Annotated in this window: 309 protein-coding genes, 4 tRNA genes, 1 pseudogene and 2 other annotated features; of the genes and pseudogenes, 253 read left to right on the top strand and 61 right to left on the bottom strand. The window is 45.6% G+C overall.

The window, feature by feature from the left end; translation table 11 throughout:
• Positions 1–155 precede the first annotated feature (155 nt).
• The 9 genes from NLX78_RS08120 (at position 156) to NLX78_RS08080 (ending at position 8,502) form a co-directional block, all read left to right on the top strand.
• The gene (locus tag NLX78_RS08120) at positions 156–500 is read left to right on the top strand and encodes a YlmC/YmxH family sporulation protein (protein WP_172828260.1); all 345 of its coding nucleotides are present in this window, start codon (positions 156–158) and stop codon (positions 498–500) included.
• Between the two features lie 82 nt (positions 501–582).
• Positions 583–1,467, top strand: coding sequence for a peptidoglycan editing factor PgeF (gene pgeF / locus NLX78_RS08115; RefSeq protein WP_254350112.1), 885 nt, complete (start codon positions 583–585; stop codon positions 1,465–1,467).
• Positions 1,468–1,475: 8 nt separating this feature from the next.
• Complete coding sequence (locus tag NLX78_RS08110; RefSeq protein WP_254350111.1) at positions 1,476–2,177, top strand: YggS family pyridoxal phosphate-dependent enzyme; 702 nt, start codon at positions 1,476–1,478, stop codon at positions 2,175–2,177.
• Complete coding sequence (locus NLX78_RS08105) at positions 2,168–2,620, top strand: cell division protein SepF (protein ID WP_013311078.1); 453 nt, start codon at positions 2,168–2,170, stop codon at positions 2,618–2,620. Before NLX78_RS08110 ends, NLX78_RS08105 begins: the two co-directional genes overlap by 10 nt.
• A gap of 7 nt (positions 2,621–2,627) precedes the next feature.
• On the top strand, positions 2,628–2,885 hold the full coding sequence (locus tag NLX78_RS08100) for a YggT family protein (protein WP_023989436.1): 258 nt from the start codon (positions 2,628–2,630) through the stop codon (positions 2,883–2,885).
• An 8-nt stretch (positions 2,886–2,893) separates the two neighbouring features.
• Positions 2,894–3,676 (top strand): YlmH family RNA-binding protein, encoded by a 783-nt coding sequence (locus NLX78_RS08095; RefSeq protein ID WP_069289980.1) that lies wholly within the window; start codon positions 2,894–2,896, stop codon positions 3,674–3,676.
• A 172-nt stretch (positions 3,677–3,848) separates the two neighbouring features.
• On the top strand, positions 3,849–4,358 hold the full coding sequence (locus NLX78_RS08090; RefSeq protein ID WP_023989434.1) for a DivIVA domain-containing protein: 510 nt from the start codon (positions 3,849–3,851) through the stop codon (positions 4,356–4,358).
• Between the two features lie 162 nt (positions 4,359–4,520).
• Positions 4,521–4,800: a binding site (T-box leader), on the top strand.
• Between the two features lie 79 nt (positions 4,801–4,879).
• Positions 4,880–7,969 (top strand): isoleucine--tRNA ligase, encoded by a 3,090-nt coding sequence (ileS, locus tag NLX78_RS08085; protein WP_254350110.1) that lies wholly within the window; start codon positions 4,880–4,882, stop codon positions 7,967–7,969.
• 140 nt (positions 7,970–8,109) lie between these two features.
• A complete protein-coding gene (locus NLX78_RS08080) occupies positions 8,110–8,502 on the top strand; it encodes a DUF5665 domain-containing protein (RefSeq protein WP_250268823.1) in 393 nt (130 codons plus the stop codon).
• A gap of 22 nt (positions 8,503–8,524) precedes the next feature.
• Here NLX78_RS08080 and NLX78_RS08075 read toward each other — a convergent pair whose 3' ends face one another.
• Positions 8,525–9,259 carry a TraR/DksA C4-type zinc finger protein gene (locus tag NLX78_RS08075; protein ID WP_069289977.1) on the bottom strand — a complete coding sequence of 245 codons (735 nt, stop codon included), beginning with the start codon at positions 9,257–9,259 and terminating at the stop codon, positions 8,525–8,527.
• A 235-nt stretch (positions 9,260–9,494) separates the two neighbouring features.
• Here NLX78_RS08075 and lspA point away from each other — a divergent pair, with 235 nt between their 5' ends.
• From lspA to NLX78_RS08020, 11 genes are all read left to right on the top strand, one after another.
• Positions 9,495–9,986, top strand: coding sequence for a signal peptidase II (gene lspA, locus NLX78_RS08070; RefSeq protein ID WP_254350109.1), 492 nt, complete (start codon positions 9,495–9,497; stop codon positions 9,984–9,986).
• 1 nt (position 9,987) lies between these two features.
• Positions 9,988–10,959 (top strand): RluA family pseudouridine synthase, encoded by a 972-nt coding sequence (locus NLX78_RS08065; RefSeq protein ID WP_069289976.1) that lies wholly within the window; start codon positions 9,988–9,990, stop codon positions 10,957–10,959.
• Positions 10,960–11,463: 504 nt separating this feature from the next.
• Positions 11,464–12,030: a bifunctional pyr operon transcriptional regulator/uracil phosphoribosyltransferase PyrR gene (pyrR, locus tag NLX78_RS08060; RefSeq protein WP_023989428.1), complete on the top strand. Its 567-nt coding sequence runs from the start codon at positions 11,464–11,466 to the stop codon at positions 12,028–12,030.
• On the top strand, positions 12,027–12,941 hold the full coding sequence (locus tag NLX78_RS08055) for an aspartate carbamoyltransferase catalytic subunit (RefSeq protein WP_069289975.1): 915 nt from the start codon (positions 12,027–12,029) through the stop codon (positions 12,939–12,941). Before pyrR ends, NLX78_RS08055 begins: the two co-directional genes overlap by 4 nt.
• Before the next feature lie 58 nt (positions 12,942–12,999).
• Positions 13,000–14,322, top strand: a complete 1,323-nt coding sequence (locus tag NLX78_RS08050; protein WP_254350108.1) for a dihydroorotase — start codon at positions 13,000–13,002, stop codon at positions 14,320–14,322.
• Positions 14,323–14,383: 61 nt separating this feature from the next.
• Positions 14,384–15,520, top strand: coding sequence for a glutamine-hydrolyzing carbamoyl-phosphate synthase small subunit (gene carA / locus NLX78_RS08045; RefSeq protein WP_025718621.1), 1,137 nt, complete (start codon positions 14,384–14,386; stop codon positions 15,518–15,520).
• Position 15,521: 1 nt separating this feature from the next.
• Entirely contained in the window at positions 15,522–18,737 is a 3,216-nt protein-coding gene (gene carB / locus NLX78_RS08040) for a carbamoyl-phosphate synthase large subunit (RefSeq protein WP_254350107.1), read from the top strand.
• A gap of 67 nt (positions 18,738–18,804) precedes the next feature.
• Positions 18,805–19,599, top strand: coding sequence for an orotidine-5'-phosphate decarboxylase (pyrF, locus tag NLX78_RS08035; RefSeq protein WP_302057303.1), 795 nt, complete (start codon positions 18,805–18,807; stop codon positions 19,597–19,599).
• Positions 19,596–20,237, top strand: coding sequence for an orotate phosphoribosyltransferase (gene pyrE, locus NLX78_RS08030; protein ID WP_254350106.1), 642 nt, complete (start codon positions 19,596–19,598; stop codon positions 20,235–20,237). Before pyrF ends, pyrE begins: the two co-directional genes overlap by 4 nt.
• Positions 20,238–20,383: 146 nt before the next feature.
• Positions 20,384–20,548: a hypothetical protein gene (locus tag NLX78_RS08025; protein WP_014282411.1), complete on the top strand. Its 165-nt coding sequence runs from the start codon at positions 20,384–20,386 to the stop codon at positions 20,546–20,548.
• 124 nt (positions 20,549–20,672) lie between these two features.
• Positions 20,673–20,746 (top strand) — tRNA-Ile (locus NLX78_RS08020).
• Between the two features lie 122 nt (positions 20,747–20,868).
• Here the strand turns inward: NLX78_RS08020 and NLX78_RS08015 are convergent.
• The 6 genes from NLX78_RS08015 to NLX78_RS07990 all read right to left on the bottom strand — a co-directional run bounded on the left by NLX78_RS08015 (position 20,869) and on the right by NLX78_RS07990 (position 24,899).
• Positions 20,869–21,264: a (deoxy)nucleoside triphosphate pyrophosphohydrolase gene (locus NLX78_RS08015; RefSeq protein ID WP_254350105.1), complete on the bottom strand. Its 396-nt coding sequence runs from the start codon at positions 21,262–21,264 to the stop codon at positions 20,869–20,871.
• A 43-nt stretch (positions 21,265–21,307) separates the two neighbouring features.
• Positions 21,308–22,234: an HNH endonuclease gene (locus NLX78_RS08010; RefSeq protein ID WP_254350104.1), complete on the bottom strand. Its 927-nt coding sequence runs from the start codon at positions 22,232–22,234 to the stop codon at positions 21,308–21,310.
• Between the two features lie 107 nt (positions 22,235–22,341).
• On the bottom strand, positions 22,342–23,490 hold the full coding sequence (locus NLX78_RS08005; RefSeq protein WP_254350103.1) for a site-specific integrase: 1,149 nt from the start codon (positions 23,488–23,490) through the stop codon (positions 22,342–22,344).
• Between the two features lie 47 nt (positions 23,491–23,537).
• Positions 23,538–24,110: an ImmA/IrrE family metallo-endopeptidase gene (locus NLX78_RS08000; RefSeq protein WP_254350102.1), complete on the bottom strand. Its 573-nt coding sequence runs from the start codon at positions 24,108–24,110 to the stop codon at positions 23,538–23,540.
• A gap of 84 nt (positions 24,111–24,194) precedes the next feature.
• A complete protein-coding gene (locus NLX78_RS07995) occupies positions 24,195–24,509 on the bottom strand; it encodes a hypothetical protein (protein WP_254350101.1) in 315 nt (104 codons plus the stop codon).
• A gap of 51 nt (positions 24,510–24,560) precedes the next feature.
• Positions 24,561–24,899: a helix-turn-helix domain-containing protein gene (locus tag NLX78_RS07990; RefSeq protein WP_013372054.1), complete on the bottom strand. Its 339-nt coding sequence runs from the start codon at positions 24,897–24,899 to the stop codon at positions 24,561–24,563.
• A gap of 149 nt (positions 24,900–25,048) precedes the next feature.
• On the opposite strand from NLX78_RS07990, the gene NLX78_RS07985 reads away from it, so the two are divergent.
• From NLX78_RS07985 to NLX78_RS07895, 19 genes are all read left to right on the top strand, one after another.
• Positions 25,049–25,285 carry a helix-turn-helix transcriptional regulator gene (locus NLX78_RS07985; protein WP_013372053.1) on the top strand — a complete coding sequence of 79 codons (237 nt, stop codon included), beginning with the start codon at positions 25,049–25,051 and terminating at the stop codon, positions 25,283–25,285.
• 83 nt (positions 25,286–25,368) lie between these two features.
• A complete protein-coding gene (locus NLX78_RS07980) occupies positions 25,369–25,662 on the top strand; it encodes a hypothetical protein (RefSeq protein ID WP_254350100.1) in 294 nt (97 codons plus the stop codon).
• A 232-nt stretch (positions 25,663–25,894) separates the two neighbouring features.
• Positions 25,895–26,137, top strand: a complete 243-nt coding sequence (locus NLX78_RS07975; protein WP_254350099.1) for a helix-turn-helix domain-containing protein — start codon at positions 25,895–25,897, stop codon at positions 26,135–26,137.
• A complete protein-coding gene (locus NLX78_RS07970; protein ID WP_254350098.1) occupies positions 26,134–26,376 on the top strand; it encodes a hypothetical protein in 243 nt (80 codons plus the stop codon). Before NLX78_RS07975 ends, NLX78_RS07970 begins: the two co-directional genes overlap by 4 nt.
• A gap of 7 nt (positions 26,377–26,383) precedes the next feature.
• Positions 26,384–26,635 (top strand): hypothetical protein, encoded by a 252-nt coding sequence (locus tag NLX78_RS07965; RefSeq protein ID WP_254350097.1) that lies wholly within the window; start codon positions 26,384–26,386, stop codon positions 26,633–26,635.
• 12 nt (positions 26,636–26,647) lie between these two features.
• Positions 26,648–26,836: a hypothetical protein gene (locus NLX78_RS07960; RefSeq protein ID WP_254350096.1), complete on the top strand. Its 189-nt coding sequence runs from the start codon at positions 26,648–26,650 to the stop codon at positions 26,834–26,836.
• A 25-nt stretch (positions 26,837–26,861) separates the two neighbouring features.
• Positions 26,862–27,113 (top strand): hypothetical protein, encoded by a 252-nt coding sequence (locus tag NLX78_RS07955; RefSeq protein WP_254350095.1) that lies wholly within the window; start codon positions 26,862–26,864, stop codon positions 27,111–27,113.
• A 2-nt stretch (positions 27,114–27,115) separates the two neighbouring features.
• A complete protein-coding gene (locus NLX78_RS07950) occupies positions 27,116–27,280 on the top strand; it encodes a hypothetical protein (protein WP_254350094.1) in 165 nt (54 codons plus the stop codon).
• Positions 27,281–27,436: 156 nt separating this feature from the next.
• Complete coding sequence (locus NLX78_RS07945) at positions 27,437–28,384, top strand: YqaJ viral recombinase family nuclease (protein ID WP_254350093.1); 948 nt, start codon at positions 27,437–27,439, stop codon at positions 28,382–28,384.
• A gap of 10 nt (positions 28,385–28,394) precedes the next feature.
• On the top strand, positions 28,395–29,273 hold the full coding sequence (gene recT / locus NLX78_RS07940; RefSeq protein ID WP_254350092.1) for a recombination protein RecT: 879 nt from the start codon (positions 28,395–28,397) through the stop codon (positions 29,271–29,273).
• Positions 29,270–29,473: a hypothetical protein gene (locus NLX78_RS07935; protein ID WP_254350091.1), complete on the top strand. Its 204-nt coding sequence runs from the start codon at positions 29,270–29,272 to the stop codon at positions 29,471–29,473. Before recT ends, NLX78_RS07935 begins: the two co-directional genes overlap by 4 nt.
• Positions 29,474–29,544: 71 nt before the next feature.
• Positions 29,545–30,579, top strand: a complete 1,035-nt coding sequence (locus NLX78_RS07930) for a replication protein (protein WP_254350090.1) — start codon at positions 29,545–29,547, stop codon at positions 30,577–30,579.
• Positions 30,545–31,831 carry a replicative DNA helicase gene (locus tag NLX78_RS07925; protein WP_254350089.1) on the top strand — a complete coding sequence of 429 codons (1,287 nt, stop codon included), beginning with the start codon at positions 30,545–30,547 and terminating at the stop codon, positions 31,829–31,831. The genes NLX78_RS07930 and NLX78_RS07925 overlap by 35 nt, the downstream gene beginning before the upstream one ends.
• A gap of 13 nt (positions 31,832–31,844) precedes the next feature.
• Positions 31,845–32,483, top strand: a complete 639-nt coding sequence (locus tag NLX78_RS07920; RefSeq protein ID WP_254350088.1) for a hypothetical protein — start codon at positions 31,845–31,847, stop codon at positions 32,481–32,483.
• 4 nt (positions 32,484–32,487) lie between these two features.
• The gene (locus tag NLX78_RS07915; RefSeq protein ID WP_254350087.1) at positions 32,488–32,655 is read left to right on the top strand and encodes a DUF6906 family protein; all 168 of its coding nucleotides are present in this window, start codon (positions 32,488–32,490) and stop codon (positions 32,653–32,655) included.
• A 235-nt stretch (positions 32,656–32,890) separates the two neighbouring features.
• Complete coding sequence (locus NLX78_RS07910; protein WP_254350121.1) at positions 32,891–33,415, top strand: crossover junction endodeoxyribonuclease RuvC; 525 nt, start codon at positions 32,891–32,893, stop codon at positions 33,413–33,415.
• A gap of 2 nt (positions 33,416–33,417) precedes the next feature.
• Positions 33,418–34,395 carry a hypothetical protein gene (locus tag NLX78_RS07905; RefSeq protein ID WP_254350086.1) on the top strand — a complete coding sequence of 326 codons (978 nt, stop codon included), beginning with the start codon at positions 33,418–33,420 and terminating at the stop codon, positions 34,393–34,395.
• 114 nt (positions 34,396–34,509) lie between these two features.
• Positions 34,510–34,962 carry a DUF5348 domain-containing protein gene (locus NLX78_RS07900; protein ID WP_254350085.1) on the top strand — a complete coding sequence of 151 codons (453 nt, stop codon included), beginning with the start codon at positions 34,510–34,512 and terminating at the stop codon, positions 34,960–34,962.
• A gap of 274 nt (positions 34,963–35,236) precedes the next feature.
• Complete coding sequence (locus NLX78_RS07895) at positions 35,237–35,731, top strand: ArpU family phage packaging/lysis transcriptional regulator (protein ID WP_254350084.1); 495 nt, start codon at positions 35,237–35,239, stop codon at positions 35,729–35,731.
• Positions 35,732–35,751: 20 nt separating this feature from the next.
• Here the strand turns inward: NLX78_RS07895 and NLX78_RS07890 are convergent, their stop codons facing one another.
• The gene (locus NLX78_RS07890) at positions 35,752–36,327 is read right to left on the bottom strand and encodes a hypothetical protein (protein ID WP_254350083.1); all 576 of its coding nucleotides are present in this window, start codon (positions 36,325–36,327) and stop codon (positions 35,752–35,754) included.
• Between the two features lie 257 nt (positions 36,328–36,584).
• On the opposite strand from NLX78_RS07890, the gene NLX78_RS07885 reads away from it, so the two are divergent.
• The 4 genes from NLX78_RS07885 to NLX78_RS07870 all read left to right on the top strand — a co-directional run bounded on the left by NLX78_RS07885 (position 36,585) and on the right by NLX78_RS07870 (position 38,820).
• A complete protein-coding gene (locus tag NLX78_RS07885) occupies positions 36,585–36,869 on the top strand; it encodes a hypothetical protein (RefSeq protein WP_254350082.1) in 285 nt (94 codons plus the stop codon).
• 187 nt (positions 36,870–37,056) lie between these two features.
• Positions 37,057–37,722, top strand: a complete 666-nt coding sequence (locus tag NLX78_RS07880; protein WP_254350081.1) for an RES family NAD+ phosphorylase — start codon at positions 37,057–37,059, stop codon at positions 37,720–37,722.
• A 466-nt stretch (positions 37,723–38,188) separates the two neighbouring features.
• Positions 38,189–38,380: a DUF4177 domain-containing protein gene (locus NLX78_RS07875; RefSeq protein WP_254350080.1), complete on the top strand. Its 192-nt coding sequence runs from the start codon at positions 38,189–38,191 to the stop codon at positions 38,378–38,380.
• Positions 38,381–38,664: 284 nt separating this feature from the next.
• A complete protein-coding gene (locus NLX78_RS07870) occupies positions 38,665–38,820 on the top strand; it encodes a BC1881 family protein (protein WP_254350079.1) in 156 nt (51 codons plus the stop codon).
• On the opposite strand, the gene NLX78_RS07865 is transcribed toward NLX78_RS07870, so the two are convergent.
• Positions 38,817–38,996: a KTSC domain-containing protein gene (locus NLX78_RS07865; protein ID WP_254350120.1), complete on the bottom strand. Its 180-nt coding sequence runs from the start codon at positions 38,994–38,996 to the stop codon at positions 38,817–38,819. The genes NLX78_RS07870 and NLX78_RS07865 overlap by 4 nt on opposite strands.
• A gap of 124 nt (positions 38,997–39,120) precedes the next feature.
• On the opposite strand from NLX78_RS07865, the gene NLX78_RS07860 reads away from it, so the two are divergent.
• The 3 genes from NLX78_RS07860 (at position 39,121) to NLX78_RS07850 (ending at position 40,987) form a co-directional block, all read left to right on the top strand.
• The gene (locus NLX78_RS07860; RefSeq protein WP_254350078.1) at positions 39,121–39,279 is read left to right on the top strand and encodes a hypothetical protein; all 159 of its coding nucleotides are present in this window, start codon (positions 39,121–39,123) and stop codon (positions 39,277–39,279) included.
• A 47-nt stretch (positions 39,280–39,326) separates the two neighbouring features.
• On the top strand, positions 39,327–40,631 hold the full coding sequence (locus tag NLX78_RS07855) for a site-specific DNA-methyltransferase (RefSeq protein WP_254350077.1): 1,305 nt from the start codon (positions 39,327–39,329) through the stop codon (positions 40,629–40,631).
• Positions 40,632–40,768: 137 nt separating this feature from the next.
• Entirely contained in the window at positions 40,769–40,987 is a 219-nt protein-coding gene (locus NLX78_RS07850; protein ID WP_254350076.1) for a hypothetical protein, read from the top strand.
• Here NLX78_RS07850 and NLX78_RS07845 read toward each other — a convergent pair.
• Entirely contained in the window at positions 40,978–41,559 is a 582-nt protein-coding gene (locus NLX78_RS07845; RefSeq protein ID WP_254350075.1) for a hypothetical protein, read from the bottom strand. The genes NLX78_RS07850 and NLX78_RS07845 overlap by 10 nt on opposite strands.
• A gap of 85 nt (positions 41,560–41,644) precedes the next feature.
• Here NLX78_RS07845 and NLX78_RS07840 point away from each other — a divergent pair, with 85 nt between their 5' ends.
• The 33 genes from NLX78_RS07840 to NLX78_RS07680 all read left to right on the top strand — a co-directional run bounded on the left by NLX78_RS07840 (position 41,645) and on the right by NLX78_RS07680 (position 68,180).
• Positions 41,645–42,511 carry a phage terminase small subunit-related protein gene (locus tag NLX78_RS07840; RefSeq protein ID WP_254350074.1) on the top strand — a complete coding sequence of 289 codons (867 nt, stop codon included), beginning with the start codon at positions 41,645–41,647 and terminating at the stop codon, positions 42,509–42,511.
• Entirely contained in the window at positions 42,505–44,193 is a 1,689-nt protein-coding gene (locus tag NLX78_RS07835; protein WP_254350073.1) for a terminase large subunit, read from the top strand. The genes NLX78_RS07840 and NLX78_RS07835 overlap by 7 nt, the downstream gene beginning before the upstream one ends.
• Positions 44,194–44,196: 3 nt before the next feature.
• Positions 44,197–45,693 (top strand): phage portal protein, encoded by a 1,497-nt coding sequence (locus NLX78_RS07830; protein ID WP_254350072.1) that lies wholly within the window; start codon positions 44,197–44,199, stop codon positions 45,691–45,693.
• Complete coding sequence (locus NLX78_RS07825; protein WP_254350071.1) at positions 45,686–46,516, top strand: phage minor head protein; 831 nt, start codon at positions 45,686–45,688, stop codon at positions 46,514–46,516. The genes NLX78_RS07830 and NLX78_RS07825 overlap by 8 nt, the downstream gene beginning before the upstream one ends.
• A gap of 25 nt (positions 46,517–46,541) precedes the next feature.
• Entirely contained in the window at positions 46,542–47,780 is a 1,239-nt protein-coding gene (locus NLX78_RS07820) for an XkdF-like putative serine protease domain-containing protein (RefSeq protein ID WP_254350070.1), read from the top strand.
• An 18-nt stretch (positions 47,781–47,798) separates the two neighbouring features.
• Positions 47,799–48,731: a phage major capsid protein, P2 family gene (locus tag NLX78_RS07815; RefSeq protein ID WP_254350069.1), complete on the top strand. Its 933-nt coding sequence runs from the start codon at positions 47,799–47,801 to the stop codon at positions 48,729–48,731.
• Entirely contained in the window at positions 48,731–49,093 is a 363-nt protein-coding gene (locus tag NLX78_RS07810) for a Rho termination factor N-terminal domain-containing protein (RefSeq protein ID WP_254350068.1), read from the top strand. Before NLX78_RS07815 ends, NLX78_RS07810 begins: the two co-directional genes overlap by 1 nt.
• On the top strand, positions 49,062–49,448 hold the full coding sequence (locus NLX78_RS07805; RefSeq protein WP_254350067.1) for a DUF3199 family protein: 387 nt from the start codon (positions 49,062–49,064) through the stop codon (positions 49,446–49,448). The genes NLX78_RS07810 and NLX78_RS07805 overlap by 32 nt, the downstream gene beginning before the upstream one ends.
• A complete protein-coding gene (locus NLX78_RS07800) occupies positions 49,445–49,771 on the top strand; it encodes a hypothetical protein (RefSeq protein ID WP_254350066.1) in 327 nt (108 codons plus the stop codon). Before NLX78_RS07805 ends, NLX78_RS07800 begins: the two co-directional genes overlap by 4 nt.
• A complete protein-coding gene (locus tag NLX78_RS07795; protein ID WP_254350065.1) occupies positions 49,758–49,952 on the top strand; it encodes a hypothetical protein in 195 nt (64 codons plus the stop codon). The genes NLX78_RS07800 and NLX78_RS07795 overlap by 14 nt, the downstream gene beginning before the upstream one ends.
• Positions 49,953–49,992: 40 nt before the next feature.
• Positions 49,993–50,253, top strand: a complete 261-nt coding sequence (locus NLX78_RS07790) for a hypothetical protein (protein ID WP_254350064.1) — start codon at positions 49,993–49,995, stop codon at positions 50,251–50,253.
• Positions 50,253–50,762 carry a hypothetical protein gene (locus NLX78_RS07785; RefSeq protein WP_254350063.1) on the top strand — a complete coding sequence of 170 codons (510 nt, stop codon included), beginning with the start codon at positions 50,253–50,255 and terminating at the stop codon, positions 50,760–50,762. The genes NLX78_RS07790 and NLX78_RS07785 overlap by 1 nt, the downstream gene beginning before the upstream one ends.
• Positions 50,763–50,884: 122 nt before the next feature.
• A complete protein-coding gene (locus tag NLX78_RS07780; RefSeq protein ID WP_014599839.1) occupies positions 50,885–51,118 on the top strand; it encodes a hypothetical protein in 234 nt (77 codons plus the stop codon).
• Between the two features lie 72 nt (positions 51,119–51,190).
• Positions 51,191–51,478: a hypothetical protein gene (locus NLX78_RS07775; RefSeq protein WP_254350062.1), complete on the top strand. Its 288-nt coding sequence runs from the start codon at positions 51,191–51,193 to the stop codon at positions 51,476–51,478.
• Positions 51,459–52,811 (top strand): phage tail sheath subtilisin-like domain-containing protein, encoded by a 1,353-nt coding sequence (locus tag NLX78_RS07770; protein ID WP_254350061.1) that lies wholly within the window; start codon positions 51,459–51,461, stop codon positions 52,809–52,811. The genes NLX78_RS07775 and NLX78_RS07770 overlap by 20 nt, the downstream gene beginning before the upstream one ends.
• A gap of 3 nt (positions 52,812–52,814) precedes the next feature.
• Positions 52,815–53,261, top strand: coding sequence for a phage tail tube protein (locus NLX78_RS07765; protein WP_013372007.1), 447 nt, complete (start codon positions 52,815–52,817; stop codon positions 53,259–53,261).
• Between the two features lie 63 nt (positions 53,262–53,324).
• Complete coding sequence (locus tag NLX78_RS07760; protein ID WP_068941160.1) at positions 53,325–53,744, top strand: hypothetical protein; 420 nt, start codon at positions 53,325–53,327, stop codon at positions 53,742–53,744.
• Positions 53,745–53,902: 158 nt separating this feature from the next.
• Positions 53,903–57,430: a tail tape measure protein gene (locus NLX78_RS07755; RefSeq protein ID WP_254350060.1), complete on the top strand. Its 3,528-nt coding sequence runs from the start codon at positions 53,903–53,905 to the stop codon at positions 57,428–57,430.
• A 3-nt stretch (positions 57,431–57,433) separates the two neighbouring features.
• On the top strand, positions 57,434–58,081 hold the full coding sequence (locus NLX78_RS07750; RefSeq protein WP_254350059.1) for a hypothetical protein: 648 nt from the start codon (positions 57,434–57,436) through the stop codon (positions 58,079–58,081).
• A 6-nt stretch (positions 58,082–58,087) separates the two neighbouring features.
• Positions 58,088–59,065 (top strand): hypothetical protein, encoded by a 978-nt coding sequence (locus NLX78_RS07745; protein ID WP_254350058.1) that lies wholly within the window; start codon positions 58,088–58,090, stop codon positions 59,063–59,065.
• 1 nt (position 59,066) lies between these two features.
• Positions 59,067–59,492 (top strand): hypothetical protein, encoded by a 426-nt coding sequence (locus tag NLX78_RS07740; RefSeq protein WP_254350057.1) that lies wholly within the window; start codon positions 59,067–59,069, stop codon positions 59,490–59,492.
• Positions 59,485–59,928, top strand: a complete 444-nt coding sequence (locus tag NLX78_RS07735) for a DUF2634 domain-containing protein (protein ID WP_254350056.1) — start codon at positions 59,485–59,487, stop codon at positions 59,926–59,928. Before NLX78_RS07740 ends, NLX78_RS07735 begins: the two co-directional genes overlap by 8 nt.
• Positions 59,925–60,749 (top strand): baseplate J/gp47 family protein, encoded by an 825-nt coding sequence (locus NLX78_RS07730; RefSeq protein ID WP_254350055.1) that lies wholly within the window; start codon positions 59,925–59,927, stop codon positions 60,747–60,749. Before NLX78_RS07735 ends, NLX78_RS07730 begins: the two co-directional genes overlap by 4 nt.
• Positions 60,746–61,498 (top strand): putative phage tail protein, encoded by a 753-nt coding sequence (locus tag NLX78_RS07725; protein ID WP_254350054.1) that lies wholly within the window; start codon positions 60,746–60,748, stop codon positions 61,496–61,498. The genes NLX78_RS07730 and NLX78_RS07725 overlap by 4 nt, the downstream gene beginning before the upstream one ends.
• Before the next feature lie 9 nt (positions 61,499–61,507).
• The gene (locus tag NLX78_RS07720) at positions 61,508–61,897 is read left to right on the top strand and encodes a phage tail-collar fiber domain-containing protein (RefSeq protein ID WP_254350053.1); all 390 of its coding nucleotides are present in this window, start codon (positions 61,508–61,510) and stop codon (positions 61,895–61,897) included.
• A 14-nt stretch (positions 61,898–61,911) separates the two neighbouring features.
• Positions 61,912–63,066, top strand: coding sequence for a phage tail protein (locus NLX78_RS07715; RefSeq protein ID WP_254350052.1), 1,155 nt, complete (start codon positions 61,912–61,914; stop codon positions 63,064–63,066).
• 18 nt (positions 63,067–63,084) lie between these two features.
• Positions 63,085–63,459, top strand: a complete 375-nt coding sequence (locus NLX78_RS07710) for a hypothetical protein (RefSeq protein ID WP_254350051.1) — start codon at positions 63,085–63,087, stop codon at positions 63,457–63,459.
• Between the two features lie 229 nt (positions 63,460–63,688).
• On the top strand, positions 63,689–64,177 hold the full coding sequence (locus tag NLX78_RS07705) for a phage holin family protein (protein WP_254350050.1): 489 nt from the start codon (positions 63,689–63,691) through the stop codon (positions 64,175–64,177).
• Entirely contained in the window at positions 64,134–64,895 is a 762-nt protein-coding gene (locus NLX78_RS07700) for a M15 family metallopeptidase (RefSeq protein WP_254350049.1), read from the top strand. Before NLX78_RS07705 ends, NLX78_RS07700 begins: the two co-directional genes overlap by 44 nt.
• Positions 64,895–65,110 carry a hypothetical protein gene (locus NLX78_RS07695; protein WP_241113319.1) on the top strand — a complete coding sequence of 72 codons (216 nt, stop codon included), beginning with the start codon at positions 64,895–64,897 and terminating at the stop codon, positions 65,108–65,110. The genes NLX78_RS07700 and NLX78_RS07695 overlap by 1 nt, the downstream gene beginning before the upstream one ends.
• A 280-nt stretch (positions 65,111–65,390) precedes the next feature.
• Entirely contained in the window at positions 65,391–67,274 is a 1,884-nt protein-coding gene (locus tag NLX78_RS07690; RefSeq protein WP_254350048.1) for a hypothetical protein, read from the top strand.
• A 66-nt stretch (positions 67,275–67,340) separates the two neighbouring features.
• Positions 67,341–67,796: a Panacea domain-containing protein gene (locus tag NLX78_RS07685; RefSeq protein WP_254350047.1), complete on the top strand. Its 456-nt coding sequence runs from the start codon at positions 67,341–67,343 to the stop codon at positions 67,794–67,796.
• A 150-nt stretch (positions 67,797–67,946) separates the two neighbouring features.
• Positions 67,947–68,180, top strand: a complete 234-nt coding sequence (locus NLX78_RS07680; RefSeq protein WP_254350119.1) for a hypothetical protein — start codon at positions 67,947–67,949, stop codon at positions 68,178–68,180.
• Between the two features lie 22 nt (positions 68,181–68,202).
• Here NLX78_RS07680 and NLX78_RS07675 read toward each other — a convergent pair whose 3' ends face one another.
• Positions 68,203–69,468 (bottom strand): Kelch repeat-containing protein, encoded by a 1,266-nt coding sequence (locus tag NLX78_RS07675; RefSeq protein WP_254350046.1) that lies wholly within the window; start codon positions 69,466–69,468, stop codon positions 68,203–68,205.
• Positions 69,469–69,702: 234 nt separating this feature from the next.
• On the opposite strand from NLX78_RS07675, the gene NLX78_RS07670 reads away from it, so the two are divergent.
• Both NLX78_RS07670 and NLX78_RS07665 read left to right on the top strand, forming a co-directional pair.
• Positions 69,703–70,131: a NucA/NucB deoxyribonuclease domain-containing protein gene (locus NLX78_RS07670; protein ID WP_302057302.1), complete on the top strand. Its 429-nt coding sequence runs from the start codon at positions 69,703–69,705 to the stop codon at positions 70,129–70,131.
• Positions 70,132–70,304: 173 nt separating this feature from the next.
• Positions 70,305–71,585: a Kelch repeat-containing protein gene (locus tag NLX78_RS07665; RefSeq protein ID WP_254350045.1), complete on the top strand. Its 1,281-nt coding sequence runs from the start codon at positions 70,305–70,307 to the stop codon at positions 71,583–71,585.
• Between the two features lie 81 nt (positions 71,586–71,666).
• Here NLX78_RS07665 and NLX78_RS07660 read toward each other — a convergent pair whose 3' ends face one another.
• Positions 71,667–72,221: a hypothetical protein gene (locus tag NLX78_RS07660; RefSeq protein WP_254350044.1), complete on the bottom strand. Its 555-nt coding sequence runs from the start codon at positions 72,219–72,221 to the stop codon at positions 71,667–71,669.
• 301 nt (positions 72,222–72,522) lie between these two features.
• Here NLX78_RS07660 and NLX78_RS07655 point away from each other — a divergent pair, with 301 nt between their 5' ends.
• The 4 genes from NLX78_RS07655 to NLX78_RS07640 all read left to right on the top strand — a co-directional run bounded on the left by NLX78_RS07655 (position 72,523) and on the right by NLX78_RS07640 (position 76,060).
• A complete protein-coding gene (locus tag NLX78_RS07655; RefSeq protein ID WP_254350043.1) occupies positions 72,523–72,924 on the top strand; it encodes a hypothetical protein in 402 nt (133 codons plus the stop codon).
• Between the two features lie 170 nt (positions 72,925–73,094).
• A complete protein-coding gene (locus tag NLX78_RS07650; protein ID WP_254350042.1) occupies positions 73,095–74,177 on the top strand; it encodes a thermonuclease family protein in 1,083 nt (360 codons plus the stop codon).
• Positions 74,178–74,209: 32 nt separating this feature from the next.
• On the top strand, positions 74,210–75,823 hold the full coding sequence (locus tag NLX78_RS07645) for a hypothetical protein (RefSeq protein ID WP_254350041.1): 1,614 nt from the start codon (positions 74,210–74,212) through the stop codon (positions 75,821–75,823).
• Positions 75,824–75,991: 168 nt separating this feature from the next.
• Positions 75,992–76,060 (top strand) — tRNA-Met (locus tag NLX78_RS07640).
• 263 nt (positions 76,061–76,323) lie between these two features.
• Here the strand turns inward: NLX78_RS07640 and NLX78_RS07635 are convergent.
• Complete coding sequence (locus NLX78_RS07635; RefSeq protein ID WP_254350040.1) at positions 76,324–77,127, bottom strand: DUF4352 domain-containing protein; 804 nt, start codon at positions 77,125–77,127, stop codon at positions 76,324–76,326.
• 80 nt (positions 77,128–77,207) lie between these two features.
• On the opposite strand from NLX78_RS07635, the gene NLX78_RS26700 reads away from it, so the two are divergent.
• Positions 77,208–77,450, top strand: coding sequence for a LysE family transporter (locus tag NLX78_RS26700; RefSeq protein WP_367987882.1), 243 nt, complete (start codon positions 77,208–77,210; stop codon positions 77,448–77,450).
• 88 nt (positions 77,451–77,538) lie between these two features.
• Here NLX78_RS26700 and NLX78_RS26480 read toward each other — a convergent pair whose 3' ends face one another.
• Both NLX78_RS26480 and NLX78_RS07625 read right to left on the bottom strand, forming a co-directional pair.
• Positions 77,539–77,667, bottom strand: a complete 129-nt coding sequence (locus NLX78_RS26480; protein WP_257785365.1) for a hypothetical protein — start codon at positions 77,665–77,667, stop codon at positions 77,539–77,541.
• A gap of 284 nt (positions 77,668–77,951) precedes the next feature.
• Positions 77,952–79,448 carry a GDSL-type esterase/lipase family protein gene (locus NLX78_RS07625; protein ID WP_254350039.1) on the bottom strand — a complete coding sequence of 499 codons (1,497 nt, stop codon included), beginning with the start codon at positions 79,446–79,448 and terminating at the stop codon, positions 77,952–77,954.
• Between the two features lie 168 nt (positions 79,449–79,616).
• Here NLX78_RS07625 and NLX78_RS07620 point away from each other — a divergent pair, with 168 nt between their 5' ends.
• The gene (locus NLX78_RS07620; RefSeq protein WP_254350038.1) at positions 79,617–81,878 is read left to right on the top strand and encodes a helix-turn-helix domain-containing protein; all 2,262 of its coding nucleotides are present in this window, start codon (positions 79,617–79,619) and stop codon (positions 81,876–81,878) included.
• Here the strand turns inward: NLX78_RS07620 and NLX78_RS07615 are convergent.
• Positions 81,875–82,774, bottom strand: a complete 900-nt coding sequence (locus NLX78_RS07615) for a carbohydrate ABC transporter permease (protein WP_013311057.1) — start codon at positions 82,772–82,774, stop codon at positions 81,875–81,877. The two genes, NLX78_RS07620 and NLX78_RS07615, sit on opposite strands and share 4 nt — an antisense overlap.
• A gap of 268 nt (positions 82,775–83,042) precedes the next feature.
• Here NLX78_RS07615 and NLX78_RS07610 point away from each other — a divergent pair, with 268 nt between their 5' ends.
• From NLX78_RS07610 to NLX78_RS07580, 7 genes are all read left to right on the top strand, one after another.
• Positions 83,043–84,002, top strand: a complete 960-nt coding sequence (locus tag NLX78_RS07610; protein WP_023989418.1) for an ABC transporter permease — start codon at positions 83,043–83,045, stop codon at positions 84,000–84,002.
• 21 nt (positions 84,003–84,023) lie between these two features.
• A complete protein-coding gene (locus NLX78_RS07605) occupies positions 84,024–84,647 on the top strand; it encodes a YesL family protein (RefSeq protein WP_013311055.1) in 624 nt (207 codons plus the stop codon).
• Between the two features lie 28 nt (positions 84,648–84,675).
• Positions 84,676–86,196: an extracellular solute-binding protein gene (locus NLX78_RS07600; protein ID WP_028540499.1), complete on the top strand. Its 1,521-nt coding sequence runs from the start codon at positions 84,676–84,678 to the stop codon at positions 86,194–86,196.
• A gap of 131 nt (positions 86,197–86,327) precedes the next feature.
• The gene (locus NLX78_RS07595) at positions 86,328–87,689 is read left to right on the top strand and encodes a glycoside hydrolase family 28 protein (protein WP_254350037.1); all 1,362 of its coding nucleotides are present in this window, start codon (positions 86,328–86,330) and stop codon (positions 87,687–87,689) included.
• Positions 87,690–87,712: 23 nt separating this feature from the next.
• The gene (locus tag NLX78_RS07590) at positions 87,713–88,597 is read left to right on the top strand and encodes a dienelactone hydrolase family protein (protein WP_250268815.1); all 885 of its coding nucleotides are present in this window, start codon (positions 87,713–87,715) and stop codon (positions 88,595–88,597) included.
• Positions 88,598–88,622: 25 nt separating this feature from the next.
• Positions 88,623–89,579: a pectinesterase family protein gene (locus tag NLX78_RS07585; protein ID WP_254350036.1), complete on the top strand. Its 957-nt coding sequence runs from the start codon at positions 88,623–88,625 to the stop codon at positions 89,577–89,579.
• A gap of 16 nt (positions 89,580–89,595) precedes the next feature.
• Entirely contained in the window at positions 89,596–91,173 is a 1,578-nt protein-coding gene (locus NLX78_RS07580) for a glycoside hydrolase family 43 protein (RefSeq protein WP_254350035.1), read from the top strand.
• Between the two features lie 64 nt (positions 91,174–91,237).
• Here NLX78_RS07580 and NLX78_RS07575 read toward each other — a convergent pair whose 3' ends face one another.
• Positions 91,238–92,125 (bottom strand): LysR family transcriptional regulator, encoded by an 888-nt coding sequence (locus tag NLX78_RS07575; protein WP_254350034.1) that lies wholly within the window; start codon positions 92,123–92,125, stop codon positions 91,238–91,240.
• A gap of 118 nt (positions 92,126–92,243) precedes the next feature.
• Here NLX78_RS07575 and NLX78_RS07570 point away from each other — a divergent pair, with 118 nt between their 5' ends.
• Both NLX78_RS07570 and NLX78_RS07565 read left to right on the top strand, forming a co-directional pair.
• Complete coding sequence (locus tag NLX78_RS07570; RefSeq protein ID WP_254350033.1) at positions 92,244–93,269, top strand: YeiH family protein; 1,026 nt, start codon at positions 92,244–92,246, stop codon at positions 93,267–93,269.
• Between the two features lie 240 nt (positions 93,270–93,509).
• A complete protein-coding gene (locus NLX78_RS07565) occupies positions 93,510–95,054 on the top strand; it encodes a GH25 family lysozyme (protein ID WP_254350032.1) in 1,545 nt (514 codons plus the stop codon).
• A gap of 72 nt (positions 95,055–95,126) precedes the next feature.
• Here NLX78_RS07565 and NLX78_RS07560 read toward each other — a convergent pair whose 3' ends face one another.
• Complete coding sequence (locus NLX78_RS07560; protein WP_025719729.1) at positions 95,127–95,393, bottom strand: DUF2642 domain-containing protein; 267 nt, start codon at positions 95,391–95,393, stop codon at positions 95,127–95,129.
• A 168-nt stretch (positions 95,394–95,561) separates the two neighbouring features.
• Here NLX78_RS07560 and NLX78_RS26475 point away from each other — a divergent pair, with 168 nt between their 5' ends.
• Positions 95,562–95,690, top strand: coding sequence for a hypothetical protein (locus NLX78_RS26475; protein ID WP_013371969.1), 129 nt, complete (start codon positions 95,562–95,564; stop codon positions 95,688–95,690).
• Positions 95,691–95,878: 188 nt separating this feature from the next.
• Here the strand turns inward: NLX78_RS26475 and NLX78_RS07555 are convergent, their stop codons facing one another.
• A complete protein-coding gene (locus NLX78_RS07555) occupies positions 95,879–96,109 on the bottom strand; it encodes an LSm family protein (protein WP_025719727.1) in 231 nt (76 codons plus the stop codon).
• A 112-nt stretch (positions 96,110–96,221) separates the two neighbouring features.
• Positions 96,222–96,887: a cupin domain-containing protein gene (locus NLX78_RS07550; RefSeq protein WP_254350031.1), complete on the bottom strand. Its 666-nt coding sequence runs from the start codon at positions 96,885–96,887 to the stop codon at positions 96,222–96,224.
• A gap of 457 nt (positions 96,888–97,344) precedes the next feature.
• Between NLX78_RS07550 and NLX78_RS07545 the strand changes: the two genes are divergently transcribed.
• The 6 genes from NLX78_RS07545 to NLX78_RS07520 all read left to right on the top strand — a co-directional run bounded on the left by NLX78_RS07545 (position 97,345) and on the right by NLX78_RS07520 (position 101,940).
• Positions 97,345–97,998, top strand: coding sequence for a cell wall hydrolase (locus NLX78_RS07545; protein ID WP_165178363.1), 654 nt, complete (start codon positions 97,345–97,347; stop codon positions 97,996–97,998).
• A gap of 183 nt (positions 97,999–98,181) precedes the next feature.
• Positions 98,182–98,532, top strand: a complete 351-nt coding sequence (locus NLX78_RS07540; RefSeq protein WP_029517714.1) for a hypothetical protein — start codon at positions 98,182–98,184, stop codon at positions 98,530–98,532.
• A gap of 31 nt (positions 98,533–98,563) precedes the next feature.
• A complete protein-coding gene (locus NLX78_RS07535; protein ID WP_254350030.1) occupies positions 98,564–99,550 on the top strand; it encodes a ketoacyl-ACP synthase III in 987 nt (328 codons plus the stop codon).
• A 201-nt stretch (positions 99,551–99,751) separates the two neighbouring features.
• Positions 99,752–100,300 carry a GNAT family N-acetyltransferase gene (locus NLX78_RS07530; protein WP_134903680.1) on the top strand — a complete coding sequence of 183 codons (549 nt, stop codon included), beginning with the start codon at positions 99,752–99,754 and terminating at the stop codon, positions 100,298–100,300.
• 133 nt (positions 100,301–100,433) lie between these two features.
• On the top strand, positions 100,434–101,537 hold the full coding sequence (locus NLX78_RS07525) for a glycerol dehydrogenase (RefSeq protein ID WP_061828476.1): 1,104 nt from the start codon (positions 100,434–100,436) through the stop codon (positions 101,535–101,537).
• 187 nt (positions 101,538–101,724) lie between these two features.
• A complete protein-coding gene (locus tag NLX78_RS07520) occupies positions 101,725–101,940 on the top strand; it encodes a hypothetical protein (RefSeq protein WP_013311038.1) in 216 nt (71 codons plus the stop codon).
• Between the two features lie 72 nt (positions 101,941–102,012).
• On the opposite strand, the gene NLX78_RS07515 is transcribed toward NLX78_RS07520, so the two are convergent.
• On the bottom strand, positions 102,013–103,044 hold the full coding sequence (locus tag NLX78_RS07515) for a glycosyl hydrolase (protein WP_254350029.1): 1,032 nt from the start codon (positions 103,042–103,044) through the stop codon (positions 102,013–102,015).
• A 31-nt stretch (positions 103,045–103,075) separates the two neighbouring features.
• Positions 103,076–103,354 carry a hypothetical protein gene (locus NLX78_RS07510; protein WP_254350028.1) on the bottom strand — a complete coding sequence of 93 codons (279 nt, stop codon included), beginning with the start codon at positions 103,352–103,354 and terminating at the stop codon, positions 103,076–103,078.
• A gap of 577 nt (positions 103,355–103,931) precedes the next feature.
• On the opposite strand from NLX78_RS07510, the gene NLX78_RS07505 reads away from it, so the two are divergent.
• Together NLX78_RS07505 and NLX78_RS07500 are read left to right on the top strand one after the other, a co-directional pair.
• On the top strand, positions 103,932–104,258 hold the full coding sequence (locus tag NLX78_RS07505) for a YnfA family protein (protein WP_023989398.1): 327 nt from the start codon (positions 103,932–103,934) through the stop codon (positions 104,256–104,258).
• Positions 104,259–104,353: 95 nt separating this feature from the next.
• Positions 104,354–104,506 carry a hypothetical protein gene (locus tag NLX78_RS07500; protein WP_165149143.1) on the top strand — a complete coding sequence of 51 codons (153 nt, stop codon included), beginning with the start codon at positions 104,354–104,356 and terminating at the stop codon, positions 104,504–104,506.
• A 77-nt stretch (positions 104,507–104,583) separates the two neighbouring features.
• Here NLX78_RS07500 and NLX78_RS07495 read toward each other — a convergent pair whose 3' ends face one another.
• Together NLX78_RS07495 and NLX78_RS07490 are read right to left on the bottom strand one after the other, a co-directional pair.
• A complete protein-coding gene (locus tag NLX78_RS07495; RefSeq protein ID WP_023989396.1) occupies positions 104,584–104,772 on the bottom strand; it encodes a hypothetical protein in 189 nt (62 codons plus the stop codon).
• Positions 104,773–104,902: 130 nt separating this feature from the next.
• Positions 104,903–105,061, bottom strand: a complete 159-nt coding sequence (locus NLX78_RS07490) for a hypothetical protein (protein ID WP_013311032.1) — start codon at positions 105,059–105,061, stop codon at positions 104,903–104,905.
• Positions 105,062–105,310: 249 nt separating this feature from the next.
• Between NLX78_RS07490 and NLX78_RS07485 the strand changes: the two genes are divergently transcribed.
• The 17 genes from NLX78_RS07485 (at position 105,311) to aspS (ending at position 172,163) form a co-directional block, all read left to right on the top strand.
• Positions 105,311–105,396 (top strand) — tRNA-Leu (locus NLX78_RS07485).
• A gap of 353 nt (positions 105,397–105,749) precedes the next feature.
• Positions 105,750–106,409, top strand: a complete 660-nt coding sequence (locus NLX78_RS07480) for an MBL fold metallo-hydrolase (RefSeq protein WP_254350027.1) — start codon at positions 105,750–105,752, stop codon at positions 106,407–106,409.
• 493 nt (positions 106,410–106,902) lie between these two features.
• Positions 106,903–107,424, top strand: coding sequence for an antiterminator LoaP (gene loaP, locus NLX78_RS07475; RefSeq protein WP_254329810.1), 522 nt, complete (start codon positions 106,903–106,905; stop codon positions 107,422–107,424).
• 144 nt (positions 107,425–107,568) lie between these two features.
• Positions 107,569–108,318 (top strand): 4'-phosphopantetheinyl transferase family protein, encoded by a 750-nt coding sequence (locus NLX78_RS07470; RefSeq protein WP_254350026.1) that lies wholly within the window; start codon positions 107,569–107,571, stop codon positions 108,316–108,318.
• Positions 108,319–108,366: 48 nt separating this feature from the next.
• A complete protein-coding gene (locus NLX78_RS07465; protein ID WP_254350025.1) occupies positions 108,367–108,606 on the top strand; it encodes an acyl carrier protein in 240 nt (79 codons plus the stop codon).
• On the top strand, positions 108,603–109,841 hold the full coding sequence (locus NLX78_RS07460; protein WP_254350024.1) for a beta-ketoacyl synthase N-terminal-like domain-containing protein: 1,239 nt from the start codon (positions 108,603–108,605) through the stop codon (positions 109,839–109,841). Before NLX78_RS07465 ends, NLX78_RS07460 begins: the two co-directional genes overlap by 4 nt.
• 15 nt (positions 109,842–109,856) lie before the next feature.
• Positions 109,857–111,119, top strand: coding sequence for a hydroxymethylglutaryl-CoA synthase family protein (locus NLX78_RS07455; protein ID WP_254350023.1), 1,263 nt, complete (start codon positions 109,857–109,859; stop codon positions 111,117–111,119).
• Positions 111,116–111,877, top strand: a complete 762-nt coding sequence (locus NLX78_RS07450; protein WP_254350022.1) for an enoyl-CoA hydratase/isomerase — start codon at positions 111,116–111,118, stop codon at positions 111,875–111,877. Before NLX78_RS07455 ends, NLX78_RS07450 begins: the two co-directional genes overlap by 4 nt.
• 45 nt (positions 111,878–111,922) lie before the next feature.
• The gene (locus tag NLX78_RS07445) at positions 111,923–112,672 is read left to right on the top strand and encodes a polyketide synthase (RefSeq protein WP_254350021.1); all 750 of its coding nucleotides are present in this window, start codon (positions 111,923–111,925) and stop codon (positions 112,670–112,672) included.
• Between the two features lie 221 nt (positions 112,673–112,893).
• Positions 112,894–124,035, top strand: coding sequence for a hybrid non-ribosomal peptide synthetase/type I polyketide synthase (locus NLX78_RS07440; protein WP_254350020.1), 11,142 nt, complete (start codon positions 112,894–112,896; stop codon positions 124,033–124,035).
• On the top strand, positions 124,019–143,716 hold the full coding sequence (locus NLX78_RS07435; protein ID WP_254350116.1) for an SDR family NAD(P)-dependent oxidoreductase: 19,698 nt from the start codon (positions 124,019–124,021) through the stop codon (positions 143,714–143,716). Before NLX78_RS07440 ends, NLX78_RS07435 begins: the two co-directional genes overlap by 17 nt.
• A gap of 50 nt (positions 143,717–143,766) precedes the next feature.
• Entirely contained in the window at positions 143,767–157,161 is a 13,395-nt protein-coding gene (locus NLX78_RS07430; RefSeq protein WP_254350019.1) for an SDR family NAD(P)-dependent oxidoreductase, read from the top strand.
• 31 nt (positions 157,162–157,192) lie between these two features.
• Entirely contained in the window at positions 157,193–166,072 is an 8,880-nt protein-coding gene (locus tag NLX78_RS07425; protein WP_254350018.1) for a hybrid non-ribosomal peptide synthetase/type I polyketide synthase, read from the top strand.
• Between the two features lie 60 nt (positions 166,073–166,132).
• Positions 166,133–167,008, top strand: a complete 876-nt coding sequence (locus NLX78_RS07420) for an SDR family NAD(P)-dependent oxidoreductase (protein ID WP_254350017.1) — start codon at positions 166,133–166,135, stop codon at positions 167,006–167,008.
• A gap of 61 nt (positions 167,009–167,069) precedes the next feature.
• Positions 167,070–168,023, top strand: a complete 954-nt coding sequence (locus NLX78_RS07415) for an acyltransferase domain-containing protein (RefSeq protein ID WP_254350016.1) — start codon at positions 167,070–167,072, stop codon at positions 168,021–168,023.
• A gap of 31 nt (positions 168,024–168,054) precedes the next feature.
• Positions 168,055–170,328: an ACP S-malonyltransferase gene (gene fabD / locus NLX78_RS07410; protein WP_254350015.1), complete on the top strand. Its 2,274-nt coding sequence runs from the start codon at positions 168,055–168,057 to the stop codon at positions 170,326–170,328.
• A 65-nt stretch (positions 170,329–170,393) separates the two neighbouring features.
• Positions 170,394–172,163, top strand: a complete 1,770-nt coding sequence (aspS, locus tag NLX78_RS07405) for an aspartate--tRNA ligase (protein WP_302057299.1) — start codon at positions 170,394–170,396, stop codon at positions 172,161–172,163.
• Positions 172,164–172,348: 185 nt separating this feature from the next.
• Here aspS and NLX78_RS07400 read toward each other — a convergent pair whose 3' ends face one another.
• Positions 172,349–174,292, bottom strand: coding sequence for a serine hydrolase domain-containing protein (locus tag NLX78_RS07400; protein WP_254350013.1), 1,944 nt, complete (start codon positions 174,290–174,292; stop codon positions 172,349–172,351).
• A gap of 256 nt (positions 174,293–174,548) precedes the next feature.
• Between NLX78_RS07400 and NLX78_RS07395 the strand changes: the two genes are divergently transcribed.
• The 5 genes from NLX78_RS07395 (at position 174,549) to NLX78_RS07375 (ending at position 180,766) form a co-directional block, all read left to right on the top strand.
• Complete coding sequence (locus NLX78_RS07395) at positions 174,549–176,609, top strand: glycosyl hydrolase 115 family protein (protein ID WP_254350012.1); 2,061 nt, start codon at positions 174,549–174,551, stop codon at positions 176,607–176,609.
• Positions 176,610–176,729: 120 nt separating this feature from the next.
• Positions 176,730–177,392, top strand: a complete 663-nt coding sequence (locus NLX78_RS07390) for an S-layer homology domain-containing protein (RefSeq protein WP_254350011.1) — start codon at positions 176,730–176,732, stop codon at positions 177,390–177,392.
• A 259-nt stretch (positions 177,393–177,651) separates the two neighbouring features.
• A complete protein-coding gene (locus NLX78_RS07385) occupies positions 177,652–178,320 on the top strand; it encodes a uracil-DNA glycosylase (protein WP_013310967.1) in 669 nt (222 codons plus the stop codon).
• 16 nt (positions 178,321–178,336) lie between these two features.
• Positions 178,337–178,759, top strand: coding sequence for a hypothetical protein (locus NLX78_RS07380; RefSeq protein WP_061828460.1), 423 nt, complete (start codon positions 178,337–178,339; stop codon positions 178,757–178,759).
• 120 nt (positions 178,760–178,879) lie between these two features.
• A complete protein-coding gene (locus tag NLX78_RS07375) occupies positions 178,880–180,766 on the top strand; it encodes an Ig-like domain-containing protein (protein ID WP_254350010.1) in 1,887 nt (628 codons plus the stop codon).
• A 69-nt stretch (positions 180,767–180,835) separates the two neighbouring features.
• Here NLX78_RS07375 and NLX78_RS07370 read toward each other — a convergent pair whose 3' ends face one another.
• Together NLX78_RS07370 and NLX78_RS07365 are read right to left on the bottom strand one after the other, a co-directional pair.
• Entirely contained in the window at positions 180,836–181,138 is a 303-nt protein-coding gene (locus NLX78_RS07370) for a hypothetical protein (RefSeq protein ID WP_061828458.1), read from the bottom strand.
• A gap of 388 nt (positions 181,139–181,526) precedes the next feature.
• Positions 181,527–181,721 carry a hypothetical protein gene (locus tag NLX78_RS07365; protein WP_061828457.1) on the bottom strand — a complete coding sequence of 65 codons (195 nt, stop codon included), beginning with the start codon at positions 181,719–181,721 and terminating at the stop codon, positions 181,527–181,529.
• Positions 181,722–181,861: 140 nt separating this feature from the next.
• Between NLX78_RS07365 and NLX78_RS07360 the strand changes: the two genes are divergently transcribed.
• Positions 181,862–182,299 carry a NucA/NucB deoxyribonuclease domain-containing protein gene (locus tag NLX78_RS07360; protein WP_302057298.1) on the top strand — a complete coding sequence of 146 codons (438 nt, stop codon included), beginning with the start codon at positions 181,862–181,864 and terminating at the stop codon, positions 182,297–182,299.
• Between the two features lie 5 nt (positions 182,300–182,304).
• On the opposite strand, the gene NLX78_RS07355 is transcribed toward NLX78_RS07360, so the two are convergent.
• Entirely contained in the window at positions 182,305–182,457 is a 153-nt protein-coding gene (locus NLX78_RS07355) for a hypothetical protein (protein WP_172828254.1), read from the bottom strand.
• A gap of 114 nt (positions 182,458–182,571) precedes the next feature.
• Between NLX78_RS07355 and NLX78_RS07350 the strand changes: the two genes are divergently transcribed.
• From NLX78_RS07350 to NLX78_RS07320, 7 genes are all read left to right on the top strand, one after another.
• On the top strand, positions 182,572–184,392 hold the full coding sequence (locus NLX78_RS07350; protein WP_254350009.1) for a sensor histidine kinase: 1,821 nt from the start codon (positions 182,572–182,574) through the stop codon (positions 184,390–184,392).
• Positions 184,367–185,992: a response regulator transcription factor gene (locus NLX78_RS07345; protein WP_254350008.1), complete on the top strand. Its 1,626-nt coding sequence runs from the start codon at positions 184,367–184,369 to the stop codon at positions 185,990–185,992. The genes NLX78_RS07350 and NLX78_RS07345 overlap by 26 nt, the downstream gene beginning before the upstream one ends.
• 136 nt (positions 185,993–186,128) lie before the next feature.
• Positions 186,129–187,811, top strand: coding sequence for a type 2 periplasmic-binding domain-containing protein (locus NLX78_RS07340; RefSeq protein ID WP_254350007.1), 1,683 nt, complete (start codon positions 186,129–186,131; stop codon positions 187,809–187,811).
• A gap of 244 nt (positions 187,812–188,055) precedes the next feature.
• Complete coding sequence (locus tag NLX78_RS07335; protein ID WP_254350006.1) at positions 188,056–188,946, top strand: ABC transporter permease; 891 nt, start codon at positions 188,056–188,058, stop codon at positions 188,944–188,946.
• A gap of 27 nt (positions 188,947–188,973) precedes the next feature.
• Positions 188,974–189,852: a carbohydrate ABC transporter permease gene (locus NLX78_RS07330; RefSeq protein WP_069010559.1), complete on the top strand. Its 879-nt coding sequence runs from the start codon at positions 188,974–188,976 to the stop codon at positions 189,850–189,852.
• A gap of 28 nt (positions 189,853–189,880) precedes the next feature.
• Entirely contained in the window at positions 189,881–191,968 is a 2,088-nt protein-coding gene (locus NLX78_RS07325; RefSeq protein ID WP_367987842.1) for a beta-galactosidase, read from the top strand.
• 103 nt (positions 191,969–192,071) lie between these two features.
• Positions 192,072–193,124 carry a glycoside hydrolase family 53 protein gene (locus NLX78_RS07320; protein ID WP_250261011.1) on the top strand — a complete coding sequence of 351 codons (1,053 nt, stop codon included), beginning with the start codon at positions 192,072–192,074 and terminating at the stop codon, positions 193,122–193,124.
• Positions 193,125–193,219: 95 nt separating this feature from the next.
• Here the strand turns inward: NLX78_RS07320 and NLX78_RS07315 are convergent, their stop codons facing one another.
• The 4 genes from NLX78_RS07315 to NLX78_RS07300 all read right to left on the bottom strand — a co-directional run bounded on the left by NLX78_RS07315 (position 193,220) and on the right by NLX78_RS07300 (position 199,706).
• Positions 193,220–194,983 carry a methyl-accepting chemotaxis protein gene (locus NLX78_RS07315; RefSeq protein ID WP_254350005.1) on the bottom strand — a complete coding sequence of 588 codons (1,764 nt, stop codon included), beginning with the start codon at positions 194,981–194,983 and terminating at the stop codon, positions 193,220–193,222.
• Between the two features lie 324 nt (positions 194,984–195,307).
• Positions 195,308–196,267, bottom strand: a complete 960-nt coding sequence (locus tag NLX78_RS07310) for an AEC family transporter (protein WP_254350004.1) — start codon at positions 196,265–196,267, stop codon at positions 195,308–195,310.
• A 99-nt stretch (positions 196,268–196,366) separates the two neighbouring features.
• On the bottom strand, positions 196,367–198,085 hold the full coding sequence (locus NLX78_RS07305; RefSeq protein WP_023989354.1) for an NAD-dependent malic enzyme: 1,719 nt from the start codon (positions 198,083–198,085) through the stop codon (positions 196,367–196,369).
• 379 nt (positions 198,086–198,464) lie between these two features.
• The gene (locus NLX78_RS07300) at positions 198,465–199,706 is read right to left on the bottom strand and encodes a nitrate/nitrite transporter (protein WP_235309484.1); all 1,242 of its coding nucleotides are present in this window, start codon (positions 199,704–199,706) and stop codon (positions 198,465–198,467) included.
• 418 nt (positions 199,707–200,124) lie between these two features.
• Here NLX78_RS07300 and nirB (NLX78_RS07295) point away from each other — a divergent pair, with 418 nt between their 5' ends.
• Entirely contained in the window at positions 200,125–202,299 is a 2,175-nt protein-coding gene (gene nirB / locus NLX78_RS07295; protein ID WP_254350003.1) for a nitrite reductase large subunit NirB, read from the top strand.
• 83 nt (positions 202,300–202,382) lie between these two features.
• A complete protein-coding gene (nasC, locus tag NLX78_RS07290) occupies positions 202,383–204,563 on the top strand; it encodes an assimilatory nitrate reductase catalytic subunit NasC (RefSeq protein ID WP_254350002.1) in 2,181 nt (726 codons plus the stop codon).
• 123 nt (positions 204,564–204,686) lie between these two features.
• Here the strand turns inward: nasC and NLX78_RS07285 are convergent, their stop codons facing one another.
• Positions 204,687–205,760, bottom strand: a complete 1,074-nt coding sequence (locus NLX78_RS07285; RefSeq protein WP_254350001.1) for an anthranilate phosphoribosyltransferase — start codon at positions 205,758–205,760, stop codon at positions 204,687–204,689.
• 19 nt (positions 205,761–205,779) lie between these two features.
• Positions 205,780–206,382, bottom strand: a complete 603-nt coding sequence (locus NLX78_RS07280; protein ID WP_061828979.1) for an ANTAR domain-containing response regulator — start codon at positions 206,380–206,382, stop codon at positions 205,780–205,782.
• 445 nt (positions 206,383–206,827) lie between these two features.
• Between NLX78_RS07280 and nirB (NLX78_RS07275) the strand changes: the two genes are divergently transcribed.
• Together nirB (NLX78_RS07275) and nirD are read left to right on the top strand one after the other, a co-directional pair.
• Positions 206,828–209,260: a nitrite reductase large subunit NirB gene (gene nirB / locus NLX78_RS07275; RefSeq protein WP_254350000.1), complete on the top strand. Its 2,433-nt coding sequence runs from the start codon at positions 206,828–206,830 to the stop codon at positions 209,258–209,260.
• 12 nt (positions 209,261–209,272) lie between these two features.
• Complete coding sequence (nirD, locus tag NLX78_RS07270) at positions 209,273–209,602, top strand: nitrite reductase small subunit NirD (protein ID WP_061828981.1); 330 nt, start codon at positions 209,273–209,275, stop codon at positions 209,600–209,602.
• A 216-nt stretch (positions 209,603–209,818) separates the two neighbouring features.
• On the opposite strand, the gene NLX78_RS07265 is transcribed toward nirD, so the two are convergent.
• Positions 209,819–209,890: transfer RNA gene (locus NLX78_RS07265), tRNA-Val, on the bottom strand.
• A 141-nt stretch (positions 209,891–210,031) separates the two neighbouring features.
• On the opposite strand from NLX78_RS07265, the gene NLX78_RS07260 reads away from it, so the two are divergent.
• Together NLX78_RS07260 and NLX78_RS07255 are read left to right on the top strand one after the other, a co-directional pair.
• Entirely contained in the window at positions 210,032–210,475 is a 444-nt protein-coding gene (locus NLX78_RS07260; RefSeq protein ID WP_069289898.1) for a GNAT family N-acetyltransferase, read from the top strand.
• A gap of 87 nt (positions 210,476–210,562) precedes the next feature.
• Entirely contained in the window at positions 210,563–210,799 is a 237-nt protein-coding gene (locus NLX78_RS07255) for a DUF3892 domain-containing protein (protein WP_016822393.1), read from the top strand.
• Between the two features lie 122 nt (positions 210,800–210,921).
• Here NLX78_RS07255 and NLX78_RS07250 read toward each other — a convergent pair whose 3' ends face one another.
• On the bottom strand, positions 210,922–211,680 hold the full coding sequence (locus NLX78_RS07250) for an MBL fold metallo-hydrolase (RefSeq protein ID WP_254349999.1): 759 nt from the start codon (positions 211,678–211,680) through the stop codon (positions 210,922–210,924).
• 200 nt (positions 211,681–211,880) lie between these two features.
• On the opposite strand from NLX78_RS07250, the gene NLX78_RS07245 reads away from it, so the two are divergent.
• Both NLX78_RS07245 and NLX78_RS07240 read left to right on the top strand, forming a co-directional pair.
• On the top strand, positions 211,881–212,438 hold the full coding sequence (locus NLX78_RS07245; protein WP_013310940.1) for a hypothetical protein: 558 nt from the start codon (positions 211,881–211,883) through the stop codon (positions 212,436–212,438).
• Positions 212,439–212,517: 79 nt separating this feature from the next.
• Positions 212,518–212,823, top strand: a complete 306-nt coding sequence (locus NLX78_RS07240; RefSeq protein ID WP_061828984.1) for a DUF1292 domain-containing protein — start codon at positions 212,518–212,520, stop codon at positions 212,821–212,823.
• A 294-nt stretch (positions 212,824–213,117) separates the two neighbouring features.
• On the opposite strand, the gene NLX78_RS07235 is transcribed toward NLX78_RS07240, so the two are convergent.
• Positions 213,118–214,593 (bottom strand): aminotransferase class I/II-fold pyridoxal phosphate-dependent enzyme, encoded by a 1,476-nt coding sequence (locus NLX78_RS07235; protein ID WP_061828985.1) that lies wholly within the window; start codon positions 214,591–214,593, stop codon positions 213,118–213,120.
• A gap of 187 nt (positions 214,594–214,780) precedes the next feature.
• On the opposite strand from NLX78_RS07235, the gene NLX78_RS07230 reads away from it, so the two are divergent.
• Positions 214,781–216,064, top strand: coding sequence for an MFS transporter (locus NLX78_RS07230; RefSeq protein WP_254349998.1), 1,284 nt, complete (start codon positions 214,781–214,783; stop codon positions 216,062–216,064).
• A gap of 25 nt (positions 216,065–216,089) precedes the next feature.
• On the opposite strand, the gene NLX78_RS07225 is transcribed toward NLX78_RS07230, so the two are convergent.
• Complete coding sequence (locus tag NLX78_RS07225) at positions 216,090–216,722, bottom strand: YktB family protein (RefSeq protein ID WP_254349997.1); 633 nt, start codon at positions 216,720–216,722, stop codon at positions 216,090–216,092.
• A gap of 279 nt (positions 216,723–217,001) precedes the next feature.
• Between NLX78_RS07225 and NLX78_RS07220 the strand changes: the two genes are divergently transcribed.
• Both NLX78_RS07220 and gndA read left to right on the top strand, forming a co-directional pair.
• Positions 217,002–217,601: a hypothetical protein gene (locus NLX78_RS07220; RefSeq protein ID WP_061828989.1), complete on the top strand. Its 600-nt coding sequence runs from the start codon at positions 217,002–217,004 to the stop codon at positions 217,599–217,601.
• A 173-nt stretch (positions 217,602–217,774) separates the two neighbouring features.
• Positions 217,775–219,181: an NADP-dependent phosphogluconate dehydrogenase gene (gene gndA / locus NLX78_RS07215; protein ID WP_013310934.1), complete on the top strand. Its 1,407-nt coding sequence runs from the start codon at positions 217,775–217,777 to the stop codon at positions 219,179–219,181.
• Positions 219,182–219,428: 247 nt separating this feature from the next.
• On the opposite strand, the gene NLX78_RS07210 is transcribed toward gndA, so the two are convergent.
• Positions 219,429–219,734 (bottom strand): rhodanese-like domain-containing protein, encoded by a 306-nt coding sequence (locus tag NLX78_RS07210; RefSeq protein ID WP_010345522.1) that lies wholly within the window; start codon positions 219,732–219,734, stop codon positions 219,429–219,431.
• A 269-nt stretch (positions 219,735–220,003) separates the two neighbouring features.
• On the opposite strand from NLX78_RS07210, the gene aroA reads away from it, so the two are divergent.
• The 4 genes from aroA to ptsP all read left to right on the top strand — a co-directional run bounded on the left by aroA (position 220,004) and on the right by ptsP (position 225,694).
• Positions 220,004–221,296, top strand: a complete 1,293-nt coding sequence (gene aroA / locus NLX78_RS07205) for a 3-phosphoshikimate 1-carboxyvinyltransferase (protein WP_061828990.1) — start codon at positions 220,004–220,006, stop codon at positions 221,294–221,296.
• Between the two features lie 33 nt (positions 221,297–221,329).
• Positions 221,330–221,764: a CoA-binding protein gene (locus NLX78_RS07200; RefSeq protein ID WP_254349996.1), complete on the top strand. Its 435-nt coding sequence runs from the start codon at positions 221,330–221,332 to the stop codon at positions 221,762–221,764.
• Positions 221,765–222,068: 304 nt separating this feature from the next.
• A complete protein-coding gene (locus NLX78_RS07195; RefSeq protein ID WP_023989337.1) occupies positions 222,069–223,952 on the top strand; it encodes a glucose PTS transporter subunit IIA in 1,884 nt (627 codons plus the stop codon).
• Positions 223,949–225,694, top strand: a complete 1,746-nt coding sequence (gene ptsP, locus NLX78_RS07190) for a phosphoenolpyruvate--protein phosphotransferase (protein WP_254329784.1) — start codon at positions 223,949–223,951, stop codon at positions 225,692–225,694. The genes NLX78_RS07195 and ptsP overlap by 4 nt, the downstream gene beginning before the upstream one ends.
• 248 nt (positions 225,695–225,942) lie before the next feature.
• On the opposite strand, the gene NLX78_RS07185 is transcribed toward ptsP, so the two are convergent.
• Entirely contained in the window at positions 225,943–226,479 is a 537-nt protein-coding gene (locus NLX78_RS07185) for a type 1 glutamine amidotransferase domain-containing protein (RefSeq protein ID WP_023989335.1), read from the bottom strand.
• A 338-nt stretch (positions 226,480–226,817) separates the two neighbouring features.
• Between NLX78_RS07185 and NLX78_RS07180 the strand changes: the two genes are divergently transcribed.
• The 4 genes from NLX78_RS07180 (at position 226,818) to NLX78_RS07165 (ending at position 229,634) form a co-directional block, all read left to right on the top strand.
• Positions 226,818–227,264 carry a hypothetical protein gene (locus NLX78_RS07180; protein WP_254349995.1) on the top strand — a complete coding sequence of 149 codons (447 nt, stop codon included), beginning with the start codon at positions 226,818–226,820 and terminating at the stop codon, positions 227,262–227,264.
• Positions 227,265–227,365: 101 nt separating this feature from the next.
• Positions 227,366–227,707, top strand: coding sequence for a bacillithiol system redox-active protein YtxJ (gene ytxJ / locus NLX78_RS07175; RefSeq protein WP_061828995.1), 342 nt, complete (start codon positions 227,366–227,368; stop codon positions 227,705–227,707).
• Positions 227,708–227,813: 106 nt separating this feature from the next.
• Positions 227,814–228,821: a catabolite control protein A gene (ccpA, locus tag NLX78_RS07170; protein ID WP_061828996.1), complete on the top strand. Its 1,008-nt coding sequence runs from the start codon at positions 227,814–227,816 to the stop codon at positions 228,819–228,821.
• 114 nt (positions 228,822–228,935) lie between these two features.
• The gene (locus tag NLX78_RS07165) at positions 228,936–229,634 is read left to right on the top strand and encodes a 5'-methylthioadenosine/adenosylhomocysteine nucleosidase (protein WP_061828997.1); all 699 of its coding nucleotides are present in this window, start codon (positions 228,936–228,938) and stop codon (positions 229,632–229,634) included.
• Positions 229,635–229,646: 12 nt separating this feature from the next.
• Here the strand turns inward: NLX78_RS07165 and NLX78_RS07160 are convergent, their stop codons facing one another.
• A complete protein-coding gene (locus NLX78_RS07160; RefSeq protein ID WP_061828998.1) occupies positions 229,647–230,279 on the bottom strand; it encodes a GNAT family N-acetyltransferase in 633 nt (210 codons plus the stop codon).
• A gap of 239 nt (positions 230,280–230,518) precedes the next feature.
• Between NLX78_RS07160 and acsA the strand changes: the two genes are divergently transcribed.
• Positions 230,519–232,234, top strand: coding sequence for an acetate--CoA ligase (acsA, locus tag NLX78_RS07155; RefSeq protein WP_165177400.1), 1,716 nt, complete (start codon positions 230,519–230,521; stop codon positions 232,232–232,234).
• 123 nt (positions 232,235–232,357) lie between these two features.
• Here the strand turns inward: acsA and NLX78_RS07150 are convergent, their stop codons facing one another.
• Complete coding sequence (locus NLX78_RS07150) at positions 232,358–235,381, bottom strand: transglycosylase domain-containing protein (protein ID WP_254349994.1); 3,024 nt, start codon at positions 235,379–235,381, stop codon at positions 232,358–232,360.
• 135 nt (positions 235,382–235,516) lie between these two features.
• Positions 235,517–235,783 (top strand) — a binding site (T-box leader).
• A 66-nt stretch (positions 235,784–235,849) separates the two neighbouring features.
• Here NLX78_RS07150 and tyrS point away from each other — a divergent pair.
• Positions 235,850–237,103: a tyrosine--tRNA ligase gene (tyrS, locus tag NLX78_RS07145; RefSeq protein ID WP_069289895.1), complete on the top strand. Its 1,254-nt coding sequence runs from the start codon at positions 235,850–235,852 to the stop codon at positions 237,101–237,103.
• Positions 237,104–237,304: 201 nt separating this feature from the next.
• Entirely contained in the window at positions 237,305–238,174 is an 870-nt protein-coding gene (locus NLX78_RS07140; protein ID WP_254349993.1) for an AraC family transcriptional regulator, read from the top strand.
• 78 nt (positions 238,175–238,252) lie between these two features.
• Here the strand turns inward: NLX78_RS07140 and rpsD are convergent, their stop codons facing one another.
• Positions 238,253–238,852 carry a 30S ribosomal protein S4 gene (gene rpsD / locus NLX78_RS07135; RefSeq protein ID WP_061829003.1) on the bottom strand — a complete coding sequence of 200 codons (600 nt, stop codon included), beginning with the start codon at positions 238,850–238,852 and terminating at the stop codon, positions 238,253–238,255.
• Positions 238,853–239,288: 436 nt separating this feature from the next.
• On the opposite strand from rpsD, the gene NLX78_RS07130 reads away from it, so the two are divergent.
• The 5 genes from NLX78_RS07130 (at position 239,289) to NLX78_RS07110 (ending at position 244,272) form a co-directional block, all read left to right on the top strand.
• Positions 239,289–241,274, top strand: coding sequence for a sensor domain-containing diguanylate cyclase (locus tag NLX78_RS07130; protein WP_254349992.1), 1,986 nt, complete (start codon positions 239,289–239,291; stop codon positions 241,272–241,274).
• A 218-nt stretch (positions 241,275–241,492) separates the two neighbouring features.
• Entirely contained in the window at positions 241,493–242,317 is an 825-nt protein-coding gene (locus tag NLX78_RS07125) for a hypothetical protein (RefSeq protein WP_165177530.1), read from the top strand.
• Positions 242,318–242,392: 75 nt separating this feature from the next.
• Positions 242,393–243,508: an aminopeptidase gene (locus NLX78_RS07120; RefSeq protein WP_013310916.1), complete on the top strand. Its 1,116-nt coding sequence runs from the start codon at positions 242,393–242,395 to the stop codon at positions 243,506–243,508.
• An 89-nt stretch (positions 243,509–243,597) separates the two neighbouring features.
• Complete coding sequence (locus tag NLX78_RS07115) at positions 243,598–243,840, top strand: HPr family phosphocarrier protein (protein WP_013310915.1); 243 nt, start codon at positions 243,598–243,600, stop codon at positions 243,838–243,840.
• Positions 243,841–243,981: 141 nt separating this feature from the next.
• Positions 243,982–244,272, top strand: coding sequence for an Fpa/YlaN family protein (locus NLX78_RS07110; RefSeq protein ID WP_007431028.1), 291 nt, complete (start codon positions 243,982–243,984; stop codon positions 244,270–244,272).
• Positions 244,273–244,413: 141 nt separating this feature from the next.
• Here the strand turns inward: NLX78_RS07110 and cax are convergent, their stop codons facing one another.
• The gene (cax, locus tag NLX78_RS07105) at positions 244,414–245,484 is read right to left on the bottom strand and encodes a calcium/proton exchanger (protein ID WP_254349991.1); all 1,071 of its coding nucleotides are present in this window, start codon (positions 245,482–245,484) and stop codon (positions 244,414–244,416) included.
• Between the two features lie 192 nt (positions 245,485–245,676).
• Here cax and NLX78_RS07100 point away from each other — a divergent pair, with 192 nt between their 5' ends.
• Entirely contained in the window at positions 245,677–246,042 is a 366-nt protein-coding gene (locus NLX78_RS07100; protein WP_013310912.1) for an Asp23/Gls24 family envelope stress response protein, read from the top strand.
• Positions 246,043–246,267: 225 nt separating this feature from the next.
• Here NLX78_RS07100 and ftsW read toward each other — a convergent pair whose 3' ends face one another.
• The gene (ftsW, locus tag NLX78_RS07095; RefSeq protein WP_250261026.1) at positions 246,268–247,527 is read right to left on the bottom strand and encodes a putative lipid II flippase FtsW; all 1,260 of its coding nucleotides are present in this window, start codon (positions 247,525–247,527) and stop codon (positions 246,268–246,270) included.
• Between the two features lie 249 nt (positions 247,528–247,776).
• Here ftsW and NLX78_RS07090 point away from each other — a divergent pair, with 249 nt between their 5' ends.
• The 9 genes from NLX78_RS07090 (at position 247,777) to NLX78_RS07050 (ending at position 257,073) form a co-directional block, all read left to right on the top strand.
• Positions 247,777–248,982 (top strand): M20 metallopeptidase family protein, encoded by a 1,206-nt coding sequence (locus NLX78_RS07090; RefSeq protein ID WP_254349990.1) that lies wholly within the window; start codon positions 247,777–247,779, stop codon positions 248,980–248,982.
• A gap of 84 nt (positions 248,983–249,066) precedes the next feature.
• Positions 249,067–249,495: a CBS domain-containing protein gene (locus tag NLX78_RS07085; RefSeq protein ID WP_023989320.1), complete on the top strand. Its 429-nt coding sequence runs from the start codon at positions 249,067–249,069 to the stop codon at positions 249,493–249,495.
• A gap of 177 nt (positions 249,496–249,672) precedes the next feature.
• Positions 249,673–251,493 carry a DNA repair helicase XPB gene (locus NLX78_RS07080; protein ID WP_254349989.1) on the top strand — a complete coding sequence of 607 codons (1,821 nt, stop codon included), beginning with the start codon at positions 249,673–249,675 and terminating at the stop codon, positions 251,491–251,493.
• Positions 251,494–251,499: 6 nt separating this feature from the next.
• Positions 251,500–253,521, top strand: a complete 2,022-nt coding sequence (locus NLX78_RS07075) for a helicase-associated domain-containing protein (protein WP_254349988.1) — start codon at positions 251,500–251,502, stop codon at positions 253,519–253,521.
• A 108-nt stretch (positions 253,522–253,629) separates the two neighbouring features.
• The gene (locus NLX78_RS07070) at positions 253,630–254,070 is read left to right on the top strand and encodes a YlbF/YmcA family competence regulator (protein ID WP_061829012.1); all 441 of its coding nucleotides are present in this window, start codon (positions 253,630–253,632) and stop codon (positions 254,068–254,070) included.
• Between the two features lie 39 nt (positions 254,071–254,109).
• Positions 254,110–254,370, top strand: coding sequence for a YlbG family protein (locus tag NLX78_RS07065; protein ID WP_023989316.1), 261 nt, complete (start codon positions 254,110–254,112; stop codon positions 254,368–254,370).
• Positions 254,371–254,600: 230 nt separating this feature from the next.
• Positions 254,601–255,038 carry a hypothetical protein gene (locus NLX78_RS07060; protein ID WP_023989315.1) on the top strand — a complete coding sequence of 146 codons (438 nt, stop codon included), beginning with the start codon at positions 254,601–254,603 and terminating at the stop codon, positions 255,036–255,038.
• Between the two features lie 209 nt (positions 255,039–255,247).
• The gene (locus NLX78_RS07055) at positions 255,248–256,204 is read left to right on the top strand and encodes a selenium metabolism-associated LysR family transcriptional regulator (RefSeq protein ID WP_254349987.1); all 957 of its coding nucleotides are present in this window, start codon (positions 255,248–255,250) and stop codon (positions 256,202–256,204) included.
• Positions 256,204–257,073 carry a PHP domain-containing protein gene (locus tag NLX78_RS07050; RefSeq protein ID WP_254349986.1) on the top strand — a complete coding sequence of 290 codons (870 nt, stop codon included), beginning with the start codon at positions 256,204–256,206 and terminating at the stop codon, positions 257,071–257,073. Before NLX78_RS07055 ends, NLX78_RS07050 begins: the two co-directional genes overlap by 1 nt.
• A gap of 91 nt (positions 257,074–257,164) precedes the next feature.
• Here NLX78_RS07050 and NLX78_RS07045 read toward each other — a convergent pair whose 3' ends face one another.
• Entirely contained in the window at positions 257,165–258,910 is a 1,746-nt protein-coding gene (locus NLX78_RS07045) for an Rqc2 family fibronectin-binding protein (protein ID WP_254349985.1), read from the bottom strand.
• A gap of 229 nt (positions 258,911–259,139) precedes the next feature.
• Between NLX78_RS07045 and NLX78_RS07040 the strand changes: the two genes are divergently transcribed.
• The 19 genes from NLX78_RS07040 to spoVM all read left to right on the top strand — a co-directional run bounded on the left by NLX78_RS07040 (position 259,140) and on the right by spoVM (position 281,888).
• Entirely contained in the window at positions 259,140–261,938 is a 2,799-nt protein-coding gene (locus NLX78_RS07040) for a calcium-translocating P-type ATPase, SERCA-type (RefSeq protein WP_254349984.1), read from the top strand.
• A gap of 109 nt (positions 261,939–262,047) precedes the next feature.
• Entirely contained in the window at positions 262,048–262,881 is an 834-nt protein-coding gene (gene dapF, locus NLX78_RS07035; RefSeq protein WP_250268765.1) for a diaminopimelate epimerase, read from the top strand.
• A gap of 396 nt (positions 262,882–263,277) precedes the next feature.
• Positions 263,278–264,300 (top strand): hypothetical protein, encoded by a 1,023-nt coding sequence (locus tag NLX78_RS07030; RefSeq protein WP_250268764.1) that lies wholly within the window; start codon positions 263,278–263,280, stop codon positions 264,298–264,300.
• Positions 264,301–264,447: 147 nt separating this feature from the next.
• Positions 264,448–266,334, top strand: coding sequence for a bifunctional homocysteine S-methyltransferase/methylenetetrahydrofolate reductase (locus NLX78_RS07025; RefSeq protein WP_250268763.1), 1,887 nt, complete (start codon positions 264,448–264,450; stop codon positions 266,332–266,334).
• Between the two features lie 35 nt (positions 266,335–266,369).
• Positions 266,370–267,257 (top strand): YicC/YloC family endoribonuclease, encoded by an 888-nt coding sequence (locus NLX78_RS07020; RefSeq protein ID WP_254349983.1) that lies wholly within the window; start codon positions 266,370–266,372, stop codon positions 267,255–267,257.
• Positions 267,258–267,313: 56 nt separating this feature from the next.
• The gene (remA, locus tag NLX78_RS07015; protein ID WP_005548256.1) at positions 267,314–267,574 is read left to right on the top strand and encodes an extracellular matrix/biofilm regulator RemA; all 261 of its coding nucleotides are present in this window, start codon (positions 267,314–267,316) and stop codon (positions 267,572–267,574) included.
• Between the two features lie 14 nt (positions 267,575–267,588).
• Complete coding sequence (gene gmk, locus NLX78_RS07010; RefSeq protein WP_013310894.1) at positions 267,589–268,161, top strand: guanylate kinase; 573 nt, start codon at positions 267,589–267,591, stop codon at positions 268,159–268,161.
• A gap of 122 nt (positions 268,162–268,283) precedes the next feature.
• Complete coding sequence (rpoZ, locus tag NLX78_RS07005; RefSeq protein ID WP_013310893.1) at positions 268,284–268,487, top strand: DNA-directed RNA polymerase subunit omega; 204 nt, start codon at positions 268,284–268,286, stop codon at positions 268,485–268,487.
• Between the two features lie 90 nt (positions 268,488–268,577).
• Positions 268,578–269,882: a bifunctional phosphopantothenoylcysteine decarboxylase/phosphopantothenate--cysteine ligase CoaBC gene (gene coaBC, locus NLX78_RS07000; protein WP_069289878.1), complete on the top strand. Its 1,305-nt coding sequence runs from the start codon at positions 268,578–268,580 to the stop codon at positions 269,880–269,882.
• The gene (gene priA, locus NLX78_RS06995) at positions 269,882–272,458 is read left to right on the top strand and encodes a primosomal protein N' (protein ID WP_028540561.1); all 2,577 of its coding nucleotides are present in this window, start codon (positions 269,882–269,884) and stop codon (positions 272,456–272,458) included. The genes coaBC and priA overlap by 1 nt, the downstream gene beginning before the upstream one ends.
• Before the next feature lie 132 nt (positions 272,459–272,590).
• Positions 272,591–273,088: a peptide deformylase gene (gene def, locus NLX78_RS06990; RefSeq protein WP_061829023.1), complete on the top strand. Its 498-nt coding sequence runs from the start codon at positions 272,591–272,593 to the stop codon at positions 273,086–273,088.
• Between the two features lie 6 nt (positions 273,089–273,094).
• A complete protein-coding gene (gene fmt / locus NLX78_RS06985) occupies positions 273,095–274,054 on the top strand; it encodes a methionyl-tRNA formyltransferase (protein ID WP_061829024.1) in 960 nt (319 codons plus the stop codon).
• Positions 274,051–275,466 carry a 16S rRNA (cytosine(967)-C(5))-methyltransferase RsmB gene (gene rsmB / locus NLX78_RS06980; RefSeq protein ID WP_061829025.1) on the top strand — a complete coding sequence of 472 codons (1,416 nt, stop codon included), beginning with the start codon at positions 274,051–274,053 and terminating at the stop codon, positions 275,464–275,466. Before fmt ends, rsmB begins: the two co-directional genes overlap by 4 nt.
• A gap of 187 nt (positions 275,467–275,653) precedes the next feature.
• Positions 275,654–276,694: a dual-specificity RNA methyltransferase RlmN gene (rlmN, locus tag NLX78_RS06975; protein ID WP_013310887.1), complete on the top strand. Its 1,041-nt coding sequence runs from the start codon at positions 275,654–275,656 to the stop codon at positions 276,692–276,694.
• 6 nt (positions 276,695–276,700) lie between these two features.
• The gene (locus tag NLX78_RS06970; RefSeq protein ID WP_069289875.1) at positions 276,701–277,477 is read left to right on the top strand and encodes a Stp1/IreP family PP2C-type Ser/Thr phosphatase; all 777 of its coding nucleotides are present in this window, start codon (positions 276,701–276,703) and stop codon (positions 277,475–277,477) included.
• Complete coding sequence (gene pknB, locus NLX78_RS06965; RefSeq protein ID WP_254349982.1) at positions 277,474–279,753, top strand: Stk1 family PASTA domain-containing Ser/Thr kinase; 2,280 nt, start codon at positions 277,474–277,476, stop codon at positions 279,751–279,753. Before NLX78_RS06970 ends, pknB begins: the two co-directional genes overlap by 4 nt.
• Positions 279,754–279,826: 73 nt before the next feature.
• A complete protein-coding gene (gene rsgA, locus NLX78_RS06960) occupies positions 279,827–280,744 on the top strand; it encodes a ribosome small subunit-dependent GTPase A (protein ID WP_254349981.1) in 918 nt (305 codons plus the stop codon).
• 4 nt (positions 280,745–280,748) lie between these two features.
• Positions 280,749–281,417, top strand: a complete 669-nt coding sequence (gene rpe, locus NLX78_RS06955; protein ID WP_061829029.1) for a ribulose-phosphate 3-epimerase — start codon at positions 280,749–280,751, stop codon at positions 281,415–281,417.
• A gap of 390 nt (positions 281,418–281,807) precedes the next feature.
• Positions 281,808–281,888 (top strand): stage V sporulation protein SpoVM, encoded by an 81-nt coding sequence (spoVM, locus tag NLX78_RS06950; RefSeq protein WP_010345573.1) that lies wholly within the window; start codon positions 281,808–281,810, stop codon positions 281,886–281,888.
• Positions 281,889–282,112: 224 nt separating this feature from the next.
• Here spoVM and rpmB read toward each other — a convergent pair whose 3' ends face one another.
• On the bottom strand, positions 282,113–282,301 hold the full coding sequence (gene rpmB, locus NLX78_RS06945; protein WP_013310881.1) for a 50S ribosomal protein L28: 189 nt from the start codon (positions 282,299–282,301) through the stop codon (positions 282,113–282,115).
• 508 nt (positions 282,302–282,809) lie between these two features.
• On the opposite strand from rpmB, the gene NLX78_RS06940 reads away from it, so the two are divergent.
• The 4 genes from NLX78_RS06940 to NLX78_RS06925 all read left to right on the top strand — a co-directional run bounded on the left by NLX78_RS06940 (position 282,810) and on the right by NLX78_RS06925 (position 287,963).
• On the top strand, positions 282,810–284,594 hold the full coding sequence (locus NLX78_RS06940; RefSeq protein WP_250261041.1) for a DAK2 domain-containing protein: 1,785 nt from the start codon (positions 282,810–282,812) through the stop codon (positions 284,592–284,594).
• Positions 284,595–284,644: 50 nt separating this feature from the next.
• Positions 284,645–285,514, top strand: a complete 870-nt coding sequence (locus tag NLX78_RS06935; RefSeq protein WP_254349980.1) for a DegV family protein — start codon at positions 284,645–284,647, stop codon at positions 285,512–285,514.
• Position 285,515: 1 nt separating this feature from the next.
• Positions 285,516–287,564 carry an ATP-dependent DNA helicase RecG gene (gene recG / locus NLX78_RS06930; RefSeq protein ID WP_254350114.1) on the top strand — a complete coding sequence of 683 codons (2,049 nt, stop codon included), beginning with the start codon at positions 285,516–285,518 and terminating at the stop codon, positions 287,562–287,564.
• 111 nt (positions 287,565–287,675) lie between these two features.
• On the top strand, positions 287,676–287,963 hold the full coding sequence (locus NLX78_RS06925) for a stage VI sporulation protein F (protein ID WP_061829033.1): 288 nt from the start codon (positions 287,676–287,678) through the stop codon (positions 287,961–287,963).
• A gap of 154 nt (positions 287,964–288,117) precedes the next feature.
• On the opposite strand, the gene NLX78_RS06920 is transcribed toward NLX78_RS06925, so the two are convergent.
• Positions 288,118–289,386 (bottom strand): DNA polymerase IV, encoded by a 1,269-nt coding sequence (locus NLX78_RS06920; protein WP_235309511.1) that lies wholly within the window; start codon positions 289,384–289,386, stop codon positions 288,118–288,120.
• Positions 289,387–289,602: 216 nt separating this feature from the next.
• Here NLX78_RS06920 and NLX78_RS06915 point away from each other — a divergent pair, with 216 nt between their 5' ends.
• Entirely contained in the window at positions 289,603–292,128 is a 2,526-nt protein-coding gene (locus tag NLX78_RS06915) for a transglycosylase domain-containing protein (RefSeq protein ID WP_254349979.1), read from the top strand.
• A 14-nt stretch (positions 292,129–292,142) separates the two neighbouring features.
• Here the strand turns inward: NLX78_RS06915 and NLX78_RS06910 are convergent, their stop codons facing one another.
• The 4 genes from NLX78_RS06910 to NLX78_RS06895 all read right to left on the bottom strand — a co-directional run bounded on the left by NLX78_RS06910 (position 292,143) and on the right by NLX78_RS06895 (position 296,426).
• Entirely contained in the window at positions 292,143–293,264 is a 1,122-nt protein-coding gene (locus NLX78_RS06910) for a Ger(x)C family spore germination protein (RefSeq protein ID WP_250268751.1), read from the bottom strand.
• Positions 293,261–294,352 (bottom strand): GerAB/ArcD/ProY family transporter, encoded by a 1,092-nt coding sequence (locus NLX78_RS06905; protein ID WP_250268750.1) that lies wholly within the window; start codon positions 294,350–294,352, stop codon positions 293,261–293,263. Before NLX78_RS06905 ends, NLX78_RS06910 begins: the two co-directional genes overlap by 4 nt.
• On the bottom strand, positions 294,345–295,808 hold the full coding sequence (locus NLX78_RS06900; RefSeq protein ID WP_061829038.1) for a spore germination protein: 1,464 nt from the start codon (positions 295,806–295,808) through the stop codon (positions 294,345–294,347). Before NLX78_RS06900 ends, NLX78_RS06905 begins: the two co-directional genes overlap by 8 nt.
• 216 nt (positions 295,809–296,024) lie before the next feature.
• Complete coding sequence (locus tag NLX78_RS06895) at positions 296,025–296,426, bottom strand: YhjD family protein (RefSeq protein WP_069289864.1); 402 nt, start codon at positions 296,424–296,426, stop codon at positions 296,025–296,027.
• A gap of 302 nt (positions 296,427–296,728) precedes the next feature.
• On the opposite strand from NLX78_RS06895, the gene NLX78_RS06890 reads away from it, so the two are divergent.
• Positions 296,729–297,619, top strand: coding sequence for a DMT family transporter (locus tag NLX78_RS06890; RefSeq protein ID WP_061829040.1), 891 nt, complete (start codon positions 296,729–296,731; stop codon positions 297,617–297,619).
• Between the two features lie 460 nt (positions 297,620–298,079).
• Entirely contained in the window at positions 298,080–298,784 is a 705-nt protein-coding gene (locus NLX78_RS06885; RefSeq protein ID WP_013310869.1) for a YitT family protein, read from the top strand.
• A gap of 66 nt (positions 298,785–298,850) precedes the next feature.
• On the opposite strand, the gene NLX78_RS06880 is transcribed toward NLX78_RS06885, so the two are convergent.
• Positions 298,851–299,300, bottom strand: coding sequence for a DUF2188 domain-containing protein (locus NLX78_RS06880; RefSeq protein ID WP_069289863.1), 450 nt, complete (start codon positions 299,298–299,300; stop codon positions 298,851–298,853).
• A gap of 151 nt (positions 299,301–299,451) precedes the next feature.
• Between NLX78_RS06880 and NLX78_RS06875 the strand changes: the two genes are divergently transcribed.
• A complete protein-coding gene (locus tag NLX78_RS06875) occupies positions 299,452–300,255 on the top strand; it encodes a lipid II flippase Amj family protein (protein ID WP_302057306.1) in 804 nt (267 codons plus the stop codon).
• A 103-nt stretch (positions 300,256–300,358) separates the two neighbouring features.
• On the opposite strand, the gene msrA is transcribed toward NLX78_RS06875, so the two are convergent.
• Positions 300,359–301,330 carry a peptide-methionine (S)-S-oxide reductase MsrA gene (gene msrA / locus NLX78_RS06870; protein WP_235309519.1) on the bottom strand — a complete coding sequence of 324 codons (972 nt, stop codon included), beginning with the start codon at positions 301,328–301,330 and terminating at the stop codon, positions 300,359–300,361.
• Between the two features lie 179 nt (positions 301,331–301,509).
• Positions 301,510–302,127 (bottom strand): TVP38/TMEM64 family protein, encoded by a 618-nt coding sequence (locus tag NLX78_RS06865; protein ID WP_254349977.1) that lies wholly within the window; start codon positions 302,125–302,127, stop codon positions 301,510–301,512.
• 352 nt (positions 302,128–302,479) lie between these two features.
• Here NLX78_RS06865 and NLX78_RS06860 point away from each other — a divergent pair, with 352 nt between their 5' ends.
• From NLX78_RS06860 to NLX78_RS06840, 5 genes are all read left to right on the top strand, one after another.
• A complete protein-coding gene (locus tag NLX78_RS06860; RefSeq protein WP_025722249.1) occupies positions 302,480–303,169 on the top strand; it encodes a TerC family protein in 690 nt (229 codons plus the stop codon).
• Positions 303,170–303,332: 163 nt separating this feature from the next.
• Positions 303,333–304,277 carry a Gfo/Idh/MocA family protein gene (locus tag NLX78_RS06855; protein ID WP_254349976.1) on the top strand — a complete coding sequence of 315 codons (945 nt, stop codon included), beginning with the start codon at positions 303,333–303,335 and terminating at the stop codon, positions 304,275–304,277.
• Positions 304,278–304,349: 72 nt separating this feature from the next.
• Complete coding sequence (locus NLX78_RS06850; protein ID WP_254349975.1) at positions 304,350–304,670, top strand: hypothetical protein; 321 nt, start codon at positions 304,350–304,352, stop codon at positions 304,668–304,670.
• Between the two features lie 97 nt (positions 304,671–304,767).
• Positions 304,768–305,046, top strand: coding sequence for a DUF6171 family protein (locus tag NLX78_RS06845; RefSeq protein ID WP_254349974.1), 279 nt, complete (start codon positions 304,768–304,770; stop codon positions 305,044–305,046).
• 320 nt (positions 305,047–305,366) lie between these two features.
• Entirely contained in the window at positions 305,367–306,851 is a 1,485-nt protein-coding gene (locus tag NLX78_RS06840) for an alpha-N-arabinofuranosidase (protein ID WP_254349973.1), read from the top strand.
• Positions 306,852–306,934: 83 nt separating this feature from the next.
• Here NLX78_RS06840 and NLX78_RS06835 read toward each other — a convergent pair whose 3' ends face one another.
• A complete protein-coding gene (locus tag NLX78_RS06835; RefSeq protein ID WP_061829048.1) occupies positions 306,935–307,753 on the bottom strand; it encodes an AraC family transcriptional regulator in 819 nt (272 codons plus the stop codon).
• A 166-nt stretch (positions 307,754–307,919) separates the two neighbouring features.
• On the opposite strand from NLX78_RS06835, the pseudogene NLX78_RS06830 reads away from it, so the two are divergent.
• From NLX78_RS06830 to NLX78_RS06795, 8 genes and pseudogenes are all read left to right on the top strand, one after another.
• A pseudogene (locus tag NLX78_RS06830) lies at positions 307,920–308,201 on the top strand (Gfo/Idh/MocA family protein); the annotation flags it as partial.
• A gap of 2 nt (positions 308,202–308,203) precedes the next feature.
• Positions 308,204–308,374 carry a hypothetical protein gene (locus NLX78_RS06825; RefSeq protein ID WP_254349972.1) on the top strand — a complete coding sequence of 57 codons (171 nt, stop codon included), beginning with the start codon at positions 308,204–308,206 and terminating at the stop codon, positions 308,372–308,374.
• Between the two features lie 18 nt (positions 308,375–308,392).
• Entirely contained in the window at positions 308,393–309,160 is a 768-nt protein-coding gene (locus NLX78_RS06820) for a sugar phosphate isomerase/epimerase family protein (protein ID WP_235309528.1), read from the top strand.
• Positions 309,153–310,235, top strand: a complete 1,083-nt coding sequence (locus NLX78_RS06815; RefSeq protein WP_254349971.1) for a Gfo/Idh/MocA family protein — start codon at positions 309,153–309,155, stop codon at positions 310,233–310,235. Before NLX78_RS06820 ends, NLX78_RS06815 begins: the two co-directional genes overlap by 8 nt.
• Positions 310,236–310,311: 76 nt before the next feature.
• Positions 310,312–311,280 (top strand): sugar phosphate isomerase/epimerase family protein, encoded by a 969-nt coding sequence (locus NLX78_RS06810; protein WP_061829051.1) that lies wholly within the window; start codon positions 310,312–310,314, stop codon positions 311,278–311,280.
• A gap of 20 nt (positions 311,281–311,300) precedes the next feature.
• Positions 311,301–312,032 carry a ThuA domain-containing protein gene (locus NLX78_RS06805; RefSeq protein ID WP_254349970.1) on the top strand — a complete coding sequence of 244 codons (732 nt, stop codon included), beginning with the start codon at positions 311,301–311,303 and terminating at the stop codon, positions 312,030–312,032.
• Positions 312,033–312,278: 246 nt separating this feature from the next.
• Positions 312,279–312,623, top strand: a complete 345-nt coding sequence (locus NLX78_RS06800; RefSeq protein WP_071641521.1) for a winged helix-turn-helix transcriptional regulator — start codon at positions 312,279–312,281, stop codon at positions 312,621–312,623.
• A gap of 741 nt (positions 312,624–313,364) precedes the next feature.
• Positions 313,365–314,132, top strand: a complete 768-nt coding sequence (locus tag NLX78_RS06795; RefSeq protein ID WP_254349969.1) for a DODA-type extradiol aromatic ring-opening family dioxygenase — start codon at positions 313,365–313,367, stop codon at positions 314,130–314,132.
• 139 nt (positions 314,133–314,271) lie between these two features.
• Here NLX78_RS06795 and NLX78_RS06790 read toward each other — a convergent pair whose 3' ends face one another.
• Positions 314,272–314,988 carry a Crp/Fnr family transcriptional regulator gene (locus NLX78_RS06790; RefSeq protein WP_013310849.1) on the bottom strand — a complete coding sequence of 239 codons (717 nt, stop codon included), beginning with the start codon at positions 314,986–314,988 and terminating at the stop codon, positions 314,272–314,274.
• Between the two features lie 258 nt (positions 314,989–315,246).
• On the opposite strand from NLX78_RS06790, the gene adhE reads away from it, so the two are divergent.
• From adhE to NLX78_RS06750, 8 genes are all read left to right on the top strand, one after another.
• The gene (gene adhE, locus NLX78_RS06785) at positions 315,247–317,859 is read left to right on the top strand and encodes a bifunctional acetaldehyde-CoA/alcohol dehydrogenase (protein WP_061829054.1); all 2,613 of its coding nucleotides are present in this window, start codon (positions 315,247–315,249) and stop codon (positions 317,857–317,859) included.
• 328 nt (positions 317,860–318,187) lie between these two features.
• Positions 318,188–320,449: a formate C-acetyltransferase gene (pflB, locus tag NLX78_RS06780; RefSeq protein ID WP_061829055.1), complete on the top strand. Its 2,262-nt coding sequence runs from the start codon at positions 318,188–318,190 to the stop codon at positions 320,447–320,449.
• Positions 320,450–320,500: 51 nt separating this feature from the next.
• Positions 320,501–321,259 (top strand): pyruvate formate-lyase-activating protein, encoded by a 759-nt coding sequence (gene pflA, locus NLX78_RS06775; RefSeq protein ID WP_013310845.1) that lies wholly within the window; start codon positions 320,501–320,503, stop codon positions 321,257–321,259.
• A 219-nt stretch (positions 321,260–321,478) separates the two neighbouring features.
• Positions 321,479–323,701: a copper amine oxidase N-terminal domain-containing protein gene (locus tag NLX78_RS06770; protein WP_254349968.1), complete on the top strand. Its 2,223-nt coding sequence runs from the start codon at positions 321,479–321,481 to the stop codon at positions 323,699–323,701.
• Positions 323,702–323,954: 253 nt separating this feature from the next.
• Positions 323,955–324,446, top strand: a complete 492-nt coding sequence (locus tag NLX78_RS06765) for a Fur family transcriptional regulator (protein WP_013310843.1) — start codon at positions 323,955–323,957, stop codon at positions 324,444–324,446.
• A gap of 1 nt (position 324,447) precedes the next feature.
• The gene (gene yidD / locus NLX78_RS06760; RefSeq protein ID WP_061829057.1) at positions 324,448–324,738 is read left to right on the top strand and encodes a membrane protein insertion efficiency factor YidD; all 291 of its coding nucleotides are present in this window, start codon (positions 324,448–324,450) and stop codon (positions 324,736–324,738) included.
• 414 nt (positions 324,739–325,152) lie between these two features.
• Positions 325,153–327,171: a methionine--tRNA ligase gene (gene metG, locus NLX78_RS06755; protein WP_254349967.1), complete on the top strand. Its 2,019-nt coding sequence runs from the start codon at positions 325,153–325,155 to the stop codon at positions 327,169–327,171.
• Between the two features lie 165 nt (positions 327,172–327,336).
• Positions 327,337–328,053, top strand: coding sequence for a cytochrome c biogenesis CcdA family protein (locus NLX78_RS06750; RefSeq protein ID WP_250262059.1), 717 nt, complete (start codon positions 327,337–327,339; stop codon positions 328,051–328,053).
• Here the strand turns inward: NLX78_RS06750 and splB are convergent.
• Positions 328,046–329,110: a spore photoproduct lyase gene (gene splB / locus NLX78_RS06745; protein ID WP_254349966.1), complete on the bottom strand. Its 1,065-nt coding sequence runs from the start codon at positions 329,108–329,110 to the stop codon at positions 328,046–328,048. The genes NLX78_RS06750 and splB overlap by 8 nt on opposite strands.
• Before the next feature lie 252 nt (positions 329,111–329,362).
• Here splB and mntR point away from each other — a divergent pair, with 252 nt between their 5' ends.
• The 3 genes from mntR to NLX78_RS06730 all read left to right on the top strand — a co-directional run bounded on the left by mntR (position 329,363) and on the right by NLX78_RS06730 (position 332,752).
• Positions 329,363–329,788, top strand: coding sequence for a transcriptional regulator MntR (mntR, locus tag NLX78_RS06740; RefSeq protein ID WP_007430946.1), 426 nt, complete (start codon positions 329,363–329,365; stop codon positions 329,786–329,788).
• Positions 329,789–329,924: 136 nt separating this feature from the next.
• Positions 329,925–331,667, top strand: coding sequence for a family 10 glycosylhydrolase (locus NLX78_RS06735; RefSeq protein ID WP_254349965.1), 1,743 nt, complete (start codon positions 329,925–329,927; stop codon positions 331,665–331,667).
• 95 nt (positions 331,668–331,762) lie between these two features.
• Complete coding sequence (locus tag NLX78_RS06730; protein ID WP_039270925.1) at positions 331,763–332,752, top strand: patatin-like phospholipase family protein; 990 nt, start codon at positions 331,763–331,765, stop codon at positions 332,750–332,752.
• Positions 332,753–332,871: 119 nt separating this feature from the next.
• Here the strand turns inward: NLX78_RS06730 and NLX78_RS06725 are convergent, their stop codons facing one another.
• From NLX78_RS06725 to NLX78_RS06715, 3 genes are all read right to left on the bottom strand, one after another.
• A complete protein-coding gene (locus NLX78_RS06725) occupies positions 332,872–333,192 on the bottom strand; it encodes a hypothetical protein (RefSeq protein WP_254349964.1) in 321 nt (106 codons plus the stop codon).
• A 7-nt stretch (positions 333,193–333,199) separates the two neighbouring features.
• A complete protein-coding gene (locus tag NLX78_RS06720) occupies positions 333,200–334,192 on the bottom strand; it encodes a DUF1385 domain-containing protein (RefSeq protein WP_039270928.1) in 993 nt (330 codons plus the stop codon).
• Between the two features lie 175 nt (positions 334,193–334,367).
• Positions 334,368–335,369, bottom strand: coding sequence for an ABC transporter substrate-binding protein (locus NLX78_RS06715; protein WP_254349963.1), 1,002 nt, complete (start codon positions 335,367–335,369; stop codon positions 334,368–334,370).
• A 271-nt stretch (positions 335,370–335,640) separates the two neighbouring features.
• On the opposite strand from NLX78_RS06715, the gene NLX78_RS06710 reads away from it, so the two are divergent.
• The 30 genes from NLX78_RS06710 to NLX78_RS06565 all read left to right on the top strand — a co-directional run bounded on the left by NLX78_RS06710 (position 335,641) and on the right by NLX78_RS06565 (position 362,335).
• Entirely contained in the window at positions 335,641–336,222 is a 582-nt protein-coding gene (locus tag NLX78_RS06710) for a YqhR family membrane protein (protein ID WP_254349962.1), read from the top strand.
• Positions 336,223–336,303: 81 nt separating this feature from the next.
• Positions 336,304–337,377, top strand: coding sequence for a M24 family metallopeptidase (locus NLX78_RS06705; RefSeq protein WP_061829060.1), 1,074 nt, complete (start codon positions 336,304–336,306; stop codon positions 337,375–337,377).
• Positions 337,378–337,410: 33 nt separating this feature from the next.
• A complete protein-coding gene (gene efp, locus NLX78_RS06700) occupies positions 337,411–337,968 on the top strand; it encodes an elongation factor P (RefSeq protein ID WP_029517249.1) in 558 nt (185 codons plus the stop codon).
• 196 nt (positions 337,969–338,164) lie between these two features.
• Positions 338,165–339,418: an aspartate kinase gene (locus NLX78_RS06695; protein ID WP_028540593.1), complete on the top strand. Its 1,254-nt coding sequence runs from the start codon at positions 338,165–338,167 to the stop codon at positions 339,416–339,418.
• A gap of 411 nt (positions 339,419–339,829) precedes the next feature.
• The gene (gene spoIIIAA / locus NLX78_RS06690) at positions 339,830–340,825 is read left to right on the top strand and encodes a stage III sporulation protein AA (protein ID WP_013310828.1); all 996 of its coding nucleotides are present in this window, start codon (positions 339,830–339,832) and stop codon (positions 340,823–340,825) included.
• On the top strand, positions 340,818–341,336 hold the full coding sequence (spoIIIAB, locus tag NLX78_RS06685) for a stage III sporulation protein SpoIIIAB (protein ID WP_029517252.1): 519 nt from the start codon (positions 340,818–340,820) through the stop codon (positions 341,334–341,336). Before spoIIIAA ends, spoIIIAB begins: the two co-directional genes overlap by 8 nt.
• A 12-nt stretch (positions 341,337–341,348) precedes the next feature.
• Positions 341,349–341,552, top strand: a complete 204-nt coding sequence (spoIIIAC, locus tag NLX78_RS06680) for a stage III sporulation protein AC (protein ID WP_010345636.1) — start codon at positions 341,349–341,351, stop codon at positions 341,550–341,552.
• Positions 341,553–341,560: 8 nt separating this feature from the next.
• Complete coding sequence (gene spoIIIAD / locus NLX78_RS06675) at positions 341,561–341,950, top strand: stage III sporulation protein AD (RefSeq protein WP_039270937.1); 390 nt, start codon at positions 341,561–341,563, stop codon at positions 341,948–341,950.
• Between the two features lie 12 nt (positions 341,951–341,962).
• A complete protein-coding gene (gene spoIIIAE, locus NLX78_RS06670) occupies positions 341,963–343,153 on the top strand; it encodes a stage III sporulation protein AE (protein WP_254325372.1) in 1,191 nt (396 codons plus the stop codon).
• 38 nt (positions 343,154–343,191) lie between these two features.
• On the top strand, positions 343,192–343,962 hold the full coding sequence (spoIIIAF, locus tag NLX78_RS06665; protein ID WP_254325373.1) for a stage III sporulation protein AF: 771 nt from the start codon (positions 343,192–343,194) through the stop codon (positions 343,960–343,962).
• Positions 343,963–343,978: 16 nt separating this feature from the next.
• Positions 343,979–344,620, top strand: a complete 642-nt coding sequence (gene spoIIIAG / locus NLX78_RS06660; protein WP_029517255.1) for a stage III sporulation protein AG — start codon at positions 343,979–343,981, stop codon at positions 344,618–344,620.
• 62 nt (positions 344,621–344,682) lie between these two features.
• Positions 344,683–345,507, top strand: a complete 825-nt coding sequence (locus tag NLX78_RS06655) for a SpoIIIAH-like family protein (protein ID WP_254349961.1) — start codon at positions 344,683–344,685, stop codon at positions 345,505–345,507.
• Positions 345,508–345,645: 138 nt separating this feature from the next.
• Positions 345,646–346,137, top strand: coding sequence for an acetyl-CoA carboxylase biotin carboxyl carrier protein (accB, locus tag NLX78_RS06650; protein ID WP_039270944.1), 492 nt, complete (start codon positions 345,646–345,648; stop codon positions 346,135–346,137).
• A 60-nt stretch (positions 346,138–346,197) separates the two neighbouring features.
• Positions 346,198–347,541, top strand: a complete 1,344-nt coding sequence (accC, locus tag NLX78_RS06645; RefSeq protein ID WP_165177316.1) for an acetyl-CoA carboxylase biotin carboxylase subunit — start codon at positions 346,198–346,200, stop codon at positions 347,539–347,541.
• A gap of 125 nt (positions 347,542–347,666) precedes the next feature.
• Positions 347,667–348,080 carry an Asp23/Gls24 family envelope stress response protein gene (locus tag NLX78_RS06640; RefSeq protein ID WP_013310820.1) on the top strand — a complete coding sequence of 138 codons (414 nt, stop codon included), beginning with the start codon at positions 347,667–347,669 and terminating at the stop codon, positions 348,078–348,080.
• 73 nt (positions 348,081–348,153) lie between these two features.
• Positions 348,154–348,693 (top strand): alkaline shock response membrane anchor protein AmaP, encoded by a 540-nt coding sequence (gene amaP / locus NLX78_RS06635; protein WP_013310819.1) that lies wholly within the window; start codon positions 348,154–348,156, stop codon positions 348,691–348,693.
• Positions 348,694–348,708: 15 nt separating this feature from the next.
• Positions 348,709–348,942, top strand: coding sequence for a DUF2273 domain-containing protein (locus tag NLX78_RS06630; RefSeq protein WP_023989248.1), 234 nt, complete (start codon positions 348,709–348,711; stop codon positions 348,940–348,942).
• Positions 348,943–349,077: 135 nt separating this feature from the next.
• A complete protein-coding gene (nusB, locus tag NLX78_RS06625) occupies positions 349,078–349,527 on the top strand; it encodes a transcription antitermination factor NusB (RefSeq protein WP_039270947.1) in 450 nt (149 codons plus the stop codon).
• Between the two features lie 37 nt (positions 349,528–349,564).
• Positions 349,565–350,422 carry a bifunctional methylenetetrahydrofolate dehydrogenase/methenyltetrahydrofolate cyclohydrolase FolD gene (gene folD, locus NLX78_RS06620; protein WP_103048685.1) on the top strand — a complete coding sequence of 286 codons (858 nt, stop codon included), beginning with the start codon at positions 349,565–349,567 and terminating at the stop codon, positions 350,420–350,422.
• 12 nt (positions 350,423–350,434) lie between these two features.
• Positions 350,435–351,799 (top strand): exodeoxyribonuclease VII large subunit, encoded by a 1,365-nt coding sequence (gene xseA / locus NLX78_RS06615; RefSeq protein ID WP_254349960.1) that lies wholly within the window; start codon positions 350,435–350,437, stop codon positions 351,797–351,799.
• On the top strand, positions 351,789–352,049 hold the full coding sequence (gene xseB / locus NLX78_RS06610; RefSeq protein ID WP_254349959.1) for an exodeoxyribonuclease VII small subunit: 261 nt from the start codon (positions 351,789–351,791) through the stop codon (positions 352,047–352,049). The genes xseA and xseB overlap by 11 nt, the downstream gene beginning before the upstream one ends.
• Complete coding sequence (locus NLX78_RS06605) at positions 352,021–352,944, top strand: polyprenyl synthetase family protein (protein WP_254325377.1); 924 nt, start codon at positions 352,021–352,023, stop codon at positions 352,942–352,944. Before xseB ends, NLX78_RS06605 begins: the two co-directional genes overlap by 29 nt.
• A 107-nt stretch (positions 352,945–353,051) precedes the next feature.
• Positions 353,052–354,950: a 1-deoxy-D-xylulose-5-phosphate synthase gene (gene dxs, locus NLX78_RS06600; protein WP_254349958.1), complete on the top strand. Its 1,899-nt coding sequence runs from the start codon at positions 353,052–353,054 to the stop codon at positions 354,948–354,950.
• 76 nt (positions 354,951–355,026) lie between these two features.
• A complete protein-coding gene (locus tag NLX78_RS06595; RefSeq protein ID WP_023989243.1) occupies positions 355,027–355,878 on the top strand; it encodes a TlyA family RNA methyltransferase in 852 nt (283 codons plus the stop codon).
• Positions 355,879–356,033: 155 nt separating this feature from the next.
• On the top strand, positions 356,034–356,510 hold the full coding sequence (locus NLX78_RS06590) for a hypothetical protein (RefSeq protein WP_235309554.1): 477 nt from the start codon (positions 356,034–356,036) through the stop codon (positions 356,508–356,510).
• Between the two features lie 16 nt (positions 356,511–356,526).
• A complete protein-coding gene (gene ahrC / locus NLX78_RS06585) occupies positions 356,527–356,976 on the top strand; it encodes a transcriptional regulator AhrC/ArgR (protein WP_013310809.1) in 450 nt (149 codons plus the stop codon).
• 58 nt (positions 356,977–357,034) lie between these two features.
• Positions 357,035–358,753, top strand: coding sequence for a DNA repair protein RecN (gene recN, locus NLX78_RS06580; RefSeq protein WP_028540598.1), 1,719 nt, complete (start codon positions 357,035–357,037; stop codon positions 358,751–358,753).
• 123 nt (positions 358,754–358,876) lie between these two features.
• Entirely contained in the window at positions 358,877–360,037 is a 1,161-nt protein-coding gene (spoIVB, locus tag NLX78_RS06575; RefSeq protein WP_039270958.1) for a SpoIVB peptidase, read from the top strand.
• Between the two features lie 216 nt (positions 360,038–360,253).
• Positions 360,254–361,057, top strand: coding sequence for a sporulation transcription factor Spo0A (gene spo0A / locus NLX78_RS06570; RefSeq protein WP_254349957.1), 804 nt, complete (start codon positions 360,254–360,256; stop codon positions 361,055–361,057).
• Between the two features lie 528 nt (positions 361,058–361,585).
• Positions 361,586–362,335: a class I SAM-dependent methyltransferase gene (locus NLX78_RS06565; protein ID WP_061829255.1), complete on the top strand. Its 750-nt coding sequence runs from the start codon at positions 361,586–361,588 to the stop codon at positions 362,333–362,335.
• Positions 362,336–362,460 lie beyond the last annotated feature (125 nt).

Genomic DNA, 362,460 nt, shown 5'->3' with positions numbered 1-362,460 from the left:
TTATATAACATTAACGCGGTGTCGTCTTAAATAAAATGAACATAAAAAAAGCTGTCGAGACTTTCTCGACAGCCTGACGATCCTACTCGGATCGTTTTTGCGTTTACAGGACATTTTTTGGGCTCTTCCGCTCATATAGTGAAATAAAGGATGTGATGCGTGTGAGTGCACCGGAAACGTCAGTAAGAGCAATGAAAATTTCCGAGTTTCAAACCAAGGATGTCATTAACATTGTAGATGGACGACGCCTGGGACAAATCAGTGATTTGGAGATCGACGTGCGGCAGGGGAAAATTGAAGCCATTGTGGTTCCAGGCAGCAGCCGTTTTATGGGCTGGTTTGGAGGCGGAAGCGAGTTGGTCATTCCGTGGCGCAACATTGTGAAAATTGGTTCGGATGTTGTGCTTGTACGACTGGAAGGATTGCAAGAGCCGCCGGGTGAAGGGGAAGAAAAGTTGTATATCGAACGTCAAGAGCGGAGTGACCGAAGGGGCTTCTGAACTTGCAGATCTACGTATTTTAGTGTGTTGTGAAGACACGGCGGCGGCTTTTTGGTACACTGGGCAGTAGAGGTGAGAATGAATGGAACCATTTGTAGTGAATACCGAGGCTACGGGGGCTACGTCAATGCAAGATGGCGGACGTCCCGTACCGGAGTTGTTATATATTCAATCTTGGGAGCGACAGGTTCAGGGATTAACAGCGGGTTTTACAGGTCGTCATGGCGGTGTCAGTGAGGTGCCCTACGCTAGTCTGAACTGTGCGTTTCATGTAGGGGATGACCCCGAGAAAGTCATTCGTAATCGGCAGCTCATTGCTGAGCAGCTTGGTTTTGCTGCTGAAGCATGGACGTGCGGTGAGCAGGTTCATGGTAATCATGTTGTTGTCGTCAAGGCTGCTGATCGTGGGCGGGGCTTTAGGGATCGTACATCCGCTTTTCAGGACACAGATGGACTTTTGACGAATGTACCTGGCATTTTGCTGACGTCCTTTTATGCAGACTGTGTACCATTATATTTTTGTGATCCAGTGCGCCGTGTGATTGGGTTGGCGCATGCAGGCTGGAAGGGAACCGTTGCGGAAATTGCATTGAAAATGGTACAGATCATGCAGAACGAATATGGATCTCAGCCGTCCGATCTGCTAGCAGCTATCGGTCCTTCTATTGGTTCTGAATCCTATGAGGTGGATGAGCACGTGATGAGCCAAATTCGGGTTTTGGAGCATGATTGCCCGGGTAATGATAAATGGGAAGGTTCTGTTTACTTCCCCTTAACCGACGGAAAAACACTACTTGACTTGAAACAATGCAATCGACACATTATGATGAAAGCAGGAATATTGCCGAGCTATATCGAATGTACTACCTTATGCACGAGTAGCCGTAGCGATTTGTTTTTTTCATATCGCAAAGAAGGCGGCGTCACAGGAAGAATGGCGAGTTGGATTGGTCTGGAAGAGAGGTGAGTCCTCCCGTGTCTTTGGAGGAACGAATTAAAGAAGTGAATGCCCGTGTAGAAGCGGCATGTGCCCGAAGCGGACGTTCGCGTGATGAAGTTAATGTGATCGCTGTCACGAAATATGTTTCGGCGGCGACAATGACATCTGTATTGGATAGCAACTTGGAGCATGTGGGCGAAAATCGCTGGCAGGATGCTGCGGATAAATGGAGCAAGTTGGGTGACCGGGGAACATGGCATTTTATTGGTCATCTCCAAACGAATAAGGTTAAAGATGTGATTGGAAAATTTAAATTTATACATTCGCTTGACCGCTTATCGCTCGCTCAGGAATTGGACAAGAAGGCAGCCGCTCTGGGACTGCGAGTCAAAGCTTTTGTGCAAGTCAATATTTCTGGGGAAATGTCCAAATATGGCTTGTCCTCTGAGGCGGTTGTTCCCTTTTTGGAACAAATTCGTGAGTTGGAGCATGTGGACGTGATTGGCTTGATGACGATGGCTCCTCATGAAGAAGACCCGGAAAAAACTCGGCCTGTGTTTCGGGGATTGCGTGAATTACGGGATACGTTAAATGGACAAGCCTTGACCAGAGAACCCATCGTTCACTTGTCAATGGGGATGTCCAATGATTTTGAAGTGGCAGTTGAAGAGGGAGCGACCTGGCTGCGGCTTGGTTCCGTACTGGTCGGACGAGAGGAGGATTTCCATTGGGCGTAATGAATAAGTTCATGAACTTTCTGGGGCTTCAGGAAGAAGAGGAAGTTATAGAGCGAGAGGTTATGAATACGCCGGAAGATCAAGAAATTGAAACCCCAAGCTTTGATAAACGTAAGAACCAGAAGGGCACTAATGTTGTCAGCATCCATTCACAGAAAAATGTGAAAGTTGTCCTGTATGAGCCGCGTTCTTATGATGAAGCACAGGAAATTGCCGACCATATCCGTTCCCATCGCACCGTCGTAGTTAATTTGCAACGAATTCGCAAGGATCAGGCGCTGCGCATTATTGATTTTTTGAGTGGTACTGTGTATGCACTGGGTGGTGGTATTTCCAAGGTCGGGAATAATATTTTTCTGTGTACACCAGATACGGTTGAGATTCAAGGCTCTATTACAGAAATACTGGCTGACACTGAACAAGAACTTAACAGAATGAGGTGAACTTTTCTTGATCGAGGTAATTTACTGGCTATTTCAGATTTATTCGTACATGATCATTGCATATGTTCTGCTGTCTTGGCTTCCTAATGCCAGAGAGAGTGTAATTGGTGATTTACTTGCCAAGTTTGTGGAGCCGTATTTGTCTCCTTTTCGCAGGTTTATACCGCCAATCTTCGGGATGATTGATATTTCACCCATCGTTGCGCTGATTGCTCTGCGTTTTGCGTCGTACGGTTTGATTTCTTTAATTGGTAATTTCGTCTAGGAGGAGTTATGCGAACTGAGATTTATGAGCATTTTCACCCGGATGAACGGGACTATGTGGATCGCGCTTCCGAATGGATCAGTCATGCGGGAGCTTATCATGAGCAGAAGCTGACTGATTTTTTGGACCCGCGCCAACAGTACATATTGGAGACACTTGCTTCGAAGGAAGACAAGGTCACGATTAGGGTAGATGGCGGATACATGGCTTCGGAACGAAAGCGGGCGCTTATTGCGCCCGATTATTCGTATTTGGACGGTGAGGAGATGGGGATTCAGGTCCTTTCCATCACATCTGACGATCATAAAATAGGTACCCTTGAGCACGGTGATTATCTAGGTGCCCTACTGGGGCTTGGAATCAAACGTGGGAAAATCGGGGACATTCATGTACTGGATGATGGGTGCCATGTATTGGTAGCTTCAGAGATTGGTGATTTTATGACGATGCATTTACAGCAGGTACATCGTGTTCATGTATGGACAGAACTGTTGCCTGTAGCGAGTCTGCGAACGAAGGAAGTTGCATTAGATGCGCTAGATCTGACGGTCGCTTCTTTGCGCCTGGACGGTATTGCCAGCGACGTGTACAAGTTAAGCCGAAGTAAAATATTAACACCGATCCGGGCGGGGCGGTGCCGGGTAAATTGGAAGGTGGAGGAGAATCCATCCACTCCACTTAAAGCGGGGGACGTTATTTCCATGCAGGGTTTTGGGCGTTTCAAAGTGCTTGAAACAGACGGGATGACAAAAAAGGGAAGATTCCGTGTCAAAATTGGTAAGTTTGTATAGCTGTAGGCAGGAATCACGAGCTTTCTGTCGAAAGAATTAAGCTATAGCGAAGAACTGGAACGATTTTGCTCTGTACAGTATTCACAAAACGGGGTATGATGACCGATAGATGATAGTGAGCGTCGTGACGCGGAAAATGTATTTTTTGTCAATCTTATAGGAGGTGGACGGCATGCCATTAACGCCATTGGATATACATAACAAGGAATTTGCCCGCCGGCTTCGCGGTTATGATGAGGATCAGGTTAATGAATTTTTGGATCAGGTGATCAAAGATTACGAGGGCGTTATTCGTGAAAATAAAGAACTCAGCACCGAGTTGTTGAACGTACAGGAGAAGCTCGATCATTTCGCGACGATTGAGGACACGCTGAGTAAGACGATTATCGTAGCGCAGGAAGCGGCAGATGAAGTTCGTAACAACGCCAAGAAAGAATCCCAACTGATCGTGAAGGAAGCGGAAAAAAATGCGGACCGTATTGTGAACGAAGCATTGTCCAAATCCCGCAAGATCGCGTTGGAGGTTGAAGAACTGAAGAAGCAGGCATCGATTTACCGAGCACGGTTTCGTACACTGGTGGAAGCACAGCTTGACTTGTTAAGCCAAGACGGCTGGGAAGCACTTGAAAACCGGGAACGCGAAGTACTGGAGCGCGAGCGTGAGATGAAAGAAATTTACTAATTTCATTTCTGACAAGCTTTTATTAGGCTTTGTTAGGGTTGACTTTTATCTTTAAACAGGCTATAACTGTAAATACTATACTGAATTCAATGATTATCCGTCTGTAGGCTGATGATTGTTATTCAAGGCAACGATGTTGCTGATTTCGATGAATTTAACATGTTTAATTCGTTGATGGGAACGAGTACGTCATGATTTGTCCCTCAGAGAGTTGGCCTTCCGGTGCAAGCCAACGTTCAGAACATGACCGAAGATCCTCCCGGAGAAGTGAGCTGAAGCGCTTAAGATTTATGGCGTGTGTAAGCAATCACCGTTTGCCATGCGTTATAATGGCGCCCTGCTGTAGTTGAGTGGGGCTCAGAGAGCCGTGATGAGACTGTATTTTTAATGGTCTGTTTTTACGGAATCAGGGTGGTAACGCGAGCACAGTCTCGTCCCTTTACAGGGATGGGGCTTTTTTTGTTGCTTTTTTTAGGAAATGCTAGAGAAATCAATGATGAGCAGAGAGGGAGTATGACAGTATGAACAGAGTGGATGTTAAAGAAAAAGCACGGTCTCGTGACCTACGCATCCTGAGCAAATGGAAGCAGGAGGACACATTCCGTAAATCCATCACAAATCGTGAAGGAAAGCCAAATTTTGTGTTTTATGAAGGCCCACCAACAGCTAACGGTAAACCGCATATCGGTCACGTGCTGGGCCGTGTAATTAAGGATTTCGTCGGTCGCTATCAGACAATGAAGGGATACCGCGTCGTACGTAAGGCAGGCTGGGACACGCATGGCTTGCCGGTAGAATTGGGTGTACAAAAGCAGCTGGGAATCTCCCACAAACCTGAAATTGAAGAATACGGTGTTGAAAAGTTTATTAAAAAATGTAAGGCGAGCGTGTTTGAGTATGAGCAACAATGGCGTGATTTAACCGAAGCAATCGGATATTGGACAGACCTCGATAACCCGTACATTACATTGGATAATAACTATATCGAGAGTGTATGGAACATTTTGGCGACGATTCATGAAAAAGATCTGCTGTATCGTGGTCATCGTGTGAGTCCATATTGCCCGGATTGTCAAACGACGCTAAGTTCTCATGAAGTAGCGCAGGGCTACAAAGATGTGAAGGATCTGAGCGCCACGGCTAAATTCAAGCTGCATAGCAGTGGTGAATATGTACTGGCTTGGACGACAACGCCTTGGACCTTGCCGAGTCACGTGGCGCTCGCCGTCAACCCTGAACTGGAATATGCACGTGTGAAGCAGGAAGACGGTGTATACATCGTTGCTAAAAATCTGGTTGAGGACGTAATTAAAGGCGATCATGAAGTGATTGGCACGCTATCCGGTTCAGAACTGGTTGGCCAAACGTATACCCCGCCATTTACGTATTTTCAGGTTGAGAAGGGTAATCAGATTCTGGGTGCGAAGTTCGTAACAGACTCCAGCGGTACAGGTATCGTTCATATGGCTCCGGCGCATGGTGAGGATGATTACCGGGTATGCCGTGAAAATGGTGTTGAATTTATCAACGTGGTGGATCTTCAAGGTAACTATGTAGAGGAAATCACTGATTTTGCAGGCCGTTTTGTTAAAGACTGTGATGTAGATATTGTTAAAATGCTGTCCGAAAAAGGCTTGCTGTACAGCAAGGAAAAATACGAGCATAGCTATCCGTTCTGCTGGCGCTGCGACACTCCATTATTGTACTATGCTATGGACAGCTGGTTTATCAAAACAACTGCGATCAAGGATCAATTGATTGCCAACAACAGCGAAGTCGAATGGTACCCGGGGCATATACGTGAAGGACGTTTTGGCAAGTTTTTGGAGGAACTGGTGGATTGGAACATCAGTCGCGATCGCTATTGGGGTACACCACTAAACATCTGGGTTTGTGAGGAAACTGGAGAACAGTTCGCTCCACATAGTATTGCTGAATTGAGGGAACGTGCGATTGGCGATGTACCAGCGGACATTGAGCTGCACAAACCATATGTAGATGATATTAAGGTTCGTAGTCAATGCGGTAAGTACGAAATGACTCGTACACCGGAAGTAATCGACGTATGGTTCGATAGTGGCTCCATGCCGTTTGCACAGCATCATTATCCTTTTGAAAATAATGAAACGTTCGAGCAGCAATTTCCGGCAGATATGATCTGTGAAGGAATTGACCAGACTCGTGGCTGGTTCTATAGCTTGCTTGCGGTTTCGACTATGCTGACTGGCAAAGCTCCTTATAAAGCTGTCATGGCGACAGGCCATGTACTGGATGAGCAAGGGCAGAAAATGTCTAAATCCAAGGGCAATGTTATTGATCCGTGGGAAGTGATTGACGAGTACGGTACAGATGCTTTCCGTTGGGCATTGCTGTCCGATAGTGCACCATGGAATAGCAAACGTTTCTCCAAAGGCATTGTAGGCGAGGCTAAATCGAAGCTGGTCGATACGCTTGTCAATACACACGCTTTTCTGACCTTGTATGCGGATATCGACGGATTTGATCCGGCACAGCATCCGTTCAAACCATCGGCTCATAAGTTGGATCGTTGGATTTTGTCCCGTCTGAACAGCCTCATTTTGGTAGTGGACAAAGCGCTGGCTGTAAATGACTTCCTGAACTCATCTAAAGCAATTGAATCGTTTGTGGATGAGCTGAGCAACTGGTATATCCGTCGTTCACGCGACCGATTCTGGGGCAATGGTCTTACAGAAGATAAGCTGGATGCATACCGTACACTGACCGAAGTGCTGTTAACGACTGCCAAACTGCTTGCGCCGTTTACACCACTGCTTGCAGAGGATATTTACCTCAACCTAAGCAACGGGGAAAGTGTTCATCTGGATGATTATCCGACTGCCAATGAATCCTTGATCGATCCGGAACTGGAACGAGATATGGAAACGGCACGCCGTGTCGTCGAATTGGCGCGTAACGTCCGCAACGAAACGGGTTTGAAAACGCGTCAACCGTTGTCCGAGTTGATTCTGTCCATGGATCAGGATTTTGAACTGAGTGGCTATGAGGAAATCATCAAAGATGAGATTAACGTGAAGCATATTCATGTGGAGACGGACGATAGCGGCTTTGTAGATTTTACACTGAAACTGAATTTGAAAGTAGCAGGCAAGAAATACGGCAAAAATGTCGGTTTTCTACAAAACTTTTTCAAGGGAATGTCTGCTGAGGATACCCGTTCTGTTGTAGAAAAAGGAGTGTTAAACGTCACTTCTCCAGAAGGTGAAGAACTGCAAGTTACGGCCGAAGAATTGCTGGTGGAGAAAAAAGCAAAAGAAGGCTTCGCTTCTGCTTCCGGTTATGGCTTAACGGTAGCGTTGAACACAGACATTACACCGGAGCTGGAGCAAGAGGGCTGGGTACGTGAAGTGGTTCGTGCGGTACAGGATTATCGTAAAAAACTGGATCTGCCGATTGAAAAGTATGTGGCGTTGACGTTGGATGTAGATAATGAGCTGCGTCTGGCCATCGAAAGCTTCGACTCTGTGTTGCGTGAGAACGTATTGGTTACTACTGTGACATTTGGTCAAGCCGAACCGGCAGAACATGTGGAAGTGAACGGTAAAACCATCGGCGTTCATATTGGGGAATAATTACAAGCCCCCTGTCCCATAATACAATAACAGGCAGCATATAAAAACGAGCCTAAGCATCGGAAACGGGTTTTCTCCGTTACGTGCTTCGGCTCGTTTGCTGCGTTCAGGGCAGCCATGGGAAAAGGGGGATTGTGCATATGACGGCACGATCAAGGCGTAGACAGGGAAGGAGTCTCCGAGGGGTAAACGGAGAAGGGGCTGCCATAGCCGCAGATAAAAGCAAAACAGGTAATCAGGCAGAGCAATTAAGTCGTGTTGAAAAGCTGATACGTGCTGTGTCAGAGCAGATGGAACGGACACGAATTGCAGATTACGCTTTGCTGCTGAATAAGCCTTGGCGATTACTCTGGCTAAATCTAATATCAGGCGTTTCCCGGGGAATCGGCATCGCGCTAGGTTTTACTTTTTTTGCCGCTACCATTATTTATGTGCTGCAAGTGCTCGGAGCGTTGAATTTGCCGATTATCGGTGATTATATCGCTGATATTGTACGGATCGTACAGCGACAATTGGAGCTTACCACCTATTAGGCAGCGATCTCCACTTTGAAGTTCACGATTCGTCTTCGTGCGTATCCGGCTCCAGTAGACCTTCGCCCTCGCCATCTTCGATATAACGCTGATAAATGGAGCTGCGAATAACAGATACATTTTGTCCATAAATGTCAGTAGCAATAAAGCTTTCGTATGGCTCAACGAAGCCCATATTATCATCGCCTGCTTCAATTTCCATATCATCATAACTGTGGATTTCTCCACTTTCAGCCATGGCTGGTGTGTTAGATGTACCCCAATTTTCGACGATCTGCCAAGCATCTTCACCGTCGAAGCCGTTTTGATCATCACGCTCATCCAGACTCGTTCTGCCGAACGAGGGAGCGAGAAATTCTTCCTCTACTGGGCGGCGGTTAGACACTTCTGTTTCGGGACTGTACTCTTTACAGTAAATGGTATAGGGAACAGCCAGTAGGCGCTCATAGGGAATGGGTTTACCGCTGGCGGCACAAATGCCATACGTCCCCTTTTCCATAGCCATCAGAGCTGATTCGATGCGTTCTAATTGGAATTCGTCGTGTTCCAGTAAGGAAATATCCTTGGCTCGCTCGTAGGTTTCGGTAGCCAGGTCTCCTGGGTGGTTATCAATAGGAGAAAGCTCGCCGGTTTGGTCGCGTTGGGAATCGCCGAGTCCGTAATGGTCGTTGTTTTGCAAACGATGCTCAATTTCTTTTTTGCGTTCCAGCAGTTCGTTACGCAAGCCCTGCAATTGTTGCTCCGTCAATGGGGACATGGAATCCTCTCCTTGTTCTAGGTTTACATGCGCATGCGTTGTGTCGAGTATGCTCCATGTAGTTTGCACCGGGAAGACCTCTTTTACATAGGAAATTCTAATCAAATGCGAAGGAGTTCATTTTATGAATGATCTGTACTTGAAGCTTGCGGGATTCGTGGACGATCTGAGAATGCTTATGCTACAATAAATGGGTTCAACAACGGATATAAGCGGATCGGAGTGACGAAGGACTGTGATTTATTTTGGTATTGCGCTAATTATTTTTTTGATTGATCAGGGAGTCAAATATTTGGTGGCTACGCGGATGGAATTGTACGAACAAATACCAGTCATCGGCAATTTCTTTTTAATCACCTCCCATCGAAATCGTGGAGCCGCTTTTGGGATTTTGGAAGGTCAACGTTGGCTTTTTATCGTGATTACAATTGTAGTGGTGATTGGTATCGTCTGGTACCTGCGAAAAACAGTCAAGGCTGGACAGAAGCTACTTCCTGTTGCGCTAAGTTTGGTGCTGGGGGGAGCAGTCGGTAACTTTTTGGATCGAGCTATTTCAGGGGAAGTAGTTGATTTTGCACAATTTAATTTTGGAAGCTATACGTTCCCCGTTTTTAATGTGGCAGATTCGGCAATTGTCATCGGTGTAGCACTGATTATTTTGGATACATTGCTGGAATCGCGTCGGGAAAAAGGAAATGGCAATGATAGCATTGAAGGGAAGTCATAGCATGAGCGAAGTGAATGAAAACGGCGAAGCCGCAGGTCTGTCTTATGAGGACGAACTGGAGGGTGAATCTCTGGAATGGACGGCCGATTCCGGGGATGCCAAAACGCGTATAGACAAATATATCGCCGAAGAAATGAAGGAAGTGTCTCGTTCTCAGATACAGCTGTGGATCGGAAACGGTCGCGTGCTGGTGAACGGTACGGCGATCAAGGCGAACTACAAGCTGGCTGAAGGAGATCGTATTGTATTATCGGTACCGGAGCCAGAAAGTGTAGATATTGTACCGGAAAATATTCCGTTGGATGTCGTTTACGAGGACTCGGACGTTATTGTTATTAACAAGCAACGTGGTCTGGTCGTGCATCCTGCACCGGGACACTCTTCGGGAACATTGGTTAACGCACTGATGTACCACTGTCACGATCTTTCCGGCATCAACGGGGAATTACGTCCTGGTATTGTTCACCGTATTGATAAGGATACATCAGGACTGCTGATGGCGGCTAAAAATGATCAGGCTCACGCATCACTTGCAGCACAGCTTAAGGACCATAGTGTGACTCGGAAATATATCGCCTTAGTTCACGGTCATTTGAGCCACGATCAGGGAACGGTAGATGCTCCGATTGGCCGCGATTCCGGTGATCGTAAATTGTTCACAGTGACGGAACGTAACAGCAAGCATGCAGTCACCCATTTTCTCGTCATTGAACGGTTGGGGGATTATACCCTGCTTGAACTTCAATTGGAAACAGGACGCACACACCAAATTCGTGTTCACATGAAATTTATTGGACACCCATTGGTTGGCGACCCTATGTATGGGCGCAGCAAAGGGGTTCGTATGGATGGTCAGGCGCTGCATGCGGCGGTACTGGGCTTTAAGCATCCATCCACTGGAGAGTACATGGAATTCAACAGACCGATCCCTCCTGATATGGAGGATGTGTTAGCGTCCCTGCGTAGTCGCTAAAACAATGACAATTTGCATTCCTATTCACAAACCTGAATAAATTATTAAGTTAAACCGCCTAAATGGCGGTTTTTTTATTGTGGGATAAGGTATGGGTAAAAACAACTATGGATAATTATACAATGAAGTTGTATAATTATTAGAGTGCTTCCGGTGGTTCCGGTTGAACTGGTGTTGACACACGATTTTCAATCTGTCATACTTCTTGTAGTTGCGATGAACTTTGTCCAAGAGATGGCTAACCATCTCACACTATGAGAAGCAGGACAAAGGAAATCCTGAATAGCACCTTTAAATCAGTCCCGTGAGGCTGGCAAGGTAACGTGAATGGATCACTGATCAGTGCATCCGCTGCGGCGGTATGTCTTCAGTGTGTCCGAGAGATCGGAGAACAGTAGAAGACTGTTCACACGAGACTCCTTGCCAAACTTGGGCAAGGAGTCTTTTTTGTATCCGAACACGGGACCAGGTCTGAAGGGAACATCACCTGAGGAGGCTGGAAGCATGAGTCATGAAACACATGTACTGATGGATGAAATTGCGATTCGTCGGGCATTGACACGGATTGCACATGAAATTTTGGAGAAAAACAAAGGTATTGACGATTGTGTGCTAGTAGGTATTCGAACACGCGGAGTTCATCTGGCGCAACGCCTGGCTGAAAAAATTGCTGAGATTGAAGGCGCACCAATTCCATGGGGAGAGCTGGATGTCACAGCCTACCGGGATGACCGGAGCAGCGTAGCTGAAGCTAAAGGAAATGGAAAAGAGCTTTTGATGAATCCTGCTGACGTATCGGTTCATGATAAGAAAGTCATTCTCTTTGACGATGTGCTGTACACAGGCCGCACCATCCGCGCGGCGATGGATGCATTGATGCACTGCGGACGACCGCAAATGATTCAGCTGGCAGTGCTAGCAGATCGCGGACACCGTGAGCTTCCGATTCGTCCGGATTACATCGGCAAGAACATCCCGACCTCCAAATCTGAGGAAATCGTAGTAGCCCTTCAAGAGACGGACGGTAAGGACGAAGTGACAATCATTCAGAACCGGGGGGAACAGCTATGATCACAACAGCCAGTCAACTTAAAGAACGTAGCCTGCTCGGGTTAAAGGAACTTAGCCGAAATGAAATCGAGTCCATTCTGGATCGTGCTCATTATTGGGAATATCAACCAGAAAAACTGGTTCCAGTACTGCAATCACGCTTTGCGGCCAACATGTTTTTTGAAAACAGCACTCGCACCCGCTTTTCTTTTGAGATGGCAGAGAAGCGGCTGGGCGCTCAGGTTTTGAACTTTTCCGCTGCGGCTTCCAGTGTGGAAAAAGGGGAGTCCATTTACGATACAGTACGTACGCTCGAATCCATGGGCATTGATGCAGGAGTCATCCGGTTAAAGCCAGCCGGGGTGCTGCAAGAGCTTGCTGAGAAGGTCAGTGTTCCACTGGTTAATGCAGGGGACGGCAACAATGAGCATCCGACACAGGCTCTGCTGGACCTGTACACCATGCGCAAAACTTTCGGTGAGCTTAAAGGCTTGAGAGTATCCATCATAGGAGACATTCTGCACAGCCGTGTCGCTCGCTCGAATCTGTGGGCCTTGCAAAAATTCGGAGCCAAGGTTAGCTTCTGCGCTCCTGATAATATGCAAGCACCTGATCTTGCGGCGTACGCGCCTTATGTTCCGATGCAAGAGGCACTACAGGCGGACGTGGTCATGATGCTTCGGGTACAGCTGGAACGGCATGCCGAAGGGATGTTGCGCTCAGCGGATGAGTACCGAGAGCAGTACGGTTTGACAGAGAAAAGAGCAGCGAACCTGAAGCCCGGAACAATTATCATGCATCCAGCTCCAGTGAATCGGAACGTGGAAATTGATAGTGCGGTTGTGGAAAGCGAACAATCACGAATTTTTCCACAAATGGCAAACGGGGTTCCGATCCGCATGGCGGTTATGGAACGGGCAATGAAGCTGTAGAAACTGTCAGTAGGATCGTAGGAAAAGTTGCAGAAAACTGAGCGGAGGAATATTTCAGATGAAACAATTAATTATGAATGCAAGCGTATTGAACGAGCAGGGCGAGGCTGAATTGAAATCCATCCTAATCGCCGACGGAAAGATTTTGGCTATCGCAAATGCGGATGCTGGAGTTAGCCTACTTGTAGAAGAAGGGGCATCTGGACAGGAGCGCGAAGTCGAAAAAATCGACGCCCAGGGCAAGCTGGTCATCCCCGGTTTAATCGACATGCATGTGCATCTGAGAGAACCTGGCTTTGAATATAAAGAAACAATTGAAACGGGCAGCCGTGCGGCGGTGAAAGGCGGATTTACGACGATTGCCTGCATGCCAAACACACGTCCAGTGACGGACAATGTTGACACAGTCCAGCTGGTATTGAAAAAGGGACAGGAAGCCGGGTTTGCCAAGGTTCTTCCTTACGCAGCCATTACGAAAAACGAACTGGGTCGTGAGCTGACAGATTTTGAAGCGCTCAAAGCAGCAGGTGCAATCGGCTTTACTGACGATGGTGTCGGGGTGCAAAGCGCGCAAATGATGAAGGACGCCATGGCGTGGGCCAAGGCACTAGATATGCCGGTTATTGCACACTGTGAAGATAACACGCTTGTTGAAGGAGCGGCTGTGACGGACGGCGAATTTGCCAAGCGCCACGGACTTAAAGGCATTCCGAACGAATCCGAAGCCATTCACGTCGGACGTGACATTTTGTTATCCGAGGCAACCGGGGCACACTATCATGTATGCCATGTCAGCACAGAGCAGTCAGTGCGGTTAATCCGCCACGCGAAATCTTTTGGTATCAAGGTAACGGCTGAGGTATGCCCACACCACTTGGTATTGTCAGATGAGGACATTCCTGGGCTGGATGCGAACTGGAAAATGAATCCTCCGCTACGCTCCCCACGTGATGTGCAGGCATGCATCGAGGGACTGGAAGACGGTACGATTGACATCGTCGTAACCGACCATGCAGCGCACAGTGAGGAAGAGAAGGCAAGAGGGATGGAGCTGGCGCCATTCGGGATCGTTGGATTTGAGACGGCCTTCCCGCTGTTGTACACGAAATTCGTAGCTACCGGACAGTGGACGCTGGACTTTCTGGTGCGTCGTATGACTGCTGATCCAGCGCGTGTCTTCCGCCTTGATACGGGACGCCTGGAAGAAGGAGCTCCAGCTGACCTGACCATGATTGATCTGGAGCAGGAGCAGGCAGTTGATCCGCAAACGTTTGCCAGCAAAGGACGCAACACTCCTTTTACAGGCTGGAAGCTCAAAGGCTGGCCTGTGAAAACTTGGGTAGACGGCAAACTGGTATGGTCTGCTGACGAAGCAAAATAAATAGAAACCACTAAAAAAATAGAACCTTATAGCAGGAAACAATATAGAGGAGTGAGACGGGATGCAGGCAAGATTGTTACTTCAGGACGGCACGCTGTTTACAGGCACATCATTTGGTGCGGAAGGTGATAAAACAGGCGAGGTCGTTTTCAACACAGGGATTACAGGCTATCAAGAGGTGCTGACTGATCCCTCTTACTGCGGACAAATCGTAACGATGACTTACCCGCTGATTGGCAACTATGGAATTACTCGTGATGACTTTGAATCGGTACGGCCTTATGTCCATGGCTTTGCTGTTAGACATTACGAGCCAGCGCCAAGTAACTGGCGTGCTCAATACAGCGTGGGCGATTTGCTGAAGGAATATGGCATCATTGGCATTAGCGACATCGACACCCGCATGCTTACCCGGATTATTCGCCATCACGGCACGATGAAGGGCATTTTGACGACTGGTTCCCAGCCGCTGGAAGAACTGAAAGAAATGATGTCTGACTTGACCATTGAAGAACTGCGCAATCAGGTTCCTATGACTTCCACACCTCATCCGTACAGCAGTCCTGGCAACGGAGAGCGGATCGTATTGATTGACTACGGTGCCAAAAGCGGCATTTTGCGCGAACTGAATAAACGGGACTGCGATGTAGTTGTCGTTCCACATGATACGACGGCTGAGGAAATTCGTCGCTTGGACCCAGACGGTATCCAGCTGTCTAACGGCCCTGGAGATCCAAAAGACGTACCCCATGCCGTTCGTACGGTAGCTGAACTGTTAGGGGAATATCCGATTTTCGGAATTTGCTTGGGACACCAGTTGTTCGCTTTAGCTTCGGGAGCGGATACGGAAAAGCTGAAATTCGGACATCGCGGTGGTAACCATCCGGTGAAAGAACTGGAGAGCGGACGCTGCTTTATCACATCACAAAATCACGGCTACACGGTGAATGAGGATTCGATCCAAGGTACTGAGCTTGAAGTGACGCATATTAATAACAACGATAAAACGATTGAAGGTCTTAAACATACCAAGTATCCCGCGTTTTCGGTGCAATATCATCCAGAGGCTGCACCAGGACCTTACGATAATGGCTACCTGTTTGACCGCTTTCTGGACATGATCCGTGAGCACAAAAGAAATCATCCAAAGCAACCGCGTCAGGCTGCTATCGCCGCCGCAGTGAGAGGAGAGCGCTAATATGCCGAAAAATACAGAACTTAAAAAAATACTTGTGATCGGTTCCGGTCCTATCGTCATTGGTCAGGCAGCAGAATTTGATTACGCTGGTACACAAGCTTGTCAAGCGCTCAAAGAAGAAGGCGTCGAGGTAGTACTGATCAACAGTAATCCGGCAACCATCATGACAGACACCAACATGGCAGACAAAGTATACATCGAGCCGATTACACTTGATTTTGTAACACAGATTATCCGTCAAGAGCGTCCAGATGGGCTGCTTCCTACGCTGGGAGGACAGACAGGTCTGAATATGGCAGTGGAACTGGCTCGCGCCGGAGTGCTGGAGCGTGAAAACGTCAAGCTACTGGGAACTCAACTGAATTCGATAGAAAAAGCCGAAGATCGTGATCTGTTCCGTGATTTGATGCGCGAGTTGGAACAACCTGTACCGGAGAGTGTAATTGTAACAACCTTGGAAGAATCGTTAGAATTTGCCAACGAAATCGGTTATCCAATTATCGTTCGCCCGGCTTATACGCTAGGGGGAACAGGCGGTGGTATCTGTTCCACAGAAGAAGAACTGCGTGAAACCGTCAGCTCTGGCTTAAGATACAGTCCAATCGGACAATGTTTGGTGGAAAAGAGTATCGCAGGTATGAAGGAAGTCGAATATGAGGTCATGCGTGACGGCAATGATAACTGCATCGTTGTCTGTAATATGGAGAACTTTGATCCAGTCGGCGTGCATACTGGCGACAGTATCGTCGTAGCTCCGAGTCAGACGCTGTCAGATCGCGAATACCAGATGCTGCGCTCCGCTTCTCTGAAAATTATCCGCGCCCTCAATATCGAAGGCGGCTGTAATGTACAGTTTGCGCTTGATCCGCACAGCTATCAATACTATGTAATTGAAGTAAACCCGCGCGTAAGTCGCTCCTCGGCACTGGCTTCCAAGGCAACCGGATATCCGATTGCTAAAATGGCTGCCAAAATCGCACTGGGCTACACGTTGGATGAAATTGTGAATCCGGTAACGGGACAAACGTATGCTTGCTTTGAGCCAACACTGGATTACATCGTGAGCAAAATACCACGCTGGCCATTTGACAAATTCATTTCTGCCAACCGCAAGCTGGGCACGCAAATGAAAGCAACGGGTGAAGTCATGGCCATCGGACGCACATTCGAAGAATCCATCCATAAAGCGGTACGGTCGTTGGAAATCGGTGTACACCGTCTGCATCTTAAGGGAGCCGAACAGCTGTCTGATGACGTGCTCCAGGATCGTCTGATTAAAGCAGATGATGAGCGGTTGTTCTTGGTAGCCGAGGCGTTCCGTCGCGGCTGGCAGCAGCAGGAGATTCAAGATTTGACGAAAATTGACTGGTGGTTCCTCGATAAGGTAGAGGGAATCGTCAAGTTCGAAGCCATCATCGCTGGAGAGTCTGAGCTGACCTACGAAACACTCTATCAGGCCAAACGTAAAGGTTTTACCGACCGCTCGATCGCCGAGATTCGCAGTATGGGCCAAAACGATAGTATGACAACCGAGCGTGAGGTGCGTGAATTCCGTCTAGCTCAAAACCTGCGTCCGGTCTACAAAATGGTAGATACGTGCGCAGCCGAGTTTGAAGCCACAACTCCGTATTACTACTCCTCTTACGAGGTGGAAAATGAAGTGATTCCATCTAGCAAAGAGAAAGTTATCGTACTCGGCTCTGGACCGATTCGGATCGGGCAAGGAATTGAATTTGATTACTCCACCGTACATGCGGTATGGGCTATTCAAAAAGCGGGCTACGAAGCAGTGATTATCAATAACAACCCGGAGACGGTATCTACGGACTTTAACACATCCGACCGCCTCTACTTTGAACCGCTCTTCTTCGAAGATGTCATGAATGTCATCGAGCAGGAAAAACCGATTGGGGTTATCGTCCAGTTCGGTGGTCAAACGGCCATTAATCTCGCAGCTCCGCTGAGTGCGGCAGGCGTGAATATTTTGGGTACGAGTCTGGAAAGTATCGATGAAGCGGAAGACCGGAAAAAGTTCGAGCAACTTTTGTCTCGTCTGGCTATCGCACAGCCTAAAGGCAACACGGTCACATCGGTAGATGAAGCAGTAGGAACCGCACAGGCGCTAGGCTATCCGGTCCTGGTACGGCCATCCTACGTCTTGGGCGGGCGCGCTATGGAAATCGTATACTCAGATACGGAATTGCTGCGGTACATGGAAGAAGCGGTTAAAATCAATCCAGAGCATCCGGTGCTCATCGACCGTTATATGCTGGGTAAAGAAGTTGAGGTCGACGCCATCTGCGACGGCGAGACAGTATTGGTACCAGGCATTATGGAGCATGTAGAACGGGCCGGGGTTCACTCAGGTGACTCTATCGCGGTGTATCCACCACAGCACTTGTCTGCCGAGTTGAAACAAAAAATTGTGGAAATTACAATCAGCATCGCTAAGGAATTGAAAACGATCGGTCTGGTAAATATCCAGTTTGTTATTCATCAAGACGAGGTGTACGTGATCGAGGTTAATCCTCGCTCCTCGCGGACAGTTCCTTTCTTGAGTAAAGTAACAAATATCCCGATGGCGAATCTGGCTACACAGGCTATTTTGGGCGGTAAGCTTAAAGATGCAGGTTATTCAGAAGGTCTATGGCCTGAAAGTAATTATGTCTCGGTTAAGGTTCCGGTATTCTCCTTTGCCAAACTACGCCGTGTAGAGCCGACGCTGGGCCCGGAAATGAAATCCACAGGTGAAGTTATGGGACGCGACATTCAGTATGCCAAAGCCCTGTACAAAGGACTTGTGGGGGCTGGTATGAAAATTCCATCCACTGGGGCGATCATCATTACAGTGGCGGATAAGGACAAGGAAGAAGCTGTCGAGTTGATGCAGGGCTTTTACAGACTGGGCTATAAAATTATTGCAACAGGTGGAACAGCGGCTGCTATGGAGCAAGCCAACATTCCAGTGAACACGATCAATAAGCTGAGCGAAGGGAACCCGAACATCCTGGATATGATCCGTACGGGTGAAGCCAACTTTGTCTTCAATACGCTGACCAAAGGCAAAACGCCAGAGCGTGATGGATTCCGTATCCGCCGCGAAGCAGTTGAGAATGGCATTGTCTGCATGACCTCACTGGATACAGTACGCGCTTTGCTAAGAATGCTGGAAACGATCAATTTCACATCCGAATCCATGCCAGTCCTGAGCAAATAATGCGTTACGAATAGATGTGAGGAAATAAGTAGCACAGGGAAGGACATTCATCAGCTTCGGCTGACGGATGTCCTTTATCACGGGCAAATGTACCCGAATTGACGTGAAAAGGGGATGTAGAACGGTGAATGGAGCATTTCAGCAGATGGCAGGACGGCTGATGGTTGCGTTAGATTATCCCAATGTACAACAGGCTGAGCAGTTAATTCGGCAGCTAGAGGGGATTCCCTGTTATATAAAAGTAGGTATGCAACTGTTTTATAGTGCAGGACCAGCTTTTGTAGAACAGCTAAAGTCCAGAGGATACTCCGTATTTCTGGATTTGAAAATGCATGATATCCCTAACACGGTGCAGGGAGGGGCAGAGAGCATTACCCGCCTAGGTGTGGATATGTTCAACGTACATGCTGCTGGGGGCGTTAATATGATGTCAGCTGCTAAAGCTGGTGCAGAAGCAGCTATTTCGGCAGACAGCTCGCTTTCCATGCCGCTCATTATTGCAGTCACACAGCTGACCAGCACGGATCAGACGACCATGAATAAGGAGTTAGGTATTCCTGGTACGGTACAGGATGCAGTGGTTCGTTACGCTCAACTGACCCGTGAGGCGGGACTGGATGGTGTGGTAGCTTCCCCTTTAGAAGTGCCTGCCATTCGTGCTGTATGTGGATCAGAATTTAAGACGATAACCCCTGGCATACGCCCGGCAGGTAGTGCTGCAGGCGATCAATCGCGTGTGCTTACACCTGGACAAGCCATTGATCAAGGCAGCAGCTACATTGTCGTTGGACGTCCTATCACCGCAGCAGCAGACCCACGCGCCGCAGCGGAACACATTATTGAGGAGATGATACAAGTATGACTACATTGAATAGTATACCCGAGCAAATTGCATCCCATCTGTTACGTATTCAGGCGGTGGCATTGCGCCCGCAGCAGCCTTTTACATGGACATCGGGCATTAAATCGCCAATTTACTGCGACAATCGCCTGACCATGTCCTACCCGGAGGTACGCGAGCTGATCGCAGACTCCTTTGCTGTCCTCATTCGTGAGCAATATCCCGAAACCGAAGTCATTGCAGGGACAGCTACAGCAGGGATTCCTCATGCGGCCTGGGTGGCGCAAAAGCTAAATCTGCCAATGGCCTATGTAAGGGACAAAGCCAAAGGACATGGGAAAGAGAACCAAATTGAAGGCCGCATCAGCCCAGGACAAAAGGTTATGGTCATCGAGGATCTCATTTCTACAGGAGGCAGCTCCATTAAAGCAGCACAGGCTGTAGCACAAGCAGGCGCTCAGCCGTTAGCGGTACTAGCCATTTTCAGCTACCAGCTAGACAAAGCGACTCAAGCTTTTGAAGAAGCAGGTGTGGAGCTGCAAAGCTTGTCCAATTATACAGCTCTGATGAATGTTGCCTTGCGTGAAGGAACCATTCAGGAAGAAGAGATGGAACTGCTGCGTTCTTGGCGTCAGGACCCGGCTTCCTTTGGCAAATAAGATGAGCTATAGGGGACAACAGAGCTAATGATTAGAACGATTCGTACTCGTTGCTAACCATTGTAGATTGTTATGGCTCAGGCCGTGTAAATCGAATTCGATCCGGTTACACTACTCCTACCATCATGTGAAAAGAGGGAGCTCGGATGTATTGGATTTACTATGGCAGACTGTACACGACTAAATTCCAGGCAGGATGTCTGGCAAAAAGGTTGGAGCACGACGGCTGGATGTATGGCTACAATGATCCCCGCGCAGTGGAGGTGTACCGCTCGCGCAAAGGTCGTTATGGTGTCCGATTTATTCCGTAAGTCCACAAAAATAATTTTATAAAAGAAAATTTTCGAAAGACTATTGACGAAACACAAGAAAATGTTGTATATTAATTAACGTTGCTGTTATGAATGTGTAACGTGAATATACAAATTTTTTTGAGGGCCCTTAGCTCAGTTGGTTAGAGCGGTCGGCTCATAACCGATTGGTCGGGGGTTCGAGTCCCTCAGGGCCCATTTCCTCAAAAACCCTTGCGTAGCAAGGGTTTTTTTGTTGTTTATAGAGGGCGAGAAAATGGAGGGAAGTAGCATTTATAAGGGGGCGATTATAATTTGCTAACGTATTTGCTAACATGAACTTATTTTCGAGGTTTATCGCCCTTACTAAGCTGTTTCACAAATGGTAAATCTGCAGGTAAGAAATCATATTGGAGTATTGTTTCTTTGTTGACCCAACGTAATTGATCATGATCTATTAATTGAATTTCACCAGATACCCATGTAGCCCAAAATGCAATTAATTTTATTGAACCATCACCGTATGAATAAACAGATTCTCCAAGCTGTTGACCAACTTTAATATCAATCCTAAGTTCTTCTTTGATCTCGCGTCTAACACATTCTTCAAGTGTTTCATTGGGTTCCAACTTTCCACCAGGGAATTCCCACTTGCCAGCGAGTTTGTTGTCGGGGCCCCGTCTGGTGATTAAAAATTCGCCATCATTGTGAATAATGGCCGCCGTAACTAGTTTCATCGCCAACACCTCTTATAAAATGTATTGTATAATACAGAACTTTTTATCGAACTTTAAAAATATGCTCACGATGGTATTTTACATAATGTTTATGGCCTTCCAGTAAAGGGATTTTCATTTGATCTTTCACATTCATTAATAACTTACTTAGATCGTCGAGATAAGGAGAGATAAGTAACGAACCATCATCATCAAAGCTGATATAACCTCTATCATACAAAGTATCATGAGATGGACAAAAGAGAAAACCATTATACTTGTCGAGCCGTTCCTTATTGTTAGATTCGCGCCAAGGTTTACTGTGACTCGCTCTTAGAAAATTAATGTTATCGAGTCCACATAGTTTGCATTTCTTATCCAGCTTGATTAGTTCCTGTTTAAACTTGTCTTGTCCAACACGAGTTTGTACTAATTGTTCCCTGATTGTTTCTTCAGGTATTCGAGAAATATCATTTTCTACATCACTGATAATTTCATCTTCACTTTTAGCGACTAATTCTAAATCAGCAACAGTAATCCCAACTTTTGTGAAAAGAAAATTAGCAAGTTCCTCAGTTATCTGAAATAAGTAGCCAGTATTACCTCTCCCGGCTAAATTATATGGGGCATACTTCTTACCTTGTAAAACAAGGATATCATTCATATAATTCTTATATTTAATTGGCGTCGAAATATCACTATACTCGGCATCAACAATCCAACCATCCTGTTCCCAATTATCAACCGATCCCAAAGAGTCCGGTTTCTTAGACTCTCGATAATCGTTTTTAGCAATGATGACTGAGTGCATACGTCCCTTATAACTACTGAATATGATGTCTCCTTTTTTGACTGTAGTCATCGAAGTCCAGTGATGAAAGGTTTTACCGTCCTTATTTTTCTTTGGTGCCCATAAAAAGCCGCCATCATGCTCTTCACGATAAGTCTTATTCTGAAAAACAAAAAAGTATCTCATTTCTCTGGTCCCCATTTATTATTTAGATATTGTTCTCTTCTTAATTCTGCAATATCATGTTAATTCCTTGGAATATGACGATATTCGACACTTTTTTGTAACGAGAGCTTTGATCTAAGATTTTAGTCCGGTTTTTTTTCCGCGAAATGATTTAATTCGGCTTCAATGCGATCTACAGCTTCATCTTGCATCGTAGGAAGTAGGTGAGAGTATCGCTCATTGAACATGGCAGGAGTCATCCCTAGCCTTTCAGCTGCTACTTTAGGGTTTATGCCTATACGTAAAAGAAAGGAAGCGTGTGTGTGTCGCAGGTCATGAAAGCGAATTTTCTTGACTCCAGCCTTACGAACTAACACGTCCATACCCTCGGTGATACGCTTCGGCTTTATATATCCTCCCCATGGATAGCAGCAAACAAGGTCGTTATCCTCATATGTTTCTCCATATTGCTTTTTGTGTTCTTTTATTTGCTCTTGTCTATGTCTTAGATCATCAATAATCAATTGGAACAATTTCACGCGGCGTATGGAATCATTTGTTTTGGGGCGCTGTATAACCAATCCATTACGTGTCCAATTGGCGGTTTGAATGACCCGCAATTCCTTTTGTTCAAAGTCAATATCGCTCCATCGCAATCCTAAAATTTCTCCACGTCGCATTCCCGTATAAACTGCAAGAGAAAATACAATAAAGTGAACATGATCACGAGAGAAGTCGAGAAATTGTGTGAATTCTTCAATAGTCCAAAACTGCATTTCCTTCTGTTCGTTTGCATTAACTTTATTACGCATCGACACTTTGCTCATTATGTCTTCGGAAAGCAATCCAGACTCTGAATATGCAAGTCGCAAGGCTCTTTTTAGCACACCATGAATATTTTTAACGTACTCTTTTGAGTAACTTTTACGTAAATCAGCGTAGAATGTTTTTATTATTCTGGGAGTCAAGCTTTGCAACCTGATTTTCCCCAAGACTGGTATAATTCTAGCTTCTATTATTGTTTTTTCTGTATCGAAAGACGTTGGTTTAAAATTGGGCTTAGCATGTGTTTCAAGATATTCTAGTAGATATTCTGTGACAGTTATTTTTGAATCATCAGTATAAGTACCTTTTTCAATCTCAGCTATTTTCAAGTGACAAGCTTTCCAAGCTTCTTTTTCGCTTTTAAAACCCCCTTTTGTTTTCTGTCGTCGTCCTCCTGTGAGTGGATCAGATGGAAGATCAATTATATAAGTCCACGTCTTTCCTCTTTGATAAACATGCCCTTTCATTGTGCGACCTCCGAATTATGTTTTAATTTAGTTACGCTTTGAATTTATTAATTGGGATTACCTCGTTTTGAGTTGAGTCTTTGAAATGCAACAGCAATTTGAATTTTGGATTTCAGAAGTTCTACATTCTCTCGTTGATAGTAGTAGTCATCATGAAGCCGAGAAACGATTTGCTCAACTCGATCTGCAGCGAGCTCTTGCGGTACATGAAATTCGTCTGCCAAAAGCCTTACATATACGTCTTTGGTCATTTCTAAGGGTACGGGCAGGAGATAGTGGGGCATGGAAGCAATTAGGCTAAAATGCCAAGCCTGTGTCTCTTGCAAGTCCACAAAAAGACCAGGGAGATTTCCTTGATCTCCTTCGTGCTGCACGATATGTGAGAGTTCGTGAAAAAAGTCAGATCGTTGTTTTGGAATAGAGTCACTATTGTTTAAGAAAATAACGCTACCTTCTTCGTTCCAAAAAGCATGAGGCTTACCTTCGTAATACACAATGTCTGCTCCCCATAAAGCTGCAATCTGATCAATATCCAATTCATGTGGATAGTTGATATTCAGTGTTTGGTATAAATCACATATCAATAGTTCATTTTCCGTAGGCCTGTAATATGGAATCATTTATCATCACCTATAAAATTGAGCACATATGTTCGATTTTTGTTTTAAAAGAAAAGCCTTTACAGGCTTTTGTTAAAAGATAAATTATTTAATTCTTCTTAGTTCAGCAATGTCTGCTTCTTGAGAAATAGATCGAACGGATAGGCGCTCAAGTATTTTCTGCTGTTCATACTGAATTTGAAGCATGGTTTGTTGATTGTCTTTTAGAGAGGCTACATCATTAGTCAGTGTATCTGCAGCTTCAGTCAGTTCCTCGACCTTGGAATTAGTTGTTCCTACAATTTGAATGATCTGTTGAAGATGCTGACCATGACTCTGTTGAACCGTTTCAAAATTACCTATGCGGTCATCCATTGTTTGTAATTTATCAAGAATTTGATTCAGGATCTGTTCACTCATAAAAGTTCCTCCGTATCATCCGTTTTTATAATGACCAGGGAGTGGCACTGATTATTCTTTTTGTTCTTTTTCACGTTGTTTACGTTTCATTTCCCGCCAAGCTTGGATCGCTGCATCAGCAACTTCTTTTTCTTCCTCAGTCCAATCTTTACCGCCATTCATATAAGCATGGCCTTCTGAAGGACCTTTAGATATCGAACGCCCCAAAAGGTAGTCCCCAGAAACCTCTAGTATATCAGCCAGTTTTGATAATGTCTGTGAATCAACATCTCTTTTTCCTGATTCATAATTACCATAAGCTTGACGAGTAATACCAAGCTTTGTGGCCATATCTTCATGTGTAAGTTTTTTCAAAATTCGCTCTTTTTTTAACCGATCCAAGCTGAGCATTCAATCACCTCTATAACAGGAGTATAAAGCAACTTTTTGTTGCGTAGTACCCAAGGAAACAAAAAGTTGCTTTTTCCTGTTGACAGAAACAAAATGTTGCTTATAATAAACAGTGTAAGGAAACGAAATGTTGCATAGGGGTGGTGAATATGACGAGAGAATGGCTGGTCAAACTTCGGAATGATGCTAATAAGACTCATGATGAAGTTGCAACAAAGGTTAAAATTAGTCGTCAATACTATGGAATGATTGAGTCGGGAATTAGAAATCCAAGTGTTGATCTTGCGAAAAAAATTGCTTCTTTTTTGGAATTTGAATGGACTCTTTTTTTTGCAGATAAAAGCAACGAAATGTTGCTCAATAAAATTACTAAGGAGGTGGGGTGATTCTTAACAGGATAATAGTCCATTTTGAGCTTCCTAAAGAAGGAATTATGCAATCAACTAATTATTTAAGGAGGTTCCTCGGTATGGCAAAAGCTTTGATGACTCCAACTACATTAGCAGAAGCACTCCGCTTGGCGGCTGATCTAGCAGAGAAAAATGAGGAGTTGGAGCGGCAACTTACAGAATTACGATTGAACCGAGAATATCCGGAAGTATTACGCCCAGCTCACATTATGAAACTCATGGGTTACAGCAAAGCAAAAGTAGCGGAGTTAACTAATCACCCGACGTTTCCACATCTGAATCGTGGAAGACGAAAAGGTGAAGCTGTTACTGTTCTTAAATCGGATTTTTACGAATGGCTGAAAGGCCATTGATAAAGCCATTATTTTGTCTGAATTATGCTTACATCTTGGTCAACTTTAACTGTGCTTCAAAGGGATGAAGCATCCGCAATATGGTACCAGTATGGCGGATTGAAGAATTCAACAGGGGGGAGTGAAGCTCTGATTACATATTACTCTGAGATACCAGGCCTGCCTATTCCAATCTGGAATAATTTACGGATTAGGGAAGGGGATGAATCCCAATATGAAATTTGGCGCCATTATGCAAGCATGTCGTGTGCGGGCAGGGCTCAGTCAGGAAGAGATGGCTGAGCTCCTAAACCGAACACAGAGCTGTATCAGCAAAATTGAAAATGACCATAAAATACCCGACATGACTACGCTATTACGCTGGGTGGAAGTGACCGGAACAAGAGAGGTACTTGTGGCTTTTCTTTACGGAATGGATGGCCTACGGATGATACAAAACATTGTAACCATGATTGGAGGAACACGAACGATATGAGTACGATTCAAACACGAATCTATGAATTGAATCATTTTCGCAATTGGATTACAACCAATCCTGATCGTGTGGATGCTGATGTACGACCTGCTGCATTGGACTGGCTAAGTGGAGAAATTTCAAAGTTGGAGAAAAAGCAAAACGCCCGGCGGGTAGGCCGGACGCTTCGTGTAAGAGCCTGGTTAAAGTCTCTTGTGATAATAATTTTATCCTCTTTTTTTCCTGAACGCAAGGGGTGAAAAAGGAATGACACAACAAACCGTACTTGCCATTATTCAAAATTATGTCTCTACAACAAAGGCACTACGAGCTAATACAGCTATGTTTACAGCAATGTTAGCGGAGCGTTCAGTTCAGGATGAAGCTCTCCAGCAGCTGTGGCAGGAACGTGATGAGCTGTATGACCAATGGTATAACGCCGCAGTACGTTTACGGAAGATGCCTGAGGAATATGCTGCACTCGCAATATGTAAAATGGAACAACTGCAAGCTATGTAATTCACGGTTTGTATGGACAGGCCTGTCGGCCTTGTCTTCGACCACCGGACGGGAATTCAGATTTTTCCGCCGTGGGTTGAAGATGCGGCTGACGCATCTCAAAGTAGAGGCACGATGGTACGTGTAAACGCGATGGTGAGAATATCAGGCAGAATACGACGGAGCGTGCCTGACTGCTGGTTCGAATCCAGTCTGCTTTGAAAATACATAGGAAAGGAGGAGCGATGTGCAAATCATTCATAGGTTGACGGTGGTCAGCAATCCGACCCGAGTATTTGAAGTAGGTACGGAGTTAGATGGGCGTGAAGTTATTGAAATCAAGCAGGTGGGCACGGCATTTGAAAACAGCATTCATTCCGAATTCACGATTCATGATGAAAATGGCGACCTGATCGCGAGTATTGAAAATGCACCTGTCATTGTAGAGTACCGCCAAATTGTAGAGCACGATGAAGATGAAACTGTGGAAGGGGAATAGGTATGAATCCAACGCAAAAAAAGGTATTGGATTACTTTACGGAAATGACGGTGGATGAGTCCGTGGATATGGACAAATTTGTTGAGGCTTGCTCATTAAATTTAGGATTGTATACTTCTTTGAAATTTGAAAAGGGACCTCAAAGAGATTCTTCACCATGGGCTTGAAATTGGCAATGATCTCTCAGCTCTGCGAAATATTCAAGTTCTGATTATACGGAAATAGCCCGCGGGAACGGGCTATCTCGGTTCTTTGAAAACTTAAAATTTGCTTGCCCCTATCGTAGCAGATAGGGGCTGATCAAACAAGAGGGAGCGATTTGGATGGCTATGAATGTAGCAGCCGTTACCAAAGGCATCGAACGTGACGAATGGTTGAAACTGCGTAAGTGTGGTATCGGTGGTTCGGATGCGTCTGCGGTGGCCGGGTTAAATCGGTACAAATCACCTGTCGGTGTATTTCTGGAGAAAACCGATCAGATTGTACCGGACGAACCAAGCGAAGCAGCTTACTGGGGCAATCAGCTAGAAGATTTGGTCGCCCGTGAGTTTATGCATCAAACTGGATTGCGCGTGCAACGCAGCAATAAGATGTACCAACATCCAGACCATCCATTCATGCTTGGTAACGTAGACCGTCTCATTATGGATAAGGGAGGTCGCGGTCTTGGCATTCTGGAATGCAAGACGGCCAGTGCCTACAAGCTGGGCGAGTGGGCAGAAGATCAGGTCCCTGATGAGTATGCCATTCAGCTTCAGCATTACATGGCTGTGCTTGGTGTGGATTATGGGTACTTTGCTGTTTTGATCGGTGGCCAGAAATTCCAGTATAAGCTGGTCGAACGAAACGAGGGCATTATTGATTCTCTCCTGCAGATCGAGGAGGAGTTCTGGAATAAGCATGTTATTCCACGGATTCCGCCTATGGTGGACGGTAGCGCCGCTTCAACCGAACTGCTTAACCGTCTATATCCTGCGTCCCGCCCAGCTACGGAGATTACGTTGGAAAAAGAGCAGGCTTTGTTGGTGGACAAGCTCATTGCTGCCAAAGAAGACGCGAAAGCGGCTGAAGAACAGGTCAAGCGGCTGGAAAATGAATTGAAAGCCGTGATGGGTGACCACGAAATGGCGGTTTATGACGGAGAGCCTGTGCTGACATGGAAATCCAGCAGTACGACACGCTTGGACACCAAACGCTTAAAGCAGGAGCAACCGCACATTTATGAAAAATTCGCAAACACCACGTCATCCCGACGGTTCTTGGTGAAGTAAGGAGGCTATTATGGCAGGACAACGCGCTACCGGAACACAACTTGAGAAAAAGCTCCAAAATAAGGCGGCTGGGGCAAAAAACGATGCGCCTACACCTTCTCAGACTATCGCCGCTTATATGGACAAAATGAAGTATCAGATTGCGGAGGCTATGCCAAAGCACATGAGCATTGATCGGCTCAGCCGTATTGCCCTAACGACGATTCGTACGAATCCCAAACTGTTGGAATGCTCGATGCCTTCTCTGATGGGAGCAGTCATGCAAGCCGCGCAGCTTGGTCTAGAGCCGGGCCTGATCGGTCATTGCTACATCATCCCATACGGCACAGAAGCCACATTCATCATCGGCTACAAAGGCATGATTGATCTGGCCCGGCGGTCTGGAAACATCAAATCTATTGCTGCCCATGAAGTTTATCAGAACGATTTTATAGAGCTGACATACGGACTCGAGGAAAACTTGCAGCACGTTCCTTGGTTTTTGCGCAAGGATGAGCAGCCCACAGAGTCGGGAAAAATCATCGGGGCGTATATGGTGGCCAAGTTTAATGACGGCGGCCATTTCATCCATTACATGCCGATCGGCGAGATTGAAGCGCACAAGAAGCGTTCCAAGGCATCCAGTAAAGGCCCTTGGGTGACTGACTATACCGAAATGTGCAAGAAGACGGTTGTACGTTCGGGTTGGAAGTGGCTACCCATCAGTGTTGAAATCGCTTCTGCGGTTACTCAAGACGAGACGGTGCGCAGGGATATCACACCAAACGATGAGCCTTTCGTTTTTGAAATGCCAAAGGAACCGCAGGGTAATGATACGACTCGGCCAGGTGACGCTGATCCGAAGCAGTCTGCTGATGGATCGGGTCAGGACGAGTTAGATTTTGAATGAGCAATATAGATGCGATCACTGGTAAACCGCTGTTGCGCAGTATGATCGGTGAACACATTTGGAGAATCAAAGAATCCGACCCGGAAGCTTTTAAGCGCGAGGTACGAGAATACTTCGCGCGAGGTTATCCAGGTTGGACGACAATCCGAGCTAAGTACCCTTATATATTTCTGCGGGATGATAGGGAGCAGAGTGTGTAAATAATTCTGGGCGGCGTGAAGAAGCGAACGGTATTTATATAAAAATCGCAAGAGACTAGGTGGTGAAGCCGGTGGATTCCAGTGTCAATCCTCAGCCTACGGACGCACACATACGAATATCACACGAAATACATCGAGAGCTGATCCGGCGGAAGTTCACTCAGCGGCAGCGAAACATCATTGATTTTATTCTTACGCTGAGCTGGGGGTGTGGGAAGCCATCGGCAATCATTCCACAGTTAAAGGACTTTGAATTGTGCGGTGTTCGTCAAAATTATATACGAGAAGCATTGGACACGCTGGTCGAATGCAAGGTGATATTCAGAGAACCTTCGCTGAATGCCTATCAATTCAACAAGCATTTTGACCAGTGGGAAATCGAAATAGTTTCGGCTTTTGACTCTCGAAAAATGAATGAAATGGTTCGTTTAAATATTGAAAATACGTCACCGAATTTGTCGAAAAAACTTCCTGAAAAGGGAAGCGACTTCCCAAAAAGGGAAGTGTCTGATGGTTCCTTAATAGGGAAGTCAGTTCCTAAAAAGGGAAGTGACTTCCCGAAAGAGGAAGCGGAGACTTCCCGAAAAAGGAAGTTTAGACTTCCTGAAAAGGGAAGTGTGAAGCGTGATTTCTCCAGTCGTACCAAGGGATTTCGGCTCTCTAAAACAATCTTTAAAGCAATTATTAAAAAAGATACTACTACATCTTTAGAGACTGTACAGGAATTAGATACAGAGCAGAGTGGAGGAGGAGGGCGTCTTCTTGCGGATCATTCCTTTGGCTATATCTACCGTGCTTACGAAAACAATTTTGCAGATACAGGGAAGGTCACCCCGTTTGAAACCGAGGACTTGGGAGTCCTTTTCGACGATTACGGTGGAGAATGGCTGCTGAAAGCTATGCGAGAAGCTGTCCGGCAGAAGAAAAAGAGTTTGGCTTATGTGCGTGGCACGCTGGAAGGATACCGTAAACGTGGTGGACCGGAAACGGAACGCCGAATGGATCGGGCTTCACCGGCAGAAGCAGAAATTCAAGAAGACGACCCCATTACGATTTTGATGCGAAAGGCAGATGAACAGAGGCTTGCTGAATACGGAGTTACTTGAGGTCGAAATTTTAGGTTCTTTTTTTCTGGACCCTACGCTGGTAGGCGAAGTTGCGGTCACGCTTGAACCAAGCTTATTCACACACCCTTGGCACCGAAACCTATTGAAGATGATCCAAGAACTGCACCGGATGGGGCAGGAGCTGTCCATAACCAGATTGGTGACGGTGTTTGAAAAGCATATGGAGAAGGTGGGGGGAGTTTCTTACCTTTCCGAACTAACTCGCTCAGCCTTCTCAATTTCCACATTGGAGCAGAATATCAGGCAGCTCATTGAAACCGATGCTCGTCGTAAAGCGCTAGATTTGGTTGGTGAGTACCGTGAAAAATTCATGGATATGTCAGCGGGTGGATTTGAGGAATTGCTGGATCAATTTGAACAGCGCTCTTTGGATATCCGGCCGAAAGCTTTGCGGGAAGATACCACCGTGGACGATCTCATTCACTGGTATGAGGACTTGGTGCTTAAAACACAGGACCCTGCCCGAGCTCTTGGCATTATGACGGGCTGGTCAGCACTGGATAGGCTGACGCTGGGATTTCAACGGACGAACCTAATCGTCATTGGGGCTCGGACCAGTATGGGTAAATCTGCCGTTGCAAATGAAATCAAGATGCGGGCTACCCAGCGGGGACATAAGGTTGCGGACTTTAGCTTGGAAATGTCCAAGGCACAGATTTATAACCGGATGATCGCTAATCTGTGCAGCATTCCCCTGCAAGCGATACGTTCAGGGCATCTGAAACCGGAACAGATCGAGCGCATTTCTATGCAGATGGAGTTTTTACGAAAAATTCATATCGACGACAGTCGCGGCGTGACTGCGGAGTACATTTGTTCCGAAATGCGTCGATTGAAGCGACAAGAAGGGCTTGATTTGGTCATTGTGGATTACTTGCAGGAAGTGGTTGAACCAGCGGAGCGTAATGACAATAGCGGTTCTGGATTGCATCGGGTATGTCAGAAGCTTCGGAAAGCTGCAAAGGATTGCGATTGTGCATTGATCGGTTTATCACAGGTCAAGCAGGATGTGGAGACTCGGCAAAACAAAAGACCGTTTGTTTCGGACTTATCGGGAAGTGCGGCGATCAGCGCCGTAGCCGATGACATTCTCATGTTATACCGGGATGAATATTACAATCCAGACACGCCAGACCCGGGTATTTTGGAAATCAACTTGGCGAAGCAACGCAACGGCCCTATTGGGCTGGTGAAACTCAAGTTTGAGAAAGAGACACAACAAATTGCATAAGGGAGGAACGGACATGGATTACAACGATTTCTACGAACCAAGCGGATTTGAGCAACAGATGGATGACTTGAAGGAGTCGCTTCGTCAAAGTGTTAAAGCCGAAATACGGGATGAATTACAACGGCTGCGTGAAGAAAACGCCCAGCTTCAAGAGGTGAAGCAAAAAATGTGGCACATTGAAAGTGATCGGGCAGCAGAGAAAAGAGAACTAGAGTCAGTAAAGATTGCAGCAGTGAAGAACGCTAAAAAGGAACGTTTAAACGAGCTTATGACTGACTTTAAAGAGAATGTTTACAAGGCTGATTACGATGTGACAATGGGGCCAAAGTGCCATAGCTGCGACGAAAACAGAAGAATCCAATACACGACACCTTTGGGCAGAACGGCAGATGAAGCATGCAAATGTGCCGACCGGATCGTTAAATATTTCCCGAAAGAGTGTGTGCTTTACTCATTTGGACTCTACGATGATAAATTGGTGGCTAAATATTTTGAAGACCGGGAAGACGGACGGGAAATGCGTTTGAGTTCTTATGAGCAATACGTTGCAGGAACAGACTTTGCCGATTTGCGAGAATACTGGACTGTGTTCGAAAACAAAGAGGATTGCCAAGCTTACTGTGATTGGCTCACTGCTAAGAGGGGAGTGTAAGGACATGGGGAAACAGACACGGCCAGCGCGGCCGACCCGCCGCCAGAAAGAGGAAATGAGGGCTTGGAAGCTCAAGCCTAGCACATGGTTGGTGGTGCTAGATACGGATTTGGAAATGGTTCTTATCAGCAAGTCTGGGATCAAAAAACGTATTATCCGGCGAGGTGCGTAATGCAGCCGTCATGTTGGACCAGATGGTCGGTCTATGAATACATGAAGCGACGCTTTGTCTGCACTGGACAAGTTCCCGACGAGACGGAATTACTCGAGGAGCTGCCCAACATCGATGAGGGCGAGTTGACCGAGGGGATGGCTGAATTTCGTCTGATTCTCGGTGACTGGCCTATTGCCGGAAGTGTGGCGTCATGCAACTATGACGCCTGAAGGGGGAAGAGAATTTGAAGATTATGGGGATTGACCATGGTACAAATTTTGCTGGTTGGGCCACGATGGAGAACGGAGAGCCGATTGATTTTGGTTTGCGTGATTTTTCATCAATTTCGATGCCTGGGGTTCTGGATGCTATCTATCAGGATACATTCCGACTGATCGAGCAGGAAGAACCGGAATTGATTGTATTGGAGCGTCCAGTTCACTTTAAAAATGCTAACAGTGTATTAGCTCTTGTCGGGGCGTATACTTCCGTTTCCTTGGCTGCTCTGCATTTGGACAAGCCGATTGTGGGCATCCGTCCTTCGGAGTTGAAAATCCAGACTGGCAAAGGGAATGCGGATAAAGAGACAGTCGCCATGGAAATGCAGATGTTGTTCGACCTCGACTATGACGAAATTGCGGTTCCTGTCTTATACAAGAGGAATGATCCACGGGGCAAGTACAAAATCGGGGACGTGAAAGAACGGCTTTTTGATCCTTCAGACGCTATCGCACTTTGCTGGGCCTATCATCAAAATTTTATTAAGGGAGTGGCTTAAAAATGAGCTATATAAATTTCAAAGGTACGGTTAAAAAGATCAATCTCAAATCAGCGGAAGAAACGGAAATTACAATTAGTATCCCGGCTTCCGAGCTGGACGGCCAATATAATACGCTTCAAAGCATGTTGGAGATTAAGGTTATCGGAGGTTTGGATTCACAGATCGTTACGTACAAGGTGTTGAAGAATGCCAGAACGGGCAAGCCGATCACGAAATACACCGTTGATGATGGCGGCATGGTGTCCGTAGCGAAGCCAGAAGGGGAGCAGCTTTCTATGGACCTGGGGCTTCCTCCTGAGAAAGTGGAGGTTAAAGCTGATCCAGAGCAAATTGACCTTGATATTATTCAGGATTTTATACTCAGCGGTTTGGCGCCGCGCTTTGACGACATGCAGTATGACTTTTTGGAAATTACAGAGCGTTTAGCCGATGGGGAAACTTACCTGAAAATAGCCGCTGATGTTGGTATGGGTGTGGGTGTGTTTGTGGTTATGGTAGATGAATACCGGAAGCGGGTCGCACCAATGGCGGCCAAGTGGGATGAATGGCGGCAAGGCCAGGTCAATACGGTACCGCCGAAAGATGGGGAGCCAGTAAACAGCAAGGAAGAAGAACAACAAAATGACGATCAACCGGAAGAGCAAGAAGGTGCTAATAATGATTCGTCCGAGCAGACTGAAGTAAATGAATCTGAGGATGACAAAAAGCCAGAGGATGACTCCAATCCTGCTACTGACACAGATTCCGAGACGGCAGTCGATAAGGAGGAACTGGAGGAATACATTCTGAAAGTCCGTCCTACCTTTGACGATATCCCTGTTGATTTCCCTACTTTGCTTCAACAGCGTCGTGAAGAAGGCAAGACGTGGATGCAGATTGCTAAAAGCATCGGCTTGACCAGTGGGCAGATCACTACCAAATGGACGGCTTATAAGAAGATGGTTGCCAAGCAAATGAAAAACGGAGGAGCAGCTTAACAGACCCCTCCCCAATCTAATGGGTGGCCACTGGTTCCGCTGGTCCGCGGTGGTCACTTACACTTATCAAACAGAACGTACGATCTTATTTCAAATTCGAAAGGATGATTATCCATGTCAAAATCGTTTAAAGATCAAATTAGTAACAAGCTCGTTCGTATGATTCCTCAGTTGAATGAAGTCATCGGGAATATTGATTCAGCGGAAGAAAGCTGGACCAGTCATTATAGTCAAAACAATCCACAGGATATGTATTTGCGAGACATGTTCCAGCGGATTAATGAGAAGCTTGGAATGGCGATCTGGCTCATGTTTCAAGCGTTTGGTGAGGTTGCAGAGGAAGGGATTTTGCGCAAGCGTCCTGATGGTCGCTATGGATTTGGCAGTACATACTTCACGACGGGAAGTAAAGTGGAGTATCTAGATCATGGTGACCAAGAAGTACCTGCCAGATGGGTATATTCTCATGTACAGCACAACGGGAAGGAATACTACATTTCAGACAATGCCAGTCTTTCGTTGGATGGCTTGCTTGTGAGAGTGAAACGATTTGCCGCATGGGGTTAAGGGATCAGATTGTTGGCTGCGAATGTCTAATAGAACAGAAGGGATTAGGTATTAAAATGACTAAAGATTATCGTCAATTATTGTTGGAATATGGTTACCCGGAGGATTTAGTCGACGGATGGACTTTAGAAGACTGCCAAGCCGAGTGGCAGGAGTTTTGTGGGACATGCATCTCGGAGTAATAGAAACAACCCTCGCATTCCTTGGCCGGGCTCGCGGGGGTCAGTAGTTTCAAACCTTCACCAAATTATAACACGGTGAGGGGAATGCGATAATGGGGAAGAGAAGAAAAAACAGCTTGCAATTAACGTTCAATATTCTGCCGATCGACGAGAAAGCCACCCGCCTTGCGGTGGAGGAATATTTGGAGACGATTCGGCAGTATCGACAGATTGGTTTTGTAAGGCGCGAGGCGGCGATTACGCAGGCGTATTCATATAGAGAGCATCAATCCACTAATGCGATCAGCAAACAGACTGAGAACATTGCTGTTTACAACGTGGACAAGGAAGCAGAACTTCAGGCAAAGGATGAGCTGCTGGAACTGGCAATGAGTAGATTGTCTATTGTGCAGCGTGAGGTTATTCAGCGGAGTTACCTGGATGATGAAGGTGAGTTTGATTTTATAATTTGTGGTCAGATGGGAATGAGTGATAGGACGTTTCGGCGTTTAAAGACCGAAGCATTATACATTTTAGCTGCTGCAATTAGATTAGAAGTTCTTGTGAATAACGAGGTTGAAAAAATGAAAACTGTAGGGAGCGGTTAAAGGCGCTCCCTACAGTTTTTTTAAATCAATACATCGAATATTTCTACAATGTTACTAGCATTAATGTCGGTACATTCTATTTTGATTGCTGTGTATCTGTAAATATTACCAGAAGGTATTAAAATAGGTTCTATATATATCGGGCTATTTATGTCTTTATAGAGAGGGATATCTCGAGATTCAGTATTGCTTATTGGTTCGAAGTCGTTGTATCCCTCCCTGATTCCATATATCGTATAATTGAAAGTCGTATCAAAATGATTTGAAGCTGTTCTAAACGTAACCTTTTCAATATTAATCGGATAAGCTTGTCCATTATCTTCAAAAAATAAAGAAAGATTAGCGTGCGTTTTTTTAGATGCCCAAAAGGAGTCTTTATTTGAATCTACTGCGTTACTGGGGAGATAATCATCGCTCCAAATGCTGTCGGCGTAGGCTTTAGTAACAGGTAAATTAAATAATCTTTGAGATACATGAATATAAGGTGCGAAAGTAGGAAAATTTAGGTTTGGGCTTGTTATTACTTTATTCGGGTTATCTTTACCTTCACTCTTGAGTTGATTTAACGATTGTTGGTTAGTAAATTCTCGATTCATAAAAATTACCTCCTTATTTTTTTTTACAAACTTATTGTTTGAATTAGTTTTTAAAAAAATACATTTATTTTTTTGGCCTATTATTGTCCTTAAAATGGCCTCGAAGTGGCCCGCCACTGGACTTTTCATGTGGTAAATTTGTATCATGGTAAATCAAATAAGGAACACACCTTAGCTTTCGAGCCTCGGTGATCAGGTCGGCCAATGTGCCGGCCTTTTTTGATTTCTCTATAAAACCATATTAGGAGGACATGAATATGTCTACAGAAGCAAGCGCAGTAAGAAACGGTGGGTACGCATATTTGGATCGGTTTAGAATCTTGCACATTGAAAGTACACAGGAAGCAGCAGAGTCTAAGAGCGAGTACGGTACCGCCATTAAATTTGAAGGCCAACACGCATACGGTCATCCGGTTATCCCAGCAAGTGGCGACGAGTACGAGCAGCTCGCAGTAACCGTGCATGCTGATGGCAGCCTGACGGAAAAGGACGGATACACCATCCCAGCTCACGTTAAGGCAGCAGCTCTGGCGCTCAAGTAATTAAGTATCACCCAAGTCATTCCCCGGACATCATCTGGGGATTTACGACACGCGCAGGCAGCAAGGCGCCAGTTAACCAGCGGAAACATTAACAGCCTGGTCAGAACCCTTGCGCGGTTCAATTCCGCAGCGTGTCTATTAACTTCCTAACTTAGAAGTTCGATAAATAAGGGGAGGGGGCTATGTAATGTATGTAACAGATGATGAAAACACACGTAAAGTTTATAATGAATTCAAAAGGAAATTTCTCTTATCACGGTATTTTATACATGAAAAAAAGGATGATTTTATAGATTTTTTTTTACCAGCACTAAAAAATCAAATCGAACTGATTGACCAAGACAAAGTTTTATTTAGAGCTCGAATAAATAAAACCGGAGAATATTTTAAGGATCAAGATTTGCAAGCACCTCCACAAGGAAAAGCGGGTGGAGGCAGAATGAATCCCAAAGGGATTTCTTACCTGTATGCTTCTGAAACAGAAACTACTGTAATAACTGAAGTGCGTCCGTGGATAGGAGCCACAGTAACTATTGCAGAATGCCAAACAAAAGCTCCATTAAAAATTATAAACATGGTTCCAGATTCAGCTATTGGTGATACAAATAGCTATAAGAGAGTTATTGGCCAAGAGTTTTCTAGGCCAGTAAGACCCGATAGCAGTGAAATTGACTATATGCCTACACAGTTTATTGCAGAATATTTCAGAGACCAAGGAGTAGACGGAGTGAAATATTCCAGTGCAACCCACGCAGGCGGAATTAATTACCTTTTTTTTAATCCAAATGAATTTAATATAAAGATTAAGTGCAGCGTTGAAATTAAGGGGATTAATTATGAATATCAATTATAATCAAGAAAAGAGATAGTTTCTTTATGAAATCGCCGCATAATCAATTTGACGGCGATTTTTTGCGTTTATATAATGCACTTATTCCTTCCTCTCTAGTAACTAAGTACAAATGCTTTTATGCAACAGCGCAGCATTTTGTATCCCGCTTGCGGGAATAGATCCTATCGTTGTTTCTTTTTTCGGGTTTAAATAAGCGCCTCAGTTCATTTGGTGCTGTAAATACATAGGCAGATACAAGTCACTCATTTGGGTGGCTTTTTTTATTGCCTTGAAAGGATTTTTGGTTTGAAGAAGAAGCAGAAGAAAGGAATTTTGCTCCCGTTGAAAGGACCAAAACAGCCGAAGAAATGCAAAGGTTGTGTATGGGGTAGGTGGGATGGAGTTAAACAGTTTTGTTTACGCCCGTGTGTCAAAGAGGAAAAACCTTCCTGATGTCGAATTATGATGTCGAAAGGATGTGGAAATAATGGGACAATTCCCTCAGCAGCAGTATAAGACTATTCGGGTAAACTCACTTCTTGATCCGGGACCCATTGCAGATTTGGAAAAGGAATTAAACCGTCAGTATCTTGAAGGGTGGAAACTTCACAGTATCACGCCTCAAACAGACGAGAATGGCACTTATTGCAATGTGGCAATTTTCGAGAGGGTAAACTAGCAAAGGAGCATCCTTCGGGGTGCTTTTTCTTTTGTCCTCATATGACAATATGTGAGCTATTCTAAGCGTTCTTTCTGTTACATGGACGGAATGCCGGAAGGAGTGCAGATGAGAGCAGAGAGAGGGCATACACACAGTCTGACAGCCTATTAGTTGCTCACCCGAATAGTGAAAACCAACTCAACTCAAATGGAGAGATTCTGCTATTCTCTGTCCAAAGAAATCTGGATGGAGTTTTAGATTAGTTAATAACGGGAACACAAAAACCAAGGAGGGATTTACCAATGAACCAAAGTACGAAAAATTTAAGCGAAGAACTTTCCAAGCGTGAAGGTGTTGAAGTGATTACAGTGGAACCTCATAAGGAATTCAAAATCACAGTAGGCCAGCAAGAGGAAACTTTCACCGGCCCAGCTGTGATTTTAATCAATCAAGATTAAAGTTTTTGATACGGATAACTGCCTTTGATGTGAGCATTCAGATATGTTCCGTGAGACGACGCTGACATCAAACCATTGTATTCACTCTGAGGGACCCCGGAATAGGAGTATGTGGCCCCTGAATTGAATCGAACATAGAGGGTTGATGAGTCCACGTCATAAGCAACTGAGTCCATGTTTGATGAGTTCACTGATTGCCAGTTCATAGAAAAACACCTCCTTTCGTCCTAGTTCTTTCGACACTAAAAGAGGGTATTCCTTCCTATGAGTCGAAGTATTGTGTCGAAGGGAGGTGTTTTCATGAACGAAGAGCAAGCTGCGCAAATGATTGATTTGCTGCATGAAATTAAGAGTAAGTTGGAAAATATTCAGCAAAATACGGAATATATCTTTAACGTGAAAAAAGACATTGAAAACATTAGATATACAGTAGAAAAGATTAAAGAAAACATTAAGTAGCAGAGAGGCACCTTCGGGTGCTTTTTCTTTTGTAAAGGAGCATGCCTATGGAAATCAGAGTCTTACCAATCGAACAAATCAACGCAGCAGCATATAATCCTCGCATCGATCTGCAACCGGGCGATGTTGAATATGAAAAGTTAAAGCAGTCCATTGAGACATTCGGCTACATCGATCCGATCATCTGGAATGAGCGCACTGGGAACATGGTCGGTGGCCATCAACGCTATAAGATCATGATTAACGAGCTGGGTCATACAGAACTGACCGTAAGTGTTGTTGACCTGGACGATCAGCAGGAAAAGCTTCTCAATCTGGCACTTAACAAGGTTAGCGGGAACTGGGATGATGAAGCCCTGTACCGTCTGCTCGATGAGCTTCAGGAAAGCGGAGCTGATCTAGCCCTGTCCGGCTTCGATTTGGAAGAGTTCGAGGATCTGGCGGCAGAGTTTGCTGTTCCACAGGAGGAAGCTTTGAACCTTCCGGTAACCGATGATGACTTTGACGTCCAGCGTGCTCTGGATGAAATCAAGGAGCCGGAGACCAGGCGCGGGGATGTATGGCAGCTTGGCCGGCACCGCTTGGTGTGTGGAGATGCGACCAATCCTGATGATGTTGCACTTTTAATGGACGGAGCCAAAGCAGCGCTGGTCGTTACTGATCCACCTTATAATGTAGCGGTAGAGAGCACTTCTGTACGTTTGGCTGCTGATGGTCGAGGCTCCATAATGAACGACAATATGCCCGCTGAAGACTTCGCGGGCTTTTTGCATGCCGTTTTTTCCAACTATGCAGTGGTGATGCAGCCAACTGCAGCTATATATGTATTTCATCCTTCGACCTATCAGCGGGAGTTCGAGGATGCAATGAACGCAGCCGGCATCGTCGTCCGGACACAATGCGTCTGGGTTAAGAATGCAGCCACCTTCGGTTGGGCACAGTACCGCTTTAAACATGAGCCGGTCTTTTATGCCCACCTGAAGGGCAAAGCTCCTGCATGGTACAGTGATCGGACACAGACAACGGTATGGAAGGCTGGCCTATCTGTTGAGGACCCGCTGCCTGAGACAGTATGGGAGGTTTCGAGGGGTGATGTGAACAAGTACGTCCACCCTACTCAAAAGCCTCTTGATCTGCTGGCCATTCCAATTAAGAATAGCAGCAAGCGCGGTGACGTGATCGTTGATTTCTTTGGTGGCAGCGGCTCCACAATCATGACCTGTGAGCAGATGGACCGGACATGCCGGACTTTGGAATTGGACCCGATTTTCTGCGATGTAATTAAGAAACGTTTCCTGGAGAGCATTGGTATTGAGCCAGTCCTGTTGCATCGAGCTGAACCCGAAGCATAGGAAAAAGGAGGACGCAGCAACGTCCCCCTATCCTCACCAGGGTATCCCCCGGCTGAGACAGCGGCCCGCCACGCGTGGCATTTTGCGAACATCCGCTGTCTCGCATTCCATAATAACGGAAGCCGAGGGATACGACAATGGGAACAGACAACGAACATCAAGATGCATTACTACAACGTGAGATAGAGATCGTCGAGGGAATCCTCGAATCCAAGGCGCAGTATAGGAAGATTATAAAGGCCGCTATTGCCCGCTGGGTCAAAGATTTTCAGGATGGGCAGGTTCAGATTAAAACGGTAGACGACCTGCGTAAGTTGGTTGAACTGGATATTGAATTACAGAAAGATTATTTCTGATTCTCCTTTTCAATTTCTTCAATAACAGTTATATGTGTTTGAACTAATGTTTTCTTTAAACTTGCAAAAAAGAAATGTGCACTTGCCACAACTAATAAAAATACGGCAGACATAAATATTAACAAGAATATATCTAATCCTTTAATAAAATTATCTAGGACGTCAGAAACTCTAACTGCCCACTTCGTATAATCATTTTTTAACATAGCATCATTGTTTAAGTAATTTAAAAATGCAGTTGAAAAAGTAAACATAATTGTTATAGATGCAACTGCAACCGATAAAAATAATTTCACAAACAAGTCTAATAATTGGCTTATGAAATCATTACTAAGATCAATTGATTTAATATGGAGTTTAGAGAGTGTTAGCATGGATCTAGGGAGGCGTTGATAAGATCTGTACAACTTATCAACGCCTTTGTAACACCAGAACAGATCGGGGTCTTTGATAAGAACTCGACGAAATGGTTTGTGTATATTTTTTTTGAACTGGCGATATCCTATGAAATCTAATAGAACAATTACAATTGCTAGTAAGATTAAAGACCACATTATTTTATGATAGTCCATTAAGACACCTCGTTCTTAAATTTAACTATTATATCGGTTTATTAAATTTATTGTTGATTACTAATTAGGAGGTGGTGGTGATGTAATGGCAAGAGAGCGAAGTCCCGAGCGGGACAAGGCAAAACAGATGTGGCTGGAGAGCGGCGGAGCGATGAAGCTAAAAGACATCGCCGCCGCTCTTTCTGTTGGCGAGACTCAGGTCCGGAAATGGAAGTCACAGGACAAATGGGCAGACGATCTCAATAGTAACGTTACCAATGAATCCAAAAGTAACGTTACTAAACGAGGAGCGCCCAAAGGGAACAAAAACGCTGTCGGCAATCGTGGCGGTGCTCCCCCAGGTAACCAAAACGCCAAGGGGAATAGTGGTGGGCCGGGCGGTCCCTATCGCAACAAGAAGGCCCTCAAGACAGGGATGTATGAAACTATCTTTCTGGATGCCTTGCAGGAAGACGAGCAAGAGCTGTTTGATCAGATTGATACTTCTCCTTTGGCACAGCTCAACGAACAGCTTATTATGCTATCCATCCAAGAACGAAGACACATGCGCCGGGTCAAGCAGCTTGAAGCTGGCCTGACCGACGAAGAGAAGAAGATCAAGCAGGAGCTGCACCAGCGTAAGGACAAGGTTCCTTATACTAGCCCGAAAACAGGGAAGCAGATCAATCTGTCTGTTGAAACTGAAGGAATGAAGGTCACGGAAATTACGACCGTCACTACTTCCAAGCTGGATAAGATTTTGAAACAGGAAGAAGCATTGGTCAAAACCCGTGACAAGAAGCTTCGGGTTATTAACCTTATTGCCAGCTTGCAGCAAGAGGAAGAAAAGCTGGAGATTGCTCGTGAACGGCTGGAACTGGAGAAATTCAAGACGCGTGGATATGGTGGTTCAGGAGGCGATGAAGGCGGCGAAAACGATGATGATGACGATGGGGATGACGACGAATGGTAATTACTCTTGCTAAGGAGCATCGAAAACGAGCCAAGCGGCGGTTAAAGCAGCGCCCTGAAAAGCTGGCTGAACTGAAAGAGGTTCTGGCTGACTTCGAGCAATTCTGCTGGCGCATGCTCAAAATTAAAACCAAGGACGGCCGCATTATGCCGCTCACGCTCAATGATGCCCAACGGGAATTTGTCCGTGAAGTTTTCGAGCAGATTAGGGCGGGCAAAGCGGTTCGAATCATCATCCTCAAGGCCCGTCAGATGGGATTCTCCACCGTCACCGAAGCCGTTATTTATTACCTCACGTCTTTGCAAGAGGCTAAGAATGCTTTTATCGTCGCTCAGGACTCGCACGCATCCGGTAACTTGTATGATATGTTCCGTTTGTACTACGAAAAAGTGCCGGAAATTATCAAACCCATGAGCAAGCGGAATAATACCAAGCGTTTCACCTTCGAGAACCCGTCTGTAAAGTCGTATGAGCACCGCCTGAATCCGGGCCTTAAATCCAAGATAACCGTTCAGTCAGCAGAGAGCCGGGTTCTTGCTCGTTCGGAGACGATTCATTATCTGCATGCTTCGGAGTTGGCTTTCTGGCCAGCGAGTAAAAAGAAGAAGCATATGTTATCCGTCTTTGCGGCTTTATCCAAAGAGCCGGGGACATTGGGCGTTGTGGAATCTACCGCCAACGGCATGGACGATTTTAAGCAGATGTGGGATGCAGCATGTGAGGGTGAGAACGACTTTACGCCCATGTTCTTCGCTTGGTTCCAAATGCCAGACTATCGTAAGCCGGTACCGCCGGACTTTGAGCCTACTCCCGAAGAATTGGAGCTAAAAGCTAAGTACAATTTGGACGACGAACAGCTCCAATGGCGGCGGTTTACGATCCGAAACGATTGTAACGGAGATCCGCGCGTGTTCCGGCAGGAATACCCAGGCGAGCCGTTAGAAGCTTTCCTTTTGTCTGGCGAAGGCATATTCGACAATGAGTACATTCAGAGTTTGCTTGAAGTTTTGGGCAAACCGGGAGCGCGATACGAAATTGACCAAGTAAAAGGGAAAGTGATCCGTGCAGACTCAGGCGAGCTGCGCGTTTTTGTCGCGCCCGAAGAAGGCAAGCGGTACATCATTGGTGCTGATACAGCTAAGGGCAAGACGGGCGGTGACTATGACGCTGCGTATATTCTGGAAGAACGTACAGGGGAAATGTGCGCCATGCTACGCGGCAAGTGGGATACCGACCTTTACGGTAAGAAGCTGGACACGTTGGGCCGTTATTACAACATGGCCTTGCTCGGCGTGGAGAACAATAACACAGGTGAATCAGTGTTAAATACGTTGTTTAATACGTGTCATTATCCGCTTCTTTACTTTGCCAAAAAGGGCGATATGGGGTGGAACACGAACAAGGTAACCCGGCCTGTGATGGTCAGCGACTTCAAGGAAGCTATACGGGATCAACTTTACCCGATCTACTGTCGGGAGTTGTACAAGGAGTGTCTTACTTTTATCGATAACAACGGCAAAGCCGAAGCCGATAGCGGCTGTAACGATGACTGTATAATGGCCTATGCCATCGCATTGCAACTACGGCAGATAGCTGGTAGATGGTTCGACTGGTACGCAAAGAAACAACAAAAACGGGCTGAATCCCGTGATGATTACAACGAGGGAGTGGGGTGGATTTAAGCAATGAGTGAGGGAAATGCACAGTGGTTTCAGATCAGCAAGGCGGACGACGAACGGCATATACCGTCCAGTGCTCAATTGCCGGATTTATTTGACGATCTTTACGATCTTCACGGTCTGTTACCCTTCGCACTCGGCAATGACCCTGCTTCCTGCAAGCTGCTGGTCAAAAACTCCAACATCATACCGCAATGCATAGAGGCATACAAACGCAATATCGCTGGTTATGGTATTGCCCTGGAGTATTTGCCGGGGGAAAACGATAAAACCGCTATAGATGATTGGAACAAGGCGGAGAAGTTTCTCGAAACTTGCAATCTGGAAGACACACCAGACGAGATTATAAGTCAGTTGATCGAAGACTTGGAAAGTACGGGAATGGCTCATGTAGAGGTAGCTTGGCCTGTAGGGTCGGAGTTCCCGACTATCTTCCGGATGAACCCGAAATATATCCGCTGTACGAAGGAAAGTACGAAGGCGACTATCAAGCGCAAGCGGCGTATCAGCTCCACAAAGCAAGTAGAGGAGTTTTCGCAGGAGCTTTACACCCGGCGATATGCGATGAAACGTAATACGTCCGTTGTATGGTTTTGCTTATTTGGTACGGAGGCAGAGGAAGGTAGGGAGGAAAATCAGATCATACCGCTTCGTATCGGTCATGATGGGCCGTATGGTGAGCCAAGATGGTTCGGCAATGCGCCTGGTGTTGTCGGCAGCCGTGAAGCCGAGGAACTAAACGTGTCCTACTTCTCCAATGGTCGTATGCTTTCCATGCTCCTAACCGTTACCAACGGTAAGCTGACAAAGCAGTCAATGGAGTTGCTTAAAAATGTGAAAGGTTCCGACTCACAGGGGGGTATTCTCTATTTGGAGGCAAAAGGGGAAGAGACAGGCGGCCCGATGGACGAAAAGGTTGAAAAGGTGCAGATCAAGTTGGACAAGCTCAATGACCTGTTGCAACAAGACGCGCTCTTTCTCGAATATGGCAAGGAAAAGAAATCCAATATTCTGTCTGCCTTCCGGCTGCCTCCAATCTTGGTCGGTCAAAGCTCAGATTACAACAGAGCGACCGCCGATGCAGCTCTACGCTTTGCAGAAGAACAGGTTTTTGAGCCATACCGCAAATGGATTATGGCAGAGATATTTAATAAACGCCTGTTCCCGGCTATGGATATATTCCGAGTACGGGCTGTTTTGCGGGGACCGAAGATCATAGACCCTGCGGATCGCAAGGCTATGTTGGACTTTATCGCTGACCGGGGCATTATGCTGGTGCGGGATCTGATTCCGATTGCTGAGGATGTACTCGGCACAACGATTGATGAGACCAAGTTCAGCGAGGAATATCTGGATACGCCGATTGCGCAGCTTGCAGCTAGTCAGCCCGCATTGCTTCAGCCAGAGCCTGACACGGACACAGACGACATGCAAAATCGTATCGCTACAATTGCCAAACGCTTGTTAAAACAGGCTGACAAGGAGGCCGCTTTGCATGTGTGAGTCCTGTTGGGCGCTGATCGCCAAAGCTGACGACGATGAATTTCTGGATAGCCTTGAGCTGAGCTACGTTGAGCGCAAGGTACTTGAAGAACTGTACAAGCAGGGCGAGGATCGCATAACCGAGATTCTGGAGCTTCAAGGTCAAGCCCTTCATGATGCCATTTCAGAACTAAGTGAAGATGCCTTGGGTGATATCGGGGAACTGGGTAAGGTGCTTATAGCTTTGCACACTACGGATGTGTTTGCGGAGCTGTTCGAGCAGGCGGTGCAGGAAGCATTTGAGCCATTGTTTCACTTGGCCGGTGAAACGGAACTGATGGCACTGGACAAGGAAAAGGTATGGAGCACAGGGAACAAGGCTGCTGGCCGTTTTTCCAAAAAGCTCAAGAAGCTGGTACCGGACATGAACAAAGCTTCTACGGATGTGTTGCTGCGTAGCTTCGGCAAAGCCATTGAGGAGGGAGCTACACCTTCAGAGCGGGCTTTGCTTGTACAGGAAGTCAGCGCGCAGGCTGCCAGCGGGGAAGATGGCCCATTTAGTATGCAGCGTGCGCAGCGGGTATCACGTACCATGAGCACCGCAGCGGCCAACGGCGGCAAGCTGGAGGGCTGGAAGAAATCCGAAATTGCTAAGGGGAAGAAATGGCGCGCTGCTGGCGGTACACGTACCCGTAAGAGCCATCGCAAGGCCAATGGTCAGGTGGTCTCGCTCGATGAGCCTTTTAAAGTCGGTGATAGCAAACTGATGTATCCCGGTGATCCGTCTGGGGAGGCAAAGGAAATTGTAAATTGCCGCTGTACGATGCAGTTGGTACTGAATTAATTATGAGGGGAGGTGAAAAGAGAATATGACCTTTAAATTGAAAGATGCAAAGATTACACATATTTCGCTGGTTGATAAAGGAGCCAACGGTGTTCCATTTGCAATCATTAAATCTGCCGGGAAAAATGCCATCCAGAAGCAAGTACAGATTGCGAAGGTTGACGATGCCAAAAGGGTTGTAATCGGCGTGGTATACCAGCCGGACGTGGCTGACGCTCATGGGGATCAGATGGATGCGGAGGAAATTGAGAAGGCCGCCCATCTCTTCATGGAGAAACAGCATACTTACAACATCGACAAGCAACATGACTTAGACACGGACAAAGGCTATGTAGTCGAATCCTATATTGCTCCTTGTGGCATGGAGATCGGTGAACAAACTATTATTAAAGGCTCCTGGGTGGCCGGGGTAAAGGTAACAGATGACGATACTTGGGATGATATTCAGAAAGGCGAGATTACTGGCTTCTCGATGTGGGGTGTCGGTAAGCGGGAAGAGATCGAGGAAGACGGGGAGGTATCTAAAGGGCTCTTGAGTAAAATCGTTAAGGCGCTCGGTGCAATGGGATTGATTGAGAAAGGCGCAGTCGCTGACAAATACAATAAGAACCGTAAGAATCGCGAATTTTGGGCTGCTCAGGATGCCTTGAATGCGGTTCTTTTTCGTTGGGATAGTTGGGAGAGCGGCATGGAGAGCGACCCTGAAGTAATTCGGGAAGCCCTTCAGCACTTTGTGGACATCGCTCAGGAAGTGCTCGTTCAAGAGGATATTGTAAAGGCAATCGGTAGCCCACCTGAACAGATTGCTAAAGCAGGGAAAAAGATTTCTGCCGGCAACCTGAAGCACATTGATGATGCTATTGCTGCACTGACCGAATTAAAAACAAAAACCGACCCTGAAAAAGATGAGGGGTCCGAGGAGGAAGACGATTTGAACGCTGAAGATATTGCAAAGGCTGTACAGGCTGCCGTGGCTCCAATCGCCAAGCAGGTAGAAACCCTGTCGACGCAAGTTACTGAATTGAAGAAACAAGAAGGGGCAGAGCCTGAACAGCCAGCGGGAACACAACCACCTGCTGAACCTCAAGCAAACGCGCTGACTGATGCGATTACTAAGGCACTGGCGCCGTTGACCGAGCAAGTTCAAGCGTTGGCTACTGATGTACAAGTTGTAAAGAACAGCCGTGGTGGTTCCGCTCAAGGTGGCTCTGGAGAAGACGAAATTCAAAAATCTGGCGGCGTAAGCTTCGGTGGCCTTCTGTAATCGAAAGGGGAGATAAACATGAGAACAAACGGACAAATTATTAAGTCTACCATCACGACTACGTCGGACCAAACAGCCCTGAACTATGAGCAGGTGGACAAGTTTACCGAAATGGCTTATGAATCTACGGAGTTTCTAAAGGGGATTCGAACGGTTAACAAGATCAGCTCTAAAGGTACAATTGACAAAATCGGTGTGACTGGCCGTAACCTGCGCAGTAAAGTGGAAAATAAGGAGGCTACCAATACGGCTGCACCTACTTTTCCTCAAGTGCCATACGCTGTAGCTCCTGTGGTCTTGCCGTTTGAAATCACGGAGGAATTTATCCGTCAGACTGAACGTGTACGTGGTCAGAATGCCGAGGAAATCATCATGGCTGCCATGACCAAAAATTACGGTGAAAACATGCAAGATATTGGCTTTAATGGCGATATTGCGACACCAAGCACCGACCCGGATTATGCCTTTTTGAGTATTAATGACGGATGGCTCAAGCTGGCGAAGACCAAGGGCAACTTCATTGACTGGACCACGCTTCCTGATGTGAAGAAAAAAGGCGTCTTCTTCGAGATCGAGCGTGCAATCCCTACTCGCTTGCGTACAGGTGGCACGTTCAAATATTTCATGCACCCAAACACATTTAGTGAGCGTATTCAGGCACTGGCTGAGAAAGACACCAGTGCATCTATTCAGTTGCAAATTACTGGTGGTGTGAAGAAGATTAATGCTTACGATGTGGTCGAAGTCGCACATATGCCAGAGGGTGCCGTGTTGTTCACTTATCACGATAACTTTGCGTTGGTTAACACCTATGACATGCAGATTCGTAAAACTACCGAGGGCAGAGAGGCCATCTATGCAGACAAGCGTTTCTACGCTATCCATTCGGATTATGACTCTATCTTTGAGGAACCGGGGGCAGTTGCATACGTCGAAGGGGTGGAATTTTAATGGCCTATATCACATATCGAGGAGAAAACACTTCTTTGATGCTTTATGGTATCCGCTTTGTACCAAAGGTGCCGGTACTGGTTGATAATGAATCTGTCATTAAAAATTTTCGTGAACGCTCGGATTTTGATATCAAGGAAGAAAAGGTTATTCCGCTGGAAGACCTTACGTTGATCCAGCTTAAAGATAAGGCTAAGGCTGCCGGGATTAAGGGATTTAGCAACATGAATACACAGGATCTGATCACTGCGCTACGCGGTGGAGGTAAACCTACCGACAATACGCCACCTGCAGGTGATCCGGCGAAACCTGAAGGGGCTGACGGTAAAAATGCTGACGCCAACAATACTCCAACAGCGTAGCCGCGTAACCCCGATCCAAGAGGCATCGGCAGAGCTGCTACAGCAATACATTGACGACGCACAAGTGCGCATTGAGCTGTACTTGCCCGTTCCCTTCCCTGATCCAGTAGACAAGCAGATTATGCTTGCCTGGGTCAAGTTGGCTGAGGGACTAGCCCTACAAGACAGTGAGGAATATCTTGCATCTGTGGCGCGTAATTACGCGTCCGAGAGTGATGGAGCTTGGACGTACACCCGCCAGGCTGTAGAAGGCAAGACAACGGGTAATCCCGATGTGGACGCTATCCTGTTTCTGTGGGCGAAAAAGCAACAGGCGGGACCGGATGATGGAAACATCACGGCTTATTTGTTATGAACCATCGTTTTCACACGCCACTGTCTGTGTATCGGACAGAGAGCAAAAGGGATGATGACGACCTGTTCGATGATCGGAAATCCGGCAAAGTTGCTGATCTGAAATGCTTTGTCGTGAAAACACAGACGGAAGCGAAAGCAGATTCTAAGCCGGTAATGTACATCGTCAAAAAGACAATAGGTACTCCGAAACAGGCTGACGTTAAACTCAGCGACGAAGTGGTGCTGCTAGGCCGCCGATACCTGGTGATCGACTCCATTCCGCGTCGTTACTGGCGCGAGCTGCTTGTAACATGTGAGGTGAAGGGAAATGACCGTGCATGATTTTGATGGGCTGGCCCGACGTTTTAGGCGCATTGCAGATGAGGGGATGGAACGCATTTTACGTAACATCGCAGAGGCAGCCGGGGAAACGCTGCTCAACCTGATCATTGATGAAATCGACCGACAGGATCTGATCGACACCGGGGCCATGTGGCAGTCCTTTTCCCGTTTGCGACGATAACAACGTGTGGGAGTGGGATGTAGACCGCAACGCGATCACGTTGGAGCTTGGCTCCAATCTTCCCTATGCCCAGCTTGTGAATGATGGTTACACCATTGAGAAGAAACATTTTGTGCCGGGTTACTGGAATGGTGGCGGCTCATTTGTCTACGATCCGTCTGCGAAAACTGGGTTCATGGCAAAGCCGCGCAGCTTCATAGGTCGCCACTACTTTGATATTGCCGTGGAGCACCTTGAGGGAGGAATGAACCAACTCATCGTGCGGCGGTTAGAGGTTGAACTGGAAAGGATGTTGCGCTGATGATGGATGTTGGTTTAAAAGCCTGGGCCGAAATCGTGCGACGGGTGTATCCTGAGCTTTCTATCTTGCGAGATCGGTCTAAATGGCTGGCTGGTGATTTTAAGCTGCCTGCCGTGTTTATCGAGACGGATCTTGTTTCGGACAAGGTTCATACGCCGCGAGCTGATCGGATCATTGAAGATGTGGGGCTGGTGTTCCACTATGACAAGGAACGAGCGGACGAGCAGGACGAGGGGGAGCCTATACCGCTTGATCTTGACCCGTTTTTCCTCTACTTACGGCAGCAGCGGTTTAACGTTGCCTCCAAGCGTTTTGGGATTGTGCTGGTTATCGAGCCGCCACGCACCCGTTCGGAAAAGGATCGGATCGAAATCACCTTCCGGTACTCTTACCTACTCAGGGTAGAGAAGCAGCCAGTTGAAAAGATCAACGATTTTTATATAGAGACTTCAACAACTGATCAGAGTGCTAGTCTTGTCCAAACGAAACCAATCAACCAAATAAATTAAGGTGATAGCAATGAGCACAGCATTTAATTCCTCTAATATCTTGAAACCCTTTGATATGTGAATCGTATGTTTTGTGGTACATATATGGGGAATTCAGGAATTGTTGTGAGGAGGATACCGTATTGAAAAAGAGCACAAAATGGGTGTTGTGGCTTTTAGGTTTAATCTTTGGTGGTATTGTTTTAAACTTTTATTTGAATTTTTTCTCAGTCGCCTATGCACTGATAGGTCTACTTCTAGCTTTCTTTTCTGGTTGGGGTGCTGTTGTCAAACTGAAAAATGATGTTAATCAATACGAGGATCACTATAAGAGACAATCCTACGTTGAAGATGACATCGAGAAATATACAAAATAGTTTGAGTCGTTTAAGAAATGCTGCGTATTCTCTAGCAGTGTTTTCTTATTTTGTAAGAGAGGAGTCGCATTGATGACCATAGAAAAACAAGTTTATTCTGACAAAGATGATCTACAAAGGCGAACCAAACAAGAATGGATTGAGGGCGCAGCAGCCTTGAAGCATGAACGCTTCGAGGTAGCAGGCGCTCTTTTTGATTGCGCTGCGGGCGCCTTGCTTTCGCGGGCAGAAGTGGAGCAAAGACTGGATGCGTATTTGCACCCGGTCAAGGAAGCTCCTGTTGCTGTGCCTGTTAAACCACAGGTACCACAAGTGAAAAAAGTAAAGGAGGAAACGCCAAATGACAATTCAGAGGGATAGGGCCAGCGCGTACATCTCACTGCTAGTAAAGGCACGTTCGCGGGTTGTTCCCACAACAGGCCGCGTTTTGATACCATATCAGGCCGAATGGGGCGCACCGAATCAGGCTGTTGATATGGCCGATGATTCGGAGCGTCTGAAGGAGTCCGGCAAGCTTGTCGATGTACTGGAGCTTGCTGCTGAAAGCGGCGCGACTGTTATCGGCTACCGGGTTACAAACGGGGAAGAGAAGGCTGCATCAGTGGCCGTTGCTGATAGCTACACTATTGAGTCACGTTATCCAGGGACACGAGGCAACGACTTTGAATACATGGTGCGTCCCGCACTTATTGATGAAACCAAAAAGGAAATTGTTATACGCGACACCAAAGGAGTGTATGACACAGAAACGTATCTAGTTGCAGACAAAGCGGCTGCTGTGGAAGCTCTTAAAAAGTCCGCCATGGTTCGTTTCAAGGATACTGGCGCGATTGCTCTTGCAGACGTGGCTTACACCAAATTGGATGGCGGTACAACTGGCACGGCCACATTGGCAGCCACCGACTGGAATCGTGTCTTTAACCGGATATACGGCCTGACGTTTGATACTATTTACCTTTCCGCTACTGACCCGGCTGTACAAGCTGCCGCCAAACAATGGCTGCTGGATCGCCGTGATAAGGGCCATAAGCTGGCGACGTTGGTTATCGCTGGCCCTGCGTCTACAGACGGTGATATCGAGGCCCACAACGCTCGTAGTCGCGCGATGAATGCCCGTTATGTAATTAACTGCTCTCTTGCTGGTGATCACACCAACGGCAAGACCTACACATCCGTCGAATGGGCGGCATGGGTGGCTGGATTGGTTGCGGGTACGCCTGCCAATAAGTCTTTTACAGGTGTCAAAGTCCCTATGACCCTAGCAAAAGTGGACTGGAGCCACAGCGAAGTTTTGAAGGGGCTGGCAGAAGGGACACTGATGGCCACGCGAGATGGGTACGACTACGTTATCGAGCAGGCCATCAACACACTGACCACGTTCGGACCGAATGAACGTGAGGACTTTGGGAAGATTCGCGTTTCCGCTACGATTGACCAGGTCATGAACGATATTTACGAAGCGGGCAAGCGTTGGAAGGCCAAGCTGGATAACGACAAAGAAGGTCGCGGCATGTTTGTTGCTGCGGTCTTGGAGTACCTCAAAATCCGTGCCCAGCAAAAGGCCATTGCGGACAAATTTAGCTTTGCTGAAAACCCTAACAAGACAAGCGAGAATGATTACGCCTATTTTGTACTTGCCGCTAAACCATTGGATGCTATCGAGATTTTCTATATTGATTGGGAGGTGGAATAATAGATGGAACGCGAACTTATTGGACGTAATTTGTCCTTACAGGATGACAACGGTGAGGATATTCACACTGTCAAAGAGGTTGAGGTCAAGCTCACCACGGAGACATTGGATATTGTCAGAGCACGCCGTATGACTAAAACAAAGCAATTGACGGGTTATGAAATCCCGGTCAAAATCGTCATGTCCAAACTGGAATCCCGGCTACGCTACCGTTTGCTGGAGGATTTTAAAGCGGGTAAGACTATGTTTTTGGCACGTATTACGGGCGGATTAGAAGACCGTATTACAGGCAATACGGAGAAAGTATTAATTACTGGTGTCCACATCCACGGAGAAATGGACATCCTGATTGCCAAAATCGACGATAACAACGGCATCGATATTACATTGGAGGGCACGGCGACAGACTTCGATTTTGTCGAAAAGTTCCCGGATTATATGTGGGAGTAAGAGGGCGGTTCATTCGCTCTCTCTTTTATTTCTAAAGAAACATACCAATTGGAGGAACTAAACATGAGTAATCAAGACAAATTAAAGAAATACCTAGCTAAAGCCAATGAAGTACGTAAGGACGACGTTATTACAGTGCAAGCCGATGGCGAGGACTGGTCTGTACAACGCCTGAAAACATTAGACGTACGTCGGTCATATGATCTTGCTTTTGATGAGGATGGTAATTATAAGTCGCCTTATTTTAACGAAATCGACGTGATGATCGTCAAGGCGACAGAGCATGAGTTTGACTGGAATAACAAAGACCTTCTGAAAGCTTATGGAGCGACCAGCAAATTTGAATTGCCACCACGCATTTTAGACAACACGGACGATTATGCTGCACTCAGCAAGGCTGTGCGTAATTTCAAAGAGACTCAGGAATCGCTTTTGGCTGACGCAAAAAACTCATCCGGCGAGACGGAGAAGCGAGCTGGATAGCTCATTTTTGGGTTAACCAAAAGAAATTGCCCGCCGAAGTCTTGCCGTATGAAGTAGATGAACAGCGTCAGTATTATTTTTGCCTCGCTGCCAGCATGATTGCAGAGGAAGAAATGGCACGCTTGAATCGGAAGTAGTCACGTCAGAACAGGAAGGGGGTGGGAACAATAGCAACTACATCAGTTACGGTACCGTTTAAGGCAAGGGATATGATAACCGGAGCTGTCCGAAATATGCGGCGTATGCTTCAGGGGGCGCATGACGACTTAATGAATTTTCGTCGGGCATCGGGCAGCATGTTTGATGATTTTGTGTCCGGTAGCCGACGAGCGAGGGAATCTGCCGACGATTTGGGCCGAAGAATTGGCGGTGCTTCAGACGAAGTACGGCGTATGAATCAGATCCAACTCGATGATATTTTTCGTCGTGCGCGTGCTGGAGCTGATGATCTTCGGCGTTCCGCTGACAGGGCAGATTCGGAAATACGCAGTATCCGGGACGCTCATGTGAAATTGCGTGCTGAGGATGCCATAAGTCCAGTTGTCGACAATATCTCTGACAAGATTTCTGCTTTGGCAGCATTAGCGGGGGGAATCATGCTCGGTAGCGGCGTGGGTGACTCTATGTTTGGGGGCGTGTCCGATTACAGCCGTGAGGCGGCGCGAAGTGCGGCTTACATGCCAGAAAACTTTCGTCAGCAGAGCCTTAGTACGGTAGATGACTTGGTTAGAAAGGCCATTATTCCAGATCGAGTAGAAGGCACTCGACAACTTGCTGATGCAGCTCCTTTAGTACAGGACAAATCCAAGATGAGTGACTTCGTAAGTGCGTCTGCTAAGATCCAGTACATCCGCCCAGATGCCGGAGCTGAGGAAGTACAGCGGGCGCTGTCTCAAGCGTCGAACAGTTTTAAAGAATCCTACAGTCAAGTGGCCGATAGCATGATGTATGCCTATAAGGAGGTAGGCGACAAACAACAGGATTTATTTGATACGTTTTGGGAATACAGTCCGTATTTTGCGAGTTCCGGAACCGACTCAGCGCAGATGTCAAACTACTTTACTAAGACGGTTAAAGAAGGTGCATTTAACTTTGATAAGCCTGCGGACTTTTTCAAAGAGACGTTTGGGGTAAAGGCGTTGAATACCGGTGACATGGCGAATTACTTTATCAGTCGCGGAGCAGGCAAGGATGAGGCACAACGTCAAGCCCAATCATTTACTACTGATATTAATTCAGGGAACAAGCAGCAAGCACAGGGAGCCATTATGGCTCTGGTAGCAGATTTAAGAAGCCAGACACGTGACCAGTTAAAGCAGTCGCTTGTTACTTTGGGCTCTGGCGCAGCAGAAGATAATGCTGATTCGATTCTCAAAACATATGGGACGCCTTTTGAGAAGGCACCAGATATGCGAGGGACGACGGATAATCTGGTTCACAAGCAACAAGCGGCAGACCCAATGACTGAGTTAAACCAAACTCGCGCTGAAATTAGTCTGGAGATGCAAAATGTTGGCATGAACATCACAACCGCTGCGCTCCCAGCATTGAAGGAATTTAATGCTTTGCTGATTGAAAATAAGGATAATATTCAAGCTCTTGGTACTGGTATAACAAGTGCAATTACGGGAGCTATCGGTGTCTACAAAGAACATTTCAGGGCTATAAATACCGCTCTGATCGGGCTGGCAGCCGTGCTAGTTTTAAAAGGTGTTGCGTCCTTCGCCAAGGGAGTTAAGCAACTTAATGATGACTTATCAACCGCTGCTAAATGGGTAGGAGAGAAGGGAAAGGCAGGGGCAAATGCGACAGGCAGGGGAGTCAAAGCCGGTTGGAATTGGATTCGACGGAAACCTCCTGAACCTCCAGCTCCACCACCCGAGGAAACACCAGCCCAACGTGCTGCCCGGATACGGGAACGAATGGGTGGGCGCGGTGTCAGACGACAGTTGTCTGGGAACCGTAACCCTGCCGATGATCGTCTTGGCGGTTTGCGATCTGTTACATCTATGACCGTTAATGCTACCAAAGTTTATATAAATGGCTCTGTGTCGGGTGGTGGAGACGGCGGGGCAGATGATGGCGGTGGCGATAGTGGTGATCGTGACAGAGATCGCCGCCGTAGACGAAACCGTCGTGGAGGGCGTAGAGGGGCGGGAGGCGGTAGACGTCGCATACGTATTAATGGACCTCGTCCTACTCCACCAAATCCACCTAACCCGAACCCAAGCCCCAGGGGATCGCGTGATAATCCATATCGTGTCCGTCGTCCTGTTCCTCCAAATCCACCGCCACCACCGAGTCCGCCTTCTGGCGGTGGCCGTCTGAGAGGTTTCCTGAAAGGAGCAGGTAAAGCGGCTAAAGTTGGCGGTATTGTTGGGACAGTCGCAAGCGTGGCCGCGGGTGCTTACGATCTATACCAGGCATCTAAGGAAAAGGGCCTGCGCGAGGCTGTATCTACTCAGGGCGGTGCTATGGTTGGCGGTGTAGCTGGCGGTGCTATTGGCGGTGCTTTTGGGTCTGTTCTTGGTCCGCTTGGCACAATGGCCGGTGCATACATCGGAAACGTCGTCGGTGAAAAGATTGGGAAATTTGCGGATGAGAGTGGCGCTACTCGTTGGGTAGTAGATAAGGCAGTTGGAGTCTTTGATTCAGTAAAAGACACTTGGGGCGGTGTTAAAGACTGGTTCACAGGCAAGAAGGAAGAGAAGCCCGGCCCCCCTCCTGAAGCCAAAATTACGATCAACAATCTGACTGAGCAGAAGCAGAAGCGTCTTCAACAGATTGGCGACGATGTGCGCAAAAGCATAGTCGATAAAGGTCTTAAAGAGGGACTAAAAACTGTTGCTGAACAACCAGAAGTCAAGCAACGCCTTAATGCGCTTAAAAATACATTCGGCGCTGTTTGGAAGATGGGTGACAGTAGCAAGGCTCAGAAAGATGTCAAGGCCGTAGGAACCGCTACAAAGAGCAGCGCTGATGAAGTAGCCAAGGGCGCAGCCAAGACCAAACAAGCTTATCAAGTGGTCGGAAATGCAGCCAAGACGGCTGCTGAAAAAGCGAAGCAATATCTGCTCTCTCTTAAAAGCGTGTCGGGCCAAGGCAATAGCTGGGGTAGCGATCTTATTTCCCGTTTTGTTGCCGGGATGCGTAGCCAGTTCCCGACACTTTCCTCTGTAGTCAGTAGTGTTGCTGTAGTCCTTAAAAAGATGAAGGACGTGAAAGACAGTAACTCTGGCGGAGGCGGTACTACACCGAAACCCAAGCCACGTCCATATGCTCAAGGTGGTTATATTACCCGTCCGCATGTTGGATTAGTTGGTGAAGCTGGGCCGGAGATGATTATTCCGTTATCGGCCAGCCGACGAGGTCGTGGCCGCGAGCTGTGGGAACGTGCTGGAATAATCATGGGTGTACGTCCTTATGCCAACGGAGGACAAGTCGGCCGGCCAAGCTTGATTGGTACGGCTAGCATGATGCCAATGGCTCAGACGCTTGCTCAGCCTGCCCCTGTCGCGCCGAAGTCTGTTTCAATAGGTAACATCAATATTGATTTCGGAGAGATGGCAAAGGGCATTAGTAATTTTGCCGAGTTCGCACAGATGCTCACCAGCCCTCAAGGTCGTGCGTTGATCCGTAAAGTGTTCGGTGAAGAAATGATGAAAGTATTGGAGAATGGAGGATAAGCGATGCTGGCACTATCGCAAGGCAAGATCCGTCTTACCTTTCCGATCACCCCGGCAGAGATTCAAATAACCGGAGGCAATGAAATTGAAACTTTCACTGTCATAACTGGTCAGGAACGCACAGGGAAACCCATTTCCAAGGTGAAACGGGTTTCTTTTTCTGTCATTCTTCCGCGCTATTGGGAGGAAATTTGGGAGACGGATAGCAAGCAAACAGTGACTTATAAGACGCCGGAAGTGACGTGGAAGCTGCTGGAGCAATGGAAGGGAAAACCGGTGGTTTTGAATTTTGAGAACCTGTTTAGCCAAACGATGCTATTTGAAGGCATGGACCAGACTTATAAGGACGGTCAGGCCAATCTACATGTGACGTACTCTTTTGTAGAGTATAAGCCTGTTAAAATCGTCTCTTACTCCAACTCCAAGCAAGTTCTCAAGCCAGGTACGGTTATTACCAAATCGTCCAAAAGCCGCCCAAATACTACGGGCAAAAAGGACAAAAAGAACGATAAGAAAAAAGATGATAAAAAAGAGAAGGCAAAGGAAACAAGCAAAAAGGCCAAGGAGGACCCGAACGCTAGGGGCGCTTTTGACTATACCGGTTCCAAAAAGCGAATATCAGACAAGGTTTCCAAGGCGAAAGGGAAGTGATGCATTATGGACGGCTTTGCGGTTGTATATGGGAAGGAAAACGCCCGGCAGATGCTAACGGATGGCATCGAGGAAGTGTCCTGGTCTTCCGGGCGGGATGAGATTGCCCGCAGTGCTACGGTGCGACTTCGTAACGCGATCAACATCAAGGTAGCCGGTATGCTGATGTGCTTTTCGCAAAAGGTCGGTGGTGCTCTTTATCATCACAAAAACCAATTTTTTCACGGACCTATTATTAAATACGAGCAGGACGAACTTACAAACGCTTGGGAAATTGAGGCGCGGGAGATCGGCTGGTATTTGAGCAAGAACAAGGGTACGAGGCCATACCTTAAAGGCGAGGCTGGAGCGGAGCTGCAACGATACATCAAGAGCACGGGCATTGACTTTCGTTGCCCTGCTCTCGGCTTTAATTTGGACGAGCGTTATGGAACGATGGCTCATTCGGAAATTGTGCTAGACGTATTGCAAAAGGCATATGAGCGTAGCGGCTACCGTTATTATGTAGACCTTGTAAGGACGGAAAAGAGCTTTTATCTGCAAGTGATGCGCGAAGGGATCAATACCAAGGTCCCTATTTTTGTTCCCGAGCAGATGACCTCCAGCACAGCAGGATACAGCATCGAGGAAACCTATACAGTCGTAACCGCGCAAAAATGGAAGGATGATAAGATCGCTTCTGCTGTTACTAAAACGGCAGCGGGTGCGGTGAAGGCGATGGGCCGAATGGAAGAGATCATTGAAGTTGGTGAGGATGAAAAGCCAGAGACGATTGCCACGCAGCGGCTCAAAGTTTTGTCTGCTGCCAAACAGATCAAGAAGATTACAGTTCGGCACACGGACCATACGTTATCCGGCTTGCGCTCTGGCTGGCTCGTACTCACCAAGACGGATCATACCTCTAAATGGATTGTCGTTACTGCGGATAGTAGTTATAAAAACGGAACGTACACAGTTACGTTGGAGCTGGAAAGGAGGGAATAGTATGCTTCAAGATGCAGTCAGGAAGCTGCGGGAAATGACCAAAGACCACATCGACGCGCGAGACACAGAGAGAGCCACTCTGCTGAGTTGGCCCGGAAGCCCGTCAATAGAGGTGGATGGTGACCCGGCTCCCTATCCAGCGGACAAGCTAGTCTTTGCTGACTATCTGTTAGACCGGGAAGTCAAAGCCGATTTCATAGCTGCTGAATATTTGGAGGACGATGAAGCCAAAGGCAGCGTTACAGGCGTATTGGCTAACGGTGTGGTATACGAAACAGGGGAGCCATACAAGCAGGCCCCGCGCAGCTCGTTACGTGGCAAGCTGGTTATTCCAAGCCCTTTGCAGGTCGGAGATCGCCTGATTGTCTCCAGGCTGAGCGGGCAGCGGTACTATGTTCACGGGAAGGATGTGGGGGCTGGTGGTTGATGATGAAACGTTATTCCCCGATCTTGATCTTTCCACACTTGACGAGGTGGAGCTGACAGAGACGGTAGCGTCTGAAACCAAATGGACGTATGTTATTGACTATCGCACGCGGCAGATGGCAACCACCGACGACGGGCGTCCCAAAAAAACGGCTACGTATGGTGAATACCTTGTGCAGACGGCGCTAAAAATCCTGAACACCGAGCGATTTCAATATGTGGTGTATGACGCTGATATCGGTGTCGAACGATCTGAATGGGCCAATTGGGAGGACGTTGAAATAAAACGCGACATTGAGGAAGCTTTGGCAGCTCATACGGAAATCTCTCAAGCTGAGGTATTGTCGATGGAGCGGAACGGCCAGAACATGTATTTGCGAATTAAATTAAATGGCTTGGCCGGAGAAACGGAGCTGGAGGAGGCGATTGAATTGTGAATGTGAAATTAACAGACCTTCCTGCACTGCCACCGATGGCAATTTTGGAGGAAACCCCCGAGGAAGTCTACCGCCGATGGGTTAACCGTGCGATTACATTGGCACAGGAAAAAGGCTTACCCCCTCCTCCTACGGATCCGGGAGAATATTTTTATGATCTGTGGTACCCGATAGCTATGGAATATTCCGAACAGCAGGAACTGTTAACGTATGCTTTCCTTCAGGGCTTCCCCATTTGGGCAGATGGCGAATTTCTGGATGGTCACGGCTGGTCGGACGGAATGCCCCGTAAAGCAGGCGAGGACGATGATACGTACCGTATGAGGGTACTTGATCGTAAGTTTACCGAGGATGGTAACGGGCGTCGTAAAGATTACGAAGTTTGGGCAAAGGAACTGGAGGGCGTCGGTGGTGCTGTAGCCGTGGAGAAGGCGCGCAACGACGTGTCTATAGACCTGTATTTGACTGACCTGCAGGGTAAACCAGTCACAGAAGATTTTGCTGCTAAGATTAAGGCGGATATGTGGGAAACCAAGCGGATCGGTGGCCATGATCTTGAAGTGTATCCTGCCCCAGTGTTTACGCTTCGTGCGGAGGCGAAATTAATTACATCCCTCCCGCTTACTGAACTGGTCGAACCAATCAGACAGCGTATTGCTGATTATGCTCTTGGCCGTACAAAGCTTGTCTTTAATTACGTCGGTGCAGCTTTGTTGGTCAAAGGCGTGGAGGATTATGAAAATCTTACGCTTAATGGAACGACTAAAGACGTTGAGGTTCCAGTAACGTCCGTATTACAAATTGAGGTGAACCTGACATGATACCTCTGCGCTATCGGGAAATGCTGCCGCCGCACATGTATGAGATCGACATGGCCGAGCGGCATTTTGGCGTCATGGAGCTGGTCGTAGATGACCGAGAAAAGTCGATTGACGATCTTGGAAATCAATTTGTTTTGAAGACCGCTACCTGGTCATTACCCATTTGGGAATGGATATATTTCCGACAGGAGCAGATTGGGACACTGGAGCAGCGTCGTGATGCGATACGTCGTAAACGTTGGGCCAAGCGGCCTTTTACGCTGTCCACGCTGCGGCTAATCGGTAACAAGTACGGCAAACTGTTGGACGTACAAGAGGATTTCCGAGCCAAACAAATACGTTTTGTTTACTCAGTCGAATCGGATTTGGATGTAAAAAGCTTAATGGAGGACTTTGAATACATTCGGCCCGTTCACATCAACAAGGCTTTACCATCAATTAAAATCGACTTTCATCATGCGCTTCAGATCCACTCCCGTATTCGATTACGTTCGAAAGTTCGCTTTTTCGGTGGGCAGCCTTGGTACTGGGATGGCGTACATCTATTGGATGGTAGTGTGAACTTCTCAGGTTGGGTGGGAGAGCGGCAAAGGTACCGACAAAGGATAGTGATTCGGATGCCGCACCGCGTTCAAAATAAGCAGGATGGCATCGTTAGAGCGCGGCACAATTTTTGGCAGTGGGATGGCAGCGTCTTGATGGATGGCAGCCGCTTGTTGGATGCATCTGAAAAAATCATTGAGGTATAGGAGGTAGCTATGGCAGATCAATTGTTTACTGTCACAACGATGTATGCACGGGAGCAGATGGCCCGGGCGAGGGCGGAAGGCACCGCATTGACTAAAGTTGTAAAGATGGTGTTCGGCAGCGGAGGAGTGGATTCTTCTGGCAATCCTATTCCGCTGGATGGGACGGAGCAGGAGCTGAAGCATGAATTGCTCGTAAAGGACATTTCCAGCTATGAGTTCATAGGCCCGGCAACGATCCGTTATATTTGCTCACTGGCTGAGAATGAGCTGGCAGGCGCAACGATTAACGAGCTGGCCCTGGTGGATTCAGCCGGGAAATTAACCGCGATCCGCACGATGACGAACAAGGTCAAGGACGCAGACATGGAATTCATTTTTGAAGTTGATGACATTTATTGAAAGTGGTGAAACATATGACCTTGCAACAACCTAAACATATTTCAACCAATGATCCGGGACATGCCGATTTATTAAATACTCGCTTTGATACGCTCTATGAAAATGACCAGGCGTTGGACGAGGCTATAAAAAATATAAAGGTAGATGAAGCAACCACTACAGTTAAGGGTATCGTCCGACTCAGCGCAGATTATAAGTCTGCTTCTTCCGTGACTGTACCGAACAGCAAGGCTCTTTCTGATTTGTATGGCATATCGTTTGTCGATAGAGGGAAGCCTTTCTCAGTCGATTGGAATTTTATCATCTTACCCGGAGCTTACAGGATTGATGTTGCAACTTTAAACCCTACTTCGGATCACAGTCCGCCAGGGGCAAATCCTAAAGGTGTTCTTTTTGTAGGATCGGTCAAAGTGGAAGAGGATATGGTAATCGTCCACCTCTATGTCGATGAAACTGGTGGGGTATACAAACGGATTAGAACAGTCGCTGGAGTTTGGGTGCCTTGGGACGGATTAGCAAGCAAGAATCATACACACCTTGCATCGGATCTACCTTCCGCATCAACACAGGCGAGGGGCATTACACAGCTTAATACGTCTACCAACAGCACTGCTACTGATCAGGCAGCCACGCCGAGTGCGGTAAAGGTGGCTAATGACCGAGCAAATGAAGCATACAGCCGGGCAGACCAAGCTTTTACGCAAGCCGTTGATCTTAAAAATAAAATCGTAGGCGCGATCAACGGCAAGGGCGGCAGCGCCAATTCGGATATGAATGGAGATCAGTTAGTAGCAGCAATAGCTAACCTTCCTGTCAAGCGTTTCGCATCTGGCACATTCAACGGTCAAAATGCACAGGCGTCAAGTTGGGGAATGTCCATATCCATGCCTGTTTCTGTTGGAGGTCTTTCTTTCACTCCTTCGAGTGTATTTATAAGAGTTAAACTAACTGAATCGGACGGTTTTCGACATGTAGATGGTTTCGCACGTTGTAGCACCTCAACCCAAGACACCATTTACGGCTGGAGAGGTAACAGCATATACGTGTCTCGTGTGACTCAACAACCTGGTAGATTCAGTGTCACCGTCGAAGGTAGCAAAATTGACGCTTACGCTGGTGGCTCTCCGACATCTAAGATTTGGGCTTATGAGTGGTATGCATTTGAATAAAAGGGAGGAAGATTAGTAATGAAAATCGGGCCAAAGGTTTACTGGAGAAAAACGAGCGGCGAGGTAATTTTTATGACCCCGCAAATTGAATCAGAATCAGCACGCGAGACAACCAAAGAGGATGATATGAGCTTTTACCCGCAACTCAAGGGCTATGATTCGGAACAGCTAGACGTGCTCAAGTTGGAATTTGATCAGTATACGGAAGACTTCACACGAGCAAAGTCCTATATCGTTAACCCGGACACTGGAAAGATGGAATTTTCCTATGTCGATAGTGGTGGCAAGACAGAGCTGGAATACCAAACCCCACTTACAGATCAAGTCAACGAGCTAAAGACGCGCCAGGACAGCACAGAGGCCGCGCTGCTTGCACTTATGGATAAATCTTAATAGAGGGAGGTGAAATAGATGTATTTATTTCTGCTTAACATGTGGACCATGAAAAAAGTTGATGAGCAACGGCTAATTTTATACACGCCGAAGTTCATAACGGAAGATGAGCAAAAATCTATCTTAGCAACACCACAAAATGTTTAGCCAGCGTATCCAATCGGATGCGCTATTTTTATGCCCCCAGTGAGTGGTCGGGGGCTTTATTTTTTCTAAGGGGGAAAAGGTAGTGAGCCAAATAAAAATGTTTGGCAGCACCGTATGGACCGCAATGATTGGCGCATCAGGAAAGGAAGCAGCGGCAGGGGGAATGACCATGCTGATCGGTCTGATAGTCACATTCTTGGGTGGGTGGGATAAACCGCTGCAGGTGCTGCTTACGATGATGGTGTTAGATTATATATTTGGAGTTGCCGTAGCTATTAAAAACAAAAAAATGGACAGCGATGTGATGTTTTGGGGAGGTATCCGCAAGGCTACGGTTCTAATGGTGGTGGGTTTATCTGCACAAATTGATGACTGGTTACAGCCAGATGCGCCTATTTTTAGGATAGCAGCGATTTATTTTTACGCTGGCCGTGAAGGATTGTCACTGGCCGAAAACTTGGGAGCAATGGGCATCCCGCTTCCGTTCAAGCTAAAAAGCTTCCTGAAGCAGCTTAACGAGAAAGGAGATGACAAAGGTGCTGACGCTGGAACAACTAAAGAAAAAATCTGAAAAACGCTTGACCGGACTTGATCCGGTCTTCAAGCTGGTTTTGGACAAGCTTATTGAGCGTTGTTATGCCCGTGGAGTCTGGGTGTTAATTACGCAAGGATTACGGACGTATGCGGAGCAGGATGCTTTGTATGCTCAAGGCCGCACGAAGCCGGGGCAGGTGATCACGAAAGCACGTGGCGGATACAGCAATCATAACTTTGGGTTCGCGGCCGATTTCGCGCTGCTGTTGCGTGACGGTCGTACGGTGTCCTGGGACACGCTGCGCGACGATGATAAGGATTCGCTGCCTGATTGGAGTGAGGTCGTAGAGGAGGCGAAGGGGCTGGGTCTTGAGTGGGGTGGCGACTGGCGCACCTTTAAAGACATGCCCCACCTTCAGATGGTCTTCGGAATCACGACATCTCAATTTAGGGCAGGTAAGCGCCCGAGCCAGACGCAACTTAATGCTGTTCTAGCAAGGGTAAACGAACTTAAAACGGAGGATGAGGAAATGACAGTAGAAGAAAGGGCAGCGTTTAAGGCGCTACAGAAACGAGTGATCGCGCTGGAAGCTGCAAATAAACTCGCGAAAGTACCGGCTTGGGCCGAACAAGCCTGTATCAACGCCAAGGCCGTAGGGGTACTGGACACAGCGAATGACGGCAGTTATGACTTTTACCGACTGGTAACGATCCTTGATCGGGCCGGAATATTCAAGAGGGGAGGTATTGCATAATGACAGATTGGAAGCGTAAATTGTCGAGCCGTAAGTTTTGGGCGTTGCTGGCTGCTTTGCTGACAAGCTTGCTTACTGCTTTTGGAGCCAGTAACGATACAGTTATTCAAGTAACTGGCGTAATCGGTGCGTTCGGCGCGGTTGTTGCTTATATCCTGGCTGAAGCTTATGTGGATGGTAAGTCGGCTGAAACATCAACCACTGACGATCTGTAAATTTACAAGCGTTTGGAATTACGAAACACCCTACTGGCTTCGGCTGGTGGGGATTTTTTTTGTTTTCTTGGTTGTTAAGTAGGGCATTAATTTAACTATATATGCAGTACAGATGTAGGATGGAAACTGGAGGGGGAGGGATTTTTGTCTTGAATAGGAACATTTGTTCCTGTATAATAATAGTATAACATTAGGAAACAAATTATTTAAAGTTGATAGATTCTGGGTCTTATGGGATAATTATTTGGGTAAATAATCCTATTTGACTGGGGTGATAGTAATGTTAAATATCTATTCATTTCTATGGAATCTACTTTTTTGGGGCAAAACTTATATATTTAGGCCATTAGCATTATTTTTCGTATTTTTTCACGATTCTGTTAATTGGATTATAAAAAAAGTTTTTTCTATTCCTACACTCGCGATATTTCTTTTACCAATAATATATATAATATTGTTGGGTTTCGCTCAGGGAATGCATCTAAACGGGATATTAGATATTTTTCATAGTTTTTATACAGTTTTGAACTTTTCTCCTGGTTTGAGTACAGATATTGCTGTAATAAAAACTCTGACTTCTGTTGTTGCATTTGCTATTCCATTGAGCTTGACATTTTTTTATTTTAGTTACAAAGAACAAAAAGCACTGGCTATTAGTAATGCTTCTTTTTCTTATGCTTCTGCCCTCGCATTTGTCTTTACTTGTATCATGGCTGTAGCTTTCGGAACTCATTTATCAGTGGCTCTTAAAACTAAAGCGTCGATGCCAATCGAAAAGTTAGACGCATACTTTTCAGGCACTATTGGTGTATGGCTCATTTTTTGTTTTATGGCTTTTCGACAAGGCATTATAGTTGTAAAGTTGCATATTTCAAATCTACATGTTAAATCTCAAACAGATTATTCAATTAAACAAATAAAAGAAAATTTACATTGTCTTAAATACTCATTTGCCAAATTTCAAAAAAAGATGTACTTCAACAGACTGTATGATAATGTGGAGACGCTTTATCAATTAATGTTTTTGTCAATTGATAAAAGTACTTCTACATATTATGATTATTGTGTTAAAAATTGGAACAAAATTTTAAGTGACATACATGAGAAGCCTGAAAATCAGAAGTATATAAGTGGACCGAGCTTAACTAAGGGAGATGATCTTTATTTAAATTTGTACAAATGCATTTTAAATAACCAGACTAATCTTTTGATAAAGTTGATAAAATCGCATAGGTTCGAGGATGCTAATATCGCTTTTGAAATGTTAGAGAAGCTCGAGTCAAAAAAATCAGCGTATTATACTGCTTTGCACGAGATTGCTATTTTGAGTTTTAAGCTTGATATATTGGACACTATTTTAATCAGATTGAATAATATAATGGAAACGTATAGACATAAAAATGACAGTGTCAATGATGTCAATATTATTTTTAAACAACTTTTAATTATAGCCATAGAAAATAATGATGTTAAATCCTTGTCAAGAATTGTTTATTCCATGTTAAAAAATTTTAAAACAGAGGATATAAGATTGAAAAATGGGAGAATTCCTATTCCTTTTATGGCAACCCCTGAACAAAACATTCAACAAAATGAGTGTATTATTTACATGTTATTTCAGGCTTTAGTAAAAACAATTGAACTTTCCCATTATAGCTGTACTGGGTTTTTAATAAAGTTTATGATCACGAACTTTAAAGGAGATATTATTAAAAGGGTTTATAGTATTGTAATTGATAATTTAATAACTAACAAAAAACAAGAAAGCCCTTATCTTAAAAATAATGTTATTTCTAATGTGGCTGTATCCTTTAATTTCAATTCCACTACAATAAGATATTGTTTTGAAAAGATGTCTTTATTATTATACTGCCAACAAAAATTTGTTTTAAGAAAAGGTATACTAATTAATTTTAATAATACCGTGGAGCCGGTAATAAAGATCTCAGGTATTAAATTTGAAGTAGATTATCTTGTTGAGAAGATTAAAAAGGCTGGGGACAAGTATGGATTATTATTTTTTAGTTCAAAGTTTGTTGATGAGGCAGGAATTGAAAAGGACTTTTTGGAAATTATAAGTGATGATTTGAAGAAAGAGAAGGAGAGATACAAAGAATTTAAACCTAATTCTAAGGAACGAAAAAGAGTACGTAAAGCTAGATGAAAAGTGAAGAATAATTTACTTTCTCAATAACGTATGTTTTAATACACTATAGAAGGGGTGAAAAAAATGGCTAAAATTTTTGATGTTGCAGATTTTTTTATTCAAAAATCACACAGTATAGATATGCCAATCACTCATTTGAAACTTCAAAAACTTTGCTATTATGCTCAAGCTTGGAGTTTGGTATTGAACAATAATAATAGATTGTTTAATGGTGAATTTCAAGCTTGGGTTCATGGACCAGTTAATCCCGAACTATTTAGGAAATATAAAGATTACGGTTGGGATCCAATTGATTGTACATATAATGAACCAGCTTTGGATAAAAGCGAAAAACGTATCATGACTGAGGTATGGGGTGTATATGGTTCATATGATGCGAAGTTTCTCGAAGCATTAACGCATAATGAAGAACCATGGAAGGAAGCAAGAAAGGGACTTCCTGATGACGCTTATTCAAAACAAACCATTAATGAGGATACGATGAGAAGATATTATAGCGATTTGCTGAAGAAGTCGTGATCTAAAAAGTAAAGTATTTATTACGGCCTGTAACACAAAAATAGTGTCATTGAGTATGAAGACATCCTACTGGCATAAGTTAGTAGGATGTCTCTATGTTTGAAGGGATTACCACACAATTCAGCGAATACCTATCCTGAGGTGATCAGCATGAATCATACATATAAAGTGTTGAAGTCGGATATAGAACTGTTTGCAGCTGCATTAAGCCAGGTAAGAGTATATGTGGTCCAGCTGTTAGGTGAGGATTTGATAGATATCGTGGACTACGGCGGAATAGTGGAGAAGATTACACCGGAGTCGATTAAGATTAACGGATCTTATTTCTTCCGTAATCAGTTTGAATTTAGAGTAGATGTGAAGAAGGACTCCACTGGTATGTAACCAGTATGAAGTCCTTTGTTGTTTATTTAGTTGAATACTCGCTTACCTCAAACGTGAGTATTTTGTTGAATATTACATAGTAATTGCGACTGCTAAAAGGACCTATGTTATTCTTATGTTTATTGATTGCATAAGATGCCGTACCTGAACCCGCTTGTTTAGCCTCATACCAGGCAATAAAATCATTAACTTCTTTCATGCTCAGGTCAAACTCTTTATCAAGGCCAGTATCCATCGTCACAACCAAGATTGCACGTTCGCCTGTAGGAGTTGTTGGCTCAATTGGATTTGGTTCTGTTGGTGTGACAGGCTCTTGTGGTTCTGGGTCTGCGAGAGTGTAACTTTCAACCGTGTCCAAAATCCTCCCATTACTTGTTCCGCCTATAATATAAAGCTTCCCATTTACAAAGGCTCCACTACTTTGACCTCTGTTAGATGTTAATTTGGTTATCAGCCTGCTTTTGTTTGTTATTGGATTATAGACTTCTACACGTGATACCATCGCCCCTTCGCCTAGCCCCCCCATTATATAAACTTCTCCATTATAAACGGCTGTGGCAGAAACATTTGAAGCTGTGAGAAGGTTATTCTTTTTTGTCCAAGTATCCGTATCTACGTTATATTCATAGATCGAATTAGAAATTTCACTAGTGAAATACTTACTTCCACCGAATGCATATATTTTTCCGTTTAAAGCTACGGCACTCATTGCATTCAATGCAACAGGGAAGTTTTTCAACTTTACCCAGGTATCCGTGGATATATTATATTTTTCAACTGTAGGTACAATATCGCTATTATTTGCTCCGTCAATTACATATATATTATTATCCATAAGGACTGAAGCTGCCCAAGAACGAGCTTCTAACATATTGGCTGCTGTAGTCCATGTATTAGTTTTTGTATCGTAAATTTCGACCTTGTTCGTTCTCAGCGAATTAGGACCGTAGTATCCACCGATTACATAAATCTTGTCACCTACAGCAACTGCAGAAGCAGCTGATCTAATAGTAGGCATATCTGCTTTTCTACTCCAAGTGTCCGTTTGTGAGTTGTAACCGAATGTTGTGTTTTTCTTTTCTCCTGTTACCGCCTGATCCCCCTGTGCCGAACCGCCGAAGATGTAGATAACCCCGTTTACTTCAGCGGAAGCTGCTCCAGCACGCGCTTCTGTTAGACTACTTCTAGTCTCCCATTCAGTATTTTCCGCTGCAGAAGCTAAGGAAGTCTGAAAAACAAAGCCGAATACTAAACTAAAAATTACTAATAAATAAGTTTTTCTTTTCATTCAATTGTCCTCCAGAATTTTTTATCTAATGTCCTGACTTTACAAAATATATTTAGTAAAGTCTAAACATTTATGTCTATATATTCAAAATAAAGTTTAATAGTGGATTTTAATTTTTACTCTCTAGTAGATCATAACTAAAAGATCTTTTTTTGTTTTGTGACAACATATGCGATACTTCGACATGTCTCTCAATATAGTATTGAGAAGATTTAAATACTATGGAGGTGTCGTATGATAAAAGGAATCGTAAGAGGATTAATTGTTTTTTTACTAGCTGCTATTTTCTCGGTACAAGGTGTTTATGCTGAACCGACAGCAATCAACCAACATACAGCAGCTGGGTATACGTTGGAGTTCCCAAGTTCACGCTACCCTGAAACCGGGGCGCATATTAGAGATGCAATAGCAGCTGGACATTCTGCTGTATGTACGATTGACCGTGATGGAGCAGAAGAAAACAGAAGGGAGTCGCTCAAAGGCTATCCGACTAAAAAAGGATATGATCGCGACGAGTGGCCGATGGCAATGTGCGCTGAAGGTGGGGTAGGTGCTGATATTCGTTACATAACCCCTAGTGATAACCGGAGAGCAGGATCATGGGTAAGTCATCAGTTAGATAAGTATGCTGATGGTACAAAGGTAAGATTCATAGTGAAATAAAGACAAGGACTCAACTAGTGTAGAAGCTGGTATGAGTCCTTTTTAATGTCCAATAAAAAATAAAAATGCAAATATTTAGATTATATTTATAGATCAGCAAGTTTATGTTTAGACAGACTTTTAAGAATGATTTATCTTCGTAATAGTTCAATATATTGCTAGGAGGAGATCGAGTGATAAGTAAAATTAAAGCATTATGGAGTATTTTAATTGTAGTGATAGTGTTCATGAATATGCCAGCTATTGAGGTAAAAGCAGAAGCTGTAAGCGATGAATGGTCGATTAAAACGACTATAGAAAATCCTAGGGCGGTAAGTGCTGTTTCTGAATTGAATGGTAAGATATATATGTTCGGAGGTTCTTCAGGATCAAACCCTTATAAGGATGTACAAATTTATGATCCAAAAAATAATATATGGGCTTCAGGAAGTAACATGCCTACGGCTCGTGCTGCGGCAACTTCCGTTGTTTATGGAAATGATATTTATGTTATCGGTGGCTATACAGGTAATGCTTTTAGCTGGACAGGAGGCTCCTCAGTAAATAATGTTGAAGTTTACAATACCCAGACAGATACATGGAGCGTTAAAAAAGCTATGCCACAGGCTTTAGGTTCGTTGACAAGTGTCTTATATAAGGGAAAGATTTATGTGTTTGGTGGGATGACAACAAATACACTTTCAGTTGCTACTGTCCAAGTATACGATCCAGCTTCCGACAGCTGGTCAACAAAGAAACCTATGCCGAATACAATTCATGGTTCCTCTGCAGTTTTACATACGGACAAAATCTATCTTGTAGCAGGTAGACATATTGATAATAGTTCAAATGTTTCACTAAATACATTTCTTGAATATGATCCTGACAGCGATAATTGGTCAACCAAACCCAATCTTTTAACAGCACGTGGAGGGGCTCAGGCTGTCATCTATTCCAATAAAATTTTTGCTATTGCTGGGAAAACTGAAGCAGGTGGACGTAGTTATGAACTTAGTACAGTAGAATCCTTTGATTTTGGACAGAATAAATGGTCTCCTGAGGCTAGTTTAAAGCAAGCCAGAAGCGGGGCAGGGGCTATAACATTAGGTGGACAGATTTACGTTATCGGAGGAAGTCAGAGTACATTGTCTAATTCTCCGGTTAATACTATAGAAATATTCGGAAAGATTGACAGTTCCACACCAACTCCCGAACCAACCGATCCATCTCAACCACCTGGGGACCGTGCAATCCTTGTAGTCACTATGACAACCGGATTGGAAAAAGAATTCGACCTAAGCATGAAAGAGGTTAAAGATTTTATCTCATGGTACGAAGGTAAGCAGGCCGGATCAGGATCAGCTTCATACGCTATTAATAAGCACGATAACAATAAAGGTCCATTCAGCAGCCGTAAGGATTACATGCTATATGATCGTATCCTTACGTTTGAAGTAAGTGAATACTCTAAATAAAATAAAATAAAATAAAATACCCTGCTTATAGTGGCAGGGTATTTTTGGTGTTTAATTAAAATGACTGGCCGTTGATATAACTCAAGGTAATTGTCCATTGCCTCTATACTTACCATATTTAGCATCCCATTTGTATGTTGCAAGTGCTAAATCCCATCCACCTACAACTGGGCGGTAATTCTTCCAAAATTCTAATATCTCACCATCTGATTCTATACGAACTTCTAAATCCCCCATAATAGACAGTTTTTGTTTCAATGTTCCATCTTCCAGTTTGTAGATATACAATTTTGTATTTGATGGGGCATAATTATAAGTTACAGCTACGTGTTTTTCGTTTTTAGCAGGTGAAAATATTTGAATATTAGGTTCTTCAAAAGACTCATCCGAATATATTTCATCTTGTATAAATACTATTATACCTTTTGAATTTATTAGATAAAATTTTCCTGATTTCGTTAGAATAAAACTTTCTGTTTTCTTATCAGAATTGATATCTTCTGTTTTAATTAAAGCGATTTTTTCATTAGGGTACCTTTGGTTAAACTGGGCTTTGGGATCGGAAGAAGCAAAAGCCCAGTTTGAAGATAATAGAAATAAGGTAATGAATATTAACTGGAAAATAGCGATTCTCATAGTAATCTCCTCAATTTTAGATTGTTAGCTGATCAGATTCTTTTTTGAAAGAAAATTATGTTTTATAGTAGTCTATCAGACCTAGGAAGATTTCTCTATGAATATTTACAGAATAGACCAGATGAATTATACTTTCGAAAGTATCGATGATATCCTGCTGGTAAAAGTCAGTCAGGTGTTTTTTTATGCGTATGTATCAGTATTAACATATATATTTAAAAGTTTTAACCTTAATTTAAAGTTAAATCTCACTTATATCATAATGATAAATTGTTCGTTACATACCTAAGGGGGATGAGTATTGAGTATACGAAAAGAAGTTGCACAGGGAATTAAAGACTATAAAACTGGAGGTTTAGCAGAAGGGTTTGTTCTAGCTGAAATTTTGGTTTTGTGTGTAGTCGTTGGTAGATGGGCTGATAGAACTTGGTGGCCAGACGGAGAATGGTGGATTGGAGCTTGGGTCTTTGTCGTTTGTCTACTTCTTCTTTTTGTACCTATAACTTGTTTAATTATGATGATAGTGTTTACTTTAGGTTGTGGTGTAGCGGGTTGGGTGATAGGTGACTATTTATTCAATAATTTGGGTGCATCTGTGGTGATTTCAATCATTTCTGCAGTTATTGGACTAAGTATGAATGTGTCAGGCTGTCCCAAATACGCTTCAAAACGTTTAGTTAAAGAGCTTGGTGATAAACTTTAAATTATGAAATTTTCAGTTACAATAAAAGATCTTCAGAAAAATCTAAAACCGTACGTAATAAATATTTCTGTAAGCCCTGGGACAATCTCAGGGTTTTTGTCATATATACGTAGAATTTGGAAAATCGACGTGGTATATTTATCCTACAACTAAATACCCAAGGAGGAACTATGAGTAGGGGAAGCAATAAAAACATTGGTACAGCAAAGATACTAGGTTTTTTATTTATCATCATGATAGTCTTGGCGATCATACAGTATTTTGGGTTACTTATTATTGCAGGTGGTCTAGGGTATTGGGGCTATAAAAGATACCAGATTGGAAAGGCAGCTAATCAAAAGAGTAAATCGGCTACAGTGTTATTTTCATTAGCCGGTATTTTTTTCGTCTTCTTTCTTATCAATATCACTGTACATAAAGACGAAACGAAGGTCGCCGCTCCTACAGTAGCTCCAGTTGAACAGACTGTAAAGACTGAGCAGAAAGCAGAGCCGGTCTCGGCCAATGCTGCTCAAACTTCACCTGTTGTTACTACTGCTGATCCTGCTAAGGGAACTAATCCAAAAAATCGTCTTCCTATTACACTGATTGAGGGTACGGATGGCGACACATTCAAAGCTTTGGTGAAAGGCAAGGAGGAAAAGATTCGTCTTCTGCTGGTTGATACACCAGAGAGCGTGAAGCAGGGAACGCCAGTTCAACCGTTTGCCAAAGAAGCATCTGACTTCACATTAAAACAATTGAAAAAAGGCAATTTGGAGTTGGAACTGGACATCTCTGAGCGTGATAAATATGGTCGCTTACTCGGCTATGTATGGGTTGGTGACAAGATGCTGAATGAGCAGCTTTTGGAGCAAGGTTACGCCAGAGTAGCGTACGTCTATCAACCTAACGTAAAGTACGTCGACCAGTTTGAAGCGATCCAAACGACAGCGAGAAAGGCTGGAGTAGGAATCTGGAGTCTTGAGAACTATGCTCAGGAAGATGGATTCCATGAGCAAGTGGCGAAAAAACCCACAGCTACAGTTAATAGTGAGCATAAGCACAACAGCTCATCGTCACATGATAAACCGTCTGCACCAAAAAAAGAAGTTGTTATGTCTGCCCCTGAGCCAACAGAGTCAACAGAGTATGTCTTCTATAAAAATTGCTCTGAAGCGAAAGTCGATGGAGCTGCTCCGCTTTATGAGGGGGAACCTGGGTACAGATTAAAATTAGATAGGGATCATGATGGAGTAGCTTGTGAGAGGTAGAGTTAATCAAAAACTAAAATTAAGGTGATCTTATGTCAGGAAATTTTTCAGCTATGAGTTCTTATATCAAAACATGTCTTACGTATTCAGAAATATTTCAAAAGAAAGCTTCTGAAATGGAGATAAAATCAGATATCAGGTGTATTAATTTAGACGAAGCTTTATCAATCCTTTCACAATTCAGTGTATTAGACGACGTGTCGAGAAAAGAATTAAAAAGTATATTGAAAAGATTTGTAGGTGAACAAGAGTTTATAGAAAACATGGAACCGTTTGATGTTAACAATCTAATGTATGCAATGAAATGGTTTATTGCTTACGGAACTAGGAATCCACAATATAGCTTCCAAAATGATTTTAATGTATCGTTCAATGTTTTTATGACTGTATTAAAGATATCAGATTATATGGTGGACAAAATTGATGATTATGAAGATGTAGAAGATGCTGTTCTTAAGAGTTCGTTATTTGTAAGAAATACACAAATGGATCGTGCCTTATTGCACCAACATATGATGTTTGAAGAAATAGCAAGATCAGCAGAACGGTTTAAACCACAAGATTACATCAATATTCATGAAGTTTTCGAAAACAAATATGGTTATACTATTTCTGAATATATTTCAGTGATTTTTTCATTGAGTGCCTCATCTATAAAAGGTAGGAAATTCGAAGAAATAATTCAAAAAGTAGATTGGGGGATTGATCCTGAGCTTTTTTTTGAAAATATCAGTATAAAAGAAACGGCTTTGGCCATTTACAATGATTTGTGTATTGACCCATTGAATCTAAAGGAGTGGGCAAGAGCAACGATAGATAATCCTTATGATTTTGAGCCATTATTAATAACTCCTATTTTTAAATCCCAAAGTGTTTCTTTTCCAAGTTCACCTGGCAACATGAATTCTGTTATTTTTGATGGATTATTCTTTAAGATAAGAAACTGTTTTGGAGCAAAAGATGAATCTTTTTTCAGATTTTATGGTCGCATTTTCGAAATTTATATTTCTGATTTGTTAAAAGATGCTGTGAAAGAAGCAAAAATAAAATCTTACAAATTTATTGATGAATTTTCTTATGGAAAAAAGCAAGGTGAATTATCTTCTGATGCTTACATCTTGCTAGGAAAATCATTATTAGTTATTGAGTGTAAAAGTGGTAGAATTAGAACACAAACTAAACTAGAAGCTGATAAAAAAACAACATTAGAGGATTTTCAAAAGTATGTAATGAAACCAATACAACAAGCAAATAAAACATATTCAGAGATATTGAAGCAAGATCCCCAAAAATTTAATGGAGCCAATAAGGTCTTTATTTTCTCTGTTTCTAATCATTCATTTCCAAGGTTACCGAAATATCATCGTCGGCTTGAAGATAAAAAGTGGCTGGAAGATTTGCATCCGAACGTTAAGTATATTGATTACTTAGGGATTAACGATATTGAGGTAATTGCTTATACCTTGAAGAAGCTTGATAAAACAATATTTAGCTTTATTAAGACAAAAAAAAATAATACTGATTATATTCCATATCCTAATTATTTCCATACGAAATATGGAGAGATAAAAAGATTGGAAAGCCATGATGAAAAATTAAAAGAAGTTTTTCAAAAAATTAAAGAGACTTTAAAGTTCAAAAAATAATAATTTTTTTATCTTAAAATAATCAGTTTATTTAAATCAATGTGAGAAATAAGTATAAATGCTAACGTATTTGCTAACGAACTTATTAAAATCTAGTGATATAACAAATGTAAGGAATCTTGTGATTAATGGTTTTACGAGCATACAATATCTAAGTATAACGTTTTAATTAGCTCAGTTGGTTAGAGCGGTCGGCTCATAACCGATTGGTCGGGGGTTCGAGTCCCTCAGGGCCCATTTCCTCAAAAACCCTTGCGTAGCAAGGGTTTTTTTGTTGTTTATAGAGGGTGAGAAAATGGAGGGGAATAGCCCCTTTATTAGGGAGCGATTATAATTTGCAGCGAACCTTCTCTTTCTTCACTTTTTCTAAATGTGATTTAATTTTTTTAATCTTTCATTGCCATGAAGAATGCCCCCTTAGAATATATTAAGCTACCCAGTGGGGATCAATATCTATTCTAGGGGATGCAATCTATACGCTAGGAGAAGCTCCCAAAAGACTATTTTTTTGAGATTTTAAACTTGAACGGATTATATTCAATGGAAAAATCCTCCGCAGACCCCTTTGCAATTAAGGTTAAGCCCGTAGAAGAGTCAACTTTTGAGAATGTCAGAATTCCTTCTGTCTTCATACCAGGTAATATTTCAGACTGTAACGCAGGATAAGTATAACTTACACTATCAGTCGTTGGTTCGTATTGTTTGTTTCCTTGAACCAATTTAGTATAAAAGTCATAATAATTTATCGTGTTTTTAGATTTGTTTTCGATTGCCATATAAATCCGTGTTTCCTCTTCAGCAAACTCGACTTTTTGAAGAGTCATGATATAGCCCTTTTGTTTTATTGACTTATTTACTTCTATAGTGCTCAATGTAGGATCAATAAACATAGATTTTTCTATTTTATTTGCCGAGATGGCAGGAGCTGAGGTGTAGGTGCCGTAGGTCGTTCTATAGCGATATTTATCAATGACAGTACCGGTTACGTGGATAAAATCATTCTCTTTTGCATTAGAGAAGCTGGAAAAACTATTGCCGTAGACAAAAGTGTTTTTTTCATTATTTTTCGGATCAGCATTTACTTGAACATAAATCCCATCTCTATCCTCCTTAGGACCATTAGTGATTTGTCCATAAAAATCAATAGAGCGGTCTTCAAACTGATCAGCATTGACGTACATTTGTTCAAATTCTTCTTTAGATAATAATGAATGATCTTTACTTGATGATACTCCACATGCTGTTAATCCCATTATAAAAATAATAAAAGCACACAAAAGAGAGAAAAAAGCTTTATTTTTCATGAACCCAATATCCTCCAGCATAAAAATATAGTAGCAATAGTCTATCAGAACTAGATCTATTTTTCTATAAATATTTACAAATAACTAATTTTTCTCACGTTTTTACCGAAATTTATTATGCCTGGCTACAATCAAGCCTTCATTTTTTACTTTGTGCAGCTGTTTCCATTGTTTGGTTTGCCACAATCGTATTATTGTTGAGTTATGTAAGGAAATGGTTAATGTCTCCGAGAGTACAAAATGTTATTGATAAAGCTACGGGCCTCGTTTTAATTGGATTCGGTTTAAACATGATCTTTAGAGTTCAAAGAACAGGACATTGAATAGCTATGAGAATGGGGTGACATCAGCCCGTCCATAAAAGTAGCACTGCCCCAATAAACGGACAGTGCTACTTTTACCGTTTTTATCTTAAGATACCTTAACAGTGTATACCATTCTCAATTTACCGTTACCGCCGTAAATCTCAACTCTTGCATTCGTTGCAGTAGTGGTGGTTACCACCCCGGAAGCGGAGACGGTGACATTTCCGCTCGCCACTTTATAAGTATCCCCTGGGTAATTTGACAACGCATAGGAATAATTACGTGGCAACGTAGCCGTTCTGTAGTATACTCCGTTAACTTCTACGACAGGCGTAATTACCGGAGAAGGGCCTACAGATGCGGACGCGCTAGGGACGATAATACTCCCAATAAGTCTTTACTGTACTTTTGAACTATTCTCCTAGCTGTATAGTCTTTGATCCACACGGAATAAAAAACGGACGTCAGAGTGATTAGCTCCAAGTCCGTTTTGTGTTTGTATCTATTTAGTTCTTGATATCAGTTGACAAGTTGATGTGCAAGCTTCTCATCGCTGTCTAGATTCCTTTCTACGATACGCTGTTTTAATGCAGACAGTTCCGCACACTGTCGAATGGCTTCCGCTACAAGCTGGGCCACCTGTTTGGCTCCTTCGTCAGAAAAATGGGTATTATCCGTTACACCAGCGGGGTAATTAGGATGTGCTTTTTCAGGCAAATGCATAAATAGCTGCTGTGACTCTTTTTCACCCATTGAACGATAAAGCTGCTGAGAAGCTTCAAAAATATCGAGCAGGGGTGTCTTGGTTTCCGCGGCTACTTTTCTCATGGCAGCAGGATAGGCTCCTACAGCCAACAGATCAGGTTCACCGTCTGCGGTGAATCGTCGGCGGCTTACAGAGGTCAATAAGACTGGAATTCCACCACGCTCCCGAGCGGACTGAATGTATTGAATTAAGTTTTGACGATACTCTCCATCAGGATCGGTGTAGCGAGTGGGGTCTTCTTTTTTCTCATCGTTGTGTCCAAATTGAATAAACAGATAGTCTCCAGCTTGAATATCTTTTTCAATATCAGCTAATCGGCCTTCTGCTATAAAAGATTTGGTGCTTCGCCCATTGACAGAACGATTGTCCACATGAACAGACGGTGCCAAATAGCTTTGCAAGTGTTCACCCCAGCCTGTCATCGGTTTTTCGGTAGCCCCTTTTTGAGCTGCAGTGGAGTCCCCGGCGATAAACAGTCGAGTTGTCATCTGTTGCCTTGCCTGAGCATATCCATGTTTTTGAAGCCAAGTTTCCGCCAGATCAAGCCATTGACGGCATTCGTGGTTGTCCTCTGACAGTCCCAATCCGTGTCGCCCTTCCTCAAATACATGCAGTTCAAACGGAATATGTTCTCTGGATAATGAAAAAGCGAACAACAGACTATTTTCTACTGGTACAGCGCCATCATTAGCTGTAGTCCACATCAAAGTTGGAGGTGTCTGTGAAGTTACTTGCTGATCGGATGAAAAGGCTTGAAGCTGCTCCGGCGTCGGCTGTTCACCTAAAAAATGTGTACGGCTTCCGATATGTGTATAAGGCTCATGAAATGAAATTACAGGGTATCCCAACAACAGAAGATCTGGCTTTACTGTCCCTATAGTGGAGACAATGGAGGCCAAGTGACCGCCTGCAGAAAAACCGATGAGCCCCACTTGATCAGGAATGACTAGCCAGTCATGCCGTGTTTGGCGAATCCATTGCAGAGCATGTTCTACATCCTCCAACAAGGAAGTAATCTCGAAATCGCCGACTTGATACTCCAGCACACCCGCATGAATACCTAGATCATTCAACCACCGAGCTATAGGCTCTCCTTCATGTGAGGCCAAATGCTCGTAGCCACCGCCAGGTAATACCAATATAAAAGGACGAGCTTCACGAACTGCTACGGGATAGAGGGAGAGAAAAGAAGTGTCTGACGGAAATTTTTCTTTTATAATCGGTTGTTTAGGACTAACCACATGTAACATAAGTAACTCCTCCAAATTTCTTTTTAACTGCCGCAAACCAAACAAAATCGACTTAAATTGGAATGATACGGATGTAAAAAATAATGCACACGTGAAAAAAATGATTTAAACCTTGTTATGAAAGCGCTATAATTTTGTTGTGATGCAAAGAGCCAGAGGGGGAGCGCAATGAAAAAAGGAAGAATGTTCTACACTATTTTTATTACGATTCTGGTTTTGGGAGTAGGATTGGTGGCCAGTTTTGGCAGCTACATCTATTTTACAACAATTAGCTCCGTTGTGGAGAGAGTTTCCAATACCAAGCAAAGCTACATGGCACAGATCAGAAATAGCCTGGAGCAGAAAATCCAAACGATTGAATATGCTTTTAATACGTATAGCACGACCAGTTCCTTTAATGATGTTGTGAAAAATCCCATTACAGAAAAAGATTTTATAGCGTATCGGAATGTGAATACTCAGCTCAATTATATTGCTACGATGGGATTAGAAGGAACGGAATATTCACTAATCAGTCTGGATCAGAATTGGAGAATCTCCAATGGTAGCCTGTCCTATTTGACGAAAACGGAACGAGAAAAGCTGATTAGTACCTATATCGACCACCAAGAGAAGGGGCTATTCTGGGTTAAAACAGATAAAGGAATTCGTTTTGTGAATACCTTGCCTGTATTCTCTAAGAAGAAGCAAGCCATTGCTTTGTCGGATATTTCGCTGCAAACGTTAAATCATACGATTCAAATCGAGGATCATATGGCTGTTTTTATTTTGAATAAACAAGGCGATTTAATGTATGAAACCCAGCCTGCTGAACAATTATTGTCCACCCAGCAGCTTCAGCACATTTCAGAAGCTACAGTGAAGCCGAACAACACAGGTATGTTAACTTTGGAGAAAACGGATCAGCAGCCTGCACGACAAGTCATTTACGCCAAATCTGCCTATAACAATTGGACTTACTTAACGGTATTGGATAAGAAAGAAATTGCGGATGCCTTTCAAACGACCAAATTTGGAATCATCATGATGGGACTTGTATTAACGCTCTTAATGGTGGTAGTGGCGTACTTCATTGCCATTTACTTTACAAAGCCATTTCAGCAAATAAAACGAAGCTTGCCTAAAAATCCTAATTTCGCTTTCAAAAATGAACCTTCTAAAAATGAAATTGAATGGATTATTAATTCCATCGACAACATTGTAACCGAGAAGGAAAGCTTGGAAAGTCTCATTCAGTCCGAAATGCCACAGTTGGAAACCCAATTGATTCTCAACCTGTTCCGCAAACGTATTTCTGCAGAGGAATTGGCACGAAAAATGCCACGCCTGGGTTATCCGCAGATCGAGAATCAAATGTATATTACCTTGTTAGTCCAACTGGATAATCTGGGAGATCGAGAGCCCTCGGATAAAGACGTTTTGCTGCTGGCTATTAACAAAATCGTAGAAGAAACGATTCCAGAGCAGCAGCGAATGCTTCCCATCATTTTGAACGATAACACTCAGGCCACCATATTAATTTTGACAGGTAAGAGCGAACAGGAAATGAGAAAGCAAGTCCTAGATGATGCGACCCTTTTAGTTCGAAACGTAAAAGAGTATTTGAATGTATCCATCAGCATCGGCATTAGTACGGTGTATGATAACTTATTAGAAAGTAAAGAAGCCTGTGAGATGAGCAAGCAAGCTTTGCATCACCGTTTAAATTTAGGCAAAGAGTCGATTATTTTTTATGAAGATATTTCCATGGTCATTTCAGGTCCGGTGCTGCTTCATTATCCTACGGAATTGGAATCAAAACTGTTTGATGCCATCCGAATAGGGGACGAAGAGCAGGTATATCATACCGTGCACTCTTTATTAGAGGAAATGATGATAAAAAATAATCATTCCATGAACTTTGAAGTGCTGTTGGTACGATTTGTGAATAACCTCATCCAATTGGAGCAACTATTAGGGATTGAAGTGCTGCTGACGCAAGACAATCATGCCTTGTATCATCGTTTGCTGGACATCCGTAACCCGGAAGAGATAGAACGTATGCTGATCGAGCAAGTTATTTTCCCCATGGTAAAAAGCATGAAGGAGAAGACCAACCAGCAATTCCGATGTCTCTCGGAAAAAATTGCTGCTATTATCCGTGCTGAATATGACCAGGAATTATCATTAGAACTCATTGGAGACCGACTTCATTACAATCCGAATTATTTAAGCAGTATTTTCAAAAAAGAATACGGAACGACGTTTAGTGAATATCTGATGGGCTACCGGCTACAAATGGGCAAGAAATGGCTCGTTGAGACAGATATGACGATTAAAGAAATCGCCGAGCGACTGCAATATCATAATTCGCAAAACTTTATCCGCTCTTTTCGGAAAAAGGAACAGGTTACACCGGGAGCTTACCGAAAGATGAAGCAAGCCAATTAGCCTTTTACCGCTCCTAATAAAGCTCCTTTGACAAAGTGCTTTTGTACGAATGGATATACGATTAACATCGGAACGGTCGCAATGACAATGACTGCCATCTTAATGGTCTGCGCAGGCGGGATGACATCTACAGCAGTTCCTTCTGCCTGCATACCACTGGAAACGATTACAATTTGTCGTAGCAAGACTTGAATCGGCCATTTGGCAGAATCATTGATATAGAGAATGGCGTGCATATACGTATTCCAGTAGGCAACAGCGTAGAATAGAGAGATGGTTGCAATAGAAGGCAGGGCTAACGGCAACATAATTTTAAAGAAGATACCAAAATCGTTGCACCCGTCCATCTTGGCTGATTCCTCCAGATCATCTGGCAGCGCCTGAAAAAAGTTACGCATGATAATCAGGTTAAACGCATTAATGGCCACGGGAAGAATCAAGGACCAATACGAGTTGATAAGCCCCATGCTTTTTACAACCAGGAATGTTGGAATCATCCCCCCACTAAACAGCATAGAAAACACGACAATGAAGTTAATCGTATTGCGGCCTAGTAGATATCTTCGGGATAATCCATAAGCCATAAAAGCAGTAAATATCATACTTACAACTGTACCGACGATCGTTACTCCGACCGAAACCCCGAGACCTCTAAAAATGGTGGGAGTCGACAGAATATAGCGGTAGGCATCCAAGGAAAAAGTAACTGGGAATAAAATGAACTTCTTGGCTATCACTTCTTCGGTTGAGGCAAAAGAGCTGGCAATGATATTCAAAAAAGGTAAGAGACAAGTGAGGGCAATGAGAATCAATAGTGTACTGTTTACAATGTTGAAAATACGGCTGCCCAGCGATTCCTTTTTTCGTAATTTTTGTTTTCGTAATGGCTGTGTCAATGTGGTTGACCTCCTCGTAATCGTTTACATGTCAACTTTATCAAGAGGAAAGAATTCCGTATATAATCAAATCTTGAGGTGTTCTCTAATCATGGAAATAAGCGGATGCTCATTAGGTTGTGTAGTAATCATTAGCTAAGGTGATAAGGTTGAAAAGTAGGTGCACACCCAGTTTTGTAAACGCTATCATTTGATGATTATATGCGGAATGCCGAAAATCGCATACTCTTGAAAACGTATACAGGAACGTTTGAAGGAGGTCGAACTAATGAAAGTTTCAAGTGTCCCCGCACCAAACATGAAAATGAAAAAGAACAAAAGAACGACGGAAAGCCTTTTACGAATGCAGAAACACAAGTTGCTCTATTTAATGGTTTTACCCGGACTGGTGTACTTCATTATTTTTAAGTATTTTCCTATGGGAGGATTGGTGATTGCATTTCAGGATTATCAAGCTTTTCAGGGAATCACGGGCAGTCCATGGGTAGGAATGAAGCATTTTATTCGTTTGTTTACCGAGCCTACGTTTTTTATGCTGCTTCGCAATACGCTGGTTTTGTTCGCATTGAACATTGTAATCTTTTTTCCATTGCCCATCATTTTGGCACTCATGCTGAACGAGGTTAGGAAGATGTTTTTTAAGAACATTATTCAAACCATCATCTACATCCCGCACTTTATGTCATGGGTTATCATTGTTTCGATTTCTTATGTATTCCTAACCGTAGACGGTGGGGTGCTGAATGAAATGATTGCCGCGCTAGGCGGTGAGAAGATCAGCTTCTTAACTTCTCCCCAATGGCTGCGAACCGTCTACATCGGGCAAGTGATTTGGAAGGAACTCGGCTGGTCTACCATCATTTATTTATCTGCGATTACAGTGGTAGATACGCAATTGTATGAGGCAGCAGAGATGGACGGAGCTGGACGCCTGAGAAAGACATGGCACGTTACCTTGCCTGCGATCCGCCCAGTCATTATTACATTGTTAATTTTGAAAATCGGTAGCACGTTGGATTTGGGCTTTGAGCATATGTATCTGTTATTGAACTCATTAAATCGCGAGGTTGCCGAAATCTTTGACACCTACATTTATACTGCGGGTTTAAAGAATGGACAATTAAGTTTCAGTACGACGGTAGGACTTTTTAAAGGTGTGGTAGGTTTAATCCTGATTATGGGCTCCAATCGACTGGCCAAGAAATTTGGTGAAGACGGCGTTTACTAATGACGACGGGAAGGATGCAAAATGGTACGGTTTGTAGAAAACATGAACAAATGGTGCATGCGCCTGCTGCGCCTGGTCTACCTTAATTTGCTTTGGACGGTAGCGACGATTCTGGGCTTGGGTTTTATAGGCGTCGGACCTGCAACCGTTGCTATGCTTAGTATTTTAAGGCAGTGGATTCGGGGCAATGAGGAAGTCGCCATTTTCTCGACGTTTGTACGTTACTTTAGAGAAAGCTTTAAAGAAGCAGCAATCATTGGCGGGCTTTACAGCCTTGTGGGTTACGTGCTCTACGTGGATATAGTCAACGTCTCGTCCTGGTATGTTCGTGTGGTGACGCTTATTGGAGCCTTTTTGTATCTCATCTCTTTGGCCTACATTTTCCCGCTACTGGCTCACTATGATTGGAAAGGTATCAGACTGAAGGTCAAAATGTCGATAGTGATTGGATTTTCGTATTTACAATATACGCTTGTTCTTTTTGTAGCCATTGTCGTGCTTTTTGCATTGATTCTAGGCTTGTACCCAGGAATTCTAACTTTTGCCGGAGCAAGTATTATGGGTTATCTCGTGATGTGGATGACGCATCAGGTGTTCAGCAAAATAGAGCGAGAGGTTCTGGTGAAAGAGGAAGATATGGCATAAATATATAAACAGAAGAGGAGCAAACACAATGAAAAAGGGAATCACGACGAAAAAGGGAGTATCAGGCCTTCTTGCTGTACTAATGGTCATGAGTGTTTTTTTAGCTGCTTGCGGTGACAAGGGAGCTGAGGATCAAAGCGGCCAAACCTATGATCCGAAGTCCAAACTGGAATTTACCTGGTTAAACGTATTGCATACCGCTTCTCCGCCTACAGAAACGATCAAAAGCAAAATTGAAGAATACACCAATTCTAAAATCACGTTCAATTGGGTGCCTGACGCTTCCAAAGAAGAGAGAATCACTACTGCGCTTGCATCCGGCGAATTGGCCGATATGGTGACGCTGACGATGATGACAAATTCTTCAGTACGAAGCTCTTTGAAATCAGGGCTATTCTGGGATGTAGGAAAGTATTTGGATGATTATGAAAATTTGAAGAAGATCCCGCCTGAAGTTCGGGAAGCCGCATCCATTGAAGGGGTACTGTATGGCGTTCCGTTCCAGAAGAATCTGGCTCGGGCGGGTCTGGTCATTCGTCAGGATTGGCTGGATCGCTTAGGACTGAAGGTGCCGACGACACTGGATGAGTTGTATGAAGTTGCGAGAGCGTTTACAGAAGATGATCCGGATGGAAATGGAAAAAATGATACGACTGGGTTTGTTGACAGATCGGATCTACGCTACAGCAGCTTCAAAACTTTAAGTTCCTACTTTGGCACACCTAATGGCTGGAAAGTAGATGAAAGCGGAAAGTTTACGCCAGAATTTGATACTCCTCAATATTTGGAGACCTTAAAGTATTCCAATAAATTATACAAAAATGGATATCTCTCTAAAGACTTTGCTGTAACCGCTAAAACGGATCAGCAGCAACAATTTGCACAAGGTAAAGCAGGTATTTATACGGGCATGATCGATATCTCTAACCTCAGAACCTTGTCCCAAGGCCTACAAAAGGGACTGAAGCTGGTACCGGTTAACAAGATTTCGAATGGAGATGGAAAATACCACGTATGGTCTGAAGGAAGCGGGGTAGGAGGTTTGCTGGCATTTCCAAAATCCGAAGTGAAAACGGAAGCTGAGTTGAAGAGACTGCTGCAATTTGTAGATGATTTAATTGACAAAGATGTATATATGTATATGACCGGCGGTATTGAAGGCACTCATTATAAAATCGAAAAAGATGGAGCCTTCAAAATTACGAATACAGATTTGTGGCAAGCAGATGTTCAGCCGTTTTCAAGCTCCAGACCAAGTGAAGTGACCTATAACTTAAAAGATGCCAATCCAGAAAAGGAACTGGCTAATGAATTAGTCCGTGAAAATAATGAATTTGCTGTTCTGGACCCGACCGTGCCACTGGATTCAGTCACTGCTAATGAGCAAGGAACAGAACTGGAGAAAATCATTACCGACGCCTCCTTCAAATTTATTATGGGTGAGCTTGACGAAGCCGGGTTTAAAGCAGCCGTAGAAAACTGGAAAAACTCCGGTGGATCACGGATTACTGCTGAGTACGAGGAAGCGTATAAGAAAACGAAAAAATAAAAGCTGAGCATGGCTGTTGCCCCCAGACTCCTTGAATGATTTCTTGGATATTGAAACCCGGGGGCAGCTTATGCTTTCCCAATACAAAATGGATCTAACATCCACAAAATATAAAGACAGGAGAGAACGAAATGCAATTGTATAACATTGTAGATTATGGAGCAGTTCAGGATGGTACGACGTTGGCTACGGAAGCGATTGCGGCTGCCATTGAAGCGGCCAGCAATGCTGGAGGAGGAACCGTTTATGTTCCGTCAGGGACGTATCTGACAGGAGCTATCTTTCTGAAAAGTAACATTGAGCTGCATGTAAGCCCTGGCGCAACTCTGTCCTTCAGTACGGAACTGGCTGATTACCCTGTAGTAGAATCCAGATGGGAAGGCGTTCAGCGGGAAGTGCATGCGTCATGCATTTATGGACAGAACCTTGAGAATATATCAGTTACAGGTAGCGGAACGCTGGAGGGAAATGGTCAACCCTGGTGGGAAAAGCACCGGAATCATCCAGAGGAATTACAGTATCCGAGACCCAAATTAATCAGCTTTGACCGTTGTCAGCGGGTTACCATTAAAGATGTTATGTTAAAAAATTCCCCCAGTTGGACGGTAAACCCCATCGCTTGCTATAACGTTACGATTGATAATTTGTCCATTCTTAACCCCGCGGACTCCCCCAATACGGATGGCATTAATCCTGAATCCTGTTCCAATGTTCGTATTAGCAACTGCAATATAGATGTGGGCGATGATTGTATTGCCATCAAAGCAGGAACCGAAGATACACAAGAGCGAATTCCATGTGAAAATATTACGATTACCAACTGTACGATGGTGCATGGACATGGCGCAGTCGTACTGGGAAGCGAAATGAGTGGTGATATCCGTAATGTTACGATCAGTAATTGCGTGTTCAAGCAAACGGATCGGGGGATACGTCTGAAATCCAGACGAGGACGTGGCGGAACCATCGAGGATATTCGCGTCAGCAACATTGTGATGGAAGATGTAATTTGTCCATTTATTCTGAACCTTTATTATTTCTGCGGCCCTCGGGGCAAAGACAAATATGTGTGGGATAAAAATCCCTATCCGGTTACCAATGAAACCCCGTGCTTTAGACGAATCCATTTTTCCGATATTACGGCACGACAGGTTCATGCGGCTGCTGGATTCTTATACGGACTTGCAGAGCAATATATTGCTGAAATTACATTTTCCAATATTGATATTTCTATGGCTAAAAATGCAATTCCCGGTCGTCCGGCGATGATGACAGGGATTGAAGATATGAACAACCGTGGTTTTTATCTAGGTAATGTGAAGGATATTCGTTTTCAACATGTGACGATTGAGAATTATGAAGGTCCTGCCTTTTACATTGAAAATGGAGAAGACGTTGAAATCAATCGTTGTCATTCGAAGAATACAGTTCAGCCCGAAAAGCTGATAGAACAAGTAACGATACAACCTTCTGAACAAAATAGGATGAATTAGAAGGGCATAAAAGGAGGTACAACGTGGATAAGTTGCAAGCATTGTTGGGCGACCTTCCGGCAGATCGCCCTGTAACGGCAACTCTGCTGAATCAAGAAGAGCGCGAGGGATACCGACTGGAGAGTCTCCTGCTCGACTTGAACGGGATCGAGTCTGTACCCGCTTATGTAGCTACACCCTTACAAGGGAACGGTCCGTTTCCATTGGTCGTTTTTAACCATTCGCATGGAGGCAATTATACGAACGGGCGCAAGGAACTGATCCATAGCAGCTCTTACTTGCAGCAGCCCTCGTTTGCTACTACCCTGACAGACATGGGGTACTGTGTATGCTGCATTGACATGTGGGGTTTCAATGAACGTGGGGGCAAAACCGAGAGCGAGCTGGTAAAGGAAATGCTCTGGCAGGGCCAAGTGCTGTGGGGCATGATGCTGTATGATAACCGTCGCTTGGTGGATTATATGTGCGAGCGTGAAGATATTGATGCTTCCCGTATCGCAACAATCGGTATGTCGATGGGCGGACTCATGGCATGGTGGATGGCTGCGTTAGATGAACGGATACAGGTGACGGTTGATATTTGTGGACAGGTAGATGCCCATACGCTAATCGCCAAAAGGGGGTTGGATCATCATGGTTTCTATTCCTATGTCCCTGGCTTGTTGAAGCATTTTACCACCTTGGATATTCAAAAGCGGATCGTACCTCGTCCACGGATGAGTATAACAGGTCAAAATGATCGGATGTGTCCTATTGAAGGAGTCGAGCATTTGGCAAAAGGTCTGCTGGAAGCTTACCAGGAAGCAGGTCACCCTGAGCATTGGCAGCCTGTGATTGCGGGCGGTGGACATATGGAGACGTTGGAAATGCGAATGGCGTGGCAGTTATTTTTAGCTGAACACCTGTAAATCAAATGAAAGGATCGGGGTAACCATGCTAGTTGGAAAAGAATCCTTTTGCGATTTCCATACGATTCAGGAGGCGATTGCTGTATTGGAGCAGTCGGATTCCAACGAAATGGAAACGCTAACTATTTTATCAGGTACTTATGAGGAAGAGGTACGAATTTACCGTTCATATCTTCATATTATAGGCGTCGGACAGGTAGAGATTCGAATGGATCGGTATGCCAAGGAGCGGGATGAAGCGGGTGAGGAAATAGGGACCTTTGCGACACCTACTTTATTTTTAGGTGGTAGCCATCTGATCTTGGAAAATCTCACGATTTCCAACACGGCAGAACAGGGAGAAGCCATTGGGCAGGCCGTTGCGGTATACGCTCATTGTGATGAAACGGTCTTTAGAAACTGTACCTTTAAAGGGCACCAGGATACTTTATTTACAGGCCCTCTACCTCCTGCACCGAAAGAACGACTCCAGTTTGGTGGAATCCATTTGAAGGAGCATCATAGGCACTATCGACAGCTCTACCAGCATTGTTATATAGAGGGGACGGTGGACTTTATTTTTGGTGGGGCTACCGCGTATTTTGAAGATTGCGAGATTCGCAGTTTACGCCATCATGACAACCAAACGAGCTACGTCACAGCCGCCTCTACGCCGCAAGGACAAGCGTATGGTTATGTATTCAACCATTGCTACTTAACCGCAGAAGCTGATATTACCCCGGTTTTTTTGGGGCGTCCGTGGCGGGAGTATGCCAAGACCGTATTTGTCGATTGTAAAATGGGCGATCATATTGACCCACGTGGCTGGGACAATTGGAACAATGTCGCGAACGAGAAAACAGTCTGTTATCAGGAATATAACGGACCCGATGAAGTTGCTACGTTACGTAAGCAGCGTGTTCCGTGGGCAGATTGTTTTGAAACGGGAACAGAAGTATGGAGCAAGGAACAGGTATTTGATGAAGTAACATTTTGGAAGTAAGGAGAAGTGAGGTCTCATGATGATCCAAAATCCCATATTAAAAGGCTTTAATCCCGATCCGTGTATTACACGAGTCGAGGATACTTACTATATTGTGGTGTCATCGTTTGAGTGGTTGCCTGGAGTACGGGTGTACCAGTCCAAAGATTTGGCCAACTGGGAGCATTGCACAGATATTTTGACCGATCAGGTTGATTTAAGAGGAAACCCGAAAAATTGCAGCATTTGGGCACCGCAGATTAGCTATGCGGATGACCTTTTTTATCTGCTCTATACGGATGTGAAAAGCACCAAACGTCCGTTCAAGGATGCTCATAATTTTGTGATGACGGCGCCTACGATCCAAGGGCCTTGGTCGGAACCCGTCTATCTTAACAGTAGCGGATTTGATCCGTCTTTATTTCACGATGAGGACGGACGCAAATGGCTGTTGAACGCATTGTGGGATTACCGCATGTTGGAAAGCAATAAATCTTCCGGCATCGTCATGCAGGAGTATGACAGCAAGCAACAACAACTCATTGGCGAGCCTGTTAAAATCTTTGATTGTACTCCTTTGAAGAAAACAGAAGCGCCTCACATCTACAAGCAAAACGGTTATTACTATCTTGTTACAGCGGAAGGCGGAACGGGTACGGGGCATGCCGTTACCGTAGCACGGTCGAAGCAGATATCCGGGCCATATGAAGTAGACCCGCACAACCCCATGCTTACGTCACGTGATCGACTGGATTTCCCGTTACAATGCGCAGGACATGGCAGTCTTGTACAAACACCGGACGGTGAATGGTACATGGCTCATTTATGCACACGTCCAGTAGAGGGGAAATATGCCATTTTAGGACGGGAAACAGCCTTGCAGCAAGTGTACTGGAATGATGAAGGCTGGCTGCGACTAACCGCTGGGGGCCATACACCTCAATTGGAGGTGCCCGCACCTCGAGGGAAGTTCTCGGTTAAGCAAGAGCAGCAGGGTTATATTTTCGAGGATTTTTTCGAGGGAACCACATTAGATAAAACGTGGAACACATTGCGTATCCTGGCGGATGACAGCTGGTGTTCATTAAGCCAGCGCCCCGGTTATCTTCGGATTCTAGCTGGAGAATCCATTCAAAGTCTGTTCCAGCATCATGTGCTTGCCATTCGGCAAACGGATCATCATTTCCGGGTGGAAACAGCATTGGAGTATCAGCCAACAAGCTATTTGCAAATGGCGGGGCTTCTACTGTACCTTAATGAAGAAGATTATTTGTACGCCTATATTAGCTATGAGGAGGGACAAGGGAAGGTGCTGCGCATGATGCGATGTGAAGCCAACACATTTACCTTAGTTCCCCAAGCGATTACGCTTCAGGACGATCTTCCTATACATTTAGCTGTGGAAGTCCATGCATCCCACGGGCAATTTTATTATGGAGTCGGAGACAAACCTGCTTGGAAGCGGCTTTTTGAAATGCAGGATATCAGCTTTTTATCCGGTGGTTTTACAGGGAATTTTGTAGGTATTGCTGCTCATGATATGCAACAATTCCAAGGAAGCTACGCTGATTTTTCTCATTTCTTATATCATGGTAAGGATCATCTTTCCTCATAAAAAACATGATAATGATTATGTTGAAAGCACCTTAATGGGTGCTTTTTTTCGTGGTTTCTGCACTTTACCTTTGCACATTATAACTTCGCAAAATCTCCAAAAAAGCGGTACTTGCTTTCGTTTCAAATGTCGAAGAAGGAGTTAGGAAGGAGAATTTTCGAATGACCGGAAGATTATGAATATCCAGTACTTTTAATGTGCCCAGAGCAAGTTCCTTCTGAATGACCCATTGGGACAGCAAAGAAATCCCCAAGCCTGCTTCTACAGACTCTTTGATGATCTGTGTACTGCCAAAATTCATCATATGAGAAGGGGAGAACCGGAACCGTGCAAACATATTTTCAGCCGCTTCCCGGGTTCCAGAACCTTCTTCCCTCAGAATCCAGATGTCCTCTTGCAGCTCACTTAAATCCACTTGAGATTTACCAGCCAAACGATGATTTTGCGGAACGACGATATACATTCGATCATCAGCAAATGATTCAATGTGTAAATGGTCATGCTGAAATTCTCCTTCGATAATGCCTACATCCAGTTGATTATGGATCATGAGTTTTTCAATTTCCTGAGTGTTACCGATGGTAATCGAGGGCTGAATGAGTGGATACTGGATTCTCATTTGCGCAATCACATGCGGCAACACATATTCGCCATATGTGTAGCTTGCGCCAATCGACAGGTTTCCTTTTGCCGTATGTATCAGCTCGTCCACCAAATATTGCATCCGTGTATGGAGACGGATAACCTCCTGAGCATGATGATACACAATTTCACCTGCTTTGGTTAAGCGCACATATTTATTACTACGCTCCAGGAGGCGGGTCCCTACGCTACGTTCCAGCGTTTGAATATATTGACTTACCGCAGGTTGGGTCATGTGTAACTCCTCGGCAGCTCGCGTGAAGTTTTGTTTCTCAGCGACCATAATAAATACGATTAAAGATTGGTCCAAAGCCCATTCCTCCAAATTCATCATATCTATTTACTTATTATCATTATTATAATGATTTATTTTTCTTATGACAAAAAACATATTAAGCTGGATGCATGTAGAATTGGAGGGGTTCACCATGAACAGTCATACACAACACACCAAATTATTTTCGAACAGAGGGCGATTATTCCAGCGTATATTTGGCATTATCCTCACGATGTTATTTGCTTTGACAGGCTACGGCCTGAACGAATTGCCAGGTTTTCATTATGTAGGTCAATTGGCCTGTGCTATGTTTCTCGCTATTCTGTACCGACAGTTGTGGGGATACCCTGAAGCTGTGCGCTCGGGGGTTGAGTTTTCAGCAAAGAAAATACTACGTGGAGCGATTGTGTTATTTGGGCTGAAGCTGAACATGGATGTTGTCATTCATCATGGGTTGGGTTTACTTTTGCGTGATGTGGGCACCGTTGTATTTTCCATCTTTTTTACGGTTTGGCTGGCAAAACGTTTCAAGGCAGATGCTTCGCTTTCGCTTCTTCTTGGTATTGGAACAGGAGTTTGCGGTGCAGCAGCGATTGCAGCGGTTTCTCCCTTGTTAAAATCCAAAGATGAGGATACAGCCATAGGAGTAGGACTCATTGCCTTGGTTGGAACGGTATTTGCCATTTTGTTTACTGTGCTTCGGCCCTGGCTTCCTTTGACGGATATGCAATATGGAATCTGGTCGGGCATCAGTTTACATGAAATTGCACATGTGGCCTTAGCTGCAGCGCCTGCCGGACAGGATGCTCTTGCAATGGGCTTATTAGCTAAACTGGGGCGTGTTTTCTTACTCATACCGCTCAGCTTTGTTTTAATGGTTTGGATGAAACGAACTGGAAAAATTCGTACAGACGCTAAAGTGGAGTTTCCCTGGTTCCTCATCGGCTTTATGGCTACAAGTATTGTGGGCAGCTATGTTTTTGGGAAATATATTGTAGTTCCATCTAGTCTGACGAACGGAATTTCTCAAGTTACCACCTTTATGTTAACAATGGCTATGGTAGGCATGGGGCTGAATGTGAGCTTTAAGGCTTTGCGGGAGAAAGCAATGCTTCCCTTACTGGTACTATCTGTTACCTCGATCATTCTTATAGGGTTAACATTTTTAACAGTGTGAACATGAAGTATTCGTTTGGTGATAAGATTGCTAGTAAACTAGGTTAATAAAACTGAAAAAAGCTCTGCTCGCTGTATAGCTGGCAGAGTTTTTTAGTACTTTTGTATGATAAGACTGAAATATGTACTGAATCAATCGTAACTTTTACCATATGATTCGCGTCTATCAAAATAGAGGTCCTGAGAATCATAGAGTGCAAGAATTTCATAAGCGAAAATATAGAGATTGGTAGGGTACATAATGAAAAAAAATTGTTTATTTGCTTTTTTGTTTCTGTTTCTACTAGCATTTCCAAGAGAAAGTCATGCTGCATCTTCGAGTTCACATCTTCAGTTGGATGGTAAAGATATAAGTGTTGGCAAAGGTGTTCAGATTCAAGAAGTAAAGGGGAATGTACTGGTTCCACTCCGTCTCATTGTAGAGGAATTGGGTTATAGCGTGAATTGGGAGTCCAAGACAGGGACCATAACTATACATAAGCAAAATCTTAACCTCAGTCTTCAGGTCAACAATCCCATAGCCTCTGTCAATGATCATCAAATGGGATTGGCTGTAGCTCCTTTGCTTAAAGAGGGGACGACTTATGTTCCGCTTCGCTTTGTATCGGAACAGACAGGAATGAATGTGACCTGGAACAACGAGCTTAAAACCGTGTTCCTGACGACTCCTCCTACTTCAAGCGGCAATAGCGAGTCCAATCATGATCATCCTGCTACTCCAGCTGTAAGTAATCCTAAAGAGAGTGCGCGCACGGCTATAAACCAAATTAGCTTCGATAATCACCAATTAACTATAACTGTTAATGGAAAAGTAACCCCAAAAGTAACCACGTTGACTCATGCAGACCGTATTGTTGTAGACATACCGGATACAAAGTTTGCTGAGGAATTTCCAGCATCGCAATCATTTAACAATGGTGGACAAGGAAGTTTTCCAGTCACAGAAGATCCAGATGTTTCTCAAGTAAGATACTCCATGGCTAGTACAAACCCAGCCTCGGTACGCATCGTGGTCGATCTTAATCAGAGTACATCCTTTCATGTACTCAATGCGGATGATGGTAAGGTGGTTATAGCGTTGGATCAGGAAACAGAGGAGCCATCAACTACCGAGAACGTTATACCTACCATACCTGTTGTACCTGAGATTTCTTCTGATGGACACGCGCAAGGGATTGACGTCTCACACTATAATGGCAATATTGATTGGCAGCAAGTGGCGGCGGCAGGCAAGACATTTGCTTTTATTAAAGCTACAGAGGGCACAAAATATCAAGATAATCAATTTTTAGTAAATGTGCAGGGTGCCAGAGATGCTAACATCCTGGTTGGCGCTTACCACTTTTTGAACGCTACTACTGCGGAGGGAGCTCGTCAGGAAGCAGCTAATTTTGCCAGGGCTATAGATTCAGCAGGAGGCAGGCTGGATCTCCCCCCTGTGATGGACTATGAAAATAACCCCAAAGGTCTTACTCCTGCACAGATTAGTGAAGTGGCGCATGCTTTTTTGGATGAAATGGAGAGGCTTACCGGGCGTCAGCCGATCGTATACACGGGCAATGTCTTTGCTTCCAAGTTTGATCCTACATTTTCTATGTATAAGCTGTGGGTAGCCCGATACAGCACTACGCAAAAGCCGACCGCAGTCCCAGCTTGGAATAGCTGGTGGGCTTGGCAGTACAGTAGCACAGGCAGTGTTCCGGGTATTCAAGGCCAAGTCGATTTGGATGAATACAACGGAACGATAGATGAACTCCGGGCTTCACTGGCAGGAGGGCTTGATTAACATAATCAACGTTATAATCAATCCTCGCGAATCCGGAACAGGATATGCGAGGATTTTTAATGTCTAATTTGTTTAGTTGGGCATAATCCATACGATTTCGCTGATTCGAACAAAGAATTTTTTTCCGTATACATCTAAAATGACATGATCAGGCTTACAGTCCACTACACATCCATCAATTCTGCCACGTGTTGTCTCAAGTACAACGTACTTGCCGATCACCGATTTTAATGTTTCTACGACGTACGGATCTACAGGGTGCACCACGACGTGGTGAGAGGTAGGATGGTGGGGGAAAGGTTGATTAACGTTGTAATTGAGCATTTGATTTGAATTCAATTGCTTCACTCCTTCAAGATTAGTTGTGTTATCCTATGCTCCTGCCTAGGAAAGGTGTAGGCTGATGCCCATCAGCAAAAACATTCATAACATTGCCGAAAAGCCCGGTCCGTAGGAAAGCTCAATACATAAGCTATGTTGTACCTTGAATTGAAGGAGGCAATGACCATGAGTGAATGTGAAAGAGGTTGTGGTGGCGGTTCAGTAGGGGGCTACCCAGGAGTATGGACATCGACAGGAGCTATTCTGGTACTGTTCATTCTGCTCGTTATCATTACGAAGTCTTTATGGGTTTAAAATGAACTGAGTAGCTTAACCCCCCCATTGGTATATAACCGATGGGGGGTTAAGTGTTTTAGAGGATGGAACGTATGTAAAACACCTCAAATAACAGCGTACAAGCCCTACACAAACTGTGCCGGGCTGGGCAGCTGTCATTTGAGTTACATTGGCATCTATAGACAGGAACGGACAATGGATCAGGATTAAATTAACGCAATCGCCAGCAGGGTGAACAGGCTCAAAGTTAAGATTTGATTCCCATACCCGTAGCCAGGATAAAAGGCAGACGTTTGTACACGTCCGTTCCGTTCTGTTTTTAAGTACACATTATTACGATCCACATCCATAATGGTTCCTTCGTACTGTTTTCCGTCAATGGTGAGAATACGCACCTTTTTATTCATGCAGTTCAAACAGTTGTAGTAAGCGTCCATTCCATCACCCCCTCTTATACATTGGCATTTTATGAGAGGGACGGTCTTATGGTAACGGCGAACATACAGGGAAAAGGTATTCTCTCCAACTTAAAACCTGACTAGAGTTAGCCTATTCTTGATAGGGATTAAAAGAGAAGCCGGGATATCCGTTAGTATAGGCGTAATCTCTTTGGGGGACGGCTTGATGGTGTGATGAAGCATCAGCAAGCCTTACATGTATCCCTGGTTTTCGAGGGGGCTGCTGCTTGCAGTCATTGGGAGGACCGATGATGACAGGTTTTTTAATAGGGGCGAGCGCTTCCTGAATCTTATTCTCATCCAGGCAGTAAGTATGAGCCAGAATGTTATTTGGCGTTAGGCGCAAAATGTCAGATCCCAGTATGAATTCAGGGGTCGGGGCATCAAACATCGTCAACAAATGAGTGTTATCCACCGTGGCGACCAGATAATGCCACCATCCTTGAGGGACGTTAGCCACTTGGCCAGGTGTGATCGGAAAATGTCGTAATTCGCGGGTAAAGGGGTTAATCAGTGACACGGTTACTGCTCCAGAGATGCAGTAGACCAGTTCTGTGGCATTTTGGTGATAGTGAGGCTCCACAACATTAGCAGTGCTGAGGCGAATATCCAGCAGCGATACATTTGCCAATGTATTCAGCTGCTGGATCGACAGCTCGTTGATCGAATTTTGAGCATCCTTCTGAAACAAAACATTGTCGCTTAAATCATAGGTGAATTGTACAGTAGGAGAGGTGTAATCCATATATGAATTCACGCGTCGTTTCCAGCCTTTCTGTTAATCAAGATTTGATGATCGTACGCTACTCTATGCATACGCCCATATATGTGTGCGCGCAAATGTGATTTGAATTAGTAGAAATCAGGCTCCGATCCCGGGCAAGTTGAAGCGAAAAATAGCGAAAAAAGTCACGTATTCAAGTGTGGTCAGAACATGATCCATTGCTTTTAATACACGTCATCCCTTTAGGGATGGCGTTTTATTTGCTTGGGTAGTCTTAGGACCAGAGCCGGATGATACGTAAATGCGGCTTGTGGTATACTGCAACGGACGTGTGAAAGCATGATTGTCCCATTCCGTATGTAGCCACGCGTCATTTCTGCAGCTAGGCATAAGTTATGTCATAAGAAACATCATCGGATAAACGTCCCTGAGTTGTACAGGCCGGAATGGTTGCACCGGACAGAACATGAAAGAGGAGGTTGTCTGGAATATGAAAAAATTATCTATTTTAATCCTGTCCTGCGCATGTATGTTAGGTACTGTATTGTCAGTCGCACCAGGACAAGCACAAGCACAAACGTCAGCTTTGAAGAAAGGGATTCAAAGCGAACGGGTGCTGGAGCTTCAACAGCAGCTTCATTCGCTCGGTTATTTCAAGGCTGGGTTTACTGGGTACTATGGTTCTCTGACCAGTAAAGCGGTGGCTCGTTTTCAACGAGATAACGGTCTGACACCTGATGGAGTAGCCGGAGCGGCAACACAAGCCAAGCTGAAATCCTTCGGAGAGGTGCGCGTAACCGCGCTGGATCAACTGGCTCGTATCATTTATTCTGAGGCGCGCGGAGAATCGTTTGAAGGTCAAGTGGCTGTTGGCGCTGTCGTATTAAACCGTGTGCAGTCCGGCGAGTTTCCAAGCTCGATCCCGGACGTTATTTTGCAGCCTGGCCAATTCACCGCTGTACAGGATGGTCAATACCGCCTAAAACCAAACAAGACGGCATACCGTGCAGCCAGGCAGGCACTTAATGGTGCTGATCCGACTAATGGGTCCTTGTTTTATTACAACCCGGCCATTGCCACAGCCAAATGGAGTAAAAGTCGCCCGGCTGTCATCTCACTCGGTCGCCATACGTTTACGAATTAATTGCACATGAGAATACGCAAATTTCCAGCCGTCAGTTGCTTCTTCTAGGAGCAGTGACGGTTTTTTATATTCACAAATTTGTAATATTTTAGTGGTGATTTATCTGATTTAATATTAAAAATTCTACCTATTATTCCGATACTCTTAATAGACAAAAAAATGAAATCAAAGGAGTCTTTCTAAATGAGTCAACATCCTTACACTATCGAAGTAGATCAAGCCATGAAAACGGTACATATGGCGGTGAATGGAGTTTTTAGCCAGGAGGAGTATGATAGCTTTGTAAAAGATTATGTAGCCAAAACTTCATCCATTCAGGCGTCCAGCTTTACACTCAAGGTAGATTGTACCCAGATGGCACTTTTGGGTCCGGGAGAAGTGGAAAAATTGAAGGGCTCATTTGTACGTTATAAAGAAACTGGATTTGCCAAAGTAATCTTTGGTATCAGTCTTCAACAAACCATTATTAAAATGCAGCTTGGTCGAGTAGCACGTGAAGCAGGATTAAACAACGTAGATATTGTCGTACAATAATGCGCTGACGTATGTGTAAGGGGGAAACCTGATGAGCCATATCAAAATAAAAGCACTGGGTGTGTACCATCCGCCCCATTCGTTGGATAACGAATACTATGTTCGCCATTTTGACGAGCGGGGCAAAGATATTCGACGCTTCATGGAGCATATGGGTAGAAAACAGCGTTATATCATTGATGATCCGAACGAAAACGGCCTAACCATGGGAATTGCAGCTGCGCAAAAAGCTCTGGAACAGGCCGGTATGACAGGCCGTGATGTGGATATGATCGTGTTCTCCACTCAAGTTCCTGAGTCACTGTTTCCGATGAATGCTTTGTTTGTTCACCAGGCGATTGGGGCGAGACATGATGTGGCCGTGATGGATTCCAACGCGAATTGTGCAGGGATGACAGTCGCTGTCGATCAAGCCAGTCGGTCGATGCTATCTAATCCTGACGTGCGGACAGCGCTTATTATCGGTTCAGATTATAATTCACTCATTTCCGGTCCGGAGGATGAGATTACTTATGCGAACTATGGAGATGCTGCATGTGCGGCTATTTTGGAGCGTACAGAAGAAGACACCGGTTTTATAGATTCGATGTATTTTACGGACCCAGTCAATATAGATAAAATTTTGTACCCGGCTCACGGGTTAGCGGCAACACTCCAAAGGAATGCTCCCGGAAAATATATTCAGTGGCTTCCGTTTGACGCCAATATGGCCTTGCCTCCTACATTTGATCTGCTTGAACGCATTTTAAAGAAAAATGGGCTGACACCTCAGGATGTACGGGCTTATTGTCTGTCTCAGTTCTCGTTAGCAAATGTATTGAAGATTCAGGATCACTTGGAGCTAGAGGATGCCCAAATGATTTATGTGGGTGATCGATATGGTTACACAGGTACCAGTAGCCCGTTCATTGCGCTATATGAAGGTATTGAATCGGGTCGTATCCGGCACGGTGATTATGTGCTGTTCTGGACGATTGGAGCTGGATATCAGCTGGTTGCTATGTTGTTTAAATATTAGTTATGCGAAGACCTTGCAGCTGTAAGGTCTTTTTTGTGTGTCACACAATGACAATTGTAATGATTTGGTTGTGCTATGTTTGATTATTTTGTAAAATTTAAACATTGAATTAAAAGGGAGAGCTTATAGTGCGGACATCGGATAGCATGACAATTATGACGGAAAACATGGCACACAATTCATAATAGGAGCTGAAGAGTCATTAAGATCGAAAATTTATTTTATGGGGAACGAATAAAATTGGCCGCAGTCAGGGAAGAAGATGCCGAAGTGATGTTCAAATGGGGTGAGGATGCGAAGTATCTGCGAAATGTAGATACGGATTTGGCGCTCCCCTACACGTTGAAACAGATGGAGTCAGAAGGATCTCCCCGCTCTAACGAGGTCTATTTTCGATTAAGAACATTGGCAGATGATGTCTTGATCGGATTTGTCGCTATCCACGGGATTGAGTGGAATAATCGCAGCGGACAGCTGGCAATAGGTATAGGTAATACGGACTACCGCGGCAAGGGCTTTGGGGCAGAAGCGGTACGGCTCATTCTTCGTTATGCGTTTTATGAGCTCAATTTGAATCGGGTCGGCTTGGATGTGATCGAGTACAATACACAAGCGATCCGAACTTATGAGAAGGCGGGGTTCCAGCTTGAGGGTAGAGTTCGTTCCGCTGTTCTTCGTGATGGTAACAGTTATGATCGTATCATGATGGGTATCCTGTATTCTGAATGGAGCTCGACTGTTCAAATATAATAGATACACAATTTGTTCATAAAATATTCCATAATAAGCCTTTTAATAATGTGAAAAGAGGTTTATAGTTAAGGGGTCACATGCCCAAATCATTATTAATTTGAGTATGAGTCAAAGCTGAGGAGGAATTTACATGGCAAACGTCGTAAGGTCCGTTACTTCACCCAAGAAATTTATTTCTGGACAAAATCTACTCTCGTCGTTAAATGACTATATTAAGGATTATGGCGATAAAGCCTTTGTCATTTGTGATGAGTTCATACTTGAAAGGGCCCAAAAGGAGGCAGGTGCTTCGATTGAAGCAGCTGGTAACCAGGTGGTCTTCGAGAAATTTCAATATGAATGTACAAAAGAAGAGATTGATCGTAACCGCGAATTGGTGCGTAAACATGGTTCGAACATTATCATAGGGATTGGCGGGGGAAAAACATTGGATACCGCCAAGGCAACGGCTTATTATGAAAAGCTGCCTGTTGTTATTTTCCCAACGATTGCTTCTACAGATGCTCCTTGTACCGCGCTTGCGGTTATATACAAAAAAGATGGCTCTTTTGATGAATATCTGTTCCTGCCTACTAATCCAGACGTTGTACTGGCGGATACAGGCATCCTGGCAGCAGCGCCTGCACGTTTCTTTGCAGCTGGAATCGGTGATGCACTGGCCACTTATTTTGAAGCTCGTGCCTGCTATCAGGCCAATGGGGATAACCTGGTTCTGAACAAGCCTTCCACTACAGGACTGGGACTTGCTCGTCTTTGTTATGATACATTGCTGGAAAATGCTGCGAAGGCCAAACGTGCTGTGGATCGTAAAGTATATACTCGTGCGGTTGAGGATACGATTGAAGCTACTATTTATCTGAGCGGTGTTGGTGCAGAATCAGGTGGATTGGCAGCAGCACATGCCATTCATAATGGCATGACGGCTGTTCCTTCGCTCCATAAAGCACAGCATGGTGAGAAAGTTACATTCGGTTTGTTAACCCAGCTAGTGCTGGAAAATGCACCGAAAGAGGAACTGGAAACCGTGATTAAACTGGTGAAGGATGTAGGCCTTCCGTTGACGCTTCGTGACTTGGGTGTAGAGGAATTTGTTGAGGCTGAATGGCGCCAAGTGGCTGAAGCTGCTTGTGCATCGAATGATACAATGGTCAACATGCCGTTCCCGGTTAGTCCTGCTGACGTGTACAATGCAATCATTGCAGCGAATGCAATAGCAGAATCCTATCAAGAATAGTTTCTTCCTAAATCACGAAAATGGGTTTACAAAAACGGGTCTGTCACATCACTGGCAGACCCGTTTCGTTTACGTGCACTAACTTGTGAAACGAAAGTAGGGTACCAGGGACTTATATCCTATCTTGTTCTGACCGATATACATGTAACAGGGAAATTAGGTTGGTTACACAGCAGGAGGAGATTTGATGTTGGTGCATGGTAAAACACGTAGGGGTAACTTGTACATCCATATGTCCAGCGGTTTTCACAAAATTGGAGATTATCGGGAAGAATATTCTGTAGCACCGGGTGATCGGCTGATGTCTAGACTGTCCAAGCGGATCTACACCATTGTATCCGTACATCTTGGTGAAGAGGCGTATGCCGATATTGATCTAGAAGAGGTTATCAGAAATAGTTAGAGAGCTTTATTTGGATTTAGTATAAAAAAAGCTTCCACTTTGCTCTTAGAGCGAAGTGGAAGCTTTTTTCTTTCAGCGGAGGGACTCATGAAGAAGGTCTCGTGTGATGATATTATTTTGGTTCATAAAATGTCTGATTGCTGCTTGTGAATTGGTTGCAGACAGTTCCTTTCCCCATGTCATGGCATAGGCCCAGGCTGGCTGGTTTTGCAGCACCTTCGCACTCGGCAGAATATCACTTTCTCCGATTCCCATAGGCTTGCCCTGCGCAAGCTTTAGCAATTCAGTGTAGTAGGAGGATTTATAATCATTATTATAGATATCAGCTGCAAGAATATCTACCCGGTTAATACCTGGGAAGGATAGATTATAGGGAGTGCTATATGCGTTTGGGGCATTGGGATTCCACACCCACAACAGGTTATCCAGATGATGGACATGAGTGAACCGATCATACATTAGATTCCACAACTTAGCGTAATTTTGCTTGTTCCCCCACCAAAACCAGTTGCCGTTCATCTCATGATAGGGTCTCCATAAAACAGGTACATCCGCGTCTCGTAAAGTCTTAAGGGACAGAGCCACCTCATCCAGATCGGCGATCAGTTGTTTATATTGCGGGGTACCCGGCGTGATGTAACGATTAAATTCAGCTTGAGTTATTTTTGCTTGTACATTTTTCCACGTTTTGGGTGTGCCCGGTAGCGCCTGATGGAAGGTAATAGCTACGATTCCGCCGTCCTGACTCCATTGGATAGCACTATTCACAACATGCTGACGTTGCTCTTGTAGGGCCGTACGGGACTGATTAGCTAATCCTCCAAACTCATAGCCGTGAAGTCCTGCGTATTGTCCGCTGATTTGTTGTAGCTTGTTATTTTGTTCATCCGGTGCCTCTAAGTAATCATGCTGCCCGGAAATTAGCATATCATCCGGTACATTAGATAGGTAGGCAAGTAATTGCTTCGCTTTGGCAGAGGCCTGAACATTAATTGGCGGAGCGGCATCGGCAACAATGAAAGATTGCTGAGAGCCGCTGAAGAGTAAAACAAGCATTAGCAGTAGCACCCTCTGTAACCAAAAGCGTGTTGAGTGAGATTTCATGGCGCTCCTCCTTTGATGCATGGTAATGGGATTAGTATTTTTCTTTTTGCTTTCTAAGCTGTATATAGGCACTAATAATAATCACCAGCAGACTAATCATGGCCCATCCATTGAATTCCTGTGAGTGTGTCCAGTTGTCCCATACAAGGAAGCCTAAAATTACAACGAGCAAACTCATTGTGAGATACATTTTGGTTTGTGCTGGACGTTGAGTGCGTTTCGAAATCCAATGTATGATGCCGAAAACGATGGCTGCCTGAAATAAAAATATGCCCATCATCATTAAACTTGCTATAAAGATTGGGGACATCGGTATCCTCCTCCTGGGTTTACAAACAGAATATGCAGGTTGTAACCGGGATGTGGATTATTGGATGTAAATTTAGTTGCAATTGGAATAAACAGTTGAGCGCTGGTTACGATCTTGAACAAGTTGACTAAATTATACCATAACTACCGTCCTGCAATGAAAGACGTCTAAATACCCACTCTACCTTAATTCGACATCATACTTTATATTCAGCGAAATATTGACATATGAATATGCACTTCACATATATGAAGATGCAATCAGAAACATGTGGTAAGTATATGCATAAAAGCACCGCGAAATCGACGGAAAAGTTTGGTAAGATTAAAGTAGATTGAAAAGGAGGTACTCTTATGAATGAAGAAAACAGACCATTCTCTAGATCAGCAGATGCTGAAGGAGCCAAAGCGAACTTGATGCCAATCAGTGGAAGCTTCACTCCGAGGGAGCGCCTAGCTTATGGCGTCAGGTCAGCAACCTGCTGATTCTAGTTGGCGTGATTGCATTGATTATCATTTTAGCTCGAGTGCTCTAATTGAGATATCCAAAAAACGAAAAGAATTAGGGATGTGAAATGGTGTTAAAGGCAGCTTTACTTTTTATATTGGCTGGCATCGCTGAAATTGGAGGAGGATATTTGATTTGGCAGTGGCTGCGTGAAGGGAAGACATGGTATGTCGGACTTTGCGGCGGAGTAATTTTGGCTGTGTATGGAATCATCGCTACCTTTCAGGTTTTTTCCTCCTTTGGACGTGTATATGCAGCATACGGAGGTGTCTTTATCGTTCTTTCCATCGCATGGGGCTGGTGGATTGATAAAAAGACACCCGACTTGTACGATTTCATTGGTGGATTGATTTGTTTGGTCGGTATAGCTGTAATCCTGTTTCCGCGATCAGGGTGATAGGACGAAAAACCCTTTTTTATTTTCGAAAACATGACTATAGGTCTAAAAAAATAAGCTTCATATTCCGAAATAGAACTTAAGGAGGGGGTTCTATGAACTGGAATCAAATGAAGCTTAGATTGAAATTTGGCAGTACTATGCCGAAGAATGAAGGTAATTTCTCTTTTGGTATCATGTGTGGACTCTTAATCAGCATCGTGCTGTGGATATCGATCATTGGCTGGATTATGCTGATCTTTAAGTGATTTTACGAAATCACTGTACATATCAAAATAAATAAAATTAAGGGCTGCTCACAAACCTGTGTCCTATTACCCATGCTTTATTTTGTGAAATCGTTACGTAACTTATCTATCCCGCGACCTATGGCTTCATCAATCATATCGGTAGCAGCAGGTGTATCTGCATCGGTGTCAGGAATGCGATTAAATCCTGGCTCGCGCTTGTCGAGGGATTGTTTATGTTCGATTTGATCGTCAGTACGATTTTTTTCAGAGTTATTATCTCTCATAGCACATCACAGCTCCTTTTATTAGGTACATTCAGCTTCTATACTTTACATAAACGCTTGTGCTCCAGACTAAACGTTGATAAAAATAAAACCGGGAGGAAGTAAATCCCGCCCGGCACTTCCCAAACAACTAGCGATGCTCAATCAGATCAATCGCTCCCAGAACAACATGAGCCAGTCCGAAACCGAGAATGCCTGTAGCTGCAAGTTTGTACTTACTGCTCAGCAACACAGCGCCTGAAGCCGATACTACCGTTCCAAGAACAGCTGGAATCATACCTTCACGCATTCGTAACACCCCTTCTGGTAGTTTGGAAAGACGTTTATTAGTGTGATTCAAATGTGCACAAGTTATACAAAACAGAGAATTTTATTATTTTTTTTTTTAAAACACTTTACAATTCGATAAAATTATCGTATTATATGTTGGTGCCCAATTGAACGACATTTACATAACGAGAACACTTCTTAATCAGATGCATGTTTCTCAGATACTTGTAAGACAAGTAAGTGTAAAGATTAGCGTTCCTAAATTTATGCCGGGGTGGCGGAATTGGCAGACGCACAGGACTTAAAATCCTGCGGTAGGTGACTACCGTACCGGTTCGATCCCGGTCCTCGGCATTCTTGAATTACCATGGACACATCAAAGTTAAATGAACGAAAATAATGAGAGATCTTGTAGCTGCAGTGGAGCATTCAGCAGGTACGCAGGATCAACAAAAAACGTCTCACCGTTAACATACGGAGAGGCGTTTTTTATTTTGGCAAGATTAAGCGATCTTGTAACAGAGAGTCGGAGCCTTTCTATTGCATCAATGGTTATAATCATAGGTACCACGAAATGGGGGCTTTATAATTGAGTGTAAATTATCTCCAAAAATGAAGAGGTATAAATCCTTCAACAGAATTTTGTTGTTTTTAATTAATCATTGGGAAGGTGGTTCAGTGAAGCTGATATGAATCTGACTTATCATATGGAACAGTTAAGAGTTTGTTTTATGAATTTCATTAACTATGTATATTTTGTAATGGATGAGAAAACAAGAGACATAGCTATTGTTGACCCTTCATGGGATTTATTGAAAGTAGAATCCTATCTTCAACAATTGAATGGCGATCTCAAAGCGATACTATTAACTCACTCACATTGGGATCATATTAATTTGGTAAATCCACTCCTAGAAAAATATAAACCGCAAGTATTCATGTCAACAAACGAAATCGATTTTTATAATTTTAGATGTAGAAATTTATATTCAATTAAAGACAAGGATTCAATCAAGGTTGGTGAAACGGAAATCAAAAGTCTTTTGACCCCCGGACATACCGTGGGAAGTGTATGCTATCTGTTGTCAGATCGCTTATTTACTGGGGATACAATATTCATTGAAGGTTGTGGTTTTTGTGACCCAAATGGAGGAGATCCGGTAGAATTATATAATAGCGTTCAAAAAATAAAGCGAGAAATTGATGACTCTATTCAAATTTATCCTGCTCATTCATTTGGTAAAGCGCCTGGTTTTACACTCAATCACCTCATGGATGAAAATATTTATTTTCAATTTACGAGTAAGGAATCTTTTATTAAATTTAGAATGCGTCCGAACCAAAAGGGCCTGTTCGATTTCAAATGAGTCTGTAATGTGGCCCAGTGCTAATGGTGAAAGAAAATATTGAATATATAAAATAGTACATAATGATTTATCGCTTGTATATGCCCCAGGTGCTCAAGTTCACTAGTATAAAACACACGGATCAGTTCTTTTATGAGCCGCCAGAAACATAAAAGCTGTACTCGAAAGATAATAATGACTTCAAATTGAGCATTTTCAGAAAGGTCTGTGAATCCAAAGATGAACTTGGCCGTTCCCAATCAACTGTGAATTGACAGGGTTTGAGTAGAGGATTATAATGGAAAAACATTATTCCAATTATATGATTATATGAAAAATAAAGGAACTTGTCTGTGGTTAATCGCTGGCGGGTCACGTTAACCATTAATGAGGGATATATCGTGAGAGATTGTAGCTTATCAAGTAGGATAAGTGAAAGGGCGAAGCTATGTATATGGGTAGTAGACATTATAGAAGATGATTTGGCAGTACGTTTTTATAGGAGATGAGTTAAGTGAGCTGGTACGTGTTTTTTGTGCGAACGGGTAGGGAAGAACAGGTCAAGCAGCTTATTAATGAGTGGATGGATTCTGAAGTCTACAAACCCTTTATACCTCTCCAAGAGAGACTTTTTAAAGTAGCAGGAATAGTAAAGAAAGAATGGGCTCCTTTGTTCCCAAGCTATGTATTTATTGAATCGAATTTACCTGACTTGCAGTTCGTAACCAGTACAAATTCAATGATTTGCACTTCTAGTGATATCATTCGTTTATTGAGATACTCGAAGTTTGAAGCTTCAATGAGAGATTCGGAGAAACAAATGTTAGAGAGTCTATGCAATGATAGCTATTGTATAGAATCATCAACTGGAATTATTGAAGGAGACAATATACGTATCCTAGATGGCCCACTCAAAGGAAGGGGGAGTATAGTCAAGAAAATAGATAGACATAAACGACAAGCGGTCATTCAGTTGGAATTTATGGGTGATATTAGGTTAGTGAGGGTAGCGTTGGAAATTATAAGTAAGGTTTAAAGTGGAGAACTTATGACGAGTTCATACTCCATGAGGAAGCTTTCAGAACCCTTAAGGGATTTGAAGGCCTTTTTTGATTTGGACTGCTAAGTTAGTAGTTTACTAGGGGGGATATGCGTAGCCTCGTATGCAGAACAACTAATATTGAAGCGGGAAGATGCCGTGATGAAGGCGGCCGTCAGTTTTGTCCATGCAGATTATAACGCAGACGCTCCCCTTGATCGGGAAGTTTTTCATTCGGATGAGTGTAATTACTTCGAGAGTTTGGTATTCCATCGGCGGAAAACCAACTTTGTGCTTGGCAGGCTAAGTGCGAAACAAGCGGTTTCGGTGCTGTTAAGCGAGCCAAACCTGCGCAACGTAAGTGTGGAGACAGGTGTCTTTGGCCAGCCCATGCTTCGAATCAATGGTGTCCACAGTTATCAGGTGAGCATTGCCCATTGCGACTATATCGGAGCGGCTGTTGTTTTTCCCGAAGCGCATCCCATGGGCATTGATATTGAGAGGATTGATTCTAAGCGAAATAAGACAATTGAAAGCCAACTGACGACGGAAGAAAAGGAAAGAATCTCTGTCGTGCGGGGAGTAGGGGAGTACTCAGCTTTATTGACGGTTTTTTGGACAGTGAAGGAGGCCCTGTCGAAAATATTGCGCACAGGTTTTACAACATCGCTGCATGTACTTGAAATGAATGAGACCATATTGGTGGATGGATACTTCCAAAGTACATTTTCACATTTTCCACAATATGCTGCCCAGTCTTACCGGTTAGGTGACTATATCTACACGATTGTAGCACCAAGGAAGACGGAATGGAGTATGAATACTTCTCGGATTTATGAGAAATTCAATACAATTTTTCATCGAAATCCGTTTGTAGGTCATGCTTATTGAATACCGGGTTGCTGAGTTTTAAAACATTTATCTTTTAGGAGGATACCCATGCATAAGGAAGAAGTATTCGATATTGTTAAACGTTGTATTCGTGAAGTGCTTCCTGAATTACAAGATCACACGTTCGAGTATAGCGATCGATTGGTGGATTTGGGTGCAGATTCAGTAGATCGGGCCGAAATTGTAAACAAGACGATGGAAACATTATCTCTTCATATTCCGCGTGTCGAATTGTCTGGCGTGAAAAATATAGGGGAATTGACAGATGCGCTTTATGCGAAATTATGAAAAATTATGAAAAGTCTGAGTTAGTCGTTACGGGGATTGGCGTGACTTCGGCGATTGGGCAGGGGAAGGATGCTTTTGCCTCGGCGTTGTTCAAAGGGCAGCATGCATTTGGCGTCATGCAGCGCCCTGGCAGAAAAGGCGAAGCTTCATTTATAGGTGCGGAGCTGCCACCCTTGTCTTATCCGAAGGCATTATCCAAACGAATGTTACGTACAGCATCATTTTCGGGGCAGGTGGCCATGGTAACCCTTCAAGAAGCCTGGGATGATGCCCAATTGGATAACGTTGATCCTAGCCGTATTGGACTGGTGGTTGGAGGCTCCAATTTTCAGCAACGGGAGCTATTTCAGACCTATGAGGCCTACCGGGAAAAAATGTGCTTTGTACCGCCGACCTATGGGGTTTCCTTTATGGATACTGATTTGTGCGGACTATGTACCGAACAGTTCGGCATTCAGGGGTTAGCTTATACCGTCGGTGGTGCATCCGCGAGTGGACAAGTCGCAATCATTCAAGCAATTGAGGCAATTCAAGCAGATCGTGTTGATGTTTGTATTGCAATGGGGGCATTGATGGATATTTCATATATGGAATGCCAGGCATTGCGGTCCTTGGGAGCGATGGGAAGCGACCGATATGCCGATGAACCTGCAATGGCGTGTCGACCATTTGATCAGTCGCGGGACGGGTTCATCTATGGGGAATCTTGCGGGGTTGTAGTCATAGAACGTGCCGATTCTGCCGTGAGGCGTCGGGAGGAACCTTATGCCAAACTTGCAGGATGGGATATGGGGATGGATCGAAACCGGAATCCCAATCCCTCTTACGAAGGCGAAGCCCGAGTGATTAGAAGAGCTTTGGAGAAAGCAAAGCTGCTACCGGAAGAGATTGATTATATTAATCCCCATGGGACAGGCTCGGTCGTTGGAGACGAGATAGAAATAAAGGCATTACAGGATTGTAAATTGTCACATGCCTATATCAATGCAACCAAATCCATTATCGGTCATGGCTTGAGCGCGGCAGGAACGGTTGAAATTGTGGCTACTCTTTTACAAATGTCGGAGTCGAGACTTCACCCTACCCGTAATTTGGAGGAGCCTATCCATTTGGACTGCAATTGGGTGAAGAATGAGCCAGTACCAGCAATTATTCACAATACCATGAATCTGAGCATGGGGTTTGGTGGAATCAATACGGCCATTTGTATGCAAAAATGTGAGTCGCGTATTTGAGAGAGGGGGACGATTATGGTTGTCGTGGGAATTGAGGCAATGAACGTTTTTGGTGGCTCTGCCTATCTGGATGTTATGCAATTAGCCCAACACAGGCAATTGGATCCTGCAAGGTTCGAAAATTTATTAATGAAAGAAAAGGCGGTTGCCCTGCCTTATGAAGATCCAGTTACCTTTGGAGTAAATGCGGCAAAACCGCTGGTGGACGCTCTTTCAGAAGCGGAAAAAAACCGAATCGAAATGCTTATCACCTGTACAGAATCAGGTATTGATTTTGGGAAATCAATCAGTACATATATTCACCACTATTTGGGGTTGAATCGGAATTGCAGATTATTCGAGCTCAAGCAAGCCTGCTATTCCGGTACTGCAGGACTCCAAATGGCGGTGAATTTTATTCTTTCTCAGGTCTCGCCAGGAGCAAAAGCGCTTGTAATTGCCAGTGATATTTCACGATTTATTGCTGCTGAAGGCGGGGATGTCTTGAGTGAGGATTGGTCTTATGCTGAGCCCAGTGGAGGCGCAGGGGCCGTGGCAATGCTCATTAGTGAAAATCCTCATATTTTTCAAATCGATGCAGGCGCTAATGGATATTACGGCTATGAGGTGATGGATACTTGCCGGCCGATTCCAGATAGCGAGGCTGGGGATGCAGACTTGTCTTTAATGTCCTATCTGGATTGTTGCGAGCAAGCGTTTTTGGAATATCAAAAACGGGTGAAAGGAGTGGATTATAAAGATACCTTTCAGTATCTTGCCTTTCATACTCCTTTTGGCGGAATGGTGAAAGGGGCGCATCGCACGATGATGCGAAGGTTGACTCAATCCAAACCAAATGAGATTGAGGCAGATTATTTACAACGTGTTAAGCCTGGATTAGCGTATTGCCAACGAGTCGGAAATATTATGGGGGCGACTTTGTACCTCTCCTTGGCAGGTACGATTGATCAGGGTACATTCGATGCTCCAAAGCGAATCGGCTGTTTTTCCTACGGGTCAGGCTGCTGCTCTGAATTTTATAGCGGGGTTGTTATGCCGCAAAGCCAGGAACATCTGCGGCGTTTTGAAATCGAGCGTAATTTGAATGATCGCCATCAGTTATCTATGGACGAATATGAATCCCTGCTAAAAGGCAGTGGCGCCGTACGATTTGGAACCCGCAACGCCAAGCTGGATTTTCAATTGATTCCGGGGGTCATAGCTTCCGGGAAAGGGAGACAGCGGTTGTATTTGGAAGAAATCTATGAATTCCACCGTAAATACAGGTGGGAATCATGAGTTATCAAACGATTCAGGTTCGCTTTCAAGAATCGATTTGTTATATTCGGTTTTACCGACCTGAGGCAAACAATACGATTAATAATACCCTCATCGAGGAGTGCTTGCATGTGCTGGCACTGTGTGAAGAGTCGGTTACGATCGTAGTTTTGGAGGGTCTGCCAGAGGTGTTCTGTTTTGGGGCGGATTTTGAGGGAATGCGTGAAAAAGTGGAAAGTGGACAAGAACATGCAATGAGTCCAGAGCCTATGTATGATCTGTGGTTAAAACTAGCAACTGGGCCTTATATCACGATTTCTCATGTGCGAGGAAAAGCAAACGCTGGTGGCGTCGGATTTATTGCTGCCAGCGATATTGTGATAGCTGACGAGACGGCACAGTTCAGCTTGTCAGAATTGCTATTCGGACTTTTTCCTGCTTGCGTTCTACCTTTTTTAGTCCGCAGGATTGGATTCCAAAAAGCGCATTATTTAACACTAATGACGCAGCCCGTTTCGGTTCACCAGGCCCATGTATGGGGATTGGTTGATGCGTACGATGCTCAGAGCGAGATGGTGCTACGCAAACATTTATTACGCCTCAGACGATTGACCAAGAAGGGGATCTTACGCTACAAGCGCTTTATGGATGAACTCAACGATTTGCGTCAATGTAAACCACTAGCGTTGGCGTCCAATCAAGAGGTGTTTTCAGATTCTCAAAATCTTAAAGGGATTTTCCGGTACGTTGAAACGGGGCAATTTCCTTGGATGGACTGATGACGTACGCCACAAGATGGGGATGTAGGAGGGAAGAAGATCATAATGTCACAATCCGTGGTTGAAGTACTTGAAATCGAACGAGGCATTATTCAAGTGAAAATGCAAGATAGAGTTCATAAAAATACATTTACGCTTGAAATGACCCATGGACTAAGACAAGCGTTCAAGACGATCCAAGAAGATTCAACCTGCAAAGTCGTAATTCTAACAGGATACGATAATTACTTTGCCACGGGTGGGACGCAAGAGGGACTGTTGGCTTTACATGAAGGAATCTCGAAGTTTACCGATGAAAATATTTACTCTCTTGCATTGGGCTGTAAAGTTCCAGTGATAGCTGCCATGCAGGGACATGCGGTGGGCGGTGGCTTTGTAATGGGGCTATTTGCTGATTTTGTAGTCCTAAGCAAGGAAAGTGTGTACACAACTAATTTTATGAGATACGGATTCACACCGGGAATGGGTGCCACGTATATCATTCCTAAAAAACTAGGGTTCAGCTTGGGAGAAGAACTATTGTTAAATGGGGGCAATTATCGAGGCGTTGAACTGGAGAAACGGGGAGTTCCATTTCCGACCCTGCCCCGCAAAGAAGTGATGGGCTATGTAATGGATCTTGCCCGGCAGCTAGCCGAGAAACCCAGATTTTCTTTAATCACGCTAAAGGATCATTTGGTTGCTCCACTCCGGGAACAGCTTCCCAAAATCGTAGAACAAGAGCTTATCATGCATGAGAAGACCTTTCATCAAGCTGAGGTTAAAGAACGAATTATCAACTTGTTTGGAAAATAACCAAATAGAGATTCGTTGAACGCCTTTGCGGTTGTTCATGCGAACCAGCAACGAGTGTGAAAGAAGCATATAGCCTTCCTCATCACTCGTTTTTTCTTTGATATATTTTAGCAGGCAACTCCTGGCAATGCTTCAAACGTGAATAATAGCTCAAAATGGACAGGGTGATAAGCCTTTAGCTCATGTTATATAAACTTTGTGTTCTGAGGAGTTGGTGGAGAATGATGCGAAAACATGACCAAACATGGAACCTTGATATTCCGATCGCTTCTTTTATTGAAACTTGCCGGAAATTTCCTGAAAAAGAGTTATTTACGTTTGAGAAAGAAGGCCAGAGTCCTCAAATTCTTTCCGGAAATACGCTTCTACATCAAATACAGGCTTTGGGCAGTATCCTATTGAAAGAACTGGCTGAGCAGGAACGGGCACTTCTTGTATTTCCTCAGGGACTGGAATATATTAGCAGCATGATGGCATGTTTTTATGCAAATATCGTAGCCATACCTACACCTATTACAGATTCGGAGCCGGATGAAAAAATCTTTGAGAAGATGATGCCTATTTATAGGGATTCCCAAGCCGTATGTATCATAACTAATACGGACTTCAAAGCATTTCTCCAAACACGGGAGGAGTTTAATTCAATCCGTATCCTGAATATTGATGAAATCTTTCAAGAAGACGCCGTTGACGTTGACATAGAGATGAGAATGCCAGCGCCGCAGGATACTGCTCTTTTGATGTATACATCGGGCTCAACATCCTTGCCAAAAGGTGTAATCCTTAGTCACAGCTGCTTGATGAATCAGGCAAAGGCTGAGCAATGGAGAATTGACCGGAATAGTCGTGTTGTTTCCTGGACGCCGCAATTTCATGCTTTTGGACTGCATAACAATATTTTAGTCCCACTTTTAAACGGGGCATCGAGCATTATTCTCCCGCCAGAAAGCTTCGCTAAAAATCCGGAAAATTGGATTCATATGATGGACAAGTATCAGGCTACCCATACGGCAGCGCCAAATTTTGCGTTCGATTATTGCTGCTCCACACTGGACATCGCTTCAATTAAGCAATATTCACTTCGCCATCTCCAAGCGATTATATGTGCAGGTGAGCCCATTCGGAAGGAAACTTACGAGAACTTCATCCATAAATTCCGGGCATTAGGGCTACGAGAGGATATATTTTGTCCCCTCCTTGGCTTATCGGAGCTGTGCCCCGTCGCCAGTATAAAACCAGGTCAGTCGATGAGATTCCTTAATTTAGATATCCCTAGCTTGGAGCAACGAAGAGTCCAATACACGGATGAGAAGAACAAATCGAAGTCCGTAGTGAGCTGTGGGGAGATTGAAGATCCGACGCAAATACGAATTGTTCATCCTGAAAGACATACACAATGCTTACCGGAGGAAGTCGGCGAGATTTGGATTAAATCCGCACGGATGGCAGAGGGATATTTAAACAGGAAGGAAGAAACGAATAGCACTTTTGAAGTAGCCCTTTCCGATACAAAAGAAGGCGGCTTTTTTCGTTCCGGGGACCTTGGCTTCATTGCGGATAATCATATCTATGTCATCGGCAGAGAGAAGGAAGTCATCATTATTCGTGGCAAAAATCATCATCCCGTCGATATTGAATGGACCATTCAAAAGAATATGCCAGAGTTGACCTTGCCCATCGCTGTATTTTCCTCTGAAATCAATGGTCAGGAAAAAGTAATCGTCGTACAGGAAATTGAAGCGCCCCTTCATGAGCAGGAATATAAACGGTTGGTCGAAAACATACTGAATGCCGTATCCAATACGCATCAACTTGAAATTTACGATATCTATTTGCTGCTTAAGGGAAGTATACCCAAAACGGGAAGTGGGAAAATCCAAAGAAAGATCTGCCGCAATGCTTATATCAAACAAGAGCTTCAAGCACTTTATCAATATCGGAGTGCGTTCTCACCATCACATTCGAATATGGAAGAATCCGCTGCAGAAAACCATGACGCTACCATAAATGCCATTTCGTTGGTTCAGTCGAAGATTCAGGAGTATATAGTGCAATTTTTGTGTTGGGAACTGAATCTCAAGCACGAGGAAATGAATTTGAATACAAATCTTCATGGTTATGGTATCGATTCTATTCTTGTCATGAAGCTTATACGCGGCCTTGAGAAGTCCTATCCGATCAAGGTTAAAGCAAGAGAAATTTTAGAGAACCCGACGATTCAACTATTATCGGCATATTTAGCCCAAAAGGTTGAAGAAGATAAATCCACTGTACAGGTCAATACTGAGAAAAATTCGCTCAGTTTCCGAAGGAATCCGCTTTCTGAAGTTCAGAAAGGGTTGTGGCTATTACATAAAATGTCCCCTGAGATGAATGCTTACAATATACCAATATGCCTCCGGTTTAATACGAAGATTGAGATTGAGAGCATTAAACGGGCTTTTCACATCGTTTTAGAACAGTATCCTATTTTAAAAAGTGTGATTGAAGAGGAAAATGGGATACCTTATCAAAAGCTGCAGCTCACGCAGCCGCTTCATGTGCAAGTGGAGGATATTTCAGCCTTGGAAGTAGATAAGATCATTCCATTTATTAGGAATAAAGCGAAGCAACCATTCATGCTGGAACAGGATCCTTTGATGCGTATTTATGTTATGTCCAGATCTGAACAGGAACATTTCATACTGGTTGTCATCCACCATATTATTTTTGATGGAAGTTCTTTCGGCATGTTTATACAAAGCTTTTTAGATGCCTATAAGAACGTGGTACAGGGAAAGACATCGATAGTGTTGCCACCCGCAGCGAGCTACGGCGATTTTGTTAAATGGGAGCAAACGATGTTAGCGAGTGCAGAAGGGGAGAAGTATCGTTCCTACTGGACACAACAGCTGTCAGGTGCTTTACCGACCCTGGAGCTGCCATATGACCGCTCTGGTTTTCCGGCTCAAAGCATGGAAGCACAAACATATTCCAAGCCGCTTCCGCTTAAATGGGTCAAACGGGTAAAGTCTTTTGCCCAAGCGCAATATACGAGCTTATCTACAGTCTTGTTAGGTATGTATGCGGTATTGCTTAACCAGTATTCGGGACAGGAAGATATCATTGTTGGAATGCCAGTTATGGTGCGCCCGGAGCAGCGTTTTGATAATTTAATCGGCTATTTTGTCAATATGCTTCCAATACGGAGTCAGGTATCGGAAACAGAGACATTCCTGGATTTCATGAAAAAATTGCAGCTGACAGTAGTCGATGGAATGGATCATGCCTCGTATCCTTTTCCGGCTCTGGTCCGAGAATTGAATGTGCCGCGGATACAGACGAGCTCACCTGTTTTCCAAGCCGCCTTTTCTTATCAAAACTTCCTTCCAACTTCAAGCTTTCGGCAGCTTTGCAAGCCATATAAAGATATCTTTTTCGTCGAATTGGTTGAAGAAATTCACCAGGAAGGCGAATACGAGTTGGTATTGGAAATGCAAGAGCAGGAAGAGGAAATGATATTAAATATCAAATATCGCTCCAATTTGTTCGATCATTCAATCATCATACAGATGGCAGAGCGTTATATAGAATTAGCGGAAGCACTTATGGAGAATCCCACTTGGCCCTTGGAGGAGCATTCATTACTTTTACCAGAGGAAAAGGACATCATCCTTAATGACTGGAATGCTACCGGAACAAGTTATCCTGATAAATGCTTTCCTGAATTATTCACAAAACAGGCAAGAAAAACACCTGAAGCTATTGCAGTTGTATATGAAAAGGAATCGCTTACCTATGGGGAACTAAAAGAAAAGAGCACTTTGCTGGCCTTATATTTGCAGAAACATGGGGTAACTCCTGATACTCTTGTGGGGATTTGCATGGAACGTTCTTTAGATATGGTGATTGGGCTGTTGGGAATCCTGATGGCCGGTGGAGCCTACGTGCCGCTCGATCCGGAATATCCGGAGGATCGATTGGAGTATATGCTTCAGGATTCCAATGTTTCACTGGTCATTACGCAATCGGGGTTGTTGGAGAAAGTGTCACGTTTGGAAGGGAACAACGTTAGCTGTATTGTCCTTGATAAAGACTGGGATCATCAGAAAAGTGATGTGAAGGGTAGAAGGACAATCAAACGGGAAGTACAACCTCACCATTTGGCATATGTGATATATACCTCTGGAAGTACAGGGAAACCCAAGGGGGTCATGATTCCACATAAAGCGTTGACCAACTTTCTTATTTCCATGGGAGAGCAGCCCGGTTTAACAGAGCAGGACAAACTACTTGCAGTGACAACGTATTGCTTTGATATAGCGGGACTGGAATTATATCTGCCTTTGATTAAGGGGGCTCAATGCCATATTTGCAGTTCCAAAAATATAAAGGATGCCGAAAGACTTAAGCAGGAAATTCAAAGAATAAAACCGACAATTATGCAAGCCACTCCTGTGACTTGGACCCTGCTCTTTCAAGCCGGCTGGAAGAACGAAGAGAATATGAAAGTTCTCTGCGGAGGGGAAGCCCTTTCGGAAACGTTGAAATCTTATTTTGTTCATAACAGCTGTGACGCATGGAATATGTTCGGTCCGACTGAAACCACAATTTGGTCTACAATTCAAAAGATCGACGCAGATAAGCCTGTTTCGATCGGTAAGCCTATCGCAAATACCCAGATTTACATTTTGGACAAACATCTTAGACCTGTGCCTGTCGGTCTTCCGGGAGAGCTTTTTATTTCGGGCAGCGGATTGGCCAGAGGCTATTGGAACCAGCCAGAGCTTACGGCTGAAAAGTTCATAGACAACCCATTCAATCCGGAAACCAAGCTCTACAGAACTGGAGATTTATGCAGGTGGCTTTCGGACGGCTCTATTGAGTATGTGGGACGGATGGATTATCAAGTGAAAATTCGCGGGTTTCGGATCGAGCTGAGTGAAGTTGAAGGTCAGGTCAGAACATATCCAGGAATCGATGATTGTGTCGTGATTGCCAAGGAACAGGGGGGGAATAAGCAGCTTGTTGCCTACTGTTTGCTGAACAATTCCGAGTCCGGTAAGCCTCCTCTCGATCCGAAGGAAGTGCGAAACTATTTAAAAACTTTCTTGCCCTATTATATGATACCCGCATTTTTTATAGAGCTAGATAAGCTGCCTTTGACCCCTAATGGGAAAATAGATCGAAAAGAATTAATGAATCGCAGGATCGAGTTAGCAACAACAAGAAAGATCCACTTACCACAATCGGATGTTGAACATCAAGTTCTAACGGTATGGAAAAAACTTCTGAATGTTGATGATCTAAGTACAGATGATGCTTTCTTTGACGTAGGTGGGAATTCTTTTTCAGCAGCAGAGATGATCGGAAGGGTCAAGGAATTGTTGGAATGCGATATTTCGGTGACAGCATTGTTCAAGTATCCGACAGTTAAGGAACTCAGTGCCTATATTACAGAAACAAGAAGCGAGAATGTTGATTCTCAAACGGAACAATCACATACACCGGAACAAACAGATACAGCTGAGAATACAGCCTTACCGAAAATGGATTCAGGCGAAGATGATCTCAAGCCACCCTACCCAGATTATTTTGAGGATAGTCTCGCAATTATAGGGATTTCATGTCATTTTCCAGGGGCCAAAAACCATGCCGAGTTTTGGAGCAATTTGAGGGCAGGGGTAGAGAGTGTTCGCTTCTTTTCCGAGGAAGAATTGGTTGGATTAGGGCTGGAAAAAGAAATCGTCGGCAATCGAGGCTATGTTCCCGGACGATGCACGATTGAAGGAAAAGAGTATTTCGACCCTGAGTTTTTCAGTATATCACAGAAAAATGCAGAGTTTATGGATCCTCAAATGAAATTGCTGTTGCAGCATTCATGGAAAGCCGTTGAGGATGCTGGCTATATTAGCAAAGAAATTCCTGATACCAGTGTGTTTATGTCGGCAAGCAGTAGCTTCTATCAAGCATTTATTCCCAATTTGGCATCGCAATCACCTAATGTCCTGAAGAACGCGGATGAATATGTAACCTGGATCTTAGCACAGGGTGGGACAATTCCTACCATGATCTCTCATAAATTAGGATTTAAAGGCCCGAGTCTGTTTGTGCACTCGAACTGCTCTTCCTCATTAGTCGGATTGCGTCTGGCTTCGCAAAGCCTGCTATCCGGTGAAGCCAAGTACGCTTTAGTCGGAGCATCCACGATCTTTCCTTTCACCAGTTTAGGCTATGTGCATCAACCCGGCTTGAATTTCTCCAGTGATGGACATATTAAAGCCTTTGACGAGTCGGCAGATGGGATGATTGGCGGAGAAGGGGTCGGGGTTGTTCTACTGAAGAAAGCGCCAGATGCCGTTAGAGACGGTGACCATATTTATGCGCTTTTACGGGGAGTAGGTGTGAACAACGATGGAACCGACAAATTAGGGTTTTATGCCCCAAGTGTCAAAGGTCAGGCTGAAGTTATTCAGAAGACGATAGAATCAACCCGAATTCATCCCGAATCTATCAGTTATATCGAGACGCATGGAACCGGAACAAAATTGGGCGATCCTGTTGAATTTGCTGCCTTAAATGAAACGTACAGGCAGTATACGACCAAAAAACAATTTTGCGGTATTGGATCGGTCAAAACCAATATCGGGCATCTGGATACTGCAGCAGGTTTGGCGGGGTGCATTAAAGTTGCTTTAAGCTTATACCATAATGAGATTCCCCCTTCGCTTAATTACGAAAAACCAAACTCTGATATCCATTTGCCCGATTCACCCTTTTATGTTGTTGATCGTCTCCAAAAATGGGAAAAGGCGTCAGATCCTCACCGGGCGGCGTTAAGCTCCTTTGGAATAGGCGGAACTAACGCTCATGCCATTTTCGAACAATTTGTAGTCAATGCTGAATCAGAACGATTTAAAGATCATTCTGTGAACGAAGATGCTGTCTATCTGATTCCGTTATCTGCAAGAAATCATCATCGGCTTAAAGTGTATGCACAAGAGCTTTCAGATTTTTTGATAGCTTCTGAAGATATTAATTTGTCGGATGTATCCTTTACGCTTCAGACAGGACGAATGGCAATGAAAAACCGGGTAGCTTTTATCGTAAAGAATACGAGCGAGCTGGTACAAAAGCTCCAATCGTTCACGAATAAACAAGAACCTATCGAGAGCTGCTGGAGGGGAGAAAACAATCAGTCAAAAGATTCAGTGCAACTATTTGAACAGGAAGAAGTTTTCAAGGAATTAATGAGCAAATGGATTGCAAATCGTGAAATGAACAAGCTGGCAGAGTTGTGGGCCAAAGGCTTCTATATAGATTGGCGATTGCTATATTCCAATGTCATACCGAAAAGAATAAGTCTACCTACGTATCCTTTTGCTCAGGAGCGCTGTTGGGCTCCTGAGGTTGAGGCCGGAGTAGTTAGAACCGGAACAGCGGAAGCGCCTGCCGTTACAAGTAGCTGTACACTGCTATTTGAGCCTGCCTGGAAGAAGCAGGACATACCGCTGGAAGTCGAAACCCCTGCCTATGATCTGCGAATGGTCTTGCTTTGTGAGCCGGAAGAAGCTTTGCACGAGAAACTCGAAGCGAGCTTGAATGGAGCTGCGCAGGTACTTGCCTTTCAATCCGGAAAAGGCCGGGTCGATGAGCGGTTCCAGGGTTATGCTGTTCAGGCCTTTGAGAGCATCCAAAGTATGCTCAAAGACAAGCCGAAGGGAAGAGTACTGGTCCAGATTGTGGTGCGGAACTCTGGGGAAGGGCGGCTCTTTTCGGGGCTTTCGGGGCTGTTGAAGACAGCCCGGCTAGAAAATCCAAAATTCATCGGGCAGCTGATTGAAGTGGATCAGGGAGAACAGGCGGAAGGCATCCTGGCGAAGCTGGAGGACAACAGTCGAAGCCCGATGGATGGCTGGATTCGCTATGAGGAAGGTCACCGGAAAACCTCTTGCTGGAGCAGGCTTGTAACATCTGGGCAAAAAGAGGAGCTTCCATGGAGAGATAGTGGAGTCTATCTGATCACCGGCGGCTCCGGCAGTCTGGGGCTACTGGTTGCAGAAGAGATTACGCGGCAGACGCAAGCAGCGACCTTCATTTTGACGGGGCGGTCGCCGCTGGACCGAGACAAGCAGACGAAGCTGCAGGAGCTGGAAGCTTCAGGGGCCAGCGTGGTGTACAGGCAAGGCGATATCACCGACAGGAAGACGGTTATCGATTTACTGGACAGCATCGAGCAGGAATATGGACGTGTCCATGGGATTATCCACTGTGCAGGGGTGATTCAAGATAACTTCATCATCAAGAAAACAAGGGAAGAATTTATAGAGGTGCTGGGACCGAAGGTAAGCGGACTAGCCCATCTGGATGAGGCGAGCAGCGGTCAGGACCTGGACTTCTTCGTGCTCTTTTCTTCCATATCGGGCAGCCTGGGTAATCCGGGACAGGCTGATTATGCGACCGCCAATGCCTTTATGGACGCATACGCCGAATACCGGAATGCCCTGGTAGGGGCCAAGCAACGGCGGGGGCAGACGTTATCCATCCGCTGGCCGCTATGGAAAGAGGGCGGAATGCGGATCGATGCGGATTCGGAACAGATCATGACGCAAAACATGGGCATTACAGCCATGCAGACTCGGTCGGGAATGAGGGCGTTGTACCAAAGCTTGGCCTCCGGCAAGGAGCAGGTAATGGTCTTGGAGGGGGAACCTGAGAATATTGAGGCCTACCTGGCGAAAGCCGTTTCACAAGCCGGTGTCCGTGCCATTCAGGCAGTATCTAATCAAGCAAGCGTACCTGTGCTGGATGCAGGCTTGCTCTATGACAAAACCTTGCATAGTCTCAAGGTGCTGTTTGGAGAGGTGACCCGGCTGAGCGTCGGCAGCATTGAAACCAATGAACCGCTGGAAACCTATGGAATCGACTCGATCATGATTACCCAGCTCAATTCCAAGCTGGCGGGCTTCTTTGGAGAACTGTCCCAGACGCTGTTTTATGAGTACCAAACCTTGCGTGCTTTGACGGAATATTTTGTGGCAGAATACCCGCAGGAGTGTATGCAGTGGGCCGGGATGAGCCATGACATACAGCCTGCGGAGGAAACAGTTGCGGCACCGCTGTATGTCGAAGAAGAAGCCGTGCCATCTGCGGCAAAGGCGGCAGCGAAGCCCGTCCGAAGCTTGGCGGGGTCTGCTCCTGCGGAAATGCGTGAACCGATAGCGATCATTGGAATGGCTGGAAAGTATCCCTGGTCCAGGGACATGAACGAATATTGGGAAAATCTAGAAGCAGGGAAGGACTGTGTGACCGAAATCCCGCGTGAGCGCTGGACGCTGGAAGGGTTCTTCCATCCTGATCCACAGGAAGCGGTAGCGAATGCAAAAAGCTACAGCAAATGGGGAAGCTTTATCGAAGGATTTGCAGAATTCGATCCGCTGTTTTTCAATATTTCGCCACGGGAAGCACTCGGTATGGACCCGCAGGAAAGGCTGTTCATTGAAGCCTGCTGGGAAGCACTGGAGGACGCGGGCTACACCCGGGAACAGCTTGCGGTGCGGCATAACCGCCGGGTAGGCGTATTTGCCGGAATTACTAAGACGGGCTACGAACTCTATGGGCCGGAATTATGGAAAAAGGGAGCGCAAATATTTCCCCAAATATCCTTTAGTTCGGTAGCGAATAGGATTTCGTACCTCTTTAATTTGCAAGGGCCAAGCATGCCGATCGATACGATGTGTTCGTCCTCGTTGACCGCAATTCATGAAGCCTGTGAGCATCTGTACCGCGGAGAATGCGAAATGGCTATTGCAGGCGGAGTAAATCTGTATCTCCATCCGCTCAGTTATGTGGGACTTTGCGCCAACCACATGCTGTCAGCAGACGGGCAGTGCAAGAGCTTCGGCAAAGGAGGCAATGGGTTTGTCCCTGGAGAAGGCGCGGGGGTCGTCCTATTAAAGCCGCTGTCCAAGGCGATCGCTGATGGGGACCTCATCCATGCGGTGATCCGGGGGACAAGCATTAACCATGGAGGCAAGACCAACGGCTATACGGTGCCGAACCCGACAGCCCAAGGAGAACTGATCCGGGCGGCCCTGGAGCGAGCGGGGGTCCATGCGCGGACGGTCAGCTATATTGAAGCCCACGGGACAGGCACGGAGCTGGGAGACCCGATTGAAGTGACGGGTCTGACCCAGGCATTCAGGAAGGATACGCCGGATACGGGATTCTGCGCCATAGGCTCTGTGAAGTCCAACATCGGACATCTGGAGGCGGCAGCGGGCATCGCCGGGGTGGGGAAAATCATCTTGCAGATGAAAAACCGGACGCTGGTTCCCAGCCTGCATGCCCAAGAATTGAATCCGAACATCCATTTCGGTCAGACGCCGTTCGTCGTTCAGCAGGAGCTGGGGGAATGGAGACGGCCGGTGGTTGAGATCGATGGAGAGACGCGGGAATATCCGAGGATTGCCGGGATTTCATCGTTTGGAGCGGGAGGCTCCAATGCACATGTCATCATCGAAGAGTACATTGCGGAAGAGAAGGTGCCCATGAGCGTTACGGTTCAAAAGCCTGCGATCATCGTATTGTCGGCCAAAAATGAAGAACGACTGAAAAAGCAGGCTGAGAGATTACTAGCCGTTATGCGGGAAGGACAGCTCAGCGAAAGCAGTCTGGCCGATGTGGCCTACACGCTGCAGGTGGGACGCGAAGCCATGGAAGAACGGTTGGCAGTGATTGCAGGGTCCATGCAGGAGCTGGTGGATAAGCTGGAAGGATTCCTGGAAGGACGAGATGGAATCCCTGAGTTGTACCGGGGCCAGGTCAAACGGAATAAGGAGGCGCTGACGGCGCTGGTAGAAGATGAAGACATGGAGAAAATGATTGCTGCCTGGATAGGGAAAAGGAAATATTCGAAGGTTGTTGATCTCTGGGTCAAGGGACTGGCAATGGATTGGAACCTGCTTTATGGGGATGCCAAGCCGCGGCGAATCAGCCTGCCGGCCTATCCTTTTGCGAGAGAGCGGTACTGGATCACGGATATTAAAACTAAATCGGCTTCCATTGAATCTGCAGATGCTGTAAAGCCAACAGATTCGTTCATTGCCCAAAAGGCACTTGCCAAAACGGCAAATGTTTCGGAAATGAATAAGGAAGACATCGATGCTTCAAATCTCGAAGCTATTCCTTCGTATATCCAAAACATCCAGAGTCATATTTCTGCCAGTGTAAAAATAAAGAAGATGCCGGATCTTTCTTATCTAGCGGCTGCATACGAGACAATGTCCTCGACTACAGTCGACAGCAAAGCATACTCGCAACAGGATGGAGCGACACGAGGGACTGAACGGGAATGGAGGCTTACAGATGAAGGAAATGAATGATATCTTATGCAGGCTGTTATGGAGTCATTTGCGCTTGATGGGATTATGTCCATATGCGCAAATGGAAAAGAAAGCTATGATCGCGGATTTTAAAACAAAAAACGGCTTACTGAATTTATACGATCGTTGGCTTGAAGAAAGCATAGAGATTTTGGTACGGAATCAGTATTTGTACTGCAATGGAGAGTCATATAGCGTAGCGGGTACTGCTTCGGTCGATCTGCAGGCTGTATGGAAGGAGTGGGAATGGAAGAAAGGGGCATGGCTGAAAAATCCGGACCTCTCAGCCTGGGTATTTTTGGTAGGATCGACCTTGCGCAAGCTGCCGGAAATTTTAACCGGGAAGATACCAGCCACCGATATCATTTTTCCTAATTCCTCCATGAATCTGGTAGAAGGTATATATAAGAACAGTCCTGCAGCAGATTACTTTAATGAAGTGTTGGGAGATATCGTAGTTTCCTATCTAAATGAGCGGATCAAGCATAACCCGTCGGTACCGATTCGAATCATTGAAATTGGTGCAGGCACTGGAGGTACTAGCGCTTTGGTCTTCCAGAAGCTCGAACCTTATCGGAAGCATATTCAAGAATATTGCTATACCGACAAATCCAGAGCATTTTTATTACATGCACAAAAAGAGTACGGTCCACAAAACCCTTACCTGACTTATCAGATTTTTAATGTGGAAGAGTCGGCTCAGGGACAAGATATCGATGCAGGTGGATATGATATTGTGATTGCCACCAATGTATTGCACGCCACACGGAACATTCGCCAAACGTTACGCAATGTCAAAGCGGCGCTGCGAGAAAACGGTCTGATTCTAATAAATGAAATCAGCGGTAACTCTCTGTTAAACCATCTATCCTTTGGCCTTTTAGAGGGATGGTGGCTTTATAATGACCCGGAGCTGCGCATTCCAGGCTCTCCCGGGTTATATCCCGAAAGTTGGCAAAAGGTATTGGAAATGGAGGGTTTCCGGTCCGTTTTCTTCCCTGCTCAGGAAGCGCATGATATAGGTCAACAAATTATTGTGGCGGAAAGCGATGGTATGATTCTGAACAAACAGGAGCCTGAACACGACAAATCTCAAATGAAACAGCGTGACGAAGGAATTCGATCAGATATTGATGTAACAAGCGAGATGGCTGAAGAGTATGTCAAGGAGCTTATCGTAGGGAAGCTGGTAGAGGCTTTGAATGTGGACTTTACTATGATTGATATTCATGAGTCATTCGCAGATTATGGGCTGGACTCCATTCTTGGCGTCAACTTTGTGCAGGCTGTCAATCAGGGGCTGGGGATTCATTTGCAAACTACCGACATCTTCGATTACAGTTCGGTAAAACAACTGACGCTATACATTTTAAGCCAATATGGAGATAAAGTTTCACAAGTCTTGGACCAGAGCGCTAATCCAATAGACAACATGGAAGATGCAAGTCGCGACATCCAAAAACCTAAAGACACGGATCATATTCTTCATCCCGTTGAAACGGCAAGTATATCCTTTGAGCAGGACAGACCCAATAAGAAGGATAAAGAGAAAGCTTTAACACCAAGGGAGCCCATTGCGATTATTGGAATGAGCGGGCGGTTTGCTGGATCAGATAATGTACATGAGCTTTGGAATCACCTTAAGAACGGTGACGATTTAGTGGAAGAGGTAACCCGGTGGGATCTTTCGAAATACCAGAAAAAACATGCAAGCTACTGCAATCACGGCAGTTTTTTGGGGGATATTGATAAGTTTGATCCACTTTTTTTCAATATCTCAGGATTGGAAGCGACCTATATGGATCCGCAGCAGCGATTGTTCCTGGAGGAAGCGTGGCATGCTCTGGAAGATGCTGGATATGCGGGGACAGGGATGGAGGGTCGCCGTTGTGGAGTGTATGTGGGCTGTGCAGAGGGAGATTACCAACAATTGCTGGGTGAAGACCTGCCTCCACAAGCGCTTTGGGGTCATATGGGTTCCGTGATACCCGCTAGAATCTCCTACTACTTGAATCTTCACGGACCAGCAATAGCTGTAGATACAGCTTGTTCCAGTTCGTTAGTTGCAGTTCATCTGGCCTGCCAAAGCTTATGGACCGGAGAAACGGATATGGCTTTAGCTGGTGGTGTCTATATTCATACGACCCCTCGCTGCTATTTATATGGTGACAGGGCAGGGATGCTGTCTCGATCGGGACGCTGCTATACCTTTGATGATAGGGCAGATGGAATGGTTCCGGGAGAAGCGCTTGGCGCGATTGTGCTCAAGCGACTTCATGAAGCTGTTGCTGATGGAGACCACATCTATGGAGTGATTTTAGGCTCAGCGATCAACCAGGACGGCACCACGAATGGACTTACTGCCCCAAGTCAGAAATCTCAGGAGCGACTCGAGCAAAATGTATACGATACATTTCATATCCACCCAGAGCAAATCCAGATGGTGGAAGCACATGGAACTGGCACCAAATTGGGAGATCCCATTGAATATCAGGCACTGACTCGAACTTTTAGAAAGTATACCGACAAGAAGGAATATTGCGCCATAGGGTCCATTAAGACGAATATTGGCCATACGCAAATTGCGGCAGGAATTACGGGAATGATCAAACTGTTATTGTCATTAAAGAATAAGCAAATTCCTCCTACACTTCATTTCCGGTCGGGCAATTCAAACATTCAGTTTGCGGATAGTCCTTTTTATGTCAATACGTATCTGCAGGACTGGGAAGTTGAGCCTGGAGTCAGACGCTGTGCAGCGGTCAGCTCCTTTGGTGCCAGCGGTACGAATGCTCATATGGTCATAGAAGAGGCTCCACAGACGGAACGGAGACATTCCGAAAAGCCAGGTTATTTCATTCCGTTGTCGGCACGGACTTCAAAACAATTACGCCAGCAGGTAGAGCAACTGCTCGCTTATTGTGAACAGGAGCCTAAGGCGGATTGCGGTAATATGAGCTATACATTATTGCTTGGGAGAAAGCACTGTAATCATCGGCTTGCATGTGTTGCCCGTAATCAAGGCGAGCTTGTCATGTCCCTTAAAAAGTGGCTGGAAAAGGGCAGTGCTTCTCAAGTTTATCATTCTGAACTGCACGAAAAGGATCAACGCATACAAACATCTTTGAAAAGATACGGGGATGAATGTATTTACAATTGTCAAAACGCAAGCGATACCCGCGAGTATTTGGAGCTTTTGACTACGATTGCAGATCTGTATGTTCAGGGATATTCGTTAGACTTTGAGTGCTTGTTTTCAAATGAACAGTACTCTAGGATTCCGTTGCCAACTTATCCTTTTGCAAAAGAGCAGTATTGGGCGCCTAGGAGTGAGGACGAAATTACAGGCGGCAGAGCGGCAGAGCGTGAACCAAAATTTACGGTCGCCAGAGCTGTGGAAGCGCCTGCCGTTACGAGTAGCCGTACACTGCTATTTGAGCCTACATGGAAAAAGCAGGATGTACCGCTGGAAGCCGAAGTCCCTGCCTATGATCGGCGAATGGTCTTGCTTTGTGAGCCAGACGAAGCTTTGCACGAGCGACTCGAAGCGAGTTTGAACGGAGCTGTGCAGGTGCTTGCCTTTCGATCCGGGAAGAGCCGGATTGATGAACGGTTCCAGGCCTATGCTATTCAGGCCTTTGAGAGCATCCAAAGCATACTCAAAGACAAGCCTGAGGGGAGGGTGCTGGTCCAAATTGTGGTGCGGAACGCCGGGGAAGGACGGCTCTTTTCGGGACTTTCAGGACTGTTGAAGACAGCCCGGCTGGAAAACCCGAAATTCATCGGGCAGCTGATTGAAGTGGATCAGGGAGAACAGGCGGAAGGCATCCTGGCGAAGCTGGAGGTTAACAGCCGTAGCCCGATGGATGGCTGGATTCGCTATGAGAACGGACAACGGACAATCGCTTGCTGGAGCAGGCTTGAAACATCTGGGCAAGAAGAGGGGCTTCCATGGAGAGACGGTGGGGTCTATCTGATCACCGGCGGCTCCGGCAGTCTGGGACTGCTGGTTGCAGAAGAGATTGCCCGGCAGACGCAAGCAGCGACCTTCATTTTGACGGGGCGGTCGCCGCTGGACCGAGACAAGCAGACGAAGCTGCAGGAGCTGGAGTCTTCAGGCGCCAGCGTGGTGTACAGGCAAGCGGATATCACCCATAGAAACACCATTATCGGTTTATTGGACAGCATTCAGCAGGAATTTGGACGTGTCCATGGGATCATCCACTGTGCAGGGGTGATTCAAGATAATTTCATCATTAAAAAAACTAGTGAAGAATTTTTGGAGGTGCTGGGACCGAAGGTGAGCGGACTGGTCCATCTGGATGAGACAAGCAGCGGCCAGAACCTAGACTTCTTTGTGCTCTTTTCTTCCATATCGGGCAGCCTGGGCAATCCTGGACAGGCTGACTATTCGACGGCCAATGCCTTTATGGACGCATACGCCGAATACCGGAATGCCCTGGTAGGGGCCAAGCAACGGCGGGGGCAGACGTTATCCATCCGCTGGCCGCTATGGAAAGAGGGCGGAATGCGGATCGATGCGGACACGGAACAGATCATGACGCAAAACATGGGTATTACAACCATGCAGACTCAGTCGGGAATGAGGGCGTTGTATCAAAGCTTGGCCTCCGGCAAGGAGCAGGTGATGGTCATGGAAGGGGAGCCTGAGAAAATTGAGACTTACCTGGCGAAAGCCGTTTCACAGCCCGGTGTCCGTGCCATCCAAGTAGCTGTTTCTAATCAGGCAACCCCTAAGCTGGATGCAGGCCAGCTCTACGATAAAACCTTATATCGACTCAAGGTGCTTTTGGGAGAGGTGACTCGGCTGAGCGTCAGCAGCATCGAAGCCCATGAGCCGCTGGAGAGGTATGGAATCGACTCGATCATGATTACCCAGCTTAATGCCAAGCTGACGGGCTTCTTTGGGGAGCTGTCCCAGACGTTGTTTTATGAGTACCAGACCTTGCACGCCTTGACGGAATATTTTGTGGCGGAATACCCGCAGGAGTGCATGCAGTGGACCGGAATAAGCCATGACATGCAGCCTGTAGAGGAAATACTTGCGGCACCGTTGTGCGCCGAGGAAAAAGCCGTGCCGGCTGCGGCAAAGGAGGAAGCGAAGCCTGTCCGAAGCTTGGCCGGGTCTGCCCCTGCGGAAATGCATGAACCGATAGCGATCATTGGGATGGCTGGAAAGTATCCCTGGTCCAGGGACATGAACGAATATTGGGAAAATCTAAAAGCAGGGAAGGACTGTGTCACCGAAATCCCAAGTGAGCGTTGGACGCTGGAAGGGTTCTTCCATCCTGATTCACAGGAAGCGGTGGCGAATGGAAAAAGCTACAGCAAGTGGGGTGGCTTTATCGAAGGATTTGCGGATTTCGATCCGCGCTTTTTCAATATTGCGCCACGGGAAGCACTCGGTATGGACCCGCAGGAAAGGCTGTTCATTGAAGCCTGTTGGGAAGCACTGGAGGACGCGGGTTACACCCGAGAACAGCTTGCGGTGCGGCATAACCGCCGGGTAGGCGTATTTGCTGGGATTACCAAAACGGGTTTCGATCTATACGGACTTGATTTATGGAGAAAAGGAACGCAAATATACCCTCACACATCCTTTAGTTCAGTGGCCAACAGGATTTCATATCTCTTTAATTTGCAAGGGCCAAGCATGCCGATCGATACGATGTGTTCGTCCTCGTTGACCGCGATTCATGAAGCCTGTGAGCATCTGTACCGCGGAGAATGCGAAATGGCTATTGCAGGCGGAGTAAATCTGTATCTCCATCCGCTCAGCTATGTCGGACTTTGCGCCAACCACATGCTGTCAGCAGACGGGCAGTGCAAGAGCTTCGGCGAAGGAGGCAATGGGTTTGTCCCTGGAGAAGGCGCGGGAGTCGTCCTATTAAAGCCGCTGTCCAAGGCGATCGCTGATGGGGACCTTATCCATGCGGTGATTCGGGGGACAAGCATTAACCATGGAGGTAAGACCAACGGCTATACGGTGCCGAACCCGACAGCCCAAGGGGAGCTGATTCGGGCGGCACTGGAGCGAGCGGGGGTACATGCGCGGACGGTTAGCTATATGGAAGCCCACGGAACAGGCACGGAGCTGGGAGACCCGATTGAAGTGACGGGTCTGACCCAGGCATTCAGGAAGGATACGCCGGATACGGGATTCTGCGCCATAGGCTCTGTGAAGTCCAACATCGGACATCTGGAGGCGGCAGCGGGCATCGCCGGGGTGGGGAAAATCATCTTGCAGATGAAAAACCGGACGCTGGTTCCCAGCCTGCATGCCCAAGAATTGAATCCGAACATCCATTTTGGTCAGACGCCGTTCATCGTCCAGCAGGAGCTGGGGGAATGGAGACGGCCGGTGGTTGAGATTGATGGAGAGACGCGGGAATATCCGAGGATTGCCGGGATTTCATCGTTTGGAGCGGGAGGCTCCAATGCACATGTCATCATCGAAGAGTACATTGCGGAAGAGAAGGTGCCCATGAGCGTTACGGCTCAAAAGCCTGCGATCATCGTATTGTCAGCCAAAAATGAAGAACGACTGAAAAAGCAGGCCGAGAGATTGCTAGCCGTTATGCGGGAAGGACAGCTCAGCGAAAGCAGTCTGGCCGATGTGGCCTACACGCTGCAGGTGGGACGCGAAGCCATGGAAGAGCGCCTGGCAGTGATAGCAGGGTCTATGCAGGAGCTGGTGGACAAACTGGAAGGATTCCTGGAAGGACGGGACAGTATCCCTGAGTTGTGCCGGGGTCAGGTCAAACGGAATAAGGAGGCGCTGACGGCGCTGGTAGAAGATGAAGACATGGACAAAACGATCGCTGCCTGGATAGGGAAAAGGAAATATTCGAAGGTTGTTGATCTCTGGGTCAAGGGATTGTCGATGGATTGGAACCTGCTTTATGGGGATGCCAAGCCGCGGCGAATCAGCCTGCCGGCCTATCCTTTTGCGAGGGAGCGGTACTGGATCACGGATATTATGAGTCCCTCTGTAGAAAGAGTCTCTTCTGTAGAAAGAGCCGTTACGGAAGCTCAGGAAAAGGCAATTCCCGTCCAGACTCATGCGATGCAGCCAACAGCCCTAATGCAATCCGTTTTTTTAAATAGTTCTGAAAAACCAAGCGCTATATCCTTACCGAATTTGTTGGACCGTCAGCCGCATCTAAGCAAGTCTGCCAACCAGGAGGGGACAACGATCATGTTAACTTCACTGGAGGAGACATCGCACACATTAGAGGATGAGAAGAAGACGGAAGCGCTGTCGTCTATTCCTTCTATAATATCAGCGGAAATATTGCAGGAGGAGCTGACAACAAGCCTGGCGCAGGCTTTATATATAGATCGGAGCGATATCGATTCGGATAGAAACTTTGTTGATCTTGGATTGGATTCCATTATAGGCGTAGAGTGGGTTCGTAGCATTAATAAGCATTACAATACATCCATAACAGCGACAAAAGTCTACGATTATCCAACCATCCGGGATTTTAGCAAATTTGTAGAGAAGGAATTGTTGAGCAAATCAATTGCGCCATTCTCTGCCCAGTCTATTTCGGATCATTCTCCAGCAGAGTATTCACCGTCATCCGTTGCATTAGAGCCGGAGAAATCGGCAGAGGCTTCCATTCAGGTGAATTTGATGCCGATTTCGTTTGAAAAGCAGGCGCAGGCCAGCATGGCTGAGTGCAGCGCCTCTGCAGAGCTGTTGCAGGAAGAACTGACGGTAAGCCTGGCAGAGGCTTTGTACATGGAACGGAGCGAGATCGAGGCGGATAAAAACTTTATAGATACCGGACTAGATTCCATTATAGGCGTAGAGTGGGTTCGAAACATAAATAAACGATTTGGCACATCCATAGCAGCGACCAAGGTCTACGACTATCCGACCATTCGCCAATTCGCTACATTTTTGGCACAAGAAATCAATAAGCGTGGAGGAAGCTCCAATCAACAGTCCTTGAACACAGTCCCGGACACAGACAAGCCTATTGCGGAAGTCCATTCGAAGGGACCTGACATGATGCAATGCTCTCCAAGGCTATCGCCCAAGGAGGAGCCCGAGTCATTCCACCTGGTAAAGGTAGCAGAGGATTCATCGCCTTTGCCTTCGGAAAATAAAGACGTAATTGCAATTGTCGGGATTTCGGGAAGATATCCTGGTGCGGAAGATGTGCAGCAATATTGGGATAATCTCACTCTAGGCAAAAATTCCATTATTGAAATCCCGAAGGACCGTTGGGATGTAAGCCAATATTATGATCCTCGTCCAGCGCAAGAGGGGAAAATCAATTGCAAGTGGCTGGGTGTTTTAGAGGATATGGAATATTTTGATCCGTTATTTTTCAATATTTCTCCTACCGAGGCGGAAGGGATGGATCCTCAGCAGCGCATCTTTATGCAGGAAGCATATAAGGCAATTGAGGATGCAGGCTATAGTGGCTCACAGTTGGGAAATAAAAAATGTGGGGTTTACCTTGGAATTTTAAATAATGAATATAGTATGCTGCGGTACAAGCATCAAGCGCAGTTCACCAATACTACCGGAAACAGTAACGCTATTGCAGCGGCTCGCATCTCTTATTTCCTCAATCTGAAAGGTCCAGCCATATCCGTAGATACGGCATGCTCCTCATCGCTGGTGGCAACCCATCTGGCATGCCAGGCGTTATCTAACGGAGAGATAGAAATGGCGTTGGTTGGCGGAGTGTCGCTATATCTGACTCCTGAATCGTATGTAGGCATGTCTGCATCCGGAATGTTGTCGCCAGATGGCCGGTGTAAAACGTTTGACAATAGCGCCAACGGCTTTGTTCCAGGGGAAGGAGTAGGGGCGCTGGTTCTGAAGCGGCTGAAGGATGCTGAAGCTGATCGGGATCATATATACGGAGTTATTATCGGGTCCGGAATCAATCAAGATGGAAAAACCAACGGGATTACCGCTCCAAGCACTAACAGCCAAATTGAGCTGGAGCGGGAAATATACAACAAATATCAGATTGAGCCTGAAAGCATTAGCTATGTTGAAATGCATGGGACAGGAACCAAGCTGGGCGACCCTATTGAATTGGAAGCTTTATCAACCGCTTTTAAAGAAAAAACCGATCAGAAGAACTACTGTGCCATAGGTTCGGTAAAAAGCAATATCGGGCATACTTCTGCAGCAGCGGGCATAGCAAGCGTGCAAAAGGTGTTGCTATGCATGAAGCATAGAAAACTAGTACCGACACTGAATTTCAAGAACCCGAATGAGCATTTTGATTTTGATGATTCTCCTTTTTATGTCAATACAGAATTAAACGCGTGGGAACCTTCCCGCGGGGGCAAAAGGCGCGCCGCTGTGAGCTCTTTCGGATTTAGCGGTACGAACGCCCATCTTATTATTGAAGAATATCGTCCTGGGACGGGAACATCTGCGACATCACCAACAGCCGCCGATATCCATAATCCCGTTCTCTTCGTTTTGTCTGCCAAAGGTGAAAAGCAACTAAAAACGTATGCCGAAAGAATGAGGAGCTTTATTGCATCCCAGGAAAATCTTAACCTCTCGGATATGGGATATACGCTGCAAGTGAGCCGCGAGCCGATGGATTACCGGCTGGCTTTTGTGGCAGATTCAAAAGAGGCAATGCTAAAAACGCTCGAAGGATTTGTGAATCATGATCCGCTTGCTGGCGTCCTAACGGCTCAGGTGAAAAAGAGCAAAGACGGGATTGTGATGTTTGAGGCGGATGAAGATGCCAAATCGTTGCTTGAAACCTGGATCAAGAAGAAAAAACTAAAAAAAATAGCGGAGTTGTGGGTAAAGGGGCTAACTATTGACTGGAACAAGCTGTACGGGGACATCAAACCTTACCGGATCAGTCTACCGACCTATCCTTTTGCGAGAGAACGCTGTTGGGCGCCTGAGCTTGACAGCAAGGCAGGCAAAGGCATGACTTCTGTCACTGCTGCTTCGCTCCATCCTTTACTGCATCAAAACACCTCCGATTTCTCGGAACAGCGGTTCAGTTCGACTTTTACAGGCCAGGAGTTTTTCTTGAAGGATCATGTGGTGAATGGACGTAAAGTTTTATCCGGGGCTGCTTGCCTTGAAATGGTCCGGGCAGCCGTGGATCAGGCAACAGGATCTGATGAGGGCGGGCCAACCGGAATTTGCCTTAAAAACGTGGTTTGGGCACGGCCTATTATCGTAGAGCATGGGCCACTACAGTTACACATCGGACTTTTCCTGGATGATCATCAAGAGATTTCCTATGAAATATATGGGGAGAGCGAAGAAGCTGATGCAGGGATTGTGATATATAGCTACGGCAGTGCTGCACGAAGATCAGCTGCGGAGGTCCCAGCACTGAATATTAAAGACTTGCAGAATGTATGCAGTCGGAACTTCGATCCCACACAATTGTATAGAGTTTTCAGGGATATGGGAATGGATTATGGCCCTGGACATCAAGGGATTGAGATGGTGTATGCGGGAGAGGGTCAAGTGCTGGCTAAGTTATGCTTGCCGTCTTCCGTTTCTGACAATCAAAGCCAATTTGTCCTGCATCCAAGTATGATAGATTCGGCCTTGCAGGCAACCATAGGCTTGACGCTGGGGTCTGGCGAGATCAAACCTTCTCTGCCTTACGCCATTCAAGAAGTTGAAATTATAAAAAATTGCAGCTCCATCATGTGGGCGTTGATTCGTTATAATGCAGACGGTATAGCTGAGGAAAAGGCACAGAAGCTGGATATTGACCTGAGCGACGAAACCGGAGCCATCTGTGTCAGGATAAAAGGATATTCATCAAGAATTCTGAATAGGGACTCGATTTCCTCAGATGTTCAGTCTAATTCTAGTAACTTGATGCTTGAACCCGTATGGAAAGAGCAAGGGATTGCTCTAGAGGTCGAAATGCCTGCATATGATCGCCATGTCGTGTTACTCTGCCAGCCGTACGGGATTTCCCGTGAACAAGTTGAAGCTCGGATGGACGGCGTGCAATGCATTGTACTGCAACCCGACCGAAACGGAATCGCGGAACAGTTCCAGCGTTACGCCGTCCAGGTGGTTGAAGAGATTCAAAGCATTTTCAGGGAAAAACCCAATGGTAAGGTGCTGATCCAGATTGCCATAAGCGGACAGGAGGAGCAGCAGCTTTTCTCGGGACTTTCCGGTCTTTTAAAAACGGCCCGGCTTGAGCATTCAAAACTGGTAGGTCAGTTAATAGAACTGGGACAGGATGAGGACTGGGGAGCAATCATAGACATTTTAAAAGAAAACAGCCGTAGCCTCGAGGATATCCAGATTCGTTACGAGAAAGGAACACGGTGGGTTTCCTGCTGGAACGAAGTTCACATCTCTCAGGAAGCGGCGGGTAACCCGTGGAAGGGGGGCGGAGTGTACCTGATTACCGGCGGTGCCGGTGGATTGGGGCTCATTTTTGCCAGAGAGATTACGGATAAAGTTCATAAAGCCGTCTTGATTTTAACGGGGCGTTCCGCGCTGGATGAGGGCAAACGGGCTGAGATAAAGAAAATGGAGGCATTAGGGGCACGAATCATATACAGACAGGTTGATGTGACTCAGGAGCAGGCGGTGACCGATTTAATCCAGGAAATTCAGGAGGAATTCGGAAACATCAATGGCATCATTCACAGTGCAGGAGTCATTCGCGACAACCGCATACTCCAAAAAAATAGCGAGGAGATGCTGGAGGTTCTCGCTCCCAAAGTATTAGGGACAGTGAATCTGGATCAGGCGAGCAAGAACTTGCCGCTTGACTTCTTTATTCTATTTTCGTCTGTAGCCGGAGGATTAGGTAATCAGGGACAGGCAGACTATTCTGCAGCTAATGTGTTTATGGATGCTTATGCCGGATACCGGAACACTCTGATAGCATCTAAGCAGCGACAGGGTCAAACGCTATCCATCAATTGGCCGCTATGGAAAGAGGGTGGGATGCGTATTGATGAGGAGACGGAGAAGCTGGTAAGGCAGCGTACAGGCATGAGCGGTATGTCAACCTCTTCCGGCATTCAGGCCTTGTACCGTGGCATGATCGCGGGCGTTGATCAGGTTATGGTGATGGAAGGCAATCTCGCAAAAATGAAGAAAACCATGGGGTTAATCACGACTCCAGAGACTAGGCAGCCTGAAAAGGTGACAGGAATTTCAGAAGCTTCCTCTGAAAGCAATGTCGTACCAGATCTGCTGGACAAGGTGCAGGCCGCTATGATACAGGCCGTGTCAAGATTGCTGAAAGTCAAACTTGAAGATATTGATGAACATGTAGAAATGAGTGAGTATGGCTTCGATTCCATCCTGCTCACACAATTTACCAACAACATCAATCACTTATACCGGCTTGAGCTGACGCCGGACATATTTTTTGAATACACAACGATTCATGACTTCACCAGGTATTTGGTGGACGAATATGATGCCGTGCTTGGCGAGCAGTTTGCCGTGCATGCCCGGACTGAGCCTGCTGTGCAGGCCGTGGAGGATGATAGGGAAGACAGTACCCGCGGTAGACGGCAGCGTTTCCGGTTTGCAGGCGGGAATGTGTTGTCCAACCCGCAGCTGACTCAGGCTGCTCCTGAACCCATTGCCATCGTGGGAATGAGCGGTGTATTTCCCATGGCCCGGGATGTGGATGAGTTTTGGAAAAATCTTGAGGAAGGCAGGGACTGTATCACTGAAATCCCTGAAGATCGCTGGGATTGGAAGACGTATTACGGTGACCCTGAGCAGGAGGCCAATAAAACAAACATCAAGTGGGGCGGGTTTATTGAGGGGATCTATGAGTTTGACCCGCTATTCTTTGGAATTTCACCGCGGGAAGCCGCACTCATGGACCCGCAGCAACGTCTGTTGATGACCTATATCTGGAAGGCGATTGAAGATGCAGGCATTCAGGCAGGGAGTCTATCGGGAACCCGCACAGGAATCTTTGTAGGTACCGCGAACAGCGGCTACAGCGGTATGATCTATCAGGGAAATGTGGGTGTCGAGGCGTATTCCTCCAGCGGTATGGCACCGTCTGTTGGGCCCAATCGAATGAGCTATTTCCTTAATATTCATGGTCCGAGCGAGCCTGTCGAAACGGCTTGCTCCAGTTCACTGGTGGCCATTCACCGGGCCGTTAGGGCCATAGAGGATGGAAGCTGCGAGATGGCGATTACGGGTGGTGTTAATGTGATTATCACACCTGAACTCCATATCAGCTTTAACAAAGCAGGGATGCTGTGTGAGGACGGTCGATGCAAAACCTTCTCCAATAAGGCCAATGGCTACGTGCGTGGTGAAGGGGCCGGCATGCTTTTCCTGAAAAAGCTGAAGGATGCAGAGAAGGATGGAGACCATATTTATGGTGTGATTCGGGGTACTGCCGTCAATCACGGAGGCCGGGCCAATTCCCTGACAGCTCCTAATCCGAGGGCTCAGGCGGATGTGTTGGTAAATGCATACACAAAGGCCGGAATCGACCCGAGGACAGTAACTTACATTGAGGCCCACGGGACAGGCACCGAGCTGGGCGATCCGATTGAAATTAACGGGCTGAAAGCAGCTTTCAAAGAGCTTTATGAGAACACAGAGGGGCCCGGAATCACAGAATCCCATTGCGGATTGGGCTCGGTGAAGACCAATATCGGACATCTGGAACTGGCTTCTGGAATCGCAGGCGTCATAAAAGTACTGCTTCAGTTAAAGCATAAAAAGCTGGTCAAAAGCCTTCATTGTGAGGCAATTAATCCTTATATAAAACTTGAAGGCAGTCCGTTCTATATTGTTCAGGAGGCGCAGGAGTGGAAGCCACAGCGGGATACTCTAGGGGAAAATATTCCTCGGAGAGCAGGGGTTAGCTCCTTTGGATTCGGGGGTGCCAATGCCCATTTGGTAATCGAAGAATATATTCCTGGAAAGCAGGAGCAGAATTCTATTACCCTTACCACCCCAAAATCGGCTATTGTGGTGCTGTCAGCCAAGAGTGAAGGACAACTGCAGGAGCAAGCGCAGCTATTACTAGCTGCAATCGGGGAGCATCCGTTCACAGACAGCAGTCTGGTAGATATAGCGTATACCCTTCAGGTGGGGCGCGAAGCGATGGAAGAACGTGTGGCTTTCGTTGCAGGCTCTCTCCGGGAGCTAGAAGAGAAATTAAAAGGATTTGTGGAAGGCCGGGATGGTATCCACGGCTTATACGTGGGACACGCCAAACGCCATAGAGAAGAAAATAGAGCTCGTGAAGACGGAGAGGGTGCGGGCACGGCGATTGATGTGTTAGTTAGCGAAGGCAACTATGGCAAAATCGCTGACCTTTGGGTAAAAGGAGTCTTTATTGACTGGGCCCTGTTGTACGGAGAGGCTAAACCAAACCGTATCAGTCTGCCAACCTATCCCTTTGCCAAAGAACGATATTGCATAACCGATATCAATAAACGGACGGGAGCAAGCGGTGTTGTGCTGGAAAGGGAGACAGCAGTCGGCATTCATCCTCTACTTCAGCGCAATACGTCCAATATTTATGGACTGCAGTTCAGCTCCATTTTTACGGGGAAGGAATTTTTCCTGTCTGACCATGTGATAAGGGGGCAGAAGCTCTTGCCTGGAGTGGCCTACCTTGAAATGGCGCGGGCGGCAGTAGAGCAGGTTGCAGGATCTCCAGAAGACAAGTGGACGTCCATCCGGTTAAAAGATGTGGATTGGATCCGGCCTGTTGTGGTTGGGGAGAAGTCGGTGGACGTCAGTATTGGGCTCTATCCTCAAGATGGCGGGGAGATCGCCTATGAAATTTACAGCGAGTCTGGAGCAACGGACACGGAGCTGGTGGTGCATAGTGAAGGCAGGGCAGTAATTGTTCCGGTGGCAGAGATCCCCGCTATAGATATTAAAACCTTGCTGGAGCAGTGCAATCTGGGCTCCTTCTCATCCCGTCAGTGCTATGAGGCGTTTGCGACGATGCAGGTGTCCTATGGGCCGGGACACCAGGGAATTGAAAAAATATATATCGGGGTGGGTCAAGCGCTTGCCAAGTTGTCCTTGCCTTCTTCCGTTTACCCTACGATGGAACATTTTGTGATGCACCCCAGTTTGATGGATTCCGTTCTTCAGGCGACGATAGGCTTGATTATGAGTGCGGGTGATCGCAAAGCTTCCATTAAGCCAGCTTTACCATTTGCATTGGAAGAGTTGGTGGTGTTTAACAAATGTACATCAGAGATGTGGGCCTGGATCCGTAATAGTGAAGACAGCAGGCAAAATGGCTCGCTGCAAAAGTTAGATATCGATTTGTGTGACGAGCAGGGGAATGTTTGTGTGAGAATGAAGGGATTCTCATCACGAGTTGCTGAAGGAGGAACAGGGGGCCCAGATGAATGGACTGCACCTGAGACTTTGATGCTTGAGCCTGTGTGGGAAGAACAAGCGATTGCTCTGGAAGGAACAGCACCTGACTATCAACAGCATCTGGTAATTTTATGCGAACCGGGGTATATTTCCGGGGAAATTATTGAATCGCAAATGAACGGGGTGCAGTGCCTCATTCTCCAATCCGAAGAGAAGAGCATTGATGCACAGTTTAGGACTTATGCGACACAGGTGTTTGAGGCAATTCAACATATTCTTAAAACGCAATCCAAAGGCAAAACATTGGTTCAGCTTGTCGTTCCGGTGCAGGAACACCAACAGTTATTCTCGGGACTTTCCGGACTCTTAAAAACAGCATGGCTGGAGAATCCAGTACTGGTTGGCCAGCTGATAGAAATGGATGTGGAGCAGGATTCAGCAGGTATGATAAATATCCTGCAAGAAAACAGTCGCGGTTCTATAGAACCACATATCCGCTATCAATTGGGTAGACGGCATGTTGCCGTATGGACGGAAATTAAAGCCTCCTGGGAAGCGATCAGCATTCCGTGGAAAGACAGGGGAGTATATTTGATTACCGGCGGAACCGGAAGTCTCGGTTTGATTTTTGCCGAAGAAATTACACGACAGGCCAGAGATACTGCTTTAATTCTTGTTGGACGCTCCCCGCTTCGTGGTGACACCAAAGCAAGGATTGAGGAGATAGAGGCTTTAGGTGCAAGAGTAGTATTCCGACAAGTCGATGTCGCCGATAAAAGGGCGGTTGAAGATTTGATTCGGGATATTCAGGAAGAGTTTGGGAAGCTGGATGGAATTGTGCACAGCGCAGGAATGGTTAGCGATAATTTCATTATTAAAAAAACACGGGAGGAATTGCAAAACGTTTTGGCGCCAAAGGTTACGGGATTGGTGAATCTGGATCAGGCTTGTAAGGAAATTCCGCTGGACTTCTTCATCCTTTTTTCATCCGTTGCAGGGAGCCTTGGGAATATAGGACAGGCAGACTATGCTGCTGCCAATGCCTTTATGGACGCCTATGCCAAGTACCGTAGTACGCTGGTAGAGCGAGCACAACGCCAGGGGCGGACGATTTCAGTCAATTGGCCGCTCTGGAAAGAAGGCGGAATGCGTATTGATGGGGAAACAGAAAAGATCATGGAAGGGATGGGGATGTTTGCAATGGAGACTGGTGCAGGAATTCGGGCTTTGTATCAGAGCCTGGCTTCCGAAAAGAATCAAGTCATGGTGTTGAAAGGGCATGCCAGTCAGCTAAGAGAAACGCTCCTGCAGCAACCGTCCCTGGATCAGGCTGGAGATGCCTCCTCTATGATAAGGGAAAGCGAGATGGGTTCGGTCATCGGACAAGACCTGCTTGCCGAAAAAGCGGCAAATTATTTAAAGCAATTGCTCGCTACATCCATCAGGCTGCCGGTAAGGCAGATTGAAACCGATGCCCCTATGGAGAAATATGGCATTGATTCCATTATGATTAAACAGCTAACCCGTGAGTTGGAGAAAACGTTTGGAACACTGCCCAAAACTTTATTTTTTGAATACCAGAATATCCGGGAATTGACCCAATATTTCCTCAAAGTCCACCAGAAGCAGCTGATTAAATTACTTGGAATCGAGACAGAGGACGCTACGAAAGATTTCAAGCCTTCGTCGGTGGAAAACGACCCGGTAAGGTCACTTTCTGATAGTCGGAAGCAATCGCGTTTCATGCCAGTTCAGGCAAGTTTCCAACCGCAACCGGAAAGAGCAGGCGGATCGGAGGAAATTGCCATTATCGGTTTGTCGGGCATGTATCCCGATGCAGAAAATATCCGGGAATTCTGGAACAATCTGCGCGATGGGAAGGATTGCATTACGGAAATCCCCAAAGATCGCTGGGATCACAGTATGCACTTTGACGAGGACAGGGACCAGTCCGGAAAAACTTACAGCAAGTGGGGAGGCTTTATTAAAGGTGTGGATCAGTTTGACCCCATGTTTTTCAATATCTCACCTAGAGAAGCACAGATCATCGATCCTCAGGAGCGCCTATTCCTAAAATGCGTCTATGAAACGATAGAGGATGCAGGCTATACCCGGGAAGCACTTGGATTGGAGCGGGGCCTTGGGCAGGATAGGAATGTAGGTGTTTTTGTCGGGGTCATGTATGAAGAATACCAACTTTATGGAGCACAGGAACAAGCTAGGGGCAGAATGATTGCCGTTCCTGGCAATCCGGCTTCCATTGCAAACCGGGTATCTTATTTCTGTAACTTCCACGGTCCGAGCATGGCTGTGGACACCATGTGCTCTTCTTCATTGACGACCATTCATCTGGCCTGCCAAAGCTTGCAACAAGGCGAGTGTGAGCTTGCCATTGCTGGCGGCGTCAATGTATCCATTCATCCGAACAAATACCTGATGCTTGGGCAAGGCAGGTTTGTATCGAGTAAAGGACGGTGCGAAAGCTTTGGACAAGGCGGAGATGGATATGTGCCGGGAGAAGGCGTAGGAGCTGTACTACTTAAACCGCTGGCCAAAGCTATTGCAGATGGCGATCATATATATGGGGTCGTAAAGGGGACCTCGGTGAATCATGGAGGGAAGACAAACGGATTCTCAGTTCCGAATCCCCATGCGCAGGCCAGTGTCATTGGAAGGGCCTTTAAGAAAGCAGGAATAAACCCCAGAACCATTAGTTACATCGAAGCGCATGGCACTGGGACATCCTTAGGTGACCCCATTGAAATCGCCGGATTGCAAAAAGTGTTCCAGGAATACACGGAGGACAAGCAGTTTTGCGCAATCGGATCGGCAAAATCAAATATTGGGCATTGTGAGAGCGCGGCAGGGATTGCCGGAGTTACAAAGGTGCTCCTTCAGCTCAAATACGGACAAATCGTGCCTTCGCTGCATTCAAAAACACTAAACCCGAATATCGATTTTAGCGATAGTCCTTTTATAGTTCAGCAGGAGCTGGGAGAGTGGAAAAGACCCGTCGTCACAATGAATGGGAAGACGGTTGAATACCCAAGAATCGCAGGTATTTCCTCTTTTGGCGCCGGAGGCTCCAACGCACATGTGCTTATTGAGGAATATATCCCTGAGGAGCAGGAGACTAGACAGGCTGCCATTTCACTGCAAAATCCTTTAATGATCGTGCTGTCGGCGAGGAATAAAGAGCGACTGGAAGAACAGGTGCAAAGGTTGCTTGCTGAACTCAAAGAGCCGGAATACTCGCAAATCAGCCTGGAGGATATAGCATTTACTCTGCAGGTGGGACGGGAAGCCATGGAAGAACGGTTAGCAGTTATAGTTAAGTCTACCCGTGAACTTACAGGAAAGCTGGAGAGCTTTTTAGCGGGGGATGAGAATATTGACGGGCTATATTGGGGTCAGGCAAAGAAGAATAAAGACATCCTAGCTGTTCTTGAGGCGGACGAAGACATGGCAAAAATGGTGGATAGTTGGATAAGCAAGGGTAAGTATACAAAGCTGGCGGAGCTTTGGGTTAAGGGGCTGCTCTTCGATTGGACTAGACTTTATGAGAATACCAGCCCTCGTCGGATTAGTCTGCCAACTTATCCATTTGCCAAGGAGAGCTATTGGATCTTCGCGCGTGGGGGCGAATCCCGGGACGTCGAGGCGGAATCTCCTGTAGCCGATGTGTCGGTACAAGAACTCGTTTCCAGCCCTCCTGCAGTTAACCATAGCAACGATAATGTGCAGAGACAGACTTTGGCGAAAGTACCTGAAAAACCGCAGGGCATTTTGCTAAGCTCCGTTTCCAACATCCAGATGGTAGCAGATAAGCCGGAGAAGTCAGCCGCGCTGGCAGAATCCAAGCCTGCCCCGCCGCAACCTGAGGCCAAGCCTTCTTCGTCGCCGCCCGCTGCCAGGGATGAGGCAAAGCGGTCGACATATGCGCCAACGGCTGTACAGATAGAAGCATTGGAGAAGGAACTGGTAGAAAGTCTTGCGAAATCCCTGAGTATGAATGAAAAGGATATTGGCCGGGACGATCAATTTATTGATATGGGGCTGGACTCTATTATAGGTGTAGAGTGGGTGCAGGCTGTGAATAAACGCTTTGGAACAGCTATTCCAGCAACCAGAGTGTACGATTATCCTAACATTAAAGAATTCTCCAAATTTTTGGCAAAGGAATTGAACAAGTCGGCGGGAGATACAAATCAGGCTTCTACAGAGCCGAAGCCTAAGCAGCCCATGCAAGCCTTGATACAGAAAGTACTGCAGGGTGAGTTGGATTTTGAACAGGCAGACCAGTTATTCAACCAATTACACTCGTAGACAGCCAACACGGTATTTGTCCTATTTCATACAGCTAGGAGGACATGTTTATGGATTCAAAAGATATTTTTCGTGCGGTGCAAGCAGGGGAAATAAATTATGAAGATGCTGAAAAACAATTGCTTCAATTTATTGGCGAGCTCCCGGATGAATCATTGGAAGCCAGTCCACAGGAATTATCAGAAGGAGTGGCTTTCACGTTGCAACCATTGGACAGCTTCCACACGCCGGAGGATGGGCAGGAGATAAGCGCCCCCCAAATAAAGGTACAGTCTGTGGTTGAATTGCAGGAATTTGAGCACGGGATTGTCTTGTTGAAAATGAAGGACACGGCGCACAAAAATACATTTTCCGATGAACTGATTATTGGCCTGAATCAGGCGTTTGAGACAGTGCAGGCTAACGAAAATTATAAAGTTGTGATTCTGACGGGATATGACACCTACTTTGCCACAGGAGGCACCCAAGAGGGATTGCTGGCTATCCATGAGGGAAAGGCAAAATATAGCGATACCAATGTTTACAAGATTGCTTTGGATTGCAAGCTGCCCGTCATCGCTGCTATGCAGGGACATGGGATTGGTGCTGGCTGGTGCATGGGGATGTTTTGCGATTTTATCGTGATGAGTCGGGAAAGCATCTATACTACTAACTTTATGAAGTACGGCTTTACCCCCGGAGCGGGTTCAACCCTGATTTTCCCTGAGAAATTCGGGGTTAGTATGGCACAGGAAATTTTATTTACAGGTACTAGATATAGCGGTTCGGAACTGGAAACCAAAGGGGTTCCTTTTCCTGTTGTGCCGAGGAATGAAGTGGTGCCGTACGCCATGCAGCTGGCAAGAAAACTGTCCGAGTCTCCCAGGGAGTCATTAATTGAGCTGAAAAACCATATGGCTCAATCGATAAGAGAAAAGCTGGCGGCTACCATTGAAAAAGAAATAAAAATGCAGGATAAAACGTTTGTAAATCAGCAAGAGGTTAAAGAACGGATTCAATTTGCCTATGGACAGCTGCCGAATAGCAATGATTCCCACAAAACGGTCAAGCATATTGATTCTAAAAAAGCTATGCCAGATGTGCCGCGCGGTCAGGAACATAAGGAGTCTATCGCGATTATTGGTATGGCAGGGCAATTCCCCGAATCCAGGACTTTGGCTGAATTTTGGGACAATCTGGCTCAGGGAAGGGATTGTATATCGGAAATCCCTTCAACGCGATGGTCAATCGATGAATATTACGATACCGATCCCAAGGCTCAGGGAAAAACCTATAGCAAATGGATGGGTGTTTTAGAGGATGTAGATAAATTTGACCCGTTGTTCTTTAATATATCCCCTGCAGAAGCAGAGATGATGGACCCTCAACAGCGCCTGTTTCTTGAAAGCAGCTGGAAATGCATTGAAGATGCCGGATTAAATCCAGCCTCACTGTCGGAGAGCCGCTGCGGTGTTTTTGTAGGTTGTGCAGCCAGTGATTATGGGAGGTCCATGAGTGGGCAGGGGTTAAATGCGCAGGTTCTCATGGGAGGGTCTCCTTCAATTCTATCCGCTCGGATTTCGTATCTGCTAAATTTGAAAGGTCCTTCTTTGGCTATTGATACCGCGTGCTCTTCCTCTCTGGTGGCCATTGCTGAAGCCTGCAACAGTCTCCTTTTAGAAACAAGTGACCTTGCTTTGGCAGGCGGAGTCATGATTATGGCTGGTCCGGGAATGCATGTTATGACTAGCAAGGCAGGAATGCTGTCCAAGGATGGACGGTGCTTTACCTTTGATGCCCGTGCAAACGGGTTTGTCCCCGGAGAAGGAGTTGGGGTCATTTTATTAAAGCGGCTCTCTGATGCAGTCAGAGACAAGGACTCCATATATGGAGTTATTCGGGGATGGGGAATGAATCAGGATGGAAAAACCAACGGAATAACTGCCCCAAGTGTAAATTCACAAATCTCGCTGGAAAAAGACGTATATCGACGGTTTAACATTCATCCCGAAACCATCTCCATGGTCGAGGCTCACGGGACAGGAACAAAGCTGGGTGATCCTATCGAGGTGGAGGGACTTACGGAATCATTCCGATCCTATACAAGCAAGAAGGGCTATTGCGCATTGGGGTCACTGAAAAGCAATATGGGTCATATGATGACTGCGGCCGGGGTGGCCAGTGTGATGAAAGTGCTGCTGGCCATGAAGCACCTCCAATTGCCGCCTACCATCCATTTCGAATCCTTAAATGAGCATATTTCTCTGGAGAATAGCCCGTTCTACATTAACACCGGTCTACAAAGCTGGGAGCCCGAACCGGGAGTACCGCGGCGTGCGGGCGTAAGTTCCTTCGGATTTAGCGGCACTAACGCTCATATGGTTATTGAAGAATATGTTCCTGTAGTCTCTGCGGTGAATCTACCCCCAGTGGGTAAAGACAACCCGGGACTATTTGTGCTGTCCGCTAAAAGTGAACAATCCTTGAAAACCTATGTAGCAGATATGATGAATTTTGTTAAGTTGCACGAAAGCGTTAATCTGACGGACCTGACCTATACCTTGCAAGTGGGAAGAGAGGCTATGGACTGGCGTCTCGCGTTTTTGACGGATTCAAGAGAGAATCTGATAAATGAACTTGAACTTTTTATTAACGGAAGCTCGTCGGAAAAAGTGCTGATCGGCCGTGTGAACTATGCAGGGGGCGGAATCGAACTCTTGGATTCGGACGAAGACACCGGAACCCTGATTCGGGCCTGGACTGAGAAGAAAAGACTTGATAAGGTAGCCAAATTGTGGGCCAATGGTGCAAGCATTGAATGGGACGCACTTTATGGAGATATCAAGCCCAGACGAATCAGTCTGCCGACCTATCCTTTTGAAAGGACACGCTATTGGTTATCCGAAACAGGCACTGGAAAAGGCAGTGTAAATCCAGCTATGACTGCCCAAATTCATCCTTTGTTGCATCAGAATATTTCCGACCTCTCCGGACAACGTTATAGCTCTACTTTTACAGGCCGGGAATTTTTCCTGTCAGACCACAGAATCAAGGCTCAACAAACATTACCCGGGGTGGCTTACCTCGAAATGGTGCGAGCAGCTGTAGAAGAGGCAGTGGGGGCTGTAGTAGAAGGCGAGACCCATATTCGGCTAAAAAATATCGTATGGGCCCGGCCTGTGGTTGTAGCAGACGGACCGGTGAGGGTACTCATCAGTCTATATCCCCAGGACAATGGAGAGATTGCGTTTGAAATATGCAGCGGGATGGAAGGAGCCGACGCTGAGGGCATTATACACAGTCAGGGAATGGCTGTGTTGGAGAGGGCTGGCGAGCTACAGTATCTGGACCTGAATGTCTTACGGGCAGAATGTACCCGTACACCACTTTCTTCAAGCCAATGCTATGAAGCTTTCAGAGCCATGGGGATAGACTATGGACCGGCACACCGTGGCATTGAGGCAATCTTCCGAGGAAAGGATTACGTACTGGCTAAGCTGTCCTTACCATCCTCTGTACTCCATACTCAAACTGAATTTGTTCTGCATCCGTCTTTGATGGATTCAACTTTGCAGGCCACAATCGGCTTGGTAATGGGTTCGGAAGAAAATTTGCCTGTAGGCAAGCCTGCGTTACCCTTTGCTTTGGAGGAACTGAAGATATCCGAAAAATGCACTCCAGTGATGTGGGCCCGGATCTCTCACGATGGGAGTGAAGAGACGTCGAATGGATTAAGCAAGGTGGATATTGATCTGTGCGATGAGACCGGAAAGATTTGCGTGCAGTTCAAAGGACTTTTATCCAGAGCGTTGGAAGGAGATGTGGGGCAAGCCAGCATCACTGAGGATATGGGTACACTGATGCTTGAACCTATCTGGCAGGAGATGCCTGTCACCACAGGAGTAAACGCTAACGACGATATCCGGTATGTTGTGATCCTGTGTGAAGTGGATGGTATCGCCGGGGAGGATATTGAAGCCCGCATGGATGGTACTCGCTGCCTTGTTTTACAGTCCTCCAGCGCGGATATGGACGGTCGGTTTGAAGATTATACCATTCAGATATTTGAAGAATTGCAAAGTATCCTGCTAGACATACCCAAACAGAAAGTTTTGATACAGCTTGCAACCCACGCTCGGAAGGACCAACAGGTTTATTCCGGGCTTTTTGCAATGCTGAAAACCGCTCAAAAAGAAAATCCGAATGTCATGGGTCAGTTGCTTGAGCTTGATGTGGAGGATGATGTCGAAGGAATCATTGAGAAACTACAAGGGAACCGGAGTGGCCGGTATAACGAACGGATACGGTACCAAGGGGACAAACGACAGGCTTTAATATGGCAAGAAATTGAAGCCTTACGTGAAGATGCAGACCTGCCGTGGAGAGATGGTGGGATCTATCTCATTACTGGTGGCTTAGGCGGTCTGGGGCTTATTTTTGCCAGAGACATTGTGCGCAATGTGAAAAACTCCACCGTCGTATTGGTGGGTCGGTCATCACTTTCTGCGGACCAAAAGGCTCTGTTAAACGAACTGAGAGCGCTGGGTGGTCATATAGAGTACCAACAGGCGGATGTGGGCCACAACGAATCGGTTACCGGGCTAATTCATGGCATCGTCGAGCAATTTGGCGGCCTTAACGGTATTTTGCACACAGCCGGAGTGATTCGGGACAACTTCATCATCAAGAAGACTAAAGAAGAGGTTAGAGAAGTGCTGACTCCGAAGGTCTCAGGGGTGATGAGACTGGACCAGGCCAGCAGAGACCTGCCCCTGGATTTCTTTATCTTATTTTCTTCGGGCGCAGGAAGCCTTGGCAATGTAGGACAGGTTGACTACTCCGCTGCTAATGGCTTTATGGATGCCTATGCCTCCTATCGAAATGCTTTGGTGACAGCAAAGCAGCGCCAGGGGCAAACGCTGTCGATAAACTGGCCTCTGTGGAAGGATGGAGGCATGCATGTCGACCTGGAAACGGAAAGGGCGATGCAGGGCCTAGGCATGCTTGCCATGCAAACGGAGAGTGGAATCAAAGCTTTGTATCAAAGTCTGTCTTCCGGCAGAAGTCAGGTTATGGTGATCGAAGGATATCCCCAAAGGATTAAAGCGGCAATTTTAGGCCAGCTCTCGGAAACTGATGTCTCAGGCCGATCTGTAATGGAAAGCGAGGGAGCACCGCTTATCGGAGAAGAATGGCTAAGGGAAAAAGCGGAGGGGTATTTGAAAACGGTACTTTCAACCGTGATCAAGCTGCCCGCTGAAAGTATAGATGTAAATGCACCAATGGACAGGTATGGGATTGACTCCATACTGGTTATGCAGCTTACCAATGAATTGGAAAAGACTTTCGGCTCACTACCGAAAACATTATTTTTTGAATACCAAAATCTCCGGTCATTGACGGGTTATTTCCTTGAAACGTATCGCGGTCGGCTGATTGATGCTGTAGAAGCGACAGAGAAGAATACGGCTCCTGATGCAGGCCCGAAAGCACCTATAAAAGCAACCATAGAGCCTTTGACCTCGATATCGGCTAATCGTAGACGCCCATGGCTTCTCCCGACAGGTATACAGCCACATCAGGAGAAGAAGGCATTAGACATTGCAGTTATCGGCGTGTCAGGAAGATATCCGGGAGCACTAGGTATCCGAGAGTTCTGGGAAAACCTAAGGGATGGAAAGGATTGCATTACAGAGATTCCCAAGGGGCGCTGGGATCACAGTCTGTACTTTAATGAAACCAGAGGCAAGCCTGGGAAAACCTACAGCAAGTGGGGAGGATTCATCGATGGAGTGGACTGGTTTGACCCGTTGTTTTTCAATATTTCGCCAAGGGAAGCGGAAACGATGGACCCGCAGGAGCGCTTATTCCTGGAATGCGTTTATGAAACGATAGAGGATGCAGGTTATACGAGAGAAAGCCTTTGTGCAGAGCGGGAGCTTGGCGGCATAGAAGGCAATGTCGGGGTTTACGTTGGAGTGATGTACCATGAGTATCAACTCTATGGAGCCCAGGAACAAGCCAAGGGGAGGATGATTGGACTTTTCGGGAATGCCTCGGCGGTTGCCAACCGGGTATCATATTTTTGTAATTTTCAAGGGCCAAGTATCGCTGTAGATACCATGTGCTCCTCGTCACTGACATCCATTCATATGGCCTGTCATGGACTGCAGCATGGAGAATGCGAACTGGCAGTAGCAGGAGGGGTCAACGTCTCCATCCATCCTAACAAATACCTATTGTTGGGACAGGGAAGTTTTGCATCAAGCAATGGGAGATGTGAAAGCTTCGGACAGGGAGACGGATATGTACCGGGAGAAGGAGTCGGAGCTTTGCTGCTCAAGCCATTAGCCAAAGCTATAGCAGACGGAGACCGCATATATGGAGTTATCAAAGGAACTGCAGTGAACCACGGGGGGAAAACCAACGGCTATACCATACCTAACCCCAACGCACAGGCCAGTGTGATTGGTCAGGCAATTAAGGAGGCAGGAATCAACCCCAGAACCATCAGCTATATAGAAGCCCATGGAACAGGAACTCCACTGGGAGATCCGATTGAAATTGCAGGCTTACAAAAGGCTTTCCGTAAATATACCGGGGATAAGCAGTTCTGTTCAATCGGGTCGGCGAAGTCTAATATCGGGCATTGTGAGAGCGCTGCTGGTATCGCCGCGGTGACAAAGGTGCTTTTGCAGTTGAAATATAAACAAATCGTGCCTTCGCTACATGCAAGTACCTTAAATCCCAATATCGACTTCAGCGATAGTCCCTTTAAAGTTCAGCAGGGATTAGAAGAGTGGAAAAGACCTGTAGTTGCCATCAACGGTGAAACCAGAGAATACCCAAGGGCAGCAGGAGTGTCGGCCTTTGGTGCTGGGGGCTCTAACGCTCATGTGGTCATCGAAGAATATATTCCAGAAGAAGCTAGTCAGCAGCAAGCTGCTCCTACATCCCTGAATCCTGTCATGGTCGTGTTGTCGGCCAAAAATAAGGAAAGGCTGGACGAGCAGGTGCAAAGATTGCTGTCTGCAATCAGAGAACTGAATGACCCGTATACAAGTCTCTCAGATATCGCCTATACGCTGCAAATCGGGCGGGAAGCGATGGACGAACGTTTGGCGATCATTGCAAAATCCATCCAAGAGCTTGATTGGAAATTGGAAGGCTTCCTGCAAAAAAAGGAAGGCGTAGAAGAGCTGTATAGAGGACAGGTAAAGCGTAATAGAGGAGGGCTTGTCACTCAGGAAGTCGATGAAGATATGGATAAAATGATTGATGCATGGGTGGACAAAGGGAAGTATGGAAAGCTCGCTGAACTTTGGGTTACGGGACTGATTTTAGATTGGAACAAGCTTTATGAGGATGTGAAGCCTCGTAGGATGAGTCTGCCAACCTATCCTTTTGCCAGGGAAAGCTATTGGATACCCGTAGATGAGGGAAAGAGCGCCGCAATAACAGAAGCCGCTTCGTCCCAATCTTCCTTTTTGACACCTTTACTGCATCAGAACACTTCAGACTTTCTGGAGCAACGGTTCAGTTCAACGTTTACAGGCGAGGAATTTTTCCTCAAGGATCATGTGGTGAAAGGCCAAAAGGTTCTGCCTGGCGTAGCCTATCTTGAGATGGTACGGGCGGCAGTAGAACGTTCCACAGGCGATATGGACAACAGCACAACAGGAATCCGTTTGAAAAATGTAAATTGGATTCGGCCCATTGTGGTGAACAACCAGCCAGTTCCTGTACACACCAGGCTATCCCTGGAAGACACCGGAAAAATAAGCTTTGAAGTGTATAGCGGGCAAGTAGGAAGCGAAAGAGGGCATACCGTGCATAGCCAAGGTGATGCGGTGCAGGTTTGCGTAGAGCAAAAACCAACACTAAACCTTAAGGCGTTACAGGCAGATTTTGGTCAACACAGGTTTAACGGATCGCAATGTTACGAAATCTTCGAGGAAATGGGAATGGATTATGGCCCGGCATACAGATGTGTGGAGAAGGTATATACACATCCGGGCAGGGTGCTAGCCAAGCTGGCATTGCCTTCCTTCATTTCTAATATGGCGGACAGCTTGGTCCTTCACCCCAGCTTGATGGATTCGGCCTTGCATGCATCCATCGGGTTAATCATGGGCCGAGAGAACGGAGGGCTGCCGGGTAGCGCTGTACCAGCTACGCCTCATATGCCGTTTGCCCTCCAAGAGATTGAGATTTATGGGGCATGCACCCCGACCATGTGGTCGTTGATTCAATACAGCGAGGGCAGCAAGAAAGAAGACAAGGTACAGAAGCTTAATATTGACTTGTGTGATGAGGAAGGAACTATTTGCGTCAGAATAACTGGATTATCCACCCGGGCGCTGGACAGAGAAATCGGCATTGAAAATGCACAAGGCGCAGCGGCAGGAGAAAGTGCCGCCGACCCGCTTGTGGGATCCGTAATGCTCATCCCGAAATGGGACCCGGCTGCTATAAAAAAAGATGTCGTTTCCCCCTCACCGACAGACCGATTGGTCATTGCGGGTGGTACTGACAAAGACAGACAGGCCATCCGGGAGTATTATCCTAGGGCGCATTTCTTGGAGCTTCAAGCGCACGATTCCATTGAAACAGTTGCCTCAAAGGTAGAAGAATATGGAGCCGTTGACCATATTCTATGGATTGCACCCTGTGCTCCCGTCGAATCGGTGATTGCCGAATCCTTGATCAAGGAACAGGAGCACGGAGTCCTACTCTTCTTTAGAATGGTCAAAGCGATGCTTTTATTGGGATACGGGACGAAAAAGCTAGGCTGGACAACGATAACCAATCAAGCTCAGCCGATGGATCAGAACGATACAGTCAATCCGACTCATGCAAGTCTTCATGGGATGGTAGGCACCATGGCCAAAGAATATCCGAACTGGAAAATCCGTATCCTTGACCTGCAATCCGATGATGGCTGGCCACTATCCGATATATTTACGCTGCCTTCAGACCGGCAAGGACGGATGTGGGTTTTCAGAAATGGACAGTGGTATCGGCAGCAATTGATTCCATTCAAACAGACTTCAGGTTTAAAAGGACAGACGCTATACAAAGCCAGAGGCGTCTATGTGGTCATCGGGGGCGCCGGCACTATCGGAGAGGCTTGGAGCAAGTATATGGCCTGTACCTACCAGGCCCAGACGGTGTGGCTAGGCAGAAGACAAAAGGATGCCTCTATCCAGGCCAAACTGGACGGATTTGAAGGCCTGGGACCTGTTCCATGCTATATCACGGCGGATGTAGCAGACGAAAGGGAGCTGCAGCGGGCATATGAGGAAATAAAACAGCGGTACTCCAATATAAACGGAGTAGTCCACTCAGCCATTTCATTTTTGGAGAAGGGCTTGGAAGATTTGACGGAGGAAGAGCTCCGGTCAGGGCTTTCAGCAAAGGTTGATGTCAGTGTACGCATGGCTCAGGTCTTCCAAAATGAGCCGTTGGATTTCGTATTGTTCTTCTCTTCCATGATTACCTATGTAAAGAATCCGGGACAAAGTAGCTATGCTGCCGGAAGTACCTTTAAAGACGCGTTTGCGCATCGTCTTTCGCAGGAATGGCGTTGTCCGGTGAAGGTCATGAACTGGGGATACTGGGGGAGCGGCGAAAACAATGCCTCCGAAACTGGACGGCAGGAGGTAGAAAACTACTCCAGACTGGCGCAAATAGGTGTTGGGCTCATTGACCCGCAGGAGGGGATGGAGGCGCTTGAGACGCTTCTTGCCTCACCGATCGACCAAATGGGGCTTATGAAAACAACAACACACCTGGAGATGGAAGGGACTAATCCGACGGAAGAGATTGATCTCTACCCGCCTAATTCGGCTCCGAATCTCAGGGATATACAGGAAAATATTGCTACAGCAATACAATCAAGAAGCCATTTTATCGAAAACAATGCCGCAGACAATATGGGCGACCTCCAGGAAAGGGAGATGGAACATCTCCTACGCAGGTTGTTGCAGGAGCAGCTCTTGTCCATGGGGTTATCAGGGACAGATCGTCAGTCTGTCGACGAGTTCAAAAATAAACTCGGACTTCCTGAGTTATATGGCAAATGGCTAAAAGAGAGCATGAAGATTTTGACACAGAACGACCTATCAGGTAGAGGTTCCAGCTTGACGGATCGAGATGATGTCTGGCAGGAATGGGAAGAGCGCAAGCGTACTTGGCTGCAATATCCGCAGATGAGAGCAAGGGTCAATTTGGTTGAGACAACGCTACGAGCTTTACCGGAAGTGCTTACCGGAAAATCGCCTGCGACCGAAATCATCTTCCCCAATTCCTCAATGGAACTAGTGGAAGGAATTTATAAGAATAATCTGGTTGTGGACTACTTTAATGAGGTACTTGCCGATACTACTGCCGCTTATATCCAGGAGAGGATTATGGCCGACGCCGCTGCGGAAATCAGAATTCTGGAAATCGGCGCGGGCACCGGAGGGACCAGTGCTACGCTATTCCTGAAATTACGCCCATATCGCAAACACATTCAGGAATATTGCTATACCGATATTTCCAAAGCCTTTTTGATGCACGCGGAAAAAGAGTACGGGCCGCATAATCCGTATCTCAGCTATCAGATTTTTAATGTTGAAGAACCTATTGCCGGGCAAGGTATTGAGACGGGTAAATATGATATTGTCATTGCCGCTAATGTGCTTCATACCGCAAAAGACATCCGTCAGGCGTTACGTAATGCTAAAGCGGTTTTGAAAAGCAACGGCTTGCTCCTGCTCAATGAAATCACAGGTAGTAGCGTGTTTACCCACCTTACCTTCGGATTGCTAGATGGCTGGTGGGCGTATGAGGATCCGGAATGGCGTATTCCTGGATGCCCAGGGCTCCACCCTCAAATATGGGAAACCGTATTGGACAAAGAAGGTTTCCATGCAGTGTTCTTCCCGGCGCAAGAGGCGCATGATTGGGGCCAGCAGATTGTTGTAGCCCAAAGCGATGGCTTGGTTCGGCAAAAGCGACAGCACAAACGAAGATCAATATTGATAGAGAAAAGAACCGTAGAAACGGTATCAGTGAAACAACGAACTCAACCCAAAATAGAGGTAGCACAAGCAGAGGTAGAACATGTGCTGCGTGAAAAAAGTACGGCGTACTTTAAACATTTGCTTGGTGAGACGCTAAAAATGGAACCGGGAAGTATCGACTCAACGGTTGCCCTGGAAGAGTATGGAATTGACTCGATATTGGTAGTGCAAATCACAAATGTTTTGCGTGAAGTCATCGAGGATTTTGCCAGCACGCTGTTTTTTGAGTACAACACCATAGATGATCTAGTAGCATACCTTCTTCAAACCCAAAAGGACTCGTTGAAGAAGCTGGTAGGAATGAAGGAACAGGAGTTGACCGAAGAGACTTCCAGAGTTGAAGAGGGCCCTGCTTCGCAATTACTCGCTACTGTCCCAATGAGGTTTGACCGGGGAGGGCGTTTCCTTAAGCCTTCTGACAGCACAATGGAAAAGCCAACGACACGATCCTCCAATATCAGGGATGTTGCGATTGTTGGGATGTCAGGACGCTATCCGGGAGCTCGTAATATAGAGGAATATTGGAACAATCTAAGAGAAGGTAAAAATTGCATAACTAAAATTCCGAAAGACCGTTGGGATTGGAAGACCTACTTTGACCAAGAAAAAGGGAAAAGGGGCACAATCTATACGAAATCGGGTGGTTTTATCGAAGGCATTGATTTATTCGATCCGCTATTTTTCAAAATTTCTCCCGCAGAAGCCGAAACAATGGACCCGCAGGAAAGACTGTTCCTGGAAGCAGCATATGCAAGCATAGAGGATGCTGGGTATACCCCTGCCAATCTTTGTGAGAGTAGAAGAGTCGGTGTATTTGCAGGTGTTATGAACGGAAATTACGGTTTGGGACCTCAATATAATTCCATCTCGAACCGGGTTTCCTATCATTTGGATTTCCAAGGTCCGAGTATGTCCTTAGATACCGCTTGCTCTTCCTCATTGACGGCGATCCATTTGGCTTTGGAAAGTCTGTATAGTGGTACAAGTGAGTGTGCCATTGCCGGGGGAGTCAACTTAATTGTAGATCCTATCCACTATATCAAGCTGTCGGCTATGACGATGCTTTCTAAAACGGGTGAATGTAAGTCATTCGGAGACCAGGCAGATGGATTTGTCGACGGAGAGGGTGTCGGCGCGATTGTGTTGAAGCCGCTGGAGAAGGCCATTGCAGATGGCGACCATATTTATGGAGTTATCAAAGGGAGCATGCTTAATGCTTCAGGTAAAACCAGCGGTTATACAGTACCTAGCCCTCAAGCTCAATCCTGGTTGATTGAAGAGGCGCTCCAGCGTGCGGATGTTGATGCAAGGACAGTTAGTTATATTGAAGCCCACGGAACCGGTACAGCTCTGGGAGATCCTATTGAAATTGCAGGATTGACAAGGGCCTTCGAAAAATTCACAAAGGATAAGCAGTTCTGCGCCATAGGGGCGGTCAAATCGAATATAGGCCATTGTGAGAGTGCAGCAGGCATTGCAGGAGTGACTAAAATATTGTTGCAGCTTAAGCACAGCCAGCTAGTACCATCCTTACATTCCAGGAAGTTGAACCCTGAAATTAATTTCAACAATACTCCTTTTATCGTTCAGCAAAGTCTGGAGGAATGGAAGAAACCGGTAATTACAAGCGATGGAATCACAAAAGAATATCCAAGACGGGCTGGAATATCGTCTTTTGGTGCAGGCGGGGCAAACGCCCATATCGTGATTGAAGAGTATATTCCCGAGTATCAGGAACAGTCTGGAACAGAATCTGACTCTCAGGGACCTGCTATGATCGTATTGTCAGCCAAGAGCGAGGAGCAGCTTAAGGAAAAGGGACGGCAGTTGCTGAATGCTCTTCAGGGTCAGCTATCCTCCGCAAGCCTATCGGATATTGCTTACACGCTTCAGGTGGGGCGCGAGGCGATGGAGGAGCGTTTAGCCGTACTTGTGGAATCTACCGCAGAGCTTGAGGAAAAATTAAAGAGTTTTGTGGATGGACGTCATAACATGCTCAACCTATATAGGGGACAGGCTAAACGCAACAGAGAATCATTGTCTATTTTTTCGGGGGACGAAGACTTGCAACAAATGATCGATCTTTGGATTTCCAAAAAGAAATATACCAAGCTTTTGGAGCTGTGGGCTAAAGGGATAAATTTGGATTGGAAAAAACTTTACACAGGGAAGATGCCTCACCGTATCAGCCTGCCTACCTACCCTTTTGCTAAAGAGCATTACTGGACTTCTGAAAGCAAGGATCAAGTAAAAGCCTATGCATTATTTTCGCAAGGTGAGAGCGATGTAGACTTTGATGATATATTGTGCGGCAGACTCTTGGATGAAATGATGAACGATACCCTGTCTGTTGATGAGGCTGCCAGTGAAATCCTCAATATATGTATACGTAAATGAGAAGTTTCTACGTGCTGGGAGGCAATAGAAGATGAAGGACTTTTTTCAATATATTCTAGGCGAGGTAAAAAGCGGACGGATACAGAAAGAGGATGCCATTGTAAAAATACGCCAATTTCAAGCTCAAATGGCTTCGCATGAGACCGCGCAAAGCGGAACAGGGACTGCGGGGGCCTTGGCGGATACGGGAGTCCTTATGCTTGAGCCTTTCTGGAAAGAGCAAGTTGCTCTCCAGAAAGTGGCACACCCTGAATTTAGCCAGCATCTGGTGGTGCTTTGCGAACTGGATCATTTCGCGGAGCGAAGCATTGAATCGCTCCTGGAAGGAACCCGTTGCATCAAGCTGCATGCCAGCCAAAGCAGCATAGATGAACGCTTTCAGGCGTATGCCCTCCAGCTGCTCACGGAAGTGCAAATGGTTCTCAAAGAGGACTCCAAGGGTAGCGTACTGATACAGATTGCAGTTTCCGCACAAAGCGCGCAGCAATCTTTCGCAGGACTGTTGGGATTACTGCAGACAGCTGAGAAAGAAAACCCGAAAATCGTAGGGCAATTCGTAGAATTGGAATCTGTAGGTTTGGAAGAGATGATTGAGAAATTAAAAGAGAACAGTCAATATCCAAAGGATAAAAGGATACGGTATGAGGATGGTCAACGTCTGGTTCTCGGCTGGAACGAGATGAAACCCACCGAGCCAACGGGAAGAGTGCCCTGGAAGGATCGGGGGACTTATTTGATTACAGGCGGTGCAGGAGGTTTAGGACTTATTTTTGCGGAGGATATCGCCCAGCGAGTCAGGGAAGCCACGCTAGTTCTTGTAGGCCGCTCAAATCCGGACGAAGGCAAGCAGGCCATATTGGAGAAATTGAAGGCGCTGGGGGCCCGCGTTGAGTACAGACAGGTAGATGTAGCACGGAAGGAAGAGGTCTCCAAATTGATCCTTGAGATCAGGGAAGAGTATGGAGGCCTTGATGGTATTCTTCATAGTGCTGGAGTAATACAGGATCGTTTTATCATGAATAAATCACAGGAAGAGTTCGCGGGAGTAATGGCACCAAAGGTTGCCGGACTGGTGAACTTAGATCAGGCGACCAAGGAGCTACATCTTGATTTCTTTATTCTCTTCTCCTCAATAGCTGGGATTATGGGTAACCCCGGTCAAGCCGACTATTCTGCCGCAAATGCCTTTATGGATGCCTATGCCGCGTATCGAAACAGCCTTGTATCCTCAAAGGAGCGCAAAGGGCAGACGCTATCTGTCAATTGGCCTCTCTGGAAGGACGGAGGGATGCATGTGGACGATGACACGGAGAGGGCTTGGCAAAGTATTGGCATGGTAGCTATGCAAGCTTCAAACGGTATCCAGGCTTTATATAACGGTCTGGCCGCTGGTCTAAATCAGTTATTGGTCATAGAAGGTGAGCAATCCAGATTGCAAAAGTATTTCTTGGAGTCCCAACCGCAGGAGAAAGAATATGTTGAAGAGTCAGCTTCTTCAGAGGTGAATCTTGAACTGCTTCTGGAAAAAACCTTACATCAGCTAAAACTGTTGTTTGGAGAAGTTGCCAAGCTGAGCATTGACAAGATTGATGTCAGCGAGCCTTTGGAGAGCTATGGCATAGACTCCATCATGATTACAAGGCTTAATCAAAAGCTGCAGGGGATTTTTGGAGAAATATCAATGACCTTGTTTTATGAATATCAGACGTTGGAAGCAGTGGCCGAATATTTTATTGCTGTTTATCACAAGGAATGCGTACGGTGGACAGGACTCGGAAGCCCGATGAAGACGGAAGAGAAATCCGTCTCCATTTCCGCAACCTTGCATGCTGCCAGCGAGTTTTCTTTCTCACCCCTGCCAAAGGAAGAAAACAATCGTATCTGCAACACGGCTACTAGCAGAGACCGTGTGAAACACGAGCAAATAGCCATTATTGGTATAAGCGGACGATATCCGCAGGCCAAAAATATGGAAGAGTACTGGAGTAATCTGGAACAGGGCAAAGACTGTATAACAGAAATTCCTGCGGAACGCTGGAAGAGGGAAGGTTTCTACTGTTCCGACATCAAAGAAGCGGTTGAGAAGGGCAAAAGCTATAGTAAATATGGAGGATTTGTGGAGGATTTTGCAGATTTTGATCCTCTCTTCTTTAATATATCTCCCCGGGAAGCGATGAGTATGGATCCTCAGGAGCGAATATTCCTGGAAGAATGCTGGAAGGTTTTCGAGGATGCAGGATATAGCAGGGAACAGCTCGCCGAACAGTATAATGGCCGGATTGGCGTCTTTGCAGGAATTACCGGAACGGGGTTCAATTTATACGGGCCAAAGCTGTGGGAACAAGGACAACCCGTCTTTCCGCGAACCTCCTTCAGTTCGGTAGCCAACAGAATATCCTATTTCTTGAACTTAAAGGGGCCCAGTATCCCGGTAGATACCATGTGCTCTTCCTCATTAACTGCAATCCACGAGGCCTGTGAGCATATCTTTAACGGTGAATGCGAAATGGCTGTTGCTGGAGGAGTCAACTTATATCTTCATCCTTCAAGCTATATCTTTCTCAGTACGATGAGAATGCTATCGCCTGAGGGACGGTGTAAAAGCTTTGGGGAAGGCGGGAATGGATTTGTCCCTGGCGAAGGTGCAGGGGTCGTGCTGCTCAAACCTTTATCACGAGCCATTGCAGATAAGGACCATATCTATGCGGTTATTCGGGGAACACGTATCAACCATGGAGGAAAAACAAACGGGTATACCGTGCCTAACCCGGTAGCACAGGGTGAACTGATCAGAGAGGCTTTTGATAAAGCAGGCGTAAATGCCCGGGCAGTCAGTTATATTGAGGCCCACGGTACTGGAACGGAGCTCGGCGATCCTATTGAAATCACCGGGCTTACCCAGGCATTTAAGAAAGATACGCAGGACACGGAGTTTTGCGCTATTGGCTCGGTAAAATCAAACATAGGTCATTTAGAGGCGGCCGCAGGGATTGCAGGCATCGCTAAAATCATCTTGCAAATGAAAAACCGGAAAATTGCCCCTAGCCTGCATTCCCAAAAACTGAACCCTAATATAAACTTTTCCAAAACGCCATTTGTAGTCCAACAGGGGCTTTCTGAATGGGAGCGTCCGATAGTGGAGGAGGACGGCGAGCAACGGGAATACCCGAGAATCGCCGGGATATCTTCCTTTGGAGCCGGTGGGGCTAATGCCCATATCGTCCTTGAGGAATACCTCCCTGCGGAACAGGATGACTTTCAAAATGCCTTTACTCCTCCAAGACCGGTCGTCGTAGTTCTGTCGGCAAAAAGTGATGGAGCATTGAAGGAGCAGGTAAGCCAATTGGTTACTGCAATGGATCGGAATGAGTTTTCCGATCACGATCTGGTGAATGTGGCTTATACCTTGCAGACAGGACGCGAAGCGATGGAAGAGCGCCTCGCTGTGGTCGTTGAGTCAGTGGAGGAACTTAGAAACAAGTTACGGGGCTTTATTGGAGGAAGACAGAGTATTGCACAGCTTTACCGGGGACAGGCCAAGCGAGACAAGGAGAGCTTGAACATGGCCTCAGAGGAGAAAACGCTCGATGAAACGGTTGATTTACAGATTCTAGCGGAAAAGTACGGCAGAATCTCAGACTTGTGGGTCAAGGGTGTCCATATGGACTGGAGCAGACTTTACGGTAATGTCCAGCACCGCCGTATCCCTTTACCCACCTATCCTTTTGGCAGAGAACGCTATTGGATACATTTAGATGAAGAAAAGCCTGTCGTCAATGCGGTTGCACATCTACATCCATTACTGCATCAAAACACCTCCGTACTTTCTGAGCAAAGATTTAGTTCAACCTTTAGCGGCCAGGAGTTTTATCTGAAAAACTCCGTAATTGACGGAAAGCTTGTCCTGTCAGAAGCGGCATGCCTTGAAATGGTGCGGGCAGCGGTTGAGCAGTCGTTAACAGTACAGGAGAAGGGGCAGGCAAACATCATTATTAAAGATATTGTATGGACACATGCTCCCGCTATAGGAGATCAGCCGTTAGAAATACATATAGGGCTCTTTCCGGGAGATCAAGGAGCGATTGGCTTTAAAATCTACAGCAGATTAACAGAAGCCGGAGACCCTGTCTTACACAGCCAGGGTAATGCCGCACTGGAGATGTTGAATGAAGCGGAAACGTGGGATATACAAGCTTTGCAGATGGAATGCTTTCAGCATGTTTCGCCTGGGATAGACGACGAAGCAGTGTGGGACATGGGAGCCGACGACAGTCTGGGACATCAGACCAATGAACAAGTGCATATAGGACAGGGGTTAGTGCTGGCCAAGCTATCGTTGCCTTCCGGTATTAGGAATACTGAGAGCTTATTTGTTTTGCATCCCTTTATAATAAACGCTGCTTTGCAAATGCCGCCGGCATACTTGTTTTCGAATGATGAAAATATCATGCGGCCTTCAGGCATTGATCCTCTACAGAAAATACGGCCGACTGCCATTGAGGGAATCGAAATATTTCGGGAATGTCCCTGTGAAATGTGGGCGTTGATCCGATATAGCAGAGGAAGCGGGGCTGGTCATAATACGCAGAAGTATGACATTGAATTGTGTGATGAGGCAGGCCAGGTCTGCGTCCGCATAAAAGGATGCTCCTACAAGGTAGTGGGCGCATGTGAGAAAACACCTGGTGCAATGATGCTCCAACCCTTCTGGAAAGAACAGGCGGTTGTTGCGGAGGACACGATGGTTCCCATTTACGAACGACATGTGGTAATGCTTTGCGAAACAGATACCATTGCTGCAGGAGATATCGAGTTCTCCTTGGCAGGAGTGGAATGTATCACTCTGCAATCCGATATGGAAGAGATCGATCGTCGCTTCGAAATGTATGCTGTCCAGGTTTTTGAAAAAATAAAAAGTATCCTGAATGATAAACCCAAAGGCAAGGTGCTGGTGCAGATTGTAACGATGCCTCAACATGAAAAGCTGCTCTTCGCTGGGCTGTGCGGCATACTCAAAACTGCGCAAAAGGAAAATCCAAAGATCCATGGTCAGTTAATTGAAGTTGAGGGTACAGAAAAAATGGAAGGGCTCATCGAAATACTAAAGACGAGCAGCCGACACCCTGCGGATAGCCGCATCCGGTTTGCAGAAGGCAAACGTTGGGTTCCTGTCTGGAGTAAAGCAGAAATGCCGTCAGAGACACCGGATATTCCATGGAAAGACCGCGGGGTTTATTTGATTACTGGAGGAGCAAAGGGTTTAGGTCTTATTTTTGCTAAAGAGATTGCGCGTCAGGCCAAGGAAACGACTTTGATTCTTAGTGGACGTTCCCTACTGGACCAGGACAAGCAGACCTCATTGAAGGAATTGAAGGCATTGGGCGCCCGGGTGGAATACAGACAGGTGGATGTCACGCGGAAGGAAGCTGTGGTTGGCTTAATTGAAGATATCAAACAGACATACGGCGGAATCAACGGCATCCTACACAGTGCTGGAATAATCCAGGATAACTACATTATTAAAAAGACTAGCCTGGAATTCAGGACAGTACTGGCGCCCAAGGTTGCGGGACTGGTAAATCTGGACCAAGCCAGTAAGGACATTGCTCTTGACTTCTTTATCCTGTTTTCGTCAGGTACGGGAGTGGGTGGTAATGCAGGTCAGTCTGACTATGCTGCCGCGAATGCTTTTATGGACGCATATGCCTGGTACCGCAATACCTTGGTATCCTCCATGGAGCGTACAGGCAAAACGCTGTCCATCAATTGGCCGTTATGGAAAGATGGCGGAATGCGGCCTGACCAGGAGACGGAGAAGGCCATGCAGAAGGTGGGTATGCATGCGATGAGGACAGAGACAGGCATGAGCGCCCTGTACCAAAGCATAGCCTGCATACCGGATCAGGTCATGGTGATCGAAGGAGACGTAGAGCTAATCAGCAACATGATGATCATGGAGGGACAGCTTGAAGAAAGCGGCAAAGCATCCCAGGATCAGGCGCTCGGATCAGAAGCTGAAGCATACATCGTTTCCTCCACAGCAAACAAGACAGAGTCCGGCCGTGAAGGAGACCTGTTGCGTGAAAAGACGGTCCATTACTTGAAGACCCTGCTTTCATCGTCCATCGGCCTGCCCGTATATCGAATCGAAGAGGATACACCTTTTGAAAATTATGGGGTTGATTCTATAAAGTCTATGGAGTTGACCGACCAGCTGGAGAAAACATTCGATCAGGTGTCGAGGACTCTATTTTTTGAATATCCGAATATCCGGAGTTTAACGGAATATTTTGTAGAAGCCTATCGAGACCAATTGATTGCTTTGTTTGGCATAGATCAGGTAGCGGTTGCAGGCGCGAAAACCGACACAACTTTTGCAGCAAACAAGGAAGTGTCCGGCAGAGCAGAGGACCTGCTGCGTGAAAAGACGGTCCATTACTTGAAGACCCTGCTTTCAACGTCCATCGGCCTGCCCGTATATCGAATCGAAGAGGATACACCTTTTGAAAATTATGGGGTTGATTCTATAAAGTCTATGGAGTTGACCGACCAGCTGGAGAAAACATTTGATCAGGTATCGAGGACTCTATTTTTTGAATATCCAGATATTAGGAGTTTGACGGAATATTTTATGGAAGCCTATCGAGACCAATTGATCGCTTTGTTTGGCATAGATCAGGCAGCAGCTGCGGGTGCAAAAGCCGACACAACTTCTATAACAAATAAGGCAGTGTCCAGCCAGGAAAAAGAGCTACTGCGTGAAAAAATGGCAAGTTACCTAAAGCGCCTGCTCTCTTCGTCCACTGGACTGCCGGAACACCGCATTGAAGAGGACAAAAACCTGGAAAACTATGGTGTCGACTCCATAAAGTCAATGGAATTAACCGATGAGCTGGAAAAAAACTTCGGACCGCTATCGAGGACCTTACTTTTTGAATATCCGAATATCCAGAGTTTAATAGAATATTTCCTGGAATCGCATCGAGGCGAATTGATTGAATGGTTTGGTATGGAGCAGGTAAAAGCCCCTTCTCCGATATTCCTTCATCCCCAATTTTCTGCAACCGAGGTAGAGCCTCCAGAGGAGAAGAAACAAGAAACAGGAGCGATGGACATTGCTGTCATCGGGATGTCCGGGAAATATCCAGGTGCGGAAAATATTCAGGAGTTCTGGAGCAATCTCCAAGAAAGCAAGGACTGCATTACCGAAGTTCCAAAAGATCGTTGGGAGCATGATCTTTATTTTGACAAGGAGAGAAACAAGCCGGGAAAAACCTACTGCAAGTGGGGCGGTTTCATGGAACGAATAAGCCTGTCAGAGCCAGCATTCTTTCATCTCACCCCCTATGAGATCACTTTAATGGACCCGATGGAGCAACTCTTCCTGGGGATAATATGGAATTTGCTTGAAAGTGCAGGATATACGCGAGAGGCATTACAGAAGAAACACCAGAACAAGGTTGGCGTCTATGTGGGCGCTACGTATCACAAATACTGCTCCTGTGATACCGAACCGGACTCTGCTCAACGGGTAACATCATTTGGGTCTGTTGCAGTCGCAAACCCCATGTCGCATTATTTCAATTTCCAGGGACCGAGCATATCCATTGATACGATGAGCTCTTCCTCAGCTGTAGCTGTCCATATGGCATGTGAAAGCCTGATCAGGGGAGAGTGTCAAATAGCGGTAGCTGGCGGGGGGAATCTATTGACCAGTCCCAAAAAATATATTGAATCCAGTCAAAATCAGTTGATTGGAAGTCATGAAGATAGCAGAAGCTTTGCAGATGGGGATGGATACCTTCCAGCGGAAGGAGTTGGAGCGGTACTCTTAAAACCGCTTCATAAGGCTGTACAGGATGGAGATTGCATTTTAGCGGTTATTAAATCCACGGCAACCAATCATGGGGGACATAGCAATGGATATACAATCCCTAACCCCAATGCGCAGGCGCAACTAGTCGAAGAAAACTTTTTGAAAGCCGGTATAGACCCCCGGACGATCAGTTATGTAGAGGCAGCCGCAAATGGGTCTACATTGGGAGACCCTATTGAACTTGCTGCTTTGAATAAAGCATTCCAGAAATTCACGACCGAGCAGCAATTTTGTGGCATTGGCTCAGTCAAATCCAATATTGGGCATGCAGAAGCGGCTTCGGGGATATCACAGCTAACCAAGGTCATATTGCAATTGTGGCATCGAAAACTGGTTCCTACCATTAAGGCCGAGAAGCTTAACCCTAATATTAATTTCAGTAATACTCCATTTTATTTGCAGCGGGAAGTTCAGGAATGGGAGCGGCCTGTAATTGAGATGCAGGGAGAAAAACGGGAATTCCCGTTGCGGGCAACCGTAAGCTCCTTTGGTGCGGGAGGCTCTAATGTGCATTTCATTCTGGAAGAATATATCCCTTCAGAAAAAGACAACATTCATTTACGAGTGGCAGATCAGCCCGAAGTGGTGATTCTCTCGGACATAAACCGGGAGAGACTGATGGCGCTTGCCAATCAATTACTGGGATATCTGGAGCAGCAGAGCGATGATGCCTTACAAGATATTGCCTTTACACTTCAGACAGGTCGCGAAGCGATGACATGCCGGGCGGCAATCATAGCGAGTACGCGGCAGGATCTACTCACGGGTCTTAGGGAACTTCTCAAAATAGCTGATAGCGGCAACGGACCCGAAGGGGCATCTATTCCTTTATTTATAGGAGAAAGCGTAGAAGACTCAAACACGAGTGCGCTTCTCTCAGGGAAAATAGGAGAGACCGTTTCTCAATTGCTGCTAGAGGAGAAAAACATGGAAAATATAGCGATGTATTGGACCCAGGGGGGCAGGATTTCATGGGAGGCACTCCATGAGGATAAAGATGTCCGCAGGATTCCCCTACCGATAACCCAGTTTTAAACATAAACAGGAAACCGATCACTATCAGATAGAAATTACAAATTATTCTGGAGGTAAATCATGAGGGAATTTAAAGATAAGATAGCCGTAGTTACAGGAGCTGCCAGTGGGATTGGCCGCGCTATTGCGGACCGGTGTGTAAATGAGGGCATGAAGGTCGTCCTCGCGGACATTGAGGAGGAGGCCCTTCTAAGGGCCGAAAAACAATTGAAAGACATGGGCGCAGAAACGTTATCCGTAGTGACGGATATTTCCAAAGAAGCTGATATACGTGCATTAGCGCAAAAAACGGTTCAGACATTTGGAGCTGTGCATCTTTTGTTCAACAATGCAGGGGTGGACGCCGGCACGGGCTGCTTATTGTGGGAAAATACGGTGGCAGATTGGCAGTGGGTAATAAACGTAAACATATGGGGGATTCTCTTTGCAACTGAAGTTTTTGTTCCTATTATGCTGAAACAGAAAACCGCATGTCATATTGTGAATACAGCATCCATCGCCGGACTGTTGTCCGGCCCCGGTAATGGAATATATAGCGCGTCAAAACATGCCGTTTTAAGCTTGTCTGAAACGCTACACCAAGAGCTCAGATTGATAGGTTCCAATGTAGGAGTTTCAGTTGTCTGCCCTGGGTTCGTACGTACCCAAATTATGGATGCGGAACGGAACCGACCGACGGAGCTGAGTAAGCAGGCCGGACTAGGAAATCTTCCCCCGGAAAGACAAGTCATTAATCAATTGGCCCGTAAGGCTGTCCAGAATGGAATACTTCCAGAGGATGTAGCAAATCAGATGTTTGAGGGAATCAAAAAAGGGCAGCTATATATCATAACAGAGCCGAAATTCAAACCTGCAATAAGACAACATATGGAGAATGTTCTTAATGAAAGCAATCCTACACCTTCCCAAATGCAATTAGTTCGCAATTTACTGTGAGATATTTATTTCAAATGGTTTTATTAGGATTTTATCAATGAGTATGTTGTGGGAGGTTAGAATGGACAGATCTGTGATTTTTATGTTTTCAGGCCAAGGCTCACAATACTACGGCATGGGAAAAGAATTATATAGGTTAAATTCAGTTTTTCGGAAATGGATGACCAAGCTGGATGAGATTCATACGGATATTACAGGCAGGTCCGTATTAAAAATGCTGTACGACGACAACCGTGGGAGGGGGGACGTGTTTGATAGCCTGTTATATACTCACCCTGCAATTTTCATGGTGGAGTATGCCCTCACACAGGTATTACTGGAAAAGGGGATTTATCCTCATTATGTTTTGGGTTCCAGCCTCGGTGAGTTTGCATCTGTTGCTGTGGCTGGCTGTATGAGTTATGAAGATACTCTTCAATGCCTTGTCAAGCAAGCACAAATGGTAGAAAACTACTGTCCAAAGGGTGGCATGCTGGCCGTAATTGGCGACCTCAGTCTGTATGACCAAATATCCGTATTGAATGCCAACTCAGAGTTAGCATCAATCAACTATGACTCGCATTTTGTCATTTCTGGCAGCTGTGAGCAACTGGAAAAAATTGAACGCTACTTGATAGCTAATGAGATTATATGTCAAAGACTGCCGGTCCAGTTTGCTTTTCACTCTTCCTTAATGGACCCTATAGCCTTGGAATATACAGCGTTTTTAAAGCTTAAAACTCTAAGGAATCCGACCATAAATATGGTCTCATCTATGTACGGAGGCAAGGCGACATCCCTTGACAACCGTTTTCTTTGGGATGTTGCTAGAAAACCTATCCGTTTTCGGAACGCTTTAAAATGTCTGGGAGACGGGGATGGGGTTATCTATATTGACCTTGGCCCCTCAGGCACTCTTGCTAATTTTGTGAAGTACAATTTTGGTAGCAAGAAAATGGCAAGTATTTGTTCTATTCTTTCACCTTTTCAAAACGATATGAAAAATTTGGATCGTCTATTTGAAATATTCGACTAATATGCATTCACTAGCAAAAAGGAGGACACAAATGATCGCATATCTGTTCCCTGGACAAGGGGCTCAAGCCAAAGGCATGGGAGTAGAACTATTTGACGAATTTCAGGGATTGGTTGCAAAAGCGGATGCTATTCTTGGTTATTCTATTAAAAAACTGTGTCTTGAAGATCCTGCCAATCAACTAGGACAAACGGATTTTACCCAACCGGCGCTATTTGTCGTAAACGCTTTGAGTTATCTTAATACATTAAAAGAGACTGGAAGAAAACCTGATTATGTTGCAGGACATAGCCTGGGTGAATACAATGCCTTATTTGCCGCAGAGGCATTTGACTTTGAAACGGGCTTGAAGCTGGTTAAAAAAAGAGGAGAGCTGATGGTCAAGGCTACCGGTGGTGGTATGGCTGCGGTCATAGGCTTGAAGGAGGAAGTATTTAGAGAAGTTATCGAGAAAAATAATTTAAGGGAGATTGATGTTGCTAATTTTAATTCGCCAAGCCAGATTGTCATCTCAGGACCGAAGGGCATGATTGAACGGGCGCAGCCAATTTTTGAGGATGCAGGAGCCACAAACTATGTGATTTTAAATGTAAGCGGAGCATTTCACTCTAGGTATTTGGAAGATGCCAGACAGAGATTTGAGGCCTATGCGTCACAGTTCGAATTCTCAAAATTAAAAATACCAGTCATTTCAAATATCTATGCCAGACCCTACAGGCAGCAAGATGTAAGAAGTACGCTGATCAACCAGATCGTAAGTCCGGTCAAATGGTCGGAAAGTATAAGATATCTAATGGGTAAAAATGTAACCCAATTCATCCAGGTTGGACCTGGAAAAGTCATAACAGGGTTGGTTAACGCAATACAACGAGAAGCAGAACCGCTGATTGTGAGGGAGGGTGAAGAACGTAGCGAGCAGGTACAGGAAGTAAAGTCGAAGAATAGTATATCCGGCCAACGATTTACGGCAGAGTCTCTTGGTCATAGCGAATTCAAACAATATTATGGACTTAAATACGCGTATCTTATGGGTTCGATGTATAAGGGAATATCTTCAAAAGAGATGGTCGTAAAGGCAGGTAAGGCAGGAATGATGGGATTCTTTGGGGCAGGGGGAGTCAAGATTGGGGCCCTTGAAGAAGCTATAAAGTATATTCAGAAAGAATTGAACCAAGGCGAAGCCTATGGAATGAATCTTATTCATGTTCCCGATCACCTGGAAATAGAAAATAACATCGTTGATTTATACATAAAATACGGTGTTAGAACTATTGAAGCCTCTGCGTTTATGAGTATAACGCCTTCTTTGGTAAGGTACAGATTGAAAGGTTTAAAACGAGATGAAAAGGGGATCGTAACACCGCAGAACAGGATTATAGCGAAAGTATCAAGACCCGAGGTTGTGGAGGCATTCTTGAGTCCTGCGCCTCAGAATATCGTGAATAAACTGCTAGAGGAAAATAGGATAAGCCGGGATGAGGCCCGGATGGCGATGGAAATTCCTATGGTAGACGATCTGTGCGTCGAGGCTGATTCAGGCGGGCATACGGATCATGCGGTTGCATATGTACTGGTTCCGTTGATGCTTAAAATGAGGGATGAAGCGTTACTTAAGTATAAATACAATAAAAGTATAAGGGTAGGGGCAGCCGGGGGGATAGGGACTCCACAAGCAGCTGCGGCAGCGTTTATACTGGGTGCGGATTTTATCATGACAGGATCAATCAACCAATGTACGGTTGAAGCAGGGACAAGTGATGATGTAAAAGATTTGCTCCAGCAGTTAAATATACAGGATACAGACTACGCTCCCGCAGGGGATATGTTTGAAATAGGAGCGAAAATTCAGGTTATGAAAAAAGGAGTTTTTTTCCCGGCCAGGGCGAATAAATTATATGATCTTTACCGTAATTATAACTCCATAGATGAAATTGATAGCGGAACCAAAAAATATATTGAAGAAAAGTATTTTAAGAAGAGTATTGAACAAGTATATGAAGATATTAAAGCTTATTACCCGGCTGAGATCATTGAAAAAGCTGAAAGAATTCCTAAACGTAAGATGGCGTTGATATTTAGATGGTACTTTACTTATTCTACACGACTTGCAATGAATGGAGACAAACACAGTAAGGTTGATTATCAAGTACACTGCGGACCAGCCCTCGGCGCTTTTAACCAATGGGTCAAGGGAACAGTCTTTGAGAATTGGAAGAACAGGCATGTTGATGAAATAGGACAAAAAATAATGGTTGAAACTGCGGAATACCTGAATGAAAGGTATAAAGCTTTAACGATAATGTGAGTATAAGTGTGGAAAAAAATAGGAATTATTAAGATAATAGGAAATAAAAGAAAGTGAGGTTTTTCATGCATAGTTATAGGACTCATAACTGTGGAGAACTGGATCAAAAACATGTCGGCGAAGTAGTGAGAATTGCAGGATGGATAAAAAATATGCGTGACCATGGCGGGGTTATTTTTATTGACCTTAGGGACCATTATGGAGTAACGCAGGTTGTTGTTACTGATAATAACGAATTGAAAGATTTTGTATCAAAGATCAGCAGGGAGTCAACCATTTCTGTTACAGGTACTGTATGTAACAGATCTGAAAATACGATTAGTCCCACTATGAAAACCGGGCATATTGAGTTAGCTGCCAATGAGATAAAAGTTTTAGGGAAGGTAGTGAATCCATTACCTTTTGAAGTAACTTTAGCAAATGAAGCTCGGGAGGATTTAAGATTAAAGTATCGTTTCTTGGATCTGCGGAATGAAAAACTACACAATAATATTATACTTCGTTCTAAAGTAATTCAAAGTATCAGAAGAAAGATGATCGATTTGAATTTTTTAGAGATTCAGACACCTATCCTGACAAGTTCATCTCCAGAAGGCGCCAGAGACTATTTAGTTCCTAGTAGAGTGCATCCAGGTCAATTTTATGCCTTGCCTCAAGCACCTCAACAATTTAAACAATTATTAATGGTTTCGGGCTTTGATAAATATTTTCAAATTGCTCCTTGCTTTAGAGATGAGGATGCAAGGGCAGACAGATCACCAGGCGAGTTTTATCAGCTGGATTTGGAAATGGCTTTCGCAACACAGGAAGATGTCTTTAATGTAGTTGAAAATATGCTATATGAAGTTTTCTCTGAATTTACAAATTTTAAAATATCAAAGCCTTTTAGCAGGATTCCATATCAAGAAGCCATGCTCAAATACGGGAGCGATAAACCTGATTTAAGGAATCCATTAATTATCCATGATGTTACAGAGCTGTTTACAGAGACTGATTTTAAAGTATTTGAAAATAAAACGATAAGAGTTATTGCTGTTCCTGGTTGTGGAGCACAGCCAAGAAGCTTTTATGACGATATAGTAAACTTTGCTGTTGAAGCTGGAGCGAAAGGCCTCTCATGGATTAAGTTCAATGATGATATGTCTCTTAGTGGCTCTATTGCTAAATTCATCTCTGAAGAGGTGAAAAACCAATTAATACATGTTACGCAAGCTAGTTCAGGATATGCACTGTTTTTTGCTGCTGACCAACTTAAAAATGTAGAAAAAATAGCAGGTGCTGTCAGAAATCAATTAGGAAAAAGACTGGATTTGCTGGAAAAGGATATATATAAATTTTGCTGGATAGTTGATTTTCCTATGTTTGAATTGGATCCTGATACTCATAAAATTGGATTTAGCCATAATCCTTTTTCGATGCCACAAGGTGGTATGGATGCGCTGCTGAATATGAATCCTCTTGATATCCTTGCGTACCAATATGATATTGTATGTAATGGGATTGAACTGTCCTCGGGTGCTGTCCGGAATCATGATACGGAGATTATGGTAAAAGCCTTTGAGATTGCAGGTTATACATATGGAGACATCAAGAGTAAATTTCCTGCACTCTTTAATGCTTTTCAATTTGGGCCGCCGCCTCATGCAGGTATAGCACCTGGAATTGATAGGATTGTTATGATCATTGCAAATGAATCGAATATCCGAGAGGTTATTGCTTTTCCAATGAATAGCAAAGCGCAGGATCTATTAATGGGAGCACCTTCGGAGGTTACTGAGAAACAATTGAGAGATGTTCATATAAAATTGGTAAATACTCAGCCAGAAACAGAATAAACAGATTCAACAACATACTGAATGCAAAGGCTCAATCCGGCACGTATTTAAATCTCATTGAGTGTGTTAAAAACTCTCCCTGCTAGATGCAGAGGAGAGTTTTTTTTATTTAGCTCAGATTAGGGTTGTTCACGATGACAATCTTTATCGGTACACTGGAAGGTATGCAGGCTTATCGAGTGGAGCTATACCAAAAAGTAGAAATTATAGGAATACAGGAAAATCGAAATAGCTAGAAACGAAAGAATCAGCGTCGCGGTGTATACCTTTCTTAACAATGTAGTTTGGGTAACACTGCATCTTCTTACAGCAAGATAGGTGGCCGGTACAAAGGCAAGCCCCAGTACCCAGAAAAAGATAATATTCAAATTGAAATTGGACATAGGCTGATAGGGGTCCCCTATCAATTGGATGCTTGAAGCAATGAGATTGACGATCACAAGCAGACCCAGCAAGGGGATTACGGTTACACTGTCAGGCAAGGGAAGCCGCGAAGTACTCTTCTGCTTTCTTGCGTCCTTGAGCTTCCGCAGCCATCCAATAATACCGAAAATAGACCCAAGCGCAAACCAAATACCACATCCCCCGACCAGAATATAACTGAAAATGGATGTTTGCAGGAAGGATATCGGCAATTGGTCATCAATCACTCCATATGACAACTGCGTCACTTTACCATCGGCATTGGTTAAGAAAAAAAGACGGCTGATATTTAGGCCCGCATGATCATAAGGAGTGCTCCCGGGAGTCACACGTTCAAAAAAATAGGGTTTGGTTTCTACATAATCAACATTAATATTCATGGATGGAATACTCAGAGTGATTCCGCCATTGCCGTTGGCTGTGACCACTTCTTCCGCATTGGATAATACGGGTAGAAGCTTCAATATACCAGATGATACTGCGCGAGCAGAACGGTATTTTCCCGCCACATCCCCGCTATGCTTCAACGTGCTGTCAGCTTGCGGAGTAGCATCGGAACCCCCGACAAACAGGTCAATGAGTTCGCTTCTCGCCCCAGACATTTCATTTTCCACATTAGTCAGAATACTGATCCCAAAGTTTTGATCCGGCACGATAGAGACCAGAGAGGAGAATGAATCTGTATTTCCACCGTGCTCGATAACACGATAATCCCCCGCGAACCGTTCCCAAAAGCCATGGGCATTCCCCGGAAGCTCGGGATAGTGGGTATACGAAGCCTCATGCATTTCTCGCAAGGTTTCATTCTTGTTGAACAGCGAATATTTTAAGGAATGGTCCATGTTCAGATGAGCAAGCATAAAATGAGCCATGTCCTCCGAAGTAATGTTTAACGCACCAGCCGGCACATCATTAAAGAAAACATTCGGTTTTGCCACCCAGTTTCCATCCTTCTTGGAGTAGCCTGTTGCTTTATGTTCGATAACCTCTGGGATAAGATCATACCGTTGTGTAAAGTAAGAATGTTTCATGTCCAGAGGCTCAAATATATGTTTCTGAATATAGGTTTCAAAAGGCATTCCGGATACACGTTCTATAATATAACCGGCCAGGTTGGTCCCATAGTTGGAATAAGCAATCACTGTTCCGGGCTCATAAATCTGTTGAGGCTGATTTCCGGGTGCGATATGCTCCTTGAGAGGCCTAAGATCAGCAGCATCATGAACCAGAAGTTTTTCCAGGCGCTCCTCAAAACCTGCCGTGTGGCTCATCAGTGATTTCAGGGTAATAGGCTTATCAAAAGAAGGCTTGAGAAAGCCGTCAGGCAAGTATGTGCGGATGTCCGTATTCAAATCCAGCTTTCCTTGCTCAACCAGTTGCATTACTGCCGTCCAGGTGAACAATTTCGATACGGAACCGGCCTCCATATAGGTTGTTTCCGTACTCATGGGTGTTTGTTTCTCGATGTTTGCGTATCCGTAACCTTTTGAAAAAACAATTTTTCCGTCCTTTACTATGGAAACCGCAGCACCAGGAATCGCTGTTCCTATATATTTTTTCATAATTTGATCTGTTCTGTTTTCGATTTCGGAAATCGGAATTCCAGAGGGAGTGGTTGGAACGGACCCAGAAGCATATGCCTGGACCGGGATAAATGCCATCAATGCCAACAGGAACAAAGAGGCAAATCGTTTTTTCAATTTCATATCAAGTCTCCTTTTTGCTGCGCTTGGATCTTTAAGAGCAGTCTGTTTTTTGGAACATTTTTAGTGTAGCAGTCAAGTCTTTCTTATTTCTCTCCTGTTCCTTACTTTTTTCTTTCTCAAATGAAGCTTCAACTCTCAAATGATTTACCGAAAAAAGCTATATTTACGTTGGTACAGCTTTATATGTATGTTGACAACCTATAAAATAAAGACATGAAGAATCCTCATAGTTGAAAAAAATAGGAGATGACTATAAATGAAAGCCTGTGAACCTCTGACTATTTCATCTGAAAGCGGATACAATCTTCAAACCGATGTAAGTGTGCCCATTGCCCACGCTTGGAATATGATTGCGCGAGATCATAAGCAAGTGTTTGGCTGCGAGCCATTGCTAACAGAAGTAGAGCCCTCGATCATTATCCGTTATGCGCAGGAAGGAGATAGCTGTCCGCATTGGCCAGAGGGCTATTGTTTGCGTTTTGTTGCTGGTAGCAAGGGAACGGTACTCCATATTGTTGGCCGTGATGAATTAGGAATTATTTATGGACTGCTTCATTACAGCCGTTTCGCTCTGGGTGTGGAGCCGTTCTGGTTCTGGGCGGAGATTCTACCGCCTAAGCGGGATACCATAGTTTTGCCGAGTCAGAATGTTGACAGTATACTGTCCAAGGTCCGATATCGGGGATGGTTTGTCAATGATGAGGTATGCTTGATTGGCTGGAAGGATGATTATCCACCGACGGAGCAGGTGTGGCAGCCCGTTTTTGAAGCGTTACTGCGCTGTGGTGGAAATATGGTGATTCCCGGAACCGATTTACCACGCACAGGTATCCATCATAAGCTTGCAGCAGACATGGGCTTATGGATCACACATCATCATGCTGAACCGTTGGGGGCGGAGATGTTTTTGCGCGCCTTTCCGGGTAAACAAGCTAGCTACAGAGAGCATCCCGAGTTGTTTGAACAGCTGTGGCAGGAAGCGATTGAACGGCAAAAGGAAGAGAAGATTGTATGGGTATTATCTTTTCGCGGGCAGGGTGACAAGCCTTTTTGGGAAGATGATCCTTCCTTTAATACGCCGGACAAACGTGGACAATTAATCTCGTATGTGGTTCGCAAGCAGTACCATATGATCTGTGAATTTGTGGAGCATCCTGTGTGCTGTATGGCGATGTATGGTGAGATTGCCGAGTTATACAAGCAGGGGCATATTGAAGTACCCGAAGGGGTGATCAAAATATGGGCGGACAATGGTTACGGTAAAATGGTATCTCGACGCCATGGGAATCTTAATTATCGTGTACCAGCATTGCCTGAGGCGCAGGATGGGGACAAGAATGGAGTATATTACCATGTGACCTTCCACGACTTGCAAGCGTCGAACCATCTTACCCAATTTCCCTCCTCAGCCAGCTTGATTGTAGAGGAATTAACAGCAGCGTTTACTTCAGGGGCGGACGAGTACCTGCTGGTCAATTCAGGTAATATTTTGCCACATGTATATACGCTGGATTTAGTAGCAAATTTATGGACGAAGGGTGAAGTGGATGCTGAAGAGCAGCTTACTGATTTTATCGGGCGGCTGTACAGTAGTCAGCTTCAAGAGATTTCCCAATTATACCGGGATTATTCCCGTTGTACGATCGTTTATGGCCCGCACAAGGATGATCGAGCAGGGGAGGAATTCTATCACCATCCAGCTCGGCAAATTATGGGGTATTGGCTACAAGGCAAAGAAAGCAGTGATGAACGGCTGTACTGGGCTACTGGAGAAAGGCCTTTTCCTGAACAGGTACGCTGGTTCAAGGAAAAAGCCGAGTCGGCAATCCCGGACTGGGTTGAACTGCGAGAGCGGTGTCTACGAATCATGAAGCAGTTGTCAAAAGATGAATGTCGCAGGCTGTATAATCAACTGCTTGTGCAGATTGAACTGCATCTAAGTGGCTCACGTGGACTGGCAAGCTTATGTAGCGCTTATGGGCTGTTCCTTGAAAAAGATTATCCACGAGCATTTATACAAGCTTCTCATGCCGTTTGGAGCTACCGAATGGGTAAAGAAGCTTTATCGCTCGCAGGAACTGGAAGATGGGAGCATTTCTACCGGGCAGATTGGTTAACCAATCTAGATAACACTATTTCTCATGCGGACACTGTGCGGAGATTTCTTCGTCTTCAGGGAGACAGTCCGGATATGTTCCTGTGGTCCAAACAATATTTAATGCCAGAAACAGAGAAATATATCTACCTGGAGAATACGCATCGCAAGCCCCTTCCCGATGATGAGTTGGCACGCAGTCTGGAGAAGGTATTATATTAAAAAGGAAGGTATGTAGCATAAGAAGCAACAGCGTCTGCCTGCAACCTTTCCAGCTTATACTACGTCAATGAAGTTGTTAATGGCCAAGCGGCCTAATTCAACTACAAGGTGGAACTTAACATGAGTATGAGAAAAAGTGCATTCGCAGCCATTACAACCGTAGCCATTTTGTCCTTCTCCTTTGGAAGTCAATTGTCTGCGGCAGACAGTCAATTCAAGGATTTAAACAACGTAAGCGGCAAAGAAAAAATCATATCCCTTAAAGATCAGGGTCTACTCAAAGGTGTCTCTGACACGCAGTTTCTCCCGTCATCTAAAGTGACCGCTGCCCAAGGCATTCAGTTGATCTCCGGCGGACTCCAGCTCAGTTTGGCCGCGATTGATTTTAATAAAGCGCCACAGGCCAGTGGACTGTTCACCCATGTTAGGGATACCGCATGGTACGCTGAAGCTTTTATCAACGCGCATTATAATGGCGTAGACATTCCAAAAGATATCGATCCTGCCAAAGCGCTGACCAAGGAAGAGTTCACCCACATGCTGATTCAGGGCATGGAAAAAGCAGGCGTTCTTCCCATGATTAAAATCGCACCTGCGAATATTGCGGATGACAGCGAACTAGAGCCTTCCTACCAAGGTAGCATTCAACGCTCGCTAGTCTACAAGGTCAATACCTTGGATGCAAATGAAAAGTTTCATCCAAAAAAAGAGATTACACGTGCCGAAGCTGCTGTTATGTTATATAATGCATTGGAATACCTGAATGCTCATACAAAATCGTAATAAATACAGCAATAAAGAGCTTTTCTTCTGAGGGAATTAAGCTTTCAGTTACTTGACATCATTATCGTTAATGTTATAATAAGGAAATCGAATTTAGACCTGCGGTAGCTGATTACCGTAAGGATATTTTCCTGGTCCTTCGGCATATAACACAGGTAACGAATAAATAAGCTGGCTCCGGATGAGGAGTTCAGCTTATTTTTTTGGATCAAAAAGCTTACCGTTTTCACAGATCTACAAATTGAGAGGAGACAGGGGTATGTTTGGAAATGACTGGGATGATGTACTACGAGAAGAGGTCGAAAAGCCATACTTTAATGAATTAAGGTATACGTTAGCCCGAGAGTACAAGTTACATAAGGTATATCCTCCAAAAGAAGACTTGTTTTCCGCACTTAAATTAACGCCATTTCATCTGACCAAAGCGGTTATATTGGGACAGGATCCATATCATGGAGAGGGACAAGCTCACGGTTTGAGCTTTTCTGTTAGACCTGGTGTGCGAACACCGCCATCTCTACTAAATATATATAAGGAGCTTCGCGATGATATCGGTACTCCCATTCCGAATCAGGGATACCTCGTTCCTTGGGCTGAGCAAGGTGTGCTGCTGCTAAACAACGTGTTAACCGTGCGTGAAGGACAACCGCAATCTCACCAGGGAATAGGTTGGGAACGTTTCACGGATGCTGTCATTGAAGCGATTAATGAGCGCGAGCAGCCAGCAGTGTTTATTTTGTGGGGGAGCCATGCTCAGAAAAAAGCAAGCTTCGTGAATACCAGCAAGCATTTGGTGCTGAAATCCGTTCATCCGAGTCCATTGGCGGCTCACAGAGGCTTTTTTGGCAGCAAGCCTTTTTCGCGTACCAATGCATTTTTGCAGGAGCATGGAATGGAGCCGATTCGGTGGGAGATTCCTAACCGCTAGCACTGGAGGTGAGGACATGCGTCAATGGAAGGGACGTCAGGTCATTTTATATCACGGCAACAACGATCATACCCAGAAGGTGCGCGGCACGCTTGAAAAATGGGATGATATACGAAAGTGCGTTATTTTAGGCCCGAAAATGCTGGCTATTCCTTTTGAAAATATTACATATATTACCATGCTACCTCCGGGGCGTGAGCGTAGAAGCCGCCATCCGGCGAAGCTCAACGCTATCGGTTATGTAATGAGTGTTCCGTTACAGTTTGATAATGCCATTCATTTTCAGTCGGCGGTGACGATTTGGAGAGAAGATCAGCTGATTGCTTATAATGTAAAGCTGGTTAGTCACTCGGCACACAATGTAATCCTTGAAGATGGACAAACCTTATCTAAAGAAGAGCATTTGTTTGTGGTAAGGTCACTGCGTGGAGAACTTTAACTGTAATTATTCACCTTTTTTTGATGAAGGGTTCAATTTAGTAAGCTGCTAACCGATAAAAGTAATGGGATTGTTAATTCTATCCTATTTTATAGAGATGAAACTAAGGGAGAGAAACGAATGGAGCGTATGAAACGTATGAGCAAACGGAGTACCTTCTTACTTGCTTTGCTGATGTTTGTATTTGCAGCATGGCCAGCGGGTTTGATCCGGGCTGAGGAGAGCACGACCTCCACGGTACAGTGGGACAGTCAAAATCCGACTACATTGAATCTGGGTGGAAGCCCCGCTCAATTAAAAGTGTGGTCATTGACTGAAAAGGGCAAAGAAGATGTTACCCAAAAGGCAGAATGGATCTCTGGGGATTCAAGCATTTTAAAGGTTGATAAGGGGCTCATTACTCCTGTGTCAAAAGGGCAGATTAAGGTTGTTGCCACATATGAGCAGCAAACGGTAAGTACAACGATTACAGTAAAATCGCCTTACAGCAAGCTGCAATTAAATCCGTCTAGTCCCATTAATTTGACGATTGGCGGAGAATCAAAGCAATTGACTGCTCAAGGTGTACTTACTGGAGGTGGGACGGAAAATGTATCCGGTGTCGAATGGACTTCTTCGAATGCGGCTGTTGCTACCGTTGAAGATGGTCTTGTTCGTCCACTTGCCAAAGGCGTGACTTACATTAAGGCAAGCAAAGATGAACTTAAAGCACAAACGATTGTGTATGTGCGTTCTTCTTCTCAGGCGTTAGTATTGAGTGCAACTGGGGCCAAATCGGTCTTTCTGGGTAGCTCCCCAATTCAGGTTAGTGCAACCGATGTTAACCTGACTGGCGGCAAAACAGATGTAACCAACACGGCAGAATGGACTTCCTCTAATCCGCTGGTTGCCACAGTCGAGCAAGGTAAAATCACACCAATGGATGCAGGCAATTCGACGATTACAGCGTCCTATCACGGTTTGAGCAAGACTCTGAAGATTAATGTACTTCCAACGGTTGAAAAACTGGTTTCGAGCAAAGCCAGTCTGACTCTCGAAACAGGAGGCAAAACTTCTCTTCCGAGTATATCTGCTTATTTGGTCAATGGAGCAAAAAAAGCAGTTCAATCCGATGTAAAATGGAGCTTAAGCAGTGAAAGTGCAGTTAAAATAGCAAATGGTAAGCTAGTTGCAGTGAACCCAGGCAGTGCAACATTGACAGCAACGGTAGGTGCACTCAAACTTGATATTCCAGTGACTGTGCAATACAAAGTACTTAAACTAACCGCTTCAGAGAAAAAATACGTATTGGTTGCAGGCCAAGAAGCAAGTATTCCGACAGTAAAAGCACACATGGCTGGTGGCGGGATACTTGATGTTACCAATCAGGTAAGCTGGGTAGGTACAACAGCCGCAGTTACAGTAGCAAATGGTAAAGTAAAAGCGGTGAATGGCGGTAACTCTGGAATCAAGGCTATGTATATGAACAAATATGTGAAAGTACCTGTCATTGTGGAAGGAGCCATTTCTACATTGACACCAAGCTTTTCGAGTGCTGATATGAATTTGAAAGGAAGTAAGTCCATCAAAGTCATCGGTATATATACGGAAGGTAAAAAAGCTACGCTGAGCAGTAAAGTGAAATGGACAACATCGAATGCTTCCGTAGCGATCGTAAAAGGCTCTTCCATTAAAGCCGTTGGAATTGGAAACGCAACGATTACGGGCACATATCAGGATAAGTCGTTTAACGTTGAGATCAAGGTCACACCTAAGCTGCTCAAACTGGTATTGAGCAATAAAAACCTGAAGCTACCTAAAGGTTCCTCTCAAGTGCTTAGTGTGAATGCAGTTTATGATTCAGGTGCAACTACCGATGTGACAAGCTCAGCGGTATGGACATCTTCCAAACCGTCGATCGTACAGGTTACTGGCGGTCAGGTGAAGGCGATTGATACCGGAAGTTCCAGTATCAAAGTAGTTTATGGTGGTAAGACTGTAGCGACATCGGCCAGAGTGTTAAAATAGTCTACGCATATTGCCACATCCACTTATATAAAATAACCCCCGGTCCAAAGACCGGGGGTTATTTTCAGCTTATTCTACGCCGTCCTGATAATGATTCTTCCAGTGCTTATCGCCTTTGTGTGCGAAGTCTTCAACTGTCTTTTCCAAAGTAGCTACCAGTTGGGCTTTAATCTCAGAAATTGTGTCTCGGAACAGTCTTTCTTCTGTACCATTGATTTTTTCACCATATAGAGCCTGAGCGGCTACAAATTGACGATGTTGCTCCACAAAACTGTCAATCGAATGCAATGCATGCTCCACGTATTGGGAAATGCTATGATGCTCGTTAGGCAGTTGCAATTTTAATTCATGAACTCTGTTTAATAATGCCATGATGATCACCTCGTGCGTTTTGTTATGTCAATAATTATACATCATTTTCGGAAAACTTTCATTAAATTTTGATTAAAATGTGACTTTTATTATGTCATGATTGCATTTTCACTGGTGATCAGGCATAATTTTCGGAATTATTTCGTTATTTCCTTTGTGTCGTGATTTTAAAATTTAATATATATGATACGAAGATGATATAAGAGCAAGCTGCGACAGCTGTCTTTCTGACATGTTATAATGGGGAAAAAGCCCAGTCGGAAAGGTTGTCAGTAAGGTATGAAGCTTTTTAAAGGTTTATTTTGGGGGATTCTGATCAGTCTTCTCCTGTGGTGTGCTTTGTTCGGGCTTGTCCACTGGATGTCTCATTAAGTCGCTCCCTGTAATCTTATACAATAACTCTTGCGACCGTATCCACGTCATTAACGGAAATCGTATATACGTGTTCGTCATCGTAGAGCTTGAATTGCTGAGTTTCTTGGTCAGATAGGAGCTTAGGCCAGCCAATTAAGGTACTTCCATTCAGTAACCGGACTACAACGGCTTGCATTTGGCTCACGGCCAGTTTGATCTCATCGTTCATTCGTACAACCTCCTCTCTATACTATTTGTCGTCGAATATTCAACCTTTTTTTATAGTCAGTAAGGGGTTACAAAAAATAAAATCCGGGGATTACCTTAGTTGAAGGTATCTACTGGAATAGCTTGAAGGGAAGAGGGAAATTGAAGAAAAAATTGCTAAGTTTTATAGCTTTAGTGCTGCTAGCTGCGGGCGCGTACTGGTTTGAAGGAGGCAATCTTCTTACGAAAATGACAGGAGAGAACCCGCCTTCATCGGCTCAGGTTACGCTGCAATTCCCGTCAGGTCGTTACCCTGAAACAGCGCAGCATATTAAGGAAGCCATTCAGGCGGGAAAATCACCGGTATGCACAATTGACCGTGAAGGAGCCGAGCAAAATCGCAAGCATTCGCTTGCAGGTGTTCCCACTCGTAAAGGATACGATCGTGACGAATGGCCGATGGCTATGTGCTCAGAAGGTGGCAAAGGTGCAAATATCAAATACATAGCCCCTAAGGATAATCGTGGGGCAGGATCATGGGTCAGTCACCAATTGGATGAGTATGAGGATGGAACTCGTGTGAAATTTGTTGTGAAATAGTGCTATTACTTTTTATTACCTTGGGCTGTTTCCTGTCTGGCCTTAATCAACGCCAGAAAATCAAAAAAATCACCTAGTGTATTGAAGCCGGCACCTAAAATGGCCAAGTCTTCAGCGGATAGTTGGTCAAACCATTCCATTTGCTTAGCATCAAACATATTATCACCGCCAACCATTGATAATGTATAGTATGTACTGACGGCAACGAAGGTCAGGGCTCTGGCATACCATTTAAGTATGCCTGTTTTTTGTGCAGAGGATGTGTAGAACGCATGTTTAAATTTAATTTTTATACTAAAATCGTCTCCATCGTTATTGTATTGCTTATACCTGTGCTGATCCTGTATGTCTATTCTAATCAGACAACGACAGGTGTATTACGTGAGGAGCTGAATCAATCTAATTATAATCAGCTGACTTTTTTTCAAAACCAGGTGAATACGAATATTGAAATGATTTCCTCCTGGCCGCATCTGCTGATTCATGATCCTGATGTAGCCAGTTTTCAAGCGATTTTTTTGAAGGACAAGGTTCTCAATCTGGATGGAATTAACCTGGTCAAACGGATTCAAACCAAGCTTGGGCTTCAGGAAAGCTCTTCTAATTGGAGAACCGGGCTGAGTATCTATTCTCCTTCGCTTGGACGGGTTGTATCGGAGAATGGAGCAGGTTTATATGACCAGAAAAAACTAAATCAGCTGATAAAAGACGGCTGGCAGGTATCCAAAAAAAGATCATACGGGAAAGACCAATTTATATTTTCATTGTATACATTATCCCCGTTTTCTTCGCTTGGTAATCCAGAAACCGCTAACACGATTATTAAAGTTGAATTTGACAGCAGTAATATTCAGGATATGCTTGACCGCTTCAAAGGTGATGGTCGAAAGGAGCCTTTTTATTATAAAAAAGGCGTAGGAGCGATCTATAATCGTACTGCCAATGAAGAGCTGTCTGGACAGCTGATTTCAAAATTAGAAAAAATGGGACTCCATGAAGTTGACAATCTGACCGTGAAAATTGGAGAAGAAAGCTACCTGGTTCATGCCGTTCTTTCGCAAACGACGGGGTGGTATTTGATTGATTATATGCCTTTGTCCGATATGATGTCTCCGATTTACTCATCGAATCGACTGTTTTATATAACTGTTGTTGGCTCGCTGCTGGTAGGCTTGATTGGCGCTTACTTGCTTCATTCACAGGTACAAGTGCCGATTCTTCAGCTTGTGCGGGCATTTCGGAGACTAAAGGATGGAGACTATGCTGTTCGATTAAGTCTAAGGGGGAGTCACGAGTTTGCTTTCCTGTCTAGTCAATTTAATCTGATGGTCGAACAGATTCAGGAGCTGTTTGAGAAGGTGTATGTTGAGCAGCTGCATGTCAAGGAAGCGCGACTAAAGCAGCTACAGTCACAAATCAATCCGCATTTTTTTTATAATTGTTTTTCGTTTATTACAAGTATGGCGAAGCTGCGCAATCATGAGGCGGTCGTGGCCATGGCTCATAATTTATCCAGGTATTATCGATATACAACCAGACAGGAGCGGGATTTGGTTCCATTGTCAGAGGAAGTCGAATTTGTTCAATATTATTTGAACATACAGCAGATGCGTATGCCAAGGCTAACGTTCTTAATTCATGTTTCTTCACAGGCTAGCAGTCTGCTGATTCCGCCGCTTGTAGTGCAGCCACTGGTGGAAAATGCGGTGCTGCACGGGATAGAGCCTCAAGCGGAGGATGGTGTAATTCATATTTTAACCGAGCGTGTTGGCTCGTATATGTACCTGATTGTGGATGATAACGGACTCGGTTTGAGTAGAGAGGCTATAACTGCCCTGACATCAACGCTTGACAAGCCAGTGGAAGAGGAACATGGATATGGTCTATGGAATGTGCATCAACGCATGCGATTACATTTTGGGGAAGATGCAGGACTGGAATTCTCTTTGTCTCCATTGGGAGGATTGCGTGCAGTTTTAAAATGGTCGATCTCAACAGAAGGAGAGCATGCGAATGGTTTAATTGAGCCTTCGCCAAATTCGAATATAGTTAAAACGGAGGGACCAGATGGTTCAGATATTACTAGTAGATGATGAGAGTTATGTAACAGAAAGTCTGGCAGCTACCATTCCGTGGGAGACGCTAGGCATCGAGAGGGTTCATCAAGCGGCTTCCGCATTAACAGCAGTGGATGTGCTGGAAGCGTACGATATTGATATTCTGGTTACGGATATTCGTATGCCTGGTATGACGGGACTGGAGTTGATTGTTGAAGTAAACGAGCGATGGCCGCATATCCGAAGTTTGTTACTGACAGGCTATGCCGATTTTGAATATGCTAAAAAAGCGCTTCAGCTTAAGGCTTTTGATTACATTTTAAAGCCGGTGGATGATGAAGAGTTTATCAAATGTGTGTCAGTCGCCATGGATTCGCTAAAGGAAGAATGGGAAGCATTTGACAAGGTTCATCAATTACAATATAGCCGCAGAAACGATTTTGGTGTACTGCGGACCCATTTGATGCATGATTTACTACTCGGGCGTGATTTGTCAGTACCCAAAATAGAGAGCAAAATGTCCGAGTACGAAATCAAGCTACGCACGGGACATCCTGCCAGTATGCTGCTTATTCAGCTAGGAAAGCATTTTTCTGATATGGACTATCATTCAGTCTCCTTAATTGAGTATGCGATTGGAAATATTGCCGAAGAAGTGTTCGCACCTGATTTTCACGTTTGGCATTGCAAAGCGCCGCATGACTGCTTAATTGTATTAATAGAAGGGAATTGGAATTCATTCCCTGAACGGAGCGCGGATGAGCAGAATCGTTTTTTGAGTGCGGCGATTGAGACCTTTCGAAAAAATGTGAGCAATTACTTGAAAGGGGAAATTTACGTTGCATTAACCGGATGGTTTAAGTTTCCAGAGGAGCTACCTAAGCTATATCAGAAAGCGATTAGATCCTTATACTGGAACCATCAGGAGGAGACGGATGCACTGCTATTCATAGAAGAACAGACAGAACAGCCACACAGCTCAGTTAAGTCACTGGAGGGGCTTTATATGCACCCAACGCTTACTCATCTGCTTGAATCCAGGCAATGGGACGAGGCCGAAGCGAAAGTGAGCCGTGTATTTGGAAAAATGGAAGAGGTGGGATATACACGCGAGCATTTATATGAGCTGTTTATTTCGGTGACGAGCGCCTTTATGTATACAGCGCACAAACAAGGACGTTTCATTACGCAGATGGATCAAATAGGCTTCGATCCGTTACATGCGCAGAAAATGGTTCATTCGTTCCCCCACCTCAAAGAGTGGATATTTTCCATGATGAACAAACTTAAATCTGAATGGTCCGCAAGCGAGCAAAGCGCTAAAAGCTATGTGGTCAAGCAGGTTCAGGAGCTCATCTCCCAGGATAAAGGCCAGGAGCTGTCTGTTAAGACGATTGCTGATCAGGTTTATCTTCATCCAGTCTATCTGTCTAAAATTTATAAAGCTGAAACCGGAGAAGGTCTGGGTGACTATATTATCCGAATGAGAATGGAGCGGGCTCTTTATTTGCTCAAATATTCCAACAAAAAAATATACGAAATTACGACAGAACTAGGCTACCAGAATCCCCAATATTTCAGTAAGATGTTCAAAAAGCATTACGGAATGACTCCGCATGAATTTCGGGACCAGTAAAGATGGGACCAGTAAGGACGAAACCAGCAAAGATCAGTTGGGAAAGGTGCAGAAATATTTATTTTGTGACATAGGCTGTGAAGAAAAGCCCTCTTATAATAAAAGAGTAGATAATGATTTTTAGAGGGGGAACAATATGCGAGTTCATTCGAAGAAAAAGCTGTTGTCGTTGCTCGCCGCAACTATGGTATTAGGAGTGGGCCTTGTGGGCTGCTCAGGTACGGGGAATGATGGAAATGCGGACAGCACAGCTAAAACTGAAAACGTATACAAAGAAAAATACAATCCAGAAGTCACAATTTCCACGGTATGGGGTGTAGATCCCGCCTTAAAATTTAAAAATGGTGAATCTATCGAAAATAACATTGCGACCAAATGGGCTAAAGAGAAATTCGGTATTAATATCAAATCACTCTGGTCCGTCACGGATACGAATGGCGCATTTGCTACGAAGCTGCGTTTGGCTATGTCCTCCGGTCAGGAGATGCCGGACGTCGTTGTACTGGGGACGGAGAATGAGCAACTGGCACAAGACATGATCGATTCTGGTATGTTTGCAGAGGTAGGCCCGTTGTTTGACAAGTACGCTTCGGATTCCTGGAAGCAGGCGATGAATCAGGATACAAACGTATGGAATCAGTATAGCCGAGATGGCAAAAAAATGGGTATTCCTGTGCTTGATTTTGCCTATAACCATGATTATGTATTGTGGGTACGACAAGATTGGTTGGATAAGCTGGGTATGAAGGCTCCAGAGACGATGGATGATCTAGAAAAAGTGATGGATGCCTTTAAAAATAAAAATCCGGACGGACTGGCTCCGAACAAAGTGATTCCGCTCAGCATCGGTTTTAAAACATCCATGAACACTTGGATGGGTGACCCATCCTGGATTTTCGGGGCATACGGCACTCTACCTCAGCAGTGGAACAAAGGCACGAATGGCAGTTTGGAATATGGCTCCGTGCAGCCTGGCATGAAGCCGGGTTTGCAAAAGCTGAGCGAGTGGCTCAAAAAGGGATATATTCCTCAGGAAGCAGCATTGTGGGATGAAAATAAAACGGCAGAACCTACAGTCGCAGGAACAGCCGGTATGATTCCTGGACCATATTGGATGAGCGGCTGGCCGCTTCAGGATACAGTCAAAAATGCGCCGGGTGCCGTGTGGAAGCCGATCAAGATTCCAGCGGGTCCTGACAACAAAGCCATGCGTCACGGAACGCAATACACCAATGGTGTCGTATTAATCAACAAACAAATGCAGCATCCTGAAGCTTTTTTCACTTATCAAAATTATTTGTTTGACCATTATGCTAATGCCAAACCGGACGGCGATTTGTCGAATGGGCTGTTTAAGGGCTACGATTATGATTTGGATGCGGGCGGAAAGCTAATGTCTATCGATAAAATACCAGGCGGTTATGTAAACTCTATTCGTTATTTGCTGGTTCGTGATGGTGCGCGTATACCTGATGCCCAAATGAAGGCTTTGTTAAGTTTGGCTAACGGCGCAGAACCGAAGACCCGTCTGGAGAAAGATGTAATGGTGAACTACGGGAAAGATACTCCCGCAGCTGCCAAAGTGCTTATGGAACAGAAGGATATCTCCATGAAAGATCTGTTCACGGGCCCTACTACGCCAACTATGAAGGCTAAAAAGGACTATCTGGATAAGATTGAAAGTCAGACCTTCAATGAAATTATTTATGGCAAGCAGCCGATCTCTGCTTTTGATACCTTTGTGCAAACGTGGAAAACAGCTGGTGGCGAACAAATTACAAATGAAGTAAACGAATGGTATAAAAGCGTCGAAAAGTAAAAACCAATGATGTTGTAACAGAGTAGGAAGGCTGTCCCGAGGTGGGCAGCCTTTTTACTACAGCTTCACCCGTATCGAGTGAAAATGAATGCGCTATCATGGTGTATTAAAAAAAGTTTTATTCGTTTGGCGAGCTTAAAAAATGATTGCTTTTGTGCCATGTATGTTGGTTTTTTGAACTGTTGGGACAGCGAAAACGCTTTTATAATTTAAGTATACCATGAGAGTTACAGGAGGAACTGCAATGAGAAGTCTGCAACGTACGTGGCCATTTCATATCATGCTGCTGCCAGCCATCATTTTCTTAATTGTATTCAGCTACATTCCGATGGGCGGCATCGTGATGGCCTTTCAAAATTACAAACCTTGGCTAGGCATAACGGGTTCCGAGTGGGTTGGACTGGATAACTTCCGCTTTTTGTTTCAACGGGAGGACAGTCTTCAAGTCGTCTGGAATACGCTAATTATTGCTGTGTTAAAGATGTTTTTCAATCTGGTGGTTCCGTTTGTTTTTGCTATACTGCTGAATGAAATTCGCAAGGTTGGACTTCAGCGATCCATTCAAACACTGGTTTATCTGCCACACTTTCTGTCGTGGGTCATCTTGGGCGGAATTCTGATTGACCTGTTGGCTACAGATGGATTTATGAACCGTATTCTCGGTAGTTTCGGGATTCAGCCTATCTTTTTTCTAGGAGATAATAACTGGTTTCGGTTTACTGTCATTGTATCGGATATATGGAAGGAGTTCGGATACAACACCATTGTCTTTCTTGCTGCACTGGCGGGTATTAATCCTTCGTTGTATGAGGCTTCTGAAATGGATGGAGCAAGCCGCTGGAGACAGACGCTACACATCACTGTACCTTCGTTAATTCCGATGGTAGTCGTTGTTGGAACACTTGCACTTGGCAATGTACTGAACGCCGGTTTTGACCAGATTTTCAACCTTTATAATCCGCTGGTTTACCAAAAAGGCGATATTATTGATACATTCGTCTACCGGACAGCGTTAATCAATGGGGAAATGGGCTTTGCCACTGCTATCGGGTTGTTCAAATCCGTTATCAGCATGTTTCTCATTCTGATATCTTATCGACTTGCTTACAAATGGGCAGGTTACCGCATATTTTGATTCCACGAGGCTGAAAGAGGGAGAGTCATGTATCATAAAACAACGCCATACCGCATCTTTAATGTGTTTAATATTTGCTTGCTTGTGATTTTGTCCATCATGTGTATCGTTCCGCTGATTCATGTGTTAGCGGTATCATTTAGTGCTAAATCAGCTGCAGATGCCAATCTGGTTGGACTGTGGCCGGTACAATTTTCATTAGAAGCCTATAAGAAGACGATGAATAACCCGATTTTTCTGCACTCCATCTGGATTTCTGTCTGTCGGACTGTATTGGGAACCGGCTTAACACTGCTTATTACCTTTTTAGCTGCTTATCCACTTTCAAAGGAAACATCTGTGTTCCGTAGCCGAAACGTATATTCATGGTTGTTCGTATTCAGCATGATTTTTAACGGTGGTCTGGTTCCATTCTATATGGTTATTCAAAAGATCCACCTCATGGACAGCTTCTGGGTACTTGTTTTGCCAGGAGCGGTCAACACATTTCTGGTCATCCTTATGTTGAACTTTTTTAGAGGAATTCCCAAAGAGATGGAAGAGGCCGCATTGATCGACGGAGCAGGACATTTTCGGACATTGTTTAGTATTTTTTTACCGATATCCATGCCTTCCATTGCTACGATTGCGCTGTTTAGTATGGTATTTCATTGGAACTCCTGGTTTGACGGTCTGCTCTATTTGAGCAATGCAAAGGATTATCCGCTGGCGACGTTCCTGCAAACTGTAATTATTCAGAAGGACATGAGTTCCATGAGCATGAGTCCCAAAGAGATGGAATTACTTTCTCAAACGACGGTTAATGCAGCGCAAATTTTCATTGGTGCAGCGCCTATTCTCATTGTATATCCATTTTTACAAAAGTATTTTGTTAAAGGTATGACGCTAGGTTCTGTCAAAGAGTAATAGAATTTATAGAAGGAGATGATTTGTAGTGACCAATCAAAACATAATCAAGTACCCTCCCATTAGTGAGCGAGTTCCACGTATGCTGCATGGAGCGGACTATAACCCGGAGCAATGGCAGCATTACCCTGAGGTGTTAGCGGAGGATATCCGTCTAATGAAACTAGCCAAATGTAACGTGATGTCTGTCGGTATTTTCTCATGGGTTTCATTGGAGCCTGAGGAAGGCGTATTTACGTTCGAATGGCTGGATCGTATTCTGGATTCGTTTGCTGAGAACGGAATCTATGCATTTTTGGCCACTCCGAGTGGAGCAAGACCAGCCTGGATGTCACAAAAATATCCTGAGGTGCTGCGTGTGGAGGCTAACCGTGTCCGTAATCTGCATGGGTTTCGCCATAATCACTGTGCTACGTCGCCTGTTTATCGGGAAAAAGTGCGTATCATGAATACGAAGCTGGCTGAGCGTTATGCTAACCATCCTGCTGTTATTGGCTGGCATATTTCAAATGAATTTGGTGGAGATTGTCACTGTGATTATTGTCAGGAGGCATTTCGCGCTTGGGTCCAGGATAAATACGGTACGCTGGACAAACTCAATCACGCATGGTGGACGACCTTTTGGAGTCATACAGTTACAGATTGGAGCCAAATTGAGTCTCCGGCACCTCATGGTGAGACACAGGTCCATGCTATGAATTTGGACTGGAGACGGTTTGTGACCGATCAGACCGCAGATTTTATCAAACATGAGATTGTGCCGCTCAAGGCTGCAAATCCAGCCATTCCAGTCACAACCAATTTGATGGAGTTTTTTGAAGGATTGAATTACTGGAAGTTTGCTGATCTGCTCGATGTTATATCCTGGGATAGTTACCCGACGTGGCATGACCGTGAGGGAGATGATAGCCGTCAAGCTGCGAAAGTGGCTATGATGCACGATATTATTCGTTCAATCAAGGGAGGCAAGCCTTGGATGCTCATGGAGAGTACGCCGAGTTTGACGAACTGGCAAGACGTTAGCAAGCTGAAGCGGCCGGGAATGCATCTGCTATCGTCTTTACAGGCTGTGGCACACGGGTCAGACACCGTTCAATACTTTCAGTGGCGGAAAAGTCGGGGTTCGAGTGAAAAGCTGCACGGTGCGGTCGTCGATCATGTCGGACATGAGCACACTCGGGTATTCGGGGATGTGACCCATGTCGGTAATGCGCTGGAAAAACTGGAGGAGGTTATCGGTACAACTGTACCGGCGGAGGCCGCAGTCATTTTTGACTGGGAGAACCGTTGGGGAATCAACGATTCACAGGGACCGCGGAACAAAGGTGTGAAATATGAGGAGACAGCTGAAGCGCATTATTTGGCACTTTGGGAGCAGGGTGTGCCTGTAGATGTCATTCATATGGATGCAGATTTCTCCAAATACAAACTTTTGATAGCTCCGATGTTGTATATGGTCCGCAGTGGTGTGGGGGAGCGTATACAGAAATTTGTTGAAAATGGCGGCGTTCTCGTAGCAACCTATTGGTCTGGTATCGTAGATGAACATGATTTGTGCTTCCTTGGAGGCTTTCCGGGCCCGCTTCGTAAGACGCTGGGGATCTGGTCGGAAGAGATTGACGGATTGCATGATCATGATCGTAATCACATTTTGCCGGTTGAAGGCAATGAGCTGGATCTGCAAGGGGAGTATGAAGCTGTAGAATTGTGTGATCTCATTCATACGGAGGGTGCAGAGGTACTGGCTGTGTACGGCTCAGACTTTTATGCAGGATGTCCGGCTTTGACAGTGAACCGTTTGGGACAGGGAAAGGCTTATTACATCGCATCACGCAACATCGGACTATTCCACAGTCATTTTTACAGAAGTTTAATTGATGATGCAGGAATCAGTAAAGCGCTCAATGTGAAGTTGCCTCATGGAGTGAATACGGCGATTCGTACCGATGGGGTTCATGATTATATTTTTATACTGAATTTCACGCATGAGCCGCAAAAGATTACGTTGGATGGACGAACTTATGCGGATATGCTTGAAAATCATGCGATAGAAGACGGTAGCGTTCAATTGGATGCCTACGCTGTTAAGGTTTTAAAGACAGAGCGCAATAAATAGAACATGATATTAAAGTGTGATCTCTATCGTTTTCCCGAGTGAGGGAGCTGGTAGATTGGTCAGAGGCAATGAGGAGTATACAATTTGAATGGAGGATGTACTTATGAAAACAGGTAACCGCATTATGGTATTTGCGATGTTGATCTTGTTATCCAGCTTATTGTATCCGTTGGGCTCTGTGGGGTTAGGTGCGGCTTCGGCCGCCCCTGCTTTCGCCAAAGGAGCAGATATAAGCTGGGTAGCAGGAATGGAAGCGCAAGGTATGACTTGGAAGGATAAAAAGGGTGTTCGTCGAGATATACTGCAAATTTTGCGAGATGACTATCAGATCAACTCGGTACGTATCCGTGTGTGGGTAAACCCTGACATGAAAGATTATGCAAGCGGATACATGAATGCCGAAAAGGCAGCAGAACTGGCACAGCGAGCTAAAAAATTGGGCATGAGTGTTATGCTGACTCTACATTATAGTGATTCCTGGGCAGATCCAGGGCAACAGAACAAACCTTATGCGTGGCGCAATTTCACATTTACACAACTTATGGATGCAGTCTGGTCTCATACGGTCTATGTTATGAACACGATGAAAAGCAAGGGGGTAACACCGGACTGGGTGCAGATCGGTAATGAGACGAACAATGGAATGCTCTGGGAAGACGGCAAAGCTTCGGTGAACATGAAAAACTATGCCTGGCTCGTCAATACAGGTAATAATGCTGTAAAATCGGTTAGCAGCAGTACTAAAACGATCGTACATTTAGCCAACGGGGATAACGGTTCCGTGTTGAACTGGAATATCGGCGGACTAATTGATAATGGAGCTCAGTTTGATCTCATCGGGCTGTCTCTGTATCCGTCTCCTTCTGACTGGCAGGGTAAGGTGGACCAGACGATTACCAATGCCAATAACCTCATTGCCAAATACGGCAAAGGCATTGTCATCAGTGAAATCGGAATGGAATATAACGAACCTGCTGCTTCCAAGGCATTTATTTCTGCAATCAAAACAAAGGTTCGGAACATTGGAGGCGGCAAGGGTACAGGGGTATTTTATTGGGAGCCGGCTGCAACTCCAGGTTACAATCAAGGTTATAACAAAGGTGCTTGGCAGGCTGACGGTAAACCAACCTCAGCTTTGGAAGGATTTATAAATTAAGAAGTATGTAAGAGTATATCAAAGAACCTCTAGTTCGCTTCTATGCAGACTAGAGGTTCTTTATTGTTATCTTGAGTTACTTGGAAGTTATAAAATTAGGCTTCCCGGTTCACCTTGAAGAACGAAATGAGCTCTTCCAGCTCCCCGGACATCAATGTAAGCTTGTCAGAAGCTTGGACAATAGAAGCCATAGACTCAGCCTGTTCTCCAATGGTATGCTCGATTTGTTTGCTACTGTCGACTGTTTTGCTAACTGTCGAAGACAGCTCGTCAGAGGTAGCTGACATTTCCTGCGTGCTGGCTGAAATCTGCTCCGTTGCGCTGGATACCTCTTGAATTTGTGACGACACTTTATTAGACGCATCTAAAATTTCAGAGAACATTTCGCCTGTTTGCTTCGTAACTTCTAGCCCAATGTGAACTTCTTTTGTACCAAGGCTGATGCCTTTTACAGTCTGCTCAATTTCTTTTTGGATTTCTCCAATAAGCTCTGCAATCTGTTTGGCAGACTCTTGAGACTGTTCAGCCAAATTACGCACTTCTCCCGCTACTACTGCAAAACCTTTGCCCTCTTCACCGACTCTGGCAGCTTCAATAGAAGCGTTCAGTGCAAGCAGATTCGTTTGACTGGCAATGCCTGTAATGATGCTGACGATATTGCTGATTTCGTTAGAACGGTTCTGCAGCGCATTAACGGAATCAGCTGTACTTTCCATTGTAGTGGAGATGGAGTCCATTTGAGCGGAAAGCTTTTGGGCTACCTGGTTGCCTTCAACGGAGCGTTTTTCCATAGAATAAGCTTGATCGGCTACGGAAGAGGAGCTTTCGGCAATCGTTTGGATAACTGTCGACATTTCATTCATAGCTCTGGAGCTTTCAAGTGCTGCGTGATCCTGAGCTTCAAGCCCCTGGGTTATTTCCTGAATATTGCTGTTAATGACGTTCGTATTCGTACTGTTTTTCTCGCTAATGCTTAACAATTCCTGGGCAGATCCCGTAACTTCTTGCGTCGTATCCTGTACTTTCACCATGGTATCGTTAAGGCGTTTGATCATAGAATTAAATTTTTGATTGATAATGCCAAGGTCGTCCTCGCCTGTCTTGATTTGTACATTCAGATTCCCCTCGCTGACTTCTTCAATGCCCTTCATCAGGCTACGAATCGGGGAGAGGGTACGTTTTACCAGTAAATATTGGACCGTTAAGAAGATCGCAAGGAACAGAATGAGCAATGAAACACCATATACAAGCAATTTATGAAGACCGTTAGGTACAGAGCTCGCGTCTACGTCAAAGTATATCGCACTTGTGATTTTACCGCTTTCATCTGTAATTGGGTAAACAATGGTCGTCCATGTACCAAAATCGTCAGTATAAAAACTGCTAAACGCTGAGTCTTTAGATTGAAGCATTTTATTTACACCTTGTACATTTTCGTCTGGAAGAGTGTACATATCCCCAATATTCATCTTCGAGTCTTGGAAAGCTTGGACTAAATTTGTAGGAACGCCAATAATGGAGGTTTGATTTCCTTCTGTTAGTTCTGTGCCAAATATGTAAGCTTGGGCAACATTAGGATAAAATGTGTGGATAGAATCTAGGAATTTGCGTAAATCCTGTTGAGCAGAACCGTTATAATCTTTTTCGCTTAATGCTTGTTGTACTTTTGTTTTGTCAACATCTTCTGCCCATTTTTTAGTCAATACTTTAACTTGGTCTTGCAGCTGCGTGGTGAGAATGTTCTTTTGAAGTATATAGCTGGATGTGATGAGAATAGCACCTATTAATACGATGTTAAGAAAAGAGATTAATAGATTTTTACCAAAAAAGGACATAGTTCTCCACTTCAAGTTTTTCACGTTTTCTTCTCCTTTGAATTAGCAATTTAGTTTCATATACACCTACCCCATATATATTTCGACAATTTGCTTTCTAAATGTTAGGTATTTATTAAAAGGGAGAGTAGAAGATTATTCAAAAAGAACGGCGGCCCCTAGTGAATGAAACGATGGGACCGCCGCTTGTCGGCAAAATTGGATTTTATGTTGTTTTTCCAACTCAATTCTTACTAAATCACTTTATTGTTCGAACAATATTTAAAAAATAAGATAAATGAGAGCAATCGGTTATGCTTTATACCTATAAATACCTGGATTGCATTGAGGGTTCTTAAGTTTCTGTCCCTATAAAAGAAGTGAAATGAGTAAGGGTAGTGAAATGAGCGATAAGACTGAGCTAATAACAAATGCAGATGCAGCTTCCGTTTCCAGTGTTTCATAACGGGTAGCAATCATAGCGGCCACAGCCGAGCCGGGAAAAGCGACAAGCAGTACGGCTTTGGTTACATCTTCATGGGATAGTCCTATTAGAACAGCAATACCGAGCATAACAATAGGCATCACGATGGCTTTCAGCACAGCGATGCTAAGTGCTTTTGGACTGAACGTAATCTTTTTGATACCAATGGTTACCCCGATGGCAAATAGGGCTGTACCAGCAGTAATATTGCCGATTTGATCAAACATGGACTGCAAAAGTTTCGGAGCGTGGAATCCACATAGAGTCAATACGACACCAAACAAGGGTACGCAGGCAAGCGGCTCGCTGAGTCCATGAAGGACTGATTTCATAGTGACTTTAAATAAGTTGCCTTTAGTGCCGTCGGATTCTGTTGTTTTGCGTTGACCGACCGTTCCCAAAATACTTGCAAGCGGATCAAGAATGGCATTAACGACGATCCCAGTAATCGCAATCGGGATGGCGACTGCCGTACTTCCGAACAAGCTGCCCAGAACCGGAATTCCCATGAATGCAAAAGAAGGTTGTGTCGAATTCAATGCGAACATGGAGGATTCAGTCAGGCCTTTTTTGGCAATTAAGCGATAAACAATGAGCAATACAATATAAAAGCCGATTACACCAAGTAGCAAAGCCACAAGAAAGGGCCACTTTTGAATCAACGTCTCTCTGGGTGTCGTCGTAATACCAATAAACAAGTGTGCAGGTAGAGCAAACTTCGTCACGAGTGTATTTAATCCCTTAGAAGAAGCGGGGTTAAAGGCCTTGAACAATCCTGCGAAATAACCAATTAAAATGACAAAGAAAATAGGAATTAAGATAATAAAAATATGACCTGTAGCCATGATGTCGCCTCCAATGAAGATGTCCGCCAAAAATGGCGGACATCAGTTAAATAATCACTTTGCATATGCAAGTACACATTTGATGTTGTTCGCTATTTTTTAAACCAGGACCGCTTCCTGACCATATTGTTTGATGGGTTTATATTTGCAGTCCCACATCGCATCTCGAACCGCTTGTGCGATATCGTCCGGTTGATGACGCGCTACTCCATCCTGAACTGCTGCCTTAGCTACAGCCACGGCTACCGCTTCAGATACTTCTCGTAGCTCGTTGATTTTTGGCAGCAGGGAAGCACCAGGCTGCGACAAATCAACCATTTGAGCTACTGCATGGGCAGCTGCTGCAAACATGCTATCTGTTATAATTTTGGATTTTACCACGATTGCGCCGAGACCCAGACCCGGGAATACGAAAGCATTGTTGGATTGCCCAATTTCAAACTTAATATTGTTATAGATCACCGGCTCAAAAGGACTTCCTGTTGCAATGAGGGCTTTTCCTTCGGTCCAGTGGATCAAATCTTGCGGAGTTGCTTCTGCCAGTGGAGTCGGGTTGGACATAGGCATAATAATAGGACGTTCTGTATGTTTGGCCATTTCTTTAACGATTTCCTCACTAAATGCCCCAGTAACACCGGAAGTACCGATCATAATCGTCGGTTTCACGCGGCGAATGACTTCAAGCAAAGGGATTTTGCCATCCTCAGCATGTTCCCAGTCACGGCATTCTGCAACATCACGCACATAAGGGACCTGGAATGGAAAAAGTCCTTCTGTTTCGTTGGTAAGCAGTCCACGGTAATCATAAGCCCAGAAGTTACGTCTTGCTTCTGCTTCTGACAGTCCTTCCAGCATCATGGCGGCGCTAATTTGGTCTGCATTGCCGATTCCAGCAGCTCCTGGACCAAAGACTAGAACCCGGTGCTTGCTCAGTGGGATTCCGGACAATTGAACACCAGACATCACACCTGCGAGCGTAACCGCTCCAGTACCTTGAATATCGTCATTAAAAGTCAAAATACTATTTCCGTATTTATTGATAATGTTCCGTGCGTTGACATTGCCCAGATCTTCCCAGTGCAGCAGGGCATTCGGGAAAAAGGACAGTGCCGCTTGAACATAAGTGTCAATAAATTGGTCATATTGTTCTCCACGTACACGTTTATGACGATTCCCCATATATAAAGGATCTTCCAATAGCTTCTCGTTGTTTGTACCTGCATCAAGAACAACTGCCAGCACCCGGCTAGGATCTATACCAGCAGCAGCTGTATACACAGCAAGCTTACCAATAGAGATATTAATACCTCCGACTCCCCAGTCCCCGATTCCCAAAATACTCTCGGAATCTGTGGCTACGATCAGGTCGATATCATCAGGGTCTAGGTTCAAATTCTTAAAAGCCTCTCCAATACCCGCAAGATTATCGATAGATAAATACATACCACCAGGCTTGTGATATTCATGACTGTATTCCTGTATAGCCTGGCCTACTGTTGGTGTATAAACAATCGGGAGCATTTCGCTTAGGTGCTCAGAGAGCAAACGATAATAAAGGACGGTATTCCGATTAAAAAGATCATTTAACGCAACATTTTTACGCAAATTATCCGGTTGGCTCTGAAATTGCTCGTAAACCCGCTGAACCTGCTCCTCAATAGTTAATATCGTAGGAGGAAGGAGACCATCAAGTCCAAGCTGTTTCCGTTCTTCCAGAGTAAAAGCCACTCCTTTATTCAGCAGGGGGTTGGCAAGTAGATCTTTTCCGGTTAATTTGGTTTCGATAGATCCGTCTTCCGTAAAATGAAAAGCACGCATTTTCAATTCCTTCTTTCTAAAAAATTACATTTAGTTAATCCTTGAACAATTCGTGAACAAGTATACGCCTTATTTTAAACCAAGTGAAGAAGTATGTTGTGTGAAAAATGGTTATATAAGTGTTTACATAAGAAAAATTATGAAAATGAAAGCGATTTTCAATGTTTTTCGAATGAAAATTTCATTTAATTTTCATAATATTTTCGGAAAATATTGCTTCAATGTGATAATTATCATAGTTTTTATAGGTGTGATTCGACTGAGTGTGCATGAAAAATAGCTTAACTTCATTTTATATAAACGAAGTTAAGCTATTTTTTTGGCTATAGGGATGGTTGAGGGACAATTCAATGCTTCGCAGCTCTATGTTTAATGAACATCAGGCATTTAATTCTCCGATGCGCTTGACGGCTTCATCAGTAACTGTAGCAGAGCGTCGCATCCAGCTGTTACGCCATTTCAATTGCATTATGATGACGAGGGTAAAGGCACAGAATGTGATCAGGCTCAGACAGATGAAGCCTGGCATATAGGAACCTGTTGATTTGTATAGATGACCCAGTATAAGGGGGAGAAAGTACCCGCCTATGCCACCAGCAGCGCCGACGATACCGGTCATGAGCCCGATTTCGTTGCCGAACCGCTGCGGAACGAGCTGGAATACGGAGCCGTTGCCAGCGCCAAGGCACATCATGCCTACGAATAGCAGCACGACTACCACGGCAAGTGGCGGTAAAAACGCAATGCCGGCGAGCATAATCCCGGCTCCTGCATACAAGTACATTAACATGCGTGAACCACCAATCCGGTCGGACAAAAAGCCACCTACAGGACGAAAGAAGCTTCCTGCAATCACACAAATGGTCGCAAAATCGGCGGCATGTACCGCGGAGAGGCCATATTGGGTATTGAAGAAAATAGTCAAATAATTAGAAAGGCCAACGAATCCACCAAACGTCACGCAGTAAAAGGCACAGAATACCCAGGCATCCCTCTGTTTGAGCACCGAAGCATATTGCGACAGACTTTTTGGTGCTGGGCGGTGAGGGCTGTTGCGGGCAAAAATACTGAACAGAACGAAGACGGTTAAGATGGGGAGGATGGCCAATCCGAAAACGGCTTCCCAACTGCCAAAATGTTGAGCAATGCGGTTGGCGAACAATGTCGCAAGGACGGTACCGCTATTCCCGGCACCAGCAATTCCCATAGCCAAGCCTTGATGCTCTTTGGGGTACCATTGACTGGCCAACGGCAGCGCAGCTGCAAATGATGCTCCGGCTACGCCCAGGAGTAGGGCAACAACGTACATGTGCTCTAGCGAATCAACCCACAGCCAGCCGAGCAAGAGAGGGATTATCGTGACAAGCATACCAATCTGTCCCGTGAGCTTCGGACCGATATAATCCGACATGAATCCGAGCACGAGCCGCAGCAGGGAACCACCAAGTATAGGTAGGGCGACAAGATTGGCTTTTTGTACAGGGTCCATTGGATAATCATTAGCAATTACAACGGCCAATGGGCCGATCATTCCCCAGATCATAAAACTGATATCAAAATACAGAAAGGAGCCAAATAGGGTGGGCTTGTGTCCGCTTTTCCAGAAACTTTTTTTGTTCATTCTCCATCTCTCCTGTTCTAATTGTTGTTCTTTGTCTGCAAAATGTAATTTGAACATGAAAAAGCCGCAAATCGCCCCTACATGGTATCTAGGAAACGGTTTGCGGCCTCATTGCCGTGGTTGACACACCTCATTGTGAGTCGACTTGGTATGATCACGTTGGAGTGATTTTAATCAAATTATAAAAAGGGATCTGTTTTATGTCAATATACATAACACAAAATCGTAAAAAAATTAAATATAAGGTGAAAATATAGCTATCATGTATTAAATATTGACATAACCTTCACAATTCAGTAATCTTAGATACATATCGGCACAATGATGTGCCGACATTTACGGCAACGGTGCCCTTTTCCATGGAATGGAGAAGGGCTTTTTCTGTCTTATTTTATTCGGAGAATGGGGCTGGTTTAATATGATGAAAAAACTGGTCGTCGTCGGTAACGGTATGGCAGGCATCAAAAGTGTGGAGGAAATACTTGATCTGGAGCCAGAGCGGTTCCAAATCACGATATTTGGTGCAGAGCCCCGTCCCGGGTACAACCGAGTGCTCCTGTCCAAAATGCTTCAGGAGGAGAGCTCATTTAAGCACATCGTTACCCATGACTGGGACTGGTATGAAGAGAACGGGGTAAAGTTGTACGCGGGTGAACGCGTCTGTCGTATTGATGTTGCAGCCGGGATGGTGGAAACGGAATCCGGCATCAAAGAACCTTATGACATGCTCATATTGGCAACGGGCTCATTGCCTTTCATGCCGCCCATTCCCGGAGCTCGAAAACAGGGGGTAATCGCTTTTCGTGATGTGAATGATTGTGAAACCATGGCAAGATGTGCCAAAACATACCGTAAGGCCACAGTTATCGGAGGGGGGCTGTTAGGACTTGAAGCCGCTCAAGGCCTGTTGAATCTAGGGATGGAAACTGAGGTTGTTCATAATGCGCAGTATCTTATGAACCGTCAGCTTGATCGGACGGCGGCTGTGCTTCTGCAGCGAAAGCTGGAACAACAGGGCATGAGGTTTCATTTGGCGAAGGAAACGGTCAACATCATAGGCCGAAACAGGGCGCAAGGATTGATGTTTGCGGACGGGAACAGGTTGGAAACGGATTTGGTTGTGCTGGCGGTTGGTATCCGACCGAATATCGAATTAGCTCAGGACAGCGGTCTGACCGTAAACCGTGCCATTGTCGTGGATGATTATATGCGCACGAGTATTCCCGGTATTTATGCCGTCGGCGAATGTGCTGAGCATCGCGGGATTTCATACGGGCTAGTGGCGCCGCTATATGAGCAGGGCAAAGTGCTGGCAAAAGTTATTTGTGGTCGTGAAACGGCTCCCTATGAAGGGACGGTTCCGTATGCGCAGCTCAAGGTAGCGGGGATTCATCTGTTTTCCGTAGGAGACATTCGCGAAGAGGGAAGCGAGATAGCGGTCATGGAGTATAACGGGATGCAGGAGGTTTACAAAAAAGTGATGATGCATGCCGGTGCTGTCACTGGTGCCATTTTATTCGGAGATACGGCGGAAAGTAACTCCCTGCTCGGTATGGTACGGCGCGGCGCGCCGGCTACAGAGCTTGCATCCCAAGATAACAGCGAGAGCAGAGCAGAGGATGCGGTAGCCGCACTGCCGGAAGAGGAGATGGTATGTGCATGCAACGGCGTAAGTAAGGGGGCTATTTTGCGAGCGATTGCCACGGATAAGCTGAAGACGGTGGAAGAAGTGAAAAGCCGGACCAAAGCATCCGGTTCCTGTGGGGGCTGTCGGCCGCTGGTGGCTGCACTGGTCAAAAATAGTTTGTCCCGATCGACAGTTTCCGGGCCTGTAGTTACTCCGATCGCCCAAGAAGTTGTCCCTGTGTGTGGATGTACGCACTACGATCATGATTCGCTTAAGACAGCTATGGTGGACGCAGCCTGTCAGACACCAAAGGAAGTAGTGTCCCGTCTCGGTTGGACCAGACAGCAGGGGTGTGAATTATGTCGTCCGGCTGTACTTTTTTATTTGGAATCTCTCGGGTTGCGAGACAGATCTGCGACAAATCCATTAGGCGCTGGCGTTGCGGTTCAGGTCGCCGCGCAGTGCGGAGGAGAAGCGCCCTCTGCGGGTCTGCGCTTTACGAACCTAAATGCCGAGAATCAGGCTTTTGTTAAGTCGGACCTGATGGATCAGGTATTTGTAGAAGTAGCCTGGCTAAGAGAACGGTTGGCAACTTTATGGGGAAGTCTTGCATTGCCCTCGTTGGTTACAGTTTCTGTTTGTCCTGGATCGGAGTATCCCGGAGGTGTACTTGTCCACGATATTGGAATATCCCGATCTCCAGCAGGCTGGGAGGTTTATGCCGGTGGTCATGCTGAGCATCCGGTTCGCCAGGGGCAGCTGCTTGGATTGGAGGAGGACCCGACAGAAGCAGTCCTGCTGGCTGCAGTTTGCTTGCGAATATACCGACATAGTGCCCGGTACGGGGAGAAAATGTGGGAGTGGATTGAAAGGACTGGCGTTATGGCGCTACGGGAAAGTGTGCTTGATGCTGCTCTTCGAAGTGAACTGGCGGGCAGCCTACGGACCACAATCCTGACAGGATGACGGGTTGAGTTGGAGTTGTGGCGATATATCTAGCGTGTGCAGACAATAAAATTACGAAAAATGGCGAAGGGGAGGTGACTTTGATGTGTCAGTCAGGAGAAAGCAAACCGGAAGCTGGGCTACATGTATCGTCAGTAATGGATACGCAGTGCCCGTTTTGCAGCGTGCAATGTAAGATGACCGTTAGCACGGGTACAGAGACACTCGCGGGTATCATCCGTACAGTGTATAAGGCGGAAGGGAAGCCTAATGCAGCCTCGCAAGGTAGGCTGTGCATCAAGGGAATGAATGCGCATCAGCATGCGACTCATGCGGAAAGGCTGGTACAGCCTCTCATACGCAAAGAGGGCAAACTTGTTCCCGTCAAGTGGGAGGAGGCATTGGATACTATAGCTAGCAGTTTCTCTACGCTACTGTCCACACAGGGTGCCGATGCAATCGGAATTTACGGTGGAGGTTCACTCTCCAATGAAACGGCCTATTTACTCGGTAAATTTGCAAGAGTGGCTGTAGGTACGCGATATATCGATTATAACGGGCGCTTCTGCATGTCGGCAGCGGCATCCGCTGGTAGTAAAGTGTTTGGCGTTGATCGCGGACTGACCTGCAGATTGGCTGATATTCCATTAGCTCGTTGTATTGTACTCACAGGTACAAATATCGCTGAATGCCAGCCGACGTTAATGCCTTATTTTCACGAGGCGAAGGAAAACGGCGCGTTTATCATCGTGATTGACCCGCGCGCGACACCAACGGCGGCGGCCGCCGATTTGCACCTGCAAATCAAGCCGGGTACGGATGCTGTGCTGGCCAATGCCATGCTAAAGGTCATCGTGGATGAAGGATTTGCGAATGAAGAGTTTATCCGCAAGCGGACCAACGCCTATGACCAGCTGTTGACTCATTTGAAGGGTGTGGATCTGAGCGAATCGGCTGCGTTGTGCGGAATTGAGGTAGAAATGATCCGGCAGGCAGCACGTGCCTTTGGCAGTGTGGAGACTGGCATCGTTTTTACGGCCAGAGGTGTCGAACAGCAGACAGATGGACATATGGCGGTGCGTGCATTTCTTAATCTGGTGCTGGCCACTGGCAAGATAGGAAGGGAAGGATGCGGTTATGGGGCTATCACAGGACAAGGAAACGGGCAAGGGGGGAGAGAGCACGGCCAAAAGGCTGACCAGCTTCCTGGCTACAGATCGATTGAGAATGAAGAAGATCGATTCTATGTGGCGTCCGTGTGGGGAGTTGAACCAAGCAGTTTGCCGGGAAAAGGGGTGTCCGCATATGAAATGATGGAGCTTGTTCATCAGCGAGAAATCCAAGCTCTGTTCGTGATGGGCTCTAATCCTGTTGTATCTAACCCGAATGTCCGGCTGGTGGAGGAAGCCCTCAAAAAGCTGAATCTGCTGGTTGTGGCGGATATGTTTCTCACTGAAACCGCACGGATGGCCGACGTTGTTTTACCTGTGACGTCTTATTTGGAGAATACGGGGACGATGACCAATCTGGAGGGCCGCGTTCTGCTGCGGGAAGCGGCGAGGCCTGCACCGGGCGAGGCTAGAGATGACTGGAACATTTTGTGTCAGTTGGCTGCAAAGCTAAACAAGGGCAGCTATTTCTCTTACAGGGATGCTGAGCATATCTTTGAAGAACTGCGGCTCGCCAGCCGGGGCGGTCCTGCCGATTATTATGGGATCACATATGACAGGCTACGTCGTGAAGAAGGAGTATATTGGCCATGCCCGTCTACGGACAGAGCCGGTATGGATATGATGTTTCGGGAAACCTTTGCCCATTCCGATCAAAAGGCTGTTTTTACGGTGGTTGAAAGCTGTGGAGCAGGAGAGGAGATATCAGAGGAGTACCCGCTTATTTTGACGAACGGCCGTGTACTGGCTCATTATTTGACCGGTGCACAAACGCGCAGAAGTCCGTCGCTGGCCGCGCGAGAGATTGAAAATTATGTGGAAATTCATCCGCGGACAGCGCGACGCTGGCATATCAGGGACGGGGAGTGGGTAGAAATAGCATCACAGCGCGGCAACTTCACTGTCCGCAGCCGAATCAAACCACATATCCGCGAAGACACGCTCTTCGTACCCATGCATTGGGGCGGGATACAAAATGTAAATCGGGCGACCCGACCCGATCTTGATCCGTTCTGCCGGATGCCTGGCTTCAAAACGGCAGCTGTACGTATTCGTCCCCTTCATCTGGCTGCAGTTGCAACAAGTGCAGATAATGGGGAATGGTCTGAGTTCTAGAGTAGGACGGAGTAAGTGACTTTTTCATTGCATAAAAGACCAGCCCTCATTGTATGAATGAGGGCTGGCCTTTTTGGATTGGACAGTTAATGGCCTGCAATCACAGACTGCGTGAGGCCGATATTATAATTGCAATCGGGTTTCGGATATGTCTGCTCCCGTTTTTATTTCTGTTCTGAGCATAGCTTCCCGCCATTGTTTATACAAATTCCAGGCGTCCCCGTTTTCTAGCAGCGGTTTGCAGGTATACAAACCTTCCTCTATGGAATCGACTCGTCCTGCAACGAACAGTCGGACCGCACTGTTGAGTAACACTTGATTCGAAAAGGCTATAGAAGCTGTACCTTGTAGCACTTCCTCCGTAATGCGCAGTTGTTCAGCGGGGGTCCAGTTATGCTCTGGTACCACCGAATCCAGCCCGTACATTTCTGGATCAATAACCTGTAGTGACACCTCGCCGTTAGCAAGCAGGTAAGTCCGGGTCGGCCGATCGATGAACAGGTCCTCCGATCCTTCGCTCCCCTGGACGATCAGAGCCCTGCGGTAATTGAGATTTTGCATGAGTTTCGCCGTCTTCTCGAACACAGTATTGTGGAAAACGCCGAATACAATATAGGGGGAAGAACCGTAATCAACCAGTTTCTCGGCAGTATTCAGCACCGTGCGAAGCCCCAGCTCTTCGCGAATGAACCGCAGATCTCGCAGGGGCGCGCACCACTGTTCGGAGGCTATGAATAGTACACCAGCCAGCTTCGCGGCATGAATGGCGGTTTCGCGTGTCATGTTCCCGGACGTAACCCCCATTTCCTGCAGTAAAAGCGGTAGCGTAACCCCCCATTTGGGAGGGAGGGGTGCGCTGCCATGCATCGTTACAGGTATTCCGCATGAGGCGAGTACGAAGGCTGTTGCGAAGGTGGCGATAAACGATGACTTCCTGCCATCGTACGGACCGGCAAAATCAATACCTTCCTGCATCGGGAAGCGATGGGTATATTTACGGCAGACGTTTACGAATGCTTCCAGCTCGGCAACGCTCTCCATTTTAATGCGCTCCGCGGCAAAGAAAGCTCCGATTTGAGCAGGGGTTGCCGACTGGGTCATAATAAGTTCGGCAGCAGCTTCGGCTTCGGCATAATTCAGATCTCGGGCGCCTCTTTTGCCGCGACCCACTTCTTTTAATATTTCAATGATATTCATGTTCAGGCCCCTTTCAGATTTATGCTTTTAGCATTTGCTGTGCTTTGACGATGGAGATGGCCACATCAACGATACGTTTGCGTTCGTTCATTGCTTTTTTGCGTAGCACATCGTATGCTTCCGCTTCCGGGATGCCGTTTACTTCCCCCAGTATTCCTTTGGCCATATCAATCCATTTGCGTTCTTCCAGCCGAGCGGTCAGTTGCTTGCGTTCACTTTGCCAATGCTGGCGTTCAAAAAAGCGTTTGGCACTAAAATGAAGAGCCCAATTCAGTTCATGGGCTGCCATTGAAGGGGTTAGAATGCCATCGACAGTGACATCAGCTTCACAAGCCTCTGTCGATGATAGCGCTGATTCTGCGCTGCACCACCAGAGCAATGGGACCGCTTTGGCTTGCTCCAGCCTGTCACTCCATATGCTGATAGTGCCGACAGGTATGTTTAGTACCGCCGCATCTGCATTAAGGATTAGCTGTTTGATTTCGGATTCATTGCGGCAGGGCAGAGTTAGGTATCCGTTGGACTCTAAAAGGTACTCAGGTCCTGCCTGCCATGAGGAAACGGCGTGTGTCTGCTCAGATACATGGTCAGAATGTAAGTGAATTACCAACAAGGAACGCAAGCGGGCTCCTCCTCTCTGTAACATGAAGGGTAGTTAGGGATGGGGATGGTATTCATTGATAACAAATATGACATGAAATTTTATCCGTTTGCTTATTTTTTTCACCATCATCAAATTAAAACGGACTTTTAAACCATTTTGGCGTGTTTTGGTCTGAAAATCAATCCTAATTTTGTAGGAGAGTGATATTTTATACGTCATAGATATGTTACATGGTGATAAAATATAATTTTTTATAAGATATTGCGTAAGGAATGTTGACATATCATTTGAACCATTATATATTAGCTACAGTACTTTTTAATTCCATACTCTGATGGATACAACGGCGTATTCGATGAAACGGCAATGGAGCCTGTTTTCTCATGTGAGGGATATTTTGAATCCTCATATGTGAAGCAGGCTTTTTATGTTTTAAGGATACAAATGGAAGGGGAGTGACCTGATGAACGATATCCAAAAGTTAGTGTTGATCGGCAACGGAATGGCGGGAATACGCACTCTCGAACATTTGCTGAAGCTTGCACCAGGTAGCTATGAAATTACGGTATTCGGGGCCGAGCCCCATCCAAACTATAACCGGATCATGCTGTCCTCCGTTCTGGCGGGAGGGGCTGGTTTGCAGGATATTGTCATCAACGACTGGAGTTGGTACGAAGACAACAATATTCGATTGTATACCGATGATCCTGTCACAGCTATCGATACGGAAAAGCAGCAGGTGACGTCGCGCTCCGGCGTATGCATCTCTTATGATTTGTTGTTGTTGGCAACGGGTTCTAAAGCCTTTATTCTACCGCTTCCAGGAGCCGATAAGGAAGGTGTTATCGGTTTCCGGGATATTCGTGACTGTGAAACGATGATGGAGACCGCAAAGACGCACAAAAAAGCAGCCGTCATCGGCGGCGGATTGCTTGGGCTAGAGGCAGCTAGGGGGCTGCTTAACTTGGGGATGGACGTCACCGTTATTCATATTAACGGATATATTATGGATCGGCAGCTGGATGAGGCTGCTTCCCTTATGCTACGGCGCGAGCTGGAGGAGCAGGGAATGACTTTTCTGGTCAATAAGCGGACGGCGGCTATTACGGGGCGTCGCCGCGTGGAAGGGTTGAAATTTGCCGATGGCAGCGAGCTGGAAGCAGATCTGATCGTTATGGCGGTAGGCATCAAACCAGATATTGAACTGGCGCTGTCGGCGGGAATCCCTGTAAACCGCGGCATCATCGTAAATGATTACATGGAAACGAATATCCCCGGAATCTACGCCGTTGGAGAATGCGCAGAACACCGGGGAATCACTTACGGGCTGGTTGCTCCATTATATGAGCAAGGTGGTGTACTGGCTCAGCGGCTCGCGGGAATGGAGACTCCCGGCTACAGTGGTTCTGTTACCTCGACAAGGTTGAAGGTATCGGGTGTCGACGTGTTTTCAGCAGGGGATTACAAGGATGAACCGGGAACACGTTCCCTTCGGTATCAGGATGATATTGGCGGCGTCTACAAAAAAATCGTGATCAAGGAAGAAAAACTGATCGGAGCTGTTCTGTTTGGGGATACGTCTGACGGAGCCATGCTATTTTCTTTGATCAAAAGTGGCGAGTCGGTGGTTGGCCGAGAGAAAGAGTTATTACTTGGCTTTAATCCCGGTCAACCTGAAGCTAGTGGCGCCATGATGCTAGAGCAGATGCCTGATGACGAAATTGTATGCGGATGTAATGGTGTATCCAAGGGTGACATTGGAGAGGCGGTTGCGGCTGGCTGCCGGAGTGTCGGGGAGATTAAGGCATGCACAAAGGCATCGGCATCATGTGGCGGCTGCAAGCCATTAGTGGAGGGACTCTTACAGCTATACGCAGGCGCAGAAGCCGGAGAAACGATGAAAGAGGGAATTTGTAGTTGTACGACGCTTGACCGGGAAGCGATCATTGATGGCATTCGGGAGATGGGATTGAAGAGCGTCAAAGAAGTGATGAATGTGCTGGGCTGGAACGAGCCAGAAGGATGTACCAAATGCCGGCCGGCCCTCAATTATTATCTAGGTATGCTATGGCCGCTGGATTATGAGGATGAGAAGGAATCCAGATTCACGAATGAACGATACCATGCCAATATACAGAAAGATGGCACCTATTCTGTCGTGCCCCGCATTTATGGAGGAGTTACTTCACCTGCCGACTTGAAGAAAATTGCTGCTGTCGCAGAGAAATACAATGTGCCTCTGGTGAAATTTACGGGTGGCCAACGTCTTGACCTGCTTGGTGTGAAGAAGGAGGATTTGCCGGGGATCTGGGCCGAGTTGGATATGCCGTCTGGATATGCCTATGGAAAGACGCTGCGAACGGTTAAGACGTGCGTAGGTAACACCTTTTGTCGCTTTGGCACTCAGGATGCTATGGGTATGGGTATCCGGTTGGAAAAGGCATTTGAACGTCTGAATGCGCCATCCAAAGTCAAACTGGCTGTATCTGGTTGCCCGCGTAACTGCGCTGAAGCGACGATCAAGGATTTGGGCGTCGTTGCTATTGACGGTGGCTGGGGGATCTACGTTGGAGGTAACGGCGGTATTAAGGTTCGGGCAGCTGAACTGCTTCGTACCGTTAAAACTGAGGATGAAGTGATGGAATGGACCGGTGCCTATCTGCAGTATTATCGCGAGCAGGCCAATTGGAACGAACGCACAGCCCATTGGGTGGAACGGGTCGGAGTTGAATCCATCAAACAGGCACTGGCGAATGCAGAGACGAGGAAACAACTGGTGACCAGAATTGAGGAGACGTTAAGCACGACGACTGATCCGTGGCACGAAATTATTCACAACGAAGAGCTGCGCAAAAATTTTGTGCAACTGCCGGAACTTAAGCCAGTACTGGAATAGGGGGCTGACAAAATGGAGACTAATACGACAACCAACAGAATCAGAATAGCTGATCTGAACGAAATAGACCGACGTGGAGCAAGGACAGTTCGCATTCATAATACAGAGATAGCTGTATTCCGTCTGAGCGATGGCAGCGTGCATGCGCTTGAGAATCGTTGTCCGCACAAAGGGGGACGGTTATCTGAAGGAATGATATGTGGCTCAGCGATCCATTGTCCGCTCCATGACTGGAAAGTTGACCTTTCCACTGGCCAGGTGCAAGAGCCGGATACTGGATGTGTGACTGCTTACCCCACGGAGATTGACAGTGAGAGCGGGGAGGTTTATATCGTAATCTAAGAGTTCTATGCGTATTGTGCTGGAGGTTCTGCTTTTTTTTCTTCTATATAATAGAAGGATCAAGGTGAAAGGCTTTGTTGAAGAAGTAGGCATCATTTTGATTGAAAAATAGGTTATTGACTAAACCTTAGTCAATAACCTATTTTCTTTTCACAGGATAACTGGATTTATCTCGAGACAAACAAAAAAGCCTTGAGTATCAAGGCTTTTGACGAATAGGACGGATGGGGATCGAACCCATGACCCTTACCCTGTCAAGATAATGCTCTCCCGCTGAGCTACCGTCCTGCGGTTACTAGATAATATCATGTATTAACCATATATGTAAAGTGGAAAAATAGAAGTCAGCCTGTACTTCATGAGCATTTATATATATAATTCGAATTTAGTGAGTTTGCAATCTGGAATTAATGATAGGGGGAACAGATGATGGCCGCAGAAATTATAAGTGTAACAACAGAGGAGCAGCTACAGGAGGCAATATCGATCCGTACCAAAGTGTTTGTCGAAGAGCAAAAAGTTCCTCTCGATTTAGAAGTTGATCATTATGACAAGCTGGGAGATACGGCCCATCATTTGCTAATTTGTGAACATGGTGAAATGGTGGCCACTGGTCGGTTGACATACTATGAGGAAGATACAGCTAAAATGCAACGTATTGCCGTTCTCAAGGAGCATCGTGCCGCAGGCTATGGACGTGTATTACTGCTAGCACTGGAGGAACGTGCACGTGAATTGGGGCTAAGATACTCGCTGCTAGATGCCCAATGTCAAGCCGAGAAGTTTTACGAAAAGCTCGGTTATGAGACGATCTCCGATGAACCTTTTGACGATGCGGGAATACCGCATGTACGTATGCGCAAAAAGTTGTAGTCGACAGCGTAAGGTGCATACAAATCTGTACAATGTGCATGCTAGTAAAAGTTCCTCCACTAAACTATGGATAAGGAGCGATACAGCATGGCTAATACAGAACGGGAGCAAATTACAGCAGTACGTAAAAACGGGGATGGCGACCTTGCGTCTTTTCAGACATCTACCGGTCGGATTTTAGATTATAGCCAAGCACTGAACGAGATTGAGGCAGGCTCAATTGCAGGCGTTAACGTGTTCAAGGCCAAGGATGGAAGCAAACGAATTCGGGGAGATGCCGATGGAGATCCTTCTAATAACCTGGATCAACTGCCATTGTTCTGACCTTAACTCGCAACATTAGAATGCAAGTTCATCATTATATTCAAGAACAGCAAGCCGCTTGGCTATCCTTTGTAGGAAAGCCAGGCGGCTTTTTGTTAATTGTTCAAGCTGTATTTAGCATGCTACTCTGCACGTTCCAACTCTGTAAGTTGATATACTCGTTGCTGCTCCAGAAAGGACATGACCCCTGCTTTCTCCCTGAACTGTTCCATATCATCACTATAGTGCATTAGATGAATCCGTTCTTGAAGAGATGGCGCCAAGCTTAGCAGCTCGTCCAATGTCGTATGGACTTCTCCAGCGCCTTGTAATTGAACCTCATGGAGAATACTCCGACATCCTCGTTCATGCACCAGATGATGAAGCAAATCAGGGTCAAAAACCATATCTGCACTATAAAAAAGGCGGTCATTAATGAATATGGAATAACTGTTTTTACCAGGAATATGCCTTGTAGGGATTAGCTCCACCTGAATACCGGATACTAATGTAGTGGGTACACCAGGCGTTATTACGTTTACCTCGAATACATCTTCAAGCTTGTCAATCATACCCTGCTGTGACATTCCGCCCTTGAGTGTATGCTCCCATAAAGGGTAGATTAGTGGTTCGGCAATATAAAGTAGAGGCTTGCAACGATGGAGAATGTTCATTTGAAAACCGAATTCCTCCAAACCTCCGACATGATCTGCGTGAATATGTGTGATTAAAATTGCGTCAATATCAGGCAAAGAGACGTCCATTTGGTGTAATGCTAAAGAAGCGGTTGTACCGCAATCGATCAGCAGTTTGCCTTCTCCGCTGTCCAGCAGCGCGTTGTTGTTGTAATAATGCTTGGCAAAGGCACTGCCTGTGCCAAGCATTTGTATCGTTAGGCTCATTATGGATTTATCCTCCAGACTTTGTGTACTAGGACTTCTACAGTCGTATTTTATCACCTATGCTACCGGAACTAAAGATTTGGCTCCTTGTGTAAAAACTTTGGACAATTTGTGAAACACAGCGCAACTTGTGCCGCTGAGCTAGGTATAAATGTACGACAGAAGGTTTTAAACAGATGATGATGGAGGGATTAGTAGTTATGAAATGGAGAAGAGTGATGGCCCTGATGATGGCCTTTTCAATAATGGGAGGGACCGCCATTTCGGCGGAATCCGCTAAGGACCAAGTGCAGTTGATTATTAATGGAGAAGTGTCAAAAGATGGTGCAGTTGTCATTGATGGGAAAACCTATGTGCCCATCCGTGATTTTAACGGACTTGTCAATTTTGATCCATCCGGTGGAAAAGTTGTTTTCGACCAGCCGAACGTGCATATGTTCCTGTTCAAGGGAGATACTGTGTTTGGTAACGTGAATAAAGGCAATAAAGTGAAATTTAATGTATTTAGTCAAATTGATACCTTGAAAACAGATATCTCCGGAGTAAAGGTAGCGATCACCGACCCTTCGGGCAATGTGAAGGATATTCAGTCTCAAGATATCAAAGGAGCGCAAAAGGATAACTTCTGGTTCCGTACGAACGACTTTACGTATGATTTCAAAACAGCAGGGAATTACCGGGTTGGTTTCTACATTAAAGAGAGCAAAGATGGCAGCTATACCCTGGTGTCCGAAAAAGTCATTACAGCGATAAATTAGGCATACCACAAATTGACCTGCACCCTTGATCATGTTACGATACGGGGGAAAATAAAACAATTTGAAGGTAGGTATTTCCATGAGTGATCACAAACATGAACACGGTGAAGCCTGCAACCACGATCATGACCACGAACATGAAGAAATGGTTCTTACGCTAACTGATGAAAATGGTAAAGATGTAGAAATGGTGCTGGTAGAGACCTTTGACGTAGAAGATCACATTTATGCTCTTCTGCTTGAGCGAGGCAATCCCGAAGCGGATGGCATTATTCTTCGTATGGAAGAAGAAAACGAAGAAATGGTGCTTTACAATATTGAGGACGAAGATGAGTGGAAACGTGTAGAAGCCGCATATAGCGAGCTTGTTGCCCAATACGAATAGAATTGGATGCAGCAGCTGTATAGCTCTTCAAGAAAAAAAGCCCCCGAACGGGGGCTCAGGCTGTCGAGAAACCCCCTGTTTTTTTGCAGGGGGTTTAAAACTGTCTTAGTGGTCTAAAAACTAGGGTCCTCAGATCGTTTTAAATCGATTTTTGTTTTAAAAGATGCGTCTCCCCATATAAAAATAGAATTGTCGAAAAGTCCTCTGGACTTTCTCGACACTCTGAGCCCCCGAACGGGGGCTTTTTTTCTTGACTATCAACATATTTTTTAAGCATGTGTTGACAGTTCAATATTATGAAATAGCGTCAGTTTCGACGATAACCTTCACCTGATGTACTGTTCGGTCCTCAGGTCCTTTAACAGGCAGGCCTACTTCTACGTGATCAACAATATAATCAATATTGTCCTGCGAAATAACTTCTCCTGGCAGTAAGATCGGAATACCAGGTGGATACACATAGATGAATTCTGCAATAATGCGACCTGCAGATTCCTTGAAAGGCACGATTTCCGTATCTCCATAAAAAGCGTCTCTTGGAATGAGGGAGAGCTGAGGGATATCCGGTATCTTTACAACTAGCTCATGCTCCTGACCTGTGGAATAGTGCAGAGAAGCCAGCTCACGCAGAGCTTTCAACAAAATTTCAATTTCCTCTTTGGTATCACCAGGGGTCACCAAACAGAGAATATTGTACATATCGCTAAGCTCAACCTCGATATTGTAGTGATCTCTCAGCCAATTCTCCACATCGTATCCGGTAAGGCCCAAATGGCGGATATGAACCGTAATTTTGGTTGGATCATAATCATAGGTAGCTTCCGTGCCAAGAATTTCGCTGCCAAAGCAATATAGCCCTTCAATCTTGTTGACCTCTGAACGACAATATTCAGCCAATTCCAGAGCGCGTTGTGCTATTTCATGACCGTTAAGGGCCAGATTACGTCGGGATGTGTCCAACGAAGCCAGCAGAATATACGAAGTCGACGTTGTTGTCAGCATACTGAAAATCGTTTGTACACGCTGTGGGTTAACGTATCCGTTTTTCGTATTTACATTCAGAATTGAGCTTTGAGTCAAGGAACCACCCAGCTTGTGAACGCTTGTAGCTGACATGTCTGCTCCCGCCTCCATGGCGGACATCGGTAGATCAGAGTGAAAATGAATCAGTACTCCATGAGCCTCATCGACCAGGACCGGCACATTATAGCTGTGAGCGAGATCTACAATTTCCTTCAAATCGGCGCACACACCGTAATATGTCGGGTTGATAACAAGGACGCCCTTGGCGTCAGGGTGGCGTTCCAATGCCCGGCGTACGGACTTGGTTGTAACCCCGTGGTGAATACCGAGATTCTCATCACTGACTGGAGAAATAAATACCGGCTTTGCACCAGCAAAGATAATGGCAGACATTATAGATTTGTGTATGTTTCGGGGTACAATAATTTTATCACCAGGTATGCAAATCGACATAATCATGGTGATGATGGCTCCGCTTGTCCCCTGTACACTGTAATACGTATAATCAGCTCCGAAGGCCTCTGCTGCAAGCTTTTGAGCTTCTTCGATGACGCCTGATGGCTGATGCAGATCGTCCAATGGAGCGATGTTGATCATATCTATGGAAAAGGCATTATCCCCCATAAATTCGCGAAATTCCGAATCAGCTCCCACTCCCTTTTTATGGCCTGGGATGTGAAATTGAACCGGGTTGCTCTGAGCATGCTTTTTCAAAGCAGTAAAAAGCGGGGTGTTGCTTTGATTCATTAGTGTTGTCACAACCTTTCGTGCAGGATTTCGACAATCCTGTGCAAGTGATAATAGAACAAAATTGAGTATAGCAGTTTGAAGTAGGAATGCAAGCGATTGAGGGCGCATTTATTTGCGAAAGAGTGGAGTAGGCTGATAACCCGGTCTATACAGCCAAAAAACGAAGGTGGAGGAAGTGAATTAGATGAGGCAAAATGGACGAAAAAAAGCTCCACAGCGGCTGTGGACTCCTTTTTTTAGCAAATTGTGGGTTTTGGTATTTCTGGTCGAATTTATGAAAGGATCTCTTCTGGTATCCATCCTGCCGGTATATATGGGAGAAACGCTTGGTTTGTCGGCCGGGATTATTGGTTTGGCCTTTTCACTTCAGTATTTTGGAGACAATGCGTTTCGGGCACCGGCGGGTTGGATGGCTGAACGGCTCGGCTACCGCGGAACGATGTCGACCGCACTGTTGTTTACGCTTGTAGCGATTATTATGCTGAGCGTATTGACAGAGCCCGTGTGGCTCGTCGTTGCGTGTCTGCTGCTCGGTCTGGGTACTTCTCCGCTCTGGCCTTGTGTTATGACCGGAACGACCGAAATGTCCGGGCCTAATAACAGCAATGGCGCGGCGATGGGCACACTGGAAATTGCGTCTATGGGTGGAACGGGATTGGGTCCGCTCGTTATGAACTTTGCCATATCCCACTATGGGCATTCTTACGGCATGGTGTTCATGATTTTGATAGGATGCAGTATTGTATTGTTGTTGGTTGCTCTTATGCTGCCAGGACCGAAAAGGTCTCCTGATAAAGGTGACCTCGAACAGAGCGCTCTAGTGTCGTCTGATGGGTACACAAAGCAGAAACAGCAAATTCTGAAAGGAATCCAGGAGACGATCGGTGTGCTCAAAACAAAGCTTAACGTCAATCCGTTAATTTACCCGGCGCTATTTTTGCAGTCTTTTGTTATCGGTTTGATCAGCCCCGTACTGACGCTGTACGCTCGGACGGACCTCGGGATTTCACCAAACCTGTACAGCGTGCTTCTGATTGCAGGCGGTGGGGTGACTGTGCTGGCACTGATCCCTTGTGGCAAGTTGGTCGACAGACTTGGAACGGAGTATTTTCTACATGTTGGCTTTTTGCTAGCCGGAATTACGCTGTTTTTCTTCTCAATCGTTCGATCTATTCCGCTGGTGTTTGTATCCGTGGCGCTTATTGGTTTGGGATATGCGCTCATTTTGCCTGCATGGAACACCTTTCTTGCCCGATTGATTCCGGAAAGCGAGCGAGCAACGGTGTGGGGCTTTTTTTTAACACTTCAAGGCTCCGGCATGGTTATAGGCCCGCTCGTTTCAGGAGTGCTATGGGACCGTGTCGGACACACCGCTCCATTTATCATCAGTGGAGTCGTCATGCTGCTCATGTTTGGCTGCCACCTGGCTCTGGCGCGCAATCCACGTAGGAAGACTGTAAAGGCCTGAACAGCGCCTTGAAAAGCGGCGAGGGCTACTCTTTCGAGAAAGACATTCGGTACAGCGGCAGCAAATGCTCAAAGGTAGAACGCACTGCCTGTAATAATGCAGCCCCGTCGCTGGCAAGTGGATCTTCTCGGTCAATACGGATTCCACACATGACCTCCGCTTTTTTTACCTGTTGCAGCTTATGGATGATCGTTTGAAAATCTTCATTATCCATGTGTTGTTGTTCTGTGCCTTCCGGAGCCATATGATCCATGGACCAGTAAAAATGATCAGGCAGGTTAGAGCGCACATCGCTCAGATTGGCTTCGAGTGCCTGGGCAAATGTAGCTTTGTTAGGACTTTCATAAATAATTGCAAAAATAACGAATAGGTGGGTAGCGAACATACCTACCTCAAAATGCGGCAGCGCCTTGTACCCGCGCTTATTTGCCGCCCAGGCTACCCAAGTATCTTTGGGGGGATTGACTTTGCGTCGTGCATGCTTGGCGACGTGAACGTGCATAGGCTCTCCACATAAGTCCGTCAGAAATGGGGCTAATTCCTCGCCAATTGCCTCCAGCTTGGGCCGAACCTGCTGAATCAGCACTTCCATACGAGGCTCCAATCCCGGTATTTCAAAAACATCGAAGTCCTTTGCAGTAAATCCACTAAATGTCATTCCTTTTCCTCCTGTAACTGGGTTAAGCCATAACGTGTGGCGTAATATGTCCAATTATAGCATAATGCCGCCGGGCTTGGCCGACTTTAGACTAGGTTTGAAACAAGCATATAAGGCAAAAGTAGGATTGTTCGCTGTTACTCATAAAAATAGGTCAAATAACCAAGTACCCTTACATAAAATGAAGTATAAAATAGAGCAAGGGAAGATCAAGCGGGAAAGCCGCAGGCTTGCTGTAGCCGGACTTCTTGAATCGGACTTGAAAAAGGAGGGAATGCCGTGAACAAGGGCTGTGAGGTAGAATATTGCAATCTAGAGCTCCGGTTTAGCCGTCGGCATATCCATAATCTGATCAAGGATTTGATATCGGAAGGGTATTCGCTGTACTGGAGCGAGGATGAGTCGTATCTGGTTTTGTCGGTGAGAACCGGGCGTAAGCTGGTGAAGCTCCGTTTTCAACAGCTGCGCACAGGACACTACAAGTTGGCTGGAGATTATGTAATCCGCGATGCCAAGCTGGCTGAGTGGTTGGAGAAGCTGATTGGAAGCACCCGAGGTCATGCCATTGTCAAAAGAGTCAAGGATCATCATATTTTGGTAGAAAATATTTTGTTTGGTGAGGTCATTCGTCTGGTCGAGGTTACAGGCTTTAAGCAGCGTGTCATTTATCAGAAGGGACCGGTGCTGTCCGCACAGGAAATGGAGGATATGTACGCTTCCAATGAAGGAGAAACCCGACTGCTGCTGCTTAAAATGGAAGTGGACGATGAATTGGAGAAGCTCTTCATAGCGATGACAGACGGAGATACGGCTAAAATCGGGAATTGCCATGAACGCCTGCAAACGCTATCCCACCAACTGCTGATGATGGAAGCGTAGTACATCTGAACACCTCATGTAAATGGGGTGTTTTGATCTGTGAATAGACAGGGGTTCACTTCTTACATCAAAAACGTTAAAATAGAAGTGCACGTGTTCCGATTCACATAAAGTGTAATGCGGTAAAGCGGCGATATAGAAGACAAAATATGTTGCAAAGGATGAGGAACCAGATGGCAAAACAGCAAATTGGTGTGATCGGCCTGGCGGTAATGGGTAAGAATTTAGCCCTTAACATTGAGAGCAGAGGCTTCACCGTCTCGGTTTTTAACCGCTCTCCAGAAAAAACGCACGATCTTATCAAAGAAGCAGAAGGTAAAAAACTGACGGGTACTTTCTCTATTGAAGAATTTGTGAACTCATTGGAATCCCCCCGTAAAATCCTGATCATGGTTCAAGCTGGTAAAGCAACAGATGCCACGATTGAACAGCTTGTGCCTCATCTGGACAAGGGCGACATTATTATAGACGGAGGCAATGCCTACTTCCCTGATACACAGCGCCGCAGCAAGGAGCTGGAGGAAAAAGGACTTCGCTTTATTGGTACAGGCGTATCCGGTGGTGAAGAAGGTGCCTTGAATGGTCCTGCTATCATGCCGGGTGGACAAGAAAGTGCCTATAAACTGGTAGAGCCGATTCTAACGGCAATCTCTGCTAAAGTGGAAGGCGACCCTTGCTGTACATATATCGGTCCTGACGGTGCTGGTCACTATGTAAAAATGGTGCATAACGGTATCGAGTACGGCGACATGCAATTGATCGGTGAAGCGTATCACTTGTTGAAATCAGTCCTGAATGTGAATGCGGAAGAGCTTCATGAAATCTTCACGGAATGGAATAAAGGGGAACTGGACAGCTACCTGATCGAAATCACAGCTGACATTTTCTCTCAGTACGATGCTGAAACAGGCAAGCCAATGGTAGACGTTATCTTGGATGCTGCTGGTCAAAAAGGTACAGGTAAATGGACAAGCCAAAGCGCGCTGGATCTGGGTGTGCCATTGTCCATGATTACCGAATCCGTATTCTCCCGCTTCTTGTCTGCTATGAAAGACGAGCGCATTGCGGCAAGTAAAGTGCTGAGCGGTCCTAATGCTGAGTCCTTCAGCGGCGACAAAAAAGAATTTATCGAAAGTGTACGTAAAGCACTGTTTGCAAGTAAAATCGTGTCCTATGCTCAAGGTTTCGCTCAAATGCGTGCAGCTTCCGATGAATATGATTGGGATTTGAAATACGGAAAAATCGCTATGATCTTCCGCGGCGGTTGCATTATCCGCTCGCAATTCCTGCAAAACATCAAGGATGCATATGACCGCGATCCTGCCTTGAAAAACCTGTTGCTGGATTCTTACTTCAAAAATGTAGTTGAAACGTATCAAGATGCATGGCGTCAAGTGATTTCCGTGGCTGTATCCCAAGGTATTCCAGTGCCTGGCTTCTCCAGCGCGCTTGCATACTATGACAGCTACCGCACTGAGCGTTTGCCAGCAAATCTGCTGCAAGCACAACGTGACTACTTCGGTGCCCATACGTTCAAACGTGTGGACAAAGAAGGCGTATTCCATCATCAATGGTTCTAATGAACGGACGGATATGCATGAATAGCATTATGTAATACAACGGAAGCTTTTTTGCCCTATGGGTAGAAGAAGCTTCCGTTTTTTAATTTATAATTATGGATACGATTATGATGGCAGTAGAGGATTGTGTAATCTTTTGGCGCTATGGTATGATAGGGACAAAATATTTTAATGCATTACCGCGTCTAAGCTTTGAGTCAAAACAAAAAAGACGAGAAGGTTCCCGTCTCTTTTGTTAAGTAGGTTTCTATTGCTCCTGTGACCATTGCAGCATGCCGCCAGTCATGTTAGTACAGCCTTCATAACCTAGCTGCTGTAGATATTCGCAGGCTCGTTCACTGCGGTAACCGCTCCGGCAAATAAAGATAATTTCACCGGTGCGTTCAATTTCTTCAAGACGACCCGGAAGCTGTCCGAGCGGAATGTGCTTGGCACCTTCAATCATGCCTTCCGCTACTTCTTCCGCTTCGCGGACGTCGATTAATTGCAATTGCTCTCCTGCTTGCAGACGTGCGCGCAACTCAGAAGGTTCAATCAGGGCGATTTGCGTCATGGCCGGACCTCTTTTCTGATATATATTGGGTGCTACGTATGTTTTTGACGTGTGCAAAATGTCACACACACTCTATGTATGATAGCTAAGCTATCTCCGGGCTGTCAATCCGCTTAATCCTAAAGGCAGGTATAGATTAATTAACCGGCGGGATTCACTCGGGTGACCTAGATTAATATTTCTTATTTTTTGGGTGGAGAAATGAATGCTACAACTTGTATAATTAACGTAAAATAGGATGGTTTGAACTGAAAAGGAGCATGTACATTATGGATGTTATCGTTAGACCTACCCCTTCTTTGCAAGGAGAGATTGGGGCCCTGTCCTCCAAAAACTACACTACTCGTTATCTGCTCACTGCGGCACTTGCTGAGGGACAAAGTACCATTTATTATCCAGCCCATAGTGAAGACAGTGATGCTATGCGTCGTTGTATCGCCGATTTGGGTGCAGTATTGGAAGAGGATGATGAAAAAATAGTGATTACAGGCTTTGGTAGCCATCCTCAGGCTGTGAAGGAATTGAATGTGGGAAACGCAGGAGCGGTGCTCCGTTTTTTGATGGGTATTGCATCTCTATGTCCGGATGTTACATTTGTTAATACATATCCCGACTCATTGGGCAAGAGACCACATGATGATTTAATCGATGCACTGGGGCAACTGGGCGTGAAAGTAGATCATCGTGAAGGTAAGTTGCCCATTCGTATTCAGGGTGGTCAGGCGAAGGGTGGTAAAATTCAGGTGTCCGGCTCGGTTAGCTCACAATATTTGAGCGCCCTGCTATTCCTTACGCCTTTACTGGAGGAAGACAGTGAAATCGAAGTGCTGCATGATTTGAAATCTAAGGTGGTCATTGGGCAGACTCTGGAGGTATTGCAAGAGGCTGGTATTATCATTCATGCAAGCGATGATTACATGTCTTTCCGTGTCCCGGGGCGGCAATCCTACCAGCCACGTACGTATACGGTACAGGGAGACTATCCAGGGAGTGCAGCGGTGCTGGCGGCGGCTGCAGTAACGAATTCCGATGTTACCATCCATCGTCTTAAAGAGCAGAGCAAACAGGGAGAACGCGCTATCGTAGATGTGCTGCGTATGATGGAAGTGCCACTGACACATGAGAACGATACCGTCGTTGTGAAGGGCAATGGCCGATTGAAAGCTGTTGAGTTTGACGGTGATGCTGCAACAGACGCTGTGCTTGCAATGGTGGCTGCGGCTGTATTTGCTGAAGGCACGTCCCGTTTTTATAACGTGGAGAATTTACGGTATAAGGAATGTGACCGCATTACCGATTATTTGAATGAGCTGACCAAGGCTGGTGCTCGGGTAGAAGAACGTCAAGCGGAAATTATCGTACATGGCAGACCGGAGGGTGTCGAAGGTGGCGTGGAAATTAACGCGCACTTTGATCACCGTGTTATTATGGCCTTGACGATTGTTGGTTTGCGCGCACAGAAGCCGTTAGTGATTAAGGACGCACATCATGTCGCCAAATCGTATCCGCAGTATTTTGACCATCTAACGACGCTTGGTGCTTCTGTAGAATGGGTAAAATAAAAACAAACGAAGATACGAATAGGAGGGAACAGAATGGCTTTTGAAAATCCGTCGAGAGAAGAGATTAAAAGCATTTTGGAACAAGTAGGCAATATTGCGGTTGTTGGTTTGTCTGATAAATCGGACCGTACCTCATACATGGTTTCTTATGCCATGCAGAAGCGGGGATACCGTATTATTCCAGTTAACCCTGCGGCGGCAGGGCAAACGATTCTTGGGGAGACTTGTTATGCCAGCCTTGCTGAAGTATCTGAGCCTGTGGAGCTGGTCAATGTATTCCGCCGCAGTGAATACTGTGCAGAGGTTGCGCGTGAAGCAGCTGCTATTGGAGCTAAGATTTTGTGGCTTCAACAGGGAATTATAAGCCAGGAAGCCGCTGACATTGCGCAGGAGCATGGAATGACGGTTATTATGGATCGTTGCATTAAGGTGGAGGACTCAGTGACCCAAGCAGTACGTAAAGGATAAACATGGATCAGTGATCTGTGCTATACGCAGATGAATAAAAACCTTCTTCCCTTGCTTCACAGGGTTGAAGGTTTTTGGTGCGAAACGAGGAATATGGTACAGTATATTATACTTTCAGGAATCCATATAATGTATGTATGTCTTGATGATGAAATTGCTCTAAACGGATTCATAGTGTTATCTGTTGTGATGATAAATTTTTTGACCTGTAGTAGCGTAAATAAATATTTTGGCAGATGGAATCATTGCTTTGACAAAAGTATTTATTCGGCTTACCATCAGGGATAGAAAGGAGAGGAATGCCATGAATTGGCTCGGATCCTTACAACAGCTCGGTCGTGCTGTCATGCTCCCGACGATGGTGCTACCAGCCGCTGCAATATTGCTAAGTCTCGGCAGCCTTCCTTGGTCCACATGGGGATTCCCTATGGTGTCTGATATGGCAAATGCGGCTGGACACGGGATTTTTTATTTTTTGCCATATTTATTTGCGGTTGGTGTTGCCCTGGGTATGTCGAATCAGGCAGGTCAGGCGGGACTGGCAGCATTGGCTGGTATGGCTATATACGATCAGGTCACATTGAGATTTGGAAACGGACTCATTCAACCGGCGACGCTCATTGGTATCATTTTGGGGGTCATTTCAGGGGTGGCCTATAATCGCTTCAAAAGCATCAAATTGCCCGAGGTGCTTCAATTTTTTGGAGGTACCCGATTTGTTCTGCTGCTTATTGGTCTCTTCTCGGCTGTGTTTGCAGGACTCATGCTAATTATTGCCCCACTCATACAGAGAGGGCTGCAATTTATAGTAGGTCTGGAATCAAGCTTGGGCGGCTTTGGACTGTTTATCTACGGTATTCTATACCGGTTGCTGGCGGCCTTTGGTCTTCACCATCTGCTTAATAATATTTTTTGGTTTCAACTGGGTACATATAAAACGCCGTCTGGCAACGTTGTACAGGGCGATTTACCCCGGTTTTTTGCTGGCGATCCGACAGCGGGCTATTTCATGTCCGGGTTGTTCCCCATTATGATGTTTGCCATCCCTGCCATTGCGCTGGCGATCATTCAGGAAGCGCGTGAAGATTTGAAGCCAAAGGTGCAAAAAACATTTTTGACAGCTGCGCTTGTTTGCTTTTTTACTGGAGTGTCGGAACAGATTGAGTTTGCCTTTTTGTTTGCTGCTCCTTATTTGTTCCTCGTTCATGCAGTTATGTCTGGGCTGGCCATGTGGCTTACCTTTGAGCTGGATATTCATCACGGATTTTCCTATTCGGCGGGTTTTATAGATTATGTCCTTAATTTTCATCTCTCACATAACGCCTGGTTGTTAATTCCAGTGGGGGTGGCGTACGGGCTTGTGTATTATGTACTGTTTCGATGGGCTATCCGGCGGTTCCGTATTCCAACTCCTGGGCGGGAGGAAGGTTCAGTTCTGGAGGATTGGGCCGGCAATATTCCTTATAGTGCTCCGCTTATTTTGGAAGCACTTGGCGGGAAGGAAAATATTGTGCAGGTAGAGGCCTGCATCACACGTTTGCGGCTGACCGTCCACAATGACAGGCTGATTGATACCGGAGCGATGAAGGCTTTGGGATCGGCCGGACTTATCAATCTGGGTGGGGGTAATTTGCAGGTTGTATTCGGAACGTATTCAGAACTGATTCGTGAGGAAATCGCGAAGCTGATGGAGCGTGATCTCCCTCAAATTTTGTTCAACGCTCCTGTACATGGAAAAATGCTACCGATTCATGAAGTGCCTGACAAAATTTTTGCGACGAAGCTGGTCGGGGACGGTGTTGCTTTTGTTCCTGAACGCGGTGAACTTGTTTCTCCGGTGTATGGTACTGTGATGCATTTGTATCCGACTATGCACGCTTTAGGCATCTCCACACGAGAAGGACTTGAAGTTCTACTTCACATCGGGATTGATACTTCACAGCTAAAAGGGAATTTTACTGCTATGGTAGAAGCAGGCGATACGGTGGAACCGGGGCAATTGCTGATCAAATTTGATTTGCAGGCGCTGCGAGAGCAAGCTCCATCGCTGGTGACTCCTATGGTCATCACGAATCCGGATCGCGTCAAGTCGTGGAGCTTTGCTCCGTTTAAAACAGTGAAAAAAGGTCAGGCCTCGGTAATGTCCGTTGTGCTGCATGACAGGAATGTTGGAGGGGTAGAAACATGATAGAAGGCATCGGCGCCGCAGCAGGTGTGGCAATCGGGAAGGCATTTGTCCTGCCGAGCTGGGAGTGGGATTTACCTGATCAAAAAATGGATGCGGTAGATCTTGCAAAGGAATTTGAACGTTTGTATGAAGGGATACGCACATCCAAAAGTGAAATCCAGTTTATTAAGGATGAGTTTCGAGAGATGGTGGGGCCAGAAGAATCCAGCATCTTTGATGCTCATCTTGCGATATTGGAAGATCCGGAATTCATGAATGAAATTCGTGGAATTATTGAGCGTCAGTACAAGGCGGCCGAGGTGGCCGTGAAGGAAGCCATTGATCATTTTGTGACAATGTTTGATTTACTGGACGATGAATATATGAAGGAGCGGGCAATTGATATCAAAGATGTGGGGAACCGGTTGCTCAAGCATTTGCTAGGTGCACCGGAGGTGACTCTTCCCAAGGACACACAGCCCTATATTCTGGTAGCCAAGGAGCTTTCACCCTCCCAATCGGCACACTTGAATCCTAGCTATGTTTTAGGGATTGTAACTATGAATGGTGGTAAAACTTCGCATTCTGCGATCATGGCCCGTGCACTTGGTATTCCACTTGTTTCAGGACTGGAGAGCAATCTGAATTTGCCCGTTCAAACGGGAGACATGATGGTTGTGGACGGAGACCTGGGCAAAGTTTATGTGAATCCGGAAAAAACGGTAACTGATCATTATAAAATTTTGCGCGACGAGCAGCGACGCAGAAAAGAGCAGCTTCAGGTACTTGCTTCTGTAGATGCCGTGACCAAGGATGGAACCACCCTGAGGCTGGCGGCAAATATTAGTTCCATTAAAGAGCTGGAGGCAGCTTTGAAGCATGGCGCTCAAGGTGTAGGACTGTTCCGCACGGAATTTTTATACATGGATCGCAAATCTGCTCCAGATGAAGAGGAACAGTATGAAGTATATCGGCTGATAGCGGAAAAGGCAGGAAACCACTCCGTAGTCATCCGTACATTGGATATCGGTGGAGATAAGCCGTTGGACTATCTTCAACTACCAGAGGAAGAAAATCCTTTTCTAGGTTACCGTGCTATACGGATCAGTCTGGATTGGAAGGAATTGTTTAAAACCCAGTTGACTGCAATTTTGCGAGCCAGTGCAATGGGAAATATAAAGGTAATGTATCCGATGATTTCATCCGTGGAGGAGGTCCGCCAGGCAGATGCTCTTTTGAAGGAGGCTATGGCGGATTTGGATGCAAGAGGGCTTGCCTATAATCCGAACATTCAGCGAGGAATTATGATTGAGGTACCGGCTGCGGCGATGATCGCTGATTTATTGGCAGCTGAAACAGATTTTTTTAGTATCGGAACGAATGATCTGGTTCAGTATGTGCTGGCTGTAGACCGTATGAATGAGCAGATTGCACATATGTACCATCCATACCATCCAGCTGTACTTCGAATGCTGCGCATGACTGCACAAGCGGCACATCAAGCAGGAATTGATGTGAGTGTATGTGGTGAGATGGCTGGAGATGAACGGTCCGTTCCTCTTTGGCTGGAACTGGGGATACATCAACTCAGCATGTCTCCCCAATCATTATTGCGGGTCAAGCATCGTGTGCTGAATACGACTGCATCTGAGGCAAAGACAGTCGCTCAGGTTTGCTTTGGCATGTCCACTGGTGCGGCGATCGAAGACAAGCTCACTGCAGCTAATGTCAGCTGCACTCCGGCCGGGCCTGGACGGCAGTAATATGTAATGTCCGTATACATCTTCAGGAGGAGCCGAACTCCGTACTGTTAGGTTTGTCGTAGCAAACCATAATGGCGTAGCATGGTTTAGATGAAAAAGAACCTTCAAAAAATGAATAAAGTGGTTTTGAAGGTTCTTTTTTTCATCTTGTTGACAACCTCTTGTGATTATGGAAAATTCATAATTAGCAATTATCCTGATTCCATTAGATTGGGTTATTCAAGCCCTGAGTGTCAGGACTTATTCTCTTATTTCCGGGTGTTATCTGCTAACAAATCGCAGAACGCTTTTCCGTAAGGTGGAAGATCAGGTGGCCGACGAGCAGATACAATATGTCCATCCGTTACAACTGCCTCATCCTTCCAAATAGCTCCTGCATTCTCCATATCATCACGAATACCTGGTGTGGAGGTTACCGTAACACCATCCAAAATTTTAGCAGAGATCAGTACCCAGCCTGCATGGCAGATTTGTCCAATCGGCTTATGAGCAGCATGAAACTCCTGTACGAGTTGGATTACTTTGGGATAGCGGCGCAGTTTATCAGGTGCCCAACCGCCAGGGACGAGAATCCCGTCATAATCACTGCTATTCAGTTCCTCAAAGGCATATTCCGCTTCAGCAGGTACGCCATATTTTCCAATATATTTTTTACCCTTTTCCGCACCGGCTAAATGCACTTCTGCGCCTTCTTCACGAACACGGTAAATCGGATACCACAGCTCCAGATCCTCGAATTCCTCATCCACTAGGGCGATAACCTTTTTTCCGGCAAGTCTTGACATCCAACCATCCTTTCGTGCGTCACATGATGACACCTCTGTTTTGTAATCTGTACTTTTACATCTTAAGAAAAAGAACGCCCGAAGTCCATTCCTTCGCAGATTCTTATGTTAGTAGTCTGCTCTTTAACAGCAATTGTCGTCAATTTCCGACCCGCCAAAGCTTTGGTAATTTGTTCATAGCTGCAATCTGTGGAAGGATTTGAGGTCCCAAAGTCGAAATAAAACAAGGTATGATAGATTTAATGGAGTTAACAAATATTTATTAGACTAGTAGATAGATATATTTGGATTCTGACGAGATCCTCGTATAGTTTGATCCTACGTAATGAGGTGGTTAAATGCATAAGCAATGTCAATGTGGCAAACCGATGGGACTGGAACTGCGAAAGGTAATCTATGCGGGCAAGGTTGAAATTTTGCACGTCCCTGTATTCTCATGCTCGTCATGCTTTTCCAGTGAGGTTTTGCAGCATGTGACGAAAGACATTAAGGCACTATTACAAAGTCTAGAGAGCAAACCTACGGCACGGAGAATATCTTTTGCTCGCAACAATGAACTGGCAGAAATCATTCGCAAGCTTGTACTGGAGGAAGCGGACAATCCCAATGTGGATTGGCAATCTGCTTTGGAGGAGCGGATGGAGCTTCGAATTAATCTCTTATTGGATCTTTATCGCTATGCGAGAAGTCTGGGAGACGAAGATTGGATGAATGATGTAGAGAAAAAATTGGTTCAATTATCCGGTTTTACCAGTAAATCGGTATTTACGAATACAAAAAACTAAAAAATATGAAAATTTTCATGGTCACCATTGGATTTTACATGTTCTTTTTGTTACGATGAGAATAGGCCATACGACAAGACACAGAAAGGAATGTATATCCAATGGCGACGATGACAAAAATGACTACTGTTCAACAATTAAATACGGCTCTGGAAGCGTCATCAGACAAGCCGTTGCTTCTCTTTAAACATAGCACACGTTGTCCGATAAGTGCAGGCGCATATCAGGAAGTGGAGTCCTATTTGCATGGCGCTCCCAACGAAAATATTGAATACGGTATCATTTATGTAGTAGAAGATCGGCCGGTGTCCAATGAAACCGCGGACAGGCTTCAGGTGAAGCATGAATCCCCGCAGGCCATTTTAATCAAGGACGGAGAGGCTGTTTGGCATACATCCCATTCGAATATTACAGCCCGTGCACTCCACGATCATCTCACATAGATAAATGTGTGCTGTCGTTGCATAAAGTAGTATTTTGTCGTATCATGGTTCTAATTAGTTGATCTAGGATTCGGTTGAAAATTTATTGGCAATGGAGAGAAGGAATGTGACGGTAACGATCTATGATGTAGCTCGCGAAGCTGGTGTCTCAATGGCCACAGTGTCCCGCGTAGTTAACAATAATCCTAATGTGAAACCTCAGACCCGCAAGAAAGTGTACGAAGCGATTGAACAATTGGGATATCGTCCAAATGCGGTCGCTAGAGGTCTGGCCAGCAAGAAGACAACGACCGTCGGCGTGGTTATACCGGATATATCGAACTCAATTTTTGCAGAAATTGCGCGCGGTATTGAAGATATAGCGAATATGTATCACTATAATATTATTTTGTGTAATGCCGACAAGCGAAAAGAAAAAGAGATTCGTGTCATCAACACATTGCTTGAAAAGCAAGTGGATGGTCTTCTGTTCATGGGTGGTACAGTAACGGACGAGCATATTCAGGCGTTCCATACAGCTGCGGTCCCTATTGTTCTATGTGCAACGAGTGATGAAAAAGGAAGCTATCCTTCGGTCGATATCGACCATGAAGCCGCTGCTTATGATGCAGTAAACACGTTGATCCGCCATGGACACCGTCAAATCGCAATGATCAGTGGTACGCTTCAAGACCCTGCAAACGGCTATGCACGTTTCCAAGGTTACAAGAGAGCACTGGAAACAGCCGGAATTGATTATCAGGAGGATCTCGTGCGAATCGGGAACTACCGTTATGAATCCGGTGTCGAGGCAATGAAATATTTTCTCGGCCTAAAGAAGAAGCCAAGTGCGATTTTTGCTGCTACGGATGAGATGGCAATTGGTGCAATCCACAGTATTCAGGATGAGGGATTGAAAGTTCCTGATGATTTTTCAGTAATCAGTGTCGACAATATTCGTATGGCCTCTATGGTTCGTCCTCAGCTGACAACCGTCGCGCAACCGATGTACGATTTGGGTGCGGTAGCGATGCGTTTGCTGACCAAGCTGATGAAAAAGGAAAACGTGGAGAACCCTCGCGTTATTTTGCCGCATGAAACTATTTTGCGGTTGTCAGTTAATTATTTAGACTAGACGCAGTGCTGAATAGGATATACCTTCGTTGAAAGCTCCTTTGATGGAGCTTTTTTCGCGGATATAAAGCTTCTTATGGACATCATCATCAAACCAAGAATAGAGGGATGCGTAATGAGCCGACTTTACGGATTAATGGGTGCTATGGATGAAGAAATTGAATTGCTGCTGGCAGCGATGACGGAAGCAAGCAAGACGGTCAAGGCTGGAATCACATACACTACAGGAATCATTCACGGGCAAAGAGTCGTTGTCTGCAAATCCGGTGTAGGCAAGGTTAATGCTGCGGTAACAACACAAATCCTGATTGATCATTTTGGTGTAGAACAGATTATATTTACGGGAGTGGCAGGGGCAGTTCATCCCGATTTAAACATTGGGGATATTGTCATCTCATCAACATGTATGCAGCATGATATGGATGTAACGCCTTTGGGTTATGCCAGAGGGGTCATTCCTTATCAGGACACCTCAGAGTTTGTGGCTGATCCCGAGCTTGTAAGTCTAGCTGAGCAAGCCTGCAAATCATTTGGCGATCGTTATATTGTCGGCAAGGTACTTTCTGGCGATCAATTTGTTGCAAGTCGTGAGTTAGTGACTGCATTGCATCAGGAAATGGACGGTGCTTGTACCGAAATGGAAGGTGCAGCTGTGGCTCAGACAGCTCATATGAACGCTGTGCCTTATGTTGTCCTACGGTCTATGTCAGATAAGGCTGATGGATCGGCTCACGTTAATTATGCTGAATTTACGGTAGAAGCTTCACATCGTTCGCATCGTATTGTAGAGTTCATGCTCAAGCATTTGGGCTAATGGTATAATTTTTTAATACATGAATCTTCGGACAAACCGGATATGGTCAAACTGCTCCTGTGATGCAAGGGGCACATCCTTTCCCATTCGTACCATCAGACAGTTAGCAGGATGTGAACATATTTCAGGATCATCCGTGGCGTACCAGACCATATCTACAGTTTTCATCAGACGTTCCATCATGCGGCGGTATTCCCATACGGAGAGACCGCTGCCTTTTAAATCCCAATGCCAATAGTATTCGGTCGTAAAAATAATATAGGATTCAAGCTGGCCGTCCTCAAAGGCAATCCGAATCATTCTGCTACCCAGGCCCAGACCACGATAGTCATCGGCTACCTCAACAGCTCCAAGTTCCAGTAAATCCTTCATGCCAGCTTCCGACCAGCGCTCCATCTCATCTGGGTAATGAAAAGTAACATATCCCAGGAGAGTTTCCCCGTTGTGGGCAATGATAATTCTGCCTTCTGGCAGTTCCGAAATATCCACTAATGCATCGAACTGTTCCTTTGGTTTGCGAAAGGCATCTAATTGCTTGTGCATTTGAAATGAACGCAGTTGATCCGCGGATACGGGGCCTTCTACATAGATTGTTTGTCCGTTATGATCCAGCGTATCCAAGTGGTACAGTTTTAAATGCTGCATGCGTACGCCCTCCTTGTTCGCCATAAGCTCGTTCCTCATATCCCCTACTTATAGCAAAAAAACAATTAAATGAAAAGGATGGTCGTCACATCCTGACCTATGATATACTGTTTTAGACATAAAATGTTCACAATTTAAATCAATCAGTAAACCAAAGGGCTTCATCTGCTTTATTGATTTTGTAAGCGTTATCTTGTTCTGTGTGATTCTCATTAATCTATTGTGAGGAGGCTGAACGTATGAAGTTTGAAGAACTCCAGACTGTAGTTCCCACATCCAACATGGGCCCGTATGAACAAGCTTACAACAACTTTCAGTGGGAAGATGCAGAGCGTCATTTTACGTGGTATGAAACAGGCAAGGTAAATATGGCACATGAAGCCATTGATCGACATGTACAGGAAGGACGAGGGGAGAAAGCGGCACTATTGTATTGTGACGCAAACCGTCATGAAACCTACACCTTCTCTCAGCTTCGTGCTAGCTCTAACAGGTTCGGAAATGTGCTTCGCAAATACGGTATTGGTAAAGGGGAGCGGGTGTTTATTTTCATGCCGCGTTCACCCGAGCTGGTTATTAGTTTACTTGGTGTTCTAAAGGTAGGGGCTGTTGTCGGTCCATTGTTTGAGGCGTTTATGGAAACTGCGGTTAAGGATCGATTGGAGGATAGTGGGGCAGTAGCATTAGTGACCACACCTGCGCTTCTGTCACGGGTAAAACGTGAGGAGCTTCCTGAGCTGCGACATATTTTTGTGGTTGGTGATATGGATGAACGCGAGCAGGGAATTATCGATTTTGAGACAGAAATGCTCACATCCTCAGAGGAACTTGAGCCAGAATGGTTGAATCGTGAAGATGGATTAATTATTCACTATACATCAGGCTCAACAGGCAAGCCCAAAGGCGTGTATCATGTGCAAAATGCAATGATTCAGCATTACTATACTGGGAAAATGGTGCTGGATTTGCGAGAAGATGATGTGTATTGGTGTACTGCTGATCCTGGCTGGGTCACGGGAACATCATACGGTATTTTTGCTCCATGGCTAAATGGAGCGACGAATGTCATTCGTGGGGGGCGTTTCAGCCCGGAAGACTGGTACCGCACGATTGAGCGTCACGAAGTGACCATATGGTATAGTGCTCCTACAGCGTTTCGGATGCTGATGAGCGCAGGGGAGCAGGTTGTTTCCAAATATGATCTTAGCAGTCTGCGGCATGTTTTATCCGTTGGGGAACCGCTGAATCCAGAAGTGGTGCGATGGGGATGGCAAGTGTATACACAACGCATTCATGATACTTGGTGGATGACAGAAACAGGAGCACAGTTGATCTGTAATTACCCTGAGCTGCCGATTAAGCCAGGTTCGATGGGAAAGCCACTCCCAGGTATCCAGGCTGCTATTTTGGACGACAGAGGGCAGGTGTTGCCTCCTAACCGGATGGGCCACTTGGCGATCCGTACACCATGGCCATCCATGATGAATCGTATATGGAACAATCCGAACAAGTTTCAGGAATATTTCCGCTTTCCCGGTTGGTATGTATCGGGTGATTCAGCTTACATGGATGAGGACGGATATTTCTGGTTTCAGGGTAGGATTGATGATGTCATTAACTCCTCCGGGGAGCGCATCGGCCCTTTTGAGGTGGAGAGCAAGCTTCTGGAGCATCCTGCTGTAGCGGAAGCCGGAGTTATTGGAAAACCAGATACCGTGCGGGGAGAGATTATCAAAGCTTTTGTTGCACTGCGTGAAGGCTATGCACCGTCTGAAGCTTTAAAGCAGGACATCTATCGCTTCGTTAAGGAAGGGCTGTCTGCTCATGCTGCTCCACGCGAAATTGAGTTTAAGGAAAAGTTACCCAAAACCCGTTCCGGTAAAATTATGAGACGCGTGTTGAAAGCCTGGGAGCTTAACCTTCCTACAGGTGACTTATCCACCATAGAGGATTGAAGTGCTCTGCATATTAGAATTAAAAAAGGGAGTCTCCAAAGCCTTAATGGCTAAGGGGACTCCCTTTTTGTTAGGGCGAATCTCATCTTCACCCAACCTATCACTTTCTGCTTTTGTCTTCAGTTATGGACGGACGGCTCCGGAAGGAGCCGATTCCCCCATGGCATTCATGGAAGTGACACGAAACCAGCCTTTTGGCTTTTTCCCCGACTTATATTCAAAGCTGGTAGATGCGGTAGAGCCTATGTTTGTAAAAGGCTCCGCACCGTTTTCGCTGTAATACACGTTATAGCCTGTAATAGCGTCTGCAGATTTACCTGCGCTCCATTGGAGCGCTACGGATGAGCCAGCGGCTTTAGCTTGAGGCTGTCCAGGGGCAGTAGGAACCTCTGTAGGCTGCGCACCTGTTCCATCTCCCTCGCCCGGAACGTTTGGAGACTCAGAATCTGCAGGTGGCACCACAGGTGCTGCGCTTGCTTTCGTGCTTGGCCCGGACTCATGACCGCCCACATCAACGGCAGTCACGTAGTAGCTGGAGCTGCTGCCTCCAGGGCTGTCAGAAAACACCTTGGAGCCGTCAGCCATAACGACCTTGCCAAGCCGTTGGAAGCTACCCCCATCTGTAGAACGATACAGACGGTATCCTACGACGTCGCTGTTTCCGCTTGGGCTAAAGCTGATTATGGCTTTACCGTCACTATAGCTTACGTTGGCGCTAGATGGAGCGTTAGGGGCTGCTCCATCGTCCTTGCGTGGATCAATCTGAGTAGGAGCTTCCTTATCTGCATCCTGAGGCAGATAATAGGACAACGAGTTATGTCGTCTCATCACCTTAAAGGCTTGCTGAAGCTCTTTAATCAATTCTGAGATTGACTTTTCCCGTTTCCTAACGGTCCGTTCATATAACATATCATCCGGTGTACCATCGCGTGGAATATAATTCACACCTTGGTAGGTAATATATTTCGCACGGCTCACACCATTTTCACTGTTTTTAGGTGGATACTTACTGTTATAAATGTCCGAACCATACGCGGATGCTGTACGGCTTACAATGCCGTCAGGTCTCTTGAAGCTGTCCGTTTGGAACAGCTGAGCATCTTTAGCTGTTACTTCATTCATGATTAGAGCCCATAAGCGGCGAGCCCGCTCTTTTTGGACTTTCGTTTCAAGCTTATTGACAGGTTGCTTGTAACCAACCCATACACCCAGTGTGACGTCAGGCGTAAAGCCCTCGAACCAAACATCAGTGTAGGATTGCGTAGTGCCTGTCTTGCCGGCAATCGGAATCTTACCGGATTGATCAAAGTTCCGCTTCACCAGTCTGCCTGTGCCTTCCGACACGGCTGTACGCAACATATCTGTCATCAGGTAGGCGGTTTGCGGTGAGAAGGCCTGCACAGGATTAGGCTGATGCTTATATACAATATTGCCTTGCGAATCCACAATCTTTTCGATCATATAGGCATCATTAAACACACCGCCATTTGGAATGGCTCCATATGCATTCGTGAGTTCCTCGACGGTCACCCCGTGGGCTAAGCCGCCAAGTACACCCGTTTGGGCGTTGTTATCACTAGATTCCAAGGTGGTGATACCCAGTTTTTTAGCAAAAGCCCAAGCATTGCTAATCCCTACTTTTTCGTTAAACAGCTTGAGTGCTATCGTATTAAGCGATTGATTCAGTGCATAACGCGCCGTGACCAATCCTTGATAGCGGTTGTTAGAATTTTTCGGAATGTGATATCCATTACTGCCATCTTTCAAAATAATAGGGGCATCATCCACGATACTACCAGGCTGCACAAGACCGCTGTCCAATGCAGGGAGATAGGCAGCAATCGGTTTCATTGCCGAACCCGGCTGACGTACCATCTGGGTGGCATAATTCATCTGCTCCTTTTGGAAGTCCCGACCTTCCATCATTCCAAGAATGGCGCCTGTTTTATGCTGAATCAGAATTGCCGCTGCTTGTTCGTCACCCTTGGTTTTACTAGTGGCAGAGAAGTTGTTTTTATTTTCTGCAATTTGACGCATAGATTTGTATACGCTCTTATCAATGGTGGTGTACACCATATAACCGCCTGTGCGAAGCTGCTGTTCGGCTTCTTTGAGTAAATCGTTATCATCCTTGGTCTTGGTATCTGCACTGGCATTAGCTGCTTGACCCGGATTGGTGACAGACATGAGTGCCTGCGCAGCTTGTCGTTCTGTTTCCATCATAAGATATGGATAGGTGTTATAAGCTTTAACAGTGCGTGGTGCGAGAGATTTTTTGATATCAAAAGCCATCGCTTCATCATACTGTGCTTTATTGATTTTGTTTTCCTCCAGCATTCGACTGAGTACCAGGTGCTGGCGGTTGAGGGCTCTTTTAAAGCCAGCTTCATTAAACTCACCCTTACCGTTGAAAGCAGAATAAGAAGAAGGAAGCTGTGGCAAACCTGCTAGATAGGCAGCCTGGGCTATATTAAGCTCGTTCAGATCATTCTCATTAAAGATACCTTTGGCCGCTGCTTTAATGCCAAAGACGTTGTAACCGCTTGAACCGTTACCAAAAGGTACTTTATTGAGATAGGCCGTAATAATTTGTTGCTTGCTTAGGAAGCGCTCAAGGCGCAGCGACAGCAAAATTTCTTTGACCTTGCGGTCATCCGTGCGATCGAGATTTAGAAAGACACGACGCGCAAGCTGCTGGGTGAGGGTACTACCCCCGGTTTGTACGGATTCATGCAGCGCCTTTTGCTTCACAGCACGCAGCGTTCCCGACAGATCGACACCTTTATGCTCGTAAAAATGATTATCTTCAATGGCAATGACTGCGTCAATGACGAGTTGTGGAATCTCCTTAAACGTGACAGGTCTTCGATCTTCTTCTGTCCGAAGTTGTCCGATGGGAGAGCCATCATTGAAATAAGCGAAGCCTGTGATTGCATTCTTATCTACTTCCTGTAGGATCATGGATCTGGAACGCACGGGTTCGCTTTTTACAATAGAAGCAACATAGCCGGCGGCGGCTCCTCCTGCAAATAGTGCCCCCATAAAACCGATGATGACGACCCACTTTATGACACGGCCGAGCCTTCGCATGGTTGTCCGCAAGCGGGAAGGCTTTGGCTCTGATACATTGTTTTTTTCTTCAACCATTAAGTCTTCCTCCTTTATAACAGCCATTATTATAGCATAAAATTACAAAATGAACCCATATGCTAAAAAGCCTGTCTTTTGGTGTCGTTGACTACATAAAAGCAGTGTGTTATAAATAGGTCAAAGTAAATATCGTGAAAAGCAGAGAAAGACTTCAGTAGAAGGCGGATTCACGTTGTACAGAGAGCCGATGGGTGGTGTGAATCGGTAGCGTCCCTCCTTTGAATTACCGTCTGGAGCTGTCTGGATGAATGGAAAGCATTTGCAGATTTGCGAAGCTGCCATAGTAATCCAGTACCGGGTGTAGGCCCGTTATAGGAATGAAGTGAAAGAAATGTCTGTCTTTGACATGCGTTTCTTTAATTAGGGTGGTAACGCGAGCAGCTCCTTCTCGTCCCTTGGGATGAAAGGGGCTTTTTGGTTTGTTTAATATGTTATATTTTGGATGAAAAATAGGAGGTATACAGGATGAAGTGGGAAGAATTGAAGCCGGAGCAACAGGTAGAGGTCGAGCGACAGCTAGAGGTGATACGTCGTGGAGTAGCGGAAATTGTACCTGAGGATGAGCTGAAGCGTAAGGTTATTAAATCGGTCGTTAGCGGCGAGCCACTCAAAATTAAGCTGGGTCTAGATCCGTCTGCGCCCGACATTCACATCGGACATACGGTTGTTATGCACAAACTGCGCCAGTTCCAGGAATTAGGCCATCAAGTGCAACTGATTATCGGAGATTTTACAGGCAGAATTGGTGATCCGACAGGTAAATCGGAAACTCGTAAGCAACTGACTGAGGAAGATGTACAGCGTAATGCACAAACGTACAAGGAACAAATTTTTAAAATTCTCGATCCTGAAAAAACAAAGGTATTCTACAATTCCGAATGGTTAGGGCCAATGTCTTTTGCTGATGTAGTAACCCTGTCGGCCAAAGTAACGGTTGCCCGTATGTTGGAACGGGATGATTTTACAAAAAGGTACCAAAACGGATTGCCGATCAGCATCCATGAGTTCTTTTACCCGCTGATGCAGGGCATGGATTCCGTGGCTCTCCAAAGCGATATTGAATTGGGGGGGACGGATCAGAAGTTTAATCTGCTAATGGGCAGAACCCTGCAAAAAGAATACGGAGTTGAACCGCAGGCTACGATTACATTACCATTGCTTGAAGGGCTGGATGGCGTCCAGAAGATGAGCAAAAGTTTGGGGAACTACATTGGTGTTGATGAGGAGCCGAACGAAATATACGGGAAGTCCATGTCTGTTCCTGACGAGCTGATGCTGAAATATTTTGAGCTTGCAACGGATATCAACAACGAGGAGCTGGCAGAGCTGGCGAAAGGTGTTAAGGACGGCTCAGTGCATCCACGTGATGCCAAAATGAAGCTGGCTGGAACGTTAGTGCGCATGTACCATGGTGAAGAAGCAGAGGAAGCAGCGAAGCAGCATTTTGTGACCGTATTCCAGCAACGTGCACTGCCTGACGATATTGAAGAGTTCACCTTGACGGCTGATCAGTTAGAAGAAGGTGGCATTCGTGTGATCCAGTTGCTGACTCATCTGGGCTTTGCAGCATCTAACGGTGAAGCCAAGCGCAGTATTCAGCAGGGTTCGGTCAAAATTAACGAAGAGAAATGGACCGATGTCAATGAAGCATACATGCCGAAGGAAGGCGACATTGTGCAGGTAGGTAAACGGAAATTTGCTAAAATCAAGCTTGGATAATGAAAATATATTCAAAAGCAGCGCTGAGATTGTATCGATCTCAGCGCTGCTTTTTTATTTCTGCAAAGTGAAAAGTCATGGTAAACTTAGCACAAATAATCAAACATGTAGGTAAAGAGTTATACATAATGAAAACGTGGGTTGCACAATTTGGGTGTAGGATCGATAACCAAAACAATTACAAGTGCGGGGAAGGATTATATGGACTACTTTAAACGAATTCAGTGTGCGATTGAGTTTATTGAATTGAATCTCCGGGAGGATCTAAAAATTGCCGATATTGCTTCACAGGCATGCTTTTCAGCTTTTCATTTCCAGCGGGTTTTTCAGGCCATTTCGGGTTTTACGGTTCAACAATATATAAGAAGGAGAAGATTGTCCGAGGCGGCTGAACAGCTAAAACAATCCAATCAAAAAGTGTTGGACGTTGCTATTGAGTATCAGTACAACTCACAAGAGGCTTTTACCCGCGCTTTTGAAAAGAATTTTGGGATCACCCCTGGGAAGTATCGTAACGGTGATATTGAGCTTCCTGGGCAAAGTAAAATCAATTTTCTGGACTACCAAAAAAATACGATGGGGGATTTGGATGTGAATAAGCCGGTGATATTGCAGCTCGAAACGGTCAAAATTGTAGGATATGAATATAAAACAAACCTGAATAATGAGCAGCACTATAAAGAAATCCCAGGATTTTATGGACACTTTGGAGCAAATGAATATTTTATGTGTATCCCGAACAAAATTGCACCGGGAATGTCATATGGGGTTGCCTGTCGATTTGAAGACAACGGTGCATTTTCATTTGTGGTGGGCGAGGCAGTTGAAAAAGAGTCAAAAGAACTGGCAGAGGGTTTCATATATATTGAGATTCCAGCAGGGAAGTATGCTGAGTTTGACGCTTCGGGTTCAGATGGACGGGTTCAGAATATACGAGACTTTATCTATGGCACATGGCTTCCTAATTCTAATTTTGAACGGAGGGAGGGGCCTGATTTTGAAATTACGGACGTGATGAATTCCTGCTATCCAGATCATTTGAGTATGAAGGTATACATCCCCATTGAATAAAACCCTCAGGCTCGATGCATAGAGAATATAAAAAAGCACCCGAATAAATTCGGGTGCTTTTTGGTGCTAATGCAAGGATTAGCGGTTGTAGAATTCGACGATTTGTTTTTCATCGATATCTTGGGACAATTCGCCACGCTCAGGCAAACGAATGAATTTACCTTCCAGAGCTGCGTCATTGTACTCCAGGTAAGCTGCCAAGTGGTTGCGGTTTTCCAAAGCTTCTTTGATGGAAGACAGGGAACGACTTCTTTCACGAAGACCGATCACGTCGCCAGGGCTTACTTGGTAAGAAGCGATGTCAACTTTTTTACCGTTCACAGTAACGTGACCGTGAGCTACCAATTGACGTGCGCCTGCACGGGAATTAGCAAAGCCAAGACGGAATACAAGGTTGTCCAGACGGCTTTCCAGCAAGAACATAAAGTTTTCACCAGCGATACCGTGCATGTGTTGAGCTTTGTTGAACAGGGTACGGAATTGTTTTTCACCCAAGCCGTACATGTGACGCAGCTTTTGTTTCTCTTGAAGCTGCATACCGTAGTTGCTGATTTTTCTCCGTTGGTTTGCACCATGTTGTCCCGGAGGGAAAGGGCGTTTCAATTCTTTACCTGTGCCGCTCAGAGAAATACCGAGACGACGGCTCAATTTAAATTTAGGACCAGTGTAACGTGCCATTATAGAGTTAACTCCTTCATAATTAAAATTTGAGTTGGGGCTCTCTTTGCGCTCCAATTTGTTCGGCGCTACCTATTAAGGTAAGACGCACTACTGACAGAAAAGTTCAGCCGCTGTCCTGTCAGCAACAAAAAAGATGAGGGTGACACAAACTGTTACGCCCAAAATTTAAGATCCGCACAGTAGATAGTTCTGCCGTACAGTCTTTTTCAATAATATATACTATATGTAAGAGTAGGTCAATGTCAAGAAGAGAAAAAGAATGAAAACGTCAAAATTTGTCGATAGGGCTTTAGAACTAAAAGAGTGGGACGAATTTCTGAAAAATGGATGCAAATTTCTAAAGTTGAGAGTAAAATAGATCATATTATGAGCTATAGTGGTGTATAGCCGCTGTCTTGGTACAGCTAACTTTGCTGTGAAGGAGCGCCTTAATATGTCGGAATTTTCAACAACGGATCAGCAAATGCTTGACAGTAAAACAGTCCAGGCTAGCGGTGCTCCGCTGTTTGATGATAAAGGATATACGTCTTTTGCCTGGCTCCAGAACATGGATATGACACCCTATGATTTCCCCTATATTAATCAGCTTCTTGTCCAAGGATATCGGAGTTGGTTACAGCAGAGCAATGGTATATCCTGGATTAACGAAGAGTATACTGCTGTTTTTAATTTTATAGGTGTTCGTGTTGCTGGTAGGGAAGAAGATGATGACGAGGATTTGGATTTGGTCGAACGTTGTTGCATATCTAGAGAGATGGAAGTGAGCCAGCGCAAACTTCGTGATGGAAGCCTTGCGTTTGTGTATATGGTTCCCATACTATGTCGTAATTATAAGAGGGAGCCCTTTGCCGCTCTTCGTTTTACACGGCCTGCTCAACATTCTGTCTCAAATCAGGACACATTATTAGTAGCTGCTTTACATTTTAAATCCTGCTTTTACTCGAAGTTTGAGTACATATTTATGGAAGATATCCTTGGGATGCAGAATCGAAGCGATCGTGAAGGTAGACGCCGTTCTATTTTATTTCAGATTGTAAAACGGATGCATGACAAAATTGACGTGGAAGGCGTGCTGGATGAGGTATTCGGGAGCATCGCCTATTTGTTTCCCCATGTAGATATCATCTTGTACATGAGTCAGGATCGACACAGTCGCAATCCGCAGGTCAAACCTTTGCTGCTGCATGAACGGGATGAAGATGTATGCGTCCGTGCATTTATGAAAGGGCAAATGGCTGTGAACGAGCCTGTCGGTACACAAGATGAAATAACTGAAATCGCCATCCCATTACGTGGCAAGCAGGGTGTATACGGTGTTTTCCATATGATTCTTCCATCGGGTGCGGATAGTATGAAAAAAGTGGATGTAGAGCTGATTGCCATGATGGCGGATACGGCTGGTACTGCATTTGAAAATGCGAAGCTGCTTGAGCAATCGAATGTACTTATCCATGAATTGCGTCTCATTAATGAACTGGTTCAGCGCTTGAATCAGAGCCTGAAGTTAAATGAAATATTTGAATTTGCCGTGCAGGAGTTATTAAAAATGTTCATGGCGGACTTTTGTTGTATTGTACAGCTTGATCAGGATGGAAACTGTTTTAATGTCATGTCGAGTAATGTGGAAAGCTTAAGACTGGAAAGTTACCCTCTTAAAGATGGATTTGCTGGGCTGATACGCTTAACAGGAGAACCAGTGATTGTGTCGGACTATAGAAAGGATGGAAAGATATCCTCTCATTTTATGGATGCGACAGACTCCCAGTCTTTGATGGCTGTACCTATGAAGACCAGCGATACTCCTAAAGGGGTTATACTATTGTCCAGCAAGCTTCCACACTCTTTCTCTTACGATAATTACAAAATGCTGCAAATGCTAGCCCCTCATATCGGATTGGCGGTAACCAATGCTATGCTGCACGCTGAAGTGCGGCGGTTGGCTAATATGGATATGTTAACAGGTCTGTATGTACGTCACTATGTGGACCAAATCATTCAGCAACATCAGGAAAAGGATTTCTGTGGATCTCTTATTTTGGTAGATATTGATCAATTCAAACAGGTGAATGATACGCATGGGCATCAGACGGGTGACGAAATTTTGAAAAGCGTCAGCAATATCGTTCGTTCGGCGACTCGCGATGAGGATGTATGTGCAAGATGGGGCGGCGAGGAGCTTGCCATTTATTTACCACAGCTGGGGGTTCAGCAGGCGCTCGAATATGCAGAAAAAATACGTTACCGTGTGCAGCATGAAACCGAGCCTCAGGTGACTGTTTCTTGCGGGATTGCTGAATGGAACTGGCTGGATGAGCAGATCAGTATTGAATCTTTATTTTATAGGGCTGATATGGCCTTGTACGAAGCGAAAAATGAAGGACGCAATCGAATAGTTGTTGATCATGTAGCCAATGTGTAGAGAATATTCCATAGGGAATGTTCTCTTTTTGTCTTGCATAACCCATTGCAGACAGGTAATCCTAAACGTAGCTATATCGTGTGTATGATTGAATTATAGGGAAAACACGATAAAGTGAACCAGGTAGCATAACTGCCTTGAAGCAGGCTTATTGCTCATGAGTATAGTTATGTTCAGGATAGGACGGATGATGGATGCATTGGAGAAAGCAATGGGTGATGCAGGTTTGTGTGTTCCTTGTAATAGGTGTGTTAAGTGGTTGTGCACTGGATCGACAATATACTCCTGAGCAGATTTTTAAGAGAGCTGTTGCAGGAATGGCCGGCAAAGAGATGGTAACGTTTACTGGACGGACTGCAATTAGAGCTGACAGTGGTCTGCCGACGAATAAGCAGTTTGAATATCGCGGTAGGCTAAGAAATCACGATGAATTGACCATGCACTGGGGTTCTGCAGTGGCTTTTCGTAAGCAAGGTGGCTACGCAGCTCTGCAACAAGGTAAGTCCGAGCATGATGTTACACAAGAACGTTTTCTTCGTCAGAGTGGAAAATGGGTTGCGCTGACATCCGGTTATCCCCCTCTGGTTGGAAATGGTATGTTAAATCGCTTCAATCCGATTCAGGAGCTTGAGGAATTAAATACACTGAATAAGAGCATTCGTATGGAAACGGGAGCTGCCCGGGGAACTTGGGTGTTGAGGATTGAACCGGAATCAGCTTCGGCAAAGCGCTGGTTGAAAGATCGTTTAATAAAAGAAATGAATACTTTAAACCCTCAAATCGGGATATTAAAAACGCAGCATACAGGAACGAATCGAGAACTACAAAAGAAGTTGAGCCAAATATGGGCACAAAGTTGTGAGGATATGAGCAACCAGCTGGAGCAATCCATTGTGCGTACTGTGTATCATCTGACCATAGATCGTCAAACAGGTTTACCCTTAAAGCTTTCATCGGAATGCAGGATTTCCCGACAAGGAGCGAATGAAGAGCTGCATCAAGAGGCTTTGATAACCAGAGTTACTTTTAAGGACTACAAGTAACGTGGCGGGCATGATACAATGAATTTTGAATTAACCATTGTTCAAAAAGAATGAAATAGAGAAGGAGAGAACTACATGAAAGATCCTAGAATACTTAAGCTGGCAGAAAATCTGGTCGGTTACTCTGTTGAAGTGCAGCCTGGAGAAAATGTATTGATCGAAATGATTGGTACAGAGCGCGACTTGCTTAACGCCATCATTCATGAAGTTGGTAAAAAAGGTGGAAATGTTTTTGTACAACTTACAGACCGTAAGGTACAGAGCGCCATGCTTCGTCACGCGACAAAGGAGATGCTGGAGACCTGGGCTGAGATTGACCTTAACCGGATGAAGCAAATGCACTGCTACATCGGAATACGTGCAGGTGAAAATGTAAATGATCTGTCAGATGTGCCGGAAGATAAAATGAAAATGTATAATTCCATTTATCAGCATGCGGTACATAGCGAACAACGGGTGAAACACACTAAATGGGTAGTGCTGCGTTATCCGAATGACAGCATGGCTCAATTGGCGAATATCAGCACAGAAGCGTTCGAAGATTTTTATTTCGATGTGTGTAATCTGGATTATGCAAAAATGGACAAAGCTCAAGATGCATTGGCAGACCTGATGAATCGGACGGACAAGGTACGGATCAGCGGACCGGGTACGGATTTGAATTTCTCTATTAAGCAAATCGGAGCTATCAAGTGTTCAGGTCAATGCAATATCCCGGATGGCGAAGTATACAGCGCGCCTGTACGTGATTCCGTAAACGGAACTATCAGCTACAATGCACAAACCTTGTATAATGGTATTACTTTTGAAAATGTTAAATTCCGTTTTGAAAATGGTAAGATTGTGGAAGCGACGAGTAACGATACGAAGCGGCTGAATGATATTCTCGATTCTGACGAGGGAGCACGTTATATTGGCGAGTTTGCCATCGGATTTAATCCGCACATTTTACATCCAATGAAGGATATTTTGTTTGACGAGAAAATCGCCGGCAGCTTGCATTTTACACCGGGTCAAGCTTATGAAACAGCGGATAACGGTAATCGTTCATCGATCCACTGGGATTTGGTGTTGATTCAGCGTCCAGAATATGGCGGTGGTGAAATTTATTTTGACGATGTTTTGATTCGTAAAGACGGCATCTTTGTTCTGCCTGAGCTGGAGCCATTAAACCCTGAGAATTTAAAATAACGATATCCGTTCTTGCTGAGAAAGCGATTTCAATGTATTATTATGGGTGAGTAACGATACATGACAATTCAGTAAAGCGAGGGATCTCTATGTCCAATAATAACGCGGCGGTTGTTGAAATTGCACAGACGGCGAGCAAGTTCACCTCTTCCATCGTCCTTCATTCCGAAAATAAGTATATTGATGTGAAAAGTATACTGGGCTTGTTTACGACCCTAGTCAGCAGCCATAGCTATGAACTACACGTTCATGGACCAGATGCGGAGGAAGCTAAGAAAGCGATCATCGAGGTATTCGAGAAGCACGGACTTCATATTTCAGTAGCCAGCTAACTTTATTCTTGAAGCAAAAGCATCCCTACCTGTAACTGTAGGGATGCTTTTTTTGTCAGGTTCTTGTATTAGCCTGCAATTTGGTCTAATATTAAGGATAGGACGTCTTGTGCGACATTGAGACATAGGGGGGAAGAATCCATGACTTCATCTGATTTGCAGGAACAATTGAATATCAAGGCTATTAATCTGCTTCAGGAAGATGCAGATAAAATAAAGAAGCTTATTGAAGTACAGATGGAGAATCTGGCAACCCGTTATTGCCCTCTCTATGAGGAAGTGCTGGATACTCAGATGTACGGATTTTCCAAGGAAGTGGATTTTGCGGTTCGCGCTGGACTTCTTCCAGAAATGGTAGGTAAACAGCTGGTCAGTGAGCTGGAACGCAATCTGGCTATTCTATATGAGGCCATGAATAATAAGGCCAATTAGGAAGACGGTTGAATTGATGAGAGCATGCGGAGTTTGAGAGCATGCTTTTTTTGATGCCTTTTTTTAAAAAAATGTTCCTTTAGGATGGCAAAAGCGCCTCGCCCTTCCACCATCCTAATGCACATTTTAAAACCTTAAAAGCTACACAAGGAAGAAGGATACACCTAACAATACATACACTACCAGTAGCATGAGTCCCTCATACCAGTTGGTTGAGCCGTCCTGGGTGATGGATTTGGCGATAAATACAGCGACAGCAATGGCGACCAGCTCAATAGTGGTGAAAACAATATTCATCGTGTTTCCCATAAAGTAACTGACAAAAATCAGCACAGGGGCAACAAATAGCGCAATTTGCAAACTGCTGCCGACAGCTATTTCGACCGATGCACCGATTTTGTTTTTCATCGCCAGTAAAATAGCAGCGCTATGTTCTGCTGCATTACCAATAATAGCGACGAGGAAGGCACCTACGAACAATTCGCTGAGCCCAAATTGGGTTGTAAACACCTCCAGTGTACCTACCAGCCATTCGCTGACAAAAGCGACCATGACGGTAGCGAGTACCAAATAGGCAATGGATTTGTTTCTGGACCACACAGGGGTATGCTCATGTGGCAATTCTTCATCTTTTTGTTCGGTCACGTCAGCTAAATAGTCCTTATGCGTAATCATAGAAAAAATAAGCCACGCAATATACGCGACAATGAGCGTGCCTGCGACAATCAGGCTGAGCGTATCTGATTCGCTATCTGTGATAACGTGTGTGTTCAGAAAGACAGCTGGAACGAACAAGGCAATAACAGCCACAATCATCAGAGAACCACTTAATCCAGCCAGCGATACATTGAAATTTTGCACTTTGTACTTCAAACCGCCAGCGAACAGACTTGCTCCGAGCACCAGCAGCAGATTACCGATGATGGAACCGGTAAGACTGGCCTTTACCATATCGTAAAGACCTTCTTTAACGAGAAAGATGGCGATGATCAGTTCGGCTGCGTTACCAAAGGTGGCATTTAAGAACCCACCTAGACGTTGGCCAGCATAATGCGCGACACTTTCGGTCGCCCTGCCGAGAAAACCGGCTACGAATACAACAGAAATTGCACAAATGACAAATTGGGCTATAGCATTCCAATGGGTGTAATGAGCGACTGCGCTAAGAGCAAATGTCGCTATGAGCAAAGCGGGAGATAACCATTTTTTCAATGAAGAGCACCTCGATATCAATAGATGTGTACAAGTTTGGCGAAAGCTGTCACTTGTATGGATTTTCTAAATTAATATACCCAAAATGATATAGGTTGTAAACGAAAGTTGTTTTTCATACGTAGGGTTTGCATTTGGAGTGGCTGAGGCTTTACAATACAAATAAAGGATGGATGAAGGGGGACATAGGTCATGGCAGAGCAAATTCAACAACTGGAAGCAGGAAACATCAAGATTTCCAACGATGTCGTAGGTAAAATTGCCGGGATGGCCGCATTAGAGACACCGGGCATTGCTGCAATGTCAGGCGGTTTATCGGAAGGCTGGGCCAAAAGGCTGAGCGGTAAAAATGTACAAAAAGGCGTATCAGTGGAGGTTGGACAGCTGGAAGCTGCCATTGATCTACGTATTATCGTGCTCTACGAAACACCTATTCATGAGGTGTCCCGAATTCTTCAGCAAAATGTGCGAGAAGCCGTCGAAAGTATGACGGGTTTGCGGGTCGTGGAAGTGAACGTAAAAGTGGAAGGTGTCGCGTTCAAGGACGACGCAGTGTAAAAGAATCAGGAACCGACCAATTGACATTTTTAACCAATTGTATACATGTCGGGAAATTCCGTGGGATAACCCGAATAAAAACACGAAACTGGTGGTTATAGAATCGCCAGTTTTCGTTTTGGGAATCAACAGTTTAGCCATTTTTGCAGAGGGCTCTCGTATTTTATACATAACCAAAAGAACTTCCAAAGCCACCGTTGTAAGTGGTCCTTGGAAGTTCTTTTTTTAGCGAAAACGGTTGGTTCTACGAGTTTGAAAGCGATTGGGTACTTCATTACGGACAGCTACCCCTGTGGTGCGTTCCTGCACCGCTTGTTTGGTGTTCTCACGAGAAATACTGAGCATAATGCCCATGGAAAACATCATGACAAGTAGGGAGGAGCCACCAAAGCTGATAAATGGAAGCGTTACGCCAGTGATTGGAATCGTTTGGGTTACACCGCCGATATTAATGAAGGCCTGAATGGCGATCAAACCCATGATGCCGGTGCCTACCAACGTTCCGAACGGATCATGGCAACGAAGAGCAATGATCATGCCTCGCCAAATGAAATACAAATATAGCATCAGGAATATGGCTGTTCCGATAAATCCGAATTCTTCACCGATTACGGAAAAGATAAAATCATTAAATGAATTAGGAAGATAGTGAAGCTTGATAATACCTTTACCAAAGCCTGACCCGTTTAAGCCGCCTTCACCTATAGCTTGCAAGGACTGTACCAGATTGTACCCCGTTCCTTGTCTATATTTCTCAGGATTAAGAAAGGCTTGAAAGCGCCCGATTTTATAATCTTGCTGGGCAGCAGCTTGTCCCTCTGTGGTTCCAGAATCTCCTCCAAATAACGACCCAATACCAAATACGATGGAAGCGCCTAGCACGAGCAGAACAATGGATGCTGTAATATGCTTGACACTGGCTCCCCCGGCATAAATAATCAGACCACTCGTAGCAACCAAAATGAAGCAGGAACCTAAATCAGGTTGAAGCATGATGAGTCCTGCAACACAACCTACAATGACTGTTACAGGTATGTAGCCAGTCCGCAGATCTCTAAAGCGATCACCTTTTTTGACGATGAGTGCGGATAAGTAAAGAATGATGGAAATTTTCGCAAGCTCCGTTGGCTGGAAGCCAACACTACCAAACCTGAGCCAGCTTTTTGCGCCGTTAAGTGAGCCTGTAAAAAGAACGATGATTAGCAGTAATATAGTTATGAAAAATAAAGGTACAAAAAGCTTTTTATATTTTTCCATCTTAATATTCATAGCTACCAACATAATAAAAAGTCCAAGTACAGCAAAAGCAGATTGGCGCTTCACAAAATATAAAGAATCAAAATTATATTCTTTATTCAGCAGAGCTACGCTGGAGCTGGAGCTAAATACCATAATTACACCGAATCCAACCAGTAACAAAGTGAGGATCAGCAATTGGAAATCCGGTGTGCCTCTTCTTCGAGTCTCCGGCTTCGTATTTCTCATATCAGCTTCCCCCGGTATTCGCCACAAGGTATATTCCTCGCAGACGGTTATCATTTTATCGTTTATCCATTTTATCATATTATGTTTGATGGGCTTCTGCAAGCTCCCTGGAGCAACAGATATCGCAACAATTCCATATCTGCTACAATAGGATAAAAATGAAGACTTGAGAGTAGCGGTGCATACGTGGTGACGCTGCATGATTAATCGGGAACTTGCCCGATGCTTTAAAAGGAGAGGTGGAGCAGAATGACACAACATGTGATAGACGAGACCTGGTTTGATCGTTTGCAAGAAAACATGGTGGAATGGCGTAGACATTTACATAAGAATCCCGAAATTTCCTTTCAAGAAAGCAAAACCGCAGCTTTTGTAGCGGATAAGTTGGAGAGTTGGGGAATCGAGATTCGCCGTCAGGTAGGGGGACACGGTGTTGTAGGTACCATTCGTGGTGCTAAACCGGGGCCTGTCGTCTTACTGCGTGCCGATATGGATGCTCTTCCGATTCAGGATGAAAAGGAATGTGAATATCGCTCCAGCGTGGACGGAGCCATGCATGCTTGCGGCCATGACGGACATACATCCGCGTTGCTTGGAACGGCTTACTATTTTAGTCTGAACCGGGACGAGCTGCAAGGAGAAATTCGGTTGTTGTTCCAACCTGCGGAGGAATTGCTGCCTGGCGGAGCGGTCAGTGTGATAAAGGATGGTGTATTGGAAGGTGTGGATGTCATTTATGGCATCCATTTATGGACACCTTTTCCGGTCGGGACGGCCGCGAGTTGCGCAGGGCCGCTGATGGCGGCGGCAGACGATTTTTATATTGAAATCACAGGTAAGGGTGGGCATGGTGGCATGCCTCAGTCCACTAATGATAGTGTGGTGGCGGGTTCAGCTCTTGTTATGCAACTGCAAAGTATCGTAAGCCGTTCAGTCGACCCTTTGCGACCTGCCGTGCTGACGGTGGGAACCATCCAAGGGGGCTCTGCGCAAAATGTGATCGCAGAAACGTGTCGCTTGAGTGGGACGATTCGTACGTTTGATGAGGAGACACGAACGGTAATGAAGGAGCGACTGCATGAGGTGACAGAGCTTACAGCCGCAACATACGGTACAACAGCACAGGTTCGTTATATTATGGGATACCCACCAGTTGTCAATGACGCACATGAAGCATCTCGTTTCTTTAATGAAGCAAAATCTGTTTTTGGCGAGGAGAATGTACAGGAAGCGTCGAAACTGATGCCTGCTGAAGATTTTGCGTATTATTTGGAACGTGTGCCAGGTTGCTTCATGTTCGTAGGAGCGGGTAACCCAGTTAAAGGAGCAGTTTATCCACACCATCATCCGAAATTTGATTTTGATGAGGATGCTATGATTAACGCGGTTCGTTTGTTTATTGCGATGTCTACGGGATACGCTGCGGAACGAAAAGCAGGGGCAATTAAGGGCTAAAATGAGTTGAATTGGGAACGGTTCAATCTGGAGTATGAGCTGAATGAAATGGGGTACCCTACTCTTGAAAAGGAGGGAGTACCCATGAAAAAAGTTCAGGAAGTTATGACTAAAAAATGCGTAACGGTTACCCCGCAGGACAATATTTATGAAATTGCGGTCAAAATGAAGGACAATGATACTGGTTTTATTCCGGTTGTGGAAAGCGAAGGCAGTGATAAGTTGATCGGTGTAGTAACGGACCGTGATCTTGTCGTTCGCGGCTATGCGGCTAAAAATTCAGGTTCGGGTTCGGTTGATACGGTTATGACGACAGGTATTCGTACAGCTAGTGCGGACATGTCGGTGGATCAAGCAGCTGAGCTGATGGCAGAGCAGCAAATCCGTCGTTTGCCCGTGACGGAAGGTGACCGTCTGATCGGGATTGTCTCGATCGGGGATTTGGCTGTTCGTAATATTTTTGCAGACAACGCTGGAGAGGCGCTTAGTCATATTTCCGAGCAGGTCCACTAGAAGAATAATTAAGGTAGGCATTGGTTTGGGGAGGTCTTTACCCCGAGCTTCTAATCAGGAGTTCAACCCGAATATGGGTTGAACTCCTTGCTGTTCTGGTTGATATGCGAATAAACGGATAAGCTATTTATTATATAACTTTAAAATGATGTATGGTTAGATTATCAGGAGGTAGTTATGAATCCAGAACATCCTTGTATTGTACAACGTGATTTTACCGTTCTGCTGGAAATGGGCTTGCCCGGTTCAGAATGGGCTCGTTCACAGTTGCAGATTTATGCGGAGCTGGTTAAAAGCCCGTCCGCTTTTCATACATATCACCTCACCCCACTGTCTTTGTGGAACGCAGCTGCCCTCGGATGGAGTGCTGAGGACATTCAAAATAGTTTGAACTCCATGTCCCGTTGGGATATTCCACGTGATTTGTTGAAGGATATTGAACAGCTCGTTTCTCGTTATGGGACGTTGACGCTTTCAAGGGAGGGTACGGAAGAAGAGCGAACTTATAGCACAGATACGATTGGCGCATACCGTGCTGAACATGAGCCAGACGGAGGTATAAAGACAGGGAAAGCCAACAGCTATACAATAGGTGATCGCTTGATCTTGGGAGCAGAGACCCCCGCTTTACTGGATGAGCTACTGACCAAGCAAGAGCTAAAACAGCTTGGTTTACTTCGCGTTGACGAGGTAAGCACATCGGTCCCGCCCGAAAATCGGGGCTTGCTCAAGCAGGAATTAACGCGCTTGGGATATCCCGTTGTGGATACGGCAGGCTATCTTGAAGGGAATCAGCTTAGTTTTACCTTGGGAAAGGGACAAACGAAGTTGCAGCTTCGTGATTATCAAGTAAAGGCCGCTGATGCGTTTGAAGGGGCGGACGGCTTAGGGGGTAGTGGTGTACTGGTGCTTCCATGCGGAGCCGGAAAAACAGTGATAGGTATGGCCGTAATGAATCGGTTTCAGTGCGAGGTGCTTATTCTAACATCCAATACCACTTCTGTACGGCAATGGGTAGAAGAGTTAAAGCAAAAGACGGATATTCCTGCCGATTCCATCGGGGAGTATAGTGGTCAGAAAAAAGAGGTGCGTCCGATTACGGTGGCAACTTACCAGATTTTGACACACCGTCGTACCAAAGATGGGGATTTTGAGCATATGAAACTGCTGAGTGAGCGGAAGTGGGGACTCATTATATATGATGAGGTTCATTTGCTACCCGCGCCAGTATTCCGGGCGACGGCTGACATTCAGGCTACCCGTCGTTTGGGGTTAACGGCCACGCTGGTTCGAGAGGATGGTTGTGAACGGGATGTGTTCTCTTTAATTGGACCCAAACGATACGATATGCCGTGGAAGGAGCTGGAGCGACAGGGCTGGATCGCTCAGGTCGATTGTGTGGAGCTACGGCTTCCAATGACAGCTGAACTCTTGGAGCGCAGTATGCGTGCGGAGGGCAGACAGCAGTACCGAATTGCAGCCGAAAATCCGGTCAAACTGGAGGCGGTGCGTAGCCTGATGCAGCAGCACAGCGGTTTGCCCACGCTTATTATTGGTCAATATTTGGACCAATTGCGTATATTGGCTCAGGAGCTGGGCGTCCCACTGATTACGGGTTCAATGAGCCAGACCGAGCGGGTGCGTTGGTTCGATGCGTTCCGCAAGGGTACAATTCGGACCCTATTGGTGTCCAAGGTTGCAAACTTTGCGGTGGATTTGCCAGATGCGGCAGTAGCCATAGAGGTATCGGGTAGCTTTGGCTCTCGCCAGGAAGAAGCGCAGCGACTGGGCCGTATTCTGCGACCAAAGTCGGGCGAGAATAAAGCTTATTTTTATGCGCTAGTGACGGAGAATAGCAAGGAGACGGATTTTGCAGCTCGTCGTCAGCTGTTTCTGATCGAGCAAGGCTATGAATATGCGGTTCGCAGATTTAGTGTGACAGAGGCTAACAGAGGCCGGAATGCTAAGCCTGATCGTGGGAAGAAAAAGGAGGCCTAATCAAGAATGGGCGTAACGAACACGCAAGACAGCTGGAATGAGCTTTCATCGGATGAGCTACTGGTGCTTAGACGATGCTTTATCTGGTACGCGGGACAGCCCATGAAGGAAGAAGAACCTATACAGCTTACCCGGGGAGTGTTAAGCGGAGTCGAAACGAAACTGGCACTACGTGGATTACGCGCCCGAGGCTGGCTGGAGGCTGTTACCAAATCGTGGGGCGAACGAATTTTATATATTCCGGTTCATCGGCTACCGGATCTGTACGATATGTTGTTAGAGCAAAATCCAATGAACATGATGCATTCGTCGGATCATCCGATAACGGTACATGAATCAATGACAGGCCTGGAGTCGGAATTACTGCATGCGTTGTCACGTATTGCGGTACAAGGTGTCCCTTTGACGGCCAAAGGAACCATACATAAGCGATCATTGCAAAAATTGAATGAACTGACCCCCTTTCGCCCAGATGACCTGATGGGTCTTGGGTTGCATTATGCGCATGCAGAGCTGTATCCAGTGCAAACGGTGGTAATGATGGATTTGCTACTCAGTTTGGGGCTGTTAGTGAAAGAAACGGTGTCTTTTCGCATTCAGGAAACGGAACTGGCGACTTGGATTCGTTTGTCTGCTTGGCAAATGCGCAAGCATATTTTTGCTACACTCATGGAAAGATACGGCAAGGCCGAAGCGTCTATGCAGCATTTTCGCTATATGCTGTGTGCCGTCTCCCAGTATGTAGGAACAGAAGGGTGGATATCTATTAAGTTTCTGCTGCAATGGATGCTTCAGGTAGGCCTAATCCAGCATGAGAGTACGAGCAGAGCTGATTCCAAGAATGGTGCCCTTTTAGACCTTGTTCCTATAATCTCAAATCCGGAAGGGTTTGCGGGAGAAACGGGTTCTGATTTTAATTTCAATGAACCTTTCATGGAGGAATTGAAGGGTTGGCTGAAGGCTCTGACTGCTTTTGGAATGGGTGATTGGGGCCAGACTGTAACGGGCGAACTGTGTTTTCGCTGGAATGTATCTGTAATAGAAATGCTTCGTCCCAATAATTACGAGGATACACATCAAGAGCAAGGTACTTTTTATGTACAACCTGATTTTGAAATATTGGTTCCACCAGATGTGGCATATGATGTGCGCTGGCGACTGGAATGCTGCTGTGAACGTGTGACAGGAGATCGTATGGTAGTATACCGGCTCACCAGAGAAAGTGTTACAGAGGCAATCGAGTTAGGGATGGAAGCCAAAGCAATTCCTGCTCTTCTGGATAAATACAGCCGAACAGGTGTGCCTGATCATGTACGTATGACGGTAGAACAGTGGGCAGGTGATGTCGGACGGACCGCTTTTGCAACGGTAACACTTTTGCGATGTGGCACACGGGAGGATGCAGACATAGTTGCACGCCATCCCGCGCTGGAAGGATTACTGGAACGGCTGGGCGATAGGGACTTTATTATTCCGGCAAGCTCTGCTGTCAAAATACGAAAAACGCTTGCTGCAATTGGATTAGGCCCACGTCGTGAACCGGAAGGTGTGGACGAGCCAACTCATCATTATCCATTGATTTCGGAAACAGAGAATTCAGGCAGTCCCAACAGTGAAATGGAGTCCGACCCGATTCAGGCCCGTCCTATCTTTTCCCAAGAGGGAAGAGCAGGTTTGGTTTATACAGGGCGCACGCTGCATTTTTACGAACAAGAGCACATGTTGCCTGATCCGTCTGACTATTTTCCAGAAAGATCTACAGTCCCCTCCTCATGGACAAAAGAATGGAGGAGTTACCATACTTCCACTGCCCGGCAGTTGATCGAGCAAGCGATCCGTTGGCAGGCCGCTGTGGGATTGCGAATCGGTGGGAAAGAGGTTAAATGGATACCGGAGGCGGTGGTTCCCGGTGCGCCATGGAGTGTCACAGGCTGGTACGCCTCAGGAATGGATGACGAAACACCTTCTCAAGCGAGCTTACAGCCAAGTGAATGGTCAGACATGCGGCTACTGGTTCCTTTTACATAGTAGAGCCAGGAAGTGCATGAAACTCCTTCTTCTCAAAAGAAGGATGTGGTATGATAAATGAGTCTACTTTTACTGGGTAGAACTTTATATAAAGTGAGATGAACATTCATGAGCGTAGCCGAATTGAATACGGTCAATATGGCAGAAGTGCTTATTAACGCCTATGAATTGGGCGATATGGTCAACCGATCCTTTGAGGTATCGGATTATTTATATTGGAAACAGCGTGTGGAATTGAATCCGTCTATTCAGGCGTGTGTACGCAAGCTGGATGCCAAAAAGGAGCTATTCGCGGAAACGGAGCGTTTTGGGCATTTTCATCCGAACTATCATGAAGCGAAGGATGCAGTGCAGGTCGTTGAGCTGGAACTGGAACAATTCGTGGAGGTTAAGGAGTTCAAACGAGCCGAAAAGGCGCTGGATGATATGCTTCATGCCATGTCTGAAACGATTGCATATTCCGTGTCCGAGACCATTAAGGTGCCGAGCAATGATCCGAATGTGAAAAAGGGCGGATGTGGCAGCGGAGGGAAATGCTCCTGTGGATAGGTCATAGGAATGATACCGAGTGGAGGGGAGATGAAGCGAATGTTTGCCGAGCGGACAGGGTACATCATTTGGGTAAGCGATATCAAGGCTGCCCGCAATCTGGAGAAATACGGAAATGTCCACTTTATTTCAAAGCGTATGCATTATGTAGTTATATATATGAATGCGGATCGGGCAGAAGACACCGTTAAAAATATTCGTAGACTTTCCTATGTGCGTAAGGTCGAGCGTTCTTTTCGAAATGAGATTAGGACGGAGTACAACGACGATAAGGAAAAGATGAAAGAATATGAAATATAAGTTTCTAATATCTATAAATTGTAAAATATTCTTAAAAGGTCAGCCTACGGGCTGGCTTTTTTTTGTAAAGTCAGGACTTTTGCATAATGGTCTTAATGCTGTTAGACCTAAAAAATCTTTAAAAACCGCCCATAAACTTCAATTTTGTAACTTGTAGTCCCGGGTCTGTTGAGGTAACATATGAATATATTGGTAGATATAAAGACCTATCTGGTGGGGAGAGTGATCCCGTGCGTGACAAAGCAATGCAGCGATGGAGTACATACGAACCGTTCTACGTGGAGATGGGCGATAAAAAAGTCGCCGATATCGTGATTACAAATCATGCGAAAACTCGCTACTTAGATCGAATAGAGCAGAAACAGTCCGAGACGAATCATATCGCCGCCTGGCTTTGGGAATGCCTGAAGCAAAACAGGATGGAGTCCTACTATCATAACGAAGAGGATGTATATTTAATTGATGGTGATCTGGTCGTCGTGGCCGAATTTGGAGAGTTGCCCGGCGAGATGGATATTGCGGGGAATCCGCTTCACAAGATGATTGTCATTACCTTTTTGGGTCGAATGTCGGAGACCATTGAATTAAGGGATTTGAAGTCATACTATTCATGGCTACGCCATTCGCGACGCATGACACTGATGAAAAGCACTCGTAAGCAAAAATAGACGGTGATTGGGCGGTCGGCTCTAGATGAAAAAATCTCCGAATTTATGATTACCGTCAATTTTGAGTAGAAAGTATGCAGTTATCAGCTGCATGCTTTTTTTATTTCCAGCAATAAAACTCCCCCAATTCAGTAAGTTTACTTGGAATGCTTCGACAGATGTTTTTCTTATGGTAAAATAGAGAGATCAGAGGGGAGAGGGCTGTCAGTATGAACTTTCATCAGTTGCACATTTTTTATACCGTAGCGGAGCGTGGGAGCTTTTCGGCGGCGGCACAAGCGCTGCATATGACACAACCTGCGGTGACGATGCAAATTCAGTCTTTGGAAGATTATTTCGGCACGAAGCTGCTGCAACGTTCGACTAAAAAAATCGAGCTTTCAGAGGCGGGAGCGACACTACTACCTTTTGCGAAAAAAAGCATGCAACTGATTAGGGAAGCTGACGAGGCGATGTCTGCTTTTACTCACATGCTGGAGGGAAGATTGCATATTGGCGCCAGCCTAACGATTGGTGAGTATATTGTACCAAGAATGTTGGGGCCGTTTGGCCAGGAATACCCTCATATACGCATGGCAATGAATGTGATGAATACGACTCAAATTATGGATGATATACTAAAACATCAGTTGAATTTAGGACTGATTGAGGCCCCAGTCCAGCATCCGGATATCGTGGTAGAACCTGTAATGCAGGACGAACTGAAACTGATTGTGCCTTCAGGACATGCGCTGGCCAAGGCTAAAAAAGTGGTTCTGGAAGATGTGTTTAAGCATCCCTTTGTAGCCAGAGAAAAGGGATCTGGTACACGTCAAGTGATAGAAGATGAGCTGAAAAGTCGTGGTGTGGATGCCTCTCGACTTGGTATTGTAATGGAGATGGGGAGCACCGGAGCGGTTAAATCGGCGGTGGAGGCTGGACTGGGTATTACCATGCTATCACCTTCTTCGGTGAAGCATGAAGTTGCGCTCGGTTTGTTGAAAATTGTGAACATTTCAGATATCGCGTTCAAACGAGAATTTTATGCAATTCATTTGAAGTCGGCGTTGTTGCCGATTCCGGTAGTCACCTTCCTGTCTTACTTGCGTCGTCATGATCAGGGAACGGACGTGCTGAGGGACTTGCAGGACGAGCATGCAAAGGTGAAAGAGAAGGAGGATGTATAATGAAGGAGCAGATTAACGTAAAACGATATGATTTACATACACACACCCAAGCATCTGACGGCATGCAGCCACCCGCAGATAATGTGCGCTGGGCCAAGGAAAAAGGACTGGCAGGTGTAGCCATTACAGATCATGATACGGTAGCTGGTCTGGAGGAAGCTCTGAAGGAGGGAAAACGCATAGGAATTACTGTGGTGCCAGGAGTGGAAATTAGTACTCGAGCTGGCGGTAAGGATATTCATATACTCGGTTATTTTATGGATTACCGCAATAAAGTGTTTTTGGAGCGGTTGGAAAAGCTTCGCCAGGCGCGGGATACCCGTAATGATTTGATTTTGAGTCAATTGCGTAGTCTGGGCGTGGAAATCACACTGGATGAAGTGGTGGCTACGATGGGCAGACCGCTGGCACCAGATGAAAGCATTGGACGTCCACATATGGCAGATACGCTGGTTCAAAAGGGATATGCGAAGGATATGCGGGATGCGTTTGACCGTTACTTGGCGGAAGGAGCACCCGGATATGTGTCTGTACCCCGTGTAGAGCCTGCGGAGGCCATAAACTGGATTCGTGAAGCAGGAGGGGTTCCTGTGGTGGCCCACCCTGGCTTATACGGAAATGATGAGCTGGTTCGCTCTATTATAGAGGAGGCGAAGCCTGTGGGCTTGGAGGTGCGACATTCGGACCATGATGATGAGGCTGAGAGCCGATATACTGCGATGGCGGCACAATATGGGCTCATTGCAACTGGCGGCTCGGATTTTCACGGTGCACGCCAAGGTGTTATTTTCCACGGTGATCTGGGTAGCCGTAGTGTGGAAGATCAGGTTGTCGAGGAATTGAGGAAGGCTGCTGTTGGACAAAAGTAAATAAAGCCCCTTGCCTTATGCATGGAACACAAGAAGTGTATCGTGCAAAGAACAAAGGGCTTTTTTTGTGGATTCAATAGGCTGGTGAGACTTAGCCGTTTTTGATGCGATTCGGCAACTTTTTGACCAGTTCCTCATCGGGTGTAATGAAGAGCGTACGCTGATGGGCGTAGATGACAAAGCCGGGCTTGGCTCCGCTGGGCTTACGTACATGCCGAATCAGGGTGGCGTCCACAGGCACACTGCTGGACTGCTTGGCCTGGCTAAAGTAGGCAGCGAGTTGAGCTGCTTCCTCCAGCGTCGTATCCCCGAATTGCTCAGCACGAATAACGACGTGTGACCCCGGAATATCCTTTGTGTGCAGCCAGGTGTCATTTGGTCCGGCCAGTCGATTTGTCACATATTCATTTTGCAAGTTGTTTTTGCCGACCAGTAACTCGATACCCTCGGATGATGTATAAACGTGCAGGGTTGGACGGTCGTTTTTCTTCTTTTTCTTTCCTTTTTTGACCCGATCTCTGAGATAGCCCTGCTGAACCAGTTCTTCACGTATTTCCTCAATGTCATTCATAGAGGCGTGGGCTAGCTGCTGAAGAAGATTGTCCATATAACGGATTTCTTCGTGCGTTTTCTCCAGTTGTTCGTCAATGACAGCCAAGCTGTTTTTATATTTGTTGTATTTTTTAAAATACCGTTGTGCATTATCCGATGGGTTGAGTAGCGGGTCCAGTGGGATGGTCATTGGACGCTGTTCCTCATCATAAAAGTTGGTGAGCGTCACTTCTTTGTCCCCTTTTTTCACCTCATGCAGCGAAGCGAATAGCAGCTCTCCATAAACGCGAAATTGATCCGCATCTTCCGCCTCGGCCAAATCCTGATGGAGATAGTCGAGTTTTTTTACGTTTTTACTCCGCTCGTTTTGCAGAAACCGCAGTAGGTCACTGACCTTTTGCTTAACCGTATCCCTTTCTGCTTTTTCACCGAAGAAGTCTTCCATACACTCACTGATAGTAGCGTACTCCTTACGTTCTTCTTGGATCAACGTCAGTGGAATGGCTGAGAATATCACTTTATCTTGTGCATTTAGTCCAGATACTGGCTGAAAACGATGATTCCGCACGTCATCCATGATGTGACTGAATGTACTCCATAGTGAACGATCACTATCACCAGATACTTCATTAGTTACTCGAGTTAGTATCTCTTCAGCAACGAGGGGACTGAGTCCAGTAAAAGTGTTCACGATCCAGCGTTTGGGAGCTTCTTCGGCCTCGATCGCAGTTTGATACGAGGATATGAAGGCTGCCTCTTCCGTTTCTAATGGATTCAGCTTGTTTTGTTCAGGAGGCTCCGTGTATTGAAAGCCGGGCATAATGACCCGATAGCTACTGATAGACGGTGTGACATGATGAATGCCATCCAGCATCACGCCTGTTTCCGGGTCAAGCAAAATAATGTTGCTGTGTCTACCCATCAGTTCAATGATAATTCGTTTGAGTGAAATATCTCCCAGTTCATCACGTTGACGTATATCCATGTGAATAATACGCTCCATGCCCACCTGCGTGATTTTCTCAATAACGCCTCCTTCGCAATGCTTGCGAAGGAGCATGCAAAACATAGGGGCTTCTGTCGGATTAAGAAAGCTTTGTTCTGTAAAATGTACACGCGGGAAGGTCGGATTAGCCGACAGCAGCAGCTTTACGCTTCCGCCTTGTGCCCGCAGATTCAGCACGATATCTCGATCATTTGGCTGATGTATCTTATTAATGCGCCCGCCCCGGATTCCTTGCAGTTCGTGTACGATAGCGCGGGTTACGATTCCGTCCAATGCCATAATTATGTTCTCCTTTGAAGCAAATGTATTTTCGCCTTCCTTCTATGATACATAACTTTGGGACAAAACTTAAGCGGCTTTGTGATATTTCAGGTCCTGTCCGAATAGATTGAATCTAGAAAGTCTGTCCAGCTTATCAGCAATCGCGGCACAAAAATATAATAACGGGCAGCCATCCTACGCACAACCGACGGAAACGGACTATCTGACCGGGAGGGAATTGGGGAGAATGGAACAAGCACACTGGCACCAATTAAGCAATGAACAGCTTTCAACAAGTCTGGAAGTCGACCCGAAGCAGGGTCTTTCGGAGGAACAGCTTGCGGAACGAAGAGAAAGGTCAGGATGGAATGAGCTGAGCGAGGGGAAGCGAGTTTCGGCAATCTTGCTGCTGCTCAATCAGTTCAAGGATTTTATGATGCTTGTATTGATGGGAGCGACCCTGATATCCGGACTGCTTGGCGAATATTTGGACGCGATTACCATTATTGCTATTGTTGTACTGAATGGAATTCTCGGCTTTGTACAAGAATTCAGAGCTGAGCGTTCATTGCGAGCTTTGAGACAACTGTCGGCCCCAACCGCCAAAGTGTTGCGGGGCGGCAAACGAATTCAAGTTCAGGCCAGAGAACTGGTGCCGGGTGATATTGTGCTGCTGGAAAGTGGTGATCGCATTCCCGCAGATGTAAGGTGGTTGAGTACGAACGGCTGTGATGTAGAGGAGTCCGCCCTGACAGGTGAATCAGTTCCGGTGAGTAAGCATTGCCGCCCTATTCATGCCGCCGAAGTACCACTCGGGGATCAAAAAAACATCGGTTTTATGGGCACGATGATGACCAGAGGAACCGCACAAGGAATGGTTATACGTACAGGTATGAGTACCGAAATGGGCAAGATCGCAGACTTGATTGAAAATACGGAGTCGCAGGAGACACCGTTGCAGCACAGATTGGAGCAATTGGGCAAAATTTTGATTATCGTAGCGTTGGCGCTAACGGTGCTCGTTGTCGTAGCAGGCATTTTACATGGACAGCCAGCCATGAGCATGTTCTTGGCTGGAGTGAGCTTGGCTGTGGCGGCTATACCGGAAGGGTTGCCAGCTATTGTGACGATTGCGCTCGCATTGGGTGTGCAGCGTATGATTAAACGAAAGGCGATTGTGCGTAAGCTGCCTTCTGTTGAAACGCTCGGCTGTGCATCTGTCATTTGTTCCGACAAAACGGGTACTCTGACCCAAAATAAAATGACAGTCACCAAGCTATGGCTGGACGGTCGTTTCTGGGGAGTTACGGGAGAGGGCTATGACCCACACGGGCATATTATGGACAGAGACCTTCCTGCCGATCTTAAAAACGGACAATCTCTGCGTAGACTGCTGCAAGCCAGTGTGCTTTGCAACAATGCGGAAATTGTTCAAGCCGATACAGAGGAGCTACGTTCGAAAAAGAAAACCAAAGAGCCGACGCCGTCCGCCGTTTGGGAACTGAAGGGTGATCCGACGGAAGGAGCGCTGATCACGTTAGCTGCCAAGGGCGGAGTCACGCGACAAGGGCTATATGAGCTGTACACAAGGGAGCGAGAATTTCCCTTTGACTCGGATCGGAAGCGAATGTCGGTACTCGTACGCCACCAGGGAGGACACATTGTCTTTGCCAAAGGTGCCCCGGATGTACTGCTGGGTCAGTGTTCCTATATTTTATGGGAAGGAAATGTCGTTCCGTTAACGGGTACGCTGCGCCAAAAGGTACTGGCGGCTAACGAAGGAATGGCCTCGGAGGCGCTACGTGTACTTGGTGTCGCTTACCGTGATATCCGCTCGCATGAGCGTGTCTCCACGGTTGAGGAGGCTGAAGCACAGCTGATCTTTATTGGGCTGACAGGCATGATTGATCCGCCACGTCGTGAGGTTCGCGAAGCCATTGGCAAGTGCCGTCGTGCTGGCATTCGCACTGTGATGATTACCGGAGATCACGGTACAACTGCAGAGGCCATTGCACAGCAGCTGGGCATTCTTCAGCGCGGATCCCATGTGTTGACAGGACAGGAATTGTCTGCGATGGATGATGCGGCGCTGGACAAAGCCGTTGATGCCGTCTCTGTGTATGCACGAGTTTCGCCGGAGCACAAGCTACGGATCGTTAAGTCGCTGCAAAGACGCGGACATGTCGTAGCCATGACCGGAGATGGTGTCAATGACGCTCCAGCGATAAAGGCGTCGGACATCGGTATTGCCATGGGCATTACGGGGACGGACGTGACCAAAGAAGCGGCTGCGCTTGTTCTGAGTGATGATAATTTCTCAACCATTGTAGCCGCAATTGAGGAAGGACGGAATATTTACGAGAATATCCGTAAATTTATCCGTTATCTACTCGCCTCCAATGTTGGTGAGATTTTGACGATGTTTTTTGCCATGATGGCCGGGCTGCCATTACCTTTGTTACCGATCCAGATTTTATGGGTGAATCTGGTAACAGATGGCCTACCAGCGATGGCTCTGGGGGTGGACCAGCCAGAAAAGGATCTTATGGAGCACAAACCTCGTGGCGCAAAGGAAAATATTTTTGCTCGTCGATTGGGCTGGAAAATCATTAGTCGTGGCTTGTTGATTGGTTTATGTACGCTAGCGGCCTTCTGGCTGACATTACGTATTGCACCGGATGACGCAGGACAATTGATCAAAGCACAGTCCGTTGCCTTTGCTACGCTAGTCTTGGCACAGTTAATTCATGTATTTGATTGCCGCAGTTCCCGTTCTATTTTCCATCGTAATCCGTTTCAAAACAGTTATCTCGTGCTTGCCGTGCTGTCCTCCGTAGTGCTAATGCTAGTGGTTATGTACGTGCCTATGCTGCAACCTATTTTCAAAACGGTACCGCTCGGTTTGCGTGAGTGGGCGCTATCCATTGTCGCAGCTGGGATTCCGACGTTTCTGATGGGAGCAGGAAGTGTATGGGGCGGTCGACGCAACCGTCGTCGCGGCGGAAATACACACTTTTCAGCGGGACGTACGAAGTTTTCAGCCTAGAAATCGGGTCATGCATATCGCATCGCTTTCCCACTATTGTCCTGTATGATATCATGGGATCAAAGCTTCATGAGGAACATGATATCAGCAGCAACGGCGGAGGTAAGCTATGGAATTCACAAAAATGAACGGTCTAGGTAATGATTTTATCGTTTGGTTTGGGCATCAGGATTTGCCGTCTGACGCCTCGGAATTAGCTGTTCGGCTATGTGATCGACATTTTGGTGTTGGCGCCGATGGGTTGGTATATATATTGCCGTCAGAGAAAGCGGATTTCTGCATGCGCATCATTAACTCGGACGGCTCGGAGGCCGAGCAATGTGGTAATGCTATCCGTTGTGCTGCCAAGTACGTATATGACCGTAAACATATCAACCGTGAACAGATCACGATCGAGACCCTGGGTGCAGGTGTGCAGCAGGTGGAACTAACTGTAGAGAACGGACTTGTTCGTAGGGTGAAGGTAGATATGGGAGAGCCGATTCTTGAGGGTTTGAAAATTCCAACTACACTAGAGCGGACTAGCGTAATTAACGAGCCTATTGAAGCTGGAGGAAGTGGTTTTCGCTTTACGGCTGTATCTATGGGGAATCCGCACTGTGTCATTTATGTGGAGGATGCGCCAAGCTTTGAGCTGGAAGCCTGGGGGCCAAAGCTGGAATGCCATCCGTTGTTCCCTAAAAAAACAAATGTTGAGTTCGCCACGGTACGTAGCCGGAAGCATATAGATATGAGAGTATGGGAGAGGGGAGCCGGACCAACGCTAGCTTGTGGAACCGGAGCCTGTGCTACGCTTGTTGCTTCTGTACTAAACGGATACAGCGATCGTCACGCCATTGTAAGCCTGAAGGGCGGCGATCTGGATATCGAATGGAGCGAGGAAGATAATCACATATATATGATGGGCCCGGCTGAGATCGTGTACGAAGGTCGTCTGTTCTGAATCATGTGAATTATAAAGATAGCGTGTAACTGGCCTATGAATCGTATAGAAGTGAGTGAAAAGAAGACCTTAGAGGTCTTCTCAGGCTGTCGAGAAACCCCCTGTTTTTTTGCAGGGGGTTTAAAACTGTCTTAGTGGTCTAAAAACTAGGGTCCTCAGATCGTTTTAAATCGATTTTTGTTTTAAAAGATGCGTCTCCCCATATAAAAATAGAATTGTCGAAAAGTCCTCTGGACTTTCTCGACACTCTGAGAAGACCTTAGAGGTCTTCTTTTTTTGGACTTACATGCCCCTGTATACAAGGAATACGATGAAGAAGGCAATATTCTGTCTTTTTTTGGCGCCTGAACGATGTATAATATAGAAAATGAAAAAACAATAAGGAGGCCGTTCATAGTGCGGAAATTTCGTTGGATTTCAGCAGTTGCAGTCCTCATATTTGTAGCCACCGCGCTTCCGGTTCAGGCGGCGACCATTCCTGCTGCCGCGGAAACGACGGACAAGCAGGTTGGCTCGCTAACTCCGACAGTGGTAAGCCGTTTAGAAAAAGCGGTGCAAGAACTCATTGGTTCAAAGACAGCATTTCAATTTGACGATGTGACAGATATGGGGAAAACCTGGATTGTAGAGGGCGAACTGGAAGACGGAACTGCTACGTTGCAGACAGAATATAATAAAGAAAAAAACAGAGTGGATTCTACAACCATACGATATAAAATAAGCAGCTTGGGAAAGGCGATGAACGCGCCACTCAAGACGAAAGTGCTAAACAGCGCCAAAGCGTTTGACAGCAAGCGTCCTCTGCAGTTTGAAGCATTTTGGCGGGTCAAATCCCCTTATCAGTCCAACAAGCCTTCAAATTACTGGGTGTTTTGGGGTGCAGGAGAACAAGCTTCCTCGTTGTATGTGGATGTGGATCGAGGTAACGCTATTACCATCAACGCGGACTATGCCCTGAAGCAGGTGGACCCTGTGTTACTGAACCGTGCAATGAACACATTTAAGCGTGTGAGTGGACAGCGAATCAAGGTACAGCACGCTTCACGGTACAAGGACGAGACGAAGGGACTTTCATACTGGTCGTTTGAGGATGCAAACGAGGCGAGTGAGGTCAAAATTAGCGCGGTAACCGGTAAAGTGCTGGCCGTATCCACCTATGGGGTAGACTGGAACGATGACGCAGATTTCAAAAAAACATTTGCAAGCCCGAAATATACTGCTTCAGAAGCTTTGAAGCTAGTCAAGCCCAAGGCTCAGATGTTGTTTAATATCAATTTGACCGGCTATAAAGTGAAAGTTCAAGGGAATCAATATACGTTCTCCAAGCAGCAAAAGGGAACGGATTCTATTGTGGCTAAAGTGAATAAAAAAGGGACTTTTTACGCGTACTCTCTCCATTCTTCCGATGGGAAAATATAGTAGGAAATAGAAAAGATAAATGAAGCTGCTTCACTCCTGATATCATATTGTCGGGGGGTGGGGCGGCTTTTTTTGTTTTTGGCTTATGTTTGTAGTCTCTTTATGTTACATTAGTATGAAAATAAAGAGCGGGGTGGAGTAGAGGACATGAAACCGGATTTGCGTACTGTGCTGAATCGTGAAATTATTGTCGGAGACGGCGCAATGGGGACTTTTTTATACCAGCTAGGATTTCCAGTAAATACGTCTTTCGAAGAACTGAACATCACTTCGCCTGACGTTATATCAGACGTGCATGGTCAATATTTAAGTGCAGGAGCTCGATTGCTGGAGACTAATACATTTTCTGCAAATGATTATAAGTTAGCCCGGTTTGGTTTGGAATCTAAGGTAGAAGAGATCAATCGTGCCGGTGTGAGAATTGCCAGAGCTGCGGCCGGACCTGAACATTATGTGGTAGGTGCAGTGGGTTCCATATGTGGGGGCAAACGGCTTAACATATCAAAACTGGAGCTGGCAAGAAACTATGAGCAGCAAATTGATGCCCTTCTCTCCGAAGGAGTCGACGGCATTTTGTGCGAAACGTTTTATTCACTGGATGAAATACGCATTGCGCTTCACAGTGTACGTAAATACAGTGACATTCCGGTAATTTGTCAGTTTGCAGTTGATCAGGTTGGTCGTACCCAGGATGGTTTTTTGGTGGCGGAAGCTTTTTCGGTGCTGCGTAATGAGGGGGCAGACATCCTTGGATTTAACTGTCACTCGGGTCCGCAGGGAATTATGAGTGTAATGGAGCAGCTGGACGGCCCTTTGTCTGTACCGCTGTCCGTATATCCGAATGCAGGACTAGCAGATTATGTGGACGGTCACTATGTATACGGTGCATCACCTGAATATTTTGGAGAATGTGCCAAGTCCTTTGTAGACCTGGGGACGAGGCTGCTCGGTGGTTGCTGCGGAACTACACCGGAACATATTGCAGCTATCTCCAAAGCCTTGAACCGTTTGCAACCGCCTCCGCTGGCTTCAAAAGAAGCTTTGTCGAAAGAGTCCTTTCAAGTGGCAGAGCAGATTGCAGATGAAGAGGAACGAGGAAATGGCAAACATACCAGCGAGCCCAATATTGTGGATCTGGTTAAGGAACGTCATACAGTCATTGTAGAACTGGATCCTCCGCGCGATCTGGACATTACAAGGTTTATGCAAGGTGCTCATGCATTGAAGAAAGCAGGGGCCGACGCGCTTACACTAGCTGACAACTCGCTTGCAGTCACTCGCATGAGCAACATGGCGCTTGGACATTTGGTCAGTATTGAAACAGGCTTGCGCCCATTAATTCATATAGCATGTCGTGATCGCAATCTGATTGGTACTCAATCCCACATGATGGGTTTTGACGCGCTCGGTATTGACCATGTACTGGCGGTTACTGGAGATCCGGCGCGGTTCGGTGATTTGCCAGGCGCCAGTTCGGTGTATGATATGACCTCTTTTGAAATCATACGCATGATCAAGCAATTAAATGATGGTGTCGCATTTTCCGGTAAGCCACTGAAGCAGAAAGCTAATTTTGTGGTAGGTGCCGCATTTAATCCTAATGTCAAGCATTTGGGTAAAGCCGTACAGCGGTTGGAGAAGAAGATTGCCTCCGGAGCCGATTATGTTATGACTCAGCCCGTATACGACCACGAGTTGATTGCAGCCATCGCGGAAGCGACACGACATTTGGAAGTACCGATTTTTATCGGTATTATGCCGCTGGCTAGTGGGCGCAATGCAGAATACTTGCACAATGAAGTGCCAGGGATTCAGTTATCCGATGAGGTACGTGCACGTATGTCTGGTCTTGAGGGTCCGGAAGGACGAGCAATGGGCGTGTCTATTGCCAAGGAGTTACTTGATACGGCAATGGAACATTTTAATGGTATCTATTTTATGACTCCATTTATGTTCTATGAAATGACAGCTGAACTGACTTCTTACGTATGGCAAAAATCAGGCCGTGCACAGGCCCCCTTGTTTCGACTATAATAATCAATTACAATAGTATAATGGATGTGATGCCGATGTCATTGAGTATGACCGGATACGGTCAAGCCATCCTTCATTATGAGGGCTATAAAGTGCGCTTGGAATTGAAATCGGTGAATCACCGCTATTGCGAAGTGATGATGAGAATTCCGCGCGAATGGACTCGATACGAAGATGGCTTGAGAAGAACGGTTCAACAGCAGATTAAACGCGGTCGTATCGATGTCTTCATCCACAGGGAACGTGATGAAGAACAGATGCCCGCCGCGCGGTTGAATGACACTGTGGTGCAGGCTTACCTGCATGCAGCGGAGCAGCTGGCGGATCGTTATGGAGTGAAAGGAACGTTAGGGATAAGCGATATTCTTGCTTTGCCTGACGTTCTGGGTGAGCCTGGAGAGACTTGCCATGGAGATGAAGAGGACTGGGAAGAGCAACTACAGCGGGCTTTGAATGAAGCTTTGCAAGGTTTACTGGAGATGAGAAGGCGAGAAGGCGGGCATTTGGCGCAAGATGTGGAATCCCGTATTTTACGTCTGGAATCTCTGCATCATGAAATGACGGTGCTGGCTCCTCATGTTGTGAGCGACTACCGTAACAGGCTGAAACACAGGCTTAAAGAGCTTCAGGACGGTTCATTTACGCTTGATGAACATAAGTTCGGAATGGAGATTGCGTTATTCGCGGATCGCAGCAATATTGACGAGGAACTTACCCGGCTTCAAAGTCACTTTGGACAGTGCAAGGGATTGCTGCTGTCAGACGAGCCGGCCGGTCGCAAATTAGATTTTTTAATCCAGGAAATGAACAGGGAAGTCAACACGATCGGCTCCAAGGCTAATCATCTCACATTGGTTAATTTGGTCGTTGAGATGAAAGCAGAGCTCGAGAAAATTCGTGAGCAGGCTGCAAATATTGAGTAGCTACCTGGTAGCGGCACGGCTGCAAGAGTCACATGTATAGGGGGAAAGACCTGAATATGGCAATCAAATTGATCAATATTGGTTTCGGCAATATCGTGTCGGCCAACCGAATTATCTCCATCGTCAGTCCGGAGTCTGCTCCGATCAAGCGGATTATACAGGAAGCCAGGGACCGTCATATGCTAATTGATGCTACCTATGGCCGCCGGACGCGGGCTGTTATTATTACAGACAGTGATCATGTAATCCTGTCTGCGGTGCAGCCGGAGACGGTCGCTCATCGCCTATCCACTAAAGATGATGACAATGACGAATAAAAATGGAGTGTACTATGGCTAAGGGATTATTATTTGTAATATCCGGACCTTCGGGTGTCGGTAAAGGGACGGTAGGCAACGCATTGCGTGACAAGCTACCAGAGATAACATACTCCGTTTCTGCTACAACTCGAACACCTCGTTCAGGCGAACAGGATGGAGTGACTTATTTTTTTAAAACGCGTGAAGAATTTTTGGGTATGATTGAACGAGATGAAATGCTGGAGTATGCTGAGTATGTAGGGAACTATTATGGTACTCCACGTGATTTTGTAGATCAGACCCTTGCGCAGGGAAAAGATATTTTTCTGGAGATTGAAGTTCAGGGAGCGCTAAAGGTTAAAGAAAAATTTCCAGAAGGCATATTCATTTTTCTGCTTCCGCCTTCGCTAGACGAATTAAAGGATAGAATCCGGGGACGGGGCACAGAAACTCAAGCGACCATAGACCACCGTATGTCGGTAGCTGTGGATGAAATGAATTTGTTGCGTCACTATGATTATGCGGTCGTCAATGATGAGATTGATTTCGCTTGTAAACGAATAGAATCCATTATTATCGCCGAACATTGTAAGGTTCATCCTTAAACGAGGGCTTTACATATGCCAGGCGTACTTAAAGAGAAATAATACTGTATAAGCTGAGCTTGAAGGTGTACACTGGAGTTCAGCTTATACAGTCCCAAAACTACATGAAGAGGTGTCTATTCGTGCTGTATCCTTCCATTGATGAAATGATGAAAAAGGCAGATAGTAAGTATTCGTTGGTTGTAGCGGCTTCACGTCGTGCCAGACAGTTGCGCGAGGGTGAAAAGACGACTCTCAAGAATCCTAAATCCCACAAACAGGTTGGAGTGGCGTTGGAAGAGATTTACGCGGATCATCTGCGTCTTGAAAGCGGCGAAGACGAGTAAGAATTATACACAACTATTATAACCGGGCGCAATGCCAATTCCTTTGACAACCGCAAGGTTGTTATTTTTTTAGGTCAGGGGGAGTTAACGATGTTGAAGGGAAAAGTTATTATTCTTGGTATAACTGGCGGAATTGCTGCTTACAAAGGGGCAGCGCTGTGTAGTAGGTTGACGCAAAAGGGCGCCGATGTTCATGTGATTATGACGGCCTCTGCCAAGGAGTTTATTACTGAACTTACGTTGCAGTCGCTCTCTCGTAATCCGGTGTACAGTGACACATTTGATGAAAGAGAGCCGTCAGTCGTATCCCATATTCATCTGGCGGATGCGGCTGATTTGGTGCTTGTTGCTCCTGCAACTGCGAATATTATCGGGAAAATGGCGCATGGTCTTGCTGATGATATGCTGTCTACAACGTTGTTGGCTACAACAGCGCCTATTATGGTGGCACCTGCGATGAATGTACATATGTACACTCATCCCGCAGTCATGCAAAATATGGAGACGCTTGTATCACGTGGCGTGAAGATGATTGAGCCTGGTGAAGGATTACTGGCTTGCGGTTACGTTGGCAAAGGACGTTTGGAAGAGCCGGACACAATTGTGCAAACCATAGAGCATTTTTTTGATCAGCAAGCTCAGGAACAAAAAACCACCATCAAGTCTGAACCACGATGGTTTGGTGACGAATCTATGGAGGCTCAAATGCCTGAGTCACTTGTGAATGAGAATGAATCGGTGCTTTCAGGCAAAAAAGTCATTGTAACGGCTGGAGGCACGATCGAGCGAATTGATCCAGTACGTTATATCACAAATGATTCATCTGGCAAAATGGGCTTTGCCATTGCAAAAGTGGCTCAGGAGATGGGTGCAGAGGTGCACTTGATTGCTGCCAATACCAGCGCGGAACCGCCTACTGGTATTATGCTTGAAAGAGTCCAGTCAGCTGAAGACATGTACGACGCTGTTTTAAAACAATGGGAAACGAGCGATATGGTCGTTATGGCTGCTGCAGTTGCAGATTATCGACCACGTGAGATTGCACAGACCAAGATCAAGAAAAAAGATAGTGTATTTACGCTAGAGCTAGTGAAGAACGTCGATATTTTAGAATCACTCGGACGGAGTAAGAAACATCAATTTTTAATTGGCTTTGCAGCTGAAACCGAACATTTGGAGACGTATGCGATAGATAAATTAGAACGTAAAAATTGTGATTTGATCGCGGCAAACGATGTAACTGTGAATGGTGCTGGTTTTGGCGTCGATACGAATGCTGTTCAAATTTATGACCGAAGCGGGATCGTAGAGCGTATTCCTGTACAGTCAAAGGAAGAAGTCGCGCGTAAGTTGCTTACTATAGCCGCGGGACGCATGGGTGGGGTGCTGCATTAATGGAGACGGGCAATTTAGTTGCCAAGGTCATTGTCGATGTACCTGCCAAGGATACGGACCGCACCTTCGATTATCTGATACCAGACTCAATGAGACCTTGGATTGAGCCGGGTAGTCGGGTAGCTGTGCCATTTGGCAAACGGACGGTGCAGGCTTTTGTCATCTCGGTAGTCCCAGCTGATGATCCACCGAAATACAGAATGAGAGCGATCCAGGAACTGCTGGATTTGGTACCACCCTTATCTGCCGACCTAGTCGAACTGGGCAAATGGATGAGCGAACGTTATGCTTGTAATCAAATTATGGCACTGCAAGTGATGATTCCTACCGCGCTCAAGGGCAAAGCAGAACGTTATATCTCAATTGCGGAACAGCATGAGTTAACGCATCCACAACGTACTATACAACCGAATCAGGGCGATGAACTCGAATGGGCACTTCTGACCGACGATGGTATGAGTGATCCGACGGAGCGTCGGATTGTTAGCTTCATTCAGGAGAAGGAGCAAGTCCCATTGCAGCAACTCAGTCGACGTTTCCCTGAGGAAGCAGAGGTTATTAAATCCCTGTTACGCCGGGGTGTGCTTCAGGAAAGTCAAGTTATCAAAGACAAACTTGGTAAAAAGACCATGAAATCCGTTGATCTGGCTATTGGCATAGACGAGGCATCAACGGCACTGGAGCAATTTTCTGCCAAAGCACAGCGTCAGCGGGAGGTACTTGCTTTTTTGCTGGAACGTAGCGAGTTTCTGCCTTTGTCGCTGAAGGAAGTCATGACCTCACTGAGTGTCTCGGCTGCAACGGTTAAGGCGTTGGAAGATAAGGGCTATGTGTTGCTGGAGGATGTCGAAGTGTTCCGCGACCCCTACCGGGGCAGACACTTCAAGCCTACAGAGCCACTCCCTCTCACAGCAGAGCAGCAGTCAGTATATGAACGCATTATTCGCCAGCTGGACACACGTGAGCAAGGAGCTTATTTGTTGCATGGAGTCACAGGGAGCGGTAAGACGGAAATCTATCTACAGACAATTCAGCGTTGTATCGAGCAGAATCGGCAGGCTATTGTGCTGGTACCTGAAATATCGTTAACCCCACAAATGGTTGAGCGTTTTAAAGGCCGGTTTGGCGATCAGGTAGCAGTGATGCACAGTAGGTTGTCCGGGGGGGAACGGTACGATGAGTGGCGCAAAATACGCGAAGGCCGTGTGAAAGTGGCGATTGGTGCTCGCTCGGCAGTATTTGCGCCTTTTCGTGAGTTAGGTCTTATTATTATGGATGAGGAGCACGAAACGTCCTATAAGCAGGAAGAGACACCTAAATATCATGCGCGTGATGTCGCCATTCGCAGAGCCCATCAGCATGGGGCTGTTGTTATTCTCGGCTCGGCTACACCGTCGCTGGAAAGCTACTATGCAGCTCGCTCACAAAGCAACGACGAATTTGCGCCGTTGCTGCTTGAAATGCCAACTCGCGCATTGGGGAACACGTTACCCGAAGTACATATCATGGATATGCGTGAGGAGCTGCGTGCTGGCAACCGCTCTATGTTCAGCCGTGCGTTGCATAATGGAATTGCAGAGCGGTTAGAGCGTAAGGAGCAGACGGTACTACTGTTGAATCGGCGTGGGCACTCCACGTTCGTCATGTGCCGTAGCTGTGGCTATGTCGCGGGTTGTCCGCATTGTGATATTTCGCTTACGTATCATCAGCGGTCGAACAATTTACGTTGCCATTACTGTGGCTATTCCGAGCCCGTGCCTCAGACTTGCCCTGAGTGCGGTAGTGAGCATATTCGCTATTTCGGTACAGGTACCCAGCGAGTGGAAGAAGAGCTGGCGAAGCTATTCCCCGGTATACGTGTTGTTCGAATGGATGTTGATACAACAACAGAAAAAAATGCCCACGAAAAGCTCCTCAAGCAATTTCGTGATAAAAAAGCGGACGTGCTGCTCGGTACTCAAATGGTTGCCAAAGGCCTGGACTTTCCCGATGTGACACTGGTTGGTGTCATTACTGCGGATTCGGCTCTCAATTTACCGGATTTTCGGGCCGCGGAAAAGACTTTTCAACTGTTAACACAAGTAGCTGGACGTGCTGGGAGACATCAATTGCCAGGGGAAGTATTTGTACAATCCTATACTCCAGAGCATTATTCGGTGATTCACGCAAGTCGCCATGATTATGCTTCTTTTGTGAGGGAAGAATTGAAACACCGCCGCAATTTGCACTATCCACCATATTGTCGTCTTATTTTGGTGACCTTTTCTCATGAACAACTCCCGGTGCTGGTCCGGCTGGCTGAGAATTATTCAGCAACACTACAGGGACGGGCCAGACAACGGGGATGGTTCGGGAATATGGATCGTCTTACATCGGATGTACTCGACATTTTGGGACCAGTAGCTTCACCCATTTCGAGAATCAAGAATAGATACCGATTTCAATGTATGATAAAATGGCGTGGAAATATTGATGCGATTAGTTTGGCTCAGCAAGTAGCTGATGAAATGGCCGAATCCGCACAGGCACAAAAGTTGCTGATTAGTCTGGATGTTGATCCGCAAATGCTTATGTAGAGTGTTGCCACAAAAGTTATTAGCACAATTAATGCGGACAAGCCGTCCGTACATAGGATAATGTAGCAGTCGCGTTTGTGATGAATACAGTTAGGCCTAAATGAAGCATAAAGAGGAAGGTGTTCTGTTGTCATGTCAATTAGAATTATAGTGTTGGAGCCGGATGATGTATTGCACAAAGTAGCAAAGGAAGTCACTAAAATTACGCCTAACGTGCAAAAGCTGCTCGACGATATGGCAGATACGATGTATGAAGCGGAGGGAGTAGGTCTTGCTGCTCCGCAAGTAGGTATTTTGAAGCGTCTCATCGTTGTAGATGCTGGAGATGAGCATGGTTTGATTAAAATGATTAATCCAGAGATCGTGGCCGAAGAAGGGGAGGAATTGGGTCCTGAAGGCTGCCTGAGTATACCTGGGTTGAACGGGGATGTGCGTCGTGCCGAGAAGGTTACAGTCAAGGGACTGGACCGCGAGGGTAAAACCATTACCGTTACAGCGACAGGGTTGCTTTCTCGTGCTTTTCAGCATGAAATTGACCATTTAAATGGAATTTTGTTCACGGATATTGCAGAAAAAGTATATGAGGTTGCGCTGGAACAGCCAGGACCGAACCGTCAGATAGGAGAGTGAGGTTCGATGAGTCAAGACATTCGTATTATCTTTATGGGTACGCCTGAGTTTGCAGTGCCATCGCTGAACATGTTACTGGATAACGGTTATAACGTGGTTGGTGTGATTACACAGCCTGATAAGCCACAGGGACGAAAAAAAATATTGACGCCTACACCAGTCAAGGAAGCGGCAGAAAAACGAGGATTACCTGTACTGCAACCGACCCGCCTGCGTCAGCCAGAAGCGGTGGCTCAGGTGGCAGAGCTGCGTCCTGATCTGATCGTAACCGCAGCCTATGGGCAAATTTTGCCTAAGTCCGTACTAGACCTGCCTCGGTTCGGCTGTCTGAATGTGCATGGTTCGTTACTTCCCCGTTATCGGGGAGGTGCACCGATCCAGCGTGCGATTATTAATGGTGAAACTGTGACGGGTGTGACGCTGATGTATATGGCGGAAGGACTGGACACTGGCGATATGATATCGCGAGTTGAGGTTGCTATAGAGCCGGAGGATACCTCTGGTACGATTTTTGAGAAGCTAAGCGTAGCTGGAGCAAAGCTTTTGCAGGACGAGCTGCCTAAGTTGCTGGCAGGCCAATCAGACCGTACGCAGCAAAACGAGGACGAGGCAACTTATGCCCCGAACCTGAACCGCGAGGATGAGCGTATTTCGTGGAGTGCCAATGCTCAGCAGATATACAACCGGATTCGCGGCCTGGTTCCTTTTTCCGGTGCGTTTACGCTTTGGGAGGAAAATGTTTTTAAAATTTGGGCTGCTGAGCAGCCTTTCATAAACAGTGAAGTGAGTGGCTCAAATGTTCCAGCACCCGGAACGGTTCTTCAATTGACTGCTCGTGGCATTGAGGTGCAGACAGGCGAAGGAACTCTTTGGCTGACTCAGGTTCAACCGGCTGGCAAAAAGGTTATGGATGCCGGAACCTTTGCGCGCGGCGGACAGATGAAGCCAGGCACGGTGCTCGGATGAGCGGGAGTCACTCCCGCCAGGGAGGCCAAGGCAAGGGAGTGGGTGCCAGATCCGGCAAGACTCGCAATCAGACGGCGCGGGAAGTTGCACTTGATGTGTTGACCGGTGTGGAGCAAGAGGGTGCATATAGCAATCTTGAGCTAAATCGTCGGCTTCAGCAGGCAGGTTTATCTGCAAGTGACGCTGGTTTGGCGACGGAACTTGTATACGGTACAATCGCACGCCGAAATACACTAGATTATTTCCTGAATAAATTTGTTCAAAAAGGAACGGCCAAGCTTCAGGCTTGGGTACGTTCGTTGCTGCGGATGAGTGTGTATCAGGTGGTTTATCTGGATCGAGTTCCAGATCATGCAGTCGTTAGTGAAGCGGTGACCATTGCTAAGCGTCGTGGGCATCAGGGGATTTCCGGTATGGTCAACGGCGTGCTCCGCAGCATGTTGCGTGAGCCGGACAAGCTGCGTATTCCTGACGATTTGTCACCAGAGGAACGGATTTCATTAGAACATTCCCATCCACAGTGGCTGGTTAAGCGCTGGATTAAGCAATACGGTGCAGATACTGCTGAGGCTATCTGTCAGGCTAATAATGAGCCCCCTGCGGTCAGCGTACGGGTGAATACGACAATGACCAGCCGTGATCAGCTGCTGGACGAGATGCGCTCAAAAGGGCTTGATGCCGTTCCTTCCGCAGTTAGTCCCTATGGGATTGTTGTTCGTAGCGGTGGAAATATGGCGCTTACCTCGTGGTATACGGACGGCTTGCTGTCCGTACAGGATGAAAGCTCCATGCTCGTTGCCGAAGCAGTCGCTCCTGAGCCTGGCATGCTGGTACTGGATTGCTGTGCCGCTCCAGGTGGAAAAACAGCTCATATGGCCGAGCTGATGAAGGATCAAGGCCGGATCGTTGCGAATGATCTGCATGCCCATAAGCATCAATTAATCCGTGAACAGGCTAATCGACTTGGCCTGGATGCTGTGGAAACAGTCACTGGTGATGCGCTAGAACTGAAAGAACGCTATGCTCCAGCTTCTTTTGACCGTATTTTACTGGATGCGCCATGCTCTGGCTTTGGAGTAATTCGTCGTAAACCGGACCTGCGTTGGAGCAAAACTGCGCAGGATGTTCGCGACATTACACAGCTTCAGCATGAGTTGCTGGATAGTGTGGCGGGATTGTTGAAGCCAGGTGGTATTCTGGTGTATAGCACATGCACGATTGAACCGGACGAAAATGAAGGACAATTGACTCAGTTTTTAAGCGAACATCCAGAGTATGAATTGGCAGAGGGTCATTCCTTCCCGGACGTGAGCCACGAAAAGGATAGTATTCAGGGAGGCTCGGTACAGCTGTTACCGCAGCATTTTCACAGCGACGGGTTTTATATCGCGCGCCTGCGTCGGGTGAAATAGCGCGGAAGAGAATTCAGGCAGCTGCCCACCAGTATTTCCACATTCCGCCGGAACATTTCCGGCGGTTTTTTGCATGAAAGATGAAAAATTTTTACCCCTCCAGGGATTTGTGCTAAAATAGGAAGAATGAAAAATACGATCTACGATCAAACAGAACTTAATGAAGAAGGAACGGGTGCAAACATTGATGAAACCTTTTATATATGATTTAACTCTGGAGGAGCTTCAGGACTGGGCCAAGAACAATGGCGAGCCTGCTTTTCGTGGCGGACAAATTTTTGACTGGCTGTATGTGAAGCGGGTCAATGATTTCAGCGAGATGACGAATTTGTCCAAGGCGCTGAGAGAGAAGCTTGAGGAGCAATTTAGTTTTGTGACGCTTAGTGAAATTACAAAGTTGGAATCAAAGGACGGTACAGTAAAATTCCTGTTCGGTTTGCACGATGATCATGCCATTGAAACGGTCATTATGAGACACAATTACGGAAACAGTATTTGTGTAACGACGCAAGTGGGATGCCGGATTGGTTGCACTTTCTGCGCATCGACGCTCGGAGGCCTCAAACGGAACCTGACAGCTGGTGAAATTACTGCACAGGTAGTACAGGCTCAGAAAATTTTGGATAAAACGAATGAACGAGTGAGCAGCATCGTGATTATGGGCTCAGGCGAGCCTTTTGAAAACTATGAAGCGACCATGACGTTTTTGCGTACAATGGTTCATGAAAAAGGTCTGAACATTGGTCAACGTCATATCACGGTGTCGACTAGCGGTATTGTACCGAATATTTATAAATTTGCCGACGAGGATACCCAGATTAATCTGGCAATATCCATTCATGCGCCTAATGATGCGCTTCGTTCGAAGCTGATGCCTGTAAATCGGCGTTATCCCTTTAAAGATGTTATGGATTCTCTACGTTACTATCTTGCTAAGACGGGGCGGAGAATTTCGTTTGAATATGCCCTGATTGGCGGGGTAAACGATCAGGCAGAACATGCTGAAGAGCTAGCGGATGTGTTAAAGGACATGCTGTGTCACGTCAATTTGATTCCAGTCAATCATGTGCCTGAGCGCAAGTATGTGCGCACATCACGCAGCGATATTTTTAATTTCCAACGTATTCTTGCCGAAAAAGGCGTCAATGTGACGATCCGGCGTGAACAGGGTCACGATATTGCCGCTGCTTGCGGTCAGTTGCGTGCAAAGCATATGGAGTTGGGGTGAAACCATTTGATCAAAACAGTTCATGTCAGCCATGTCGGACGTGTACGTTCGGTGAATGAGGATTCTGCCTGGATCAGGCACTTGGAGCAAGGCTATATTCTTGGGATTGTTGCCGATGGTATGGGGGGGCATTTGGCCGGTGATACGGCCAGCCGCCTTGCGGTAGAGACACTTGCCGCTGATTTGGCGACGCTGGAGAGCGGATTATCCGCACATTCTTTGACGGCGGCGCTCAGCGACGCTATTTTGCATGCCAATGAAGTCATCTTCCAGACGGCTGCACGCGATGACAAGTATCATAATATGGGAACGACAGTTGTTGCGGTTTTACTAAACGATGCATCCGGAATTATCGGACATATCGGTGATAGTCGCGCCTATGTCATATCCAAAGGAGCGGTACGTCAGCTTACAGAAGACCATACTTTGGTTAATGAGCTGTTCAAAAACGGTCAGATCAGTAAGGAAGAACGGGAGAACCATCCCCGTCGCAATGTGCTGACTCGGGCGCTGGGTACTGATTCTGAGGTGAAAGTGGATATTGACTCCATTGCGCTGGAAAAAGGCGATGTACTGTTACTGTGTAGCGACGGATTAAGCAATCTGGTAACGGAAGAACAAATCAGTAAAGTAGTAGGTGCCGCAGAGAATCCTTTGGAGGAGCGTGCGGATCGTCTGCTACATCTGGCGCTGCTTGCCGGAGGAGACGATAACATTACTGTGGCTTTGTTTGAATTGCCCGATGACACGGTTTCATTGAGTGAAAAGGGGTGTGACGCATGATCGGGCACCTGCTAGGGGGAAGATACGAAATTATTGAGCGCATCGGTGGCGGCGGTATGGCGCTGGTGTATAAGGCTCAAGACATTTTGCTGAATCGCAATGTTGCAGTTAAAGTGTTGCGCCAGCAATTTGTTCATGATGAGGAATTTATTCGCCGGTTTCGGCGTGAGGCGCAGTCTGCGGCCTCGCTTTCGCATTCGAATGTGGTCAGTATTTATGATGTCGGCCAAGAGGATGAAATCCATTATATTGTAATGGAGTGCATCGAAGGTAAAAATTTGAATGAGATTATTAAAGAACGTGCGCCATTGCAAGTGGATGAAGCAGTACGGATTGCATCCCAGATTTGTGATGCGCTGGAGCATGCCCATCAAAATCAGATTATTCACCGAGACATTAAGCCTCATAATATATTAATTGGACGTAATGGACGGGTTAAGGTAACCGATTTTGGGATTGCTAGAGCCGTTACGTCAACGACCATTACCCAGACGGGTTCTGTTGTAGGTTCTGTTCATTATTTTTCACCTGAGCATGCAAAGGGTGTCGTCACCGGCGAAAAATCGGACTTATATTCTTTAGGTATTGTCTTATATCAAATGCTGACGGCGCAGCTCCCTTTCCTGGGAGAAAGTCCAATTAGTGTAGCGCTCAAGCATTTGCAAGAGGAATTTGAGGAACCGCGTAAAATTAATCCGTTGATTCCGCAAAGTGTGGAAAATGTCATTCTAAAATCCATGCGCAAAAATCCAGAAGAGCGTTATCAATCGGCAGACGAGATGCTAAAAGATTTGGAAACCTGTTTGCTGCCGGGACGGCGTAATGAATCCAAGCTGGAGTTTACACATTTGGATGATGAGGATCAAACACGGGTTATTCCGGCTATTAAGCCTCAACAATTAGGGATGTCTTCTAGCGGGGATGATGTACCTGCTCAACCGCGTGAGTCTGAACAGCTTCCGAGCAAGCAATCGTCCAAGAAAAATAGAAAAAAAGCGATTTTGTGGGTAACACTAGTGTTGGTGTTACTTCTGTGCATGGGCGGAGTGGTGTACTATGTGCAAAGTGTACTGGTCGTGCCTGAGGTAAAAGTACCAGGTGTATTGACACAAACAGAAGACCAAGCGAAGGTTAATCTCAGTAAAGCGGGGCTACTCATTGAGGAGCCAATCCAGCATGAATACAAAGAAGGAATCGCGCCTGGAGTTGTATTTTATCAAAGCTATCCTGCAGATTCTTTAGTCAAGGAAGGAACTAAGATTAGTCTGAAAGTCGGGATTGCCAAGCCGCTCACCCCGATGCCGGATGTCAAAGGCCAAAGCTACGAAAATGCTGTTAAGCTGCTGACCGCCCAGCAAATTAAGGAGACGCAGATTCAGCAAAATGAGCAGTTCAGTGATCAGGCCGCAGGGACCGTCCTTAGTCAGACACCCGCTGCAAATGAGCCATTTGATAAGGATTCAGTCCAGGTTGTGCTTACAGTCAGCAAGGGAGCTGACACTGTAAAAATGCCAAGTCTCGTAGGGAAGACGCAGAGTCAAGCGGAAAATGAGGTCAAAAAGGCAGGACTGAAGGTTGGCTCGATTAAAGAAGAATTTAGCTATGAGCAGGAAAAAGGAAGAGTAACCAAACAATGGCCGTCAGAGGCAGGCAGTGAGCTGCCACCAAATACGGAAATTACGATTTATGTAAGTACTGGTTACCCGCCAGAAGCGATTACGCTGCCATTTAATGTGCCTGTTGCGCCCAAGGAAGAGGGGAAAAACAGCAAAATTCGTATCACTTATACGGATGCACGTGGAGAAAATCAGGAATGGGGAAGCCGTACGATTAATACGACACAGGTGTTCACTATCAACCTGCTAATGGCTCCGAACAAAGACAGTGTTGTCTCAGTATTTAGAGATGGCGACTTTATTGATACGTATCCAGTCTCATATATTGAGGCGAAAAATGGAACGGTGACGATGCCCCAAATTGCTCCGCCTGCCGGAACTTCACCAACGGATACACCTGATGGTACTTCCTCGCAGAATGGAAGTGGAAACGGCGAGGAAGGTGATAGCGGGGGAGCTTCTAATGATAGTGGTAATAGTGGAGGAGACTTGAACAATCAGGAGGGCACGGGAAGTAATGGTGACCCTTCCGCCTTTGTTCCTGGAACGAATTCCACGGGGGGGACGCGCAGTGAGTTGGCGGTTAGTTATAAAAACAACCCAGGCCACGCTTCCCACAAAAAGAAGGAAAAAGTGATTGAGGCTGTTCAGCATCAGTAAACTTGCAATAGGAAGATGCTCAACCTGCTATACGCAATGAAACTTGAACATTATGAAGGAGGACATCTTACACATGCCTGAAGGTCTGATCGTCAAGGCGCTTAGCGGATATTATTATGTCTCCAGCCTGGATCAGGATGGGCGTCCGGTATCTGGCGAAGCTACGGTACAATGCAGAGCACGCGGCATTTTTAAGAAAAAAGAGATTACGCCTCTTGTTGGTGATCGGGTCGTTTACGAACTGACTGAAAACGGGGAAGGTATGGTCAAGGAGATTAGAAAGCGTACGACGGAGCTAATACGTCCTCCGGTAGCCAATACCACGCTTGCCGTGCTGCTGTTTTCATTGCGTGAGCCGGATTTAAACCTGCCTTTACTGGACAAATTTTTAGTCCATATTGAGCACGCCGGGCTGGATACGATTATCTGTCTGACTAAGCGCGATTTGTATGAAGGCAGCCCTTCAGAGGATGACACCGTGCTGGCCGTTCAGGAAATATACCAGAAGATCGGTTATGAAGTGCTGGTAACCAGTGCCCGTACCGGAGAAGGGACGGCTGAGCTTAAGAAGCTATTGGCTGGTCAAATCAGCGTGTTTTCCGGGCAATCAGGTGTAGGAAAGTCTTCTATGCTTAATGCTCTAGAGCCTGGGTTAACGCTGGAGACGAGCGCCATAAGCAATAAGCTGGGCCGAGGAAAACATACGACTCGTCATGTGGAACTGATTCCTCTAGACAACGGAGGATTTGTAGCAGATACACCGGGGTTTAGCCAGCTGGATTTTCTGGAGCTGGGTGTGGATGTGCTATCTCCCTGTTTTCGTGAATTCCAGCAGTATGCGGAAGGATGTAAATTTCGGGGTTGTACCCATATTCATGAGCCTGGTTGTAAAGTAAGAGAGGCCCTGGAAGAAGGACATATTTCACAGGGACGGTATGATAGCTATTTGCAGTTCTATCAGGAATTAAAAGAAAAAAAGCGGAGGTACTGAGTATATGTTAAAAATAGCACCGTCGATTTTATCCGCTGATTTTGCTCGCTTGGGCAGTGAAGTTGCGGAAGCTGAGGCAGGAGGAGCGGACTGGATTCATGTGGACGTAATGGATGGACATTTTGTATCCAATATTACGCTGGGCCCACCTATCGTTCAGGCTATTCGTCCGCACACGACTCTTCCCTTGGATGTTCATCTGATGATTGAGCATCCTGAACGATATATTGGCGATTTCGTAAAAGCAGGAGCCGATATCATCACTGTTCATGCTGAGGCCTGTGTTCATTTGCATGGTGTCCTTCACTTGATCAAGCAGCAAGGCGCTCTGGCTGGAGTGGCTCTCAATCCAGGTACTTCACCATATGCGATCAAGGAAGTGCTGCCAAATGTGGATATGATTCTGGTAATGACGGTCAATCCTGGCTTTGGAGGTCAGTCCTTCATTCCAGAGACGTTAAATAAAATCAGACAAATCCGTGCTTGGTTGAACGAATTGGGTCGTCCAGACGTACATATCGAGGTAGACGGAGGTATTGCGGAGGAGACGGCACCAGCCGTATTTGAAGCGGGGGCTGACGTGCTGGTGGCTGGTAGTGCGGTATTCGGCAGAGCAGACCGTGCAGCGGCTATTGCTGCGATTCGAGACAGTGCAGCACGTTTGTCCAAGTGAAGCTGACCGAAGCATTGTGGATGATTATAGCCAGCATGGCGACGGGGTTGACCCTTAGCTGTTTCTCGCTAGTGAAGGCTCCTTGGAATGCCGTTCTTTCACTTTTGGCTGTTCTAATTGTCCTGTTTTATTTTCGAAAAAATGAACGTCGTGGTTTACGAATAGGTTTTGTGGTGTGCAGCGTACTTTATTATATCCTGTTTATTTTCATACTCTCAGCATATCTCTATGTTCGCGGACTTGTCTGATGGTATAGCCTGGGATGGTTGTGCATAAATATGGTTACATGAGCGGGATTCTCATGTAGCCTTTTTTTGTGGGGCAACAACCCTTGATAGGTTGCATAAACTACAGAGAACGGATGCAGGAGGATGATGGGGAGGGTGAGGCATGAAGTTTTACACAATCAAGCTGCCAAAATTTCTGGGTGGATTCGTTAAAGCCATTTTGAATACATTCCAGAAAAACTGAATTCAACGTAATGTAAACACAGGATGTAGGATGAAAGCTAGAGGTACACAGGGCACGCTTCCCGGGCATAACAGATAGGTAGCTCGGTAGTAAAAGATTGGAACGCACGGGAAGGTGCCTGACATTTTGTTTTCCTGAACCAGATGGATATTACTTTTCGAATAACCAAAAAAGCACCCGTTTAAAACGAGGTGCCTTTTGTTTATAACGATATTTTTTTACGACTACACGCGAGTCACTTTACCGGCTTTCAATGCACGAGTGCTGACATAAACGCGTTTCGGTTTACCGTTAACGAGAATGCGAACTTTTTGTACGTTGACGCCCCAAGTACGGCGATTACGGTTGTTAGCGTGAGATACGTGGTTACCGCTGCCAGGCTTTTTGCCTGTTACAGAACATTTACGAGACATGATTCCACCTCCTATTCTGAAAATAACCAAATTCCATATGGAACGGGTCTCTCTTCAGGCCGACTGGGTCAGCCGGACTTTGTAAGTCACTAACCTGAACAAAACAATACTTAAATATAATATCATAGTCAAAAAAGCTCCGTCAACTGATTCAAAAACTTTATTTATTTCTCTTTCGCATTATAGTACAATATGGGATAGTTATTGCTGCGATTATTTTGTATTTAAATGGAATGTGAATTCTTATTCCAGTCATGCCGGCGGTTCAGAGGCGGGACTATAGTTATCATTCCAGCCGATGATTTATGTTGGGCAGTTGACTGGTTTTTCATTTTATATGACCTGTAGAAGAGCGACCAGACGTGAGTACAAGAGCTTATGAAAGTGTGACATTCGTATTCGTCGTCTGGCTTTAGTATAATTTAATTGAACCTGTAGTCACAGCTGGATAAGGTGTGGTGAAGGTTGATAGTAAAACAAGTGTATTAAGCTAGGAAGGGGAATTCTCTTGAGTAATCGTTCTTTGAATGGAACAGATTTTACCGCAATGGTTTTAGCCGGGGCGGAACAATTACAGCAGCATGCGGAACATGTCAATTCACTAAATGTATTCCCGGTGCCAGACGGTGATACGGGAACTAACATGAATTTGACGATGAGCGCGGGCGTAACGGAATTAAAGAGGGGGGATTCTTCCTCCATCGGTGTCATGTCCGGCATATTATCCAAAGGTTTGCTGATGGGAGCCCGCGGCAATTCAGGGGTTATCCTGTCTCAGTTGTTTCGTGGCTTCAGCCGTTACGCTGCCCCATACGAGGAATTGAATACCCTTCAGTTCGCATCGGCATTGCAGAGCGGGGTGGATGCGGCCTACAAGGCGGTGGTTAAGCCGGTGGAGGGTACAATTCTTACCGTGGCGAAGGAAGCGGCCAAGCATGCTGTATTTTTCTCGCGCCGGACGAACGACATCACGGAATTGATGGAAGAAGTGCTTGCCAAAGCGAAGGAAACGCTTGCCATGACGCAGGACATGCTCCCTGTACTGAAGCAAGTAGGAGTTGTAGATTCGGGTGGGCAAGGCCTTGTGTATATTTATGAAGGCTTTATGCAACATATTGGAAGCGGCTTGGTGACGTCTCCAACTGCAAAAAGTGATAATGTACGCCCGGTTTTTGCTCCTCACGTATCGGAGAGACCTACTGCTACTGCAGTTGTTCCTTCCCCAGATGCGCCGATTTCTGCGCAAGCGAAGCTCGAAACGGATAATATTGAATTTTTGTATGATATGGAGTTTTTTATTAATCGACAATTGGGCGAAGCGCAAGGTACCGATTTTGATGAAGAAGCCTTCCGGAAAGCGTTATCCGTAGATGGTGATTCTATTATCGTAATTTCAGACGATGATGTTATCAAGGTTCACGTGCATTCTAAGGCTCCTGGTGAAGTGCTGAATTTGGCACTGCGTTACGGAGAAATTACACAGATTCGTATTTTAAATATGCGCGAGCAGCATCGTGATTTGTTGTCTGCGGGTATGGATGTTGCTCCTGAGCCTGAGTGGTTTGCTGAAATACCAACAGAGCCTGCACGTGAGGAAGAGCCGTCTGAGCCCCCAGCTCATGAACTGGCATCCTTTGGTTTTATAGCTGTGGCTTCCGGTGAAGGAATTGCTGATATTTTCAGAAGTTTAGGCGTCGATGTTGTCCTTTCTGGCGGCCAGACAATGAATCCGAGCACAGAGGACTTCGTTAATGCGGCGCGCTCGATTGCGGCTCAACATATTTTTATTCTTCCGAATAATTCCAATATTATTTTGGCGGCAGAACAAGCGCGTGAACTGCTAGAGATGGAACGTATGGTGTCGGTTATTCCGAGCAAAACAATTCCTCAGGGCATTGCGGCAGCATTTGCCTTCCAGGAGGAAGAGGCTTTTGAGGTAAATCAGGACAATATGCGTGACGCAGTCACCCGGGTGAAGTCTGGCCAAGTGACCTACGCGGTACGGGATACGACACTTGATGACCTGCATATTACAGCCGGGCACTACATCGGTATTCTGGATTCCAAAATTGTAGCGACCGAGGAACACTTAATGGCAACGTCCCGTCTTTTGCTAGCGAAAATGCTGGTGAATGGCGATGAAATTGTTACGATTCTCACAGGTTCAGACGCAAATCAAGAAGACACAGATCAGCTTGTTGCATGGCTTGAAGAAAATTATGCGGATGCTGAAGTGGAAGTTCATGAAGGTGGTCAGCCGATTTATCCTTATTTGTTCTCAGTGGAAACCTGATGTGCTTTAGCACGCCCATGGAAGTCCACAACAAAAAGGAGGTCTGACTGATGAGCAGTACCATCATTTTGACGGATAGCACGGCTGATATTCCACAAGAATTAGCAGACCGTCTCGGTATAGTTGTTGTACCCTTGACAGTGATGTTCGGCAGCACAGCTTACCTGGACGGCATTGAGATGTCAGCGTCGCAGTTTTACAGCGAACTAGTACGGGCTGATGAGCTGCCTACGACGTCACAGCCTTCACCAGCCCGTTTTTTGGAGACATACACGACGCTGTTAGAGCAATACCCGGAGAGCCAGGTTATCTCTATCCATTTATCCTCGGGTGTGAGCGGAACGTATCAGTCTGCTCTGCTGGGCAAATCCATGCTGGAGAAGCATGAACATAGAGTGACTGTGGTGGATTCCAAATCAGCTTCATACGGATATGGCATGCTAGTGGTTTATGCGGCAGAGCTGGCGGCTGCCGGACACTCCCCGGCTGATATTGTTCGGGCTGTGGAACGTCGTGGGGAGCGCCGTTGTTTATATTTCCTGGTGGATACCCTGGAATACTTACAAAAAGGCGGACGTATTGGCAAGGCAGCGGCAATGGTTGGTACGTTGCTTAACATTAAGCCGATTCTTTCGATTGACAAAGAAGGTATTATTTATTCGGTTGATAAGGCGAGAGGGCATAAAAAAGCGACAGCACGAATTATTGAACTACTGGAGCGGGATTTAAAAGGCCAAAAAATTAATATTGCTGTGGGTCATACGGCAGATCGCTCAGCGGCAGAAGCGTTCGTGGTTCAGCTGGCAGAGCATTTTGAGCTGGGGGATCGAATATATACTGAACTTGGCGCTGTGATTGGGACCCATGTAGGGCCAGGAACGATTGGCATTTTTGTATGGCCGGCCGGAGATGAGAGGTAATATGCTGCAATTGGATCAAATACCTTTAAAACAAATACATGGCGTGAGTGCTCTCAAAGAGGGAGAGCTTCACGCTTTTGGCATTTCTAACATACAGGACATGCTGGAATATTATCCGTTTCGGTATGAAGATTACCGACTGCGCTCGCTAAGCGAAGTGAAGGACGGAGATAAGATTACGGTACAGGCCAAAATTATGGGCATTCCGGTGCTTCAGCGTTACGGGCGCAAATCAAGGTTGACTTGTAAATTGATGGCCGAGGATTGGATGTTTACCGCGACATGGTTTAATCGGCATTTCATGAAGGAGCAGCTAACCTCTGGTCGTGAAATTGTGGTGACTGGTAAATGGGACCTCAAACGTATGCAGATGACTGTTGCAGATTCTGAGTTTCCTGATAAAGGAGTAGCCCGCTCGGGGACGCTTCAACCGGTGTACTCTATAGGCGGCAAGATTACGCAAAGCTGGATGCGAAAAACGATGAATCAGACGCTCCAGCAGTTTGGCGAAATGATCCCCGAAATATTGCCTGAGTTGCTTGTACGCAAATATAGTATGATGCCGCGCAAGCAGGCTATTGCGGGTATACACCAGCCTCAGGACAACCGCGAGGGACAAGAGGCTCGTCGGCGGATGGTGTATGAGGAGCTATTTTTATTTCAGCTGAAAATGCAGGCATTCCGGGCGCTAAATCGTGGTCGAGCGGACGGGGTGGTACATACGGTGGATAACGCCACGATTCGTGAATTTGTAAGGGCTTTGCCTTTTGAATTAACGGATGCACAGAAGAAGGTAGAGCTTGAAATACTGCACGATCTACGCTCACCTTATTGTATGAACCGTCTGCTTCAGGGAGATGTTGGGTCAGGTAAAACAGTTGTTGCTGCCATCGGTTTATTTGCCACAGTACGTTCTGGTTTTCAGGGAGCGCTGATGGTGCCAACCGAAATATTGGCCGAGCAGCATATGCGGTCGCTTCACAAGCTGTTTGAGCCCTTTGGAATCAGTGTGGGCCTACTGACTGGGAGTACAACCGGGAAGAAGCGTAGGGAGCTGCTAGCTGCTCTCCAAATGGGTCTGCTGGACATTGTAGTAGGCACCCATGCTCTCATTCAGGAAGATGTATATTTTCGCCAGCTTGGGCTTGTTGTAACGGATGAGCAGCATAGATTCGGAGTGAACCAGCGTAGTGTACTGCGTCGCAAAGGCTATAATCCCGATGTGCTGACAATGACGGCCACACCGATCCCTCGTACGCTGGCCATCACTGCGTTTGGCGATATGGATGTTTCTACGTTGTCAGAGCGGCCGAAGGGGCGTATTCCAATTTCCACCTATTGGGTGAAGCACGAACTGATGGATCGGGTACTTGGTTTTATTTCCCGCGAGGTAGATCAGGGACGGCAGGCTTATCTGATTTGCCCGTTGATTGAAGAGTCGGAGAAGCTGGACGTACAGAATGCCATCGATTTGCATATTCAAATGCAACAGGCTTTTCCACATTACCGCGTTGGGCTATTACATGGACGAATGACTCCCGCAGAAAAGGAAGAAGTTATGCGTTCTTTCTATGCGAATGAGGTTCAGTTGCTCGTTTCAACGACGGTTGTGGAGGTGGGGGTAGACGTCCCCAATGCGACGCTAATGATCATTATGGATGCGGATCGTTTTGGGCTGTCCCAGTTACATCAATTACGTGGACGTGTCGGACGGGGAGCACATGCCTCGTATTGTGTACTGATCGCTGATCCTAAGTCGGAGGTTGGTCAGGAGCGGATGAAGGTTATGACCGATACGGACGATGGTTTTGAGGTGGCTAGACGCGATCTGGATTTGAGAGGGCCAGGTGACTTTTTTGGCACCAAGCAGAGTGGACTACCCGAGTTTCGTTTAGCAGATATGGTAGCGGATTTTGAGGTGCTGGAAAAGGCGCGTGAGGATGCAACTGATCTGATCAAGGATGCGTCCTTTTGGACATCTCCGCAGTATGAAGCACTGCGCGGTTATTTGCAAAAAGAGCAGATTTTCCAAGGGGATCTCATCGACTAATCCACCATGAATCAGGAGGTTGTTCTAAACGTTTTAAACAGATAGGCACAATGGACAGGCTGACCGTCATATATTTGGGAATGACCGAATGATATGGGAGGTGTGGCAACATTGAGCTATCAGCAATATGGAATCAGTCCGCAACTGGTGGAGCGGATTAAGTTGAAAATGAAAAATCGTGCGCTCAAGGATCGGGTTAAGCAGCAGATCGAAGGTGTGACTAAAGCGGACCTGCAAAATAAAGCTAAGGTGCGTCATCTTGTAAAGACTACTTCTGCTATTTTAAACGAGCGTTTGACGGCTGCGCAGGAGGAGCAATTGACCGCCTTCGTATTGGCACAAAAAATTGATCCGTCCAATACATTCCATCTAATCAAGCTGTGGGGAATGTTCCGTTGATTGCTATTTGAAGAGGTGCTTCGAAGCGCTCTCCATGTTTTTTGTGAAGCACAGATAAAAAAAAGGATTGCCTGATATCAGGCGATCCTTTTTGGTTTGTTTTAGTTAGTTCATTCCCCGGGCAATAGCTAGTGTGAGCTTATCATGAGATTTTTTATTTGTAATGACCGCCAATTTTGATAGACCGTTCCATGGCCTGCCCGGCATCTGTTAAGGACGATGCGCGCATGATGATGGACTGACCGTACCGATCCTTTAAAGTGTCCGTCACCTTTTCCAAAGCACGGGATCGCTCCTGATCCTCAAAAAAATCCAGTTGATACAGTTGATCATCCACCAATCCGCTTAAAGTAACTCCTGCGCGCTTCACAGGCATATGATTCCAAAAAGTATAAAAGATTTTTTTAACGGTTTCATATACCTTTTGGGTATGGTTTGTAGGATCGGGTATCTTCATTTGTCGGGAGAATCCGGTTGGTGCCTCGTAGGGACTGCATATACAATGAACAGTCACAACCGAGCCCATATATCCTTTGCGGCGGGCGTCCCGACACACCTCCTCTGTTAGTTCAAGCAGGATGGTTTCCACTTCCGCAGGCTGGAGATAGTCTCGAGGAAGAGTCATCATATGACCGATGGATTTGGGAGGTGTATTAAATGTTTCCGGCTTGACCGGGCTGTGATCGATCCCGTTAGCAGTTCGCCATATTACCTCTGCCTGAATATCGGACTGCTTACCGAAATGAGACCGGAATTTGTCCTGTAGCCGAGGTAAGGAAGTACGTGCGATATCTCCAATGGTGTGTAGTCCAAGCTTCTCCAAATGCCGTTCCATTCGTGAACCGATGCCGAACATAAGACGTACTGGCTGGGGCCATAGCAACGCTGCAATATCGGATGCAGGCAACAAGAAAATGCCACTGTCATTTTTTTTAGCCCATATATCTGTTGCGGTTTTAGCCAGCATTTTGTTGGAGCCGATACCAATTCGAATCCATACTCCTGTTTGTGCCAGTACCTTTTGCTGAATTTCACTTGCAATACTCACCGGATCCCCGAACAGGGAGAGGCTTCCGCTCATATCCAGAAACTGTTCATCAATGCTGAAAACCTCAACCAAATCCGTATATTCGTTATAAATTTCTGTTATTTTTAATGAGACATCGATATAATGCTGCATACGCGGACGTACAATGATAAGGTCAGGACATTTTTTCACCGCTTCTCCCAGACGTTCTGCTGTAGATATACCGTATTTTTTGGCCAGCGGACACGCAGCTAAAATAATGCCTGAACGAAGTGCAGGGTCACCGGCCACAACGAGTGGCTTATGTTGGTATTTGGGATCATCTGCTTTTTCGATGCTAGTATAAAAACTTTGGCAGTCCGATAAGAATATGGTTCTATTTCTGCGTTCCTCCAAAAATACGACCTCCTTTCCTGATATGTGTGGATCATCCTTCCAAAATATTCTTGAATGTATACTCTTATAGTAGTATTATATACAGAACAAGTGTTCCTAATACAAATGTATTTTTTGGAACGTTACAGTTTACGGAAAACCTAACATGGCGTATCATAATATCTTGAGCAAAAACAAGTGGAAATGAATGGATATTGAGGGGAGAAAACCATTTTTATGAACCCAAAACGTCGACCATCATCTCAAAAACGCAGTAGGTGGCGTATTTTTGGCAGAGTTTTGCTGATTAATATCAAGTGGTTCTCGTTTGCGGGTGTACTTGGAGTGCTATTTGCTGGAGGTCTTATATCCGGTTATGTAGCGGCACTGGTTCATGATGAACCTGTACGCTCACGTCAGTTGATATATGAAAAGGTAAATGAGAACGCTCTGACCAGCTTTGTATTTTTTAATGATCAGGTAACTCCGGTTGGAAGAATGCGCATGGAGGAGGATCGACAGCTCGTTGATCTGAAGGATGTCCCTCAGTCTATTGTGGACGCCCTCATTTCAACGGAAGACAGCCAATTTTATGAGCATCGTGGTGTGGATTTAAAGGGAACAGCTCGTGCTGTTAAGCAGAAGCTTTTGAATGAAAACCGCCAAACAGGCGGCAGCACACTGACGCAGCAGGTAGCCCGAAGGGTTTTTCTCAGTCTGGATAAGACGGACAGCCGCAAGGTGAAGGAAATGCTGCTGGCACTGCGTATGGAGCGTTTTATGGGTAAGGATAAAATATTAACGGCTTACTTAAACAAAATGCCCTTTGGTAATGGTTCCGCTGGTTACAATTTATATGGAATTAAGTCTGCTTCGTTAGGGATTTTCAATGTAAGTGATCTACATAAGCTTCATATTGCTCAGGCGGCTTATTTGGCAGGTCTTCCCCAACTGCCATCTGTTTATTCCGCTTTTGATGGTAAAGGGAACTTTGATGAAGAAGGCTTCAATAAAGCGATGGAGCGCCAGCGTGTCGTGTTGGGAAGAATGCTGGCAACAGGTAAACTTACGCTATCCGAATATAACGAGGCGCTTCAATTTGATGTGAAAGCCACTCTTGCGCCACATCGCGAAAAAAGCTATAACACATTCCCTTATTTGATGCTGGAGACAGAGCGGGAAGCCGCCCAATTGTTAGCGCTCCAACAAAATCCCGATATCACAGCAGCCGAGATTTCCAAGCCTGAGTATGCCGAGCTTCTTCAAAATACGCGAGAAGAGTTGCAACGGTCCGGATATCGAATTTATACAACGATAAATAAGAAAATTTATAACAATATGCGGCAGATTGCAGCCAATCCACAAAACTTTTCTCCATACAGTAAGAAGAAGGGATTAGAGCAGATTGCAGCAATCATGATTGATCATAAAACAGGGGCTATACTCGGTATGATCGAGGGCAGGGATTTTAATACCGAGCAAATGAACTATGCAACTCAAATGACACGTCAGCCCGGTTCTGCCATGAAGCCTATTGCTGCTTATTTACCTGCTTTGGAAAAGGGCTACACTCAGCCAGCCGGTCTTATTGATGATTCACAAATCATATTGAAAGACGGGCGTAAAGGTTATCATATTCCTAAAAATTATAACAGACGGTACGAGGGGCTTATGACAGCCCGTGAAGCACTCAATCGGTCAATCAATATCCCTGCACTGAGGCTGTTCTTATATGAAGTTAAAATTCCAAACGCTTGGAATTTTGTGCGTTCTCTTGGAATTACGACGATTCAGCCGCAGGATGAACATGCTCAGACAGGGGTTCTAGGTGGACTAAGCAAAGGGGTATCCGTCGAGGAACTGACTGGAGCATATGGAACGATTCCCAATATGGGTGTATATAATGCACCTCATCTGATTAGCAAAATTACGGATGCCAACGGGAAGATCATATATGAATTTAAACCGCAGACGAAGCGTGTATATTCGCAGCAAACCGCATTTTTGATGACGGATATGCTTAAAACTGTTATATCAGATCCGAGGGGAACTGGTAAACGCCTGCAAAATGCTTTTAAAAGCTACGGTGCCATTGATATCGCCGGTAAAACCGGTACAACACAAAACTTTGGTGATGTGTGGTTTATGGGGTACACACCTGACGTTACATTAGGCGTCTGGGCTGGTTACCGCCAACAGGTTAATACATTATCTCAAGAAGGCCATTCCAGAGCACAGTCAGTGTGGGCACTGATCATGAATGAGGCGGTCAAGGACCAGCCTGAACTTTTTAAGAATAAGCACTTTATACGGCCGGAAGGTGTTGTAAGAGTTACGGTTTCTAGCCTTACAGGTAAGCTGCCAGGGCGTTATTCCCGTCAATCGGGTCAACTTGTGACTGACTGGTTTAATCAAAAGTATGTGCCTACTGAAGTTGGAAGAGAACGGCTTCCGCGTTCTGCTAGACCAGTGGTCCCGTCCAAACCAGATATCAAGGAAAAAGAAGTCCCAGAGGTTGAGATACCTGCAATAGATCAAGAGAAAATTCCACCAGAGGAAACGGATCCTGCTGTTCCTGAAGCAGACACAGAGATAGAAATGCCTGATGAGAATAACGATGTGCCATCAACAGATACTTCGCAACCTTCTGTTGAAAACGAACAGGGGACTCCTTCTGAATCGGAAAGCCAGAGTGAGACTCCCAAAACCCAATCTGATGAAGTTATTTATCCAGAAATAATATCTGATCAACCCAAAAACTAAACGACAGGAACGGCTTAGTTTAAAATGCCGTTCCCGACAATGTCTACAGTGACCTGCGGATGAAAACGGACATTGGGATATTCTTTATTCCAATCTACACTTTTCCATACTGCTGGATGATGAGCGATCAACTGTCTGCCTACGCCAAAGGCATCACATCCATTTTCCTGAAGTGTACGGATAATTTGTTCCGCATCCTGGGTCATGATTTCGGAAAGTTGACGGTTTAGACGCCGTACGTTAGCTTTATCTTGAAGATGATTACGTGCATATTCAACAATATCGACAGGCAATTTCAGGTTAAGCTCCACATCAATTTGTCCATCGCGCTGAACTTTCACTTTAAGGCTACGTTTGACATTCTGAATGTTAGCCTGATACGTAATAAAGTTTTGCACATCACCGACAGATCCTGGATGTATCCTTTTTACAAAGCGAGCTGTATTTTTCCACTTTCCAGTCATCAGGACATATAAAACACCTTGCTCATTACTTAGGCTTCCTGTGAATTTTTGTCCGTGAAATAAGGCAATTCCACGTGCTGCAATATCTTCTCCTTCTTTGGAAAGATAGGGAAGCACAAAATCTTGACCCGGATCAAGCATTGGGGGGAGCAATGTCTCCAGTGTCATTTCCGGGAACATACACATTTCCTCAAGGCTTCTGATTTTTTTGGTTATAAATTCGCCAATTAAGAGGTTACCTATGCCTTTTTGATCTATTATTTCTCCAGCTAATCCATCTACAATAGCTACCTTGACATGGGAAGTCGGATGGTCAGGCTCACGATACAGCACATCCAGATAGGGATATAGATCTTTTCGGGCCAAGCTTGTACCATACAGAATAACTCCGTATTTGAAAAAGCGGATATCCCCGGTTACTTTAGCCCGGATTTTGTCTGTGCTTTGCCGAACGGAATGACCGGTGCCTGAGTGAATTTCATTGGTGCTTTTACCTTGATTGCTTTGAGAATCGTCTACAACTTCTAGCGTTTGCAGCAACATGCCTTCAGGAGTGAGATCATAAGCCGATGCATTTGCCATTCGGGCATCCTTCAAATTGTCCTGATCCCAGCAGCCTGTTATAAAAATGAGTAGAGTTAGCATTCCAAGCGCTCTGCTCTTTTTTTTCATGTTTCAGGTCCCTCCTTTTTTTTGAAGAGATACGATAGGATCAGCAGCAGAAAAGGGAACACAATTAGGAAAATATAAGCAGAGTTATTAGCTATGGAACCAATAAGCTCGAAATCTTCTCTTCGTTGAGGCAAATAGGCAATACAACATGAGGCGAGCACAACAAAGGGAACCGCCTTTTTGTGGCTCTTTTGCTTGAATAGATAGCTTATTCCGTAAGACGCCGCATAATAATAACCACTTATAGCACCAAAGATCGAAATGAGCCAAATCGGTAGAAAAATAAAATCGACCCGATCCATCGTTCCCAGTGGAATGGATCTGAGCAAATAAATGACTGGCTCCGGCATTAATTCAAGCTGTTGGGGGCTGAACACGGTTGTACAGGTAAATACAGTAAAACAATACAATAGTACCACGATCGCGTTAGCTGCCAAAATTGACTTGAGCTTGCCTATACTTTTGCCCTCAACCATGGGAAAGACGACAAGAATGAACTCAAAACCAAACATCGCTAGGAGCGTTTCTTTTGAACCGACAATAATACGGGGCCATCCCGCCTCAGTCAGAGGTAGCAGATAAAGCGGGTTGGACTGCTTTATACCATAGCTAATTAACAGCATCATGGGAAAAATCAGAAATGAAATTAAAACAAGCACTCGAGCAATTGTTCTTAAATTTTCGCGAACCAGATATATGCTACTGAACAAAAACAGGGCAAGTATAGCCCAACGGGGAGTATATTGCAGCATCCAGCGATTGATGACGTCATATGCGTTCACAAGAACGGAGGTACCCATAAGCAGATAGTAAGCAATGTAAGCCACAGTCAATGCTTTTCCAATCCAGCAACCAGTAATTTGGGTTAATATTTGATAAATCGAAGAGGAGGGAAAACGTCTTAGCAGAAGCCAGCACATCAAAATAATGAGTTGAATCAAAAGGCCGCCAATAATGACAGATATCCAACCCCCTCCTTTAGCTGAAAGGTGCATCTGATAGGGAAGTGACAAAATGTCTACGCCAATCTCAAACTTGATGATGAGAAAAAAAAGTTGACCCGATGCAATGGTACTTTCTTTATTCACGTCGTTTCCAGCTCCTAGAGTCGTTCTGCTGCTTCAATTTTTGGGCTTGGGAATCATATGGTCGCTGATGAAATGTCCAAATTGGAAAGCGGATAAAAACATCTTTCATATCACCGAGCCGGAATGGTGCAAGAGGAGCAAAGTAGGGCGTACCAAAGGTCTCCAGCTTGCAAAGGTGGATAGTAAGAAAAAGTAAACCGAAAGCAATGCCAATGTATCCAAACAAGGCTGCAGCAATCATCATCGGAAAACGAAGGATACGAACCGCTGAGCTCATTTCATGAGAAGGCACTAAAAAAGAAGAAATGGCTGTTAACGAGACGACGATGATCATCGTATACGACACGAGACCAGCCCGAACGATAGCATCTCCGATGACGAGACCACCAACGATTCCAATAGTTTGGCCAACCCGACTGGGTAGACGGACCCCGGCTTCTCGTAGCACCTCAAAGATCAATTCAAGCAGCATAGCCTCCACAATCGCTGGGAATGGAACATTTTCCAGTGATTTTTTAATGGTATGCGCCAACTCTAGTGGCAAAATAGCTGGATGAAAAGCAATTGTCGCAATGTAAATAGCAGGCAGCGTAAAAGCGATCAAAAAGCTCATCATTCGAATCGTTCTTAGAAATGAACTAATAATCCAACGGCCGTGATAATCATCTGGACTTTGGTAAAATGCAAAAAAAGAGACGGGAGCTATTAGAGCAGTAGGGCTACCTTCAGCCAAAATCGCTATCCGTCCCTCCATTAGATTGGCGGTCACACGATCCGGTCGTTCCGTGCTGAGCTGTTGAGGGAAGAGGGAAAAAGGGTTGTCCTCAATAAACTCTTGAATAAAACCGGGGGGGAGCACCATATCGGAGGAGATCGCTTTAATTCTCGTTTTTACTGCTTCCACTAGCTCAGGATTAGCCAAGTCTTGAACATAGACAATAGCGATTTTAGTCCGGGTTTTAGATCCCACATAGAAGTAGCGTACAACCAGCGACGGTGTGACAATTTGTTTGCGAATCAGATTCAGATTGATGGATAACTGCTCAATGAATCCATTGTGCGGTCCCCGAATAACCCCTTCGTTTTCTGGTTCGTCCGTACTGCGAGCATACGTCTTTTCGGAAGAAAGGATAAAAAATTCTTCCGCTCCATTTATCATAAAAATGCAATATCCCTGAATAAGCGAATCAGCAGCATTTTGAAGGTCGGTGTCTTTTTGACTGCTTAAGGTGGTGAACATTTGATGAGAGACTGCATCGATTTTCTCATATAAGGCACTCAGGATATGAGTTTGAATCATCTCCTGATCTACGAGCGAATCAATATAGAGCAGCATACCGTCTTTGCCGTCAACGGAAATTGCCTGTTTTTTTAAATCATCCGTATAAAAAAGGGCTTGCTCAATAAAGGAAACATTTCTGTTTAATTCAACGGAAGCTGCGTCATGTCCAGCCAAGAGAGCCCTCCTTTTTGGATGAGATAGGCATAATGTGTGCCATATGGATTGAATTTATCCATGATCTGGTGACTTATCCATTCTTGAATCACCTTCACTTCGCGTAATGCAATAGTTTTATACTAGAATTTAGGTTGAAAATGGGAAATGGGTTGGTTATTTTGCAAGGAATGAAATTTAATCGTGCAAGAACTAGAGACTAGATTACAAGGGGGCTTAATCTTGCGTCGGATCAATTCCTAGATAGTGTCCCAGTTTCCGCCGGACCTCGCTGCGGGCAAAGGATGAAAGCATGAAAAATCGTCTTTGATAGCCGCGGCATATATACAAAACCTCTACGCCTTCATGATTTCGGATTTCGCTGTATATTTTAACCCCTAGTGTTTTCATTCGCGCCTTTGTCTCTGCTAATTGAACAGCTACACGCTGTTGTACTCCAGTCAGGCTACGAACATACAAATCAGGCATTTTTAGAGGGGAGGTATGTATAATACGAATGTCTCGTTCCAGCACATCCAGCACAAGAGTTAGAAGTACACAGATCTTGACTAGCCCTGCGTCTTCTTCAGAAGGCAAAGGAGCTTTATTCTTGTGGTTCAGTGTCTTTTGGCTTGGCATAAAAATCTCCTTTACTCCGAGTAAGAATACAATATATAATCTTTATATAGAACGTATGTTCTGTTTATACCTCATCATAGGGATTTTTCCAAGGCAAAAGCAATCCTCAATTATTGGAAAAGTGGTAGAGAGCGATACCCATGTGCCATTGTGTAAAGAATTCTTGAGTTTATCGCCAATGACAGTCAAACAGAGTTTATGTTAAGCTAAAGGATAAAAACTTACATAAAAGAGGAGATCGTTCTGACTGCGGTCAGCCTCTACTATTTAACTTAAGAAAGTGGAGAAAGAAGGTATACATATTGTCACGTTCGTTATATGCAGCTTTATTATTGTTGAGCCTCATTTGGGGCGGTTCGTTTATGTTTATCAAGGTGTTGTTGCTACATCAAGTAGGACCGTGGACTATTGTATTTCTTAGATCCAGCTTTGGGCTTATTTTTATCGTCTTATTAATGCTACTTATGCGCAGGCCATTTAAAATTAAAAGCATTCCGTGGAAATCGGTTACTCTGGTAGCTTTGGTCAACATGGTTTTGCCATGGACATTGATCGGTTTTAGCGAGACCAAAATAGCTAGCAGCATGGCTTCTGTATTGAATGCCACCACGCCAATATGGACCATGTTGGTGGGGCTTGTTTTTTTCGGGGCTATTTTTCATCGGATGCAGTGGTTAGGAATGGGGCTCGCTTTTGTAGGAATTATTATTTTATTGGGTATTAATCCTGCATCTATTATTTCTGTTGATCCTGTAGGTTTTGGGTGTATGCTGCTTGCGACTCTCTGCTATGGATTTGGAACACAGCTCTCCAAACGTTTTCTCTCCAATCTTTCCATGTATCAGGCTACCTTTGCGACACTGTTTGGTGCGGCGGTAGGGGGGGGTATTATGATGGCAATTGTGGAGAGACCTGATTTGTCGATTGTTTCTGATCCAGGTGTATTGGGTTCCCTTATAGGGCTGGGAGTTTTGGGATCAGGAGTAGCATATATTTTGTTCAATTACATGATTTTGCGGGGGAGCGCGGAATTTGCTTCTTCGGTGACGTATTTTGTGCCAGTAAGTGCCATCGTATGGGGCTTTTTGCTCCTGAATGAACATATCGGCTGGAATGTTCTTACAGGACTTGTCCTTATACTTGGAGGGGTGTTTATGGCCAACCAGCGTAGAACCGCCAAATTAAGTGGATAATAATCTAAACAGAAATAAAATACGCTTTGGGCTATATTAAATGTACATTCGCCAAACCTTCGGTATAATACGTTAATTCGCACATACAATAAAGCATGCTCACACATAAAATAAAATATGGTGCAGCAAAAAAGCAAGCTGTTTAGCAGGTGACAAGGTGTGGTATAATAAATTATAGAATTATATGCACCACAGAAATGTCGGAGTTTTATTCCACAAAAGAAAGGATCAGGATACCATGTGTCCCCGAAGGATACTTCCCCAAAGGACGATTTGGAAACGATTTGATCTGTCTTATACTTAGCTTTTCCGCGGAGTAACGTCAAGTTGCGAAAGCCAACTCTGCGGAAGAGGGGATTGTACATGCGAAGGACCAAGTCCTCCAGGCACATCTTATCCGGTAGCTTCCGTAAGAGTGGGTTCATCCACATCAAACTTACGAGAAACCGAGGGAGCCTGTATGAGGAAAACTTACGAATCTATCGTGAACAATGGAGCATTGAGACAGATTGCTGTCATGTTGCTCGGAACATGCATTTTAGCTTTTACGTACTATCACATTAATGCTCAAAATCATTTGTCAGAAGGCGGATTTGCAGGCTTGGCCCTGCTGGGACATTACGCGTTTGGCATATCTCCAGCATGGAGTATGTTGCTGCTTGATATTCCCGTCATATTGCTGGCATGGGTACTGAAGGGCAGAAGATTTATGCTGCTTGCGTTAATCGGAGCCGTCGCTTTTTCACTGTTTTATGCAGGATTTGAGAAGTATTCGACTCTGGTTATAGATCTACATGGAAATCTGCTGATAGCTGCTCTACTTTGTGGGGTGCTTACAGGTTTGGGAGCCGGAATCGTATTGCGTTTCGGTGGAGCAACCGGGGGCGATGATATCTTATCTCTGCTGATCAGTGAGTGGCGCGGGTGGAAAATCGGCAACGTGTTTATTGTCAGTGACATCATCGTATTAGGATTATCACTGTTGTATCTGCCTATGAAGGAAACAATGTTTACAATACTGGCTGTGTGGCTTGCCGGAAAAATAATTACATGGACGACCACGTTCCAACTGCACCGACCTGTGAAAAAGGTACTGCCAGCGGCTATTCCCGCTAAAAAGGTAGTTGCCAAAACAGTGCCGGTCGTCCACAGCCTTCGTCAATAAGGAAAGGGTGTTACGTCAGGAGAGAAATCTTCTTTCGTAACACCCTTTCGCTGTATTCAGCTTCTATCAGGAAGGCTTTAAAGTAGAATGGATGCGTCCATCCCGGTCATGAATAATTGCAGAAATCTGTTGGCGTTCTACAAAACTTTGAGCCTCATCAATCGCCTCGTTTTTGTGTTTAAAGGTTGAAATGGGCTGGTTGTATCCCTCTTCTTTGATTGCCCAGCGATCCTCGTACGGCACCACATGAATGGGTTCCTTCTCATCGGAAGAAGCGGAAGGATGGTCGTGTACATTTTCGCTTGAATGCTGTTTTTCATGTTTTTTAGGTTTCTCATCTTGCTCGGCAGGATGATTATCGTTCCATTCCTCGGCTTGGGAAGTGGCAATCGCAATCGAGCGTCCTTCTTCATAGCCGTCACGGAGTAGAGCGTTAGCAATATCAACGGCTTTTTCTCGCACCCGAGGTTCCAGGTTTTTCATGGATGGAGGGTAATCATGTTTGTTCCAAGGCATAGTTGCACACTCCTTATAGCAGATGATGTATTATGTATTACCCGTTGTCGGCTTAAACAAACGGAAATCAAAGAAATGAATATATTGTAAAATGTATCTTGAAAAAAAGCGTATAATGGTGTGCAGAATACGAGGAAAAGGAGTGAAGCATTTGCTTGCCTGGGGTTTTGTTTTTTTGCTGACTATCATCATTCATACTACAGATAGCTTGTCCTATGCTCTCCGGCTTGGTGGTTTGCGAGCGCGTCGGATTGGATTGGCGTTAACCGTTGCGGGAATGCTGCTGTTGGTTTCACGCACCTCTAACATGGCGCAGGGGCCTTTACTCGGAGGGATGGTCGATCAGGCTAAAGCTACAGCACAAGTGGGCGGAACGGATATTAGACTGGAACTATATATGCATGGGGTACTGCTGGCAGCAACCGTTGGAACCATGCTTGCTATTTTATTGTATCCAACAGTGGTACGCATGTCAGCCAGATGGATTGTGCATTTGGAGCATACCGGATCTATTCCGGCTTTGGTGCGTCATTTAATGCTGCGAAGTCGCTGGAAGCATGCAGGCTACTACATAAAGCGCCCTACCTGGTCCATGCTAACCTCACTGATTGGCGGAGCGATACCCAAGCGTCTAATTATTCTGAATATAGCTGTTACTGCCATTTATACAACTGGAGTAGTATCTGCTTTATATGCATCATTCCTGTGGCCTGCTCAAGGTACAGCCATGTCAATGTCGTCAGGTCTAATCAATGGCGTCGCAACGGTATTACTGACCTTGTTAATTGATCCAAGATTGGCGGTTCTGTCGGAGAAAACGCTACGAGGGGAGCTACCCTTAACTCGGATGAACAGCATGTACGGCTGGATGATCATCTCGCGTTTGACAGGTACTTTATTAGCTCAGCTATTGCTAGTACCGCTAGCCATTTGGCTTGGATGGGTAATGAGTTAAATTGCTAGCCTACGTAATGATGTGCAGCCATTCCCAAAAAGGCTGGCCCGTGATCATCTATTAAAGATAGATCGCGGGCCAGCCCCAGTGATTCTATGGCTACTTACTTTTCAAATAATGACTTATATGCTCCGTATCCTTCACGCTCCAAATCTTCTTGAGGCACAAAGCGGAGCGCGGCAGAATTGATGCAATAACGCAAACCATCTGGACCTGGACCATCATCGAATACATGCCCTAAATGAGAGTCAGCTTCACGACTTCGCACCTCGGTACGGATCATAAAATGGCTGAGATCGGTTTTTTCTTTGACATTGTAGCTGCGCAGCGGACGGGTAAAGCTGGGCCAACCGCAACCTGCATCATATTTGTCCAATGAACTGAACAAGGGCTCTCCTGATACGATATCCACGTAAATGCCCTCACCCTCATGATCCCAAAACTCATTTTGAAAAGGGCGCTCGGTCGCGTTTTTTTGTGTTACTTCGTATTGAATAGGCGTCAGCCGATCTTTAAGATCGGATTTATCAATCTTGCCGGACCAATTTTGCTCGATAAAATCTTCACGTCCCGAACCTTTGCGGTAGCGTTTGTAATGAGCGGGGTTCTTCTTATGATAGTCCTGATGATATTCTTCTGCTTCATAAAAAGTGGCCGCAGGCAGAATCGGTGTAGCAATCGGCTTGTCGAAGCGGCCACTTTGAGTCAAAGCTTCTTTAGAAGCTTCTGCCTTGATTCGCTGTTCTTCATTATGATAGAAAATAGCCGTTTGGTAGGATGAACCTCTATCGTGAAACTGTCCACCTTCATCCGTCGGATCAATCTGCTGCCAGAAGAGCTCCAACAGTTTTTCATACGGGAATACTTGTGGGTCAAATGTAATCTGTACGGCTTCCACATGTCCCGTTGTTTCAGAACACACCTCTTCATAGGTAGGATTTTCGGTATGTCCCCCTGTGTATCCAGATCTAACCTTCAAAATACCGGGTAATTCCTCAAAAGGGGAAACCATGCACCAGAAGCAGCCACCTGCAAAAGTTGCTTTTTCTACCGTGTGTGGATTGTTGGTGCTCATATTTGTCACTCCAATCTGAGAATGTTTAATTAGTTGTTATTTAAATAGCTTACAATTAAATTATATACGAGATTTTTGCAAAATCCAACGAAAGGTCAGAAAGCAATCCGTAGTGTAAATGGCTATGTCCTAAAAATCGCAATGAAACTTCCTACAGAGACGGTGGCAAACTCATCGCATTATGTTCTGTTGGCGCGTTGAAGCCTTTTTCGGTAGAGTATAAAGGCGCCGCCCACCAGTGCAGTATATAGCACCAAAATGAGCAAACCGGTGATTGGGTGTTCTGCAAAGGTGCCACCAGCATAAGCATACACCGCAATTGCGGGAAGCTTACCAATAGCTGTACCTAGGATAAAGCTCCAGAACGGAAACCCTGCTACTCCAGCGTATACATTTACCGCTGCTTGGGGGATGACTGGAATCAGACGAGCCAGCAGAATAGCAGCAAAAGGCTCCCTCTCCATGACTCGATTGAAGCGCTCCAATGCGGGAACCCGCTTCAAATAGGCACGTCCTTTGTCACGGAACAGGGTACGTACTGCAGTGAAAACGACCAACGCAGCCAATGTAGTGCCAAGCCAGCAAATCAGAGCACCTTGCCAGGGGCCTGCGGCATAAGCAATGGAGGCGATAATCAGCTTGTAAGGCACAAACGGAATTAGCGCGAATAAAAATGCGAGCAGTAGCAGAACTGGGAAGGAGGTCTGCTTGTCCGCCCAGGCGAGCCAATCATATCTGTAGATAAACGCGATGCAAAGCAGCGAAACATAAGCCGTGACGAGTAGCCATTTTTTCATTTACATACCTCTTTCAATATCCCTGTTCGGCTTATCGCTTATACAGAAAAAAATAGGGTTCACATTCCCAATAATGTGTGCTATACTGCCACTAACAGAATAGTTCCCAAAGGGGAGTAGCTCAACGAGTAAAGTCGTCATTACGGGATTTTTAATCCCCGGCTTTATTGGCAACGTAATGTTGTAAGCGAGACCTTTGCCAGGATTTTAGGAATCCGGGTAAATGGTCTTTTTTTGATGCCGAATTTGGGTCAAGCGCCGTTTCCGGATTCCGTGAAATGGCGCTTTTTTAGTATAAAGCGCTGAACTATGTACAGTATAACAAATAAATAAAAAAAGGTGGGAGAAACGTATGGATTTTTTGTCAATTGAGTTTTTAACCGCATTAGTATCCATCATTATCATTGATCTGGTGCTAGCTGGTGACAATGCGATCGTAATCGGTTTGGCGGCTCGCAATGTTGATAAGGCCAATCAAAAGAAGGTCATTATTTGGGGGACGGTCGGAGCGGTCATCATTCGTGTGATTGCTACAGTGCTGGTCACGTATTTATTGCAAATTTACGGATTGCGTTTGATTGGGGGACTCGCACTTATCTATATTGCCTATAAGTTGCTGGTCGAAGAGAAAAAACATGAAATTTCAGCTACGAATCAAATGTGGGCAGCGATCCGCACGATTATTATCGCGGATACGATGATGGGCCTCGACAATGTACTTGCTGTTGCGGGAGCAGCTCATGGAAACATGTTGCTCGTTATATTGGGTCTGGCAATCTCCGTTCCAATCATGGTGTGGGGAAGTACGATTATCTTGAAGCTGACTGAACGTTACCCAGTAGTTATTACGATCGGGGCTGCTGTACTGGCTTATACTGCCGCCAAAATGGTGGTGGCGGAACCGCTGATTGCACACTGGTTTATGAACGGGGTCGTTAAATACGGATTTGAGGTTCTGGTTGTGGTTCTGGTTGTAGCCATTGGGATGCGTGTTAAAAAAATTAAAAGTGAAAAAACAAGAAAGCAAGCGCAGCACGCCTAAACTAACTTACATTAAGTAAACTTAGCTGAAGTTGAACGTTCCTGCCATAGAGGCTGTTCCGTTAGGTCCAACTGGACCCGGAGCAGTCTCTTTTCTTTGCTTCTCAGCAGACTTCCATGTAAACTAGACAACAGATGAATGAGAGATTAGAGGTGGGAACGAAATGGACAAGCAAACGAAGACAAGAGTAGCTATTGCAGGACTGGGTGGTATTGCTCGAAAAGTATACTTACCGTTACTGGCAGCACACCAAGGTGTAGATATTGTAGGTGTCATGAACCGTTCACAGGAGCCGGTGAGTTCCATTATGGAGCAATATAGGTTGCCAAGAGGAACGACAGATGTGAAGGAGCTGCTAGCATGGGAACCGGAAGCTGTATTTATACATGCCGCGACCGAAGCTCATTTTGATCTGGTTATGGCGTGTATTGAAAAAGGGATTGCCGTGTATGTCGATAAACCGTTGTCCTATGATGTTCGTCAGAATCTGGAAATGACCGCTTTTGCGGAAGCGCAGGCCGTGCTGCTGGCGGTGGGCTTTAATCGACGTTTTGCCCCGCATTATGTAGCTGCTAAAGCATGGTTAGAGGAAGCAGGTGGATTCAGTCAATGTGCGGCCATTAAACACCGTACTGGATATGATCGAAGACCGGCGGCACAGACGGTTTATGATGATTTAATTCACATGCTTGATTTGCTTTTATGGCTGGGTGGCGATGATTATGAGCTGCTGCATAGTAGTCTGAATACGACGAGTGAAGGATATATGGATGCTGCGTTCGGGACCGTACGTTTGGGGAATGCTACCGGAAGCTACAGTATGAGTAGACAGGCAGGAGCTGACATAGAGAAGCTGGAGCTTCACGGGGCAGGACGGTCTGTTGAAGTAACAAATATGGAACAGGCTGTTTTTATGCAAAAAAATCATTCACCACTAACGCAAGCTTTTGGAAGCTGGGATACGATTTTGGAAAGACGGGGATTCACCGGAGTCGTAAATCATTTTCTGGAGCATATTCATCGTCCAGAGGAGTGTGCTGTACGGGCTGGAAAAGTATTGGATAGCCATATGCTGGCTGACGAGCTGATCAGCCGTTTGAGTAATTAATATGGAACATCCGAACGTGATCTTAACAGTCCAGACAGACATCAAGAATTAGGTTGAAGGAGAAATGAATGAATGGAAGAAGATAACCGTGGTAAGCAGCTAGAAGAAGCCATCATTGAAAATTATAAGCAAGAAGAAGATATGATGATCCTTGTGTTTGCGCAATGGTGTATCAATCACGGGTTGGAGCCAGAGGAACTATATCGTGAAGCGTATCCGCATCAGGATAGCAATGAGCGTCTGCTACGAGTACGCAAGTTGACTGTATCGCGTGAAGAAGCGGGTGATATTCCGCTGGATACGGTATTAGGGGTACTGTCCATGTTCGGAAATGAGGACTTGGCGATGGTCGTATCTGAGGCGGCTGCGGGCCTTCCGTCTGAACGGAAATAGGGCTAGCCAGAATAGAGAATATACTGTTATCATTTATGGCATCATGGACTTAACTATATTTACTTAAGACATTGTTGATGGGGAGGGTAAGCTTACGATGGAAGGTATACCTGTGCCAAGTACCTGTAAAGGCTGTGAAAGAGATATCTCGATATCGGAAGAGCAAATTACCAGAATTCTAACCAACATGAGACCCAAAATGGAATGTGTAAATGATGAAGTGTACGAAGCCAGACTGTTGGCCTGCTCACAATGTGAAGAGTTAATGTCCGGGCATACATGTGGTATCAGCGGAAGTATTGTTCGTGTACGTGCTTTGGCGGCAGCTCAAAATTGTCCCAGTTACCATGGTTCACGCTGGATAGGAACAGCCTAAAAGATACAATGCTCAGGCTCGGCTGAACCTGGATTACGGGTTAGGATAGTCATACCTTGGTCTGCCTTAATGGCAGGCTTTTTGGTTTGATTGGACCTTTTCTTAACGATTGACAAAAAGTAGACAATAAAATATATTAAACACGTGAAATGTTTTTGTTTAATTATTAATATTTATATTAATTCTTACCAAAAGTAATGATGCGTAAAAAAAATGATCGAAAGAAAATCGGTGATATGATTGATATTTAGGCCAAAATGAAAGCGCAAACATTTGTGCGGGTGTTCCAACAATCTTAATATTTTTGGGGAGGGTTTGTTGTGAAGGGTTCTATTGTTGTTAATACCGATTGGAAACAAGGCATTATTAATAAAAACATTTATGGACAATTTGCTGAGCATCTTGGACGTTGCATTTATGAAGGCATATGGGTTGGAGAGGACTCACCGATCCCGAACACAAACGGAATTCGTAATGATGTGGTGGAAGCCCTGAAAAAGCTGAACATTCCTGTGCTGCGCTGGCCGGGAGGCTGTTTTGCCGATGAATATCATTGGAAAGATGGTATCGGGCCAAAAGAAAACCGTAAGAGAATGGTAAATACGCATTGGGGCGGTGTGGTTGAAAATAATCATTTTGGCACACATGAGTTTTTTCAATTGTGCGAACTGTTAGATGCAGAGCCTTATATTTGTGGAAATGTCGGCAGTGGTACAGTTCAGGAAATGTCGGGGTGGGTAGAGTACATGACCTTCGATGGAGAGTCCCCTATGGCTGCATGGCGTCAGGAAAACGGTCGTGAGAAACCATGGAAGCTCAAATATTTTGGAGTGGGTAACGAAAACTGGGGTTGTGGCGGTAACATGCGCCCAGAATATTATGCCGACCTATATCGCCGATATCAGACATATGTCCGTAACTATGGCGAGAACCGCATTTATCGGATTGCAGGTGGGGCGAATGTGGATGATTATCGTTGGACCGAAGTGTTGATGCGTGAAGCTGGGCATCTTATGGACGGTTTGAGCCTGCATAACTATACGATCCCGGGAAACTGGGAAGGGAAACGGCAAGCAGTCGGTTTTGATGAAGCGGAATGGTTCGAGACGATGAAAAAATCATTGCATATGGATGAATTGATTACTCGTCATTCAGCCATTATGGACCAATATGATCCTGACAAAAGGGTCGGACTGATCGTCGATGAATGGGGAACCTGGTTCCTGACTGAACCGGGAACCAATCCAGACTTCCTGTATCAGCAAAATACGATGCGCGATGCACTGGTAGCTGGGCTGCACCTACACATTTTCCATAATCACCATGACCGAATACAGATGACGAATATTGCTCAAATGGTTAATGTATTGCAAGCCATGGTTCTGACTGAAGGCCCTGCTATGCTGTTGACGCCGACATACCATGTATTTGAAATGTTTAAGGTGCATCAGGATGCGCAAGCACTGGCTGTTCATGTAAAGGTAGGCGATTATGAATATGACGGAGATTCCATCCCACAAGTTAGCGTGTCCGCCTCCAAGGCGCAGGACGACAATATTCATATTAGCTTTTGCAACGTCCATCCGGGCGAGTCGGGAAACTTGAATTTGGAGCTAAGAGGACTGGAAGAAATTAAAAAGATCAGCGGTGTTGTCCTTGCCAGCGACGATATGCAGGCACATAATACGTTTGATCAGCCAGAGCGTGTGAAAAAGGAAGTTTTCACATCCTATCAGCTGCAAGGTCAGCATTTGGATGTTACACTGCCACCAATGTCGGTAGTGATGCTGACAATTGCTCCGTAAAAAAAACGGTCGTGGTATGTAAGCAGTATTCACTATTATTGGTTATGAACAAAGAGAGCGTTCAGGTGAACACTCTCTTTGTCCTACAATTGCTCACGGTGAATCACCCTGAATTCTTTGGGCGACATACCGAAGCGGGAACGAAATACACGGTGAAAATACGTGTAATTTGCAAATCCTGACGATTCGGCGGCTTGTTCCAGTGACATGGGACTGAAAATGATTCGTTCTCTCGCCATGTTAAGCCTGATGTCCAGCGTGTACTGCATAATGCTCGTATCGAATGTTTCCTTAAACAGATGTACTGCTCGGGATACGCTGATACCGACGTGTGAAGACACGTCATCCAGTTTGAAGTTAGAAGATGCGTTTTCTTCAATATAATTTTTAATCTGATACGCAAGATAGTTATGATGAGTAGCGATAGGATGATCGGATAGCATACGGTCAAACTCCAAACATAAAATGCGTATGTAATAACTTGATATTTCCGGGTAAGGATTAGAAATACGTCGTTGCTCCATCACAAGCTGACGAAATAGGCCAAGCAGGGCTTCTGTGAGCTGAACCTTAATTCTGTTGGGTCGTTTATGATGGTTCCACCACTCATCTACCCAGGAACCACCGAAAAAAATGTGATAATCTCCACTTTCCACGACCTGCTCTCCCATGGGGTTCAACTCACTATGAATATCCAGTTCATAAGGCTCGGTAGGATTGAATAGCAGTAGGTCACCCGCCTCAATCCGTGTCATTTCCCCGTTAATGCGGGCCTGGCAGCGTCCATCTGTTTGCAAACGGAATAAATAATTTTTGATCCCATCAGGCTGGTTCGAATAAAAGGGCTTTCGATGGAAGGAATAGCCTGCGGTAAGAACCTGACAAGGCTCGACGATAGACATGATGATGACTCCTTTGGGCATATGGCTGTTTCAAATATTGACCAGATTGTTCATGTTTTAATCATATTATTCATTTTAAACGAAACAGAAATAGAATACTATGTGAACTGTAAAGCTTACATGTTAGATGAGAAAGTACATGTTGGAGGCTAAGGAGTGTGACGACGTGGAACAAATGAAGGCCGGGATTATCGGATGCGGTACTATTAGCTCGGTATATCTTGAAAATCTCCAAAATAGCCCACTTATTGAAGTGGTGGCCGTCGCTGATTTACTGGATGAGAGGGCCGATGAATTCAAGATTGAAAACGTATACAAAGCGGATGAATTGCTTCGCCAGCCTGAGATTGAGCTTGTATTTAATCTGACCGTGCCTGGCAGCCATGCACGGTCAGATGTGGCGATACTAGAGGCAGGCAAGCATGTGTACAGTGAAAAGCCTTTGGCGCATTGAAATTCATAGACCATCGTGCCAATGCTGAACTGGCCTACCATGTGTTAGAAGCCATGCATGCTTTTCAGCGCTCATCATTGGAAGGCAATCACATTACGATGGAAAGCACGTTCAAACCGGATGAGGATTTGTATTATGGAACAGATATAATGGAAAATTCATCCTAATTAAAGAGGTGAAGGGGAATGGCTAAAGTAGGATTGCAATTGTACACAGTAAGGGAAGAACTTGAACAGGATTTTGAAGGTACATTGCGCAAGGTAGCGGAGCTTGGCTATAAAGGGGTAGAATTTCATACCTTTTTCGGACGCAATGCCAAGGATGTCAGAGCGCTTTTGGATGAGCTGAATCTGGAAGTTGTCGGAACTCATATACAATATTCTCGTTTGCTGGATCATTTGGATGAGGAGATTGCATACCACAAAGAATTGGGAAATAAATACCTAATCGTTCCTTATTTAACCGAAGAACAGCGACAGTGGGATGAACTTTTTGCTAATTTGGATCGTATTGGTGAAAAAGTGAAAGAACAGGGCTTGATACTGGCTTATCATAATCATGATTTTGAATTGACAGAAAAAATCAATGATCGCCCGGTATTCGATGCTTTATATGATGCGGTTTCCGATGATTTGTTACAGGTCGAAATGGATACTTGTTGGGTATACTATGGGGGCTATGATCCAGTGGAATACATCGGACGTTATAATGGACGCCTGCCTATCATTCACTTAAAGGATATGGCACGTGACGAGCAACAAAAAGCAGTAACTGTAGAGCTTGGCAAAGGCGAAGTGCAGCTTCAGGCCATTACAGACGCCGCTATTCAGGCAGGTGTGGATTGGATCGTCGTAGAACAGGATTTCTGCTCAAACCCTCCAATCGAAAGCATTGAAACCAGCATTAAATGGCTCCAACAATACGCAGCTCAGGGAGGAAATATTCATGTCTAAAACACTCAAAATCGGGATTATTGGTTGTGGAGGGATTGCAAACGGCAAACACTTGCCGAGTCTTGCCAAGCAGAAGCGTGCAGAAATCGTTGCATTCTGTGACATCATTCAGAAGCGCGCTGAAGAGGCAGCAGAAAAGTTTGGAGTTGAAGGCTCGCAAGTTTATAGCGATTACCGTAAGCTGTTAGAAAATAAAGACATTGAAGTCGTACATGTATGTACACCCAACGACTCGCACTCGGAAATTACCGTAGCGGCGCTTGAGGCAGGTAAGCATGTGCTGTGTGAAAAACCGATGGCTAAAACTGCAGAGCAGGCACGGGAAATGCTCGATGCGGCCAACCGTACAGGTAAGAAGCTGTCTATTGCGTATCAAAACCGTTATCGTGATGATAGTTTGTATCTGAAGCAATTGGTCGAACAAGGAGAGCTTGGAGACATTTATCTGGGCAAAGCCATTGCTCTACGCCGTCGCGCGGTTCCAACCTGGGGAGTATTCTTGGATGAAGAGAAGCAGGGCGGTGGCCCCCTTATTGATATTGGCACGCATGCACTCGACCTGACACTCTGGCTGATGGATAATTACAAGCCTAAAAGCGTACTAGGTTCAACCTTCCATAAGCTAGGGGATCGTAAAGATGCAGCAAATGCCTTTGGACCTTGGAATCCTGAGGAATTTAAGGTAGAGGACTCAGCTTTTGGTTTTATTACGATGCAAAATGGAGCTACGATTGTACTAGAGTCCAGCTGGGCATTGAACGTTGTAGAGTTTGGCGAAGCGAAGACGCTGTTATGCGGTACCGAAGGCGGAGCTGATATGCAGGATGGATTGCGCATTAACGGAGAAAAGAACAGCCGCTTGTTTGATACGAAAATAGATCTGGATGCAGGCGGTGTTGCCTTTTACTCTGGAGAAACGGAAAATGAAGCAGACCGCGAAGCCCGTCTGTGGATCGAATCTATTCTGGACGACAAAGAACCTCTTGTGAAGCCGGAACAGGCACTGGTTGTTACTGAAATTTTGGAAGCTATCTATGAATCGGCTCGTACGGGGAAAGCTGTCTATTTTGACTAAGCCGTAATTATCCCGAATAGACCATCATTATAATGAAAGCAGCTTTTTTCACATATGATACAGGGAGGGATTTCTTTTGAAACTTGGAGTATTTATGGTGTTGTTTGGCGGACGTTCGCTGGAGGAGGCGCTGGATTATGTGGCTTCTCAAGGATTGGATGCTGTAGAAATCGGTACAGGCGGCAACCCTGGGGATAAGCATTGTAAGCCGGATGAGTTGCTGGAGAATGATACAGCGCTCAAAAATTTCAAAAAGGCAGTAGAGTCCCGCGGACTAACGATTAGTGCGCTTAGCTGTCACGGCAATCCTCTCCATCCGCAAAAGCATTTGGCCCAGGCTGATCATGATACGTTTCTTAAAACCGTTCGATTGGCAGAAAAGCTGGAAGTTCCAGTTGTGAACACTTTCTCTGGCTGTCCGGGTGATCACGAGGATGCGAAATATCCAAACTGGCCTGTGGCTCCGTGGCCTAATGATTTTCAAGAAGTGTTGAAGTGGCAATGGGAGAATAAAATTATTCCTTACTGGACCGAGACGGGGAAATTTGCAGCAGATCATCATGTTAAAATTGGGCTGGAGCTACACGGGGGATTCTCCGTTCATACACCAGCGACCTTGCTTCGTTTGCGTGAAGCTGCGGGAGAGGTCATTGGTGCTAATCTGGATCCGAGCCATATGTGGTGGCAGGGAATTGACCCAGTGCAGGCGGTTCAAATTTTGGGCCGAGAGGGAGCCATTCACCATTTTCATGCCAAGGATACGACGATTGATCCGATCAATGTAAATAAATATGGACTTACCGATATGCAGGAATATACGAAAATGCTAGATCGTGCTTGGCAGTTCCGAACTGTGGGCTATGGGCATGATGTAAAAACCTGGGCAGATATTATCAGTGCCCTGCGTCTGGTGGGATACGATTATGTAGTGAGTATTGAGCATGAAGATGGTCTGATGTCCGTGGAGGAAGGCTTTACTAAGGCCGTCCACAATCTTCGCCAGGTACTGATTGAAGAACCGCTGAGCGAGATGTGGTGGGTCTAACCTAATAGGGGGAAATGTTGATGATTAACGTCACCATTTGGAATGAATATTTGAACGAAAAGTTGAATGATGAAGCCAAACAGATATATCCTGACGGGATACACAAAGCGTTGGCTGACGGCCTGGCAGGAGAGGGATTTGCCATTCGAACAGCTACTCTGCGAGATGATGCCGAGCATGGTTTGGGAGAAGATATTCTGAATTCCACAGATGTGCTGCTGTGGTGGGGGCATAAAGCCCACGATCAGGTGAGCGATGAAGTTACGGCGCGTGTTGTCAAGCGAGTGCAGGAAGGAATGGGGTTGATCGTGCTGCACTCAGGCCATTTTTCCAAGCCATTCAAAGCCCTAATGGGCACTAGCTGTGACCTGAAATGGAGGGTGGCAGGTGAACAGGAGATTATTTGGTCGGTGAATCCGTCACATCCCATTGCAGAAGGCATAGATGCCAAAATTTTGTTGAAGCAGGAAGAGATGTATGGCGAGTTCTTTGATATTCCTACGCCGGATGAACTGGTATTTGTTAGTAACTTTGAAGGCGGCGAAGTATTTAGAACCGGATGTACCTTCCGCCGAGGTAGTGGTAAGATATTCTATTTCCGCCCAGGTCATGAGACCTATCCGACTTATTACCAGCCTGATATTTTGAAAGTTATCGCCAACAGCATTCGTTGGACTTCTCCGACAAGTATTAACAAACCAATATATGGTAGAAGTGAACCTGTAAGGCCTCTCGGTGGAGTGTTGGTATAATGACAATCATCACATATGGATGAGCTGTATAATGAACAGATTGATAGGCGGAACCTCTTGGGATTCCGCCTTTTTGTATTTAACGATTTAGACATATACCTGCTGTGTTGGTTTGTTGTATAATCAGTTTTGGTCATGGCAACTTTATCGGCGCAGGTATTTAATTTAAGAAGAAAGTGTTTTCTTTCGGGATAAAGTATGCTAAAATGATATATACTAACAAAAGGAAAGCTTTATCAAACCGAAATGCAAAAGAAGGTGAAAAATTTGGAGAGTCAACCGCAATGTGCAAAAATGTGTCCGCGTTTTGAAACCGCCTTTTCATGTTTGGGCAAGCGTTGGAATGGATTAATTATTCAATCCATGATGAGCGGTCCTAAGCGGTTTAAGGATATTTCCAATCTGATTCCCACAATGAGTGACAAAATGTTATCAGAGCGGATGAAAGATTTGGAAAATGAAGGGATTCTTACACGTCATGTATATCCGGAAACTCCTGTCCGCATTGAATACGAGCTAACAACCAAAGGCCGTGCACTTCAGCCGGTTATGGAACAGATTCAATTTTGGGCTGAGGAATGGATTAGATGAGCACCAAACTAAATAAGCGTTTCTCATAGCAAAACAGCCTTTTCCTAGGAAAAAGGCTGTTTTTTTATTTTGTGTATAGGACTACTTATCCATATCACAGAAATGATGTGCATAGGTAGCACGGTTTAATAGCCTTTGACGCGCCCTGCAACTGAGAATAATGCTGCTGTTGCACGGCGGGGCACACGGGTTTGAATATCCAGCGCGGCCGAACGGAATGTACCCAGACAGGAATGGCAAAGTCTTCCTGCATAAATAGGGGAACGGCAGGACTCACAAGGATAATCGAGCTGACTGTATGTGGAGGGAAACTTGCCTGCTCTTACCCAGTCTGTGAGTAATTCTATAGGTGTGCCGGTTACATCACTGAGCTGGCGGGTATGAGTAGAAGGATGCTTCCATAGATAGTTAGAACAGCGGTCTAAGAATATATTTTCTTCCTGAATACAAGTACTACACAGGTTTCTAAGGTTCTGACGAAAAACGGAACCACATTTTGGGCAATTAGAAGTATGTATCTCCATAGAAACCAGTCCTTTGTATCGAAGTGTAGTGAAATTTCAAAATTTATTAGTTACATATTACTATGACCTTATACCTATATCAATCTTTATTTATGGAATCACTGATCTAAGTGTATGTTGAAGTCTGTGTTGACATAACTCTGTTACTTATGTACTATTACTTACATAAAGTTACTTAATGAATAAAATAAATTATTGATGACAAGGGGATATTTATATGATGCCATCTTTATTTTTGGCCCACGGCTCACCGATGCTTGCTATTGAACAGACGGGCTATACTTCATTTTTAGAGCAACTGGGGAAAAGCATTCGTCCTAAAGCGGTTGTTATCTTTACTGCTCATTGGGAAGCGCAAACGTTGACGATCAGTTCGATGGATGACGTGTACGATACCATTTATGATTTTGGTGGTTTCCCACCGGAACTGTACGCGGTGAAATATCCAGCACATGGTTCTGTCGAACTGGCCAATAAGCTGGAAAAATTATATGAACAAAAGGGTATTGACGTACAAACTGATCGGGTGAGGGGACTGGATCATGGATCCTGGACATTGTTGCATCGTATGTATCCTGAGGCAGACATTCCGGTAGTTCAGATCTCTGTAAATCCATATCTCTCGCCCAAAGCACAATATGTCATTGGTGAAGTGCTACGTGGACTGGGAGAACAGGATATTCTGGTCATTGGCAGTGGCGTGACTGTTCATAATCTGCGTATCGTCAAATGGGGGGAAACGAAAACAGAATCTTGGGCTATAGATTTTGATGATTGGATTATTGAAAAAGTGCAAAATAGAGATATAGAGGCTTTGGATCACTATGAAAGTGAAGCACCGTATGCTCGTCAGGCCGTACCAAGAGCAGAGCACTTTGTACCGTTGTTTATTGCGATGGGGAGTGGAAATCCTGCAAACAAAGCCAAGGTCATCCATAGAAGCTATGAGATGGGGAATTTAAGTTATCTATGCTTACAGTTTTAGAAAGTTTGTTGCCAGAAGAAGGACTATTGTTAAAATGCTTCGCTACTGCTCCTGTATAAGTAGGGGAGTGGAAATAAATTAGGGAGTGTTATAAGCTATAATGGCTTATAACACTCCCTTTTACATAAATAACGATTCATTATATCCGGCAAATCTCACGAGGGCACAATTCACAATGACACACGCCTTGCAGCATTTCCAAATCCTTGACAACAATCATGCCGTTATCGTATTCTACTGCATTTTTCTTACGTAGATCACTAAGCATCCGGTTTACGCTTTCCCGAGTCGCACCGATCATATTAGATAAGTCAGTATGAGTAATTTTCTTATGAATCAGGATATGTTCGCCGTGAGGCTCACCATAGGTATTGCATAGACGGATGAGTGTTGAACATAAAGCACCTGGCTTGCCGTACATCATCAAATCGCGGAACTTAGTCTGAGTAATACGGTGATGCGAACCCATCCATTTCATAAAGTCAATCGCAAAATCACAATGCTGGCAAATAAGCAGTTCCAAATCTGTATGATCGATTACGCCAATATCACTATCTTCCAGAACCTCAGCAGAAAAGGAATGCTTAGTACCGAAAAATGGATCAGCTTGACCAACAAGATCGCCGCTTTGATACATATATAGAATAAGTTCCTTACCTTCATCCGTTGTTTTGGTTACTTTCACGCGTCCGCGCTTAATATAAAACAGCTTATCCGCTGTATCTCCTTCCCAGAACAGATGCGAGCTTTCAGGCATAACTCGATCTTTCATCATCACTTGCAACCGGTTGAAGCTGGCCTCCGAGAAGCAACAGGTGTTGCCGCGGGCTTCCATTACATTTGTAGGGTTTCTCATCGTCCATTTCCCCTTTGTATCCTATGTTTTTTATCTGCAACTTGATCAATTCAAATTCATTATATACCTGCGCAATGCGTTTTTGGGGCAAGAAGAGGGGGTAAAAGTGGCAGAATTCCAAACTTTGTGATTTAATTCACTTCATAAAATAAAATTTTAAATAGATTGTGAAAAAAATCACAATATATCTTAGAAAGCTGTGTTACGATCAGTGCGTGAACAAGAGATAGTACACGAGATAACAGGAGGATGAGGGAAATGGCTGTTAAAAACGAGGTTATCCAAAAAGAGCAAAGCGCAGAGCAGTATATTCAAACGCTGATTGACCGGGGGAACCGGGCACAGCAAGCTTTCATGAGTATGAATCAGGAACAGATTGACGAAATCGTACAAGCTATGGCACTCGCAGGGATGGATAAACACATGTACCTGGCGAAGATGGCTGTTGAAGAAACAGGACGCGGTGTGTACGAGGACAAAATCACCAAAAACATGTTTGCAACAGAATATGTCTATCATAGTATCAAAAATGAAAAAACCGTCGGTGTCATTGAGGACAATGATTTTGACAGTTTTCAAAAGATAGCAGAGCCAGTCGGCATTATCATGGGGATCACTCCAGTGACAAACCCGACTTCGACTACGATGTTCAAAGCGCTGATTGCCATTAAAACACGTAACCCAATCATTTTCGGTTTCCATCCATCTGCTCAATCGTGTAGTGCGGAAGCAGCCCGCGTCTTGCTCGAAGCAGCTGTTAAACATGGTGCTCCAGCTGATTGTATTCAATGGATTGAAGCGCCTTCGATGGATAAGACCAATGTACTGATGAACCACCCTGATGTGGCGCTGATTTTGGCAACTGGTGGATCAGGCATGGTTAAGGCGGCATATAGCTGCGGTAAACCTGCTCTGGGTGTAGGCCCAGGTAACGTGCCTTGCTTTATTGAAAAAACAGCAGACATCAAGCAGGCTGTGAACGATCTCATCCTCTCTAAATCTTTCGACAACGGTATGATTTGTGCTTCCGAGCAAGCGGTTATTATCGAAGAGCCAATCTTCGAACAAGTGAAAAAATTGATGATCGCTAACGGTTGCTATTTTGTAAATAAAGAAGAAGCAGCTAAGCTCACTCAAGGAGCTATGAATGTCGAGAAATGTGCAGTGAACCCAGCAATCGTGGGGCAGTCTGCTGTGAAAATTGCTGAAATGAGTGGTATCACAGTACCAGCAGGAACTAAAATTTTGGTCGCTGAGATTGAAGGGGTAGGAACAAAATTCCCATTGTCTGCGGAAAAATTGAGTCCTGTATTGGCTTGCTATAAAGTAAAAAATGCGGAACAAGGTATTCAACGCGCTGCTGAAGTCGTGGAATTCGGGGGCATGGGCCACTCGTCCGCTATTCATTCGAACGATGAGGACGTTATCGCTCGCTTCGCAAACCGTCTGCAAACAGGACGTATCATTGTAAATGCACCTTCCACACATGGTGCGATTGGTGACATTTACAACACCAACCTTCCTTCGTTGACACTCGGTTGCGGTTCGTACGGTCGTAACTCGACTTCGTCGAACGTATCGGCAGTCAATCTGATTAATGTGAAAAGGGTGGCGAAACGGACGGTGAATATGCAATGGTTCAAAGTACCTTCCAAAATCTATTTTGAGAAAAACTCGACACAGTATCTTGCTAAAATGCCTGATATCACACGCGTAGCCATTATCACGGACCCTATGATGGTACAACTGGGATATGTAGATCGTGTTATTCATTATCTGCATCAACGCCAAACACCAGTAGCTATCGAAGTGTTCTCTGAAGTAGAGCCAGATCCATCGACAGTTACGGTAGAACGTGGTACTGAAATGATGAGACGTTTCCAACCGGATTGCATCATCGCACTGGGCGGCGGTTCGCCAATGGATGCGGCTAAAGGCATGTGGATGTTCTATGAATATCCAGATACTGATTTCAATAACTTAAAACAAAAATTCATGGATATCCGTAAACGGATTTACAAGTACCCACGTTTGGGTCAAAAAGCACAATTTGTAGCTATCCCTACAACCTCGGGTACAGGTTCCGAAGTTACATCGTTCGCAGTAATTACGGACAAAAACCTGGGCGACACGAAGTACCCACTGGCTGACTATGAGTTGACTCCTGATGTGGCAATTATTGACCCAGTGTTTGTATATTCGCTACCTAAAACAGCTGTAGCGGACACAGGTATGGATGTTCTGACACATGCTATCGAGGCTTACGTGTCCGTAATGGCTAATGACTACACAGATGGTCTGGCAATTAAAGCCATTCAATTGGTATTCCAATACCTAGAACAATCGGCTCTGACTGGTGATAAGCTGGCTCGTGAAAAAATGCATAATGCTTCTACACTTGCTGGTATGGCATTTGCTAATGCATTCTTGGGCATTAACCACAGTCTTGCACATAAATGGGGTGGACAATACCATACAGCGCATGGCCGCACGAATGCCATTTTATTGCCGCACGTCATTCGCTATAATGCGAAAAAACCGACAAAATTTGCTTCGTTCCCTAAATATTCGCACTTTGTTGCGGATGAGCGTTATGCAGAAATCGCGCGCATACTGGGACTGCCTGCACGCACCACCGAAGAAGGGGTTAACAGCTTGATCGAAGCGATCCGTAAAATGAACAAAACACTTGGTATCGAGGAATCGTTCCAACAAATCGGTTTCGATGCGAAGGATTTCGAATCACGTGTAGACTATCTGGCTGACCGCGCATTTGAAGATCAATGTACAACTGCGAATCCGAAGTTGCCACTGGTTACTGAGTTGGCTGATGTCTATCGCAATGCCTTCTACGGACGTTTTGACCAATAATATAATAGGTACGAAGAGGCTTGTGAAAAAGCATTTTCTCGTTCAGTACCGATGCAGGCTCTCTATATAGAGGGCCTGTTGGTTTGGGAAGGGAGGTGAACGGCAAGGCTAAGGATATAGGCGTGAAGCTAGGGAAAATAAAGTGATAAAAATCACTCATATTGTGATTTTTGTCACATACTACACTCTATCATTATTCTACAATAAGGGTGTAAGAAAGGTCCCGACACTGAGCGTAAGGCATCGGTGAAAAGGCCGGGCTCAAGAAATAGCTTTATCGTGAAAAAAATCACAAGTCCGGAAGACCAAACAATTTGGAGGGATTTACATGTCGGTGATTGAGAGAGAATTACAAGAGCAACAATCTGGCTGGAGAGGTTTTAAAAAAGGCAAATGGACTAAAGAAGTCAACGTCAACGATTTTATTGAAACTAATATCTTACCTTATGTTGGCAATGAAGAATTTTTGGTTGGTCCTACCGCCAACACAACTGCATTGTGGGATATTGTATCCGATCTTACTAAAAAAGAGTTGGCAAACGGCGGCGTGCTTGATGTAGACGTGAATACGCCATCCACTATTATTTCACATAAACCGGGTTATCTAGACCGGGATAAAGAGCAAATTGTCGGTGTACAAACAGATGCTCCATTCAAACGCTCTTTGCAGCCGTTTGGTGGAATTCGGATGATGATCGACGCTTGTAAAGCCTATGGTTTTGAAGTACCAGAAAGTATTATTGATATCTTCACTCATATTCGTAAAACTCACAACCAAGGTGTATTTGACGCTTATACAGATGAAATGAGAGCAGCCCGTAAAGCTGGTATCATTACTGGTCTGCCAGATGCATACGGTCGTGGTCGTATTATCGGTGACTATCGTCGTGTAGCTTTGTATGGTGTAGCCTTCTTGATCCAAGATAAAAAGCTGCAACTGAAAAGCCTTGAAGTTGATTCCATGGAAGAAGACGTAATTCGTCTTCGTGAGGAAATTTCCGAACAAATTCGTGCTTTGAATGAACTGAAACAAATGGCTGCTGAGCACGGTTTTGATATTTCCAAACCTGCTAACAATGCGAAAGAAGCTTTCCAATGGGTATATTTTGGATATCTTGCAGCAATCAAAGAACAAAATGGTGCAGCAATGTCCTTAGGACGTGTATCTTCCTTCCTTGATATTTACTCTCAACGTGATATGGAAGAGGGTACAATGACAGAAGAACAAGCTCAAGAACTGGTCGATCATTTTGTTATGAAATTGCGTATTGTTAAGTTCTTGCGCACACCTGACTATAATGAACTGTTCAGTGGAGATCCAACTTGGGTTACTGAGTCCATTGGTGGTATGTCCGTAACTGGAGAAACTCGGGTAACTAAAAACAGCTTCCGTTTCCTGCACACCCTCTACAATCTGGGACCTGCACCGGAGCCGAACCTGACTGTACTGTGGTCGGAAAAATTGCCTGAAGGCTTCAAAAAGTATTGTGCGAAAGTTTCTATTGAAACTAGCTCCATTCAGTACGAAAATGACGATCTGATGCGTCCAATTTATGGAGACGATTATGGTATTGCTTGTTGTGTATCGGCAATGAAAATCGGTAAGCAAATGCAATTCTTTGGTGCTCGTGCCAACTTGGCTAAAGCTCTGCTGTATGCAATTAACGGTGGTAAAGATGAAAAATCTGGCGTTCAAGTAGGGCCTGAATTCCCAGCCATTACAGGTGAAGTTCTGGATTATGAAGAAGTGTTGAGCCGCTTCAAACCTATGATGGAATGGTTGGCAAAACTGTACATGAACACTTTGAATGTTATTCACTACATGCATGATAAATATAGCTACGAACGCATTGAAATGGCGTTGCATGATCGTGATATTCTCCGTACCATGGCTTGTGGTATTGCGGGTCTGTCAGTTGCTACCGACTCCTTGAGTGCCATTAAATTTGCAAAAGTTAAACCAATCCGTAACGAAAAAGGGATTGCCGTTGACTTTGAAATCGAAGGCGAATATCCTTGCTATGGTAACAACGATGACCGTGTAGATAACATCGCTGTGGAACTGGTAGAAAGCTTCATGAGCATGATTCGCAAGCATAAAGCTTATCGTAATGCGGTTCCTACTCAATCTGTACTGACTATTACTTCCAACGTGGTGTACGGTAAGAAAACAGGTACAACACCAGATGGACGTAAAGCAGGCGAACCGTTTGCACCAGGGGCAAACCCAATGCACGGCCGTGATAAAAAAGGTGCTTTGGCATCTCTGAGTTCCGTAGCCAAATTGCCTTATGAACACAGTCTGGATGGTATCTCGAACACCTTCTCCATCGTGCCTAAAGCACTGGGTAAAGAAGAAGAAACACGCAAAACAAACCTTGTTTCGATGATGGATGGCTACTTTGGAAGCCACGCACATCATCTGAATGTCAATGTGTTTGCTCGCGAACAACTGTTGGATGCAATGGAGCACCCAGAAAACTATCCACAGCTTACGATTCGTGTTTCCGGTTATGCCGTTAACTTTATCAAGCTGACTCGTGAACAACAATTGGACGTTATTAACCGTACTTTCCACGGTACAATGTAAATAAGTATTACAATGACGCACGCATAGCGGATGCGGGAAGGATGATGCAACATGTTGAAAGGTCACATACACTCATTGGAAACCTTCGGGACCGTCGATGGTCCCGGCATCCGCTTCGTGCTCTTTATGCAAGGATGCTTGTTGAAATGTCAATATTGCCATAACCCGGACACTTGGGCCTTGAATGAAGGTAATCCGATGACGTTGGAGGAGGTATTGGCTGAGATTGAGCCGTATTTAGCCTATTACCGTTCTTCCGGAGGCGGATTGACCGTATCCGGTGGAGAACCGACGCTGCAAGCTCATTTTGTCGCAGAGCTGTTCAAAGAAGTAAAACGTCGGTGGAATTTGCACACGACACTGGACAGTAACGGATTTAATGACGCGGGCCGTATCCATGAACTGCTGGACGTAACAGACTTGGTGCTACTGGATATTAAGCATATTGACAATGACAAGCATATTAAGCTTACAGGCAAGTCTAACGACCGTATGCTAAGTACGGCTCGCTGGTTGTCTGAGCAAGGGCGCAAAATGTGGATTAGACACGTATTTGTACCGGGTATTCATGATGACGAGCAAGATTTATTGAATTTGGGACGGTTTATCGGAACGTTGAACGGAGTCGAGAAATTCGAAATTTTACCTTACCATCAAATGGGTGTTTACAAATGGGAAATGCTTGGTAAGGAGTATCCGTTGGAGGGAGTTCCATCTCCTACAGATGAAGAAGTTCAACGTGCTTACCGACTCATTGAAGAGGGTCGTCTGGAGACTGCTGGAAAAAATGCTGTCTGTCGTCCATCATAATGTAAATGGCTCAAAAGCTATTTCCTAGTAATGAAGCCGCCGCCACATCAGGTCAGATGGGCGGCGGTTTTTTGTTGTTGAATTTTTTGCAGTCACAGGAGAAAGTTCCCTTTTTTTCATGATCAGCAAAATTTCCAGAAACTTTTTAACAACTGACGCGTCTAATAGTATGACTTTTTACGGGAATGATAATAATTTGGTGATAGAAGGAGACAGACAATGAATTTCAAGAAATGGACCATGCTCACCGCCCTTGCGGTAGCTCAGGTGGCCGCAGTAGCCCCTGTAGGAGCAGAAGCAGCATCAACAACCGTTCAATCCACCGATTCGGTTAGCGCACAGCAGGCTCAGGCCAATGTTGCTGATTCAGGCGTTCAGAATAGCATCGGAGATCAAGATGGAACTAGCACACAAAATGACACGGTGACACCTAATAACACAGGCGTATCCAATGATCCATTGACTGGCCTGCCTACGGATACAACCAACGGATCGAACGTTTCCAATGATGTATACGGTGGAGACGGAACGATCACCAATCCTGGTGGAGCTCCAACATCCATGGGTGCTAATCAATTGATTTTGTACTTAAACAGCGCGAAAATGGAACAAAACGGACAGGTGTACACAGCAACTCAGCCGATGACCGTGAAGGACGGAGTTTCCTATGTAGCTATCCGTTCACTTGTCAGCCGTGTCGGATTGCAGTTTAGTTATGACACTGCCACCAAAGAAACCGTAATCACACAAGGAACAAATGTCATGCGCTTCAAAACAGACAGCAAGGTTTATACGGTTAACGGTGAAGCCAGACAAATGAAGGGACCGGCTTTTCAGCAAAAGAACGTATTTATGGTGCCATTGACCTCGATTACACAGGCCTTAAATATTCCTTATACTGTGAATAATACGACTAAACAAGTTATCATGGATTTGAATCAGAAACCTAAAGCTTCCTTCACGGTTCAACAAAAAGATATCTATGCGGGCGAAACCCAAGTTACGTATTTGACGAAGGAATCTTCTCCTACAGGTCTTCCGATTGTGAACCAACGTTGGGAAGGTAAGCAGGACGTATTTCAGGAGCCGGGTACATATGTAGTTACCTATTCTGTTCTTGACTCTGCTGGGAACTGGAGTGATCCTTACTCAGTTACAATTACAGTAAGACCACCAAATCAACAGCCAGTGGCTCTGTTTACAACTGATAAAAAAGAGTACAAAATGGGTGAGAAAATCACCATTACCGACCTGAGTACAGATGATGAGAATGCGATCACTAAGCGTGATTGGGAGAATAAGAAACTTGCCTTCTTCCAACCAGGTGATGTAACAATCACACTCACCGTGACTGATAAGCACGGCGCAACAGGTACCAAAAGTGAAACAATTAAAATTACGAATGAATTGCTGTACAACGAAGATGATTTCAATAAAATCTTTACACCATATGGTGATAAATATACAGTAGACGGCAGTCAGGTGCCTACCATGGCTACCATTCCTTTGACTAGTACATCTTCACCGCGTCTTTTGATCCGTGCTAACAGCCCGGAACGTGTATTTCAGGATGGAATTGTGTATCAGGAAACCGGATCAGGCAGCACGCGCATACTCGTCCATCATGTGAATGAAACGGGTCGAGATGTGAAAATGTACGTGATTGCGACAAACAACAATATTACTGCTACCAACCTGAATGTCGAAAATTCCGGTTTTGCTGGACCATCTGAATTTGCAACGGCAGCGGGTAAAGTTTCAATTCAAAAATATTTTCAATCTATGATAGATGGAAGCAAACGTTCTAGTACGGTTCTGAATCCGGGTGAAAGCCGTATTATTTTGCAGGATTTGAACGAGAAAAAAATGAAACAAAAGCAGGTCATTTCTCTATTGTCCGATCTATACACGGATCAACCAATCCAATATACGGTTATTATGGTGGATGCGAATGCAGATCCTATGATCGTACTGCCTACACTGGCAAAACTGCCTAAGGACGGTATTCATAACCGTGGAACGTACGCTAATTCGGATATCTCGCTCAATTATACCGAAGAGGTTGGTAAAACAGCTCAACGTATCGTTCTTGGTGATAATAAGGTAGATCCGAACCTGATTGGTACGGACGGTCTGGACGGCTCTTCTGCTTCCAATGCCGGTAATTTTGGTGTTGTATATAAAGTTAAATTGGATCATGTAGCGCCGTATTCACTGATTACGTTCAACCCGCGTGGAGGCGAATATTCCGGCTATGCGATGGTAAACAATCAGGTTGTGGGTATCCCGACGAACGGCGCAGTATGGGCTCCAAATGAGATGAGTGTGCTGTATCGCACAGGGCATATCGAGGAAAGTGTAGAGATGTATTTCACTGCTGCTGCAGGAAGTAACTTGCCGGTTTCCGTAGTAGTTATGCCTTTGCCAGCTATTAAAAATTAATATGAAATAACCGGTGCTGTTTACCGGCTTAGACCTTGGGTCTCGTCATTCACCGTTTAAAAGTCGATGTCACTTGCAGAATATAGGCGTTCTCCTGCTGCGAATTTAATCGTAGCGCCGGAGAGCGTCTTTTTCTTATATATAGATCCGAATATCTCTTATAATATTGACTTTAATCGTGGTATAATAAATAGATGCAAGCCTAAGCCTGCATCAGAAAACCTGAAACTACAGACAGGGGAGGGTGAAACGCATGCTGACAAAGGATGAGATTATTGCAACAATGTCCGCTCAGGGGCTGCGTATTACAGATCAGCGCAAGACGTTGGCCACGTTATTTTCCGAGAATGAAGGGTATCTGTCCCCCAAAGACGTTTATGAATATATGGGTAAGAAGTACAGTGGACTTAGCTTTGATACGGTTTATCGTAATCTGCGTGTAATGCAGGAATTGGGTGTGTTGGAACAGGTATCTTTTGAGGATGGAATGAAGTTTAAGGTGAGCTGTAATGAGCATCATCACCATCACCATATGATTTGTTTGAGCTGTCAGAAAACATTACCGATTTCTTTTTGCCCAATGCAAATGACAGATACAACGGATCAATTCCAAATCGTCGAGCACAAGTTTGAAATTTTTGGTTATTGCAAAGATTGTCAACAGAAGAATGGGCATACTGACAGTAATTCGGATGGGGGATTCAGACAGACGAGCAGTCACACTCACAGCCACGGGGGCTACTGAAATGAAAATCACCACACGCAGAGTGGTACAGGCTCCGATTAAGTTCTATCGTTCCTATATTTCACCGTTAAAGCCGGCTACCTGCCGGTTCTATCCAACGTGTTCGGCGTACGCGCTGGAGGCGGTAGAGGTGCATGGTGCACTCAAAGGTTCATGGCTTGCTGCTAAGCGTATAGCCAAGTGCCATCCCTTTCATCCGGGCGGCGTAGATTTGGTTCCTCCTGCAAAAAAGGGAACAGATAGGTCTAGCGAAGATCGTTTGGCTACCCACTCCAAGAAGGGTCTGACTTGACAGCGCTATGCGGATTTGGTTATATTTTGGTTAATATTGTTTTCCTGCGAAGGGATGAGTAGGGTAAACCGTCCAGTACAGAGAGCCGGGGTTAGCTGCAAACCGGTCTGGAGCGAAGCCTGAATATGGTCCTGGAGGAACCTTTTTCGAGCGTATTTGCCACAGTTATTAGTGCTTGGGAGGCAAGCGTAAGGGGGAGGCGTGTTCCAGCGTTAATGGGCGGTCAGATGTGACCGGTGAAGCCTGTAGTCTGCGAGGATACAGGAAAATTGGGTGGTAACGCGTGAGGTGACTCTCGTCCCATAGGGGCGGGGGTCTTTTTTGTGCCCAATTTGTGCCAAATTCATGAATTGGAGTACCATCATGTCAGCAGATCTTATCGAGCTGCCGTGAACAAAACAGGAGGCAACACACATGTCCAATGAGAACACATTTTACATTACGACTCCGATCTATTATCCGAGCGACAAGCTACATATAGGTCATGCTTACACGACGGTTGCGGGAGATGCAATGGCCCGTTACAAGCGGCTACGTGGTTATGAAGTGCGCTATTTGACAGGAACGGATGAGCATGGTCAGAAGATTGAGCAGAAAGCGAGTGCAGCAGGCAAAACGCCGCAACGTTTCGTAGATGATATTGTGGCAGGTATTCAAGAACTGTGGCGGAAGCTCGACATTTCCAATGACGATTTTATCCGTACTACGGAGGAACGTCATAAGGCTGTCGTACAGGAAATTTTTGATCGTTTGCTGAAGCAAGGCGATATTTACAAGGGAGAATACGAAGGCTGGTACAGTATCCCTGACGAGACGTACTACACAGAAACTCAGCTGGTTGACGTGGTGAAGGACGCCGAAGGTAATGTGGCTGGAGGAAAAAGCCCGGATAGTGGACACCCTGTAGAACTGGTCAAGGAAGAGTGTTACTTTTTCCGTATGAGCAAGTATGCTGATCGGTTGCTGCAATTTTATGAAGAGAACCCACAGTTTATCCAGCCGGAATCACGTAAAAAAGAGATGATCAATAACTTCATCAAGCCGGGTCTGGAGGATTTGGCTGTATCACGTACTACCTTCGATTGGGGCATTAAGGTGAAGGGGGATCCGAAGCATGTCGTGTATGTGTGGATTGACGCACTTTCCAACTACATCACAGCCTTGGGTTATGGCTCTTCCAATACCGAGTTGTATGATAAATTCTGGCCTGCAAATGTGCATATCGTAGGTAAAGAGATTGTAAGGTTCCACACGATATATTGGCCGATCATGCTGATGGCGCTGGATCTTCCGTTGCCTAAAAAAGTATTTGCACATGGTTGGCTGCTCATGAAAGACGGTAAAATGTCGAAATCTAAAGGCAATGTTGTAGACCCGGTGACGTTGATTGACCGTTATGGTCTGGACCAACTTCGATACTACTTACTGCGTGAGGTGCCTTTTGGGGCAGACGGAACATTTACACCAGAAAGTTTTGTGGATCGAGTTAATTCGGATTTGGCAAATGATCTGGGCAACTTATTGAATCGTACCGTGGCGATGGTAGATAAATATCTTGATGGCAAGGTTCCGGCTTATGAAGCGAATGTAACAGCATTCGACGGAGCTTTGGAAGACATGGCAACATCGACTTATAGCAAAGTAGAAGAAGCCATGGAAAACATGGAGTTTTCCGTGGCATTAACGGCGATTAGCCAATTTATTAGCCGCAGCAACAAGTATATTGACGAGACGCAACCATGGAACTTGGCTAAGGATGAGGGAAAACGTCGCGAATTGTCATCTGTTATGTTGCATTTGGTAGAAAGCTTGCGCATCGCTTCCATCTTACTCCAGCCATTCTTAACCCGTGCTCCTCATAAAATTTGGGAACAGCTCGGTATTAGCCAAGGTGAGCTGACTACATGGGATAGCGGCAAGCAGTTTGGTTGTATTCCGGAAGGAACGCAGCTGGTCAAAGGTAATCCGATCTTCCCGCGTCTGGATTCAGAGCAAGAGGTTGCTTTTATCGTGGAAGCAATGACTGGGGGGAAGAAACCGGAAGAAGCTACAGCACAAGTTCAACCGCAGAATGCATCTGAGGCGAGCCAGGAAGCGCCGGAGGCAAAGGAAGAGATTGGTATTGAGGATTTTGCCAAGGTAGAACTGCGCGTTGCTCAGGTCGTCGCCTGCGAGCCTGTGAAGAAGGCCGATAAACTGTTGAAGCTCCAACTTGATCTTGGTTATGAGCAGCGGCAAGTAGTATCAGGGATTGCGAAGTTTTATACGCCTGAAGATATCATTGGACGCAAGGTGATCTGTGTGACCAATCTTAAGCCAGTAAAACTTCGGGGAGAGCTGTCGCAAGGTATGATTTTGGCAGCATCACATGGAGATCAGCTTACGCTGGCCACCGTACCGGAAGGTATGCCGAATGGTGCAGTTGTAAAGTAGTACGCTATGTAAAAATAAAAGAACGTAATGAGCGTATGTCCGGGAATCATTCTTCCTGGGCATGCGCTTTTTGGCTTGCATCATATTTTGCTCCCGCTACACGTATGTTTTAGTAGGCAGGGCTTGTTTGTTCGTGTTCACTTAAGACAGGTGGGAGGGTATACGATGACAAATATCAACGCCGGATTGGCGATCGTAGCCGGACTGGTTTCTTTTTTTTCACCGTGTTGTTTACCGCTGTATCCATCTTATTTATCGTATATGACAGGGATGTCTGCGCGTGAACTGGCTGAAGGACGGCACAAGGCCGAGGTTCGTTATCGTACGATGGGACATACACTTGCTTTTGTATTGGGATTTTCGGTCGTTTTCTATTCACTGGGTGCAAGTGTCGGGTTGCTTGGAGAATGGTTTGCTAATTATGGGGATACGCTAAGAGTGGTAGCAGGGTTACTTATTTTACTAATGGGACTGGTATCTCTTGGTGTGGTGCGTCCTTTGATTCTAATGAGGGAGCATAAGCTTCGCTGGACATGGAAGCCTGCCGGGTACGCCGGTTCCTTTGTGATCGGAATTGGGTTTGCGGCAGGCTGGTCGCCCTGTATCGGTCCCATGCTAACAGCTATTATCGCTTTGGCGGCAGTAGAGCATCACATTTGGTTCAAGCTGATTACAGGCTATGCGCTTGGCTTTGCGATTCCATTTTTTGTATTAGCTTTGCTGGCAGGCTCTGTTCGACTATCCTCTCGCTATACCTCCATCCTAATCAAAACAGGTGGCATACTACTTGTTATCACTGGCATTTTACTGGTAACAGATCATATGACTGATGTAACGCTATTTTTACAACGGATTACCCCAGATTGGATGCTAGTTATGTGAAATATTCAATACGACTTAAAGGGAAATGTTCAAAAATGCGCTCTGTGATAAACTCTCGTAGTGCATTTTGCTGTTCATCGGGATAAACATATTTGTTTTGTCCCCAGCGGCCCCATTTTTTCTTGCGTTTCTCTATGTCCATCTCCAGCTTGGTTTTCGGATAACGTTTCTCGATGACAGCTTTGGATGTTTTGGTGAAGCGATGCTGAATTAATTCGAACGTCAAATCTTTTGTAGCATGCTCGGGTAAGGTTTCTCCCAATTTGCGCAGCAACTCGCCGTAGCCTTCTCCCCAGCCGTCATACCAGATGATGGGTGCAATGATGAACCCCAGTGGATAACCGGCTCGTGCGATTTTGCCCGCGGCTTCAATACGTTCCTCGAAGCGTGAAGTTGCAGGTTCAAACTGTTTAATAACATAATCGGAATTAATGCTAAATCGGATGCGAGTATGACCATTATGTTTAATATCCAGCAATGGATCAACATGATGATATTTAGTAACAAAACGCAGACGACCAAATTCCTCATCTGCCATGAAACGAATCAAGTCTCCAAGCGTTCCGGTGATATGCTCCAAACCAACCGGATCGGAGGTACAAGCTGCTTCAAAACGGGTAATTTCAGGCGCACGCTCCTCGATATAAGCTTTAGCTGCTGATAAGATATCGTCAGTGTTGACATATACACGAATATACGGTTTTGCTCCCAAGGTTGTTTGTAAATAACAGTAGTGACAGTGCCCCATGCAACCAGTCGAAATGGGGATAGCGTATTCGGCAGAGGGCTTGGATTGGTCAAAAGTCAATGTTTTACGGATACCGACTACCAAAGTTTTTTTTGCCATTCGGTACTTTTCAACTTCGGTTTCACCTGGTAAATTGGTAATTCGGTTGTGAGAGGTAGTCATCCGATACGGAATATCCTTAGCTTTAACCCAATCCATAATACGCTGGCCCTTGTGATAATTCAGTGCGTCTGGCTCAAAAAACACCAGGTCAGGCAAAAATGGCTTGGTTCCTCTGGTTTGGACAGGAGTACGCTCAAGCGTAGACATGGCTAACGCTCCTTTCGAAATAAATCCACACTGCTCTGGTGTCCAACTTTAACATTTTGCCACAGAAATAAACCGATACAGGACGACGATATTAGTGTGCCCGGCTTAAATTGAACAAATCGTGGCAATAGCTGTGAGTGAAGGGATGAGACTTGCCAATGGGCAATGATAACATGTATCATTACATAGTAGGTTTAACGCAGGAAATGAAGGCGGTAAGCGCCCGTTCAATAACAGAAAAGAGGGAAACAAGTGCCAACGCCAAGCATGGAAGATTATTTGGAACGCATTTACCAACTGATTGATGAGAAGGGCTATGCTCGTGTCTCGGATATCGCAGAGGGGTTAGAGGTGCATCCTTCGTCTGTCACCAAAATGATTCAGAAGTTGGATAAGGACGATTATCTTGTATATGAGAAGTATCGGGGACTGATTTTGACACCGAAAGGGAAAAAGGTCGGCAAACGGTTGGTTGATCGCCATCAGTTATTAGAGCAATTTCTGGATATGATTGGGGTTGACAAGGACCTGATATATAAAGATGTGGAAGGTATTGAGCATCATCTGAGCTGGGATTCCATCACCCGTATCGAAACATTGGTCGAATATTTTCGCCGGGATGAAGATCGCTTGCGCCAGCTTCATGACATACACAAGGAATTGAGTGGAGATTCCTAAAAGCATCTGTCCTTACGGACGATGCTTTTTTATTTGTCCCGACCGCAACAAATATCCGGTTATTAGCGTCTATCCATTATATAGCAGGACAAGATAGGGGTTAAAATTAACAGGGTTAGCGGAGGATTGTAATAATATGAATCGAAAGAAAATAGTGGCGTTGGCTGCAGGTCTACTCTTAGCAGTGCAGACTGCCATCGTTCCTGGAGTTCAAGCAGCTCCAACTGGTGATATTGAAATTATATTGGACGGACAGTCCCTGCAAAGTGACGCGTCACCGTATATTGTACAGGGAGCCAATGTTACGATGGTTCCTTTGCGAGTGATTAGTGAGGGATTGGGCGCTCAGGTCAACTGGTCGGAATCGTCCGGTACGGTAACGATTACAGCACAGAACAAAAATATATCTATGGAGAACGGTGCACAAAGCGCTACAGTGAATGGCAAGTCAGTTCGACTGGATGCCTCTGCCCGTATGACAAGCGGGAGAGTCATGGTGCCACTGCGTTTTGTTGGGGAAGAGTTGGGATTAAAAGTAGATTGGCAAGCTTCAGAGCGAGTCATTACGTTAAGCAGTGGTAAGGAAGGTGTCTCTACTGGCGGGGACACTTCTGCGGGAAGCAGCGGCTCCATATCAGATACGTCTGCATCTAGCAATCAGGACAGTGTAAGTACAGATCAGGGAGCTATCGATGATGAGCAGGCGGTTGTCACTTCACCGTCAACGTCTACTAGTGAGAACGGTTCAAGTTCTTCACAGGCAACTGTTGTTCAGGTAAAGGCTTCAACTTCCATGCGTGGAGCATGGATTTCTACCATTAATGGAGATTGGCCTTCTTCCGCTGCCCGAAGTAGCTCCGAGAAGCAAAAGCAGGAGTTTACTAAAATGCTCGATGATTTGCAGGGGATGGGCATCAATGCGGTATTTGTTCAGGTTCGTGCCAGCGGTGATGCGCTCTATCCGTCGAGTCTCGTACCATGGAGCAAGTATTTGACCAACACCCAAGGTAAAAATCCAGGCTATGATCCCTTGAAATTTATGATTAGCGAATCGCATAAGCGAGGGATGGAATTTCATGCTTGGTTTAATCCATTCCGTGCGAATTCTACAGGAACAACCAGCGGTTTGGCTGCAAACCATGTGGCTAATCAACACCCGGACTGGATTGTTAAGAATGGTAGCCAATTGTACATCAATCCAGGAATTCCGGCTGCACGTCAGCATGTTATTGCGGCGATTATGGAGGTCGTGAACGGATATGATATTGACGGCGTCCATTTGGACGATTATTTTTATCCTTACAGCGGGACTTTTGATGATGATGCGACCTTCAGAGCATATAATGCCAACAAAATCTCTAACAAGGGCGACTGGCGGAGAGATAATGTGAACAGTTTTGTCCGCGATTTGGGCAAAAGCATTCATGGCAGCAAGTCTAAAGTTCAATTTGGAATTAGTCCTTTTGGGGTATGGCGTAACAAATCTCAGGATTTAACGGGTTCAGACACGAAGGCAGGCGTTACAGCGTATGATACGACGTTTGCGGATGTAAGAACCTGGATTAACAAAGAATGGATTGATTATGTAGCTCCACAAATTTACTGGAGTATCGGTTTCCCGGCGGCGGGATATGACAAGCTTGTCGCATGGTGGTCCAATGAGGTCAAAAACACAGATGTTAAGCTGTATATCGGTCATTCTCCGTATAAGATCGGCACCCCTGAAAAGGGCTGGCAAACGGCTCAAGAGCTAATTAAGCAGCTTGAACTGAACGAAGATTATAAACAGGTCAAAGGGGATATTTACTTTAGTGCACAGCATTTGCGTAAAAATCCATACGGACTCATTCAACTTCTTCAAAATTATTATCAAATGTGATATAAATTGGATCATATAGGTTCTATTTGGGCCTCCGTTCTCATAGATAAGCAGTAGAACTGCTTACTCCCAAGAGAACGGAGGTTTTTTGATCTATGCTGATCAATGCTGTGTTCCAGGGTGGAGGGGTTAAGGGAATTTCGCTGGCGGGTGCAGTTAAGGCTGCGGAGGAGCATGGAATTGTATTCAATCGTTTGGCAGGTACATCATCAGGTTCTATTGTAGCTGCTTTATTGGCGGCGGGATACTCTGCGGATGAAATGAAAGCCGTAATTGAGAAAACCCCCTTGGTCAAGTTGTTACGACGTTCTCCAGTGTTCAATATTAAGTGGGTTGGACCAGCAGCTCGTATCTTTCTTAAAAAAGGGCTCTACTCAGGGGAGGCACTGGAGCACTGGGTACGTGAGCTGTTACGAGCTAAGGGAGTGCGTACGTTCGCGGATTTACCTCCTGGCAAATTGCGCATTATTGCATCAGATATTACAAATGGACGCATTCTGGTGCTTCCTGAGGATATCAAACGTTTTGGTATCAATCCCTCTTCACTGGAGGTAGCTAAAGCCATTCGGATGAGCACAAGTATCCCTTATTTTTTTGATCCTGTTATGTTAAGGCTTGATTCTGCACTTGCCAAGGGAAAGACTTTTTCTCAGCAATTTGTATTTGTAGTTGATGGGGCTTTACTAAGCAATTTGCCTTTGTGGCTTTTTGATGAGCCTGTAAATGAACGTGAGGCCAAAACGATTCCAACTGTAGGGTTTCAAATGGTAGGCAAAACGGGTACGGAGACCAAAGTTTCTTATATACGGGGTCCATTGACCATGCTGCAGGCTATTTTTGATACCATGCTATCAGCACACGATGAGCGATATATTGAGCAGGAGAATCGGTATCGGACGATTAAGATTCCAACATTGGGTATCCGCACCGCACAATTTAATATTTCTACAGAGCAGAGTGATTTGTTGTATGCTTCCGGTGTGCAGGCAGGGGATGCTTTTTTCCACAAATGGAGCATTACTTCTTACCAGCAGCAGTATAGCAAGTATCAATTGATGAAGGATACCATGTATGCTATGAAATAAACACTAACTCGCAGTTAAAGTTAATTTAAAAGGGTGTAAAAAAGGAGCCTCTTCCCGGTCATATTTGAATACGCGGGTGATGGCTCCTTTGTGCTACATTTTAAAGGATGTGATTATCATTAATGATATTTAGGTTGTTCTTCTTCATTTTTTCCCTTGGAACCCTCAATCACATGAAAAGGATACGCTTTGCGCTTGCCTGTAGTTTGCTGCCTACGTGCGTTGGCTGTTTTGGCCATGGTGCGCACAGAGGGTTTGATTTTGGGAGTACGGCTACGTTGTCCTGGCAGGTATTTGTATAGCAGAAATATAACTGCAAAAACAAGGACGGGAATTAGTAAACTTATGAGAAAGCCCCAGCTTCCTCTCCATAGCATATCCACAATCCCATATGCACCCAAAGCAAGGGTAAGCCAGAAAATAACGGCATGTCTGTTCATTATTCACTCATCCTTTCACAGGATCAAGGACCGGACTGTTGAAGGTCTCCTTTACAGGTACATTTTCCAACTCAGCATCCAATTCAAGCATACGCTTAAATGAGGCAATAGATACCTCCACTTGATCATCAGTCGGTTCTTTGGTGGTAAGTAGTTGCAACCACAGACCAGGGTAACCTAAATAACGAAGTACCGGAATTTCACGAAGGGCATTGGTTAGCTTGAGGAATTCAAAAGAAAGCCCCAGTACGATCGGAAGTAGTAAAAGCCGTTGCCCCATACGTTCCCATAGACTATCGTAGGTAAATAAGGAATAGACAAGCACCCCGATGATCACAGTCAGCATAATAAAGCTACTACCACAGCGGTAATGTAGACGACTGTATTTCTGTACATTGGCCGGAGTTAGTTCTTCCCCAGCTTCGAATGCAGTAATTACTTTATGCTCTGCACCATGATATTGAAACAATCGTTTAATTAACGGGGTTTGGGAAATACCCCACAAATAAGCCAGTAACAGAATCAGCTTAATAGCTCCTTCTGCGAGGTTATGCAAAATTTGGCTGTGAAACAAGCTACCGAACAGGAAATTCTCTACAATAACCGGAACGAGAGTCAATACAATTTTGCCAAACAGGAATGACAAAATACCGACCGCCGCCACACCGATCATCATACTCAGACTCCAGCGAGATTCTTCTTTTTTCTTTTGCTCAGCGCGTTCTTCCGGATCTACTTCATCATCAGCATACGCATCGGCTGAATAGTTTAAATGCTTGGTACCTTTGGCGCTGGAGTCGATGATGCTTACAATCCCCCGCAATAAAGGAATTCTGCGGAATTTGGATACCCAGGATTGCTCCTTGCGTGGTACTTCCAAATATGTGATTTCGCCAGTTTTGCGGCGAACTGCCGTGACATTGACACGCTTGCCGCCGAACATGACACCTTCAATAACTGCCTGACCACCATAGCTCACAGGCTTGGATGCTTGTGACAACCGTCTCACCTCTCTTAATACATGCTTTTTTGTATATTGTATCGAATTTGGAAGGGAATATCTAGTTAGTTGAAACTGGTGTAACCACAGGCTTATAAAAAAAGCATTTATGGAGCGTCAGACTGCTCACATAAATGCTAATCATTATAAAACCGAATGAATATTTGGAAACAACCTATTGCGTAATCGCCCCGACAACCTGGTCAACCAGCCCTTTTGAAGAGAGAGGGCCGCCAAACGTCCATGTCGTACCGCTCAGTGAATAGGTACGTTTTTCTTTAACGAAATTTAGACCGTTCCAAACCGAATTATTTTTCATAGGTGCGCCGAAAACATTATCGTCCGGCTGCACAATATAGATAAAGTTGCTATCCTGAACGGCAGACAGAGCTTCAATGCCTACAGTTGAAAAGCCATACTGTTCAACTTTGCTCGGTTTCCAATCATTAATCATACCGATCTTCGCCAGTGTTGCCACGACGACTGAATTATCCGAAAACATACGGAGGCTGGCCGCATTTTGCGAAGTGAAAGCCTGTGTCAGTATATAATGATAATCCGACTTGCCAGCAGCGGCGAGCTTTTCTTTGGCTTCAGCATAATGCTGATCCAGTTCGGCAAGCACCTGCTTAGCTTTGTCTTCTTTTCCAAGAGCGACTGCGATGCTATTAAAAATTTCTACCATTTTATCATGATCGTAGCCGTTACCATCGTTCAGATTATATTCGATTGTCGGAGCGATGGCCTTGAGTTGATCATAGATAGCTTCATTCCCATCAACATTGGAAATGATCAGATCCGGCTTCAATGCAGCAATCGCCTCCAGGTTCGGCTCGTTACGCGTACCGACATCGACCACGCTGCTGTCCAGAGCCGCCTCCGGTGTCACATACACCTTGTAGTTGGCATTGTCAGCATTACCAACTGGCTGAACGCCCAATGCAATCAAATCCTCTGTAAATGTCCATTCCAGTACTACGACACGCTGTGCGGGCTTGCTGAGCGTGATCTCACCACGATTATGCTTTACCGTCACAGGACCGGTCGCTGTGTCAGTCGGTTTGCTACCCGACGTGGGTGCCTGATCTTTATCCGATGCTTTGTCGGCTGCTCCGCAACCTGCCAAAGTGAGCGTAAAAACCATTAATAATAAAATGCCAATTAGTCCCTTTTTCATAGAAGCATTCTCCCGTATATGTTTTAGAAAATGATAATGATTATCATTTTCATCATTATATTATGATAGAGGATTGAAATTTTGTCAATGCAAAACGCTTAACTGGTAAGCTGCTATTATTCTGCTTTCCGGTTCATTGTTAAACGATCCTCCTTTTGAGCATACTACCTAGCAAAATGGGAATGCAGAATCCGTTGGAAGTACATGCATTTCCGATTGCAATAGTCTTTACCATGAAAAAAGTTTGCATCTTGAAAGGGGATTAAACAACATGAGTGAAACCTACTCTATACCCAAGATAGGCCATGAACAGGAGCAGTCTCGCGAATCTCAGGATCAACGTAATCATAACGACAGTGGTGGAGGCAGTCAGCAGTCAGGCAAAATACATACGCCTCTCATTCCTTTTGCACTTGAGTTGGGTTTTTTTGCGGGTTTGCTCTGGGGATTGCTGCGCTGGCTGTTTTATAAATTGCACTTTACGGTAGTAGCGCCTGGCTTTCTCGCAGAGCCTTTTTTCAAGCATTCGTTTATGAACACCATGGCGGGGCACCTGGTAGGGCTACTGTTTTTTATTGCATTATCCGTCGTAGCTTCACTGGTGTACACTCTGTTGCTGCGCAGATTTAAGGGTCCTTTACCCGGAATTGTATATGGCCTGATTTGGTGGGTTGTTTTATTTGTATTAACAGGTCCTAAGCTAGGGATGATGAATCCTCCTAATCGGTTAACATGGAATTCCTTATATACGGAAATTTGTGTGTTTATGCTGTGGGGATTATTTATCGGATATACGGTTGCTGTCGAGTATACGGATGAAAGAAAGCGCGAGCCTGAGAAAGCTGAGGGCTGAACGTAACAAAAACTTCTCAAGCGCCTATTCCCTGTGTTAAAATAGCATTTGGTTATTTGACAGAGGGGAGCGGAATGAAAGATGAAGAATGACCGGGTGTTAAAGCTGCGGCAGGCGCTGGGCGAGCATAATCTGCGGGCTATGCTAATTACTAGCCCTGTCAATCGTCGATATTTGACAGGCTTCACAGGTTCGGCGGGTTATGTGCTGATTACGGAATCCCATAGCTATTTGCTGACTGACTTTCGTTATATGACGCAAGCGACCGAACAAGCCGAAGGCTTCACGGTGGTGCAGCACGCTGCACAGGTCATGGAAACGGTGAAAGAATTGCTGTCTTCCCATCAGATCAGCGAAACAGGCTTCGAGCAAGATGCGGTAACTGTTGCGACGCATAAAGCTTATAGCGAAGATTTGTCACCTATTTCACTGGTTCCGGTGTCGGGCATTGTGGAGAAGTTAAGAGTGTACAAGGATGCAGAAGAGCTGGAAGTAATGCAGCGGGCAGCGGATTTGGCAGATGCTACATTTGCGCACATTTTACCTTACATCAAGCCAGGTGTCAGCGAGCGTGAGCTGGATCTGGAAATGGAATTCTTCATGCGCAAGCAGGGAGCTACATCATCTTCATTTGACACAATTGTGGCTTCCGGGGTTCGTTCGGCATTGCCCCATGGCGTAGCCAGTGCTAAGTTAGTACAAGCAGGCGAGCTGATTACGTTTGATTTTGGTGCGTTGCTGGATGGCTACTGCTCTGATTTGACACGTACAGTGGCTACACAAGGGGATTTGGCGCCCCAGTTGCGCGAAATCTACGATATTGTACTTAAGGCGCAGCTTCACGCACTCGAACATATTAAGCCGGGCATGACAGGCCGTGAAGCGGATGCACTGACCCGGGATATTATTGCGAGCCATGGCTATGGAGACAATTTCGGGCACAGTACAGGTCATGGTCTGGGTCTTGAAGTACATGAATCTACACGTCTGTCGAAGGCGAGTGATGATATTCTGGAGCCGGGTATGGTGGTAACGGTCGAGCCAGGTATCTATGTCCCTGGATTGGGCGGTGTACGGATCGAGGATGATATCGTTATTACAGATAGCGGCATCAAAGTATTAACACATTCGAGCAAAGAATTTACAGTCGTTTAATAACGATAACAGTCCTGTAGGAGGGGTATTTTAGTGATTAACGTTAATGATTTTAAAACAGGTTTGACCGTCGAGGTAGACGGAGATATTTTTACGGTGCTGGATTTCCAACACGTAAAACCGGGTAAAGGTGCAGCATTCGTACGCTCCAAGTTGAAAAACTTGCGTAACGGTAACACCGTTGAACGTACATTCCGTGCGGGTGAAACGATCGGTCGGGCACAAATCGAAAATCGTGGTGTATCTTATCTGTACGCTAGTGCAGACGACCATACATTCATGGATAATGAAACATATGATCAATTCACATTGTCCAGCGATCAACTGAAATGGGAGCTTAACTTCCTGAAAGAAAACATGAATGTAAATATCGTCAGCTATAACGGCGAAATTCTGGGTATTAACCTGCCTACAAGCGTGGAACTGAAAGTAATCGAAACAGAGCCAGGCATTAAAGGTAATACGGCTACAGGTGCTACCAAAAATGCCAAACTGGAAACGGGTTTGAATGTTCAAGTTCCTTTGTTCATTAACCAAGATGACGTATTGTTGATTGATACACGTGACGGCAAATACATGTCTCGCGCATAAAATTTGCAACTTTTAGATTTCCTCTGTCCTTTTTAAGGGCAGGGGATATTTTTATAAGCACTAATATTAAAAAACATTGGCTCCACACAGCACTTTCGTATTATACTGAACTAAAGTTATGCCGCAGGATGTCACGTTCAGTCGTTTGGTGCCATCTCAAGGTTACATACTGTTGAGTCTGAGGGAGTGAATATCGTTGTCTTTGTATGTCATGAAATTCGGAGGCAGTTCCGTCGGTGACACGGAGCGCATGAAGCGCGTGGCAAAACGCGTTGTTGAGAAACAGAGTGAAGGGCATCAATGTGTAGTGGTTGTTTCCGCAATGGGAGACACGACAGACGAACTGATTGACCAGGCCAAATTGTTGAATGAGCAGTTGCCTGCACGTGAGTTGGATATGTTGATGACGACAGGTGAGCAAATTTCAATCGCCTTATTGTCGATGGCTATTCAGCAGTTGGGTCATGAAGCGGTATCGTTTACGGGATGGCAGGCTGGTTTCCGTACTGAATCTGACTTTGGTCGAGCACGGATTACGGACATTCAACCTCAGCGTGTGCTGGATGCACTGAGCAGCAACAAGATCGTTGTTGTAGCTGGTTTCCAAGGGATGTCTGCAGAGGGAGACATTACGACGCTGGGACGTGGTGGCTCTGATACGACGGCCGTTGCGCTGGCGGCGGCGATTCAAGCGGATGCTTGCGAAATTTACACGGATGTGGACGGTATATATTCAACAGATCCACGGATCGTAAAAGTGGCTCGTAAGCTAAAAGAAATTTCTTATGATGAAATGCTGGAATTAGCCAATCTGGGTGCAGCTGTATTGCATCCTCGTGCGGTAGAATATGCCAAACATAACCGGGTACCGTTGATTGTGCGGTCCAGTTTTAACCATAATGAAGGAACGGTCGTAAAGGAGGATGCAGTAATGGAACAGGGCGTTGTAGTCAGTGGGATTGCATATGATAAAAATGTAGCAAGAATCAGTATTTTGGGCGTCGCCGATATCCCCGGTGTACTGGCGAAAGTATTCGGAACACTGGCGGCAGCTAAAATTGATGTTGACATTATTGTACAGAGCGGGGTCGAAGCTGGTAAAGCGGATTTCTCCTTTACAGTAGCTCTGACGGATCGTGAAGCAGCACTGAAGACGCTGGAAGGTATTCGCGGAGAGCTTCCATACCGTGAAGTAACGTCTGAGGAAAATCTGGTGAAGGTATCCATTGTAGGTGCAGGAATGGTTAGCCATCCAGGTGTTGCTGCGCAAATGTTTGCCGTACTGGCAGAGCAAGGCGTTAGCATTAAAATGGTAAGCACATCTGAAATCAAAGTATCGTGTGTAATTGAAGCGGGTAAGCTTCATGAGGTTATTCAGGCGTTGCATACAGCTTATAACCTGGACACCGAGGAGCAAGCGTTTGTGGGTGGACCGCAAGACCGTCGTTAATAACTGCAACGTGATCTAGACATGAATATGTCTAATGTGAACGATGCTATGACAGGTAAAGGTTGACACATTATAAGTCCTCTATTTATAGTTTGATAAATCATAGAATACAGCAGTAGGTTAAGAGGTTGTTCCATCAGTGAGAGTTAGACTGAGGGGCAGCCTCTTTTTTGCTGAATCTATCTTTTCTACCCAAGGGTATCCCTTAGCCGACAAGGCTTTGAGAGGCCCTTTTTTATTTGTGCGAATTAGAGAATGGTGCTTTAACAAGCGGGGGAAAGGTCTGTTGAGCGTTGATAGGAGTTAGCAAAAGTTTGCCTAGGCTTTCAATATATTTTCGGCATAAAAAGCGAGAGTCAACCATAGACTTGTCTTAAAGAAAAAGGACAACTGTGAGGGGGCGGCATCGGTATGGAATGGCTGGAGTTATTTCCTGAACCGTTGCACGGTATACTCGGAAGGCTTCCGGAAACGGTATTTAAGCAACTGGAAGAAATCCGGGTTAGGGAAGGAAGGCCGTTGGAAATTAATGCAAATGGTGATCATCATTTTGTAACGTCTGCGGGTCGGCTGACTTTGAACCATGTAGAAGCCTATAAGCCTGACCGTGAGGATGCCCACCGACTGCTGGATTTTATCAGCAATCATTCCCTGTATACCATGGAAGAGGAGCTTCGTAAAGGGTTTATTACGATCCCTGGCGGTCATCGTATTGGCTTGGCAGGGAGAACCGTGCTCAACCGAGGACGAGTGGAACATTTGAGGGATATAAGCAGCTTTAATGTAAGAATTGCTCGTGCAATTCCCGGCATAGCTGATCGGATATTGCCTTATGTAGCAGATCGAATGTCCGGGAAAATCCGGCACACCCTCATTTTGTCCCCTCCTCAGCATGGCAAAACGACACTGCTTAGGGACTTGGCTCGGCAACTCAGTTACGGAGGGATGGAAAGCAATGGGGGGCGACGGAATGGACTCAAGGTAGGCATTATAGACGAACGCTCTGAGATCGCTGGCAGTCACAAAGGTATCCCCGGTTTTGATGTCGGACCTCGCACCGATGTATTGGACGGATGTCCGAAAGCAGAAGGCATGATGATGATGATCCGCTCGATGTCACCGGATGTCCTCATTGTTGATGAAATCGGACGACCGGAAGATGCGGAGGCGGTGCGCGAAGCGCTTCATGCAGGCATTGCAGTCATTGCTTCCGCACATGGTCGCGATGTGGCTGAAATGGCGACCAGGCCTGCTTTTGCTGGATTAACTACAGGGCAAGAGCTGTTTCAACTCTACGTCATGCTGGAGCGGACGAGCCGGGGCGTCTCATTCCGGCTGGCAGATGCCAAGCAACGCAGGATTACACTGCCTGGAGAAGGGCAGAATGGGGGCATCTCCTATGCTTAAGTTGCTGGGTGCCGCCTTGGTTATACTGGCCGCTACGCTGGCAGGCTGGCAGCGGGCAAGGCAGTTTGCGATGAGGCCGCGGCAAATCAGGGAGTTGATTCTTGCGCTGCAAAGACTGACCACCGAGGTTTCCTACGGGGTGTCTCCGCTACCAGATGCTTTCGCCAAGACAGGAGAGCCCTTGCGAGAGCCGCTGCGCACTCTGTTTCAGCAAGCCTCACGCTGGATGCACCCTTCTTTTGGCCTGACTGCCAGAGAAAGCTTGCATAAAGCCATCGAAGACTCGTGGAGCCGTTCCTCTATGAAGCAAGCCGAGAAGGAAGCGATGCGGCAGCTTGCTTACAGTCTTGGAACCAGCGACCGTGAAGACCAGATCAAGCACATTGCGCTGACCATCCAGCAGTTATCCCATGAGGAAGCGCAGGCGCAGGCAGATCAGGTGAGGTACGAGCGTATGAGCAGGAGCCTGGGACTGCTGATCGGAGCATTGATCGTCATTTTGATCTATTAGCGGGGTGCTCGAATGAATTTAGAAGTGAACGCGATTTTCCAGATTGCCGGAATTGGCATTATTATCGCTATGATTCATACCGTATTAAAGCAAATGGGCAAAGAAGACATGGCCCACTGGGTAACGGTCATTGGTTTCGTCGTGGTCCTGTTCATGGTGGTGCGAATGCTGGATAACCTTCTGCAAGAGATCAAATCTATCTTTCTTTTTCAGTAGGTGGACACATGGAAATCATTCAGGTGGTGGGCTTCGCCCTCATTGCCACAGTCCTCATTTTAGTCATTAAGGAACAGAAGCCGATGTTTGCCTTTTTGATTGCAACAGCTGCGGGAATCGTCATTTTTTTGCTGCTGATTGGCAAGATCGGATCTGTGGTTTCTGTACTGGAGCGACTGGCTCGGTCTTCAGGCATGGATATGATCTATTTTAAAACCGTATTGAAAATAATCGGTATCGCTTATATTGCTGAATTTGGAGCGCAAATCGTTCGGGATGCAGGACAAGACGGGATTGCTTCCAAAATTGAGCTTACTGGAAAGGTACTCATTATGGTGCTCGCAATCCCGATTATCAGCATTATTATTGATACCATTCTGAAGCTGATGCCCGCCTGAGGGGGTGATGCCATGAAAAGGCTAGGGGGCATGCCGAGTCTCAAAGTAATTGCGATGTTGTTGCTATGTCTTTGGTGTGCCTCAGCTGCGGTCCTCTTTGCAGATACACCGACTAACGAATGGATCAGACAGCAGGCGGAGCAAATGCCCAAAGATGAAGTAGAACATTATTGGGACGGGCTCATGCAGGAATACGGCGGATTTTTCCCGGATCAGAAAACGCCTTCCTTCATGGACATGCTGCTTCCAGGCGGTGAAGGATTCAGCATAAAGGGTGTATTGAGCGCTATAGCTGATTTTTTCATCCATGAAATCCGAGTAAATGCCAAGTTGCTCGTCACCATCGTCATGCTCAGCATTATGAGTATGGTGCTGGAAACGCTGCAAAGCGCTTTTGAAAGCAAACAGGTCAGCAAAGTGGCCTACGCTATCGTATACATGGTCATTATCATTCTGGCGATTAATAGCTTTAGTGTAGCGATTGGTTATGCCAAAGAAGCGATTGATAGCATGATTCACTTCATGATGGCAATGTTGCCCTTGTTGTTCACCATGTTAGCCTCGATGGGGAACGTCGTAACAGTTTCGGTGACCCACCCGCTGATTGTATTTATGATCAACACAGTCGGAACAGTCATTCATACGCTGGTTTTCCCGCTACTGTTCTTCTCAGCTGTGCTGTACTTGGTCAACTCGCTGACGGGCAAATACAAACTGACCCAGCTAGCCGATCTGATGCGGAACGCTGGAGTAGCAGTGCTGGGAGTGCTGCTGACCATATTTCTGGGAGTCATTTCGGTACAAGGCTTGACTTCGTCAGTTACTGACGGATTAACGATCCGCACAGCCAAATATATTACGGGTAGCTTTGTTCCGGTGGTCGGCAAGGCGTTGGCAGATGCGACAGATACAGTCATTTCGGCTTCGCTGCTCGTTAAAAATGCCATTGGTCTGGTAGGAGTCATTATTATATTGTTCCTGTGCGCCTTTCCCGCCCTCAAGATTCTGACACTGGCTCTCATTTATAAAGTGACAGCAGCGATCATGCAGCCTTTGGGTGATACGCCTATCGTGGAATGTCTGGATGCAATCGGCAAGAGCATGATTTATGTTTTCGCGGCGCTGGCGGCAGTGGGATTAATGTCTTTCCTTGCGATTACAGTCATGCTCGCGGCAGGCAATATGACGGTCATGATGAGGTGAACAATGCATGTAGACCAACAAGGGGGGAGGGGAGTGAAGTGACCTGGCTGGGAGGCTGGCTTAAGGAACTGGTGCTAATTGTGTTGCTGGCTTCTTTTGTCGATATGATCTTACCGAGCCGATCTATGGAAAGGTATGTCAAACTCGTTCTCAGCCTGCTTATTTTGCTGACGTTGCTGTCTCCGGTCGTGCGCTTACTGAGTAGTAGCCCCTCCGAGGTTCTAGGGCGAGCATTGGATCTTCAACGTCAGGCTGAGACAGGCAAGAGGGAACCGACATTGGAGGAGATTTTAGCAAAAGGCAGCCAGTTGAAGCAACAGCAAGAACAAAGCTCCATGCAATGGGCCGGCAAAGAGGTAGCTAAGGAAATGAAAGGACAGTTGGAACAATATACTGGGTTAGCAATTCAGTCGGTCCAGGTTACCCTTGCAAAGATTCAACAGAAGGAATCGGAGCTGGAGGCAGGAACGGGTGTCCAGTCGGTAGTGGTCAAATTGGCAGAGCAGCAGCCAGAAAAAGAAAAGAACAACACAGACGTCTCGCCTGGTGCAGATGCCAAGCCGATAATGGTGGAGCCTGTAGCCGAAAAGACAGTGAATATTCGTGTGGAACCGACACATAAAAAAAATTCAGAACTTAATGAAGGAACACGAGAAGATGATCGTAATCCTGATAAAACTGCTGAGGACGGAAAGCCAACGGATACGAAAGCTTTTGGCTTAATTACAGGACTTCTACGTGAAAAATGGGGGATAGACAGCAAAAATGTTCAGGTGGTTTCTTCGCAGGATGGAACACATGAATGGTAACAGGAGGTGAGCAGAAATGAGCAAATGGCTGAAAAAGCTAGAGCAATGGCTGGGTGGAGGGGCGGATGGGGCGAAAAGATTCAACTCATTTCGTTGGCTGCTTATACTCGGCCTTATCGGTGTAGCGATTATGCTTTTTAATTCATTCGTTAATGTGAAAAAGGTTGATCCAGAAAACGTAGGCCGTGAGCCGCCTGGCGTGATGAAAAATGAGCCTACGTTAGAGACAACAACAGGTGAAGAAAGTTCCTTTGCCGGGATCGAGAAGGTTTTTGAGGACAATATGAAACAGATGCTGGAGCAGATTGTTGGCGTAGGAACCGTCGATGTCATGGTTACGGTAGATTCCACCGAAGAAGTTATCGTTCAACGCAATGTAAAGGACATGCAGGAAGAGAACAACGAGACGGACGCCAATGGCGGACAGCGACACACTACTCAATATACACGTGATGGCGAGATTGTCACCTATGAGTCATCAGGTGGCCAGCACACCCCGATTGTGACAAAAAAAGTAAAACCGCAGGTGAGGGGAGTGCTTGTTGTGGCTATGGGGGCAGAAAACCCTACAGTGAAGCAGCTAATTGTCGATGCTGTACAGAAGGGACTAAATGTACCTTCCTACAAAATTTCAGTCGTACCGCGCAAACAGGGGTAATTTGGAATTTAAGAACAAAGAAGTTTATATTTTAAACCATTAATGAATATGGAGGACGGAACATGAATAACAAAAGACAAACCGTTTGGCTGGTGTCCATGCTGAGTTTAATGGTCGTGCTGTCTGCGTATTATTTGTTTACGGAGGACTCAAGCCCTGCAAATCCACCAGTAGCCGATAGCGAGCAAGTGAGCAAGGTTAAGCAGGATGCTGCACAGGAAGCAACGACGAAGGCAGAGGAACAATTGAACGAACTGAAGGTAAATGAAGTAGTGACGAATGGAGAAGTAACTGATGGAGCATCAGCAACTTCCACAAAATCGGATACGGCTTCCACAACTGACCCAGCAACAGAAAACTCAAAAGGCGATAAAGATACGGCAGCTACCCCTACTACTGAACCAGCGACATCCGATCAAAACACAACTGCGACTAAAACGGACGCGACAGCACAAAGTGACGACAAAGCAGCCTCTACAGCCAAAACCGACCAGCAGGTACTGGATCAAGTGGCAACCGATCAAGCTGCCCAACCTACAGCAGCAGCTGTGATTGACAACTATTTGCTGGAACGGGACGTGGAAAATCAGAAGAAAAATGATGAACTGACTACCGCAATGAACGACAGCACACCAAAGAAAGCCGCGGAGGCTCAAAAGGAATTACATGTACTTGAAGATAAGCAGGCTAAAATTACTGGAATTGAAGAAGAGCTTCAGCAGCAGTTCGCCAATGCGGTCGTCCGTGAGGAAGATGCTGATAAATACAAAGTAGTGGTTCTGAGTGAAAAATTGGATGCTAAGCAAGCGGTAACAATTGTTGATAAAGTCATGAAGGAACTGAACGTAACGCAGGATAAGATCAGTGTCCAGTATGTTACACAATAAGACAAAAAACGCGAAAAAGCCCGGATTTCTGCATTATTCCGGGCTCTTTCTATTTTTAATGATTGTGATATAATACATAAAGCTGTTTCAACAATGTAATCAGCAACCGGCAAAATGCTGAAGGAGTGATTAATAGAGATGTTTAAATTAAGCGAGATTAAGGAATTGATCAAGCTGGTGGATGAAACGTCTGTGCATGAGCTTGAAATTGAAAATGAAGGAACTCGCCTGTTGATCCGAAAACCTGGCAAAAGCGAGATCGTTACGGTACAGGCTCCTGTGGCAACACCTACTTATGCAGTGGCACCACAAGCTGTTATTCCAAATCCACAAGTACAGTCCGATGTTGGACCTGCAACTGCTGGGGAACCGAGGGAATATGCAAGCAATCTACATAAAATCGTATCTCCGATGGTAGGAACTTTCTATAGTTCTTCATCCCCGGATACGGCTCCGTATGTGAGTATTGGCAGCAAAGTGGGCGAAAAAACAACGGTATGTATCATTGAAGCGATGAAGCTGATGAATGAGCTGGAAGCTGAAGTGAAGGGCGAAATTGTGGAAATTTTGGCCGAAAACGGACAGTTGGTCGAGTATGGCCAGCCATTGTTCCTTGTGAAACCGGAGTAAAGAGCTTGTTTGAACCCTCTTTTGAGGGTTCGGCAAGACTGCTCCCAGGGAGGTAAAGTCATGACATTTCAAAAAGTATTGATTGCAAATCGTGGAGAAATTGCGGTTCGAATCATTCGCGCTTGCCGCGAGATGAATATTTCGACAGTTGCCGTATATTCGGAAGCTGACAAGGATTCGTTACATGTGCGTCTCGCAGATGAGGCTTACTGTATCGGACCGACGCTATCTAAGGACAGCTACCTTAATTTTACGAACCTGATGAGCGTTGCTACATTGACTGAATGTGATGCCATTCATCCAGGTTACGGATTTTTGGCGGAAAACGCAGACTTCGCTGAAATTTGCGAATCGTGTAATATTACGTTTATTGGTCCTTCTCCTGAAGCCATTAACAAAATGGGAGATAAGGCCGTAGCCAAGCAGACCATGAAGGATGCCGGAGTTCCGGTTATTCCGGGTTCAGACGGGCTGGTTGAGGATTTGCAGGATGCGATCAGCATCGCACGTGATATCGGATATCCGGTAATTATCAAGGCCACAGCAGGTGGCGGAGGTAAAGGTATTCGTATCGCCGAAGATGAGGATAACCTTATTCAGCAAATCACTACCGCTCAGCAGGAGGCGCAAAAAGCATTTGGCAACGCGGGTGTGTATCTAGAAAAATATTTGACCGGTATGAAACATGTGGAAATACAGATCATAGCGGACAAGCATGGTAATGTTGCCCATTTGGGCGAACGGGACTGCTCTGTTCAGCGTCGTCGTCAGAAGTTGTTGGAGGAAGCACCATGTCCTGTACTATCGCAGGATGTCCGTGAAGAAATGGGTCAGGCAGCTGTTCGTGCAGCTTTGGCCGTTCAATACTCTGGTGCAGGTACTCTCGAATTTTTGCTCGGCCCGGACAATAATTTCTATTTCATGGAAATGAATACACGTATTCAGGTAGAACATCCCGTAACAGAAATGATTACCGGTGTAGACCTGATTAAGGAAATGATTTCTGTCGCTGAAGGACATCCGCTTTCCTTTACGCAGGAAGAAGTCACCATCAATGGTTGGGCGATAGAATGCCGTATTAACGCTGAGGACCCGGATCGCAATTTTATGCCTGCACCGGGTAAAATCGGATTTTATCTGCCTCCAGGCGGTCCTGGAGTACGGGTAGACAGCGCAGCATATCCAGGTTATAGCATTCCTCCTTATTATGACTCTATGATCGCCAAGCTGATTGTGTGGGCACCTACACGGCAAGATGCAATTGCCAAAATGAAGCGGGCTTTGTCTGAGTTTGCTATTGAGGGCATACCCACAACGATTTCTTTTCATCAGCGCTTGCTAGAGCATCCGACCTTTATTAGAGGCGATTTTGATATTAAATTTTTGGAGGAAAACGAAGTTTAATCGGTATATTTCCTCAGTTTGTCATAATGAACGCCAAATGATATAGTATGGATAATAAGTGAGCATGTCTGCTTTGAAATCCAAAGCTGGAATGAAACTTATTTTGACCGAAAGGTGTTGAAGGTATGAGCACAGTGCCAACCGAATTCGAACGTACAGAAATTGGGGAGATTCAAATTGCCCCAGAAGTTATTGAAGTCATTGCCGGACTGGCTACCGTTGAGGTACCAGGCGTAGCGGGAATGAGTGGCGGATTTGCTGGTGGGTTTGCCGAACTGCTAGGCCGCAAAAATTTATCTAAAGGTGTAAAAGTGGAAGTCGGACAGCGTGAAGCTGCTGTAGACGTCTCCGTCATTATTGAGTACGGTAACCGTCTGCCTGAGGTGGCTGCTGCTATTCAGCATAATGTTAAGCGTTCGATTGAGAACATGACAGGTCTTAACGTTGTTGAAGTGAATGTGCAAATTCATGATGTTCAATTCAAAAATGCCGAAAAAGTAGAAGAGCCGGAAGTGCTGGGCGCCGGACGGGTTAAATAGAGCGATACTTTGTACAAACCCCCGACCCTTATGGGTCGAGGGTTTACTCTAATTTAAGGAGGCTGTGCGTTTCGTGGCTAAAGTTATGGACAGACTTCTGCTGTTCTTGTACAGCTTAAGTATCGGAATTATTTCCATTCTCGCCATCCTCCTCCTGAGCGGGGCCATTCCGTATGTTTTAAGTATTGAGGATGAGCGAGTGGTGTGGTTTACCAGCCTGATTATTGCAGGGGTTCTGTTGTTATTGAGTCTTCGTTTTTTTTATATCTCTATTCGACGGAACCAAACCGTACAGCATTCTATTGATCAACGAACGGAATATGGTGACATTCAGATTTCAGTGGACACCATTGAAAATCTGTGCCTCAAAGCCGCTTCCCGATTTCGCGGGATGCAGGATTTGAAAGCACGCGTTCGCGTGTTGGAATCGGGACTTGATATTACGATTCGGGCGGTTGTAGACGGGGAAAGCTCCATTCCGGTGTTAACCTCCGAGGTACAAAAGGGGGTACACGATCATGTGGAAGAAATTACAGGAATTCCTGTGTCCAATGTGTCGGTGTACATCGCTAATGTTTCTCAGTCACCCAGCTTTAAGAGTCGTGTGGAATAGAGGTGATTTTCCCTGATGCCCTGGAAAGAAATATGGGGAAGTTACAAGGGCCGGATCATGGGGATCACGGCTGGTATTTTTTTCGGTTTTATTTATTTGTGGGCAGGCTTTTGGAATATGTTGTTCTTTGCATTGATGGTGTTCATCGGATATACGCTAGGAAGACGTAGCGATTCAGCGCTTGGTTCATTTCTCCCTTGGAAGGAATGGGGCGATTGGTTGTCGCAGCGTTGGCGTCCTTTTAAATGAACCCTGTGATACGTGTTCTCCAAAATAGAGCTGTAGCTTCTTTGCGCCCAACGTTTTGGAGGATGCGTTCACAGGTTTTTTTGTGGAAATTGGTTAGAATGAAAAATAGATATAGGCAAGCGTAGGAGGCAGGGCATGAAAAGACGTCTGGCGAGGGAATTAGCGGTACAGAGTATGTACCATATGGAAATGAATGAAGTGGATGCGGCAGCAGCCGTGGACATGTTGCTTCAGGAAGCCGCTGAGGAAAACGAAGCGGAAGTTGTCGTTAAAGACGCGGCAGTGTTAAGAGCGTATGTTTTAGAGCATGTGCGGGGTACGTGGGAGCACAAGGAAGCCATTGATGGGCTGTTAGTGGATTATCTTAAAGGCTGGCAGATCAGCAGACTTTCACGTGTAGATCGTCAAATTTTGAGACTTGCGGCATATGAGATGATTTTCCGTGAGGATGTTCCAGCCAAGGTAGCTGTTAATGAAGCGATTGAGTTGTCGAAGCACTTTGGTACCGAGGAATCCGGTAAATTTGTTAATGGTGTACTGGGACGAGTGATTCAAGAACTGGAGCAATTGAAAGCACGTTTTTAAGTAGAGACTACTGAATCAGGTTGGAGAGTGGTTAAACATGTCAGCACCGATCATTGATGGTAAACAAATCTCTCAGGATATTCGCGCAAGCATTCAGCAAGAGGTCATTCGTCTGAAAGAGCACCGCTTTCAACCGGGACTGGCTGTTGTATTAGTAGGCGAAGATCCCGCTTCGCAGGTGTATGTTAAAAACAAGGAAAAGGCGTGCCATGATCTCGGCTATTACTCAGAGGTTCACCGGTTGGCAGCAGATACTTCGCAGGAAGCATTACTGGAACTAGTGGACAAGCTGAACCATCAAAGTACTATCCATGGGATTTTGGTTCAACTGCCATTGCCAAAGCATATTCATGAAAAAGCTGTCATTGACGCGATTGCAGTGGAGAAGGATGTGGATGGATTCCATCCGGTGAACGTAGGGAATTTGGTCATCGGTGACGATAGTCTATTGCCTTGTACTCCTGCTGGAGTCATTGAGTTAATCAAGCGTGCTGGAGTGGAGATTGCTGGTAAACATGCGGTAGTTATTGGTCGCAGTAATATCGTAGGCAAGCCAGTGTCTTTATTGTTGCAACGTGAAAATGCTACGGTTACGATGTGCCACTCCCGTACGGCGAATATCGGGGATCTAAGTCGACAAGCGGATATCTTAGTCGTTGCGATCGGCAAAGCCAACTTTATTGATGCTTCGTTCGTGAAGCCCGGAGCGGTTGTGATAGATGTGGGGATGAACCGTCTGGAGAACGGAAAGCTGGCGGGGGACGTTGATTTTGAGAGCGTGAAGCAAGTGTCTGGTCCGATTACGCCTGTTCCCGGCGGAGTAGGCCCGATGACGATTACGATGCTGATGCAAAATACGCTTGTAGCGGCCAAGCGGTCGCACGGTTTGGCATAAGGGCAGCTGCCTATGGCTGAACAACGTATTTACTCTATAAAGGACCTGAATCGTTATATCCGGATGAAACTGGAATCGGATCAGGTGCTGTCTGATGTATGGATACGCGGGGAAATTTCTAATTTTACGCATCATTCGAGTGGTCACATGTACTTTACGCTCAAGGATGAGGGGAGCCGCATACGTTCGATTATGTTTGCAACCCATAATCAGCGGCTTCCCTTCGTACCGAAAGAAGGTACGCGTGTTATTGCCCGGGGAAACGTATCCGTGTACGAACGAGATGGACAATATCAGTTTTATGCGACTCAAATGCAGCCTGATGGTATAGGAAGCCTTTATTTGGCTTACGAACAGCTCAAGCAAAAGCTGGATGCAGAGGGACTGTTTGATACTGCTCGTAAGCGTAATCTCCCTGTCCATCCGGCAACCATTGGCGTGATTACGTCACCGACCGGAGCGGCTGTGCGTGATATTATTACGACCCTTCAACGGCGATACCCGCAGGCTGGAATTGTGTTGTATCCTGTGCTTGTACAAGGAAAAGGAGCCGCACCCTCGATCGTCCAGGCAATTGAAGCTATGAATCGTATGCAAGAGGTTCAGGTGATGATCGTCGGACGGGGAGGTGGCTCGTTGGAAGAACTGTGGGCGTTTAATGAGGAAGCGGTTGCGCGCGCCATTTACGCATCGGTCATTCCGGTTATTTCGGCAGTTGGACACGAAACGGATTTTACCATTGCCGATTTTGTGGCTGACTTGCGTGCAGCAACGCCAACCGCAGCAGCTGAGTTGGCTGTGCCTAATCAGGCAGAGCTACGGGATCAGCTGCTCCAGCGTGAGCAACGCCTGCGCAACGCCCTCCGGCAGCGGCTGGAAACCAGCCGCGAACGCTTGGCGAGGCTTCAGCGTTCTCCAGTCCTGCTGCACCCACGCCGCTATATGCTACAGCATGCAGAGCGAATGGACATGCTGCATCAGCGGCTAATCCGCGCAGTGGGTAACCGTTCACGCTTAAACGCAGAAAAGAATGCACGTATGCGTCAGGTACTAGAGCGGTTTAATCCGCGTGAACAAATTCGTTCGGCACACAAGCAGACGGATATGGCGCAACGTCAGCTGGAGTCTGCGATGCGTGCTATTACGAAAACGGGACGGCAGCAGTTGCACACGGGAATCCGTCAGTTGGATGCGCTGAGCCCACTCAAAGTCATGGCCCGAGGCTATAGCTTGGTATACGATGAGCAGGAGAAACGGCTGATTAAGTCGCTCAAAGACGTACAGCCGGGAGATTCCATCAAGATTAAAGTGAGTGATGGGCAGTTGGACTGCCAAGTATGGGGAATGAAGGAGGACGCGAAGCACGGTGGCGAATGAAACGGAATTGAATTTTGAAGCGGCTATGGCCGCTCTTGAAGAAATTGTCGGACAACTGGAGCATGGAGACGTTCCTCTGGAGCAAGCCATTGATTTGTTCCAGCGGGGGATGAAGCTGTCTCAGCTTTGCAGTCAAAAGCTGGAGCAGGTTGAACGTAAAATTGAAATGATCGTGGAAGATGATGGAGATTTGCGCAAGAAGCCTTTTGGCGGCGGATTAGATGAAAACGGCGGTGAAGGGCTTGAATAGACCGTCGTTCAAGGAATATTTGACCGGGACGGCGGATGCGGTTTCGTCTGCACTGACCGAGCAGTTCCCGGCCGATTGGAACATTCCCGATGTTCTTCGAGAATCTATGAATTATTCACTCACCGCAGGCGGAAAACGGCTGCGGCCTCTGCTTGTGATCGCTGCTGCTGAAGCATTCGGTGGAAGCAGGGAAGCTGCGTTGCCAGTGGCATGTGCGGTAGAAATGGTACATACGTACTCTCTCATTCATGACGACTTGCCAGCCATGGATGATGATGATTATCGGCGAGGTAAGCTGACGAATCATAAGGTATACGGCGAGGCGGTTGCCGTCCTTGCGGGTGATGCTTTGTTGACCCATGCCTTTTACAGCATTGTGCAAGCAGGACGACGTCACGGTGTTTCATCCGATTCGCTGTTGTCCATTGTTGAGGATTTGTCCGAAATGAGTGGCGCGCGGGGCATGGTAGGCGGACAGGTCGCCGATATGTCAGGCGAGCAAGGAATGACGGGGATCGAGGAACTGGAATATATCCATCTTCATAAAACTGCTGATTTGATTATTTTCTCGCTCTTGGCAGGTGGACGGATTGGTGGGGCGGACAAGAGTCAATTAGAGGCGCTTCGCCGCTTTGGACGAGACTTGGGGCTGGCTTTTCAGATACAGGACGATATACTGGACCTCATAGGCGATGAGAGCAAAATGGGTAAGAAAACGCAAAGTGATGTTGAGCAGGAGAAGGTTACCTATCCGTATTTCATTGGTATGGACGCATCTTTGCGGCAGGTGGAGGAACTCACCGCATCTGCTAAAAAAGTGATAACAGAGAGCGGTATTCCCGATTCTTCTCGTTTGCTGGAGATAGCGGATTACCTGATGAAGCGTGATCATTAGTTGCGTTAGAGCTGTTTTGACTTGTCTGCGTTTAAGCACAGTTAAAAAGTGTGATATAATACTTGTTAACTTTACACACAAACTTGAAGGAAAGCGGGGAGATATGCGTGCTGCTTCCACACATAAAGCAACCAGGCGATCTGAAATCACTGTCGGTTGAGGAGTTGGCTTCTCTAGCCGAGGAAATCAGGAGCTTTTTGATTGAGAAGCTGTCCGTGACTGGGGGGCATCTGGCATCGAATCTGGGAGTGGTTGAGCTCACGATCGCCCTGCATTATTGCTATAACAGTCCAAAGGACAAGATGATTTATGACGTTGGGCACCAAGCCTACGTACACAAAATATTGACAGGGCGAATGGACCGTTTTGATACACTTCGTCAGCGTGATGGACTTTGTGGTTTTGTAAAAAGAAGTGAGAGCGAGCATGATGTTTGGGAAGCCGGTCATAGCAGCACTTCTCTGTCGGCGGCAATGGGAATGGCCTTGGCTCGAGATTTGAAGGGCGAGGACAATAAAGTCATTGCAATGATCGGAGACGGAGCGTTGACTGGGGGGATGGCCTTCGAAGCGTTGAATCATATCGGTCATGAGCGCAAAAATTTAATGGTCATTCTGAATGACAACGAAATGTCCATAGCACCTAATGTAGGGGCCATGCATAATTATTTGAGCAAAATCCGCTCAGACCGTCATTATTTGCGAGCAAAAGATGAGCTGGAAGTTTTGCTGAAAAAAATACCCGCGATCGGCGGTAAACTTGCCAAATCGGCTGGCCGTGTCAAGGACAGTCTTAAATATATGATGGTGCCTGGTGTACTGTTTGAGGAACTGGGACTTACGTATCTCGGTCCAGTGGACGGACATGATTTGTCGAAGCTAATCGAAACCTTCCAGCAGGCTGATAATGTCACTGGCCCTGTATTGGTGCATGTCGTAACAACCAAGGGCAAGGGCTATAAACCTGCGGAAGCAGATTCACACAAATGGCATGGAATCAGTCCCTACAAAATTGAATCGGGTCAGGTACTCAAAGCTGTAGGTAATCCGATGTATACGGAAATTTTCGGTCGAACGTTGATTGAGCTGGCTGAGCAGGATGAGCGCATCGTTGCGGTCACCCCCGCTATGCCTGGCGGATCAGGATTGGTACCGTTTAGTAAAGAGTTTCCTAGCCGTATGATTGACGTCGGCATTGCTGAACAGCATGCAGCTACCATGTGTGCTGCGTTGGCAATGGAAGGGATGAAGCCGGTGTTTGCGGTGTATTCCACTTTTATGCAGCGTGCTTATGACCAGATTGTGCATGATATCTGTCGTCATAATGCGAACGTAATGTTCGCGATTGACCGTGCAGGTTTTGTTGGGGCTGACGGGGAAACTCATCATGGCGTGTTTGATGTGGCATTCTTGCGTCATATCCCGAATCTTGTGCTTATGATGCCAAAGGATGAGAACGAGCTACGCCATATGATGAAAACAGCGCTCGACTATGAAGATGGTCCAATTGCTTATCGTTACCCGCGTGTTAATGTGGTTGGCGTGCCGATGGATAAAGAATTACAGGCTATTCCCATCGGCAGTTGGGAGCTCCTGCGTAAAGGCGAGGGCTTTGCTGTAATCGCATCAGGACCGATGCTCCAGGTGGCGACAGAGGCTGCGGAGGCGATGAAACGGGAAGGTTTGCAAGTGGGCGTCGTGAATGCCCGTTTCCTGAAGCCTTTGGACGAGGATATGTTGCGTGAGCTGGCTCGTCAGCATACGAAGCTGATCGTATTGGAAGAAGCTTCTGAAGCAGGAAGCTTGGGTAGCGCTGTACTGGAATTTTACGCTAAAGCCGAAATACAAGAGGCACAGGTGCGCCTAATGGGGATTCCCGATCTGTTCGTGGAGCATGGCTCCATCAAAGAGCAGCGTGCTGAAGTAGGTCTTACCATTGAAGATGTATGCTTAAAGCTGCGTAAATGGGCTGCTGAGCCAGCATATGGCATGGGACAATCCGTATAGGGTAACTTGAAGTGAAGACCATGACGTTTATAAAAAGTATGACAAGAGCAGCCTGGCTGCCTAAAGGGAGATTAACATGTCTGTTCCGAAGGAACGCATTGATGTATTACTTGTAGAACAAGGCTTTTTTGAAAGCCGTGAAAAAGCTAAAGCTGCGATTATGGCTGGGCTAGTGCTGGCGGACAGCGAACGGATCGAGAAGGCGGGGATGAAGGTACCACGCGCCAGCGAACTTAAAGTTAAGGGTTCGGTGCATCCGTATGTAAGCCGTGGAGGATTGAAGCTGGAGAAGGCCATCCGTCAATTTGAGCTGGATATGAAGGGCAGGACAATGCTGGATATTGGCTCGTCCACTGGAGGTTTTACGGATTGTGCGCTTCAGCATGGAGCTGAATACGTATACGCCATTGATGTGGGTTATAACCAGCTGGATTGGTCCCTTCGTAATGATGAACGAGTATGCGTAATGGAGAAAACGAATTTCAGATATATGACACCCGCGGATTTGAATGGTTCCGTGCCGAATTTCGCTAGTATTGACGTTTCCTTTATTTCATTACGTATTATTTTGCCCCCGTTGCTTGCCTTGTTGCATCAACCTGCTGATATTGTAGCTCTAATCAAGCCGCAATTCGAAGCTGGACGCGAAAAGGTCGGAAAATCCGGTGTGGTCCGTGATCCTGCTACGCATAAAGAAGTGTTGCAGACCATTCTGATGTTTGCACATGAGCTTGGACTTACGCTGCAAGGTTTGGCTTATTCGCCTATTACAGGTGGAGAAGGCAATATTGAATTTTTAGCGCATTGGCGTTTGGATGGGCTTCCTGCTGCAGAATCGCAGCTGGAGAAGATGGATTTCAGACCACTGATTGAACGTACCGTTCAGGAAGCAGGTCAGACTTTTAATAATGGTCCATCGCGTAAGTAACATTCAGGGGTTCTCCATGAGTTCTGTGAACTTAAGGGAACCTCTTTTTGGTGTGAGGGATTGATTATAGAACTCACGTTCGCCTATAATGAGATGTACAAAGGAAAAGGGATTTTACATCTTGTCCTAGAATATGTCCATGAGGTGATCGGTCCATGGACACAAGATATGATACGGTTATCATCGCTGTGATCGGGGTGATATTAGGGATATGGGCTTTATATAGCCTACGTGCCTGGTTGAAGGAGCCAGGGCCGCTTGTGCTAAAGACGATACCGATTAACGAGGACTTGGACGAAGGGCCTGTCACAGACCTACTCGAAGAAGCAGGATATGAAGTAGTGGGCGGGAAGATGAAAATACCGCTTGCTTTTAAAGTGAATGGACATACCGTGTATAGCCGTTTGTTTATAGACTACGTGGCTGTACGAAACGGTTCGACATATATGGTCAAAACGTCACGCCGCAAGAAACCAATGGAGTGGAGTGGTCCTGATTTAAGGGACAGGCTCATGCCGTATTTATTGCTCTATCCGGGTTGCGCGGGTGTATTGTACGTTGATACGGACGAGCGAAGTATTCGCCTTATTACATTAGTGGAAGACCTCGAAGAAGAGGAATATGAAGGTTAATCCATAGGAGGATTATATGAAGGGTCAACGACATATTAAAATTAGGGAAATTATTTCACAACATGAGATTGAGACGCAGGATGATCTGGTTGAAGCATTGCGTAAGGCTGGTTTTCAGGTCACGCAGGCGACCGTATCGCGTGATATCAAGGAGTTGCTGCTCATCAAGGTTCCAATGGACGATGGCAGATATAAATATTCGATGCCTTCAGATCAACGTTACAATCCGGCCCAGAAACTGAAACGTACGTTGGTCGATAACTTTTTGCATATTGACTACACAACCAATCTGATTGTGATGAAATGCCTGCCGGGAACAGCCAACTCGATTGCTGCTTTATTGGACAATATTGAATGGTCCGAGATCATGGGGACGATTAGCGGGGACGATACCATTTTGATTATTTGCCGATCGGAAGAAAACAGCGAAGCTATCGTGAATCGTCTTATGGGCTACATTTCCTAATTATAATGGCTACGCATATTAGGCGTTTTAATTTGTACATCATAGAGGTGAAAGAACGATGCTGGTCACTTTGTCTATACGGAATTTGGCGGTTGTAGAGGCCGTCGATGTTCATTTTTATAAAGGGTTTCATGTGTTGAGCGGGGAAACAGGTGCTGGTAAATCCATTATTATCGATGCGCTTGGGCTGATTGCAGGCGGTAGGGGCTCTGCTGATTTAGTGCGTTACGGTTGTGATAAAGCAGAGATGGAAGCCTTATTTGAACTGCCGGTAAAACATCCAGTTTGGAATACACTTGAGGAACAAGGGATTAAGGCTAATGCAGAGGAGCATTTGCTGATTCGTCGCGAACTTACGGTTCAAGGAAAAAGCTCTTCTCGAATTAACGGCCAGATGGTTAATTTAACGATGCTGCGTGAGGTGGGTGAGCAACTCGTCAATATCCACGGGCAACATGAGCATCAAAGTCTGCTACGTGCAGATCGCCATCTGGCGCTGCTGGATACGTTCGGTGATTCGGTCATCGGTCCGGTCAAAACGCTTTATCGGGAGCGTTACAATGCTTTTGTCAAAGCGGAAAAAGAAGTAAGAGAACTGCAAAGTTCCAGTCAAAAGGCTTATCAGCTTTTGGATATGTACCGATTTCAATTAGAAGAGATCGCTGCGGCGGAGTTGAAATTGGGAGAAGATGAATTATTGGCAGAGGAACGGGTCAAGCTATCCCATAGTGAGAAAATGATGGATGGGATATCAGGAGCATACGAACTGCTAAGCGGCAGAGGTGGACTGGATACGATCAATAACGTGTTGTCCAGATTAAACGATGTCCAAAGCTATGACAGCAAAAGCCTTCAGCCCATAGCGGAGCAGATTCAGTCTGCTTTTTACCAGTTGGAGGACGCAGCATTCCAATTACGTTCTTATCGTGAGGATATTGAATTTAATCCAGGCAAGCTGCATGAAGTGGAGCAACGTTTGAATCAAATTACCGGGTTACAGCGAAAATATGGTGATAGTATAGAGCAGATTTTGGAATACTATAGCCGTATTGAGCAGGAAACCGATCTGCTGGAAAATAAAGATGAGCGGTTGGAGCAGCTCATTGCAAAACGGGACGAGTTGCTTTCCGATTTGCTTGAGATTTCGGAAGAGCTTACAGAAGCACGCGAAATTTGTGCTGAAGAGCTTGCAGAGCAAGTGGAGCAGGAGTTAAAAGACCTGCAGATGGAAAGAACGTCACTCAAGGTGCGCATCGATCCGATTGAAGATCCACGCGGATATGAGTATAAAGGTCTGAAGGTAAGACCTACCAAGCAGGGCATTGATAATGCGGAATTTCTTATTTCCCCCAATCCAGGTGAGCCACTACGTCCACTTGGTAAGATCGCTTCAGGCGGTGAGCTATCACGTATCATGTTGGCGATGAAAAGTATTTTTGCGCGTCATGATCAAATTCCAGTACTCATTTTTGACGAGGTGGATACTGGGGTGAGTGGTCGTGCAGCTCAATCCATTGCCGAGAAGCTATATCGTTTATCTTCCGTTTGTCAGGTCTTTTCCATTACTCATTTGCCACAGGTGGCATGTATGGCAGATCATCAGTACCTTATTGAGAAAAATGTCCATGATGGACGGACCATGACTCAAATTGAGGGACTTACGGAGGACGGGCGTGTCAAGGAATTGGCACGGATGCTGGGCGGTGTGGAAATTACCGAAAAAACTTTGCATCACGCACAGGAAATGCTGAATTTGGCGGAAGGAAAGAAAGCCTGAAAAGAGCGGCTGGCGTAATGTTTAACAGTTATAAAAGCCTGGGGGCAAGGTTACCTTATAGGTACGCAATTGGCGACCACCTTTACTCGTCAAGCGAAAGAAGCAAAGGGAGCGTGACAGCCATTGAATTTTTACTCCAGGATCAAATTGCTCGGTCTTTTGCTTGTTTTTCTTATGTGTTCTATCGGTAACGCTCAGCATGTGCAAGCTGCGCTGCCTCCACAAGCTTCTTTGGACTTGTTCGGCTCTAAAAGCATGAGGACAACCCAAGAAAGTGTAGTTCCCGATTTAAAAGTATACCCGGGGGGGCAGACGATTGGGGTCAAAGTAAAATCTTCAGGAGTGCTTGTCGTCGGTCACCATATCATTCAAGAAAGTAATGATCGTAAGGTGTCACCTGGTGAAACAGCGGGGATTCGCCTAGGGGATCGGATTACACACATGAACGGCAAACCACTCAATAGCCTGGCAAGGGTTGCTGAGGCAGTAGACGAAGCAGGTAAGAATAAAAAGCCGCTCGACATTACACTTTGTCGAGGAGAGCAGACGATTTCCACGAAGTTAACACCAGCATATGATCAAGATGATAAAGCGTGGCGGCTTGGGTTGTACATTAGAGACTCGGCTGCAGGTGTAGGTACATTAACGTTTTACGCACCGGACCAAGGTGTATACGGGGCATTGGGCCACGTAATTACCGATATGAATACCCAAACCCCTATTGTCGTGGGGAGCGGAGAGATTGTGCAGTCCAATGTGACGTCAATTGCGAAAAGCCAAAGTGGGGAACCAGGAGAAAAACGCGCTCATTTTCTCAAAGATCATCGGGTATTAGGAAATATTGAACGAAATACGAATTTCGGAATTTTTGGGAAAATGTCAGATGAGCCGCAATATGGATTGTATTCAACTCCTATTCCGGTGGCTCTTGCGAATGAAGTAAAGGAAGGACCGGCAGAAATTTTGACTGTACTGGAAGGTCAACAAATTCAGCGGTTTCAGGCGGAAATTGTACACATTTCTCAGCAGGACAAACCAGCAACCAAAGGACTTGTGATTCGCATTGTAGATCCAAAGCTGTTGGATAAGACCGGGGGAATCGTTCAAGGAATGAGCGGTAGTCCGATTATTCAAAATGGTAAGCTTATCGGGGCTGTGACACATGTATTTGTTAATGATCCTAAATCAGGTTACGGTTGTTTTATCGAATGGATGCTGCGCGATGCAGGAATCATGCAGAATAACGTAAGCTTGAAATCATCTTCTAATCTTAAGGCGAGCTAGTGGCCTTAAGATTTTTTTGTCGAAAAGCAGGGGAATAACTCATATTTGCAAGATAAAGAGTCAATTATAATAGAAAGTATAAAAAAAATAAATAAAAATAATTTTCGACAGAAGGAATTCATAATTCGATGTCGAAATCATATACTCCGACAAGAAATATTTATATACTGTAAACAGATATCACAATGGAATATCACTCAATGAGGAGGAAGTACATTGCAAAAAATTGAGGTATTGTTGGCTGATGACAACCGGGAATTTACGAATTTGCTTGCTGAATATATTTCCGATCAGGAGGATATGGAAGTTACAGGAATCGCCTATAACGGCGAAGAAGTGCTCCAACGCATCGCAGAATCCCGCAACATACCTGATGTACTTATTTTAGATATTATTATGCCTCATCTGGATGGTCTCGGTGTATTGGAGCGTTTAAGAGAAATGAACCTGACTCCACAGCCGAAAATCATTATGCTGACTGCATTCGGTCAAGAAAATATTACACAGAGGGCCGTACAGCTCGGGGCATCTTATTATATTTTGAAGCCGTTTGACATGGAAGTGCTGGCTAACCGTGTTCGCCAATTAGTGGGGCCGCAGTTAGTTAGCAGCAGTCTGGTGACCATTTCATCCATGCGGTCCAACGTTGTACCTATGGGTAAGACGAAAAACCTGGATGCCAGTATCACGGCCATCATACATGAAATTGGTGTACCAGCTCACATCAAGGGCTATCAATATTTACGCGAAGCCATTACGATGGTGTACAATAATATCGAAATTTTGGGAGCCATCACCAAAACATTATATCCGGCAATCGCCGAAAAGTTCAAAACGACGGCATCTCGCGTAGAACGCGCCATTCGTCATGCTATCGAGGTAGCATGGACCCGTGGAAATATCGACAGCATTTCACACCTGTTCGGGTACACCATTAATATCAGTAAGTCCAAACCAACCAATTCAGAGTTCATAGCGATGGTAGCAGATAAGCTGAGAATTGAGAACAAGGTGTCCTGAAAGGGTCAGAATGATTGATGAAGCAAGGGATTTTTGTGGTTTTACGTTTATCAATGATAATTGCAGGGATGGCTATTAATTTCCAAAACAGCCGACCCGATCCGATAAACTTCTGAATAGTAGACAACTAATACCGCCTATTTATTGGTTCTTCCAAGAACCAGTAAATAGGCGGTATTTTTTATAAACGATTTTGAATTTCAATTGGACAATTTAAAGTTTTCTTCAATTATCATCATTTTCATTACTTTCAGTAGTCGTTCTATTAAGGTAGAAAGTTGTAAAGAAATATTATTGAACTATTGCTTGATCGACAAGCTCTATTAGAAATATAATTAAAACAATCTTTCAAATGAGGTGAATCGGATGTCTTTCCGTATTGTTCGAGGTATTTAGTTTCCGGGCTGGAAAAAACGCGTACCAGCCGTCAAGGGGAAAGTCTATCCTTTTGACTACAAAACTAAAATAATGAATGATATCGGTCTGCTATCCCGTAGTATTTATCCCTAATTGGAAGGTGGAAAGAAAATGAATTCAATAGAGTATAAAGAGTTTTATAATAAGATTGGAAAAATCAACGGCTGGAATTTCAGCAATGTGAAATGTATCTCCAAAGGAGTAAAATGGGACTTCTACAATGAAGTAGCGAAGACATGTAAGAAGTCGGATATATTGCTTGACATCGGTACTGGCGGCGGGGAAGCAATTTTATCAATAGCAGATTCTGCATTACTTTTAGTTGGGATTGACCATTCCACCGGAATGATTGAAACAGCAACCAAGAATTCTGCTGAATCAGACATAGCAAATGTTCGTTTTCTCCAGATGGATGCTGAAAATCTAAATTTTCCTGAGAACTTCTTTAATGTAATCTCTTCTCGACATTCATGTTTTTATGCAAAAGAAATAGCAAAGGTGTTAGTAAAGGATGGTATGTTCCTGACACAGCAAGTAAGCGAAAACGACAAATTAAATATTAAAGAAGCGTTTGGAAGAGGACAGGCATGGGGTGCTAAGAAAGACTCGTTAAAAGCTCAATATATTACCGAATTAAGTGACGCGGGCTTTAAGGACATACAGTCATTTGAATTCAATGCAACCGAATATTATCAGACTCCTGCAGACTTAATATTTCTCTTGAAACACACACCAATTATTCCCAACTTCGGAGAAGAAGAAATTGATTTTCAAATACTCCAACAATTTATTTTGGACAATCAAACCGAATTAGGAATAAGGACAAATTCAGAACGATTTATGGTGAATGCTAGGAAGTAAAACATAAAGGGATACCCGTTTTTGGGTATCCTCAGGCTGTCGAGAAAGTCTCGACAGCTTTTTTTATGTTCATTTTATTTAAGACGACACCGCGTTAATGTTATATAATATAGGTAACTATTGTA

The sequence above is a fragment of the Paenibacillus sp. Lou8.1 genome (genome assembly GCF_024213565.1).
In the GTDB taxonomy this organism is placed as follows: domain Bacteria; phylum Bacillota; class Bacilli; order Paenibacillales; family Paenibacillaceae; genus Paenibacillus; species Paenibacillus polymyxa_B.
Note: the sequence above shows the minus strand (reverse complement) of the source record. Positions and strands in the feature narration are given on the sequence as shown.

Bases quoted from the DNA above. Each gene is read 5' to 3' on its own strand.
- NLX78_RS08120 (WP_172828260.1), top strand. From the start codon at position 156: ATGCGTGTGAGTGCACCGGAAACGTCAGTAAGAGCAATGAAAATTTCC.
- pgeF (WP_254350112.1), top strand. From the start codon at position 583: ATGGAACCATTTGTAGTGAATACCGAGGCTACGGGGGCTACGTCAATG.
- NLX78_RS08095 (WP_069289980.1), top strand. From the start codon at position 2,894: ATGCGAACTGAGATTTATGAGCATTTTCACCCGGATGAACGGGACTAT.
- NLX78_RS08090 (WP_023989434.1), top strand. From the start codon at position 3,849: ATGCCATTAACGCCATTGGATATACATAACAAGGAATTTGCCCGCCGG.
- ileS (WP_254350110.1), top strand. From the start codon at position 4,880: ATGAACAGAGTGGATGTTAAAGAAAAAGCACGGTCTCGTGACCTACGC.
- NLX78_RS08080 (WP_250268823.1), top strand. From the start codon at position 8,110: ATGACGGCACGATCAAGGCGTAGACAGGGAAGGAGTCTCCGAGGGGTA.
- NLX78_RS08075 (WP_069289977.1), bottom strand. From the start codon at position 9,259: ATGTCCCCATTGACGGAGCAACAATTGCAGGGCTTGCGTAACGAACTG.
- NLX78_RS08065 (WP_069289976.1), top strand. From the start codon at position 9,988: ATGAGCGAAGTGAATGAAAACGGCGAAGCCGCAGGTCTGTCTTATGAG.
- pyrR (WP_023989428.1), top strand. From the start codon at position 11,464: ATGAGTCATGAAACACATGTACTGATGGATGAAATTGCGATTCGTCGG.
- NLX78_RS08055 (WP_069289975.1), top strand. From the start codon at position 12,027: ATGATCACAACAGCCAGTCAACTTAAAGAACGTAGCCTGCTCGGGTTA.
- NLX78_RS08050 (WP_254350108.1), top strand. From the start codon at position 13,000: ATGAAACAATTAATTATGAATGCAAGCGTATTGAACGAGCAGGGCGAG.
- carA (WP_025718621.1), top strand. From the start codon at position 14,384: ATGCAGGCAAGATTGTTACTTCAGGACGGCACGCTGTTTACAGGCACA.
- carB (WP_254350107.1), top strand. From the start codon at position 15,522: ATGCCGAAAAATACAGAACTTAAAAAAATACTTGTGATCGGTTCCGGT.
- pyrF (WP_302057303.1), top strand. From the start codon at position 18,805: ATGTCCTTTATCACGGGCAAATGTACCCGAATTGACGTGAAAAGGGGA.
- pyrE (WP_254350106.1), top strand. From the start codon at position 19,596: ATGACTACATTGAATAGTATACCCGAGCAAATTGCATCCCATCTGTTA.
- NLX78_RS08025 (WP_014282411.1), top strand. From the start codon at position 20,384: ATGTATTGGATTTACTATGGCAGACTGTACACGACTAAATTCCAGGCA.
- NLX78_RS08015 (WP_254350105.1), bottom strand. From the start codon at position 21,264: ATGAAACTAGTTACGGCGGCCATTATTCACAATGATGGCGAATTTTTA.
- NLX78_RS08010 (WP_254350104.1), bottom strand. From the start codon at position 22,234: ATGGGGACCAGAGAAATGAGATACTTTTTTGTTTTTCAGAATAAGACT.
- NLX78_RS08005 (WP_254350103.1), bottom strand. From the start codon at position 23,490: ATGAAAGGGCATGTTTATCAAAGAGGAAAGACGTGGACTTATATAATT.
- NLX78_RS08000 (WP_254350102.1), bottom strand. From the start codon at position 24,110: ATGATTCCATATTACAGGCCTACGGAAAATGAACTATTGATATGTGAT.
- NLX78_RS07995 (WP_254350101.1), bottom strand. From the start codon at position 24,509: ATGAGTGAACAGATCCTGAATCAAATTCTTGATAAATTACAAACAATG.
- NLX78_RS07990 (WP_013372054.1), bottom strand. From the start codon at position 24,899: ATGCTCAGCTTGGATCGGTTAAAAAAAGAGCGAATTTTGAAAAAACTT.
- NLX78_RS07985 (WP_013372053.1), top strand. From the start codon at position 25,049: ATGACGAGAGAATGGCTGGTCAAACTTCGGAATGATGCTAATAAGACT.
- NLX78_RS07980 (WP_254350100.1), top strand. From the start codon at position 25,369: ATGGCAAAAGCTTTGATGACTCCAACTACATTAGCAGAAGCACTCCGC.
- NLX78_RS07975 (WP_254350099.1), top strand. From the start codon at position 25,895: ATGCAAGCATGTCGTGTGCGGGCAGGGCTCAGTCAGGAAGAGATGGCT.
- NLX78_RS07970 (WP_254350098.1), top strand. From the start codon at position 26,134: ATGAGTACGATTCAAACACGAATCTATGAATTGAATCATTTTCGCAAT.
- NLX78_RS07965 (WP_254350097.1), top strand. From the start codon at position 26,384: ATGACACAACAAACCGTACTTGCCATTATTCAAAATTATGTCTCTACA.
- NLX78_RS07960 (WP_254350096.1), top strand. From the start codon at position 26,648: ATGGACAGGCCTGTCGGCCTTGTCTTCGACCACCGGACGGGAATTCAG.
- NLX78_RS07950 (WP_254350094.1), top strand. From the start codon at position 27,116: ATGAATCCAACGCAAAAAAAGGTATTGGATTACTTTACGGAAATGACG.
- NLX78_RS07945 (WP_254350093.1), top strand. From the start codon at position 27,437: ATGGCTATGAATGTAGCAGCCGTTACCAAAGGCATCGAACGTGACGAA.
- recT (WP_254350092.1), top strand. From the start codon at position 28,395: ATGGCAGGACAACGCGCTACCGGAACACAACTTGAGAAAAAGCTCCAA.
- NLX78_RS07935 (WP_254350091.1), top strand. From the start codon at position 29,270: ATGAGCAATATAGATGCGATCACTGGTAAACCGCTGTTGCGCAGTATG.
- NLX78_RS07925 (WP_254350089.1), top strand. From the start codon at position 30,545: ATGAACAGAGGCTTGCTGAATACGGAGTTACTTGAGGTCGAAATTTTA.
- NLX78_RS07920 (WP_254350088.1), top strand. From the start codon at position 31,845: ATGGATTACAACGATTTCTACGAACCAAGCGGATTTGAGCAACAGATG.
- NLX78_RS07915 (WP_254350087.1), top strand. From the start codon at position 32,488: ATGGGGAAACAGACACGGCCAGCGCGGCCGACCCGCCGCCAGAAAGAG.
- NLX78_RS07910 (WP_254350121.1), top strand. From the start codon at position 32,891: ATGGGGATTGACCATGGTACAAATTTTGCTGGTTGGGCCACGATGGAG.
- NLX78_RS07905 (WP_254350086.1), top strand. From the start codon at position 33,418: ATGAGCTATATAAATTTCAAAGGTACGGTTAAAAAGATCAATCTCAAA.
- NLX78_RS07900 (WP_254350085.1), top strand. From the start codon at position 34,510: ATGTCAAAATCGTTTAAAGATCAAATTAGTAACAAGCTCGTTCGTATG.
- NLX78_RS07895 (WP_254350084.1), top strand. From the start codon at position 35,237: ATGGGGAAGAGAAGAAAAAACAGCTTGCAATTAACGTTCAATATTCTG.
- NLX78_RS07890 (WP_254350083.1), bottom strand. From the start codon at position 36,327: ATGAATCGAGAATTTACTAACCAACAATCGTTAAATCAACTCAAGAGT.
- NLX78_RS07885 (WP_254350082.1), top strand. From the start codon at position 36,585: ATGTCTACAGAAGCAAGCGCAGTAAGAAACGGTGGGTACGCATATTTG.
- NLX78_RS07880 (WP_254350081.1), top strand. From the start codon at position 37,057: ATGTATGTAACAGATGATGAAAACACACGTAAAGTTTATAATGAATTC.
- NLX78_RS07875 (WP_254350080.1), top strand. From the start codon at position 38,189: ATGGGACAATTCCCTCAGCAGCAGTATAAGACTATTCGGGTAAACTCA.
- NLX78_RS07870 (WP_254350079.1), top strand. From the start codon at position 38,665: ATGAACCAAAGTACGAAAAATTTAAGCGAAGAACTTTCCAAGCGTGAA.
- NLX78_RS07865 (WP_254350120.1), bottom strand. From the start codon at position 38,996: ATGGACTCAGTTGCTTATGACGTGGACTCATCAACCCTCTATGTTCGA.
- NLX78_RS07860 (WP_254350078.1), top strand. From the start codon at position 39,121: ATGAACGAAGAGCAAGCTGCGCAAATGATTGATTTGCTGCATGAAATT.
- NLX78_RS07855 (WP_254350077.1), top strand. From the start codon at position 39,327: ATGGAAATCAGAGTCTTACCAATCGAACAAATCAACGCAGCAGCATAT.
- NLX78_RS07850 (WP_254350076.1), top strand. From the start codon at position 40,769: ATGGGAACAGACAACGAACATCAAGATGCATTACTACAACGTGAGATA.
- NLX78_RS07845 (WP_254350075.1), bottom strand. From the start codon at position 41,559: ATGGACTATCATAAAATAATGTGGTCTTTAATCTTACTAGCAATTGTA.
- NLX78_RS07840 (WP_254350074.1), top strand. From the start codon at position 41,645: ATGGCAAGAGAGCGAAGTCCCGAGCGGGACAAGGCAAAACAGATGTGG.
- NLX78_RS07835 (WP_254350073.1), top strand. From the start codon at position 42,505: ATGGTAATTACTCTTGCTAAGGAGCATCGAAAACGAGCCAAGCGGCGG.
- NLX78_RS07830 (WP_254350072.1), top strand. From the start codon at position 44,197: ATGAGTGAGGGAAATGCACAGTGGTTTCAGATCAGCAAGGCGGACGAC.
- NLX78_RS07825 (WP_254350071.1), top strand. From the start codon at position 45,686: ATGTGTGAGTCCTGTTGGGCGCTGATCGCCAAAGCTGACGACGATGAA.
- NLX78_RS07820 (WP_254350070.1), top strand. From the start codon at position 46,542: ATGACCTTTAAATTGAAAGATGCAAAGATTACACATATTTCGCTGGTT.
- NLX78_RS07815 (WP_254350069.1), top strand. From the start codon at position 47,799: ATGAGAACAAACGGACAAATTATTAAGTCTACCATCACGACTACGTCG.
- NLX78_RS07810 (WP_254350068.1), top strand. From the start codon at position 48,731: ATGGCCTATATCACATATCGAGGAGAAAACACTTCTTTGATGCTTTAT.
- NLX78_RS07805 (WP_254350067.1), top strand. From the start codon at position 49,062: ATGCTGACGCCAACAATACTCCAACAGCGTAGCCGCGTAACCCCGATC.
- NLX78_RS07800 (WP_254350066.1), top strand. From the start codon at position 49,445: ATGAACCATCGTTTTCACACGCCACTGTCTGTGTATCGGACAGAGAGC.
- NLX78_RS07795 (WP_254350065.1), top strand. From the start codon at position 49,758: ATGACCGTGCATGATTTTGATGGGCTGGCCCGACGTTTTAGGCGCATT.
- NLX78_RS07785 (WP_254350063.1), top strand. From the start codon at position 50,253: ATGATGGATGTTGGTTTAAAAGCCTGGGCCGAAATCGTGCGACGGGTG.
- NLX78_RS07775 (WP_254350062.1), top strand. From the start codon at position 51,191: ATGACCATAGAAAAACAAGTTTATTCTGACAAAGATGATCTACAAAGG.
- NLX78_RS07770 (WP_254350061.1), top strand. From the start codon at position 51,459: ATGACAATTCAGAGGGATAGGGCCAGCGCGTACATCTCACTGCTAGTA.
- NLX78_RS07765 (WP_013372007.1), top strand. From the start codon at position 52,815: ATGGAACGCGAACTTATTGGACGTAATTTGTCCTTACAGGATGACAAC.
- NLX78_RS07760 (WP_068941160.1), top strand. From the start codon at position 53,325: ATGAGTAATCAAGACAAATTAAAGAAATACCTAGCTAAAGCCAATGAA.
- NLX78_RS07750 (WP_254350059.1), top strand. From the start codon at position 57,434: ATGCTGGCACTATCGCAAGGCAAGATCCGTCTTACCTTTCCGATCACC.
- NLX78_RS07745 (WP_254350058.1), top strand. From the start codon at position 58,088: ATGGACGGCTTTGCGGTTGTATATGGGAAGGAAAACGCCCGGCAGATG.
- NLX78_RS07740 (WP_254350057.1), top strand. From the start codon at position 59,067: ATGCTTCAAGATGCAGTCAGGAAGCTGCGGGAAATGACCAAAGACCAC.
- NLX78_RS07725 (WP_254350054.1), top strand. From the start codon at position 60,746: ATGATACCTCTGCGCTATCGGGAAATGCTGCCGCCGCACATGTATGAG.
- NLX78_RS07720 (WP_254350053.1), top strand. From the start codon at position 61,508: ATGGCAGATCAATTGTTTACTGTCACAACGATGTATGCACGGGAGCAG.
- NLX78_RS07715 (WP_254350052.1), top strand. From the start codon at position 61,912: ATGACCTTGCAACAACCTAAACATATTTCAACCAATGATCCGGGACAT.
- NLX78_RS07710 (WP_254350051.1), top strand. From the start codon at position 63,085: ATGAAAATCGGGCCAAAGGTTTACTGGAGAAAAACGAGCGGCGAGGTA.
- NLX78_RS07700 (WP_254350049.1), top strand. From the start codon at position 64,134: ATGACAAAGGTGCTGACGCTGGAACAACTAAAGAAAAAATCTGAAAAA.
- NLX78_RS07695 (WP_241113319.1), top strand. From the start codon at position 64,895: ATGACAGATTGGAAGCGTAAATTGTCGAGCCGTAAGTTTTGGGCGTTG.
- NLX78_RS07690 (WP_254350048.1), top strand. From the start codon at position 65,391: ATGTTAAATATCTATTCATTTCTATGGAATCTACTTTTTTGGGGCAAA.
- NLX78_RS07685 (WP_254350047.1), top strand. From the start codon at position 67,341: ATGGCTAAAATTTTTGATGTTGCAGATTTTTTTATTCAAAAATCACAC.
- NLX78_RS07680 (WP_254350119.1), top strand. From the start codon at position 67,947: ATGAATCATACATATAAAGTGTTGAAGTCGGATATAGAACTGTTTGCA.
- NLX78_RS07675 (WP_254350046.1), bottom strand. From the start codon at position 69,468: ATGAAAAGAAAAACTTATTTATTAGTAATTTTTAGTTTAGTATTCGGC.
- NLX78_RS07670 (WP_302057302.1), top strand. From the start codon at position 69,703: ATGATAAAAGGAATCGTAAGAGGATTAATTGTTTTTTTACTAGCTGCT.
- NLX78_RS07660 (WP_254350044.1), bottom strand. From the start codon at position 72,221: ATGAGAATCGCTATTTTCCAGTTAATATTCATTACCTTATTTCTATTA.
- NLX78_RS07650 (WP_254350042.1), top strand. From the start codon at position 73,095: ATGAGTAGGGGAAGCAATAAAAACATTGGTACAGCAAAGATACTAGGT.
- NLX78_RS07645 (WP_254350041.1), top strand. From the start codon at position 74,210: ATGTCAGGAAATTTTTCAGCTATGAGTTCTTATATCAAAACATGTCTT.
- NLX78_RS07635 (WP_254350040.1), bottom strand. From the start codon at position 77,127: ATGAAAAATAAAGCTTTTTTCTCTCTTTTGTGTGCTTTTATTATTTTT.
- NLX78_RS07625 (WP_254350039.1), bottom strand. From the start codon at position 79,448: ATGTTACATGTGGTTAGTCCTAAACAACCGATTATAAAAGAAAAATTT.
- NLX78_RS07620 (WP_254350038.1), top strand. From the start codon at position 79,617: ATGAAAAAAGGAAGAATGTTCTACACTATTTTTATTACGATTCTGGTT.
- NLX78_RS07610 (WP_023989418.1), top strand. From the start codon at position 83,043: ATGAAAGTTTCAAGTGTCCCCGCACCAAACATGAAAATGAAAAAGAAC.
- NLX78_RS07605 (WP_013311055.1), top strand. From the start codon at position 84,024: ATGGTACGGTTTGTAGAAAACATGAACAAATGGTGCATGCGCCTGCTG.
- NLX78_RS07600 (WP_028540499.1), top strand. From the start codon at position 84,676: ATGAAAAAGGGAATCACGACGAAAAAGGGAGTATCAGGCCTTCTTGCT.
- NLX78_RS07595 (WP_254350037.1), top strand. From the start codon at position 86,328: ATGCAATTGTATAACATTGTAGATTATGGAGCAGTTCAGGATGGTACG.
- NLX78_RS07585 (WP_254350036.1), top strand. From the start codon at position 88,623: ATGCTAGTTGGAAAAGAATCCTTTTGCGATTTCCATACGATTCAGGAG.
- NLX78_RS07580 (WP_254350035.1), top strand. From the start codon at position 89,596: ATGATGATCCAAAATCCCATATTAAAAGGCTTTAATCCCGATCCGTGT.
- NLX78_RS07570 (WP_254350033.1), top strand. From the start codon at position 92,244: ATGAACAGTCATACACAACACACCAAATTATTTTCGAACAGAGGGCGA.
- NLX78_RS07565 (WP_254350032.1), top strand. From the start codon at position 93,510: ATGAAAAAAAATTGTTTATTTGCTTTTTTGTTTCTGTTTCTACTAGCA.
- NLX78_RS26475 (WP_013371969.1), top strand. From the start codon at position 95,562: ATGAGTGAATGTGAAAGAGGTTGTGGTGGCGGTTCAGTAGGGGGCTAC.
- NLX78_RS07555 (WP_025719727.1), bottom strand. From the start codon at position 96,109: ATGGACGCTTACTACAACTGTTTGAACTGCATGAATAAAAAGGTGCGT.
- NLX78_RS07545 (WP_165178363.1), top strand. From the start codon at position 97,345: ATGAAAAAATTATCTATTTTAATCCTGTCCTGCGCATGTATGTTAGGT.
- NLX78_RS07540 (WP_029517714.1), top strand. From the start codon at position 98,182: ATGAGTCAACATCCTTACACTATCGAAGTAGATCAAGCCATGAAAACG.
- NLX78_RS07535 (WP_254350030.1), top strand. From the start codon at position 98,564: ATGAGCCATATCAAAATAAAAGCACTGGGTGTGTACCATCCGCCCCAT.
- NLX78_RS07525 (WP_061828476.1), top strand. From the start codon at position 100,434: ATGGCAAACGTCGTAAGGTCCGTTACTTCACCCAAGAAATTTATTTCT.
- NLX78_RS07520 (WP_013311038.1), top strand. From the start codon at position 101,725: ATGTTGGTGCATGGTAAAACACGTAGGGGTAACTTGTACATCCATATG.
- NLX78_RS07515 (WP_254350029.1), bottom strand. From the start codon at position 103,044: ATGAAATCTCACTCAACACGCTTTTGGTTACAGAGGGTGCTACTGCTA.
- NLX78_RS07510 (WP_254350028.1), bottom strand. From the start codon at position 103,354: ATGTCCCCAATCTTTATAGCAAGTTTAATGATGATGGGCATATTTTTA.
- NLX78_RS07500 (WP_165149143.1), top strand. From the start codon at position 104,354: ATGAACTGGAATCAAATGAAGCTTAGATTGAAATTTGGCAGTACTATG.
- NLX78_RS07495 (WP_023989396.1), bottom strand. From the start codon at position 104,772: ATGAGAGATAATAACTCTGAAAAAAATCGTACTGACGATCAAATCGAA.
- NLX78_RS07490 (WP_013311032.1), bottom strand. From the start codon at position 105,061: ATGCGTGAAGGTATGATTCCAGCTGTTCTTGGAACGGTAGTATCGGCT.
- NLX78_RS07480 (WP_254350027.1), top strand. From the start codon at position 105,750: ATGGAACAGTTAAGAGTTTGTTTTATGAATTTCATTAACTATGTATAT.
- NLX78_RS07465 (WP_254350025.1), top strand. From the start codon at position 108,367: ATGCATAAGGAAGAAGTATTCGATATTGTTAAACGTTGTATTCGTGAA.
- NLX78_RS07460 (WP_254350024.1), top strand. From the start codon at position 108,603: ATGAAAAATTATGAAAAGTCTGAGTTAGTCGTTACGGGGATTGGCGTG.
- NLX78_RS07455 (WP_254350023.1), top strand. From the start codon at position 109,857: ATGGTTGTCGTGGGAATTGAGGCAATGAACGTTTTTGGTGGCTCTGCC.
- NLX78_RS07450 (WP_254350022.1), top strand. From the start codon at position 111,116: ATGAGTTATCAAACGATTCAGGTTCGCTTTCAAGAATCGATTTGTTAT.
- NLX78_RS07445 (WP_254350021.1), top strand. From the start codon at position 111,923: ATGTCACAATCCGTGGTTGAAGTACTTGAAATCGAACGAGGCATTATT.
- NLX78_RS07440 (WP_254350020.1), top strand. From the start codon at position 112,894: ATGATGCGAAAACATGACCAAACATGGAACCTTGATATTCCGATCGCT.
- NLX78_RS07435 (WP_254350116.1), top strand. From the start codon at position 124,019: ATGAAGGAAATGAATGATATCTTATGCAGGCTGTTATGGAGTCATTTG.
- NLX78_RS07430 (WP_254350019.1), top strand. From the start codon at position 143,767: ATGGATTCAAAAGATATTTTTCGTGCGGTGCAAGCAGGGGAAATAAAT.
- NLX78_RS07425 (WP_254350018.1), top strand. From the start codon at position 157,193: ATGAAGGACTTTTTTCAATATATTCTAGGCGAGGTAAAAAGCGGACGG.
- NLX78_RS07420 (WP_254350017.1), top strand. From the start codon at position 166,133: ATGAGGGAATTTAAAGATAAGATAGCCGTAGTTACAGGAGCTGCCAGT.
- NLX78_RS07415 (WP_254350016.1), top strand. From the start codon at position 167,070: ATGGACAGATCTGTGATTTTTATGTTTTCAGGCCAAGGCTCACAATAC.
- fabD (WP_254350015.1), top strand. From the start codon at position 168,055: ATGATCGCATATCTGTTCCCTGGACAAGGGGCTCAAGCCAAAGGCATG.
- aspS (WP_302057299.1), top strand. From the start codon at position 170,394: ATGCATAGTTATAGGACTCATAACTGTGGAGAACTGGATCAAAAACAT.
- NLX78_RS07400 (WP_254350013.1), bottom strand. From the start codon at position 174,292: ATGAAATTGAAAAAACGATTTGCCTCTTTGTTCCTGTTGGCATTGATG.
- NLX78_RS07395 (WP_254350012.1), top strand. From the start codon at position 174,549: ATGAAAGCCTGTGAACCTCTGACTATTTCATCTGAAAGCGGATACAAT.
- NLX78_RS07390 (WP_254350011.1), top strand. From the start codon at position 176,730: ATGAGTATGAGAAAAAGTGCATTCGCAGCCATTACAACCGTAGCCATT.
- NLX78_RS07385 (WP_013310967.1), top strand. From the start codon at position 177,652: ATGTTTGGAAATGACTGGGATGATGTACTACGAGAAGAGGTCGAAAAG.
- NLX78_RS07380 (WP_061828460.1), top strand. From the start codon at position 178,337: ATGCGTCAATGGAAGGGACGTCAGGTCATTTTATATCACGGCAACAAC.
- NLX78_RS07375 (WP_254350010.1), top strand. From the start codon at position 178,880: ATGGAGCGTATGAAACGTATGAGCAAACGGAGTACCTTCTTACTTGCT.
- NLX78_RS07370 (WP_061828458.1), bottom strand. From the start codon at position 181,138: ATGGCATTATTAAACAGAGTTCATGAATTAAAATTGCAACTGCCTAAC.
- NLX78_RS07365 (WP_061828457.1), bottom strand. From the start codon at position 181,721: ATGAACGATGAGATCAAACTGGCCGTGAGCCAAATGCAAGCCGTTGTA.
- NLX78_RS07355 (WP_172828254.1), bottom strand. From the start codon at position 182,457: ATGTTTGATGCTAAGCAAATGGAATGGTTTGACCAACTATCCGCTGAA.
- NLX78_RS07350 (WP_254350009.1), top strand. From the start codon at position 182,572: ATGTTTAAATTTAATTTTTATACTAAAATCGTCTCCATCGTTATTGTA.
- NLX78_RS07345 (WP_254350008.1), top strand. From the start codon at position 184,367: ATGGTTCAGATATTACTAGTAGATGATGAGAGTTATGTAACAGAAAGT.
- NLX78_RS07340 (WP_254350007.1), top strand. From the start codon at position 186,129: ATGCGAGTTCATTCGAAGAAAAAGCTGTTGTCGTTGCTCGCCGCAACT.
- NLX78_RS07335 (WP_254350006.1), top strand. From the start codon at position 188,056: ATGAGAAGTCTGCAACGTACGTGGCCATTTCATATCATGCTGCTGCCA.
- NLX78_RS07330 (WP_069010559.1), top strand. From the start codon at position 188,974: ATGTATCATAAAACAACGCCATACCGCATCTTTAATGTGTTTAATATT.
- NLX78_RS07320 (WP_250261011.1), top strand. From the start codon at position 192,072: ATGAAAACAGGTAACCGCATTATGGTATTTGCGATGTTGATCTTGTTA.
- NLX78_RS07310 (WP_254350004.1), bottom strand. From the start codon at position 196,267: ATGGCTACAGGTCATATTTTTATTATCTTAATTCCTATTTTCTTTGTC.
- NLX78_RS07305 (WP_023989354.1), bottom strand. From the start codon at position 198,085: ATGCGTGCTTTTCATTTTACGGAAGACGGATCTATCGAAACCAAATTA.
- NLX78_RS07300 (WP_235309484.1), bottom strand. From the start codon at position 199,706: ATGAACAAAAAAAGTTTCTGGAAAAGCGGACACAAGCCCACCCTATTT.
- nirB (WP_254350003.1), top strand. From the start codon at position 200,125: ATGATGAAAAAACTGGTCGTCGTCGGTAACGGTATGGCAGGCATCAAA.
- nasC (WP_254350002.1), top strand. From the start codon at position 202,383: ATGTGTCAGTCAGGAGAAAGCAAACCGGAAGCTGGGCTACATGTATCG.
- NLX78_RS07285 (WP_254350001.1), bottom strand. From the start codon at position 205,760: ATGAATATCATTGAAATATTAAAAGAAGTGGGTCGCGGCAAAAGAGGC.
- nirB (WP_254350000.1), top strand. From the start codon at position 206,828: ATGAACGATATCCAAAAGTTAGTGTTGATCGGCAACGGAATGGCGGGA.
- nirD (WP_061828981.1), top strand. From the start codon at position 209,273: ATGGAGACTAATACGACAACCAACAGAATCAGAATAGCTGATCTGAAC.
- NLX78_RS07260 (WP_069289898.1), top strand. From the start codon at position 210,032: ATGGCCGCAGAAATTATAAGTGTAACAACAGAGGAGCAGCTACAGGAG.
- NLX78_RS07255 (WP_016822393.1), top strand. From the start codon at position 210,563: ATGGCTAATACAGAACGGGAGCAAATTACAGCAGTACGTAAAAACGGG.
- NLX78_RS07250 (WP_254349999.1), bottom strand. From the start codon at position 211,680: ATGAGCCTAACGATACAAATGCTTGGCACAGGCAGTGCCTTTGCCAAG.
- NLX78_RS07245 (WP_013310940.1), top strand. From the start codon at position 211,881: ATGAAATGGAGAAGAGTGATGGCCCTGATGATGGCCTTTTCAATAATG.
- NLX78_RS07240 (WP_061828984.1), top strand. From the start codon at position 212,518: ATGAGTGATCACAAACATGAACACGGTGAAGCCTGCAACCACGATCAT.
- NLX78_RS07235 (WP_061828985.1), bottom strand. From the start codon at position 214,593: ATGAATCAAAGCAACACCCCGCTTTTTACTGCTTTGAAAAAGCATGCT.
- NLX78_RS07230 (WP_254349998.1), top strand. From the start codon at position 214,781: ATGAGGCAAAATGGACGAAAAAAAGCTCCACAGCGGCTGTGGACTCCT.
- NLX78_RS07225 (WP_254349997.1), bottom strand. From the start codon at position 216,722: ATGACATTTAGTGGATTTACTGCAAAGGACTTCGATGTTTTTGAAATA.
- gndA (WP_013310934.1), top strand. From the start codon at position 217,775: ATGGCAAAACAGCAAATTGGTGTGATCGGCCTGGCGGTAATGGGTAAG.
- NLX78_RS07210 (WP_010345522.1), bottom strand. From the start codon at position 219,734: ATGACGCAAATCGCCCTGATTGAACCTTCTGAGTTGCGCGCACGTCTG.
- aroA (WP_061828990.1), top strand. From the start codon at position 220,004: ATGGATGTTATCGTTAGACCTACCCCTTCTTTGCAAGGAGAGATTGGG.
- NLX78_RS07200 (WP_254349996.1), top strand. From the start codon at position 221,330: ATGGCTTTTGAAAATCCGTCGAGAGAAGAGATTAAAAGCATTTTGGAA.
- NLX78_RS07195 (WP_023989337.1), top strand. From the start codon at position 222,069: ATGAATTGGCTCGGATCCTTACAACAGCTCGGTCGTGCTGTCATGCTC.
- ptsP (WP_254329784.1), top strand. From the start codon at position 223,949: ATGATAGAAGGCATCGGCGCCGCAGCAGGTGTGGCAATCGGGAAGGCA.
- NLX78_RS07185 (WP_023989335.1), bottom strand. From the start codon at position 226,479: ATGTCAAGACTTGCCGGAAAAAAGGTTATCGCCCTAGTGGATGAGGAA.
- NLX78_RS07180 (WP_254349995.1), top strand. From the start codon at position 226,818: ATGCATAAGCAATGTCAATGTGGCAAACCGATGGGACTGGAACTGCGA.
- ytxJ (WP_061828995.1), top strand. From the start codon at position 227,366: ATGGCGACGATGACAAAAATGACTACTGTTCAACAATTAAATACGGCT.
- NLX78_RS07165 (WP_061828997.1), top strand. From the start codon at position 228,936: ATGAGCCGACTTTACGGATTAATGGGTGCTATGGATGAAGAAATTGAA.
- NLX78_RS07160 (WP_061828998.1), bottom strand. From the start codon at position 230,279: ATGCAGCATTTAAAACTGTACCACTTGGATACGCTGGATCATAACGGA.
- acsA (WP_165177400.1), top strand. From the start codon at position 230,519: ATGAAGTTTGAAGAACTCCAGACTGTAGTTCCCACATCCAACATGGGC.
- NLX78_RS07150 (WP_254349994.1), bottom strand. From the start codon at position 235,381: ATGGTTGAAGAAAAAAACAATGTATCAGAGCCAAAGCCTTCCCGCTTG.
- tyrS (WP_069289895.1), top strand. From the start codon at position 235,850: ATGAAGTGGGAAGAATTGAAGCCGGAGCAACAGGTAGAGGTCGAGCGA.
- NLX78_RS07140 (WP_254349993.1), top strand. From the start codon at position 237,305: ATGGACTACTTTAAACGAATTCAGTGTGCGATTGAGTTTATTGAATTG.
- rpsD (WP_061829003.1), bottom strand. From the start codon at position 238,852: ATGGCACGTTACACTGGTCCTAAATTTAAATTGAGCCGTCGTCTCGGT.
- NLX78_RS07130 (WP_254349992.1), top strand. From the start codon at position 239,289: ATGTCGGAATTTTCAACAACGGATCAGCAAATGCTTGACAGTAAAACA.
- NLX78_RS07125 (WP_165177530.1), top strand. From the start codon at position 241,493: ATGCAGGTTTGTGTGTTCCTTGTAATAGGTGTGTTAAGTGGTTGTGCA.
- NLX78_RS07120 (WP_013310916.1), top strand. From the start codon at position 242,393: ATGAAAGATCCTAGAATACTTAAGCTGGCAGAAAATCTGGTCGGTTAC.
- NLX78_RS07115 (WP_013310915.1), top strand. From the start codon at position 243,598: ATGTCCAATAATAACGCGGCGGTTGTTGAAATTGCACAGACGGCGAGC.
- NLX78_RS07110 (WP_007431028.1), top strand. From the start codon at position 243,982: ATGACTTCATCTGATTTGCAGGAACAATTGAATATCAAGGCTATTAAT.
- NLX78_RS07100 (WP_013310912.1), top strand. From the start codon at position 245,677: ATGGCAGAGCAAATTCAACAACTGGAAGCAGGAAACATCAAGATTTCC.
- ftsW (WP_250261026.1), bottom strand. From the start codon at position 247,527: ATGAGAAATACGAAGCCGGAGACTCGAAGAAGAGGCACACCGGATTTC.
- NLX78_RS07090 (WP_254349990.1), top strand. From the start codon at position 247,777: ATGACACAACATGTGATAGACGAGACCTGGTTTGATCGTTTGCAAGAA.
- NLX78_RS07085 (WP_023989320.1), top strand. From the start codon at position 249,067: ATGAAAAAAGTTCAGGAAGTTATGACTAAAAAATGCGTAACGGTTACC.
- NLX78_RS07080 (WP_254349989.1), top strand. From the start codon at position 249,673: ATGAATCCAGAACATCCTTGTATTGTACAACGTGATTTTACCGTTCTG.
- NLX78_RS07075 (WP_254349988.1), top strand. From the start codon at position 251,500: ATGGGCGTAACGAACACGCAAGACAGCTGGAATGAGCTTTCATCGGAT.
- NLX78_RS07070 (WP_061829012.1), top strand. From the start codon at position 253,630: ATGAGCGTAGCCGAATTGAATACGGTCAATATGGCAGAAGTGCTTATT.
- NLX78_RS07065 (WP_023989316.1), top strand. From the start codon at position 254,110: ATGTTTGCCGAGCGGACAGGGTACATCATTTGGGTAAGCGATATCAAG.
- NLX78_RS07055 (WP_254349987.1), top strand. From the start codon at position 255,248: ATGAACTTTCATCAGTTGCACATTTTTTATACCGTAGCGGAGCGTGGG.
- NLX78_RS07050 (WP_254349986.1), top strand. From the start codon at position 256,204: ATGAAGGAGCAGATTAACGTAAAACGATATGATTTACATACACACACC.
- NLX78_RS07045 (WP_254349985.1), bottom strand. From the start codon at position 258,910: ATGGCATTGGACGGAATCGTAACCCGCGCTATCGTACACGAACTGCAA.
- NLX78_RS07040 (WP_254349984.1), top strand. From the start codon at position 259,140: ATGGAACAAGCACACTGGCACCAATTAAGCAATGAACAGCTTTCAACA.
- dapF (WP_250268765.1), top strand. From the start codon at position 262,048: ATGGAATTCACAAAAATGAACGGTCTAGGTAATGATTTTATCGTTTGG.
- NLX78_RS07025 (WP_250268763.1), top strand. From the start codon at position 264,448: ATGAAACCGGATTTGCGTACTGTGCTGAATCGTGAAATTATTGTCGGA.
- NLX78_RS07020 (WP_254349983.1), top strand. From the start codon at position 266,370: ATGTCATTGAGTATGACCGGATACGGTCAAGCCATCCTTCATTATGAG.
- remA (WP_005548256.1), top strand. From the start codon at position 267,314: ATGGCAATCAAATTGATCAATATTGGTTTCGGCAATATCGTGTCGGCC.
- gmk (WP_013310894.1), top strand. From the start codon at position 267,589: ATGGCTAAGGGATTATTATTTGTAATATCCGGACCTTCGGGTGTCGGT.
- coaBC (WP_069289878.1), top strand. From the start codon at position 268,578: ATGTTGAAGGGAAAAGTTATTATTCTTGGTATAACTGGCGGAATTGCT.
- priA (WP_028540561.1), top strand. From the start codon at position 269,882: ATGGAGACGGGCAATTTAGTTGCCAAGGTCATTGTCGATGTACCTGCC.
- def (WP_061829023.1), top strand. From the start codon at position 272,591: ATGTCAATTAGAATTATAGTGTTGGAGCCGGATGATGTATTGCACAAA.
- fmt (WP_061829024.1), top strand. From the start codon at position 273,095: ATGAGTCAAGACATTCGTATTATCTTTATGGGTACGCCTGAGTTTGCA.
- rsmB (WP_061829025.1), top strand. From the start codon at position 274,051: ATGAGCGGGAGTCACTCCCGCCAGGGAGGCCAAGGCAAGGGAGTGGGT.
- rlmN (WP_013310887.1), top strand. From the start codon at position 275,654: ATGAAACCTTTTATATATGATTTAACTCTGGAGGAGCTTCAGGACTGG.
- pknB (WP_254349982.1), top strand. From the start codon at position 277,474: ATGATCGGGCACCTGCTAGGGGGAAGATACGAAATTATTGAGCGCATC.
- rsgA (WP_254349981.1), top strand. From the start codon at position 279,827: ATGCCTGAAGGTCTGATCGTCAAGGCGCTTAGCGGATATTATTATGTC.
- rpe (WP_061829029.1), top strand. From the start codon at position 280,749: ATGTTAAAAATAGCACCGTCGATTTTATCCGCTGATTTTGCTCGCTTG.
- spoVM (WP_010345573.1), top strand. From the start codon at position 281,808: ATGAAGTTTTACACAATCAAGCTGCCAAAATTTCTGGGTGGATTCGTT.
- rpmB (WP_013310881.1), bottom strand. From the start codon at position 282,301: ATGTCTCGTAAATGTTCTGTAACAGGCAAAAAGCCTGGCAGCGGTAAC.
- NLX78_RS06935 (WP_254349980.1), top strand. From the start codon at position 284,645: ATGAGCAGTACCATCATTTTGACGGATAGCACGGCTGATATTCCACAA.
- recG (WP_254350114.1), top strand. From the start codon at position 285,516: ATGCTGCAATTGGATCAAATACCTTTAAAACAAATACATGGCGTGAGT.
- NLX78_RS06915 (WP_254349979.1), top strand. From the start codon at position 289,603: ATGAACCCAAAACGTCGACCATCATCTCAAAAACGCAGTAGGTGGCGT.
- NLX78_RS06910 (WP_250268751.1), bottom strand. From the start codon at position 293,264: ATGAAAAAAAAGAGCAGAGCGCTTGGAATGCTAACTCTACTCATTTTT.
- NLX78_RS06895 (WP_069289864.1), bottom strand. From the start codon at position 296,426: ATGCCAAGCCAAAAGACACTGAACCACAAGAATAAAGCTCCTTTGCCT.
- NLX78_RS06885 (WP_013310869.1), top strand. From the start codon at position 298,080: ATGAGGAAAACTTACGAATCTATCGTGAACAATGGAGCATTGAGACAG.
- NLX78_RS06880 (WP_069289863.1), bottom strand. From the start codon at position 299,300: ATGCCTTGGAACAAACATGATTACCCTCCATCCATGAAAAACCTGGAA.
- msrA (WP_235309519.1), bottom strand. From the start codon at position 301,330: ATGAGCACCAACAATCCACACACGGTAGAAAAAGCAACTTTTGCAGGT.
- NLX78_RS06865 (WP_254349977.1), bottom strand. From the start codon at position 302,127: ATGAAAAAATGGCTACTCGTCACGGCTTATGTTTCGCTGCTTTGCATC.
- NLX78_RS06860 (WP_025722249.1), top strand. From the start codon at position 302,480: ATGGATTTTTTGTCAATTGAGTTTTTAACCGCATTAGTATCCATCATT.
- NLX78_RS06855 (WP_254349976.1), top strand. From the start codon at position 303,333: ATGGACAAGCAAACGAAGACAAGAGTAGCTATTGCAGGACTGGGTGGT.
- NLX78_RS06850 (WP_254349975.1), top strand. From the start codon at position 304,350: ATGGAAGAAGATAACCGTGGTAAGCAGCTAGAAGAAGCCATCATTGAA.
- NLX78_RS06845 (WP_254349974.1), top strand. From the start codon at position 304,768: ATGGAAGGTATACCTGTGCCAAGTACCTGTAAAGGCTGTGAAAGAGAT.
- NLX78_RS06835 (WP_061829048.1), bottom strand. From the start codon at position 307,753: ATGTCTATCGTCGAGCCTTGTCAGGTTCTTACCGCAGGCTATTCCTTC.
- NLX78_RS06820 (WP_235309528.1), top strand. From the start codon at position 308,393: ATGGCTAAAGTAGGATTGCAATTGTACACAGTAAGGGAAGAACTTGAA.
- NLX78_RS06815 (WP_254349971.1), top strand. From the start codon at position 309,153: ATGTCTAAAACACTCAAAATCGGGATTATTGGTTGTGGAGGGATTGCA.
- NLX78_RS06805 (WP_254349970.1), top strand. From the start codon at position 311,301: ATGATTAACGTCACCATTTGGAATGAATATTTGAACGAAAAGTTGAAT.
- NLX78_RS06800 (WP_071641521.1), top strand. From the start codon at position 312,279: ATGCAAAAGAAGGTGAAAAATTTGGAGAGTCAACCGCAATGTGCAAAA.
- NLX78_RS06795 (WP_254349969.1), top strand. From the start codon at position 313,365: ATGATGCCATCTTTATTTTTGGCCCACGGCTCACCGATGCTTGCTATT.
- NLX78_RS06790 (WP_013310849.1), bottom strand. From the start codon at position 314,988: ATGAGAAACCCTACAAATGTAATGGAAGCCCGCGGCAACACCTGTTGC.
- adhE (WP_061829054.1), top strand. From the start codon at position 315,247: ATGGCTGTTAAAAACGAGGTTATCCAAAAAGAGCAAAGCGCAGAGCAG.
- pflB (WP_061829055.1), top strand. From the start codon at position 318,188: ATGTCGGTGATTGAGAGAGAATTACAAGAGCAACAATCTGGCTGGAGA.
- pflA (WP_013310845.1), top strand. From the start codon at position 320,501: ATGTTGAAAGGTCACATACACTCATTGGAAACCTTCGGGACCGTCGAT.
- NLX78_RS06770 (WP_254349968.1), top strand. From the start codon at position 321,479: ATGAATTTCAAGAAATGGACCATGCTCACCGCCCTTGCGGTAGCTCAG.
- NLX78_RS06765 (WP_013310843.1), top strand. From the start codon at position 323,955: ATGCTGACAAAGGATGAGATTATTGCAACAATGTCCGCTCAGGGGCTG.
- yidD (WP_061829057.1), top strand. From the start codon at position 324,448: ATGAAAATCACCACACGCAGAGTGGTACAGGCTCCGATTAAGTTCTAT.
- metG (WP_254349967.1), top strand. From the start codon at position 325,153: ATGTCCAATGAGAACACATTTTACATTACGACTCCGATCTATTATCCG.
- NLX78_RS06750 (WP_250262059.1), top strand. From the start codon at position 327,337: ATGACAAATATCAACGCCGGATTGGCGATCGTAGCCGGACTGGTTTCT.
- splB (WP_254349966.1), bottom strand. From the start codon at position 329,110: ATGTCTACGCTTGAGCGTACTCCTGTCCAAACCAGAGGAACCAAGCCA.
- NLX78_RS06735 (WP_254349965.1), top strand. From the start codon at position 329,925: ATGAATCGAAAGAAAATAGTGGCGTTGGCTGCAGGTCTACTCTTAGCA.
- NLX78_RS06730 (WP_039270925.1), top strand. From the start codon at position 331,763: ATGCTGATCAATGCTGTGTTCCAGGGTGGAGGGGTTAAGGGAATTTCG.
- NLX78_RS06725 (WP_254349964.1), bottom strand. From the start codon at position 333,192: ATGAACAGACATGCCGTTATTTTCTGGCTTACCCTTGCTTTGGGTGCA.
- NLX78_RS06715 (WP_254349963.1), bottom strand. From the start codon at position 335,369: ATGAAAAAGGGACTAATTGGCATTTTATTATTAATGGTTTTTACGCTC.
- NLX78_RS06710 (WP_254349962.1), top strand. From the start codon at position 335,641: ATGAGTGAAACCTACTCTATACCCAAGATAGGCCATGAACAGGAGCAG.
- NLX78_RS06705 (WP_061829060.1), top strand. From the start codon at position 336,304: ATGAAGAATGACCGGGTGTTAAAGCTGCGGCAGGCGCTGGGCGAGCAT.
- spoIIIAA (WP_013310828.1), top strand. From the start codon at position 339,830: ATGGAATGGCTGGAGTTATTTCCTGAACCGTTGCACGGTATACTCGGA.
- spoIIIAB (WP_029517252.1), top strand. From the start codon at position 340,818: ATGCTTAAGTTGCTGGGTGCCGCCTTGGTTATACTGGCCGCTACGCTG.
- spoIIIAC (WP_010345636.1), top strand. From the start codon at position 341,349: ATGAATTTAGAAGTGAACGCGATTTTCCAGATTGCCGGAATTGGCATT.
- spoIIIAD (WP_039270937.1), top strand. From the start codon at position 341,561: ATGGAAATCATTCAGGTGGTGGGCTTCGCCCTCATTGCCACAGTCCTC.
- spoIIIAE (WP_254325372.1), top strand. From the start codon at position 341,963: ATGAAAAGGCTAGGGGGCATGCCGAGTCTCAAAGTAATTGCGATGTTG.
- spoIIIAG (WP_029517255.1), top strand. From the start codon at position 343,979: ATGAGCAAATGGCTGAAAAAGCTAGAGCAATGGCTGGGTGGAGGGGCG.
- NLX78_RS06655 (WP_254349961.1), top strand. From the start codon at position 344,683: ATGAATAACAAAAGACAAACCGTTTGGCTGGTGTCCATGCTGAGTTTA.
- accB (WP_039270944.1), top strand. From the start codon at position 345,646: ATGTTTAAATTAAGCGAGATTAAGGAATTGATCAAGCTGGTGGATGAA.
- accC (WP_165177316.1), top strand. From the start codon at position 346,198: ATGACATTTCAAAAAGTATTGATTGCAAATCGTGGAGAAATTGCGGTT.
- NLX78_RS06640 (WP_013310820.1), top strand. From the start codon at position 347,667: ATGAGCACAGTGCCAACCGAATTCGAACGTACAGAAATTGGGGAGATT.
- NLX78_RS06630 (WP_023989248.1), top strand. From the start codon at position 348,709: ATGCCCTGGAAAGAAATATGGGGAAGTTACAAGGGCCGGATCATGGGG.
- nusB (WP_039270947.1), top strand. From the start codon at position 349,078: ATGAAAAGACGTCTGGCGAGGGAATTAGCGGTACAGAGTATGTACCAT.
- folD (WP_103048685.1), top strand. From the start codon at position 349,565: ATGTCAGCACCGATCATTGATGGTAAACAAATCTCTCAGGATATTCGC.
- xseA (WP_254349960.1), top strand. From the start codon at position 350,435: ATGGCTGAACAACGTATTTACTCTATAAAGGACCTGAATCGTTATATC.
- NLX78_RS06605 (WP_254325377.1), top strand. From the start codon at position 352,021: ATGAAAACGGCGGTGAAGGGCTTGAATAGACCGTCGTTCAAGGAATAT.
- NLX78_RS06595 (WP_023989243.1), top strand. From the start codon at position 355,027: ATGTCTGTTCCGAAGGAACGCATTGATGTATTACTTGTAGAACAAGGC.
- NLX78_RS06590 (WP_235309554.1), top strand. From the start codon at position 356,034: ATGGACACAAGATATGATACGGTTATCATCGCTGTGATCGGGGTGATA.
- ahrC (WP_013310809.1), top strand. From the start codon at position 356,527: ATGAAGGGTCAACGACATATTAAAATTAGGGAAATTATTTCACAACAT.
- recN (WP_028540598.1), top strand. From the start codon at position 357,035: ATGCTGGTCACTTTGTCTATACGGAATTTGGCGGTTGTAGAGGCCGTC.
- NLX78_RS06565 (WP_061829255.1), top strand. From the start codon at position 361,586: ATGAATTCAATAGAGTATAAAGAGTTTTATAATAAGATTGGAAAAATC.